396 protein-coding genes, 1 tRNA gene and 3 riboswitches (1 of these 400 only partly in view) are annotated in these 437530 nt (G+C 62.6%); of the genes, 230 read left to right on the forward strand and 167 right to left on the reverse strand.

The window, feature by feature from the left end; all coding sequences use genetic code 11:
* A protein-coding gene (locus ACFQ95_RS00535) for a PfkB family carbohydrate kinase (protein ID WP_422828830.1) crosses the window boundary here: on the forward strand, positions 1-65 show its 3' portion. The gene continues 928 nt to the left of window position 1, outside the view; only the last 65 of its 993 coding nucleotides appear in the window; the start codon falls outside the window, past its left edge; its stop codon occupies positions 63-65.
* A gap of 12 nt (positions 66-77) precedes the next feature.
* Here ACFQ95_RS00535 and ACFQ95_RS00540 read toward each other — a convergent pair whose 3' ends face one another.
* On the reverse strand, positions 78-1055 hold the full coding sequence (locus ACFQ95_RS00540) for a GMP reductase (RefSeq protein ID WP_422828831.1): 978 nt from the start codon (positions 1053-1055) through the stop codon (positions 78-80).
* 291 nt (positions 1056-1346) lie between these two features.
* On the opposite strand from ACFQ95_RS00540, the gene nudB reads away from it, so the two are divergent.
* Together nudB and clsB are read left to right on the forward strand one after the other, a co-directional pair.
* Positions 1347-1850 carry a dihydroneopterin triphosphate diphosphatase gene (gene nudB / locus ACFQ95_RS00545; protein WP_422828832.1) on the forward strand — a complete coding sequence of 168 codons (504 nt, stop codon included), beginning with the start codon at positions 1347-1349 and terminating at the stop codon, positions 1848-1850.
* Between the two features lie 45 nt (positions 1851-1895).
* Complete coding sequence (gene clsB / locus ACFQ95_RS00550; protein ID WP_422828833.1) at positions 1896-3179, forward strand: cardiolipin synthase ClsB; 1284 nt, start codon at positions 1896-1898, stop codon at positions 3177-3179.
* Here clsB and ACFQ95_RS00555 read toward each other — a convergent pair.
* Positions 3176-4111 carry a LysR family transcriptional regulator gene (locus tag ACFQ95_RS00555; RefSeq protein WP_422828834.1) on the reverse strand — a complete coding sequence of 312 codons (936 nt, stop codon included), beginning with the start codon at positions 4109-4111 and terminating at the stop codon, positions 3176-3178. The genes clsB and ACFQ95_RS00555 overlap by 4 nt on opposite strands.
* Before the next feature lie 147 nt (positions 4112-4258).
* On the opposite strand from ACFQ95_RS00555, the gene ACFQ95_RS00560 reads away from it, so the two are divergent.
* The 6 genes from ACFQ95_RS00560 (at position 4259) to ACFQ95_RS00585 (ending at position 9911) form a co-directional block, all read left to right on the forward strand.
* Complete coding sequence (locus ACFQ95_RS00560) at positions 4259-4993, forward strand: DsbA family protein (protein ID WP_422828835.1); 735 nt, start codon at positions 4259-4261, stop codon at positions 4991-4993.
* Between the two features lie 35 nt (positions 4994-5028).
* Entirely contained in the window at positions 5029-5646 is a 618-nt protein-coding gene (locus ACFQ95_RS00565) for an NAD(P)-dependent oxidoreductase (protein ID WP_422828836.1), read from the forward strand.
* A gap of 146 nt (positions 5647-5792) precedes the next feature.
* Positions 5793-6527, forward strand: coding sequence for a GTP cyclohydrolase I (folE, locus tag ACFQ95_RS00570; RefSeq protein WP_422828837.1), 735 nt, complete (start codon positions 5793-5795; stop codon positions 6525-6527).
* Between the two features lie 5 nt (positions 6528-6532).
* Positions 6533-6955: a BLUF domain-containing protein gene (locus ACFQ95_RS00575; protein ID WP_422828838.1), complete on the forward strand. Its 423-nt coding sequence runs from the start codon at positions 6533-6535 to the stop codon at positions 6953-6955.
* Positions 6956-7170: 215 nt separating this feature from the next.
* Positions 7171-7932 carry a substrate-binding periplasmic protein gene (locus tag ACFQ95_RS00580; RefSeq protein WP_422829220.1) on the forward strand — a complete coding sequence of 254 codons (762 nt, stop codon included), beginning with the start codon at positions 7171-7173 and terminating at the stop codon, positions 7930-7932.
* Positions 7929-9911 (forward strand): diguanylate cyclase domain-containing protein, encoded by a 1983-nt coding sequence (locus ACFQ95_RS00585; RefSeq protein ID WP_422828839.1) that lies wholly within the window; start codon positions 7929-7931, stop codon positions 9909-9911. The genes ACFQ95_RS00580 and ACFQ95_RS00585 overlap by 4 nt, the downstream gene beginning before the upstream one ends.
* An 84-nt stretch (positions 9912-9995) precedes the next feature.
* Here the strand turns inward: ACFQ95_RS00585 and ACFQ95_RS00590 are convergent, their stop codons facing one another.
* The 6 genes from ACFQ95_RS00590 to gpmA form a co-directional block, all read right to left on the reverse strand.
* Complete coding sequence (locus ACFQ95_RS00590) at positions 9996-10841, reverse strand: MinD/ParA family protein (protein ID WP_422828840.1); 846 nt, start codon at positions 10839-10841, stop codon at positions 9996-9998.
* Between the two features lie 4 nt (positions 10842-10845).
* On the reverse strand, positions 10846-11625 hold the full coding sequence (locus tag ACFQ95_RS00595; protein WP_422828841.1) for a GGDEF domain-containing protein: 780 nt from the start codon (positions 11623-11625) through the stop codon (positions 10846-10848).
* A gap of 170 nt (positions 11626-11795) precedes the next feature.
* Positions 11796-13478, reverse strand: coding sequence for a SulP family inorganic anion transporter (locus ACFQ95_RS00600; protein ID WP_422828842.1), 1683 nt, complete (start codon positions 13476-13478; stop codon positions 11796-11798).
* Between the two features lie 462 nt (positions 13479-13940).
* Positions 13941-14720, reverse strand: a complete 780-nt coding sequence (locus ACFQ95_RS00605) for a HesA/MoeB/ThiF family protein (protein WP_422828843.1) — start codon at positions 14718-14720, stop codon at positions 13941-13943.
* A gap of 96 nt (positions 14721-14816) precedes the next feature.
* Complete coding sequence (locus tag ACFQ95_RS00610; RefSeq protein ID WP_422828844.1) at positions 14817-16253, reverse strand: S41 family peptidase; 1437 nt, start codon at positions 16251-16253, stop codon at positions 14817-14819.
* Between the two features lie 105 nt (positions 16254-16358).
* On the reverse strand, positions 16359-17108 hold the full coding sequence (gene gpmA, locus ACFQ95_RS00615) for a 2,3-diphosphoglycerate-dependent phosphoglycerate mutase (protein ID WP_422828845.1): 750 nt from the start codon (positions 17106-17108) through the stop codon (positions 16359-16361).
* Positions 17109-17234: 126 nt separating this feature from the next.
* On the opposite strand from gpmA, the gene ACFQ95_RS00620 reads away from it, so the two are divergent.
* From ACFQ95_RS00620 to ACFQ95_RS00655, 8 genes are all read left to right on the forward strand, one after another.
* On the forward strand, positions 17235-17645 hold the full coding sequence (locus tag ACFQ95_RS00620; RefSeq protein WP_422828846.1) for a rhodanese-like domain-containing protein: 411 nt from the start codon (positions 17235-17237) through the stop codon (positions 17643-17645).
* Between the two features lie 48 nt (positions 17646-17693).
* The gene (gene grxC / locus ACFQ95_RS00625) at positions 17694-17951 is read left to right on the forward strand and encodes a glutaredoxin 3 (RefSeq protein ID WP_422828847.1); all 258 of its coding nucleotides are present in this window, start codon (positions 17694-17696) and stop codon (positions 17949-17951) included.
* A gap of 150 nt (positions 17952-18101) precedes the next feature.
* Positions 18102-18572 (forward strand): protein-export chaperone SecB, encoded by a 471-nt coding sequence (gene secB / locus ACFQ95_RS00630; protein ID WP_422828848.1) that lies wholly within the window; start codon positions 18102-18104, stop codon positions 18570-18572.
* Positions 18573-18605: 33 nt separating this feature from the next.
* Positions 18606-19679: an NAD(P)H-dependent glycerol-3-phosphate dehydrogenase gene (locus ACFQ95_RS00635; RefSeq protein WP_422828849.1), complete on the forward strand. Its 1074-nt coding sequence runs from the start codon at positions 18606-18608 to the stop codon at positions 19677-19679.
* Between the two features lie 488 nt (positions 19680-20167).
* Positions 20168-20500 carry a flagellar transcriptional regulator FlhD gene (flhD, locus tag ACFQ95_RS00640; protein ID WP_422828850.1) on the forward strand — a complete coding sequence of 111 codons (333 nt, stop codon included), beginning with the start codon at positions 20168-20170 and terminating at the stop codon, positions 20498-20500.
* Positions 20501-20512: 12 nt separating this feature from the next.
* Positions 20513-21073: a flagellar transcriptional regulator FlhC gene (gene flhC / locus ACFQ95_RS00645; protein WP_422828851.1), complete on the forward strand. Its 561-nt coding sequence runs from the start codon at positions 20513-20515 to the stop codon at positions 21071-21073.
* Positions 21074-21312: 239 nt separating this feature from the next.
* Positions 21313-25506: a response regulator gene (locus tag ACFQ95_RS00650; RefSeq protein WP_422828852.1), complete on the forward strand. Its 4194-nt coding sequence runs from the start codon at positions 21313-21315 to the stop codon at positions 25504-25506.
* A gap of 3 nt (positions 25507-25509) precedes the next feature.
* A complete protein-coding gene (locus ACFQ95_RS00655; RefSeq protein ID WP_422828853.1) occupies positions 25510-26430 on the forward strand; it encodes a GGDEF domain-containing response regulator in 921 nt (306 codons plus the stop codon).
* On the opposite strand, the gene ACFQ95_RS00660 is transcribed toward ACFQ95_RS00655, so the two are convergent.
* Positions 26420-26941 (reverse strand): 6,7-dimethyl-8-ribityllumazine synthase, encoded by a 522-nt coding sequence (locus ACFQ95_RS00660; protein ID WP_422828854.1) that lies wholly within the window; start codon positions 26939-26941, stop codon positions 26420-26422. The genes ACFQ95_RS00655 and ACFQ95_RS00660 overlap by 11 nt on opposite strands.
* 94 nt (positions 26942-27035) lie before the next feature.
* A riboswitch (FMN riboswitch) is annotated at positions 27036-27236 on the reverse strand.
* Positions 27237-27357: 121 nt separating this feature from the next.
* On the opposite strand from ACFQ95_RS00660, the gene ACFQ95_RS00665 reads away from it, so the two are divergent.
* Together ACFQ95_RS00665 and ACFQ95_RS00670 are read left to right on the forward strand one after the other, a co-directional pair.
* Complete coding sequence (locus tag ACFQ95_RS00665) at positions 27358-29868, forward strand: DEAD/DEAH box helicase (protein ID WP_422828855.1); 2511 nt, start codon at positions 27358-27360, stop codon at positions 29866-29868.
* A 183-nt stretch (positions 29869-30051) separates the two neighbouring features.
* Complete coding sequence (locus tag ACFQ95_RS00670) at positions 30052-31635, forward strand: Na+/H+ antiporter (RefSeq protein ID WP_422828856.1); 1584 nt, start codon at positions 30052-30054, stop codon at positions 31633-31635.
* A gap of 84 nt (positions 31636-31719) precedes the next feature.
* On the opposite strand, the gene ACFQ95_RS00675 is transcribed toward ACFQ95_RS00670, so the two are convergent.
* A complete protein-coding gene (locus ACFQ95_RS00675; protein WP_422828857.1) occupies positions 31720-34797 on the reverse strand; it encodes a PAS domain-containing sensor histidine kinase in 3078 nt (1025 codons plus the stop codon).
* Between the two features lie 203 nt (positions 34798-35000).
* Between ACFQ95_RS00675 and ACFQ95_RS00680 the strand changes: the two genes are divergently transcribed.
* From ACFQ95_RS00680 to ACFQ95_RS00735, 12 genes are all read left to right on the forward strand, one after another.
* On the forward strand, positions 35001-35876 hold the full coding sequence (locus tag ACFQ95_RS00680; RefSeq protein ID WP_422828858.1) for a response regulator: 876 nt from the start codon (positions 35001-35003) through the stop codon (positions 35874-35876).
* A gap of 84 nt (positions 35877-35960) precedes the next feature.
* Positions 35961-37661: a thiamine pyrophosphate-binding protein gene (locus ACFQ95_RS00685; RefSeq protein ID WP_422828859.1), complete on the forward strand. Its 1701-nt coding sequence runs from the start codon at positions 35961-35963 to the stop codon at positions 37659-37661.
* Positions 37662-38113: 452 nt separating this feature from the next.
* Positions 38114-38779, forward strand: a complete 666-nt coding sequence (locus ACFQ95_RS00690; RefSeq protein ID WP_422828860.1) for a GntR family transcriptional regulator — start codon at positions 38114-38116, stop codon at positions 38777-38779.
* Positions 38779-40260 carry a malonyl-CoA decarboxylase gene (locus tag ACFQ95_RS00695; RefSeq protein WP_422828861.1) on the forward strand — a complete coding sequence of 494 codons (1482 nt, stop codon included), beginning with the start codon at positions 38779-38781 and terminating at the stop codon, positions 40258-40260. The genes ACFQ95_RS00690 and ACFQ95_RS00695 overlap by 1 nt, the downstream gene beginning before the upstream one ends.
* 86 nt (positions 40261-40346) lie before the next feature.
* On the forward strand, positions 40347-42473 hold the full coding sequence (locus tag ACFQ95_RS00700) for an alpha/beta hydrolase domain-containing protein (RefSeq protein ID WP_422828862.1): 2127 nt from the start codon (positions 40347-40349) through the stop codon (positions 42471-42473).
* A 56-nt stretch (positions 42474-42529) separates the two neighbouring features.
* On the forward strand, positions 42530-43519 hold the full coding sequence (locus ACFQ95_RS00705; RefSeq protein ID WP_422828863.1) for a Bug family tripartite tricarboxylate transporter substrate binding protein: 990 nt from the start codon (positions 42530-42532) through the stop codon (positions 43517-43519).
* Between the two features lie 39 nt (positions 43520-43558).
* The gene (locus ACFQ95_RS00710; protein WP_422828864.1) at positions 43559-44326 is read left to right on the forward strand and encodes an enoyl-CoA hydratase/isomerase family protein; all 768 of its coding nucleotides are present in this window, start codon (positions 43559-43561) and stop codon (positions 44324-44326) included.
* A 24-nt stretch (positions 44327-44350) separates the two neighbouring features.
* Positions 44351-45883: a malonate--CoA ligase gene (locus ACFQ95_RS00715; RefSeq protein ID WP_422828865.1), complete on the forward strand. Its 1533-nt coding sequence runs from the start codon at positions 44351-44353 to the stop codon at positions 45881-45883.
* Between the two features lie 224 nt (positions 45884-46107).
* Positions 46108-46980 (forward strand): ABC transporter permease subunit, encoded by an 873-nt coding sequence (locus tag ACFQ95_RS00720; RefSeq protein WP_422828866.1) that lies wholly within the window; start codon positions 46108-46110, stop codon positions 46978-46980.
* Positions 46977-47750: an ABC transporter ATP-binding protein gene (locus tag ACFQ95_RS00725; protein WP_422828867.1), complete on the forward strand. Its 774-nt coding sequence runs from the start codon at positions 46977-46979 to the stop codon at positions 47748-47750. Before ACFQ95_RS00720 ends, ACFQ95_RS00725 begins: the two co-directional genes overlap by 4 nt.
* An 84-nt stretch (positions 47751-47834) precedes the next feature.
* Positions 47835-48845: an NrtA/SsuA/CpmA family ABC transporter substrate-binding protein gene (locus tag ACFQ95_RS00730; protein WP_422828868.1), complete on the forward strand. Its 1011-nt coding sequence runs from the start codon at positions 47835-47837 to the stop codon at positions 48843-48845.
* A 7-nt stretch (positions 48846-48852) separates the two neighbouring features.
* Positions 48853-51240 (forward strand): molybdopterin guanine dinucleotide-containing S/N-oxide reductase, encoded by a 2388-nt coding sequence (locus ACFQ95_RS00735; RefSeq protein ID WP_422828869.1) that lies wholly within the window; start codon positions 48853-48855, stop codon positions 51238-51240.
* Here the strand turns inward: ACFQ95_RS00735 and ACFQ95_RS00740 are convergent.
* Positions 51221-52768 (reverse strand): methyl-accepting chemotaxis protein, encoded by a 1548-nt coding sequence (locus ACFQ95_RS00740; protein WP_422828870.1) that lies wholly within the window; start codon positions 52766-52768, stop codon positions 51221-51223. The two genes, ACFQ95_RS00735 and ACFQ95_RS00740, sit on opposite strands and share 20 nt — an antisense overlap.
* Positions 52769-53035: 267 nt before the next feature.
* Complete coding sequence (locus tag ACFQ95_RS00745) at positions 53036-53521, reverse strand: Lrp/AsnC family transcriptional regulator (protein WP_422828871.1); 486 nt, start codon at positions 53519-53521, stop codon at positions 53036-53038.
* Between the two features lie 137 nt (positions 53522-53658).
* Here ACFQ95_RS00745 and ACFQ95_RS00750 point away from each other — a divergent pair, with 137 nt between their 5' ends.
* Both ACFQ95_RS00750 and ACFQ95_RS00755 read left to right on the forward strand, forming a co-directional pair.
* Entirely contained in the window at positions 53659-54675 is a 1017-nt protein-coding gene (locus ACFQ95_RS00750; RefSeq protein ID WP_422828872.1) for a 1-aminocyclopropane-1-carboxylate deaminase, read from the forward strand.
* Positions 54676-54683: 8 nt separating this feature from the next.
* Positions 54684-55118: a hypothetical protein gene (locus ACFQ95_RS00755; RefSeq protein WP_422828873.1), complete on the forward strand. Its 435-nt coding sequence runs from the start codon at positions 54684-54686 to the stop codon at positions 55116-55118.
* Positions 55119-55120: 2 nt separating this feature from the next.
* Here ACFQ95_RS00755 and ACFQ95_RS00760 read toward each other — a convergent pair whose 3' ends face one another.
* From ACFQ95_RS00760 to fnr, 4 genes are all read right to left on the reverse strand, one after another.
* Positions 55121-55567, reverse strand: a complete 447-nt coding sequence (locus ACFQ95_RS00760; protein WP_422828874.1) for a universal stress protein — start codon at positions 55565-55567, stop codon at positions 55121-55123.
* A 124-nt stretch (positions 55568-55691) separates the two neighbouring features.
* A complete protein-coding gene (locus tag ACFQ95_RS00765) occupies positions 55692-56222 on the reverse strand; it encodes a chromate transporter (protein WP_422828875.1) in 531 nt (176 codons plus the stop codon).
* Entirely contained in the window at positions 56219-56800 is a 582-nt protein-coding gene (locus tag ACFQ95_RS00770; RefSeq protein ID WP_422828876.1) for a chromate transporter, read from the reverse strand. The genes ACFQ95_RS00765 and ACFQ95_RS00770 overlap by 4 nt, the downstream gene beginning before the upstream one ends.
* Positions 56801-57040: 240 nt before the next feature.
* Positions 57041-57805: a fumarate/nitrate reduction transcriptional regulator Fnr gene (gene fnr / locus ACFQ95_RS00775; RefSeq protein ID WP_422828877.1), complete on the reverse strand. Its 765-nt coding sequence runs from the start codon at positions 57803-57805 to the stop codon at positions 57041-57043.
* 212 nt (positions 57806-58017) lie between these two features.
* Here fnr and hemN point away from each other — a divergent pair, with 212 nt between their 5' ends.
* From hemN to ACFQ95_RS00790, 3 genes are all read left to right on the forward strand, one after another.
* Positions 58018-59418, forward strand: a complete 1401-nt coding sequence (gene hemN, locus ACFQ95_RS00780) for an oxygen-independent coproporphyrinogen III oxidase (RefSeq protein ID WP_422828878.1) — start codon at positions 58018-58020, stop codon at positions 59416-59418.
* A 125-nt stretch (positions 59419-59543) separates the two neighbouring features.
* Positions 59544-60905 carry an HD-GYP domain-containing protein gene (locus tag ACFQ95_RS00785; protein ID WP_422828879.1) on the forward strand — a complete coding sequence of 454 codons (1362 nt, stop codon included), beginning with the start codon at positions 59544-59546 and terminating at the stop codon, positions 60903-60905.
* Positions 60902-63334: a sensor domain-containing protein gene (locus tag ACFQ95_RS00790; protein WP_422828880.1), complete on the forward strand. Its 2433-nt coding sequence runs from the start codon at positions 60902-60904 to the stop codon at positions 63332-63334. The genes ACFQ95_RS00785 and ACFQ95_RS00790 overlap by 4 nt, the downstream gene beginning before the upstream one ends.
* Before the next feature lie 126 nt (positions 63335-63460).
* On the opposite strand, the gene ACFQ95_RS00795 is transcribed toward ACFQ95_RS00790, so the two are convergent.
* The 3 genes from ACFQ95_RS00795 to ACFQ95_RS00805 form a co-directional block, all read right to left on the reverse strand.
* Positions 63461-64276, reverse strand: a complete 816-nt coding sequence (locus ACFQ95_RS00795; RefSeq protein WP_422828881.1) for a sulfite exporter TauE/SafE family protein — start codon at positions 64274-64276, stop codon at positions 63461-63463.
* A gap of 420 nt (positions 64277-64696) precedes the next feature.
* Positions 64697-65011, reverse strand: a complete 315-nt coding sequence (locus tag ACFQ95_RS00800) for a cell division protein ZapA (RefSeq protein ID WP_422829221.1) — start codon at positions 65009-65011, stop codon at positions 64697-64699.
* Between the two features lie 5 nt (positions 65012-65016).
* Positions 65017-65262: a cell division protein ZapB gene (locus tag ACFQ95_RS00805; RefSeq protein ID WP_422828882.1), complete on the reverse strand. Its 246-nt coding sequence runs from the start codon at positions 65260-65262 to the stop codon at positions 65017-65019.
* 38 nt (positions 65263-65300) lie between these two features.
* A riboswitch (cobalamin riboswitch) is annotated at positions 65301-65551 on the forward strand.
* Between the two features lie 81 nt (positions 65552-65632).
* On the opposite strand from ACFQ95_RS00805, the gene ACFQ95_RS00810 reads away from it, so the two are divergent.
* The 9 genes from ACFQ95_RS00810 to ACFQ95_RS00850 are packed head-to-tail and all read left to right on the forward strand — an operon-like array spanning position 65633 to position 74971.
* Positions 65633-67516, forward strand: a complete 1884-nt coding sequence (locus ACFQ95_RS00810) for a TonB-dependent receptor domain-containing protein (protein ID WP_422828883.1) — start codon at positions 65633-65635, stop codon at positions 67514-67516.
* Between the two features lie 3 nt (positions 67517-67519).
* A complete protein-coding gene (locus tag ACFQ95_RS00815) occupies positions 67520-68971 on the forward strand; it encodes a cobyrinate a,c-diamide synthase (RefSeq protein ID WP_422828884.1) in 1452 nt (483 codons plus the stop codon).
* Positions 68968-69567 (forward strand): bifunctional adenosylcobinamide kinase/adenosylcobinamide-phosphate guanylyltransferase, encoded by a 600-nt coding sequence (locus ACFQ95_RS00820; protein ID WP_422828885.1) that lies wholly within the window; start codon positions 68968-68970, stop codon positions 69565-69567. The genes ACFQ95_RS00815 and ACFQ95_RS00820 overlap by 4 nt, the downstream gene beginning before the upstream one ends.
* The gene (locus ACFQ95_RS00825) at positions 69564-70445 is read left to right on the forward strand and encodes an ABC transporter substrate-binding protein (RefSeq protein ID WP_422828886.1); all 882 of its coding nucleotides are present in this window, start codon (positions 69564-69566) and stop codon (positions 70443-70445) included. Before ACFQ95_RS00820 ends, ACFQ95_RS00825 begins: the two co-directional genes overlap by 4 nt.
* Positions 70442-71482, forward strand: a complete 1041-nt coding sequence (locus ACFQ95_RS00830) for a FecCD family ABC transporter permease (RefSeq protein WP_422828887.1) — start codon at positions 70442-70444, stop codon at positions 71480-71482. The genes ACFQ95_RS00825 and ACFQ95_RS00830 overlap by 4 nt, the downstream gene beginning before the upstream one ends.
* Entirely contained in the window at positions 71479-72273 is a 795-nt protein-coding gene (locus ACFQ95_RS00835) for an ABC transporter ATP-binding protein (RefSeq protein WP_422828888.1), read from the forward strand. Before ACFQ95_RS00830 ends, ACFQ95_RS00835 begins: the two co-directional genes overlap by 4 nt.
* 11 nt (positions 72274-72284) lie before the next feature.
* Entirely contained in the window at positions 72285-72854 is a 570-nt protein-coding gene (gene cobO / locus ACFQ95_RS00840; protein WP_422828889.1) for a cob(I)yrinic acid a,c-diamide adenosyltransferase, read from the forward strand.
* A gap of 18 nt (positions 72855-72872) precedes the next feature.
* Positions 72873-73886, forward strand: a complete 1014-nt coding sequence (gene cbiB, locus ACFQ95_RS00845) for an adenosylcobinamide-phosphate synthase CbiB (RefSeq protein ID WP_422828890.1) — start codon at positions 72873-72875, stop codon at positions 73884-73886.
* The gene (locus ACFQ95_RS00850; protein WP_422828891.1) at positions 73886-74971 is read left to right on the forward strand and encodes an aminotransferase class I/II-fold pyridoxal phosphate-dependent enzyme; all 1086 of its coding nucleotides are present in this window, start codon (positions 73886-73888) and stop codon (positions 74969-74971) included. Before cbiB ends, ACFQ95_RS00850 begins: the two co-directional genes overlap by 1 nt.
* Here the strand turns inward: ACFQ95_RS00850 and ACFQ95_RS00855 are convergent.
* The gene (locus ACFQ95_RS00855) at positions 74853-76544 is read right to left on the reverse strand and encodes a sensor domain-containing diguanylate cyclase (protein ID WP_422828892.1); all 1692 of its coding nucleotides are present in this window, start codon (positions 76542-76544) and stop codon (positions 74853-74855) included. The genes ACFQ95_RS00850 and ACFQ95_RS00855 overlap by 119 nt on opposite strands.
* Positions 76541-79042: a sensor domain-containing protein gene (locus ACFQ95_RS00860; RefSeq protein WP_422828893.1), complete on the reverse strand. Its 2502-nt coding sequence runs from the start codon at positions 79040-79042 to the stop codon at positions 76541-76543. The genes ACFQ95_RS00855 and ACFQ95_RS00860 overlap by 4 nt, the downstream gene beginning before the upstream one ends.
* A 345-nt stretch (positions 79043-79387) precedes the next feature.
* Between ACFQ95_RS00860 and ACFQ95_RS00865 the strand changes: the two genes are divergently transcribed.
* A complete protein-coding gene (locus tag ACFQ95_RS00865) occupies positions 79388-80878 on the forward strand; it encodes a cobyric acid synthase (RefSeq protein WP_422828894.1) in 1491 nt (496 codons plus the stop codon).
* A gap of 59 nt (positions 80879-80937) precedes the next feature.
* Entirely contained in the window at positions 80938-82497 is a 1560-nt protein-coding gene (locus ACFQ95_RS00870; RefSeq protein ID WP_422828895.1) for a CHAD domain-containing protein, read from the forward strand.
* A 25-nt stretch (positions 82498-82522) separates the two neighbouring features.
* On the opposite strand, the gene ACFQ95_RS00875 is transcribed toward ACFQ95_RS00870, so the two are convergent.
* From ACFQ95_RS00875 to ACFQ95_RS00900, 6 genes are all read right to left on the reverse strand, one after another.
* The gene (locus ACFQ95_RS00875; RefSeq protein ID WP_422828896.1) at positions 82523-83230 is read right to left on the reverse strand and encodes a hypothetical protein; all 708 of its coding nucleotides are present in this window, start codon (positions 83228-83230) and stop codon (positions 82523-82525) included.
* A gap of 94 nt (positions 83231-83324) precedes the next feature.
* Positions 83325-84101, reverse strand: a complete 777-nt coding sequence (locus ACFQ95_RS00880) for an ABC transporter ATP-binding protein (RefSeq protein ID WP_422828897.1) — start codon at positions 84099-84101, stop codon at positions 83325-83327.
* A 22-nt stretch (positions 84102-84123) separates the two neighbouring features.
* The gene (locus ACFQ95_RS00885) at positions 84124-85251 is read right to left on the reverse strand and encodes a succinylglutamate desuccinylase/aspartoacylase family protein (protein ID WP_422828898.1); all 1128 of its coding nucleotides are present in this window, start codon (positions 85249-85251) and stop codon (positions 84124-84126) included.
* Between the two features lie 9 nt (positions 85252-85260).
* Positions 85261-85974 carry an ABC transporter permease gene (locus ACFQ95_RS00890; protein WP_422828899.1) on the reverse strand — a complete coding sequence of 238 codons (714 nt, stop codon included), beginning with the start codon at positions 85972-85974 and terminating at the stop codon, positions 85261-85263.
* A gap of 26 nt (positions 85975-86000) precedes the next feature.
* Entirely contained in the window at positions 86001-86687 is a 687-nt protein-coding gene (locus tag ACFQ95_RS00895) for an ABC transporter permease (protein WP_422828900.1), read from the reverse strand.
* 32 nt (positions 86688-86719) lie between these two features.
* On the reverse strand, positions 86720-87487 hold the full coding sequence (locus ACFQ95_RS00900; protein WP_422828901.1) for a lysine/arginine/ornithine ABC transporter substrate-binding protein: 768 nt from the start codon (positions 87485-87487) through the stop codon (positions 86720-86722).
* A gap of 188 nt (positions 87488-87675) precedes the next feature.
* Here ACFQ95_RS00900 and cobT point away from each other — a divergent pair, with 188 nt between their 5' ends.
* Positions 87676-88731, forward strand: a complete 1056-nt coding sequence (gene cobT / locus ACFQ95_RS00905) for a nicotinate-nucleotide--dimethylbenzimidazole phosphoribosyltransferase (protein WP_422828902.1) — start codon at positions 87676-87678, stop codon at positions 88729-88731.
* Between the two features lie 17 nt (positions 88732-88748).
* Here cobT and ACFQ95_RS00910 read toward each other — a convergent pair whose 3' ends face one another.
* Positions 88749-90083 (reverse strand): PLP-dependent aminotransferase family protein, encoded by a 1335-nt coding sequence (locus ACFQ95_RS00910; RefSeq protein WP_422828903.1) that lies wholly within the window; start codon positions 90081-90083, stop codon positions 88749-88751.
* A gap of 109 nt (positions 90084-90192) precedes the next feature.
* On the opposite strand from ACFQ95_RS00910, the gene ACFQ95_RS00915 reads away from it, so the two are divergent.
* Positions 90193-90810 (forward strand): DJ-1/PfpI family protein, encoded by a 618-nt coding sequence (locus ACFQ95_RS00915; protein WP_422828904.1) that lies wholly within the window; start codon positions 90193-90195, stop codon positions 90808-90810.
* Here the strand turns inward: ACFQ95_RS00915 and nth are convergent.
* Together nth and ACFQ95_RS00925 are read right to left on the reverse strand one after the other, a co-directional pair.
* Complete coding sequence (nth, locus tag ACFQ95_RS00920; protein ID WP_422828905.1) at positions 90807-91442, reverse strand: endonuclease III; 636 nt, start codon at positions 91440-91442, stop codon at positions 90807-90809. The two genes, ACFQ95_RS00915 and nth, sit on opposite strands and share 4 nt — an antisense overlap.
* Entirely contained in the window at positions 91439-92446 is a 1008-nt protein-coding gene (locus ACFQ95_RS00925) for a LysR family transcriptional regulator (protein ID WP_422828906.1), read from the reverse strand. Before ACFQ95_RS00925 ends, nth begins: the two co-directional genes overlap by 4 nt.
* Before the next feature lie 272 nt (positions 92447-92718).
* On the opposite strand from ACFQ95_RS00925, the gene ACFQ95_RS00930 reads away from it, so the two are divergent.
* The gene (locus ACFQ95_RS00930) at positions 92719-94122 is read left to right on the forward strand and encodes a M20 family metallopeptidase (protein ID WP_422828907.1); all 1404 of its coding nucleotides are present in this window, start codon (positions 92719-92721) and stop codon (positions 94120-94122) included.
* A 58-nt stretch (positions 94123-94180) separates the two neighbouring features.
* Positions 94181-95161, forward strand: a complete 981-nt coding sequence (locus ACFQ95_RS00935) for a Bug family tripartite tricarboxylate transporter substrate binding protein (protein ID WP_422828908.1) — start codon at positions 94181-94183, stop codon at positions 95159-95161.
* An 11-nt stretch (positions 95162-95172) separates the two neighbouring features.
* On the opposite strand, the gene ACFQ95_RS00940 is transcribed toward ACFQ95_RS00935, so the two are convergent.
* Positions 95173-96054, reverse strand: coding sequence for a LysR substrate-binding domain-containing protein (locus ACFQ95_RS00940; protein WP_422828909.1), 882 nt, complete (start codon positions 96052-96054; stop codon positions 95173-95175).
* Between the two features lie 233 nt (positions 96055-96287).
* Here ACFQ95_RS00940 and ACFQ95_RS00945 point away from each other — a divergent pair, with 233 nt between their 5' ends.
* Both ACFQ95_RS00945 and ACFQ95_RS00950 read left to right on the forward strand, forming a co-directional pair.
* Positions 96288-97265: a Bug family tripartite tricarboxylate transporter substrate binding protein gene (locus ACFQ95_RS00945; protein ID WP_422828910.1), complete on the forward strand. Its 978-nt coding sequence runs from the start codon at positions 96288-96290 to the stop codon at positions 97263-97265.
* A 33-nt stretch (positions 97266-97298) separates the two neighbouring features.
* Entirely contained in the window at positions 97299-98918 is a 1620-nt protein-coding gene (locus tag ACFQ95_RS00950; RefSeq protein WP_422828911.1) for a gamma-glutamyltransferase family protein, read from the forward strand.
* A 6-nt stretch (positions 98919-98924) separates the two neighbouring features.
* Here the strand turns inward: ACFQ95_RS00950 and ACFQ95_RS00955 are convergent, their stop codons facing one another.
* The 3 genes from ACFQ95_RS00955 to ACFQ95_RS00965 all read right to left on the reverse strand — a co-directional run bounded on the left by ACFQ95_RS00955 (position 98925) and on the right by ACFQ95_RS00965 (position 102470).
* A complete protein-coding gene (locus tag ACFQ95_RS00955) occupies positions 98925-99404 on the reverse strand; it encodes an AraC family transcriptional regulator (protein WP_422828912.1) in 480 nt (159 codons plus the stop codon).
* 78 nt (positions 99405-99482) lie between these two features.
* Positions 99483-101042 (reverse strand): phospholipase D family protein, encoded by a 1560-nt coding sequence (locus ACFQ95_RS00960; protein WP_422828913.1) that lies wholly within the window; start codon positions 101040-101042, stop codon positions 99483-99485.
* A 78-nt stretch (positions 101043-101120) separates the two neighbouring features.
* On the reverse strand, positions 101121-102470 hold the full coding sequence (locus tag ACFQ95_RS00965; RefSeq protein WP_422828914.1) for a PQQ-dependent sugar dehydrogenase: 1350 nt from the start codon (positions 102468-102470) through the stop codon (positions 101121-101123).
* 366 nt (positions 102471-102836) lie between these two features.
* On the opposite strand from ACFQ95_RS00965, the gene ACFQ95_RS00970 reads away from it, so the two are divergent.
* From ACFQ95_RS00970 to ACFQ95_RS00980, 3 genes are all read left to right on the forward strand, one after another.
* The gene (locus ACFQ95_RS00970) at positions 102837-104495 is read left to right on the forward strand and encodes a methyl-accepting chemotaxis protein (RefSeq protein WP_422828915.1); all 1659 of its coding nucleotides are present in this window, start codon (positions 102837-102839) and stop codon (positions 104493-104495) included.
* A 123-nt stretch (positions 104496-104618) separates the two neighbouring features.
* Complete coding sequence (locus tag ACFQ95_RS00975; protein ID WP_422828916.1) at positions 104619-105035, forward strand: nuclear transport factor 2 family protein; 417 nt, start codon at positions 104619-104621, stop codon at positions 105033-105035.
* 74 nt (positions 105036-105109) lie between these two features.
* On the forward strand, positions 105110-105811 hold the full coding sequence (locus tag ACFQ95_RS00980; RefSeq protein ID WP_422828917.1) for a DUF899 family protein: 702 nt from the start codon (positions 105110-105112) through the stop codon (positions 105809-105811).
* A gap of 22 nt (positions 105812-105833) precedes the next feature.
* Here the strand turns inward: ACFQ95_RS00980 and ACFQ95_RS00985 are convergent, their stop codons facing one another.
* Together ACFQ95_RS00985 and ACFQ95_RS00990 are read right to left on the reverse strand one after the other, a co-directional pair.
* The gene (locus ACFQ95_RS00985) at positions 105834-106280 is read right to left on the reverse strand and encodes an OsmC family protein (protein WP_422828918.1); all 447 of its coding nucleotides are present in this window, start codon (positions 106278-106280) and stop codon (positions 105834-105836) included.
* Positions 106281-106340: 60 nt separating this feature from the next.
* Positions 106341-107417, reverse strand: coding sequence for a flavodoxin family protein (locus tag ACFQ95_RS00990; RefSeq protein WP_422828919.1), 1077 nt, complete (start codon positions 107415-107417; stop codon positions 106341-106343).
* 142 nt (positions 107418-107559) lie between these two features.
* Here ACFQ95_RS00990 and ACFQ95_RS00995 point away from each other — a divergent pair, with 142 nt between their 5' ends.
* The 3 genes from ACFQ95_RS00995 (at position 107560) to ACFQ95_RS01005 (ending at position 109608) form a co-directional block, all read left to right on the forward strand.
* Positions 107560-108750, forward strand: coding sequence for a PLP-dependent aminotransferase family protein (locus ACFQ95_RS00995; protein WP_422829222.1), 1191 nt, complete (start codon positions 107560-107562; stop codon positions 108748-108750).
* A 120-nt stretch (positions 108751-108870) separates the two neighbouring features.
* Complete coding sequence (locus ACFQ95_RS01000; RefSeq protein WP_422828920.1) at positions 108871-109125, forward strand: hypothetical protein; 255 nt, start codon at positions 108871-108873, stop codon at positions 109123-109125.
* Between the two features lie 138 nt (positions 109126-109263).
* Positions 109264-109608: a DUF6172 family protein gene (locus tag ACFQ95_RS01005; protein WP_422828921.1), complete on the forward strand. Its 345-nt coding sequence runs from the start codon at positions 109264-109266 to the stop codon at positions 109606-109608.
* Positions 109609-109611: 3 nt separating this feature from the next.
* On the opposite strand, the gene ACFQ95_RS01010 is transcribed toward ACFQ95_RS01005, so the two are convergent.
* Together ACFQ95_RS01010 and ACFQ95_RS01015 are read right to left on the reverse strand one after the other, a co-directional pair.
* Positions 109612-110901, reverse strand: a complete 1290-nt coding sequence (locus tag ACFQ95_RS01010; RefSeq protein WP_422828922.1) for a DEAD/DEAH box helicase — start codon at positions 110899-110901, stop codon at positions 109612-109614.
* A 33-nt stretch (positions 110902-110934) separates the two neighbouring features.
* Positions 110935-111162 (reverse strand): hypothetical protein, encoded by a 228-nt coding sequence (locus ACFQ95_RS01015; protein WP_422828923.1) that lies wholly within the window; start codon positions 111160-111162, stop codon positions 110935-110937.
* Between the two features lie 235 nt (positions 111163-111397).
* Between ACFQ95_RS01015 and ACFQ95_RS01020 the strand changes: the two genes are divergently transcribed.
* The 4 genes from ACFQ95_RS01020 (at position 111398) to ACFQ95_RS01035 (ending at position 114927) form a co-directional block, all read left to right on the forward strand.
* A complete protein-coding gene (locus tag ACFQ95_RS01020; RefSeq protein ID WP_422828924.1) occupies positions 111398-112417 on the forward strand; it encodes an aldo/keto reductase in 1020 nt (339 codons plus the stop codon).
* Positions 112418-112444: 27 nt separating this feature from the next.
* Positions 112445-112816 carry a translation initiation factor Sui1 gene (locus ACFQ95_RS01025; RefSeq protein WP_422829223.1) on the forward strand — a complete coding sequence of 124 codons (372 nt, stop codon included), beginning with the start codon at positions 112445-112447 and terminating at the stop codon, positions 112814-112816.
* Between the two features lie 31 nt (positions 112817-112847).
* Positions 112848-113249, forward strand: coding sequence for a DUF3224 domain-containing protein (locus tag ACFQ95_RS01030; protein ID WP_422828925.1), 402 nt, complete (start codon positions 112848-112850; stop codon positions 113247-113249).
* Between the two features lie 73 nt (positions 113250-113322).
* On the forward strand, positions 113323-114927 hold the full coding sequence (locus tag ACFQ95_RS01035) for an alkaline phosphatase D family protein (RefSeq protein WP_422828926.1): 1605 nt from the start codon (positions 113323-113325) through the stop codon (positions 114925-114927).
* Positions 114928-115049: 122 nt separating this feature from the next.
* On the opposite strand, the gene ACFQ95_RS01040 is transcribed toward ACFQ95_RS01035, so the two are convergent.
* The 6 genes from ACFQ95_RS01040 to mfd form a co-directional block, all read right to left on the reverse strand.
* A complete protein-coding gene (locus ACFQ95_RS01040; RefSeq protein WP_422828927.1) occupies positions 115050-115208 on the reverse strand; it encodes a hypothetical protein in 159 nt (52 codons plus the stop codon).
* 173 nt (positions 115209-115381) lie between these two features.
* The gene (locus ACFQ95_RS01045) at positions 115382-117022 is read right to left on the reverse strand and encodes a SpoVR family protein (RefSeq protein WP_422828928.1); all 1641 of its coding nucleotides are present in this window, start codon (positions 117020-117022) and stop codon (positions 115382-115384) included.
* A 36-nt stretch (positions 117023-117058) separates the two neighbouring features.
* Positions 117059-118330 carry a YeaH/YhbH family protein gene (locus ACFQ95_RS01050; protein ID WP_422828929.1) on the reverse strand — a complete coding sequence of 424 codons (1272 nt, stop codon included), beginning with the start codon at positions 118328-118330 and terminating at the stop codon, positions 117059-117061.
* A 34-nt stretch (positions 118331-118364) separates the two neighbouring features.
* Positions 118365-120287: a PrkA family serine protein kinase gene (locus ACFQ95_RS01055; RefSeq protein ID WP_422828930.1), complete on the reverse strand. Its 1923-nt coding sequence runs from the start codon at positions 120285-120287 to the stop codon at positions 118365-118367.
* Between the two features lie 144 nt (positions 120288-120431).
* Positions 120432-121151 carry a phosphoserine phosphatase SerB gene (serB, locus tag ACFQ95_RS01060; protein WP_422828931.1) on the reverse strand — a complete coding sequence of 240 codons (720 nt, stop codon included), beginning with the start codon at positions 121149-121151 and terminating at the stop codon, positions 120432-120434.
* Positions 121152-121173: 22 nt separating this feature from the next.
* On the reverse strand, positions 121174-124722 hold the full coding sequence (gene mfd / locus ACFQ95_RS01065) for a transcription-repair coupling factor (protein WP_422828932.1): 3549 nt from the start codon (positions 124720-124722) through the stop codon (positions 121174-121176).
* A gap of 145 nt (positions 124723-124867) precedes the next feature.
* Here mfd and ispD point away from each other — a divergent pair, with 145 nt between their 5' ends.
* Together ispD and ispF are read left to right on the forward strand one after the other, a co-directional pair.
* Positions 124868-125617, forward strand: a complete 750-nt coding sequence (gene ispD / locus ACFQ95_RS01070) for a 2-C-methyl-D-erythritol 4-phosphate cytidylyltransferase (RefSeq protein ID WP_422828933.1) — start codon at positions 124868-124870, stop codon at positions 125615-125617.
* A 10-nt stretch (positions 125618-125627) separates the two neighbouring features.
* Positions 125628-126107: a 2-C-methyl-D-erythritol 2,4-cyclodiphosphate synthase gene (gene ispF, locus ACFQ95_RS01075; RefSeq protein WP_422828934.1), complete on the forward strand. Its 480-nt coding sequence runs from the start codon at positions 125628-125630 to the stop codon at positions 126105-126107.
* 14 nt (positions 126108-126121) lie between these two features.
* Here ispF and ACFQ95_RS01080 read toward each other — a convergent pair whose 3' ends face one another.
* The gene (locus ACFQ95_RS01080; protein ID WP_422829224.1) at positions 126122-127447 is read right to left on the reverse strand and encodes an ATP-binding protein; all 1326 of its coding nucleotides are present in this window, start codon (positions 127445-127447) and stop codon (positions 126122-126124) included.
* A 171-nt stretch (positions 127448-127618) separates the two neighbouring features.
* Complete coding sequence (gene ompR / locus ACFQ95_RS01085; RefSeq protein ID WP_422828935.1) at positions 127619-128350, reverse strand: two-component system response regulator OmpR; 732 nt, start codon at positions 128348-128350, stop codon at positions 127619-127621.
* 463 nt (positions 128351-128813) lie between these two features.
* Between ompR and ACFQ95_RS01090 the strand changes: the two genes are divergently transcribed.
* A complete protein-coding gene (locus tag ACFQ95_RS01090) occupies positions 128814-129542 on the forward strand; it encodes an SIMPL domain-containing protein (protein ID WP_422828936.1) in 729 nt (242 codons plus the stop codon).
* Here the strand turns inward: ACFQ95_RS01090 and ACFQ95_RS01095 are convergent.
* Complete coding sequence (locus tag ACFQ95_RS01095; protein WP_422828937.1) at positions 129511-130053, reverse strand: multidrug/biocide efflux PACE transporter; 543 nt, start codon at positions 130051-130053, stop codon at positions 129511-129513. The genes ACFQ95_RS01090 and ACFQ95_RS01095 overlap by 32 nt on opposite strands.
* A gap of 79 nt (positions 130054-130132) precedes the next feature.
* Here ACFQ95_RS01095 and ACFQ95_RS01100 point away from each other — a divergent pair, with 79 nt between their 5' ends.
* Positions 130133-131002, forward strand: coding sequence for a LysR family transcriptional regulator (locus ACFQ95_RS01100; protein ID WP_422828938.1), 870 nt, complete (start codon positions 130133-130135; stop codon positions 131000-131002).
* 95 nt (positions 131003-131097) lie between these two features.
* Here the strand turns inward: ACFQ95_RS01100 and ACFQ95_RS01105 are convergent, their stop codons facing one another.
* Genes ACFQ95_RS01105 through ACFQ95_RS01115 form a run of 3 tightly spaced genes read right to left on the reverse strand, consistent with a single transcriptional unit; the run spans position 131098 to position 133927 of the window.
* Positions 131098-132093, reverse strand: a complete 996-nt coding sequence (locus ACFQ95_RS01105) for a Bug family tripartite tricarboxylate transporter substrate binding protein (RefSeq protein WP_422828939.1) — start codon at positions 132091-132093, stop codon at positions 131098-131100.
* Positions 132094-132125: 32 nt separating this feature from the next.
* The gene (locus ACFQ95_RS01110; RefSeq protein WP_422828940.1) at positions 132126-132869 is read right to left on the reverse strand and encodes a hypothetical protein; all 744 of its coding nucleotides are present in this window, start codon (positions 132867-132869) and stop codon (positions 132126-132128) included.
* Entirely contained in the window at positions 132866-133927 is a 1062-nt protein-coding gene (locus tag ACFQ95_RS01115; RefSeq protein ID WP_422828941.1) for a zinc-dependent alcohol dehydrogenase, read from the reverse strand. The genes ACFQ95_RS01110 and ACFQ95_RS01115 overlap by 4 nt, the downstream gene beginning before the upstream one ends.
* Positions 133928-134049: 122 nt before the next feature.
* On the opposite strand from ACFQ95_RS01115, the gene ACFQ95_RS01120 reads away from it, so the two are divergent.
* Complete coding sequence (locus ACFQ95_RS01120; protein WP_422828942.1) at positions 134050-135015, forward strand: LysR substrate-binding domain-containing protein; 966 nt, start codon at positions 134050-134052, stop codon at positions 135013-135015.
* Positions 135016-135023: 8 nt separating this feature from the next.
* On the opposite strand, the gene ACFQ95_RS01125 is transcribed toward ACFQ95_RS01120, so the two are convergent.
* Complete coding sequence (locus ACFQ95_RS01125) at positions 135024-135908, reverse strand: LysR family transcriptional regulator (RefSeq protein WP_422828943.1); 885 nt, start codon at positions 135906-135908, stop codon at positions 135024-135026.
* A gap of 113 nt (positions 135909-136021) precedes the next feature.
* Between ACFQ95_RS01125 and ACFQ95_RS01130 the strand changes: the two genes are divergently transcribed.
* Complete coding sequence (locus tag ACFQ95_RS01130) at positions 136022-137560, forward strand: MFS transporter (protein WP_422828944.1); 1539 nt, start codon at positions 136022-136024, stop codon at positions 137558-137560.
* On the opposite strand, the gene ACFQ95_RS01135 is transcribed toward ACFQ95_RS01130, so the two are convergent.
* From ACFQ95_RS01135 to ACFQ95_RS01185, 11 genes are all read right to left on the reverse strand, one after another.
* Positions 137534-138031, reverse strand: a complete 498-nt coding sequence (locus ACFQ95_RS01135) for an AAA family ATPase (protein ID WP_422828945.1) — start codon at positions 138029-138031, stop codon at positions 137534-137536. The genes ACFQ95_RS01130 and ACFQ95_RS01135 overlap by 27 nt on opposite strands.
* A gap of 76 nt (positions 138032-138107) precedes the next feature.
* Positions 138108-139442 carry a BatD family protein gene (locus tag ACFQ95_RS01140; RefSeq protein WP_422828946.1) on the reverse strand — a complete coding sequence of 445 codons (1335 nt, stop codon included), beginning with the start codon at positions 139440-139442 and terminating at the stop codon, positions 138108-138110.
* Between the two features lie 35 nt (positions 139443-139477).
* Positions 139478-141217, reverse strand: coding sequence for a VWA domain-containing protein (locus ACFQ95_RS01145; RefSeq protein ID WP_422828947.1), 1740 nt, complete (start codon positions 141215-141217; stop codon positions 139478-139480).
* Positions 141217-142263, reverse strand: a complete 1047-nt coding sequence (locus ACFQ95_RS01150) for a VWA domain-containing protein (RefSeq protein WP_422828948.1) — start codon at positions 142261-142263, stop codon at positions 141217-141219. Before ACFQ95_RS01150 ends, ACFQ95_RS01145 begins: the two co-directional genes overlap by 1 nt.
* Positions 142250-142804: a DUF4381 family protein gene (locus tag ACFQ95_RS01155; RefSeq protein WP_422828949.1), complete on the reverse strand. Its 555-nt coding sequence runs from the start codon at positions 142802-142804 to the stop codon at positions 142250-142252. The genes ACFQ95_RS01150 and ACFQ95_RS01155 overlap by 14 nt, the downstream gene beginning before the upstream one ends.
* Positions 142801-143838, reverse strand: coding sequence for a DUF58 domain-containing protein (locus tag ACFQ95_RS01160; RefSeq protein WP_422828950.1), 1038 nt, complete (start codon positions 143836-143838; stop codon positions 142801-142803). The genes ACFQ95_RS01155 and ACFQ95_RS01160 overlap by 4 nt, the downstream gene beginning before the upstream one ends.
* Before the next feature lie 23 nt (positions 143839-143861).
* Positions 143862-144848, reverse strand: coding sequence for an AAA family ATPase (locus ACFQ95_RS01165; protein WP_422828951.1), 987 nt, complete (start codon positions 144846-144848; stop codon positions 143862-143864).
* Between the two features lie 12 nt (positions 144849-144860).
* Positions 144861-147473 carry a spermidine synthase gene (locus tag ACFQ95_RS01170; RefSeq protein WP_422828952.1) on the reverse strand — a complete coding sequence of 871 codons (2613 nt, stop codon included), beginning with the start codon at positions 147471-147473 and terminating at the stop codon, positions 144861-144863.
* A 171-nt stretch (positions 147474-147644) separates the two neighbouring features.
* Entirely contained in the window at positions 147645-149249 is a 1605-nt protein-coding gene (locus tag ACFQ95_RS01175; protein WP_422828953.1) for an arylsulfatase, read from the reverse strand.
* Positions 149250-149661: 412 nt separating this feature from the next.
* Positions 149662-150003 (reverse strand): hypothetical protein, encoded by a 342-nt coding sequence (locus tag ACFQ95_RS01180; protein ID WP_422828954.1) that lies wholly within the window; start codon positions 150001-150003, stop codon positions 149662-149664.
* A complete protein-coding gene (locus ACFQ95_RS01185) occupies positions 149936-150433 on the reverse strand; it encodes a hypothetical protein (protein WP_422828955.1) in 498 nt (165 codons plus the stop codon). Before ACFQ95_RS01185 ends, ACFQ95_RS01180 begins: the two co-directional genes overlap by 68 nt.
* Positions 150434-150814: 381 nt before the next feature.
* On the opposite strand from ACFQ95_RS01185, the gene ACFQ95_RS01190 reads away from it, so the two are divergent.
* The 4 genes from ACFQ95_RS01190 to ACFQ95_RS01205 all read left to right on the forward strand — a co-directional run bounded on the left by ACFQ95_RS01190 (position 150815) and on the right by ACFQ95_RS01205 (position 156250).
* Positions 150815-151768, forward strand: coding sequence for a SphA family protein (locus ACFQ95_RS01190; protein ID WP_422828956.1), 954 nt, complete (start codon positions 150815-150817; stop codon positions 151766-151768).
* Between the two features lie 72 nt (positions 151769-151840).
* On the forward strand, positions 151841-152290 hold the full coding sequence (locus ACFQ95_RS01195; protein ID WP_422828957.1) for a glycine zipper 2TM domain-containing protein: 450 nt from the start codon (positions 151841-151843) through the stop codon (positions 152288-152290).
* A 204-nt stretch (positions 152291-152494) separates the two neighbouring features.
* Positions 152495-155035: an autotransporter gene (locus tag ACFQ95_RS01200; protein ID WP_422828958.1), complete on the forward strand. Its 2541-nt coding sequence runs from the start codon at positions 152495-152497 to the stop codon at positions 155033-155035.
* A gap of 51 nt (positions 155036-155086) precedes the next feature.
* Positions 155087-156250, forward strand: a complete 1164-nt coding sequence (locus ACFQ95_RS01205) for a glyceraldehyde-3-phosphate dehydrogenase (RefSeq protein ID WP_422828959.1) — start codon at positions 155087-155089, stop codon at positions 156248-156250.
* A gap of 29 nt (positions 156251-156279) precedes the next feature.
* Here ACFQ95_RS01205 and ACFQ95_RS01210 read toward each other — a convergent pair whose 3' ends face one another.
* Positions 156280-157194: a LysR family transcriptional regulator gene (locus tag ACFQ95_RS01210; RefSeq protein ID WP_422828960.1), complete on the reverse strand. Its 915-nt coding sequence runs from the start codon at positions 157192-157194 to the stop codon at positions 156280-156282.
* A gap of 243 nt (positions 157195-157437) precedes the next feature.
* On the opposite strand from ACFQ95_RS01210, the gene ACFQ95_RS01215 reads away from it, so the two are divergent.
* From ACFQ95_RS01215 to ACFQ95_RS01245, 7 genes are all read left to right on the forward strand, one after another.
* Positions 157438-158820, forward strand: a complete 1383-nt coding sequence (locus ACFQ95_RS01215; protein WP_422828961.1) for an MFS transporter — start codon at positions 157438-157440, stop codon at positions 158818-158820.
* Positions 158821-158871: 51 nt separating this feature from the next.
* Positions 158872-159900, forward strand: coding sequence for an amidohydrolase family protein (locus ACFQ95_RS01220; RefSeq protein WP_422828962.1), 1029 nt, complete (start codon positions 158872-158874; stop codon positions 159898-159900).
* 30 nt (positions 159901-159930) lie between these two features.
* Positions 159931-160626, forward strand: a complete 696-nt coding sequence (gene ligK, locus ACFQ95_RS01225; protein ID WP_422828963.1) for a 4-carboxy-4-hydroxy-2-oxoadipate aldolase/oxaloacetate decarboxylase — start codon at positions 159931-159933, stop codon at positions 160624-160626.
* A 151-nt stretch (positions 160627-160777) separates the two neighbouring features.
* Positions 160778-161701: an amidohydrolase family protein gene (locus ACFQ95_RS01230; RefSeq protein ID WP_422828964.1), complete on the forward strand. Its 924-nt coding sequence runs from the start codon at positions 160778-160780 to the stop codon at positions 161699-161701.
* 2 nt (positions 161702-161703) lie between these two features.
* On the forward strand, positions 161704-162147 hold the full coding sequence (gene ligA / locus ACFQ95_RS01235) for a protocatechuate 4,5-dioxygenase subunit alpha (RefSeq protein WP_422828965.1): 444 nt from the start codon (positions 161704-161706) through the stop codon (positions 162145-162147).
* An 11-nt stretch (positions 162148-162158) separates the two neighbouring features.
* Entirely contained in the window at positions 162159-163022 is an 864-nt protein-coding gene (locus ACFQ95_RS01240) for a class III extradiol dioxygenase subunit beta (protein WP_422828966.1), read from the forward strand.
* Positions 163023-163024: 2 nt separating this feature from the next.
* Positions 163025-163981 (forward strand): Gfo/Idh/MocA family oxidoreductase, encoded by a 957-nt coding sequence (locus ACFQ95_RS01245; RefSeq protein ID WP_422828967.1) that lies wholly within the window; start codon positions 163025-163027, stop codon positions 163979-163981.
* A gap of 83 nt (positions 163982-164064) precedes the next feature.
* Here the strand turns inward: ACFQ95_RS01245 and ACFQ95_RS01250 are convergent, their stop codons facing one another.
* Entirely contained in the window at positions 164065-164697 is a 633-nt protein-coding gene (locus tag ACFQ95_RS01250) for a DUF4136 domain-containing protein (RefSeq protein WP_422828968.1), read from the reverse strand.
* Between the two features lie 491 nt (positions 164698-165188).
* On the opposite strand from ACFQ95_RS01250, the gene ACFQ95_RS01255 reads away from it, so the two are divergent.
* From ACFQ95_RS01255 to ACFQ95_RS01280, 6 genes are all read left to right on the forward strand, one after another.
* Positions 165189-165662, forward strand: coding sequence for a MarR family winged helix-turn-helix transcriptional regulator (locus ACFQ95_RS01255; protein WP_422828969.1), 474 nt, complete (start codon positions 165189-165191; stop codon positions 165660-165662).
* The gene (locus ACFQ95_RS01260; RefSeq protein ID WP_422828970.1) at positions 165659-166885 is read left to right on the forward strand and encodes an efflux RND transporter periplasmic adaptor subunit; all 1227 of its coding nucleotides are present in this window, start codon (positions 165659-165661) and stop codon (positions 166883-166885) included. The genes ACFQ95_RS01255 and ACFQ95_RS01260 overlap by 4 nt, the downstream gene beginning before the upstream one ends.
* Complete coding sequence (locus tag ACFQ95_RS01265) at positions 166882-169992, forward strand: efflux RND transporter permease subunit (protein WP_422828971.1); 3111 nt, start codon at positions 166882-166884, stop codon at positions 169990-169992. Before ACFQ95_RS01260 ends, ACFQ95_RS01265 begins: the two co-directional genes overlap by 4 nt.
* Before the next feature lie 19 nt (positions 169993-170011).
* Complete coding sequence (locus ACFQ95_RS01270; protein WP_422828972.1) at positions 170012-171013, forward strand: aldo/keto reductase; 1002 nt, start codon at positions 170012-170014, stop codon at positions 171011-171013.
* Positions 171014-171123: 110 nt separating this feature from the next.
* Positions 171124-172353, forward strand: a complete 1230-nt coding sequence (locus tag ACFQ95_RS01275) for a 3'-5' exonuclease (protein ID WP_422828973.1) — start codon at positions 171124-171126, stop codon at positions 172351-172353.
* Between the two features lie 18 nt (positions 172354-172371).
* The gene (locus ACFQ95_RS01280; protein WP_422828974.1) at positions 172372-173094 is read left to right on the forward strand and encodes a nucleoside/nucleotide kinase family protein; all 723 of its coding nucleotides are present in this window, start codon (positions 172372-172374) and stop codon (positions 173092-173094) included.
* Positions 173095-173147: 53 nt separating this feature from the next.
* Here the strand turns inward: ACFQ95_RS01280 and ACFQ95_RS01285 are convergent, their stop codons facing one another.
* Complete coding sequence (locus ACFQ95_RS01285) at positions 173148-173369, reverse strand: CsbD family protein (protein WP_422828975.1); 222 nt, start codon at positions 173367-173369, stop codon at positions 173148-173150.
* A gap of 225 nt (positions 173370-173594) precedes the next feature.
* On the opposite strand from ACFQ95_RS01285, the gene pncB reads away from it, so the two are divergent.
* The 5 genes from pncB (at position 173595) to ACFQ95_RS01310 (ending at position 179988) form a co-directional block, all read left to right on the forward strand.
* Positions 173595-174791, forward strand: a complete 1197-nt coding sequence (gene pncB, locus ACFQ95_RS01290) for a nicotinate phosphoribosyltransferase (RefSeq protein ID WP_422828976.1) — start codon at positions 173595-173597, stop codon at positions 174789-174791.
* Between the two features lie 90 nt (positions 174792-174881).
* On the forward strand, positions 174882-176270 hold the full coding sequence (locus tag ACFQ95_RS01295; protein WP_422829225.1) for a sodium:proton antiporter: 1389 nt from the start codon (positions 174882-174884) through the stop codon (positions 176268-176270).
* Positions 176271-176414: 144 nt separating this feature from the next.
* Positions 176415-177413: a 2-hydroxyacid dehydrogenase gene (locus ACFQ95_RS01300; protein WP_422828977.1), complete on the forward strand. Its 999-nt coding sequence runs from the start codon at positions 176415-176417 to the stop codon at positions 177411-177413.
* The gene (gene rmuC / locus ACFQ95_RS01305; RefSeq protein WP_422828978.1) at positions 177410-178813 is read left to right on the forward strand and encodes a DNA recombination protein RmuC; all 1404 of its coding nucleotides are present in this window, start codon (positions 177410-177412) and stop codon (positions 178811-178813) included. Before ACFQ95_RS01300 ends, rmuC begins: the two co-directional genes overlap by 4 nt.
* Complete coding sequence (locus ACFQ95_RS01310; RefSeq protein ID WP_422828979.1) at positions 178810-179988, forward strand: MFS transporter; 1179 nt, start codon at positions 178810-178812, stop codon at positions 179986-179988. Before rmuC ends, ACFQ95_RS01310 begins: the two co-directional genes overlap by 4 nt.
* A gap of 24 nt (positions 179989-180012) precedes the next feature.
* On the opposite strand, the gene ACFQ95_RS01315 is transcribed toward ACFQ95_RS01310, so the two are convergent.
* Positions 180013-180558: a DUF4256 domain-containing protein gene (locus ACFQ95_RS01315; RefSeq protein WP_422828980.1), complete on the reverse strand. Its 546-nt coding sequence runs from the start codon at positions 180556-180558 to the stop codon at positions 180013-180015.
* 166 nt (positions 180559-180724) lie between these two features.
* Here ACFQ95_RS01315 and ACFQ95_RS01320 point away from each other — a divergent pair, with 166 nt between their 5' ends.
* The 3 genes from ACFQ95_RS01320 (at position 180725) to ACFQ95_RS01330 (ending at position 183880) form a co-directional block, all read left to right on the forward strand.
* Positions 180725-181828, forward strand: a complete 1104-nt coding sequence (locus ACFQ95_RS01320) for a mandelate racemase/muconate lactonizing enzyme family protein (RefSeq protein WP_422828981.1) — start codon at positions 180725-180727, stop codon at positions 181826-181828.
* A gap of 48 nt (positions 181829-181876) precedes the next feature.
* Positions 181877-182791, forward strand: coding sequence for a site-specific tyrosine recombinase XerD (gene xerD, locus ACFQ95_RS01325; RefSeq protein ID WP_422828982.1), 915 nt, complete (start codon positions 181877-181879; stop codon positions 182789-182791).
* Between the two features lie 90 nt (positions 182792-182881).
* Positions 182882-183880: a Bug family tripartite tricarboxylate transporter substrate binding protein gene (locus ACFQ95_RS01330; protein ID WP_422828983.1), complete on the forward strand. Its 999-nt coding sequence runs from the start codon at positions 182882-182884 to the stop codon at positions 183878-183880.
* Positions 183881-183921: 41 nt separating this feature from the next.
* Here the strand turns inward: ACFQ95_RS01330 and ACFQ95_RS01335 are convergent, their stop codons facing one another.
* The 3 genes from ACFQ95_RS01335 to ACFQ95_RS01345 form a co-directional block, all read right to left on the reverse strand.
* Entirely contained in the window at positions 183922-185196 is a 1275-nt protein-coding gene (locus ACFQ95_RS01335) for an EAL and HDOD domain-containing protein (protein ID WP_422828984.1), read from the reverse strand.
* Between the two features lie 163 nt (positions 185197-185359).
* Positions 185360-186643, reverse strand: coding sequence for an EAL and HDOD domain-containing protein (locus ACFQ95_RS01340; RefSeq protein WP_422828985.1), 1284 nt, complete (start codon positions 186641-186643; stop codon positions 185360-185362).
* A 116-nt stretch (positions 186644-186759) separates the two neighbouring features.
* Complete coding sequence (locus tag ACFQ95_RS01345) at positions 186760-187566, reverse strand: ferritin-like domain-containing protein (RefSeq protein WP_422828986.1); 807 nt, start codon at positions 187564-187566, stop codon at positions 186760-186762.
* A 56-nt stretch (positions 187567-187622) separates the two neighbouring features.
* Here ACFQ95_RS01345 and ACFQ95_RS01350 point away from each other — a divergent pair, with 56 nt between their 5' ends.
* A complete protein-coding gene (locus ACFQ95_RS01350) occupies positions 187623-188147 on the forward strand; it encodes a gamma carbonic anhydrase family protein (RefSeq protein WP_422828987.1) in 525 nt (174 codons plus the stop codon).
* 8 nt (positions 188148-188155) lie between these two features.
* Here ACFQ95_RS01350 and ACFQ95_RS01355 read toward each other — a convergent pair whose 3' ends face one another.
* Complete coding sequence (locus ACFQ95_RS01355) at positions 188156-188506, reverse strand: GlpM family protein (RefSeq protein WP_422828988.1); 351 nt, start codon at positions 188504-188506, stop codon at positions 188156-188158.
* 176 nt (positions 188507-188682) lie between these two features.
* On the opposite strand from ACFQ95_RS01355, the gene ACFQ95_RS01360 reads away from it, so the two are divergent.
* The 4 genes from ACFQ95_RS01360 (at position 188683) to ACFQ95_RS01375 (ending at position 193076) form a co-directional block, all read left to right on the forward strand.
* On the forward strand, positions 188683-189666 hold the full coding sequence (locus ACFQ95_RS01360) for an Hsp33 family molecular chaperone HslO (RefSeq protein ID WP_422828989.1): 984 nt from the start codon (positions 188683-188685) through the stop codon (positions 189664-189666).
* Positions 189667-189913: 247 nt separating this feature from the next.
* Positions 189914-191548, forward strand: a complete 1635-nt coding sequence (locus ACFQ95_RS01365) for an FAD-dependent oxidoreductase (protein WP_422828990.1) — start codon at positions 189914-189916, stop codon at positions 191546-191548.
* Between the two features lie 9 nt (positions 191549-191557).
* Positions 191558-191926 carry a 4Fe-4S dicluster domain-containing protein gene (locus ACFQ95_RS01370; RefSeq protein WP_422828991.1) on the forward strand — a complete coding sequence of 123 codons (369 nt, stop codon included), beginning with the start codon at positions 191558-191560 and terminating at the stop codon, positions 191924-191926.
* 37 nt (positions 191927-191963) lie between these two features.
* Positions 191964-193076 (forward strand): LLM class flavin-dependent oxidoreductase, encoded by a 1113-nt coding sequence (locus tag ACFQ95_RS01375; protein ID WP_422828992.1) that lies wholly within the window; start codon positions 191964-191966, stop codon positions 193074-193076.
* Here ACFQ95_RS01375 and ACFQ95_RS01380 read toward each other — a convergent pair.
* The 7 genes from ACFQ95_RS01380 to ACFQ95_RS01410 form a co-directional block, all read right to left on the reverse strand.
* A complete protein-coding gene (locus ACFQ95_RS01380; RefSeq protein ID WP_422828993.1) occupies positions 193073-193771 on the reverse strand; it encodes an AAA family ATPase in 699 nt (232 codons plus the stop codon). The genes ACFQ95_RS01375 and ACFQ95_RS01380 overlap by 4 nt on opposite strands.
* Entirely contained in the window at positions 193768-194409 is a 642-nt protein-coding gene (gene pnuC / locus ACFQ95_RS01385) for a nicotinamide riboside transporter PnuC (RefSeq protein ID WP_422828994.1), read from the reverse strand. The genes ACFQ95_RS01380 and pnuC overlap by 4 nt, the downstream gene beginning before the upstream one ends.
* 143 nt (positions 194410-194552) lie before the next feature.
* Positions 194553-194831 (reverse strand): septum formation initiator family protein, encoded by a 279-nt coding sequence (locus tag ACFQ95_RS01390; RefSeq protein ID WP_422828995.1) that lies wholly within the window; start codon positions 194829-194831, stop codon positions 194553-194555.
* Positions 194832-194941: 110 nt separating this feature from the next.
* Positions 194942-196225, reverse strand: coding sequence for a phosphopyruvate hydratase (eno, locus tag ACFQ95_RS01395; RefSeq protein ID WP_422828996.1), 1284 nt, complete (start codon positions 196223-196225; stop codon positions 194942-194944).
* 53 nt (positions 196226-196278) lie between these two features.
* Entirely contained in the window at positions 196279-196584 is a 306-nt protein-coding gene (locus tag ACFQ95_RS01400) for a DUF1330 domain-containing protein (RefSeq protein ID WP_422828997.1), read from the reverse strand.
* A gap of 47 nt (positions 196585-196631) precedes the next feature.
* Positions 196632-197486: a 3-deoxy-8-phosphooctulonate synthase gene (gene kdsA, locus ACFQ95_RS01405; RefSeq protein WP_422828998.1), complete on the reverse strand. Its 855-nt coding sequence runs from the start codon at positions 197484-197486 to the stop codon at positions 196632-196634.
* A complete protein-coding gene (locus ACFQ95_RS01410) occupies positions 197483-199162 on the reverse strand; it encodes a CTP synthase (RefSeq protein WP_422828999.1) in 1680 nt (559 codons plus the stop codon). Before ACFQ95_RS01410 ends, kdsA begins: the two co-directional genes overlap by 4 nt.
* A 187-nt stretch (positions 199163-199349) precedes the next feature.
* Here ACFQ95_RS01410 and coaBC point away from each other — a divergent pair, with 187 nt between their 5' ends.
* Together coaBC and dut are read left to right on the forward strand one after the other, a co-directional pair.
* Positions 199350-200600, forward strand: coding sequence for a bifunctional phosphopantothenoylcysteine decarboxylase/phosphopantothenate--cysteine ligase CoaBC (gene coaBC / locus ACFQ95_RS01415; protein ID WP_422829000.1), 1251 nt, complete (start codon positions 199350-199352; stop codon positions 200598-200600).
* 62 nt (positions 200601-200662) lie between these two features.
* On the forward strand, positions 200663-201109 hold the full coding sequence (gene dut / locus ACFQ95_RS01420) for a dUTP diphosphatase (protein WP_422829001.1): 447 nt from the start codon (positions 200663-200665) through the stop codon (positions 201107-201109).
* A 90-nt stretch (positions 201110-201199) separates the two neighbouring features.
* Here dut and ACFQ95_RS01425 read toward each other — a convergent pair whose 3' ends face one another.
* Complete coding sequence (locus ACFQ95_RS01425; RefSeq protein ID WP_422829002.1) at positions 201200-201724, reverse strand: FKBP-type peptidyl-prolyl cis-trans isomerase; 525 nt, start codon at positions 201722-201724, stop codon at positions 201200-201202.
* 149 nt (positions 201725-201873) lie between these two features.
* On the opposite strand from ACFQ95_RS01425, the gene ACFQ95_RS01430 reads away from it, so the two are divergent.
* The 3 genes from ACFQ95_RS01430 to ACFQ95_RS01440 all read left to right on the forward strand — a co-directional run bounded on the left by ACFQ95_RS01430 (position 201874) and on the right by ACFQ95_RS01440 (position 204127).
* Positions 201874-203001: a JmjC domain-containing protein gene (locus ACFQ95_RS01430; protein WP_422829226.1), complete on the forward strand. Its 1128-nt coding sequence runs from the start codon at positions 201874-201876 to the stop codon at positions 202999-203001.
* A gap of 18 nt (positions 203002-203019) precedes the next feature.
* Positions 203020-203532 carry a hypothetical protein gene (locus tag ACFQ95_RS01435; RefSeq protein WP_422829003.1) on the forward strand — a complete coding sequence of 171 codons (513 nt, stop codon included), beginning with the start codon at positions 203020-203022 and terminating at the stop codon, positions 203530-203532.
* Positions 203533-203803: 271 nt separating this feature from the next.
* A complete protein-coding gene (locus ACFQ95_RS01440) occupies positions 203804-204127 on the forward strand; it encodes a hypothetical protein (protein ID WP_422829004.1) in 324 nt (107 codons plus the stop codon).
* Between the two features lie 183 nt (positions 204128-204310).
* Here the strand turns inward: ACFQ95_RS01440 and ACFQ95_RS01445 are convergent, their stop codons facing one another.
* The 3 genes from ACFQ95_RS01445 to ACFQ95_RS01455 all read right to left on the reverse strand — a co-directional run bounded on the left by ACFQ95_RS01445 (position 204311) and on the right by ACFQ95_RS01455 (position 207462).
* Complete coding sequence (locus tag ACFQ95_RS01445; RefSeq protein ID WP_422829005.1) at positions 204311-205783, reverse strand: PDZ domain-containing protein; 1473 nt, start codon at positions 205781-205783, stop codon at positions 204311-204313.
* A 135-nt stretch (positions 205784-205918) separates the two neighbouring features.
* Positions 205919-206416 carry a nucleoside deaminase gene (locus ACFQ95_RS01450; protein ID WP_422829006.1) on the reverse strand — a complete coding sequence of 166 codons (498 nt, stop codon included), beginning with the start codon at positions 206414-206416 and terminating at the stop codon, positions 205919-205921.
* A gap of 2 nt (positions 206417-206418) precedes the next feature.
* A complete protein-coding gene (locus ACFQ95_RS01455) occupies positions 206419-207462 on the reverse strand; it encodes an ABC transporter substrate-binding protein (RefSeq protein ID WP_422829007.1) in 1044 nt (347 codons plus the stop codon).
* 324 nt (positions 207463-207786) lie between these two features.
* On the opposite strand from ACFQ95_RS01455, the gene ACFQ95_RS01460 reads away from it, so the two are divergent.
* Positions 207787-208860: a Rieske 2Fe-2S domain-containing protein gene (locus tag ACFQ95_RS01460; RefSeq protein WP_422829008.1), complete on the forward strand. Its 1074-nt coding sequence runs from the start codon at positions 207787-207789 to the stop codon at positions 208858-208860.
* 538 nt (positions 208861-209398) lie between these two features.
* Here ACFQ95_RS01460 and ACFQ95_RS01465 read toward each other — a convergent pair.
* From ACFQ95_RS01465 to ACFQ95_RS01485, 5 genes are all read right to left on the reverse strand, one after another.
* A complete protein-coding gene (locus ACFQ95_RS01465; RefSeq protein WP_422829227.1) occupies positions 209399-209875 on the reverse strand; it encodes a nucleoside deaminase in 477 nt (158 codons plus the stop codon).
* Positions 209876-209897: 22 nt separating this feature from the next.
* Positions 209898-210668 carry an ABC transporter permease gene (locus tag ACFQ95_RS01470; protein ID WP_422829009.1) on the reverse strand — a complete coding sequence of 257 codons (771 nt, stop codon included), beginning with the start codon at positions 210666-210668 and terminating at the stop codon, positions 209898-209900.
* Between the two features lie 15 nt (positions 210669-210683).
* Entirely contained in the window at positions 210684-211532 is an 849-nt protein-coding gene (locus tag ACFQ95_RS01475) for an ABC transporter ATP-binding protein (protein WP_422829010.1), read from the reverse strand.
* A 116-nt stretch (positions 211533-211648) separates the two neighbouring features.
* Positions 211649-212680 carry an ABC transporter substrate-binding protein gene (locus ACFQ95_RS01480; protein WP_422829011.1) on the reverse strand — a complete coding sequence of 344 codons (1032 nt, stop codon included), beginning with the start codon at positions 212678-212680 and terminating at the stop codon, positions 211649-211651.
* Positions 212681-212862: 182 nt separating this feature from the next.
* Positions 212863-215166 carry an NADP-dependent malic enzyme gene (locus ACFQ95_RS01485; protein ID WP_422829012.1) on the reverse strand — a complete coding sequence of 768 codons (2304 nt, stop codon included), beginning with the start codon at positions 215164-215166 and terminating at the stop codon, positions 212863-212865.
* 381 nt (positions 215167-215547) lie between these two features.
* Between ACFQ95_RS01485 and ACFQ95_RS01490 the strand changes: the two genes are divergently transcribed.
* The 9 genes from ACFQ95_RS01490 (at position 215548) to ACFQ95_RS01530 (ending at position 225618) form a co-directional block, all read left to right on the forward strand.
* On the forward strand, positions 215548-216093 hold the full coding sequence (locus tag ACFQ95_RS01490) for a deoxycytidylate deaminase (protein WP_422829013.1): 546 nt from the start codon (positions 215548-215550) through the stop codon (positions 216091-216093).
* A gap of 144 nt (positions 216094-216237) precedes the next feature.
* Entirely contained in the window at positions 216238-217173 is a 936-nt protein-coding gene (locus tag ACFQ95_RS01495) for a MurR/RpiR family transcriptional regulator (protein ID WP_422829014.1), read from the forward strand.
* 4 nt (positions 217174-217177) lie between these two features.
* Complete coding sequence (locus ACFQ95_RS01500; RefSeq protein ID WP_422829015.1) at positions 217178-218194, forward strand: isoaspartyl peptidase/L-asparaginase family protein; 1017 nt, start codon at positions 217178-217180, stop codon at positions 218192-218194.
* A complete protein-coding gene (locus ACFQ95_RS01505; RefSeq protein ID WP_422829016.1) occupies positions 218191-220098 on the forward strand; it encodes a dipeptide ABC transporter ATP-binding protein in 1908 nt (635 codons plus the stop codon). The genes ACFQ95_RS01500 and ACFQ95_RS01505 overlap by 4 nt, the downstream gene beginning before the upstream one ends.
* A 114-nt stretch (positions 220099-220212) precedes the next feature.
* The gene (gene gsiB / locus ACFQ95_RS01510) at positions 220213-221748 is read left to right on the forward strand and encodes a glutathione ABC transporter substrate-binding protein GsiB (RefSeq protein WP_422829017.1); all 1536 of its coding nucleotides are present in this window, start codon (positions 220213-220215) and stop codon (positions 221746-221748) included.
* Between the two features lie 133 nt (positions 221749-221881).
* Positions 221882-222802 (forward strand): glutathione ABC transporter permease GsiC, encoded by a 921-nt coding sequence (gene gsiC / locus ACFQ95_RS01515; protein WP_422829018.1) that lies wholly within the window; start codon positions 221882-221884, stop codon positions 222800-222802.
* A gap of 17 nt (positions 222803-222819) precedes the next feature.
* A complete protein-coding gene (gene gsiD, locus ACFQ95_RS01520) occupies positions 222820-223719 on the forward strand; it encodes a glutathione ABC transporter permease GsiD (RefSeq protein ID WP_422829019.1) in 900 nt (299 codons plus the stop codon).
* 1 nt (position 223720) lies between these two features.
* Entirely contained in the window at positions 223721-224776 is a 1056-nt protein-coding gene (locus tag ACFQ95_RS01525; protein WP_422829020.1) for a P1 family peptidase, read from the forward strand.
* An 11-nt stretch (positions 224777-224787) separates the two neighbouring features.
* Entirely contained in the window at positions 224788-225618 is an 831-nt protein-coding gene (locus ACFQ95_RS01530) for a M55 family metallopeptidase (protein ID WP_422829021.1), read from the forward strand.
* Here the strand turns inward: ACFQ95_RS01530 and ACFQ95_RS01535 are convergent, their stop codons facing one another.
* The gene (locus ACFQ95_RS01535; RefSeq protein WP_422829022.1) at positions 225619-226827 is read right to left on the reverse strand and encodes an adenylate/guanylate cyclase domain-containing protein; all 1209 of its coding nucleotides are present in this window, start codon (positions 226825-226827) and stop codon (positions 225619-225621) included. It abuts the gene before it with no gap.
* A 197-nt stretch (positions 226828-227024) separates the two neighbouring features.
* On the opposite strand from ACFQ95_RS01535, the gene ypfJ reads away from it, so the two are divergent.
* From ypfJ to ACFQ95_RS01655, 24 genes are all read left to right on the forward strand, one after another.
* Entirely contained in the window at positions 227025-227903 is an 879-nt protein-coding gene (ypfJ, locus tag ACFQ95_RS01540; RefSeq protein WP_422829023.1) for a KPN_02809 family neutral zinc metallopeptidase, read from the forward strand.
* A gap of 201 nt (positions 227904-228104) precedes the next feature.
* Positions 228105-228371 (forward strand): 30S ribosomal protein S15, encoded by a 267-nt coding sequence (rpsO, locus tag ACFQ95_RS01545; RefSeq protein WP_116604506.1) that lies wholly within the window; start codon positions 228105-228107, stop codon positions 228369-228371.
* Positions 228372-228602: 231 nt separating this feature from the next.
* A complete protein-coding gene (pnp, locus tag ACFQ95_RS01550) occupies positions 228603-230729 on the forward strand; it encodes a polyribonucleotide nucleotidyltransferase (protein ID WP_422829024.1) in 2127 nt (708 codons plus the stop codon).
* Between the two features lie 65 nt (positions 230730-230794).
* Entirely contained in the window at positions 230795-231811 is a 1017-nt protein-coding gene (locus tag ACFQ95_RS01555) for an NAD(P)H-quinone oxidoreductase (RefSeq protein ID WP_422829025.1), read from the forward strand.
* Between the two features lie 7 nt (positions 231812-231818).
* Positions 231819-232562 (forward strand): triose-phosphate isomerase, encoded by a 744-nt coding sequence (gene tpiA, locus ACFQ95_RS01560; RefSeq protein WP_422829026.1) that lies wholly within the window; start codon positions 231819-231821, stop codon positions 232560-232562.
* A 35-nt stretch (positions 232563-232597) separates the two neighbouring features.
* A complete protein-coding gene (gene secG / locus ACFQ95_RS01565) occupies positions 232598-232984 on the forward strand; it encodes a preprotein translocase subunit SecG (protein ID WP_422829027.1) in 387 nt (128 codons plus the stop codon).
* 113 nt (positions 232985-233097) lie between these two features.
* Positions 233098-233182: transfer RNA gene (locus ACFQ95_RS01570), tRNA-Leu, on the forward strand.
* Between the two features lie 56 nt (positions 233183-233238).
* Complete coding sequence (locus ACFQ95_RS01575) at positions 233239-233598, forward strand: NADH-quinone oxidoreductase subunit A (RefSeq protein WP_422829028.1); 360 nt, start codon at positions 233239-233241, stop codon at positions 233596-233598.
* A gap of 4 nt (positions 233599-233602) precedes the next feature.
* On the forward strand, positions 233603-234082 hold the full coding sequence (locus ACFQ95_RS01580; RefSeq protein WP_422829029.1) for a NuoB/complex I 20 kDa subunit family protein: 480 nt from the start codon (positions 233603-233605) through the stop codon (positions 234080-234082).
* Between the two features lie 8 nt (positions 234083-234090).
* The gene (locus ACFQ95_RS01585) at positions 234091-234702 is read left to right on the forward strand and encodes an NADH-quinone oxidoreductase subunit C (RefSeq protein WP_422829030.1); all 612 of its coding nucleotides are present in this window, start codon (positions 234091-234093) and stop codon (positions 234700-234702) included.
* 26 nt (positions 234703-234728) lie between these two features.
* Positions 234729-235982, forward strand: coding sequence for an NADH-quinone oxidoreductase subunit D (locus ACFQ95_RS01590; RefSeq protein WP_422829031.1), 1254 nt, complete (start codon positions 234729-234731; stop codon positions 235980-235982).
* The gene (gene nuoE, locus ACFQ95_RS01595; RefSeq protein ID WP_422829032.1) at positions 235979-236533 is read left to right on the forward strand and encodes an NADH-quinone oxidoreductase subunit NuoE; all 555 of its coding nucleotides are present in this window, start codon (positions 235979-235981) and stop codon (positions 236531-236533) included. Before ACFQ95_RS01590 ends, nuoE begins: the two co-directional genes overlap by 4 nt.
* Positions 236530-237894 carry an NADH-quinone oxidoreductase subunit NuoF gene (gene nuoF, locus ACFQ95_RS01600; RefSeq protein WP_422829033.1) on the forward strand — a complete coding sequence of 455 codons (1365 nt, stop codon included), beginning with the start codon at positions 236530-236532 and terminating at the stop codon, positions 237892-237894. Before nuoE ends, nuoF begins: the two co-directional genes overlap by 4 nt.
* A gap of 14 nt (positions 237895-237908) precedes the next feature.
* Positions 237909-240080 carry an NADH-quinone oxidoreductase subunit NuoG gene (gene nuoG, locus ACFQ95_RS01605; protein ID WP_422829034.1) on the forward strand — a complete coding sequence of 724 codons (2172 nt, stop codon included), beginning with the start codon at positions 237909-237911 and terminating at the stop codon, positions 240078-240080.
* Positions 240077-241153 carry an NADH-quinone oxidoreductase subunit NuoH gene (nuoH, locus tag ACFQ95_RS01610; protein ID WP_422829035.1) on the forward strand — a complete coding sequence of 359 codons (1077 nt, stop codon included), beginning with the start codon at positions 240077-240079 and terminating at the stop codon, positions 241151-241153. Before nuoG ends, nuoH begins: the two co-directional genes overlap by 4 nt.
* A gap of 12 nt (positions 241154-241165) precedes the next feature.
* A complete protein-coding gene (nuoI, locus tag ACFQ95_RS01615; RefSeq protein WP_422829036.1) occupies positions 241166-241663 on the forward strand; it encodes an NADH-quinone oxidoreductase subunit NuoI in 498 nt (165 codons plus the stop codon).
* 50 nt (positions 241664-241713) lie between these two features.
* Positions 241714-242388, forward strand: a complete 675-nt coding sequence (locus ACFQ95_RS01620; protein WP_422829037.1) for an NADH-quinone oxidoreductase subunit J — start codon at positions 241714-241716, stop codon at positions 242386-242388.
* Entirely contained in the window at positions 242385-242693 is a 309-nt protein-coding gene (nuoK, locus tag ACFQ95_RS01625; protein WP_422829038.1) for an NADH-quinone oxidoreductase subunit NuoK, read from the forward strand. The genes ACFQ95_RS01620 and nuoK overlap by 4 nt, the downstream gene beginning before the upstream one ends.
* A gap of 24 nt (positions 242694-242717) precedes the next feature.
* Positions 242718-244760, forward strand: a complete 2043-nt coding sequence (gene nuoL, locus ACFQ95_RS01630) for an NADH-quinone oxidoreductase subunit L (protein ID WP_422829039.1) — start codon at positions 242718-242720, stop codon at positions 244758-244760.
* A gap of 13 nt (positions 244761-244773) precedes the next feature.
* Complete coding sequence (locus ACFQ95_RS01635; protein WP_422829040.1) at positions 244774-246252, forward strand: NADH-quinone oxidoreductase subunit M; 1479 nt, start codon at positions 244774-244776, stop codon at positions 246250-246252.
* Positions 246253-246279: 27 nt separating this feature from the next.
* The gene (nuoN, locus tag ACFQ95_RS01640) at positions 246280-247767 is read left to right on the forward strand and encodes an NADH-quinone oxidoreductase subunit NuoN (RefSeq protein WP_422829041.1); all 1488 of its coding nucleotides are present in this window, start codon (positions 246280-246282) and stop codon (positions 247765-247767) included.
* A 24-nt stretch (positions 247768-247791) separates the two neighbouring features.
* A complete protein-coding gene (locus tag ACFQ95_RS01645; RefSeq protein WP_422829042.1) occupies positions 247792-248094 on the forward strand; it encodes a DUF2818 family protein in 303 nt (100 codons plus the stop codon).
* 45 nt (positions 248095-248139) lie between these two features.
* Positions 248140-248718 carry an NUDIX domain-containing protein gene (locus ACFQ95_RS01650; RefSeq protein WP_422829043.1) on the forward strand — a complete coding sequence of 193 codons (579 nt, stop codon included), beginning with the start codon at positions 248140-248142 and terminating at the stop codon, positions 248716-248718.
* 28 nt (positions 248719-248746) lie between these two features.
* Positions 248747-249256, forward strand: a complete 510-nt coding sequence (locus ACFQ95_RS01655; protein ID WP_422829044.1) for a DUF1178 family protein — start codon at positions 248747-248749, stop codon at positions 249254-249256.
* Positions 249257-249330: 74 nt separating this feature from the next.
* Here the strand turns inward: ACFQ95_RS01655 and ACFQ95_RS01660 are convergent, their stop codons facing one another.
* From ACFQ95_RS01660 to ACFQ95_RS01675, 4 genes are all read right to left on the reverse strand, one after another.
* A complete protein-coding gene (locus ACFQ95_RS01660) occupies positions 249331-250650 on the reverse strand; it encodes a Glu/Leu/Phe/Val family dehydrogenase (protein WP_422829045.1) in 1320 nt (439 codons plus the stop codon).
* Positions 250651-250811: 161 nt separating this feature from the next.
* Positions 250812-253046: a YccS family putative transporter gene (gene yccS, locus ACFQ95_RS01665; protein WP_422829046.1), complete on the reverse strand. Its 2235-nt coding sequence runs from the start codon at positions 253044-253046 to the stop codon at positions 250812-250814.
* A gap of 193 nt (positions 253047-253239) precedes the next feature.
* The gene (locus ACFQ95_RS01670) at positions 253240-253878 is read right to left on the reverse strand and encodes a nitroreductase family protein (protein WP_422829047.1); all 639 of its coding nucleotides are present in this window, start codon (positions 253876-253878) and stop codon (positions 253240-253242) included.
* Between the two features lie 218 nt (positions 253879-254096).
* Positions 254097-255929 carry an ABC transporter transmembrane domain-containing protein gene (locus tag ACFQ95_RS01675; protein ID WP_422829048.1) on the reverse strand — a complete coding sequence of 611 codons (1833 nt, stop codon included), beginning with the start codon at positions 255927-255929 and terminating at the stop codon, positions 254097-254099.
* A 102-nt stretch (positions 255930-256031) separates the two neighbouring features.
* Between ACFQ95_RS01675 and ACFQ95_RS01680 the strand changes: the two genes are divergently transcribed.
* The 4 genes from ACFQ95_RS01680 (at position 256032) to ACFQ95_RS01695 (ending at position 261149) form a co-directional block, all read left to right on the forward strand.
* Positions 256032-256616 carry a MarR family winged helix-turn-helix transcriptional regulator gene (locus ACFQ95_RS01680; protein ID WP_422829049.1) on the forward strand — a complete coding sequence of 195 codons (585 nt, stop codon included), beginning with the start codon at positions 256032-256034 and terminating at the stop codon, positions 256614-256616.
* Positions 256613-258109, forward strand: a complete 1497-nt coding sequence (locus ACFQ95_RS01685) for an efflux transporter outer membrane subunit (RefSeq protein WP_422829050.1) — start codon at positions 256613-256615, stop codon at positions 258107-258109. The genes ACFQ95_RS01680 and ACFQ95_RS01685 overlap by 4 nt, the downstream gene beginning before the upstream one ends.
* A gap of 64 nt (positions 258110-258173) precedes the next feature.
* Positions 258174-259562 carry an efflux RND transporter periplasmic adaptor subunit gene (locus ACFQ95_RS01690; protein WP_422829051.1) on the forward strand — a complete coding sequence of 463 codons (1389 nt, stop codon included), beginning with the start codon at positions 258174-258176 and terminating at the stop codon, positions 259560-259562.
* A gap of 27 nt (positions 259563-259589) precedes the next feature.
* Positions 259590-261149, forward strand: coding sequence for a DHA2 family efflux MFS transporter permease subunit (locus ACFQ95_RS01695; RefSeq protein ID WP_422829052.1), 1560 nt, complete (start codon positions 259590-259592; stop codon positions 261147-261149).
* 132 nt (positions 261150-261281) lie between these two features.
* On the opposite strand, the gene ACFQ95_RS01700 is transcribed toward ACFQ95_RS01695, so the two are convergent.
* The 14 genes from ACFQ95_RS01700 to ACFQ95_RS01765 form a co-directional block, all read right to left on the reverse strand.
* Positions 261282-262343, reverse strand: a complete 1062-nt coding sequence (locus ACFQ95_RS01700; protein ID WP_422829053.1) for an acyltransferase family protein — start codon at positions 262341-262343, stop codon at positions 261282-261284.
* A 268-nt stretch (positions 262344-262611) separates the two neighbouring features.
* Positions 262612-264081, reverse strand: a complete 1470-nt coding sequence (locus tag ACFQ95_RS01705; RefSeq protein WP_422829054.1) for an amidohydrolase family protein — start codon at positions 264079-264081, stop codon at positions 262612-262614.
* 6 nt (positions 264082-264087) lie between these two features.
* On the reverse strand, positions 264088-265296 hold the full coding sequence (locus tag ACFQ95_RS01710; RefSeq protein WP_422829055.1) for an amidohydrolase family protein: 1209 nt from the start codon (positions 265294-265296) through the stop codon (positions 264088-264090).
* 2 nt (positions 265297-265298) lie between these two features.
* Positions 265299-265934: a flavin reductase family protein gene (locus ACFQ95_RS01715; RefSeq protein ID WP_422829056.1), complete on the reverse strand. Its 636-nt coding sequence runs from the start codon at positions 265932-265934 to the stop codon at positions 265299-265301.
* Positions 265924-266847 (reverse strand): DUF1989 domain-containing protein, encoded by a 924-nt coding sequence (locus ACFQ95_RS01720; RefSeq protein WP_422829057.1) that lies wholly within the window; start codon positions 266845-266847, stop codon positions 265924-265926. The genes ACFQ95_RS01715 and ACFQ95_RS01720 overlap by 11 nt, the downstream gene beginning before the upstream one ends.
* Positions 266844-267029: a hypothetical protein gene (locus ACFQ95_RS01725; protein WP_422829058.1), complete on the reverse strand. Its 186-nt coding sequence runs from the start codon at positions 267027-267029 to the stop codon at positions 266844-266846. Before ACFQ95_RS01725 ends, ACFQ95_RS01720 begins: the two co-directional genes overlap by 4 nt.
* A gap of 58 nt (positions 267030-267087) precedes the next feature.
* Positions 267088-268548 carry an amidohydrolase family protein gene (locus ACFQ95_RS01730; RefSeq protein WP_422829059.1) on the reverse strand — a complete coding sequence of 487 codons (1461 nt, stop codon included), beginning with the start codon at positions 268546-268548 and terminating at the stop codon, positions 267088-267090.
* Positions 268549-268557: 9 nt separating this feature from the next.
* Positions 268558-269586 (reverse strand): ABC transporter ATP-binding protein, encoded by a 1029-nt coding sequence (locus ACFQ95_RS01735; RefSeq protein ID WP_422829060.1) that lies wholly within the window; start codon positions 269584-269586, stop codon positions 268558-268560.
* The gene (locus ACFQ95_RS01740; RefSeq protein WP_422829061.1) at positions 269583-270593 is read right to left on the reverse strand and encodes an ABC transporter ATP-binding protein; all 1011 of its coding nucleotides are present in this window, start codon (positions 270591-270593) and stop codon (positions 269583-269585) included. Before ACFQ95_RS01740 ends, ACFQ95_RS01735 begins: the two co-directional genes overlap by 4 nt.
* Before the next feature lie 8 nt (positions 270594-270601).
* Positions 270602-271549 (reverse strand): ABC transporter permease, encoded by a 948-nt coding sequence (locus ACFQ95_RS01745; protein ID WP_422829062.1) that lies wholly within the window; start codon positions 271547-271549, stop codon positions 270602-270604.
* A gap of 160 nt (positions 271550-271709) precedes the next feature.
* Entirely contained in the window at positions 271710-272675 is a 966-nt protein-coding gene (locus ACFQ95_RS01750; RefSeq protein WP_422829063.1) for an ABC transporter permease, read from the reverse strand.
* A 190-nt stretch (positions 272676-272865) separates the two neighbouring features.
* Positions 272866-274473 (reverse strand): ABC transporter substrate-binding protein, encoded by a 1608-nt coding sequence (locus tag ACFQ95_RS01755; protein ID WP_422829064.1) that lies wholly within the window; start codon positions 274471-274473, stop codon positions 272866-272868.
* Between the two features lie 21 nt (positions 274474-274494).
* Positions 274495-275283 (reverse strand): GntR family transcriptional regulator, encoded by a 789-nt coding sequence (locus tag ACFQ95_RS01760; RefSeq protein ID WP_422829065.1) that lies wholly within the window; start codon positions 275281-275283, stop codon positions 274495-274497.
* Positions 275284-275668: 385 nt separating this feature from the next.
* On the reverse strand, positions 275669-276445 hold the full coding sequence (locus tag ACFQ95_RS01765) for an SDR family NAD(P)-dependent oxidoreductase (RefSeq protein ID WP_422829066.1): 777 nt from the start codon (positions 276443-276445) through the stop codon (positions 275669-275671).
* Positions 276446-276549: 104 nt separating this feature from the next.
* Between ACFQ95_RS01765 and ACFQ95_RS01770 the strand changes: the two genes are divergently transcribed.
* A complete protein-coding gene (locus ACFQ95_RS01770; protein WP_422829067.1) occupies positions 276550-277494 on the forward strand; it encodes a LysR substrate-binding domain-containing protein in 945 nt (314 codons plus the stop codon).
* A 12-nt stretch (positions 277495-277506) separates the two neighbouring features.
* On the opposite strand, the gene ACFQ95_RS01775 is transcribed toward ACFQ95_RS01770, so the two are convergent.
* The 5 genes from ACFQ95_RS01775 to ACFQ95_RS01795 form a co-directional block, all read right to left on the reverse strand.
* Positions 277507-278088, reverse strand: coding sequence for a flavin reductase family protein (locus ACFQ95_RS01775; RefSeq protein WP_422829068.1), 582 nt, complete (start codon positions 278086-278088; stop codon positions 277507-277509).
* 11 nt (positions 278089-278099) lie between these two features.
* Positions 278100-279149: an NAD(P)-dependent alcohol dehydrogenase gene (locus ACFQ95_RS01780; RefSeq protein ID WP_422829069.1), complete on the reverse strand. Its 1050-nt coding sequence runs from the start codon at positions 279147-279149 to the stop codon at positions 278100-278102.
* Positions 279150-279191: 42 nt separating this feature from the next.
* Positions 279192-279794: a hypothetical protein gene (locus ACFQ95_RS01785; protein ID WP_422829070.1), complete on the reverse strand. Its 603-nt coding sequence runs from the start codon at positions 279792-279794 to the stop codon at positions 279192-279194.
* Between the two features lie 125 nt (positions 279795-279919).
* Positions 279920-280408 carry a hypothetical protein gene (locus tag ACFQ95_RS01790; protein ID WP_422829071.1) on the reverse strand — a complete coding sequence of 163 codons (489 nt, stop codon included), beginning with the start codon at positions 280406-280408 and terminating at the stop codon, positions 279920-279922.
* Positions 280409-280467: 59 nt separating this feature from the next.
* Entirely contained in the window at positions 280468-281646 is a 1179-nt protein-coding gene (locus ACFQ95_RS01795; protein WP_422829072.1) for an MFS transporter, read from the reverse strand.
* Between the two features lie 208 nt (positions 281647-281854).
* On the opposite strand from ACFQ95_RS01795, the gene ACFQ95_RS01800 reads away from it, so the two are divergent.
* Positions 281855-282487: a flavin reductase family protein gene (locus ACFQ95_RS01800; protein ID WP_422829073.1), complete on the forward strand. Its 633-nt coding sequence runs from the start codon at positions 281855-281857 to the stop codon at positions 282485-282487.
* A gap of 9 nt (positions 282488-282496) precedes the next feature.
* Here the strand turns inward: ACFQ95_RS01800 and soxR are convergent, their stop codons facing one another.
* Positions 282497-282979, reverse strand: coding sequence for a redox-sensitive transcriptional activator SoxR (soxR, locus tag ACFQ95_RS01805; protein WP_422829074.1), 483 nt, complete (start codon positions 282977-282979; stop codon positions 282497-282499).
* 85 nt (positions 282980-283064) lie between these two features.
* On the opposite strand from soxR, the gene ACFQ95_RS01810 reads away from it, so the two are divergent.
* A complete protein-coding gene (locus ACFQ95_RS01810; protein WP_422829075.1) occupies positions 283065-283526 on the forward strand; it encodes a RidA family protein in 462 nt (153 codons plus the stop codon).
* Between the two features lie 6 nt (positions 283527-283532).
* On the opposite strand, the gene ACFQ95_RS01815 is transcribed toward ACFQ95_RS01810, so the two are convergent.
* The 3 genes from ACFQ95_RS01815 to ACFQ95_RS01825 all read right to left on the reverse strand — a co-directional run bounded on the left by ACFQ95_RS01815 (position 283533) and on the right by ACFQ95_RS01825 (position 285270).
* Entirely contained in the window at positions 283533-283859 is a 327-nt protein-coding gene (locus ACFQ95_RS01815; RefSeq protein WP_422829076.1) for a cupin domain-containing protein, read from the reverse strand.
* Positions 283860-283948: 89 nt separating this feature from the next.
* Positions 283949-284482, reverse strand: coding sequence for a hypothetical protein (locus ACFQ95_RS01820; protein WP_422829077.1), 534 nt, complete (start codon positions 284480-284482; stop codon positions 283949-283951).
* A gap of 11 nt (positions 284483-284493) precedes the next feature.
* Positions 284494-285270, reverse strand: coding sequence for a DUF2092 domain-containing protein (locus ACFQ95_RS01825; RefSeq protein ID WP_422829078.1), 777 nt, complete (start codon positions 285268-285270; stop codon positions 284494-284496).
* A 298-nt stretch (positions 285271-285568) separates the two neighbouring features.
* Between ACFQ95_RS01825 and ACFQ95_RS01830 the strand changes: the two genes are divergently transcribed.
* The 12 genes from ACFQ95_RS01830 (at position 285569) to ACFQ95_RS01885 (ending at position 297472) form a co-directional block, all read left to right on the forward strand.
* Positions 285569-286189: a hypothetical protein gene (locus ACFQ95_RS01830; RefSeq protein WP_422829079.1), complete on the forward strand. Its 621-nt coding sequence runs from the start codon at positions 285569-285571 to the stop codon at positions 286187-286189.
* A gap of 69 nt (positions 286190-286258) precedes the next feature.
* Positions 286259-286480 carry a hypothetical protein gene (locus ACFQ95_RS01835; protein ID WP_422829080.1) on the forward strand — a complete coding sequence of 74 codons (222 nt, stop codon included), beginning with the start codon at positions 286259-286261 and terminating at the stop codon, positions 286478-286480.
* A 165-nt stretch (positions 286481-286645) separates the two neighbouring features.
* Positions 286646-287908, forward strand: a complete 1263-nt coding sequence (urtA, locus tag ACFQ95_RS01840; RefSeq protein WP_422829081.1) for an urea ABC transporter substrate-binding protein — start codon at positions 286646-286648, stop codon at positions 287906-287908.
* A gap of 111 nt (positions 287909-288019) precedes the next feature.
* Positions 288020-289600 (forward strand): urea ABC transporter permease subunit UrtB, encoded by a 1581-nt coding sequence (gene urtB, locus ACFQ95_RS01845; RefSeq protein ID WP_422829082.1) that lies wholly within the window; start codon positions 288020-288022, stop codon positions 289598-289600.
* A 30-nt stretch (positions 289601-289630) separates the two neighbouring features.
* A complete protein-coding gene (gene urtC, locus ACFQ95_RS01850) occupies positions 289631-290782 on the forward strand; it encodes an urea ABC transporter permease subunit UrtC (RefSeq protein ID WP_422829083.1) in 1152 nt (383 codons plus the stop codon).
* Complete coding sequence (gene urtD / locus ACFQ95_RS01855; protein WP_422829084.1) at positions 290779-291657, forward strand: urea ABC transporter ATP-binding protein UrtD; 879 nt, start codon at positions 290779-290781, stop codon at positions 291655-291657. The genes urtC and urtD overlap by 4 nt, the downstream gene beginning before the upstream one ends.
* A gap of 133 nt (positions 291658-291790) precedes the next feature.
* A complete protein-coding gene (urtE, locus tag ACFQ95_RS01860; RefSeq protein WP_422829085.1) occupies positions 291791-292483 on the forward strand; it encodes an urea ABC transporter ATP-binding subunit UrtE in 693 nt (230 codons plus the stop codon).
* A 169-nt stretch (positions 292484-292652) separates the two neighbouring features.
* Positions 292653-293975, forward strand: a complete 1323-nt coding sequence (locus ACFQ95_RS01865; protein ID WP_422829086.1) for an HDOD domain-containing protein — start codon at positions 292653-292655, stop codon at positions 293973-293975.
* Between the two features lie 182 nt (positions 293976-294157).
* Entirely contained in the window at positions 294158-294373 is a 216-nt protein-coding gene (locus tag ACFQ95_RS01870) for a hypothetical protein (RefSeq protein WP_422829087.1), read from the forward strand.
* Positions 294374-294401: 28 nt separating this feature from the next.
* Positions 294402-294776, forward strand: coding sequence for a hypothetical protein (locus ACFQ95_RS01875; protein ID WP_422829088.1), 375 nt, complete (start codon positions 294402-294404; stop codon positions 294774-294776).
* A 217-nt stretch (positions 294777-294993) separates the two neighbouring features.
* Positions 294994-296205 carry an alanine transaminase gene (alaC, locus tag ACFQ95_RS01880; RefSeq protein WP_422829089.1) on the forward strand — a complete coding sequence of 404 codons (1212 nt, stop codon included), beginning with the start codon at positions 294994-294996 and terminating at the stop codon, positions 296203-296205.
* 148 nt (positions 296206-296353) lie between these two features.
* The gene (locus ACFQ95_RS01885) at positions 296354-297472 is read left to right on the forward strand and encodes an adenylate/guanylate cyclase domain-containing protein (protein ID WP_422829090.1); all 1119 of its coding nucleotides are present in this window, start codon (positions 296354-296356) and stop codon (positions 297470-297472) included.
* 44 nt (positions 297473-297516) lie between these two features.
* On the opposite strand, the gene ACFQ95_RS01890 is transcribed toward ACFQ95_RS01885, so the two are convergent.
* Together ACFQ95_RS01890 and ACFQ95_RS01895 are read right to left on the reverse strand one after the other, a co-directional pair.
* Entirely contained in the window at positions 297517-298347 is an 831-nt protein-coding gene (locus ACFQ95_RS01890; RefSeq protein WP_422829091.1) for an urease accessory protein UreD, read from the reverse strand.
* Positions 298348-298356: 9 nt separating this feature from the next.
* Positions 298357-298656, reverse strand: a complete 300-nt coding sequence (locus tag ACFQ95_RS01895) for a flagellar basal body protein (RefSeq protein WP_422829092.1) — start codon at positions 298654-298656, stop codon at positions 298357-298359.
* 161 nt (positions 298657-298817) lie between these two features.
* On the opposite strand from ACFQ95_RS01895, the gene cydD reads away from it, so the two are divergent.
* From cydD to ACFQ95_RS01925, 6 genes are all read left to right on the forward strand, one after another.
* Positions 298818-300521 (forward strand): thiol reductant ABC exporter subunit CydD, encoded by a 1704-nt coding sequence (gene cydD, locus ACFQ95_RS01900; protein ID WP_422829093.1) that lies wholly within the window; start codon positions 298818-298820, stop codon positions 300519-300521.
* Complete coding sequence (locus ACFQ95_RS01905; protein WP_422829094.1) at positions 300518-302245, forward strand: amino acid ABC transporter ATP-binding/permease protein; 1728 nt, start codon at positions 300518-300520, stop codon at positions 302243-302245. The genes cydD and ACFQ95_RS01905 overlap by 4 nt, the downstream gene beginning before the upstream one ends.
* A gap of 50 nt (positions 302246-302295) precedes the next feature.
* Positions 302296-303903, forward strand: coding sequence for a cytochrome ubiquinol oxidase subunit I (locus ACFQ95_RS01910; protein ID WP_422829095.1), 1608 nt, complete (start codon positions 302296-302298; stop codon positions 303901-303903).
* A 3-nt stretch (positions 303904-303906) separates the two neighbouring features.
* A complete protein-coding gene (gene cydB, locus ACFQ95_RS01915) occupies positions 303907-305061 on the forward strand; it encodes a cytochrome d ubiquinol oxidase subunit II (RefSeq protein WP_422829096.1) in 1155 nt (384 codons plus the stop codon).
* Between the two features lie 142 nt (positions 305062-305203).
* Positions 305204-305350, forward strand: a complete 147-nt coding sequence (gene cydX / locus ACFQ95_RS01920) for a cytochrome bd-I oxidase subunit CydX (protein ID WP_422829097.1) — start codon at positions 305204-305206, stop codon at positions 305348-305350.
* Between the two features lie 178 nt (positions 305351-305528).
* Positions 305529-306593, forward strand: a complete 1065-nt coding sequence (locus ACFQ95_RS01925; RefSeq protein ID WP_422829098.1) for an alkene reductase — start codon at positions 305529-305531, stop codon at positions 306591-306593.
* A 27-nt stretch (positions 306594-306620) separates the two neighbouring features.
* On the opposite strand, the gene ACFQ95_RS01930 is transcribed toward ACFQ95_RS01925, so the two are convergent.
* From ACFQ95_RS01930 to ACFQ95_RS01940, 3 genes are read right to left on the reverse strand one after another with little or no spacing between them, the layout of a single operon-like run.
* On the reverse strand, positions 306621-307214 hold the full coding sequence (locus ACFQ95_RS01930) for a GbsR/MarR family transcriptional regulator (RefSeq protein WP_422829099.1): 594 nt from the start codon (positions 307212-307214) through the stop codon (positions 306621-306623).
* Positions 307215-307223: 9 nt separating this feature from the next.
* Entirely contained in the window at positions 307224-308570 is a 1347-nt protein-coding gene (locus ACFQ95_RS01935; protein WP_422829100.1) for an ATP-binding protein, read from the reverse strand.
* Entirely contained in the window at positions 308567-309250 is a 684-nt protein-coding gene (locus ACFQ95_RS01940) for a response regulator (protein ID WP_422829101.1), read from the reverse strand. Before ACFQ95_RS01940 ends, ACFQ95_RS01935 begins: the two co-directional genes overlap by 4 nt.
* A gap of 194 nt (positions 309251-309444) precedes the next feature.
* Between ACFQ95_RS01940 and ACFQ95_RS01945 the strand changes: the two genes are divergently transcribed.
* Complete coding sequence (locus tag ACFQ95_RS01945; RefSeq protein WP_422829102.1) at positions 309445-311004, forward strand: methyl-accepting chemotaxis protein; 1560 nt, start codon at positions 309445-309447, stop codon at positions 311002-311004.
* A gap of 19 nt (positions 311005-311023) precedes the next feature.
* On the opposite strand, the gene argH is transcribed toward ACFQ95_RS01945, so the two are convergent.
* A complete protein-coding gene (gene argH, locus ACFQ95_RS01950) occupies positions 311024-312421 on the reverse strand; it encodes an argininosuccinate lyase (RefSeq protein WP_422829103.1) in 1398 nt (465 codons plus the stop codon).
* A gap of 131 nt (positions 312422-312552) precedes the next feature.
* Here argH and ACFQ95_RS01955 point away from each other — a divergent pair, with 131 nt between their 5' ends.
* The 7 genes from ACFQ95_RS01955 (at position 312553) to ACFQ95_RS01985 (ending at position 318308) form a co-directional block, all read left to right on the forward strand.
* On the forward strand, positions 312553-313605 hold the full coding sequence (locus ACFQ95_RS01955; protein ID WP_422829104.1) for a histidine kinase: 1053 nt from the start codon (positions 312553-312555) through the stop codon (positions 313603-313605).
* Positions 313602-314357: a LytR/AlgR family response regulator transcription factor gene (locus tag ACFQ95_RS01960; protein ID WP_422829105.1), complete on the forward strand. Its 756-nt coding sequence runs from the start codon at positions 313602-313604 to the stop codon at positions 314355-314357. Before ACFQ95_RS01955 ends, ACFQ95_RS01960 begins: the two co-directional genes overlap by 4 nt.
* 334 nt (positions 314358-314691) lie before the next feature.
* A complete protein-coding gene (locus tag ACFQ95_RS01965; RefSeq protein WP_422829106.1) occupies positions 314692-316272 on the forward strand; it encodes an MFS transporter in 1581 nt (526 codons plus the stop codon).
* Positions 316269-316889 carry a 3'-5' exonuclease gene (locus ACFQ95_RS01970; RefSeq protein ID WP_422829107.1) on the forward strand — a complete coding sequence of 207 codons (621 nt, stop codon included), beginning with the start codon at positions 316269-316271 and terminating at the stop codon, positions 316887-316889. Before ACFQ95_RS01965 ends, ACFQ95_RS01970 begins: the two co-directional genes overlap by 4 nt.
* Positions 316873-317307: a VOC family protein gene (locus tag ACFQ95_RS01975; RefSeq protein ID WP_422829108.1), complete on the forward strand. Its 435-nt coding sequence runs from the start codon at positions 316873-316875 to the stop codon at positions 317305-317307. The genes ACFQ95_RS01970 and ACFQ95_RS01975 overlap by 17 nt, the downstream gene beginning before the upstream one ends.
* A gap of 8 nt (positions 317308-317315) precedes the next feature.
* The gene (locus ACFQ95_RS01980; RefSeq protein WP_422829109.1) at positions 317316-317879 is read left to right on the forward strand and encodes an NYN domain-containing protein; all 564 of its coding nucleotides are present in this window, start codon (positions 317316-317318) and stop codon (positions 317877-317879) included.
* 18 nt (positions 317880-317897) lie between these two features.
* On the forward strand, positions 317898-318308 hold the full coding sequence (locus tag ACFQ95_RS01985) for a 5-carboxymethyl-2-hydroxymuconate Delta-isomerase (RefSeq protein WP_422829110.1): 411 nt from the start codon (positions 317898-317900) through the stop codon (positions 318306-318308).
* A 21-nt stretch (positions 318309-318329) separates the two neighbouring features.
* Here the strand turns inward: ACFQ95_RS01985 and ACFQ95_RS01990 are convergent, their stop codons facing one another.
* A complete protein-coding gene (locus ACFQ95_RS01990; RefSeq protein ID WP_422829111.1) occupies positions 318330-319892 on the reverse strand; it encodes a phospholipase D-like domain-containing protein in 1563 nt (520 codons plus the stop codon).
* A gap of 268 nt (positions 319893-320160) precedes the next feature.
* Here ACFQ95_RS01990 and ACFQ95_RS01995 point away from each other — a divergent pair, with 268 nt between their 5' ends.
* Positions 320161-320526 carry a DUF4148 domain-containing protein gene (locus tag ACFQ95_RS01995; RefSeq protein ID WP_422829113.1) on the forward strand — a complete coding sequence of 122 codons (366 nt, stop codon included), beginning with the start codon at positions 320161-320163 and terminating at the stop codon, positions 320524-320526.
* A 79-nt stretch (positions 320527-320605) separates the two neighbouring features.
* Here the strand turns inward: ACFQ95_RS01995 and ACFQ95_RS02000 are convergent, their stop codons facing one another.
* Entirely contained in the window at positions 320606-321595 is a 990-nt protein-coding gene (locus tag ACFQ95_RS02000; RefSeq protein ID WP_422829114.1) for an alpha/beta fold hydrolase, read from the reverse strand.
* Positions 321596-321788: 193 nt separating this feature from the next.
* Here ACFQ95_RS02000 and ACFQ95_RS02005 point away from each other — a divergent pair, with 193 nt between their 5' ends.
* The gene (locus ACFQ95_RS02005) at positions 321789-322730 is read left to right on the forward strand and encodes an alpha/beta fold hydrolase (RefSeq protein WP_422829115.1); all 942 of its coding nucleotides are present in this window, start codon (positions 321789-321791) and stop codon (positions 322728-322730) included.
* Between the two features lie 35 nt (positions 322731-322765).
* Here the strand turns inward: ACFQ95_RS02005 and ACFQ95_RS02010 are convergent, their stop codons facing one another.
* Entirely contained in the window at positions 322766-323446 is a 681-nt protein-coding gene (locus ACFQ95_RS02010) for a LuxR C-terminal-related transcriptional regulator (protein WP_422829116.1), read from the reverse strand.
* Positions 323447-323705: 259 nt separating this feature from the next.
* Between ACFQ95_RS02010 and ACFQ95_RS02015 the strand changes: the two genes are divergently transcribed.
* Positions 323706-324740 carry a hypothetical protein gene (locus ACFQ95_RS02015; RefSeq protein WP_422829117.1) on the forward strand — a complete coding sequence of 345 codons (1035 nt, stop codon included), beginning with the start codon at positions 323706-323708 and terminating at the stop codon, positions 324738-324740.
* A gap of 72 nt (positions 324741-324812) precedes the next feature.
* Positions 324813-327623 (forward strand): ATP-binding protein, encoded by a 2811-nt coding sequence (locus tag ACFQ95_RS02020; RefSeq protein WP_422829118.1) that lies wholly within the window; start codon positions 324813-324815, stop codon positions 327621-327623.
* 123 nt (positions 327624-327746) lie between these two features.
* Here the strand turns inward: ACFQ95_RS02020 and ACFQ95_RS02025 are convergent, their stop codons facing one another.
* Positions 327747-328358 carry a protoglobin domain-containing protein gene (locus ACFQ95_RS02025; RefSeq protein ID WP_422829119.1) on the reverse strand — a complete coding sequence of 204 codons (612 nt, stop codon included), beginning with the start codon at positions 328356-328358 and terminating at the stop codon, positions 327747-327749.
* A gap of 162 nt (positions 328359-328520) precedes the next feature.
* The gene (locus tag ACFQ95_RS02030) at positions 328521-329513 is read right to left on the reverse strand and encodes a Bug family tripartite tricarboxylate transporter substrate binding protein (protein WP_422829120.1); all 993 of its coding nucleotides are present in this window, start codon (positions 329511-329513) and stop codon (positions 328521-328523) included.
* A 195-nt stretch (positions 329514-329708) separates the two neighbouring features.
* A riboswitch (cyclic di-GMP riboswitch) is annotated at positions 329709-329820 on the forward strand.
* Between the two features lie 180 nt (positions 329821-330000).
* Here ACFQ95_RS02030 and ACFQ95_RS02035 point away from each other — a divergent pair.
* Both ACFQ95_RS02035 and ACFQ95_RS02040 read left to right on the forward strand, forming a co-directional pair.
* Positions 330001-331809 (forward strand): methyl-accepting chemotaxis protein, encoded by a 1809-nt coding sequence (locus tag ACFQ95_RS02035; RefSeq protein WP_422829121.1) that lies wholly within the window; start codon positions 330001-330003, stop codon positions 331807-331809.
* Complete coding sequence (locus ACFQ95_RS02040) at positions 331809-332330, forward strand: chemotaxis protein CheW (protein WP_422829122.1); 522 nt, start codon at positions 331809-331811, stop codon at positions 332328-332330. Before ACFQ95_RS02035 ends, ACFQ95_RS02040 begins: the two co-directional genes overlap by 1 nt.
* 16 nt (positions 332331-332346) lie before the next feature.
* On the opposite strand, the gene ACFQ95_RS02045 is transcribed toward ACFQ95_RS02040, so the two are convergent.
* Positions 332347-333342, reverse strand: a complete 996-nt coding sequence (locus tag ACFQ95_RS02045) for an SLAC1 anion channel family protein (protein WP_422829123.1) — start codon at positions 333340-333342, stop codon at positions 332347-332349.
* 136 nt (positions 333343-333478) lie between these two features.
* Here ACFQ95_RS02045 and ACFQ95_RS02050 point away from each other — a divergent pair, with 136 nt between their 5' ends.
* On the forward strand, positions 333479-334432 hold the full coding sequence (locus ACFQ95_RS02050) for a GlxA family transcriptional regulator (RefSeq protein WP_422829228.1): 954 nt from the start codon (positions 333479-333481) through the stop codon (positions 334430-334432).
* A 66-nt stretch (positions 334433-334498) separates the two neighbouring features.
* On the opposite strand, the gene recJ is transcribed toward ACFQ95_RS02050, so the two are convergent.
* Together recJ and ACFQ95_RS02060 are read right to left on the reverse strand one after the other, a co-directional pair.
* Entirely contained in the window at positions 334499-336211 is a 1713-nt protein-coding gene (gene recJ / locus ACFQ95_RS02055) for a single-stranded-DNA-specific exonuclease RecJ (RefSeq protein ID WP_422829124.1), read from the reverse strand.
* Positions 336208-337191, reverse strand: coding sequence for a phosphoglycerate mutase (locus tag ACFQ95_RS02060; RefSeq protein WP_422829125.1), 984 nt, complete (start codon positions 337189-337191; stop codon positions 336208-336210). Before ACFQ95_RS02060 ends, recJ begins: the two co-directional genes overlap by 4 nt.
* 76 nt (positions 337192-337267) lie before the next feature.
* Between ACFQ95_RS02060 and ACFQ95_RS02065 the strand changes: the two genes are divergently transcribed.
* The 6 genes from ACFQ95_RS02065 to ACFQ95_RS02090 all read left to right on the forward strand — a co-directional run bounded on the left by ACFQ95_RS02065 (position 337268) and on the right by ACFQ95_RS02090 (position 347645).
* Positions 337268-338524: a lipoprotein-releasing ABC transporter permease subunit gene (locus ACFQ95_RS02065; RefSeq protein WP_422829126.1), complete on the forward strand. Its 1257-nt coding sequence runs from the start codon at positions 337268-337270 to the stop codon at positions 338522-338524.
* 119 nt (positions 338525-338643) lie between these two features.
* Positions 338644-339330, forward strand: coding sequence for a lipoprotein-releasing ABC transporter ATP-binding protein LolD (lolD, locus tag ACFQ95_RS02070; protein ID WP_422829127.1), 687 nt, complete (start codon positions 338644-338646; stop codon positions 339328-339330).
* A 375-nt stretch (positions 339331-339705) separates the two neighbouring features.
* Positions 339706-341460 (forward strand): patatin-like phospholipase family protein, encoded by a 1755-nt coding sequence (locus ACFQ95_RS02075; RefSeq protein WP_422829128.1) that lies wholly within the window; start codon positions 339706-339708, stop codon positions 341458-341460.
* 14 nt (positions 341461-341474) lie between these two features.
* Positions 341475-345299, forward strand: coding sequence for a non-ribosomal peptide synthetase (locus tag ACFQ95_RS02080; RefSeq protein WP_422829129.1), 3825 nt, complete (start codon positions 341475-341477; stop codon positions 345297-345299).
* On the forward strand, positions 345296-345988 hold the full coding sequence (locus tag ACFQ95_RS02085; RefSeq protein ID WP_422829130.1) for a TVP38/TMEM64 family protein: 693 nt from the start codon (positions 345296-345298) through the stop codon (positions 345986-345988). Before ACFQ95_RS02080 ends, ACFQ95_RS02085 begins: the two co-directional genes overlap by 4 nt.
* Before the next feature lie 232 nt (positions 345989-346220).
* Positions 346221-347645, forward strand: coding sequence for a GNAT family N-acetyltransferase (locus tag ACFQ95_RS02090; RefSeq protein ID WP_422829131.1), 1425 nt, complete (start codon positions 346221-346223; stop codon positions 347643-347645).
* 130 nt (positions 347646-347775) lie between these two features.
* Here ACFQ95_RS02090 and ACFQ95_RS02095 read toward each other — a convergent pair whose 3' ends face one another.
* From ACFQ95_RS02095 to ACFQ95_RS02110, 4 genes are all read right to left on the reverse strand, one after another.
* The gene (locus ACFQ95_RS02095) at positions 347776-348831 is read right to left on the reverse strand and encodes a VWA domain-containing protein (RefSeq protein ID WP_422829229.1); all 1056 of its coding nucleotides are present in this window, start codon (positions 348829-348831) and stop codon (positions 347776-347778) included.
* A gap of 75 nt (positions 348832-348906) precedes the next feature.
* Positions 348907-349965, reverse strand: coding sequence for a DUF58 domain-containing protein (locus tag ACFQ95_RS02100; RefSeq protein ID WP_422829132.1), 1059 nt, complete (start codon positions 349963-349965; stop codon positions 348907-348909).
* Positions 349946-350956 carry an AAA family ATPase gene (locus ACFQ95_RS02105; RefSeq protein WP_422829133.1) on the reverse strand — a complete coding sequence of 337 codons (1011 nt, stop codon included), beginning with the start codon at positions 350954-350956 and terminating at the stop codon, positions 349946-349948. Before ACFQ95_RS02105 ends, ACFQ95_RS02100 begins: the two co-directional genes overlap by 20 nt.
* A gap of 38 nt (positions 350957-350994) precedes the next feature.
* On the reverse strand, positions 350995-351975 hold the full coding sequence (locus ACFQ95_RS02110; RefSeq protein WP_422829134.1) for a S1C family serine protease: 981 nt from the start codon (positions 351973-351975) through the stop codon (positions 350995-350997).
* A 163-nt stretch (positions 351976-352138) separates the two neighbouring features.
* On the opposite strand from ACFQ95_RS02110, the gene ACFQ95_RS02115 reads away from it, so the two are divergent.
* The 13 genes from ACFQ95_RS02115 (at position 352139) to ACFQ95_RS02175 (ending at position 365444) form a co-directional block, all read left to right on the forward strand.
* Complete coding sequence (locus ACFQ95_RS02115; protein ID WP_422829135.1) at positions 352139-353008, forward strand: TatD family hydrolase; 870 nt, start codon at positions 352139-352141, stop codon at positions 353006-353008.
* On the forward strand, positions 353005-353523 hold the full coding sequence (locus ACFQ95_RS02120) for a DNA-deoxyinosine glycosylase (RefSeq protein ID WP_422829136.1): 519 nt from the start codon (positions 353005-353007) through the stop codon (positions 353521-353523). Before ACFQ95_RS02115 ends, ACFQ95_RS02120 begins: the two co-directional genes overlap by 4 nt.
* Before the next feature lie 12 nt (positions 353524-353535).
* Positions 353536-354303 (forward strand): spermidine synthase, encoded by a 768-nt coding sequence (locus ACFQ95_RS02125; RefSeq protein ID WP_422829137.1) that lies wholly within the window; start codon positions 353536-353538, stop codon positions 354301-354303.
* Positions 354300-356117: a GspE/PulE family protein gene (locus ACFQ95_RS02130; RefSeq protein ID WP_422829138.1), complete on the forward strand. Its 1818-nt coding sequence runs from the start codon at positions 354300-354302 to the stop codon at positions 356115-356117. Before ACFQ95_RS02125 ends, ACFQ95_RS02130 begins: the two co-directional genes overlap by 4 nt.
* A gap of 44 nt (positions 356118-356161) precedes the next feature.
* The gene (locus ACFQ95_RS02135; protein WP_422829139.1) at positions 356162-357172 is read left to right on the forward strand and encodes a LacI family DNA-binding transcriptional regulator; all 1011 of its coding nucleotides are present in this window, start codon (positions 356162-356164) and stop codon (positions 357170-357172) included.
* Between the two features lie 155 nt (positions 357173-357327).
* Positions 357328-358323, forward strand: coding sequence for a Bug family tripartite tricarboxylate transporter substrate binding protein (locus ACFQ95_RS02140; RefSeq protein WP_422829140.1), 996 nt, complete (start codon positions 357328-357330; stop codon positions 358321-358323).
* On the forward strand, positions 358320-359612 hold the full coding sequence (locus ACFQ95_RS02145; RefSeq protein WP_422829141.1) for a GDSL-type esterase/lipase family protein: 1293 nt from the start codon (positions 358320-358322) through the stop codon (positions 359610-359612). The genes ACFQ95_RS02140 and ACFQ95_RS02145 overlap by 4 nt, the downstream gene beginning before the upstream one ends.
* Positions 359613-359725: 113 nt before the next feature.
* Positions 359726-360214: a tripartite tricarboxylate transporter TctB family protein gene (locus ACFQ95_RS02150; RefSeq protein ID WP_422829230.1), complete on the forward strand. Its 489-nt coding sequence runs from the start codon at positions 359726-359728 to the stop codon at positions 360212-360214.
* Positions 360215-360227: 13 nt separating this feature from the next.
* Positions 360228-361739 (forward strand): tripartite tricarboxylate transporter permease, encoded by a 1512-nt coding sequence (locus ACFQ95_RS02155; protein ID WP_422829142.1) that lies wholly within the window; start codon positions 360228-360230, stop codon positions 361737-361739.
* Positions 361740-361899: 160 nt separating this feature from the next.
* Positions 361900-363267 carry a DUF3422 family protein gene (locus ACFQ95_RS02160; RefSeq protein WP_422829143.1) on the forward strand — a complete coding sequence of 456 codons (1368 nt, stop codon included), beginning with the start codon at positions 361900-361902 and terminating at the stop codon, positions 363265-363267.
* Positions 363268-363373: 106 nt separating this feature from the next.
* Complete coding sequence (locus ACFQ95_RS02165; RefSeq protein WP_422829144.1) at positions 363374-364240, forward strand: DMT family transporter; 867 nt, start codon at positions 363374-363376, stop codon at positions 364238-364240.
* A 70-nt stretch (positions 364241-364310) separates the two neighbouring features.
* Positions 364311-365105 carry an SDR family oxidoreductase gene (locus ACFQ95_RS02170; protein ID WP_422829145.1) on the forward strand — a complete coding sequence of 265 codons (795 nt, stop codon included), beginning with the start codon at positions 364311-364313 and terminating at the stop codon, positions 365103-365105.
* 117 nt (positions 365106-365222) lie between these two features.
* On the forward strand, positions 365223-365444 hold the full coding sequence (locus tag ACFQ95_RS02175) for a hypothetical protein (protein WP_422829146.1): 222 nt from the start codon (positions 365223-365225) through the stop codon (positions 365442-365444).
* Between the two features lie 234 nt (positions 365445-365678).
* On the opposite strand, the gene modC is transcribed toward ACFQ95_RS02175, so the two are convergent.
* The 3 genes from modC to modA are packed head-to-tail and all read right to left on the reverse strand — an operon-like array spanning position 365679 to position 368247.
* Entirely contained in the window at positions 365679-366800 is a 1122-nt protein-coding gene (modC, locus tag ACFQ95_RS02180) for a molybdenum ABC transporter ATP-binding protein (protein WP_422829147.1), read from the reverse strand.
* Positions 366797-367483, reverse strand: coding sequence for a molybdate ABC transporter permease subunit (gene modB, locus ACFQ95_RS02185; RefSeq protein WP_422829148.1), 687 nt, complete (start codon positions 367481-367483; stop codon positions 366797-366799). Before modB ends, modC begins: the two co-directional genes overlap by 4 nt.
* A gap of 8 nt (positions 367484-367491) precedes the next feature.
* On the reverse strand, positions 367492-368247 hold the full coding sequence (gene modA, locus ACFQ95_RS02190) for a molybdate ABC transporter substrate-binding protein (RefSeq protein ID WP_422829149.1): 756 nt from the start codon (positions 368245-368247) through the stop codon (positions 367492-367494).
* Positions 368248-368363: 116 nt separating this feature from the next.
* Here modA and ACFQ95_RS02195 point away from each other — a divergent pair, with 116 nt between their 5' ends.
* The 7 genes from ACFQ95_RS02195 (at position 368364) to ACFQ95_RS02225 (ending at position 376295) form a co-directional block, all read left to right on the forward strand.
* Positions 368364-369125, forward strand: coding sequence for a TOBE domain-containing protein (locus ACFQ95_RS02195; RefSeq protein ID WP_422829150.1), 762 nt, complete (start codon positions 368364-368366; stop codon positions 369123-369125).
* 99 nt (positions 369126-369224) lie between these two features.
* A complete protein-coding gene (locus ACFQ95_RS02200; RefSeq protein WP_422829151.1) occupies positions 369225-369719 on the forward strand; it encodes a (2Fe-2S)-binding protein in 495 nt (164 codons plus the stop codon).
* 37 nt (positions 369720-369756) lie between these two features.
* On the forward strand, positions 369757-372147 hold the full coding sequence (locus tag ACFQ95_RS02205) for a xanthine dehydrogenase family protein molybdopterin-binding subunit (RefSeq protein ID WP_422829152.1): 2391 nt from the start codon (positions 369757-369759) through the stop codon (positions 372145-372147).
* Positions 372148-372167: 20 nt separating this feature from the next.
* Entirely contained in the window at positions 372168-372959 is a 792-nt protein-coding gene (locus tag ACFQ95_RS02210) for an FAD binding domain-containing protein (protein ID WP_422829153.1), read from the forward strand.
* A gap of 94 nt (positions 372960-373053) precedes the next feature.
* Positions 373054-373971, forward strand: coding sequence for an AAA family ATPase (locus ACFQ95_RS02215; RefSeq protein ID WP_422829154.1), 918 nt, complete (start codon positions 373054-373056; stop codon positions 373969-373971).
* A 13-nt stretch (positions 373972-373984) separates the two neighbouring features.
* The gene (locus tag ACFQ95_RS02220; protein ID WP_422829155.1) at positions 373985-375172 is read left to right on the forward strand and encodes a vWA domain-containing protein; all 1188 of its coding nucleotides are present in this window, start codon (positions 373985-373987) and stop codon (positions 375170-375172) included.
* A gap of 67 nt (positions 375173-375239) precedes the next feature.
* Positions 375240-376295 carry an XdhC family protein gene (locus tag ACFQ95_RS02225; RefSeq protein ID WP_422829156.1) on the forward strand — a complete coding sequence of 352 codons (1056 nt, stop codon included), beginning with the start codon at positions 375240-375242 and terminating at the stop codon, positions 376293-376295.
* 21 nt (positions 376296-376316) lie between these two features.
* Here the strand turns inward: ACFQ95_RS02225 and ACFQ95_RS02230 are convergent, their stop codons facing one another.
* Positions 376317-376787, reverse strand: coding sequence for a GNAT family N-acetyltransferase (locus ACFQ95_RS02230; RefSeq protein WP_422829157.1), 471 nt, complete (start codon positions 376785-376787; stop codon positions 376317-376319).
* Between the two features lie 101 nt (positions 376788-376888).
* Here ACFQ95_RS02230 and queC point away from each other — a divergent pair, with 101 nt between their 5' ends.
* The 3 genes from queC to xdp1 all read left to right on the forward strand — a co-directional run bounded on the left by queC (position 376889) and on the right by xdp1 (position 381630).
* On the forward strand, positions 376889-377611 hold the full coding sequence (queC, locus tag ACFQ95_RS02235) for a 7-cyano-7-deazaguanine synthase QueC (RefSeq protein ID WP_422829158.1): 723 nt from the start codon (positions 376889-376891) through the stop codon (positions 377609-377611).
* 204 nt (positions 377612-377815) lie between these two features.
* Positions 377816-380608, forward strand: a complete 2793-nt coding sequence (gene prsT, locus ACFQ95_RS02240; protein ID WP_422829231.1) for an XrtA/PEP-CTERM system TPR-repeat protein PrsT — start codon at positions 377816-377818, stop codon at positions 380606-380608.
* 218 nt (positions 380609-380826) lie between these two features.
* Complete coding sequence (gene xdp1 / locus ACFQ95_RS02245) at positions 380827-381630, forward strand: exosortase-dependent surface protein XDP1 (protein WP_422829159.1); 804 nt, start codon at positions 380827-380829, stop codon at positions 381628-381630.
* 89 nt (positions 381631-381719) lie between these two features.
* On the opposite strand, the gene ACFQ95_RS02250 is transcribed toward xdp1, so the two are convergent.
* Both ACFQ95_RS02250 and ACFQ95_RS02255 read right to left on the reverse strand, forming a co-directional pair.
* On the reverse strand, positions 381720-382964 hold the full coding sequence (locus ACFQ95_RS02250) for a CaiB/BaiF CoA transferase family protein (RefSeq protein ID WP_422829160.1): 1245 nt from the start codon (positions 382962-382964) through the stop codon (positions 381720-381722).
* A 149-nt stretch (positions 382965-383113) separates the two neighbouring features.
* A complete protein-coding gene (locus tag ACFQ95_RS02255; protein ID WP_422829161.1) occupies positions 383114-384307 on the reverse strand; it encodes an acyl-CoA dehydrogenase in 1194 nt (397 codons plus the stop codon).
* 162 nt (positions 384308-384469) lie between these two features.
* Here ACFQ95_RS02255 and ACFQ95_RS02260 point away from each other — a divergent pair, with 162 nt between their 5' ends.
* Positions 384470-385378: a LysR substrate-binding domain-containing protein gene (locus ACFQ95_RS02260; protein ID WP_422829162.1), complete on the forward strand. Its 909-nt coding sequence runs from the start codon at positions 384470-384472 to the stop codon at positions 385376-385378.
* A 53-nt stretch (positions 385379-385431) separates the two neighbouring features.
* Here ACFQ95_RS02260 and ACFQ95_RS02265 read toward each other — a convergent pair whose 3' ends face one another.
* Positions 385432-386085 carry a DUF924 family protein gene (locus ACFQ95_RS02265; RefSeq protein WP_422829163.1) on the reverse strand — a complete coding sequence of 218 codons (654 nt, stop codon included), beginning with the start codon at positions 386083-386085 and terminating at the stop codon, positions 385432-385434.
* Between the two features lie 97 nt (positions 386086-386182).
* Here ACFQ95_RS02265 and ACFQ95_RS02270 point away from each other — a divergent pair, with 97 nt between their 5' ends.
* The 5 genes from ACFQ95_RS02270 to ACFQ95_RS02290 all read left to right on the forward strand — a co-directional run bounded on the left by ACFQ95_RS02270 (position 386183) and on the right by ACFQ95_RS02290 (position 391120).
* The gene (locus ACFQ95_RS02270; RefSeq protein ID WP_422829164.1) at positions 386183-387007 is read left to right on the forward strand and encodes an undecaprenyl-diphosphate phosphatase; all 825 of its coding nucleotides are present in this window, start codon (positions 386183-386185) and stop codon (positions 387005-387007) included.
* Between the two features lie 199 nt (positions 387008-387206).
* Complete coding sequence (locus ACFQ95_RS02275; RefSeq protein WP_422829165.1) at positions 387207-388793, forward strand: methyl-accepting chemotaxis protein; 1587 nt, start codon at positions 387207-387209, stop codon at positions 388791-388793.
* A 172-nt stretch (positions 388794-388965) separates the two neighbouring features.
* Positions 388966-389493, forward strand: a complete 528-nt coding sequence (locus ACFQ95_RS02280) for a 2,4'-dihydroxyacetophenone dioxygenase family protein (protein ID WP_422829166.1) — start codon at positions 388966-388968, stop codon at positions 389491-389493.
* 38 nt (positions 389494-389531) lie between these two features.
* Positions 389532-390251: an SDR family NAD(P)-dependent oxidoreductase gene (locus ACFQ95_RS02285; protein ID WP_422829167.1), complete on the forward strand. Its 720-nt coding sequence runs from the start codon at positions 389532-389534 to the stop codon at positions 390249-390251.
* Positions 390252-390268: 17 nt separating this feature from the next.
* Entirely contained in the window at positions 390269-391120 is an 852-nt protein-coding gene (locus tag ACFQ95_RS02290) for an IclR family transcriptional regulator (RefSeq protein ID WP_422829168.1), read from the forward strand.
* A gap of 9 nt (positions 391121-391129) precedes the next feature.
* Here the strand turns inward: ACFQ95_RS02290 and ACFQ95_RS02295 are convergent, their stop codons facing one another.
* Positions 391130-391699: a fasciclin domain-containing protein gene (locus ACFQ95_RS02295; RefSeq protein ID WP_422829169.1), complete on the reverse strand. Its 570-nt coding sequence runs from the start codon at positions 391697-391699 to the stop codon at positions 391130-391132.
* A 320-nt stretch (positions 391700-392019) separates the two neighbouring features.
* Between ACFQ95_RS02295 and ACFQ95_RS02300 the strand changes: the two genes are divergently transcribed.
* The 3 genes from ACFQ95_RS02300 to ACFQ95_RS02310 are packed head-to-tail and all read left to right on the forward strand — an operon-like array spanning position 392020 to position 393802.
* Complete coding sequence (locus ACFQ95_RS02300) at positions 392020-392397, forward strand: hypothetical protein (protein ID WP_422829170.1); 378 nt, start codon at positions 392020-392022, stop codon at positions 392395-392397.
* Positions 392398-392415: 18 nt separating this feature from the next.
* Positions 392416-392955, forward strand: a complete 540-nt coding sequence (locus ACFQ95_RS02305; RefSeq protein ID WP_422829171.1) for an RNA polymerase sigma factor — start codon at positions 392416-392418, stop codon at positions 392953-392955.
* Between the two features lies 1 nt (position 392956).
* Positions 392957-393802 (forward strand): anti-sigma factor family protein, encoded by an 846-nt coding sequence (locus ACFQ95_RS02310; RefSeq protein ID WP_422829172.1) that lies wholly within the window; start codon positions 392957-392959, stop codon positions 393800-393802.
* Positions 393803-393949: 147 nt separating this feature from the next.
* Here ACFQ95_RS02310 and ACFQ95_RS02315 read toward each other — a convergent pair whose 3' ends face one another.
* The 4 genes from ACFQ95_RS02315 to ACFQ95_RS02330 form a co-directional block, all read right to left on the reverse strand.
* On the reverse strand, positions 393950-394339 hold the full coding sequence (locus ACFQ95_RS02315; protein ID WP_422829173.1) for a hypothetical protein: 390 nt from the start codon (positions 394337-394339) through the stop codon (positions 393950-393952).
* Positions 394340-394402: 63 nt separating this feature from the next.
* Positions 394403-394624 carry a hypothetical protein gene (locus ACFQ95_RS02320; RefSeq protein ID WP_422829174.1) on the reverse strand — a complete coding sequence of 74 codons (222 nt, stop codon included), beginning with the start codon at positions 394622-394624 and terminating at the stop codon, positions 394403-394405.
* Positions 394625-394754: 130 nt separating this feature from the next.
* Positions 394755-395642: a YghX family hydrolase gene (gene yghX / locus ACFQ95_RS02325; RefSeq protein ID WP_422829175.1), complete on the reverse strand. Its 888-nt coding sequence runs from the start codon at positions 395640-395642 to the stop codon at positions 394755-394757.
* Positions 395643-395708: 66 nt separating this feature from the next.
* Complete coding sequence (locus ACFQ95_RS02330; RefSeq protein ID WP_422829176.1) at positions 395709-397358, reverse strand: EAL domain-containing protein; 1650 nt, start codon at positions 397356-397358, stop codon at positions 395709-395711.
* Between the two features lie 150 nt (positions 397359-397508).
* On the opposite strand from ACFQ95_RS02330, the gene ACFQ95_RS02335 reads away from it, so the two are divergent.
* On the forward strand, positions 397509-398690 hold the full coding sequence (locus ACFQ95_RS02335; protein WP_422829177.1) for a DUF917 family protein: 1182 nt from the start codon (positions 397509-397511) through the stop codon (positions 398688-398690).
* A gap of 20 nt (positions 398691-398710) precedes the next feature.
* Entirely contained in the window at positions 398711-399694 is a 984-nt protein-coding gene (locus ACFQ95_RS02340) for a sensor domain-containing diguanylate cyclase (RefSeq protein WP_422829178.1), read from the forward strand.
* 35 nt (positions 399695-399729) lie between these two features.
* Here ACFQ95_RS02340 and ACFQ95_RS02345 read toward each other — a convergent pair whose 3' ends face one another.
* Genes ACFQ95_RS02345 through mutS form a run of 3 tightly spaced genes read right to left on the reverse strand, consistent with a single transcriptional unit; the run spans position 399730 to position 404121 of the window.
* Positions 399730-400581, reverse strand: a complete 852-nt coding sequence (locus ACFQ95_RS02345) for an alpha/beta fold hydrolase (protein WP_422829179.1) — start codon at positions 400579-400581, stop codon at positions 399730-399732.
* Positions 400578-401405 (reverse strand): peptidase, encoded by an 828-nt coding sequence (locus tag ACFQ95_RS02350; protein ID WP_422829180.1) that lies wholly within the window; start codon positions 401403-401405, stop codon positions 400578-400580. Before ACFQ95_RS02350 ends, ACFQ95_RS02345 begins: the two co-directional genes overlap by 4 nt.
* Before the next feature lie 49 nt (positions 401406-401454).
* A complete protein-coding gene (gene mutS, locus ACFQ95_RS02355; RefSeq protein WP_422829181.1) occupies positions 401455-404121 on the reverse strand; it encodes a DNA mismatch repair protein MutS in 2667 nt (888 codons plus the stop codon).
* Positions 404122-404427: 306 nt separating this feature from the next.
* Here mutS and ACFQ95_RS02360 point away from each other — a divergent pair, with 306 nt between their 5' ends.
* Positions 404428-405537, forward strand: a complete 1110-nt coding sequence (locus ACFQ95_RS02360; RefSeq protein ID WP_422829182.1) for a response regulator — start codon at positions 404428-404430, stop codon at positions 405535-405537.
* Between the two features lie 104 nt (positions 405538-405641).
* Here ACFQ95_RS02360 and ACFQ95_RS02365 read toward each other — a convergent pair whose 3' ends face one another.
* On the reverse strand, positions 405642-406634 hold the full coding sequence (locus tag ACFQ95_RS02365; protein WP_422829183.1) for an inositol monophosphatase family protein: 993 nt from the start codon (positions 406632-406634) through the stop codon (positions 405642-405644).
* Between the two features lie 135 nt (positions 406635-406769).
* Between ACFQ95_RS02365 and ACFQ95_RS02370 the strand changes: the two genes are divergently transcribed.
* Together ACFQ95_RS02370 and cysE are read left to right on the forward strand one after the other, a co-directional pair.
* Positions 406770-407594 (forward strand): RNA methyltransferase, encoded by an 825-nt coding sequence (locus ACFQ95_RS02370; RefSeq protein WP_422829184.1) that lies wholly within the window; start codon positions 406770-406772, stop codon positions 407592-407594.
* A 9-nt stretch (positions 407595-407603) separates the two neighbouring features.
* On the forward strand, positions 407604-408383 hold the full coding sequence (cysE, locus tag ACFQ95_RS02375; protein ID WP_422829185.1) for a serine O-acetyltransferase: 780 nt from the start codon (positions 407604-407606) through the stop codon (positions 408381-408383).
* A 4-nt stretch (positions 408384-408387) separates the two neighbouring features.
* On the opposite strand, the gene mog is transcribed toward cysE, so the two are convergent.
* Together mog and yjgA are read right to left on the reverse strand one after the other, a co-directional pair.
* Positions 408388-408993, reverse strand: coding sequence for a molybdopterin adenylyltransferase (mog, locus tag ACFQ95_RS02380; RefSeq protein WP_422829186.1), 606 nt, complete (start codon positions 408991-408993; stop codon positions 408388-408390).
* A complete protein-coding gene (yjgA, locus tag ACFQ95_RS02385) occupies positions 408990-409664 on the reverse strand; it encodes a ribosome biogenesis factor YjgA (protein WP_422829187.1) in 675 nt (224 codons plus the stop codon). Before yjgA ends, mog begins: the two co-directional genes overlap by 4 nt.
* A 176-nt stretch (positions 409665-409840) precedes the next feature.
* On the opposite strand from yjgA, the gene pmbA reads away from it, so the two are divergent.
* Positions 409841-411256, forward strand: coding sequence for a metalloprotease PmbA (gene pmbA / locus ACFQ95_RS02390; RefSeq protein ID WP_422829188.1), 1416 nt, complete (start codon positions 409841-409843; stop codon positions 411254-411256).
* A gap of 93 nt (positions 411257-411349) precedes the next feature.
* Here pmbA and ACFQ95_RS02395 read toward each other — a convergent pair whose 3' ends face one another.
* The 5 genes from ACFQ95_RS02395 to ACFQ95_RS02415 form a co-directional block, all read right to left on the reverse strand.
* Entirely contained in the window at positions 411350-412927 is a 1578-nt protein-coding gene (locus ACFQ95_RS02395) for a DUF6600 domain-containing protein (protein WP_422829189.1), read from the reverse strand.
* Between the two features lie 750 nt (positions 412928-413677).
* Positions 413678-414139 carry a GatB/YqeY domain-containing protein gene (locus ACFQ95_RS02400; protein WP_422829190.1) on the reverse strand — a complete coding sequence of 154 codons (462 nt, stop codon included), beginning with the start codon at positions 414137-414139 and terminating at the stop codon, positions 413678-413680.
* Positions 414140-414283: 144 nt separating this feature from the next.
* Positions 414284-414496: a 30S ribosomal protein S21 gene (gene rpsU / locus ACFQ95_RS02405; protein ID WP_007833691.1), complete on the reverse strand. Its 213-nt coding sequence runs from the start codon at positions 414494-414496 to the stop codon at positions 414284-414286.
* Between the two features lie 189 nt (positions 414497-414685).
* Positions 414686-415042: an antibiotic biosynthesis monooxygenase family protein gene (locus ACFQ95_RS02410; RefSeq protein ID WP_422829191.1), complete on the reverse strand. Its 357-nt coding sequence runs from the start codon at positions 415040-415042 to the stop codon at positions 414686-414688.
* On the reverse strand, positions 415039-415395 hold the full coding sequence (locus ACFQ95_RS02415; protein ID WP_422829192.1) for an NIPSNAP family protein: 357 nt from the start codon (positions 415393-415395) through the stop codon (positions 415039-415041). Before ACFQ95_RS02415 ends, ACFQ95_RS02410 begins: the two co-directional genes overlap by 4 nt.
* A 105-nt stretch (positions 415396-415500) precedes the next feature.
* On the opposite strand from ACFQ95_RS02415, the gene ACFQ95_RS02420 reads away from it, so the two are divergent.
* Positions 415501-416220, forward strand: coding sequence for an ArsR/SmtB family transcription factor (locus ACFQ95_RS02420; RefSeq protein ID WP_422829193.1), 720 nt, complete (start codon positions 415501-415503; stop codon positions 416218-416220).
* 78 nt (positions 416221-416298) lie between these two features.
* On the opposite strand, the gene ACFQ95_RS02425 is transcribed toward ACFQ95_RS02420, so the two are convergent.
* The 4 genes from ACFQ95_RS02425 to ACFQ95_RS02440 all read right to left on the reverse strand — a co-directional run bounded on the left by ACFQ95_RS02425 (position 416299) and on the right by ACFQ95_RS02440 (position 419497).
* Positions 416299-416949, reverse strand: coding sequence for a PEP-CTERM sorting domain-containing protein (locus ACFQ95_RS02425; RefSeq protein WP_422829194.1), 651 nt, complete (start codon positions 416947-416949; stop codon positions 416299-416301).
* 247 nt (positions 416950-417196) lie between these two features.
* Positions 417197-418402, reverse strand: a complete 1206-nt coding sequence (locus tag ACFQ95_RS02430) for an NAD(P)/FAD-dependent oxidoreductase (protein ID WP_422829195.1) — start codon at positions 418400-418402, stop codon at positions 417197-417199.
* 82 nt (positions 418403-418484) lie between these two features.
* Positions 418485-419276 (reverse strand): type I methionyl aminopeptidase, encoded by a 792-nt coding sequence (gene map, locus ACFQ95_RS02435; RefSeq protein WP_422829196.1) that lies wholly within the window; start codon positions 419274-419276, stop codon positions 418485-418487.
* The gene (locus tag ACFQ95_RS02440; protein WP_422829197.1) at positions 419273-419497 is read right to left on the reverse strand and encodes a ParD-like family protein; all 225 of its coding nucleotides are present in this window, start codon (positions 419495-419497) and stop codon (positions 419273-419275) included. The genes map and ACFQ95_RS02440 overlap by 4 nt, the downstream gene beginning before the upstream one ends.
* 116 nt (positions 419498-419613) lie before the next feature.
* Here ACFQ95_RS02440 and ACFQ95_RS02445 point away from each other — a divergent pair, with 116 nt between their 5' ends.
* From ACFQ95_RS02445 to ACFQ95_RS02460, 4 genes are all read left to right on the forward strand, one after another.
* The gene (locus tag ACFQ95_RS02445) at positions 419614-420576 is read left to right on the forward strand and encodes a LysR family transcriptional regulator (protein ID WP_422829198.1); all 963 of its coding nucleotides are present in this window, start codon (positions 419614-419616) and stop codon (positions 420574-420576) included.
* Positions 420577-420658: 82 nt separating this feature from the next.
* A complete protein-coding gene (locus ACFQ95_RS02450) occupies positions 420659-421561 on the forward strand; it encodes a tripartite tricarboxylate transporter substrate binding protein (protein ID WP_422829199.1) in 903 nt (300 codons plus the stop codon).
* Positions 421562-421613: 52 nt separating this feature from the next.
* Complete coding sequence (locus ACFQ95_RS02455) at positions 421614-422594, forward strand: Bug family tripartite tricarboxylate transporter substrate binding protein (RefSeq protein WP_422829200.1); 981 nt, start codon at positions 421614-421616, stop codon at positions 422592-422594.
* A 30-nt stretch (positions 422595-422624) separates the two neighbouring features.
* Entirely contained in the window at positions 422625-423851 is a 1227-nt protein-coding gene (locus ACFQ95_RS02460) for an alpha-hydroxy acid oxidase (RefSeq protein WP_422829201.1), read from the forward strand.
* Here ACFQ95_RS02460 and ACFQ95_RS02465 read toward each other — a convergent pair.
* Positions 423811-424890 carry a linear amide C-N hydrolase gene (locus tag ACFQ95_RS02465; RefSeq protein ID WP_422829202.1) on the reverse strand — a complete coding sequence of 360 codons (1080 nt, stop codon included), beginning with the start codon at positions 424888-424890 and terminating at the stop codon, positions 423811-423813. The genes ACFQ95_RS02460 and ACFQ95_RS02465 overlap by 41 nt on opposite strands.
* Positions 424891-425140: 250 nt before the next feature.
* Here ACFQ95_RS02465 and ACFQ95_RS02470 point away from each other — a divergent pair, with 250 nt between their 5' ends.
* Complete coding sequence (locus ACFQ95_RS02470; protein WP_422829203.1) at positions 425141-425638, forward strand: GAF domain-containing protein; 498 nt, start codon at positions 425141-425143, stop codon at positions 425636-425638.
* 5 nt (positions 425639-425643) lie between these two features.
* Here the strand turns inward: ACFQ95_RS02470 and ACFQ95_RS02475 are convergent, their stop codons facing one another.
* The 6 genes from ACFQ95_RS02475 to ACFQ95_RS02500 all read right to left on the reverse strand — a co-directional run bounded on the left by ACFQ95_RS02475 (position 425644) and on the right by ACFQ95_RS02500 (position 434432).
* The gene (locus tag ACFQ95_RS02475) at positions 425644-426774 is read right to left on the reverse strand and encodes a PepSY-associated TM helix domain-containing protein (protein WP_422829204.1); all 1131 of its coding nucleotides are present in this window, start codon (positions 426772-426774) and stop codon (positions 425644-425646) included.
* A gap of 84 nt (positions 426775-426858) precedes the next feature.
* On the reverse strand, positions 426859-429012 hold the full coding sequence (locus ACFQ95_RS02480) for a TonB-dependent siderophore receptor (RefSeq protein ID WP_422829205.1): 2154 nt from the start codon (positions 429010-429012) through the stop codon (positions 426859-426861).
* Between the two features lie 361 nt (positions 429013-429373).
* Positions 429374-431503: an alpha/beta hydrolase domain-containing protein gene (locus ACFQ95_RS02485; protein ID WP_422829206.1), complete on the reverse strand. Its 2130-nt coding sequence runs from the start codon at positions 431501-431503 to the stop codon at positions 429374-429376.
* Between the two features lie 130 nt (positions 431504-431633).
* Positions 431634-432626: a Bug family tripartite tricarboxylate transporter substrate binding protein gene (locus tag ACFQ95_RS02490; protein WP_422829207.1), complete on the reverse strand. Its 993-nt coding sequence runs from the start codon at positions 432624-432626 to the stop codon at positions 431634-431636.
* Between the two features lie 25 nt (positions 432627-432651).
* Positions 432652-433053 (reverse strand): AtuA-related protein, encoded by a 402-nt coding sequence (locus tag ACFQ95_RS02495; RefSeq protein ID WP_422829208.1) that lies wholly within the window; start codon positions 433051-433053, stop codon positions 432652-432654.
* Complete coding sequence (locus tag ACFQ95_RS02500; protein ID WP_422829209.1) at positions 433050-434432, reverse strand: acyclic terpene utilization AtuA family protein; 1383 nt, start codon at positions 434430-434432, stop codon at positions 433050-433052. Before ACFQ95_RS02500 ends, ACFQ95_RS02495 begins: the two co-directional genes overlap by 4 nt.
* Before the next feature lie 100 nt (positions 434433-434532).
* On the opposite strand from ACFQ95_RS02500, the gene ACFQ95_RS02505 reads away from it, so the two are divergent.
* Entirely contained in the window at positions 434533-435429 is an 897-nt protein-coding gene (locus ACFQ95_RS02505; RefSeq protein ID WP_422829210.1) for a LysR family transcriptional regulator, read from the forward strand.
* A gap of 60 nt (positions 435430-435489) precedes the next feature.
* Here ACFQ95_RS02505 and hemH read toward each other — a convergent pair whose 3' ends face one another.
* Positions 435490-436554, reverse strand: coding sequence for a ferrochelatase (gene hemH, locus ACFQ95_RS02510; protein ID WP_422829211.1), 1065 nt, complete (start codon positions 436552-436554; stop codon positions 435490-435492).
* On the opposite strand from hemH, the gene ACFQ95_RS02515 reads away from it, so the two are divergent.
* A complete protein-coding gene (locus ACFQ95_RS02515; protein ID WP_422829212.1) occupies positions 436553-437269 on the forward strand; it encodes an HAD family hydrolase in 717 nt (238 codons plus the stop codon). The genes hemH and ACFQ95_RS02515 overlap by 2 nt on opposite strands.
* The last annotated feature ends 261 nt before the right edge of the window (positions 437270-437530 follow it).

Raw genomic sequence — 437530 nt, forward strand, 5'->3', positions numbered from 1 at the left:
TGCGCGGCCCCGACCGTGCCGAAGTCGAGGCGTTTTTGGCGGCCCACACGCTTGAGCGCGTGTGAGCGCGCCGGGGCTTACATCAACAGGTGTTCGCCCGCGTTGTCGCCGCCCAGGATCACGTAGTTGACCTTGCGGATGTCCATCAGCTTGGTGCCACCGGCGTAGCTGATGGAGCTTTGCACGTCCTGTTCCATCTCGATCAGCGTGTTGGCCAGCTTGCCTTTCACCGGCTCTAGGATGCGTTTGCCTTCCACGTGTTTGTACTCACCCTTGTTGAAGTCGCTGGCCGAGCCGTAATACTCCTTGAACAGTGCGCCGTTGACTTCCACGGTCTTGCCCGGCGACTCTTCGTGGCCCGCAAACAAGGAGCCAATCATCACCATGGTGGCACCGAAACGTATGCTCTTGGCGATGTCGCCATGGTCGCGGATGCCGCCGTCGGCAATGATGGGCTTGGTGGCTACGCGTGCACACCATTTCAAGGCCGACAACTGCCAGCCGCCGGTACCAAAGCCGGTCTTCAATTTGGTGATGCACACCTTGCCCGGGCCGATGCCGACCTTGGTGGCGTCAGCGCCCCAGTTTTCCAGGTCGATGACGGCCTCGGGCGTACCCACGTTGCCCGCGATGACGAAGCTCTTGGGCAGATGCTGCTTCAGGTAGCCAATCATGTTCTTCACGCTGTCGGCGTGGCCGTGGGCGATATCGATGGTGATGTATTCGGGTGTCAGACCAGCAGCGACCAGGCCGTCCACCGTTTCGTAGTCGGGTTGCTTCACACCGAGAGAAATCGACGCAAACGTGCCCTTGGCCTGCATCTCGCGCACAAACTGCACGTTGTCCAGGTCGAAGCGGTGCATCACGTAGAAGTAGCCGTTTTGCGCCATCCAGGTGCAGATGGGCTCGTCGACCACCGTTTTCATGTTGGCCGGCACCACCGGCAGGCGGAACTTGCGGCCCCCGAGTTCTACGCCGGCATCACACTCTGAGCGGCTCTGCACGCGGCATTTGCGGGGCAAGAGGAGGGCGTTGTCGTAGTCAAAGATTTCCATGTCCGATGGCTTTCATCAAAGGTTTAAAAAAACGATTGAGCGCTTGGACTGAAGCCGGTTTTTTCTGCACGCCAGAGCCGTGATGGCTTGGCCCAGAAACAAAAAACCGGGCTGCAATTGCTTGGGCCCGGTGATTGATTCTAGTCCTTTTGTTGCGCTGTCTTGGCGGCACTGTGCCCTAACTCCCTACTGGGTGCAGGGTGGTCTTAAGGGTTTATCTGTTGCGCCTGCGGTCGTCGTTCTTTCGTGATCCTTCGCTAAGATGAGCGCGACATCGAACTTGCTGCACACGTGACCACCGATCCTAACCCTCACAAAGCGCCCAAAATTCCGCAGTCGGTGCTGGTGGTGATTCACACCCCGGCGCGCGAGGTGTTGCTGATTCGCCGGGCCGACGTGCGTCACACCAGCGTGCCACATTGGCAGTCGGTCACCGGCAGCAAGGATTTTGTGGACGAGCCGTTTGCCCAGACGGCGGTGCGCGAGGTGCTGGAGGAAACCGGCATAGATTGCCGGCCCGGCAGCCCGCTGGCCGCTGGCCTGCAGGATTGGGCGCTGGAAAACATCTACGAAATCTACCCCGAGTGGCGTTACCGCTATGCGCCGGGTGTGGTGCTCAACACCGAACATGTGTTTGGCCTGAAGGTGCCGGCGGGCACGTCGATTCAGCTCACCCCACGCGAACACAGCGCCTTCCAGTGGCTACCCTACCAGCAAGCCGCACAACAGTGTTTTTCAGCGTCGAACGCCGAGGCCATTTTGCTGTTGCCGCGTTTCGACGGCTGCATCCGCTGAGGCCGTATCCGCCCACGCATTGAGCAGCCGCCGCACCAGCACCACATGCGCCGTACCGCCGCCCGACCTCGCCCCGGCCACAGCCTGATCTTGCATGAAGGTGCGCAGGCACTGGTGCCCGCCCTGGTGACGGCCATGGATGCGGCCCAGCACCAGATCCGGCTGGAAACCTATATCTTCGACTTCACCGGCGCGGGCGCCTTGGTGGGTGAAGCCCTGGAGCGCGCGGCACAACGCGGGGTTGAGGTCTGCGTCCTGGTGGATGGTTTGGGCACACCTTCTTTGCCAACAGACTGGACGCGGCGCTTTGTGGCGGCGGGTGTGCAGTGGCGTGTTTTTTCGCCAGTCAACATGTTGGCCCTGCTACTGCCTGGGCGCTGGCGGCGCCTGCATCGCAAGCTCTGCCTGGTGGATGGCCGCGTCTTGTTTTGCGGCGGCATCAATATCCTGGATGATTTTTTCGACCCCAGTTATGGCAGCCTGCGCGCGCCCCGGCTGGATTACGCCGTGCAGGTGTCCGGCCCGCTGGTGGACGATGCCGGCGTGACCATGGCTAGGCTGTGGGCGCGGCAAACCCCGTTGGGCCAATCGCGCCATGGCCAGAGTGCCGGTACGGGCACTGGCGTCGACGGCGCGCTGGCGCGCGCGTCCGGCTTGCGCTCTGGGGCCCGTGATGCGCTACGGCTGGGGCGCACGCGCCGAGTTGGGGTGCCAGCCGCCAAGCCGCTGGAGGCCAGCGCGGCTGAACCAGCGCAAGCCATGGCGGCCCTGTTGCTGCGCGACAACCTGCTGCACCGCCGGCGTATCGAAAGTGCCTATCTGCGCGCCATTGGCCTGGCCCGGCGCGAGGTGCTGATTGCCAACGCCTATTTTGTCCCCGGCTTCAAGTTGCGCCGGGCTCTGGTGCTGGCCGCGCAACGTGGGGTGCGGGTGCGCCTGTTGCTGCAGGGCCAGTACGAATACTTCATGCAGTACCACGCTGCCCGTGCGGTGTATGGCGTGTTGCTGGCCGCCGGTGTGGAAATCGTGGAATACGCGCCGAGCTTTCTGCATGCCAAGGTGGCTGTGATCGATGGGCGTTGGGCGACCGTGGGTTCGTCGAATCTTGACCCTTTGAGCCTGCTGGTGGCCAACGAGGCCAACGTGGTGGTGGACGAAGCCTGGTTTGCCAGAATTTTGCGCCGCCGCTTGTTGCACGCGATTCGCACAGCGGGAGCGCCGCTGAGCGCCACGCAGTACGCCCGGCGGCCCTTGCGTCAGCGTGTATTCGAGTATGTGGCCATGCTGGTGATGCGGCTGGCGTTGCTGGTCAGCGGCAAGCGTTATTAGGGCAGCGGCGCCAGCCCTTGATAACCCTTGCTGGCATCGCGGGCCGCAAAATAGGCCACCAGAAAATCGAGCATGGTGCGCAGGGTGGCCGAGAGTTGCTGGCGCGAGGTGTACACGCCGTGAATGCCCATGCCCTGGGCCTGCCAGTCGGGCAGGAGCGGCACCAGGGTGCCGCTGGCCAGGGCCGGCACGGCGGAGAACATAGGCTGCAGCGTGATACCGGCGCCGGCAATGGCGGCTTCCAGCAGTACCACCGAATCATTGGCGCTGAGGTTGCCGCTGACGGGCACGCTGGCCGGGGGCGCGTGGGCGCAATCCGGCCGCGAAAACTCCCACAGGCTTTTGCCAAAGTACGAATACGTCAGGCAGTTGTGCAGCGCCAAATCTTCCACCCGGCGTGGCGTGCCGTTTTTCTTCAGGTAGGCGGGTGAGGCGCAAATCACCGAGGGGCAATCGCCGAGGCGGCGCGCGATCAGATTGGGGTCGAGCTGGTTGGTGATGCGTATCGCCAGGTCTATGCGTTCGCGCACCAGGTCCACGGTCTGGTTGCCGATTTGCAGGTCGATGGCGGTGCGTGGGTGGCGCTGCAGGTAAGCCGCCACGGCCGGTGCCAGCACCGACTGCGCCAGTGACTGCGAGCACGCAATACGCAGCATGCCGTGGGGTTCGTCGGCTTCGGTGTCGGCGGCCACGGGCATTTGTTCGGCCACCGCCAGCATTTGCTGGCAGCGCGCGAGCGTGGCTTCGCCTGCCGCCGTAAGCCCCAGCTTGCGGGTGGTGCGGTGCAGCAGGCGCGCACCGGCCCATTGCTCCATTTGCGCCAGGTAACGCGTCACCATGGCGCGCGACATGTCCAGCGCGTCGGCGGCGCCAATCAGGCTGCCGCGTTCATTGATGGCGACAAACACCTGGGCGGCGACGATGCGGTCCATGATTCATCCGATCTAAGAAACGAATAATTGATTGAATAAGCATTTTTCATTCGATTTGCGCAACGTATTCTCGGGCATCTGTTCAGCGCCAAGCGATTTCATCTGAGAAAAAGCGCTGCCACTGTTGATTTTTCGGAGATTAAAACCATGACCGATGTGACCACCGATGTGGCCCCCCATGCCACGCTGCACTACATCTTCGACCCGCTTTGCGGTTGGTGTTATGCGGCCGCACCCCTGGTCGACGCGGCTCGCGAAGTGACAGGCTTGGCCGTGGCGTTTCACGGCGGCGGCATGCTGGCGGGCGCCAATCGCCGTGCCATCACCTCCCAATGGCGCGACTATGTGATGCCGCACGATCGGCGCATTGCGCAACTCACGGGGCAGCCGTTTGGCGAGGCTTATTTCAACGGTCTGCTGCGTGACACTCAGGCCGTCATGGACTCGGCGCCGCCGACCACTGCGGTACTGGCTGCAGAAGCCTTGGCCGGGCGTGGCCTGGACATGGCGCATGCGGTGCAGCATGCGCATTATGTGGACGGCCTGCGCATTGCCGAGCCTGAGGTGCTGGTGCGCGTAGCCACCGGCTTGGGGCTGGACGCCCAGGCCTTCCGCACGGCCTATGCGCAAAGTGAAGGCGCCGCCACGCAGCAGCACTTTGCCGACAGCCGCCGCCTGTTGGCGCAGGTGGGCGGGCAGGGCTTTCCGACGTTTGTGCTGGCGCTGCCCGATGGCACGGCGCGCGTGCTCGACATCGGCCCGTGGCTGGGGCGTGCAGACGGCTGGCAAGTCGAGTTGCAGCGGCTGGCCGGCGGCGCCTCCAGCGCCAAGCCCTCCGGGGCTGAGCCACAGGCCTGTGGTCCCGATTTTTGTGCAACTTGAACCGTTTGAGTCTTTTTAACCTGAAGGAAACACCTATGAGCAAGATCGTCATTCTGGGTATCACCGGCCGTGCCGGCTCTCGCATCGCTGCTGAACTGCTGAGCCGCGGCCACACCGTCACCGGTATCGCGCGCAAGGTAGATGGCGCCGCGCCCCAAGCCGGCCTCACGCTGAAGGCGGCAGACGCCACGTCGGCCGCCGCCCTGGTGCCGCTGATTCAGGGCCATGACGTGTTGATCAGCAGCACGCGTTTTGCTGGCGGCAGCGATGCCGCTACTTTGCTGGCGGCCGCCAAGCAGGCCGGTGTGCCGCGCCTGATGGTGGTGGGTGGCGCGGGTAGCCTGGAGGTTGCGCCTGGCTTGGCGGCGCTGGACACGCCGCAATTCCCCGACGCCTACAAAGCCGAAGCCAGTGCGGGCCGTGTGTTCCTGCAAGCGCTGTACGCCGAGAAAGACATTGACTGGACCTTTGGATCGCCCTCGGCCGAGTTCAATCCGGGTGAGCGCACCGGCAAGTTCCGTGTCGGCGGCGACCAGATGCTGTTTGATGTCAACGGCCAGAGTCATGTGTCCATGGAAGACTACGCCATTGCTTTCGCCGACGAACTGGAGACGCCGCGGCATTCGCGCAAGCGTTTCACCGTCGGTTATTGATGCCGCTTGCAGGACAGAGTGTTCTTCCTGTCCTGCTTCTAAATTGCTAGCTGCTTGCGCTTATGGGGCAAGCGCTAGCGAGCAAAATGGTTTAAAGGCCTTGGGCGGACCAGAAAAGCTTTCGCTGGTAATATCCGTCGATGCAAATGAATCAGCCACTCGACATGCCTGCTGCCGCCCCGCCTGAACATCCCGTAGACGAAGGCACACCGGTCTCCGTCAAGATCCGCGAGCGTCTGCAGGCCGCACGCAAGCGCTTCAATGCCAACGACAACATCTCCGAATTCATCGAACCCGGTGAGTTGGGCGCCATGCTCGACGAAGTCACGGTGAAGATGCAGGGTGTGCTCGACAGCATGGTGATAGACACCGCCAACGACCACAACACCAACAACACCGCGCGTCGCGTTGCCAAGATGTATGTGAACGAGGTGTTCCGTGGCCGTTACGTGCCCGTGCCCACCATCACCGAATTTCCCAATGCCGAGCACTTGAACGAGTTGATGATCGTCGGCCCTATCACCGTGCGCAGCGCCTGCTCGCACCACTTTTGCCCGGTGATTGGCCGCATCTGGATAGGTGTGTTGCCGAATGAACATACCAACGTCATCGGTTTGTCAAAATACGCACGCCTGGCCGAATGGGTGATGGGCCGGCCGCAAATCCAGGAAGAGGCGGTGGTGCAACTGGCCGACCTCATCATGGAGAAGACCCAGCCCGATGGCATGGCGCTGGTGATGGAAGCCACCCACTACTGCATGGCCTGGCGCGGCGTGAAAGACATGGACAGCAAAATGATCAATTCGGTCATGCGCGGCGTGTTTCTCAAAGACCCTAGCCTGCGCCGTGAGTTCTTGTCGCTGATTCCGCAAAGGGGGTAATTGCCATGTTGGTTCGCTTGCTCTATGCCAGTCGTGCGGTGGACAGCAGTCCGGCCGCTATTGAGTCCATCCTCACCCAGTCGCGCCAGTACAACCCGACCTGCGGCATCACCGGCATTCTTTGCTACGGCGGCGGCATCTTCCTGCAGGCCATTGAAGGCGGGCGCATGGCGGTGAGCGAGCTGTATGGCCACATCCAGAAAGATGTGCGCCACCACGACGTGGCCTTGCTGCACTACGAAGAAATTTCGGAGCGGCGTTTTGGCGGTTGGACCATGGGCCAGGTCAACCTGCAAAAGCTCAACCATTCCATACTGCTGAAGTATTCCGAGCGCCCGGAGCTTGACCCGTATGCGGTGTCGGGCAAGGTTTCGCTGGCCTTGCTGGAAGAACTGATGGCCACCGCCTCCATCATCGGTCGGGTCTGAGAGACCGGCTGGCGCTGCTGCCGGTTCAGGGTTTCGGACGCGGATGTAGGCGCGTGCCCCGAAGTGGCCTGACTGTCGCATGAAGACTCCCCATGGCCATGGCTTTCCACTAAGCTTGGCCCCTTTTGAGTGGATGTGCTGAACTTATGGCCGATCTGATGCACGCCTGGAAACGGACTACGTTCTTCCACCGGGTCAGACTTGTGTTGGGCGTGATGGGCGGCTTGTGCGTCTGGAGTGTCTGCGGCCTGGCCCATGCAGGCCCTGAGTGCACACGCCCTTACACGCTGGGTTTGCATGTGCATGGCTCGCTGTATTCGGCCCGCACCGATGCTGGCATAGACAAAGATGTGGTGGATGCCATGGCTGCACGCAGCGGCTGCACCATTTTGACCACCGTGATGCCGCGGGCGCGTATTTGGCGCCAGTTGGAGGCCGGCACCATGGACTTCACGTTGTCTGGCATTGCCACTGCCGAGCGCGACAAATACGCCAGCTTTGCCTGGTACTTTTCCAATAAATACTATTTGCTGGTGCGCAAGGATGCCGGGGTCAAAGACATGGCCGGCTTCAAGGCGAAGCCGGATTTGCAACTCGGGTTGATTCGCGGCTTTCGCTACGGGCCTTTGACCAACGCCTGGGTAGACCAGCTCACTGCCGGTGGTCGTATCAGTTATGCCACCGAGTTGGAGCCGCTGTTCGGCGTGCTGGCGCTGGGCCGGATCCACGGCATGATCATCGAGCCGTTCGACACGCTGGAAGTCCAGAGTCAGGCGATCGCTGCAGTGGCCGACATCATTGAAACCGGTGACCCCGCCGTGCTGCATGGTTTGAGCATGTCCAAGAAATCTCTGTCGCCGCAGGAACAGGAGCATTGGCGGGCGCTGATTGACAGCCTGCGCCAAGACGGGACAATTCTGCGCATTTTCGAGAAATACTTTCCTCCCGAACTTGCCAGAAAGATGGTGAATTTTTGAGCCTTCCCCTTACCGCGGCGCATTCCAGTCGGTCCCGGCGTTCCTCGCGGATCCGGCACTATGGGGCTGTGCTGCTGGTGTTTGTGGCGTCGCTGGGGACGACTTATGGGCTTTGGCTGCATGAGCGGCGTAATGCCGTGCTGGACGCGCGGGTGCAGGTTGATCTGCATGTGCGGGCCTTTCTCGGCCGCATAGAGCAGCGCGTGGCGGCCTACACCCAAGTGCTGGTGGGCGTGGGGGGCTTGTATGCGGCGACACCCGGGCCGGTCAGCCGTGAAGCTTTGCGTCATTACATTGCCAGCCAGCGGTTGGGCGCTGAGTTTCCGGGCCTGCAGGGCTTGGGCTGGGCACCTCTGGTGACACCGCCGCAGGCCAGCGCCGCAACCCCAGCCAAACGCGCCTATGCCGTGCCTGTGGCGGAGTTTGTGCCGGTGCGTTCGGGCCAAGGCCTGGCTTTGGGCACCGATTTAAGCGACGACCCGGAGCGTGTCGAGGCCTTGCTGCAGTCCCGCGACAGCGGTACGCCGGTGATCACCCGCCGGTTGCCGCGCCTGATGGATGGCGGGCCAGACAAAAAAGCCGGTTTTTTGCTGACCTTGCCGGTGTACCGCAGTGGCGCGCCCGTAGGTTCGGTGGACGACAGGCGCCGCAGCCTGGAAGGTTGGGTGTTGGCGGCGATTGCCGTGGACGAATGGATGGCCAGCCTGGACGACCTGCCCACTACGGGCCTGGAAGTGCGGGTGTTTGATGGCATCGAGCTCTCGAGTGCAAGCCTGATGTATGGCGCGCGCCACCAGTCCGATGATGTGGCGCTGCTGCCCACAGACGTCGTCGAATACCTGCCCGTGGCCGGACGTACCTGGACGTTTGCCATGCGTATGGCGCCACCCGTGGGGGAATTGGCCGCGCGCGACCATTCTTCGCTGATTGCCCGCAGCGGCGTCATTCTGAGCTTGTTGCTGGCGTGGCTGACCTGGCTGCTGGTCACCGATCGCTCGCGTGCGCTGAGCTTGGCGCGTGAGATGACCTCTGATCTGCGTGAGGCCAAAGAGCGGTTTGAGCTGGTGTTCGAAACCAGCCCCGACGGCATCATCATCAGCCGGCAGATGGATGACAAGATCATAGACATCAACCCCGGTTTTGTGACCATGACCGGCTACACACGGGATGAAGTTGTGGGCCAGTCGTTGGCGAGCCTGCCGATGTGGCGCAACCCGGAGGACCGCCAGCACTTTCTGACCGTGCTGCATTCCACCGGCCATTGCGACAACCTGGAGACCACCATCACACGCCAGAACGGCCAGTCTATGGTGGGCATCATGTCGGCCAAAACGGCCAACTTCAAAGGCCATGCCTGTGTGGTTGGTGTGGTGCGCGACATCAGCGCACGCAAACTGGTGGAAGACCGCATGGCCCACATGGCGCAGCACGATGTGCTGACCGGGCTGCCCAACCGTGCGCTGTTTGAAGACCGGCTGCGCCAGTCGATCAACCAGGCTTTCCGTGGCCGCTCGCGCCTGGCCTTGTTGTACATCGACCTCGACAAGTTCAAGCCGGTGAATGACACCTTTGGCCACGCCATGGGTGATGTCTTGCTGAAGATGATTGCCGCGCGCATGTTGGCCAGTGTGCGGGTGTCCGACACGGTGGCCCGTATCGGGGGAGACGAATTCGTGGTGCTGCTGGGGGCCGTGCAGGACAAACACGACGCGCGCGCTGTGGCGGAGAAGATCCGGGCGGCGCTCAACCAGGTGTTCGAGCTGGAAGGGCGTCACGCGGTGCATATTTCATCGAGTATCGGCGCTGCCATCTACCCGGAAAACGGCGTCGATGGCGCTTTGCTGGCGCGGCACGCCGACCAGGCGATGTACCAGGCCAAGCAGGCCGGGCGTAACAAGGTCGTGTTTTTTGGTGAGCCGCTGGACGACGGCTCGGACGCTCAAGAAAGGCAGCCGGCCGGCCAGCGGCCGCCGGGTTAGGCGGGGTTGCCGAACGAAGACGCGGCTTATGCGGGCTGGCCCAGCCGGGTTGGCGCATGAAAAAAGGCTCCGGGTGGAGCCTTTTCAGCTTGCCGGGGTGTTGCGCGGTGCGCCTTCCTGCTGCGGGGAAATGATGGATTCGTCCAGCTTGCGCGCCAACTCGGCCACCGCCAGAGCGGCAGAACAACCGGGCATGCTGGTCATCAGCAATTGGCGGCGCATCACGGCTTCGCGCACGGCGGGGTCGGACGGAACGTCGCCCACATGGATCAAACGCACGGAGCGGCCATTGCCGGCGGGCATGAAGCGGTCCAGCACCTGCTGCAACTGCGTGGTAATGGCGCGACCGTCGCCGGGGCGGGCGGTCTGGTTGATGATCATGCGTACATGCTGGCGCTTCTGCTGGGTGGCCAGTACCTTGATGGCGGCGTAGGCGTCGGTCAACGAGGTGGGCTCGGGTGTGGCCACAACCAAAACTTCAGAGGCGAGCGAAATGGCAAACAGCACCACGTCGGAGATGCCCGCGCCGGTATCCAGGATCACCACGTCGTAACGCGGCACCAGGCCACGCAGCACATGCATGAACTCCTCACGCACTTCAGGCGTGAGACGCGAATATTCGACCATGCCGGAGCCGGCCAACAGCACGGAAAAACCACCGCTGGACTTGACAATGGCCTCATCAATCGAGGCGCGGCCAGTGAAAACATCGTGCAGCGTAACTTTGGGGTGCAGGTTCAGCACCACGTCCAGATTGGCAAGCCCCAGGTCAGCATCCAGCACCAGCACGTTATGGCCGCGCTTTGCCAATGCCGCGGCCAGGTTGGCGGAGGTGAACGTCTTTCCGACGCCCCCCTTACCACTGGTGACGGCCAGCACCGTCGCACCCAAAACGGGTGACGCGGGCGGGGACTTCAACGCATCGATCATTAAATTACCTCTGTACCGAGCCACCAACGGCGGCTGCGGCTGTCATTTCTATCCAGGCCGGCTCGCCTGATGCCATGTGGCCAAACAACAGACTCTTTTCTTCGGCGCTGACGGTGCTATCGGCTTGGGTTTCCAGGGAAAGCTGGTTGCGCCCCGCAGATTTGGCAACATACAGTTGTTGATCGGCACGTTCTATCCACAATGAAGTGGTAGATCGAATCCATTGCTGTGCAAATGCGCCACCCACACTGATGGTGACGCGTAAATCGACATTTGGCGAGATCTGAATCGGCGTGGCTTCAATCGCCCGGCGGATCCGCTCGGCCACGGTGCGCCCAAACGTCGGCATACATGCCGGCAGCACCACCGCAAATTCTTCTCCACCAAAACGCGCCAAGGTGTCCATCGGGCGGACACAACTTTGCAGCGTTTTAGCCACGGCTTGCAAGACTTGGTCACCCGCGTTATGTCCATAGGTGTCATTCACGCTCTTGAAGTGGTCAATGTCAAGCATCAACAGCAGCGCGGCTTCGCCAGAGCGCGCTACCCGGTCGATCTCGGCCTCAAGCTCGGCGTCGAAATAACGCCGGTTATACAAGCCGGTCAGCGGGTCTTTCAACGACAGGTCGCACAACTGGTCAATGAGTTGCTGCAGGTAGCCGGTGGGGTCGGTTTCTGGCGCAAGGCTAGAACCTTCAGCGCCACAAGAGTGGAGCAACGCGCGCACTTCGTCCAGACGCAGATCGCGAAGATCGATGGTCGATGAAGTTTCCGGTTGGGACACGGCGTTGTAGGTGAAATTGATATGGAAATTCTAGCAGCATGTGCTGATTCTGGGCACCTCAACTGGCGAATTGGCGCTGAAGTGTGGTGCCGATGATCAATACGTAGTACCCCATATGGTCCTGATAAATCTAACAGGCGAACAAAGGCCTGGTGGGTGTCTGCAAAAACTCAAATGGAGAAGTCTTCTGGGTGAAACTGCAACGCCGCGATGGCCTCGGCATCGGTGCGGTACAGGCGAATCAGCGTTTGTTTGGATCCTTGCGCTGGCAGCAGCTTGGCGCGTCGCAACACCTTTTCCACCGGCAGCTTCATGCCGCTGATGTGCAGCGTGATGTTGCGCGATGCCAGCAGTGTGCACAACTGGCCAAAGACTTCCGTGCCGGTGGCATCGATGCGGTTGATGGGCTGGGCAAACAGGCAAACGTGTTGGGTGCCGGGTGCTGCATCCAGTGCTTCAGCGACATTGCGTTCGAAACTGCGTGCTGACGCAAAGTCGAGCGCGGCGTCCATGCGCAAGGCATACAGATGCGGGGCCAGTGGCGGCAGGCTCCACAGATGGCGGTCACGCAGGCTGCCGTCCGGGTGCAGACCAACTTCAATGATGCGTGGGTGCAGGCGCTGCATCAGGAAGTGGCTCAAGCTCAGCAACAGGCCCGCCAGCACGCCCCAATAAAGCCGCGGAGCGGTCAGCAAGGTCAGGCCGAAGGTGGTGAGTGCAATCGCACCCTCGACCCGCGAGATGCGCCACAACTGCAGGAACACCTTGGGTTGTATCAGGCTGAGCACGGCCACCACCACCACCGCCGACAGAATCGATTGCGGAACGTGGTAAAGCCCGGGCGTGAGCCACAGCAGCACCACCAGTACCAGCAGAAACGCAACCACCGCGCTCCACTGGGTCTTGGCGCCGGCGTAAAGCGTGATGGCCGAGCGCGAAAACGATGAACTCGTGGCAAATGCGCCGCTGAATCCGGAGGCCAGTTTGCCCAGGCCTTGCCCAATCAGGTCCTGGTTTTCGTTCCAGCGGGTGCCGGCTTTCTGGTTGTCTATCTTGGCGCTTGAGGCTGTTTCCAGGAAGCTGATGAGTGTGATCACCAGTGTGGGGAGGGCGAGATGAGTGAATTGCTCCCAACTTAGCCAGCCCGGCCAGTAGAAGCTGGGCAAGCCTTGGGGCAAGCTGCCAACGACCTTGCCGCCGTGGCTGGCAAAGCCCACACCCGCACTGAGCAAGGCGCTGACGACCACCAGTGCCATGAGGGTGGGAAAGCGCGGGAACCAGCGCTTGCCCAAAATCAACACCGCCAAACCCGCCAGGCCAAAGCCCGCTTCCCACAGATTCGGCTGCAGCAGGGCGCTGCTGTTGGTCAGGGATGAAACACCTATCAGCCCCGGTAGTTGCGACAGCAGAATCAGAATCGCAGCGGCCTGCGTAAAACCCGTGAGCACCGGACTGCTGACTAGGTTCAACAACCAGCCGAATTTGCCCAGCCCCAAACCGAATTGCAGCAAGCCCGACAAGAAGGCCAGCCACACCGCCAAGGCCACCCACTCGGGGCTGCCGGGAGCGGCCTGTCCGGCCAGAGACGTGCCTATCAACAGTGCCGAAAGGGCGGTGGGGCCGACCGACAGACGTGCCGATGAACTCCACATCACCGCCACCAGCAAGGGCAACAACGAGGCATACATCCCGGTGATCAGTGGCATGCCCGCCAGGGCGGCGTAGGCCACGCCTTGCGGAATCACCATCATGCCGACGGTAATGCCGGCCCAGATTTCGCCGGTCATCAATGCGCGGGTCGGGCGGGGCCAGTTGAGAAAGGGGAAAAGGCGGCGAATGGTATTGGTGCGCATAACTGTCCGATGCTAGCGCAGTTGCTACAGTTTTCGCTTCGGCGTTAAAGCGGGTGGCGATGCGCCCTCGGCCAGAGACGGCAACTCCGGTTGCGGCCGGCGAGCCTGTCATCGTCGAATGGATGTTTTGATGCCTGCTGCCACGCCTGGCCGGTGGCACCAGCTGCGCCTCCTTGATGGCGGGTGGTGGTGTAGCTTGCTTCTTGATTGATAGCGTGCTGCGCTTACCCAGGCTGCACAAAGGGCCAAAAATCCTTAGAAGAACAAGTCTCCCGGCGTGGGGTGGTGAGCCATGTCATTGATGGCGACACCTTATGGGTGCTCCCCGAGGCCGATGGCCCGCCGCGCCAACTGCGGCTCGATGGCAGGGGGCGAATGTTGCGAATGCTGTGGCCCCGCAGCACGCAAAACCCTGGCACAAGCTTGTTGCGCCCGGTTCGGGCTGCCATGCGGCGTGTCGCTTTATGCAGAGTGCGTCTTGCGCCGCTGGCACACCGGGCATGCCGGGTCACGCGGCACATACATTTCACTCCACTCCATGCGGCGCGCGTCTAGCATTTGCAGTCGCCCTGCCAGTGAGGGGCCGGCGCTTTGCGCGCTGCCACCCGCTACCAGCTTGATCGCCTCGGCCGCCTGCATGGCGCCGATGATGCCCACCAGCGGCGCCAGCACCCCCATGGTGGCGCAACGGGTTTCCTCAAAGTCGGCCTGCGGCGGGAATACGCAGGCGTAACACGGCATCGCGTCGTCACGCGGGTCGAATACACTAACCTGTCCGTCAAAACGAATCGCCGCGCCCGACACCAGCGGCACGCCGTGGCGCACACAGGCCGCGTTGACGGCGTGGCGGGTGGCGAAGTTGTCGCTGCAGTCGAGCACCACGTCTGCTGAGGGCAGCAGCGCGTCGAGCAGTGCGGCATCGGCACGCTCGGTGACTGGGGTGAGCGTCACCTCGGGGTTGATGGCCTCAACCGCCTGCTGTATCGACTCGGCCTTGGGCGTGTCTATGCGTGCCATGGTGTGGGCAATTTGCCGCTGCAGATTGGTCAGGTCCACGGTATCGTGGTCAACCACCGTGATGCGGCCAAAGCCTGCGGTCGCCAGATAGAGTGTGGCAGGGGAACCCAAGCCGCCGGCCCCGATGACCAGCGCATGCGCGGCCAGCAAACGTTCCTGGCCTTCAATGCCAATTTCGTCGAGCAGGATGTGGCGCGAATAGCGCAGCAGTTGTTGGTCTTCCATGGGGTGTCATTTCAAGCTCGAGGCATCATAGAAAAAGCCGTGAAACAGACCTAGGCCCGTTGTCACGGCTTTTGCCGATGGCGGCCCAGAGCGGAATCAGTTTTCCTTCTTCTCTTCCTTGCGCTCGACCAAGGTTTTGCTGATCAACACCGGCTGGCCCTTGAGCTTGTTGATGGCTTGGGCGAGTTGGAAGTCTTTGTCGGTGCCAAACTCGGGTGGCTTGCGTTCTGTGACGGGCTTCTTGGCTTCTTCTTCCAAAAGCTTGCGTGCTTCCTCGCGGGCTTTTTCGCGCGCTTCGTCTTTTTTCTCTTCGCCTTGGCCGCTGTTCAAGTGTTTGTCCAGATCGGCTTCACGCATGCGCAGGGCGGCAAACGGGCTGCCTTCGGCGGTTTCGTCCACCATCACATCGGGCACGATGCCCTTGGCCTGGATGGAGCGGCCGGTCGGCGTGTAGTAACGTGCGGTGGTGATCTTCAGCCCGGTATCGGGGCCCAGCGGACGCACGGTCTGCACCGAACCCTTGCCGAAGGTCTGGCTGCCCATGATGATGCCGCGCTTGTAGTCCTGCAAAGCGCCGGCCACGATTTCGCTGGCAGAAGCCGAGCCTTCGTTCACCAGTACCACCAATGGCACCGACTTCAACGCCGCTGGCAATTGGGCCAAGGGGTCGCTGCCGCCGCGGCGCAGGTAATACTCGGGCGCTGCTTTGTAGGTGAACTTGGAGTCTGCCAACTGGCCGTTGGTCGACACCACGGTCACGTTTTCGGGCAGGAAGGCAGAGGAAATGGCCACGGCCGCATCCAGCAAGCCACCGGGGTCGTTGCGCAAATCAAGCACCAAACCCTTGAGGTTGGGCTCTTGTTTGTAGATCTCCATGATCTTGGTGGCGAAATCGTCCACCGTGCGGTCTTGGAACTGTGTCAGGCGAATCCAGCCGTAACCGGGTTCCACCACCTTGCCGCGCACCGAGTGGGTGCGGATCTCCTCGCGCACGATGCTGACCGGGAAGCTGCGGCTCTCGTCCTTGCGGAAGATGGTCAGGTCGACCTTGGTATTGGGTTCGCCGCGCATCTTTTTCACGGCTTCGTTCAGCGACAGGCCTTTGACGGCGGTGTCGTCGATCTTGGTGATCAGGTCGTTGGGCTTGAGTCCAGCGCGGAAAGCCGGTGAGCCTTCAATCGGCGACACGATTTTCACCAGGCCATCTTCCTGGGTGATTTCAATGCCCACACCCACAAAGCGCCCGGTCGTGCCTTCGCGGAATTCCTTGAAAGACTTCTTGTCGAAGTATTGGGAGTGAGGATCCAGTCCCGCGACCATGCCCGAGATGGCGTCGCTGATGAGTTTTTTCTCATCGACGGGCTCCACGTAATCGGTCTTGACCATGCCGAAGACCGCAGCCAGCTGCTGCAACTCCTCCAGCGGCAAAGGAGCCATGGAACTGCGTGCCACTGTTTGCAGTGACACTGTTGTCAGGGCTCCAGCCAGCGCACCTGCGGTGACCCATCCTGCAATTTTGAGTTTCTGGCCCATCGATACTTTCCTAGTTCGACTCAATATACATGTTGGAACCGCGCAACGGCTGCGCAGTTCCATAAAAGCCCGCAAATTTTGTTTGGTTAGTGCTCGGTTTTGGGGTCAGGACTTCTTTTGGCCTTGGGCGGCCACGGCTGCGGCGGCAGCCGCAGCGGCGGCTGCGTCGCCCAAATAGTAGTGACGCAAGGGCTTGAGTTGTGCGTCCAGTTCGTAGACCAAGGGAATGCCGTTGGGGATGTTCAGGCCCACGATGTCGTCATCCGAGATGTTGTCCAGGTATTTCACCAAGGCGCGAATGGAGTTGCCATGGGCGGCAATCACCACGCGTTTGCCGCTGGTGATGGTCGGAGCGACGGTGTCGTTCCAGAAGGGCAGTACACGAGCGACGGTGTCTTTCAGGCACTCTGTCAGCGGGATTTGCTCAGCGGGCAGGCCGGCGTAGCGGATGTCGCTGCGTTCGCTGCGCGTGTCCGAAGCTTCCAGCGCCGGTGGCGGGGTGTCGTAGCTGCGGCGCCAGACAAGCACTTGCTCGTCACCGTATTGCTTGGCGGTTTCGGCCTTGTTCAGACCTTGCAAAGCGCCATAGTGGCGCTCGTTCAGGCGCCAGCTGTGCTGCACAGGCAGCCAGGTACGGTCCATCTGGTCCAGGCAATGCCACAGCGTATGGGTGGCGCGCTTGAGCACGCTGGTGTAGGCCAGGTCAAACTCGTAACCCTCGGCCTTGAGCAGGCGACCCGCATTCTGCGCCTGGGCGATTCCGGTGTCGGTCAGCGGAACGTCGGTCCAGCCGGTGAAGCGGTTTTCAAGGTTCCAGGTGGACTCACCGTGGCGGATCAGAACAAGCTTGTACATGGTGTTGAAAATGGGCTGAAAAGCGCAAGTCATTAACAAATGGGATGCTTCTTTAGGAAGCACAGCCGCTCATTCTAGAATCTTGGCTGGCAGGCACCTCCGCCTGCCCTGTAAAAAAGGTGCAAAGTGAAGTTTTTATTAGACAACTGGATGCTCTTCTCGGTGGCCATTGCCTCGGGCGGCATGTTGCTGTGGCCCGTATTGAGTGGCGCAGCCGCCGCAGGCGCGCTTCCGGCCAACGCCGTGGTGCAATTGATCAACCGCCAAAAGGCGGTGGTCGTGGATGTGTGTGAGGCAGAAGAGTTTGCCTCCGGTCACATCGTGGGCTCCAAAAACCTGCCCTTGGGCCAGGTGGAAGAAAAACTGGCCAGCGTGGCCAAGAACAAGACACTGCCCCTGGTCCTGGTGTGCCAAAGCGGCGCCCGCGCCAAACGTGCTGCCGGCATCGCAAAAAAATTGGGTTTTGAGAAGGTGGATGTGTTGGCAGGCGGCCTGAAGGCCTGGAAAGAAGCGAATCTGCCGATTGAAAAGGCCTGAGAACGCCCCCAATTGGACGTTTTGAACTAGCGCAAAAGAGTAGCTGCCATGCAACACGTGAAGATGTACACCACCGCTGTTTGCCCTTACTGCATTCGAGCCAAGCAAATCTTGAAGAACAAAGGGGTAGAGCAGATCGAAGAAATCCGCATCGATATCGATCCCGGTGCACGTCAGCTGATGATGGAAAGCACTGGGCGGCGCACGGTGCCGCAGATCTTTATCGGCGACACCCACGTAGGCGGTTGTGACGATTTGATGGCGTTGGACGGCCGCGGTGGATTGCTGCCTCTGCTGGCGGCGTGACCACTATCTATCGCCTGACGAGCGATTCTTAAATCACGTGGTGTTTGTCAGTAGGCCATGACATTGGCCTGTGATAATCCTTGAGTCCCTGTCGGCCAGAGGTTGGCAGCATCGCGACAAATCCTTTTTAAATAAATCCGAGAGAAAACCATGGCCGAGCAACTTGATCCCGTGTTCCAAATTCAACGCGTTTACCTGAAGGAAGCGTCGCTTGAACAACCCAATTCACCCGCCATCCTGCTGGAACAAACCCAGCCCGCCGTGGATATTCAACTCGGCGTGGACGCCAACCCTGTGGCCGAAGGGATTTTTGAAATCTCCGTGCGCGCCACCGTGACGACCAAGATCGGTGAAAAGACGGTTTTCCTGGTGGAAGCCAAACAAGCCGGTATTTTTGAAATCCGCAATCTGCCACAAGAACAAATGGGCCCGATTGTGGGTATCGCCTGCCCACAAATCGTCTACCCCTACCTGCGTGGCAACGTGGCCGACCTGATCCAACGTGCCGGTTTCCCGCCTGTGCACCTGGCCGAGATCAACTTCCAGGCCATGTACGAGCAACAACAGCAAGCTGCCGCCGCTGGTGCCACCGACGGCGCTGCCAGCTCCGTTCTGCAGTAATCAAGGCCCAGTGCACCTGCCCCCGTTGAAGCCATGAAAATTGCCGTTTTGGGGGCGGGTGCCTGGGGCACCGCGCTGGCCATCAGCGCGTCTGCCCCAGCCGAAAGCCATGCCCATGAAGTTCGCCATGACGTGACCTTGTGGGCGCGCGATGCCGCACAAGCAGCGGACATGCGCCAACAACGCTGCAACCAGCGTTACCTTGCCGAAATCCCCTTGCCTGCGGCGCTGCAGATCAGCAGCGAGCCGCAAGCCAGCCTGGCGCCGTGGTTGGCGACGCAAGACCTTATCGTGATCGGCTCACCCATGTCCGCGCTGCGCCCGCTGTTGGCCTTGGCCTTGGAAACCCAGGTGCCCGTGGCTTGGTTGTGCAAAGGGTTTGAAGCCCCGGTTTCCCAAGACTTTGGGCTGCTAGGGCATGAAGTGCTTGCGGAAACAGCTTCTGAATTGATAGCTAATGACATCTTGCCCGGGGATGCCGAACCTGCGTTCGGTGTGCTCAGCGGCCCCAGCTTTGCGCTAGAGGTGGCGCGTGGCCAGCCTTCGGCCCTGGTTGCGGCCAGTGCGGACCCTGCGGTACGTGAGGCCCTGGTGCGCGCCTTCCATAGGCCGTCTTTGCGTGTTTATGCCAGCGAAGACGTGGTCGGTGTGGAGGTCGGGGGCGCCGTGAAAAACGTGCTGGCGATTGCCACCGGCCTTTGTGATGGCCTGGGTTTGGGCTTGAATGCACGTGCTGCCCTGATCACCCGTGGACTGGCGGAGATGACGCGCCTGGGTGTCGCCCTGGGCGCGGGTGTGGAGACCTTCATGGGTTTGTCTGGCCTGGGTGACCTGGTGCTCACGGCCACCGGTGATCTGAGCCGGAACCGCAAGGTTGGCATGCTGTTGTCCCAGGGCAAGACGCTGCAACAAGCGGTGGATTCTCTGGGCCACGTGGCAGAAGGTGTGTATTGCGCGCGCACCGTGGCATTGCGCGCAGCCGGCCTGGGAGTGGACATGCCGATCACCCAGTGTGTTGTTGACCTGCTGGACGGCCGCTTGACCGCCGCTCAAGCCGTGGCGCGTTTGATGAGCCGCGATCCCGTCGCCGAGTTCTCGCCGGGCTGAGCGGTTTAGGCGAGTGTCCAGACCGCGGGCGTGGCACTTGTGTCACGCCTGGCGTTTTTTCTATCGTGCATTTGAAGTGTCGCTTTTAGGCGGCACTTTTTAATGGCGCAAGCTCACCCCCATTTCCCCCTCTGACCGCCGAATCTGAGGCGCAGGTTTCATCTATGGTTTGCCAACTGCGCTGGCTCGCAAGTCCAGTCTTAGGCGCCGGCTAGGGCGTTTGTGGTTGGCGGGACAGCACAATCCACGCGCCGCGTGGATGTGCCGCACATCTGTCTCTAGGAGCTGTCAGGCAGTCGCGGCAGGCTGTAGGAAAAAGGCTGACAGCGGCGCTTTGAAAACCAGACGCGCCGAATATCACTCCCCCGACTTAATTTCTGTTTGGCCCGAATTCACAATCCATTTCAACGGATCGACCTTTTGCCGCCCCTCGGAAAACCCCGGTGGACTGCAAGAGGAAAGCTCCGGCCAACTGAAAGGACCATCCCATGAACAGCGATCAAATCATCGCCGAAATTCGCGAAACCAACCTGACCTACCTGATGCTTGCGCAAAGCTTGATTCGCCAGGACAAGGCCGAGGCCCTGTTTCGACTTGGTCTCAATGAAGAGTCGGCAGACCTGCTGGCGGCCCTGTCAGCCGCGCAGATCTTCAAGCTGGCGTCCAGCAATATGCTGCTGTGCCACTTCCGTGTGGACGACAACCTGGTGTGGAGCTTGCTGACCAACCACGATCTGCCCGAAAAGAAGGTTGGCAACCATGCCACCAACAAGCTGCACGCCAATATCTTGATGGCCGGCCGCGTTGCCGAAGTGCTGTAAAAGGAGTCGGCCATGCATCCCGCCAAAGACCCCATCAAGGCCATCAAGAGTGTGCTGCGCGATTCGCAGCAGGTGGAGCGCGCCGCAGCGTTGATTCGTATGGGCGCCCGCATGCAGGTGCTGGAGTCCGAGACGGATTTGTCTTACGAGCGTCTGCTGCGTTTGTACAAGGAAGTGTCGGGCAAGTCGCCATCCAAGGGCCAACTGCCTTTCTCCACCGACTGGTTTCTGTCGTGGCAAGAGAACATCCATTCGTCGCTGTTCCTGAACATCTACGAATATCTGTCCAAGAGCATAGAGCTGGACTCGATCGACATCCTGACCAAGGCCTACCGGCTCTACGAGGAACAAGTCAGTGCCGCAGAAATTGATGCCTTGCTGTCTTTCACCCGGGCCTGGCGTCTGGTGAAGTTTGTCGACGCCAACATGCTCAACATGACAGCCTGCAGCCACTGCGGCGGCAAGTTTGTCACCGAGTTGTACGAGAACCCACGCCAGTACGTCTGCGGCTTGTGCAACCCGCCTGCACGTGCAGGCAAGTGCAAGGGTGAGCGCAGCCTGATGCTGCATTGAGCTTCAGCGGGGAGGGCAGGGGCTCTCTGGCCTGCCGCCATCCCACTGAATACCCCCTTAGGTGTTTGCCCCGGGGCGGATGTAAAAACAGGTAATCCGCGTTAGTATTGTTTTGAAAAGCCGAGTGCACCGGCTCACACTTCAATACCCATGCAGCCGTTTTTTCGGGCGGGGCGGGGTCTTTCACCTCCACCCTGGGCATGTACGTAGGCACACGTCGTCTGTTCGGTCAAAGAAGCTTGCGTTTCTACCTCGGGCTGCTGGTGCTGGTGGCCCTGTTGCCTGTCGTATTCACGGCAGGCCTCTCGATTTGGCGGCTTGGCGTAGGCTACCAAACATCGGCGATTGACCACCTTCAGCAAACGGCAAGTGCTGTCGCCAGCGCGGTGGAGAGCGAGTTGTCCACCGCGTTCACCACCCTGGACGCCTTGGCCAGCATGCCGCTGGAGCATGCGGGGGATCATCCGCTGGCGGACAGGCGTGGCTCCCAAACCGGCACTTTCCTGCGCGGTCGCCTGAGCATTGAAGGACCGGCTGACCCCAAGTCGCCCGCCGATACGCTGCTGCCTTCAGGTGTGCCCGCCAGTCTGGTGAAAAAAGTGGCCGAACATGGCGAGCCGGCCGTCTCCAAGCTTTTTGCCGACCCCAAAGACGGAAACTTGCGAGTGGCTGTTGGCGTGTTGTACCGCGCTGACAAAAAGCCGGACGCCGCATTGGTGCTGGTGTTGTCACCAGCGCAACTGCTGCGTTCATTGCAACGCCAAAGCAGCTATAGATCAGATCTTTTGGTGACGGTGGTCGATGGCGACGGCCGCACCTTGGCGCGTTCACGCGAGGCCGACCGGTTTTTGGGGCAAGCCGTCTCCTACTGGCCCAGGGTGCAAGTCTCGGGGCAGGCGCGCGGCTGGTTTGAAGCTGAAAGTGTGGAGGGGCAGCCCGTCATGCTGACTTACCTGCGTCTCGCGGGAACGCCGGGCTGGACGGTGTTGGTGGGCGAGCCCCTGGACGCCTTTAATGCCCGCTGGCGCGATCCGCTGCGCAAACTGTTGCTGTGGGGCGGCCTGTCCGCCGCGATTGCCTTGCTGGGCGCCCTCTGGCTGGCGCGTATGCTGTTCCGCCCGGTGCAAGCCCTGGCGGCGAATGCCGGGCGGCTAGGGGCCAACCAGGGGCTGGCCATGCAACTGGTGCCGCGCACGGCGGTGCGCGAGTTTGAAGCCTTGTGTACCGGCTTGGCCGAGGCCGATGCCGCGCTGCGCAACTGCGCGGCGAACGAACAGCGCAGCGCCGTGGAACAGACGGCCAGCGAGAGCCGCTGCAAACAACTGACCGAAGCCTTGTCCATAGAAAAAGACCGCCTGGAGCTGGTCACCATGGCCGGGGGCGTGGGCATCATGGAGTTTGACGTGGCCTCGCAGCGTTTTCGCTGGGACAAACAAAGCCATTTGATCTTTGACCGCACGCCGGCCGAATTTGACGGCAGCCTGGAAGGCCTGCTCGCTTATCTGCATCCGGACGACAGCGCACGGGTGCGCGAGCGCTGGCTGCACGCCGTGGCCGAGGGTGTCGTGCTGGATCTGGAAATGCGTATCCTGCAGGTGATGGGGGCCCAGCGGCACGTGCGCGTGTACGCCCAGGTGCACCGAGACGCCGATGGCCATGCGGACCGGGTGATGGGGACGGTTTGGGATGTCACCAGCGAACGAGAATCAGCCGAGGCTTTGCGCCGTGCCAAGGATGCCGCTGAAGCCGCGGAACGGCTCAAGAGCGAGTTCCTGGCCTTCATGAGCCATGAAATTCGCACACCCATGAATACGGTGTTGGGCATTACCCGGCTGGTGATGCAAACGCAAATGTCGGCCAAGCAGCGTGACTATTTATCCAAGATCGACATTTCTGCCAAGTTGTTGCTGGCCATCGTCAACGATCTGCTCGACCTCTCGAAAATCGAGGCCGGCAAAATGAATCTGGAGCAGATCGAGTTTTCACTCGAGGCATTGTTGGAAACGGTCTCCAGCGCGACCGGCATGCGCGCCGAAGAAAAGGCGCTTGAGGTGGTGTTCAGTGTGCAGCCGGATGTGCCCAAACGTTTGCTGGGCGACCCGTTGCGCTTGGGCCAGGTGTTGATCAATCTGGTGGGCAATGCGCTCAAGTTCACCGAGAAAGGTGAAGTCGAGGTTGTGGTGGCGCGGGAGTCGGTGGTGGATGGGCGCATGCGCTCGCTGCGCTTTTCGGTACGCGACACCGGCATCGGTTTGGATGAACAGCAGTTGCTGCGTTTGTTCAGTCCGTTTTCGCAGGGTGACAGCCATACCACTCGCCACTTTGGCGGCACGGGACTTGGGCTGTCGATCTGCCGCAAACTGGTGGAGTTGATGCAGGGCCGCATTTGGGTCAACAGCAAGCCCGGCCGTGGCAGCACCTTCAGCTTCATCGTGCCAGTGGGCCATATCGAGCACAGCGCGGAGACAGCCTACAAACCTCTCGCACAACCCGCGCTGGGCCAGTGTCGCGCGCTGGTGGTTGACGACAACCAGAGCGCGCGCGAGGTGTTGTCCGTGATGTTGCGGGGCTTTGGTTTAGCCGTGGATGCGGTATCTTCCGGCCGCGCCTGCCTGGAGCGTTTGCAAGGGATGCGTCCCGACGAAGCACGCTACGACTTGCTGCTGATGGATTGGCGCATGCCGGAGATGGACGGCCTGGAGACGGCACGCCAGGTTTATGAAAAATACGGTCGTGCGGCAGCGCCGTCGGTGTTGATGGTCACAGCCTTCGCCGGGGAGGACATCATCAACCGGGCCAGTGCGATGCAACTTGCGGGTGTGCTCATCAAGCCCGTCACCCCATCGGTGCTCTACGACACGGTATGCGATGTGTTGGGGCTGAACAGCCATGTCCCCAAGCTCAGCGCCAACCCGGGCTTTGACCTGGAAAAACTGCGTAACCGTCGCGTGCTGCTGGTGGACGATAACGCACTCAGCCAAGAGGTCACCACGGCGTTTTTGCAGCAGGTTGGCATGCAGGTGGTGTTGGCCAACTCAGGCGCAGAAGCCATCCAATGTATGGAACGCGGTGACATCGAGATTGTTCTGATGGACAGCCGTATGCCCGGCATGGACGGCGCCACCGCCACCCGCAAGCTGCGGGCTGATCCACGTTTTACGTGGGTACCGATTCTCGGTCTGAGCGGCGAGACCGGAAGTGACGCGCAGCAACACCTGCGAGCCTCGGGCATGAACGAGCTGCTGCTCAAGCCGGTAGAGGCGACGCGTTTGTATGAGGCCTTGGCCCAATGGCTGCCTCTGCAAGCGGCTTTTGCCGCCCTGGTGGGCAAACGTGTGCTGGTGGTGGACGACAACCAACTCAACCGCGAAGTGGTCAGCGAGTTTTTGACCTCTGCACGGATGGTGGTGGAAACCGCCGCTGACGGTATCGAGGCCATTGCCTGTCTGGAGGTGGCCGATTTCGATGCCGTGCTGATGGACATTCAAATGCCGCTCATGGATGGTCTGGCCGCCACCCGCGAAATCCGGCGCAACCGGCGCTGGGCGCGTTTGCCGGTGATTGCACTCACGGCGCAGGATCAAGTGGTCAGTGGCCTTGCCACCACAGCGGCCGGGATGGATGCATATCTCACCAAACCCATAGACGAAATGCAGCTGTTTCGCACACTGCTGCGGTTTATGCCGCCGGCCGGGGCGTTGGCGGCAACATCCGTGTTCGCCGGCCCGTCGGCTGCGCCGCTGGCTGACGGCCAGGCTGCTGACCACAGCAAGCTCAGCCGCCACGGCGCGGTATTGCCAAAACATCTGCCCGGAATGGATTTGTCTTTGGCGCTGGAGCGTCTGGGGCATCAGCCCGAGCGTGTGCAACGCTTGCTGCGTGGCTTCGTGCGTGATTTTTCCGGCGTTGATGCGCAGCTTGAGCTGGACATGGCGCAGGCACGGTATACGCAGGCCGGCGAGGTGGCGCACACCGTGAAGTCGGCGGCGCGCTACCTAGGCGCGGAAGATTTGGGCGAGGCGGCACAGACGCTGGAACGGCTGGCACTGCAGGGAGATGCGGCGCAACTGCGGCCTGTCGTGGCAGCTTTTCGCCGTGAACTGGCCCTTGTGCTGGCGGGCATAGTGCAATACTGTAACGAAACGCAACGAAAGTTTGACCCAGCTTCGCTGCGATCGGCAGACCAGGCGTTGTCGCGCGACACCCTGCAACACGTGGCCGCTTTGCTGGAACGCATCGCGCCTCAGGTCGTGCAGGGCAACTATGCCGTGTCTGCCTTGTTGGCCGAGGTGAAGTCTGCACTCGCAGGCAGCTCGCTGATGGACCTGGCGGAGATGGCGCTATTGCAATTTGAAGACCTGGAACTGGAACAGGCTGCGCAGGCGGTGAACGCTTTGAGGGTGAAGGTACAGGCACTGAGTGAAAGGACCTAACACGTGGGCGGACTGGAACAACAATCGGTGTTGATCGTGGACGACGACAGGGTCAGCCGCACCATGCTGGCGGAGCTGCTGAACCCCGACACACGGGTGGTGCTGGCCAAGGATGGGGCGTCGGCGCTGCAACGCATCCATGACGACGCCAGCATCTGCCTGGTCTTGCTCGACGTGGGCATGCCCGGCATGTCGGGTTACGAGGTCTTGCAGAAGTTGAACAGCTCGCCGCCAGCGCAAGACGTACGTGTCATCTTCATCAGCGGTGCCACTGAAGAGCGCGACGAAGAAAAAGGTCTGCTGCTGGGGGCGGTGGACTATGTGTTCAAGCCCATCCGGCCGGCCATCGTCAAGGTACGCATACAGAACCACCTGCGTTTGATCGCACAGCGTAAAGCGCTCGAACGTCTGGCCGGGCATGACGCCCTGACCGGCATAGCCAACCGCCGCAGCTTCGACGAAGCCCTGGTGCTGGGTTGCCAAACGGCCGTGCGTCGGCAAGAGCCGGTGTCCTTGGCGATGATTGATATCGATTTTTTCAAGCAGTACAACGACCACTATGGCCACCCCGCCGGCGACGAGGCGCTGCGCCGGGTGGCGCAGGTGGTGGCCAGCTTTGCACGCCGACCCTATGACCTGGCTGCGCGTTATGGTGGTGAAGAGTTTGCGCTCCTGCTACCCGTGGTGCCCGACATGAACGACCTGCTCGACCGCCTGTGCCTGGATGTGGTGGCGCAAGCCATTCCACATGCGGGCTCCAAGGTGGCGCCGGTGGTGTCCATCAGTGTTGGTGCTGTGCAACTGCGCCCCGGCGCCACCCACACGCCCCAGGGCATGCTGGAGCACGCCGATGCCTTGCTCTACCAGGCCAAGCAACAGGGGCGCAATCGCGCGGTCTGGGGCCCTTACCCCGTCAGCGACTGAGCGGGCTGCTAGACACCAACTGACGCAAGCTGGCCACCGTGGCCACACAAGCGCGCGCGGCTTCTTTGCCCTTGAGCAGAAAGTGCTTGTAGAAATAGTCGCGATGCTCGGCATGTTCGTGGAAATGGTGTGGCGTCAGCACCACCGAGAACATTGGTACTTCGGTTTCCAGCTGTACATCCATCAGCGCCTGGACCACGGTCTGGGCCACGAAGTCGTGGCGATAGATGCCGCCATCGACCACCAGGGCACAAGCCACAACAGCATCGTACTGGCCCGACTTGGCGAGTTTTTTCGCATGCAGCGGCAGCTCGTAGGCGCCCGGCAAAGCGAACACATCAATCGAGGCGCTGGAGACACCCAGCAAGCCCATTTCGGCCACAAACGCATCACGCGCCTGGTTCACGATGTCGGCATGCCAACTGGCGTGGACAAAGGCCACACGCATGGGTTTGGGGGAGCTGGCAACCGAGGAGGTTGCGGGAACGGAAGCAATAACAGACTGACTCATGGTGTCCTTCAAAAGGTCAAATCCAGAATCAGGGCGCACGAGCGCACGGCTCCGGCATGCAGCAGCGCAGGCGCGCCCGGCCATGAACCATGGTTCGCGCTCTCTTTCATCCGGACTTTAAGAGTCTGTTGATGGCCCTAAATAGGCCGCTTACAGGCTCTAACCGTCGGCTCCGGAGTCACACCGGATCTGCTGACCCCGGCCACACCGTTGCCGATGTCGCCAGGCGCTCGCGGGCTTGCCCCTTTCGGGTATCACCGCCGGTGAGGAATTACACCTCGCCCTGAGAACGCTGCCCCGGAAAATTGGCCGGGGCTCAAAAATTATAGGCATACGTTGGAAACTTTGCTGGCAGCAGGTTGCTGGCCGACAACTGGAAAGGCCGGGCGCTCGGGCGACAATCGTTGCACTTCGCCATGCCCATCTCTCCTCGCCCTTCCAAGCCCCGCGCACCCGCAGCCACCAGCAAGACCGCCAAACCGCCGGTGGTAGGGGTAGCCCAATCGTTCGACGGCCTTCACCTGGGCGGCTGGCGCCCGCGCATAGAGTTGCGCACGCTGGGCCGGGGGGATGGCCTGCTGGGCATGATGGCTTGCGGCGGTTCTGGCCCGCGCGGGCCTGACGTCACCGTGGCATTACTCGACTGGTTGGCGCCCACCGGCAACCCAACCGAGTCCCCCGTGCCCAAACCCTTGGCCGCCGCCAGCTTTGAGCTGCAGCAAGCCGCACAGCGCGGCATGGCCGCCATGGGCTTCTTTCCCGTGCCGCCACAGGCCTTGCAATGGCGTGCGGCAGACCTGGGGCAAAGTCTGGGCACGTGTTGGACGTTGGCGCAGGAACCTTACTTTGCCGATTTTTGGGCCGAGTCTGTGCCGCAACTACAAGCCCTGGGCTGGGTGGTGTGGGTGCGCCCCGGCTTTGCGCACCATAGCGTGCCGGTTTCGGCCTGGCGCCTGGTGTTGGAGCCAGGCACTGGCGCCGTGCTGGGCCAAGCGGTGGATGGCCCGCTGCAACCCGCCCCGCCGCCCGTGACCGGCTTGGGCCTGGCGCGCCGTGAAGGCAGTTGGCTGCTGAGCCTGGGCGTGGAAGTTGATGGAGAGCAGCTTGACCTGGCGCCCATGCTGGCCGATCTGCTGCGCCGCGATTCACGTTGGCTGTATGCCGACAAACTCGCTGCCATCGATGCCCTCGACCTGGTGCAACTGCGCGCCCCTGGTGGCCGTCGCATCGAAGCCCCGGCGGGGCCTATCAAAGACATTGTGGCCGCCATGCTCGACGTGTTGAGCACCACCCGTCGCGCCGGCCCGCTGCCGCTGGCGGGCTGGGACATGTTCCGCCTCGACTCGTTGCGTCAGGGCCTGAGCGAAAGTGCCCAAGCCTTGGCCAAACGGGCCGGTGAACACGGCCGCTGGCAACTGCAAGGTGCTGACGGCTTGCAGTTGCTGGCCCTGCGTTTAGGCAAAGCCGGTGGCCCCAGTGCTGTGGTGGCGCCCGAGGGTTTGACGATCACGTTGCGGCCCTATCAACTTGAGGGCCTGGCCTGGCTGCAATACCTGCGCGAACAACAACTCGCCGGCATTCTGGCGGACGACATGGGGCTGGGGAAAACCGCGCAAACCTTGGCGCATATCCTGGTGGAGAAAAACGCCGGTCGGCTCGATTGCCCCGCGCTGGTCATCGTGCCCACTTCGCTGTTGTTCAACTGGCAGGATGAAGCGCGGCGTATGGCGCCCGGTTTGCGTGTGCTCACGCTGCATGGCAGCCAACGCGAAGCGGTGCACGCGCAGATGGGGCAAGCCGATCTGGTGCTCACCACCTACAGCCTTTTGTGGCGTGACGTGCGGGTGCTGGCCGCGCAACCGTTCCATCTGCTGGTGCTGGATGAAGCACAAACCGTGAAGAACGCCGCTGGCCGCGCCTCACGCGCCGTACGCCGCCTGCAGGCGCGCCACCGGCTGGCCTTGACGGGCACACCACTCGAAAACCACCTGGGAGAATTGTGGGCGCAGTTTGACTTTTTGATGCCCGGCTTTTTGGGCGATGTGCGCGGCTTCTACCGCCAGTGGCGCAAGCCGATTGAAGAGGGTGGTGAAACGCAGCGCGCTGCCGCCTTGGCGAAGCGCGTGCGCCCGTTCATCTTGCGCCGCCGCAAGGCTGAGGTGGTGACCGAGTTGCCGCCGCTGACCGAGGTGCTGCGCCGCGTGGAACTGCAAGGCCAGCAGCGCTTGTTGTACGAGAGTGTGCGCGTGGCTGCCGACCATGTGGTGCGCCGTGTATTGGCCAAACGCGGGCTGGAGCGGGCACAGATCAGCGTGCTTGGCGCTTTGCTGCGCTTGCGCCAGGTCTGCTGCGACCCGCGTCTGGTGCGCGGCCACGCACTGGCGGGAAACATGGAGCATGCCAAGCTGGAATTGCTCTGCGACATGTTGCCCACGCTGGTGGAAGAGGGCCGGCGCGTGTTGGTGTTCTCGCAGTTCACGTCGCTGCTGGACTTGATTGGCGACGAACTGACACGGCTGCAATTGCCATGGCTGAAGCTCACCGGGCGCACGCCGCCAGCGCAGCGCGGTGCCGTGGTGGCGCGCTTTCAGGCGCTGGCCGAACCGGTCCTGCTGGTCAGCCTGAAGGCGGGTGGTTTGGGCTTGAACCTTACCGCGGCCGATACCGTGATCCACATGGACCCGTGGTGGAATCCGGCGGTCGAAGCCCAGGCCACGGCACGTGCGCACCGCATAGGCCAAACGCAGAACGTGCTGGTCTACAAGCTGCTTGTGCAGGGCAGCATAGAAGAGCGCATGCTGGAGCTTCAATCGCGCAAGCAGGCGCTGGCCAGCGGTGTATTGGGCGAAGATCGTGTGGGCTTGAGCAAGTTCAATCAGAACGAGTTGGCCGCTTTGCTGGCACCGCTAGATCACGGCCATTTTTAAGGAAGCCAAGCGCCTGTTTTCTGGGCGGGTTCAGCACCGTTAGACTGGGCGGTGCGCGATGGCAGACGCCACATAGCCCGCAACAATCGGGTAGTTGAAATGTGCGCTTTCTGAACGTTCAATGTAGTCAAATGTGTTCACGGGCCTTCGTCTCGTACAACCCCACTTCTTGAAAGCCGTTTTATGCATCCAGTGCAAACCTTCGAATTGCTCATGGTGATGCTGGTGGCCATCATCGCGCTGCATTTCCTCGCACACAAATTTGGCCTGCCTCCGGCTGTGGCCTTGCTTGCCGGCGGCAGCCTGCTGGCCTTCATCCCCGGTGCGCCAACGGTGTCGCTGGACCCTGAGTTGATCCTGGTGGTGTTTCTGCCGCCGCTGCTGATGGATGGCGCCTGGTTCACCCCTTTGGCGCATTTCAGACGGCATCTGGTGGGCATATGCTCGCTGGCCGTCGGTGCGGTGATCTTCACCACCGCTGTCGTGGCCGTGGTCACCCATTGGCTGGTGCCGTCGCTGCCCTGGGCCGCTTGCGCGGCGCTAGGGGCCATCGTGTCCCCGCCAGATGCGGTGTCTGCCAAAGCTGTGCTGCAGCGGGTGCGTTTGCCGAAACGGCTGGCCACCCTGCTCGAAGGCGAAAGCCTGCTCAATGATGCGACCGGTCTGGTGCTGTTTCGCTTTGCTGTGGCGGCGGCGATTTCTGGCTCGTTCAGCATGTTGGACGCGGTAGGCAGTTTTGCTGTTCTGACGATAGGCGGTGTGGCGGTGGGCGCGGCCATCGGTGCGTTGTGGGTGCTGCTGGTGCGAAAACTATTGGATGAGTATTTGATCATCGCGGCATCGGTGTTGACCTGTTGGCTGGCCTACATTGCGGGTGAGATGCTGCATGTGTCCGGTGTCATCGCCACCGTCACCACAGGCCTGGTCTGTGGCTGGTTTCAGCATGTGGTGTTTTCTGCGCATGTGCGGGTGCGAGCCGTGGGTTTCTGGACGGTTTTCGTCTTCTTGCTGGAAGCATTGGTGTTCATCTTGATTGGCTCGTCGCTGCGCGGGGTGGTCGAGCGCATGGGCGGGCTGGGCTCCATCGTCGAGCAGATGGGCCTGCCGATACTGCTCATCGTGCTGGCCATGACCTTGGCCCGATTGGCCTGGGTCTATGCATCGGATCTGCTGCTTCTCTTGCTGCAGCGGCTGGGCCTCACACAAAAGCCCTCTCTGGGGCTCAAGTCGGCGACCATCGTGGGTTGGGCCGGCATGCGTGGCGTTGTCACGCTGGCCGTGGCGCTGTCGTTGCCCGAAGACATGCCTGGCCGCGATTTCATGCTGATCAGCGCCTTTGCCGTGATTTTTGCGACCGTGCTGATCCAGGGCATGACGCTGGGGCCGCTGATTCGCTGGCTCGGGGTCAAGGAAGTCGAGGCACGGCACACGCGCTTCAGCCGGTCCCAGGCCGAGGCGGCGGTGGCTCAGGCGCAGTTGGCGACGGTTGAGCGCCATGCGTACGCCGAAGACGGCGGGTTGCTGCATCCCAAGTTGTTGGCGCAGTACCAACGCCAGGCATCAGCCGCGGCCAACTATTCGGGCAATGAAGAACATTACGCTGCCGATGTGCAGGCGCATTTCAACGTGGTGCTGGCCGCGATTGCCGCCGGGCGTCTGGAACTCATACGGCTGCACCGGGCCGGCGAAATCGACGATGAAACTTTGCATGCCCTGGAGCACGACCTCGATCTGGAGGAGATCAGCGCGGTGGCGGCCAAATCTTGATGCGAGTTGTGCCGGGTGCTTGACTCTGCCTCAGGAAGGCAAGCGGATACGCCAGGGGAGGCTGCGACTTGTTCAGTCGCCGGCTTAAATCGTGACCGTGAAATGGCTGCCGCTGTGCTGGCTGCTGCGCACCTCCACCTTGCCGCCATGGCGCTCCACGGCTTTCTTGACAATCGACAATCCCAGCCCCGTGCCCTGTATGTTGCCGACATTGCTGGCGCGGTGAAACGATTCGAACAGGTGCGGGATTTCGTGTGTGGGAATGCCTATGCCCTGGTCGATCACATCGAAGACCGTGTGCCGCCCTATGGCATGCACCTGCAACTGCACCTGCTCGCCCGAAGGTGAGTATTTGATGGCGTTGGATAACAGGTTGTTCAGGATGTGGCGTAACAAGCGTTCGTCAAAGCTGGCTTTGGCTGAGGGCAGTTTGTAGACCAGCACCACCTGGTTGGGCGAATCTGTGTGTTGGCGACGGGCGTCATCTATGCAAGCCAGGCACAAGCGCTGCAGATCGATGTCCTGCGGGTGGAAGTCGAGCAGCTGAGCGTCGGCCCGGCCAATCAACAACATGCGGTCAAGCATGCGTGTCATGCGGTGCACGTTGGCCTCTATGCTGCCCAGCAGTTCCAGTTGTTCGGTTTCGGGCAGGCGCGCACCGTAGGTCTTCACCAGTTCGGCGGAGGACAGTATGGTGGCCAAAGGTGTGCGGAATTCATGGCTGGTCATCGACACAAACCGTGAGCGCAGCGCATTGAGTTCTTTCTGTTGCTCGAGTGCATTGCGGATGCCGTCCTCCGCATTACGCCGCTCGGTAATGTCCAGCAGTGTCCAGATCACGCCGGCGTCGGGGTTGCGATCGACCACGCACCGGCCAGCCAGTTGCACCCAGAAGCTCTCGCCGTTGCGGCGTACCAATTGACGCTCGCAGGTGTAGTGGCCGTGGTTGCGCAGATTGTCCAGCGTGACCTGGCCATCGTGTTGGTAGCTGGCTTCGTTGACGTAGAAGACCCGGGTGGATTTGCCCACCAGGTCCTGCGCGCTATAACCCAGCATTTCGGAGCACTTGTGGTTGACCCACTGGATGCGCCGCGCAATGTTGAAGACGATGCCGACCAGCGCACTGTTGAAGATGGCTTCGCGCTCGGACGAGGTGCGCTGCAGTGCCTCTTCCAGGGTTTTGCGTTGCGTGATGTCCAGCACCGTGGCAACGATGCCGCGTTCGGGGGTGTTGCCGTCGACGGCCTTGGCCGACACCACGGCCCAGAACAGGCTGCCATCGGCTCGGCGCATCTGCATTTCGTTCTGGAACACCTGGCCATTTCGCAGGCTGTGCTCAATTGCGTGCCGTGCGGCTGCAAAAGCCTCGGTGTCGGAAAACATCTCGGCCCAGGTGGTGGGTGCACGTGGAAACAAAGGTGGAATGCCTGTGTTGTTGCCAGGTGCGCTGCTCCAGCCGAAGATGCGTGAGAGGGCGCGGTTGGACCAGCGCAACACCTGGCGCTCAGTCAAAAAGGCTATGCCCACGAGGGAGTTTTCCAGAATGGTTTCGCGTTCACCCAGGGTGTTGCGCAACTGCTCTTCCAGTGTTTTGCGTTGTGTCACATCCGAGAAAAAGGTCAGTGTGGCGTCTTCGCCGTCCCATGGCACCAGGGTCACACCGATGTCCACCCAGGTGATGCTGCCGTCAGCGTGCTGCAGGCGCAACTCATAACGATTGGGAACCTCCAAACCGGCCAGCCGGCGGCGTTGCCGCTCTAGCACCATGGGGCGGTCGTCCGGGTGGATGGCGGCCAGGAAACCCTGGCGCATCATCTCGCTGCGTGACATCCGAGTGATCAGCGTGGCGCGTTCGTTCACAAATACAAAACGCTCGTTTTGCACCACCACCATGCCTTCACCCACGTGTTCCACGACGGCCCGGTAACGTTCTTCGGAGCGGTGCAACGCCGCCATCATGGTTTTGCGCTCGGTGATGTCAGTGAAGAACACCATCGTGGCCTGGGTCTCGGACCAAGGCACCACTGCCGTGCCCAGCTCTATCCACAGCAGGCTGTTGTCGGGCGTGTTCAGGCGCAGTTCCAGGCGGCCCGACAGGCCGCTGCCCGGGCGCCGGCGGTGCTCGCGCAGACGGGTAAAGTCTTCCGGATGTAATAACTGGCGCGGCGAGGTCTGTTCGAATTCGGCGCGCGTCAGACGCAAAATCTCCAATGCCCGTCGGTTCACGAAGACCACCTTCTCGGGCGCTCGGTGGCGGTCGTGATCACCGACGTGATCGTCCTGGTGCAGCACCACCACACCTTCGCCCGCGTGCTCCAGCACCGCGCGGTAGCGTTCTTCGGAGGCGCGTACGGCCTCCAGCATTTCCTTGTTGTGCGTGATGTCGGTAAAAAAGGTAAGGCTGGCGGGCTTGCCGTCCCACGGCACAACACTCACACCTATGGCAATCCAACGTACGGCGCCGCCGGGCAGCAGCAGCCGCACCTCGTAGTGGCTGTTGACCACTTCTCCGGCCAGACGACGACGCTGGCGCTCCAGTACCAGGGCATGGTCTTCAGGGTGCACGCGGTGCAGAAAGCCGATGTTCTGCATCTCTGCCACTTGCATCTGCACAATCTCGGCTGCGCGTGCATTGGCAAACACCACCACCTCGTTCTGGATCACCAACATGCCTTCGCTGACGTGTTCCACGACGGCTCGGTAACGCTCTTCGGAATGGCGCAGCGCCGTCTGCGACGCACCTTGCTGGCGGGTGTCGCGCAGCACTACCCCCCAGGCCGCGACATCGCAGGAATCGGTGACCTGAGCCGGCGGCAATGCAAAAGCCGACAGCTCGATCTGCTGCCGAGCACCATCGCCCGAAATGAAGGCCAGTATGGTGGTGAAAGTTGCCGCCTCTGCCGTGGCCACTTCGTTGTGCCAGGCAGCAGGATCGGCATCGGGAAACAAGGCTCGAACCGGCTGACCGCGCAACAGCGCAGACGGGCGCCCCAGCAGGCGCGCGGCCGCCGGGTTGCTGTCGAGTATCTGGCCGCGCATGTCCAGCATCAACATGCCGTCCGGGGCCGCCTGCCACCAGGCGCCTGAAACAGCCGCAAATCCTCCCGCGCCGCAGAGGCCGTCGAGAGGCTGGGTGGGTTCGGGCTGAGGCTGGGCGGACATGGTGCAGTCAAACGTTTTGAGCCGGAGAACGAAAGCAGGTTCTGAGAGTCTAGGCAGCAGAAAGAGCATGCGAATGCCTATGATTTTCCAGCGTGGGTGTTGCTGTCAAGCCGACGCGAGCCTGCCGAGATTCACCCATGGTGGCGCATGCCTCGCTGAGGCGGTCATACAATCCGGCCCAAGCACAGGAAGGAGGCGGCGCCATGGCCGGTGAATCCAACGTGAATCCGCAATTGCTGGTTGTCGACGACGAGCCAGAGTTGCGCAACGTACTGTCCAAGTATTTTGTGTTCAACCAGTTCGAGGTACGCACCGCAATGGATGCGGCCGAGGCGCGAGTCCTGTTGGCGCAGCGCCTGCCCGACGTGATGCTGATCGACGTGCACATGCCGGGTGAAAGCGGCCTGTCTCTGGCGCGCTGGCTGCGCGAAACCCATCCCCGAGTCGGCCTGGTGATGCTGACCGCTGCCAGCGACACGGTGGACCGCATCGTCGGCCTGGAGCTTGGCGCCGACGACTATGTCACCAAACCTTTTGAGATGCGCGAACTGCTGGCCCGCATGCGCAGTCTGCTGCGGCGCCTGGGCACTACCCGTGTGATGGACGCAGAGGCCGCCGAGCGGCGCGCGGCGCAGAATGGCAACACACCGTTTGCGGCCGCAAGCGCCGGCCTGGGGCAGGCGGGCCAGGGTAACGGGCTAGGCGCCGAGAATGGCGCTGGCTTGGGGAGTGGCCATGACCATGGAAGTGGGCATGGCAACCCTGCGGCGCAGGTCTACAGGTTCGGCCGCTGCATGCTCGATGTGGAGGGCCGCCGCCTGCTCAACGCCGATGGTCTTGAGGTGCCGATCACCGTGGCCGAGTATGAGTTGCTGGTGCTGTTTGCGCGCCACCCGAACCGGCCTCTTACGCGCGACCAGATCATGGAAGCCCACGGCAGCCGCCGCTGGGAGGTGTTTGATCGCTCCATCGATTTGCGCATCATGCGCCTGCGCCGCAAGGTCGAGCCGAATCCGGCCAAACCCTCGGTGCTGAAAACGGTGCGCGGCGTCGGCTATATTTTTGTACCTGCTGGTTGAGATGCATGCATTTCATTAACCATGCGGCACGGCTTTGCGCGCGCTGTCGCTCCAGTAGCCAAACCAACCGATTCAAGGATTTCGATGACCACTCAGATCGCCGGCCACCTGCTGGTGCAGTGCCTGGTGCAGCAGGGCGTGACCCACGCCTTTGGTGTGCCGGGTGAAAGTTTTCTTGCCGTGCTTGACGGCTTCCATGCCTACCGCGAGCAGATCCAGTTCATCATCAACCGCCAGGAGGGCGGTGCGGCCTTCATGGCCGAGGCCCACGGCAAGCTGAGCAACCGCCCCGGCGTGTGTTTTGTCACACGCGGGCCTGGCGCTACCAATGCCTCAATTGGTGTGCATACGGCCTTTCAAGACTCCACCCCGATGGTATTGTTTGTCGGCGATGTGGCCAGCGACTCACGCGACCGCGAGGTGTTCCAGGAGGTGGATTACCAGGCCTTTTTTGGCCCCAGCACCAAAGGTTTTGCCAAACGCGTGGAGCGCATAGACGACCCCAAGCGTATTCCTGAATACGTGGCCCGCGCCTTCGCCACCGCCATGAACGGCCGCCCCGGCCCGGTGGTGCTGGTGTTGCCCGAAGACATGCTGACGCAAACGGTGGCGGTAGAACCCCTGCCACGCGTAGAAGCCGTGCAAGCCTGGAGCGACCCCGGCGCCTTGCGCAGCCTGCGCAGCATGTTGCTGGCGGCACAGCGCCCGCTGGTGATCGCCGGTGGCAGCGGCTGGACGCCGCAGTCGGCCCAGGCGCTGCAGCGCTTCGCCGAGAACTGGCGCCTGCCTGTGGGCAACGCGTTTAGGTTTCAAGACACCTTCGACAACCATCACCCGCTCTACGCCGGTGACGTGGGCATAGGCATCAACCCGAAACTCGCAGCGCGGGTGCGCGAGGCCGATTTGATCCTGGCCATAGGCCCGCGCCTGGGAGAGATGACCACCGGCGGCTACACGCTGATCGAAGCGCCCAAGCCGAGGCAGAAGCTGGTGCACATCCACGCCAGCGCCGAAGAGTTGAACCGCGTCTACCAGGCCGACCTGGCGATCAACGCCACCATGAACGCCGCCGCGCGCTCGCTGGAGGTGTTGACCGCGCCGCTGGAGCTGCCATGGGAGGCGTGGACACAGGCGGCCAATGCCGACTACCTGGAGAACCTGCAACCCCAGGCCTTGCCGGGCCCGGTGGACATGCCGGCCATCATCAAGACGCTGCAGCGCCATCTGCCGCCAGATAGCTTTGTGACCAACGGCGCGGGCAACTTCGCCAGCTGGATGCACCGTTTCTACCAACACCACGGCCTGGCCAAAGGCTACAAGACGCAGTTGGCGCCGACCAATGGCGCCATGGGTTACGGCGTGCCCGCCGGTATTGGTGCGGCCATCGCCACCGGGCGCCTGGCGTTCACCATCGCCGGTGATGGCGACTTCATGATGAACGGCCAGGAGTTGGCCACCGCCGTGCAATACGGCGCCAAGACCATCATCGTGCTGCTGAACAACGGCATGCTTGGCACCATACGCATGCACCAGGAGCGCGAGTACCCGCAAAACGTCAGCGGCACACAGCTGCGCAACCCGAACTTCGTCGCCTTGGCGCAAGCCTATGGTTATGCGGCCACACGCATCACCGACAGCGAGGATTTCGAGGCCGAGTTGCTCGCGGCGCTGGCGCGGCCCGAGGGCACATTGATTGAAGTGGTGCTCGACCCCGAGGTGATCACCACACGCGGCACCTTGGCGGCGATCACCAAGGCCGCCCAAGCCCGGACCAAGTCCGCTTGAGCCTGAAGTGCGCGCGGCGTGGTGTGAGCGGGCGCAATCCGGGGCGGAGAGCGAACCGGCCGCTTCCCTGAGCGCTGGTTCCACATCCGCCCGAGGCGCACGCAGCGCCTTGAGTAGCTTTGCGGCAATCTGACCGCTTCGAGAGATGCGCCGGTTTGCCTGCAAACCTGGTCTCACTGGCAGTTGGGGTTTGCCTATTGAAGCGGGTGAAGTCCACATAAAGCCCTGAGACCCGTTTCAACCGGTGTTTGATAGATCCATAATTACGGGTAATTATGGAAAATAATGCGCCCGGTTCTCGGTTAAGGTTGCATCTATTGGGCGGCTAATGGGCCGTTGGATCTTGCCGATCCGGCGGAGTTTGCAAACCCTGGGGATGCAGAACATCCCTGGCGCCCCAGTGCCGCTGGGGCGGTGTTCACCTCAGCTCTTTTGGAAAGTACTTTTTCGTTATGCGCCTCGTCCACAACTCGCTGCACGATGATGTTGCAGACCGTCTGCGCGAAGAGATTTTTTCCGGCAGCTTTGCGCCTGGCAGTTTTCTGGACGAAGTGGCGCTGTGCGAAAAACTCGCCATCTCGCGCACACCGCTGCGCGAGGCCTTGAAGGTGCTGACCGCCGAAGGCCTGTTGCGCCACGAGCCGCGCCGGGGCTGCTTTGTGAACCAGGTGACAGAAAAAGACCTGGACGAGATTTTTCCGGTGATTGCCTTGCTCGAAGGGCGCTGCGCCTTTGAGGCCGCGCGCAACGCCAGCGATGCCGAATTGCTGGCCCTGGAGTCCATGCACGACAAACTGGTGAAGGCCGCGCGTGCCAAACGCATCAACGATTACTACGCCGCCAACTTTGCCATCCATGAAGCCATCATCGCCTTGGCCGACAACCGCTGGCTGGCGCAGGTCATCAGCGATCTGCGCAAGATACTGAAGCTTGCGCGCCTGCAGCAGTTGCATGCGCCGGGCCGGCTGGCGCAAAGCCTGGCGGAGCACCTGGCCGTGTTTGCTGCCCTGAAAGCGCGTGACAGCGAGGGCGCTGACGCGGCCATGCGCACACACCTCACGCGCCAACGCGAAGCGTTGCGCGAGTTGGCCTTGCAGCAAAAGTCGAGGTTGGCTTGATGAATACCCCTAACTGGATTTCCCGCAGTCTTTTTCAGCGCAAGGTGTCGGCGGAACCGGCCCAGGGCCAGGGTTCCGAGAAAAAAACGCCTTCAGCGCCTGCTGCAATTGCGGAAGCTGCTCCCAAAAAAGGAGTAAACGCGCGCTCCACCCACGAACGCCTGCAGGCGCAGTTGCGCCAACGTGATGAGGCCTTGTCGCCGCGCCTGCTGCGCCGCGCGCTGGACGACCTGCGCGCCATCATCGACGAGCGCGTGAGCGAGGTCGAAGGCGGGCGGCGTGCCCAAACCTTGGCCGGTTGGTACATCGATGCGAATCTGGAGCGCCGACGCGACCTGTGGCTGTTGATGAGTGAGCAGTTTGTCGCCGACCCGGCCCAGGTGAAAAAAGCCCAGGCGCAGTTTGCCAAGGCCGTGGGTACAGCCGACGAGGCGCTGGCCGAAGTGGAGTACCGGCGCGCCACCGTGTCACCGCGCCGCCGCCTGTTGCAGCGCTTCAGCGTGTTTCCCGATGGCATTCGTTTCCTGGTGGAGATGCGCGCCGAGATGACGCCTTTTCTCAAAGGTGATAAACGTCTGCAGGCGCTAGACGTGGAGATGGAGTACATGTTCTCCACCTGGTTCGATGTCGGTTTTCTGGATCTGCGCCGCATCACCTGGGACTCGCCCGCGTCGCTGATCGAAAAGCTGATCCAGTACGAGGCGGTGCACGACATCAAGAGCTGGGCCGACATGAAGAACCGGCTCGACTCCGATAGACGCTGCTACGGTTTCTTCCATCCGCGCCTGCCCGGCGTGCCGCTGATATTCGTCGAGGTGGCGCTGGTCGAAAAAATCGCCGCCAGCATCACACCGCTGCTCGATGAATCGGCCGACGCCGCCGACCCCGGCCGTGCCAACACCGCCATCTTCTATTCCATCAGCAACACCCAGGTGGGGCTGCGTGGTGTGAGTTTTGGCGACTCGCTGATCAAACGCGTGGTGGAAACTTTGAAGGCTGAGTTTCCGCATCTGAAGACCTTTGCCACGCTTTCACCCATCCCCGGCTTTCGGTCCTGGTTCTCGCGCAACTGCGCAGCCGTGCTGGCACTGCTGCCGCCCAAGGAGCTGGCCGAGGTGGGGCGCGCCGTGGGCTTCGAGCCGCCAACGCCGGAGCATGTTTCAGGCGCCTTGGACAAGGTGCTGGACCTGCCCGAAGCTTCCGCCGTGCGCAAGTTCCTGCTGCGCGCCGCCGCGCAGTACCTTGGCCGCGAGATGACCGGCGGCCGCCCCACAGACCCGGTGGCGCGTTTCCATCTGGGCAATGGCGCACGTGTGGAGCAGCTCAACTGGGCGGCCGACCCTTCGAACAAAGGCATCAAACAGTCGTATGGCGTGATGGTCAACTACCTCTACGACTTGAAGAAACTCGACCGCCACCGCGCGCTGCTCTGGCAGGGCAAGGTGGCGGTGTCGAGCGAGGTGACAGCGCTGTTGCCATAGCGCTGGGCCCGTGCGGCGTTTGCTGGCGTGATCGCCATCCGGGCGGAATTTTCGTGTTTGCAAATCAAAAATGAAAGAGACAACACATGCGAAAGTTGCTTTGGGCCCGGCTGGCTGCTGCCGTTTGCTGCGCCCTTTCCCTGACCAGCGCACAAGCCCGCGTGACGCGTATCGTCATAGACGAAACCGTTGCGCTGCCGGCTGAAGCCTCGGGCGGCATGGCTTTTGAGCGTTTGGCGGGCCGCGCATTTGGCGAGTTGGACCCGCGTGCGCCGGGCAATACCATCATCCAGGATGCGGCCCTGGGCACCGAGGCCGACGGCAAGCTGCGTTATGTCGCCACCTTTGTGCTGACCAAGCCGGTGGACCTGCGCCAGGCCAGTGGGTTGATGTGGCACGAAGTGCCCAACCGTGGCAACGGCCGACCCAGCGTGGTGCAGGAGCGTGCTTTTGGCGATATCGATTTGAACAGCGCTTGGCAAGGCGACAACGCCGGCACCACGGCCGTGCGGCCTACTGCCTCGGTGGCGGGCACACATTGGCTGCAACTGCCCGTGGCCAAAGGCCCGGGCGGGGCGCGCATCACGGGCGAGGTGTTTGGCCGCATCGTCAACCGCGCGGGTGCGGCTTCACAAGAACCCATCGTGCAAGGTAACCCTGTGCCCTACAAACCCATGAGCCTGGACACGGCGCAGGCGCGCTTGGTGTCGCGCCGGGCCGAGTCCACACGCGGCGAGGTGATTGGCGAAACGACCATCGCGCCCGGCGACTGGGCTTGGGCAAAGTGCGACGCCAGCACGCCCTTCCCGGGCGTGCCAGACGCCACGCAGATCTGCTTGAAGAACGGTTTTGATGCCTCGCTGCTCTACCAGGTGGTCTACAAAGCCGCCGACCCGTATGTGCTTGGCGTGGGTTTCGCGGCCTGGCGCGATGTCGGCCAGTTCTTCAAAAGCGCCAAGGCCGACGACAGCGGCACGGCCAACCCGGTGGCCGGTGTGGTGACCCACAGCATCGGCCGTGGTGTGTCGCAGTCGGGCAACTTTTTGCGCGGCTGGCTGCACCTGGGTTTCAACCAGGACGAACGTGGCGCCGCCGGCCAAAAGCTGCACGACGGCCTGTGGCCCATCATCGCCGGGCGGCGCATTGCGCTGAACTTCCGCTGGGCCCAGCCCGACGGTGTGCTGGAGTTGTACCAGGCCGGCAGCGAGGGCCCGCAATGGTGGGCACCCGCCGCCGACGCCTTGCGCGGCGGCGCAGCGGCAGGCATTCTGGACCGTTGCACGGCCACTCAAACCTGCCCCAAGGTGATGGAACACTTTGGCTCGGCCGAAGTCTGGGCGCTGAAGCTCACGCCCGAATGGGTGGGCACCGATGGCAAGGCCGACCTGCCGCTGCCCGCCAACGTGCGCCGCTACTACATCGCCAGCTCCAACCATGGCGGCGGTGCGGGCGGCTTTGACAGCAGCCTGCCCGGCGTGGGCCTGCCCACCACGGGCGCCATGTGCCCCGGCAACAACTACGGCACCGGCATATTGCCGGCCAACCCCGTGCCACACACCGAAACCGTCAACGCGCTGCGTGTGCACTTTCGCAACTGGGTGATGCGCGACGTGGCGCCGCCCGCCAGCCGCTGGCCTACCTTGGCCGCCAGAGCCGGCGAGACACGCGGCACACTGGCCCCGGCCACCAAGCAGGGCATTGGTTTCCCCACGCTGCCGCAGCTGCGCTCTACCGTGCCCGAGCCCGACTTCATCATGCCGGTGCTCGACTACGACTGGGGCCCGGACTTCCGCGCGACCGATGGTTCGGGTGTGGCCAGCAACGCCCCGCCACCCATACGCCAAGTGCTGCCGATGTGGGCGCCACGCGTTGATGCCGATGGCAACGAACTCGGTGGTGTGCCCGTGGCCTTGCTGGGCGCGCCGCTGGGCACCTACCTGGGCTGGAACATTACGGCCGGCGGTGCAAGGCCGTTCCACCAAGGGCAGATTTGCAATTACGTCGGCGGCATGGTTCCATTTGCGCGCACGGCTGCCGAGCGTGCCGCCACGGGCGATCCCCGGCCATCGCTGCAAGAGCGTTATGGCAGCCACGACGGTTATGTGCAGGCGCTGCAGCGCTCGGCCGAAAAGGCCGTGGCAGAAGGCTTTTTATTGCCCGGAGATGCGGCCAGCCTGGTGAAGGCTGCGGCGGCCAGCGCGGTGCTGAAGTAACAGGGTTTGAGTGAGCGAGTGCGTTAGAAAACTAAATTCAACAGGAGACAAATCACATGACGACATTTCAACGACGCAAGGTCTTGCGCTGGGCAGCTTTTGGTGCCGCGGCGGCTTCCACGCCCTGGCTGCACGCGCAGTCGGCCTGGCCATCCAAGCCGGTCACGCTGATCGTGCCTTTTCCCGCGGGCGGCGGCACCGATGCGTTTGCGCGCCCACTGTCGGCGCAGTTCGCCAAACAGTCGGGCAAAACACTGGTGATTGAAAACAAGGGCGGTGCCGGTGGCACGTTGGGCGCCGGCCTGGCCGCACGCGCCACGCCCGATGGCTACACCTACTTCATGGGCGCCGTGCACCACGCCATCGCGCCGGCCATGTACCCCAAGCTCGATTACGACATCCAGAAAGACCTGGTGCCCATGGCCTTGCTGGCCAATGTGCCGCAGGTGCTGGTGGTCAACCCCAAGAACGTCGGTGTGCCGGACTTCAAGTCCTTCATGACCCTGGTGCGCTCCAGCCCTGGAAAGCTCAATTACGGCTCGGCCGGCACGGGTACCTCGCACCATTTGGCGGGCGAACTGTTCAAGCAGCAGACGCGTACCTTCATCACGCACATTCCCTACACCGGTGCCGGGCCGGCGCTGCGCGATCTGGTGTCGGGGCAGGTGGACATGATGTTCGACGGGCTGGGTTCGTCGGCAGCACACATCAAGGGTGGGCGTATCAAGGCGCTGATGGTGTCCGGCAAACAGCGCAACCCCGCATTCCCTGACGTGCCCTGTGCCGCTGAAGTCGGCCTGCCAGACTACACCGTGACCACCTGGTACGGCCTGTGGGCGCCCAAGGGCACACCCGCCGACATCCAGGCCCGCATGATTGAAGAAGTGCGCAAGGCCGGCGCCAGCGACGAACTCAAAGCCATCTGGGCCGCCAACGGCGCAGATTTTCCAAACATGTCCCAGGCCGAGTTTGGCGCCTTCGTCAACGCCGAGATCGCGCGCTGGGCGGCGGTGGTGAAGGCGTCTGGCGCCAAGTTCGATACCTGAAACGGCATACTTGCACTTTTGACTCCACGCCACACTTCGATGCCCGGAACCATCACTCTCGATCCCCTTGCGCAACTCCCAGGTGTGGCCGTAGTGACCATCGCCCACCCCGGCCGCCTGGGCGCCATGACACGTGCCATGTGGCTGTCGCTGCGCGAAGTGTTTGAAGCCGTGCAGCGCGATGCCGCTTGGCGTTGTGTGGTGGTGCGTGGTGAGGGCGGGGCGTTTTGCGCCGGTGGCGATATCTCCGAATACCCAAGCTTTCGTTTTCAGCAGGCTAGCCTGCGCCAGTTCCACGAAGAAGACGTGTGGGGCGGTTTGCAGGCCATGCTGAACTGTGACGTGCCGTTGCTGGCGCAGATCGACGGTGCCTGTATGGGCGCGGGTGTGGAGATTGCCGCCTGCTGCGACATCCGTGTGGCCGCGCGCGGCGCGAAGTTTGGCGCACCGATTGCCAAGCTGGGCTTTCCCATGGCGCCGCGCGAGGCGCAACTGGTGGCGCGGGTGCTGGGCGACGCCACCGCGCGCGACATGTTGCTGGCCGCCAGTGTGTTCGATGCCGAGCAGATGGCCGCGCGTGGCTTTTTGAGCCAGGTGTTGCCTGCGCAAGAGGTGGCGCCCCATGTGCTCACGGTGGCGCAGCGCATTGCCGCGCTTGCGCCGCTTGCCGCACGGCTGAACAAGCAAACCCTGCGCGCGCTGCAGCCGCCGCTGGACGAAGATTTGCATGCATACGATTACGCCAGCAGCGCCGAACATCAAGAAGGCATCACCGCCTTCCTGGCCAAACGCCCGGTCGCTTTTTGAATTGTTTTTTCTGACCTTAGACCTATGAGTTCACCTAACGCCAACCTGTTTTCCGCCCTGCGTGCCGCCTTTCCTGCTGACCTGAACGCAGTCGCCATCGAAACCGACCAGGGCCTGCTCTACACCTGGAGCGACCTAGATCGCGCCAGCGCCATGATGGCCAACCTGCTGGCCTCGCTGCAATTGCCGCCTGGCGCGCGCGTGGCGGTGCAGGTGGAGAAATCGGTGGAAGCGCTGGCGCTGTACCTGGCCACGCTGCGCGCAGGCCTGGTGTTCCTGCCGCTGAACACCGCCTACCAAACCAGCGAAATCGAATACTTCATCACCAATGCCGAACCGGCGGTGGTGGTGTGCACCGCCAAGAACTTTGGCTGGGTGAGCAAGATCGCCTTCAAGGCCGGCACACAAAACGTCTACACGCTGGACGACGACCGCAGCGGCTCGCTGCTGGAGCGCGCCGCCCACCACAGCGACCAACACACACCCGTGCAGCGCAGCGCCGATGATTTGGCCGCCATCCTCTACACCAGCGGCACCACCGGCCGCAGCAAGGGCGCCATGCTGAGCCACGGCAACCTGCTGAGCAATGCGCAAACCCTCAAGGACTATTGGGACTGGCAAGCCGGCGACGTGTTGATCCACGCCCTGCCCATCTTCCACGTACATGGCTTGTTTGTCGCCATCCACGGCGCGTTGCTCAACGGCAGCAAGATGTTGTGGTTCGGCCGCTTCGACCCCAAGGGCGTGCTCGCCAAATTGCCCGAGGCCACGGTGTTCATGGGTGTGCCCACCTTGTACGTGCGCTTGCTGCAAGAGCCCGGCCTCACGCGTGAAGCGGTGCAGAACATGCGGCTGTTCATCTCGGGCTCGGCACCGCTGCTGATCGAAACCTTCAAAGACTGGCAAACCCGCACCGGCCACACCATTCTGGAGCGTTACGGCATGAGCGAAACCGCCATGCTGACCTCCAACCCCTGCCGCGCCAGCGACGGCGAGCGCCGTGGCGGCACCGTGGGCTTTGCATTGCCCGGCGTCACGCTGCGGGTGGTGGATGATGCCGGCCAAGCCGTGCCGCAGGGCGAGATTGGCGGCATTCAGGTGCAAGGGCCAAACGTCTTCAAGGGTTACTGGCGCATGCCCGAGAAAACGGCCGAAGAGTTCAGCGCTGACGGCTTCTTCAAGACCGGCGACGTGGGCCGTGTGGATGCCGACGGCTACGTGACCATCGTCGGCCGCAGCAAGGACCTGATCATCAGCGGTGGCTACAACGTCTACCCGGCCGAGATTGAGGGCTTCCTGAATGACCTGCCCGGCGTGGCCGAGAGCGCGGTGGTGGGTGTGCCGCACCCCGACTTCGGCGAAGTGGGCGTGGCGGTGGTGATTGCGCGCCCGGGTGCGACACCCGACCCGGCGCAACTGCTGGCGCAGCTCAAGGCGGGCCTGGCCAATTTCAAGATCCCTAAGCAGTGTTATGTGGTCGAAGGCCTGCCACGCAACACCATGGGCAAGGTGCAGAAGAACCTGCTGCGTCAACAATACAGCGGGCTGTTTGCTTAGGCACTGCAATGCCCGGCCGTTAGGCGTAGGCGCGGGCGCGGAGGCCAAGCCTCCATAAATCGCATATAGAACTGCGAAACACTTCGTTGATGGGCGAAGCTGTGGCTGTTGAAATTGTCGGCACTTCTTCTTTGCCGAGATACCCTCAACATGCCACGCCGCCATCTTCGCGATCTGCTCAGCGCAGCGCATCAGCCCAGAGCCTCATCAACGCTGGTGCGGCCATGAGCGACACCACCGCCCGTTTACCCGCTGGTGCCGTGCCCTTGGCATCGGCACCAGCCTCGTCATCACTTGCCAAGGCCAGCCCACAGTCGCGCCGTCTGGGCGCACGTGGCCTGTGGTTGATCTCCTGGCTGGCGCCCGTGCTGCTGGTGTTGTTGTGGGAAGCCGCAGCACGTTCGGGCTGGCTGTCGGCACAGGTATTGCCCGCGCCCAGCAAGGTGTTCGTCACCGCGCAAGAGTTGGTGGAAGAGGGGCGCCTGCTGTCTGATCTGGGTGTGAGCCTGCTGCGTGCCGCGGCCGGTTTCACCATAGGCGGCGTTATCGGTTTTGTGCTTGGCACATTGGTCGGTTTTTCACGCCTGGCCGAAGCGCTGCTGGACCGCAGCGTGCAGATGGTGCGCGCCATTCCGTTCCTGGCGTTGTTGCCGCTGGTCATCGTCTGGTTTGGCGTCGATGAAGGCGGCAAGATCTTCCTGGTGGCTTTGGGCGTTTCGTTTCCCATCTACATCAACACCGTTCTCGGCATCCGCCAGGTTGACCCCAAGTTGCTGGAGCTGGGGCGCGTCACCGGCCTGAGCACGTTGACCCTGGTGCGGCGCATTGTGTTGCCCGGCGCCTTGCCATCCATCCTGACCGGTGTGCGCTACGCCTTGGCCACGGCCTGGCTGGCCTTGGTGGTGGCCGAGACCATTGCCACCACCTCCGGCATAGGCTTTTTGGCCATGGATGCACGCGAGTTCCTGCGCACCGATGTGATTGTGCTGGCCATCGTGGTCTACGCCTTGATCGGCATAGGCGCCGACGGCATCACCCGACTGCTGGAGCGGCGCCTGCTGGCCTGGCACCCTAACTATGCAAGGCGCAAGGCATGAGCAACGCAGTGAAAAAAGATAGCGGCTCCCACAGTTCCGCCGTGCGTGCAGAGCTTGCAGAGCATCTGGCGGCATCGGTGCGCGGCCTCAAGCGGGTGTATGGCGCGCGTGCGGTGATCAACGGGCTGGATCTGTCGATTCAGCGCGGCGAGTTTGTCGCCCTGCTGGGCGAAAGCGGTTGTGGCAAGACCACCTTGCTGCGCACCTTGGCCGGGTTGGATGTGGTGGACGCCGGCAGCATGGCCGCGCCGCCGCGCCCGGCCGTGGTGTTCCAGGAGCACCGCCTGCTGCCCTGGGACACGCTCTGGCGCAACGTGGCGCTCGGCTTGCCGGAGGCCGAGGCCAGTCGTGCGCTTGCGCTAGCAGCACTCGATGAAGTCGGCCTGGGCGACCGTGCCGACGACTGGCCGCGCAACCTGTCTGGCGGCCAGGCGCAACGTGTGGCCCTGGCCCGCGCCTTGGTGCAAGACCCACGCCTGCTGCTGCTCGACGAACCCTTTGCCGCGCTGGATGCACTGACGCGTATTCGCATGCAAGGACTGGTCAAGGAACTGGTGGCGCGTCACCGGCCGGGTGTATTGCTGGTGACGCACGACGTGGACGAAGCCATCGCGCTGGCCGACCGTGCGCTGGTGATGCGCGACGGCGTGATCGCCGCCGAGTACCCGGTCTCGGCCCAGGCGCGTGCCCACCGCTCGCACCCGGACGCGGTGGCGCTGCGCGACCAGCTGCTGACAGAACTGGGTGTAGTCGCCGAGCCCGCGCTTTAGCGTCCACTGCCGCAATTTGCTGTGCCCCAAGCGGGCACAGCACCTTTCTTTTGGCCTTCCATTTTTCTTTTGGAGAACGATTTCATGCTGACCCCTGAGCAAGCCTTGTCTGCCTTGTCCCGCCGTGGCTTTTTGCGCACCAGTTCTTTGGCTTCTTTGGCACTGGCCGGTGCTGGCGCCATGCCAAGCTGGGCCGCACGCACCGGCCGCAACACCGACACCGTGCGCCTGGGCTGGGGCCGTGGTGGTTTGCCGCTGCTGGCCAAACAACGCGGCGAGTTTGAAAAGCGCCTGGCCAAGGACAACATCAAGGTGCAGTGGGTCGGGCCGTTTCCCAACCACGCACCCTCCTTGCAGGCGGTGACCGGCGGCAGCGCCGACTTCAGTTTTGGCGGCAGCACCACACCGGCGCTGGCCGCCATCATTGCGGGATCGCCCCTGGTGTTCACCAATTTCCTGGTGGTCAACCCGCGCAGCACGGCCATCATTGCCAAAGACGCCTCGGGCATCAAATCCATCAAGGACTTGGTGGGCAAATCGGTGGCGGTCAACCGTTCTGGCCTGGGCGAGTTTTTGCTCGTGGCTGCGCTCGAAAAACATGGGGTTGACCGCAAGCAGGTGAAATTTGTCTACCTCAATCCGCCAGACGCGGCACCGGCATTTGGCGCGGGCAAGGTGGATGCGTGGTCGATGTGGAGCCCGGGTGTGGACATTGCACGCGCCGAGTACCAGGCCCACGACATCTTCTTTGAAGGCAAGGACCTGGACTTCGGCATCGACTTCAGCTCCTGGCTCACCACGCGCAAGTTCTCCGAAGAAAACCCCGACCTGGTGCGCGCCGTGAATGCGGCCTTTGTGGAGGAGGGCCAATGGGCCTCGGCCAACGCAAAAGAGGCTGAAATCATCAACCAGAAAGAAGGTGGTTACTCCGACGACGTGCGCAACACGCTGGCGGGCCTGAAGCGCAGCTACGACTTCCACGCCATCGACGACAGCAAGTTCGTCCAGGGCCTGCAGTTCGCCGCCGACTGGTTGGCGCAGCGGCAGATTCTGCCCAAGAAGGTGACGGTGGCGGACCAGCTCGCCAAGCTGTAAGACCTGCATGTCGGACTCTCTCCCGAACGATACTTCCACGTACACATCCACGCATTGGGGCGTTTACCGCCCGGTGGTCGAGGGTGGGCGCCTGCGTTCTCTGGAGCCCGCGCCCTGGGATGCGGACCCGTCACCCATAGGCCAATCCATCCCCGAGGGTATTCACGCACCCGCGCGGGTGCGCAAGCCGGCGGTACGCGAAAGTTATTTGCGCGCCGCACGTGCGGGCCATGCACACAGCAGCCCGCGCACACGCGGCCAGGATGCGTTTGTCGAAGTGGGCTGGGACGAAGCGCTGGACCTGGTGGCCAGCGAATTGCAACGCGTGCGCCAGCAGCACGGCAACAGCGCTATTTATGGCGGCAGTTATGGCTGGTCGAGTGCCGGGCGCTTTCACCATGCGCAGGGCCAATTACACCGCTTCTTGAATGGCTTTGGTGGCTACACCTACAGCGTGGACACCTACAGCCTGGGGGCGGGTCGTGTGTTGCTGCCACATGTGGTGGGCCCCACCGACGCCTTGCTGCAGCAGCACACCGCGTGGAGCGTGCTGGCCGAGCACTGCGAATTGTTTGTGGCCTTTGGCGGCCTGCCGCTGAAGAACGCGCAGGTCAGCCCCGGTGGCGCCAGCGACCACCAGTTGCGCAGCGCCCTGGCGCGTATGCAGGCGCGCGGCACACACTTCGTCAACATCAGCCCGCTGCGCAGCGACCTCGACGGTGTGGCGGGCGCCGAGTGGCTGCCGATTCGCCCCGGCACCGATAGCGCCCTGATGCTGGCGTTGGCCTATGTATGGATCAGCGAGGCATTACACGACACACAGTTCCTGGCCAGCCACACGGTAGGCTTTGAGCGCTTTGCGCCTTACGTATTGGGCCACACCGACGGCGTAGCCAAAACTCCGAGCTGGGCCGAGGCACTCACCGGCATAACCGCCGACAGCATCGTGTTGTTGGCGCGGCGCATGGCGGCGCACCGCACGCTGGTAAACAGCGCCTATGCCTTGCAGCGCGCGCGCCATGGCGAGCAGCCGTTCTGGATGACGGTGGTGCTGGCGGCCATGCTGGGACAGGTGGGTTTGCCGGGTGGCGGCTTTGGCTTGGGCTACGGCTGCATGAACAACACCGGCAGCGGGCGCTCGGCGTTTTCCGGCCCGCGTTTGCCGCAGGGCGACAACCCTGTCAAAACCTATATTCCGGTGGCGCGTGTGGTCGACATGCTGCTGCAGCCCGGCGCCGCATTTGACTACAACGGCAAGACGCTGCACTACCCCGATACACGGCTGGTGTATTGGGCGGGCGGCAACCCATTTCACCACCATCAGGATTTGAATCGCCTGGTGCAAGCCTGGCAACGGCCCGAAACCATCGTTGTGCACGAGCCGTTCTGGACCGCCACCGCGCGCCACGCCGACATCGTCTTGCCGGCCACCACCCCCATGGAGCGTGACGACATTGGCAGTGCTGCGAGCGACCGCTTCATGGTCGCCATGAAGGCCGTGCAGCCCCCGGTGGCGCAGGCGCGCGACGACTACCAGATCTTTTCCGACCTGGCCCAGCGCCTGGGCTTTGGTCGCCGCTTCACGGAAGGGCGCAACCCGCAGCAGTGGCTGGCACACTTGTTTGAGGGCTCACGCACACGCGCCCAAGCGGCTGGCATTGCGTTGCCCGCGTTTGAAGATTTTTGGCGCGAGGGCTTGTTTGAAATTCCCTTGCCGGAGCGGCCCACGGTGTTGCTGCAGGACTTCCGTGCCGACCCGCTGGCGCACCCGCTGCCCACACCTTCGGGGCGTATCGAGATCTACAGCGCCACCATCGCCGCGTTTGGCTACGACGATTGCCCGGGCCACCCGGTTTGGTTGCAGGCACCGGTGCCAACACACGCCCTGCACCTGGTGTCTAACCAACCCCTCACCCGCCTGCACAGCCAGTACGACCACGGCAGCGTCAGTATGCAAAGCAAGATCGCCGGGCGCGAGCCGCTGACCCTGCACCCGGCCGATGCCGCAGAACGTGGCATCAACGCCGGTGACGTGGTGCAGGTGTTTAACCACCTGGGCGCGTTTCTCGCCGGTGCGCGGCTCAGTGAAGACGTGGCGCGTGGTGTGGTGCAAATTGCCACGGGCGCCTGGTACGACCCTTTACACGACTCTTTGGTCGACCCGTTAAATGCCAGCACACCCGGCCGCCTGGACGTGCACGGCAACCCCAACATGGTCACGCCGGATGAGGGCAGCTCGCGTTTATCGCAGGGCTGCGCGGCGCAGTCGGCACAGGTGGAGGTGCGCTTGTGGACCCAAGCTGTGCCACCCGTGTGTGTGTTTGCGCCGCCGCGGTTTGCCCAGGAGCGCGCCTCGGCTGGAGCCGCTGTCGAGGCTACTGAGGCGACAACTTGAACACCGCCACCGTGTTCACCAGTTCTTGCGATTGGCTGCGCAAGCTGCTTGCGGCGGCGGCCATTTGTTCCACCAGTGCCGCGTTCTGCTGCGTCACCTGATCCATCTGTGTCACGGCATCACCGATCTGCGAGACACCCAGGCTTTGTTCGGTGCTGGCGGCGCTGATCTCACTCATCAGGTCGGTCACGCCGCGTATGCTGGTCACCATCTCTTGCATGGTGCTGCCTGCGCGGTCCACCAGGGCATTGCCGTGGTCCACGCGGCCCACGCTGTCGTTGATCAGCGCCTTGATCTCCTTGGCGGCACCGGCACTGCGGCTGGCCAGGCTGCGCACTTCACTGGCCACCACGGCAAAGCCACGCCCTTGTTCACCCGCGCGTGCGGCTTCCACCGCGGCGTTCAAGGCCAGGATGTTGGTCTGGAAGGCAATACCGTCGATCACGTTGATGATGTCGGCAATCTTCTTGCTCGAATCGCTGATGCCACGCATGGTCTCGACCACTTCGCTCATCACGCTGCCGCCCTGCAGCGCCACGGTCGAGCTGCCCTTGGCGAGCTGGTTGGCCTGTAGCGCGTTGTCGGCGTTTTGTTTCACGGTGGCGCTCAGTTCCTCCATGCTCGCCGCGGTTTCTTCCAGCGCGCTGGCCTGGTTTTCGGTGCGCGCCGACAGGTCGTGGTTGCCCTGGGCGATTTCTTCACTGGCGGTGGACACGGCATCCGAGCCCAGGCGTACACGGCTGACGATGGTCGACAGGTTGGCCTGCATCTCGGCCAGACTTTGTAGCACCTGGCTGACCTCATCACGGCCACTGGTGTCTATGCGGCTGGTGAGGTCGCCGCGCGCCACGGCGGCAGATACCGCAGTTGCATGCGCCAACGCACGCGAGATGCCCTGGACCAGCACCACGCCGAACGCCACGGCTACCGCCACGCCCAACAGAATGCAGGCGATGGCGGTATTGCGAATGCTCTCGTAACGCGACACCGCCTTTTGATATTCATCCTCGGCCACATCGGTCTGCAGCTTCATCAGCGCATCGATGGACTGCTGCACACCTGCGGCTTGCGCCGCGACCTTGGTCTGGTACAGCGTCTGCGCTTCATCCAGGTCGCCCTTGCGCAGCGCCTCGGCCGTCGGGCCAATGCCGCCGCGTGAAAACGCCGTGGCGGCTTCGTTGAAGGCCTTGGCCAGGCGCTCTTCTTCGGGTGTCAGCGTGGTCGCCATGTAGTCTTTCCAGACGGCCAGGTTCTTTTGTACGTTGTCGCGCAGTTCCTTGCTGTTGCGCTCTATGGTGGTGTTCTCGGGCCGGATCAGCATTTCCATCACCAAGGCGCGGTTGCGGTTGATGATGTAGTTGATGTCGGCCAGTTGCTTCAGCGGCACCGTGCGGTCTTGGTAGACGGTGCGCAAACCTTCGTTCGATTGCTGGGTGCCGTAGAGGCCCAGCAAACCTATGCCTATGAGCAGCAAGGACAGCAACGCGATCAGAAACGACAGCCGGGTGGAGACTTTTAAGTTGTTCATAAGTGGGGATTGGGCCAAGGGTGAAACGCACACATCGATGTATGGCGTTGCATGGCAGGGTGTTGGGGCTGGGCCTTGAAAGGATGACGCGGTGTGTGTTGCCAAGCAAATGTGAATGAAGAGGTGCGTCGTTGATTGCCCTGCGCTTTCAATGGGTCAACGGCTTTTGGCCATTGCCCATGAATTCGGCTGCATGTTTGGCTTTTCTCCTGAGGCTTTTCGGCCTTAGAACGCCGAACTTGAGCCGACCACGCTCGACTCGTTGTGTCAGATCGGCAACTGCGTGGTCGACAACACTTGTTTCAACACCATGAAGGTGCGGATCTGCCGCACGCCCGGCAGATAAAGCAGTTGCTCGGCGTGCAGGCGGTTGTAGCTGTCGTTGTCGCGCGTGCGCAGCAGCACGAAGTAGTCGAACTCGCCGGTGACCACATGGCACTCCTGGCAGCCCGATACCTTTTGCACTGCCTTTTCAAACTCGGCAAACGAGGTGGGTGTGGAGCGGTCCAGCACCACACCAATCATCACCAGCGTGCCGCAGTCGAGTGCGGCCGGGTCTAGCAGCGCCACCACCTTCTTGATCAGCCCCAGGCTCTTCAAGCGCTCCACGCGCCGCAGGCAGGCCGGGGCGCTGAGGTTCACCTTGGCGGCCAGCGCCACATTGGAGACCGAGGCGTCGCGCTGCAGTGCGCGCAGTATGGCGCGGTCGGTACGGTCGAGCGCATTCTTGTCAGGCAATTTTGTTGTGCTCATGGCTTTTTAAGCGGAATAAAAGTACTTTAATGAAGAAAAAATCTCGCCTGAGTTTCGTTGAAGGCGCATATTTTGCAACCCTAAAACAAGGGCTAGCTCCTAGGATTCAAGCCATGTTTTGAACAAGGAGCACTGTCTTGAACCTGCAAAAATTTCCACGCTACCCGCTGACCTTCGGCCCGACACCGATTCAGCCCTTGAAACGCCTGAGCGCACACTTGGGCGGCAAGGTGCAGCTGTACGCCAAGCGCGAAGACTGCAACAGCGGACTGGCGTTTGGCGGCAACAAGACCCGCAAGCTGGAGTACCTGATTCCCGAAGCGCTGGAGGGTGGCTACGACACCCTGGTGTCCATAGGCGGCATACAGTCGAATCAGACACGCCAGGTGGCGGCCGTGGCGGCACACCTGGGCTTGAAGTGTGTGCTGGTGCAAGAGAACTGGGTCAACTACTCCGACGCGGTCTACGACCGTGTGGGCAACATCGAGATGTCGCGCATCATGGGCGCCGATGTGCGCCTGGATGCGGCGGGCTTCGACATTGGCATACGCAAAAGCTGGGAAGACGCGATGCAGAGTGTGCGCCAGGCGGGCGGCAAACCATTCCCGATTCCGGCCGGTTGCTCCGAGCATCCAAAAGGCGGGCTGGGCTTTGTGGCCTTTGCCGAAGAGGTGCGGCAACAGGAAGCCGAGCTGGGTTTCAAGTTCGACTACATCGTGGTCTGCGCCGTCACCGGCAGCACACAGGCCGGCATGGTGGTGGGTTTTGCGGCCGATGGCCGGGCCGACCGCGTGATCGGCATCGACGCTTCGGCCAAGCCGCAGCAGACCTTTGACCAGGTGCTGCGCATCGCCAAACACACGGCCCATCTGGTGGAGCTGAACCGCGACATCAGCGCCAAGGACGTGGTGCTGGACACGCGTTTTGGCGGGCCCGAATATGGCCTGCCAAACGAGGGCACCTTGGACGCTATTCGCCTGTGTGCGCGCATGGAAGGCATGCTCACCGACCCGGTGTACGAAGGCAAGTCCATGCACGGCATGATAGAGAAGGTGCGTTTGGGCGAGTTTCCTGCGGGCTCGAAAGTGCTGTACGCCCACCTGGGCGGTGTGCCCGCGCTCAACGCCTACAGCTTTCTGTTCCGCAACGGCTGAGCCGCGTCATGCAGCGGCTGCGCAGTGCCACAGTCGAGGGTTGTGGCACACACATGCAGTGGCTGTGCGAGGCCAATTTGGTGGACGAAGCCTTGCGCACAGCCGCCTTGTTGGAGCGTTCGCATGCGCTGGGTGTCGAGCTGTGGCGCGTGGACGATTGGGGCGCGCTGGTGGAAGATGGCATAACCAACGAGCGCTTGTGGCTGCAGGGCCTGCGCCCGCAGATCAACAGCCGTTTTGAGCGTTTGTTGCTCGCCACCCACGGGCCGATTCTGGCGCTGACGCGTGGCGAACGCGCCACGCCAGAATTGCTGCGGGCCTTTGCGCCGCCTGGCCGTCGTTATCTCAGTGTGGGCGGAGCCGATGCTGCCGCCATCGTGCAAGCCGCAGTGCGCCTGGCGCAAGATGATGGCGGCGAGTGGATACGCCTGGCCGTGACCTGAGCCTAGGGCCGCAGCACCAGCACCGGAATGTGCGAATGCGTCAGCACGTGCTGCGTCTCGCTGCCCAGCAGCAAACGCTTCAAGCCGTTGCGCCCGTGTGAGGCCATCACAATCAAGTCGCAGTTCTGGGCGGTGGCGGTTTTGATCACGGTCTCGGAGACCAGGTCTGACTTGGCCGTGAGCCCTTGCACCGTGACTCCGCGCTCGGCGCCTGCCGTGACCACGGCGCCCACCACTTGTTGTGCCGACTCCTGCCATTTCTTTTCGACATCGGCGATGGCGCGGGTGTCTATGGGTGCTGCACCTTCAAAGTAGCTTTGCGGATAGTAGGGCACGACCTTCAGCGCGATGAGTTCGGCCTTCAGGTCTGCGGCCAGCGCGATGGCGCTTTGCACGGCCTTGTCGGACAGCTCGGAGCCGTCGGTTGCCACCAGAATGCGTTTGTACATGGTGTGTCCTCCTTGGGTCTAGACACGCGGGCTTGCGTGACAAAAAGCATCATACGCAGCAACAGCAAATTTGCGAGCCCAGTGATGACCCTGGTTGATACAGGTCATGGCGCGCTAGAAAACGTCAACGCAGCGCCACCCAAAATACCAGCCCACCGAGGGCGAGTACCAGCAGCGGGCTGAGCCGCTTCCATGCCGCCAAAGCGATGGTGGAGAGGGCCGCCACCGACCAGGCCCAAACGCCGCCTTCGGCCGCACGCAACACCGTGCACGACGCGGCCAAAATCAAACCTGCTGCCACCGGCGCCAGGCCGGATTCAATGGCGCGTACCAGCGGTTTGCCCCGGTAACGCGACCAGACATGCGCCAGGGCATAGACCAACACCGAGCTTGGCAAAAAAATCGCCACCGAAGTGAGTAACGCGCCCCAGATGCCGGCCACCTGCCAACCCACCAAGGTGACCAACAAGGCGCCGGGCCCGGGGGTGATGCGTGACAGTGCGTACAGGTCGAGAAACTGTGCGTCGCTCATCCAGCCCTGCACGTTGACCGACTGGCGGTGAATGTCGGCCACGATGCTTTGGCCACCGCCCACCGTCAGGAACGACAGTGGCGCAAACACCGCCAGCAGGCTGCTCAATAGCTGCAGGTTCATGGCGTGCTGGCCTCGGCTGCTGCCTCAGCACGTATACGCCGCCATGCCAGCGTGATGGACAGCGGTGCCATCACCCCCACCACCCACAGCAGCGGCAGGCGCCAGAAGAAGATGGCGGCAAACGTGGCCAGCAAAATCAAGCTGCGCGCCCAGCCTTTGGCGGCATGCAAGGCCGCACGCAAGCCGGTTTGCAGCGACAGCCCCACCGCTGCTGCCGCAATGCCGGCCAGCACCACATGCACACCGCGTACATCGGCCACGTGAGAGAACACACTCGCCAAGGTCAAGGCCACCACCATGGGTGGCAACACGATGCCGCAGGCCGCGACCACCGCGCCGGCGCCGCCCAGCAGTTGAAAGCCAATCCAGATCGACAGGTTGACGACGTTGATACCGGGGAACGCCTGCGCCAAGGCCAGGCCGCTCAAGAATTCCTGCTGCGTGAGCCAGGCGCGGCGCTGCACAAACTCGCGCAGCATCCAGCCGCTGAGGCCGCCGCCGAAGCTGGTCAGGCCGATTTTGGAGAAGGCGAAAAAGAGGCTACGCAGCGTGGGCGCGGTGTCGGCTTGCAGAGGCATGGTCTGAGCGCTTAAAGCCTGTTCAAAATCTATTGAGGCCCCAATGGATTTTGAACAGGCTCTTACTGGGCAGAGTGGCGAGAAAAATATTCTAGGAGCGCTGAGCCATCTTCGCTGCGGCGCTGTTGCCCACGGTGTGTAGCTTTACATGGCGCTGCTGGCCGTGCTTGAAGAAAAAATGCCTTTGGCGCTTGGTGGAAAAGCGCAAGATGCTATTGAATTGGTAGCGCTAGCCTGCGCTTAGGATGCACAGCCTTGCAGGTTGACCAGCCGGTTCAGCTTGTCCGCATCCAGAATACGCACGTGCCGCTGTTTGACTTCAATCAGCCCGTTGTCGACCAATTTGGAGAAGGTGCGGCTGACCGTTTCGAGTTTCAGGCCCAGGTAGCTGCCGATCTCTTCGCGTGTCATGCGCAGCACCAGTTCGGATTGCGAGAAACCCCGCGCATGCAGCCGCTTGGCCAGGTTCAGCAAAAAGGCCGCCACACGTTCTTCGGCACGCATGCTGCCGAGCAGCAGCAAGACGCCATGTTCACGCACGATTTCGCGGCTCATGATGCGGTGCACGTGATGTTGCAGAGCGTTCACCTCGCGTGAGAGTTCGCCCAGGCGGTCGAAAGGCATTACACACACCTCGGCATCTTCCAGCGCCACGGCGGTACAGCTGTGCACTTCGTTGACGATGCCGTCCATGCCCATGATTTCACCGGCCATCTGAAAGCCGGTGACCTGTTCGCGGCCGTCCTCGGAGGCGACGACGGTTTTGAACACGCCCAGGCGTATGGCATAAAGCGAGGCAAAGCTGTCGCCCTGGTGAAACAAGGTCGTGCCGCGTTTGACCGTGCGGCGCGAGGCCACCACATCGTCTATGCGCACCAGTTCTTCGGCCGTGAGCTGAGCGGGCATGCACAGTTCGCGCAGATTGCAATTGGAGCAGGCGATCTGTATGGCGCCTGGCAGCGGTTGGGGCGTTCTATGGTGGCCAAGTGCGGGGTGGGATGACATAAATCAAATTTTGCGGCATTCCCAATGCTGCGGCACTGATATGGGTCAATAAGTTGCCGCTTGTGTCGCGGCACATTGTGTGCATACGGTCTATACGTCGCCATTTCCTCTAGGCCTTGGTTTTTTTCGCGCGTCGCCGGCGCAGAGAAGCATACGTGGCATTTCTTGAGGTTTGTTCGGCGTGACCTTTTGCTTGAACCGAGTGTTGTCCCATGAGCATGATCACACCCGAGGTATTGCGCCGCATGGATCAGCCAGGTCCGCGCTACACCTCATACCCCACGGCCGACCGCTTTGTCGATGGTTTTCAGCCAGCCGGCTTTATTGCCGCGTTGGCTCAACGGCGCGAGCATGCCAACGCGGGGCTGGTGCATCCGCTGTCGCTGTATGTGCATATCCCTTTTTGCGAGTCGCTTTGTTACTTTTGTGCCTGCAACAAAATCGTGACGCGACAACGCGACCGTGCCCAGGAGTATCTTGACTATCTGACGCGCGAAGTCGCCCTGCAGGTGGCGCACCTGGGGCCGGGACAGGCCGTGAGCCAATTGCATCTGGGCGGCGGCACGCCCACTTTTTTGAGCGACGAGCAATTGGCGCAGCTCATGCAGCTGTTGCGCGACAACTTTCGCTTAGCACCCGATGGCGAGTTCTCCATCGAGGTGGATCCGCGCACGGTGACACCCCAGCGCCTGGCCAACCTGGCCGCGCTGGGTTTTAACCGGCTGAGTTTTGGTGTGCAGGATTTCGACCCTGCGGTGCAACAAGCCGTGCACCGGGTGCAGGCCGCCGAAGAGGTGTTTGCCCTGGTCGCGGCGGCCAGGGCGCAGGGTTTCAAGTCCATCAACATCGATTTGATCTATGGCTTGCCGCGGCAGACCGCAGCCTCGTTTGCGCGCACCCTGGAGCAGGTGCGGCAACTGCGCCCGGACCGGCTGGCGCTGTATGCCTATGCCCATCTGCCCGAGCGCTTCAAGCCGCAGCGCCGCATCGCCCAGAGCGAACTGCCCGTGCTGGATGACAAGCTGGGGCTGCTGCGTCTGGCCTTGGACAGCCTGGTGCAGGCGGGTTATGTGCATGTGGGAATGGACCACCTGGCCTTGCCTGGTGATGCCCTGGCCGTGGCCAAGCGGCAAGGCCGGCTGCACCGCAACTTTCAAGGTTACAGCACACAAGCCCATTGCGATTTGCTTGGACTGGGGGTGTCGGCGATTGGCCGTATGGGCGCGCTGTTTACGGAGAACGCGCGGGATTGGGCGCATTACCGCAGCTGTATAGACCAGGGCCAACTGCCGATTGCACGTGGGTTGCTGTTGTCGCGCGACGATTTGGTGCGCCAGAGTGTGATCATGGCGTTCATGTGCCAGGGTGAGGTGCAATTTGAATCAATTGCCACAGCGCATTTCATTGACTTTCGGCGTTACTTTGAGCCTGAACTCGCGGTGCTGGCTGAATTTGAGCGCGATGGTTTGCTGGAAATGAATCTTGCAGACCAGGGCGCTATCCGCGTCACCGCCATTGGCTGGTATTTAGTGCGTACCATCGCCATGGTTTTTGATCGTTATTTGCAATTAGCGCGGGGTGAGGGACGTGAAAGGTTTTCGCGCGTGGTGTAAGCGAAGACCCTTGCAGGGCCAAAGAATTGACGCCTAAGCGACACTCGGGTCAAATTGGTAACAAGATGTCTTTGATTCGCGGCATAATCTTTTGATGCCACAACGCCCAAATTGCATCTTATTTTATGGATGTGCACCAATCAGTTTGGATTGATATCGGCCAACTTCGGCGTGGCATGTACATACAGCTCGACCTTGGGTGGATGGAACATCCGTTTCCGAAGGGCAGCTTCAAGATCGCTTCACACGAGCAAATTGGTGCGATCCGCTCACTCGGCTTGAGCCGGCTGCGTTATTACCCCGGCCAAAGCGACCCCGCCAGCGAAAGCGACTTTGCGGCTCTGCAGGAGCAACTGCCCCCGGGCATGACAGTCGCGCCCGATGAGGCGCCGGCATCCATTGGTGCCGAAGTCCCTGAACCTGCGATCGCTGCCGCCGCAACGCCTACCGTGACGCGTATGCAGGAAGTAGAGTGGTTGCGCAGCCAGCGCCGTGAGCAACTGGCCAACCAGCAACGCAGCCTGGAGCGCTGCGAGCGCAAGTTTGGTGAAGCCATGGTGCGCTTCCGCCGTCTGGCTGCTGCGGTCGGAGAGCAGCCGAAATCCGCCGCCGACCAAGCTGCCGAGCTGGTGCAAAGCTGCGTGGCCGAGGTTTTGGGCGCCGGTGATTCGGCGATTCGCCTGTTGTCCGAAACCATGGGCGACCGCAGTTCCGAGCATCCCGTCAATGTGATGGTGGTTTCGTTGCTGCTGGGCAAGGCGCTGGCATTGCCCGCCACCGAGCTGCAGTCGCTGGGTATGGCCGCGGTGTTGCACGACATTGGCAAGACGCAGGTGCCCGAGCGGCTGCGCGCCATGGACGAAAAGTTTTCCGCCAGCGAGCGCATTGGATACCGCGAGCACGTGGCCTTTGGTGTGGCGCTGGGCAAACGTATGGGCTTGGCGCCCGAGGTGCTGCTGGGCATGGCGCAACACCACGAGTTGGTCGATGGCTCGGGCTTTCCGCAAGGGCTGCGCGGCGAGCAGATGTCGCAGGCGGGCAAGATTCTTGCACTGGTGAATCTTTACGACAACCTGTGCAATCCTGCGCGCCTGGTGAATGCGATCACGCCGCACGAAGCCCTTTCGATGATCTTCGCCCAGATGAAATCCCGGTTCGACACCGCCACCCTGGGCGCTTTTATCCGCCTGATGGGGGTGTACCCGCCGGGTTCGGTTGTGCAATTGGTCAACGATGCCTATGGTGTGGTGGTTTCGGTGAACTCCGCCCGGCCACTGAAGCCGCGTGTGATCCTGCATGACCAGAATGTGCCACGCGCCGAAGCGCTGATCGTCGATCTGGAACAACGCCCCGATCTGGGCATACGGCGCAGCCTGAAGCCGGCGCAACTGTCGGCCTCGGTACGTGAATACCTGGCCTTGCGTCCGCGTGTTTGTTACTACGTCGAGCGCAGTGGCGGCCTGGACCGTTTGGGAAGCCAGGCGTGACCCTGCCGGCGTTGGGGAGCCTCATCGAGGCGATGCTGGATGCTGTGTGTGTGGTGGAGCCCGGCACGCTGCATATCCTGGCGGTCAACGACGCCGCGGTGCAACTGCTCGGTGCCGGCCGCTTGAGCCTGGTCGGCCGGGTGGTAACGGACTTCATGGTGGCACTCGAAGACCAGTTTTTCTGGGAAGAGGCGGCCACCGGGCACGCCGATGGCATCCACTCGGAGACCAAGCTTCTCACTGCGCAGCAAGAGCCTAGGCAAGTCGAGCGCCGTGTCACGCTGACCACCTTGTCCGATGGCAGTTCCGCGTTTGTGGTGTGCCTGCGTGACCGCAGCCAGCACCGCCGCATGGAAGACGAATTGGAGCTGGTGCTGGCGGAAATGCAGGCCACGCTGGAGGCCACGGCCGATGGTATTTTGGTGTGTGATCTGCACGGCAACACCACCGCCTGCAACCGCCGCTTTGCCGAGATGTGGGAAATGCCCGAGACCATGCTGCTGCGTCGCGACGACGACGCGCTGGTCTCGCACATGGCCGAATCCACACTCGATCCCGAGGCCTACCGCCAGCGCCTGGAGGGCTTGTCGCTGTCGCCGCTGACGGAAAGCTCCGACCTGCTGGTGCTGCGTGATGGCCGCCTGATCGAACGGGTGTCGCTGCCGCAGCACAACCAGGGCCGCGCCATTGGCCGGGTGTATTCGTTCCGCGACATCACCCAGCGTGTGGCATCGGAATCCAGCCTGCGCCTGGCTGCCAAGGTTTTTGAATCCAGCCTGGACGCGATTTTTATTGCCGGCCCCGACCATCGCATCGTGGCGGTGAACCCCGGTTGCCTGAGCCTGACGGGTTTGGCCGAAGCGGATGTGCTGGGTCAAGAGGCGCAAAACTTGTTCACGAGTTTGCACGACGCCGATTTCCTCGCGCGCCTGAAAGAGAGTTGGGTCGAGGATGGTTATTGGCAGGGCGAGACCACCCACGTGCGCCGCGACGGTTCCGAATGCGCAGTCAAATTGTCCTGGGTGGCGCTGCGCACCGACCAGGGTGAGGTCATGCAAAGCATTGGCTTCTTCAAGGACTTGACCCAAGAGAAGGCCAGCCAGAAACGCATAGAACAACTGGCCTACACCGACGCCCTGACCGGTCTGCCGAACCGGCTGATGCTGAGCCAGCATATCGAGTATGCATTGCGCATGGCGGCACGCGGTGGCGGCGAGTTTGCGGTGATGTTCCTCGATCTGGACCGCTTCAAGAACATCAACGATTCGCTGGGCCACCAGTTTGGCGACCGGGTGCTGATCCAGGTGGCGGAGCGTTTGGGCCACTGCCTGCGCGAGGTCGACACCTTGTGCCGCCTGGGCGGCGACGAATTTGTGATGCACCTGCACCTGGCCGATGCAGCCGCTGCCGAACGTGTGGCGCGGCGTGTGCTGGAGAGCCTGTCGCGGCCGTTTGCGGTGGACGAGTTGCAGTTCTCGGTGAGCTGCAGCATAGGTGTGGCCATGTATCCGAACGATGGCGCCACGCTGGACGAACTCATCAAGTGCGCCGATACCGCCATGTACCGCGTGAAAGACCGCGGCCGCAACAACTTCTGCTTCTACCAGCGGCAGATGAACATCGAGCTGTTGTCGCGTATGAAGATGGACCACGCCATGCGGGTGGCCATGGATACCGGCTTGTTCCGCCTGCATTACCAGCCGCAGGTGAGCCTGGACAATGGCCGCGTCATCGGTGTGGAGGCACTCATACGCTGGTTTGATCCGGTGCTGGGCCATGTGTCGCCGGGCGACTTCATTCCGCTGGCCGAAGAGAGTGGCTACATCGTCACGCTGGGTGCGTGGGTGCTGGCCGAAGCCGTGCGTCAGGCCGCGGTGTGGCAGGAGGCCGGCCGGCCCATGATGGTGTCGGTCAACGTTTCGGCGCTGCAGTTTCAGCAGACCGATTTTGTTGAGCAGGTGGCCAGCGTGTTGCAGGCCGTGGGCTTGCGGCCCGAGTTGCTGGAACTGGAGTTGACCGAATCGATTCTGGTGCAGGACGCGGCCGAAGCGCTGGCGCGGCTGGAAGCGCTGGCGGCCCTGGGTGTGACGCTGGCGATCGACGACTTTGGCACCGGCTACTCCAGCCTGGCCTACCTAAAGAAGTTCCCTATCCACAAGCTGAAGATAGACCGCTCGTTTATTCGCGGCTTGCCCGACGATGGTGACGACCACGCGATTGTCAGCGCCATCATCCAGATGGGCCGTGCATTGAATTTGACGGTGATTGCCGAAGGTGTGGAAACCAAGGCCCAGCGTGCCACGCTGCTGCGTTTGAATTGCGACCAGTTCCAGGGTTTTCTGTGTTCGCCTGGTGTGGCCGCAGAAGACCTGGAAACCGCCATGGCCCGCGCAGCAGAGCGCGAAGGTGCGGTGGTACTGCTGGATTAATAAGAGTAAGAGAGCCGCAAACAAAACTCAGCGAAGCGGTTCTGGCGCGGCGCTGAGTCGCAGGTCGTACGCCCCTTGAGGGAAATCAGTACGACAAGACGCAGTCGCGACGCCAGAAGAGTTTGGTCAGCTGCTCAGGCCGCGCCACAACATGTAGGCGCCGAGCAGGTACAACACGCTGGCAAACACCCGCTTGAGTTTCTTCACCGGCAGGGTATGTGCGGCTTTGGCGCCCAGCGGCGCCGTCAACACGCTGCATAACGCAATCACGCCGAGTGCCGGCAGCCAGATGTAGCCCAGCGAACCTGCGGGCGGGTTGGCCACCGACGTGCCGCTGATCACATAACCCACCACATTCGCCACGGCGATAGGAAAGCCCAGTGCCGCGCTGGTGGCCACAGCGTTGTGGATGCTGATGTTGCACCAGGTCATGAACGGCACGCTGATGAAGCCACCACCGGCACCGACCAGACCCGACATGAAGCCTATGACGCCGCCCGCCGTCCACTGGCCGGCCGGGCCGGGCATCTGGCGTGAGGGCGCGGGCTTTTTGTCGAGAAACATCTGTGTGGCCGAGAACGCCACAAAGGCGGCGAACAGCAGCGACAGCGAAGAGCCCTTGAGCACCGCAAAAACACCCAGGCTGCCTATCATGCTGCCCAGCACAATGCCGGGTGCCAGGCGGCGCACGATATCCCAACGCACGGCGCCGCGCTGGTGGTGTGCACGCACACTGGAGATGGAAGTGAACATGATGGTGGCCATGGACGTGGCAATGGCCATCTTCACGGCCAGGTCCGTGCCCACGCCGCGTGTGCCCATGATGAAGGTGATGAACGGCACCATCAGCATGCCGCCGCCAATGCCCAGCAGACCGGCCAAAAAACCGGTGCTCAGACCGAGCAGGGCGAGTTCAAGAATCAGCGTCGGGTCCAGGAGCATCCGGCTTGTTCAAAAAAATCTGGTGGGAAGCTGCCACAGCGCTTCGGCAGCAATTCGTGCCCATATCAGCCGTGAACGCGAAGATGAAACGCTGGCAGTACTTGAGTACGGCCAGCGAAATCGACAAGGTACACGCTTGATCTTGGTACGAAAGGAATAAGGTGTCTGCGAAGGCCACCGGACCCGCATCCTGAACCGGGGTTCAGGTGGGCTAGGTCAACCGCACATTGGGTTCATCTAACGCGAGATGATCACGCTTGCGAGGTGATATTCCAGGCCCGGGCTCAATGAGCATTGGTTCAAGGAAATATAAAGCCCGACGGGATCGCAGACGACTCTATTCTAAAGCCTGCTTTTGCCACTTTCACAAGTGACGCGCTGCACTTTACGCAGTCAGCCGATCAGCGGCAAAAACGCGCTTCAGATCAGTCGACCGTCGTCGCCCAGGGCCTCATCCAGACGCGCCAAAAGCGAGGCCAGGTGCTCGTCGCTGCCAGCGGCTTCGTCGGCAGTGGCGGGAGCCGTTTCCGTGGCGGCGCGCTCCGGTTGGTCGAAGGCCAGATTCAGCGCGGCAAGCACGGCGATGCGGTCGCGTGCCTTGACTTTGCCGGCGTCGCGTATGGCGCACATCGCGGCGTCCACCTTGGCCACCGCTTGCTGCAAACGTGAGGCGCCTTCTTCGGGGCAGGCCAGCAGATAACTCTGGCCCATGATCTGGACTTCGAGTTGGTTCATGTTGCTCATGATGCATCGCTCCGTGGAGCAGGCCGCACCACGGGTGGGCTGGAGATTTCAGGGAGCCGTTCAAGCAAGGCATCGATGCGCGCACGCGCCGCGGCCAGGCGTGACTTCAGCGATTCACGCTCGTGGCTCAGCAGGGCGACTTGTTCCGTCAGCAGTGCGTTGGTGCGTTGCAACTCGTGGTAGCGCACCAGAAGCCGCTCGGTGCGCTCGGCGATCTGTTCGATTTGGGTGGGTTGGGCCATATGGGGCGTTATTGTAGGTCGGCGGCCGTGCTTCCACCTGTAAAATCCGCGCCGTTGGTGCTCGCGGCTTGGTTCACAAGCCGCAGTTCAACGGGAAGCAGGAGGGGAACACTTTTTTCCTGGCCTGCGCTGCCCCCGCAACGGTCCAGCAGACGGGTTGTAGAACGCCAATGCGTTTGAACCACCCAGCTTTCATCACAAGGCCACTGAGCGTTTTCGAACACACGCTTGGGAAGGCGATGCGAGTTTTCTGCTCAGCCCGGATACCGGCCAACACAGTGGCCACAAGCTTGCCTCGCGCAGTTTGTGGCCGTGCACGCTCAAGCACTGGCGGGGACGCCGGTGAGAGCCTTCCAGTCTGTTGGTGATCATGAAAAAAATTCTCTCTGGCGCATGCTGCGGTCGTCTGGTTATGCTGCCGTTCGCCGTGTCCATGGCCATGCCCGCGCTCGCCCAAACCGCCTTGCCTGAGACCGTGGTCACCGCCACGCGTGTGGCGCAACCCCTGACCGATCTGGTGTCCGATGTGTCCATCGTCGACCGCGCCACGATAGAGCGCAGCGGCGCCACCGGCGTGGCCGACGTGCTGGCGCGTTTGCCGGGCGTGGAGGTCTCGCGTTCGGGTGGTATCGGCAGCCCAACCAGTGTGTTCATTCGGGGGGGCAATTCACAGCACACGGCCGTGTACCTGGACGGCGTGCGGCTGGACGTGCAATCGGGCAGCGGCGGGGCCAGCTGGGAAAGCATTCCGCTGGCGCAGATCGAGCGCATCGAGGTGCTGCGTGGCCCGGCGGCCGCGGTGTATGGCTCGGACGCCATTGGCGGCGTGATCCAGTTGTTCACACGCAAGGGCGAGGGCAAGCCCGCGCCTTACGTGGGTGTGGGCGTGGGCAGCAAGCGCCTGGGCAAGATCGAAGCCGGTGTCAGCGGAAGTACCGGGGCAAGCGGGGCGGACAACGCCATCGACTACTCCTTTGGTGTGGCGCGCGAGATCAGCGACGGCTACAACATCCAGCCGCAATACCTGCGCAAAACCAGCGATGGCAAGCGCAACCCCGACGACGACGGCTACCGCAGCACCTCGGGCAATGCGCGTGTAGGCCTGAAGATCAACAGCCGCCATAGCCTGGATGCGACCTGGCTTGGCAGCGACATGGACGCGCAGTACGACGACTTCAGCTACAACCCTGCAGCACCCGTCGACGACCACAGCACAAACCGCCTTTCGGCCAGCGGCTTGAACTGGAACGCGCAGTGGACCGACGCGTATTCGACACGCATAAGCGTGACCGACAGCGTGCAGCACTATGAAACCAATCCTTCGTTCTACCAGACCAAGACCAATTTGCGCGGCTATGTGTTCCTGAACGAATGGCGGCTTGGCGCCCATTTGTTGACGGCCACGCTGGAGCGGCGTGAAAACGCACTCGACAACACCTCGGTCAGCAGCAACACGCGCACCAGCTCGCAGAACGGTGTAGCGCTGGGTTATGGCTACAACCAAGGTGCACACAGCCTGCAGCTTAATGCGCGTTACGACGACGACAGCGGCTTTGGTGGCAAGTCCACCGGCAGTGCCGCTTACGGTTATGCGATCACCCCCCACTGGCGCGCCACGGCGTCTGCCGCCACGGCGTTTCGCGCCCCCACGCTGTACCAGCGCTATAGCGAATACGGCAAGGCCGACCTGCAGCCCGAGACCAGCCGCAACCTGGAAGCCGGCCTGCGCTACACCGCTGGTGCCAGCAGCATCGGTGCGGTGGTTTACCGCAACAAGGTGGACAACCTGATCACCTTCGTCAACGGTGCCGGGGCCTGTGTCTCCAGCTTTGGTTGTTACGAAGCTGTGGCCCAGGCCCAGTACCAAGGCGTGACGTTCAGCGGCAGCCATGCGCTGGCCGGTGTCAATCTGCGCGCCTCCGTGGACTTGCAGAACCCCACGGATGAACAAACCGGCAAAGACCTGGCCCGCCGTGCCCGCCGCCACGCCAGCCTTGGCGCCGACACCACCCTGGCCGGCTGGACGCTGGGCGCGGAGCTGCAGGCCTCGGGCGCACGCTTCGACGATGCCGCCAACAACAACGTGCTCGGTGGCTACGGTTTGATCAACCTCTCGGCCAGCACCCGTATCGGCCGTGATTTGAGCCTGCTGGCGCGTGTCGACAACCTGGGCGACAAGGACTACCAGACCGCCCGCACCTACGCCACGCCCGGCCGCACCCTGTACGTCGGCCTGAAATGGGCGCCGCAGTAAGTGATGGCTGCTGCTGAAGCCGCTGCCCGCCCGGCCCGTTCCTCGGCGTCTTTCCCCGTGTCTTCCCCGGTATCTTGCCCGGCCATCGTGGTCGCCGCTCCAGCCTCGGGGCAGGGCAAAACCACGGTCGCCGCGGCACTGGCACGCCTGCATGTACGCCAGGGGCGGCGCGTGTGTGTGTTCAAGTGTGGGCCCGACTTTCTCGACCCGCACTGGCTGCAACTGGCCAGTGCTGCGCCGGTGCAGCAGCTTGATTTGTGGATGACGGGCGAGGCCGATTGCCAGCAGCGTTTGTTTGACGCCGCCTCACCGGACGGGCAGGCCGCAGACCTCATCATTGTCGAAGGTGTGATGGGCCTGTTTGACGGCAAGCCCAGCGTGGGTGACCTGGCGCAACGCTTCGGCATCCCGGTGCTGGCGGTGGTCGATGCCTCGGCCATGGCCGGCACCTTTGGCGCCATCGCCCATGGCCTGCGCCACTACCGGCCGACCTTGCCTTGGGCGGGTGTGCTGGCCAACCGCGTGGCCGGTGCGCGCCATGCCGACATGCTGCGCGAGGGCTTGAGTGATGCCGACGATTGGCTTGGCGCCATGCCACGTGTCAGCCTGCAGACTCCCGGCAACGCGGCCCCCAAAGGCTTGTTACCCGAGCGCCACCTCGGCCTGGTCGCCGCGCATGAGTTGGCCGATGGCCTGCAGCGCCTGGACGCCGCTGCCGACGCCTTGGCCAGCACGCCGCTGGGCCAGATGTCTTTACAGGATCTGCAACGCTGGGCGGTTTGTTTTCCTGCGCCCGCAGCAACGGCGGCGCTCGCCAAACCACTGCTCGCCGGCCGCACCATCGCTGTGGCGCGCGATGTGGCGTTTTGCTTCATCTACGCCGCCAACCTGCAAACCTTGGAGCAGCTCGGCGCCCGGCTGGTGTTCTTCTCGCCGCTGGCCGATGTGTGTTTGCCCGCATGTGATGCCGTGTGGCTCACCGGCGGCTACCCCGAATTACATACTGAGCAGATCGGCGCCAACCAAGGCATGGCCGAGAGCTTGCGTGCCCACCTCGCCCAAGGTCGGCCGGTGTGGGCAGAATGTGGCGGCATGATGGCGCTGTTTGAATCTATCACCCTGGCCGATGGGCAACAGCGTGCGCTGTGGGGCTTGTTGCCTGGCCGGGTGACGATGCAGCGCCGACTGGCCGCGCTGGGGCCGCAGCAACTCACGCTCGATGGCGACGTCGATGGCGCTGTGTTGCGCGGCCACACCTTTCATTACTCCACCACTTCGAGTTCCGCAGCGGTGGTGGCCCGCACTGCGCGGCCCGAGCGCCCAGGCCTTGAAGCCAAGGCTGACGCTGGCGAAGCCGTGTACCAGCAGGGCGCATTACGCGCGAGTTATTTCCACGCCTGGTTTGCCTCCAACCCGGTCGCCACTGCGCGCCTGTTCGGCGGAGATGCGGCATGACCCAGGCCTTGATCGCGCAGAGTGAGTTGATCCTCGGCGGGCAAAAAAGCGGCAAGTCGCGCCGTGCTGAAGAACTGGCCCGCACCTGGCTTGCCCAGTCGCCCAGCCACCGTGCCGTGCTCATCGCCACGGCACAAGCCTGGGACGAAGAGATGCGTGAGCGCATTGCGCGCCACCAGCAGGACCGCGCACAACGTGTGCCGGGCATGCTTACGCTGGAGGAACCGCGCGACCTGGCCCATGCCTTGGTCCAACAGACACGCGCCGACACCTTGGTGGTCATAGACTGCCTCACCATGTGGCTGACCAACTGGCTGATGCCGCTGGACGCTGCCGAGGTTGCGCTTGAGGAAAAACGGCCTCTGCCGCCCGAGTACCTGGCGCAACGTGCTCTCTTTTTGGAAGCGATCCAGGACGCGCCCGGCCCCGTGGTGCTGGTGGGCAACGAGATCGGCCTGGGGGTGATTCCGCTGGGCCGCGAGGTGCGGGTATTTGTTGATGCGCTGGGGGTGCTCAACCAGGCCATGGCCCAAGCCTGCGGCCGCGTCACGCTGATGGCGGCGGGCCTGCCGTTGAGCTTGAAAGGCGGCGCATGACCCTTGTTCTCTGGCGCGCGGCTTTGGCGCTTGGTTTGCTGGCCAGCAGCCTGGCCCAGGCGTTCGACATCACCGATGGCCGGGGCCGGGTTGTGTCTTTGGCGCAGCCGCCACAACGCATTGTCAGCCTGTTGCCCTCGCTGACCGAAAGTGTCTGTGCGCTCGAGCAATGCCAGCGGCTGGTGGGGGTGGACCGCTACTCCAACTGGCCCGCAGCCGTGCGTGCCTTGCCCCAGGTGGGCGGCGGCATTGACCCGAACATCGAAGCCATCGTGGCGCTGAAGCCCGATGTGGTGCTGTTGTCCGTCAGTTCGCGCGCCAGCGACCGGCTGGAGGCGCTGGGCGTGAAGGTGGTGGCGCTGGAGCCTAAAAGCCAGGCCGATGTGCGGCGGGTTCTCGGTACGCTGGGCGAAGTGCTGGATGTGCCAGCTGCGCAAGGTGCCGAGCGTTTGTGGCGCGAGATCGATGCCGGGGTGCAGGCGGCCGCGCAGTCCTTGCCCGCCGCCGCGCGCAACCAACGGGTTTATTTTGAAGTCAGCCGAGGGCCGTATGCGGCGGGTGAAGCCTCGTTTATTGGTGAGTTGCTGCAACGCCTGGGTGCACGCAACGTGGTGCCGGCCGCGCTGGGGCCGTTTCCGCGTTTGAACCCCGAATACGTGGTGCGTGCCAACCCGGATCTCATCATGATAGGCAACCGCAGCATGCAGGCCATGGTGCCTTACCCCGGTTGGTCCAACCTCAAGGCGGTGCGCGACAAACATGTGTGTGTGTTCGGCCCGGACGAGTCCGACGTGGTGGTGCGCCCCGGCCCACGCATGGCCGAGGCGGCGCGCATCATGGCGCGCTGTTTGGCCGACAAAGGTAGCGCGCATCCATGAAGGCTTCACCGCGTAGAGACGCCTTAAACCACGATGCCGGTGCGCGCCGCGCGGTGCTGCTGGGCCTGTCGTTGCTGCTGCTGACTGGCGTGCTGGTGATGCTGGGCGCGAGTGTGGGCAGCACCGGTTTCGAGAGCCTGCGCGGCATGGCCATCGACCCCGTGGCCTGGCAAATTGTCTGGGACATTCGCCTGCCGCGCACGGTGGGCGCGTGGCTTGCCGGTGCCTTGTTGGGGCTGGCGGGCGCCGTGGCGCAAGGCCTGTTTCGCAACCCCTTGGCCGATCCCTATCTGCTGGGCAGCGCCTCGGGCGCGGCCTTGGGTGGCGCACTGGCAATGGCCTGGTTGGGGGTGTCGCCTGTAGCTGCGCAGTGGTTCGCCCTGGTGGGCATCACCGGCATGGCGTTTTTCGGCGCCGCTGGTGCGGTGCTGCTCACGCTGCTGCTGGCGCGTGGTGTGCAGCACAGCCTGCGCCTGTTGCTGGCCGGGGTGATTGTGGGTGTGGTGCTGGGTGCCGCGCGTGACCTGGTGGAGCTGGCTTCGCCCGACATCCTGCAGGCCATGCAGGCGTTTACCTTGGGCAGCACCAGTTTTGTGGGCTGGAACGCCTGTGTGCTGATGGCCTGCGCCTGGGGAGTTTGCGCGGCTGCGGCCTGGGGCCTGGCACGTGCACTCGACGGCCTGACCCTGGGCGAAGCCAGCGCGCGCAGCCTGGGTTTGCCGCTGGTGCCCATGCGCGCGGGCTTGATTGGGGTCATCGCCTTGGCCACGGGCGCTGCCGTGGCGCAGACCGGTTTGATTGCGTTTGTTGGCCTGGCCGCGCCGCACCTGGTGCGCTCCATCGTGCGGGTGACACACGCGCGCCACATCCAGCTCTCGGGCCTGATGGGCGGTGTGTTGCTGCTCGCGGCCGACGTGTTGGCGCGCTGGCTGCTGGCGCCGCAAGAGTTGCCGGTGGGGGTGCTCACGGCGGCCATCGGTGGCAGTTATCTGCTGTGGCGCATGCACCGCCGTTCGCGCGACGGGGGCTTTGCATGAACACTGCCGGCACCGCTTTGCAGGCGCGCAATCTCGGTGCGCGTATTGGTTCGGCGCAAATCCTGCACAGCATAGACCTGGCTTTGCCAGCAGGGCGCTGGACCAGCATCGTCGGCCCCAATGGCGCGGGCAAATCCACGCTGCTGAAACTGCTGGCGGGCCTGTGGCCACACGGCAGCCAGCAAGGTGAGGTGCAATTACTGGGCAAGCCGCTGGCGCAGTGGCCTGCGCGCGAGCGCGCACGTCGCCTGGCCTGGCTGGGCCAGAACGAAGGCGCGGGCGACGATCTCAACAGTTATGACATCGCCATGCTGGGCCGCCTGCCGCACCAGGCCTGGATGGCAGCGCCCAGCGCCGCCGACCACGCTGCGGTGGAGCAGGCGTTGCGCAGCACACAGGCCTGGGACTGGCGCCACCGGCCGCTGTCGCAGTTGTCGGGCGGCGAACGGCAACGTGTGTTGCTGGCGCGTGCGATCGCCGTGCAGGCCCAGGTGTTGCTGATGGACGAACCGCTGGCCAACCTCGATCCGCCACATCAGACCGACTGGCTGCAAACCGTGCAGGCCCTGGTGGCCAGCGGTTGCACGGTGGTGAGTGTGTTGCACGAGTTGTCGACCGCGCTGCAGGCCGATGCGCTGGTGGTGATGGCACAGGGCCGCGTGGTGCACCAGGGTGCGTGCACCGCACCTGCCACACACCAGGCCCTAGAGCAAGTGTTTGACCAACGTATACAGGTGCGCCAACTGGACGGCATGTGGCTGGCCTTGCCGCGCCTGCAGCCAACAAACTGAAAGTGAACAGCATGGAAATCGAGTCCGCGCCCACTGAAAAGGGCTACAGCAAACCCGAGGGCGAGCGCCGTGGTTTGGTCATCGTGCATACCGGCGACGGCAAGGGCAAAAGCACGGCCGCGTTTGGCCTGGCGCTGCGGGCCCATGGCCGCGCCAAGGCGGTGAAGATTTACCAGTTCATGAAGGTGCCGAGCGCACGTTTTGGCGAACACCGCATGTTCGAGCAACTGGGTATTCCTATCGAAGGCCTGGGTGACGGTTTCAGCTGGAAAAGCAAGGACCATGAACACTCGGCCGAGCTGGCGCGCCAGGGCTGGGAGAAGGCGCGCGCGGCGATTTTGTCGGGCGCGCATTTCATGGTGGTGCTAGACGAGATCACCTATCCGCTGATCTACGGCTGGTTGCCTTTGGCGCCGGTGCTGGAGACGCTGCGCACGCGCCCGAAAGACGTGCACGTGGTGCTCACCGGCCGGCGCTGCCCGCCGGAAATCATAGAACTGGCCGACACCGTGACCGAGATGACGCTGGTGAAACACGCCTTCAAGGCCGGTGTACCCGCACAGCGCGGCATCGAAGACTGACAGGACTGATCGCCCCGCATGTTGTTTGTCCTGGCGCTGGATGCCCCGTGGCTTGCCGCAGCGCTAGCCTGGGCGGTGCTGGTTGCACTGGCGCTGGACTTGTTGTGGGGTGAGCCACCCGTGCGCTGGCACCCCGTGGTGTGGATGGGCAACTGGCTGGCCTGGGCCGGGCGTATGGCCGCTCCGCTGCTAGACGCACCCGGTGCGGCTTCGCAAAGATTCAAGCCTTTTATGCTTGGGGCGCTTTTCTGGTGTGCCGGGGCAGCTCTTTTTTCAATAGCGGCGTGGGGCCTGCAGTCGGTGTTGTGGGCGGGGCTGCAGCAGGTTTCGCCCGGGCTTGCGGTATTGCTGGGCGGTACGCTGCTGGGTATTTTGCTCAAGCCCATGTTGGCCTGGCGCATGCTGCGCGACGAAGTTCTGGCGGTAGAGGTGGCGCTGGAGGCTTCGCTGGAAGCCGGTCGACACCGCCTGGGCGGGCTGGTGAGCCGTGACGTGAGCACACTCGATGCCACAGCCGTGCGCGAGTCGGCCATCGAATCGCTGGCGGAAAACCTCAACGACTCGGTGCTCGCGCCCCTGTGCTGGTTTGTGCTGCTGGGTTTGCCCGGCGCGGTGTTGTACCGCTTCGCCAACACCGCCGACGCCATGTGGGGCTACCGTGGTCCACGCGCTGGCCGCTTGTGGGAATGGGCCGGCAAATGGGCGGCGCGGGCCGACGATGTGTTGTCGTGGTGGCCAGCGCGTTGGACCGCTTTGCTGATGTGGCTGGTGACCAAAGATCGCCACGCCTTTGCCTGGCGAAGCTGCTGGGTCGAGGCCCGCAAAACACCATCACCCAATAGTGGCTGGCCAATGGCGGCCATGGCTTTGTTGCTGGGCGTGGCGCTGCGCAAGCCAGGTGTTTATGTGCTGTATGCGCAGGGCGCTGCACCTCTGCCCGAAGATACTTTTCGCGCCCGCGATCTGGCGCAAAACGTGGTGTGGGCGCAGCTGGTGTGTGCGGCTGGCCTGCTCTTTTTACTGGGGTTTTGATGGGTTTGACACCAAGCGCTGCCGCTGCTGTGCCAACGCGTCTGCACGGCGGTGTGGATGCTGCAGGCGCTGCGCAGTTTGATTTTTCCACCAACAGCAATGCGGTGGGCCCATGTCCCGAGGTGGTGGCAGCGCTGCAGCAGACCGATGCTGCGCGTTATCCCGATCCGGCCTACCCGGCCTTGCGTGAACGCCTGGCCGCGTGGCATGGTGTGGCCCCCGCGCGGCTGGTGCTGGCGGCCAGTGCCAGCGAGTTCATTTTTCGCTTCACCGCGTGGATGGTGCAGCAGGGTGCACGCCGTGTCTGGATGCCGCAGCATGCTTATGGTGATTACGCGGCTGCTGCCCAGGCTTGGGATCTGGCGACCGTGGTGCAGCCGGCGCAGGCGCAGCTGGCCTGGGCTTGCGATCCTTCCAGCCCGCTGGGGCAAGACCATCTGGAGTGGGCCGGGTTGCCGTTCGTTTTTCCATCCCAGGCCGCGATGCCGGCCGGCCCGGTGTGGGTTCTGGACCGCGCCTATGCGCCGTTGCGCCTCAGCGGCCAGCCGGCGCTGACGGCCACGCAACTCGACAGCGTGTGGCAGTTGCTCACGCCCAACAAGGCCTTGGGTTTGACGGGGGTGCGCGCCGCTTATGCGATTGCCCCGAACTCACCCGAGGGCCTGGCCGCGGTTTCCGGCCTGGGCCGCCTGTGCCCCTCATGGCCCGTGGGCTCGCATGGGGTGAGCCTGTTGCAGGCCTGGACCACATCCAGCGTTCAACAGTGGTTGGCGCATAGCCTGGACACCCTGCGCGAATGGAAGCTGCGGCAATGGGCTTTGTGTGAGGCGATGGGGTGGCTGTGTGTGCCAAGCCACGCCAATTTTTTTGTCGCCCAGCCACAGCCCATGCCGGGCGCTGATGAAAGCCTGGGCGCCAGCGCAACTGCCATGCCCGAGCGCCTGGCAGCGCTGCGCGGCTTTGGTGTCAAATTGCGCGATGCGGCTTCTTTTGGCTTGCCGGGGCGGGTGCGTCTGGCGGTGTTGCCGCCGCCGGCGCAGGACGTGCTGGCGCAGGCGTGGCCGCGAGCGGCTGGCGTGCTGTAACCCGGCCGGGCGGCGCAAGGCTGGCCTCGGCAAGGTCTGCGAGGTCCGCCAGCACCGACATCGGCGTCAGCTCCAAAGGTTGGCTGCGGCTGCCGCCCTGAGTCAGCGCTGGGCTGAGCAATAGCGCCTGTTCGCGCGAGACTTCGGTCCACCAGTCGAGCAGCCAGCCGTCGTGGAAAGACACTTCATCCACACGGAAATAGCGGCCGTCTACCGTGTCGATGGCAAAGCAGCGTTGCGGCATGCTGCGGCGCTTGGTGTCGGCGGCTTCTATCCAGCCTGGCAGGTCTTTGGTGGTGATCCGTGGCCCGAGTTTGCGCTCGTAACACGATTCGATGATGGCGCAGAAGCTGCGCGACTCGGGTTGCACCGCATACAACTGCAGGAAGACGTCGTTCGCCCAGACCAAGCGGTCGGACGGGTCAAACAGCGCGGCCGCGATATGCCCCAGGCTCAGGCCAGACAACACCCGCGCAATCACCGGCATGTCGTTGCGCAGGCCAGGTTCGTGCATTTGTGTCGCAAGAGGGGAGGGGCGGCTGTCGCCTGCGGTCACCACGCAATCGCGGCCACGGTCCTTGGCGCGGTAGAGCATCTGGTCGCATAAACGCATCCAGGCCTCGTGGTTGGGCACATCGGGCGTGATACCGGCCAAGCCGAAGCTGGCGGTGACGGGCAACTTCTCGTAGAGCGGTTGCTTGCGCATATTGGCCTGTAGCCTGCGCATCAATTCACCGGCCTCCTTGGGCGCGGTGTTGGGCAGCAGAATGCCAAACTCTTCACCCCCGTAGCGACCCGGCATGTCGATGCTGCGCAATGCGGCACGCAGGCGTTCGGCGAAGTTGCGCAGCACCGCGTCGCCCGTGGCATGGCCATAGGCGTCGTTGATGGCCTTGAAGTGGTCCAGATCGATCAGCACCAGGGTGGAGATCTGGCCGGTGCGCCGAAAACGCGCAAACTCGGTTTTCACCAGCGCCTCCCAATGGCGCCGGTTGAACAATCCGGTCAGGCCATCGTGCTGGCTCAGGTGCGCCAGTTCTTCGCGCTGGCGCTTGAGCTGGCTCAAGGCGCGGAACAGGATATGGCCCACCGAGATGGGGTGCAGGATCAGCAGCGGCAAACTGGCTGCCACTTGCAGTGCGCTCGCGTTGGGCTGCCATTGCAAGCCGAAAAGCAGAATGCCCAGGGTAATGCCGGCCAGCGTGCTGATGCAGCCGCGCTGGAATTGCCTGCGCCCTGCGGCGATCATGCTGTCCATGCCCAGCAGGGTGAAGATCAGTGCCGTGGGGACCAAGGCAAAGGCCATGGCGGCAAACCAGATGCCGGTGAGAAAGTGGTCGACCAAAAGGTTGCGGCACTCGGCACGCACCGAGTTGGCCGAACCACGTGCCCAGCGCCATGCGGCGTGTGGCCACACCAGCGCATGCAGCCCCAGGCCTGCCCATACCCACCAGCCGTAGCCCATGGGCCACAACACGCTGCCCACGGCCAGCGCGCCCAAAAGCAGGCCCACCACGCGCGGGAAGTAACACGCCCGGGCGTAGCTGGCGTTGGGTCTTTTCCTTTTGTTCAAGATCGAATGTTTCTCTCGGAAAGCCAGGTTTCAAGTGCGGCGGGCGCCAGAGGGCGGGCGAACAGATAACCTTGTAAGGTGGAGCAGCCCCGCTCCGCCAAGAAGGCCCGCTGCTCTTCGGTCTCAACGCCTTCGGCCACCACCTGGAGATTCAGACTTTCACCTATGCGCAGCACCGAGGTGGTGAGCGCGCGCGCCACCGGGTTGTGTTCCAGGTCTTGCACAAAGCTGCGATCGAGTTTGAGCTCCTGTATGGGCAGCCGGTGCAGGTTGGCCAGGCTGGAGTAGCCGGTGCCGAAGTCGTCCAGCGACAAATGCACGCCCAGGGCACGCACGGCATGCACGGTCGCGAGCACCTGGGGGTGGTCGTCCAGCATCACCGACTCGGTCATCTCCAGCGTCAGGTCGCTGGGGTGCAACTGGTGTTGTTGCAGCAGTGCGGCCACCTGCGTGGGCAGGGTGGCATCGCGAAAATTGCTCACCGATAGGTTGACTGCGATGTTCGGTACCGGGATACGACGTTGCCGCCAATCGGCCATTTGGCGGCAGGCGTGCGCCAGTACCCAGGCACTCAGCGTGCCTATCAGCCCGCATTCCTCGGCCAGGGCGACAAAACGCATGGGGGGCACAGCGCCCAACTGCGGGTGCTGCCAACGCAGCAGCGCCTCCACCCCCATCAACCGGGCGCCACTGGGGCTGACCTTGGGTTGGTAGTGCAGATGCAGGCCATCCTGCTGCAAGGCCAGGCGCAGGTCGGCTTCCAACATGGCGTGTTCCTGCACCTGTTGGTTGATTTCGGCGCTGAAGAAGCGAAAAGCGCTTTGCCGCGCCGACTTGGCCTGGTGCATGGCCATGTCGGCATGGCGGGAGAGACAGTCGAAGTCGGCACCGTCTTCGGGCGACATGGCAATGCCTATGGCCACGCTGGGTGATACCTGTTGTGTGCCCACCCACACCGGCTGGCCCAGTGCGGCCAGCAAACGCTCGGCCAATTGCGCTGCCGCCTGGCTGCCCAGATAGGGCGCCACCACCAAAAACTCGTTGCCACCCAGGCGGCCCACGGCATGGCCTTCTCCAATGGCGGTTTTGATGCGCTGCGCCACTTCGCGCAACAAGCTGTCGCCCGCCGCCTGTCCATGGGTGTCATTGATGTTTTTGAAACGATTCAGGTCCAGGTGCAGCAGGGCCATGGGGGCGTTGGAGCTGCGCAGATCCAAGGCCACGCGGGTGGCATGGGCGCGCAGCGAATCGCGGTTGGGCAAACCGGTGAGCGCATCAAAAAACGCCAGTTGGTGCAGGCGCGAGCGGGCTTCTTCGCGCTCCAGGACAAGTGCACTGAGGTGAAGGCTGATGTCCACCAAACGCTCATGGAAGGGGCTGGGGCCGCGTGATTCGCGGTAGTAGAAGGCAAACGTGCCGCGCACTTTGCCGTCACCGCCCTTGATGGGGCTGGACCAGCAGGCACGCAGCCCTAGAGGCAGCACCAGTGCTTTGTAGTCGGCCCAGAGCGGGTCGTTGGCGATGTCGGTGACCAGCACCGGCTCGCCGCGCCAGGCCGCGGTGCCACACGAACCACACACCGGGCTGATCTGCAGCCCGTCGAGTGCGGCAGAAACCGCCTCCGGCATGCTGGGCCCGGCCAGCGGGCGCAAATGGCCCTCGGCGTCAACGCCCAGCACGGTGGCAACGACTTCGGGGGCAATACGTTCGATCTCGCTGCACATCAGCGTCAACACTTCGCTGATCGGGCGTTCCAGCACCGTGGCGGCCAACACCTTGTTTTGCAGCACCTCATGCATTTTGGTGAGCGTGATGTCGGTCAGGGCCGTCAGGATGTTGACGAGTTGGCCGACTTCATCAAACACCGGGTTCAGGGCCAACGAAACCCACAGGGGCCTACCGTTGCGGGTATGGATCAACAACTCGGCATGGTGTCCCTGTGCCGCGCCGTCGATGCGCTGGCTGCAGGACCGCACATAGGCTTCCACCGCGTTTAATGCGACCGAGTCGGTGTGGGTGCTGGCCAGTACCCAGGGCACCAGTTGGCCCTCGATTTCTTCTATGCTGTAGCCCAGCATGCGGGTCACGCCGCGGTTGATGAAGACGATACGTCCGTCGGGAGATGCCACGAAGATGGCGTGGTCGCTGGCGTCTATGGCGCGGGCCAGTTGCAGCAGCGGGTGCGGGCGGGTGGGACCGGGGGGGAGAGCCTTGAGCAGCGCAATATAGCGTGTGGCTTCGGGGTTGTCAGGGTCAGTTGTCTCCGCCGCCGGTGGGCGTACCAGGGTCAAACTGACCCAGCGGGTTTGCCCGTCCTTGCGCAGAATCGGCAATTCCTGGCTGTGTTCCATCAGGTGGCCGGTATCGGGTGGATTGCTGCGCTGCAGCAATGGGTGTAGCAGCTCTTTGACCGGTGTGCCGAGCACGTCGGCCTGGCTCATGCCCCAAAGGTCTTCTGCCCCATGGTCAAAGCGTGTCACGCGGTACTGTGCATTCATGGACACAACCGCGTCCGCGTCTGCTCCCACGGACTGAACCAGGGAATCAACCGAGGAAGGAGACGGGGTGGCAGAGGCCATCAATACATCCTTTTGGGCGATTTCAGTTTACCCCCTGGGCCGGAAAAAGAACGTCTGTTGTATGCTCATGTACACACATCTGTCAACACATCAGCACACTGGCCGACGATGCGGCGACAAGCCTGGATCATGCCGCTAGTTGGTGCGGCGCGCAAAGCGCGGAAAAGCCATTTTTAACACCTCTTCTCGTCAACCCCCTCATTCCCCTCATTCCGTGACTGACTCTTTTAGCTGTATCTTTCGAGCCCACCCGTGGTGTTGCGCATGAACACGCCGCGACCCTCATCCAGGCCTGCGCGCTGTGTCATGGTGCTGGGTACCACCAGCGGCGCCGGCAAAAGCTGGCTGACCACCGCACTCTGTCGCTGGTATGCGCGTCAAGGGCTGACGGTGGCGCCGTTCAAGGCGCAGAACATGAGCAACAACGCGCGGGTGGTGGTTGGCGGCGAGATCGGCAGCGCCCAGTATTTCCAGGCGTTGGCCGCAGGTGTGGAGCCCACGGTGGCCATGAACCCATTGCTGTTGAAGCCCGAGCGCGACACCCATAGCCAGGTGGTGCTGATGGGCCAGGTCAACGCTGAACTGACGGGGATGGACTGGCGCGGCCGCAGCCAGAAGGTCTGGCCGGTGGTGGCGCAGGCGCTGGACACACTGCGCAGCCAATATGACGTGGTGGTGATAGAGGGCGCGGGCTCGCCGGCCGAGATCAACTTGCATGCCAGCGACATCGTGAACATGCGTGTGGCTATGCACAGCCAGGCCGAATGCCTGCTGGTGTCGGACATTGACCGCGGCGGCGCGTTTGCCCACCTCTACGGCACCTGGGCGCTGTTGCCGCCCGAAGAGCGCGCCTGCATCAAGGGTTTTGTGTTGAACAAGTTCAGGGGCGACGCCGCCTTGCTGGCGCCCGCGCCCGAGATGCTGCAAGGCCTGACCGGTGTGCCCACGGTGGCGACCTTGCCGATGTGGCGTGAACACGGCTTGCCCGAAGAGGACGGCGTGTTCGATGACCGCAGCACCGGCCAGGCCGGCATGCTGCAGCGCACGGTGGCCGTGGTGGCGTATCCGCGCATCAGCAACCTCGACGAATTCCAGGCCCTGAAAAACATTCCCGGCCTGCGTCTGGTGTGGGCGCGCAGCCCCGCCGACCTGGCGGCAGCGGACTGGGTGGTTCTGCCGGGTTCAAAACACACTAGCGGCGACCTGCAGTGGTTGCGCCAACAAGGTTTGGACCGCGCCATCTGCGAGCACGCGGCGCGTGGTGGCGCGGTGCTGGGCATTTGCGGCGGCTTGCAGATGCTGGGCGAAGCGCTGGTCGATTTGCATGGCATCGATGGCAATGCTGCGGGCCTGGGCTTGCTGCCCCTGGTGACGGTATTCGATCCCGATAAAACCGTGCAGCGCACCCAGAGCCAGTTTTTGCCCGGCTTTGCATCCAGCAGCCCCTGGGCGTCGTTGGCGGGGGTGCCGGTGGCGGGCTACGAAATCCACCATGGCCAAACCCAGCAGCAGCAAGCCATGGCCCTGGCCGGAGATTGGGCGGTGCCGGTGCTGCCGCACAACCTGGGCTGGTGCAACACGGCAGGCAATGTGCTGGGCCTTTATTTACATGGCATGTTTGAAGATGCCGCGGTGTTGGCCGCCTTGTTTGGCGCGCAGGCCAGCTCCCCCGACCAGGTGTTCGACGGACTGGCCGACTACATAGAGCGGCACTTTGCCCCGGGTGTGCTGGCCAGCTTGATCGGAAAAGCCTAGTCTTGAGGGGGGCTGCTTGATCCCCGAAAAGACATTGAACAGGTTCTGAAGGCATAGCCATGGAAATCGAATTCAAGTTTCAAATCCCCCAGGCCCGCTTGCCAGCGCTTGAAGCCGACATGTTGGCGGGTGGCGCCAGGTACACGCCGTTGCGGGCGCGTTATTTCGATACACCTGGCGGCGCACTTGGTCAACATGGTGTCGTCTTGCGCCTGCGCCAGGAAGGTGCTGGCTGGGTGCAAACAGCCAAGGCCATGGTTCCGGCCAAAGGTCTGTTGCACCGCCTGGAACACAACTTTGCACTGCAGCCCGAGCACAGCGGTGCGTCTATGGCGCCGGATGTGCAGCGCCATGCGGGTACCCGCGTGGGCAAACGCATAGCCAAAATCCTCAAGCAGGACGGGGCTTCGCTGGTGGAGACGTTTGCCACCGACATTTCCCGCCTGTCATGTATTCAACAGTTGGGCCAAACCAAGCTTGAACTGGCCCTGGACGTTGGCAAAGTGATGTCCAAGGCCGGAGATCAGGCCGCAGGCCAGTACCGCGAGTCCCTGGTGTGTGAGTTGGAGCTGGAACTCGTAGAGGGTGAGCTGGCGGATCTGGTCTCGCTGGCGGCCCGATGGTCGCAGCGCCATGGTTTGTGGTTGAGCACCTTGTCCAAGGCCGAGCGTGGTGAACGCTTGATGTCCGGTGTGGCGGCAACGGCGGTCAAGGCACAGCCACCCGACTTCTCGGATGTGAAGGAAGAGGGGCTGTCGGCGGCCCTGGTGCAGCGCAGGGTTCTCTCGGCCTGCCTGGCCCAGGTGTTGCCAAACGCCGGTGAAGTGGCCAGCGGCAACGAAGACCCGGAGACGGTGCATCAATTGCGCATAGGGCTGCGGCGCCTGCGCACGGCGCTGCGTGCACTGGAGGATCTGGCCCGGCCGGCAAAAGCTGCGGGCGGTATGGACCAGGGCTCGGACTTCGAGAGCCTGAATGCACCCGCGCTGACACAGGCCTTCCGTGTATTGGGCGCGCACCGTGAGCAGCACCTGATGCTGGACGAGCTGCTGCCCAAACTGCGCCACGCCGGGGCGCCGGCGATGGCTTGGCCACAGCCCTCTGCCGCCCTGCCATGTGTGGCTGAAGTTTTACGCGCCGAGGCTTTTCAAACTGCACTGGTGGGCTTGGTGGGTTTTGCTTCGTCCGAGGTGCCGCCGTCAGGGGAGGCAGATGTCCGGCAGGCATCTCCGATCGCGACACTGCGCAAGCGGCTGGACAAACTGTTTCGGCAAATCGTGCGTGATGGCCAAGGGTTTGAAGGTCTGGCCGCAGATGCGCAGCACCGGGTGCGCAAGAGGCTCAAGCGGCTGCGTTATCTGAGCGAGTTTGTCGGGCCCTTGTTCGGTGACAAAGCGGCAAAACGTTTTGTCGAACAGTTGGCGCCGGCACAGGAGGCCCTGGGTGCGTTGAATGACGACACGGTGGCCGTGGAGGCCCTGCGCAAGGTGGCCGCCACGGATCCCAATGCCTGGTTTGCCGTCGGTTGGCTGACTGCCGGGCAGGCCGGCAAAATCGCGGCCTGCAACCTGGCGCTGACACGCCTGGCCGAAGTTAGCCCGTTCTGGAGAAAGACCTGAGCTGCTGATGATGGACGCTGGCTGACTATCGACCGGCAACGAGTGCCATCATTTCGGGATAGTGGAAGATGGCACTTTGTGCCGGCGGGCGCAGGGCGCAAGCGACCATGGCTTGGGCAATTTCCGTGGTGTGTATAGAGCGGAACTTGGCTGGCGTCAGCCAGGTGAACAGCGGCAGAGCCGCCGCGAGCAGCCGGGGTGTATGCACTGAGCCAATGATCATCGCCGGTCTAAAGATGCTCACCACGGCCGGACCTTCCCGCAGCACGGCCGCTTCTGCCTCTCCCTTGACACGTGCATAACGCGGCATGCCTGCGGCACCGGAGCCGCTTGTCCTGGCTTGTGCATCGGCCCCTACAGCCGACATGAAGGCCAGGTGTTGCACCTTGCCTGACGCCCGCAGGCCGCGGGCAAATGCGGCATTCAACAACACGTCGACTGCGCGGTGCTGCTCCAATGTCAGTTTGGCCGTGCCCGCACCCACACCCAGGACACTGAAACCGACGACCTCGCCTGTAAGCCCGGCCAAGCTGTCGCGCACAGCCTGGAACAGGGGTTCCGGCTGCATGTCCGGCACCAGCAGTTCTTCGACCTGGGTACCCCATGGCCCATGCAGCGGTCTTCGTGTGAGCAGCAGAATCCGGCCAAAGCCGCCGTTGCGCACAACTTCGGCGAGCAGGGCCTGGCCCACCGAACCGGACGCGCCCAGGATGATTGCAGTTTTATCAGCCATGTTGTCCCGAATCATGACCGGCAGCGGTCATGGCAGTTGAAAAACGAGGTCGGCCTGGCGTTTGCAACATCGCAGTTGCCGACGCAGGCCAGCGTTATTTCAGGTTGCCCGACAAAAACTGCCCCAGCCGCACACTTTTTGGATTGGCCAAGACTTCGGACGGAACCCCTTGTTCTTCGATGCGGCCCTTGTGCAGGAAGATCAGGTGGTTGGCGACCTCGCGCGCAAAGCCCATTTCGTGGGTGACCACCACCATGGTGCGGCCTTCTTGCGCCAGGGTGCGCATGACCTTCAGCACTTCGGACACCAGTTCCGGGTCGAGGGCGCTGGTGGGTTCATCAAACAGCATCACCTCGGGCTCCATCGCCAGCGCACGCGCGATGGCCACACGTTGCTGCTGGCCGCCGCTCATGTGGGCGGGGTAGCTGTCGGCCTTTTGTTTGAGGTCGACCAGGGCCAGATACTTGTGGGCGCGCGCCACGGCCTCGTCTTTGCTGATACCCAGCACATGCATAGGTGCTTCGATGATGTTTTGCTGCACCGTCATGTGGGCCCAGAGGTTGAAGTGCTGGAACACCATGGCCAGTTTGCTGCGCAGGCGCTGCAACTGCTTTTGCTCCACGGCGTGGAGTTCGCCGTTTTTGGCAGGCACCAGTTTCAGCTCTTCACCGGCCACGGTGATGCGCCCCTGGTTGGGTTTTTCCAGCAGATTCAGGCAGCGCAGAAAAGTGCTCTTGCCCGAGCCCGAACTGCCGATGATGCTGATCACATCGCCCGCATGGGCCTGCAGCGACACACCTTTGAGCACCTCGTTGCTGCCAAAGCGCTTGTGGATGTCGTCCGCCTGAAGTTTGAGCGTGGGGCTGGTCATGGGAGGCTTCAAAACAAAGGGATCAAGCACCGAGCAGATTGCCGGTGCGGAAGGGCGTCTTGCCGGCGATGTTGCCGAGCTTTTCGCCCGCGGTGACGTAACGTTTGCAAATGCGTGCAAACAAAACACCGTCGACCTCGGAGCGCGCGGCGTACACGGTGTTCTGTATCGGGTCTATGATTTCCGCCACCAGGTCGCCCACACGCAAGTGTTGGCCCGGCAAAGCGGCAAAGGCCACCACACCCGGCACCGGCGCGTTCACGGTTTGGGAACCGGCCAAGGGTGTGGCCTCACAAGCCGCAGCCGGCAGGGCAGGCGGTGTGCCCGCAACCACGCCCAGATGCTGCAGGTAGCCGAACAAGGCTTGTGCATCACTCTTGGCCAGGTCGTGTGTGACATCGCCTTCGCCACGCAGTTCCACCGTCACACTGGCGCAGGCTTGCGCAATGGCGCCTGCGGGCACTTCGGCCTCCAGTGCCTTGGCCAGGCGCCACCACGGGCCCGACATGGCTTCGTCGAACGATAAACCACCCGAGTCGAGCGCCAGCAGCACGGCCTTGGCTTGCAGCAGATGGCTCAGCGGTTCAATCACCGGCCAGCATGGGGTTTCGGTGTAGAGGTGTACGGCGGCTTCAAAGTCGCAATGCAGGTCTAGCACCACGTCGGCATCAAACGCCAGGCCGGTCAGAATCTTGCGCTGGCTCTCCAACTCGGTTTGCGGCTGCCATTGCGCAATATGTTGCGCGGCAGCGGCACGGATCAGCCGGGTGTTGTCGGCCGGGTTGGCGCCGAGCTTGCCCCGCACTGCGGGCAACACGGCGGTGGCCAGATCAGGGAAGTTGCGGTTGAAGTTCTCCGAGGTGCCGAGTTCAAAACGGCCCATAGAGCGGTGGTCTAGTCGCTGCGCCAAACCAATCGGGTTGGCCACCGGCACCACAATGATTTCGCCCTTTATGGCGCCTTGTGTATCGGCCGCTTCCAGCAAACGCAGCAAATGGTGCGCGGCCAGCATGCCGGGCAATTCTTCGGCATGCAAGCTCGCCTGGATGTAGATTTTTTGGCCAACACCGGCTTGGCCAAAGTGAAAGCTGGTGAGTGTCTTGAAGCTGCCCAGGCTCGGGCTCAGCAGGGAATGGTCTTTGCGTTGCATGAAGGATGCTCAGTTCTTGCGGGGCCCAAGGTAGGCCAGGAAGCGGCGCTCGGCAAGGCGAAACAGCCCGATGAGGCAGAACGTGAAAACGAGGTAGATGGCGGCGGCCGCCAGATAGGCTTCAAACGGCAGATAAAAGTCGGAGTAGATGCGGCTGGCGGCAGCCGTGACATCCAGCAGACCGGGCACGGCGCTGGCCAGGCTGGTGCTTTGCAGCATCATCACGACTTCGTTGCTGTAGGCCGGCAGCGTGCGGCGCATGGCGCTGGGCAAGACCACGCGCAGCAGCACCTGCCAGCGGCTCATGCCCATGGCCTGGGCGGCCTCGACTTCACCGGGGTTGGTTTCGCGTATCGAACCGGCCAGCATTTCGGCGGTGTAGCCGGCGGTGTTCAGCGTGAAGGCCAGCAGCGCGCAGAAAAACGAATTCTTGAAATAGACCCAGGGCCAGACGTCATCCCAGCGCGCCTGAATCCATTCAAGTTGCGCTAGGCCGTAATAGATCAGGTAGACCTGGATCAGCAGCGGTGTGCCACGGATCACAAAGGTGTAGGCCCCCACGATGCGTTGCAGCAGCACACTGTGGCTGGTTAATGCCAGCGCAAAAATGACAGCAAGCACGCCACCTGCGGCGAGTGAGGCCAGCAGCAGCGCCAGTGTGGTGACGATGCCCTCGCCATAAAGCGCCAGGCTGTCGGGGGTAAAGATGACTTCCCAATTCATATTGGTCTTGTGCCGGTCGGCCTGGCTTAGAAGCTCACGCGTTTGTTGCCCAGGCTGTACTTCGCATTCAAGCGACGCAGTACCACCAAGGACACCCAGGTGTAGACCAGGAACAGCGCCGCTGTGAACAGGAAGAATGCAAACGGCGAGCGTGTGGCCGCACTGGCTTGTTTCGCCAGATAGGTCATTTCCTGCAGGCCAATCAGGCTGATCAAGGCCGTGGCCTTGATCATCACCAGCCAGTTGTTGGTGAAGCCGGGCAGGGCGTAACGCACCATCTGCGGCGCGGTGATGCGCACAAAGGTTTGGCGCGGCGTCATGCCGTAGGCCGCAGCGGCTTCGGTCTGCCCGTGTGGAATGGCCAACATGGCGCCGCGAAACGTCTCCGTCATATAGGCGCCATAAATAAAGCCCAGCGTGACCACACCGGCAGCGAATGGGTTGATGTCTAGTGTGGCTTCACTGCCCGCCATTTCTAGCAAGGTGTTGACGGCGATGCTGCCGCCGTAGAACACCAGCAGCATCAGCACCAGATCAGGAATGCCGCGGATGATGGTGGTGTAGGCCGTGCCCACGGCCACCAGCAACTTGCTGCCCGATAGCTTGGCCCAGGCACCAACAATGCCCAGGCATACCGCCACCAGCATCGCACACAGCGACACCCCCACCGTCAACAACGCCCCCTGGAGGATGGAGCTGTAATAACCACTCATGCTGAAACTGCCAAGCCTGGTTCGAATACCGCTTACTGACCGTAGACGTCGAACTTGAAGTACTTGTCGTTGAGCTTTTTGTAGGTGCCGTTGTCACGAATGGCCTTGATGGCCGCATTCAACTCACCCTTCAAAGCGGCGTCGCCCTTGCGCATGGCCACACCCACGCCAGCACCGAAGTACTTGGGGATCAGCAAGGGTTCGCCCACGGCGCTGTAGTCCTTGCCTTCGGGCTTGCTCAGGAAACCGCCGTTGACTTCGACGATGTCGGCCACGGTGCCGTCCAGACGGCCGGACTTGATGTCCAGGTACACCTGGTCTTGCGCTTCGTAGGGGGTGACGATCACACCTGCGGGCTTGAGTTCGCCATTGGCGTATTTCTCCTGGGTGCTGCCCTTGAGCACGCCGATCTTCTTGCCCTTGAGCGAAGCCGCATCGGTGTACTTGATGTCGTTGCGCACCACGATCTTGCTCGGCGTCTTGTAATACTTGTCGGTGAAATCGACGGCGCGCAGGCGGTCTTCGGTGATCGACATGGAGCTGATGATCACGTCGTATTTCTTGGCCTGCAGGCCGGGGATCATGCTGTCCCACACCTGCTCGACGAACACACATTTGCGCTTGATCTGCTCGCACAGGGCGGAGGCGATGTCCACGTCAAAACCAGCGGGTTTGCCGTCAGCGGTCTTGAAGGTGAAGGGCTCGTAGGTCGGGTCGATGGCGACCTTCAGGTCTTTGCCTTGCGCAAAGGCGGTGGCGGCGACGGCTTGCAGAGCCAAGATCAAGAGGGCTTTTTTCATGTTGAATCCTTGTTGTGAGGTCGGGAGTCGTCGGGAATCGGTCGAGAACGTTCTTGTGAAACGGTGTATACGAATCCTTGCGCGCCCATTCTAGTGTTGTCTGATCCGCGTCCAGAAAGGGCTTGTCCCGATAGAGTCAGGGGGCGATTTCAGAGGGGATAATCGATTTCTCCCAGAAAGCAGCATTCATGCCCGAACTCATTCCCAGCCTTGCCGACATAGCCGACCCCAAGCTGACACAGGCCCTGCAAACCAAGCTCGACCAAAAGACCAAACCCCTTGGCGCTCTCGGCGCGTTGGAAAGCCTGGCCCTGCGCCTAGGGCAGATATTGGGCACCGAGTCTCCGGCCCTGGATCAGGCACAACTGGTGGTTTTCGCCGCTGACCACGGCCTGGCCGCACGCGGTGTTTCTGCCTACCCCAGTGATGTGACCTGGCAGATGGTGGAGAACTTCCTGGCCGGTGGCGCGTGTGTGAGTGTGCTGGCGCGGCAACACGGCTTGAACCTGACGGTGGTGGATTGTGGTGTGCGCCACGACTTTGTGCGCCAGGGTGATGCGCCGCGTGCCAGCCTGTGGGTGCGCAAGCTTGGCCCCGGCACGGCCGATGCCTCACAAGGCACGGCGATGACGCGCGCGCAGCTGGAACAGGGCATCACCAATGGCCGAGAGCTGGTGCGGCAGTTGCCCGGCAACGCGCTGCTGCTCGGCGAAATGGGCATTGGCAACACCTCGGCCGCATCGCTGATCCAGGCGCGGCTGACGGGGCTGGACATTGCCGAGTGCACTGGCTCGGGCACGGGCCTGGCCGCAGACGGTGTGCGCCGCAAGGTCGACATCCTGCGTGAGGTCTTGGCCTTGCATGCCGACGTGGCCGCACCGCTCGATGTGCTGCAAGCCTTTGGCGGCTTTGAGATGGCCACCATGCTAGGCGCCGTGCTGGAGGCCGCCGACCAGCGTCGTGTGATTGTGGTCGATGGCTTCATCACCACCGCCGTCATCGCCGTGGCGCATGCATTGCAGCCATATGTGTTGCAGCGTTGTGTGTTTGCGCACCAGTCGGCCGAGGCTGGTCACCTGCGGCTGCTGCAGCATCTGCAAGCCACGCCATTGCTGAGCATGGGCCTGCGCCTGGGTGAGGGCTCGGGCGCGGCGTTGGCCTGGCCGCTGCTGCAATCGGCCTGTGTGATGCTGCGCGAGATGGCCAGCTTTGCCTCGGCGGGTGTGTCTGAGAAAAGTGCTTGAAGCGGAGCACTGCCGGTTCAGCAAGCCTGGGCTTGGATGGTCGTTTTGACTTTTTGCAGGGCCTCGCGCAGCGCATCCGGCGCCACCGAACCCAAGGCCAGTCGGATGGCATGTGGCACTTGTGCTGAGGTGGCGAAAGGTTCAGCCGTGGACACGGCAATGCGCTCATGCATCAGCGCCTGGGCCAGTTGGTCGGCGCGTACCTCTTCGGGCAAGGGCAGCCAGACGAAATAAGAGGCCGGGTGGCGCTGCAAGGGCATGCCTCTAAGGACTTCGCTGGCGATGGCTTGCCGCTGCGTGGCGTCCTGGCGCTTGTGTTGTTCCAGGCGTTCCACCGTGCCGTCTTCCAGCCAGGTGCTGGCCAGTGCGGTCATCACGCCTGGTGTGTTCCAGGTGGTGGCGCGGATGGCGCGCTCCAGCGGTGCCACCCATGCCAAAGGCGCAGCCACAAATCCCACACGCAAGCCGGTGGCGACACTTTTAGAAAGGCCCGACACGTAGACCGTGGCCTCAGGCGCCAGGGCCGCCAACGGGGCGGGCGCATCTTCGGCCAGAAAAGCGTAGGCGGCGTCTTCGATGATGAGCTGCCCGTGTTGCCGCGCAATGGCCACCAGACGGCGCCGCTGGCCCAGGCGCATCACCCAGCCCAGCGGGTTGTGCAGCGTGGGCATGCTGTAGATGGCGCGCACGCGGCGGGTCTTGCACAGGCGCTCCAAGGCGTCCAGGTCGGGGCCCTGCGGCGTGGCGGGGATAGGCGCCAACTCCAGGCGATGGGCTTGTGCCAATACCTTGAAGCCGGGGTAGGTGAGTGCATCCACGGCCACCACATCACCGGGCTGGAGGTGCGCCATCACAGCGGCCGCCAGCCCATGTTGTGCGCCGCTGACGATCAACACCTGCTCGGCCGTGACCTGCAAGCCACGCAGGGCGAGATGGCGGGCCACAGTGGCCCGTTCGTGCATGCGCCCGCCGTGTGGCTGGTAGCGCAACAGTGCTTCGAGATCACCCGAGGCCGCCAACTGGCGCAGGCCGTCGCGCAGCAACTCGGCTTGGCCGGGCAGCGACGGGTAGTTGAAGTTCAAGTCGACCATGCCCGCGGCTGCAGCCTGCTGGTCTATGCCCATGCCAGGTGGCAAAGCGGTCTCGCGCACAAAGGTGCCGCGACCGGCTTCGCCACTCACCAGGCCCATGGCCGCTAACTCGGTGTAGACCCGCGTGGCCGTGACCAATGCCAAGCCTTCCCGGGTGGCGAGTTGCCGGTGGGTCGGCAGGCGCGTGCCGGGCGCCAGCTGCCCGGCGCGGATATTGGCGGCCAAGCTGTCAACCAGTTGTTTGTAGCGGGGCGAGGGCATGAGCTGAGGTGATGGTGAATGTATCCATGACAATTATTTGATTGTATTGATCGGTGCGCCTACGATGGCATTCCCCCCAGATTGATTCCTTGAACACAAGCCACGCACCATGCACATCGCCATCCTCACCTTTGAAGGCTTTAACGAACTCGACTCGCTGATCGCACTAGGCCTGCTCAACCGCATCAAAACGCCGGGCTGGCGGGTATCCATCGCCAGCCCCAGCGCGCGCGTGTGTTCCATGAACGGCGTGGTGCTGGAAGCGCAGGTGTCTTTGCGCGAGGCCCGCGATGCGGATGCCGTGATCATCGGCAGTGGCATGCAAACCCGCGCGGTGGTGGCCGATTCGGCTCTGATGGCGCAATTGCAGTTGGACCCCGCACGGCAGTTGCTTGGCGCGCAGTGTTCGGGCGCCCTGGTGCTGGCCAAGCTTGGTTTGTTGAACGGTGTGCCGGCTTGCACCGACCTGACCACCAAGCCCTGGGTGGAAGAGGCCGGTGTGGCGGTGCTCAACCAACCGTTCACGGCCAATGGCAATGTGGCCACGGCCGGTGGTTGCCTGGCGTCGCAGTATCTGGCGGCCTGGGTGATTGCGCGTTTGGCGGGGGAAGACGCGGCGCGCAGCGCCATGCACTACGTGGCGCCGGTGGGCGAGAAAGAGGTTTACGTTGAACGGGCAATGGCCAACATTGCGCCGTATCTTGTGGCTTCTGCCGTTGCGGACTAGGCCGTGGTTTTTGGCGTGAAGTCGCAGTAGCGGCTCACCGCACATTCCCAGCAACGTGGTTTGCGCGCCTGACAGATGTAGCGGCCGTGCAGGATCAGCCAGTGGTGCGCGTCCACCAGATAGGCCGGTGGAATGCGCTTCATCAATTGCAGCTCCACCGCCAAGGGTGTTTTGCCGGGTGCCAGACCGGTGCGGTTGCCGACGCGGAAGATGTGGGTGTCCACCGCCATGGTGGGCTCGCCAAAGGCCACGTTCAACACCACGTTGGCGGTCTTGCGGCCCACGCCGGGCAGGGCCTCCAGCGCCTCACGCGTGCGCGGCACCTGACCGCCGTGTTGCTCCACCAGCATCTGGCAGGTTTGCAGCAGGTGCTTGGCTTTGCTGTGGTACAGGCCAATGGTTTTGATGTAGGACTCCAGCCCTTCCAGGCCCAGTGCCAGTATGGCCTGTGGCGTGTTGGCCACCGGGTAGAGGCGGCGTGTGGCCTTGTTTACACCCACGTCGGTGGCCTGGGCCGAGAGCAACACGGCGGTCAGCAGCTCGAACACGCTGGTGTATTCCAACTCGGTGTTGGGCTGCGGGTTGGCGGCTTTCAGCGTGGCGAAGAAGGGCTCGATGTTTTCTTTTTTCATGGGGCGCGTTTTTTGGATTTCCTGGCCGCCGCATTGTCGCGCTGAACCGCGGGCGTGCTGAAAGACCGGGCGGTGCGGCGTCGCGCGGGCGCCATGCCATTGCCGCTGGCGCGTATGCTGGCCACCAAATGCTGCAAAAACTTCTCGGCGGTGTCGCTCAGGGTATGGCCCTGCAGCGACAACACCTGCAGCACGCGTTGCTGCAGATTCAGCTCGGTAAACGGCACGGCCACCAGGCGGCCCTCGCGCATCAGGTGGGCCGCTGTCAGGTAACCCGACAGCACGATGTCCAGCGTGCCCACGCCGGGCAGCAGCGCCGAGGAAAAATTGCTGACCACCGCCGCGCGGTATTGGCGCCCCTGCTGGCTGCAGACCAGGTCGAACAGTTGGCGCCCGGTCATGCCGCGTTGGCTTAAACACAGCGGGTAGGCCACCACATCGGCCACACTCACCACACGCTGCCGCGCCAACGGGTGGGATGGGCGCATCAAGGCGTACACCGGCGCCGGGGCGGCGTGTTGCACCAGTGTGCCGGGTTCGGGGGCCACAGAGTATTTCAGCGCCAACTCCACCTCGCCCTGCATCAGGCGGCGGCTCACGTCGTCGGGTGAGTCCACACTCAGCTCTATGCGTGCCAGGGGCCATTGTTCGCGAAAGGCTTCTATCACCTGCGGAATAAAACCGGTGGCAAAACCCTCGGTGCAGGCCAGGCGCACGGACTGTGCCTTTTGCCCGGCCAGGCCGCGCACCTGCTCGACCACACGTTCCGCGTCTTCGCTGCCGGTGCGCACAAAGGCCATCAGGCGTTCGCCGGCTTCGGTCAGTGCCATGCCGCGCGCGCGGCGCTCGAACAGCGGGCAGGCAAAAGCCTCTTCCAGTTTGCTGATCTGCCGGCTCACAGCCGAGCCCGCCACGTGCAACTGCAGTGCGGCCTGGCTGACCGAGCCGGTTTGTGCCACTTCCAGAAAGTAGCGCACGGCGGTGCTGAACAACGAGAGTTTCATGGGGTTAGGGCTCCTCTGCATAAATCAACACGGTGCATGGCAGCACGGACTCGGGCGGTCTGCGGCGTTGCGCTTTTTGCCAATAGCTACGGCTATTGGCTGCAAACAGCGTCTAGCAGCCCATCCCGATCCGCACTACCAGCCCTCGCGCTAATTTATGCAGAGGAGCCCTATATTTGCCATAATGGCAATGGTGGCTTGCAATATCTCTGATTGTAGTAAGGCTCTGCGACAAATACAGTCCGTGCATTACCCCTTGATGACACTCCCAAATGCAACGTTCCGATTGCCTGGAGGCGACCCAAACCTGGTTTGAGGCCGGCCACTATTTCAAAACCCTGCAGCGCCGCGTGGCCCTGCGCACCGAGAGTGATGGCGGCGCCACGGCGGATGAACTGGCGGTCTACCTGATGGAAGAAATGCAACCCGCGCTCGAGCCGCTGGGCTTTGTGTGCCAGGTCTTGCCCAACCCCGTGGCCGGTGCCGGCCCGTTCTTGGTGGCGCGCCGTATTGAAGACCCCGCGCTGCCCACGCTGTTGAGCTACGGCCATGGCGACGTGGTCAGCGGCCAGGAAGGGCGCTGGCGCGAAGGTTTGGCGCCTTGGGATTTGACGGTGGAAGGCGAGCGCTGGTATGGCCGCGGCACGGCCGACAACAAGGGCCAACACACCATCAGCCTGGGCGCACTGGAGCAGGTGATTGCCGCGCGTGGCGGCCGTCTGGGTTACAACTTCACGCTGCTGCTGGAGATGGGCGAAGAAGCGGCATCGCCGGGGCTGCACGCGGTGTGTGAACAGTACCGCGAGCTGCTGCGCGCCGACCTGATGATCGCCTGCGATGGCCCGCGTGTACACGCCGAGCGGCCCACGCTGTTTCTCGGCTCGCGCGGCGCGGTCAACTTTTCGCTGCGCCTGCGCGCCCGCGACAAGGCCTACCACTCGGGCAACTGGGGCGGCGTGTTGCGCAACCCGGCCACGGTGCTGGCGCATGCATTGACCAGCTTGGTCGATGCGCGCGGCCGCATTCTGGTCGACGCCTTGCGCCCGGCCGAATTGCCCGCTGCGGTGCGCCAGGCCTTGGCCCATGTGCAGATTGGTGGCGATACCGACGACCCGGCCATAGACGCTGGCTGGGGCGAACCCGGCCTTACGCCGGCCGAGCAGTTGATGGGCTGGAACACCATTGAAATTCTGGCCATGGAGTCGGGCACGCCCAAGCGGCCCATCAATGCGGTGCCGCCCGACGCGGTGGCGTTTTGCCAACTGCGTTTTGTGGTGGGCACGCCGTGGCAAAAGTTGATCGAGATTGTGCGCGCACACCTGGATACGCATGGCTTCAACGACATTGAGCTGGAAACCACGTTGGCTGGCGCCGCCACGCGTCTCGACCTGGGCAACCCCTGGGTGGGCTGGGCGCAGGCGTCCATCTTGCGCAGCAGTGGCAAGGTGCCGGTCACGCTGCCCAACCTGGCGGGCTCCTTGCCGAACGACGTGTTTGCCGACCTGCTGGGTCTGCCCACCTTGTGGGTGCCGCATTCCTACCCGGCCTGCGCGCAACACGCGCCCAATGAACATCTGCTGGCACCCATTGCACGCGAAGGCCTGGCCATCATGGCGGGCCTGTTCTGGGACTTGGGCGAGCCCGGCGCACCTTGGGCCAAGACTGCTGCCGCTTGAAGCCAAACCTATTCCCCTCTCCCCATCCTCCCCTACGATCTCCTCTGAAAGTTCCCCGATGAAATTTGGAAAACTACTTTCTGCCGTTGCGCTCTCGGGCGTGGCTATGCTGGCGGCATGCCCGGCCGTGGCGGCTGACGTTTGGCCCTCCAAGCCGATCAAGCTGGTCGTGCCGTTCCCACCGGGCGGCGGCACCGACTTGGTGGCCCGCGCCATAGGCCAAAAGCTTGCGACGCGTTTGGGCCAGCCGGTGGTGATCGACAACAAACCCGGCGCCTCCACCATCATCGGCACCGACACCGTGGCCAAGGCTGATGCGGACGGCTACACGCTGTTGATCTCTGGCTCGACCAGTTATTCCGTCAACGCCGCCTTGCGCGCCAAGCTGCCGTACGACCCCATCAAAGACCTGGCCCCCGTGGCCATGGTGGCGCGTGCACCGCTGGTGCTGGTGGTGCCCGCCAACTCGCCGTTCCACAACTTGGCAGACCTGACTGCTGCGGCCCGAGCCAAGCCCGGCAGCCTGAACTATTCCACCTTCGGCTCGGGCTCGGCACCGCATTTGGCGGGTGCCTTGTTTGGCCTGGCCGCAGGCGTCAAGCTGCAAGACGTGCCCTACAAAGGCAGCAGCCAGGCGTTGACGGCGCTGATCAGCGGTGAAATCCAGTTCGGCATCGACACCGTGGCCACGGCCGCGCCGCAAATCCGCTCAGGCCGCCTGCGTGCCCTGGCGATTGTGGGCAGCGTACGCTCCAGCCTGCTGCCCGATGTGTCTACTGTCATCGAACAAAAGCTGCCCGAGGCCGTGTTCGACGCCTGGTACGCCGTGGCCGCACCCGCGCGCACACCGGCGCCCGTGCTGCAGCGTTTGACCAGGGAGATCGCCGCCGTGATGGCCGACCCCGAAATGCAAATCCAGTTGCGCACCCAGGCCATGGAGCCATTGACCGGCGGCCCGGACATGCTGCGGTCGCAAATGGAAACCGAGATTGCGCGTTACCGCGCGCTGGCCCACCGCGTAGGCATCGTCGCAGAGTAAACGGACGCTGCTTATTTGACGTGGCGGGCAAATGCCTCTGCCACGGCACCAATCAAACTCGCCTTGGCGCTGGTGCGCGGCTGCACCAGCATTACCTGCCGGGCCTCTTCGGCGGCGTCAATGGGTAACAGCCGCAGCTTGGGGTCCGAGCCCCAGCGACTGGCGCGCAACTGCGGCAGCAGGGCCACACCCAGACCGGCGCGTACCAGCTCCACCATGGTTTCAATGGCGTTCAGTTCCAGAAACTCCTGTGGTGTGGCGCGCAGGCGGCGCAGCGTGCGGTCCACCAGTTGGCCGGTGTGTTCGCTGCGGTCGAAGCGGATGAAGGGCTGGCTTTGCACCAGCGAGCGCACATCGTCTCCGGCCATTTTGCGGTGCGCCAGCAGCACCATGGGTTCGGTGTAGAGCAGCGTCCACACCAGGTCGCTGCGGGTGCGCTCCTCGCCGGGGTGGTGCACGGCGATGGCCGCATCCAACTCGCCCGCCGCCACACGCGCCACCAGGTCGCCCGACTTGGCGGCGCCCACATGCAGGTCCAGCGCCGGGTAGCGGCGTTTCAGCGCGAGTGTGGACAGCAGCAGGGGCCGCAGCGCCGACACCACCGCGCCCAGGTGCAAGGTGCCGGCCATGGCGCCGCCGGCCAGACCGCCGGTTTGCATCTGGCTGTAGAGCTCGACCATCTGCCGGGCCTGCGGCAGCAGCTCGCGGCCAGCCTGGTTGAGTTGCACGGTTTTGCCGTCGCGCTCGAACAGCGGGCGCTTGAGTTCACCCTCCAGGGCACGCATTTGCTGGCCGACCGCGGCCTGCGTCAGCGCCACCCGCTGGGCGGCGGCAGCAAACGAGCCCTCGCTGGCGACGGCAATAAAGGTGCGCAGCAGACGCACGCTACTCATGCCGGGCTTTCGAATATGCACCGAAGCGGGGCGGGTCGAGAAAGAAATTCATCTGTTTGGTGCTTGGCGACTAAAGATTTTCTTTAGGCATCGTAAAACATTTTTCGCTTTCCAGCAGCGGCGGCACTGCTGACAATCGGGTGTTCAAGGCTGCTGCCTGTCGCCGGGCTTTACGCTGGCGGTGGCGGCACCTTCAAAAGCTTTTGCCCTGGTTCGCACCGAAAGACCTGTTTATGAAACTCTCCCGCCGCTTTGTTCCCCAAGTTTTGTTTGCCGGCGTCTTGGCCTTGACCGGCACACTCGCCCTGGCCCAGAACTACCCCAGCAAGCCCGTGCGCCTGGTGGTACCGTTTCCAGCCGGCGGCGCCACCGACATCTTTGCGCGTGTGTTGTCGCAAAAAATGGGCGAAAAACTGGGCACCACGCTGGTGGTGGAAAACCGCCCCGGCGCGGGCGGCGCCATTGGTTCTGACGTAGCGGCCAAAGCTCCGGCTGACGGCTACACGCTGTTGCTGGCCACGTCCAGCACTCACTCCATAGGCCCGAATCTCAGCGCCAAGCTGCCTTATGACGCAGTCAACGACTTCGCGCCGATCTCGCACGTGGGCAACGCCCCGAGCATCATGCTGGTGCCCAACAGCAGCCCGGCGAAAACGCTGAAAGAGTTCATCGCCTACGCCAAGGCCAATCCCGGCAAGCTCAACTACGCCTCCAGCGGCAACGGCACCATCGTGCAGCTGACGGCCGAGCTTTTCAAGTCGCAGGCGAACGTGTTCATGGTGCACATCCCGTACAAGGGCACGGCGCTGGCGATTCCCGATCTGGTCAGCGGCAAGGTCGACGTGTTGTTCGACGCGCTGCCCACCGGCCTGCCGCATGTGCGCGATGGCCGCCTGCGTGCACTGGCCGTCACCTCGGCCAAACGCACGTCCATGGCACCAGAGTTACCAGCCATTGCCGAAGTGTTGCCGGGCTACGAGTCGAACACCTGGTTCGGCCTGTACGGCCCCAAGGGTTTGCCGCCTGCGATCGTCACGCGTGTGAACACCGCAGTCAACGAAGCCTTGGCCGACCCCGAAGTCAAAACCAAGCTGACGCAACTGGGCATTGAACCCGTGGGCAGCACGCCGGCGCAGCTGGCCCAGATGGTGGCGCGCGACAGCAGCAAGTGGCGCGACATCATCGTCTCGCGCAAGATCACTTCCGAATAACACGAACAAATACTTTCACGGAATTCTGCCCATATGAAATTTAATCCCGCCACTCCCTACACCTCGGTGCGCCTGCCGGTGTTTGCGCGCAACGTCGTTTCCACCTCGCATCCCTTGGCCGCACAAGCCGGGCTGCGCATATTGCAGCAAGGTGGCAACGCCGTCGACGCTGCTGTGGCGACCGCTGCCGTCATGACCATTGTTGAGCCCGTGAGCAACGGCCTGGGCAGCGATGCGTTTTGCATCTTGTGGGACGGCAAGGAGATGCACGGCCTGAACGCCAGCGGCACCGCGCCGCAAGCCTGGACGCCCGAATACTTCAAGAAGAAATACGGCGCGGCCGACACCCCGCCCAAGCGTGGCATCGACAGCGTGACCGTGCCCGGTGCCGTGGCCAGCTGGCAGGCGCTGAGCAAGCGCTTCGGCAAGCTGCCGTTTGCCGACCTGATGGCGCCCGCCATCGACATCGCCGAGCGTGGCTATTTGATGCCGGTGGTGGTGCAGCAGAAGTGGGCGGCAGCCACGCCGGAACTGGGGTCGCTGCCTGGTTTTGCCCAGGCCTTTCTGCCCTGGGGCCGTGCGCCCCAAGTGGGTGAGTTGTTTCGTTTTCCGGCGGCTGCGCGCGCGCTGCGCTCGATTGCGCAAAGTGGTGGCGAGTCGTTCTACCGCGGCGAAATTGCCGAGGCGATTGTGCGTTTCTCCAATGAGCAGGGCGGCAGCATGACGCTGCAAGACCTGGCCAGCTACCAGCCTGAATGGGTCAAGACACTGACGCAAGACTACCGCTCGCACACGCTGCACGAAATCCCGCCCAACGGCCAAGGCATTGCGGCGCTGATCGCGCTGGGCATCCTGCAAAACTTCGACATGCCAAGCCACGCGGTCGATGGTGTGGATTCACAGCATTTGCAGATCGAAGCCATGAAGCTGGCGTTTGCCGACGTGTACCGTTATGTGGCCGAAAGCAAGGCCATGGCGTTTCCGCCCGAAGCGCTGCTCGACCCGGCCTACCTGGCCAGCCGTGCCAAGCTCATCGACATGCGCCGCGCACAGGACTTTGGCGCCGGCAACCCGGTCAAGGGTGGCACCATCTACCTGACCGCTGCCGATGAAAACGGCATGATGGTCAGCTTCATCCAGAGCAACTTCATGGGCTTTGGCTCGGGTTGTGTGGAGCCCGAGTTCGGCATCAGCCTGCAAAACCGTGGCGCGGGTTTCAACGTCAACCCCGAGGGTGCGAACACTGCCAACCTGGTGGCACCGGGCAAGCGGCCGTTCCACACCATCATTCCGGCGTTCCTGACCAAGGACGGCCAGCCGGTGATGAGTTTTGGCGTGATGGGCGGCAACATGCAGCCACAAGGCCATATGCAAACCCTGGTGCGTATGCTCGATTACCAACAAAACCCACAAGCCGCGTGTGACGCACCGCGCTGGCGCTTCAACGCCGGGCTGGAGATCAATGTCGAAGCCGGCATGGACAAGGCTACCGTGCAAGGCCTGGCCGAGCGTGGCCACCGCATGGAAGTCATCAACGACTCGTACCAGGACTTCGGCGCTGGCCAGTTCATCTGGCGCATGGGTGACCCCAAGGTCGAGGGTTACCAGGCCGCCAGCGACCCACGGCGTGATGGCTTGGCTGCGGGCTATTGAGCGTGCCTACTTCGGCGCAACACCTGCACACAACAGGCAGGTGATGCGCCCGGTGGCCGGGTCCACCGTGTGCAGTCCGGTGTAAAGCTCAAATGGCAGCGCCGCCACGGCGCTTAAGCCGGCCTGGGGCAAATCCTGGCTGAACAGTTTCATCCACGCTGCGCCCATTTCCATGGCCGTGCCCTTGAACGGCACACAGGCGTAGCGCCCACCAGGGAAGGTTTGGATCTCGACTTCGGCGTCGGGCTGGAAGCTTTCATCGACCACGATGGCGCAGTCATAGCGGCATAAGGCGGCTGGGGTGAGCTGTGGGTTGTCCAGGCTGATGCCCAGCATTCGCACCTCGGGCAGCATCAGCCCGCGTGCACCGGCCCAACTGCCAAAACGCGCCCAGGTCATGGCAATGCCGGGACCAAAAAACGTGCCGGTGTAGCGCATGCTGGCCAGGCGCAGGGCGGGGAACTCTCTGACTTCTAGGGACGACATGGCGGCTCCTGTTCGTGATAACGGGGCGGACGTGATGGTTGGATTGTGCTGCCGGCGAGCACCCGCATCAACACGGCTTCAGAGCAGGGAGTCGATCGGCAGCAGTTGCAGAAAACGCACGTAGAGGCTGCGCCAGAAACCCACGTTGGGCTCGTGTTCAAACACCACGGGCTGCCCCGGTGGGCCGCTGCCTTCGTCAAACCACTCGATGTGCCCGTCGGGCGCCACGCGCGGCGCGTAGGACTGCTGGGCGACCTGTTCGTCAAAGGTTTTGGCTAGCATGCCGGCCAGGTGCGGACTTTGGATCAGCAGGCCGATTTCGGTGTTGAGCCGCACCGAGCGTGGATCAAAGTTGAACGAGCCGACGAACAAGGTCTGGCGGTCTACCGCAAAGGTCTTGGCGTGCAGGCTTTCACCCGAACTCAGGCCTATGCCCGAACCCTGGGAACGTTGCGAACGCTGTGGCTTCTTGTCTTTTTCCAGATCGGTGTCGATTTGCGCGCGGCGGGTTTCATACAGTTCTACACCCGCTTCGAGCAGGGGACGCCGCCAGCGCGCATACCCCGCATGCACGGCGGTGACATCGGTTGATTCGAGTGCATTGGTCAGCACCTTGACCTTGACGCCGCTCTTGCGAAGGCCGGCAAACCAGTCGTAACCACTCTGCGTGGGCACGAAGTACGGCGACACCAGATAAAACTCGCTCTTGGGTTTTCCAACGATGCGCGCCATGCGGTTGTGCAGCAGCGAAGCCTGGCTCTCCCCGCCCACCACCTTCTCAGGCTCGTCGCTGACCAACTGCACTGGCGCCCACTCCAGGTCTATCTTCTGCGCGAGCAGGGAGGCCACAAAAGTCGACTGTGTGACGGCTTGCAGATAGGCGCGCGCCTCGGCTGTGAGGTCGGGGTTTTGCATTTGCGTGACCAGTGGCGCCAGCGAAACTGCAGGCGCTGGCGGCGGCGTTGTCTGCGGGCGCAGCTGGGCAATGGGGTAGGCGGAGGCGCTATCCCAAAAACGCTCAAAAGCTTCATCCACTTTTTGTGCCACAGGGCCTATAGCGAGCACATCCAGATCAACAAACAGGGTCTCGGTGGTGGCGCCGAAATAAGCGTCGGCGACGTTGCGGCCGCCCACCACGGTGGCCTGGTGGTCAACCGTGAACGACTTGCTGTGCATGCGCCGGTTCAAACGGCTGAAGTCTGTCAAAAAGCCCAGGTACTTGGCGCCGCGTTGCGGGAACGGGTTGAACAAACGCACTTCGATCAGCGGGTGGGCGTCCAGGGCAGCGAGTTTTTCGTCCAGGCCGCTGGTCCCCAGGTCGTCCAACAGCAAACGCACCCGCACGCCGCGTTCTGCGGCGCGGCTCAGCGCGTCCAGCATCAAGCCGCCGGAAACATCATCGCGCCAGATGTAGTACTGCACATCGAGCGTGCGCTCGGCGGCTTCAGCCAGCAGCACCCGGATGGCAAAAGCGTCGCGGCCATTTTCTATCAGGTGCACACCGCTGCGTTGCGGGTGGGCCTGCACGGCGGGCGCAAACGTACGCGCCAGGCGGGTCTGCGAGGTGTCTATGGGCTGGGTTTTCAGCGCCTCGACTTCGCGCGGCGGCAACTGCGCGCAGCCCGAAAATATCAACACGCAACACAGAACGGCAAAGCTGCGGTGTATCGATAGGAGGTGCATCTTCTGGGGATTAAACCATGTCTGCCGCGTGGCTTAACGACCTGGGCTGACGCGCCAGATGACATTGCCCACGTCATCGGCCACCAGCAGTGCGCCACCTTTGTCGAGTGCCACACCCACGGGGCGGCCCATGGCCTGGTCTTTGTCGTTTAAAAAGCCCGTGAGCACATCGATGGGTTGAGCCTTGGGCTGGGCACCGTCAAACGGCACAAAGATCACCTTGTAGCCGCTGTGCTCCCTACGGTTCCACGAGCCATGTTGGCCCACAAACATGCCGTGTGCGAAGCTGGGGCCAAGCTTGTTGCCATCGGCCGAGGCCAGGCCCAGAGAGGCGGTGTGTGCGCCCAGCGCGTAGTCGGGCACCAGCGCCTTGGCGACGAGGTCGGGGCGGGGTGGTTCCACACGTGTATCAACGTGCTGGCCGTAGTAGCTGTAGGGCCAGCCGTAAAAGCCGCCGTCGCGCACCGAGGTCATGTAGTCGGGCACCAGGTCGTCGCCCAACTCGTCGCGTTCATTGACCGCGACCCACAACATCTGGCTGTTCGGCTCCCAGGCCATGCCCACAGGGTTGCGCAGGCCCGAGGCATAAACCCGCTTTTCGCCGCTTTGCACGTCGATCTCCAGAATGGCCGCGCGCTGTTCTTCGGCGGCAATGCCGTTTTCGGCCACGTTGCTGTTGGAGCCTATGCCGGCATAGAGCTTTTTGCCGTCTGCACTGGCGATCAGGCTCTTGGTCCAATGGTGGTTGATGGCGCCACCGGGCAGGTCGGTCAGGCGTGTGGCCGGGCCTTCCACCTGGGTCTGGCCGGGCTTGTAGTCATAACTCACCACCGCATCGGTGTTGGCGATGTACAACTTGTCGCCCACCAGCGCCATGCCAAATGGTGAATGCAGGCCGGACGCAAAAACGCTGCGTTGATCGGCCACACCGTCGCCATTGGTGTCGCGCAGCAGCGTGATGCGGTCGGGGCTGGGCACCTTGGCCCCGGCGCGCTTCATGAACAGGCCGGTGACCCAGGCCTTGAAGCCTTTGCCGTCTCTTGGGCGCTGCGGCGCATTGGTTTCTGCCACCAGGACATCGCCATTCGGCAGCACGTAGACCCAACGCGGATGGTCCAGCCCGCTGGCAAAGGCCTCCACATTCAAGCCTGCACTGGCGCTCGGTTTCCCGCCCTCGGGCCAGCCCACGGCCGTGGCCACATTGACCGTGGGAATCCATTGTTTCTGCGGTTCCGGCAGTTGCGGCGCGGGGCCTATGCCGGCTGCCGATTGGGCGGTCGCGGCGACGCAGGCCAGCGCCAGGCTGGTGGCGATCAGCGCGCGTGGCAGCAGCGTGTGCTGGCGTTGCGAATCCGTGACAGTGGCTGGGGTGAACGGGCTCATGGCGGTCTCCTGGCAGATTTTTCGGTGTGCCGAAAAAATGGCTGCCTGCAGTGGGTTGACGGACGGCACGGGTGATTTGGGCGTCAGGGTGGAGTGTTGTTTGTTTCGCGCAGTCAGCAGTTTGCTGCCGAGCATGGCGCGCCTGGGCGGGCGCGGTTGTCGGCGGCTTGGGGTATCGCCTGTCAGCCAACAAGCCGTTTGCTGAGCTGCCGATTTTGTCTGCCGGAGTAGCACTTGAAAAGCCCGCCAACTCCGGCCGTGGTTGTGCGACGGGACCGCTATATTGCGCGCAGAACAAGGGCCTGTTGCGGCCGTTCACGTATTTTTGTTGTCGTTATTTTGATTTGCAATACCTAAGGATCCTGGATGAAGCTCAACAATCTGCGTGTCGGCACTCGGCTTGGGGCCAGCTTTGCGGTGATCCTGGCGCTGTTGGCGCTAATGCTCCTGGTCAGCATCTGGCGGCTGGACAGCACCTCTGCCGCCGTGAAGGAAATGATGGACACGCCGCTGGCCAAGGAGCGGTTGTTGGACGAACAATTGCGCAACGTGGCCGTAGGGGTGACGCGTGGCAAAGCCATTGCCAAGAGCGCGGATCCGGCCTTGGAGGCCATCTTTACCGATGAGGTCAAGGCCAACACCACACGCGGCAACGAAATCGTCAAGGCGCTGGCGGCTTTCCCCAAAGACCCAGGCGAGGGGCCGTTGCTGGAGAAGTTCAACGCCGCACGTACGGCTTATCTGGGCGCGCGTGACCCTATGATGGCCGCCAAACGTGCCGGCAATGCCGAAGAGGCGAATCGCATACACGACACGCAGTTTGCCGTGGCCGGCCCCGCCTATATTGAAGCCTTGAAGGCTGTGCTGGATTACCAGCGTAAAACGATTGACGACATGAACACGGCCATTGCCGAGAATGCGGCGACGGGCAAAACCCGCTTGCTTGCGTTGGGTGTGGTGGCGATCCTGCTCGGTGCGGTATTGGCGCTGTTGCTCACACGCTCGATCACACGCCCACTGGCCGTTGCCGTGTCTGCTGCGAATGAATTTGCCGATGGCGATTTGACCGTTGCCATGCGGGTGGATGGAACCGACGAACCGGCGCAACTGCTGCATGCCATGGAACGTATGCGTGGCAACCTGGCGGGTGTGGTGGCCAATGTGCGCCATGGCTCCGAGGGGGTTGCTACGGCCAGCGCTGAAATCGCTCAAGGCAACAACGATTTGTCGGCGCGTACCGAACAGCAGGCCAGCGCGCTGGAACAAACCGCCGCCAGCATGGAACAACTGGGCTCCACCGTCAAACAGAACGCCAGCAGCGCGCGCCAGGCGAACCAGCTGGCGATGAATGCTTCCACGGTGGCGGTCAAGGGCGGCACGGTGGTGGGCGAAGTGGTGCAGACCATGAAGGGCATCAACGAGTCCAGCCGCAAGATCTCCGACATCATCAGTGTGATCGACGGTATTGCGTTCCAGACCAACATCCTGGCGCTGAACGCTGCCGTGGAAGCGGCGCGTGCGGGCGAGCAGGGGCGTGGTTTTGCGGTGGTGGCGTCGGAAGTGCGTTCGCTCGCCGGTCGCAGCGCCGAGGCCGCCAAAGAAATCAAGAGCCTGATCAGCGCCAGCGTGGAGCGGGTGGAACAGGGCACGGCCTTGGTCGACCAAGCCGGCACCACCATGACGGAAGTGGTGGAATCGATCAGCCGCGTGACCGAGATCATGGGCGAAATTTCGGTGGCGAGCGCCGAGCAGAGCGAGGGTGTTTCGCAAGTGGGTGAAGCGGTCACGCAGATGGACCAGGCCACCCAGCAAAATGCTGCGCTGGTGGAGCAAATGGCCGCCGCGGCGTCCAGCCTGCGCACCCAGGCACAGGAGCTGGTGCAGGTTGTGGCGGTGTTCAAACTGGCCGGTGGCGAGCCAGCTTTGCATGCCCCGGCACGATCACACGCGGCCGCAGTTGTTGTCCCTGTGCCAGCCGCCAAGGTATTGAGCAAACCCACGCAGCGCGCGCTCGGCGCTTCTTGATGACCCCGCGGGGCGGCGAGCGTCCGAGCATGTCAGCCCTGCCCTACACGCTGTGTGCGCCTTGTCTCGCGGCGGTTTTGTGCATGGCCGACGAATATTTCAATTCAGCCTTGGAGAATTGAAATGGCGCATACAAACAATTCAAGTAAAACGCTGCTCGACTTGGAGACCCGGTTCTGGCAGTCCATGGTGGCGCAAGATACCGACACTGCTATCGGTTTGCTGAGCAGCCCCGCCCTGATGGTGAGTGCCCATGGTGCTCTGAAATTTGACCACGCGGCCTACCGCAAGATGGCCGAGCAGGGGGCCATGGTGGTGACTTCATTTGAGCTGAAAGATACACAGGTCTTGTTTCCCAATGAGACCACTGCCGTGCTCAGCTACCGCGTTAAGCAGGGCCTGGCGCCGCGTGGCCAGAGCGAGGGCGAGAGTGTTTTCCAGGAGATGCACGACAGCTCGACCTGGATCAAGAGCAATGGTGACTGGAAGTGTGTCATGCACACCGAGTCGCCGGTGGACGGCAAAAACCGCCCACATTGAGGCGCCCTCAGGCCCGGGTTGCGGGGCTGCTGGGTTTTGTGTAATGCCTAATGGAATTCGTCTGGAGCAGCGTTATGGACCAAGATCTCGCCTCGGCCACCATACTCGCCAGCAAAGCGAAAACACCGTTCCCCGGTGCATCGGCCGAATACCAGGCCGCACGTGAAGCGCTGCTGGCCGAGGAGATCGAATTCCGCCGCCATATGACACGCGTGGTTGAACAGCGCCGCGCGCTGCCGCCCGGGCCCATCATCAGCAAAAACTATCGCTTCAAGGACGAACAGGCGTTTGAGGTTGGGCTGCTGGATTTGTTTGGCGACAAACAAACCCTGGTGAGTTACTTCTGGATGTATGGCCCGCAACGTGAGCGGCCTTGCCCCATGTGCACCAACTGGCTTGGTGCGGTGAACGGCAATGCGGCGGACATCAAACAACGTGTGGCGCTGAAGATTCTGGGGCGCTCGCCGGTGGAGCGGCAATACGCATTTGCGCAGCAGCGCGGCTGGCGCGACCTGAACTTTGTGCAGACCGTGGGCGACGACTACGCGCTGGACCTGGGCATTCTGCGGCCCGATGGCAGCGAATACCCGGCTTTGACGGTGTTCCAGCGCGATGGTGACCAGGTGCGGCTGTTCTGGGCCAGCGAGATGACCCAGGACATGGCCGACCCGGGCCAGGACCCGCGGGATGCGCCAGACATTGCGTCGCTCTGGTCCATGCTGGACCTCACGCCCGAGGGACGCGGCACCGACTGGTATCCCAAGCTGCACTACTGAGCCGGCGCCGGCAGGTGTTGCCTCAAGACTTCGCCGCTTCCAGCGTGGCTTGCAGGCTGATCTCCGGCACGCTGGCCAGGGCCTTGGAAAGCGGGCAGTCGCGTTTGGCGGCCGCAGCGATTTCCTGGAAGCGCGCTTCTTCCAGGCCGGGCACGCTGGCCTTCATGGTCAGTGCAATGCGGTCGATCACAAAACCTTCACCCTGCGGCGTCAGCCGCACCTGGGCGCGGGTGTCTATGGTGGACGTGGGGAAGCCGGCTTTTTCACAGGCGAAGGAAAACGCCATGGTGAAGCAGGCCGCATGTGCCGCGCCCAGAATCTCTTCGGGGTTGGTGCCACGCCGGTCGTCGCCAAAACGGCTGGCAAAGCCGTAGGGATAGTCCATCAGGGCGCCGGTTTCGGTGCTGATCTGGCCGGTGCCGCTTTTGCCCGAGCCGTTCCAGATGACGCTGGCTGATTTTTCGCTCATGGTGAGTCCTTCAAGGGTTGGGTGGTTTGGGAGGGGATGTGGGAGCGGCTTTAAAACTGCCTATTTGGTGCGTGGTTTCTTCAGATGCCGGTCTGGCGGGTTTAGCTTTCCGGCGCGCAAATCTTTCACGGCTTGCACCACGGCGCGCGCCACGTTGCGCACCTCTTCCTGCACAGCCTTGTCCTTGTCCAGCGTTTCGTGGGCGTTGTAGTAAGGCTCGTAGTAACCGATGTAGCGGTCCAGCTTGGCGGCGTTGCCGCTGTCTATCAGTCCCATCCAGTCAAGCCAGTCGGTGAGGTTGCGCCGGTGGACCTCTATGCCCGCCACATCACCATGCACCACCACGCCATAGGCGCGGCCGGCCAGGTGTTTGGGGTAATGCCAGCCGCGTTGTTCGATTTGTTTGGCTTCCAGCAGATGTTTGCCATGGGTGCTGGTCGGGTCGGGGTTGCCGCCATCGGCGCAGACCAGGCGGTCTATCATTTGTTTCAGCGGGCCGGGCGACTGGTACCAATAGGTGGGCGCCAGGATGACCACGCCGTGGGCCGCCACCCAGCGTTCATAAATCTCGGCCATCCAGTCGTCAGCTTGATTCAGCGCATGATTCGGATAACAACTACAGGGCCAATGGCACAGTGGCATGGTGCTGGATGCACAACCCTTGCAGGGGTAGATGTTGACACCGTATTCGGACGTGACCAGGCTCAGGTCGAGTACATCGGCTTGCATGCCAGCACGTTCGACCACACGCTTGGCCATTTCAGTGAAGCGCCAGGTCTTGGAGATTTCGCCGGGGCAGGTGCCATCGTTGCGCGCGCTGCCGCAGACCAGCAACACGCGGGAGGGGGCATCGCTGTCGCTCCAGCGTTTTTGCGCGGCTTTCAGGCGTTTGCGGGTTTCCAGCCATTCCACTGAAATTTCGTAGCTGGGGTCTTTGAATCCCCGGCCCGCCGGTTTGGTCAGGGGCGCCTTGCGGCCTTCTTTCAGCGCCTCCCAGGCGATGGCCTCAAGCCGTGCAATGGCCTCTTTTTCGCCCGCAAACGCCGGGTCGCAAAAGTGCCCGGTGAAGCGTTCGTGGAACTGCTCGCGCGACAGCGGGCCAGGCGCTTGGCCGGTGCGAATTTTGTCTAGGCTCATGCACTTATTGGGCCTCGCCGCTGCGGGCCCGGATGTAGTCCTTTGGCCCGTTTGGCTGCGGTCCTGCGAGATGGGCGAGAATGGGCGTCTTCTCGCTTCACCTTGCTTCAAGCCAGCCAACGCCATGTCTTTGCCACCATCTCTGCCGTTTGCCGACCGCCTCAACAACGTTGAAACCTCCGCCATACGCGAACTCTTCAAGCTGCTGGGCAAGCCCGGCATCATCAGTTTTGCGGGCGGCTTTCCGGACAGCGCGATGTTCGACGTGGAAGGTATACGCGAAGCCAGCCAACTGGCGCTGAGCCAGGACCCCGGCAGCGCGCTGCAATACGGCGCCACCGAAGGCTATAACCCGCTGCGCGAGCAGATCGCCAGCTTCATGGCGCACAAGGGGGCGGCCGACGTGAAGCCCGAGGGCTTGATCGTCACCACCGGCAGCCAGCAGGCGCTGGACCTGCTGGGCAAAACCATGATCGGCCCGGGCGACAAGGTGATTGTGGAAGGCCCGACCTTCCTGGCCACCATCCAGTGCTTCCGCCTGTATGGCGCAGAAATCATCTCGGCCCCCATCGATGCCGACGGTGTGCGCACCGATGTGCTGGAGGCCTTGATCGCCGAGCACAAGCCCAAGTTCGTCTACCTCATCCCGACCTTTGGCAACCCCAGCGGTGCCACCCTGTCGATGGCGCGGCGCAAGAAGGTGCTGGAGCTGGCCGTGCAGTACCAGACCCTGGTGATGGAAGACGATCCTTATGGCGACCTGTATTTCGACGAAGCACCACCGCCCAGCCTGCTGGCCTTGAGCGCCGGTGTGCCCGGCAGCCGCCAATGGTTGGCGCACTGCGGCAGTCTGAGCAAGGTGCTGAGCCCCGGCCTGCGTGTGGGCTGGATGATTGGCCCCGAAGAACTGCTGGCCAAGGCCACCATGTGTAAACAGTTCAGCGACGCGCATACCAGCACCTTTGCCCAGGCGACCGCTGCGCAGTACCTCAAGGCCGGCCGTATGCCCGGCACGCTGGCCAAGGTGCGCCAGGTGTATGCCGAGCGCGCCCGCACCATGGGCCGGGCCTTAAAGAAAGAGCTGGGCGACGCCATCACCTTCACCCAGCCCGGTGGTGGTCTGTTCTTCTGGGCCAGCCTCACCGGCGCCCACGGCAAGGTGGACGATGGTGCGGTGCTGGCCAAACGCGCGATTGAAAAGGGCGTGGCCTTTGTGCCCGGCGCGCCGTTTTATGCGGCCAACCCCGACCACTCCACACTGCGCCTGTCGTTTGCCACGGCCGATGTCGCCAAGATCGAAGAGGGTGTGGCCCGTCTGGCTGCTGCGCTCTGATTGTTTGAGAAATAGGCCTCTAACGCCTGCTGAATAAGCGCAAGCTGCTGCGAAATATGTAGCGACTGTGTGTGTGTGTGGCTTGTCGGTCAGCGTTGAATCCATGAAAGTGAACCCAGCATGAATGGCCGCGCCATTGAAACCCGAGAGTACAAACTCTTCCCCTCGCCGCGCAACGAGTACCTGGAGGTGTTCGCACACAAGGTGTTTGTGCCTTACCCCTATGACTTGATCGACCTGCCCAGCTTTAACCTCAAGGGCAAGTTCACCTTGTTTGCGGCCTGCCGCCTGTCGGACATGAAGATGGGCCAGATGGCCAGCTTTGAGTTGCCGGAAGACGCCAACAAGTTTGAGGCCGACTTCAAGCCGGATTGAGCCGCTGCCCCAGGCAGGCTTTGCCAAGGTGCAGGCTGTTGAGGGGCATCTTGGCCGGGCGGGGTGACACGCGCCGCATTGGTGCCATACTCCGCCTCCGTTTTCCCGTTTCCCTGTTTCCCGTTTGAAAGTACCCCTATGCGCAAGACCTTCCAACTCCGCCCCGAAGGCAAGAACCCTGACCGGGTGCTGGACGCGGTGAAAAACGAGGTGCGCAAGTATCTGAAACGCGAGCGCCGCCACGAGCTGCCAGAGGGCAGCGATTACTGGGACTTTGATTGCCGCAGCGGCGCCGATGCCGGCAGCGCGGTGAGTGTGCATGTGGCCGAGTTGATCGGCGCACTCGATGCCGCCTTCCAGGAAGGCGCAAGCCAGCACTACCTGGAAATTCTGGCCCGTCCGGCCAAGCGTCGACCACGTGATCCTGCCGCCGGTGGCGTCCTGGCCAACAGCCTGGACGACAGCGACGACGCGGAAGACTGATCTTCAGGACGGTTTGCCTGCGGCCGCAGCGGCTGCGCGCAGCTTGTCTTTTTTGCTTGGGCGCTTGCCCTTGATGCCGCCGGTGCCATGCGGATCGGTCAGCGAAGGGGCGACAGGCGCCAGCGTTGCCGTAGGTTCAAATCCGGCGATCTGCTCGCGTGGCACACGTTGGCGCTGGTGTTTTTCAATCAGCCGGAAGTGGGCTTCGCTGGCGGCGTTGACGAAGCTCACTGCAATGCCGCTGGCGCCCGCGCGGCCGGTGCGGCCTATGCGGTGCACATAGTCGGTAGCCGAGCGCGGCAGGTCAAAGTTCACCACCACCGGCAGGTGTGCGACGTCGATGCCGCGTGCGGCCAGGTCGGTGCTGACCACCACTTCCCAGCGTTTTTCCTTGAGTTCGGCGAGCACCTGTTTACGCGCGCCCTGGCTCAGGCTGCCATGGAAAGCGGTGGCGTAAATGCCGGCTTTGTAGAGTTTTTCGGCCACGTGTTCGGCGGCATATTGCGTGGCGACAAACACCAGCACGCTGCTCCAGCCGTTTTCTTTGATCAAGTGGCGCAGCAGCTGCGTGCGGCGGGCGTCGTCCACCTCGATGGCGCGTTGGCTGATGTCTGGCGCTTGTTCTGGTGTGTTTTCAATCGCGATACGCACGGGCTCGTTCAGCAGGCCACGCGCCAGCGTTTCCACTTCGGGCGCAAAGGTGGCCGAGAAGAACAAGGTCTGGCGTTTGGCCGGCAGCAGCGCCAATACGCGTTTTAATTCTTCGGCGAAACCGAGGTCCAACATGCGGTCGGCCTCGTCCAGCACCAGATGCTGCACCTCACCCAGGCGCAGGGCGTTGTGCTCCACCAGATCGAGCAGACGGCCGGGCGTGGCCACCACCACATCGGCGCTGCCACGCAGCGCCATCATTTGCGGGTTGATGGAGACACCACCAAACAGCATGGCGACCTTGGTGGGGTGTGGCAACTGCTGTGCCAGGCCATGCAGCACCTCGCCTACTTGTGCGGCCAGCTCGCGCGTGGGCACCAGCACCAGCGTGCGCACGACGCGGATCTTCGGCCTGATGGAGGCATTGGGGTCGGCCGAGCGTGGCGCTGGCTGCAACATTTGCAGCAGCGGCAAAGCGAAGGCAGCGGTTTTGCCTGAGCCGGTCTGGGCCGTGGCCAACACGTCGGCGCCGCGCAGCACTGCGGGAATGGCCTGCCGCTGGATCGCTGTGGGTGTGTTGTAGCCACGCGCGGCGGCGGCAAGTACCAGCGCCGGCGTCAGGCCGAGAGAGGAAAAGGGCATGGGGAGAGTGTGGAGAAAAAGAGGAGGGCCGACTCAAGGCGAGCGGTGCAGTCTCGGTGCCGAGAGCAGCACCAGATTATCCTCTACCGCGCGATCCACGTCGCGCCAACGGCCCACCAGCTTGCCGGTGACCATGGCCATCTGCAGTGCCTGCAGGTCTTTGACGGTGGGTGCGACCTTGATTTGCGCCACGGCGGCATTGGTGTTGCCACTTTTGATGATGGCCAAGACCTTGCCCGCCCATTCACTGGTTTTTGCCATAGCGTTGTCCTTGACGTCTGTCGTTCTGAAAGACGCGACTTTACCCGGCATGGCAAATCCCGGCACGGGTGTGGGCACCGGGTCGACGGGAGGCGGCAACGCAACACAATGTTCTCAATGGGTTGCCGCTTGGTGCGCAGGGGTGTTTCTGCGTCGGGCGCTGTGAAAGCCCGCAAATTGCGCGAAACTGGCTGCCGTTTCAGTCTCAATCCAACTAGCAAAACGGAGTCTGCCCATGCAATACCGCGCGCTCGGCAAAAGCAATCTGCAAGTTTCGGCCTTGTGCCTTGGCACCATGATGTTTGGCGACCAGACCGCCCAGGACGAAGCGGCCGCCATCGTCGCCGATGCACATGCCCAGGGCATCAACTACATCGATACCGCGGACGTCTACACCCATGGGGCCTCCGAGCGCATGCTGGGCGGGCTCATCAAAGCGCAGCGGCACGACTGGGTGTTGGCCACCAAGCTGGGCAACAGCATGGCCGGCAGCGGCGACACGCGCCCCAACCAAGGCCACTACAGCCGCAGCTGGATGTTGCATGAGATCGACGCCAGTCTGCATCGTCTGCAGACCGATTACGTCGACATCCTCTACATGCACCGCGATTTCAACGGCATGGATCTGGAAGAACCGCTGCGTGCGCTCGATGCCATGCTGCGCGCGGGCAAGATCCGCTACTGGGGTGTATCGAACTTTCGCGGTTGGCGCATAGCCGAGATGGTGCGTATGGCCGCTGCATTGGGCATGCCCGGCCCAGTGGTGTGCCAGCCGTATTACAACCTGCTCAACCGCATGCCCGAGGTGGAAATCCTGCCTGCGTGTGCGCACTACGGCATTGGTGTGACCTCGTACAGCCCGATTGCACGGGGTGTGCTCACCGGCAAATACCTGCCCGGCCAGGCGCCCGCCAGCGACACGCGTGCAGGCCGTGGCGACAAACGCATGGCACAAACCGAGTTTCGCGAAGAGTCGCTGCAGATCACGCAGCAGCTGAAGCTACACGCCGAAGCGCGCGGCATCACGGTGGCCCAGTTCGCCACCGCCTGGGTGCTGGCCAACGCCGCCGTCAGTTCGGTGATTGCCGGGCCGCGCACCTTGGCGCAATGGCAAAGTTACAGCCCGGCAGTGTCTTACCAATGGACCGCCGAAGACGAGGCGCTGGTGGATTCACTGGTGCCTGCTGGCCATCCGTCTACGCCGGGCTTTACCGACCCGGCTTATCCTCTGCATCCTCGATTGAAGAAAGTTTGAGTCTTGAAGGCAAAGTCATCTACAGGTTTGGCGGGCTTGAGCAGCCTGAGCGGCCTGGTCTATTCCACCGACAACGGCCGCATGTGCCCCGACTGTCGCCAGCCCATGGCTTCCTGCCAATGCAAGGCGATTGCGGCCGCCCAGGCGGTGCCGGCCGGCGACGGCATTGTGCGTGTGTCGCGCGAAACCAAGGGGCGTGGTGGCAAGGCTGTCACGCTGGTCAAAGGTGTGCCGCTCAACGCCGAGGAACTGCAGGCACTTGGCAAAAAGCTCAAGTCTGCGTGCGGCAGCGGCGGCACAGTCAAAGACGGCGTGATCGAAGTGCAGGGGGATCACTGCGAACCAGTGATGAAGCTCTTGCAAGCCCAAGGGTTCAAGGTGAAGCGCGCGGGCGGATAGTCTTTGAATTCAACTTTTTGAAAGCTGCGACATGACCAGCACAAAACAGGCACAGGGCGCTTTTGAAGTCGTCCTCAGCCCCGCGCCCCTGAGTGAAGTGGCAGGCAAAACCGGTCTGGGCCGTATGTCCCTGGATAAAAAATTCAGCGGTGATCTGGTCGCCACCAGCCAAGGCGAAATGCTGGCTTTTCGCAGCGCCACGCAGGGCTCTGCCGGTTATGTGGCGATGGAGTTGGTCACGGGCACGCTGCATGGGCGCAGCGGCTCGTTTGTGCTGCAGCACAACTCCAGCATGACGCGTGGGGTGCCGCAGCAGTCCGTGACGGTGGTGCCCGATTCCGCCACCGCCGAATTGGTGGGCCTGACGGGCAGGCTGGTGATCAACATCACCGAAGGCCGGCATCTTTATGTGTTCGACTATGTGCTGCCTTGAAGACTGGCATTCAAACTGCCTTTGTGGTTTGTGCCATATGCCTGGGAAGCTGCGAATTTTGTAGCAAATGAACATGCCGCGAGCAGGATTGAATCGACGTGAATGGCTGCAGTGTGTGCCGGCCCTGGCCAGCGGCTTGTGGCTGCCGACACACGCGCAGACACGGCCCGTGTGGCAGGCCAACCCCTTCGCCCTGGGCGTGGCCAGCGGTGCACCGACTGCGAGCGGCATCGTGCTCTGGACACGCCTGCTCGGCCCCTTGGCGCAAGACCTGCACGACGCACTAGAGGTGCGCTGGGAAGTGGCACACGACGCGCAGTTTCAGCAACCGGTGCAGCAGGGGCGTGTGGCGGCGGTGGCGGCGCTGGCGCACAGCGTGCATGTGGAGGTGAACGGCCTGGCGCCGGACCGCTGGTACCACTACCGCTTCATGGCCGGTGATGCGGTGAGCGCCGTGGGCCGCTGCCGCACGCTGCCAGCACCCGGGGCCAATGTCGCCCGCCTGCGCCTGGCCTATGCCTCGTGCCAGCGCTGGGAGCAAGGCTACTTTTCGGCTTACCGCCACATGCTGGCCGAAGACCTGGATCTGGTGCTTTTTTTGGGCGACTACATCTACGAGACCACCAGCCAGAACGCGGTGGTGCGCGGCTTTTCCCAAGCGCAGCCCGAGGTACTACACCCTGCCAAGACCTTGGCTGGTTATCGCGCGCGTTACGCCGCGTACAAACAAGATCCCGACCTGCAGGCCATGCACGCGGCCTGCCCGTGGCTGTTGACCTGGGACGACCACGAAGTGCAAAACGACTACGCCGGTCTGCAGCAGGGGCGCAGCGGCACACCAGTGGCCGACTTCGCGGCCCGCCGTAGCGCCGCCTATCAGGCGTATTACGAACACCAACCCTTGCGTGCGGCGGTGTTGACGCGTTCGCTCGCCGGGTTGGCGCAGGGCGCGGAGATGCGCCTGTATGGCGCCACGGCGTTTGGCCGGCTGGCCAATCTTGCGCTGCTGGATGCACGCCAATACAAGGACCCACAAGCCTGCAATGCCGATGGCGCAACCGGCTCCAGTGCGCTGGACCCACAAGGCTGCCCGGCCTGGGACAACCCCGCACGCACCCTGCTGGGCGTGGCCCAGGAGCAATGGCTGGATGCACATTTGGCCACGCAAAGCACAGGCCAAACCACCTGGACCGTGATAGGCCAGCAAAGCCTGTTTGGTGCGCGCCGCCTGCGCCCCGCGCCCGAGGCCCGCTGGTGGAACGACGGTTGGGACGGTTATGCCGCGGCACGCAGCCGCCTCACGCAAAGTCTGCAACGCAGTGGCGCCGCCAACCCGGTGCTGCTGGGCGGCGACGTGCACGAAAACTGGGTGGGCCATGTGTTGGCCGACTACGCCGATCCGCGCAGCAAGCGCCTGGGTGTGGAGTTCTGCGGTACCAGCCTCACCTCGCTGGGCGGCACCGACGTCAGGGCGCAACGGGTGCTGAAGTACAACCCGCACTTCGTGTTTGCCGAGGCTGAGCGGCGGGGTTACGGCGTGGCTGAATTCACACCACAGCAGTTGCAGGTGCGTTTGCGTGTGCTCGACGACGTGGCGCGGCCCGATGCAGGCGTGAGCACCTTGGCGCAGTTTGCCGTGGCGGCGGGCCAGCCGCAGGTGTTGCGCACGGGCGGATGAGCTTGCGGCCGCCGTTGATCTTCTTGGCTGGGTAGGAAAAATGCCTTCGGCGCTTATTTGCTAAGCGCAGCTTGCTCTTTTATTGAGAGCATTTGAAGGCTGCTGGTCAGAGGCACAAGCGCTCAGTCAGGGTCGCGTGACAGCAGCGAGCCCGCAAACATGCCTGCTCGACCGGGCGCGACCGGCTGGTGCGATGGCTTGAGCAGCCCGCGCAGACGCATGGCCAGAATGCTGACCAGAGAGCGTGGCGCGCTGCCGGTTCGGGTGCGAACTGGGATCATGGAAAACTCCGGAAAATAATCAATAAACGGTATATACAGTTTATATAGTTGTATTGGAATGTCCAGGCAACAGGTCCACGCGACAGCGACCGTTGTGATGCAGCGTCACTTTTGGCACCTTCGCGACGCCAATTCGGACCGCCAAGATCCGCTTGCAGGCTTGCCGTGCAGGCCTATTCGTCGCTGCGGCGGCGTTTTTCGTTGCGGTGCTCGGCCACCAGTTCCATCTTGCCCTGGGCGTTTTCGCGCTCCAGGCGTACGGTAAAGCCCCACAGGTAGGCCAGGTGTTTCATCACCGTGGCACTGGTGTCGCCCAAGGGGCGGCGTTGATGGGCGAAGTGGCGCAGTGTGAGCGAGCGGTCGCCGCGCAGGTCGACGTTCCACACCTGGATGTTGGGCTCGCGGCTGCCCAGGTCGTATTGCTCGGCCAACTGCTGGCGTATGGCGCGGTAGCCCATGTCGTCGTGGATCATGCGCACTTCGAGCTTGGCGCGGGCATCGTCGTCGAGCACCGAGAACAGGCGGAATTCGCGAATCAACTTCGGCGACAGATACTGTGCGATGAAACTTTCGTCCTTGAAGTTTTGCATGGCAAAGTCAAATGTGTCGCGCCAATTGGAGCCGGCGATATCGGGGAACCATTCGCGGTCTTCTTCGGTCGGCTCTTCGCAGATGCGGCGGATGTCGCGCCACATGGCAAAGCCCAGGGCATAGGGGTTGATGCCGGAGTAGTAGCGGCTGTTGTACGGCGGCTGGTAGACCACATTGGTGTGCGACTGCAGAAACTCCATCATGAAACCGTCGCTCAGCGCACCTTCGTCGTACAAGGTGTTGAGCAGGGTGTAGTGCCAGAAGGTGGCCCAGCCCTCGTTCATCACCTGGGTTTGGCGCTGAGGGTAGAAGTATTGGCCGATTTTGCGCACGATGCGCACCACTTCTCGTTGCCAGGCTTCTAGCAGTGGGGCGTGTTTCTCTATGAAGTAGAGCAGGTTTTCTTCGGGCTCCGCGGGAAAGCGTTTTTCGACCCGGCGCTCGCTGGCCTCGGTTTCGGCGCGTGGCGGCAAGGTGCGCCACAGGTCGTTCACCTGCGCCTGCAGGTACTCCGCACGTTCGGCCTGGCGCAGGGTTTCCTTTTCCAGCGACAGCCGGGGCGAGCGCTTGTAGCGGTCGACGCCGAGGTTGACCAAGGCGTGGCAGGCGTCGAGCAAACGTTCCACCGCTTCCACGCCATGACGTTCCTCGCAGTCGGCGATGTAGTTTTTGGCGAACACCAGGTAGTCGATGATGGCGTCGGCGCTGGTCCACTGGCGGAACAGGTGGTTGCCTTTGAAAAACGAGTTGTGGCCGTAGGCCGCATGGGCGATTACCAGCGCCTGCATGGGCAAGGTGTTCTCGTCCATGAGGTAGGCAATACACGGATCGGAGTTGATCACGATCTCATAGGCCAGGCCCATCTGGCCGCGCTTGTAGCGATTTTCAGTCGACAGGAAATGTTTGCCGAAAGACCAATGGTGGTAGTACACCGGCATGCCTATGGAGGCGTAGGCATCCATCATCTGCTCGGCGCTGATGAGTTCCAGCAGGTGTGGGTAGCAGTCCAGCCGGTAGCGTTTGGCGACGCGGCCAATGGCTTCGTCGTAGGCCTCTATGGCTTCAAACGTCCACTCCGAGCCGGCGGGCAGCGGGTAGTTCGGGTTGGCGGCTTGCGAAGGTGTTGCCGTGGGGGGCTTCGCGGATTCTCCAGCCGCCACGGCGGGTTGTGGTTCTGCTGGAGCAATGGAACTGGCCGAGGGTTTGTCCGTCGATTGAGGCATGGCGCGCTTTCGGTGGGAGCGGTCGCGTGGGTGTGTTTAGGCGCGGCGTTTGAACAGCTCGCGAAACACAGGGTAGATATCGGCCACGGTGGCGATGCGCTCCATCGCAAATTTATCGTTGTGGCTGCTTTTGATCTGGGCGTATTCCTCCCACAGGTTTTGCGGCGGACCGTCGGTGATCTCTATGTAGGCAAAGTACTGCATCAGCGGCAATATGGATTGCTCCAGCAGCGCGCGGCACTTGGGTGAATCGTCGTGCCAGTTGTCGCCATCCGACGCCTGCGCGGCGTAGATGTTCCACAGGCTGCTGGGGTAGCGCGCGGTGACGATTTCGTGCATCAGGGTGAGCGCGCTGGACACCACCGTGCCGCCGGTTTCGCGCGAAGTGAAGAAGTCGTCTTCATCGACTTCGGTGGCGAGTGTGTGGTGGCGGATGAACACCACCTCGATGCGCTCGTAGTTGCGCGTCAGGAACAGGTACAGCAGCATGAAGAAACGCTTGGCCACGTTCTTGCGGCCTTCGTCCATGGAGCCCGACACGTCCAACAGGCAGAACATCACCGCCTGGGTGGTGGGCTGCGGAATGCGCACGCGGTTGTTGTAGCGCAGGTCGAAGGTGTCGACAAACGGCACGGCTTCTATCCTGGCGCGCAGGTGGGCGATGTCGCGGCGCGCTTGTTGCACCTCGGGGTGGTCTTCGGCCAGGGTTTCCAGCAGCTCCTTGAGCTTGGCTTCAAGCTCGCGCAACTGCGCGCCATAAGGCCCGGCAATGGCCACACGCCGGCCTGCAGCACCACGCATGGTGCGGCCCAGGTTGATGTTGGTGGGGACGCCGGTCTGCACGTAGCCAGCACGGATGCGCCGGTACTGGTCAATACGCGCGAGCTGCTGCTTCACCAGGTGGGGCAGCTCCATCTCATCAAAGAAGATGTCTAGGAACTCATCTTTGCTGAGGGTGAAAACGAATTCGTCCAGCCCCTCGCCATCTTGGCTGGCCTCGCCTTTGCCGGTGCCACCCGCACCGCCGCCGGGGGGGCGGTCCACCTGGTCTCCGCGGTTGAAGCGGTCGTTGCCCGGCCGCACGGTTTCCCATACGCCGCCACGGCCATGTTCAAACTGCGGCTCACCAATGTCTTTGCCGGAGATGCCGATCTTTTCGCCGCTGTCGAGATCGCGCACGCCGCGCTTGTTCACAGCATCGGCCACCGCTTTGCGTATCTGCCCTTTGAAGCGCTGGATGAAGCGGCTGCGGTTGACCGAGCTTTTATGTTTGCTGTCGAACCTACGATCTACGATGCGCACCGTCATGCAGAAACCCCTTTAAAAAGGTCGTCAACACGGTTTAAGACGATTTACGGACCCGCAAATACCATTCGCAGAGCAAGCGCACCTGCTTCTCGGTGTAGCCCTTGGTGATCATGCGGTTGACGAAGTCTTGATGCTTCTTTTGTTCTTCGTTGCTGGCCTTGGTGTTGAACGAGATCACCGGCAGCAGCTCTTCGGTGTTGGAGAACATCTTCTTCTCGATCACCGAGCGCAGTTTTTCGTACGAAGTCCAGCTCGGGTTCTGCCCGTCCTGCCGGGCACGGGCGCGCAGCACGAAGTTGACGACCTCGTTGCGGAAGTCTTTGGGGTTGGAGATGCCGGCGGGTTTTTCGATTTTTTCCAGCTCGTCGTTGAGTGCGGCGCGGTCGAGAATTTCGCCGGTGTTGGGGTCGCGGAACTCCTGGTCCTGGATCCAGAAATCGGCGTAGATCACATAGCGGTCAAAGATGTTCTGGCCGTATTCCGAGTAGCTCTCAAGGTACGAAGTCTGAATCTCCTTGCCTATGAACTCGGCATAACGCGGCGATAAAAACTCCTTGATGAACCGCAGGTACTTTTCTTCCATCTCCGGCGCGTATTGCTCCTGCTCAATCTGCTGCTCCAGCACATACATCAAATGCACCGGGTTGGCCGCGACTTCGCGGTGGTCGAAGTTGAACACGCGCGACAGGATCTTGAAGGCGAAGCGGGTCGACAGGCCAAGCATGCCTTCGTCCACCCCCGCAAAGTCGCGGTACTCCTGGAAACTCTTGGCCTTGGGGTCGGTGTCTTTGAGGTTTTCACCGTCGTAGACGCGCATCTTGGAGAAGATGCTCGAGTTCTCTGGTTCCTTCAGGCGCGACAGCACCGAGAACTGGGCCAACATGCGCAAGGTATCGGGTGCGCAGGGGGCCGCAGCCAGCGAGGAATTGCTCACCAGCTTTTCATAGATGTGGATCTCGTCCGACACGCGCAGCGAATACGGCACCTTGACGATGTAGATCCGGTCGAGAAAGGCTTCGTTGTTGCGGTTGTTCTTGAACGCCTGCCACTCGGCCTCGTTCGAGTGGGCCAGGATCAGCCCATCGAAAGGAATCGCGCCAAAGCCCTCCGTACCTTTGTAATTGCCTTCCTGTGTGGCGGTGAGCAAGGGGTGTAGCACCTTGATCGGCGCCTTGAACATTTCGACAAACTCCAGCACGCCACGGTTGGCCAGGCACAGGCCGCCCGAATACGAATAAGCGTCCGGATCGTTCTGCGAATAGGTCTCGAGTTTGCGGATGTCTATCTTGCCAACCAGCGACGAGATGTCCTGGTTGTTTTCGTCGCCCGGCTCGGTCTTGGAAACCGCCACCTGCGACAGCACGGAAGGCCGTAGTTTGACCACGCGGAACTTGGTGATGTCGCCGCCAAACTCCTGCAGCCGCTTCACGGCCCAAGGGCTCATGATGGTGTTGAGGTAACGAGGCGGAATGCCGTAGTCCTGCTCAAGCAGCTTTGCGTCTTCGGCGGGGTTGAACAGGCCCAGCGGCGACTCGTGTACCGGCGAACCTTTGATGGCGTAGAAGGGCACACGCTCAATCAGGCTCTTGAGTTTCTCGGCGAGTGAAGACTTGCCGCCGCCGACCGGGCCTAGCAGGTAGAGAATCTGTTTCTTTTCTTCCAGCCCCTGCGCGGCGTGGCGGAAGTAGGAGACTATGCTTTCTATCACCTCCTCCATGCCATACAGGTCACGGAAGGCGGGGTAGATCTTCAGCATCTTGTTGGCAAAGATGCGCGACAGCCTGGGCTCGGTGCGGGTGTCGACAATTTCGGGCTCGCCAATGGCCATGAGCATGCGCTCGGCCACACTGGCGTACGCCGCTCGGTCCCGCTTGCACAGATCCAGGTACTCCTGGATAGACATTTCTTCTTCCTGGGCCGCCTCGTAGCGGCTTTGGTAACGCGCGAAGATGGTCATAACACTCTCCTTTGTGAGGATGGATACGTTCCGGCTGTCTCGGGCCCGACTGGTCTTGCTGACGATTCTTTTGTGTTTAATCCTTCTGATCTGATAACGATGATAGGCGTTCCGTGTTGACCTGCGGGAATCAATTACCTGCTATTAGTGCAGGACTTCTAGCAAGCGGTCCAGTCCACCGGTGTTGATGGCTATCATGGCCTGTTCACGTACCTTGGGTTTGGCGTGGTAGGCCACGGAAAGACCGGCTGCACCCATCATTGGCAGGTCGTTGGCGCCGTCGCCCATGGCAATCGCCTGCTGGGGCGTGAGGCCCAGAGCGTTGCAGGTTTCCAACAACATTTTGCGTTTTTCGGCGCCGTCGCAGATGTCGCCCCAGGCCTGGTCCACCACGCGGCCGGTCAACACGCCGTTTTCCGCTTCCAGCACGTTCGAGCGCGTGAAGTTGATCTTCAGCAGGTCGCGCAGGCGGTCCGTAAAGAATGTAAAGCCGCCGCTCACCAACAACACTTTCAGGCCGGCGGCTTGGCAGGTTTCCACCAACCTGGCGGCGCCCGGGTTGAGTTGCAGGCGCTCGCGGTACACCTGTTCCATGCTGCTGACACTCACACCTTTGAGCAGCGCCACCCGGCGGCGCAGGCTTTCCTTGAAGTCGGCAATTTCGCCGCGCATGGTGGCTTCGGTGATGGCGGCCACTTCGGCTTTCAGGCCCACGGCATCGGCAATTTCATCTATGCACTCGATGTTGATGAGGGTGGAGTCCATGTCGAAGGCAATGAGGCCGAAGTCGCGTAAACGCAAGGGCGGCGTAAAGCCCTGGATCACCAGGCCGGGGGAGATTTCTTGAGCTTGTGTGTTTGGCATGTCTTTATTCGATCTATCAGGTTCAGCTTGAGAGCGTTTTGCTGGCTTTGTCGGCGCTTGGTGGCTTTTCAACTTTGACCGGCCCCAGCCCGCGCAACACATCGCGCACCATCTGCGCCCGGTCTTTGGGCTCGGCTAACGCGCGCTCGATGCGCAGCTTGTCGTTGCCCGCGAGCTTGATGTGTTTGTTCTTCTGGATCATCTCGATGATGCGCATGGGTTCAAACGGCGGATTCGGGCGGAAGGTGATGTTGATCAAACCCGGCGCAGCATCCACCTTCACCACGCCATAGGGCTTGGCCAGCACCCGCAGGCGGTGCACGTCGATGAGGGTTTGCGCTTGCGGCGGCAGCTTGCCGAAGCGGTCGACAATTTCTTCAAGCAGGCTGTCGAGTTGGTCGCTGTTGTTGGCCGTGGCGAGCTTTTTGTAGAAGCTCAGGCGCAGGTGCACGTCGCCGCAATAGTCGTCGGGCAGCAGTGCCGGGGCGTGCAGGTTGATCTCGGTCGTGACGTTCAGTGGGCTCAGCAGGTCAGGCTCTATGCCAGCCTTCAGGCTGCGCACGGCTTCGCTGAGCATTTCGTTGTAGAGCTGGAAGCCGACTTCGAGCATGTTGCCGCTTTGGTTCTCGCCCAGAACCTCGCCGGCGCCGCGAATCTCCAGGTCGTGCATGGCCAGGTAAAAACCGGAGCCAAGCTCTTCCATCTGCTGGATGGCGTCTAGCCGCTGGCTGGCGTGTTTGGTCAGGCCCTCCAGGTCGGGCACCATCAGGTAGGCGTAGGCCTGGTGGTGGCTGCGGCCTACGCGGCCACGCAACTGGTGCAGTTGCGCCAGGCCAAATTTGTCGGCACGGCTCATCACAATGGTGTTGGCCGTGGGCACATCGATGCCGGTCTCGATGATGGTCGAGCACAGCAGCAGATTGGTGCGCTGCGCCACAAAGTCGCGCATCACACTCTCCAATTGGCGTTCGGGCATTTGGCCGTGGGCTACGGCGATGCGTGCCTCAGGCAGCAGTTCTTCGAGCTTTTGCCGGCGGTTTTCAATCGTCTCGACTTCGTTGTGCAGGAAATAAACCTGGCCGCCGCGCTTCAACTCGCGCATCACCGCTTCGCGGATCACGCCGTTGTTTTCGCTGCGTACAAAGGTCTTGATGGCCAGGCGGCGTTGTGGTGCGGTGGCAATCACGCTCAAGTCGCGCAGGCCTTCGAGCGCCATGCCCAAGGTGCGCGGAATCGGCGTGGCGGTCAGCGTCAGGACATCGACCTCGGCGCGCATGGCCTTCATGGCCTCTTTGTGGCGCACACCAAAGCGGTGTTCCTCGTCGATGATCAACAGGCCCAGGTCTTTGAATTCGGTCTTCTGGCTCAACAGCTTGTGTGTGCCGACCACAATGTCGACGCTGCCATCGGCCACACCTTTCATGGCGGCGGTGATTTCCTTGGCCGAGCGGAAGCGGCTCATCTCGGCGATCTTCACCGGCCACTTGCTGAAGCGGTCGGTCAGCGTTTGGTAGTGTTGCTCGGCCAGCAGCGTGGTTGGTGCCAAAAACGCCACCTGTTTGCCACCTGTGACGGCAATGAAGGCGGCACGCAAGGCCACTTCGGTCTTGCCAAAACCCACGTCGCCGCAGACCAGACGGTCCATCGGGCGCGGGCTGATCATGTCCTGGATGACCGCATGGATGGCGGCACGCTGATCGGCGGTCTCGTCAAAGCCAAAATCGTTGGCAAAGGTTTCGTAGTCGCCCGGCGAATAGCGGAACGGGAAGCCTTCGCGCGCGGCGCGGCGGGCGTAGATGTTCAGCAGTTCGGCGGCCGAGTCACGCACCTGCTCGGCGGCGCGGCGTTTGGCTTTTTCCCACTGACTGCTGCCCAGGCGGTGCAGCGGCGCTTCGTCGGCGCTGACGCCGGTGTAGCGGCTGATTTGCTGCAACTGGCTCACGGGCACGTAGAGCGTGGCCTTGTCGGCATATTCCAGGTGCAGGAATTCTTGCAGCGCGGGGCTGCCGTCAGGGTTCTTCTCTTGCGTAAGGTTCAGGTGGATCAAACCCTTGTAGCGGCCAATGCCGTGTGCCGAGTGCACCACCGGGTCACCCACATTCAGCTCGCTCAGGTCCTTGATCAGCGCTTCAACGTCGCTGACCTGTTCCTGCTTCTTGCGGCGGCGCGTGGTCGGGCCGGCAGCGAAGAGTTCGGTCTCAGAAACGAAGTCGATGCCGGCTTCCGTCCAGCCAAAACCGACGGTCAGCGCGGCCTTGGTGATGCCAATCTTCTCGGTGCTGTGCTGGAACTCGGCCAGCGAGTCGAACGCCGGCGGGTTGACCTGGCTGGCGCGCAGAAAGTCGAGCAGGCTTTCCTGCCGGCCCGCGCTTTCGGCGAGCAGCAAGACGCGGTGCGGCGTTTGGCTTAAATGCGCTTTGAGGCGTGTCAGCGGGTCTTCGGCGCCGCGCACCACCGAGAGCACGGGCAACACGTCGAACTCGGCAAAGTCGCTGGGCTGGCGTGTGTCGCCTGCGGCAGGCGCGGGCGCGGGGCGCAGGGCCAGTTGGGGATAATGGTTGGCGTGGCCGTAAAACTGTTCCGTGCCGAGGAACAGCGCTTCGGGCGGCAAGGCCGGCCGGTCCGGGTCGCCCTGGATCAAACGGTAGCGGTCTTTGGTGTCTTGCAAGAAGCGTTGGAAGGCCGGTTCCAGCTCGCCGTGCATCACCAGCGTGGCTTGTTCGCCCAGGTAATCGAACACGGTGGCGGCTTGGTCGAAAAACAGCGGCAGGTAGTACTCGATACCGGCGGTGGCCACGCCGTTGCCCATGTCTTTGTAGACGCGGCTCTTGGTCGGGTCGCCATCCAGCAATTCGCGCCAGCGGTTGCGAAACTTGGCACGGGCGTCGTCGTCCATGGGGAATTCGCGGCCCGGCAGCAAGCGCACTTCGGGCACCGGGTACAGGCTGCGCTGGGTGTCGGGATCGAAGGTGCGGATGCTGTCGATTTCATCGTCGAACAGATCGACACGGTAAGGCACCAGCGAGCCCATGGGGAACAGGTCGATCAAACCGCCGCGCACCGCATATTCCCCGGGGCTGACCACTTGTGACACGTGGTTGTAGCCCGCCAGCGTGAGTTGCGCCTTGAGTTTGGCCTCATCCAGCTTTTGCTTGACCTTGAAGTGGAAGGTGTAACCCGCCAAAAAGCTCGGTGGCGCCAGCCGGTACAGCGCGGTGGTGGCGGGGATGATGACCACGTCGACGCCGGTGTCCTTGTCGCGCTGGCCCCCATGGATAGACAAGCGCCAGAGTGTGGCCAGGCGTTCGCTGATCAGGTCCTGGTGCGGCGAGAAGGTGTCGTACGGCAGGGTTTCCCAATCGGGGAACAGGGCGCAATGCAGTTCGGGGGCAAACAACACCAACTCGTCGAGCAAACGCTGGGCATCGGTGGCGTTGGCACAGAAGATGGCGGTGAGGCGGCGCTGTGCCTTGTCACGCGTGGCCAATTGGGCCAGGAGCAAGGCGTCGGCCGAGCCTGGCGGGCTGGGCAGGGTGTAGCGTTTGCCGGGTACGAGTTTGGGTAAGTCCATGGGCTGTTTCGGGGGCAGAAGGCGGGCGTTTGGGCTGTGTCTGTGGCGTTCAACGCTGGGGTTCTGCCCGTTGCACACGTGCCTTTGAGGTCCGTGAAGGGTACGCTAGGGGGCTGGTCGTGTTGGGATTTTAGAATGGCGCCCAATGTCTAGTTCTACTCCCGCCAAAACTCCACGTTTGTTTGTCTTGATTCCCTGTGCTGGCGTGGGCAGCCGCGCGTTGGATCCTGCTGCGCCAAGTATTGTTCCTAAACAATATCAACCCATTGCCGGGCAGCCGCTGGTGCTCCATACCCTCGCAGCCTTTGCCGGCGTGCCGCGCGTGGCGGACATCCTGGTGGTGGTGGCGTCCGATGATTCTTTTTTTGAGGACGCCTCGGCACCATGTGTCGTGTCGCACACTGGCGGCGCCAGTCGCGCGCAGACGGTCGCCAACGGCTTGCACGACTTGTTTGAATTGGGCGCCTGCGGTGACGATTGGGTGCTGGTACACGATGCCGCGCGTTGCTTGGTCACGCCCGCACAGATAGACAAATTGATAGATGCTTGTTTGGGCGACCCCGTGGGTGGGCTGCTGGCTTTGCCCTTGCCCGACACCCTCAAGAGTGAAGGCCAGGGCGAGCGCGCAGGGCGCGTCGACAGCACTTTGCCTCGTGCTGACAAGTGGCTGGCGCAGACGCCGCAGATGTTTCGCATCGGCATGTTGTCGCACGCACTGCAGGCGGCAGCAAGCACTGGCATGGCCGGCATCACCGATGAAGCCAGTGCGCTGGAGGCGCAAGGTTTTGCGCCCAAATTGGTGGCGGGCAGTGCTCAAAACTTCAAGGTCACCTATCCAGAAGACTTCGCTTTGGCCGAAGCCGTATTGGAAAGCCGTGGCCGATCAAAGAACTAAGGACTAAATGATGAATATCAGAATTGGTGAAGGCTGGGACGTCCACGCTTTGGTGCCCGGACGCAAGCTCATCGTTGGTGGTGTGGAAATTCCCCATGTGACAGGCTTGTTGGGCCATTCGGATGCCGACGTGTTGCTGCATGCCATCACCGATGCCTTGTTCGGTGCTGCCGCCCTGGGGGACATAGGCACCCATTTCTCCGACACCGACGCGCAGTTTTATGGCGCAGATTCCATGAAGTTGCTGGTGGAGGCCGCCCGACGTGTGCAAGCCAAAGGTTACCGCATTGGCAACATCGACAGCACGGTGATCGCGCAGGCGCCAAAGTTGATGCCGCATATTCCGGCCATGCGGGCCGGCATTGCGCAAGCTTTGGGGCTTGCGGTTGATCAGGTCAATGTCAAAGCCAAAACGGCCGAGAAACTCGGCCCGGTCGGCCAAGGGCAGAGCATGGAAGCGCGTGCCGCGGTGCTTCTCTTTGCCGATTGAATCCGCGCTTGTTTTTAAGCTGATGTTGCCGATGAACTGCGCCGGGCAGCGGCTCTAGCCGGGCGACCATTGCTGGCGTGCGCGCGCTGCAGTTTCATGTGGGCAGCGAGACCACCCGAACTGGTGTTGGCCAGTTCAAATTCGCCTCCCATGCGCTGAATGGTTTTCTCCACGATAGACAAACCCAAGCCCGCGCCGGTCGCTGCCGTGCGAGCGGTGTCGCCACGGAAAAAAGGTTTTGAAAGATTGGCCAACTGCAGTGGGTCCACGCCTACACCGTGGTCACGCACCTTGATCAGCACCCAGTCGTCGAGCAGCTTGGTGGCAATGTCGACCTGGGTGACGCCGGTATCCGGAGTTTTGCCGTAGCGGCGGGCGTTTTCCAGCAAATTGGCAATCACGCGTGTGAGTTCAACCTCTTCGGCCATCACCATGATGTTGTCGCTCATGCTGACCTGGATACGCATGTCGTCGTCGTCGCGGATGGAGTAGAGGCAGGCGTCCACGACGTTGTTCAGTGAGACGGGCTTCAACTGAACGTGTTCCGGGCGCGCATAGTCCAAGAACTTGTCGATGATGGCATCAAGCTGGGCGATGTCGGCGACCATATGTTCACGGGCGTCGTCGTCGGCCACACTCATCTCGGTTTCCAGGCGTAAACGCGCCAACGGGGTGCGCAAGTCATGCGAAATGCCCGCCAGCATCACCACCCGGTCTTGTTCAATTTTGGCCAGCTTCTGTGCCATGCGGTTAAAGCCGATATTTACCTCGCGGATTTCTCCTGTGACGCCACGCTCGTCGAGGTGGCTAGCGTCAAAATCACCTTCACGGACACGGCTGGTCGCAAATGAAAGCCGCTTGAGCGGGCGATTGATGAGTCGGGCAATGAGTGCTGCTCCTGCCAGAGAGAGCGCGCCCGTGGTGAGCAACCAGATGAGCCAGGTTTTGCCGCCCCCAGGGTTGAAGCGTTCCCGGTCAAGGTGCAACCAGTTGGCATCGCCGTTGATGATGAAGCCTATCCATAGCCCAGGCTTTTCGTTGACGCTACGCGCCACGACGGTGTCGGGCCCCAATTGTTGCAATAGCTCAGCGGCGACACGCTGGCTTAGCGCATCGTCGTCCAGCGGCAAATACTGGTCTGACGGTTCACGCGGCAGGATGCGAACACCGTCTTGCTCGGCCATGGTTTTGATCAGCGAGATGCGGGCGATGCTGTCCGAATGCATCAACGCCGCACGGCTCAAATTGACCAGTGACGCGATCTGCTGTGCAGTTTGGATGGCGCGGGGTGTGAACTCCAGGGCCCGTAGTGTGAGCAGCCACGCCAACATGCTGCCCATCAGCAGCAAGGCCAAAAGAAAAAACGTGCGCCAAAACAGACTGACGACGACGATTTGACGTGACAGATGGGACTTCGGCGGGTGCTTTTGCAGAGGCGCCGGGCTGGTCGCGTCAAATAGATCGGAGGCTTTAGGCAACGGCGTCAAAACTTAGTGGGTGGAGAAAAAGATTCAGTTTGCGCCGTCCGGCACAAACACATAACCAACGCCCCAAACGGTCTGGATATAACGTGGGGCTGCAGCGTCAACTTCGACAAGTTTACGCAAGCGCGAAACCTGCACATCCAAACTGCGGTCGAACGGCTCGAATTCGCGACCTCGCGCAAGCAGGGCGAGCTTTTCACGCGACAGCGGTTGGCGTGGATGGCGCACCAAGGCTTTCAACATGGCGAACTCGCCCGTGGTCAACGGTAGTTCTTCACCATTGCGGTTCAGCGTACGGGATCCGAGATCAAAAGCAAATGGACCAAAAGTAATGATTTCGTTGTCGATCGACGGAGCACCTGGCGCTTCCTTGACGGGGCGGCGGCGCAAAACAGCGTGAATGCGGGCCAGCAGTTCGCGCGGATTAAAGGGTTTGCCAAGATAGTCGTCAGCGCCTACTTCGAGGCCCACGATGCGGTCTATGTCTTCGCCCTTGGCGGTGAGCATGATGATGGGCGTGCGGTCATTTGCGGCACGCAAGCGGCGGCAAATGCTTAAACCATCTTCGCCCGGCATCATCAGGTCAAGCACGATGAGATCGGGCGTGTCGCGCAGCATGATGCGACTCAGTGCCTTGCCATCCTCCGCCAACATCACTTCAAAACCTTCCTGCATCAGGTAGCGGCGCAGCAGATCGCGGATGCGGGAGTCGTCATCTACGACCAAAATTTTGTCTGGTCGGGTGGCCGTTTGGTTCATAAGTCAGCTTCACGTAATTTGTAACAAGCCCGATTCTGCAACGCCTTGGCAGCTGGTTTTGTCGGAAAACGTCTCGTTCTGACAGTATGTTACATATCTTGCACAACGTGCAATTTCACCCTCTGAGGGATGGCTAAGCAATTGATTTTATTTGTGTTTTTATTGAAAAAACATGAAGAAATTCCTGTCCTCAATTTGCAACCAATATTGTGGTTTGGCTCGCTTCGCGGTACGCACCATGTCGCCGTCTTGTATTTGAGCGGAGTCCAATACCCCAAGCGGCATTCCTGGCGCTCCACTTGATCAGGTCGGGGTACTTTGACGCCGCCGCATGGGGGTCCGCAGCTATTGCCCTGTACCTTGATCAGAACCCTGATGCGGTACGGGTGATCCTGTCGTTTGTTTGGTTTCTATGGTGTACCGTGGGGCTGCCTGATTGCAGGTTTAAACGAAAGGGTATTTTTTGAGAACCAACCGCCCCCATACGCTGAAGTTGCTGACGGCTTGTATTGCGCTTGCGGCCTCCGGTGCTGCCGTTGCGCAGAATTCCGTCGCCCAGCCAACACCACAAAACGTGGTGCAGTTGTCGGCCAATGGCACGGTTGAAGTGCAGCAGGACTTGCTGAGCATTTCACTCGCTACAACACGCGATGGTGCCGATGCCAACAGTGTGCAGACGCAACTCAAACAGGCGCTAGATGCCGCACTGAGTGAAGTCAAATCGACGGCGCAACCGGGCCAGATGGACGTGCGTACCGGCAACTTCAACCTTTCTCCCCGCTATAACAAAGATGGCAAATTGACCGGCTGGCAGGGCAGTGTGGGGCTGGTGCTGGAGGGGCGCGACTTCACCCGCATCACGGCTGCGGCCGGCCGGGTGCAGACCATGACTTTGAGCAATGTCGACTTTGGGCTCAGCCGTGAGAAACGTGCCCAGGTGGAGACCGAAGCGCAAACCCAAGCCATCGACAGCTTCAAAGCCAAAGCCGGCGAGATTGCACGCGGCTTTGGCTTTTCTGGCTACACCTTGCGTGAGGTATCGGTGAATGCCAATGACCAGGGCTTTCAGCCGCGTGTACGTGCGATGGCAATGGAGGCCAAGGCGTCTTACGCTGCCAGCGCGCCTGTGCCGGTAGAGGCCGGCAAGACGCTGGTGCAAGTCAACGTGTCTGGGGCCGTGCAGTTGAAGTAGCGGCTGCATCTGCCATGGCGGACGGGGCAGGTTGCCCCGCCCGGCGGCGCATGAAGCGGGCGCGCAGTGTGTCGTAGGCCCAGTTGTAGGCGAAGGTGTAGGGCAGGAAGAACAGCGCAATGCCTATGTCCAGCACGAACGCCTCCCACAAGCCTATAGCGAGCCACCAGGCCGCCAAGGGCACTACGGCGGCAATCAGACCGAGCTCAAACATCACGGCGTGTATGACGCGCGCCGTCACGCCACGCTTGAAGCCAAAACGTGTTTGCGCGCGGTCAAAGAGGGCGTTGAATACCATGTTCCAGAACATGGCGCATAGCGAGATCATGATGGTCAGAGCACCCATGTGCACCAACGAATAACCCAGCAACCAGGCGCCCACCACGGCGCACAGCACCACGGCAATCAGCTCAAACAACAGAGCTTGAAAAAAACGCTCGGCCAGCGACTTTTTCAGTGCGTTGGCGGTTGCAGGATTCACGGCAGAAGAGTTCAGATTGCTTGCAGACATGGCTGTATTTTTATCGGTTTTATGAATATCTAAAAACTGATTAATATCTGTTTTTCCGATAGATCAAGGTTGTCTGCCCATGCGTTATTCCCCGGAAGCCCTGCAAGCCTTCGTCGAGGCCGCCACCCAAGGTTCTTTTTCCGCTGCTGCGCGTCGCTTGGGCAAAAGCCAATCAACCGTGAGTGCCGCCGTGGCGAATCTGGAGGTGGACCTGGGCCTGACCCTGTTTGACCGCAGCAGCCGCAAACCGACGTTGACGCCCGATGGCCGGGTGGCCTTGGGTTTGGTGCAAGGCATACTGGCCGCGAGTGACCAACTCGACCGCGCCGCGCGCCTGCTCGCGGGCGGGCAGGAAGCCAGGCTCAGCGTGGTGTGGTCCGACACCTACCAGTCTGAGCGTTTTGAAGACACCTTGCTGGCGTTTGAAAAACGTTTCCCCGATCTGGAGTTTGAATGCCTGATCGCCGAACACGGCGACCTGGTGGCCTTGGTGCAAAGCGGCCGTGCACAAATCGGCGTGGTGGCGGCGCAGCCGGTGTATCCGCCGGACATCGGCGCCTCGACCATTGCCGAACAATCAGAGATTGCGCTTTACGCCGCCAGCAGCCACCCTTTGGCGAGCATGAAGGACATCAGCCCGCAAACCCTGGCACAGCACCGCGAACTGCGCCTGGCCCAGATCCATCAGTCGGCGGATGCCGCCCGCCCCGCCGTGGGCCGGCGGGTCTGGTCTGCGCCGAGTTACCTGATGCTGCTGGAGATGGCCGCCATGGGCATAGGCTGGGCCGCCGTGCCGCGCTGGATGGTGCCGCACTTTGCGCGCAACGAGTTGCGTGCGCTCGATGCACGGGGCTGGCCGCGGCGTGTGCCGGTAGACGCCGTGTGGTCGCGCCAACGTCCGCTGGGGCCGGCCGCCACATGGTTGCTGGAGGCCATGCTGGCGCCTTGAGGTGTCAGTCTAAGGCTTATGGATAAAGTGCCGCTGGCGCCCATCGCTCTATCGCAAGCAGCTATCAACTTTGATGTTTCCACCGACCGGCGACATCACTCCAGCTTGATGTCTTTTTTGTGGATCAGGTCGCCATACAGCTTGGTGTCGGCCTGAATACGTTGGGCCAGTGCGGCCTGGCTGGTGTCTTCCACCTTCCAGCCTTGCGCAAACAGCTTTTGCTTGATGTCCGCCGTGCTCAGGATTTTGCTCAGGGCGGCGTTCAATTTGGCTTGGTGTGCGGCCGGCATCTTGGCGGGGGCCATCACCGCATTCCACACCTCGATGTTGATGCCGGGCGCACCCAGCTCCTGCATGGACGGCAACTCGGGCGCCAGCGGGCTGCGCGCGGCCGAACTCACACCGATGGCGCGCAGCTTGCCCGCCTGCACCATTGGCGCAACGGTTGAGTTGGGCAACAGCGTCATCTGCACCTGGCCGCCGAGCATGGCGTTCAGGATGGCCGGTCCGCCGGTGAAAGGCACGTGTAATGGATCTATCTTCAGCGTGTCCTTGATCAACTCCATCGCCAGGTGGCCGCCCGAACCCGAGCCTATCGAGCCGTAGGCCAACTTGCTGCCGGCGGCTTGTGTGGCTTTGATGTACTCGGCGGGCGTTTGCGCCGCGCTGCTGTTGGTGGCCACCCACACCAGCGGGGCGCTGCCTATCAGGGCGATAGGCGCAAAGTCTCTGGTGGTGTCGTAGGGCAGTTTGGCGTAGAGGAACTTGGAACTGGTGAGCGGGCCGTTGCCAATCACGCCTATGGTGTGGCCGTCTTCCGCCTTGGCCAAGGCATCGGCACCGATGTTGCCGCTGGCGCCGGGTTTGTTTTCCACGATGACGGGCTGGCCCAGCGCCTTTGCCAGCGGGTCGAGCAGCAGGCGTGCCTGCATGTCGGGTGAGGAGCCGGCGGGGTAGCCGACTATGATGCGCAGGGGCTTGGTCGGCCAGTCGTTGCCCTGGGCGTGTGTTGAGCCAGCGGCCACGGCCAGCAAGCCGGCGGCCAAGGCCGTGAAGCTGCGGCGGGTGGTTTTAAATTGATAGGGGGTCATACGGTGTCTCCTGCTAAGTGTATTTTTGGCGATCAGTTGAATCTGGCGAAAAGGTCTGGCCACGGCGGCTGCCGCTCCGTTAGCGGATGCGCCAGATCGGTTTGGCGCACCTCGCTCAACAAGCTAAAAAATGCGGGGGCCGAGACCGGTACTGCCAACGCCTGCACGGTGCTCAGCAGCCGGTTGCTGGCGGCCACCAGCATGGCCTGGTCCAGGCCATGCAGCATCAGCACCACATCCTGGCCGGGTTGTGAGGCGGTGCCGAGTGTGGCCTCTTGTGTGATCGGGATCTGAAAATCTGCCGCCTCCTGCAAGCTGCCCCACTGCGCGCTCACCACGCCGCCTTGGGCGTACAGCGCGGCCAGCGCCGCGTCGATGGCGGGGGCAAGGCCATCCAGGCCGGCACCTGCAGCGCGCAAGTGCAGCGTGGCCAAATGGCTGGCGCTAGACACCCCCACGCTGCCGCGCAACACACAGGGCAGGCGAAAGAAGTCACGCAACTCGCTGCGCATGCGCGCCGACCATGCCGTGGGCTTGGCAAACACCTCGCGGTAGCGCGCTGTGTTGAGTGCGGCTATGTCTTCCAGCCAATAACAGGTGAAGTATTGCGGCGGATGTTGGCCCGAGGGCTCGGCACTGCGGTAGCGGCGCGCTGCGATGAAGCCCGGCAGGCCGACGCGTTCCGGCACATGTTCAAACGTGTGCCAGCCTTCATATTCGGGTTGTAGTGCCAGGCTGCTGATGCTGTTCCACAGCACCAGAAATGCGCCGCTCATGATGTCGCTGCGGAGCTTGCCAGACCCGGCTGAATCATCACCTTGGTCGCCGTTTTGTTGCGCGACAAGGCAAAGCCGGCATAGGCGTTTTCCAGCGGCAGGCGGTGCGTGATCATGTGGCGCAGGGTTTCCTGGTGGTCGCGCATGTAGTTCACCACCAAAGGCCAGGCCGCTTCCGGTGCGCGGTACGAGGCGCGGATCTGCTGGTGTTTGCGCACCAGCGCGGTGAGGTCAATGGGCACGGGGGCGGCGTGGATGCCGGTGATCACCAGGACACCATGCACCTTTAATGCGGCCAACGCGGGGGCGATCACGGCCGCGGCGCCAGTGGCTTCGATCACCACGTCGAACAGGCCTTCTTCCAGGTAGGGCGCCAAGCCCTTGGCCATGCCCTCGGAGGCGAAGTCGATCAAATCGCTGAAGCCCATCTTGCGCAGCACGTCCAGCCGCGCCGGGTCGCCGTGGCCTGCCACCACCACCTGGCGCGCACCGGCGGCGCGGGCAAACAAGGCAATGCCCTGGCCGATGTTGCCCGGGCCCAGCACCAGCACGCGGTCGCCCGGCTTCACGTCGGCGGTGCGCACGGCTTCATGGCTGACCGTCAGTGGCTCGGTCAGGGCGGCGATTTCCGCGTCCACACCGGCTGGAACGGGCACGCAATTACGTGCGGGCACCAAGGTCCAGGGTGCAAAACCGCCGTCGCGCATCACACCAATGCCACGGCGCTTGACGCAGCCGTCAAAGTTGCCCGCACTGCAAGCCGCACATTCGCCGCAGGTCACGGACGGGCGCACGGCCACCAGTTGCCCGGCTTGCACACTGGTCACACCAGCGCCCAGCGTGTGCACCTCGCCGCTGAATTCGTGGCCCACGGTCACGGGCAATGCGGGGGCCAGAAAGTGGTAGCTGCTGGTCCATTCATCAATGTGCAGATCGGTGCCACATACACCGGCCGAGCGCACGCGCAGCAATACCTCGCCGGGCGGCGGCGCTGCAGGCGAGGGGCAGTCTTGCAGGCTCAGGCCTGGACCGGTTTGGATTTTGCGTAGGGCTTGCATGGTGGGTGCTGGGGCAGAGGAGTTGATGGTGAAAGCGGCGCCAGTGTCGGGCTTGCTCTGCGATATGTAAAAGACTGGATTTGTATCAAAGCCATACTTTAAAAATATAGTAAATTGCCGCCATGGAACTACGACACCTGCGCTACTTCGTCACCACCGCCGAGCTGGGCAGCGTGACCCGCGCGGCCGAGAAGCTCTTCATGGCCCAGCCGCCGCTTTCGGCCCAGTTGCGCCAGTTGGAAGAAGAGGTGGGCGTGCCGCTGCTGCAGCGCTTGCCGCGTGGTGTGCGGCTCACCGTGGCGGGCGAATCATTTCTGCGCGATGCGCGGGCCATTCTGGCGCGTACCCAGGAGGCCGCCACGCGTGCGCGTGAAACCCAGGCCGGCGCGGGTGCGGTGCTGCGGCTGGGCATGGTGCCGTCGTCGCTGCACGTATTGCTGCCCGGCTTTTTGCAGCGCCTGCGCGCGCTGGAGGGCGGCGCTGGCATTCGTGTGCAGGCGCGCGAGATGATCACCTCGCAGCAAATGCAGGGTCTGCGCAACGATGAAATCGACCTGGGCTTTGCGCGCCCTGGCAGCGCGGCGCTGGCACGCCAACCCGGCGCCCCGCAACCCCAACTGCTGGCCGTGATCGACGACCCTTTTTGCCTGGCGCTACCGGTTGCCCACACGCTGGCCAAAACCCGTGCGCCGATTGCCCTGATACAAGCCGCCCAGGTGCAGTTTGTCGCCTTTGCGCGGCACCGCATGGCCGACTACTTCGACCGTACGGCCGCCTTGTGCGAAGAGGCCGGCTTCACGCCCGACATCCGCCACGAGGCCAGCCAGTTCTCCAGCGTGCTGGCCTTGGTGGCCTGTGGTTTGGGCGTGGCCATCGTGCCGGCTTCGCTGGCCATACAGGCACCCGAGGGCGTGGTGTTTCGCCGCCTGCTGGCCTCGCGCGACCAAAGCCGCCTGGCGATTTTGGGGCGTGCCGCCAGCGGCGCGGAGCCTTGGTTGGGGCAAGCCTTGGAAGTGGCCACCAAAGAATTGTCGGCGCTGGGGAAACGTCTCAAGGCTCTGCCGAATCTGGTCGAAAACAAGCGATAGATGAAGGCTTAGCGCAAGGCTTGGCTCAGGTGGTCCACAAACACCCGCACCTTGGGTGACAAATGCCGGCTCGAAGGCCATATCGCTTGAAACTGCCCGGCAATCCCTAGCTGGTCTTCAAACAGGCTCAGCAGGCGGCCGTCGGCCACCGCATCGTCCACCAGAAAGTCGGGCATACATGCAATGCCCAGGCCGCGCAGCGTGGCGCCGCGCAGGGCTTCCATGTTGTTGCAAGTGAGTGCTGTGCGCAGCCGCAGCTCGGGCTCGCTGGCGGCGCGCGGCAACGGCCATTCGAGCAACTTGCCCGAGTTGGGAAAGCGAAACCGCAGCGCCGCGTGTTGCTCCAGCGCGCGTGGTGTGGCTGGTGTGCCGTGGGTTTTGAAATACGCCGGAGATGCGCAGATGCGTTGCCGGTAGTGGCGCAGCGGCCGCGCCACCAGGCTGGAGTCGGGCAGGTCACCGGTGCGAATGGCCACGTCCACACCTTCTTCAATCAGCTCCACGATGCGGTCATTGAAATCGAAGTCCAGCTCGATCTTGGGGTAGCGCGCCACGAACTCGGGCACCAGCGGCAGCAAAAAATGGTAGGCCACGATAGGTGCACTGACCCGCAATTTGCCGCGCGGCGTTTCTCGCGCTTGCGACAGCATGGATTGCGCATCGTCCAGGTCGTCGAGGATGCGGCGGCAGCGCTCGTGGAACAACCGGCCTTCTTCGGTGAGCTGCAGGCGGCGCGTGCTGCGTTGAAAAAGCCGCACGCCCAACTGCTGCTCCAGCCGCGCCACGGCTTTGCCCACGGCCGAGGGAGAAATCTCCAGCACCCGCCCCGCAGTGGCAAAGCTGCCGAGGTCGGCGGTTTTCACAAAGGCCATCAGGCCGTGGAGTTTGTCCATACAGGTGAGGTTTGATTAAAGAAAATTTGTCCTGATTAAGCGGATTTAAAGCCTGTTTATTCTTTATTAAAGCGCGCTTATCGTCACCACTTCTTTTTTCGGGGCATTCCGCGATGAGCCAAACGTTTCAAGTTTCAACCCCGGGCGAGCGGCTGCGGCAACGCAAAGTGCTCGCTGGCGTGTGCCTGGCTTCCGCCGCCATGCCCATGACCTTCACCGGCCCGGCCGTGGCGCTGCGCGACATTGCGCAAGCGCTGGGCGGCTCGCCGGTGGCGCTGGCCTGGGTCACCAACGCCTTTATGCTGGCCTTTGGCAGTTGCTTGATGGTGGCCGGCGCCCTGGCCGACCGGCATGGCCGGCGGCGCCTCTTCATGGCCGGGCTGCTGCTGTTTGTGGGGGCGTCAACCGCACTGGTGGCTGCGCCCAGCCTGCTGCTGTTCGACCTGTTGCGTGCAGTGCAGGGCGTTGCCGGTGCGGCGATCTTTGCCGGAGGCGCCTCAGCCCTGGCCCAGGAGTTTGCGGGGCGAGCGCGGCTGCAGGCCTTCAGCCTGTTGGGCACGAGCTTCGGCCTGGGCTTGACGCTGGGCCCCATCGCCGCTGGCGGCCTCACGGCGGCGTTTGGCTGGCGTGCCATTTTTGTGCTGGTGATCGCCTGCGCCGTCGTCTCCTGGGCGCTGGCGCGGTGCAGCATGCACGAGTCGCGTGACCCGCAGGCGCAGGCACTCGATTGGCCGGGCGCCATCAGCTTCACAGCCGCGTTGACGCTGTTCACCTGCGGCGTGCTGGAGGCCCCGGCGCTCGGCTGGGCGCACCCCGGCACGTTGTGGATGCTGCTCGGCGCGTTGACATTGCTCGCGCTGTTTGTGCGCATCGAGCGCCGGGCTCAGCGGCCCATGCTAGACCTCACGCTGTTTCGCTACCCGCGTTTTGTCGGCGTGCAGTTGCTCGCCGCCGCGCCGGCCTATGCCTACGTGGTGCTGTTGGTTTTGCTGCCGATTCGCTTCATCGGTGTCGAGGGTGTGCCGGTGGGCGAAGCCGGGCGCTGGATGATGGCCTTGTCGGCACCCTTGGTGGTCTTGCCCCTGGTGGCCGGTTGGCTGGCGCGCCGCTTTGCGCCCGCCAGCATTTGCGGTGCCGGTTTGTTGATGGCTGCTGCCGGGCTGGTGTGGCTGTCGCAGGTTGGCGGCGGCTCGCGGGCACTGCTGCCCATGGCCTTGATAGGCGTAGGCATCAGCCTGCCGTGGGGTTTGATGGATGGCCTGGCCGTGAGCGTGGTGCCGAGTGAGCGCGCGGGCATGGCCACGGGTATCTTCAGCACCACCCGCGTGGCGGGCGAGGGCTTGGCCTTGGCTCTGGTGGGCGCGCTGCTGTCGGCGTTAACGGCACAGCAGTTGGCAGGCGCCGGGGCATACGCGCCCGCCGCCGCGCTGGCCGCGCAAGAGTTGGCGGCTGGCAACCTGCAGGCTGCAGCGGCTTTGTTGCCGGGGCAGGCTTTGGCAACGGTGCTGCGCGCCTACGACGCCGCTTTCGCCACGCTGATGCTGGTGCTCGCGGCCATCACGGTACTCACCGCCGTGGTGGTATTTGTATTTCTGCGGCGCGGGGCCGATGTGGAGCAGCGTGGGCTAATGCCGCTGGCGCAGAATCAATGAGGCCGCATCGCTGGCGCTGGTCGTTGCGGTGTCTATGACCAGGCGTGGTGTGGTCCAGGGCGTGTAGTCATGTGTGCTGACCGCCGTCCACGTGGGCAGCACATGGCCCACGATGTCGGCCGTGCGGTGCTCCACGCGGCGCCGGTGTTCGGCGGCGTCTGAGCAGATGATTTCAACTTCCAGCAACACACTGGCCGTGTCGGCCGCCACCGCCCGCCAGGCTTCGCGCGTCACGGCCAATGGGTTCACGCCATCCACCAGCACAGTCTGCCCGAGTTGCAGGTTGGAGCGCGCCAGCGCATAAGCCACCAGATAACCCGCAGGCCCCACGTCCCCAGCCAGAACTTGCGCGGCTTTTAGCGCTTGCTCAATTTCGTCTATGCGCACATAGGCGGCCGCGCAGCGCAGCAAGATTTCGCGTGCGATGCTGGTTTTGCCGGTGCCGGGCAGGCCGCCCAAAACGATCAACATAGGGGTCTCAACAGCCGCAACGGCCAAACAATGGTGTTGGGCTATGGTAGCGCCGCTGCCATGCTGAGCTGTCTGTTCACCCGCGCGATGCCACGCCGGGGTTGAGTGTGGGCAGTCCATTGCCTTTTTCGGCCCGGGCTTGCGAAGACGCCAGCCAGCGCTTGCGTGTGGCGCGCAAGGCGTTGAGCAGCGCATCGCCCTGCCATGCCGCCTCGGTGGGCGCGGCGTGGCTGAACAAACCTGCCTCAAAGTCGCGCCACTGGTTTGTGAGTTCGCTGTCCTGCATTTGCCCGCTCCAGGCCGCGACGCTGGCGCCCAAAGCTTGGCGCGACCAGACCATCACCGCTGCATAAGCCGCCGCAGGTTTGCCGCCATGAAATGCCTGCACCACCGCTTCAAACAAGGCAGGTTCGCTGCTGGCATAGGCCGCCCGGCGCTGGCGTGCGGCTTCGCGCCAGGCGCGCATCCGAGGTGCCAGCCAGCGCGCGGCAAATGCCAGCGCCACCAGCGCCAGCGCCGACTCCAGCCACTGCGTCCAGCGAATGTGCCGCCAGAACGGGTCGGGTTTTTGCTGCACGACCGGGGCAGGGGCCTGCTCGGGCGCAATCGCGTCACCCGCGGTGCGCGCCGCCACCATCACCGTGACGGCGGGTGCTTCAGCGGTTTCTGATTTGTTGGTTGCAGCATTGAACCAGCCGACATCCACGGCGGGCAGGGTGTAGCTGCCGGTCTTCTCAAACACGTAGGTGATCTTGTCGGTGCGCTGCCCGCCGACCAAGCCCACGCGGTCTTTGGTGATGTCGTTGAGTTTGGGGTCGGCGGCGAACACACGTACGCCTGTTGGGGCGTCGATCTTCGGCGGCGGGATCATCATGGATTGCGTCAGCTCGGCATAGGTGTTGACCGTGCGCACCAAGGCGTCGCCGGCCTGCAGTTCAAATGCCTTGCCGGCCGGCGCGCGGTCGAAGCTTTGTTGGATGGTGACCTTGGCCACCGGCTGCACTGCGCCACCCGGCGTGGCGGCCGCACCCTCGGGTATCTTGGCGCTGATCTTGGTGGGCGGCAATTTCACCTGGCCCTGCATCGGTTTGCCTTCGTCGCCGCCGTAGGTGAACTTCACCACCAGCGGCGGCAGCACGAAGTCGCCCGCTTGCTGCGCTGCAAACACATAGGTCTTGGTGATGCTCGCGTAGGTCTCAGTGCCTATCTTCTCCACCGCATTCTGGCCACTTTCATCGGGCATGGTGACGATGGCGCCGGGGATCTGAATGTTAGGAAACTGCGGCGCCGAGGTGAAGTAATTGGGCGCGAGGATTTCCACCTCGAAGCGAATCTGCTGGTTGACCAATGCCGGCTGTTTGCCGAGTACATGTACCCGCGCCAGCGGTCCGGCAGCGTGGGCGACCGCCATGCAAAAAAACAACCAGCAGAAGAGGCCCAGGCGCATCATTTGCGTGGCGCAGCCGGGGCCGCAGGTGATGCCGTGTTGTGCTGCTGGTGCTGCAACTGGAACTGGCGAGCCAACAAATCGGTAGGGCTGGTCTGTATGGCGCGCATCCAGGTGTCGGCCGATTGCCGGGTGGCGACCAGCGTTTGCTGTTTACCTTTGTCGTCCTTGCCGTCAAACTTGATTTCATCTCCCTTGTTCGGCTTTTTTTCCTGGTCGTCGTCGTTTTTGTCTTGCTTTTTGTCGGGCGCAATCAAGCCCTGCACCAGCGCCAGGTTGGCCGCCGCCTCGGGCCAGTGTGGGCGTTGCACCAGGGCCTGGTTGTAGCGCTGAACGGCGGCCACAAACTGGCCTTGGTGGGCCAGCGCATTACCCTGGTTGAAGTTGCTCGCTGCCGAATCGATGAGCGCAAAACTTTGCACCGCATCCGGGTAGCGAGCTGCGCGGTAGAGCGCGATGCCGCGCCACAGCGGGTCGTCGAACTGCGCCGCTGCGCGTGCGTAGTCGCCACGGTCAAACGCCAGGCGGCCTTGTTGGTCGCGGGTGAGCCACAAGTCCAGCCACCATTGTTTCCATCCTTGTGCAGGGCTGGCTGATACTGCGGCGGAGGCTGCCGGCGCTGCTGGCTCCGCCGCCAGGCTGTCTGATGGCTGCGCGGCCAAACCCCAGGCCAGCAACAAGCCTGTGGCCCAGCGGATGGTCCAGCCTTTGCGGAACCACAGCGCGCTGAGCAAGGCAATCGGAATACACAGCCACCAGCCTTCGTCCTTCCAGCGCGCATGCGCCTCGGCCTGCTTTTGCGCCAGGTGTGATTGCACATGCCGTTGCACCCAGCGCACATCGTCGTCGCTGTCTGGGGTGAGTGTGGCCAGTGGAATGTCGGCCTCGCTTTTCAGCCGGTTCAGTGCAGCCATGTCGAGCCGTGTGAACAAGCGCTGGCCGCCCGGGCCTTGCACAAAACCACCGCCGTCACTGCTGCCGTCTGCTGCCACTTGCCGCACCGGTCCGCCTTGCGTAGTGCCCACGGCGAGCACCACCGGCAGGGCGCCGTCGGCCGCGGCCTGGGCTTTGAAGGCGGCGATGGCTGCGGGCTCCACACCATCGGTGATGAACAGAATCGTGCCGGGGGTGTCTTCTTTGGCGAGTGCATCGGAAATGCTCTTCAGCGCCAGTGCCGTGTCTTTGCCCTGGGCCGGCATGATGCGTGTCTGCAAGGCGTCCACAAAGGTCTGCAGCAGCTTGGCGTCGTCGGTCAGTGGCATCACCAGATGGGTGGAGCCGGCGTAGGCGTAAAGGGCGGTGCGGGCGCCGTCGCGCCGGTCGAGCAAGGCCTTCACCTTGAGCTTGGCGCGCTCCAGCCGCGTCGGGCTCACGTCAATTGCATCCATGCTGCGGCCCAGGTCAATGGCAATCGCCAGCGGTGCTTTTTCTTCCAGAAACGGCGGCAGCTCTTGCCGCCAGGTCGGGCCCGCCAAAGCGACGGCGCCGAGTGCGAGCATGGCCACGGTGAGGTGCACGGGTTGAATGCGCCAACGGCGGCGCCGGTCGACCACCAGCGCGTCGAGCAGGTGCGGCGCAATCCTGCCCTGCCAGCGGCGGCGCACGTCATCGCGCCAGACAAACATCAGCAGCATGGCGAGCGCCGGCACCAGCACCAGCAGCCACATCGGGCGCAGAAAGTGAAACTGCTCCAGCATGGGGCTCAGCGGGTCCAACAACTGCGCCATGAGGTCATTCATCAGGCGCTCCGCTCAGTCGTTGTGGCCGCTGCGGGTGATGTGCCTTTTGACGCGTGCAAGCCGCGCCACAAACGCCGCCACATGGTGTAGAGCAGCATCAGGACGTGGTACCCCAACACCAGGCCAACCGCCGCACCCAGCGGCCACATGAAGAGTTCTATCTTTGGTCGCCATGACAACACCTTCTGGTTCTCGGGCGTGATCTTGTCGAGCGCGGCGTAAATCTCCTGCAACTGCTTTTGGTCGCCACCGAAGTGAAAAGTGCCGCCGGTGGTGCTGGCCACGGTGCGCAGTGTTTCCAGGTCCACCTTGTCTTCGCCGGTGGCGTTGGCGTCGCCAATGCCCACGGTATGCACCACCACACCACGGTCCCTGGCGATTTCGGCGGCGCGTGCGGGCGGCATCTTGCTGGCGGTATCGTTGCCATCGGTCAGTGCGATCAACACTTTTTGCTGGGCCTTGCTTTCATCAAACATCTTGATGGCCAGGCCCAGCGCGTCACCCAGCGCGGTGCGTGGGCCCGCCATGCCGGGCAACACACCGTCGATGAGGGTGATGACCAGTTCGTGGTCCATGGTGAACGGGGCGAGCGGGTAGGGCGCTTCGCCAAACACCACCAGGCCTATGCGGTCGCCCTTGCGTTGCGCCACAAATTCGCGCACCACCTGCTGCACTGCGCGCACCCGGGTTTCGCGTGCACCGCTGGGGCTTCTGAAGTCGTTGCTGTCCATCGATTGCGAGAGGTCCAGCGCCAGCAGCAGGTCGCGTGCGGGCAGCACCCGCTCCAGCGGCGGCTCGACAAACTGCGGCCGCGCCAATGCCAGCACCACCAGGGCCCAGGCCAGCGGTGCGAGTAGCCATTGCAGCCAGTTGCGCCGTGGCACCACCGCGCCTTGAGAAGGTTCCAGGCCCGCGGCGTCGGCAATTTCATGAAAGAACGGCAGGCGCACCGAGGCGCTGGACTCGCGGTACGCGGCCAGCAGCCACCACACCAGCAAAGGCAGCGGCAACAAGGCCAACATCCAGGGAAGGTCAAGCTGGTACACGGTGGCTGGTGATCCATTGGCGGCAGGCCTGTGCCAGCGCGCGTGCGTCGCTGCTCGACAGGTTTGCCAGTGCGGCACTGCCGCGGTACTCGGTGTCTATGAGCAATTTGTCCAGTGTCGGCGCCGAGGTTTTGGCCGATCCCGCGTGGGTGCGCAGAAAATGACTCCAGGCTTCGCCACTCAAGGCCGCCACTTCTTCGCGCGGCCAGGCCGCCAGCGCCGTGCGCTTGAGCAGTGCGGCCAGCGCCAGCAAGGCTTGGGTGCGTGGCTGGTCGCCGGCGTCCCATTGGGGTTCGAGCCGCTGCAACTCGGCCAGGGCTTCGCGCCGGTAACGGTTGGCGCGGTAGCGTCGCAACGCGCGCCAGGCCAGCCACAGCAGCGCGAGCAGCAGAACCACCCCGAGCACGGCCCAGGCGGGCGTTTGCGGCGTCCATGGCACTTCTGGCGGTGCAATCACATCTTTCAGCGCGCTGAGGGCCTCGCTGGCTTTGGGGCTGAGCGCGGGCGCTGCGTTCTGCGCCCCTGGCAGGGGCGTGCTCATCGCCGCCCCCTTTGTGCTGCAGGCGTCAAGCGCCCCAGCAGATGCCGCAGTTGGGCGGCGCTGTCTTCGGCGGCGGACACCGGTAGCAGCGGCACACCAATGCCATGTTGCCAGGCAAACAGTTCGCTCTTTTGCGCGTCCACAAAGTCGGCAATGCCTTCGCGGATTTTGTCGCGGCCCAGGCCCAGCTCCACTTGTAATTCGCCGTTGCTCACCACCAGTTCACCGGAGGTTGGCAAGTTGCTGAGAAAAGGGTCGTGCACCAGCACCGCGAGCAAGTCGTTGTGCGCGCTGAGTTGCAACAGCAGGTCACGGGTGCGGTCGTCGCGGCCTTCAAAGTCGCTGACCACCACCACCAGGTGGTCGTGGTGCGCCAGGTGGGCGGCGTGTAGCAAGGCCTGGTTCAACTGGCCGGAACCGCGTACCGCTGCGGCTTGCGCGTGCAGCGCCTGGTTGTGCCGGGCCACTTCGCCCAGCAGATGCAGCACCGCGTCGCGACTGCGTTGTGGCCGCAGTTCCGTCATTTCGTCGTCGCCGAAGACCAGCGCCCCTATGCGGTCGCCATCGGCCAGCATGCGCCAGGCCACCAGCGCGGCCACCTCGGCGGCGGCCACCGACTTCATGGCGCGGCGAGTGCCGAAAAACATGTTCATGCGCTGGTCGACCAGCAGCAGTACGGGGCGGTCCTTTTCTTCGGTGTAGACGCGCACGTGTGGCACACCGGTGCGCGCGGTCACGCGCCAGTCCATGTTGCGGATGTCGTCGCCAAACAGGTAAGGGCGCAACTCTTCAAAGGCCAGGCCGCGGCCGCGCACCTTGGAGGCGTGGCGGCCCGAGAGCAGGCTGTGCACGGGCTGGCGTGGCAGCAGGCCGAAATCACGTGCGGCGGATTCGAGCTTGGCGAGCGCAGCGGCATCGACGTACACGCCCGGGCGTACGCTAGCGCCCGCGCGCGGGGCGTTGGCGGGCGCAGGTCCCAAGCCTGCGGCTTGGTGTTTGCCGCTGCGTGCGAGGCTTGCCAGATGGAGCCGCATGGGGTGCTGCCGGTTGATGTCTGCTAGGCGACGGCCACTTTGGCGAGCAAGCGGTCGATCACGCTGTCCGCGCTGACCTGGGCCGCATGTGCCTCGTAAGACAGGATCAGCCGGTGGCGAAACACCTCGTGCACCACCGCCTGCACGTCTTCCGGTGTAACAAAAGCGCGCCCTTGTAGCCAGGCGTGGGCGCGCGCCACTTTGTCCAGCCCTATCGAGCCACGCGGGCTCACACCCACCTGTATCCAACTGGCGAGCTGTTCGTCCAGCGCCTTGGGCTCACGTGTGGCGTTGACCAGGGCGACGATGTAGTTTTCGACCGCTTCGCTCACTTGTACGCCATGGATCTCGGCACGTGCGGCGAAGATGGCATCGGGCGATACCACCAGCGAAGCTAGCGCGCTGCCGCCAGGCTTGCTGGCATCGGCGCCATATTCTTCGGTGCGCGCCAATCGCACGATTTCGCCCTCGGCAGCGCCTTGCGGATAACCCACGTTGATGTGCATCAGAAAGCGGTCCATCTGCGCTTCGGGCAAGGGGTAAGTGCCTTCCTGTTCGATAGGGTTTTGTGTGGCCATCACCAGGAACAGCGTGGGCAACTTGTGGGTGTTGCCGCCCACCGTGATCTGGCGTTCCTCCATCGCCTCTAGCAATGCGGCCTGCACCTTGGCGGGAGAGCGGTTGACTTCATCGGCCAGGATCAGGTTGGCAAACAGCGGCCCCTGTTGGAAGCGGAATTCGCCCTTGCCGCCTTCGCTGAAATAGACTTCGGAGCCGGTGATATCGGCCGGCAGCAAATCGGGCGTGAACTGTATGCGCGAGAGTTTGGCATCGAGGTGTTTCGCCAGGCTTTTGATGGCGCGTGTTTTCGCCAGGCCTGGCAGGCCTTCCACCAGCAGATGGCCGTCGGCCAGCAGGCCCAGCAGCAGCCGCTCTATCATGGCTTCCTGGCCAATGATGGCGCTAGCCATCTGCTTTTGCAGAGCGAGGATATCGTCGCGGCTGGACATTCTTGCTTCCTTTCAGCGTTCGGGCGGTGGTGGCGTGCCGTTGCCGACAAACCAGCGGTAGTAGGGGTTGCGGTTGTCGGCAGCCAGCACTCGGCGTATGGTCGCGGTCCAGGCGTCGCGGTTGCCCTCATAGGCATGCAGGCCGGCGCTGTAGAAGGTGATGAGGCGTTCGCGTTCGGCCTTCACGTCGGTGATGAAGGCTGCATCCGCGCCCTCCAGTGGCGGCTCGCTCAATTGAGCGTAAAGCGCATCCAGCGTTTGCGGAAAGGCGTCGCGCCGTACCCAGGATGCGTATTCGATGCCGGGGCGGTCGTCGGTCACGGCCTTGGCGTCACCTGCAAAACGCTCCAGCCCGGCGCGGTCGGCGACATAGGTGGCCATCAGCGAGGCCGCCGAATCTATGCCTACTTCGCGCAGAATCTTTCTGACCTCGGGCTGCGCAAAACGCGCCTTCATGCGCGGCGCATCCAGCACCAGCGGCGCCAGCGAGCCCACCAGCAGCATCTCGTGCAGCTCGGTGCTCCACAAGCTGGCGTGGGGAAACACATCCAGAAAACTGCGCACCAGCGCCTGACTGTCTTCCAGGTTCTGTGTCGGCAAGGGCAGCCATTGCGCCACGATGCCACCAGGCTGCAGGCGTGCGGCGGCCAGGCGGTAGAAGTCGCTGGAATAGAGGTTGACAACACCTGCCGCAGACGGTGGTGGTGGCTCAAGTGTCACCACGTCGTAGCGTTCGACATTCCGCAACAGCTCACGCCGACCATCACGTACACGGATGTCTATGCGCCCGTCGCCGGTCAAACCGGCCACGCCGAGATTGCCGTCAAACTGCCGTGCGGCGCGCACCACGGCGGGCAGCAACTCGGCCACTACGCGCTGCTCCAGCCCCGGCCAGGCCAGCAGCGAGCCTGCGGTAATGCCCGTGCCCAAACCTATGACCAGGGCCGAGCGAGGTTCTTCACGGTGGATGATCAGCGGCAACAGCGCCTGCAGCCGCATGTAGCGCTGCGAGGTCATGGAGTCGCCCGAGTTGGAAACCCCTTGGATGTAGAGCCGCTTGAAGCTGTGGCCCTGGGCTTGCTGCTGCACGACCGCCACCGTGCCGCCCTGGCTTTCCTCGTAGCTGAGCAGGGTGCCGCCGCGCGCTGCAACCAGCAGGGTTGCCAGCCGGTCGGTCGGTGTTGCCCAGGCGGCGAGCAGCGCCACACCAGCGACGGCCAGGGTTGCCCAGCGCATCAGCGGTGCCGTGCTGCGCACCTGCCAGGCGGCGACGGTGCCCACGGCCGCTGCCGCCACCGCCAACGCCGCCAAGCTGTGCACCAGCCCCAGCAAAGGCACAAGCACAAAGCCGGTCAGCAGTGTGCCTATGATGCCGCCCGCCGTGTTGAGGGCGACGATGCTGCCCACGTCGTGGCCTACGCGTGAGGCCTTGGCCGTGAGCCGTACCGCCAGCGGAAAGGCGGCGCCTAGCAGTAGCGTGGGCAGAAACACAATGCACAGCGCTGCGACGGTGAAGCGGGCCGACATCGCTGCGAAGGCGCTGCCGGTGGCAGAAAAGACAGCCGACGCAGCGGCCGCCTGGCCTTCGAGCAGCCATTCGCCCAGGCCGGCGATGAGCAACAGGGCGCTCAGCCCGGCGGCGGCGATCAACAGGCCAAATACACCCCAAGGGTCACGCATCTGATCCGCACGGCGTGCCTGCCAGGCGCTGCCTATCATCAGGCCCGCCAGATAAGTGGCCAGCACGATGGCAAACGCCACGCTGCGTGTACTCATGAACTGCACAATGGCTTGTGACCACACCACCTCGTAGCCCAGGGCCAGCCCGCCGGCCACGGCGTACAAACCAAGTGCCAGGCGGGCACGCGCCGGGCGGGGTGCTGGGGCTGCAGTCCCAGCGGCGGTTTCAGTGCCGGCAGCCGACACTGGTGGCAGCGTGTTTTCAGCCACGCGCCGCGCAGCGGCCCAGGCGCCGAGGGCGATCAGCAGGTTCAAGGCTGCCGCGACCAGCGCACTGCCACGTATGCCAAAAACGGGAATCAGCAGGAAGGCGGCAAGCAGAGCGCCGGCAATGGCGCCTGCGGTATTGGCCGCATACAGCCGCCCACCGGCTGCGCCCAGCGCGTCCGCCTGTGGCGCCAGCGCGCGCGTGAGCACTGGCAGCGTGCCACCCATCAAACACGCGGGCAGGGCCACCAGCACAATAGGCAGCACCCAGGCGGCCAGGCTTGCATGTTCTTCCAGCCAGGCAAACGGCGCGGCCGATGCTCCAAGGGCAAAGGTCGCCGCAACAGCCAGCAGCGCGATGCCGGCTTCCAAGCCCGCACACAGCAGGTAGGGGCGCCGCATCTGGTCGGCGTATTTGCCAAACAGCCAGCCGCCCAGGGCCAAGCCACCGAAGAAGGCGCTGATACCCACAGCCACGGCGTGTACCTCCACACCAACCACCAGCGATAGCTGTTTGATCCACAACACCTGGTAGACCAGCGCGGCCAGGCCGGAGGCAAAGAGCAGCAGGGCGGGCCATGCCATGGAGGTGGCGCGGGGGATGGCCGCATGGTCGGGAGGGCTGGACGGCGCGGTTTCGCCGGAGATTTTTCTGCGGGGTGCGGTGGCCACGGTCATGGGCAGAGGGCTGTCTTCCAGTGAGTTGGTTTGAAAGCGCCAGGGGCGGTGCGCCCATTGGCTGCAGATATGCGCCTTGCAGAACACACGCTGGGCATGTGTTCTGCAAGGCGGGGGCGTCTGGACTTGCGTTTCAGCGCCCCCACCTGTGTCACTTCAAATTGCGCAGCATCACTTTTTTTGCGCGTTCATTTTCTGTTCGATGATCTTGTTGACCCGGTCTTCCACCTGGTCGACGCTGAAGCTTGCAGGCAACTGGCTGGGCGGATACTCGATAAAGGTTTCCAGGAAGACGGTTGCCTTCAGTGTGCCGATTTCCGTGATGTAGGCATTTTTTGCCAGCCAGTCGTAATACTGGTCAGACACCACATCCGCTCGTTCGTACGGATCCATACGCAGGTTGAAGATCTTGGGCAAGCGCAAACAGGTGAAGGGATTGGCCCACACCTGCATGCCGCCTGGGGCGCGTTGTTCGCAGAAAACAATCTTCCAGTCCTGGTAGCGCATGGCGACAAGTTTGGCATCGTCGTCAAAGTAGTAGAACTCTTCACGCGCTCCTTTCTGCGACTTGCCGGTCAGCAGATCGAGTTGGTTGTAGCCGTCGAGGTGCACCTTGCCATTCTTGCTGCCAATCGTCGTGCCTTTGAGTAACCGGTCTTTGATGGTGGTGTCACCCGCAGCAGCCAACAGTGTGGGGAACCAATCCATGCCAGAGAACATCTCGGTGCTGACTTCACCAGCCTTGATTTTTCCGGGCCAGCGCACCATGGCCGGTACACGGAACGCACCTTCCCAGTTGGTGTCTTTTTCGCTGCGGAACGGTGTGGTGGCGGCATCGGGCCAGGAGAACTGGTTCGGCCCATTGTCGGTGGTGAAGACGACGATGGTGTTGTCGGCAATCTTCATGTCCTCTACGGCCTTGAGAATCTTGCCAACGTTGTTGTCCATCTCGATCATGCCGTCGGCGTATTCGTTGCCAGGCATGCCAGCCTGGCCACGCATGGACTCCCGCACATGGGTGAAGATGTGCATACGTGTGAAGTTCATCCAGGTGAAGAAGGGCTTGTCAGCACTGACTTGTTTCTTCATGAATTCAATGGCGGCGCTGGTGGTTTCGTCGTCAATCGTTTCCATGCGCTTTTTCGTCAACGGGCCAGAGTCTTCGATCTTGCCGTCGGCCATGGCGTGTAACACACCACGCGGCGAGAAGTTCTTGACGAACGGGTCGTTCTTGTCTTTTGGCCAATAAGGGCGCTCGGGTTCTTCTTCGGCATTCAGGTGGTACAGGTTGCCAAAAAATTCGTCGAAGCCGTGTTTGGTGGGCAGGTATTCGTCTTTGTCGCCCAGGTGGTTCTTGCCGAACTGGCCGGTGGCGTAGCCCAAGGGCTTGAGGGCTTCTGCAATCGTGATGTCGCGTGCTTGCAGGCCCACGGGTGCACCAGGCGCCCCCACCTTTGACAGGCCCGTGCGTTTGGGCGATTGGCCCGTAATGAAGCTGGAGCGGCCGGCGGTACAACTGTTCTCCGCGTAGTAGTCGGTGAACTTCATGCCTTCCTTGGCAATGCGGTCGATGTTGGGCGTCTTGTAGCCCACCACGCCATCGGCATACGCGCTGATGTTGGTTTGCCCCACGTCATCACCAAAGATCACCAGGATGTTGGGTTTCTTCGCCGCTTGGGCGTGCACGGCGGGCGATAACGCCAACGTACAACAACTCACGGCCGCCGCAAGCATCAAGCTTGCATAGCGGCGTGCTTTCGGTATCGCATTTGCCATGGAACAACTCCTCTATTGTTTCGCTACCAACTGCCAAAGATTTGCCTGCCCATCCAAAGGATGAAACACGCCCCTGATCTGCGCCGGCTTTGGCGCCTTCTGCTTCGGTTTGGTCAGGCTGGCGGGGCCGGTAAGAGCGGGTCTCTGGTCGCCGTGTACTGACCACATGGCAACCCGCAAAGTGGGTTGCGCCAATGTCTTGTGAAAACTACCGATGGCTACCGCGTGGCGGCTTGCTTGTACGTGAAGGCTATGGGCCGCGCGAAGGCTCAGCAAAGTGGATAAACATGCGCGGCGAAACTGAAAAGTGCTAAGTCATCCTAGCGCTGAGAAAAAGAAGTGTCCAGTTGTATTGCACCAACAATCAATGCTGTGGATGCATATCGTTTAATCGATGCAACACGGCGAGCCGCTAGAGCGGGAACTGCAAATTCAGTCCCATGAATACCTGAAATTTCGGCTGGCCAAGCCCTTCGTGTGCCACTGTCCATTGGGGTTCCGCGAACAAGTTATAGGTAGTGCCGCCTGATTTCCAGATCTTGCCGGCACCCAGGCCCAGGGGGATGGCGTAGTCACCGTTGCGCAGGTTGAAGCTGGTCGTGCCCGAGCTGCGCAAATACCAGCCCGCAGGCAAGTTGTAGATCACAAAGGGCTGGGCTTGTGCGGTGTTTTGTGACGGGCGGTCGCTATCGCCGGCAAATGATTTTTGCCAGGTGATCAAGCCACCCAGCAGCCCCCATTTTTGCGGCACCATGCCATTTTCCGGTGCCGGTTTGATCGCGGCTGGCGCTGGGAATCGTCAACTGCGGGCCAACGCCGACTTCCACACCACCCGCCTTGAAATGAAACACGTCGAACAGGTTGAGATCACCCGCGCCGGTGTAGCGGCCACCGGCCAAAGGGGTATCGGCCGTGGTGACCATCGGCATGGTGGCACGCAGAATTTGCGGCATGCCAAACAGCTTGTGGGGCAAAGTGCCGCGAAACAGCAAGGCGTTGCTGTCTGCGTCGCCAAGACCATAGGAGCGGCCCACATACTGGTCCTGGAGATTGGCCCCAATGGTCGGCGTCAGCGGGTTGTTGGCGGCATTCATGTCGTCGCCGCTGGGGTGGGCCTGTGCCACTGCCATCAGTGGCAGGCAGGTGAGCAGCGTGGCCGAGCTGGTCGAGAACAGCTTATGCATGACACATCCTTTTGATTGACCGGTTTTACTTCGCTGCCGTAACCGGTGTCAGTGGCGGCAGTTTCCATGTGCCCTCCATCGCTGCCTTGCTTAAACACATGCCTCTGACGGACGTAGGTGTCTTGGCTGTTTATTCCTGCCTGCTTTTGCAGTCGGGCTAGTGTTGCCTTTATGCCATTTATTTGCGTTCTGTTTTCAGGGATGTAAATTCCTTTGTCCCTGTACATGCGGCTGAGGTAGGCTTAGGGTTGCCGCAGCGCTAGCCATGACTTCGCCAGCCGCTCTGCAGAGATTCGTATAGTGATGGGTCAGCCTTGTGAATCGTGTGTCGGCGTGTGGCCTGGAGTGGGCGGCGCTGGCCAGTCCAAAAGGAATCCGTAGATGAAGAGACGTATCCTCGCCGCGGCCGCCTGCATGCTTGTCGCCCCGGCGGCTTTCGCAGACGAAGGCGGCGTGAGCTTCTGGCTTCCGGGGCAGCAGGGCAGTTTTGCGGCAGCGCCCGCCGAGCCCGGTTGGTCTATGCCGCTGATGCTTTATCACACGCAACCCAGTGCTGGCAGTGACAAGTATTTTCTCAACGGCGGCAAAGTGACTCGTGGATTGGACGCCAAGGCCACACTGCTGTTTGCCGTACCCACATACACCTTCAAAGAGCCTGTGGCTGGTGCACAAGCCGCCGTGGGCATGGGTTTCGCCGTGGGTCATGAGAAGACCGGTGTGAATGCGACCTTGAGCGGACCGAACGGCGGCGCGTTGGGCGGCGGCACCAGCGAATCTGTCAGCGGCGGTTCTGATCTGTACCCCACGGCTTCGCTGAAGTGGAACCAGGGTGTGCACAACACCATGGTCTACAGCATGATGGGCGTCCCGGTGGGGGCCTATCAAAAGGGGCGGCTGGCAAACATTGGGCTCAACCATTGGTCGCTCGATGCGGGTGGTGGCTACACCTACCTGAACCCCAAGGAGGGCAACGAGTTTTCTGCGGTGCTGGGCTTTACCTACAACTTCAAGAACTCGGATACCGATTACAAAAATGGTGTGGACGCCCACCTGGACTGGGCCGCCTCGCATTTTGTGACGCCGCAGACCCATGTTGGTCTGGTGGGCTATTTCTACAACCAGCTCACAGGTGACAGCGGCTCTGGCGCCACGCTGGGTGACTTCAAGTCCCGTGTGGCGGCCATAGGGCCACAAGTGGGTTACTTCTTCCCCGTGGGTGGGCGCAAGTGGTACGTCAACCTCAAAGCTTATTGGGAGTTCAACGCGGCCAACCGGCCTGAGGGTTGGAACGTCTATGCGGCGGTGGTGATCCCGTTCGGCGCGGGCGCGAAGTAACCAGGCTTGCGCCTGGCGATCAGCTGGCATTGCTGTTTTTTATTGGCGGTCTTTGCAAGAGGGATGCATGACATGTTGATTCAGAGGATGTTGCAGTGGGGGTGTGGCTTGGCCTTGACGGCGCTGCTGGTGGCCTGTGCGCAGCCCGGCCCGGCGGCGGGCGAGGCGCAGGTGCGCTACGGGCGTATCAACCGTATTGACGCCGTGCAGATTGAAAGTGAAGCCCATCTGGGTTTGGGCGCGGTGATTGGCGGCGTGGCCGGTGGTGTATTGGGCCATCAGTTTGGCGGCGGCACTGGGCGTGATGTGGCGACGGTGGCGGGCGCGCTGGCCGGCGGTGTGGCCGGTGCCCAGGTCGAAAAGAACCAAGTGAAGCAGCCGGGCCAGCACATCATCGTGCAACTCAACGATGGTGTGGCCGTAGGCATTACACAGGCCGCAGACCCGAACTTGCGTGTGGGCGACAGAGTGCGTATTGATGGCTCGGGTAACGGCGCGCGGGTGGTGCGCACCGGCCCATAACAACACGTTGGCGTTGCCATTGTGATCACCTCACATGCTGACAGGTGGTGAACGGCGTACCGTGGTCGCAGGCGAGGCCGCGTGTCATGTCACACCTGGGGCGGACGTGAATACACACGCGACAGCTGCTGTCAAGAATTGCACCTGCGGGTGCCAATCCTGAGCCATCGGAAGATTGATGGCGATTGTTCAGCCGAGGGCTACATGAAAAAAACATTGCAAACTTTGCGTTTCTTTCGGGTCGTGTGTGCTGCCACGGGCCTGGCCGCTGCAGCGGCTGCAGGCAGCATTGCAATTGCGGCCACCGCCAGCGGCGCCAATGCTTCCAGCAGCGCCGCCACTGCCTCGATTGGTGGCGAGGCGCCATGGCCGCGCAGCCTGGCGCTGGGCAACACCACGCTCACCATTTACGCGCCCCAACTCGACGCCTGGGACGGCATCAGCCTCAATGCTCGCCTGGCGGTGCAGGTGCAGGTGGGCAAAGAAAAGCCGTCGACCCATTTCGGCATCCTCACGCTGGATGCGCGCACCCTGGTCGACAAGGGCACACGCGTGGTCACCATAGACCAGGCGGTGATACAGAGGGCCGACTTTCCTTCGGTTTCGGCGGCCGACGCCAAGCGCTGGGCCGATGCAATTGCCGCGGACATGAACGGCAAATCGCGCAGCATCGCACTCGATCGGCTGGAGGCGCAGATGGCGATCTCCGGCGCGGTGAAAGCCGGTGAACGCCACCCGCTGCGCAATGAGCCGCCACGGTTTGTGTTCTCGCGCTCGCCGGCGCTGCTGGTCAGCATAGACGGCGCGCCGGTGTACCGGGCGCTGCAGGGCCTGCCCTATGAACGTGTGATCAATACCCGCCCGCTGGTGCTGCGCGACAGCACCGGCACCCACTACCTCAAGGTGTTTGACGGCTGGATGCAGGCCACCACATTGGCTGGCCCGTGGACGGTGCTGGAGAACCCGGCCACCAGCCTGGCGGCGGCGTTCAAACAAAGCTCGGACGCACATTTGATCGACCCGCTGACGGGCCAGATTGCCGCCGACAAGGCCGCACCATCACTCAAGCAACTGGTGCCGGTGGTCTATACCACCAGCACACCCACCGAGTTGCTGGTGACCGAAGGTGAGCCACGCTACGTGCCGATTGCCGGCACCGAGCTGCTGTATGTGGAGAACACCACCGGGCGTATCTTCAAATCCATCAAAGAAAACCAGACCTACATCCTGGTGTCGGGTCGCTGGTTCAAGGCGCCGAATGAGCAAGGTCCGTGGCAGTTTGTGGCGGCCAATACCTTGCCGGCCGACTTTGCCAAGATACCCGATGACAGTGCGGTGGAGAACGTGTTGGCCTCGGTGGCCGGCACCCCTCAGGCGCGCGAGGCCGCCGTGGCCGTGACCGTGCCACAAACCGCTGCGGTGAAGATTGAAGGCACCCAGCTCACACCGCCGCGTTTTGATGGTGAGCCCATGCTCCAGTCCATTGCTGGCACCAGCCTGGAATACGTGGCCAACACCGCCACGCCCATCATCCGTGTGGGGGCTAGCGGCTTTTATGCGTTGCAGAACGGTGTATGGTTTACCGCCGCCGCCGTGCGCGGACCATGGGTCGTGGCGACTTCTGTGCCCGCAGCCATCTACACCATTCCGCCAAGCTCAGCGCTGTATTACGTGACCTTCGTGACCATTTATTCGGTCCATAACGGGACCGTCTACGTGGGCTTCACACCCGGTTACCAAGGCACCTATATCGATCCGCTGACGGGGGTGGTGGTCTATGGCACCGGCTATGTTTACGACCCTTGGACCGGGGCGGTCTGGTATGGCGCCTCGCCTACCTATGGTTACGCCGCAGCCGTGACCTACACCCCCTGGAGCGGTTGGGCCGTGGGTTTTGGTTTTGGTTGGTTCTGGGGCGCGGCGACAGTTGCCTGGGGTTGGGGTTGGGGCCCGTATCCGTATTGGGGACCATGGGCTTATCCGGCCTGGGGCGTGGCCTGGGGCTCAGGCGGCGGTGCCGTGGCCTGGGGGCCGGGCGGCTGGGCGGGTTATTCGGGCAATATCTATTCGCAGTGGGGTAACCGCGCCAGTGTGACGCGTGTGGGTGGTGGTTTCAACGCCTGGACCGGCAACGAATGGGCTGGCCAGGTAGGCGCCTCCTACAACTCGCGCACAGGCATTGCTTCGGCCGGCCAGCGCGGCGCGGTGGGCAATATCTACAGCGGCAACTATGCCGCCGGTGCACGCGGCGGTGCGGTGGGCCCCGGTGGCAGTGCCATCGTGGGTGAGCGCGGCACCGTGGGCAATGCCTTTAATGGCAACCAGGTTTCGGGAAGCCGTGGCGCCTTCTACAACCAGAACACCGGGGAAGTGACGCGCTTCGGTGGCGCCACCGGGGCCGATGGCGGCCATGTGGGCCACGTTGGCGACGACGTTTATGCGGGCAAAGACGGCAACGTCTACCGCAACACCGGCGAGGGCTGGCAGAAGTTCACCCCGGACGGCGGCTGGCAAGGTGTGCCAGGTGCTGCACAAGGGCAGGCCACGCGGGAGGCCACGGGCGGCTTGGGTTCCAGTCCCCAACAACCGGCGCACCTGGACCAGGACCGTAGCGCCAGGCAAATGGGCGACGAGCGTGCCGAAGGGCTGCGCAATTCCTCGCGTGGCATGAACCACACATTTGGTGGCGGTGGTGGCGGCTTTCATGGCGGTGGCTTCCACGGCGGCGGGTTCCGGCGCCGATGAGCCAAGCATGAAAACTGTCGATGTCGCCGTTGACCTGAAGGGAGAGACTCCATGAATCGATTGCGCGCATCGGCTGGCGCTGCTGTGTTGTTGTGGCTGCTTGGCGGGTTGTGCCAGCCCGCATGGGCCATGCTGGAAGGGTTTACCGACGCCGAGGACGGCCAGTTCGATATGTCCGACTGGCTGGTCGAGCGCAAGGGTTTTCTGCCCATTCCCATCGTGATCACCGAGCCCGCCGTGGGTTACGGCGGCGGCGTCGCCTTCATGTTCTTGCGCAATTCCATGGCGGAGACGGCGCAGAAAGCCAAGGAGACGGGCTTGAACATTCCGCCCGACATCTGGGTGTTTGGCGCTGCCGCAACCGAGAACGGCACCAAGGCGGCTTTTGCCGGCGGCATGGTGAGTTTTGACGAGGGCCGCTATAAATACCGCGGTGGCATTGGCCGGGCCAACGTCAACCTGGCCTATTACGGCATCGGTGGTTCGGGCGGCGGAGTCAACGGCTCCAGGGGCATTGATTATTCACTCGACGGCTGGGTGTCGAGCCAGCAGGTGCTGCGCCGCTTGGGCCACACCGACAACTGGTTCGGGCTGCGCTGGATCTATCTCGACCTGAGCAGCAAACTCGACATCAGCGGCAAGCCCAATGCCAAGCTGCAACCGAACGACGCCACACACAAGGCCTCGGGCCTGGGGGTGACGCTGGAGCACGATTCGCGCGACAACATCTTCACCCCCAGCAGCGGCTGGACCGGTGCTGTGGATGCCATGTTCTACGACCCCGACTGGGGCAGTGCCACCACCTTCCAAAGCTACCGCGGCCATGTGTTTTCCTATTGGCCGGTGGGCAAATCGGTGGTGCTGGCGGGGCGCCTGGATGGCCGCAGCGCACGCGGGCAAGTGCCGTTCTACATGCTGCCCTTCATCGACATGCGCGGCATTCCGGCCGCGCGTTACCAAGACCAGAACACTACGGTGGTGGAGACCGAAGTGCGCTGGGACTTCACACCGCGCTGGGCGGCCGTAGGCTTCATCGGGGCCGGCCGTGCCTGGGGCCGCAACTCCGAGTTCGGTGATGTAGGTTCTGCCGTCAGCAAGGGGGTAGGGGCGCGTTACCTGATCGCCCGCAAGCTCGGGATCTGGGTGGGCCTGGACTTCGCGCGCGGACCAGAGGGTAATGCCGGCTACATCCAGGTTGGCAGCGCCTGGCGTTAGGCCGCTTGTTTTTGGCGGGTGTGCGAGGCCTAGCCGGCGCGCGGCGCCAACCAGGCGGGCACCAGTTCCTGTATCAGCTCCAGCATTGCGCGCTGGGTGGCGGTGGTCGGGCGCTGGGCGCTGACGGCGATGCACAACTGGCTCTTCAGCGCCGGTTCGTGTATGGGGCGGGTGATGTAGGTGTCCGCCTGGCCCGAGGTGATGACCGCATTCATGGACAACACCGCGCTGCCGGCGCCGTCGGCCACCAGATCCAGGATGGCCGGCACGCCGTCGATCTCCAGCGCAATCCTGGGCTCGCAGCCTATATTGGCCAACTCCGATTCAACCATGGTGCGGATGGCGTTGGGCCGCGTCGGAATGACCAGCGGCAAGGCCGCCAGGGCACGCAGGCTGATACCGCCAGCATCGGCCACGGCGCAGCTGTCGTCACGCCGCTGCACCAGAAACAGCGGTTCTTCCAGCAGCGGCATACATTCCACGCCCGGTGTCGCCACGGGGTTGTAGAGCAGGGCGATGTCGAGCCGGCCGCTGACCAGCGAATCCTGCATGGCCAGCGACAAACTCTCCGTGATGGACAGCGCCGCCTGCGGCAGCCGCACGCGGAATTCACGTGTCAGTGGCACCGTCAACACCTTGGCCACACTAGGCGGCAGGCCGATGGCAACCCGGCCCTCCAGCGCGCCGCGCAGGCGGCCCAGTTCATCACGCACACGCTGCACCTGGTGCAGTATGCCGCGGCCATGCTCCAGCAGCACCTTGCCAGCCTCGGTGGGCGTGGCGCCGCGGCCGTTGCGCAGCAGCAGGTTTTGCCGCAGCTCGACTTCGAGCATACGCACGTGCCGGCTCAGCAGCGGCTGTGGAATGCCCAGTGCCGTGGCCGCGCGGGTGAAGCTGCCCAGCTCGGCCACACGCACAAAGGATTCAATCTGCTTCAGGTCCATGGGCTTTTGAGTCGGCAATCAAGGGCAGGCCCTTGGCGCGAAGCTTGCTAAGTTTTTGATATCCAATTATCAGCTATCTAAATTTGTTCTAGTAGATAGTGGCATTGCCGTGGGCGCTGTATCAGGGCTATCCCTAGAATTTCCGTTCATGCAATCAGCCTCTTTTTCTCTCGGTCCGTGCTTTGCCGTGGCCGTCTTGTTTGGCCGCGCGCCACTGTTTTTGACCGCTTTCGGGGGCGCGCAATGAAGTCGGCCAAGACCACTTCCCCTACCGATGTGCAGGTGTTTCTCAACACCCATGGTTTCTCCGGCTACCAATGGCTGATCTTCGGCCTGTGTTTCATGGTGGTGCTGCTCGATGGTTTCGACACCGCGGCCATAGGCTACATCGCGCCTTCGCTCGTGGGCGAATGGGGCGTCAGCAAACCCGCGTTGGCGCCGGTGCTGAGCGCGGCGCTGTTTGGCCTGGCCGGTGGCGCCCTGAGCGCCGGCCCGTTGGCCGACCGCCTGGGCCGCCGTACCGTGCTGCTGGCCTCGGTGTTTGTGTTTGGTGCGGCCTGCCTGGCCTCTGGCTACGTCAACAGCTTGACGGAACTGACCGTGCTGCGCTTCATCACCGGTCTTGGCCTGGGTGCTGCCATGCCCAACGCGGTCACGCTGACCAGCGAGTTCTGCCCGGACCGCCAGCGCGCCATGTTGACCAATGCCATGTTCTGCGGCTTTCCGCTGGGGGCGGCATTCGGCGGCTTTTTGGCGGCCTGGATGATTCCGCAATGGGGCTGGCGCAGTGTGCTGCACCTGGGTGGTGTGGTGCCGCTGATCTTGTTTGTGGTGATGTTGTTTACGCTGCCCGAGTCGGTGCGCTACATGGTGGCCAAGGGCCAGCCGGTGGAGCGTATTCGCCGCATCCTGGCGCGCATCTCGGCCACGGTGGCCGATGCCAGCAGTTTTGTGCTGACCGAAGCCCGCGCCGACGTTGCGGCCAAGAGTGGCCTGGGTGTGGTGTTGAGCCCGCGTTACCGCACCGGCTCGCTGATGCTCTGGCTGGCCTACTTCATGGGCCTGGTGATCTTTTATGCGTTGATCAACTGGATGCCCATCCTGTTCAAGGAAGCCGGCATGTCGCCACAAAAGGCCACGCTGGTGTCGGCCTTGTTCCCGCTGGGTGGTGTGGGCGCCATTGCCTTTGGCTGGCTGATGGACCGCTTCAACGCCAACCGTGTGATTGCATTGGGTTTTGCGCTCACCGCGCTGGCCGTGTTCCTGGTCGGCCAGTTGATCGGTGATGATGGCATGTTGATCTTGATGGTCTTTGTGGCTGGTGCCATCATGAACACCGCACAGTCTTCCTTGCCTGCCTTGGCCGCTGCGTTCTACCCCACACAGGGCCGGGCTACCGGCGTGTCGTGGATGCTGGGCATTGGCCGCTTTGGCGGCATTGCGGGCTCTTTCCTGGTGGCGCAACTGACCGCGCACCAGATGGGTTTTGCCAGCATTTTTGCGGTGGTGGCGATTCCGGGTTTGATCGCTGCTGCGGCCCTTCTGGTCAAGCAGTGGGCGCACCCTGAAGCGCCGCACACCCAGGGTGGGAGCGGTGCTTCCGCGCGTGGCGCGGCCGCACATTGACTGGATTTTTTGAAGTCGTTTTTACATACTGCAAGCTGAACTGGAGACACCATGATCATCGATTGCCACGGCCACTACACCACCGCGCCCAAGGCGCTGGAAACCTGGCGCAACCAACAGATTGCCGGCATCAAGGATCCGGCCGTGATGCCCAAAGTGGCCGACCTGAAGATCAGCGACGACGAACTGCGCGAGTCGATTGAAACCAATCAATTGCGTCTGATGCGCGAGCGCGGCAGCGACCTGACCTTGTTCTCGCCACGCGCCAGCTTCATGGCACACCACATCGGCGACTTCAACGTGTCGTCCACCTGGGCGGCGATCTGCAACGAACTCTGTTACCGCGTCTCGCAACTGTTCCCCGACAACTTTGTGCCCGTGGCCATGTTGCCGCAGTCGCCCGGTGTCGACCCTGCGACCTGCATTCCCGAGCTGGAAAAGTGCATCAAGGAATACGGCAACGTCGGCATCAACCTGAACCCCGATCCTAGCGGCGGCCACTGGCAGTCGCCTCCGCTGTCCGACAAGGCCTGGTTCCCCATCTACGAGAAGATGGTGGAGTACGACATCCCCGCGATGATCCACGTCAGCACCAGCTGCAATCCGGCTTTCCACACCACCGGCGCACACTACCTGAACGCCGACACCACGGCCTTCATGCAGTGCCTGACGTCCGATCTGTTCAAGGAATTCCCCACGCTGCGTTTCCTGATTCCGCATGGCGGCGGCGCCGTGCCTTACCACTGGGGCCGTTTCCGTGGCCTGGCGCAAGAGCTGAAGAAGCCGCTGCTGCAAGACCACTTGCTGAACAACATCTTCTTCGACACCTGCGTCTACCACCAGCCCGGCATAGACCTGCTGAACACCGTGATTCCGGTGAAGAACGTGCTGTTCGCCTCGGAAATGATTGGCGCCGTGCGCGGCATTGACCCCGAGACCGGCAACTACTACGACGACACCAAGCGCTACATCGAAGCCAGCAAGATACTGAGCGACGGCGATCGTTACCAGATCTACGAAGGCAACACGCGCCGCGTGTTCCCGCGCCTGGACGCCATCCTCAAGGCCAAGGGCCTGTAAGCCAACACATTCACTATCAGGAGACCGAACATGAGCACTCCCATGAACAACCTGGGCATCGTCAAGCGCAACATCGTGCGTGCCGACAAGGCCGCCGTTGAAAAACTCTCGCGCTTCGGCGTGGCCACCATCCACGAGGCCATGGGCCGCGTGGGCCTGATGAAGCCCTATATGCGCCCCATCTACAACGAAGCGGCGATTTGCGGCACGGCGGTGACGGTGTTGCTGCAGCCCGGCGACAACTGGATGATGCACGTCGTGGCCGAGCAATTGCAGCCCGGCGACGTGGTGGTGGCGGCTTGCACCACCGACAACGAAGACGGCTTTTTTGGTGACCTGCTGGCGACCTCGTTCCAGGCGCGCGGTGCCAAGGGCCTGATCATCGACGGCGGTGTGCGCGACGTGAAAGACCTCACCGCCATGGACTTCCCGGTGTTCAGCCGCGCCATCAATGCCAAGGGCACGATCAAGGCCACGCTGGGTTCGGTGAACATTCCCGTGGTCTGCGCCGGTGCGAGCGTCAACCCCGGTGACGTGATCATTGCCGACATCGACGGTGTGGTGGTGGTGCCCGCCGCCGTGGCACAGCAGGTGGCCGATGCCGCTGAAGCGCGCGAAAACCTGGAAACCGAAAAACGCGCCAAACTCGCTGGCGGCGTGCTCGGCCTGGACATGTACAACATGCGTGGCCCGCTGGAAAAGGCCGGCCTGAAGTACATCGATTAAGTCATCGACCATCGTCATCGTTGATGAAAAGCAGGGCAGTCTTTGCCCTGCATCAACGACAGCCAGCCCAGCCCCGGGCACATTCAAGGCACCGCAGATTCCACATGAAAACTGCGCTGCATGCTTATCAATGAGACAGGACTTCTTTTAAATGGATACGCCCGCATTCACCAAAACCCCCGGCTGGCTGGACTGGTACAACGGCCCGGCCAAGCCGAAATTCAAGCTGCCCGCAGGCGCGGTAGACGCACATTGCCATGTCTTCGGCCCCGGCGCCGAGTTCCCCTACGCCCCAGAGCGCAAGTACACGCCATGTGATGCGTCCAAGCAGCAGCTCTACGCGCTGCGTGACCACCTGGGTTTTGCGCGCAACGTGGTGGTGCAAGCCACCTGCCACGGCGCCGACAACCGCGCCATGGTCGATGCGCTGGTCAACTCCAACGGCAAGGCGCGTGGTGTGGCCACGGTCAAGCGCAGCGTCACCGATGAAGAACTGCAGGCCATGCACGCTGCCGGCGTGCGCGGGGTGCGCTTCAATTTTGTCAAGCGCCTGGTTGATTTCACACCCAAGGACGAACTGCTGGAAATCGCCTCGCGCATCGCCCCCCTGGGCTGGCACGTGGTGATCTACTTTGAAGCGGTGGATCTGCCCGAACTGTGGGACTTCTTCACCGCACTGCCCACCACCGTGGTGGTCGACCACATGGGCCGCCCCGATGTGAGCAAGCCCGTGGATGGCCCCGAGTTCGCGCTGTTCGAGAAGTTCATGCGTGAACACAAAAACGTCTGGTCCAAGGTGAGCTGCCCCGAGCGCCTGAGCGTGACCGGCCCCAAGGCCTTGAACGGCGAGCAGAACGCCTACCAGGACGTGATCCCATTTGCGCGCCGCATCGTCGAGCAGTTCCCCGACCGCGTGTTGTGGGGCACCGACTGGCCACACCCCAACCTCAAGGATCACATGCCCGATGACGGCCTGCTGGTCGACTTCATTCCGCACATTGCCACCACGCCTGAGTTGCAACAAAAGCTCTTGGTGGACAATCCCATGCGTCTGTACTGGCCTGAGGAAAAGTAAAAATGTCGCTGAACAAAAACTATCTGGACGTGCCTGGCACGACCATTTTTGATGCCGAACAAAGCCGCAAGGGCTACCACCTGAACCAGTTCTGCATGTCGCTGATGAAGGCCGAGAACCGTGCGCGCTTCAAGGCAAACGAACGTGCCTACCTCGACGAGTGGGCCATGACCGAAGAGCAGAAGCAGGCCGTTTTGGCCCGCGATCTGAACCGCTGCATCGCGGCTGGCGGCAACATCTACTTCCTGGCCAAGATCGGCGCCACCGACGGCAAGAGCTTCCAGCAGATGGCCGGCTCCATGACCGGCATGACGGAAGAGGAATACCGCAACATGATGGTGCACGGCGGCCGCTCGGCCGAAGGCAATCGCGTCATTGGTGAGCATGGCGACGCGCAGGCAGATCGTCAGCCCCAGGGCAGCGCAGGCCGCGCCGCGCAGAAATAAGGAATAACAAAATGGCCAAAATTACCGCCAGCGTTTTCACCTCGCACGTGCCCGCCATAGGCGCCGCACTTGATCTGGGCAAGACCCAGGAAGACTATTGGAAGCCGGTCTTCCAAGGTTATGAGTACGGCAAGCAGTGGATGAAGGACAACAAGCCCGACGTGATCTTCCTGGTCTTCAACGACCACGCCACGGCCTTCAGCCTGGACATGATCCCGACATTTGCCATAGGTACTGCAGACTCTTATCAACCCGCCGACGAAGGCTGGGGCCCGCGCCCCGTGCCCGTGGTGCAGGGCCATGCGGAACTGGCTTCGCATATTGCGCAGTCGGTGATACAGCAGGACTTTGACCTGACCATCGTCAACAAGATGGACGTGGACCATGGCCTGACCGTGCCGCTGTCGCTGATGTGTGGCCAGCCGCCACAAAGCGACTTCAAGTGGCCTTGCCCGGTCATTCCATTCGCCGTGAACGTGGTGCAGTACCCCGTGCCTTCGGGCCAGCGTTGCCTGAACCTGGGCAAGGCCATCCGCAAGGCGGTGGAAAGTTTTGATGAAGACCTGAACGTGCACATCTGGGGCACGGGCGGCATGAGCCACCAGTTGCAAGGCCCACGTGCCGGCCTGATCAACCGCGAGTGGGACAACGCCTTCCTCGACCAGATGATCGCCGACCCCGAAGGTGCAGCCAAGATCCCGCACATCGACTACGTGCGTGAAGCCGGCAGCGAAGGCATTGAACTGGTGATGTGGCTGATCGCGCGCGGCGCCATGGGCGACCTGGCCGGCGGCGCCGCACCCAAGGTCAAACACCGCTTCTACCATGTGCCAGCCAGCAACACGGCTGTCGGCCATCTCATCCTCGAGGAATAATCATGAAACCCATCAAAGTAGCTCTCGCCGGTGCCGGCGCGTTCGGCATCAAGCACCTGGACGGCATCAAGAACATCGACGGCGTGGAAGTTGTCTCGCTGATCAGCCGTGATCTGGAAAAGACCAAGGAAGTCGCCGCCAAATACGGCATCGGCCACGTCACCACCAACCTCGAAGATTCGCTGGCGCTGAAGGAAGTCGACGCCGTGATCCTGTGCACGCCCACGCAGATGCACGCCGAGCAAACCATGGCTTGCCTGAAGGCCGGCAAACACGTGCAAGTGGAGATCCCGCTGTGTGATGTGTTGAAAGACGGCCAGGCGGTTGCTGCACAAGCCAAGACTTCCGGCCTGGTGGCCATGGTAGGCCACACCCGCCGCTTCAACCCCAGCCACCAGTATGTGCACAACAAAATCAAGGCTGGCGAGTTCAACATCCAGCAAATGGATGTGCAGACCTACTTCTTCCGCCGCACCAACATGAACGCGCTGGGCCAGGCACGCAGCTGGACCGACCACCTGCTGTGGCACCACGCTGCGCACACGGTGGATCTGTTTGCTTACCAAGCCGGCAGTCCCATCGTCAAGGCGAATGCGGTGCAAGGTCCTATCCACCCGACGCTGGGCATCGCCATGGACATGAGCATCCAGCTCAAGGCCGCCAACGGTGCCATCTGCACCTTGTCGCTGTCGTTCAACAACGACGGCCCGCTGGGCACCTTCTTCCGCTATATCGGTGATAGCGCGACCTACATTGCGCGTTACGACGACCTGGTTAACGGCAAGGAAGAGAAGATCGACGTGTCCAAGGTCGACGTCAGCATGAACGGCATCGAGCTGCAAGACCGCGAGTTCTTCGCCGCCATCCGCGAAGGCCGCGAGCCGAATTCCAGCGTGGCCAGCGTATTGCCTTGTTACCAGGTGCTGCACGATCTGGAGCAGCAGTTGAACGCGGCTTGAGCCGGCTCAAGCGCTGAATAAAAAAGGGGCTGACCGCATCACGCGGTCAGCCCCTTTTTTTGCGTAGTGCTTGCGCAGTACGCCTAGTAGCCGCCACCACCGGTGGGTGCGGCCGTCCCCGCCGGTTTGGGCGCCGGTGGTTGGATGGGGAACTTCTTGAACGCCGCCGCCACCGCCGCGTTGATGGGGACTTGCACGTTGTTCAGATCGGCTTCCGTCACGGTGTCGGTGACCACACCTTCCCACACCATCTTCTTGGCTGCGGCATCCACCACGTCGATGTTCAGCGTGCCCTCGGTGTACGGTGTGGCAATGGTCTGGTCGTTGTACCTGGCCCAGCCGCCATACATGCCGGTGCGGTAGCCGTAGTAGCCGCCTTGCATACCCCAACCCACGGGCACGGTGTCGACCTGCAGCTTCTGTGTCAGGCGGCCGTTGAAGTTCACCAGCAACTGGGCGTCGCTTGCGGCCAGCCGCAGTCCGCGGGCTTCGAGTTCACGTTGTGTGGCGGCCATCAGGTTTTGCGAGACTATGCTTTGGTAGCCGTTTTTGTCTGTGCCCAGTGGCTTGGCAAAGGTGAAGGTCTTGAATGTGCTGAAGTCGACCGAGCGGTCGTAATCGGCGCGGGCACTGGGGCCGGAGGCGCAGCCGCTCAACAGCAATGAGGCGGCAAGCGCTACGGGGGCAAGGACTCGGGCATTGAAAGCGAGAAGCATTAAAAATCCCTTCGGTTGTAGGACGGCGCTTTTGGCGTCGCATGGTCATGCGTGCTGGATGTCGTGTGGACCTGCATAGGGCGTGGGGTGCCGTGGTTTCGCTGCGGCGCAATCGATGGTGCCTGCACCAGCGCATCGCGTCCCGTGTCATTTTGCGGCGCCAGCGTCGGCGCTTCAAGCAGGTGTTGGAAAAGGGCCTCAGCCTATGCCACGGTGACCGGCCATGCGGACTGGTGCGCTATTTATTTGATAGCTTTCACGGCATACCTGGCAGGCTCAGGGCCGCAAATATTTGCATAACTTTACCGGCGGCATGCATAACACAGCTGCTTCATCACAAAACCGGGTGGCGGCTCGCTCTATGATTTCACTTAGCTGAGCTAAGCAATTGTCGGCCTTGCACGTCTGCTGGTTGTGGCCGGGCGTGCCACGTCTTTGGTTTGTTTTTTCGGGGGCCTTCTGTGCCAAAACCTTGTGCTCCACCCATCGTTGTGGAAGAACACGCCGCCATGGTGATGGAAGTGGTGCCTGTGGTCATGGACACCATTCGCAGTGCCATGCGCCTCGGTGCTGGCGCCAACCTCTCCGTGCCGCAGTTTCGCTGCCTCAACTTCATCGCGCGTACGCCGGCTTGCGCGGTGGGCGAGGTGGCGGCGTTTTTGGGCGTGACCATGCCCACGGCTTCCGCCATGGTGGACCGGCTGGTGCGCGCAGAACTGGTGCTGCCCGCCACGGCTTCCGATGACCGGCGCCGCTCGCAACTTCAGGCCACACCCGCCGGGCTGGCCCAGCTTGAGCAAATCCAGCTCGGTGCGCAAGGCCATCTGGAAGACATTCTTTCGGCCTGCTCGCCCACGGAACTGCAAACCCTGCAAGCCGGGCTGGCCGTGCTCTCGCGCACTTTTCAATCCAACCCTCATTCCAAAACCCCAACTGGGCTCCGTTCCGACGCCGTGCCATCATGAAGACCGCTCTTTCTTGTTTCAACCGTTTTAATCTTCTTGCCGGGCTGCTGGCGCTGGGCTTGCTCGGCCTAGCCGGCTGCTCCGACAAACCCTCTGGCGCCGCGCCCGAGGCGGCCGCCAAACCGGCTTCGGCACCGGCCGCTGGCGCTGCCCCGGTCAGCGTGAGCACGGTGCGCGCTCAGCAGCGTGACCTGCCGGTGCTGCTGACGGCCACCGGCACCGTGACGCCACTCACCAGCGTGGACGTGAAGGCCCAGGTCACCAGCGTGGTGGTCAAGGTGCTGATCAAGGAAGGGCAGTTCGTCAAAGCCGGTGAACTGATGTTCACACTCGATGCGCGCACCGACGAAGCCAACCTGGCCAAGGCGCGCGCGCAACTCGCCAAGGACAACGCCGCCCTGGCCGATGCGCGCCGCCAGTTGGCGCGCAGCCAGGATTTGTTTGCGCAGAAGTTTGTCTCGCAAGGCGCGGTGGACACCTCACAAGCGCAGGTCGATGCCCTGGCAGCGACCATCAACGCCGACCAGGCGGCCATCGATGCGGCCATGGTGTCGCTGTCATACGACCGCATCACCGCACCCCACGCCGGGCGTGCCGGGCAGGTGGTGGTGTACCCGGGCAGTGTGGTGCAGGCGAATGTGACGCCCCTGGTCACCATCACCCAACTGAGCCCCATCGGCGTGGCCTATAGCCTGCCGCAGCGCAACCTGACCGATGCGCTGGGGGCCCTCAAGGGCGGCGGTGCGGCGGTCACGGCGAAGCTGGCCGACGGCGGCGGCAGCTTCCAGGGCCGGTTGCAGTTTGTCGACAACCTGGTGGATGCCAGTTCGGGCTCGGTGAAGGCCAAGGCGGTGTTCGACAATGCCGACAACAAGCTCTGGCCGGGGGCGTTTGTCCAGGTGTCGCAAACCATCAACGTGCTCAAGGGCGCGGTGATCGTGCCCGAGGCGGCACTGATACAAGGTGCTCGCGGCACCGTGCTCTACACGCTGGTGGACGGCGTGGCTGTGTCCAAGCCCGTGAAGGTGGAATATGCTCAAGGACTGGATGCCGCCGTGAGCGGCATTGCGGCGGGCGACGTGGTGGTGGTGGACGGCAAACAAAACGTGCGCCCCGGTGTGCGTTTGGTGGAACGTGCGGCCACCGCAGACAAAGACGCCCAAAAAACTCCCGCCGCTGCGAATGCATCCGGCGCTGACACCAGCAAACCCGCCGCACCATGAACTTCTCCGAGATCTTCATCCGCCGTCCGGTGATGACGGTGCTGCTCAACCTGGCGATTGTGTTGGCCGGGGTGATTGGTTACCGCAGCATTCCCGTGGCCGCTTTGCCGAGTTACGACACGCCGGTGATCAATGTGTCGGCCTCGCTGCCCGGGGCCAGCCCCGAGACCATGGCCAGCTCGGTGGCGCTGATTCTGGAAAAACAATTCCAGACCGTGCCGGGGCTCAAAACCATCAGCTCCACCAGCACGCTGGGCTCGACTTCGCTGACGCTGGAGTTCGACCAGAACCGCAACATCGATGCGGCAGCGGTGGACGTGCAGGCGGCCTTGCTGCGTGCGCAACGCTCGCTGCCCACCGACATGACCAACCCGCCGTCCTACCGCAAGGTCAACCCGGCGGACGCACCGATTCTGCTGGTGGCGCTGACCTCGCCATCACTCACGCCGGCCGACCTGCAGGACTTTGCCGAACACCTGATCTCGCCCACGTTCTCCACCATAGACGGTGTGGCCCAGGTCAACATCTTTGGCTCCAAGCGTTACGCCGTGCGTGTGCGCATCAACCCGCAGGCCCTGGCGGTGCGCAACATCGGGCTGGACGAGCTGAGCAGCGTTTTGCGCACGGCCAACGTCAACACGCCGGTAGGCACGTTTGAAGGCCCTAGCCAGACGCTGGTGCTGCAAGCCAACCGGCAACTGCGCAACGCGGCCGACTTTGCCGAGCTGATCGTCAGCAACAAGGGCGGCAATACCGTGCGCCTGCGTGACGTGGCCAAGGTCGAAGACAGCCTGGAAACCGTCAAGAGCTGGGCCACGCTGAACGGCGAAAACTCCATCACCCTGGCGGTGCAACGCCAGCCCGGCGCCAACACCGTGAAGGTGGTGGATGCGCTGCTGGCCGCGCTGCCCAACCTGCAGGCGCAGATGCCGCAGTCGGTGCAGATGACGCCGGTGAACGACCGCTCTAAGTCGGTGCGCGAGGCCTTGCACGATGTGTCGCTCACACTCTTGGGCACCATCGTGCTGGTGGTGCTGGTGATCTTCCTGTTCTTGCGCCGCTTTGTGGCCACGGTGATTCCGGCCTTGTCGCTGCCGGTGTCGCTGGTCGGCGCTGTGGCCTTGTTGTGGGGCTTGTCGTACAGCCTGGACAACATCTCGCTGCTGGGCCTGACGCTGGCCGTGGGCCTGGTGGTCGACGATGCCATCGTGGTGCTGGAAGAAATCATCCGCCTGGTGGAAGAGGGCGAAGACCCGTTCCAAGCCGCGCTCAAGGGCTCGCGCGCGGTGGGTTTCACCATCGTCTCCATGTCCACTTCGTTGATCGCGGTGTTCATCCCCATCTTCTTCATGCCGGGCGTGATCGGCCTGCTGTTCCATGAGTTCGCCGTAGTAGTGGGCTTGTCGATTGTGGTTTCGGCGTTTGTCTCGCTGACCTTGGTGCCCATGCTGGCCAGCCGCTTCCTCAGCGACGAAACCCACAAGAAACCACCGGGCCGCATCGTGCATTCGTTCGAGGTTGGCTTCAACGCCGTGCTGGCCGGCTACACGCGTGCACTTGACCTGGCCCTGCGTCACCGCATGGCGGTGCTGGGAGTGGCGGCCATCACCTTTGTGCTGACCATCTGGCTGGCCATGATCATCCCCAAGGGTTTCTTCCCGGAAGAAGATATTGGGCAGATCCAGGTGACCACCGAAGCTTCGGAAGACATCTCGTTCCCGGCCATGGTCAAGCTACAAGAGGCGGCAGCGGCCGTGGTGCGTGCCGATCCCAGCGTGGCGGCCGTGAGTTCGTTCAACGGTGGCAACGGTTCACAAAACACCGGGCGTATGTTCATTACCCTCAAGCCGCAAAACGAACGCCCTAAGATGAAGGAGGTGGTCGAGGGGCTGCGCAAGAAGCTGCGCGGGGTGGCCGGCATCAATGTGTTCATGCGGCCGGTGCAGAACCTGCAACTCGGCGGGCGCCAGAGCAAGGCGCAGTACCAGTACATTTTGCAAAGCATCAAGGCCGATGAACTCAACGAGTGGGCCAGCAAGCTGCAGGCCAAATTGCGCAGTGATCCGGCTTTCCGCGACGTGACCAGCGATGCGCAGATGCGCGGCCTGATCGCCCAGCTGAAGATAGACCGCGACGCCGCCAACACCCTGGGGGTGTCCATAGACTCCATACGCACCGCGTTGTTCAGCGCCTTTGGCGAGCGCCAGGTGTCCACCATCTACCTGCCCACCGACAGCTACGAAGTCATCATGGAAGTGGCGCCCGAGGCCAAGCAGGACGAACGCGCGCTGAACGGCATTTACGTGCGTGCCAACACCGGCGCACTGGTGCCCATGTCCAGCTTCACCACCGTGACACGCACCGTGGGGGCCACGGCCATCAACCACGTGGGCCAGTTGCAGGCGGTGACGGTGTCGTTCAACCTCGCGCCCGGCGCGGCGCTGGGCGACGCCACGGCGAAGATCGACGCGGCCAGCAAGGCCATAGAGTTGCCATCGTCCATCATCACCAGCTATGGCGGCGATGCGGCGGTGTTCCAAAGCTCGCAGGGCAGCCAACTGGTGCTGGTGATTGCGGCGCTGCTGGTCATCTACGTGCTGCTGGGCGTGCTGTACGAGAGTTATATCCACCCCATCACCATACTGGCGGGCCTGCCGTCGGCGGCGGTGGGCGCCCTGGCCACGCTGATGATGTTTGGCCAGGACCTGACGCTGATCGCCACCATTGGTGTGGTGCTGCTCATAGGCATTGTCAAGAAAAACGCCATCATGATGATCGACTTCGCGCTGGAGGCGCAGCGCCATGAAGCTTTGTCGCCTGCCGAGGCGATACGCAAGGCGTGTTTGCTGCGTTTTCGGCCTATCATGATGACCACCATGGCCGCGTTGATGGGTGCACTGCCGATTGCCCTGGGTCTGGGCGCTGGTGCCGAGTTGCGCCAGCCCCTGGGGCTGGCGGTGGTGGGCGGGCTGGTGTTTTCACAAGCCATCACCTTGTTCATCACGCCGGTGATTTACCTGGCGCTGGAACGCTTCAGTGGCACCGGTCCGGTGACCACACCCGAGGTGGCGGCACGCACGGCCCATTCGGCCACACAAACACATTGACTACACAAGAAATTTTTCCATGAACAACAGAACATTGGGCCCGTTTCAAGTTTCGGCCATAGGCCTGGGTTGCATGAACCTGAGCCACGCCTATGGCGCGCCGGTATCGGCGGAGCAGGGCGAACGGGTATTGCTGTCGGCACTCGATGCCGGCGTGACGCTGTTCGACACCGCCGCGCTCTACGGCTTTGGTGCCAACGAAGAGCTGGTGGGCAAGGTGATGAAGCCGCACCGCCGCAAGTTCACGTTGTGCAGCAAAGGTGGCATGGCGGGTGTGCGGGGTGAAGACGGCGTGGTGCGCCGCGTCATCGACGGCCGCCCCGACACCGTGCGCAAGAACTGCGAAGACAGCCTGCGCCGCCTGGGCACCGATGTCATCGACCTGTACTACCTGCACCGCTGGGACAAACAGGTGCCGATCGAGGACAGCGTAGGCGCCCTGAGCGAGCTGGTGCGCAAGGGTTATGTGCAGGCCATAGGCTTGAGCGAAGTCTCGGCCGACACGCTGCGCAAAGCACATGCGGTGCACCCGATTGCGGCCGTGCAAACCGAGTATTCGCTGTGGACGCGCAACCCCGAGATCGCCGTGCTCGAGGCCTGCCGCGAACTCGGTGCCAGCTTTGTCGCCTTCAGCCCGCTGGCGCGCGCCTACCTCACGGGTACGCTGACCGATGTTGCTACGCTGGACGCCAAGGACATTCGCCGCCCCATGCCGCGTTTTGCGCCCGACACCTATGCCACCAACCTGAAGCTGCTGGCACCCTTCAAGGCACTGGCACAGAGCCTTGGCTGCACCCAGGCGCAACTGGCTTTGGCCTGGTTGCTGCACAAGGCACCACACATCATTCCCATTCCCGGCACCACCAGCCTGCCGCACTTGCAGGAAGACCTGGGCGCCGAGCGCGTCAGGCTCGCGCCCGAGCACATGGCCCAGCTGGAAGATATCTTCAACGTCAAGGCCGTGGTCGGCCCGCGTTACGCGCCGCAAGGCACGGCCGAGGTGGACACCGAGAATTTTTGAGCCCGGGGGCGCAAGCCCGCGCCATGCAAGGGCAGGTTCACTACTAAAATCGTAGCTGTTGTCGCAAGGCTGTAGGGCGCTGCGGCTATTTTTGTTACAAACCTCCCGAGATGACGCCAAAACCCAAACCCACACGCGGCCGATCGGCCAAGGCCCAAGCGGCGGCCGACGATGCCGCGTCCCAACAGATGGGCTTGTTTTTTGACATGCCGACGGCTGTGTCCTCGGTACCACGCGCGCCTGTGGCAGCACCCGCGCCCGTGGCTGCGCCTATGCCTGAGCCCATGCCAACACCAATGGCCGAAGCGCTTGCGCCCGCGCCTGCCGCTTCGCCTGCAACCGAGCCGCTTGCCGTGTTGCCTACGGCCGCAGCAGTGGCAGGTGCCGAAGCACCATCACTCGAAGCCCTGGCCCGCCAGTTGGAAGCCAGCCCCGACTACCGCGTGTTGCGCCGCCTGCAGCCCACGCTGCAGTGGCCCGGTACCGCGCCTGTAGCCCGCGAGGACATTGCGCGCGTGCTGGTGCTGGATACCGAGACCACTGGCCTGGACCACAACACGGCACGCATCATGGAACTGGCGCTGCTGCGTGTGGACGTGGACCGGCGCACCGGCCAGCCCGTGGGCATGGTGCAGGTCTATGACGGCCTGGAAGACCCCGGCCAGCCGATTCCGCCCGAGGTGCAAAAAATCACCGGCATCAACAGCAGCATGGTCGCGGGCCAGCAACTCGACGAAGCCTTGATCGCCACGCTGCTCGACGACGTGGACCTGGTGGTGGCACACAACGCCGGCTTCGACCGGCCGTTTGTTGAAGCCCGTCTGCCAGCCTTTGCCGAAAAGGACTGGGCCTGCTCGTTTGTCGATATCAACTGGAAAAAACTCGGCCACGGTTCGTCCAAGCTCGAATCGCTGGCCTTGGCGCACGGCTGGTTCTACGACGCCCACCGCGCCGAGACCGATTGCCACGCCTTGCTGGCGGTGTTGCAAGCCGATGTGCCTGCCGATGCGCAGCTCGCCGACGCACCGCCTGACGTTCCCGCCGTGCCACCCAACGGCCTGGCGCTGCTGCTGGCGGCGGCCAGCCAACTGCGTTATCGCCTGCAGGCCACCGGCGCACCTTTTGATGCCAAAGATGCTTTGCGTGTGCGTGGTTATCGCTGGGATGCCGCGGCCAAGGTGTGGCATACGCGCCTGGGCAGTGCAGCCGAGCTGGACGCCGAATGTGAATGGCTCAAAACCAATGTCTACCGGCGTAGCGCCCAGGTGGTGGTGGAGGCGCTGGATGCACGTGTGCGCTACGCCAACAGGCCCGGTGTCATCAGCACCCGCAGCTTGTAGCAAGCTATCGCCAGCAGCATGTCTGCCGACAAATTCCAACCAGCTCCGCGCGAAGATGCAGCGCTGCAGCGGCTTTTGGGTTTGCTCGCCAGCCGCCCGCAGCAACGCGTGCTGGTGGGTTTGGCGGGTTTGCCCGGGTCCGGCAAAACGACCATCGCCCAGGCTTGGGTGGACGCGGTGAATACACACCTGGGCGCAGGTGTTGCGCAGGTGTTGGGCATGGATGGTTTTCACCTGAGCCGCGCCACCCTGGCACAGGCGGCAGACCCAGCCGCTGCGCTGGCGCGTCGTGGCGCACCTTGGACTTTTGACCCCGTGGGCCTGCAGGCCAGGCTGGCTTTGTTGCGCGCAGGCTTTGACCGGCACACGGTGTTCTGGCCCGGCTTTGAACATGGCGTGGGTGACCCGGTCGAAGATGCCTTGGCGGTGCCGCCCCAGGTACGCCTGGTATTGGTCGAGGGCCTGTATTTATTGCACCGGGGTGATGGCTGGGCGGTGCAGCCCCTGCTGGATGCCTGTTGGTTTTGGGATGTGCCCATGCAAACCGCAATGGCGCGGTTGGCGTTGCGGCATCAGCGCGCCTGGGGTATTTCGGCGCAGCAGGCCGAGGCGCGGATTGCGCGCAACGATAGTCTGAATGCTGCGATTGTTCTGGCCAGCCGGGCTTGGGCGGACTGGCTGGTTTGCGCTCGTAGGCGGTCTTCGCCAGAACAAGTCAGCACAGCCACTGATCCCGCCTGAAACGCCCGGCTCAGGTGCAACCAGTCCGGCCGCTAGAGGGGGCCTGCCGCCCGTCAAGATTTCTCAAAGAAGAAGCTGGGATTGCGCTTTTGCCAATCCATCACCTGGCGTTCGGCTTCATCCTTTTGTAGCCCGTGGCGCTGCTGAATCAGCCCCAACAATTGGTCGCGCCGGCCAGCGCAGACATCGAGATCGTCGTCTGTCAGCTTGCCCCATTGCTCCTTCACCTTGCCCTTGAATTGAAGCCAGTTCCCCTGAAGTTGGTCTTGGTTCATGTGATGCTCCTCATGCAGGAAAAGCTGCCTGCGTGATCTGACTTTAGGCCGCTTGAAGGCCTTGCGCGGTAGGACGGCGCCAGGCAAGCGCTGTAGTCGATGGCTGACGTATGCCGCAAGTCTCTTCAAACATGCACTGTGCCGGGTGGTGCCACAATGGCAGTTGAACTTTTAATTCAATTACTGCACATGCCGCAGAGACGGGCGGTGTGCAATGCGCCAAACATGATCATCACCAGTTTGCTCGACACCGACCTCTACAAGTTCTCCATGATGCAGGCGGTGCTGCACCAGTTTCCTGGCGCCCAGGTGGAGTACAAGTTCAAGTGCCGCAATCCCGGCGTGCAATTGGCGTTGTATGTGAACGAGATCCGCGAAGAAATTCGTGGGTTGTGCAGCCTGCAGTTTCAGGACGCCGAGCTCGACTACCTGCGCTCCATGCGCTTCATCAAGAGCGACTTTGTCGATTTTCTGGGGCTGTTCCGGCTCAACGAAAAGTACATCCACGTCAGCTCTTTGCCTACCGGCGAGATCGAGATCGTCATTCGCGGGCCCTGGCTGCATACCATCATGTTCGAGATCCCGGTGCTGGCGATCATCAACGAGGTGTACTTCCGCAACACACAACAGGTGGCGCAGTTCGACGAGGGCCGTCGCCGTCTGCAAGTCAAGGTCGACCAATTGCAGGCCGATGGTCTGCAAGAGCTGAAGATCGCCGATTACGGCACACGCCGCCGCTTCAGCAAGGCCTGGCACGAAGAAGTGCTGCGCCTGTTGATGACCAAGCTGGGCTCGGGTGCCAGCGGCCAGTTTGCCGGCACCAGCAATGTGTTGTTTGCCATGAAGCTGGGTTTGACGCCGCTGGGCACCATGGCCCACGAGTACCTGCAGGCCTGCCAGGCGCTGGGGCCACGCCTGCGCGACAGCCAGGTGTTCGGCTTTGAATCCTGGGCCAAGGAATACCGGGGCGACCTGGGCATAGCGCTCAGCGACGTCTATGGCATGGACGCGTTTTTGCGCGACTACGACATGTATTTCTGCAAGCTGTTTGATGGCGCGCGCCATGACAGCGGTGATCCGTTCGCCTGGGGTGAGCGCCTGATCGCACACTACCGCAACAACCGAGTCGATCCGCGCACCAAAACACTCATCTTCAGTGATGGTTTAACCGTGCCACGTACCATTGAATTGTTCCGCCAGTTCCATGGGCGCTGTCTCCTGGCATTCGGTATCGGCACCAACCTGACCAACGACCTGGGTGATGCGCCGCAACATGTGCCGCTGCAAATCGTCATCAAGATGACGCGCTGCAACGGCCAGCCGGTGGCAAAACTGTCGGACACACCCTCCAAGAACATGTGTGAGGACGAGAAGTACCTGGCCTACCTGCGCCAGGTGTTCGACATCAAGACACCGGCCTGAGGCGCGCGGCCTGACGGATCCGCACGGCCAGGCTCAGAACAGATCAAAACAACGAAAGGGTGGGGAAGGTGTATGCGGATCACTAGCCAAATGCTGGCGCTCGGGGCCGGGCTGTTTTTGCCGGCCATGGGTTTTGCAGCCGAGATCAATGGTGCACAACTCAGCGCCCTATGGGGCGTGCCGTTTGCCGGTATCTTGTTGTCGATCGCGCTGTGGCCCTTGCTGGCGCCGCATTTCTGGCACCAGCACTTCGGCAAGATAGCGGCAGCATGGGCCTTGCTGTTCATCGTGCCATTTGCCGCGCTTTATGGGCCCGGCCTGGCGGCCAGTGCTGCGGTGCACGCGCTGGTGGCCGAGTACATTCCGTTCATCATTCTGTTGACCGCGCTCTACACCGTGGCCGGCGGCATTTTTGTGCGTGGCAACCTGCATGGGAGCCCGGCGTTGAATACCGCCATCCTGGCCTCGGGGGCGTTGCTGGCCAGCGTGATGGGCACCACCGGGGCCTCCATGCTGCTGATTCGCCCGCTGGTGCGCGCCAACGACAACCGGCCCTACAAGGCGCACGTGGTGGTGTTTTTTATCTTCATCGTCTCCAACGCCGGTGGCTCGCTCACGCCGCTGGGTGATCCGCCTTTGTTCCTGGGCTTTTTGAAAGGCGTGAGCTTTTTCTGGACGGTGAGCCACATCTTTCCCGAGACCTTGTTCCTGGTGGGTTCGCTGCTGGCCATTTTTTATGCACTCGACAGCTGGCACTTCCGCAAAGGCGGCCTGCTGCCACGCGACCCCACGCCCGATACCCATGGCCTGGGCTTTGATGGCAAGCTAAACTTTCTGCTGCTCGCGGGTGTGGTGTTTTTTGTGCTGCTCAGCGGCATCTGGAAGTCGCCGGTCGGTTTTGAGATCGCCGGCGCGCATGTCGGCCTGCCCGGTCTGGTGCGCGATGTGGCGCTGATCCTGATCACCCTGGTGTCGCTCAAAATCACCGCAGCCCAGGTGCATGAAGACAACCAGTTCGGCTGGGCGCCGATGCAGGAGGTGGCCAAGTTGTTTGCCGGCATCTTCTTGACCATCATCCCGGTGATTGCCATGCTCAAAGCCGGTATGGACGGCCCGTTTTCCGCCATCATCGCCGCCGTGACGCGGCCCGATGGCACGCCCAACCCGGCGGCTTATTTTTGGGCGACCGGCCTGTTGAGTTCTTTCCTCGACAACGCACCCACCTACCTGGTGTTCTTTAATACGGCCGGTGGAGATGCACAAGTCCTGATGACCACACTGGCCCCGACGCTGGCGGCGATCTCGGCGGGTGCGGTGTTCATGGGGGCCAACAGCTACATCGGCAATGCACCCAACCTCATGGTCAAGGCGATTGCCGAAGAGCGTGGGGTGCATATGCCCAGCTTCTTTGGCTATGTGGGCTGGGCGCTGTGTGTGTTGGTTCCGCTGTTTGTGCTCATGACCTGGATCTGGTTTTGAACTGAATTTATTTCAGAGCCCGATAAATTATTTTCCGGGCTCGGTACCGCAGCAGCAGCGTGGGGTTCTCCAGACGTGGAAAAATGGTGTGCAAAGCGTTAACGCTAACGTAACGTTGTCGTCATACCGGAGGAGACCTACCCCATGCCCAAGCCAAAGATCCTGGTGGCCCGCGCCATCTTCCCTGAAGTCATTGCGCGACTCGAAAAACATTTCGAGGTAGACAGCAACCAAGCCGACAAGCTGTTGGGCAAGCCCGAGTTGATCGCACGTTTGCAGGGCAAAGTGGGTGTTTTCACCACGGGCAGCGAACGTATCGATGCCGACGTGCTGGCCGCTTGCCCGGACCTCAAGATCTGCGCCAACATGGCCGTGGGTTACAACAACTTCGACGTGGCCGCCATGAGCGCCGCTGGTGTGCTGGCCACCAACGCCCCCGACGTGTTGACCGAAACCACCGCCGACTTCGGCTTCGCCCTGCTGATGGCCACGGCCCGCCGCGTCACCGAGAGCGAGCACTACCTGCGTGCAGGCCAGTGGACCAAGTGGAGTTTCGACATGTTTGCCGGCTCCGACATCCATGGCAGCACCTTGGGCATCATAGGTATGGGCCGCATTGGCCAGGGCATTGCCAAGCGTGGCGCGCACGGCTTTGGCATGAACGTGATCTACCACAACCGCTCCAAGCTTGATGCCTCGCTAGAAGCCGCTTGCAAAGCCCGCTACGTGGGCAAGGAAGAGTTGCTGCGTACGGCCGACCACGTGGTCCTGGTGGTGCCGTATTCCGCCGCCTCGCACCACACCATTGGTGCGGCGGAGTTGGCGCTGATGAAACCCACGGCCAACCTCATCAACATTGCACGCGGCGGCATTGTGGACGACGCGGCCCTCGCCGTGGCGCTGCGCGAGCGGCGCATCGCTGCAGCCGGGCTGGACGTGTTTGAAGGTGAGCCCAAGGTGCACCCGGACCTGCTCACCGTGCCCAACGTGGTGCTCACGCCGCACATCGCCAGCGCCACCGTGCCCACGCGCCTGGCCATGGCCAACCTCGCCTCTGACAACCTGATCGGCTATCTGGAGCAAAACAAGCCGGTGACGCCTTTGAACGCTGCGGAGCTAGCTGCAAAAAACCTAGCTAAATGACCGAAATCCCGTTGTGGTTGGTGTTGGCAGTAGGCTGTTTGAACCTGCTGGTGTTGCTGATCGTCTGGCTGCGCCAAGGTGATGGCGCTGCGGCCGGGGCCGAGATGGCGCGCCTGGCAGGCTTGCTGCAAAACATCCACCAGAACGTGACCACGGGTCATGAGCGCCTGGAACGCCTGGAGCGAGAGTTGCGCCGCGAGATGAGCGAAACCGCAAGGGCCGCGCGGCAGGAGCAAAGCACCAGCCTGGCGACGTTCCAGCAGTCGCTGGTGCAGCAGAACGCCGAGTTTGTGCGCACGCAGAACGCACAGCTCGATGCGTTCTCGCAGCAACTCACGCTGCTGCAAAAAACCTTGGGCGATACCCTTACCACACAGATCCAGGGCTTGAGTGAGTCCAACGCACGCCGTCTGAGCGAAGTGCGTGCCACGCTGGAGACCCAGCTGGCGCAACTGCAGCAGAGCAATGCCACCAAGCTCGACGAGATGCGCCAGACGGTGGACGAAAAACTGCAGAACACGCTTGAAGCCCGCCTTGGCGAAAGCTTTAAGCAGGTGGCCGAACGTCTGGAGCAAGTGCACAAGGGCCTGGGCGAAATGCAGACCCTGGCACAAGGTGTGGGCGACTTGCAACGTGTGCTCACCAACGTCAAGACACGTGGCATGTTTGGCGAAGTGCAGCTGGAGGCGCTGCTCGAACAAGTGCTCACGCCCGAGCAATACGGCCGCCAGATCGAGACCAAACCGCGCAGCAACCAACGTGTCGACTTCGCGGTGCGTTTTCCGGGGCGCAAGGGCGAAAGTGAGCCGGTCTGGCTGCCGATCGACGCCAAGTTCCCGCGCGACGACTACGAACGCCTGCTGGCTGCGCACGACCGCGCCGATGTGGCGGGCGTGGAAGCCGCCGCAAAGGCCTTGCACACACGCATCATGGCCGAGGCCAAGTCGATCTCGGAGAGTTACCTCGCACCGCCGCATACCACCGATTTCGCGATTCTCTTTCTGCCGATTGAAAGCCTTTACGCCGAAGTGCTGCGCCGCCCCGGCTTGATGGACAGCCTGCAACGCAACTACCGTGTCACCTTGGCGGGGCCAACCACCTTGCTGGCCATGCTCAACAGCCTGCACATGGGCTTTCGCACCCTGGCGCTGGAGCAACAAGCTTCGGACGTGTGGAAGGTGCTGGGTGCGGTCAAGACCGAGTTCGAGCGCTACGGTGAATGGGTGGCGCGCATGCGTGAGCAAATGCAAAAAGCCACAGACACCCTCGACAAGGCCGACACCCGAACGCGCCAGATGCGCCGCGCGCTCAAGGTGGTGGAAGCACTGCCCGAGGCTGATGCACAACAACTGCTGCCGAACCTCAACGCGGCAGACGATAGCGAAGAGTTGCTGCCTTGAACGCCGCCTTCGCCCGCCTCATCGCCGCGCAGATCTGTCTGCACGCATGTATGACGGGTGTGCGGTTGGCTGCGCCTTTGCTGGCCCTGCGTGAAGGTTATAGCGCGCTGGCCGTGGGTTTCCTGCTGGCGCTGTTTGCTTTGACACAGGTGTTCCTGGCCTTGCCCGCGGGGCGTTATGCGGACCGCCATGGTTTGCGTCGCCCGGTGTTCATCAGCGTGGCTCTGGCCGTGGTTGGTGCCGCACTCGGCGCGGTGTTTCCGGTCTATGGTGTGTTGTGTGTCAGCGCCTTGCTCACCGGCGGTGCTGCGGGCCTGGCGGTGATCTCGCTGCAGCGCCACGTGGGCCGTGCGGCCGAGGGCGCCACGCGCCTTAAACAGGTGTTCAGTTGGCTGGCCGTGGGGCCAGCGGTGTCGAACTTCATGGGCCCGTTTCTGGCGGGCTTGATGATCGATTTTGCGGGCAGTACGCCTAACGCCATCGCCGGGTACCGCTGGGCTTTTGCAGTGATGGCGACGCTGCCCTTGCTCACCTGGTGGTTGGTGCATAAGGTGAAAGAACTGCCGCCCCTGGAGGTGGCACCGAATGCCGTCAAAACCACCCCCTGGGATTTGCTCGCCGACCCGGTGTTACGCCGTCTGCTGCTGGTGAACTGGTTCTTGTCGTCATGCTGGGACGTGCATACCTTTGTGGTACCCATCATCGGTCATGAACGTGGGCTGTCGGCCTCAACCATAGGCACGATTCTGGGCGGCTTTGCCATTGCCGCCGCCTTGGTGCGCCTGGCCATGCCGCTGCTGGCCGAGCGCCTGCGCGAATGGGCGGTGATCTGTGGCGCGATGTGGGCGGCTGCGGTGTTGTTCACCGTTTACCCCTTGTTGTCCACGGCCTGGGCTATGGGTATCTGTTCCATCTTGCTTGGTTTGACGCTGGGCTCGGTACAGCCCATGGTGATGAGCACGCTGCACCAGATCACCCCGGCCCACCGCCATGGCGAAGCGCTGGGCCTGCGCCTGATGACCATCAACGCGTCCAGTGTGCTCATGCCCATGGTGTTTGGTGTGGCCAGCGCAGCAGTGGGTGTGGCGGGGCTGTTCTGGGCCACGGCAGCGCTGGTCGGCGGCGGTTCCCGCGCGGCCTGGTTGTTGAAGAATGTGAAGCTGACCTCGCATTGAGGGGCGGTTGTCGCCCACCTGGGCTCAGACCTTCAACGCCCCCCGAAACCCGCGCGCGGCGTAGTACGACTGCACGCCGTTGTGGTAGACGAAGACCTGGCCGTAGCGGCGGTCGCAAAACAGCGCTCCGCCGAGTTTGCGCATTTCCGGCGGTGTTGCCACCCAGCTCGAGGTCTTGGTGTCGAATTCGCCGAATGTCTGTAGTTCGCGGTATTGCGCTTCGCTGAGCAGTGTGACGCCCATGGCGGTGGCCAGGTCGATGGCGCTGCCCGCTGGTTTGTTTTCCTTGCGCGCGTGCAAGGCTTCGGCGTCGTAGCAAAGGCTTCTGCGCCCCTGCGGGCTTTCCGCAGCGCAGTCGCAGAAGAGCACTTCACCGCCCTTGGCGGCTGCGCCCAGCACGTCGGGTTCACCGCCGGTTTTTTCCATCTCTTGCAGCGATTGCAGCTTGCCCGGGCTGGCCAGCAGGCGGGCCTCGACATCGCTCCAGGCAAGGCCTTGATGGCGTTGCATGTTTTTCTCAAAGCGTGCTCTTAACAGCTTCAGCAGGCTTTCGCGTTCTTCGGCCTTCATGTTTCTTCGCCTTTTCGAGGGTGATGAGCACGCAGCAAGCGCTGCACTCTGTTGCACAGTTTGGACGATGTTAGCGAGGCCAGCAGTGGGTGGGTTTAATGCCATTCCCTAATGGGCACCGTGGGTGCTTGAACGTACATTTTCAGCATCCAAACCAGGCAGCAGCATGAAAATTCAGAAGATTGACATCATCGAGGCCGTGGTGCCGTTTGAAGACGGCGGCACGGGCATGGGTGTGACGCCCACACGCTGGCATACGCTCGAATTTGTCTTGGTGCGGCTGGAGACCGATAGCGGCATCGTTGGCTGGGGCGAGTGTTTTGCGTACTCCTGCCGTCAAGCCGTGGCGACGGCTGCACGCACCATGGTGGCGCCCTTGCTGCAAGGCCGGGACTTGCCCGCCACACCCGAAGAGTTGAGCCTGGAGCTGCAGCGCAAGCTGCACATCTTTGGGCGCTACGGCATCACCATGTTCGCCATCTCTGGGTTCGACATTGCGCTCTGGGACATCGCGGCCCAGGCGCAGGGCAAGCCCTTGAGCGCCATGTGGGGGCCCGCGCAGCGCACCGAGGTGTCGGCTTACGCCAGTCTCACGCGGTATGGCGATGTGGCGCTGGTCGACAAGTATTGCCGCCAGGCCATGGAGCAGGGCTACCGGCACGTCAAGCTGCACGAGGTCGACCCCGAGGTGATTCGCGCCGGGCGCCGGGCATGTGGGCCGGGGATTCACATGTCGGTCGATGTGAACTGCAGTTGGACCGAAGCCGGCGCATTGGAGCGGCTGCCGGTGCTGCAAGAGGCAGAGCTGGCGTGGGTGGAAGAGCCGGTGTTTCCGCCCGAGGCGATTGCCGCGCAGGCGAACATCAACCGCCGTTTCCCGGTGGGTGCTGGTGAAAATGCGTGCACGCGCCATGAGTTCGCGCGCATGCTGGAGGCCGGTGCGGTGGCCTACCCACAGCCCTCGGTGACCAAGGTCGGGGGCGTCACGGAGTTTTTGGCTGTGGTGCAGCTCGCGGGCCAGCATGGCCTCACACCCATGCCGCATTCGCCTTACTTCGGCCCCGGCTACTTCGCCACGCTGCATCTGCTGGCAGTGATTCCGGGTGCACCTTTGCCCGAACCCTTGTTCGAGCATTTGTACATTCAGCCGCATGCCGACTTGGCCTTGGGCGGTACACCGCTGCCACTGCAGGGCAAGGTGCAAATCCCCACCGCAGCGGGGCTGGGCTTTGCGCCCGACATGGCAGTGCTGGAGCGTTTTGTGGTGTGATCCTGTGTGCACTGGCGGTGTGGCCCGTGGCATGCGCTATCCTGCCGCATGCCATCGAAGATTGAGGCCAGCCTGGCCAGTATTGACCGCTTCATCGACGCCCTTTGGCTAGAAGAAGGCTTGTCGAAAAACACCCTGAGCGCCTACCGGCGCGACTTGAATCTATACGTGCGCTGGCTAGACCCCAAGGGCAAGTCGCTGGACCAAAGCGACGAGGGCGACCTGCAGGCCTATTTTGCCGCGCGCCACAGCGCCACCAAGGCCACCTCGGCCAACCGGCGGCTCACGGTGTTCAAACGCTACTTTCGCTGGGCCCTGCGTGAAGGAGTGCTGCAGGCCGACCCCACGCTGAAGATGAATCCGGCGCGCCAGGCTTTGCGTGTGCCCAAGACCTTGACCGAGCCGCAGGTCGAGGCACTGCTGAACGCGCCTGACGTGGGCAGCACTCTGGGCCTGCGCGACCGCGCCATGATTGAACTGATGTACGCCAGCGGCCTGCGTGTGAGCGAGCTGGTGCAAATCAAGACCTACCACCTGGGCTTGAGCGAGGGTGTGCTGCGCACTATGGGCAAGGGCAGCAAGGAGCGTCTGGTGCCGTTTGGTGATGTGGCGCGCGCCTGGCTGCAGCGCTACCTGGAACAGGGCCGGCCCGCACTGCTGGCCGGACGGCAGACCGACGACCTGTTCATCACCCACCGTGGCAGCAAGGCCGGCCGCGCCATGACACGCATGATGTTCTGGCTCATCGTGCGCAAATATGCGCTGCAGGCCGGCATTCATGTGGCCTTGTCACCGCACACCCTGCGTCACGCGTTTGCCACCCATTTGCTCAACCATGGCGCCGATTTGCGCGCCGTGCAAATGCTGCTGGGCCACGCCGACATTTCCACCACCACCATCTACACACACGTGGCGCGTGAGCGTTTGAAAGCTATCCACGCCGAGCACCATCCGCGCGGTTGAAGCGCTTGCAGGGGCATGCCGCGTCGCCGCTGTGCAGCGCCGCAGCATGACTGAAAATGTCTGCTCTTTTTGCTTTTTGGAATTCTTGCCATGTCTTTTTTGCCCACGTCTATTCGCCGCCGCCATTGGCTTGCCGCCGCTGCCGGAGCTGCCTTGACGACATTGCCGGGCCTGGGCCAAGCGCAAGCAGCCTGGCCATCACGCAACATCCGCATCATCGTGGCTTATCCACCGGGTGGTGTGAGCGACAACATCTCACGTGCCTTGGCCGACAAACTCAGCGCGCAGCTGGGCACGCCGGTGGTGGTGGAGAACCGTGCCGGCGCGGGCGGCAGCATTGGCATGGATGCCGTGGCCAAGGCCGCGCCCGACGGTTACACCCTGGGTTTTTCGTCCATCAGCCCGCTGGCGCTGAACCCGCATTTGGGCAAGCTGGCCTACGACCCGGCCAAAGACATTGCGCCCGTGGCGAGTGTGATGTATTCACCCGTGGTGCTGCTGGCCACCCCTGCGTTCCAGGGCAAGGACTTCAAGGATGTGGTGGCGCAATCGAAAGCCAAACCGGGCAGCGTGCGCTGGTCCACCTCGGGACTGGCCACGGTCGGGCACATCATGCTGGAGCAGATCCAGCACACCGCGGGGATTGAGCTGACCCACGTGCCGTACAAAGGCGCGGGGCAGCAGTTGACCGATGCGCTGAGCGGCCAGTTTGAATTGATCTCGACCAACCTCAGCGCGGCGCTGGTGCAGCACATCAAGTCGGGCAAGCTGCGGCCGCTGGCGGTGGGCGCCCCCGCGCGGGTGGAGGTGATGGCGCAGGTGCCGACCCTGGCCGAACTGGGTTTCGCTGCGGCCAATATGACGTCGTTGTTTGGCATTTTTGCGGCAGCCGCCACACCGGCACCGGTGCTGCAACGCCTGAATGCCGAGATCAACAAGGCCTTGGCGCTGCCCGACATGCGCGAGCGTTTGCTCGCGGCCGACAACGTGCCGACCGGCGGCAGTCAGGCTGACTTTGCCAAGCAGATTGCGCAGGAGTCGGCGAGCAATGCGAAGATCATCAAGGCGGCCAACATCAAGCTGGATTGACCGGGTGGCCAACGCTGCCGCACTGCGGCGGCGTGGCTTGCTCAGCCTTCGGCGGTGAGCGACTCGGCCCAGGCCAGGGCCTGCAAGTGCGCCCAGTTCACCTGTTTGTTCGACAGGTGCAGCGCATTGGCGGTGCGCGCAAACACTTCGTCGTTGCCGCTTTCGCAGGCCTCGGTGAGCTCCAGGAAAGGCGCAAACACGCCCTGGCGGTGCAGCAGGGCGTCGAGCACGGGTTGTGGCAGGGCCACCGATTCGAGGGCCTTCTCCAGCGGCACGCCCAGCATGGTGTCGAGCAGCGAGAACACACCCACCACAAAGGCGTTGTCGCATTCTTCGGGCGACAGCAACTCGGCCGCGAGCAACTCCATCAGGCGGCCACGCACCACGGCGGTTTGGCCCACGGCCTGGTCGGAGCCACTGTTGCGTGAGGTGGTCATGAGCAGTGCCGCCCAGCGGAACAGCTTCTTCAGCCCGAGGATCATCACCGCGTGGCGGAACGAGGTGATTTCGCAGCTCAGCCCAAAACCGGACGAGTTGATGAAACGCAGCAGGTTGAACGACAGCGCCGGGTCTTTTTTCAGCAGCTCTTCAATCTCGGCCGTGGTGGCTTGTTTGCGCACCAGGTTGATGAGTTGCAGTATGGTGGCCTGCGAAGGGCGGATCTGCTGCGCCTTCACCACCGAAGGTTTGGCAAACCAGTAGCCCTGGAACAGCTTGATGCCGTAGCTGGCGAGCAGTTTGTGCTGCTCGGCGGTTTCGACCTTCTCAGCGATGAGTTGCGCCGTGGTGTTGGCCTGCGCAAAACGCACAAAGGGCAGCACCATGTCGGGTTTCAGGGCCACCATGTCGAGCTTGACGAAGGACGCCAGCGCGCGCCACGAGGCATAGCCGCGTGTCAGCACGGTGTGGTTGAAGGCGAAGCGGAAACCGCGTTTGCGCAGTTCTTCCAGCAGCAGGGCACGCGCCTCAATCTCCTCGACGGCGCCGCCTATCACGGGGGGCACCTCCAGCACCACTTTGTCGGGATGCACCAGCTCCAGGTGGCCGCCGGCCAGGCTGTCCAGTGTGCAGTTGATGAACACCAGCTTTTTGCCCACCAGCGCTTCGGTATCCGAGAACGACAATGCGTTGAACAGCAGTGCCGCATCACTTTCGGCGGTGTGGGCGTCCACCGCCATGGAGCGGTCGAACAGCTCGTAGCCGAAAACACCACGGTTTTCGTCGACGATGGCCTGGCGGGCGATCACGGCATGGGTGCCTGATTCAGCCTCAAGGGACTGGCGCATCGAAGAAAGCTGGTCTGGGATGGTGGACATTGGCGAGGTGGTGCGGGTGGTGGCTCGATTCTAAAGAAGAACCAAAGTCACTCCACGGGGTTTGGTATCAGCGGGCAAATCGGCCAGCGGTCCGGGTGGTCTGCAGCCGACGCAGCGGCAGCCGTGCCGGCCGACGCGTCTACACAGGCGCCTGGGCGCAAACTTACTCCAATGGCAGGTTGTCGGCCCAGAGCAAGGCCTCCATATGGGCCATGTTGATCTGCTGGTTGTTCAGCCCCAGGGCATGTGCGGCGCTGGCAAAAGCGTGGTCGTCGGCGTTTTCGCAGGCCAGGGTCAGGCGCAGCATCTCGCCATAGGGGCCGGTTTGGTGCTCGATGGCGTTGATGATGTCGTCCGGCAGCGGCAGCAGATTCAAGGCCTGCGCCATAGGCACACGCAGGATCACGTCCAGCAGCGAGAACATGCCGACCACAAAGGCGGTGTCGCGCTCTTCCTGCGGCCGGTTGCCGGCCTCGGCCAACAGCTCCATCAGACGGCCGCGCACAATGGCCGTGGCCGACAAGGCCACACCTTGCGAGTCCGACAAGGCGGTACTGAGCAGCAACGCGGCCCAGCGGAACAGCCGCTTCATGCCCAGCAACATCACCGCCTGGCGGAACGAGGTGATTTCCTGGCGCATGCCGAAACCGGCAGAGTTGATCAAGCGCAGCAGGTTGAAGCCGAGCAGCGTGTCGCGCTTGAGCACGTCCTCGATCTCGTCGATGTCGGCATTGGTGCGCACCAGGTTGACCAACTGCAGGATGGTCGCCTGGCCGGGCGACATCACCTTGGCCATGATTTCGGTCGGCTTGGCAAACCAGTAGCCCTGGAACAGTTCGACGCCGTAGGAGGCCAGCGCCTTGAATTGCTCCTCGGTCTCGACCTTCTCGGCGACGATGCGTGCTTGCGGGGCGCGGCTCAGGGCCGCCGCCACCACCGCCTGCAGTTGGGTGGCGGGCAGGGCGGCGACGTTGAGTTTCACAAAGTCGGCCAGGTTTTGCCAGGAGCCATAAGCCGGCGCCAGCAGCACGTGGCTGAAGGCCAGGCGGAAACCGCGCGCGCGCAGCTCGTCCAGCGCCTGCGCGCGGCCCTGGATGTCGGCCTGTTCGTGGCCCTCGACCGAGCGCACCTCCAGCACGATTTGTTCGGCCGGAAGCAGGTCTAGGTGACCACCCGCCAGGGTTTCGTGGGTGCAGTTCACAAACACCGTGCGGTCGCCGAGCAGCGATTCGCTGGAGGCGTTGGTCAGGGCGCTGAACACCATGGCCATGTCGGTGGCAGCGGTGTGTACCGCGTCGATTACCGAGCGGTTGTAGAGTTCGTAGCCAAAAACGGTGCCGTTTTTATCGACGATGGGCTGGCGCGCCATCAGCGCATAGTGCGCGGCGGGGTCGGTGGCCGGATCTGCGGCCGGGTCGCGTGGGGAGCTGTCGCTGGGATGGGTCATGTCTGGATGTCTTGTGGGCGGCCTGCAATTGATTGTGAACAGGCTCTCGCACCAAATCTGCATTGCCTGGTGATTTTTTGGCCTGGCGTATTGTTACAGCGAACCTGGCTTGGCGGCTACTCCGTTAAATACGCCAGTTCCACGTCTGAAAAACCGGCCGCACGGCGCGCTTTGGCGTTGAACGGCGGGCGCAGCTTGGGCGCCTGGTAACGCGCCGTCAGCACGCCATAGTGCGCCACCGGCTCCAGACCGGCACGTTCGCAGCACCAGCGGTACCAATGGTTGCCAATGGCCACGTGGCCGACCTCTTCGCGCAGCACAGTGTCCAGGATGTCCACGGCGGCCAGCGCATCGGGCGTGGCCACGCGGCGCAGCTTGTCTTGTATCAGCGGTGTCGCGTCCAGGCCCCGGGCCTCCAGGGTGCGCGGCACCAGTGCCATGCGGGCGACGATGTCGTCGCTGGTTTTCTCGCACATGGTCCACAGGCCGTCGTGGGCCGGAAAGTCGCCATAGTCCCAGCGCACAGCGCCGTCGGTCAGCGTTTTCAGGTGGGCACGCAGCATGGAGAAATGTTTGGCCTCTTCGGCGGCCACGCGCAGCCAGTCGAGGTAGTAGGCCTCGGGCATACCGTCGAAACGCCAGATCGCGTCCAGTGCCAGATTGATGGCGTTGAACTCGATGTGCGCAATGCTGTGCACCAGCGCCGCGCGGCCTTCCAGCATGAAGAGGGAGCGCTGAGGTTTTTTGATGCGTTCGAACAGCACCGGCCGGCTCGGCCGGCCGGGCACCTCGGGTGGTGCTGGCCACACGCCGGGTGCTATTGAAAAAGAAGCTGCCTGCGCATACAGCGTGTGCGTGGCAGCCACTTTTTCTTCAGGGTCTATAAGGCACAGGGCGTGCAGGGCAGATTGGCGGAGATCCATCGCTATGATTGTAAAAAATCCCACGCATCGAAACCCGCAAACCCAGGAGATAGACCATGGCCATTTACGCACTTGACGGTACTGCCCCCCAAATCGCCCCCACCGCCTGGGTGGCCGACAGCGCCGAAGTGATGGGCACGGTCACGTTGGAGGAAGGCAGCAGCCTGTGGTTTGGCGTGGTGGCGCGAGGCGACAGCGACCACATCACCGTGGGCCGTGGCTCCAACGTGCAGGACCTGAGTGTGTTGCACGCCGACCATGGCGTGCCGCTGGTCATAGGCGAGAACGTCACCATAGGGCACAAGGTGATGCTGCACGGCTGCACCATTGGGGATGAATCCTTGATAGGCATTGGTGCCATCGTGCTCAACGGCGCCAAGATCGGCAAAAACTGCCTGGTGGGCGCGGGGGCGCTGGTCACCGAAGGCAAAGAGTTCCCCGATGGTTCCATGATCCTGGGCAGCCCCGCCAAGGTGGTGCGCCAACTCACGCCCGAGCAAATCGCCGGCCTGCGCCGCAGCGCCGAGCATTACCAGGAGAACGCGCGGCGGTTTCGGGCGGGCTTGAAGAAGATTGGCTGAACAGGCTCTTAACCGCCCGCGGGGTACACCTTGAACCACACCAGCAGCAAAAGCGCTGCCGCCGCCACCCAGGCGCCGGTGGCCACCAGCAGCGTGTGGGCCAGGCTCAGGCGCACGCTGAACCAATACACGGCGAACAGATAAACCGCGTAGGGCAGCAGCGACCACAGGCCGAACAGCGCCGTGGTGCGCAGCGCGGCGGCCGAGCGTTCGCTGCCGACGATGTAGTGGGCGATCAAGGCAAAGGTGGGGAACAGCGGCACCAGCCCGGCGATGAAGAAACTTTTCGATTTGGACAGCAGGGCGATCACCAGCACGGCGAGTGCACCCAGGGCGCATTTGAGAATCAGCGAAAACATGTGGAGGCGGGGCGGGGGTGGAAAGCCGAAATTCTAGGGGGCGGCTTGCGGCTATGGGCCGGGCGGGCTGCTCGCTGGCCGTGAAGTCCATACAATTCAGCCATTCCCCTATCTGAGGCTTGCGCGCCGCTGTTTCCACGCAGGCGCCGCAGACTATATCCACACGAGGACAACGCGTGTCTGAACTCCACAAATTCTTATTCGACGGCCTGCCTGTGCGCGGCTCCATCGTGCGCCTCACCGATGCCTGGCAAGAGGTTTTGCAACGCCGCGCCTCCAACACCACCATGACCGGTTACCCCGCGCCAGTGGTGGAATTGTTGGGCGAGATGACGGCGGCCGGCGTGCTGATGCAATCCAACATCAAGTTCGACGGCGCGCTGGTGTTGCAGGTGTTTGGCGACGGCCCGGTGAAGGTGGCCGTGGTCGAGGTGCAGCCGGACATGGCGTTTCGCACCACCGCCAGCGTGATGGGCGAGGTGCCAGCCGACGCCACGCTGAGCACCATGGTGAACCAGAACAACGAGGGCCGCTGCGCCATCACCCTAGACCCGAAAACCAAATTCCCCGGCCAGCAGGCTTACCAGGGCGTGGTGCCGCTGCATGGCGACAAGCGCGAAAAGCTGGAAAAGGTCAGCGACGTGCTGCAGCACTACATGCTGCAAAGCGAGCAGCTCGACACACTGCTGGTGCTGGCCGCCGATGACAAAACCGCTGCGGGCCTGCTGATCCAGCGCCTGCCCGCCAAGGGCGAGGGCAACCTCGCGGCCGGCGCCCAGGCCAACGAAGACGGCATAGGCATCAACGAAGACTACAACCGCATTGCCCACCTGGCCTCGACGCTGAAGCGCGAGGAGTTGTTGTCACTCGACGTCGACACGATTTTGCGCCGCCTCTTCTGGGAAGAGCAGGTGTTGATGTTCACGCCGCACATTGGCGCCACGGCCCCGCGTTTCCACTGCACCTGCAGCCGTGAGCGTGTGGGCGCAATGATCCAGTCGCTGGGGCGCGAAGAGGTGGAAAGCATCTTGGCGGAGCGCAAGGACGTGGAAGTCGGCTGCGAGTTCTGCGGCCAGATGTACTGGTTTGACGCGGTCGACGCGGCGCAGTTGTTTGTCGAGCCGGACGTCACCTTGCCCGGGCCGTCCTCGGTCCAGTGATGGCTTGATTGGCCGCGGCGCGTTATACGCGAGCCGTCCGGTAACCAGCTTCTTTTTCGAGGCTGCAGCAGACCGTCCTTTTTGATGGTGGCGTCCATATGTTTGGAATGCTTCTATCGAAGGACGGTTTTTTCATTTCCAGAGTGGATGGCATCCGCATAGGCTAAGGGCTCGTTTCGATCCACGAGATCCCATAGCCCATGACTTGCTTTTTGTTGCTTAACCCAGCCCCTGTGAGGCTGTTGCCGTGACCGCGCCCGACCTCGTCGCGCTGAAGACCGATGTGCTGGTGATTGGTGGTGGCATGGCCGGTGCCTGGGCGGCCATCGCGGCAGCCCGCGCGGGCGCTGCGGTGATTCTGGTGGACAAGGGTTACTGCGGCACCAGTGGGGTCACCGCCACCGCCGGGCCTGGCCACTGGTGGGTGCCGCCCGACCCGCCGGATGCACGACCCAACGCCATCGCCGCGCGCAACCTGGGCGCGGCCGGCCTGGGCGACCCGCAATGGATGGCCGCCGTCATCGACCTGACCTGGCGTGTGTTGCCCACCCTGGCCAGCCACTACCACTTTCCACGCAACGAGGCCGGTGTACTGCAGTACCGCGGCCTGCGCGGGCCGGAGTACATGCGTGCGCTGCGCAGCCTGGCCCTTGACCTGGGCGTGCGTATTCTGGACCACTGGCCTGCACTGGAACTGCTACGTGCCAGCGACGGCGTCATTGCTGGTGCGCGCGGCGTGCAACGCCAGCACGGCAACCGCCCCTGGCAGATCAGCGCCGGCGCGGTGCTGCTGGCCACCGGCGGCACCAGTTTCCGCTCACACCTGCTGGGGGCGCACAACAACACCGGCGACGGCTACCTGATGGGCGCTGAGGCCGGCGCCACGCTGTCGGGCATGGAGTTCACCGCCGCCTACACGGTGGCGCCCAAGCGCTCGAACATGACGCGCACCATGTCGTATGCCTACGCCAGCTACACCGATGCCGCCGGCCAGCCTCTGGACGTGCCGCCCGGCCCGGACAACAGCCGCGCGCTGGCGCGGGCGCTGCTGCAAGGCCCGGTGTTCTGCCGTTTTGACCGCATGCCCGACCAGGTGCGGCGCTGGTTGCCCAGCATCTCGCCGAATGTGATGCTGCCTTTTGACCGCTGGGGCATAGACCCCTGGCGCGACCGTTTCGAGATCACCCTGCACAACGACGGCACGATTCGCGGCACCGGTGGCCTGCGTGTGGCCGATGGCGACTGCGGCACGGGTGTGCCTGGCCTTTATGCCGCAGGGGATGCGGCCACGCGTGAACTGGTGGCCGGTGCCATCTCGGGCGGCGGCGCGCAGAACTCGGCCTGGGCGCTGTCCTCGGCGCACTGGGCAGCACGCGCTGCGGCCGACTTCGCACGCCAGCGTGGCCCCGTGGTAGGTGCTTTGCAGCCGCTGGGCCAGGCCGGTTTGCGTCCGGCGCGTGCTGTGTCCGCGTTCGACACACAGCAAGCGGTGAAGGCCATACAGGCGCAGATGCACCCTTACCAGCGCAACCTGTTCCGCACTGGCACGGGTCTGCAGGATTCGGCGCGGGTTCTGGAAGCGGTGTGGACTGAATTACGCGACCACGCCCACGATGGACATGACCCCCTGCGTTTGCGCGAGGCCGCCGCCATGGCCGCAAGCGCGCGTTGGTCGGTGGCCGCGGCGCTGCAGCGTCGCGAGAGCCGTGGCATGCACCAGCGCGATGACCTGCCTGCGAGCGACCCGGCACAGGCACACCGCCAGGAGGTCGGCGGGCTGGACTCCGTGTGGGTGCGGGCCGATGCCCAGCGGCCCCAGCCACCCCAGCCTGCTAGATCGCCCGTCATCGCGGAACCCGAACCACTCACCAGCGCTGCCTGACCCCCCGCCATGATTGAACTTGTCTTCTCCGACGCCTGCACGGCCTGTGGCGATTGCGTCACGGCCTGCCCCAGCAACGTCTTCGATACCGGCGCCGAAGGTGTACCTGTGATCGCCCGCCAGGCCGACTGCCAGACCTGCTTCATGTGTGAGCTGTTCTGCCAGGCCGATGCGCTGTTTGTGGCGCCCGATTGCACCGGCCCCACGCCGCTGGACCCCGCAGCCGTGCGCCAGGCCGGCCTGCTCGGCCAGTTCCGCCGCGACTCGGGCTGGCATGAATGGGAGGGTAGACGGGCCAACGAACACTGGCGTATGGACGAGGTGTTCCGCATGGCGCGCACGCTGCCTGCGAGCACCCCAGCCAGCCCAACAAATTAAACCTCTTCAGATCTTCACCTCTTCAAGGAATCGCTCCATGTCCCTGGAATTCATTGGCTACATCGGCACCCAGCACAGTTCTGAAATCATCGACGCACCACGCTCCGGCCTCGACCTGGCGCACGTGGAACAAGCGGCGCGCATCCACGAACAAGGCGGCTTTGACCGCGCGCTGGTGGCCTTTCATTCCACCTCGCCCGAAAGCATTCTGGTGGCGGCGCACGCGGCCTCGGTCACCCAGCGCCTGGGTTTTATGGTGGCGCACCGGCCGGGTTTCACACAGCCTACGCTGGCCGCACGCCAACTCGCCACGCTGGACGTGATCACCGGCGGCCGCTCGGCGGTGCACATCATCACCGGCGGCAACGAGGTCGAGATGCGCCAGGACGGCAGCTTCATCGACAAGGAAGAACGCTACGCGCGCAGCGACGAATACCTGCAAGTGCTGCGCAAGGTCTGGACCAGCACCCAGCCCTTTGACCACCAAGGCCGCTTCTACCGCTACGAGCAAGCCTTCTCGCATGTACGTTCGCCGCAGGCGCCGCATATTCCGGTGTATTTTGGTGGTTCGTCTGACGCCGCCATCGAGGTGGCTGGCCGTCACGCCGACGTCTACGCCTTATGGGGCGAAACCCATGAGCAGGTGCGCGAAACCGTGGCGCGGGTGCGCGCGGCTGCCGCCAAACACGGCCGCACGATACGCTTCAGCCTGTCGCTGCGTCCCATCCTGGCCGACACCGAAGCAGCGGCATGGGCACGTGCCGAGCACATTCTGGAACAGGCCCGTGCCTTGGCTGCGCGCAACGGCAAGCTGAACAAAGCCGCGCCGCTGAACGTAGGCTCGCAGCGCCTGCTGGCCGCCGCCGCCCAAGGCGACCGGCTCGACAAACGACTGTGGACCGGCATCGCCGGTTTGTTGGGCGCGCAAGGCAATTCGACCGCGCTGGTCGGCACGCCCGAACAAGTGGCCGACGCCTTGCTGGACTACCGCGACCTGGGCATCAGCACCTTCTTGATCCGTGGCTTCGAGCCGCTGGCCGATGCCCTGGCCTATGGGCGCGACCTGTTGCCATTGGTGCGCGCGCAGGCGCTGAGCCGGCCAGATTTGTCGAAGCGCCACGCGCCGGCGCCCGAGGGGGTTGCCGCCTAATCCGCCGTCAAGCTGGTGAACAGGCGGTGCTCACATTCCGGGTCGCTGCATTTGTCGCAGGTCCAGACCCAGTTTTTTGATTTCTTCAGGCCTTTTGTGCTGCTGGCGCTTGCTGTGTGGGTGGGAGTTGCTGCGAAGTTGATAGCGAAAAGGGCACTCTGCAGCCGCTCATCTCCGCTGCCGTAGACCACCTTGTAGGGAATTTCCCCTTTGGCCAATTGGCTGCGCAGCAAGGCGTCTATCGGTTCGCGCACATGGGCGCCGTCGCGCTGCAAGCCGTCTGCGACCCAGGGCAGGTCCAGACCGGTGACCAGGGTGTGGGTAAAGGTTTTTTGCTGCGCCAGCGCCAAGGGGTAGAGCGTGATGTCCTGGAACAGCCAGTCGCTGTAGACCGCGGTCATCAGCGCGGTGGTGTCGGCGATGACGTAGGCGGCACGTTCCGGATGCTCGGTTGGCTCGGTGGCCAGGCGTTCGGCGGCCTCCAGCACGTGCCGGGCCTGGGTTTCGGCAATCGCCAGCTGCTCGTCGGGGCGCGGCGTGCGGCCTTGGCGCTCGCACCATTCACGCAGCCATTCGGCGACCACGGCCACGCGGTGTCCACGTGTGCTCAAGGCTTGCGCCAAGGCAGCGGCAAGCGCGGTTTTGCCGGTGCTTTCGGTGCCCAGAAGGGCGACGCTGATGACGGTTTTTTTCACGCCTGTGTTTGACCTTTAAGCCGTGCCTGCCAGGCACGCCAGCCGGCCACACTCAGGGCGATGAACAAGCTGTAGAGCACGGCCGTGAGCCACAGGCCTTTATAGGCAAAAAGCCCCACGCTCACGGTGTTGACCGCCACCCACACCAGCCAGTTCTCCAGGTATTTGCGGCCCAGCAAAAACTGCCCGACCAGGCTCACAGCCGTGGGAAAGGCGTCCCACCAGGGCACATCGGTATTCGTGAAATTTTTAAGAATAAGGCCTGTGATGGGCCACAGAACAGCGCACGCTGCTATGGTTTTGATGATGCCATTGCGGGTTAGTCGCTGCACGTGCAGGTGCTGGCCATCGGCACTGTGGCCGCGCAGCCACTGCCACCAGCCCCAAAACGCCAGCACCACAAAAACGCCTTGCAGTGCCGCATCACCATACAAACGGTTGCGCCAGAAAAGCTCGCCATAAAGTAGCGAACTGGCAATTGCCAACGGCCAGCCCCAATGGATTTCGCGGATGTTGCAGCCGACCATCATCAGGGCCAGCAGTACGGCAAGCAATTCCAGCCAAGTCGTGGGAGCACCCCAAAGCGTAAACGCGCTCTGCTCGGCCAGCGCCCATAACCAATCCCAAACAGCGGTCATTTCAATACAGAGCGCGACAGGGCTTAACAGTCGTGAGGGTCTTCATCATGGGATGCCGCGGAACTGGCTCTGCCAGGCCGCAGGCATCGCCCCCTGCAAGGGGGTTGGCGCAGCGACACGCAGTGCGCGAAGACTGGGGGTGTTCACTTCGTGCTCACGTGAACGAAGATTTCGTTGGGTTTGACCATGCCGAGTTCGGTGCGGGCGCGGTCTTCGACCATTTCCAGGCCCTCTTTCAGGTCGCGCACCTCGGCCGTCAACCTGTCGTTGGCCAGTTGCGCTTTGGCATTCAGGGCTTTTTGCTCAGCCAGTTTGACGCGCATCTGGTTGACTTCGGGAATGCTGCCGCGGCCCAGCCAAAGCTGGGCATGCAGCACGGCCAGCAAGGCCAGCAGAACAGCGGGAACGAGGCGTGCGCCCATGGTGCAGGGTCAGGTTGGGCCAAGCCACAAAACAAAACCCCGACCCGCGCCCTTGTGCACAAGGGCCGCCGGGAGCCGGGGTGTTGTCAGCGGCATGGCCGAGCCAGCTTTCAGCGCAGGTTGTAGAACGCAGCGCGGCCAGGGTAGACGGCGATTTCGCCCAGGTCTTCCTCTATGCGCAGCAATTGGTTGTACTTGGCCATGCGGTCCGAACGGCTCAGGCTACCGGTCTTGATCTGGCCGGCGTTGGTGCCCACGGCGATATCGGCAATCGTCGAGTCTTCGGTTTCGCCCGAACGGTGGCTGATCACGGCGGTGTAGCCCGCGCGCTTGGCCATCTCAATGGCGGCAAAGGTTTCGGTCAGCGTGCCGATCTGGTTGATCTTGATCAGGATGGAGTTGGCGATGTTTTTCTCAATGCCTTCTTGCAGGATCTTGGTGTTGGTGACGAACAAGTCGTCGCCAACGATCTGCACCTTCTTGCCCAGGCGGTCGGTCAGCAGTTTCCAGCCGTCCCAGTCGCCTTCGGCCATGCCGTCTTCGATGCTGATGATGGGGTACTTGTCGCACCAGGTGGCCATCACGTTGATCCACTCTTCACCGGTCAGCACCAGGCCTTCACCTTCGAGGTGGTACTTGCCGTCCTTGTAGAACTCGGAGGCAGCGCAGTCCAGGCCCAGGGCGATCTGCTCGCCGGGCACGTAGCCTGCCGCGGTGATGGCGTCCAGAATCATCTGGATGGCGGCTTCGTGGTTGGCCACGTTGGGGGCAAAGCCACCTTCGTCGCCCACGGCGGTGCTGATGCCCTTGTCGTGCAGAATCTTCTTCAGCGCGTGGAACACTTCAGCGCCATAACGCAGCGCTTCGCGGAAGCTGGGTGCGCCCACGGGGATGATCATCAACTCTTGCAGGTCGAGGTTGTTGTTGGCGTGTTCGCCACCGTTCATGACGTTCATCATGGGCACGGGCATTTGCACCGCGCTCATGCCGCCGAAATAACGGTACAGCGGCAGGCCAGATTCTTCAGCTGCCGCGCGTGCCACGGCCATGGACACGGCCAACATCGCGTTGGCGCCCAGGCGGCCCTTGTTTTCGGTGCCGTCGAGGTCGATCAGGGTCTTGTCGAGGAAGGCTTGTTCCGAAGCGTCTAGGCCAAGCACGGCTTCGGAGATTTCGGTGTTGATGTTTTCCACGGCCTTGAGCACGCCCTTGCCCAGGTAACGTTTCTTGTCGCCGTCGCGCAGCTCAATGGCTTCACGCGAACCGGTGGAAGCACCCGAGGGCACAGCCGCACGGCCCATGACGCCGGATTCCAGCAACACGTCGCATTCGACGGTAGGGTTGCCACGCGAGTCGAGAACTTCGCGGCCGACGATATCCACAATTGCACTCATTTTTTTCCTTAAGGCTATAAAAATAATCTCAATCTTTGCGCGACGGTTGTGACTTACACAGGCGCGGCGACACCTTCGACCAACACCATGTTGAAGAACGTGGTGGCGCCTTCTCGTTTGGCGCGTGCGGCCCGGTATTGTTCGGCGTCGTAGAAATTTTTGGCGGCTTCATAACTGGGGAAGCGCAGCATCGCGATGCGGGCCGGTTCCCAGTCACCTTCCAGGGTCTCGAAGCGGCCCCCGCGCACCAGGTATTCACCACCCGCAGCGGCCACGGCCGCAGGGGCCTCGGCCATGTACTTCTTGTACTGCTCCATATCGGAGATCTGCATGTCAACAATCAGGTAGGCAGCGGGCATGGTGTGTCCTGAGGTGTACGCTAAAGGGGCCGAACGTTCGCCGGATTTCAGTTGAACGAATTTTCGAGGAAGCCGTTTTTCTTGGTGATCTGGTCGAGCCCGACCAGGGTCTCCAACAAGGCCTTCATGTGTTTCAAGGGCACGGCGTTGGGGCCGTCGCTCATGGCGACCGCAGGGTTGGGGTGGGTCTCCATGAACAGGCCCGCCACACCCACGGCCACTGCGGCGCGTGCCAGCACCGGCACCATCTCGCGCTGGCCGCCAGAGCTGGTGCCCTGGCCGCCGGGGAGCTGAACCGAGTGGGTTGCGTCAAACACCACCGGCGCACCGGTCTCGCGCATGATGGACAGGCTGCGCATGTCGCTGACCAGATTGTTGTAACCAAAACTCGCGCCGCGTTCGCAGGCCATGAAGTTGTCTTCGGGCAGGCCCTTCTCGCGCGCAGCGGCACGGGCCTTGTCGATCACGTTCTTCATGTCGCCAGGCGCCAGGAACTGGCCCTTCTTGATGTTCACCGGTTTGCCGCTTTGGGCGACAGCGCGGATGAAATCGGTCTGGCGGCACAGAAAGGCCGGGGTCTGCAATACATCGACCACGCTGGAGACGGCGGCCACCTGGGATTCGTCGTGGATGTCGGTCAATACCGGCAGGCCTAGCTCACGTTTCACCTTGGCCAGAATCTCCAGGCCTTTTTCAAGACCCGGGCCGCGGAAGGTGGTGCCGCTGGAGCGGTTGGCCTTGTCGAAGCTGCTCTTGAAGATGAACGGAATGCCCAGCGCCGAGGTGATTTCCTTCAGCGTGCCGGCGGTGTCCATCTGCAATTGCTCGGACTCGATGACACACGGGCCGGCAATCAGGAAGAAACGGTGCTCAAGACCGACGTCGAATCCGCAGAGTTTCATGCCGTCACGCTTTCTGTCTTGGCCGCCGTGGGCGCTGGTTTGTGCTGATCCACGGCCGCCTTCACAAAGGCGTTGAACAGTGGATGGCCGTCCCATGGGGTGGACTTGAACTCGGGGTGGAACTGCACACCGACAAACCAGGGGTGCACGGTCTTGGGCAATTCAACGATTTCGGTGAGCTGTTCGCGTTGCGTCAGCGCCGAGATCACCAGGCCGGCATCGCGCAGGCGGTCCAGATACTGCACGTTGGCTTCATAACGGTGGCGGTGACGCTCGGTCACCACGTCGCCGTAGATGCTGTGCGCCAGCGTGTCCTTGGCCACGTCGGAGCTTTGTGCGCCCAGGCGCATGGTGCCGCCGAGGTTGGAGTTCTCGTTGCGCGTCTTGATGGTGCCGTCGGCATCTTTCCACTCGGTGATAAGGGCGATGACGGGGTTTTCGCAGGTGGCGTCGAACTCGGTGCTGTTGGCGCCGGTCAGGCCGGCGACGTGGCGTGCGAATTCAATGGTCGCCACTTGCATGCCCAGGCAGATGCCCAGGTAGGGCAGCTTGTGTTCACGCGCAAAACGGGCGGCGCAGATTTTGCCTTCGACACCGCGCTTGCCAAAACCGCCGGGCACCAGCACGGCGTCGAACTGGTCGAGGCGCGAGACGGTTTGCGGGGTGATGGTTTCCGAGTCTATGTATTCGATCTTCACGCGCACATGGTTCTTCATGCCGGCGTGGCGCAAGGCTTCGTTGAGCGACTTGTAGCTGTCGGACAGATCGACATACTTGCCGACCATGGCGATGTTGACTTCGCCGCGCGGGTGCTCGGTCTCGTACACCAGGTCGTCCCAGCGCTTGAGGTTGGCAGGCGGTGTGTTCAGGCGCAGCTTGTCGCAGATCAGGCCGTCCAGGCCTTGCTCGTGCAACATGCGCGGCACCTTGTAGATGGTGTCCACGTCCCACATGGAGATCACACCCCACTCAGGCACGTTGGCGAACAGCGAGATCTTGGCGCGCTCTTCGTCGGGCACGGCACGGTCGGCACGGCACAGCAGGGCGTCGGCCTGAATGCCGATTTCGCGCAGTTGCTTGGCGGTGTGCTGGGTCGGCTTGGTCTTGAGTTCGCCGGCCGCAGCAATCCACGGCAGGTAGCTCAGGTGCACAAAGGCCGAGTTGTTCGGGCCGAGTTTCAGGCTCATCTGGCGCACCGCTTCAAGGAAGGGCAGCGACTCGATGTCGCCCACGGTGCCGCCGATTTCGACAATCGCCACGTCCACCGCATCGGGTTCGCCCACACGGGCGCCGCGCTTGACGAACTCCTGGATCTCGTTGGTGACGTGTGGGATCACCTGGACGGTTTTGCCCAGGTAGTCGCCGCGGCGCTCCTTGTCGAGCACACTTTTGTAGATTTGGCCGGTGGTGAAGTTGTTCGCACGGCGCATCTTCGATTCGATGAAGCGCTCGTAGTGGCCGAGGTCAAGGTCGGTTTCGGCGCCGTCGTCGGTCACAAAAACCTCGCCGTGTTGCAACGGCGACATCGTGCCCGGATCTACGTTCAAGTAGGGGTCGAGCTTGATTAAAGTGACTTTTAGGCCTCGCGATTCCAGTATCGCAGCGAGGGAGGCTGAGGCGATTCCCTTGCCCAGGGAAGACACCACACCGCCAGTGACGAAGACGAATTTGGTCATGTCGTGGTCGGGATTTGATCCCGGGGGAGGTGGTAAACGCAGATTATAAAGGGGCGCGGCACTGTTTCCTTGACGCGTGACATAAGCCGGGTCCGGGATGTGGGACTTTAGGCTTGCGACACCTGTTGCGCCCTCTGATATGGCTTGCTCTGCTACATTGCGCCCGATGGAACTCAACCCGCTTCCCATGACAGCTTCAAGCACCCCGGTGGGGGAACTCGCCGGACGGCACATCGTGCTCGGCCTCTCGGGCGGCATCGCCTGCTACAAGTCGGCCGAGTTATGCCGGCTGCTCATCAAAGCCGGCGCCACGGTGCAGGTCGTGATGACCGAGGCGGCCACACAATTCATCACGCCTGTGACCATGCAGGCCCTGAGCGGCCGGCCGGTGGTTGGCTCGCAGTGGGATGCGCGCGAACCCAACAACATGCCGCACATCAATTTGAGCCGCGAAGCCGACTTGATCTTGATTGCACCCTGCAGCGCCGACTTCATCACCCGCCTGGTGGCTGGCCGATCCGATGAACTGCTAAGCCTGCTGTGCCTGGCCCGCCCTATGGACCGCGTGCCGCTGCTCATCGCCCCGGCCATGAACCGCGAAATGTGGCTGCACCCCGCCACGCAGCGCAACCTGCGCCAATTGCAAGCTGATGGCGCGTTGCTGCTGGGCGTGGGCAACGGTTTGCAGGCCTGTGGTGAGACCGGCGACGGCCGCATGCTGGAGGCCGCGGAGTTGCTGGAAGAAGTGATTGCGCATTTTGTGCCCAAGACCCTGGCTGGCCAGCGGGTGCTGGTCACCGCCGGGCCGACGTATGAGGCGATTGACCCGGTGCGCGGCATCACCAACCTGTCGAGTGGCAAGATGGGTTTTGCGATTGCGCGCGCGGCCCAACAGGCCGGCGCCGAAGTCACTTTGGTGGCGGGGCCGGTGCATTTGCCCACACCGCGCGGGGTAGAACGCATAGACGTGCGTTCGGCCGCGCAGATGTTGGCGGCTGTGCGCCCGCTGTCCGAACATGCATCGGTTTTTGTCGCCACCGCCGCGGTGGCCGACTGGCGTCCGGCCAATGCCAGTGAACACAAGATCAAGAAAGATGGCTCGGGCAAAACGCCGCAGCTTGAATTCACCGAAAACCCGGACATTCTGGCGACCCTGGCGCAGAGCCCAAGGGCGCAGGCGGGCCAGCTGTATTGTGTGGGTTTTGCGGCCGAGAGCCAGGATCTGCTGGCCAATGCCCAGGCCAAGCTGGCGCGCAAGGGGGTGCCGCTGCTGGTTGGCAATATAGGCCCGGCGACCTTCGGACAAGACGACAATGCACTCTTGCTGGTGGACGCGCAAAGCGCGGTGGAACTGCCGCGTGCGAGCAAACGCTTGCTCGCCGCTCAGTTGGTCGCCGAAATCGCCCACCGTTTAAACGCCGCCAAGCCAACGACCTGAGTCGTCGTGCCGATTATTTTTAGACGGCACCTTTGTGGGTGCCCAACCTCTGTCTTTGCTTTATGAAAATCGACGTCAAAATCCTCGACCCGCGTATGGTCGACCAGTTGCCTACTTACGCCACGCCCGGTAGCGCCGGCCTGGACCTGCGTGCCTGCCTGGACGCGCCGCTCACGCTCGCGCCCAATGCCTGGCAACTGGTGCCCACCGGCATTGCCATCTTTCTCAAGGATCCCGGTTATGCGGCCATGATCTTGCCGCGCTCGGGCCTGGGCCACAAACACGGCATCGTGCTGGGCAACCTGGTGGGTTTGATCGACAGCGACTACCAGGGGCAGTTGATGGTCAGTGCCTGGAACCGCAGCGACGAGGCTTTCACGCTGGAGCCTATGGAGCGCCTGGCGCAACTGGTCATCGTGCCCGTGGTGCAGGCGCAGTTCAACGTGGTGAATGAGTTTGTCGCCACGCAGCGCGGCGAGGGCGGCTACGGGTCAACGGGTAAGGCTTGATGACCACCGACTTGTTACTGATTTGCTTCTGATTCAGTAGCGGTCTACGCGCTCCAGCATTGCGCTGGAGGCGTATTTTTTATCTGCCGTTTAGTGCAGCGTCTGGTTGCCTGGGGCCGCGTTTTGCACCTTGAAGAAGCCGGTGCCAGCGGTGCCGCCGCCGACTTCTTCTTCCGTTGCTTCACGCACACTTTCGACCTTCAGGTGCAGGCGCAGCGCAATGCCCGAGAGCGGGTGGTTGCCGTCCAGCACCACGTGTTCGGGGTAGATGTCGGTCACGATGTAGAGGCGGTCGCGCGGCATCTCGGGGTTCATGCCTTGGGGCAGGGCGGCGCCTTCAAAGCTCATGCCGGCTTCCAGCACGCTGGGGAACAGCGCGCGTGGCTCCAGGAAAATCAGTTGGTCGTTGAAGTCGCCAAACGCGTCTTCGGGCTCCAGGTGCAGGTCCAGCGTGTCGCCGGCCACATGGCCTTGCAGCGCTTCTTCCACTTTTTTCAGCAGGTCATTGCCGCCCAACAGAATCTCCACCGGGTCGCTGAGCACGTCGAGTTCTTCGCCTAGCGTGTCCTTCAAAGTCCAGGTGAGGCCAACGACACATTGAGGGATGATTTCCATAACGGGTTTGGGCTGTGTGGGCAGCCTGATGATCAAAAAAGTATGCGATTGTAGGCAGCACCATCGTCCTTTGTCGCCAGGGGGCTTACAAGCTGCGCATCTCGCCTATATTCACGGCCAACCAACGCTTTCCAGAGTAGAAAAATATGATCCCTATCGACACCCCCCTGGCCCTGCTCAACGGCCTGACACCCAGCCAATTCATGCGCCGCCATTGGCAGAAAAAACCGCTGCTGATCCGCCAGGCCATTCCAGGTTTTCAGGCGCTGCTCGACCGGCCCACCTTGTTTGATCTGTCGGAGCGGGAAGGGGTCGAGGCGCGGCTGATCCAGCAAACGCCCAAGGGTTGGAAAATGCGTAACGGCCCGCTTGGCAAACGTGCGCTGCCCGCCGTGAAGCAAGCCAACTGGACCCTGCTGGTGCAGGGTGTAGACCAGCATGTGCAGGCCGTGCATGCGCTGCTGCAGCAGTTTCGTTTTGTGCCCGACGCACGGCTGGACGATTTGATGATCAGCTACGCCACCGATGGTGGTGGTGTCGGCCCGCATTTCGACAGCTACGACGTGTTTTTGCTGCAAGCCCACGGCCGCCGCCGCTGGCGCATAGGCAAGCAAAAAGACCTGACCCTGGTGGAAGGTGCGCCACTCAAAATCCTGCAAAACTTCGAGCCCGAAGAAGAGTTTGTGCTGGAACCCGGCGACATGTTGTACCTGCCGCCGCGTTATGCCCATGATGGTGTGGCCGAAGGTGAATGCATGACTTACTCCATCGGCTTTCGCGCGCCCAAACGTGGCGAGTTGGCGCGTGAGCTGCTGCAGCGCATCGCCGAAGAGGCGGACGACGCCGTGGGCCTGGACCTTTATCGCGACCCGCAGCAGCCAGCGGTAGATGCGCCCGGCGCCATTCCCGCACCGTTGCAAGGTTTTGCCACCGACGCGCTGAAAGAGTTGTTGGGCGACCCGAAAGCCCTGGCCTGCGCGCTGGGCGAGGTCTTGACCGAGCTGAAGGCGAACATCTGGTTCGACGAAGGTGAAGCCGAGTTGCCGGTTGCCGGTGTGTCGGGCTTGACGCTGGACCGCCGTACCCGAATGATGTACGACGCCCACCATGTGTTCATCAACGGCGAAAGCTACCGTGCCGCCGGCCGCGACGCCACCCTGATGCGCCGCCTGGCCGACCAGCGTAGCCTGAGTGCCAAGGAGCTGGCGCGAGCCAGTGAAGGGGCCATGGATTTGATCGCCGCCTGGTGTGAAGACGGCTGGGCCCACGCCGCTTGAACATGCAAAGGGGACGTTATGGAAGATGGCCGCAATACACCCGGCTTGGCGGGCCTGCCCGAGGGGCGCTTTGAAGGTCGCATGGCCTTTCAGCAGTTGGTGCGTGAGGCCTTGCGCCAGGCCGCAACCGAAGGCTGGCGCGAAATCATTGTGTGTGACCCGGACTTCGAGGATTGGCCACTGGGCGAGCGCGAAGTCATAGAGTCGCTGAACGCCTGGGCTAAAACCGGCCGTCAGTGGCGCATGTTGGCCAGCCAGTACGACATGTTGATACGTCGGCACCCGCGTTTCGTCAGCTGGCGCCAAACCTGGGGGCATTTGATCGATTGCCGCAGCAGCCGCGCGGTTGAAGCCTCGGCGATGCCAAGTTGCCTGCTGGCGCCTGGCTGGGTACTGCGTCGGTTGGACGTGGCGCACTGCGCCGGGCTGAGCAGCACGGATGCGGTGACCCGCAACGCGCAGCGTGAGCAGCTCACCGAACTGATGCACCAGAGTGGGCCGGCATTCCCTGCATCAGTGCTGGGTTTGTAGCTAAAAGAAGCGTTATTTACCTTTTGGCTTGGCTCTGATGCCCCTGGCTAGTGCAGGCTTTGGCTTTCAAAATTGAAAGCTTGCACCAGATTGGCGAAAATCGCGCTTGGGATGTTGCATTTTTGGCATCAGGGTTAACCGGAATAGAGAAGCGCGAAGTTATAATTTTTGGCTGAGGTGAAAGAGAATAATTGCTTTCGCTCGGTCGTGGGCAACGCGGGTCGCGCTGACACGTTCTGGAATTTTTTCCACCAATAAAAGGATTTTTGTAATGAACAAATCGCTCGTACTGGCAGCTCTGGTTGCCGCCGCCGCCCTGGCCGCTTGTGGCAAGAAGGAAGAAGCCGCTCCTGCACCAGCTCCAGCACCTGTTGAAGCCCCAGCTCCTGCCGCTGCTGCTTCCGCCGCTGTGGATGCCGCTTCTGCTGCTGGCGCCGCTGTTGGCGCTGCCGCCGGTGCTGCTGTTGCCGCCGCTACCGATGCCGCTTCTGCCGCCGGTGCTGCTGCCACCGACGCTGCTGCTGCCGCTGGCGACGCTGCCAAGGCTGCTGGCGATGCCGCCAAGGCTGCTGCAGACGCTGCTACCAAGAAGTAATTTCTTCGGCACTTGTCTGTGCATAAAAGCCACCTTAGGGTGGCTTTTTTTTGTGCTTTTTTCACCTATGGCCAGCAGCCATGGTTGATGGCCGCACCAATGGTTTGCGGCCTCGCAGCGCGCTCAAAAGGCCATTCGCCTTCTGGCTTGAGAATCAGGCCAGCGCCTGCAGGCCCCTGTGGTTTAACGGTCCGACATCACGGCCGACAGCGCCTTCTCCGTGAAGGTCGTTTTATGGCCAAACAGGCGGTTGCCGGTATTGCGCACGGCTTTCTGGCTGATGGGGATGGCGCAGCCTACGTCGGGGCTGTAGAGCGCGACTTGTTCGCGGTCGTAGTAGAACATCGGCTCGTAGTTGCGCGTGATGCTCAGCCGTGTACCGGCATAGGGGAAGTTGAACTCGGGCCAACTGGCCTTGGTTTCTTCGACGGTGATTTTGGTGTCGCCGGCCGAGGCGCTCATTTGCAATGTTTGCTGGGGCGACAGCCCCACCAGTGAGCCCGAGAAGCTGGGCATCTGGCGCAGGGTCACCGTATCGGCATCCAGCATGGGGCCGATGGCGCCGGCCGACAGCAGGCCCGCACCGAAGTAGAACCAGGTGTTGCCGTTGCTCAGATCCCAGTTGCAGATGCCGTTCTTCTGGTAGATCTTGATGTCATAGCTGACGGGCAGGGCGTTCTCCGCGTATTGCTCCTGTCCGGCCTCGTTCAGAATGGTTCCGCTGAGCTTGAGTGTGAGCACCTTGTTGCCGTTGCTGGTGGGAAACAAGGCTTTGGTCTGCTGAATTTTGGACTTGGTGATGTCGTTGAAGAACAGCTCGTCGGGCAATTCTTCCAGTACCAGCTTGACCTCGGTGGTGCCGCCATTGCGCCACAACTGCAGCAGCACCGTGCTGCCTGCGGGGGTGTTGCGAATCATGGGGATAAAGCTGTTGTTGTTGGCCACGGGTGTGCCGTTAAACGCCAACACCACGTCGCCAGCCTGCAGGCCCGCTTTTTCGGCAGCGCGGCCTTTTTCCACCGTGCTCAACAAGGCGCCGTTGGTGTTGGGCAGCCCCAGCGCCTGTGCCTTTTCCTTGGTGATGGCTTGGACCTCAATGCCGGCCCGGCCGCGAGAACCTATGGCGACCTGCACCGCCGGAGTGGGCGGCGCCGCACGCAGCGCGGCCATTTTGTCGCGCGCCTCGGCTGCATGCACACCGTTGGGGTAGCGGTTCAGGTAGCCCTGCAGCGAGGCGCTGTCTTGCGCACGTGCCGCGCTGCGCCAGGCGCTTTCTTCCTCGTCTTGTTGCTTCTTGGCGGCCTCTGCGCGCAGGCGTTCATCTTCGCGCTTCTGGCCCAGAGCGGTGAGCTTGGGGCTCAGCTCAATCGTCACTTTCTTCACCACGTCGCTGCCGATACGGAAGGTCTGCTCGAATACACCTTCCTTGGCTTCACTAATCGGTTTGACCGCCTTGAACTCCACATTGCCGGGGTCGACCATGATGTCGAGCGGGCATTCACCCTTGACCTTGCCGTTGATGAAAACCTCTGCTCCCGCATCCGGGCCTTCGCAGGTGACGCGCAGCACGGCCTTTTGTGCCTGGGCGTCGAGGTGGGTGAGCAGCAGGGCGCTGCTCAAGATGGCTGCGTAGCCGGTGGTGGCAATGGGTTTCATGGCTTCGGAGTTTGATTCAATTTGTAAACCGAAGTCTCGCAGATTTCATGTGCGGTTTGACCCCGAGCGGGGGACGCCCAAAAGGCACCCTGGCGTGTGGCCACGGCCAGGGTGCCTTGTTGGGTGGCTGGGTTTTTAGGTTTTCCAGAAACCGCGGTGTGGCACGCTGGCTTCTTCCAGCAAGGCCGGGCCAATACATTCAATGGCGTGCGGCGAGGCGGCGAATACGTCACGGCACGACAACTCGGCATCACGCTGTTCGGCGCGCTCGCCGCGAAAAACGCGCAGGCTCACCGCATCGATGCCGAAGATGACGCGCCGGATGTTCGACCAGAAGATTGCGCCGGCACACATCACGCACGGTTCGCCAGACGAATACAAGGTGGCCCCGGCCAGCACCTCGCGGCTCACCTTGGGGCTGACCAAACGCACGGCATTGGTCTCGGCGTGGCCCGTGCAGTCGCCGGTCTCGCTGGTGTTGCAGTAGGCCTCGGCCAGCAAGCTGCCATCAGCGCCTATGATGACCGCACCGAATGGCCGGTTGCCGCGCTCGCGGCCCGTGGCCGACCAGGCGATGGCCTGGCGCAGGTAGCGGCCATCGGTCTCGTTGAGGATGGCTTCTTGGGTTTCCATGTTTATGCCTTCAACATCCGTTCTGCTTGTGTGGGCAGCATGCTGCGGTTGAACAGGCCATCGGCGCTGGGGCGATTCTTCAGGCCAAACACTTCCACCACTTCATCCACCTGCTGCTCCAGTGTGAGCTTGCGCACGTCGCCCAGGCCGTGGCTGGCGGTGTCGGCGGCACCGACGTATTGCGCGGTGATCTTCCAGCGTTCCACTTCGACCTTCTGATCGAGCATGCCCTCACGTTGGTGTGCGGCGGCCACTGCTGCTGCAGGGTTGGCAAAGGTCTCGACGATGGCACGGTTGGTGGCACGCAGAAAGCCCGCCACCACTTTCGGGTTTTGCTGTATCAGCTGGTTGCTGGCCAAAATGGCGTTGCCGTACAGGTTCACGCCGGCCTTGGTGTAGGGCAACACCGAGAGCTCCTCCATCTTCATGCGTGAGAACAAGGAGAGCGCCGAATCGTGGAAGTAGGTCGCACCGTCGACGTCGCCGCGCACGATGACGTTGTCGCGTGCACTGAAGTCGGTGGTCACCCAGTTGAAGTAGTCGGCCTTGACGCGCATCTTGCGCGCCACCATGGGCCAGGCGCGGCGTGTGGCCTCCACGGCGGCGGCGGCGATGCGCTTGCCCTCCAGGCTTTGCAGCTCGTGGGTGATGCCACGGTCCTTGCGGCCAATGATCACGAATGGTGCGCGGTTGTAGTACTGGTAGACCGCCTGCACCAGCGGGGTGCCGCCCTGTTGGGCATGGAACTCGGCCAGCGAGCTGATGTCGCCCAGGCCCATTTGGTAGGCGCCGCTGGCAATGCGGGTAATGGAAGCCACCGAGCCCGAGCCCACGTCCAGCGTCACGTCCAGACCTTCATCCTTGTAGTAACCGGCGCTCTGCGCGAGGAAGAACGGGGCCACCTGGCCGTTGATGCGGAAGTCGAGTGTGAAGCGCAGCGGTGTGAGCTTGGGTGAGGATTGGGCCCAGACGGCGGGGGCGGCGAGGGTGGTTCCGAGCGTGGTGGCGAGTGCGCTGGCACTGCCGAGGAAGAGGCGGCGTTTCATGGGGTGCTCCGTTTTGGACTCTTTGAAAAGCCAGTGCACCAAGGCGATGCGCTGGGGTTTCAAGAGCAATTTCCGGGCGGCTCCCGTGCTTGTGTTGCCTGGAAGCCTGGAGCCGCTGAACGCTTCTACTCTCGTGAAACACGCCGCTTGCATGATGCGTGCCAGCGCAAGGCATGCGCGAAGTCCACAAACCTGGCTTGGCTTTTGCATAGAATTCGGCAGAGAGTAGAAGCGTTCACCTCGCCGCCCCATCCCACACTGGATTCACAGATGGCGGCGCCGGCCGGAAATTGCTCTTGAGTTTTTCAATTCAAGGAGCACCCCATGCTGGTCACCCAACAACCCATCTTCCGCAAGTTCTGGCATGCCGTCATGCCCTTGGCCGATCTGCAAAACGGCCCCAAGCCCTTCACCCTGCTGGGCGAAGACATCGTATTGTTCATCGATGCCACGGGCCAACCTGCGGCACTGCGCGACCGCTGCTGCCACCGCACGGCCAAGCTCTCCAAGGGCTGGTGTGTGAGCAGCGAAGGCCAGTCCTGCGGCACGGGCCACATCCAGTGCGGCTACCACGGCTGGACCTATGACCGCAGCGGCCAGGTCGTGAAGATTCCGCAATTCGAAGCCGACCGCAAGATCCCGGCCGACTACAAAACCACCGCCTACCACTGCACCGCACGTTACGGCTATGCCTGGGTGGCGCTGGAAGATCCTGTGGCCGACATTCCCGATATTCCCGAGTTCAGCGATCCGGCCTACCGCACCATCTTCCAGTTCCATGAACGTTGGGCCACCAGCCCCATGCGCGCGCTGGAGAACTCGTTTGACAACTCGCACTTCAGCTTTGTGCACCGCGCCACCTTTGGTGTGGCGGCGTCGCCCAAACCCAGCCGGTATGAGCTGGTTGAAACCGATACTGGCTTTTATGCCGAGACCACCATCGAAGCCGCCAACCCGGAGCGCTTCCGCCGCATCAGCGGCGTGCAGGACGCGATCACCTCACGCCACATGCGCAATGCCTACTTCCTGCCGTTTTCACGCCGCCTGGACATCGAGTACCCCTCGGGCATTCGCCACATCATCATCAACTGCTTCACGCCGATTGACGACGGCAACATGATGTTGTGTCAATGGCTGTTCCGCAACGACACCGAAGAAGATTGTCCGGCGCAGATGTTGATCGACTTTGACGAGGAGATCACGCGCGAGGACAAGGACATTCTGGAGTCGACCGATCCGGATGCCTTGGTGGATGTGCGCCGGCGCGGCGTGGAGTATTCGATGGAGTCGGATCGGCCGGGCATGCTGATCCGCAAGCGGCTGTTGGAGTTGCTGGTGGCGCATGGCGAGCAGGAGGTGTTTCGGGGTTCTCCAGCGATCATGTTGAAGGTGGCTTAGGGGGTGTTTATTCGCGTTGTCGGCCGGGAGTCGCCCGGCGGCGAGTTACTTTCTCTTGCTTCGCCAAGAGAAAGTAACCAAAGAGAAGGCGACCCCACTATCTGCGACCCTTCGCGTTGCGAAGGGCAACCTGCGCTGGGCGTTTTAGGCGGGGTTCCGCGCAACTCGCTTCGCTCAGACATGCCCGGAACTGATCCCGCCTAAAACGCCCATCGCAGGCGCAGCTAGAGGGGCGGGGATGCCAAATTCCACCAGGCTCGCTGCGCATCGCCGGCCGAGCGTAGCGACGGCCCGTTGGCCCCATCCCCTTCTAGCTGCGCCTGCGGTGGGTGATGTGGGCGGGATCAGGGCTGGGGCATGTCTGAGCGCAGCGAGTTGCGCCAGCCCCCCGACCACGTCGCCCACCGCAGGTTGCCCTTCGCAACGCGAAGGGTCGCAGATAGTGGGGCGCCTTTCTTTTGGTGCCTTTTCTTTGGCGCCCAAAGAAAAGGTACTCGCCCGCCGGGGCGAGACCCGGCCAGCAGCGCTAATCAAGCCCCTAGCGCGACTTCCAGAAATCAACATGCAAGGCCGCCATTTCGGCCTCAACAGCCGGAACAGGCCCTACCACCTCAATCGCCTTCTGCCCCCGCGCAAAAACATCGCGACAGGGCAGGTCCATCGTTGGGTTTTCGTCGTGGCTGCCCGTGAGCTGCAGCAGGCGCTGCTCCGTCATGCCATAGACCACGCGCCCAATGTTTGCCCAGTACTGCGTACCGGCGCACATCACACACGGCTCGGCCGTGGTCACCAGCGTGCACTGCCACAAATACTCCGGACTGAAGTTCAGCGCAGCAGTGCGCGCGAGCACCGACTCGGCATGGTTCACCGTGTCGACGTTGCCTTGCTCGGCCAGCACCGTCTCACCATCGGGTGCCACCAGGATGGCACCGAAGGGATGGTGCCCCAGACCCATGGCACGTTGCGCCACGGCGTTGGCGCGGCGCAGGTGTTTTTCAATCTGCGCTTGCGTCAAGGGCTGACGTGTATCACGCAAATCACTCACCTTGCGAACCCCGGTGCGCCCAACCCGTGGTGTGCTTTTCGATGTAGCTGAACAGCTCGTACATCACCATGGCCATCGCGCCCACCACCACCAGGCCGGCAAACGCCAGGCCCATTTGCATGGCCGAGCCGGCCGAGATCAGCAGATAACCAATACCTTCGTTGGCCGCGGTCATCTCCGACACCGTGGTGCCGACAAAAGCCAGCGTGATGGCTACCTTGAGCGAGCCGTAGAAGTAGGGCATGGAGCGTGGCAGGCCGACTTTGACCAGCACGTCCCAACGCTTGGCGCCAAGCACACGCAGCACATCTTCCAGCTCGGGCTCCAGCGTGGCCAGGCCGGTCGCAATGTTCACCATGATGGGGAAGAACGAGATCAGAAAGGCCGTGAGTATGGCCGGGCCCACACCAATGCCAAACCACACCACCAGGATGGGCACAAAGGCCGCTTTGGGCAGCGCGTTGAAGGCGGTCATCAGCGGGTAGACCGCGGCATAGGCCAGGCGGGAACTGCCGATCACAAAACCCAGCAACACACCCACGACGATGGCCAGGCCGAAGCCTGCCATGGTGACCCAGAAGGTGCGCCAGGCATGGCCGGCGATGATCCATTTGAATTCAACGAATTGAGTCCAGATGCGCCAGGGGCTGGGAAAAATGAACTCCGAGACATTAAAGGCCGAGCAAAGCACTTGCCACAGGATGATGAAGGCGACGAGCAGAATCCACGGCGACCAACGTTCGATTTGTTTGGTGTTTCTCATGAGCGAGTCTTTTTCTTATTGGTGGATGACGGCGCCCGTTTTGCGCATGGCGCCGATGTGGCCGCGCAGTTCGAGCACGATGTCGGTGAACTCCTTGGTGTAGGTCACTTCCAGCTCGCGCGGGCGCGGCAGCTCGATCTCGCGGCGCACCACAAAACGCCCCGGGCTCTTGCTCATCACGTAGACGGTGTCGGCCAGGAACACACTCTCGCGCAAGTCGTGTGTGACCAGGATGACGTTGAACTGCTGTTCGGTCCAGAGGTCGCGCAGAATGCACCACAGCTCCTCACGCGTGAATGCATCGAGTGCGCCAAACGGCTCGTCGAGCAGCAGCATCTTGGGTTCGTGGATCAGCGCGCGGCAAATGCTGGCGCGTTGCTGCATGCCGCCCGAGAGCTGCCACGGAAATTTGTCTTCATACCCGCCCAGGCCAACTTTCTGCAGCAGGCGGCGCGCACGTTCTTCGTACTCTTTGCGCTTGGCTTTGAAGTTGGAGCGGAAAGGCTCGACGATCTCCAGCGGCAACAGCACGTTTTGCACCGTGGTGCGCCAGGGCAGCAGCGACGGTGATTGGAACGCCATGCCGGAGATCTTCAGCGGCCCCGTGACCGGCTGGCCGTCGATCAGGATCTTGCCCATGGACGGCATCTTCAGCCCGGTGGTGAGCTTCATGAAGGTGGACTTGCCGCAGCCCGAGGGGCCAACAATGGCGATGAATTCGCCCTGTTTCACCTTCAGGTCTATGGCTTCCACTGCGAAGTGGTTTTTGGCGAGCAGTTCTTCGTTGTAAGCGAGCCAGACGTCGCGAAAGTCGACAAACGGCGCCGAAGTTGCTGCAGAGGGTGCGTGGGCGTTTTCTTGCATGGTGGGGAACTGGTGAACCGGGCAGTGGGCAGGTGCGGCACGCCCGGTCGGTGAAGATCAAGGCCGGCGTGCACACCGGCACACCAGCACAAGCGCGGTGAAGCGCGGCGCAGAAATTACTTCTTGGCTTGCAGAATGTTCAGCTCGGCGGCCGTCGGCAGGAACGAACCGTTCCAGATGCTGCTCGCGTCCACGCGGGTCTTGGTGGCAAATGCGTCGGACACTTGCGAGGCCATCAACGACAAGCGGCCAGGGTTGACCTGGCCAAAACCTTCGGCGCGTGCGTTAGGGCTGTTGACCACGGTGTCTATGGCCATCTGCAGGCGGCGCGTTTCCAGTGCCACGTTGATGATGCCGTCACGCGCCTTCACGTCTTCAATGGCGGCAGCGGGCTTGGCCATCACGTCCTTGGCCCCCTTGGTGAAGGCCTTGAGGAAGGCTTTCACGGCTTCCGGGTTTTCTTTGAGGAACTTGGGCGAGGCGATGATGGCATTGCCATACAGCTTCACGCCGTAGTCGGGATAGGGCAGCACCACCACGTCTTCGGCCTTGACACCACGTGCTTCCAGGTTCAGCACCGAGGTGAAGGTGAAGCCGGTGATGGCGTCGACGTCCCCGCGCACCAGCATGGTTTCGCGCAGTGGCGGGTCCATGGCGGTCCATTGCACGTTGCCGACCTTGTTGGCCTTGGCGAAGATGGGGAAGGCACGGCGGCCGGCGTCGAATACCGGTGCGCCGAGCTTCTTGCCGGCCAGATCGGCAGGAGATTTGATGCCCGACTTCTTCAGCGCCATGACGGAAGCCGGTGTGTCGTTGTAGACCATCATCACGGCCACGGGCTTGCTCGGGGCGTCAGGGTTGTTGGCGTGGAACTCCATCAGCGCGGCCATGTCGGCAAAACCCATGTCGTAAGCACCCGAGGCCACACGTGTGACGGTGCCACCCGAGCCGTTGCCGGCATCGATGGTCACGTCGAGCTTGGCATCCTTGAAATAACCCTTGGCAGCGGGTGTGACGAAGAAGGCCGCTGGGCCCTCAAAGCGCCAGTCGAGTTGGAATTTGAGGGGAACCGTTTGCGCGTGTGCAGAAGTGAAGCTGATGGCTGCAGCCAGGGCCAAGGAAGATTGCAGGAATGCACGTTTGCGCATGGGTTCTCCAACGTAGGTTAATGTTGCAAGTTGTATAGCAATATCGATGCCTAGCGTGTGGTGGAAAGCCCCATGGCGGTGCGCAAAAGAAAATCACCTCGGCGCCCGACCCGAATCGGTGCGCAGAGGTGATCAAGATGGGGCAGGCGCTTTAAAGCGCGTACCACATTGGGGCGATTGGCTTAGCGGAAGGTCGCGGCATCGGCCACGGCCAGCGCCGTCATGTTGACGACGCGGCGCACGGTGGCTGAAGGTGTGAGCACGTGGGCCGATGCGGCCGCGCCGAGCAGGATGGGGCCGACGGTCACGCCCTTGCCCACGGTGACCTTGAGCACGTTGAACAAGATGTTGGCCGCGTCCAGGTTGGGGCAGATCAACACATTGGCCGAGCCGGTCAGCGTGCTGTCGAGCAGCGTGGCCGAGCGCACGTCTTCAGACAATGCGGCATCACCCTGCAGCTCGCCATCACATTCGATGTCGGGCGCCATCTTCACGAACAGGTCGCGCGCCTGGCGCATCTTCACGGCCGAGCGGCGCGACGACGAGCCGTAGTTGGAGTGCGACAGGAAGGCCACCTTGGGTGGCAGGCCAAAACGCGTCACTTCTTCGGCCGCCATCAGCGCAATGCTGGCGAGTTCTTCGGCCGTCGGGTCTTCGTTGACGTAGGTGTCGGCGATGAACAGGGTGTGGCGGTCCAGCATGAGTGCGTTCAACGCGGCCAGGCCGGGCGCATCCTTGCGCAGGCCAATGATGTCGCGTACGTGCTGCAGGTGGTTGTCGTAACGGCCCACCAGGCCACACAACATGGCGTCGGCATCGCCCAACTTGACCATCAGGGCGGCGATGGTGGTGTTGGAGCGGCGCACCGCGCTCTTGGCTGCTTCCTGGCTCACGCCGTCGCGGCCCTTGATCTGGTGGTAGGTTTCCCAGTACTGGCGGAAGCGTGGATCGTCTTCGGGGTTGACCACTTCCACATCGCGGCCGATCTGCAGGCGCAGGCCGGCCTTGGCGATGCGCGCTTCGATGACGGCGGGGCGGCCAATGAGGATGGGTTGGGCCAGGTTTTCGTCCACGGCCACTTGCGCGGCGCGCAGGGCGCGATCATCTTCACCTTCGGCATAGGCCACGCGTTTGGCGCCAGCGGCGACGTTCTTGGCGGCGCTGAACACCGGGCTCATGAACATGCCGGTTTGGTAGACGAAGCGCGACAGTGCCTGGCGGTAGGCGTCCATGTCCTGGATGGGGCGCGTGGCCACACCCGAGGCTGCAGCGGCTTCGGCCACGGCCGGCGCAATGCGCAGGATCAGGCGCGAGTCGAAAGGCGTGGGGATCAGGTAGTCGCTGCCGAATACCAGTTCCTTGCCGGAATAGGCGGCGGCCACTTCTTCGCTGATGTCGGCCTTGGCCAGGTCAGCGATCTGGCGCACACAGGCGAGCTTCATTTCCTCGGTGATCTTGGTGGCGCCGCAATCGAGTGCGCCACGGAAGATGTACGGGAAGCACAACACGTTGTTCACCTGGTTCGGATAGTCCGAACGGCCGGTGGCAATGATGCAGTCCGGGCGCACGGCCTTGGCCAGTTCGGGGCGGATTTCGGGTTCGGGGTTGGCCAGCGCCAGGATGATGGGCTTGGGGCCCATGGTCTTGACCATGTCCTGCGTCAACACACCGGCGGCCGAGCAGCCGAGGAACACGTCGGCACCGTTGACCACGTCGGCCAGCGTGCGGGCCGAGGTGTCTTGTGCGTACTTGGCCTTGGAGGCGTCAAAGCCACCAGGGCGACCGTGGTAGATCACACCCTTGGAGTCCACGGCGTAGACGTTTTCACGCTTCACGCCCAGGCCCACCATCACGTCCAGGCAGGCGATGGCGGCAGCACCTGCGCCCGAGACGGCAATCTTCACCTTGCCAATGTCTTTGCCCACCAGTTCCAGGCCGTTCAGCAGGGCAGCGGCGGAGATGATGGCCGTGCCGTGCTGGTCGTCATGGAACACCGGAATGTTCATGCGCTCGCGCAGCTTTTGCTCGATGTAGAAACACTCGGGCGCCTTGATGTCTTCAAGGTTCACGCCGCCCAGTGTGGGTTCCATGGCCGCAATGATCTCGACCAGCTTGTCGGGGTCGTTCTCGGCGAGTTCGATGTCGAACACGTCGACACCGGCAAACTTCTTGAACAGGCAGCCTTTGCCTTCCATCACCGGCTTGGAGGCCAGCGGGCCGATGTTGCCCAGGCCCAGCACGGCCGTGCCGTTGGTGATCACGCCGACCAGGTTGCCGCGTGAGGTGTACTCGGCCGCGAGAGACGGATCGCGCTCGATGTCTAGGCAAGGGTAGGCGACGCCTGGCGAGTAGGCCAGCGAGAGGTCGCGTTGGTTCGACAGGGGCTTGGTCGGGGTGACCGAAATTTTGCCGCGGGTCGGGCTGCTGTGGTATTCACGCGCGGCATCGCGCAGTGCCAATTCGGCGGGTGACAACTTATCGCTCATTTTTTCTCCTCGGGATTGGCGCGAACTTGCAAGCCTACTCCAAGCTTACGGCCTAGGTGCGCGCGAGCGGTCGAAGTATCGCAGTTTGCGTAGGCACTTACCCTGGGTTGACGAGACGAATTTTGTCGATTTCAGCGTATGGCCGACTTTGCAAAGGCAATCGTCGAGCTCTGTGAAACAAAGGCACTCAATCTTGGTGGGCAACCGGTGCTGTTGGTGGTGTTGGTGCCAATGCGCCGCCCATTGCCACAAGGCGACGCCATGCGTGAGCGGCTGTGCCGCTGTCTGCTGACTTGGCGTGCGGCAAACTTGTCCGCCCCATCGGGCATACTCAAAGCCCGCCAATGTCGCCCCCGCAGCATGAGTCATCCCGATCGCACCATGGAAAATGTTTCTCTCATCCGCTGGCACTCCATGTTCATGGGGGTTGCCCTGCTGGCCGCCGCACGCTCCAAGGATGCGCGCAAACGCAATGGCGCCTGCATCGTCAGCCCGGACAACAAGATTGCCGGCGTGGGTTACAACGGTTTGCCACGCGGTTGTTGTGATGAGGACCCGGCGTATTGGATGGATGACGACAGCGACCCGCTGCATTCGCGGCACAGCTACATCGTGCATGCCGAGGTCAACGCCATCCTCAACTGCGTGGTGCTGCCGCTCACTGGCTTCACGATTTACGCCACGCAGTTCCCCTGTCCCAAATGTGTGCAGTCCATCATCCAGGTGGGCATCAAGCGGGTGATCTACCAAGAGAAGAAGCAACACCATTCGCGCGTCAACGAGGCCTCATCCAAGATGCTCAGCGACGCCGGTGTTGCGGTCGAGGCGCTGGCCGATGTGGAGCCCGATTCTGCGCAGTGGAGCACCGAATTGGCCAGCTTCATTGAAAACTCGACCGCTGCCGGCGCGTCGCAAAATCTAAAGTAAAAAGGCGTATCAGGCACGCCAAATAAGCCTGAGAAGCTATTGATTTGATATCAAGGCAAGTCCTCATTCGCCGGGCATGAAAATTGGCTTACATTTTGCTTTGAAGATTAAACCAATATTTTCAGAGCGAGATTCGGCTTCTTTATGGTGCAAAAAAACCAGGTGTGGAGTGGCAGGTTTGCCGGTGTGGGGGTGTTAGACCTCATCGCCAAGGCCCAGCCGCGCCTGACCCCGGCGCACCGCAAGATGGCCGACTATGTGCTGCACAACCCGTTTCGTGCGGCCACACTGATGATTGAGGAGTTTGCTGGCGAGGTCGGGGTGTCGGTGGCCACGGCCAACCGTTTTGCACGCACGCTGGGCTTCGACGGTTATCCGCAGTTTCGTGCCGAGCTGGCCAAGGGTTATGAATCCACGCTGGCGCCGGTGGAGCGTATGCGCCAGGAACTGCAACGCCCATCGAGCTGCCTGTCGACCATGGCGGCCGCGTTGGAAGAAGACCAGCACAACCTGGAGGCCACGCGCCAATCCCTCAGCGCAGCGGTGTGCGATAGCGCGGTTGATCTGATTTTGCAGGCGCAACGGGTGCTGGTGCTGGGCTTTGGCTCCAGCGCCTACCTCGCGGGTTTGCTGCAGCACGGGCTGGACCCGTTCTGCCCGGCCGTGCATTCGCTGGCCCAGGCCGGTGGTCCCACACATGCGGCGCGGCAGTTGTCGCGTGCGCAGCCCGGGGACGTGGTGGTCGCCATCGCATTTCCGCGTTATCTGGACGACACCGTACGTCTGGCCAGGTTGGCGCGCGAGCAGGGCTTGTCCCTGCTGGTGCTGACCGATGCCGCGACCTCGCCCCTGGTGCCTTTGGCCAGTGTGGTGTTGTACACCCGCGCCAACCGCCAGTTCGCCGCCACCTCCAACGCCTCGGCGCTGGCGATGATAGAGGCGCTTTGTGCAGCAGTGGCGTATCGAGCCAACAACTCTTTGAGCGCAGCGCAGCAACTCACCGAGTCGGTGATGCCCTGGCTCTACCTCGAACCTACGGCCGCAAGCAAGACGCGGGCGGCCGATCCAGCGAAGCAATAACAGCATGTCCCAGAAACCAATCCCTGTCATCGCCATCCATGGTGGCGCCGGCACCATTCTCCGCTCGGCCATGAACGCCGAGCTGGAACAGCGTTACAACCAAGCCCTGAGCGGCATTCTGCAAGCCGGTGCGGCCCTGCTCGCCGCCGGTGCGCCGGCCTTGGAAGCGGTGACAGAAGCCGTGCGCCTGCTGGAAGAATGCCCGCTGTTCAACGCCGGCAAAGGCGCGGTCTACACCGAAGCCGGTGGCCACGAGCTTGACGCCTGTGTGATGGATGGCGCCACGCTGGCCGCGGGCGCGGTGGCCGGCGTGACCCGTGTGCGCAACCCGGTGCTGGCCGCGCGTGTGGTCATGCAGCACAGCGGCCATGTGTTGATGATTGGCCCGGCCGCACAAGATTACGTGGCGCAGCACGGCATAGAGCTGGTGGATCCCAACTGGTTCGACACGCCTGAGCGCCTGGCCCAGTTGCAACGTGCGCAGCAGGCGGCCGGCGGCGCCATGCTGGACCACGATGGCGCAACCTCGCTGGCCAAGGATGCGGCAGAAGAAGCCGCACCGCTGGATCCAGACCGCAAATTCGGCACCGTCGGCGCCGTGGCCCTGGATGCCAACGGCAAGCTGGCCGCCGCCACCTCCACCGGCGGCATGACCAACAAACGCGTCGGCCGTGTGGGTGATACCCCTGTGGTGGGCGCGGGCTGCTACGCCAACGACCGCGTGGCCGTGTCGTGCACCGGCTCGGGCGAGATGTTCATCCGAGCGGTGGCCGCTTACGACGTTTCCGCACTGATGGAATACGCCGGTTTGTCGCTCGAAGAGGCCACGCGCCGCGTCGTGCAGGACAAGCTGATGCGCATCGACGGCCGTGGCGGCTTGATTGCGGTCGACGCACAAGGCGGGGTGGCGCTGTCGTTCAACACCGAAGGCATGTACCGCGGTTATGCCCGTGTGGGCCAGGCGCCAGTGTTTGCGATTTACGGTGACGACGGCGACGCTGGTGACGGAGCAGCGTCTTGACGACCGATACCTTGGCCGAAGCGCCGTCCCGCCAAATCGACCACAGCGCGCCCGGCCGCGTGCTGCAGGTGCGCGACCTGAGTGTGTGTTTTGAAACCCGCGAACGCACGGTGGACGCCGTGCGCAAGCTCTCGTTCGAGGTGATGGCCGGCCAAACGCTGGCCATTGTGGGCGAGTCGGGTTCCGGCAAATCGGTGTCTTCGCTGGCCATCATGCGGCTGATCGAGCAGGGTGGCGGGCGCATCGCCAGCGGCGCGTTGAACTTCACCCGGCGCGATGGCCGCACGCTGGACCTGGCCCAGGCCAGCCAGGCCACGATGCGCGGCATTCGTGGCGCCGACATCGCAATGATTTTTCAGGAGCCCATGACCTCGCTCAACCCAGTGTTCACCGTGGGCGAGCAGATTGCCGAATCCATTCGCCTGCACCAAGGTGCCAGCCGCGCTGCAGCCAGTGCCGAAGCCTTGCGCATGCTGGACCTGGTGCGCATTCCTGAAGCCAGGAACGTGCTCGGGCGGCACCCGCACCAGCTGTCGGGCGGCATGCGCCAGCGTGTGATGATTGCGATGGCCTTGTCGTGCAAGCCTTCGCTGCTGATTGCCGATGAGCCCACCACGGCGCTGGATGTGACCATTCAGGCGCAGATCCTGACACTCATCCGCGCCCTGCAAAAAGAGATGCACATGGGTGTGGTCTTCATCACCCACGACATGGGGGTGGTGGCCGAGGTGGCCGACCGGGTGTTGGTAATGCTCAAGGGTGACAAGGTGGAAGAGGGTAGTTGCGAAGCCATCTTTGCCGCGCCGCAACACGCCTATACCCGGGCCTTGTTGTCTGCCGTGCCGCAACTCGGCGCCATGCACGGGACCGACATTCCGGCCAAGTTTCCGTTGCTGCACAGCGAAGCATCGATTGTCCATGCGGCCGATGTTGTTGCCTGGCCCGCGCGCGACACCGTGCAGCACGACATGCCGCCGGTGCTCAAGGTCAACGGCCTGACCACGCGTTTTCCTATCCGCACCGGCGTGCTCGGGCGGGTGACACGCCAGGTGTGTGCCGTGGAGCAAGTCAGCTTCAGCCTGCAGCCGGGCGAGACGCTGGCCCTGGTCGGCGAATCGGGCTGCGGCAAATCCACCACCGGACGTTCGCTGGCGCGCTTGGTGCAGTTTGATGCGGGTGATGTGCAGGTCGCCGGCCGGCCGATTGCGCCGCTGCAAGGCCGCGCACTGCAGGCTTTGCGGCGCGACATCCAGTTCATTTTTCAAGACCCGTTTGCCTCGCTGGACCCACGCCTCACGGTGGGCTTTGCCATCATGGAGCCACTGCTGGTGCACGGTGTGCAAAAGGGTCCCGAGGCCGAAAAACGGGTGGCCGAACTGCTCTACCGTGTGGGCCTGCCGCCCGAGGCGGCGCAACGTTATCCGCATGAGTTTTCTGGCGGGCAGCGCCAGCGCATCGCGATTGCACGGGCGCTGGCGCTGAATCCCAAGGTGGTGGTGGCCGATGAAGCGGTGTCGGCGCTGGATGTGTCGATACGCGCGCAAATCGTCAATCTGATGCTGGACTTGCAGCGCGAGTTTGGCATTGCCTTGTTGTTCATTTCGCACGATATGGCGGTGGTCGAGCGCATCAGCCACCGCGTGGCGGTGATGTACCTGGGGCAGATCGTGGAGATAGGCCCGCGCCGTGCGGTGTTTGAAAACCCGCAGCACGCCTACACACGCCGTTTGATGTCGGCCGTGCCGGTGGCCGACCCGACCCGGCGCAACATGACCCGCGAATTGCTGACCGGCGATATTCCCAGCCCGGTGCGTGCGCTGCACGATCTGCCAACGGTGGCACCCTTGGTGGAGGTCGGCCCGGGCCATTTTGTGGCGCGGCACGCGGTGGGCGGTGTGTACTGAACGAGGCGCTGGTGTGAAGGCCGTGGTGTATGGCGATGGCCGATGAAGCCTAGTTTTTTTGTGGTCCTGGTGAAACCGGATGCCGGTTTTTTTTGATAACTCTGGAGTTCTGACATGAAACATGTGTTGACCAAATTGTCTGCCGCACTGGCCGTATCTGCGGTGTTGGCGCCGAATGCGTTTGCCGCCAAGGACGTGGTGGTGGCTGTGCAATCCAACTTCACCTCGATGGACCCGTATGACGCCAACGACACCTTGTCGCAGGCCGTGGCCAAGTCGTTCTACCAAGGCCTGATGGGCTTTGACAAGAACATGAAGATGGTGCCGGTGCTGGCCGAGAGCTTCAGCGCCGCCAAGGACGGCCTGAGCTACACCTTCAAGCTGAAGAAGGGCATCAAGTTCCAGGACGGTACCGACTTCAATGCCGACGCCGTGAAGGCCAACTTCGACCGCGTGACCAACCCCGACAACAAGCTCAAACGCTACACGCTGTACAAGAACATCGCCAAGACCGAAGTGCTGGACGCCAACACCGTGAAGTTCACGCTGGCCGAGCCGTTTTCGGCGTTTGTCAACACGCTGGCGCACCCGTCGGCGGTGATCATTTCGCCGGCGGCCTTGCAAAAGTTTGGCAAGGACATCGCCCGCAACCCGGTCGGCACCGGCCCCTTCAAGTTTGTCGAGTGGAAGCAAACCGATTACATGAAGGTGGAGAAGTTTGCCGGTTACTGGCGCAAGGGCTACCCCAAGGTGGACACCATCACCTGGCGTCCGGTGGTCGACAACAACACGCGCAGCGCCATCATGCAGACCGGCGAAGCCAACTTCACCTACCCGCTGCCTTATGAACAGGCCGAAGCGCTGAAGACCAAGCCGAATCTGGAAGTGACGGCCGCACCAAGCATCGTGCACCGCTACATCTCGCTGAACGTGCAGCAAAAACCCTTCGACAACCCCAAGGTGCGTGAAGCGCTGAACTACGCCATCAACAAGGAAGCCTTGGTGAAGGTGGTGTTTGGCGGCTACGCCATCCCCGCTGAAGGTGTGTTGCCCAAGGCCGTGGAGTACGCCACCAAGCTCGGCCCTTGGCCTTACAACCCGGTGAAGGCGCGCGAGCTGCTGAAGGAAGCCGGTTACCCCAACGGGTTCGAGACCACGCTCTGGTCGGCCTACAACTACACCACGGCGCAAAAGCTCATCCAGTTCGTGCAGCAGCAACTGAGCGTGGTGGGCGTGAAGGCCAGCGTGCTGGCCCTGGAAGCCGGCCAACGTGTGGAGCGTGTGGAGAGCTGGCAAGACCCGGCCACCGCGCCGGTGCGTATGTACTACGTGGGTTGGTCGTCTTCGACCGGCGAGGCCGATTGGGCCATGCGTCCGCTGCTCGGTGGTGAGTCGCATCCGCCGAAGTCATTCAACACGGCCTATTACAAAAACGCCGAAGTTGATGCCGACATCAAGAACGCGTTGAACACCGTGGACGTGGCCCAAAAAACCAAGCTCTACGCCGATGCACAACAACGCATCTGGAAAGATGCGCCGTGGATCTTCCTGGCCACGGAACAACTGCTGTCGGCCCGCAGCAAGAACCTCACGGGTTTCTACATGATGCCCGATGCCTCCTTCAACTTCGACGAAGTCGAAATGAAGTAGTGGTACCCCCCAGGCTTCGCGCACTTCGTGTCGCTTTCGCCAACCCCCTGCTGGGGGCGATAAGAGCATGGTGCGCGTCGTCTGGCGGTGTGGCCGGCAAGCGACCAACACGTTTCATTTGTTTATTTTCTAAATGCTCAACTACATTCTCAAGCGCCTTCTGGGCCTGGTGCCCACGTTGCTGATTGTGGCGGGGCTGGTATTTTTGTTTGTGCACCTGCTGCCCGGCGACCCGGCGCGGTTGGCCGCCGGGCCCGAGGCCGATGCCGAAACCGTGCGCATCATCCGCGAAGACCTGGGGCTGGACCGGCCGATGTACGAGCAGTTCTGGCGCTTCATCAGCAATGCGGTGCAGGGCGACTTTGGCCACTCGCTGCGCAGCAAGCGCCCGGTGTCCGAAGAGATCGCCGAACGCTTCATGCCGACCTTCTGGCTTACCGTGGCGGCCATGGGCTGGTCGGTATTGCTGGGGCTGCTGATCGGCACCGTGTCGGCCGTGTGGCGCAACCGCTGGCCGGACCGGCTGGGCATGACGCTGGCCATCACCGGCATTTCGTTTCCTTCGTTTGCGCTGGGCATGCTGCTGATGCAGACCTTCTCGGTGCAACTCGGCTGGTTGCCCACGGTGGGCGCCGATTCGTGGCGCCACTACATCCTGCCCTCGCTCACCTTGGGCGCGGGTGTGGCGGCGGTGATGGCGCGTTTCACACGCTCGTCGTTCATCGACATCCTGAAAGAAGACTACGTGCGCACGGCGCGCGCCAAAGGCTTGAATGAGTTCTGGGTGGTGACCAAACACAGCCTGCGCAACGCCTTGATTCCCGTGGTCACGATGATGGGCCTGCAGTTTGGCTTCCTGCTGGGCGGCTCCATCGTGGTGGAGAAGGTTTTCAACTGGCCGGGCATGGGGCGACTGCTGGTGGACGCCGTGGAGATGCGCGACTTCCCGGTGATACAGGCCGAGGTCTTGCTGTTCTCGCTGGAATTCATTTTGATCAACCTTGTGGTCGACGTGTTGTATGCCGTCATCAACCCCACCATTCGCTATAAATAATAGAGCTGCTGACGCTTATGAACAATGCTCTAGAGACCGTTTTTCCCAAAACTGCTGCTGACGCGCGTGTGCGCACGCCCTGGAGCGAGTTCTGGCGCAAATTCAAGGACCAGCATGTCGCCGTGGCGGCCGGTGTTTTTGTGCTGCTGCTGGTGGTGGTGGCGGTGCTGGCACCGTGGATCGTGCCGTTTGATGCCGAGGGTTTTTTTGACTACGACGCGCTGAACAGCCCGCCCACCAGCACGCACTGGTTTGGCGTGGATTCGCTGGGGCGCGACATCTTCAGCCGCATCCTGATGGGCGCGCGTATCTCGCTGGCCGCCGGATTCATTTCGGTGGCGGTGGGCGCCGTCATAGGCACCGCGCTGGGCTTGCTGGCCGGCTACTACGAAGGTTGGTGGGACCGCATCGTGATGCGTATCTCCGACGTGTTGTTTGCCTTTCCCGGCATTTTGCTGGCCATTGGCATCGTTGCCATTCTGGGCAACGGCATGGTCAACGTGGTGTTCGCTGTGGCCATCTTCAGCATTCCGGCGTTTGCGCGGCTGGTGCGTGGCAATACCTTGTCGCTGAAACACCTGACCTATATCGAGGCCGTGCGTTCGATTGGCGCATCCGACTGGACCATCATCACGCGGCACATCTTCCCCGGCACGATTTCCTCGGTGGTGGTGTACTTCACCATGCGCATAGGCACGTCGATCATCACGGCGGCAAGCCTTTCCTTTCTGGGCCTGGGCGCCCAGCCGCCGACGCCGGAATGGGGCGCGATGTTGAACGAGGCGCGCGCCGACATGCTGTCGTCGCCACACGCGGCGATTTTCCCCAGCCTGGCGATTTTTTTCACGGTGCTGGCTTTCAACCTGCTGGGCGACGGGCTGCGCGACGCGCTCGACCCCAAGCTGGAGCAAAAGTAGCGTGGATGCGCTGCAGGCGGCCCCGCACATCGGCCAGCTCGTCGCCGGGCCGCTGAACGCCATCACCGATGTGCCCGGTGTTGCGGTGGGCCATTGCACCCTGGACCATGGGCCTGTGCAGACCGGCGTGACCATGCTGCGTCCGCATGGGGGCGACTGCTTCTTGCAGAAGGTGCCGGCCGGTGCCGCGGTGATCAACGGTTTTGGCAAAAGTGTCGGCCTGGTGCAGGTGCAGGAACTGGGTGTGCTGGAGTCACCGATTGCGCTCACCAATACCTTTGCGGTGGGCACGGTGGCCACGGCCTTGATCCGTAGCGCCATTGCCGCGCAGCCGGAGATAGGCCGCACGCTGCCCACCGTGAACCCGCTGGTGTTCGAGTGCAACGACGGATATCTCAACGACCTGCACGCCTTTGCCGTGACCGAGGCACATGCGCAACAGGCGCTCGCCAGTACCGCATCCACGTTTGCGCAAGGTGCGGTGGGGGCCGGGCGTGGCATGACGTGTTTTGGCTTGAAGGGCGGTATTGGCTCGGCCTCGCGGCTGGCACCCACGCCGGTGGCGCGTTTCACCGTGGGCGCACTGGTGCTGGCGAATTTTGGCCGGCCGGCGGCATTCACCCTGGCTGGCCGGCACATAGGCCCGGCCCTGGCGCAGCGTCTGGCCGCGCCCAGCACCGGGCCTGAACGCGGCTCCATCATCATGCTGCTGGCCACGGATGCACCTTTGGACGCGCGCCAGCTACGCCGCCTGGCGACCCGCGCCGGGGCAGGCTTGGCGCGCACGGGCTCAGACTATGGACACGGCAGCGGCGACATTGCGCTGGCGTTTTCCACCGCTTACACCGTGCCGCAGCAGCTGGGGCGCCTGCAGGCGCTCACGCTGCTGCATGAAGCCATGCTCGACCCGTTATTTGAAGCCGCGGCGCAGGCGACCGAGCAGGCCATTGTGAACGCCTTGTTCGCGGCAGAAACCGTGACCGGCCGTGATGGCAACAAACGCATCGCCTTGACCGCGCTTGCGCGCGATTGGCAGGCCTTGCAGCAGGCCGCATGAAAGAAAAAGTGATGAAGATACTGATTTCTGTAGACATTGAAGGTGTGGCCGGTGTGTTCCACCCGGAGCAGACGCGCGCGGGCAACACCGAATACGAACGCGCCCGGCGCCTGATGACGGCCGAGGCCAATGCCGCCATCCGTGGTGCGTTCGACGGTGGTGCCACACATGTGCTGGTGAACGATTCACACGGCGCCTTTCGCAACCTGCTGCCCGATGAACTGGACCCGCGCGCGCGCGCCGTGCTGGGCAAGCCGCGTGTGCTGGGCATGATGGGCGGTCTGGAAGACACGGCCGACGGGCCTTGCCAGGGTGTGTTCATGATTGGCTACCACGCACGTGCGCAAAGCCGGGGCGTGTTGGCGCACACCATCAACAGTTTTGCGTTTGCGCGCATCTGGCTCAATGGTGCGGAGCAGGGCGAGGCCGGACTTTACGGCGCGCTGGCCGAGGAGTTGGGCGTGCCGGTGTTGCTGGCCAGCGGCGACGATGTGTTTGCCGCCGAGACCCAGCCGCAGTATCCGCATGCGCGCTTTGTGCTCACCAAAACCGCGCACGGGCATACGAGTGGGGTGTCGCTGTCGCCTCAGGCCGCCTGTGGCGCGATTGAAGCGGCCGCGCGCGAGGTGCTGGCCGCAGGCCACTTCCCCAGGGCGCGACAACCTCAGGCACCGTTTGAATGCCGGCTGCAGACCCAGACCTCTGGTCTCGCCGACCTGTTTGCCATACTTCCCGGACTGGAGCGTGTGGATGGTGTGACCGTGCGCTTCGTCAAAGAGTCGGTGCAGGACGTGGTGCGTACCCTGAACAGCTTGTCGGCGATGTCGACGATGCTGCGTTGATCAGGCCTGGCTGCGGATTACCTGCAGTGCTGATTGCAGGTCTTCTATGGCTTGCAGGCGGGCCTCGGGACTGAGTTTTTCTGGCTCCAGCGTCAGGCGCAAACCGGGGTAGCGCAGGTCTACACCGGCTGCTGGGGCATCCGCGGTGTGGAGGTTGCGCAGGGCGAAGCAGCGGATCTCGCGCGACACCCCTTTGGCGAGCAGCGGGGCGCATTCCTCTGCGTCGAACTCATGTTTCACCAGGGCATGGGTTTCGTAGGACAGGATCACGCCATCGGGCTCGCCGTTCTGCTCCAACCGCGCGGCCAGGTTGACTTCGCTGCCGATCACGGTGTAGTCCATGCGCTCTTCGCTGCCGAAATTGCCGACGTGGCAGTAGCCGGTGTTGATGCCCACACGCACGTGAAATGGCTGGCGGTAGCCCTTGTCGTGCCACACGCTGCGCAGATGCGCCATGCGGCGCTGCATGGCCACGGCCATGCGCACACACTGCAGTGCGTCGTCCTGCACGCCAAGCGACTGCGGGTCGCCGAAGAAGATGACGATGGCGTCGCCTATGAACTTGTCTATGGTGGCGCCAAACTCCAGCGCGATCTTCGACATCTCGGAAAAATAGCTGTTGAGCAGGTAGGTCATGTCCTCGGGCTGCATGTGCTCCGAGGTTTTGGTGAAGTCCTTGATGTCCGAGAAAAAGATGGTGAGTTTTTTGCGCACCGCCTGAATGGACACATCCTGCGTGCCCTCAAAAATCGACTTGTAGACCTGCGGCGACAGGTAACGCGACAACTTGACCGACAGCGACTGCAGCATCTGTGTGTGCACACTCAGCGCAATGTGGTTGCGCACCCGGGCCAGCAGAATCGGCGGGCTGATGGGTTTGGTGATGTAGTCCACCGCATGCAGCGAAAACCCCTGTGCCTCGGCGGCCTCGTCGCTTTTGGCCGTGAGAAAGATCACCGGGATGTCGCGGGTCGCGGGGTTGGCCTTGAGGCGGCGGCAAACCTCGTAACCATCGATCTCCGGCATCATGATGTCGAGCAGAATCAGGTCCGGTATGCTGCCGGAGGCGACGATAGCCAAGGCCTTTTCACCATGATTGGCCACTTTGACGCGGTAGGCGTCTTTCAGCAGTGCCGCCATGAGGGTCAAGTTGTCGGCGGTATCGTCCACCACCAGCACCGTGGGTTTGTCCGGAGAGCTCAGCATCATGTGGTGAATTCCGTCTTCGGGTGATCCTGCTGGTGTGTACTGTGCCAGCTAGATACAAGTTTTGACAAGTCCGGGCAGAGCCCTGGGCCGAACAAGCTGTCTGTACCGTCCTACGCCAAAAGTCGCCCGAAACCCGCGACCGAGCGAGTACCATTTCGCCATTGCATACAGGCCGGGGCCTGCGACAGGAGAAGCATATGAGGTGGGAAGGCAACCGAGAGTCCGACAACGTCGAAGACCGCCGGGGTGATGGCGGCGGCGGTGGCGGCGGTTTTATTGGCGGGCGTGGCATTGGTATCGGGACCATCGTCATCGCGCTGGTGGGGGGCTGGGTGCTGGGCGTGAACCCGCTCACCATTCTGGGGCTGCTCAGCGGTGGTGGCCAGCCGGCGCAGGTGCAGCAGCAGGGGCCTGCACATGCGCCGCCGGCGAATGACCATATGGCCAAGTTTGTTTCCACCGTACTGGCGGACACCGAAGATGTCTGGAGCGGCATTTTTGCCAAGGCGGGTGGCCGTTATCAGGACCCCAAACTGGTGCTTTTCAGCGGCGCCACAGCCACCGCCTGCGGTACCGGGCAAGCCGCCATGGGGCCGTTTTACTGTCCGGGCGACCAAAAGGTCTACATAGACCTGAGTTTTTACCAAACGCTGCGCGACCGCCTGGGTGCGCCTGGTGAATTCGCCCAGGCCTATGTGATCGCCCATGAAGTGGGCCACCACGTGCAAAACCTGATGGGCATCAGCGCCAAGATGGACGAGATGCGTAACCGCGTGAGCCAGACCCAGTACAACGCGCTCAGCGTGCGGCTGGAACTGCAAGCCGACTGTTTTGCCGGTGTGTGGGCCAACCATGCGCAAGCGCAACGCCAATTGATTGAAAGTGGCGACATCGAGTCCGCCATGAACGCCGCCGCCAAAATTGGCGACGACGCACTGCAGCGCTCGGCTGGCCGGGCCGTGGTACCGGATAGCTTCACCCATGGAACGAGCGCCCAGCGGCAGCATTGGTTTGGCACCGGCTACCAGACGGGCAGTGTGAAGGCTTGCGACACCTTCAGTGCCAAGCAAATCTAGTGGCCTGACCCCCCGTTGAATGGCGCAATATGGCCGCCGAACAGGGCGGTAAGTCCGGTCAACGGCCGAGTCGGCTATAATCGTTCGGTTCCGCGTCTTGCGGAGCGCACGCCAGTGGCAGTTCCAGCCGCTGGCGCAAGTCAAAAACCTGGGATTCCCTTTGCTAAGGCAGGGTGGGCCCATTAATCAACGGATATAGAAATGATCGCATCCTCTATCAAGGCCGAAGTTGTCAAGGCCAATGCACGTAGCGCCACCGATACCGGTAGCCCAGAAGTGCAAGTCGCTCTGCTGACCGCACGCATCAACGAACTGACCCCTCACTTCAAGACACACGCCAAAGACCACCACGGTCGTCGCGGCCTGCTGCGCATGGTGAGCCGTCGTCGTAAGCTGCTGGACTACCTGAACGCCAAAGACCACGACCGTTACACCGCGCTGATCGCCAAGCTCGGGTTGCGCAAGTAAGCGGCTAACCGAATCAAAAGCGCCTGAGTTAGATGCCTAGCTCAGGCGCTTTTTACTTTCTCGCATCCAGGGACGCTGATCGCATACGCGCTGTGTCATTCCAAAAGTGGTCGCTTGTGACGATTTTTGGAATGGCATCGTAGGCTTTCAAGACTCTGGCCCCGGCAGCCCGGGATGGGCTGTGAATCAAGGGTTCGCCGCAACGGCGGCCCGCCATCAAAGGAAATCAATATGACGATGTTCAAAAAAGTGACCAAGAGCTTCCAGTGGGGCCAACACAAAGTCACCATGGAAACCGGCGAAATTGCGCGCCAATCCAGCGGCGCCGTGCTGCTGGACATGGACGGCACCGTGGTGCTGGCCACCGTGGTGGCCAAGACCGAAGGCAAGGCCGGTCAAGACTTCTTCCCGCTGACCGTTGACTACCTGGAAAAGACCTACGCCGCTGGCAAGATCCCCGGCAGCTTCTTCAAGCGCGAAGGCCGTCCTAGCGAATTCGAAACCTTGACCAGCCGCCTGATCGATCGCCCGATTCGCCCGCTGTTCCCCGAAGGTTTCTTCAACGAAGTGCACGTGGTGGTGCACACCGTGTCGCTGAACCCCGAAGTGGATGCTGACATTGCTGCCCTGATCGCGGTCAGCGCGGCCTTGTCCGTGAGCGGCGTGCCGTTTGCTGGCCCTATAGGCGCCGCCCGCGTGGGTTACGTCAACGGCGAATACATCCTGAACCCAGGCCAAACCGCCCGCAAGGATTCCAGCCTCGACCTCGTGGTCGCCGGCACCGAAGCCGCTGTGCTGATGGTTGAGTCTGAAGCCATGCAACTGAGCGAAGAAGTCATGCTCGGTGGCGTGGTCTATGGCCACGAACAAAGCCGTATCGCCATCAACGCCATCCATGAACTGGTGCGTGACGCTGGCAAGCCCGTGTGGGACTGGCAAGCACCTGCCAAGGATGAAGCCCTGGTCGCCAAGGTCGAAGGCCTGGCTGAAGAGAAGCTGCGCACCGCTTACCAAAACCGTAACAAGCAAGCCCGTACACAGGCTTGCCGCGCCGCCTACGCTGAAGTGTTCGCTGCCTTGAAGGAAAGCGGCGAAGCATTCGACGCCGTGAAGGTCGAAGGCCTGCTGTTCGACATCGAAGCGCGCATCGTGCGCAGCCAGATCCTGGCCGGCGAGCCCCGTATCGATGGCCGTGACACACGCACCGTGCGTCCTATCGAAATTCGCAACAGCGTGCTGCCGCGTACCCACGGTTCGGCTCTGTTCACGCGTGGCGAAACGCAAGCTCTGGTGGTCACCACCCTGGGCACCGAGCGCGACGCACAACGCATTGACGCGTTGGCAGGTGAGTACGAAGACCGCTTCATGCTGCACTACAACATGCCTCCGTTCGCCACCGGCGAAACCGGCCGTGTGGGCACGCCCAAGCGCCGCGAAATCGGCCACGGCCGCCTGGCCAAGCGCGCTCTGGTGGCCGTGTTGCCAACCAAGGAAGAATTCCCCTACACCATGCGTGTGGTCAGCGAAATCACTGAATCCAATGGCTCTTCGTCCATGGCCTCGGTGTGCGGCGGCTGCCTGAGCTTGATGGATGCTGGTGTGCCCATGAAGGCGCACGTGGCCGGTATCGCCATGGGCCTGATCAAGGACGGCAACCGTTTCGCCGTGCTGACCGACATCCTGGGCGACGAAGATCATCTGGGTGACATGGACTTCAAGGTGGCCGGTACCACCAACGGCGTGACCGCGCTGCAGATGGACATCAAGATCCAGGGTATCACCAAGGAAATCATGCAAGTTGCATTGGCACAGGCCAAGGAAGCGCGCATGCACATCCTGGGCGCCATGCAATCGGCCATGTCCGAAGCCAAGACCGAAGTCTCGAGCTTCGCGCCACGCCTGTTCACCATGAAGATCAACCCCGAGAAGATCCGCGACGTGATCGGCAAGGGCGGTGCGGTGATCCGTGCGCTGACCGAAGAAACCGGCACGCAGATCAATATCGAGGAAGACGGCACCATCACCATCGCCTCGAGCGATCCAGCCAAGGCTGAAGAAGCCAAGCGCCGCATCGAGCAGATCACCGCTGAAGTGGAGATCGGCAAGGTCTACGAAGGTCCTGTGACTAAGATTCTGGACTTCGGCGCCTTGGTCAACCTGATGCCCGGCAAGGACGGTTTGCTGCACATCAGCCAAATCGCCCACGAACGTGTCGAGAAGGTCACCGACTACCTGAGCGAAGGCCAGATCATCAAGGTCAAGGTCATGGAAACCGACGAAAAGGGCCGCATCAAGCTGTCCATGAAGGTTTTGCAAGAGCGCTCCGCTCCGGCGCAAGCGCCTGAAGGCCAAGCCTAAGCATTGAGTTCCGGCGGGGCCTGGAGTCTTGGGGCTCCAGGCCCCCTCGAACGTTTGCAGACGTTATGAAAGCCATCGAAATCAGTTCTCCCGGAGCGCCCGAGGTGCTGCGCGTGGTCGATCGTCCTGTGCCTGTGCCCGTAGCTGGAGAGTTGCTGGTGCGTGTAGAGGCCAGTGGTGTGAATCGTCCTGACGTGCTGCAGCGCACCGGCCACTACCCCGTGCCGCCGGGTGCCAGCGACATCCCGGGTTTGGAAATTGCAGGGGTGATTGAGTCGGGTGACGCGGCTGCGTTGGCCGAGCACGGCTTCGCTATTGGCGACCGGGTGTGTGCCTTGGTGGCGGGTGGCGGTTATGCCGAGTATTGCGTGGCCCCGGTGGCGCAATGTCTGCCTGTGCCCAAGGGTATGTCTTCGCTTGAGGCGGCGGCATTGCCCGAGACATTTTTTACCGTGTGGAGCAATGTGTTTGACCGCGTTGCGCTGCAGCCGGGGGAAACCTTGCTGGTGCACGGCGGCTCTAGCGGTATCGGTGTGACGGCAATCCAGTTGGCCAAGGCGCTGGGTGCCAAGGTGATTGTCACCGCCGGAAACGACGAAAAGTGCGCCGCTTGTGTGGCCTTGGGGGCGGATCACGCCATCAACTACAAGGCCACCGATTTTGTCGAAGAAGTGAAGCGCCTGACCGAAGGGCGGGGCGTCAACGTGATTCTGGACATGGTGGCGGGTGCTTATGTGGAGCGCAACATCCGCTGCCTGGCGGACGATGGCCGTTTGGTCATCATCGCCGTGCAAGGTGGTACACATAGCGAAATCAATGCGGGCCTGGTGCTGCGCCGGCGCCTGACGGTGACGGGCTCGACCTTGCGGCCGCGCTCGGTGGCTTTCAAGGGCGCGATTGCGCGGGCTTTGCGGCAAAAGGTCTGGCCTTTGCTGGAGGCGGGCCGGGTGAAGTCGGTGGTTTATCGCGCATTGGCGGTGGAAGCGGTGGAGGGGTCGGTTGGCCAGGCCAACGGCGCCGTACAAGCCCATGCGCTGATGGAGTCGAATGTGCATGTGGGCAAAATCGTACTGACATGGTGACTGACAAGTGAAGAAAAAACTCATTGCTGGCAACTGGAAGATGAACGGCAGCCTGGCGGCCAACGAGAAGCTCATCGCGGAGATTCTTGCGGCCAAGCCGGGTGTTGCGGCTGACGTGGCGGTGTGTGTGCCTGCGCCGTACTTGCAGCAGGTCTCGGCCTTGCTGGCTGGCTCTTCCGTGGATTTGGGGGCGCAAGACGTTTCTGCGCATGAGGCGGGTGCCTACACGGGTGAAGCCTCGGCACAGATGTTGAAGGAATTTGCCGTGCGTTACGCCATCATCGGCCATTCCGAGCGGCGCCAGTACCACGGCGAGACCGATGAGTCGATTGCAGCCAAGGCGCAAGCGGCTTTGAAGGCGGGTATCTGCCCCATCGTGTGTGTGGGTGAATCGCTTGAAGAGCGCGAAGCGGGTCACACCGAGGAGGTGGTCAGGCGTCAATTGGCGGCTGTGGTGCACACCAATGGGCATTGCATCAGCGAAATCGTGGTGGCTTACGAGCCGCGCTGGGCGATTGGCACCGGCAAAACCGCCACGCCCGAGCAAGCCCAGGAGGTGCATGCCGCGCTGCGTGCGCAGTTGCGTCTGGCGACCGCGCACGCCGACCGCATTCGTATCCTCTATGGCGGCAGCATGAACGCGGCCAATGCGGCGGTGTTGTTGGCGCAGCCGGATATTGATGGTGGCTTGATTGGTGGCGCGGCGCTCAAGGCTGTGGATTTCTTGAAGATTGTGGAAGCGGCGCAGTAAGTTGCGGCGCAGATTTTGATAATTGGAGTGTTGAGATGAGCATGTTTGTAAGTTTGATTCTGGTGGTGCAAATTCTGTCTGCCTTGGGCATGATTGGTCTGATCCTGGTGCAGCACGGCAAGGGTGCCGACATGGGTGCGGCGTTTGGCAGTGGTGGTTCGGGCAGCTTGTTCGGCGCCAGTGGCAGTGCCAACTTCCTGTCGCGCACCACGGGTGTATTGGCTGCGCTGTTCTTTGTCTGCACGCTGGCTTTGGCCTACTTTGGCAACCATCGTCCGACCAGTGCAGGCAGTGTTCTGGAGCGCTCCAGCGTCGTTGCTCCTGAGGCTGCAGGCATTCCGGCTGGTGGTGCTTCGACGGGCGCCGCAGCAGTCGCGCCGGCCGTTCCTGCTTCTGGCGTAGACCAGATTCCGGCAAAATAATCTGTGCGAAATTGCCGCTCCAAAAGGTTTTGGAGCGGTTTCAGGGTAAACTCTAAAGCTGTACGGAAAGCCAATAACCGCAAGGTTCCTCATGCCATCTGTATAGAAAAACCGCCGTCGTGGTGAAATTGGTAGACACGCTATCTTGAGGGGGTAGTGGCGAAAGCTGTGCGAGTTCGAGTCTCGCCGACGGCACCAACAAAAAGGCTCCCTTGGCTTCGTGGTTGAGGGGGCTTCAGAAGTAGAGCCTCTCGATGAACCTTGACCAGTACCTCCCTGTCCTTTTGTTCATCCTGGTTGGTATAGGTGTAGGTGTTGCACCCCAGGTGCTCGGCTACATCCTCGGGCCAAACCGGCCCGACAGTGCTAAAAACTCTCCGTACGAATGTGGCTTTGAGGCGTTTGAAGACGCCCGCATGAAGTTCGACGTTCGCTACTACCTGATCGCCATTCTTTTCATTCTGTTTGATCTGGAAACGGCGTTCCTGATTCCATGGGCTGCGGCTTTCAAGGACATCGGATTTATAGGTTTCCTTTTTGGTCTCGAATTTGTGGCTGTGCTCACGTTCGGATTTGTCTACATGTGGAAAAAAGGCGCCCTCGATTGGGAGTGATGCAATGATTGAAGGTGTATTGAAAGAAGGCTTTGTCACGACGAGCTACGACTCTGTTGTGAATTGGGCCAAAACCGGTTCGTTGTGGCCCATGACCTTTGGCTTGGCCTGCTGTGCCGTCGAGATGATGCACGTGGCGGCTGCCCGTTACGACATCGGCCGCTTTGGTTCCGAAGTGTTCCGTGCCAGCCCGCGTCAATCTGACTTGATGATTGTGGCCGGGACCTTGTGCAACAAGATGGCGCCTGCTCTGCGCAAGGTTTACGACCAGATGTCCGAGCCGCGTTGGGTCTTGTCCATGGGTTCGTGTGCCAACGGCGGTGGTTATTACCACTACAGCTACTCGGTGGTGCGCGGTTGCGATCGCATCGTGCCCGTCGATGTCTATGTGCCAGGTTGTCCGCCCACCGCAGAGGCGCTGCTCTACGGCATCATTCAGTTGCAGCAAAAAATTCGCCGCACCAACACCATTGCGCGGGACTAGGGGAAGACATGACTGATGTAGCCATCCATCCGGAGTCTCTTAAAGAAATCGTCTCGACGGCGCTGGGTGAAAAAGCCAAACGTGTTGTGGTCGCCTTGGGTGAGGTGACGGTTGTGGTTGATGCTGGTGATTACCTGGCCGCGATGCAGATCTTGCGCGATGCCCCAGGTTGCCGCTTCGAGAGCCTGATTGATCTTTGCGGCGTCGATTACTCGACCTATATGGACACGGTCTGGGAGGGTGCCCGTTTTTGCGTGGTCTCCCATCTGTTGTCCGTGAGCCTGAATCAGCGTGTGCGCGTCAAGGTGTTTTGTCCTGACGATGGTTTGCCGCTGGTGGCTTCCGTGACCGGCCTCTGGGCGGGAGCCAATTGGTTTGAGCGCGAAGCGTTTGACTTGTACGGCATCGTATTCGATGGCCATAACGACTTGCGCCGCATTCTCACGGACTACGGTTTCGTGGGCCATCCGTTCCGTAAAGACTTCCCCTTGTCTGGGCACGTCGAGATGCGCTACGACGCCGAGCGTCAGCGCGTGGTGTATGAGCCGGTTTCGATCGAGCCGCGTGAAATCACGCCACGGATCATCCGCGAAGACAAGTACGGAGGAGGCTTGCACTGAGCCCCGGGGCGCAATGCAAAGAAATCATGGCAGAGATTAAAAACTACACCCTCAATTTCGGTCCGCAACACCCGGCTGCACACGGCGTGTTGCGTCTGGTGCTTGAGTTGGACGGCGAAGTGGTCCAGCGCGCGGACCCACACATCGGTTTGTTGCACCGTGCCACGGAAAAGCTGGCCGAGAGCAAGACCTTCATCCAGTCCTTGCCCTATATGGACCGTTTGGACTACGTGTCCATGATGTCCAACGAGCATGCTTACTGCTTGGCGATCGAGAAGCTGCTGGGCCTGGAAGTGCCCATCCGCGCGCAATACATCCGTGTGATGTTTGCCGAAATCACGCGTATGTTGAACCACCTGATGTGGCTCGGTTCGCACGGCAACGATTGCGGTAGCTCGACGATTCTGATCTACGCTTTCCGCGAGCGTGAAGATCTGTTTGACATTTACGAAGCTGTGTCGGGTGCGCGTATGCATGCGGCCTATTTCCGTCCAGGTGGCGTCTACCGCGACCTGCCGGACACCATGCCGCAGTACAAGGTCAGCAAGATCAAGAACGCCAAGGCCTTGGCTGCCATGAATGAAAACCGCCAAGGCAGCTTGCTGGACTTCATTGACGACTTCACCAAGCGTTTCCCCACCTATCTTGAGGAATACCACACGCTGTTGACCGAGAACCGTATCTGGAAGCAGCGTACGGTCGGCATCGGCGTCATGGACGCCGATCGTGCACTGAACCTCGGCTTGAGTGGCCCGATGTTGCGTGGCTCTGGTGTGGCTTGGGATCTGCGCAAGAAGCAGCCGTACGATGCGTACGACAAAATCGACTTCGACATTCCCGTCGGCAAGACCGGCGATTGCTACGACCGCTACCTCGTCCGTATGGAAGAGCTCAAGCAGTCCAACCGCATCATCAAGCAATGTGTCGACTGGTTGCGTGTCAACCCCGGACCGGTCATCACGGACAACCACAAGGTGGCTTCGCCATCGCGTGAATCCATGAAGTCCAACATGGAAGAGTTGATTCACCATTTCAAGCTCTTCACCGAAGGTTTCCACGTGCCTGAAGGCGAGGCTTATGCCGCTGTGGAACATCCAAAGGGCGAGTTTGGTATTTACCTGATCAGCGACGGCGCCAACAAGCCTTATCGCTTGAAGATTCGTCCACCGGGATTCGTGCACCTGGCTGCCCTGGACGAAATGTCGCGCGGCCACATGATTGCGGACGCGGTGGCCATCATTGGCACGCTGGACATCGTGTTCGGAGAAATTGATCGATGAGTAGCCCACAACATACTGAAGCAGCCGTCACCTTGTCGGCTGAGGTGTTGGCGTTGTTTGCCAAAGAAGTCGCCAAGTACCCCGCAGAGCAAAAACAATCTGCGGTGATGGCCTGCCTGACGATTGCGCAAAAAGAACACGGTTTTGTGAGCCAGGACATAGAGCGCCAGATTGCCGATTACCTCGGCATGCCGCAGATCGCCGTGCACGAAGTCACTACGTTCTACAACATGTACAACCAACACGCCGTTGGCAAGTACAAGCTGAACGTTTGTACCAACCTGCCGTGCCTGTTGCGCGACGGTGGCAAAGCGCTGAAGCATCTGGAGCACAAGCTCCACATCGAAATGGGTGGCACCACGCCCGACGGCATGTTCACGCTGCAGCAATCTGAATGTCTCGGCGCCTGCGCCGATTCCCCGGTGATGCTGGTGAATGACTTGACGATGTGCAGCTTCATGTCCAACGAAAAACTGGACCAACTGGTCGACGGATTGCGCGCCGCAGAAGCCGCGCAATCCGGTGCAGGCCGTTCGGAAGGGCAAGCATGAATTCACAACAGGTATTGGCCCAATTTCAGGCCACGGGTGTGCAAACGTGTTTTCACGATCGTCACATCAACCCTCAGATCTACGCTGGTCTGAACGGCAGCAACTGGCGCCTCAAGGACTATGAGGCACGTGGCGGCTACCAGGCGCTGCGCAAGATACTCGGCAAAGACGGCGTGGCCGGCAATGAGGCCGGTCTGACGCAGGACCAGGTGATTGGTACGGTCAAAGAATCCGGTCTGCGTGGCCGCGGTGGCGCGGGTTTCCCCACGGGCTTGAAGTGGAGCTTCATGCCGCGCCAGTTCCCTGGACAAAAGCACCTGGTCTGCAATTCGGACGAAGGTGAACCCGGCACCTGCAAGGACCGCGACATTCTGCAATTCAATCCACACATCGTGATTGAAGGCATGATCATCGCTGCCTATGCCATGGGCATCAGCCTGGGCTACAACTACATCCACGGCGAAATCTTCCAAACCTACCAACGCTTTGAAGAAGCTCTGGAAGAGGCGCGTGCCGCAGGTTATCTGGGTGATGCCATCCTGGGCAGCAGCTTCAACTTCCAACTGCATGCGGCCCATGGTTTTGGCGCCTACATCTGCGGCGAAGAAACCGCCTTGCTCGAATCGCTAGAAGGCAAGAAGGGCCAACCACGCTTCAAGCCGCCGTTCCCGGCCAGCTTTGGCCTGTATGGCAAACCCACCACCATCAACAACACCGAAACCTTCGCGGCCGTGCCGTGGATCATTCGCAATGGTGGTGCGGCCTATCTGGAATGTGGCAAGCCGAACAACGGCGGCACCAAGATCTTCTCGGTGTCGGGTGACGTCGAATTGCCTGGCAACTACGAAGTGCCTATGGGCACGGCGTTCTCCAAGCTGCTGGAACTCGCCGGTGGTGTGCGCAAGGGCCGCCAGCTGAAGGCGGTGATTCCTGGTGGATCGTCGGCGCCGGTGCTGCCTGCGTCCATCATGATGGAATGCACCATGGACTACGACTCCATCGCCAAGGCCGGCTCCATGCTGGGCTCGGGCGCGGTGATTGTCATGGACGACAGCCGTTGTATGGTGGAGAGCCTCAAGCGTCTGTCCTACTTCTACATGCACGAGTCGTGTGGCCAGTGCACCCCTTGCCGCGAAGGCACGGGCTGGTTGTGGCGCTTGGTGGACCGTATCCACCGCGGCGAAGGACGTCCCACGGATCTGGACTTGCTGAACTCCGTGGCCGACAACATTCAAGGCCGCACGATTTGCGCATTGGGTGACGCAGCGGCCATGCCGGTGCGCGCCATGATCAAGCACTTCCGCCCAGAGTTCGAAGCCATGATCTCTAAGAGCGCGCGTCCATTGGCTGAATCGGTCTGAGTGCGAGAAAAAATATGGTTGAAATAGAACTCGATGGACAGAAGGTAGAGGTTGCCGAAGGCAGCATGGTGATGCATGCAGCCGACAAGGCCGGCACTTACATCCCCCACTTCTGTTACCACAAGAAATTGAGCATCGCGGCCAACTGCCGCATGTGCCTGGTCGATGTGGAAAAGGCTCCCAAGCCTATGCCCGCCTGCGCCACCCCGGTGACGCAAGGCATGATTGTGCGGACCAAGACGCCCAAGGCGATCAAGGCGCAGCAGTCGGTGATGGAATTCCTGCTGATCAACCACCCATTGGATTGCCCGATTTGCGATCAGGGTGGTGAATGCCAGTTGCAAGACTTGGCAGTTGGGTATGGTGGCTCGACTTCGCGATATCAAGAAGAGAAACGGGTTGTGTTCCACAAGGACGTCGGCCCGCTGATCTCCATGGAAGAAATGAGCCGCTGCATTCACTGCACACGCTGCGTCCGTTTTGGTCAGGAAGTGGCCGGCGTGATGGAGCTGGGCATGATCCATCGCGGTGAGCACTCGGAAATCACCACCGTGTTGAACGACACCGTGGACTCCGAACTGTCGGGCAACATGATAGACATCTGCCCCGTGGGTGCGTTGACCAGCAAGCCTTTTCGCTATAGCGCACGTACCTGGGAGTTGGGCCGCCGCAAGTCGGTCAGCCCGCACGATTCCACCGGCGCCAACCTGATTGTTCAAGTGAAGAACAACAAGGTCATGCGTGTGGTGCCGTTCGAAAACGACGCCATCAACGAATGCTGGATTGCCGACCGCGACCGTTTCTCCTACGAAGCGCTGAACAGCGACCAACGCCTGACCCAGCCCATGCTGAAGCAGGGCGGTGAGTGGAAGACCGTCGACTGGCAGACCGCCCTCGAATACGTGGCCACTGGCCTGCGTCAGATTTCCGCCGACCATGGCGCTGCGAGCCTGGGCCTGTTGGCCAGCCCGCACAGCACGCTGGAAGAACTGGCTTTGGCCGGCAAACTGGTGCGCGGCCTGGGCAGCGAAAACATCGACTACCGTCTGCGTCACGCCGAGTTTGCCGCCGCCACGGGCAAGGCCCAATGGCTGGGCACAACGATTGCCTCGCTGTCGACGCTGCAACAAGTGCTGGTCGTGGGCTCCAACCTGCGCAAGGACCATCCGCTGTTTGCACAGCGTATTCGCCAGGCCACACGCAAGGGCGGCCGCGTTCAGGTGCTGAACGACCAGGCCAGCGACTGGGCCATGAGCATCGCCAACGAGGTTGTGGCACCGGCTGCCAACTGGGTGGGAATGCTCGCGGGTATCGCGGCTGCCATCGGCGCTGAAACCGGCGCAATGCCACCCGTGGCGGGCACCGCTGACGAAGCCGCCACGCGCATCGCCAAGGCCTTGTTGTCCGGCGAACGCAAAGCCATTTTGCTGGGTAATGCAGCCGCACACCATGCCAAGGCATCCAGCCTGTTGGCTCTGGCCACCTGGATTGCCGGCCAAGCTGGTGCCACGGTGGGTTACCTGACCGAAGCCGCCAACACGGTTGGTGCGCAATTGGTGGGTGCCGTGCCTGGTGCCAATGGTCAAAATGCCGGCGAGATGCTGGCCGGTGGCCTGAAGGCTGTGGTGTTGCTCAACACCGAGCCGCAGTTTGACGCTGCCAACGGCCGCGCGGCCCTGGCCGGCTTGAACAAGGCCCAAATGGTGGTCACGCTCAGCCCGTTCAAGGCCAACCTGGACATCAGCGACGTGTTGCTGCCGATTGCCCCATTCACCGAAACCTCGGGTACGTTTGTGAATGCCGAAGGCCATGTGCAAAGCTTCCACGCCGTGGTCAAACCACTGGGCGAAACCCGTCCAGGCTGGAAGGTATTGCGTGTTCTGGGTAACTTGCTGGGCTTGCCGGGTTTCGACTACGAGTCGTCGCAAGATGTCTTGTCGAAATTGGCTATTACGCAAGCTGGTGTTGCCAAGGTTGCTACGGATTTGTTGTCCAACAGCACGGCCAATGGCGCCATCGACACGGCACCTGCGGCCGGCACGCCAGCCGTCGCCAGCATTTACCAACTCGACGGCATTGTGCGGCGTGCCGCATCGTTGCAAATGACGGCCGACGGCCGTGCCGGCAACGGCTTCAGTGGCGTCAGCGGTTCAGTTGAAGTACAGCAAGAGGAGACCGTTGCATGATCGACGCCATCTACAACGGCGGTTTGCATCTGGTAGGGCAGACGTGGTGGGCCACCATCGCATGGCCCGTGATCTGGAATCTGCTGAAGATCATCCTGGTATTGGCGCCACTGATGGGCGCCGTGGCCTACCTCACACTGTGGGAACGTAAGCTGCTGGGTTGGATTCAAGTGCGCCACGGCCCCAACCGTGTTGGTCCTCTGGGTCTGCTGCAGCCTATCGCGGATGCGCTGAAGCTGCTCACCAAGGAAATGATCAACCCCACGGCGGCCAGTCCTGGCCTGTTCCGTCTGGGTCCTATCCTGGCCATCATGCCGGCGCTGGCGGCCTGGGTGGCGGTTCCTTTCGGCCCGGATACAGTGTTGGCCAACGTCAACGCCGGCCTGCTGCTGATCATGGCGATCACCTCGATCGAGGTTTACGGCGTGATCATTGCCGGCTGGGCTTCCAACTCGAAATACGCCTTCCTTGGCGCGTTGCGTGCTTCGGCGCAAATGGTGAGTTACGAAATCGCCATGGGCTTCTGCCTGGTGATCGTCATCATGGTGTCGGGCAGTTTGCAGCTGGGCGAGGTGGTGGCGGTGCAAGGCCGTGGCATGGGTGCCGACATGGGACTGGGATTCCTGTCCTGGAACTGGCTGCCGCTGTTGCCCATCTTTGCTGTGTATGTGATCTCGGGTGTGGCCGAAACCAACCGTCACCCGTTTGACGTGGTCGAAGGCGAAGCCGAAATCGTGGCCGGCCACATGGTCGAGTACTCGGGCATGGGCTTCGCCATCTTCTTCCTGGCCGAATACGCCAGCATGTGGTTGATTTCTATCCTGGCGGCACTGATGTTCCTGGGCGGCTGGCTTTCGCCGGTAGCCTTCCTGGACTTCATTCCCGGCTGGATCTGGCTTGGCCTGAAGACATTCTTTGTCGTGTCTTTGTTCATCTGGATTCGTGGCACGTTCCCACGGTTCCGTTACGACCAGATCATGCGCTTGGGCTGGAAGATTTTCATTCCAGTCACGCTGGTGTGGCTGGTCGTGGTTGGAGCGTGGATGCACACCTCCTTCAACATTTGGAAGTAAGTGGGGCTAGCGATGACCGCAGTAGCATCTGTTAAAGATTTTGTCTCCAGTTTCATGCTGGCCGAGTTGTTCAAGGGCATGGCCCTGACCGGCAAGTACATGTTCAAACGCAAGGTGACGGTGCAATTCCCCGAGGAAAAGACACCGATCTCGCCGCGTTTCCGTGGCCTGCACGCGTTGCGCCGTTATGAAAATGGCGAAGAGCGTTGCATCGCTTGCAAGCTGTGCGAAGCCGTGTGCCCAGCCATGGCCATCACGATCGAGTCCGATGTGCGTGACGACGGCTCGCGCCGCACCACGCGTTACGACATCGATCTGACCAAGTGCATCTTTTGTGGCTTCTGCGAAGAAAGCTGCCCGGTGGACTCCATCGTCGAAACGCACATCTTCGAATACCACGGTGAAAAGCGCGGCGACCTGTACTTCACCAAGGACATGCTGTTGGCCGTTGGCGATCGCTACGAAACCGAAATCGCAGCTGCCAAGGCGGCAGATGCCAAGTACCGCTGATACCGCTGACGAAACGCTGATGAGCGCTCACTTGCAAAAAGACCCACCCCATGGATGTTAAGACCGGTTTCTTCTACTTGTTCTCGATCGTGCTGCTGTTCGCAGCCTTTCGGGTCATTACCGCCCGCAATCCGGTGCACGCTGTGTTGTACCTGATGCTGGCGTTCTCCCAGGCGTCTGCCGTGTGGCTGTTGCTGCGCGCCGAATTCCTGGCGATCACCCTGGTGCTGGTGTACCTGGGTGCCGTGATGGTGCTGTTCTTGTTTGTGGTGATGATGCTGGACATCGACGTTGACAGCATGCGCCGTGGTTTCTGGAAACACTTCCCGTTGGCTGCCATCATCGGTGTGATCATTGCGCTGGAGATGACCTATGTGCTGATGGGCGGCTTCCGCGATGCACCACAAAACGTGGCCGCAGCGGCAGGGCAGGTGGCCAACACCAAGGAGCTTGGCATCCTGCTCTACACCGAGTACCTGTTCCCGCTGGAAATCGCAGCCGTGATTCTGCTGGTGGCCATGATTGCCGCCATTGCCTTGACGCTGCGCCAACGCAAGGACACCAAGTTTGTCAGCGTGAGCGACCAGGTGCGTGTGCGTGCCAGAGACCGCCTGAATGTGGTCAACGTCGCCTCGACCAAACCTCCAGTGGCTCCCGTCGCCGCTGAAGCCGAGGCAACACCTGCAACCCCGGCACCGGCTGCCACCGCGGAGAAAAAAGCATGACCCTGTCGCTCGGACATTTCCTCTCGCTTGGCGCGATGTTGTTCGCCATGTCGGTCATCGGTATTTTCCTGAACCGCAAGAACCTGATCGTGCTGCTGATGGCCATCGAATTGATGCTGTTGGCGGTCAATATGAACTTCGTTGCGTTCTCCCACTATCTGGGTGACTTGCACGGCCAACTGTTCGTGTTCTTCATTCTGACGGTGGCCGCCGCAGAGTCCGCCATAGGCTTGGCGATTCTCGTGCTCCTATTCCGTAACAAGTCCAGCATCAATGTGGACGAACTCAACTCGCTCAAGGGTTGAGCCAGACGGTTCAACAATTAAAAAATGAGTCAAACACTCTCAGCAGCAACATTGTTGGCGGTTCCGCTCGCGCCCCTGGCTGGCGCGTTGCTGGCCGGTATTTTGGGCACCCAGTTCGGCGGCAACAAGTTCGGCCGACGCGCCTGCCACAGCCTCACCATCCTGGGCGTTTTCATCGCCTTCGTGATCTCGGCGATGACGCTGAAAAGCGTGGCCGTGGACGGCGCGCGTTTCAACGAAACGCTCTACACCTGGATGACGGTTGGCAACCTGAAGATGGAAGTCGGCTTCCTGGTGGACGGCCTGACCGCCATGATGATGGTGGTGGTGACCTTTGTGTCGCTGATGGTGCACATCTACACCATTGGCTACATGCAGGAAGACGAAGGCTACAACCGCTTCTTCTCGTACATCTCGCTGTTCACGTTCTCGATGTTGATGCTTGTCATGAGCAACAACATGCTGCAACTGTTCTTCGGCTGGGAAGCCGTGGGCCTGGTGTCCTACCTGCTGATCGGTTTCTGGTTCAACAAACCTTCGGCCATCTTTGCCAACATGAAAGCCTTCCTGGTCAACCGTGTGGGTGACTTCGGCTTCATCCTCGGCATTGGTCTGTTGGCGGCCTATGCCGGTACGCTGAACTACTCCGAAACCTTTGCCAAGGCAGGCGAGTTGGGCGGCATGAGCTTCCCCGGCACCGACTGGATGCTGATCACCGTTATCTGTATCTGCCTGTTCATCGGCGCCATGGGTAAGTCGGCTCAGTTTCCCTTGCACGTCTGGCTGCCGGACTCCATGGAAGGCCCAACCCCGATTTCCGCACTGATCCACGCCGCCACCATGGTGACGGCAGGTATCTTCATGGTGGCGCGTATGTCGCCACTGTTCGAGCTCAGCGATACGGCCTTGAACTTCATCATGGTGATAGGCGCCATCACGGCACTGTTCATGGGCTTTCTGGGCATCATCCAGAACGACATCAAACGTGTGGTGGCCTATTCCACGCTGTCGCAGCTGGGTTATATGACGGTGGCCCTGGGTGCCTCGGCCTACTCGGTAGCCGTGTTCCACTTGATGACCCACGCGTTCTTCAAGGCCTTGTTGTTCCTGGGCGCAGGCTCGGTGATCATGGGTGTGCACCACAACCAGGACATCCGTTGGATGGGCGGCCTGCGCAAGTACATGCCTATCACCTGGATCACGTCCTTGCTCGGTTCGCTGGCCTTGATCGGCACACCTTTCTTCTCGGGCTTCTACTCGAAGGACAGCATCATCGAAGCGGTGCACGAGACCCATCTGCCCGGTACCAGCTTTGCGTACTTTGCCGTGATGGCCGGCGTGTTCATCACCGCGTTCTACTCGTTCCGCATGTACTTCCTGGTGTTCCACGGCAAAGAGCGCTTTGACCAGAACCCTGACGCACACCACGGCCATGATGACCACCACGCCCACGACGATCACGGCCATGGTCACCACCATGCCCACAAGCCACACGAGTCGCCATGGGTCGTGACCCTGCCGCTGATCTTGTTGGCGATTCCATCTGTCATCGTCGGTTTCATCTTCATCGAACCGATGTTGTTCGGCGACTTCTTCCGCGACGCGATTTTTGTCGATGGTGAAAAACACCACGCCATGGAAGGCTTGAAGGAGATCTTCCACGGTGCCGCAGGCATGGCCATCCATGGTCTGCAGACGCCTCCTTTCTGGTTGGCCCTGGCCGGTGTCGTGACCTCGTACTACATGTACATGATCAACCCCGCGCTGCCTGCTGCCATCAAACGCATCTTCAGCCCGATCTACACCTTGTTGGAAAACAAGTACTACCTCGACTGGTTCAACGAAAACGTCCTGGCCCGTGGTGCACGTGGTCTGGGGACCTTGTTCTGGAAGGTCGGCGACCGTTTCCTGATCGACGGTATGGTGGTCAACGGTTCCTGGAAAGTTGTGGGCATGGTCTCCAGCGTGGTGCGCTGGTTCCAAACCGGCTTTATCTACCACTACGCTTTGGTCATGATCCTCGGTGTGTTTGGTCTGATGACGTATTTCCTGTTGTTCAACAACTAGAGGCAGAAGAAAAATGGGATTGTTGAGCCTTTCAATTTGGACACCGATCTTTTTTGGTGTCGTGCTGCTCGCGCTGGGACGCGACGAACACGCCAAGGCGGTGCGCTGGTTTGCCCTGATTGGCGCCGTCATCAGCTTGCTGGTGACCTTGCCGCTGTACAGCGGTTTTCAACTCGGCACCTCCGAGATGCAGTTTGTCGAAAACGCAAGCTGGATTCCGCGCTTCAACGTCAACTACCACCTGGGCGTGGACGGTTTGTCGATGTGGTTTGTGCTGCTGACGGCCTTCATCAACGTCATCGTGGTGATCGCCGGCTGGGAAGTGATCACCCAGCGCGTGAACCAATACATGGGTGCGTTCCTGATTTTGAGCGGCCTGATGATTGGTGTGTTTGCCGCACTCGACGGCATTCTGTTCTACGTGTTCTTCGAAGCCACGCTGATCCCTATGTACCTGATCATCGGCATCTGGGGCGGCCCGAACAAGATCTACGCGGCTTTCAAGTTCTTCCTCTACACCTTGCTCGGCTCTTTGCTGATGCTGGTGGCGCTGATCTTCCTGTACACCAAGTCGGGTGGTAGCTTCGATATCGCCACCTGGCACAAGCTGCCGCTGGATAGCCGTTCGCAAACGCTGCTGTTCTTCGCCTTCTTCGCCGCTTTTGCGGTGAAGGTGCCGATGTTCCCGGTGCACACCTGGCTGCCAGACGTGCACGTGGAAGCGCCTACCGGTGGTTCCGCCGTGCTGGCGGCCATCATGCTGAAGCTGGGTGCTTACGGTTTCCTGCGTTTCTCCATGCCCATTGCCCCTGACGCTGCTCGCGAATGGGCCTGGTTGATGATTGCCTTGTCGCTGATCGCCGTGGTCTACGTCGGTCTGGTCGCCATGGTGCAGCAGGACATGAAAAAGCTGGTGGCTTATTCGTCCGTGGCCCACATGGGTTTCGTGACGCTGGGCTTCTTCATCTTCAACGACCTGGGTGTGTCCGGCGGTTTGGTGCAGATGATTGCGCACGGCTTTGTGTCGGGCGCGATGTTCCTGTCCATCGGTGTGTTGTACGACCGTGTGCACTCGCGTGAGATCGCCGATTACGGTGGCGTGGTCAACACCATGCCCAAGTTTGCCGCGTTTGCGTTGTTGTTCACCATGGCCAACAGTGGCCTGCCTGGCACCGCCGGTTTTATTGGCGAGTGGATGGTGATTCTGGGCGCTGTGCGCGCCAATTTCTGGATCGGCCTGGGTGCTGCCACGGCCTTGATCTTCGGTGCTGCCTATTCCTTGTGGATGTTCAAGCGGGTCTACCTGGGCCCCGTGACCAATGACCACGTGAAAGAGCTGACCGACATCAACGCCCGCGAATTCTTCATGTTGGCTTTGTTGGCCATCGCTGTGCTGGCCATGGGTTTGTACCCCAAGCCATTCACCGATGTGATGGACGCTTCGGTCGCAGACCTGCTGAAGCACGTGGCCCTTTCCAAACTGCCAAACTGAACTGACCCGCTGGATTGAGAGAATAAGATGATTGACAAACTCAGTTTGATCACGGTTTATCCAGAGATATTTTTGCTGGTGATGGCCTGTGTCATTACCTTGGTCGATCTGGGCGTGAAAAGCCCACGCCGCACGCTGACCTATGTGTTGACCATGTTGACCCTGGCCGTCGTGGCTGTTTGGTTCGCCGACCGTGCCATGAACGGCACAACGGTTTACGCCTTCGGCAACATGCTGGTGAGTGATGCCATGGGCAATTGGCTCAAGTGCTTTGCCACCATCGCCGTGATGGTCACGCTGGTGTATGGCCGCCCCTATTCGGGCGATCGCGACATGCTGCGCGGTGGTGAGATCTTCTCGCTGAGCATGTTCTCGCTGCTGGGCATGTTCTCCATGATCTCCGGCAACCACTTCCTGGTGATCTACCTGGGCCTGGAATTGCTGACGCTGTCGAGCTACGCCCTGGTCGCTTTGCGCCGCGACAATGCAGTCGCCAGCGAAGCCGCGATGAAGTACTTTGTGCTGGGTGCATTGGCTTCAGGCTTCCTGCTCTATGGCCTGTCCATGATGTATGGCGCCACCGGCAGCCTGAACATTGGTGAAGTGCTCAAGGCCATAGGCTCTGGCCAGGTCAAACACCAGGTGCTGGTGTTCGGTTTGGTCTTCGTGGTCGCTGGCCTGGCCTTCAAGCTGGGTGTGGTGCCATTCCACATGTGGATTCCTGACGTTTACCAAGGTGCGCCTACTTCGGTCACCTTGATGATCGGCGGCGCGCCCAAGCTCGCGGCGTTCGCCATCGTCTTCCGGCTGTTGATCGAAGGCATGCTGCCGCTGGCGATTGACTGGCAACAGATGCTGGTGGTGTTGGCCGTGTGTTCATTGGCCCTGGGCAACATGGCTGCTATTGCACAAACCAATCTGAAGCGCATGCTGGCGTACTCGACCATTTCGCAAATGGGCTTTGTGCTGTTGGGCTTGCTGGCCGGTGTGATCAACGGCAATGTGGCCGGTATTGAAAACGCCTACAGCTCGGCGATGTTCTACGTGGTCACCTACGTGTTGACCACGCTGGCCGGTTTCGGCGTGATTCTGCTGCTGGCCCGCGAGGGTTTTGAAAGCGAAGAAATCTCCGATCTGTCGGGCCTGAACGAACGCAGCCCCTTGTACGCGGCCGTGATGGCGATCTGCCTGTTCTCCATGGCAGGCATTCCACCCATGGTTGGTTTTTACGCCAAGCTGTCCGTGCTGCAAGCCTTGATCTCGTCAGGCTCCACGGCGCACATCGTGTTGGCGGTGTTTGCGGTGGTGATGTCGCTGATCGGCGCCTTCTATTACCTGCGGGTGGTCAAGGTGATGTATTTCGACGCCCCCATTACGGCCACCACCGTGTCGGCGCCGTTGGACGTGCGTGCGGTGTTGTCGCTCAACGGCGCCATGGTGTTGTTGCTCGGCATCTTGCCTGGCGGCCTGATGACCTTGTGCGCCAAGGCCATCGTGCTGGCCCTGGGCACCTAAGCTGTTTTTCACCGAGGTGGTTGTATGAACCAGTCCGCCTCGGTTTGGCTTGTTGTCATGCTGGCGCTGGTGGCCGCAAACCTGCCATGTTTCAGCCAGCGCCTGTTTCTTTTCATCCGCCTGCAAAAGCCCAAATCGCTGGGCTTGCGCCTGCTGGAGCTGCTGGTGTATTACTTCGCGGTCGGCCTGCTTGGCCTGGCCCTTGAACAACACCTGGGGCAAATAGCGCCCCAAGGCTGGGAGTTCTATGCCGTCACCGGCACACTGTTCCTGACGCTGGCCTTTCCCGGCTTTGTCTACCGCTACCTGCTGAAACACGCGCGCTGACGTTGCGTCGTGGGCGCTGGTCTTTTCGACCTGAAGTTAAAACACATGACCAACGCAGATCAACACCTCATCGAACACCTCAGCTCCCGCGAAGAACTGCTGACCGGCAACTTTTTGCATGTGCGCCGCGACACCGTTCGCCTGCCCAACCAGCGCAGCGCCACGCGCGAGTACATCCAGCACTCGGGAGCCGTGATGGTGATTCCGCTGCTGGACGATGGCCGCGTGGTGCTGGAACGCCAGTTCCGCTACCCCATAGGCAAGGTGCTGATCGAGTTTCCTGCCGGCAAGATCGACGCCGGTGAGGACCCGCTACGCTGCGGCCAACGCGAGTTGCTAGAAGAAACTGGCTACACCGCCAAAGAGTGGGCCTACGCGGGTGAGTTGCATCCGGTAGTGGCGTATTCCACCGAGGCGATCCAGGTCTTTTTTGCGCGCGGCCTGACGCTGGGGCAACGCAAACTCGACGAAGGTGAATTCCTCGATGTGTTCACCGCCTCGCAGGCGGAGCTGCTGGAGTGGTGCCTGAGCGGCAAGGTCACCGATAGCAAAACCCTTGCGGGCATGCTGTGGTTGCAGAATTACAGCCTGGGCGCACGGGCTTTACAGTGGCAACCGGCCTAGCCAGAGAACGCTGCAGGATAATTCAGGCATGAAAGTGCTTGATTTACAGTGTGCACACAGCCATGTGTTTGAAGGTTGGTTTGGCTCGGACGACGAGTTCCAAAGCCAGCTGGCGCGCGGCTTGATCGAGTGCCCCATGTGTGGCGACAGCAGCATCGTCAAACGCCTCAGTGCACCGCGCCTGAATCTGAGTGCCTCACGCGAGTCGCGTGGCTTGCCTGAGTCGCGTACCGAGTCGCGTGATGCACGAGCCGAGACAGAAGCGTCCAAATCAGCGCCTCAGGAGGTAGTGCCCGCCAACCAGGCCCCAGCCGCGCTGCAGCAAGCCTGGATGCAGGCCGTGCGCCACGTGATGGCCAACACCGAGGATGTGGGCAACCGGTTTGCCGAAGAAGCTCGGCGCATCCACTACGGCGAAGTCGAAGACCGCAACATCCGCGGCAAGGCCAGCCCCAAAGAGACCGCCGCCTTGCTGGAAGAAGGCATTGCCGTGATGCCGCTCGCCATTCCCGACGCGTTGAAAGAGCCGCTGCAGTAAACCTGCGCGGTAAAAACAAAAGGCCCCGAGGGGCCTTTTGTTTTTTGGGGACTACGCTGGGCGAGGTCAGCGCATCAAGGGTACAGGCCGCGCAGTTCGCGGGTGTGCAGAATGCGTTTGCAAGCCACGATAAACGTTGCGGTACGCAAACTCACCTTGTGGTCGTTTGATACTTGCCAGATCGCCGTAAACGCGTCGCGCATCACCTTCACCAAACGGGCGTTGATCTCGTCTTCATCCCAGAAGAAGCTCGAGAAGTCTTGCACCCACTCAAAGTAGCTCACGGTCACGCCACCGGCGTTGGCGATCACGTCGGGTAGCACCAGGATGTTGCGCTCGTGCAGGATGTCGTCGGCCTCTGGCGTGGTGGGGCCGTTGGCGCCTTCGATGATCATCTTGGCCTGGATGCGGCCGGCGTTGGTTTTGGTGATTTGCTGCTCAAGGGCTGCGGGGATCAAGATGTCGCAAGGCACTTCCCAGAACTTGTCGTTGGCCAGTACTTCGGCGTCTTTGAAGCCGCCTACGCTGCCGTGCTCGGCCACGTGGCGCAGCAGGGCAGGCACGTCCAGACCGGCTTCGCGGTAGATGGTGCCGCCGTGGTCTTGCACAGCCACCACGCGGGCGCCGGCTTCAGCAAACAGCTTGCCGGCCACACCGCCCACGTTACCGAAACCTTGCACGGCCACACGTGCCTTGGACACGTCCATGCCAATGTGTTTGGCGGCTTCCACGCCCACGGTGAACACGCCACGGCCAGTGGCTTCGCGGCGGCCCAGCGAGCCACCCAGGTCCACCGGCTTGCCGGTGACCACGCCGGTGGCGGTGGAGCCTTGGTTCATGGAGTAGGTGTCCATCATCCAGGCCATGATCTGGTCATTGGTGTTGACGTCGGGCGCGGGAATGTCCTTGTTCGGGCCGATGATGATGCCGATCTCGCTGGTGTAGCGGCGTGTCATACGCTCCAGTTCGCCGCGCGACAGCGTCTTCGGGTCGACACGGATGCCGCCCTTGGCGCCGCCATAGGGCACGTTCACCGCAGCGTTCTTGACCGACATCCAGGCCGACAGCGCCATCACTTCCGACAGCGTGACGTCCTGGTGGAAACGCACACCGCCCTTGCCCGGGCCGCGCGAAGTGTTGTGCTGCACGCGGTAGCCTTCGAAGTGGGCCACGCTGCCGTCGTCGAGGTGAATCGGCACATCGACAATCAAGATGCGCTTGGGGCGTTTGAGCGTTTCAACCCAGCGAGCGAGGTTGCCCAGGTAGGGCTCCACGCGATCGACCTGCTGCAGAAAAATACCCCAGGGGCCGACGTGGTCGGCGTTCAGGTAAGAGGGCAGCGGATGCGCGGTAGGCGCAGGCAAATGTGCTGGGTTGGATGGCTTGCTTGACATACAAATCCTTGTGGGATGACGAGAAGCCGCAAGCTTATGCCGCTGCTCGCACGATGTCTAACGCCAGCTTGTCAGGGATGTATGCGCAAGTTGCATAACATCCGGGCACGCTTTCACATGGATTAAATGCTAGGGGCTGCGCGACTGGAAATCGCCTAAAACTAGCTTGGTTGCGGTGGTGAAACAACGACCTCTGATACGCCCTCAGGCGCTTGCATTTGCAGCAGCCGCGCAGCCTGCAAACGCAGCGGTGCCAGCAGTTGGCCGATGTGCAGCAACTGCGTTTGTACCACCTGGTGCACCGGTTCCGCGTCTGCCATGCCTTGCGGCAACGCTTGCAGCTGCGTGAGCAATGCGGCTTCTTCAGCGCTGGCCGGTGGCACGGGCTGACGCTTGGCCAGGCTTTCGCTGAGTTGCAGCAGCACCGCGCTGATGTGTGTGGTGGCCTGCTGCAGCGCGGCAGGCCCCGCCGCTTCCTGCATTTGTTCGCGGTGGGCACCAAGTGCGGAAAGATAGTTCAAAAGTGTGTGCGACAGCAGCAGAAAACGCAGCGCGCCATCGCCGCTGCCTTGCACAAAGCCGGGTTCCTGGTAGAGGTTGAACAGCGCAGTGGAGAACGCCGCATCGGCGTTGTGTGCATTGCGCCGCGCCAGGCGATAGGCCAGGTCGTCGCGCTTGCCACTGTGGTACTGGGCCATGATGGCGCGCAGGTAGCTGGCGCAGCAGGCCATGGCGCGTGCGCCGACTTCGTGCATGCGCCGGCCCTGCCAATCGGGCAGCACCAGGAACATGGCCACACCGGCAATCAGGCTGCCGAGCACGGTGTCCACCAGACGCGGCAAGATGAGCACGTGGCCATCGCCAATCTGGTTGAAACACAGCAACACCAGCAGCGTGATGGCCGCCGTGCCCAGGGTGTAGCGGCGCGTGCGGCTGGCAAAAAACACCACACCGGCGATCACCGCAAAAATCGACTGCAGCAGCAGGCTGGGGAACAGGGTGAACAAGGCCCAGCCCGCGACCAGGCCCAGCAGCGTGCCTATGATGCGTTGCACCATACGCTTGCGTGTGGCGCCATAGGTTTGCTGGCAGACAAACAGCGTGGTCAGCATGATCCAGTAGCCCTGGCTGGCGTGTATCCAATGCAGCAGGCCATAACCCGCGGCCAGCGCCAGGCTCAGGCGCACGGCGTGGCGAAACAACGGGGTGTTGGGCGTGAGCTGCAGGCGCACACGGTCCCAGGCGTCGCGCAGTGATTGCGGCGAGCGGTCAAGCAGGCTTTCGTCGTCTGTGCCGGCTTCCTGTTCGTTCGAGCTGGCACGGGCCAGGCGGGCTTCAAGCTTGCCTAGGTTTTTCGCCAGGGCGGTCAACGAGCCCAGCAGCGACAACCAGCGTTGCGACGGCTGGGTGATGGTGTCTTCGAGATGGACCAGTGCGTCCTGCAAGTCGTGCAGCGCCTGGGCGCTGGCCGGGCCTTTGTCTATGGGGCGGTTCAACAGAATGTCTTGCCCTATGCGCGCACACGCCGAGCCCTGTAGCGATAGCAGGCGCTGGCAACGAAACAACACATCGCTGTGGAAAAACGCTTCCGTGAGTTCGCTGTAGGGCGAGTGTGAAGAACTGGCGCGTTCGTGCACGTCCTGGGCAATGAAATACAGCCGCAGGTAATGCTGCATGCGTTGGCTGGGGGCGCTGCCCAGGCGGCTCAGAATGGTTTCCTTGGCGCTGTTGAGTGCGCCCACCACTTCGCCGTTGCGTTGCGCCAGGCCCAGGCGTTTGACCTCGTGGTCTATGCCGCGCACGGGCTCGAACAACGAGGCCTTCAGGCGCAAATACTGCCCCAGGGTTTGGTAGAGGCTGGCCAGGTGCTGCTGCACCGGCTGGTGCGGAAACAGCGCACACCACAACACCGACAACAGGCCATACCAGGCCGCGCCCGACAACAGCAGCACCGGCTCCAGCCAAAACACATGCGCGCTGCCGGACGTGCGCTGGTGGTCCATGCCAATCATGGTGTAGAGCGACAAGATCAAGGAGCCATAGGCAATGGCTTTGTAGCGCGGGCTGATGGCACCCAGCATGGTGAGACAAAACGTGGCGACCAGCAGGCCGCAGACAAACAGCCAGGGCCGGTCAAACATGGCCTGCACCGCAAACGCCGTGAGCGCAAAACACAGCAGCGTGACCAGCAGTGCGCGCAGGCGGCCGCGCCAGTTGTCATCGGTCTCGGCCAGCGCGCAGGCGATGGTGCCCAGGTACACCGGCATCACCAGTGCCATCTGGTCGGTCAGCCAGCCCAATGCCATGGTGGCGCTCAAGGCGATCAGGATGCGCAGGCTGTAGGGAAAAGAGTCGACCGCCCAGAGTTGGCGTGTGAGGTGGCGCAAAGAGAGCATGAGACGAGGCTGAACGGGCTTGGAATGGCGCTGCAATATCCGAGCCTACCGCTATTTAGGGCGATTCAAACCGTCAGCCGTTCTGAATGGCTTTCGCGATGAGGGATGTGTGGGCCGCGTGACGATTTCGCAACAGGCGGCGGCTGGATCTGAGCGGCTCCAGGTCGCTAGTGCCAAAAGGCTAGACGCGGCCTCAAAGCGTTTCCGTCTGGCCTGCATTCAGCAGTGACGCATCGGGCGCCCATTCGCGCACGAAGCGCTGCCGTGCAGGCCGCTCCACATGTGGCGCGGCTTCCTTGGGTGTGCCTATGTAGAGAAAGCCGATCAACGCGTCGGTGGCGGCAAAGCCCAGTGCCGTTTTCACGCGCGCGTCATGGCTGTTCAAGCCCGTGGCCCAGAAGCCACCATAGCCCAAAAGATGCAGGCCATTGAGCAGGTTCATGGCGGCAGCGCCCACGGCCAGCAGTTGCTCGCTCTGCGGCACTTTGTGGCCGGGCCGCAGGTGTGCGCCCATGGCGATCAGCAGCGGTGCGGCCATGGCTTTGTGGCGAAAGCGTTCAGCGTCGCCTTGCGGGTCTCCGTGTGGATCACGAGCCTTGGCCGCCTGCACAAAAACTTCGCCCAGCGCCTGGCGTGCCTCGCCGCGCACCACGACAAAGCGCCAGGGCTGCAACTGCCCGTGGTCCGGGGCGCGCAGCGCGAGGTCAAGTACCTGGTCGAGTTCGGCCTGGGATGGCGCCGGCTCGGTGAGCGGCCAGCGGGATTGCCGGGACATCAGCAGTTGGAGCGCACTTTGCTGAGAGCTTGGGGTGGTGTGTGGTGCCGAGGTCATGCGGGACAGTCTTTCGTCAGATCGGGTGCGGCGTGTAAGACCGTGTTCAAGGTCTAAGCCAATAGCCGCCGTGGCGGCTGAAGATGGCTGGTGACGCTGGCGACTGGACGAAGGGGGCGAGCGGCTATCGCGTCATGGCTTCTTGCTTATTCTAGATAAGAGCAATTCCCATTTGTGCAAGAGGCTTTCCCTGCGCGCAGCCTTGGCTCGGCCGGCCTTCAGTTGGTGAATTGCAGCGCTGCCAGGCGTGCGTACACGCCGCCCGCGGCCACCAAGGTGTTGTGTGTGCCAACCTCTACGATGCGGCCTTGCTCCAGCACCACAATGCGATCGGCCTTTTGCACCGTGGCCAGGCGGTGCGCAATCACCAGCGTGGTACGGCCCGACATGGCCGATTCCAGCGCGGCCTGCACCATGCGCTCGCTTTCGGCATCGAGCGCGCTGGTGGCTTCGTCGAGCAGCAGCAGCGGCGCATTTTTCAACATGGCGCGGGCGATGGCGATGCGCTGGCGTTGGCCGCCAGACAGGCGCACACCGCGCTCACCCAGGAAGGTGTTGTAGCCCTCGGGCAGGGCGCGGATGAAGGTATCGGCAAACGCGGCCTGGGCGGCGGCGATCACTTCGGCGTCGCTCGCCTCGGGCCGGCCGTAGCGTATGTTCTCCAGCGCGCTGGTCGAGAAGATCACCGCGTCTTGCGGCACGATGCCCACGCGCTGGCGCAAGGCGCTCAAGGCCTGGGCCTTGGTGGCCACGCCGTCGAGTGTGATGCGGCCCGATTCGGGGTCGTAAAAACGCAGCAGCAACTGGAACACCGTGCTCTTGCCCGCGCCGCTGGCGCCGACCAGCGCCACGGTTTCACCGGGCGCCACGGCCAGGTTGAAATCGCTGAGCGCGGCGCTGGCGGGGCGCGACGGGTAGTGGAAGGTTACCTTGTCGAAAACAATAGCGCTTCCCGCTACTGGGGCGGGCGCTACCGCCGGATTCTCTGGTGACGTGATGGGCGACTCGGTGTTCAGCAGCTCCATCAGCCGTTCGCTGGCACCGGCGGCGCGCAGCAGGTCGCCATAGACTTCGCCCAGCACGGCGGTCGAGCTGGCCAGAATGATCACGTAGACCACGGTTTGCCCCAGGTGGCCGGCGGTGATGTCGCCACGCAGCACGGCCTGTGTGCCCTGGTACAGGCCCCACAGCAGGGCCGCCGACGTGGCGATGATGATGAAGGCCACCAGCACCGAACGCGCTTTGCTGCGGTTCACGGCCGTCTGGAACGCGTTGGTCGACGACACATTGAAACGCGCTGCCTCGCGGCCTTCAGCGGTGTAACTCTGTACCACCGGAATGGCGTTGAGCACCTCGGCGGCAATGGCGCTGGAGTCGGCCACGCGGTCCTGGCTGGCACGCGAGAGCTTGCGCACACGCCTGCCGAACCAAACGCTGGGCAAGACCACCAGCAACAGAATCCCCATTACTTGTGTCATGACGTAGGGGTTGGTCCAGACCAGCATGCCCAAGGCACCAAGGCCCATGACCGCATTGCGCAGGCCCATGCTCAGCGACGAGCCCACCACCGTCTGCACCAGGGTGGTGTCGCCGGTCAGGCGCGACAGCACCTCGCCGGTTTGTGTGGTCTCGAAAAACTCCGGGCTTTGCTGCACCACATGGGCGTAGACGGCGTTGCGCAAATCGGTGGTCACACGTTCACCGAGCCAGCTCACCATGTAAAAGCGCCCGGCAGAGAACAAGCCCAGCGCCGCCGCCACCGCAAACAGTCCGAAGAAATGTTCACGCAAGGCGAGCAGTTGTGCGCCGGGATCGACCTGGCCGCCTTGTGCCGCCACCAGGCCGTTGTCGATCAAGGCGCGCAAGGCCAGCGGAAACACCAGCGTGGCCGCAGCCGCCAGGACCAGCAACACACCCGCGAGTGTGATGCGCCAACGGTAGGGGCGCAAGAACGGCAACAGGCCGGTCAGCGCCTTGGGCGAAGCCTTGGCGGGTGTTGTTGCTGCGCTCGGGGCGGGCGTGGTGATGGCGGCGGTGGCATGGGTGGTCATGGACGGAGTGTAGCCAATACGCCTCAAAAATTGCCCAGACAAAAGATGATGCAGCATTAGATGCCTTGACATTGTATGACTAGTCAATTAATATTCGCGCCCATGAATGCAAAGCCAGAATCTCCTTCAGACGCCACGGCCGATGCGGCTGTACCGGGTGCTGCCGGTACAGCCGCATCTGCTGCGGCCGCGCCTGGGACGCAGCCGTTTTCGGCGATCGATTTCTACAAGCCGGAAAACTATTCGCCTATGAACAGCGTGGGCTATCTCATGCGCCGCATCGTCACGGCGGTGAGCCAGGAAGCTGAGCGGCAACTCGAGGGTGTGGGCCTGACCCATGCCCAGTGGATGCCCTTGTACAAGCTGTATTTGGGGCACGCTTCCACCGTGGCCGAGCTGGCGCGTGGTTGCCAGCTTGACGCGGGTGGCATGACGCGCCTGCTGGACCGCATGGAAGCCAAGGGCCTTTGCCGGCGCGTGCGCTCGAGTGAAGACCGGCGTGTGGTCAACATCGAGTTGACTGCCGAAGGCCATGAGGCCGCCAAACACATCCCGGTGGTGCTGAGCAATGTGCAAAACCGCTACCTGGCCGGTTTTACCGAAGGCGACTGGCGCACTCTGACGGGACTCTTGCAGCGCATTCTGGAAAACGTGGAAGCCTCTTCCGCATCTGAAAAACAACCATGAAAACGACCCATAACATGCAATGGATTCCCTCCGGCCTGCCGCGCGCGCTGCGCTTCGGCTTGGCGGCCACGGCCTTGGCCGCCCTGACGGCCTGCGCCAATTACGCGGGCATCAAGTCCGAAGCACAAGCGCTGGACCCGGCCAAACTCGGCCTGGCTTTTCAAGACCCGGCCAGCACCGGCATCCGCTCTGCCTGGTGGCAGGGATACGGTGACGGCCAGCTCAACGGCCTGGTGGAGCAGGCGCTGGCCAACAGCCCCAGCCTGAAGCTGGCGCAAAGCCGTGTGGCACGGGCCCAGGCGGTCAGCGAGGTGGCGGGGGCTGCGCTGCTGCCGCAGGTCAACGCGCAGGCCGACGTCACGCGCCAGCTCTATACCGAGAATGGCTTGTACCCGGCGCCGCTGGCCGGCTCGATCAGGAACTCGGGCACGCTGCAACTCAACGGCAGTTGGGAGCTAGATTTCTTCGGCAAGAACCGCGCCGCGCTCGATGCCGCTCTGGGCACGGCGCAGGCCGCCGAGGCCGACGCCCAGGCCGCGCGTGTGCTGCTGGCCACCCAGGTGGTGCAAACCTATTTCCAGTTGATGCGTTCGCAGGCTCGCCTGGCGGTATCTGAACGCACCGAGGCCCAGCGTGGTGAAACCCTCAAGCTGGTGCACGACCGCGTCTCCGCTGGCCTGGACACCAACCTCGAATTGCGCCAGGCGGAAAGTGGCCAGCCCGAAGCCCGGGTGCAGATCGAAGAGCACAAAGAGCAGATTGCGCTGGCACGTAATGCCTTGGCTTACCTGGTGGGTAACCCGCACGCGGCCGACAATCTGGTCACGCCCGATCTGTCGGTGGTGCAGCCGTTCCCGCTGGCCGGCAACATCTCGGTCGACCTGCTGGGACGCCGCGCCGACGTGGCCGCCGCGCGCTGGCGTGTTGAAGCCGCCACACAAGACGTGGCCAGCGCCAAGGCGCAGTTCTATCCCAACATCAACCTGGTGGGCTTTGTTGGCCTCTCCAGCATTGGCCTGGGGCGCCTGACCGAAGCCGGCAGCGAGCAATGGGGCATTGGCCCGGCGCTGCGTTTGCCCATCTTCGACGCCGGGCGTTTGCGCGCCAACCTGCGCGGCAAAACCGCCGACCTCGATGCCGCGGTGGAAAGCTACAACAACACCGTGCTTGCCGCCTTGCGTGATGTGGCCGACCAACTGGCGTCCATGGACGCGATTCGCCGCCAGCAGGCCGAACAGGTCTTGGCGCAACAGGCCGGCGAGGGCGCCTACGATATCTCGGTGTTGCGCTACAAGGCAGGCCTGGGCACTTATTTGAACGTGCTCACGTCGGAAATCATCGTGCTCAACCAACGCCGCCAGAAGGTCGATCTGCAAGCGCGCCTGCTCGACGCCCAAGTGCGCCTGGTCCACGCCCTGGGCGGTGGTTACACCGCACCGGCATTGCCTGCAGAACAAACGGCCGCGACCAAAAGTGCCGGCCTGGTGAACTGAACGCCGCTTCAGCTCGCTCCTTTATCCATTTCGTACCCCATACCCCGTCGAGAGCCTTCACATCATGAACGCACCACAAACCTCCGCCGCTCCCGCCACTGCCGCCGCAGGCAACCCCAAGCGCCGCCAGGCGCTGACCACCATTGCCGCCGTGGTGGTGGTCGCCGGCCTGGCCTGGACCGCCTACGAATGGCTGGTCGCCAGCCACTACGAGAACACCGACAACGCCTATGTGCAGGGCAATGTGATCCAGATCACGCCACAAATCGGTGGCACGGTGATGGCCATCATGGCCGACGACACCGACTTCGTGACCGCAGGCCAACCCCTGGTCAAGCTGGATCCGGCCGATGCCCGTGTGGCCCTGCAGCAGGCCGAAGCCGGCCTGGCAGGCGCGGTGCGCCAGGTGCGCACGCTGTACGCCAACAACGGCACGCTGGCCGCGCAAATCAATCTGCGCAGCGCTGACGTGACGCGGGCACAAACCGACGTGGTGCGCGCCCAAAGCGAAGTGGCACGTGCCACCGAAGACCTGAGCCGGCGCCAGGCGCTCACCGGCAATGGCGCGGTGTCGCAAGAAGAGTTGAACCACACCAAGACCCAACTGGCCAACGCCAATGCCGCGCTGGCGGCCGCAAAAGCCAATGTGGTGGCCAGCGAGGCAGGTGTTGTTGCCGCGCGTGAACAACTGCTGAGCAACCAGGCCATGACCGATGGCACCAGCGTTGAACGCCACCCTAGCGTGCAGGCCGCAGCGGCCAAGGTGCGCGAAGCCTATCTGGCGCAACAACGTGCGGCCCTGCCATCGCCGGTCGATGGTTATGTGGCCAAGCGCACGGTGCAACTTGGCCAGCGTGTGGCCGCCGGCACACCGCTGATGTCGGTGGTGCCGTTGAGCCAGGTGTGGGTGGATGCCAACTTCAAGGAAGTGCAACTGCGCAACATCCGTATCGGCCAGCCGGTGAAGCTGACGGCCGACGTCTACGGCAAGAAGGTCGAATACACCGGCACCGTGGCCGGCCTGGGCATAGGCACGGGTGCCGCGTTTTCCCTGCTGCCGGCACAAAACGCCACCGGCAACTGGATCAAGGTGGTGCAACGTGTGCCCGTGCGTATTGCGCTGGACGCTGAGCAGGTCAAGGCCAGCCCGCTGCGTGTAGGTTTGTCTATGGACGCCACGGTCGATGTGTCGCAGAAAGACGGCAAGTCCTTGGCCGAGGCGCCGCGCGCTGCGCCAGTGGCCAGCACGTCGGTCTACGCCACCATAGACAGCGGCGCCGACGCCGAAGTCAACCGCGTGATTTCGGCCAACCTGGGCCGCCCATTGGCGCAGGACAAGGCGGCCAAACCGGCAGCCGCACCTAAGAGTGGTGCCGCCGATGATGCCCAGGGCAGCGCTGTGCCGGCACCGCGCAACCTGGCTGCCGTGGCCCCTGCGGTCCTGGCGCAGTAACGCGGTCGCGAACAAGGGATTGGCCATATGTCCACCCCAGCCAAACTTCTGTCACACCCGCCGCTAGAAGGCGCGGCCCGCACATGGGGCACGATTGCGCTGTCTGCGGCCACCTTCATGAACGTGCTGGACACCTCCATCGCCAACGTGTCGCTGCCGGCGATCGCCGGCGACCTGGGCGTCAGCCCCAACCAGGGCACCTGGGTCATCACCAGCTTTGCCGTGGCCAACGCCATCGCCGTGCCGCTCACCGGCTGGTTGTCGCAACGCTTCGGCCAGGTGCGGCTGTTTGTCTTCAGCGTGGTGCTGTTTGTCATCGCCTCGCTGCTGTGCGGCCTGGCGCCGAACATGAATACGCTGATCGCGTTCCGCATCCTGCAGGGCTTTGTGGCCGGGCCGATGATTCCGTTGTCGCAGTCCCTGCTGCTCTCCAGCTACCCACCGGCCCTGGCCGGCACGGCCATGGCCATGTGGGCCATGACCACGCTGGTCGCCCCGGTGATGGGGCCGCTGTTGGGCGGCTGGATCACCGACAACATCTCCTGGCCATGGATCTTCTACATCAACGTGCCCATAGGCATCATGGCGGCGTTTGCGGCCTGGATGCTGTACCACAAGCGTGAAACGCCGACCAAGCAATTGCCCATAGACAAGATTGGTCTGGCGCTGCTGGTGGTCTGGGTCGGCTGCATGCAGACCATGCTGGACATCGGCAAAGAGCAGGACTGGTTCCATTCCAGCGAGGTGATTGCCTTGGCCGTGGTGGCCTTGGTGGGCTTTCTGGTCTTTGTGGCCTGGGAGCTGACCGAGGAACACCCGGTGGTCGACCTGCGGCTGTTTGCGCGGCGCAACTTCTGGTCGGGCACGGTGGCCACTTCGGTCGGTTATGGCTTGTTCTTCGGCAACGTGGTGCTGCTGCCGCTGTGGCTGCAGCAGTACATGGGCTACACCGCCACCCAGGCCGGCTGGATTCTGGCGCCGGTGGGGGGGATGGCGATTGTGTTGTCGCCCATCGTCGGCAAAACCGTGGGCAAGATCGACCCGCGCCGCTACGCCACGGCCGCGTTCCTGATCTTCGCCTTGGTGCTGTGGATGCGCTCGGGCTTCAACACCTCGGCCGATGAGGCGACCATCATGGTGCCCACCATCATCCAGGGTGTGGCCATGGCGTTTTTCTTCATCCCGCTGATGACCATCACGCTCTCGGGCCTGACACCGGACCGCATTCCCGCGGCCTCGGGTTTGTCGAACTTCGTGCGTATCACGGCAGGCGCCATGGGCACTTCCATCGCCACCACCATCTGGGAAAACCGTGGCGCCTTGCACCACGCCCAACTGGTGGAAAACGTCAGCCAGGGGCGCGAGGTGGCCAACGCCACACTCACGGGTTTGCAGGCCGCTGGCCTGAGCCCGGAGCAGGCCCTGGCGCAGATCAACCGCCTGGTGGACCAGCAAGCCTTCATGCTCGCCGTGAACGACGTGTTCTACGCCTCGGCGATTCTGTTCCTGCTGCTGATCCCGCTGGTGTGGATGACACGCCCGGCCAAGGGCGGCGGTGGCGCCGATGCGGCGGCGGGCGCGCACTGACGTCATTGCTTCAAGCAAAACAGACGGCCTCTGATGCGAGTCAGGGGCCGTTTTCTTTGCTTTGGCGCTTTAGCAAAATTTGATCGACAAAGCGGAGCGTCTGCGAGAGCTGTCTTAGAACTTGGATGCAAACTAGCTAAGCTTCTGCTGTAAGGGGTAAAGCTTGCGGACCAGATCTCTCAAACGAAGCGCAGGCTTTTCAATAAATACCCAAGACCCTATTGCAAACGGCAGTGTTACCGCAAAACAAGCTGTTACATATAGCTCGAAATTATTAAATTTACCTGTTTGAGCTAAAGCTTGCTGGAGAGGGAATGCATAAATATAAAGACCGTAAGAGTAGTCAGCGTGTCTGAAGATATTGACTTGGAGTTTTTCGTGGTATGCAAAAATGAACACCAAGTAAGCAATGCAAGCTTGCAGCGTAAAAAAAGTATAGTAGTCGTAGTGGATGGAAAAGGCTGTCAATAAAATTAAGCCGATCGCTATTCGAATTGATATGATGATCTTTTCACGATTTGCATAAAACAAAACACCTATCAAAAAGCAAAAAACAACGTCATCTACATTTATGTCGCCACCTGTTAAATTATAAGTTGCGGTTTTTTGAAGATGAAAATAGACAAGAAGCATTGCGCAGACATTGGTTATTGCACGAAATTTAAGCGCGCCCGCGACTCCAAAAATCATTAAAATTAGATATAGCTTGAATTCAATTGGAAGGGTCCAGAGAGAGCCGTTGACAACATTGGGAAAGGAATTTTTTTGAAATACACCTGGGAGCTCCCATCGAATATTTAGTAAAAAATTTTGCGATAGATAATCATAAGTCCTTGGGTCTCTGAAGTAATCGGAGACAGGAATGGTGGTTACTAACGCCCCAAGAAGTACGGTAAATATTAAGGCAACCAACAGGCCTGGAAATATTCTTAAAATGCGAGCCGTTAAAAATTCAACAATATGGGGTCTATTAACAAAACTTTGGGCTACTAGGAATCCACTGATCACGAAAAATATCTGTACTCCAATATGACCGGCCGAAACAAACTTCATATGGGCTTGAATGAAGTCGGGAACTCCTTGCGGACCAAGGGTTGCATAAGAATGCCCAAAAATGACCAAGGAGGCTGCAATCAAACGAAGTAGATTGAAGTTGTTGTTTCTGTTTCCGCAATAGTGACCAAGAGGGTTCATGAGGCTGATTAGGGCAGGTGGACTTAAGTAAGTCGCTACATTTAATTAGTATTTGCTTTCATGGAGGGTTGTCGCCTCCTTGAATAGGGGAATGTTTTAGCCAAACGTGATGCAGCGAGGTCTAGATTTCATCTTGGACAATGCGCCCTTCGTCCTATAGATCGAAGTGTTTGGCTCAACATACCTTTTAGTTTACGGCTTGTTACGAGGAAAAACGACAGGGGAGAGATCTTGCTGAGTGCGATGGCCGAATTGAGTGAAATCTCGGTTAGTTTTCAATCGTCCAGGCAAACACGGGCTGCACCAGCGGCGTGTTTTGCAAAACATCAAAACGCCGCGCCTGCTGGTTGACCAGCAGCTTGCTGAACTGTTGATCCGCCTGTGCTTGCAGCGCTTGTAGATCGACACCACCTAGCTTGAAGTCTTCCATCACACAGCGCCCGGCGATGTAGCTCGCGCGGCAGTCTGTGCCACGGCCGGCGAGAAACAGGTTCTTCAGCGGATCGAAGATGGGCCCCAGGTGTGTGCCTTGTAGATCAAATACCACGATGTCGGCTTGCGCCCCCGGTGCCAGGCGGCCCAGGTCGTCGCGTCGCAAGGCCTTGGCACCGCCCAGCGTGGCGGCATTGAACAAGTCGGCCATGCTGGTTTGATTCGAATTGCCTTCCATCAGCCGCGCGGCATAAAGGCCGGTGCGCATGTTCTGCAACAGGTCGGGCGGCCAGGTGTCGGTGCCCAGGCCGAGGTTGATGCCGGCCGCCTGGTATTTGCCAAACGAATCGAGTGCTTCGCCGCTGCGGATGAACACCTCGGGGCAGTGTGCAATGGTGGCGCCCGAAGCTTTGAGGCGCTGCCAATCTGCCGACCCTTTGGCCGACACTGCAGGGTGGCCACTGAGGTAAATGCCGTGCGGCAGGATGGCGCGTGGGTTGAGCAGGCCCAGCTGTTCCAGCCAGCCCAGAGGTGTGTGCCCGCGCAACTGCAAGACCGTCTCAAACTCGTACGCCGACTGGCAGCAGTGCAAACGCACGGGCGCATTCGACTCGGCACTGGCAGCTGCGGTGCGTGCCAGCAACGCGGGTGTGCAGGTCTCTATGCGATCGGGCGCAAACATGCCGCGCACCAGGCCGCCGTGTGTGCCGTCAAAGTCCCGGAAGAAGCGCAGCGCATCGTCGAACCCGGCCAGGCCACGTGCTTCATCCCACAACTGCCCTGGTGTGAAACCTGCCCGCGCAATGGTGGTGCCGCTCATGTAGCAGGGGCCTAGGTAGGCACGTATGCCCAACTCGCCAGCCACTGCCGCCACACCCGCAAACTCGTCGTAACGCTCGGCCCAGGCGCGGTAATACATGGAGGTGATGGGCAGCGCGGTGGTGATGCCGTTGCGTATCAGGTGGCTGAACGCGTAGCGGTATTTGAAGATTTCTTCTTCGAGTGTGTAGGCCTCTTGCGGACCGCGCCGAATGTAGTCTTCAGACCAGAGGCGGCCGTTCTCGAACTTGCTGCCGTTGTCCACGCCCAGCACACCGGAGTCTATGTCGCCCAGTGCGTCCAAGTCTATCAGGCCGGGGCAGATCACGGCCTGGCCGTAATCCAGCATGCGGTCGACATGGCCCGGGAAATGGCGCCCGACAAACTCTATGGTGTTGCCCGAGAACACCACTTCGCCGTTGCGCCAGAACACGTGTGACCGGCCGTCGAAACCGACCACACAGGCCGCTTTGAGCAGGGTGCGCATCTTGGCTTAGCGGCCTATCAAGGGCCCACAAAAAACGCCGTCGCGTGCCACCACTTGGCCACGGCTGATCACGGTGCGCTGCAGCGGCCGGTTGACCACCGCCTCGGCCAGGTTCTCGGCCGGCAGCAACAACAGGTTGGCCGCGTTGCCTACCTCGAGGCCGTAGTCGGCAATGTTTAGCGCGCGTGCGCCGCCTTGTGTCACCACGTCGAATGCCATGGCCAGGTCTTCGTCCTTGCTCCAGCCGAAGCGCAGCGCTATCAACATGGCGCGCTCCAGCATGTCGCCGTTGCCCATGGGGCTCCACGCGTCGCGTATGCCGTCAGAGCCCGAGCACACGTTCACGCCACGGCTGCGCAGCATGGCCACGGGCGGCACGGTGACGGCCGGCGGCGCGCAGGTCATGACCGAGATGTTCAACTCGGCCAGGCGGTCGGCCAGCGCAAACAGCTCGACCGGTGGAAACGCACCCAGCGAGTAACCGTGGCTGATCAGCACCTGGCCTTGCAGGCCCATCTCTTCGGTCATGTCGCAGATGCGCTCTATCTCCCAACGGCCAAGTTCGCCCAGGTCGTGCAGGTGGATGTCTATGCCGCGTTGGTAGCGTGTGGCAAGTTCGAAGATGGTCGTCAAGTGGCGAATCGGGTCGCGGTCTATGCCCGCGGGATCTATGCCGCCGACCACGTCCACACCCAGGTCCAGCGCCTGTTGCATCAGCTCTACGGTGCCTGGGGCAATCAACATGCCGCCTTGTGGGAAGGCCACGAGTTGCAGGTCTATCAGGTGTTGGTACTTTTCACGCAGCGCGAGCATGGCTTCTACGTGCTGAATGCCCCAGATGGTTTGGGTGTCGAGGTGGCTGCGGAAGTAGAGCGAGCCGCGTGTGATGCAATGCTCTATGAGAGGGCCGGCGCGCTCGGCCATAGGCACTTTGAAATCTTTGAGAACCGTGTGTTCGTTGCTGATGCGGTGGTTGCGTGTGGGGCCGGCACTGTTGGGGCGCCATGGGGTGTTCCACAGTGACTTGTCGAAATGGGTATGGCTTTCAACAAAGGCTGGCAGCAGCAATTGGCCCTGGCCATCGACCAGTGTGGGCAGTCCAGGGTCGGCGCTACCGGCGGGCAACAGCGCGGCAATTTTGCCGTCGCTGACCAGCACATCGACGGCGGCAGCGCCTAGTGGACGAACGTTGCGGATAACTTTTGATGAAGGCATTTTTATTCGATTTCGTCTATGGGGTTGGACTCGGCGGCTTCTTTCTCGGGCTCCATCGAGAAGCGGTCGCGGGTGCGCACGTAGTAGCTGGCGCCGAAGCGGGCTACCGGAAAGTAGTTTTGCAGCCGCACGCGGTAACGCTCGGTGTCTATCAGGTCTTCACGCGCGTGTAGCCACAACACCTGGCCAATGAAGATGTGGCGGCTGTTCGTCTCCAGTGTCTCCGATAGTTTGCATTCAAACGCCACTGGCGACTCGGCAATGCGTGGCGGCCGCACGGCTTGTGAGGGCGCGGTGCTCAGGCCCACGTGGTCGAGTTCGCTGCGTGTGGAGGGCAGGGTTTCGCCGCAGCGGTGCATTTGCAGAGCCATGGGTTCGTCGGCAATGTGCACCACAAATTCACCGTTGGCCAGGATGTTGGCCGAGGTGTCCTTGAGGTGGTGGTCTTGCAGCTTGTTGATGCTGATCATCAGAATCGGCGGGTCTTCGCCCAGCATGTTGAACATGCTGAACGGCGCCGCGTTGACCACGCCCTGGTCGTTTTGCGTGGTGACCAAGGCAATCGGCCTTGGCACGATCAAGCTGGCCATCAGCTTGTAGCGCTGGTAGGCCGTCAGGGTGGCGAAATCAATCTGCATGGCCAATGGTTTTCTTGATGAAGCGTTCTTCCCACCAGCTGTAGACGATGTCGCGCAGGGCCGCGCCATCGTCTTTGCCGTAGAGGTCGCGGCGCGCGTGTTGCTGCAGCAGCGCGAACTCCTGGTCGTTCAAGCTCACGGGGTAGTCGTTGTAGACGATGGGCACGTTGGTGAACGCGGGAGCGTAGTCGGGGTCGCGGCGCAGCTCGCGGTCGGCCTTGATTTTGCTGTTGCGGAAATCGGCGGGTGTGCGTTGTGTGGCCCAGTGGCTCAGCGGTGGCACGGCGGCCATGTCTTGCTCTGTGGCCTGGTAGATCGAGAGACGCACCGGCTTGATGGAGAAGTTGCTGGTGCGCATGATGTCGGCGCCGCAGATGTTGGGCACGGCAAGCAGGTCCATCAGCGCCAACAGATCGATGTGGTCACCGGGTTTGGAGTTTTGCCGCTCGATGAACAGCTCGCCGGTTGGGCGTACGCCGGTGCGCATGAACAGGTTGAACGAGTCGTGCACGTCGTCGGGCGTCAAGCCGTATTCGCGTTGCGCTTCGGCCTGGATGTCGTGGCAGTTGGTGTGCACCGGCAGGCCGTAAACACCCTCGTACAGGTTGGCACTGCAGCGTGGAAACATCACGTCGTTGCAGTTCACCGTGTCTTCCAAGATAAATGCCATGGCGCGTTCGCGCGGTGGCGCCGACCACATGAAGTGGCCGCTGGTAGGGCTCAGGCCATGCACGGTACGGGTGCGGCCGGTGTGCATGCTTTCCTTGTAGTCGTGCAGGTTGAAGCAGTTGAAGTCAACACACTGGTTGCCTTCGATCTGCTCTATGCGCAGGATCTGGCCACGTAACAGTTCAATGGCTTTGCCGGTGCCGGGCTCGAGCACCCAGGTGGTGATGAGTTCACGTGTGTTCATGCTGCTACTCCTGTCGCGGCTGCCACTTCCTTGGCGCCGTCTTGGGCAAGTTTTGCAGCGTATTCACGCAGGGCCAGCTTCACCAAAGCTTCGCGATCTGCGGCCACGCCTTTGCCAACGGTGCGGTCGAGCAGCTCCAACTGCTGCTGGTTGAGTTTGAGAACGACGGTGTGTTCAGCCATGGGTTCCTCTTGCGATGTTTGAATTGGATTGGGGTCGAGACAGCGTTCCAGAAAACACTCAGTAATGCGAGCCGCGCCACAGCGTCTCAGGCGCCGTCAGCAGGTGCTGCAAGCCGGTGCGCGCAATCATCTTGTCGGTGGCCACCTGCGCCAGTTCCATCACTTCGGCCTCGTTCACGGTGTTGACCTTGCCGTCTTCCATCAACACCTTGCCGTTGACGATGGTGTGGGTCACATCGGCGCCGTTGGCGAAACTGGTGACGCGGTAGACCGGCATGTTCAGCGGCATCATGTGTGGCTTGAACAGGTCGACCAGGATGATGTCGGCCTTTTTGCCGACTTCAAGCGAGCCGATTTCATCACCCAGGCCAATGGCGCGTGCGGCGTCTATGGTCACCATCTCCAGCACCTTGCCGTGTGGCAACACCCCCGCGTCGCGGAAGTGGCGGCGGTGGTAGTGCATGCACTGGAACATGTGGCGGAACATGTCGTAGCTGCGATCCGGGGCGATGCCGTCCGAACCCAGGGCCACGGTGACACCCGCGTCCAGCAACTCGGGCACGGGGCAGCGGCCCCGGATGGACATGATGGCGCTGGGGTTGTGGATGATGCTGGTGCTGGTGGCCGCACACGCCGCAATGTCGTCGGGTGTGAGGTCGATGGAGTGCGACATGTACGAACGCTCGCCCAGCAGGCCCATGCCCTGGGCCAGCTTCAGGCTGCCGCTGCGGTGGCCGTCTTGTGTGAAACCCACGCCATGGCGTTTTGCCAGGCCCATGTACTGGCTGGCCTGGTCGTAGAACAGGTGCTCGTATTGGCGTTGCTCGGGTTCCTGGTCGGGGTGGTAGACCGGCAGCGTGACGCAGATGTTCACACGGCCATCGGCGCGGCCGTGCTGTGTGGTGATGACGGTTTCGCAGGTGTCGAACATCTGCTCGTAAGAGATCTCTCGGTCGGTGCGCGTGTCGCCATCCCACGTGGCGTAGGTGCGTGGTGCCGGTGGGCGCGATGGGCCTACGGCCAGCACCGAACGTGTGCCGGTCTCGCTGATGGCATCGCAGTGGCGTGTGGCGTAGCGTGGGTCGTCCACACGCATGATGCTGTCGCCACCGCCAAACAGGCAGACGCCGGTGGTGGTGCCACACTTCAGGCGCTCCAATGCGGCGAGCTTGGCTTCGGCGTACCAGAATTCTTCGTCCGAGCCCACGGTGTAGATGCTTTGGCAGGCGTCCATCCAGGCACCGGAGTCGCCACCGCCCATGGTCTTGAGCAGGCCGTGGCCGGCGTGGGCGTGGCCATCGATCAGGCCGGGCAATACCGCCTTGCGAAAGGCGTTGAGGGTCTTGGTCGCACGGTAGCGCGCCTGCAACTCGGCGGTGTCGCCCACGGCCACGATGCGGTCGCCTTGCACGGCCACGGCGCCATCTTCGATCACACGGCGCGCGCCGTCCACGGTGATCACGGTGCCGTGTGTTATCAACAGGTCAATCATCTGGATTTGGGTTTTGTCTTCAGACATGCTCAACTTTCAAGAGGTGTGGAACAGCACCGGGATGCGGCGTTCTTGTACGGCGTGGCAGGCCACTTGCGAACCATCGGGCTGGGCCTGGAGTTCGGGCTTCTCGGCCTTGCAGCGGTCGTTGGCGTGTGGGCAGCGCGGGTGGAAGGTGCAGCCCGAAGGTGGGGCTAGCGGGCTGGGGATCTCGCCGGTGATGGGTGACTTGTCGCGGCCACGTGTGTCGAGTTGCGGCAGCGCGGCCAGCAGCAACTGGGTGTAGGGGTGTTTGGGCGCTTCAAACAACACCCGTGTGGGCGCCACTTCGGCCAGGCGGCCCAGGTACATCACGCCCACATCGTGCGAGACGTAGTTGATCACCGCCAGGTTGTGGCTGATGAACAGGCAGGTCAACCCCAGTTGCTCTTGCAGGCGGCGCAGCAGGTTCAGGATTTGCGCCTGCACCGAGACGTCGAGCGCCGAGGTTGGCTCGTCACACACCAAAAAGCTGGGGTTGCCCGCCAGGGCACGTGCGATGGACACACGCTGGCGCTGGCCGCCCGAAAACTCGTGCGGAAACTTCTGCGCATCGGCGGCCGCCAGACCTACCTGGCGCAGCAGCTCGTGCACCCGTGGCATCACCTGGGCTTCGGGCAGCAGCTTCTGAAAACGAATCGGTTCGGCGATGGCCGTGCCAATGCGGTAGCGGGGGTTCAGCGAAGCATAGGGATCTTGAAAGATCATCTGGATGCGGTGCTCGCGCTGCCCGGCATCGGCAAACGCGATGTTGCCGCTGCTGGGCGCATCCAGCCCCGCCACCAGCCGCGCCAGGGTGGACTTGCCGCAGCCCGATTCACCCACTAGGCTGAAGGTTTCGCCGCGCCTGATCTTGAAGCTCACGCCATCGACCGCTTTGACGGATTTGCCCGCGCCGAGTTTGCCGCGCAGCAATCCACCACCGACGGGGAAGTGCCGTGTGATGTTGTTCGCCGTCAGGCTGATGGGGGCGTTAGAAATGGCTTCGAGGGTTTCGTCCATGGGTTCTTTCAGCACAGCGTTCATGCGGCCTCCAGTTCAGCGGGCGCGGCGGGCGTGGCAGAAGCCAGCCAGCAGGCGACCTGGCGTTGCGCCTGCCCCTGCACTTGTTCCAGCCGTGGGCTGGCCTCGCGGCATTGGTCGGTGGCGCTGGGGCAGCGAGGGTTGAAGGCGCAGCCGATGGGGCGGGCGTTGAGGCGTGGCATGGCGCCGTCGATCTGGGCCAGCGGGCCGGTCACGCGTTGGAGCGAGGGAATGGCGCCCATCAGGCCGCGTGTGTAGGGGTGTACCGGGTTGCGGATCACGTCTTCCACCGGGCCGATTTCCACAATACGGCCGGCATACATCACGGCCACGCGGTCGGCGGTTTCGGCGATGACACCCATGTCGTGCGTGACCAACAGCATAGACGTGCCTTTGTCGCGGCACAGTTGGCGCAGCAGTTGCAGCACCTGCGCTTGAATCGACACGTCGAGCGCGGTGGTCGGCTCGTCGGCCACCACCAGGCGCGGCTCGGCGCACAAGGCCAGCGCAATCACGATGCGTTGGCGCATGCCGCCCGAGAACTGGTGCGGGTAGGCGGTGAAGCGTGCCTCGGGGGCCGGAATGCCCACGGCGCGCATCAAGCCCAGCGCACGCTGCTCGGCTTCTTCTTGCGACACCGGCAGGTGGGTGCGGATGGTTTCCGTCAGTTGCTCGCCGATCTGCAGCAAGGGGTTGAGGCTCATCAGCGGGTCTTGGAAAACGGCGCCGATTTCCTTGCCACGCACCTTGCGCATGTCGCGCTGCGAGAGATTGTCGATGCGCCGCTCGCCCAGGTGGATCTCGCCGCTGGCCACGCGGCCGGGTGGGTCGAGCAGGCCCAGGATGGCCATGCCGGTGAGTGACTTGCCGGCACCGGACTCGCCCACAAAACCGAGGATTTCGCCCGGAGCGATGGAGAAGTTGATGTCGTCCAGGGCCAGCAGCACGCCGCGCCGGGTGGGGATTTCAACGCGCAGACCTTGGACGGTCAAAACAGCTTGTGTTGACATGGTCGTGCTCATTTCAGCTTTGGGTTAAAAACATCGCGCAGCCAGTCGCCCAGCAGGTTGATGGCCAGCACCAGCAGCACCAGGCAAACACCGGGCATTACCGTGACCCACCATTCACCCGAGAACAACACCTCGTTGCCCACACGGATCAGCGTGCCCAGCGATGGTGATGTGGGCGGCACACCCAGGCCCAGAAAACTCAGCGTGGCCTCGGTCAGGATGCCCAGGCCCAGCGACAGCGTGGCGATCACCAGCACCGGCCCCAGCACGTTGGGCAACACATGGCGGAACAAGATACGCAGCGGCCCCATGCCGATCAGCTTGGCGGCGTGCACGTAGTCCTTGGACTTCTCGACCAGCGTGGCGCCGCGCACCGTGCGTGCGTACTGCACCCAGGTGGAGATGCCAATGGCGAAGATCACCACAAACAGCGCCAGTTGCTCGTGTAGTGAACGTGGCAGCAACGAACGCGAGAGGCCGTCGATCAGCAGCGCCACCAGGATGGTCGGAAAGCTCAGCTGCATGTCGGCCAGGCGCATGATGAGGTTGTCTATGCGGCCACCGGCGTAGCCGCTCACCAGGCCCAGCGTCACCCCCACCACCAGCGAGAACAAGGTGGCACAAAAACTCACCAACAGCGAGATGCGCAGGCCATACATCAACACCGATAACAGGTCGCGCCCCTGGCCATCGGTGCCAAGCGGAAACTTCATCTGCCCGCCTTCAATCCACATGGGGGGCAGGCGCGCATTCAGCAAGTCCAGCTCGGCTGGATCAAACGGATTCTGCGGCGCCAGCCAGGGCGCCAACAAGGCCACCAGCACAAACAGCAGCAACACCAGCGACGAGACGATGGCAATCGGCGAGCGTTTGAAGCTGTAGACGAAATCGCTGTCCAGGAATCGGTGCCAGGCGGAAGGCGGGGCCTCTATTGGCGAGATGCTTGTAGCGGTCATGTTAGGTGCTCCCATGCGTGGATGCCGTTGACGAGAGAACGTGGTGTGATGCTTGTGGGCAAACACCGCGGAACCGGCTTTGCCGGGCCGCAGGTGTTGCCCCCTGCAAGGGGGAGGGCGCAGCGACACGCAGTGCGCGAAGACTGGGGGGTGTTCCACATTAAGCAAGCCTCACGCGTGGGTCGACTTGGAAGTACAAGAGGTCAACAACGGCGTTGATGATCACGAACAACAACGCAATCAACATCAGGTAGGCGGCGATCACCGGAATGTCGCCGAAGGTGATGGCCTGGATGATGAGCAAACCCATGCCTGGCCACTGGAACACGGTCTCGGTGATGATGGAGAACGCGATCAGCGAGCCGAGCTGCAGGCCGGCCACGGTGATCACCGGGATCAGCGTGTTCTTTAGTGCGTGGTGGAAGTGGATGGAACGGTCGACCACGCCGCGTGCACGCGCAAACTTGATGTAGTCGGTGCGCAGCACTTCCATCATTTCCGAGCGCACCAGGCGCATGAACAGGGTGAGCTGGAACAGCGCCAGGGTGATGGCCGGCATGACCAGCGACTTCCAGCCGCTGACGGTGAAAAAGCCGCTGCTCCAGGCGCCGAAGCGCACCACGTCGCCACGGCCAAACGCGGGCAGCCAGTTGAGTTCGACCGAGAAGATCAAAATCAAAATGATGCCGGTGAGGAACGAAGGCACCGAGATGCCTATGAGCGACACAACTTGCATGCCCTGCGCCAGCCAGGAGTGGCGCTTGATGCCGGCGTAAACGCCCATGGGGATGCCCACGCCCAGCGCCAGGACGGCGGCGCACAGGCTTAGTTCCAGCGTCGCCGGCACACGCGACAGCAGCAGTTGGCCCACGGGCTCCAGATTGCGGTAGGAAATGCCGAACTCGCCCTGCAACGCAAGCCCGAGGTATTTGAAGAAGCGCACGATCAGCGGCTGGTCCAGGCCTAGCGAAGCCCGCAGCGCGTCTTTTTGCGCCAGCGTGGCGGTTTCGCCCAGCAGGTTGTTGACCGGGTCGCCGATGTAGCTGAACAGCAGAAAGGAGATGAACGACACGCCGATCATCACCAGCAGGCCGTTCCACAGGCGGGTTGAGAGAAAGCGGAGCATGGGGCTGCCCTCAGGTAGGTGGGGAGTGGTGGGCGCCGAGGCTGCCCACCTTGCTTTTTTCGTGACGGACTTGAGGGGTCAAGATTTCGCAGTGAGCGGGTCGAGGTGGTGTCTAGGAGAGTAGCCGTACACCTGTGCGGCCAGCACCACAGGCGCCAGATCGGCCCGCGCAGTAGAAAGATTTACCCCCTCAAGGTGCCGTGACCAGCCACAGGCGCAACTGGTTGTCGGGCGCTTGCTTCAGTTCCACGCCCTTGCGTGCGGCCCAGGTAATGGGTTGCTGGTGCAGCGGGATGTAGCCCACGTCGTTGCGCAGAATGCCTTCGGCTTCGGCCATCAGCGTGTTGCGTTTGCCCATGTCCAGCTCTGCGGCGATCTTGGGCAGCACAGCGTCGAAGGCCGGGTTGGAGTAACGGCCGGCGTTTAAGCCACCGGCGTTGGCGGTACGTGTGGCGGCCACGTCATACAGCAGAGCATACGAGTCGGCCATGGGCAGGCCGGCATGGCCCACCATGTAGAGCGACACGTCCATGGTGTTCAGGCGCACGTTCCACTTGGCCACGGGTTCGATCTGCGGTGTGATCTTGATGCCCACGCGGCCCAGCATGGAGATGATGGCCAGGCAGATCTGCTCGTCGTACACGTAGCGGTTGTTCGGGCACTGCATGCCAACGGTAAAACCCTCGGGGTAACCGGCTTCGGCCAGCAGTTTCTTCGAGGCATCGGCGTTGAACGGCAGTATGCGTGCATTGTTTTTCGGTGCGCCGTTGAGTTGTGGTGCCAGCACCGAACCCGAAGGCCACGACACACCACGCATCACCGAGCGCTTGATGGCGTCGACATCAATCGCCTGGTACAGCGCCTTGCGCACACGGATGTCCTTGAACGGGTTCTTGCCCTTGACGTCCGAATACAGCAACTCGTCGCGGAACTGGTCCATGCCCAGGAAGATGGTACGCAGTTCAGGGCCTTGGACCACGGTGAAGTTGCCCGAGCTGTTGATGCGCTGCACGTCTTGCAGCGGCACGTTGACGGTGGCGTCGAGCGCACCCGACAGCAGCGACGAAGTGCGTGTGGCATCCGATTGGATCGGGGTGAACACCACGTCGCTCAGGTTGTGCTTGGGTTTGTCCCACCAGTTGGGGTTGGCCGCCAGCACGGTTTTGACATCGACCTCGCGCGACTTGACCATGAACGGGCCCGTGCCATTGGTGTTGCGGTTGGCGAAGTTTTCTTTCTTCTGCTGCAGGTCGCTGGCGTCCTTGGCGTTGTTGGCCTCGCTCCACGACTTGCTCATGATGCCCAGGTTCAGCAGTTCATTGAGCAGCAGCGGGAACGGCGCCTTGGTCTCCACGTCCACGGTATGGGCGTCGACCTTGCGCACGTCCTTCACGTCGGCCAGGTTGAGCTTGGAGATCGAGCCCGGTGTTTGTACACGTTGCCAGCTGAAGACCACGTCGTCGGCGGTCATGGTCTCGCCATTATGGAACTTCACGCCCTGGCGCAGCTTGAAGCGCCAGACGGTGGGGCTGACGTTGCTCCACGATTCGGCCAGCGCGGGCTCGATTTCCACCTTGTCGTTGAAGCGCACCAGGCCTTCGTAGATGTTGGCCATGAAGGCGTTGGTGAACGAGTTGTTGGTCGAGTACGGGTCCATCGACAAGGCGTCGGCCGAGGCCGTCCAGGTGAAGGTCTTGGCCTGTACAGCGGCCGAGCCCAGGCTCATGGCCAGGGCCATGCTCAGCGTCGAAAGGCTTGTACTGAGTGCTGTGCCCAGCAATTTGAAATGTGGCTTCATGGGAATCACTCTCCTAGGGGGTCAACGGGTGGGGGAAGGGACGGGGGAATTTTTCGGCGGGGCTTCGGTGCTGAGGCCCAGCGCCTGCGACAGATCGACCGGTTTGGGTTCGTCATCCAGACGTAGTTGGCGTTCGCAGCGGTTCAGGTGTTCTTCCATCAGGCGCTCTGCCTCCTGGTGCTGGCCGGACTGGATGGCGTCGAGGATCTCCAGGTGCTCCAGCACCGAGCAGTTGTTGGTGCCGGGTTCGTCGTACAGCGCGGTCATCAGCGAGGTTTGGGCGACCACGCGTTTCAGGTGCTGGTTGAGTGCTGTATTGCCCGTGGCGGCCGCCAGGTCGAGGTGGAATTTGCCCGCCAGGCGGATGTAGCGGCCGGTGTCTCCGACACGGTTGGCTTCGCGTTCTTCGCTCACCTGCTGGCGTACCTCGTCTATCCACGGGCCGCAAGAACGCTTGGACAGGGTACGCACCACGCCGGCTTCGAGAATGCGGCGCAGGGCGTAGACATCACGTGTGGCTTCCACCGAAGGTCGGGCCACAAAAGCGCCCCGGTTGGGAATCTGTTCGACCACCTGCTCACTGGCCAGCCGGTCCAACACCTTGCGCAAGGTGCCACGCGAGGTGCCCAGCAGGCGGCACAGGTCGATTTCGGGCAGCTTGGTGCCTGGGGGCAGGCGGTGTTCGTAGATGGCATCGGCCAGCCGCTGCTGCACACGCGCTTCCTCGCGGGTGTCGGCATGCCCATCGTTGCCAGGCGATGCTGCAGCCTTGTGGCTCAAGGGTGTGGGCGTGGGGGCGGGGCGGGCCATGGTCACACTGCGGCAGCAAGATCTGAATTTGATTGGCAACATACTAATTGCCAAATTGTTAACAATGCTGCTATTTTTATGGCGACATTGTTTGCAAAATATTCAGATATACCCGTAGCCCGACCGGCTGTCTGGGGCCACAACATGGGGATGGTCCTCTCGGCAGAGAGGGTTTTTTGAGGTGGCGTCGGGCTTCTCATGGTCTTGAGCTACGCAAAACGCATGCCTGGCAGTTTCAGTGCCTAATCACCTGTTTTGGGAAGAGGTTTCCCTTGAAGGCACCTGAATGGTTAGCAAATTCTAAAAAATTGTTAACAAAATGGTGCGCATGTGCTGACATTGATGCATGCGCGGCGCCCCGGCCCAGGAGCCGCGCAGAACCGCGTTACAGGAACATGCCGCCCGAGGCTTCAATGCGTTGGGCGTTGACCCAGCTGTTGTCGGGCGACAGCAGGTTGGCGATTAGCCCGCCAATGTCGTCCGGCAGGCCGACGCGGCCCAGCGCGGTTTGGCCGGCAATGAAGGCGTTGACCTGGGCGTTGTCGCGCACGGCGCCGTCGCGGAAGTCGGTCTCGATGGCGCCCGGCGCCACCACGTTGACCGCAATGCCACGTGGGCCGAGTTCCTTGGCCATGTAGTGCGTCAAGGTCTCGACCGCGCCCTTCATGGACGCGTAGGCGGCGTAGCCTGGCATGGCAAAGCGGGTCAGGCCGGTGGAGATGTTGACGATGCGCCCGCCGTTGGCCATACAGGGCAGCAGCTTTTGCGTGAGGAAGAACACACCCTTGAAGTGAATGTTCATCAGCTCGTCGAACTGCGCTTCGGTGGTTTCCATCAGGCTGGCACCCAGGCCCACACCGGCGTTGTTCACCAGGTGGTCGAAGCGCTCGCGCTGCCAGTGTTGCGCCAAAGCCAACTGCACTTGCTCGGCAAAGGCGGCGAAGCTGTTGCTGTTGCCCACATCCAGTGGCAGGGCCACGGCGCGGCGCCCCAGGGCCTCGATCTCGGCTACCACGGCCTGGGCTTCTGCGGCCTGACTGCGGTAGGTGACGATCACGTCGCCGCCCCTGCGGGCGATGTGCAGCGCGGCGCTTTTGCCCAGGCCACGGCTGGCGCCGGTGATAAGTGTGATGGTGTTTGGCTTGTGTTGGCTGTTTGTCATGTCGCTTCCTGTATCAAGCTGTTGAGGATGGAAGCGAGTCTATTAATTGATATGGTTTTGATAAATGTGCTGGATTTGATTTGGTTGTTCGTAATAATTGAACAATGAGCACACTGGACCGCATGCAAATCTTCACCCGCGTGGCCGAATTGGCCAGCTTTACCCAAGCCGCCGATGCGCTGGGTTTGCCCAAGGCCAGCGTTTCCACCGCCGTGCAGCAGCTGGAGGCCGAGCTGGGCACACGCCTGTTACACCGCACCACACGCAAGGTGCAGCCCACACAGGACGGCCAGGTGTTTTACGAGCGCTGCAAAGACTTGCTGGCCGACATGGACGAGCTGCAGACCATGTTCCAGCAGCAGGGCACGCAGGATTTGCGCGGTCGTGTGCGTATCGACATGAGCACCAGCATGGCGCGCCAGGCGGTGCTGCCGCGCCTGCCCGAGCTCTTGGCTTTGCATCCACGCCTGGAACTGGAGGTCAGCAGTACCGAGCGGCGGGTCGATCTGGTGCGTGAGGGTTTTGATTGTGTGTTGCGTGCCGGACCGGTGCTGGACGCGGGCCTGGTTGCGCGCCCGCTGGGCCTGCTGCGCATGGTCAACGTGGCCAGCCCGGGTTATCTGGCCGCGCACGGCACACCGCTTACCCTGGCCGACCTGGGCTCACACCAGATGGTGCATTACGCCAGCACCCTCGGCGCCAAGCCCACCGGGTTTGAGTATCTGGAGGGGGAGGGGGAAAGGGAAGAGGCGCGCAGCCTGCCCATGGCTGGCGCGGTCACGGTCAACAACGCCGAGGCCTATACCGCCGCATGCCTGGCCGGCCTGGGCTTGATACAGGTGCCGGTGGTGGGGGCGCAGCCTTTGTTGCGCAGCGGGCAATTGCTGGAGGTTTTGCCGGACTGGGTGGCGCCCCCCATGCCCTTGAACCTGCTCTACGCCAACCGGCGCAATCTGTCGAAACGGGTGCGCGTGGTGATGGACTGGCTGGCGGCGGTGGTGGCCCAGCACCTGCTGCAACGTGGCAACACGGCCGCCACACCACGCTGACTGAAGCGCCTGTTAAAGCGTGACCTGCAGCGAAGCGCCGGTGGCATAGAACTGCCCACCGGCCACATAGTGCAATGTACGCAGGGCATCCGGTGCCTGGCCAAACTCCCAATGGCCGTTGCGAAACACACGCTCGTCGGCCCAGGCTGCGAGCACTTCGCCTATGAACAGGTCGTATTGCTGCTGGTTGTGCGGTTCGGGGATGACGCGGCACTCAAGCCAGGCCACGCAGCCCTGCACCAGCGGCGCGGCCACGGTTTGTGCGGCAAAGGTGGTCACGCCGTGGCGCGCCAGTTTGTCGGGCTGGGTGTTGGCGCTGTCGGTGCCCAGGGCCAGCGTTTCGCGCGCGATGGCCACGCAGGGTACGTTGAGCGCAAACCTGCCGCTGCCTTCGATCAGAGCCCGGGTGTGTGTGGCCTTGTCGATGACCACGGTCACCTTGGGCGGTGCGAAGTCGAGCGCGCAGGCCCAGGCAGCGGCCATCACATTCACCGCACCACCCTGGGCCGACGACACCAATACCGTGGGGCCGTGGTTGAGCAGGCGGTAGGCCTTGTCCAGCGGCACGGCCGCGACGTGTTCGGGAAGCGGCATAGGCAAGTGCATCAAAGCGTGGCCATGTCCACCACGAAGCGGTACTTCACGTCGCTTTTGAGCATGCGTTCGTAAGCGGTTTCGATCTGGTCCATGCGAATGGTTTCGATGTCCGAGACGATGTGGTGTTTGGCGCAGAAGTCCAGCATCTCCTGCGTTTCGCGTATGCCGCCGATCAGCGAACCTGCGAGGCGGCGGCGCTTCATGATCAGGCTGAACACGTTGGGCGAGGGGTGTGGATTCTCCGGCGCACCCACCAGGGTCATGGTGCCGTCGAGCTTGAGCAGCGCCAGGAAGGCATCGAGGTTGTGTGGCGCCGCCACGGTGTTGAGGATGAAGTCGAAGCTGTTGGCGTGGGCGGCCATTTCTTCAGGGTTTTTCGACACCACCACTTCCTTGGCACCCAGGCGCAAGGCGTCTTCACGTTTGTTGACCGAGGTGGTGAACAGCACCACATGGGCGCCCATGGCGGCAGCGATCTTCACACCCATGTGGCCCAGCCCACCCAGGCCGACGATGCCCACCTTGTGGCCGGGGCCCACGTTCCATTGGCGCAGTGGCGAGTAGGTGGTGATGCCGGCGCACAGCAGTGGCGCCACGGCGGCCAGTTCCGCGTCCGAGTGGGTGATCTTCAAGACAAACGACTCGCGCACCACCATGGCGCTGGAATAGCCGCCATAGGTGTTGGCGCCCGTGCCTTGCTCGGGGCCGTTGTAGGTGCCGGTGAAGCCGTTGTCGCAATATTGCTCCAGGCCGTCGGCACAAGGCGTGCAGTGTTGGCAGCTGTCCACCATGCAGCCCACGCCCACAATGTCGCCGACCTTGAACTTGCTCACCAGGTCGCCCACGGCGGTGACGCGGCCGACGATTTCATGGCCCGGCACCGAGGGATAAATGGTGTTGCGCCATTCGTTGCGCGCGGTGTGCAGGTCGGAGTGGCACACACCACAGTGCAGCACGTCCAGTGCCACATCTTGTGCACCGACACTGCGGCGCTCGAAACTGAAGGGCGCCAATGGGGTTTTGGCAGATTGGGCGGCGTAGGCCTTGGCATGAGTCATGTGAAACCTCTGGGTTGGATTGGGGTTCAGGAAACGACGGACTTAGCCCGCCACCAGGGCGAGATAGGCTTTGCGTGTGGCCGGCGAAACCGACGCTAACACTTGTGCATACGCGGTTTTATGACGCGCCAGCAAACGCGCCGAGGCCACGGTTTTTGATTTGCAGAACCAGTGGCAGGTGTGCTGCATCAAGAATAATTCTGCCGACATGGTGAAGGCCTTGTCGCGTGGTGAGGATTCGCCGTCCAGTGCTGCTGCGGCGATGCCGTTGGCATGGATGGCAAAGGCCTGGCGCAGGTCGAAGGTGGCTTGTGGCAGCAGTTGGGCTACGCCGGGAAGTGCGATAGGCAGGCGGCTCACGCGGGTGCTGTTGGCGTCGAGCCGGGCGAAGTCTTCGGCGAATTGGCTGAACTGCTCGCTCAACTGGCGCTCGGTGGTGCGCAGCAGGCTCCAGATCTGTTCGCGGCGTTCGCCGGGCTCTTCGCCCAGGGCGCGCAGATAGCCCTCGGTGAGGTTTTCCATGAGCTTTTCGATCTGGAAATGCCCCAGTTGGCTGCCCAGCAGCGCAATGTGTTGGCGCTGTGCCCGTGTGTTGAGCACGTAGACCACAACAGCCAAGATCAGAACCAGGGTCAAACCATCCATAGTATTCAAAAGGGGTGCAAGAAGCGCGGGGTGGGGGTTGATCGGAGTGGTAGCACACAGGGTGTACCACAGCCGGCAAAGCCGGTGTGAGGCTGCGTATTTGAGGTCGGCCGGGGGCTCGATTTTCAGCCGTTTTCCAGCGGAGTTTCTGTGGCAACCGCATTTTTTTGCCGGTGTTTCTGGCGCGGGAATGCCAGCGCCAGCGTGCGCAGCCACACCCACTCGTCGGCCACCAGCGCCAGAATGCAGCCCGTGACCGCAAAGGCACTGAGCACTTGCGGCGCCAGCGTCAACGTGCTGGCCAAAAAAATGCCGCCGCCCAACACCACACGGGCATGCCCCGCGCGCACGATGCTGCTGCCCACCAGTTGCAACACCACTTGGTTGAAGCTGTCGCGCCGTGCCGCAAACACCATGTTCAGTGTGCCTGCGCCACCCAGCAGGGCCACCACGGCGGCGATGCGCAGCCAGGCTTGCGGCCCGCGTTCAATCTGGAACAGCAGGGCATAGCAGGCGCCCGCCACGCTGAAGGACAACAATGCATCCCAGATGCGCGGCGCAAACCGCAGCAGGGCCAGCATGCGGGCCAGGCCCCAGGCCCAGCCAGCAGGCAATAAACACCATGAGGGCGCCGACCAGTACTGCCAGCACCAGCTGAACCGCTGGAGAACGCTTAGGCGACGGCCGCGCCTTGTGGCAGGGTTTGGGTGTCCTGCTTGTCGAGCCAAGCCATGTAGACGGCGAGCAAGAGTGCGCCCACGGCCACGGCAGAGGCCACCAGCGGGATGCTTTGCAGCGACCAGCCGGCGCTGATCACCACGCCACCCAGCCATGCGCCAATGGCGTTGCCCAGGTTGAAGGCGCCGATGTTCAGCGTCGATGCCAGGGCCGGTGCATCACCCGCTTGGGACACCACCCGCGCCTGTATGGGTGTGCCCACCGCAAACGACACCATGCCCCAGGCCACCACCGTGATCACCGCTGGCCAGACCCAGGCGCTGGTGATGGAGAACAGCGCCAGCACCAGCGCCAGCACCACAAAGATGCCGATCAGCGAGGGCAGCAGTTTCCAGTCGGCCAGGCGGCCACCCAGCAGGTTGCCTATGGTGATGCCCACGCCGCACAGCAGCAGTACGCCGCTGACCTGTTCGGGCGAGACGCCGGTCACGTCGCGCAAGATCGGTGCGATGTAGGTGAACATGGTGAACATGCTGGTTGAGGCGATCACGCTCAGGCTCAGGCCCAGCACCACGTGTTTGCGCTTGAGCACACGGAACTCGCCGAGCGCGCTGCCGGTGCTGGCGTGCTGGGTTTTGGGCACCCAGCGCAGCACGGCAAACAAGGCGAGCACACCGATGGCGGCCACCACCCAGAAGGTGGAGCGCCAGCCGCTGTGCTGGCCCAGCAGCGTGCCCAGGGGCACTCCCAGCACGTTGGCCAGGGTCAGGCCCGAGAACATCAAGGCCATGGCCTGGGCGCGCTTATTGGGCGCGACCACGCTGGCCGCCACCACCGCACCAATGCCGAAAAACGCCGCGTGGCAAAACGCCGTGGCCACACGCGCCACCATCAACCAGTTGTAGCTGGGCGCCAGGGCGCAGCCCAGGTTGCCGACGATGAACAACACCATCAGCCAGGCCAGCGTGATCTTGCGCGGCATACGGGTGGTGGCCACGGCCAGAATCGGGCCACCCACGGCCACGCCCAGCGCATAGGCCGACACCAACATGCCGGCCGCGGGAATGGAGACCGAAAGGTCCTGGGCCATTTCGGGCAGCAGGCCCAGAATCACGAATTCGGTAGTGCCAATGCCAAAAGCGGCAACGGCTAGCGCCAGCAGGGGGAGGTTCATGGAAAACGGGTGGGTTTGCGGATTACGGGAAAACCCGCAAATTCTAGAGGCGCAGGCAATTTCTTGCAGCGCAGCAAAATATGACCATTTTGTGCGATCTGGGCTTTATGGGCGTGCGCAAGCAGCTACTGATTTGAGAGTAATTTGTAGTCAGAGCCCGATGTAAAAATGGGCCTCTGTCGATTTTCAACAGTCTTTTCGTCTGCTTATGTCCGAACACCTCATTGACAGCCATTTCTACGAACCGCGTCTGGGCCACGGCCTGCCACACGACCCGTTCAACGCCATCGTCGGGCCGCGCCCCATAGGCTGGATTTCGTCGCACGACACCGAAGGCCGGCTGAACCTGGCGCCCTATAGCTTCTTCAACGCCTTCAACTACACGCCGCCGATTGTGGGCTTTGCCAGCGTTGGTGCCAAAGACACCTTGCGCAACATTCAGCAGACCGGCGAATTCGGCTGGAACTTGGCCACGCGCGCGTTGGCCGAGCCCATGAACCAAAGCTGCGCCGCCGTGCCGCCCGAGGTGGACGAGTTTTTGTTGGCGGGCCTCACGCCGCAGGCGTCGCGCGTGATCAAGGTGCCGCGTGTGGCCGAGAGCCCGGTGTCGTTTGAATGCAGGCTGACGCAGATCGTGCAGTTGCAGGGCGCCGATGGCACCCAGGTGCCGACCTGGCTGGTGCTGGGTGAAGTGGTGGCCGTGCACATCGCCAAGGCCTTGCTGAAAGACGGTGTTTACGATACCGCCGCCGCACGGCCGATTCTGCGCGGCGGCGGCCCGGCGGATTATTTTGAGCTGCGGCCGGAAGCCTTGTTTCGCATGTCGCGACCCAAGGTGTAGTTTTCGGGTTCAATCTTCAAAATGCGGCCCCGGTCCGGCCTGGGCCAGGCTGTCCTGTGCGTTGCGCAGCGGACAGGCTTTGAGTGACAGGCAGCCGCAGCCTATACAGCCATCCAACTGATCGCGCAACTGTGTCAGTGCCAGGATGCGTTCATCGAGTTCTTTTTTCCAGCCGCTGGACAGGCGACGCCAATCGGCCGCAGTGGGCGTGCGCGAGGCCGGCAGGCTGTCCAGTGCCGCGGCGATAGACGCCAGCGGAACGCCCACACGTTGTGCCACCTTGATCACCGCCACGCGGCGCAGCACCGAGCGCGGGTAGCGCCTTTGGTTGCCAGCGCTGCGCAGCGACTGAATCAAACCCTTTGTTTCGTAAAAATGCAGGGCTGACACCGCCAGCCCGCTGCGCGCGGCGAGTTCACCTACGCCGAGCTCGGACGGCGGTGCTGTCCACTCTTCGGTGGCGGCTGTTGCGGGCGCCAGCGTGCGCTTCATGGTCTTTGTCAAAATGGCTTGACCTCAAGTTAAGTTGAGATTTGATACTAGCGCCTTCTCTCAACTACTGATGTTTGAAAGCCTTATGTCCTCCGTTGTTTCTGCTGAAAACACCCGCGCCCCCAGGTTCATCAACCCGCCAGGGCTCTACGATCCGCGGCCGAATGCTTACACCCATGTAGTGGTGGCGCACGCACCCGCGCGGCTGGTGTATGTCGCCGGGCAGGGTGGTGAAGATGTCAGGGGCGGGCTGCCACAGGCGTTTGCCGCCCAGGTGCAGCAGGCACTGCACAACCTGATCACCGCGCTGAACGCGGCCAGTGCTTGCCTGGCGGACGTGGTCAAGCTCACGGTGTTGATCGTCGACCATGACGAAGAGCGCCTGGCTGTGCTGACCCATGCGATCAACGCCGCCTGGGGCCCGTGGCCCGCGCCCGCCTGCACCTTGATCCCGGTGCCGCGCCTGGCCTTGGATGGCATGCTGTTTGAGATCGAGGCCACGGCGGTGGCGCCACTCAAGCGCGAGGCCGTGAGTTATGTGTTTTAAAGCCGTTTATGGGTAGAAGACCGCCAGCCAGACCGTTGCTTGGGCCGGATCGGTCCAGCTCACGCGGTGTTTGCAGTGCGCCGGGATGTGAATATGGTCTCCCTTGCCCAGCGCCACCGTGCGGCCATCGTCGAACGTGAGTTCGCCACGGCCTTCGAGCACCAGCACCCATTCGTTTTCTGTCTGGTCGTACCAGCCTTGCTCAGGCGAGGTGTGGCCTAGTGAGACGATGCGCTCTATGCGCAGGTGGGGAGAGCGCAGAATGTCCTGCAAGCTTTCTGCCTCTGCGCTCGCGCGTGCTGTCGAGAGATCGAACAGATTAAGGGCTTGCATAGGGGCTATCGGTGTTTTGCCGACCCAAGCGAAACGAGGTCGGCGACCCGGATGGCCGTCGACCTCGCCGTTGTGAGCCTGCCGGGGTTTTAGTAGGGCGGGGCGATCACCACATACTGCGAGCCCTGCGGCTGGTACCAGGTGGTGCCGCATTGCTGGTACACCATGCCGCCGTAGTTCACCGGCACACAGCCCGCGGGTACGGTGCGCACCATGGAGCCTATCACCGCCGACGTCACCGCCACGGTGGCCGTGACGGCTGCCGCAGTGGCAATCGGGTGGTAATCGTTGTCCCAGCCGCCGCCGCAGCAACCGCCGTTGTGGTTCACGTTCACATTGACGTTTTGGTTGATGTTGGTGTTGCGATTGGTGTTGCGGTTGGATGTGTTCACATTGTTGACGCTGGAACTGCGCACGTTGTTGGCACGCGCGTCCACCGAGCGGCCACCGCCGCCGCCAGCATGGGCGCCACCACCGCCGCCGCCGCCACGCGCGGCGTGGCCGCCACCGCCACCACCGCCGCCACGTTCACCGCGGGCCTCAGCGCCCGGGACGTAGCTCAGGCTGCTGAGAAACAAGGCGGCCACCAGGGCCGAAGAGGCAGACTTTAAAGACAGCTTCATGACGGTACCCCTTACTTTTTCTTGAGAGGAACAATTTCAGCAAGCTTGGCGTCCTTGGGCGGCGCAAAGCTGAAGGTCGACGACTTGGTCTTGGGGCGCAAGTCCCAACCGAACAGGGTGACGGATTGTGGGCGCGCATCGTCGGAGCGGTTGGTGATGACCAGCTTGCGCGGCAAAGGCTTTTCGCCCGTGGTCAGCCACAGCTCCCAGTCTATGCTGCCCTGGCGAAAGGCATAGTGGTCGCACAGCGTGCCGTCGATGATGTCTTGTCCGGCAATCATGGCGGATTCGATGCCATCTAGCGGGGCTTGTGGTGTGCCCCAGACAAAAAGATCGGAAGCCGGCAACTCGACGCCATATTGCGTTTCCAGGCGGTCTATCAGTTCAGCAATGGTGCCGCTGTATTCCACCGTTGAATAAGACTTGAGTCCTGGGGTGTAGAGGGTGACCTTTTTTCCGTCGAAAATCAACTCTCGTTCGGAACGCGCACTGTGCATGGCGGCGCGAAATTTGTTGGGCCGGTCAATCTGTAGGTCGGCGCTTGCTGAATGCTGGAGTTTCTGGCCGTCGCTCAGCACACGTTCGCCGGTCATGTCGACCTCCACGCCAAAGCGCTTCAGCGACTGAAGGTGGGCGCCCATGTCCTTGAGCGCCTGGATGGCCGCGGGGTCTACAGCCTGTACCGGACTCGCAGCAGGGGCCGCGGCAGGTGTAGGCGTTTGCGCGAAGGTGGATCCTCCAGCTAACGCGGTGGTCAACACTATCGACGCAAAGAATTTGCGCTGCATACGGATCTCCCAGAGTTGTAAAGCACTCGGCGGGGTATTGATCTTTGACTCGCGGCGGAAACTGGACATCATTGGCGAGCACTAAGCATCTGACCCACTGAGCCAAATGATTCTAAAGCGACCGAATCGCGCGTCAAGTTGGGTCACTTGATCTACCTGCCATGGTTGACACTGGCTTGCCCCCAGCTTATTGGGGGCTGAGGGCATGGCTGCTGCCACAGAACGCGCAGGGATGCTGCCCATGTGCGCGGCTGCACCGGGCTTGGCATGCGCCATCAGGAGTGGAACAATGGACAACATGAAATCTCCACTTCTGCCCTGCGCCATTGTTCTCCGTGCGGTCTTGTTTGGCGCCGTTGTGGCCGTGATGCCAGCGACATCGGCCCTGGCCGAGTCTTTGCCACGCAAGGACTTGATGGTGGTGCTGCGCGAAACCTCCGACAGCGACAACGGCTTCAACGTCAGCACGCGGCCCGTCACGCCGCCTTTGACCGGCCAGGCGGTGCGTGTACGCAACGGCGAAAAAGCCACTTTGCGCATGGGGCGCAGCATGTCGGTGCGCTGGGAGGATTCCGTCGCCGGTTTCGGTGGTCGCAATGTGTCGGGCGGTGGTGTGCAATATGGTCGGACCACGCTGCAGGCTGGCCAAAGCATTACCGTGCAGCCGCGTTGGACCGGGGGCAACAACCCCGTCGTTGTGAGTGTGGAAATTCAAACCTCCAGCGTGGCGCAAGCCGATGCGCGCGTCGGCTCCGATTTGCCAACCCAGGTGCACGGTGAAACCATGACCACCGTGAGCGCCCCTATGGGCCAGTGGGTCACGCTGGCGGCGGATGAGCCGGAGGACACCGGCGTGCTCTCCAGCGACTCGGCCGGACGGCCGCGCCGGCTGCTGCAGTTGCGCGTGTTCGATCGCTGAGTCGGTGACCATGTGAGGCCGTGATCGTGTCTGCCCCGGCTGGGATAATGGGGATTTGCAAAGAATCCTATGGAACACGAAGAAATCGAACCCACTGAAGAATACGTGCCCGGCGTGGCCAATGGCCGCAACTTCATGGCCAAATTGATACGCGTGGGTGATGGCCCATGGTCCATCGACGTGGTGCATGTTGAAGGCCTGGCGCCTTTGCATGACACGGGCCGCAACTGGGCAGCCAAGGAGGAGGCCGTGCAGGCCGCCACGCAACTGGTGGCCGCCCTGGCCCATTGATGCTTCGGCCGATTTCTAGCTAAAGGGTATGGGCATACGCCACCCGGCGTATTTCCCGAACGGAACCCAATCTCTAAAGTTGTCTCATCGCCACACCAAAGACCTGCTGGCCACAGGACAGGGGTGTGGCGAGAGAAATTCATCCACAACTTTGGAGTAGCCAACATGCAACGTCGTTTTACCCTCAAGGCGCTGACCGCCGCTGTGGCCCTGAGTGGGCTGTCCGTCATTCCCGCACATGCACAAGACACCATCAAGGTCGGCGTGTTGCACAGCCTGTCGGGCACCATGGCCATTTCCGAGACCGTGCTCAAAGACACGGTGCTGATGGCCATTGACGAAATCAACGCCAAGGGCGGTGTGCTCGGCAAGAAGCTCGAGCCCGTGATCGTGGACCCGGCCTCCAACTGGCCGCTGTTTGCTGAAAAGACCAAACAACTGCTGGGTCAGGACAAGGTCGCCGTGATCTTCGGCTGCTGGACCAGCGTGTCGCGCAAGTCGGTGTTGCCAGTGGTCGAAGAAATGAACGGCCTGCTGTTCTACCCCGTGCAATACGAAGGTGAAGAACTGTCGAAGAACGTGTTCTACACCGGTGCCGCGCCTAACCAGCAAGCCATTCCGGCTGTGGATTACCTGATGAGCAAGGACGGTGGCGCCGCCAAGCGCTGGGTACTGCTGGGCACCGACTACGTCTACCCCCGCACGACCAACAAGATCCTGCGCGCCTACCTGAAGAGCAAGGGTGTGAAGGACAGCGACATCGACGAGAAGTACACGCCGTTTGGTCACTCCGATTACCAGACCATCGTGGCCGACATCAAGAAGTTCTCTGCCGGTGGCAAGACCGCTGTGGTCTCCACCATCAACGGCGACTCCAACGTGCCGTTCTACAAGGAACTCGGCAACGCCGGCCTGAAGGCCAAGGATGTGCCGGTCGTCGCCTTCTCTGTGGGTGAAGAAGAACTGCGCGGCGTGGACACCAAGCCGCTGGTCGGTCACCTGGCCGCATGGAACTACTTCATGTCGATCAAGAACCCGGAGAACACCGCCTTCATCAAGAAGTGGAGCGACTACGCCAAGGCCAAGAACATCGCCGGCCACAAGGACAAGCCTCTGACCAACGACCCGATGGAAGCCACCTACATCGGTATCAACATGTGGAAGCAAGCGGTTGAGAAAGCCAAGTCGACCGACACCGACAAAGTGATCGCCGCCATGGCCGGCCAAACCTTCAAGGCACCCAGCGGCATCGTCTCCAAGATGGACGAGAAGAATCACCACTTGCACAAGTCGGTGTTCATCGGGGAAATCAAGGCTGACGGCCAGTTCAACGTGGTGTGGAAGACGCCTGGCCCGGTCAAGGCCAAGCCATGGAGCCCCTTCATCGAAGGCAACGACAAGAAGAAGGACGAACCCGAAAAAATGTAATCGGGTTGGACGCCCTGGCCCATACATCTCGCCGACGAGTGTATGGGCCAGACCAGACCAGGCCGCCCCCGCGTGGGGCGGTCGCGGTTCACTTTTTCTACATCGATCTCCATGTCCTCCAGGCACCTCCTCCAATGCTTAGCGCTGGCGCTGCTGTTTTGCGTGAAAAGCGCTTTCCCTCTGACGGCTGATATGGCCAAAGCCATGGCCTCGGGCGAAACAGACGACCGCATTGCCGCTCTGCAAAAAGCCGCCGCCACGCCCGATGCCGCCACCGAAAGGCTGATACAGGCCATGGCCGATGACGCCGTGCGTGTGGCCGCAGGCAAGGTGTTCATCGTCGGCGACAAGACCATAGACGCCGTGACCGGAGCCGAGGCCAGCGTACCCGACGACGCTGAAGACGTGGTCAACAACAACCGTATGCGTGGCGAACTCGAGGCTGCACTGGCTGGCGTCAAGCTCACCTCAAGCGACCGCAACACCCGTGCCGAAGCCATCAAGACCCTGCAGGGTGAAAGCGACGAGTCGCGCCTGCCGCTGGTCGACAAGGCCCTGGCCGCAGAGACCGATGCCGCGCTCAAAGACCAGTTGAGCATGCTGCGTGCGCGCATCCTCATCAGCAGCCCCGAGAAATCGCGCCGCCTGGCCGCTGCCTTGCAGTTGGCGCAGAGCCAGAACCCCGCATCCAAGACCGTGCTGCTGGAGCAGCAGCGCGCCGAGACCGACCCCGAGGTGCAGGTCGCCATCACCAACGCGCTGCGTTCGGTGAATGAAGCTTTGGCCTGGGGCGATCGCCTGGGCGCCTTGTTCTCGGGCATCAGCCTAGGGTCCATCTTGCTGCTGGTGGCGCTGGGCCTGGCCATCACCTATGGGCTGATGGGCGTGATCAACATGGCCCATGGCGAACTGATGATGATTGGCGCCTACGCCACCTATGTGGTGCAGGGTGTGTTTCAAAAATACCTGCCAGCTGCCTTCGATTGGTATCTGGTCGCCGCCGTGCCCGTGGCCTTCATGGCTTCGGCCTTGATGGGCGCGCTGCTGGAACGCAGCGTTTTGCGCTTCCTGTATGGGCGCCCGCTGGAAACCTTGCTCGCCACCTGGGGCATTAGCCTGGTGTTGCAGCAACTGGTGCGCAACCTGTTTGGCGCGCAAAACGTCGGTGTGGAAAACCCCAGCTGGATGAGCGGCGGCATCCAAGTGCTGGACAACCTGCAACTGCCCTGGAACCGCGTGATCATCATAGGCTTTGCGATTGCGGTGTTGGCCGGCATGGCCTTCTTGATCAGCAAAACACGCCTCGGTTTGTTTGTGCGCGGCGTGACGCAAAACCGCCCCATCGCATCCTGCATGGGTGTGAACACCGCGCGTATCGACACCTATGCGTTTGCGCTTGGCTCTGGCATTGCGGGCCTGGCTGGCTGTGCGTTGAGCCAGGTCGGTAACGTGGGGCCAGACCTGGGCCAGGGTTACATCGTGGATGCCTTCATGGTGGTGGTGCTGGGCGGTGTGGGCCAATTGGCCGGCACGGTGTACGCGGCGCTGGGCCTGGGCGTGATCAACAAACTGCTGGAAGGCTGGACCGGTGCGGTGCTGGCCAAAATTGTGGTGCTGGTGTTGATTGTGGTGTTCATCCAGAAGCGACCACAGGGCATTTTTGCCATGAAGGGGCGTTCCGCCGAAGCCTGAACCAGTAGCAAAAGCCAGAGCCAAAAGACCATGACCCGTTCAACTCCCAACATCCCTCTGAGCGTGCAGCTGCCCAAGCCTGCACCGCTGCTGACCCGCGTAGGCTGGGCCAGCTTTCTGGTGGCGCTGATCGCCGTGTGCGCCCTGGCCCCCTTGCTGAACCTGGTGGTGCCCGCCGGCCACATGTTCCACCTTAGCGACTATGGCGTGGCCTTGGTCGGCAAGATCATGTGTTATGCCATCGTGGCGCTGGCCATGGACTTGATCTGGGGCTACACCGGGATTCTGAGCCTGGGCCACGGCGTGTTTTTTGCGCTCGGCGGCTACGCCATGGGCATGTATTTGATGCGCCAGATCGGCCGCGACGGCAACTACAAAAGCGACCTGCCGGACTTCATGGTGTTCCTCGACTGGAAAGAGCTGCCCTGGCACTGGGCGCTATCGGACAGCTTCATCGCCACGCTTTTGTTGATTGTGGTGGTGCCCGGTCTGGTGGCGTTTGTATTTGGCTTCTTCGCCTTCCGCTCGCGCATCAAGGGGGTGTACTTCTCCATCATCACGCAGGCCCTGACCTTCGCCGCCATGCTGCTGTTCTTCCGTAATGAAACCGGCTTTGGTGGCAACAACGGCTTCACCGATTTCAAGCGCATCCTGGGTGTGCCGATTGCCACCCCCAACATTCGCATGCTGCTGTTTGTGTTGACGGGCGTGACGCTGCTGGGCTTCTTCCTGTTTGCGCGTTGGCTGGTCAGCAGCAAGTTCGGCCGCGTGCTGCAAGCCATTCGCGATGCCGAAACACGCGTCATGTTCTCGGGCTATAACCCGCTGGGCTACAAACTCACCATCTGGACGCTGTCGGCCGTGATGTGTGGTGTGGCGGGTGCGTTGTATGTGCCGCAAGTGGGCATCATCAACCCCAGCGAAATGAGCCCGGCGAATTCGATTGAGATGGCCGTGTGGGTGGCCGTGGGTGGCCGCGCCACCTTGATTGGCCCGATCATCGGTGCCTTCATCGTCAACGGCGCCAAGAGCTGGCTGACGGTCACCGCGCCCGAGTTCTGGTTGTACTTTTTGGGCGCGCTGTTTATTGCGGTGACGCTGTACCTGCCCAATGGCGTCGTGGGCTTGGTGCGTAAATGGGTGGCGAAATCGGCCGAGAAATCGAAGGAGAGCAAGGCATGACGCCCGATCTGATGGAAGAGGGCGCACGGCGCTTGGCGGAACACGACAGCGTGGCGCATGGCCACGGCAAAACCGAATCAGGTGGCCGAACGGCCGGCTTCTCGCGCATTGCGACCCCTGGCGAGGTGGACGTGACACACGGCCGCATTCTGTACCTGGAAGACGTGAGTGTGAGCTTTGATGGCTTCAAGGCCATCAACAAACTCAACCTCGACATCGCGCCGGGTGAGCTGCGCTGCATCATTGGCCCCAATGGTGCGGGCAAGACCACCATGATGGACATCATCACCGGCAAGACGCGGCCCAATGAAGGCCATGTGTTCTTCGGCAGCACGATTGATTTGCTGCGCCACACCGAGCCGGAGATTGCGCAACTGGGCATTGGCCGCAAGTTTCAAAAGCCAACGGTGTTTGAGCATCTCAGCGTGTTTGAGAATCTGGAGCTGGCGCTGAAGACCGACAAACGCGTGAAGCCGTCGATGTTCTTCAAGCTCGACTCGGCACAGAGCGACCGGCTCGCGGAGATCCTGCAGACCATTCATCTGGCCGACAGCGTGGCGCGCATGGCGGGCAACCTGAGCCATGGGCAGAAGCAGTGGCTGGAGATCGGCATGCTCTTGATGCAAGATCCCAAGCTGCTGCTGCTCGACGAGCCTGTGGCCGGCATGACAGACGAAGAAACCGCGCGCACCGCCGAGCTGTTCTTGACGCTCAAGGGCAAACATTCGTTGATGGTGGTGGAGCACGACATGAGCTTCATCAAGACCATCTCGGAGATTGTCACGGTGCTGTGTGATGGCTCGGTGCTGGCGCAAGGAACGCTGGACCAGGTGCAGTCGGATGAGCGCGTCATTGAGGTTTATCTTGGCCGCTAGATTGCTCTCTTTTGTTGACGCCGCTGGCCGGGATGTGCGCCCGGCGGCGCAGTCACTTTCTTTTGGCGAAGCAAAAGAAAGTTACTGCGCTGCCGGGCGCATTCCCCGGCCTCTAACCCTAGAGAAGCCCCTTATGCTGAACGTCAAGAACATCAACCAATACTACGGCGGCTCCCACATCCTGCGCGACGTGAGCCTGGAAACCCGCCTGGGCAAAGTCACCGTGCTGCTGGGGCGCAACGGCGTGGGCAAGACCACCTTGCTCAAATCGCTGATGGGTTTGGTGCCCATCAAAACCGGCAGCGTTGAACTCGACGGCAAAGCCATACAGGGCTTCACGCCTTATGAACGTGCGCGCGCTGGCATAGGCTTTGTGCCGCAGGGCCGCGAAATCTTTGCGCGCCTCACGGTGGAAGAAAACCTGCGTATGGGCCTGGCCTACAAAAGTGCCAGCACACCCATACCCGAAGAGTTGTTCACGCTGTTCCCGGTGCTCAAGCAAATGCTGCACCGGCGTGGTGGTGACCTGTCGGGCGGGCAACAGCAGCAACTTGCGATTGCACGCGCGCTGGCGGCCGGCCCCAAATTGCTGATCCTGGACGAACCCACCGAAGGCATACAACCCAGCATCATCAAAGACATAGGCCGCGTGATCCGCATGCTGGCCGATCGCGGCACCATGTCGATCTTGCTGGTGGAGCAGTACTACGATTTCGCCCAGGAGTTGGCCGACGACTACCTGGTGATGGAGCGCGGCGAGTTTGTTGCGCGCGGCCAAGGCAAGAACATGGAGGCAGATGGCGTGCGTGGCTTGGTGGCGATTTGATGATGCACAACGCTTGAGCAGGTTTGCGTAACAAATTTGTACACTTTTCGATGAATGGCGCTAGAGTGAGGCGGTTGCTCACTTGTTCACTCTTGCCATGACGTCGTTTTTCAAGCGGATGTTCTCCAAAGCGCGTGCGCCTGAGCCAGTTCCACCGGCACCGCCTCCCTTGCTTGAACATCCTGTGGCTACAAGCGTGCCGCAAGCCGTTCCCGCTGCTGCACCGGTCGTTTCGCGCGTGCCCGCGCTGGCACCAGCCGCGCGTCGTCCTCTGATGGCGCCTTCGGGCGAGGTGGTGGGGTTTGAGTTTCATGTGACGCCGGATGTTTTGCGCAAAGTGGCGGGCGACGCCACGCTGCAAGCCGCGCATATGGCCATGCTGCTGGTGTCGGCGCGTTTGGTGTCCATGGGCGGCAGGGTAGGGCTGGCGCAAGTGCCAGCGGCCTGGTTGGCGTGCGCGACCGTTCCGCAAGACGAGTCCGGCACACTCATCGGTTTGGTGTTCGACAGCGCCGAGCCGCTGACCCCGGAGGTACAAAGTGGATTGGTGGCGGCGATCGACCAGTTCCGCCGGGTGGGCGCCCAACTGGCCTGGGAAGCCGCATACGACCTGGGCTCCATGCCGGACTACCTGCTGCTGCGCCCGGCCGCCGGGCAGACCGCCCAAGCCTTGTTGCAAATTCTGCAAACACGTCTGCCAGCCCAGCAGGCTTTGCCCGTGATTGCCACCGACCTCGGCAGTGTGGAAGACCTCGAATGGGTGCTGCGCAACGGTGTCCGCCTGGCCAGCGGACAGTTGCAGGAAACCAAACCCCGGTTGAACCCCGCGGGCGAGTTGGCTCCCGAGGTTGGGCGCTTGGCACGCTTGGTGGCCTTGCTCTCCTCGGATGCCGAACTCGATGAAATTGTCGGTGTGATCAAGGGGGACATCAGCATTTCGGTCAAGCTGCTGCAACGCATGAGCGGCGCCAGTTTTGTGCATCTGGGTACCGTTACCAGCATCGAGCGTGCGGTGCAGTTGCTGGGGCGCAAGGAGCTGCACCGTTGGCTATCGTCGATGCTGATGCAGTTTGCCCAAAAGCGTACGTTGTCGTCGGCCTTGCAGGAGGTGGCGCTGTGGCGGGCGCGGCTGTTGGAGCTGCTGGCGATAGAGCGCGGTGAAAGCGACTCGGGACGCTTTTTCACCCTCGGCCTGGGGTCCATGCTCGGCGTGATTTTGAAGATTCCTCCGGCTGAAGTCGCCAAAATCCTGAGTTTGTCGCCCGAGGCTACACAGGCATTGCTGGCCCAAGCCGGCCCGTGCTGGGCTTACCTGCGCATCGCCAAGCAGGTGGAGAGCCAAACGCTGGCCGATGCCGACACTGTGGCAGAGGGCTTTGGCCATGCGGCGCGGGTGCTGGCTTTGTCGGATGAAGCCTGGCAATGGGCCGCACAACACTCGGGCCAAGGGGCCGGGGCGGGGGCGCCCAAGACCATGGCCGAGCCCGCCTGAGGGATGCGGCAGCCTAATGTGCTGTCCCATCAAGAACTGCACATGAAATCCTGCCTCTGGCGCCTTGCCCTGACACCAGATCATCGATTTCATTTTGCGCAGCAATTTTGAGGACTCCGCACCAGGGCATTGATTACAAGTCTTTACATTCGTAAAATCGGGGCTTGATTCAGGAGGGCACCATGGCGGATATCAGCGTTTCATCGGATTACCGGCAAGTCGCTGCCTCGACCCAGCCGGCGCCCGTCAGTGAAGACGTCGCACGGCAGCGTCGGCGCGAGTTTGAGGCCGATTCCGAGCCCAAGTCCATCAGCGATTGGCAATCGGGCGTACCGCCCAAACCGGTGGTGAACAGCCAGGGCCAAACCATTGGCAGCATCGTCAATACGACTGCCTGAGTGGTAGCCGCAACACCTCGTTCTGATCATGCTGGGTATCACCGCCAGTAGCGCCACCTTAGCGCTGTCCGCCACGGTCGATAAAACGCGCGTGGTGCAGACCCGGCGTGATGCCGAGCAAGCGCAAAATGTTGCGGACGACCTGCGCCGTCGAGCTGATGACGCCAACCGCACGGCGAAAGTAAGCCAGGACAATGCGCGTGAACTCGCAGAGCGCAGCAACCAGTTGATCGCGAATTACGTGCAAGCCCAAAGCGGGGTTAGCTCGGAGCCTCGGGTTTCAGCTGCCGTGGCCGCCACACGGGTGTATTCGTCACCGCAACCCACGGCTTCACTTTTGCTTCCCGTGGTGGTGAACACCCAAGGGCAGGCTACAGGCCAGTTGGTCAACCTCAGTGCGTAGCTTGTGCTTCACCCCCAGGCTCCAGTGCTGCGCACTTGGCGCCAACCCCCTTGCAGGTGGCGCACCTGCAGCCTGGCGGAGCCAGTTCTGCGGTGGCTCTGATCGGCGTGTAGACGATCTGCTTTTTGGGTTAGCTGTCTGCTAAGATGCCTGTGGGCCCGCCACATTGCGGGCCACGTCGCTCGGACGGTTCCGGGCGCTCACGTGAAAGTATTCCATGGCTGCATCCTCCGCAGGCAAGCGCCGTTTCGCGCGCATTGACCGCCTTCCCCCCTACGTTTTCAACATCACCGCCGAACTCAAGCTGGCGGCGCGTCGGCGTGGCGAAGACATCATCGATATGAGCATGGGCAACCCCGACGGGGCCACGCCGCCGCACATCGTGCAAAAACTGGTGGAGGTGGCGCAGCGCCCCGACACCCATGGCTACTCGGCCAGCAAAGGCATTCCGCGCCTGCGCCGCGCCATCAGCCATTGGTACAAGGATCGTTATGCGGTCGACATCGACGCCGACAGCGAAGCCATCGTCACCATAGGCTCCAAAGAAGGCCTGGCGCACTTGATGCTGGCCACGCTGGACCGTGGCGACACCGTGCTGGTACCCGACCCCAGCTACCCCATCCACATCTACGGCGCGGTGATTGCCGGTGCAGATATCCGATCGGTGCCCTTGGTTCCGGGTGTCGACTTCTTTGCCGAACTGGAGCGCGCCATTCGCGGCAGCTACCCCAAGCCGAAGATGATGGTGCTGGGTTTTCCCAGCAACCCTACGGCCCAATGTGTAGAGCTGGACTTCTTCGAGCGTGTGGTGGCTCTGGCCAAGAAACATGACATCTTTGTGGTGCACGACCTGGCCTATGCCGACATCGTGTTCGACGGCTGGAAGGCGCCAAGCATCATGCAGGTGCCCGGTGCCAAAGACATTGCGGTGGAGTTCTTCACGCTCTCGAAGAGCTACAACATGGCCGGCTGGCGCATAGGCTTCATGGTGGGCAATCCCGATCTGGTCGCGGCCTTGGCGCGCATCAAAAGCTACCACGACTACGGCACCTTCACGCCGCTGCAAGTGGCCGCCATCGCCGCATTGGAAGGTGATCAAGGCTGCGTGCAGGAGATCGCCAACACCTACAAAACCCGGCGTGATGTGTTGTTCAAAGGCCTGACCGAAGCAGGCTGGGCGGTGGATTGCCCCAAGGCCTCGATGTACATCTGGGCGCGTATCCCCGAGCAGTACCGTGCCTTGGGTTCGCTGGAGTTCGCCAAGCAGTTGATGGAGCGTGCCAAGGTGTGTGTGTCGCCCGGCATTGGTTTTGGCGACCACGGCGACGACCATGTGCGTTTTGCCTTGATCGAGAACGAGGCCCGCATTCGCCAGGCGGTGCGCGGCATCAAGGCGATGTTCAAGGCCGACGGCATTCCGCCCGGTTAAGACGCGCCAGGTCAGCGCCTGCACCTTCATCGTGTGGATGGACATTCTTTTTTGCGCGAATTCGCGCGCTTAAGGGTAGCCGATGGGCCGGGGCGGGGGGATTGTTGGCAGAATCTGCGCCCATACCATCTGAATAATGCAGGACCGTATGAATACAGACCTTGGTTCCCAAACTCTGGACCAGTTGCAGGCGCTGATCACCCGTGAAAAGGGTTCACCGTTGTCGCCTGACGGCGCGGCCGAAGCTGAGGCGATGCTGTTCATGCTGGCACGCCATGGCGGCCGTGCCGATACCGAGACACTGCCCGCAGCGAAAACCCCGCCAGCTCCACATGTGGTGGACGAGCGCGAGGTGACCATTCTGGTGGCCGACTTGCGTGGCTTCGTGGCACTCACGGCGACGCAGCCTGCGGGAGTCATTGTCTCCATGCTCAACCAGTGCCTGGAGACCCTGGGGGCGGTGATTGCGCGCTGCCAAGGCACCATAGACAAGTTTTCCGGCGATTCGATCACCGTCTTGTTTGGCGCCCCGGTGGCGCGTGAAGACGATGTACAGCGTGCGCTGATTTGTGCTGCCGAAATGCAGGTGGCGATGCTCGAATTAAACCTCGGCTTTCAACGCCGGCGTTTGCCTGAGTTGTACATCGGCATTGGCATCAACACCGGCAAGGTGATGGCGGGCCGCTTTGGCCCTGAAGCCTTTGCGCAATACACCGTGATCGGCAACGAGGTGAGCCTGGCCTCGCGTATTGAAGCCTTCAGCCTGCGCGGCCAGGTGCTGCTGAGCGAAAGCGCCTACCAGCGCGGCGGTGCCGGTGTACTGGTGACCGAGCCGCGCGAGGTGTTTGTCGCCGGCAAGTTCAAGCCGGTGCAGGTGCGCGAATTGGTGGCCATTCCGTCGCTGCGCCTCAAGGTGCCGCGCCAGGAGTTCCGCCGCAGCCACCGCGCAGAAGTGCGTGTGCCGTGTACCCTGCAACTGATTGAAGGCAAAACCATTTTGCCCACGCCCATCAAGGCGAGCATCTTGGACATTGGCTACCACGGCGTGTTGCTGGAGCTGGACTACCCGCTGGAGTTGCAGCAGGCGGTGAAGCTCAACTTCGACATGACCTTGGTCGACTATCCGGTGAACGACGTGTTTGCGCGCATCACCAAGATGAAGCACGAAGAGGGCCATTTGCTGGCCGGGCTGGAGTTCACGGCGCTGAGTTCAGAGACCAATAACAAGTTGCAGATGTTTGTGCAATTGCTGGTTGGTGCGCAGTAATGGCGCCTGAAGCGCTCGTCATTAGACGCTTTTCTGGCGCCGCCTTACATCGCCCAGATGCGCGGCGGTGTCGCCGATAGGGCCCATAACTCAGAACGCCACGCCGTCCATACGCGGCGCAGCACTTCCACCGCAGGCTCCACCAATGGGGCCAACACCCGCACCAGCACCACCTGCGCGCAAGGGCTGGTGGCGCCCACAGTGGGCAGCAGGGCATGGCCGGCGATGGCCGCACGTGCGGCATCCAATGCGCGTTCGCGGCGCTTGCGCTCCAGTGGACTGCCGGTCAGGAAAAACAAGGTGGCCACACAGCGGTTGCCATTCAGGCCAAGAGGCCGGTCCATCAGCAAGCTGTCGGCCGCATCGAGCTTGGCGCGCTCCAACCATACGCCGGGCATCTCCAGATGTTGGCGCAACTGGCCTTGCACAAAAGGCTGCTGGGCTTGCGGCAAGCCCAGGGCGGTGATGTCCCAGCCCATCATTTCAGCGCCAGGCGCGAGCTCAAACTGCAGGCGGTTTTCGGCCAGGCACTGGTTGTAGCAAATCGCCTCGGCGGGCAGCCATTCGAGACGTGCATCGGCGGCGAGTTTGATCTGCGTGTTTTGCAAGGCGGCTGCACCGGCCGAGCGGTAGAAACGGGTGGCGCCAGGGGTGGTCACCAAGCCGTGGGCAAACGGCGCCACCTTGACTTCGATATCGAGCCGGTCGCCGCCGACCAGACCGCCTGGTGGATGCACCAGTACGTTGTGGCAGACAGCGTTGCCCTCGGGATAAAGGCTTTGCAGAATGCGCAGTGGGCCGTTGTGCAGGTGGCGCGCAACGCTGCGTTGCGCTTCGAATGTGTAGTCGAGTTGGAGCCGGGCGTGCCAGGTCATTGCGCTAGGTCAAGCAACCTGATCGATAAGCGTGCCCAGCATCTTTTCACTGGACTTGAATACCGCTAAATTCGCAAGGTAGTCGTTTTTCGCCTGCAGTTGATCGACGACGTCGCTCACCATGTCTTCGCCAACTGTATTGGCGCGGCGCACTTGAGTGCTCACACCCCCTTCGGCATTGGGTGTTTGCGCCACTTCCAGCGGGCGAAAACCTTCGGTCTGACCATTGGCGATGTTGTGCGCCGAGGTTTGCAGACGCACTTGAGCGGCTTGCATGCCTGAAAGGGAGATGGCCGAGAGGGTATTCATAACAAGAAGTCTCGTGTCTGAGAGATGAGCGTGCAGCCGCTATTTTAAGGGCTGTGGCGTTCTCGAGGGAGATGCCGGCGGTCTGACGGACAAACCGGTCATCGTATTTTTATATTTGAATTTTCAGTAATTACTGAAAATTCGGCATAATTCGGAACACGATGCATCAGCCAGCAGCAAAACCAGCGCCATCCCCAGAAGCCCCGGCGCAGCGATTGCGGCAGGGTGTGGGCCCGCTGCTGCAGGTGCTGGCCAGTTTGCTGTGGATACCGCAAGCGGGTTTGTTGGCCTACGCGGTGCAGTGTTTGGGCGAGGGTGATGGCGTTGCAAGCCTTTGGTGGCCCGCTGCGGGTGTCTTGCTGCTCGGGCTTTTGCGCGCCGCCTGCGATGCGCTGGGCCAAAGGCTGGTGTTCAAGGCTGCGCGCCGCAGCTTGAGCGAAGCGCGGCAGCGTGTGGTGTGGGCCTTGTCGCTGCGTTCGCCACTGGATGCGGCACGCTCAGCGTCCGGCTTGGCCGCGAGTGTGCTGGCGGAGCAGAGTGAGGCGCTGCTGCCTTATCTCACGCGCTTTCAGCCGGCCCGCTTGCGCAGTACGCTGGTGCCACTGGCCATTCTGGCGGCGGTGGCGCCCTTGTCCTGGGTGGCGGCGTTGATCCTGCTGTTTGCCGCCCCGCTGATTCCCCTGTTCATGGCCCTGGTGGGTTGGCGCGCCCAGGCGGCCAGCGCCGAGCACCTGGGAGAGATGGGCGGCATGAACGCCTTTTTGCTCGACCGTTTGCGGGGTTTGGCCACGCTGCGTGCGCTGGGTGCGGTGGAGCGTACGGCGCAGCAGGTGCGCCAATCGGCGCAACAGCTTCGACAGCGCACCATGGCGGTGTTGCGCATTGCCTTTTTGTCGTCTGCCGTGCTGGAGCTTTTTTCCGCGCTGGGCGTGGCCCTTGTTGCGGTATTTGTCGGCTTTCACCTGCTGGGTGAACTGAATTTTGGTGCCTGGGGAGAGCGCCTGTCGCTGGGGCAGGCTTTGTTTGTTCTGCTCCTGGCCCCGGCGTTTTTTGAACCCTTGCGCGAGTTGTCTGCGGTGTGGCATGACCGTGCGGCCGGCCAGGCGGCCCTGCAGGCCATGGCGCAATTGGAGGCACAAGGCCTGCCTCTCACGGGGGCCACCAGTCGAGCCGAGGTTGCCGTGCTGCACGGGCGCCATGCACCTGCATTGCAGATTGAAGGCCTGAGGTTTGCCCACCCCGGCGCTGCGCTGCCGGTGTTTGAAGGGCTGGACCTGCGTGTCGCCTCTGGAGAACATGTGGCGTTGCTGGCGCCCAGTGGTGCCGGCAAAAGCACGCTGTTGGCGCTGCTGGCGGGCTTGGCGCCGCTACAAGCCGGCACCATCCATATCGCCGGTGTGGAGTTGAACGACGCCACCGCCGCGGCACTGCGCGAGCGCATGGGCTGGCTGGGCCAGCGCCCACACCTTTTTGCCGGTGATGTGTGGCACAACATCGGTCTGGGTGCACACGGCTTGGACCGGGGGCGCGCCGCAGAGGCGTTGCAGCAAGTGCAACTGGAAAGCCTGGCGCAGGACGCGCGTGGACTTGGCGAGGGCGGAAGCGGCTTGTCTGGCGGCGAGGCCGTGCGGTTGGCGCTGGCACGCATGGCGGCCTGGCCACACCGCGACCTGTTGTTGGTTGATGAGCCTACGGCACACCTGGACCAAGCGACGGCCGACGAAGTGACCGATGTGCTGCTGGCGCTGGCCAAAGGCAAAACCCTGCTGGTGGCCACACATGACCCGGTACTGGCCGCACGCCTGCACCGCAGCGTGCGCCTGCAATCCGCTCCATCCGTGGGCGAGCTGGAGGCCGTGGCATGAAGTCTTATGCATCGACTCTGTTGCGGGATGTGCGGCCACTGCTGCGTCTGTTTGGCGCCGAGCAGGGCGTTCGCGTGTGGCTTGGCGCAGGGTTGGCGGCCATCACGGTGCTTGCGGGAATGGCTTTGCTGGGGCTGTCAGGCTGGTTCATCACGGCCACGTCGATTGCCGGTGGCACGCTGGCCGTCGCGCAGGTGTTTGATGTGTTCATGCCGTCGGCCGGCATTCGTTTGCTGGCCATGGGGCGCACGGCCAGCCGTTACGCCGAGCGTCTGGTCACGCACGACGCCACGCTGGCGGTGCTGGCGGCACTGCGCGAGCGCCTGTTCCGTGGCTGGGCCGAGCCCGAGGCCGCCCGCAGCCTGCTGGCCCGGCCAGCCAAACTGTTGTTCCGCCTGACCGTGGATGTGGACGCACTGGACTCCTTTTACCTGCGCGTGGCCGTGCCCTTGGGGGCCGCGTTGGCCGCGGTGTTGCTCGGTAGCCTGGCGTTGGGCTTGATCGATGTACGTCTGGGCTGGGCCACACTCGCCTGGCTGCTGCTGGCTGGCCTGGGCTTGGCTCTTTGGCTGGCGCAGCGCGCAGCCCCGTATGCACGGCGCCGCGCCTATGGCCTGGAAGCGCTGCGCGCACGCACCGTGGATCTGGTGGCCGGCCAAACAGAGCTTGCCATGGTGGGCCGTCTGGCGGCCCAGCGCCAATTGGTGGCTGATGCCGATGCCTATCTGGCCAAGGCCGACGACGCACTCAACCGCATGGAAGCCCAGGCCACTGCGGGCTACGGTGTCATCAGCAGCCTGCTGCTGGCCGGCGTGCTGTTGGCGGTGGGCGCCTTGGTCGAAGCGGGCCACATTGGTTTGCCGGTCGCGGTGCTGGCGCTGTTGTTGGTGTTGACGGCCACCGAGCCCATGGCCGCGCTGCGGCGTGGTGCCATCGAATGGGGGCGTACCCGGCTGGCTGTGCGGCGCCTGGCGCCACGCTGGGAGCGCGCCGGACAGGCGCATGCCACAGCGGCTCAGCCATGCATTGGGCTGTCGATTGAGAAGGAACCGTATGCCTTGGTATTGGATGGCGTCGACGCACAGCTCGCACCCGGCTCGGCGACACTGCTGCATAACATCTGCTTGAAGCTGGCGGCCGGCGAGAGGGTCGCCGTGGTGGGCCCCAGCGGCGCCGGCAAGTCCACACTGCTGGCCATCGTGGCGGGTGAGATCACACCGGCCAGGGGCATGGTCCAGACCGTTGCGCATTGCCTGCTGACGCAGCGCACCGAGCTGTTTCAAGACAGTGTGCGCGGGAATCTGCTGCTCGCCAACCCCGGCGCCAATGACGCTGCGTTGTGGGCTGCGCTCGAATCTGCCGGTCTGGCCGGCCACGTGCGTGCCATGCCACAACAGTTGGACAGCCGCTTGGGTGAAGGCGGGCATGGCTTGTCGGTGGGGCAGGCGCGCCGACTGGCGTTGGCTCGCTTGCTGTTGCGCGCAGCCCCGCTGTGGTTGCTGGATGAACCCACCGAAGGGCTAGACGCCGCTACTGCTCATGACGTACTGCAGCGTATGCAGGTTTTGTCACATGGTCACAGCGTGTTGCTTGTCACCCACACCCGGCGTGAAGCCATGTATGCAGATCGCTTGCTGGTTTTGGAACGTGGGCATATGGTGGCGGATGTTCGACGCGGTGACGCGGCTTTTGAAGCCGTTCTTGCTCGCCTGCGCCCGGACTGAAGCGGGCCCCAGATTTGTATCTAAGTTAGGTGTAAAACAAAGGAAACCCGATGGATCTCGACATCGTTTCGCTCTCACGGTTGCAGTTTGCCGTCACGGCGCTGTACCACTTCTTATTCGTTCCCTTGACCCTAGGGCTGTCTATCCTGGTCGCCATCATGGAGACGGTCTATGTCATGACCGGGCGCGTCATCTGGCGCGACATGACCAAATTCTGGGGCGTGCTCTTCGGCATCAACTTCGCCATGGGTGTGGCCACCGGGGTGGTGATGGAGTTTCAGTTCGGCATGAACTGGAGCTACTACAGCCACTACGTCGGCGACGTGTTTGGTGCGCCGCTGGCGATCGAAGGGCTGATGGCGTTCTTCCTGGAAGCCACCTTCGTTGGCCTGTTCTTCTTTGGCTGGGACAAGCTTTCCAAGGTGGGCCATCTGGTGGCCACCTGGGCGGTGGCGATTGGCTCCAACTTCTCCGCATTGTGGATTTTGATCGCCAATGGCTGGATGCAAAACCCGGTGGGCGCGGCGTTTAATCCCGAGACCATGCGCATGGAAGTGACCGACTTCTTTGCGGTGTTGACCAACCCGGTGGCGCAGGCCAAGTTTGTGCACACGGTGTCGGCCGGTTATGTGTGTGCGGCGGTATTTGTGTTGGGCGTTTCGGCCTGGTACGTACTGAAGGGGCGCCACCTGGAAATGGCCAAACGCTCGATGACGGTGGCGGCCTCGTTTGGCCTGGCGGCTGCGTTGTCGGTGGCGGTGCTCGGTGACGAAAGCGGTTACCTCTCGGGCGAGCACCAGAAGATGAAGCTGGCCGCCATAGAAGGCATGTGGGAAACGCAACCCGCGCCCGCAGCTTTCACGGTCATAGGTTTTCCCGACCAGGAGGCGCGCGAGACACACTATGCGCTGCACATTCCCATGGTCATGGGTTTGATCGGCACCCGCTCGCTGGACACCACCATGCCCGGCATCCTCGAACTGGTGAAGAGTGCCGAGGTGCGCATCCGCGAGGGCATCAAAGCCTACGATGCGCTGCAAAAGATCCGCGAGGCCGGTGGCACTTCCAAGGTGACACAGGGTGTACGCGCCGAATTCGAGGACAACGGCATCAACCTGGGTTACGCGCTGCTGCTCAAGCGCTACGTCGACGACCCACGCCAGGCCACGGACGCACAAATCGCCAAGGCCGCTTGGGACACCGTGCCGCAGGTGGCGCCACTGTTCTGGTTGTTCCGTGTGATGGTGGGCATAGGCGTGTTGCTGATCTTGCTGACCGGCACGTTCTTCGTCTTGTCGGCACGGCGCAAGCTGGACCAGTATCCGGCTTTGCTGCGTATCGCCTTGTGGAGCATTCCGCTGCCGTGGCTGGCCATTGAAAGCGGTTGGATGGTGGCTGAGTTTGGCCGCCAACCCTGGGTGATCGAAGGTGTGCTGCCTACGGCCGTGGCCGTGTCCAACCTGGGGGTGAAGTCGCTGCTCATCACCATCGCTGGCTTTGTGCTCATCTACACCGTGCTGCTGGTGATTGAACTCAAGCTGATGCTCAAAGCCATCAAGAAAGGCCCCGTGGAAGAACACGCGCCCGATGTCGGTGCCAACGTCAAACGCGTGCGCGCTGGCGGCACCCGTTCCAAACCAATCGTATCTGCGGAGTGAACCATGGTCTTACATCAACTTCTTGACTACGACACCCTGCGCATCATCTGGTGGTTGCTGATGGGCATCCTGCTGGTGGGTTTTGCCTGCACCGATGGTTTTGATCTGGGCACCGGCATGTTGCTGCCGTTTGTTGGCCGCAGCGATGTCGAGCGGCGTGTGGTGATCAACAGTGTGGGCCCGGTGTGGGAAGGCAACCAGGTGTGGCTGATCCTCGGCGGTGGTGCCATTTTTGCGGCCTGGCCGCACATCTATGCCGTTTCGTTCTCGGGCTTCTACCTGGCGATGTTTGCCATTCTTTCGGCGCTGATTCTGCGGCCTGTGGCTTTCAAGTTCCGCAGCAAGCGGCCCGAACCGGCCTGGCGCAATCGCTGGGATTGGGTGTTGTTCTTCAGCGGCTTTGTGCCGACCTTGATTTGCGGTGTGGCCTTGGGCAATGTGCTGCAAGGTGTGCCGTTCCGTCTCACACCCGACATGCAGATCTTCTACGAAGGCACGTTCTTTGAGTTGCTGAACCCGTTCGCCGTGTTGTGTGGCTTGGTGTCGGTGGCGATGTTGGTAATGCATGGCAGCACCTGGATCAACCTCAAGGCTGATGGCGTGGTGGCTGAACGTGCGCGTGCTTATGGCCGCTGGGCGGCGCTGGCTACGGTCGCTCTTTACGCGCTGGCCGGTGTGGCCTTGTGGTTGTGGGTCAAGGGTTATGCGGTGACCAGCGCGGTCGACACACTAGGTCCCTCCAACCCGCTGCGTAAAACGGTGGAGCTGCAGGCCGGTGTGTGGTTCCGCAACTACCAGCAACACGCGTGGACATTGGCGGCCCCCGTGCTCGGCATTCTGGGTGCGCTGGGTGCGTGGGTTGGTTTGCAGGCACGGCGTGAAATCTTCGCTTTGCTGAGTAGTGCGCTGAGCCAGGCCGGCATCATCTTGAGTGTGGGCGCATCGATGTTCCCGTTCATCCTGCCTTCGTCGCTGGCGCCCGGCGCAAGCCTCACGGTCTGGGACTCTTCATCGAGCCATATGACGCTGTTCATCATGCTGGTGGCGACGCTGATCTTCCTGCCCATCATCCTGGCCTACACCAGTTGGGTGTACCACGTGTTGTGGGGCAAGGTGGATGAGAAGGCGATCCGCGATGAAAGTACGCATGCGTATTGATGGCACACCCCCAGGTTGCTCACTCCGTGTAGCGCCCACCCCCTTGCAGGGGGCAACACCTGCGGCCTGGCAAAGCCAGTTCCGCGGTGTTCTCCAATTGGATCGTTTGCGCGGCACCTGCGTGTCGTAAAAAGGAAAAAACATGTGGTACTTCTCGTGGATTCTTGGCCTGCCGCTGGCAGCCGCCTTTGCCGTGCTCAACGCCATGTGGTACGAGTTGATGGACGATGAGGCGGTACGCCGCGAAAAGCTGGAGCGCCAACTCGGCGAGACCTCAGAGCATCTCTGATGCCTGAAATTCGCTGGCGCAAGCTTGGGGGTCTTTAAACCCTTATCTTCGTCCCTACTTGACCTGAGCCGCTATGCATTGTTGTAGCGGCTCAAGTTTTTTGGGGGTGGCGAGATGCATCTTGTGCACTGGCTCGCCGCATTTCTTACATTTTTGTTTTTTGATCAAAGGCCGTTTCATGTTGTTCGAACCTCTTAAAGTCGGCGCTGCCACCTTGCCCAACCGCATCTTGCTCGCGCCTTTGACCCGCGCCCGTGCGGGTACCGAGCATTTGCCCAACGAGCTGATGGCCGAGTACTACGCCCAGCGCGCCAGCGGCGGCCTGCTGATTACCGAGTGCACCATGGTGGCCCCACACACCTCGGCTTTTGTCGCCGAGCCCGGCATCTATTCGGCCGAGCAGGTGCAGGCCTGGAAGAAGGTGACCTCTGCCGTACATGCCAAAGGTGGGCGCATCTTCCTGCAGATCTGGCACGCTGGCCGCGCCGCGCACCCGGGCATCAATGGCGGCGCACCCACGGTGTCGTCCACGGCCACGCCGATTGAAGGCGAGATCCATACCCCAGCGGGCAAGGTGCCCCAGGCATCGGCGCAGGTGCTGAGCGAAGCCGAAATTCCGGCCATCGTCGCCGCTTTTGTGCAAGGCGCGAAGAACGCCATCGAGGCCGGTTTTGACGGTGTTGAAGTCCACGGCGCCAACGGCTATCTGCTTGACCAGTTCCTGCGCGACGGTGTGAACAACCGCACCGACGCTTATGGCGGCTCCATGGAAAACCGTGCACGGCTGTTGTTTGAAGTCTTGAAGGGCGTTTCAGCCGCCATTGGCTCCGAGCGCGTAGGTCTGCGCCTGTCGCCATTGAACAGCTACAACAGCATGCGCGACAGCGACCCCGTGGCCTTGATCTCGTTCCTGGCCGAGCGGTTGAACGATTTCCACCTGGCGTATCTGCACGTGATGCGTGGCGATTTCTTCCAGGCGCAAAAAGGCGATGTGATGACCCCCGCGCGCAAGCTCTACAAGGGTGTGCTGGTGGGCAATATGGGCTATACCGCCGAAGAGGCCGCACAAACCATCAAGGCTGGCCAGTTGGATGCGGTGGCCTTTGGCTCCAGCTTCCTGGCCAATCCGGATTTGCCAGAACGCATCAAGGCCGGCGCAGCACTCAATGCGCCAGACCCAAGCACGTTCTACACGCCTGGTGCCAAGGGCTACACCGACTATCCCGCACTGCAGAGCGCGTAAGCTGTTCAGCCAGCCCGCGGATTGTGTTTAATCTGCGGGCTTTTTGCGGCCAGCGCCGCTCAACCGGTCTTTCAAGCCCAGCACCTTGGTGACGGTGGCGCCCATGCCCATCAACTGCTTGGCGGTTTCGGGCTTGAGGCGCTGCACCTCATCAAACCACTTCATCAGCCCGTCGATCAGGTCGTGCATTTCGCGCATGCGCTGCTGGGCGTATTGCTCGGCGTCGGTCTCAGTGTCTTGCAGCAGGGCACCACGCAACATGGACAGCGTGGGTTCGATCTCGCGTCGGCGGCGCTCCTCGGCCAGCACACGAAAGATCTCCCACACGTCCTGTGGAGCTTCAAAGTACTCGCGTCTGTCGGCCGGGCGGTGGCGCAGGTGCACCAGGCGCCAGGATTGCAGCTCTTTCAGCCCCATGCTGACGTTGGAGCGCGAAAACGCCAGGGTTTCGCCAATCTCATCGGCGTTCAGCGGGTTGGGCGAGATGAACAGCAGCGCATAGATCTGTCCCACGGTGCGGTTGATGCCCCATTTGCTGCCCATTTCGCCAAAGTGCGCAATGAACTGGCGGTTGAGTTCAGGCAGTTCTTTGGCTTCCGACGCTTTTGGGGTTTCAGGCATTTCTGAATTCTATCGAGGTGCCAGATTTCCGGGGAAACCTAGCGTCACGCGCAAGCCACCGAGTTCTGGTGAGGCATCCAGGGCCAGCGTTGCGCCGTGCTGGTCGGCGATCGTTTTGACGATAGACAAGCCCAGGCCGCTGCCTTCCGTGCCACTGGGCGTCTGTGTGCTGCGGAAGAAACGCTCGAACACCTGCTTGCGTTCTTCGGCCGGGATGCCAGGACCCGAGTCTTCCACCACAACAGCTGCCGCACCATCCAAAGACCTGACGCTCAACTTCACGCGGCCATGTGTGGGCGTGTATTTGACGGCGTTCTCCAACAGATTGCGCAACAGCATGCGCAGGCTGTCGACGTCGCCATGGATATTTGTTGGCGCCGTCTTGGCCACGTCAAGCTGGATGTCGCGTGCCTGGGCCAAAGCTTGCAGGTCCTGGCCCAGGCCGTGCGCCAGGGCTTGCAAGTCCAGCGGCTGCAGGTCAGGCGCGGGTTGGCTTTCTTGCCGCGCCAGCGCCAGCAGTTGGTTGAGCAGACGGATGGCGCGGTCTATGCCCTGGTTCAGCCGGCCAATCTGGGTGTCGCGTACGGCAGGCTCTTGTGTGCGTTGCAGTGCCTGCGCCTGCAGTTTCAAGCCGGTGAGGGGGGTGCGCAATTCGTGGGCCGCGTTCGCGATGAAGGCCTTTTGGTTGGCCTGCACAGTGCCCATGCGGTCGAACAGCAGGTTCAGTTCCTGTACCAGCGGCTGCACCTCCTGGGGCAGGTCGTTTGCCAGCAGTGGCGAGAGATCGGTTGCGGGGCGGTTGGCCACCTGCTGGCGGGTGCGTTCCAAGGGGGCCAGCGATTGACGTATGACCAGCCAGATCACCAACATCAACAATGGCGCAGTCAAGGCCATGGGCAGTATGGCGCGCACCGCCAGTGCGCTGGCGCGGCTTTGCCGGGCGCTCAGGTCCTGCGCGATCTGGATGGTTTGGGCTGGCGTTTGAATCGAGTAGACGCGGTAGCGCGTGTTGTTTTGCACCACGTCAGAGAAACCGAGCACGGCGCGTGGCGGCAATACCGCGTGTGGCGAGCGAAACAGCGGCGCACCGTCCGCACCCCAGATCTGGATGATGTAGCCCACATCGTCTTCGGCGGTGTCGGGTACGGCCAGACCTAGCGGTGAGCGCGCACGCATCGAATACGCCATTTGCTGCAGGTGGTAATCGAACATTTCGTCGGCCTGCTGCAATGCGCTGCGGTAGGCCGAACTGGCCTGCAGCAGTGCGGCCAAGGCCACGGCCGAAAGCACCGACAACAGCAGCCGGCGTTTCAGCGAGTGTTGGGCGCGGCGCTGGGGTGTAGTGGGCGGGCTCATGGGCGCGGCATCACGTAGCCCAGGCCACGCACGTTCTGAATCAACTCGCTGCCGAGCTTTTTACGCAGGCCGTGGATGTAGACCTCGACCGCATTGCTGCTCACATCATCCTTCCAGCTGTAGAGCTTTTCTTCGATTTGTGCGCGTGAGAACACCACGCCCGGGCGCGCCATCAAGGTCTCCAGCACCGCCCATTCGCGCGCCGACAGCACGATGGCTTCAACTTGCGATACACCGTTGCGCTCTACCGTGCGCGTGGCTTCGTGGGTGATGGGGTTGAGCCGAATGTTCTGGTAGCTGAGCACCGAATCGGCCTGGCCAATGCTGCGGCGGATAAGCGCGCGGATGCGCGCCAGCAGTTCATCGATGTCGTAAGGTTTGAGCACGTAGTCGTCGGCCCCGGCGTCCAGACCGGCGATGCGTTCGGGCGTGGCGTCGCGGGCGGTGGCAATCAATACCGGGACCTTGCTCTTGCGCGCGCGCAGGGCTTTCAGCACATCCAGCCCGTCCATCTTGGGCAGGCCCAGGTCGAGCAACACCAGGTCGTAGGACTCGGCTTGTAACGCGGTGTCGGCCATCAGGCCGTCGCGTATCCAGTCGACCGCAAAGCCCTCGCCACGCAGCACGTCGAGCAAGGTTTCGCCAATCATCAAATCGTCTTCAACCAACAGCAGGCGCATGCGATTTGTTTCCTTTATTTTGTGGGGTGATTATGCGAGCCGGCCTCTTAGGCCAGTCTTAAAGCCAGCACTTCATTATTTTTTTGAACGAATTTTGCTAAAACCTCTTGTCATTGTTTCAATTGTTGAAATAAGCTTGGCAACGGCGTCACCCGAAGAGAACCATCTACTGGTCGATATTTGGAGGAGAACCAATGCGTACGAACCTGCCCGTTACCCAACGCGAGTATGAGTTTCCAGATAACGCAACGCTGATGTCGACCACCGACACGCAGAGCTATATCAACTACGCCAACGACGCTTTCATCGAAGTCAGCGGCTTTGATCGAGAAGAGATCAAAGGCCAGCCGCACAACATGGTGCGGCACCCCGACATGCCGACCCAAGCTTTTGCCGACCTGTGGCGCACGCTCAAAGACGGCCAGCCATGGACCGGCCTGGTGAAGAACCGCCGCAAGAACGGCGACCACTACTGGGTGCGCGCGAATGCCGTGCCTGTGGTGCGCAATGGGCAAGTGGCGGGGTTCATGTCGGTGCGCACCAAGGCTTCGCGCGCCGAGATTGAGGGGGCCGAAAAGCTCTATAAAGAATTCAGAGACGGCGAAGCCCGTGGTCGCGTGTTTTACAAGGGCTTGATTTTGCGCACCGGTCTGATGGGCTGGACTTCATGGGCCAAAACCATGTCTGTACGTTGGCGCATTCGTCTGGCCCTGGCGGCGCTGGTGCTGGTGGGCTCGTTTCTGGCCACCGTGCTGGGGCTGCGTGATCTGGAGCTGGCCGAGATGATTGGCGCCTTGGTGTTGAGTGCGGTGTTGTCGAGCTGGTGGCTGGAGGTGCAGATTGCCGGGCCGCTGGAGCGGGTGCTGCGCCAGGCGCTGGACGTGGCCTCGGGCCGCAGTCAGCAAGGGCTGGAGTTGGGCCGGGTGGACGAAATCGGCATGACGCTGCGTTCCATCAACCAACTCGGGCTGATGTTCCGCTGGTTGATTGACGACGTGGCGCAGCAGGTGAGCAATGTGCAAAACGCCGTGGACGAAATTGCCAAGGGCAACAATGATTTGAGCTCGCGCACCGAGCAGTCGGCTGCCAGTGTCGAGCAAACCGCCGCCTCCATGACGCAGATGACCGCCAGCGTGAAGAACAACGCCGACACCACACGCGAGGCCACCAAACTCGCCGGATCGGCCAGCGAGGCCGCCACCAAGGGTGGCGAGGTGGTGGCCGGCGTGATCACCACCATGGGCGACATCACGGCCAGCTCGAAGAAGATTGTCGACATCATTGGTGTCATCGACAGCATTGCCTTCCAGACCAATATCCTGGCGCTGAATGCGGCCGTGGAAGCGGCGCGTGCCGGTGAGCAAGGGCGTGGCTTTGCAGTGGTGGCGAGTGAGGTGCGCGCATTGGCCGGGCGTAGCGCCGACGCGGCCAAGGAAATCAAGGCGCTGATTGGCAGCAGCGTGGAGAAGGTGGAGTCAGGCTCGCGGCTGGTGAGTGATGCGGGCCAGAACATGGACAGCATCGTCGCGCAAGTGCGGCAGGTGTCGCAGTTGATCGGTGACATCAGCGGTGCCACCCAGCAACAAAGCGACGGTGTGAGCCAGGTGGGGGACGCGATTTCCCACCTGGATCAGATCACCCAACAGAACGCCGCGCTGGTGGAACAGAGTGCCGCAGCCGCCAGCAGCCTGCAGCAGCAGGCGAAACAGTTGGTGGAAGCCATCAACGTGTTCAAGCACACCTCGGCGGCTTGAACACGCGCTCCGGCTGGGCTTAGGCCAAACGTGCGCGGTGGCGCGCGATCTGCAGCTTCACCTGGGCCGGTGCCGTGCCGCCCAGCGTGTTGCGTGCGTTCAGCGAGCCGCGCAGGCTCAACACGTCAAACACGTCTTTTTCTATGCTGGGGTGGAACTCCTGCAGCACCTTGAGCGGCAGTTCCGACAAATCAACCTGGTGCGAAATCGCCGCCTTGACGGCATGCGCCACGGTTTCGTGGGCGTCGCGGAAGGGCAGGCCCTTCTTCACCAGGTAGTCGGCCAGGTCGGTGGCGGTGGCATATCCCTTCAAGGCGGCGCGCTCCATGGCTTCGGGCTTGACGGTGATGCCGCCAACCATTTCAGCAAAGATGCGCAGCGTGTCCTTGAGTGTGTCCACGGTGTCGAACAGCGGCTCCTTGTCTTCCTGGTTGTCCTTGTTGTAGGCCAGCGGCTGGCCCTTCATCAAGGTGATCAGGCCCATCAAGTGGCCGACCACGCGGCCGGTCTTGCCACGCGCCAACTCGGGCACGTCGGGGTTTTTCTTCTGCGGCATGATGCTTGATCCGGTGGTGAAGCGGTCGGCAATCTGGATGAAGCTGAAGTTCTGGCTCATCCACAAGATCAACTCTTCGCTGAAGCGGCTGATGTGCACCATGGCCAGCGAGGCGGCGGCAGTGAATTCAATCGCGAAGTCACGGTCGCTCACCGCGTCCAGGCTGTTCTGGCAGACACCGTCCATGCCCAGGGTTTGGGCGACCAGTTCGCGGTCCAGCGGGTAGCTGGTGCCGGCCAGAGCGGCGGCGCCCAGCGGCAGCACGTTGACGCGGCGGCGTACATCCAGCATACGTTGGGCGTCGCGGCTGAACATTTCGACGTAGGCCAGCATGTGGTGGCCAAAACTCACCGGCTGGGCCACCTGCAGGTGGGTGAAGCCGGGCAAGATCACATCGACGTTTTTCTCGGCGATGTCGACCAGGGCTTTTTGCAGATCGATCAGCAGGCCGCCAATCAGGTCGATCTCGCCACGCAGCCACAGGCGTACGTCGGTGGCCACCTGGTCGTTGCGGCTGCGGCCGGTGTGCAGGCGCTTGCCGGCGTCGCCCACCAGTTGCGTCAGGCGGGCTTCGATGTTCAGGTGCACGTCTTCCAGATCCAGCTTCCACTCGAACGCGCCGGACTCGATTTCGCCGGCGATCTGCGCCATGCCCTTCTGGATGGAGGCCAGGTCTTCTGCGCCAATGATGCCTTGTTTGGCCAGCATGCCGGCATGCGCCAGGCTGCCGGCAATGTCGGCTTGCCACAGGCGTTTGTCGAAAAACACGCTGGAGGTGTAGCGCTTGACCAGATCGCTCATGGGTTCAGAGAACAGCGCTGACCAGGCTTCGGATTTTTTATCGAGTTGGTTTTGGGACATGAGGTTGGACCTGGTAGTACGGGGATAAGCAGAAATACGGGTACACAGCGTGATGACGGCAGTTTCAGCAGGGGCAGGCTTGGTGGACGCCCGGTCTTCCCCAATAATCGAACACTGACAGATTCACGCGCATGAAAGAACCGCAAATTTTATCGACCTTCCACGAACTCGCTGGCGACCCGGCGGAGTTGGCCGCGTCCGCGCGTGTGTCGCCGGCCGCGCAGGTGTTCGACGCCTGCCGTGCGGGCGTCATTTTGCGCGCGGTTTTGTTCGTTGAGCTGGTGCTGTGTGTGGGGGCGATGTTCAATACCGGCAACTTCGTCGACTGGCTGGCGCTGTGTGCGGTGCTGACCGGGGGCGCCTTGCCCGCCACGCTCACCTGGCTGATTGTGGCCTGCAGCCTGAAACGCCCGCTGGCACTGCTGCCCGAAGCCGGCCAGATCACTGCTGGTGTGGTGCTGGGGGCATTCGCCGGGCTGTACGGCTGCGCGATGCTGGCGCTGCTCGGCGTGGCCGATCCGGCACCCTGGCTGGCCAGCGCGGCGGCGGGGGCGCTGGTCTCCGCCCTGGTGGTGGCCGGCCTGCTGCTGCGCGCGCGCGCGCGCACCCCTGCGGCCACCACCGCGCGGCTGGACGAGCTGCAGGCGCGCATACAGCCGCATTTTTTGTTCAACACCCTGAACAGTGCCATTGCCCTGGTGCGGGCCGAACCGGCCAAGGCCGAATCGCTGCTGGAAGACCTGAGCGACCTGTTTCGCCACGCCCTGGTCGACCAGGGCGAAACCGTGAGTGTGGCCCACGAGGTTGCGCTGGCGCGGCAATACCTGTCGATAGAGCAGGTGCGGTTTGGCGACCGGCTGCAGGTGCGCTGGGACCTGGACCCCGCCGCTGGCGACACCCTGGTGCCGCCGCTGCTGCTGCAGCCGCTGGTGGAGAACGCGGTGCGCCACGGCGTCGAGCCCAGCCCCAGCGGCGCCGATGTGCAAATCTCTACCGAGCGGCGCAAGGGCACGGTCGTCATCAAGGTGACCAATACCGTGCCGGGTGGGCCCGGGCCCAAGGGCCAGGGTCTGGCCCTGGCGAATGTGCGTGAACGGCTGAAACTGCAGCACGACGTGCAAGGCCAGTTTCAGGCGGCGTTCAAGGATGGCTTGTTTCGCGTACGCATAGAGGTGCCGGTATGAGCCTGCGTGTACTCATCGTCGACGACGAAGTGCTGGCGCGCAGCCGCTTGCGCACGCTACTGGACGACTGCGGCAGTGCCACCGCCTGTGTGGTCGGCGAGGCCGGTAATGCCGCGCAGGCGCTGGAAGTCTTGGCGCGCGAGCGGGTGGATGTGGTGCTGCTCGACATCCACATGCCTGGCACCGATGGCCTGCAGCTGGCACAGGCGTTGAAAGTGCGTGCCGAGCCCGTGGCTGTGGTTTTTGTCACCGCCCATGCCGACCACGCCGTGCAAGCGTTCGAACTTGATGCGGTGGACTACCTGACCAAGCCCGTGCGTCTGCAGCGCCTGCGTGATTCGCTATTAAAAGTGGAGCGTCTTGCGCAATCCCGGAAAGCGCTGGAGGCTGATTCTGTACAAGAGTCTTTGGTGATACACGACCGTGGCCGCGTGGAGCGTGTGCCGCTGGCAGACGTGTTGTACTTCAAGGCCGAGCTGAAGTACCTGACGGTGCGCACCGCGACGCGCAGCTACATTTTTGACGGTGCCCTGACCGAGCTGGAAACGCGCCACGCCAGCTTGTTTGTGCGCATCCATCGCAACGCACTTGTGGCGCGGCGGGCCTTGCGCGCGCTGGAGAAAAAGTTTGATGCGGCCGAAGGCGGCGAAGGCGAGGGCTGGGCGGTGCGTCTGCACGGGCTTGACGAATGGCTGATGGTGTCGCGGCGCCAGGTCGCAGCGGTGCGTGAGGCGTTGGCCAGCGCCAGTTGATCTAGGGCCTGTTAACACTATGGATGGGAGACGCGTTGCGAGTCCAAAAGGCCAGGGGCGAGGCGCAAAACGCAGCCGGGGTGAACCCCGGCAAGGCTTTGCAACGACGCGGCTGGTCTTTTGGGCCGCAACCCGAAGGGAACGTGCTTAAAAAGCCGCCACTCCGCGTTGCACTCCTAGGCCAGGCTGACGCCTGGCCGTCGTCCCGCGCCTTGATTGGCGACTTTTTAAGCACGTTCGCGCTCCCATCCATAGTGTTAACAGGCCCTAAAGTGGTGCCAAAACTGTGGTGCCAAAGCCAAAACCTGCTCCATCCGCAGGCACAATGGAGGCAATGACACCCTCCGCTTCGATATGGGACAGCCTGCGCCATCGCGCATTTCGGGGGCTCTGGGGCGCCGGAGCCGTCTACTTCATCGGCAACTTCATGCAGGCCATGGCGGCGGCGTGGCTGATGGTCGAGCTGACCGGCTCGTCGTTTCTGGCGGCGCTGGTGCAGACAGCGGTGTTTCTGCCTATGTTTTTGTTGTCGCTGCCGGCCGGTGTGCTGGCTGACATTGCCGACCGGCGTACCCTGATCCAACGCGCTTTGGCGGTGCAGGCCATCAGCGGCACCTTGCTGGCGGTGTTGCTGCTGGCGGGCATTGGCGGTGCCGCGACCATCCTGTTTTTCATCTTTGTCGCGGGCTGCTGCACCGCCTTGTCGTCACCGGCCTGGAACTCCACCGTCACCGATACGGTGCCGCGCGCCGATCTGCCGCAGGCCATCACCGTCATTTCCATTGCCTACAACGCCGCGCGTGCCGTCGGGCCAGCCTTGGCGGGGGTGGTGTTTTCGGTGATTGGTGGCGCCTGGAACTTTGCCTTTGCCGTGCTGGCCACACTGGCGATGATGGAGTCGGTGCGCCGCTGGCCGCCGGCACCGCACCCGCCATCGCGCCTGCCGGCCGAGCGGCTGTGGGGCGGCATGATGAGTGCGCTGCGTTTTGCCTGGCATTCACAAACCGTGCTGGCGCAACTGGTGCGCACCGTGGCCTACAGCGGCGCCGGTTCGGCCTTGTGGGCCTTGTTGCCGGTCATAGGGCAGCAGCAACTCGGGCTGGGCGCGGCGGGTTACGGCATGTTGATGGGTTGCCTGGGCTCGGGTGCGGTGGCCGTGGGCCTGGTCATAGGCCGGCTGCGGCTGCGATTCGGGCTTGAGTTGATTGTGGCGGCGGGCTGCGTGGTCTACGCGCTGGTGATGCTGATTTCCGCCTTTTCGCGCTGGACACCCTTGGTGCTGCTGGCCCTGTGTTTTGGCGGTGCCGCGTGGATGGCGGTGATGTCCACCTTCAACACCGCAACGCAAACCAGCGTGCCACCCTGGGTGCGCTCACGTGCGCTGGCCATGCACACCTTGTGTGCGCTGGGCTCGTTTGCGTTTGGTTCGGCGTTCTGGGGGGCGTTGTCCGATCTTTTTGGCCTGTCGTTCACCTTGTGCCTGGCGGCCGCCAGCATGGGCTGCGGCCTGCTGCTGGCCCGGCCTTTCCCGCTGCGCATGGGCGAGGCGCTGGAGGTGACCCAGGCCGCGCCCGGCGATGTATTGCTGGTGAAATACGAGCCGGCACCCGAGGCCGGCCCGGTGGCGGTGGAAATGTCCTACCAGGTAGGCGAGCGCGATGTGGAGGAGTTTTTGTTCGCAATCTCCGAGCTGCGCGCACCGCGCCAGCGTGATGGCGCCACCTTCTGGCGCGTGTACCGCGATCTGGCCAACCCGACACGGTTTGTCGAGCGTTTCATCGTTGCCTCCTGGGCCGACTACCTGCACCAGCGTGCCCGCGCCACGCTGGCCGATCAGGAGCACGAGGCTTACGTACGTACCTTTCTCGAGCCCGGCACCGCGGTCACCATGCAACACTACATTGCCGAACGATGAAAGAGCGCAAAGAGGCTCCTACGCGGGAACAGATGGCGCTGCTGCCGGCGTTTCCGGTACTCGGGCCGCAGCAGGTCTGGCTGGTGGACACACCCGAGCAGGCGCAGCTGGCATTGCCCGAGCTGCTGGCCCAGCCCGTGCTGGGTTTCGACACCGAATCCAAACCCACCTTTCTGAAAGAGCAAAAGTCCGACGGACCACACGTGGTGCAGTTCGCCACCACGACGCGGGCCTATGTGTTTCAGCTATGGGCGCCAGAGTGCCGCCTGGCCGTGACCCAGGTGCTGGGCGCAGCCCACGTGGTCAAGGCCGGGTTCGGGCTGGTGTCGGACCTGCGCCAGATCGCCGCAAAGTTTGGCGCTGCGCCGCAGGCGGTGCTGGATGTGGACGCCTTGTTCCGTCAGCAGGGCTACCGGCGCGAACTGGGTGTGAAGGCCGCCGTGGCGGTGGTCTTCGGCCAGCGGTTCAACAAATCGAAAAAAGCATCGACCTCGAACTGGGCGGCGCGCAAACTATCGACGGTGCAAGTGTTATATGCCGCCAACGACGCTTACGCCGCGATGCAGGTGTATGCCGCCCTGCAACGCGAAAATTTGCTCCATGACCCCCGCCAATAGTCCGACCCCGGCATCCACCGCCAAGCTGGCCCTGCAGAGCATTCACCATGTGGCCGTGATCTGCTCCGACTACGCACGCTCCAGGCATTTCTACACCGAGATCCTGGGACTTCGCATCGTGGCGGAGAATCACCGCGTCGCCCGCCAGTCCATGAAGCTCGATCTGGCCTTGCCCGATGGCTCGCAGATCGAGCTGTTTTCCTTTCCGAATGCACCGTCCCGGCCTTCGCGTCCGGAAGCCCAGGGCCTGCGCCATCTGGCGTTTGCGGTGGCCGACCTCGACGCCAGCGTGGCCGCTTTGTTGGCCCATGGTGTAGCGGTGGAGGCGATACGGGTAGACGAATACACCGACAGGCGCTTTACCTTTTTTGCCGATCCCGACGGCTTGCCGCTCGAGCTCTACCAGCCAAAACTCTAATATTTCCCATGCCCAAGCCAGCCGATGATTTTGTCAAAACCGTGTGGATCGTGGACGCGGCCTACCTCTACAACTTTGGCCGCACGCGGCCCGGCGGTTTCGACTATCTCAAGCTCAAGAACGAGCTGATCCGCGCCAACGGAGGGCCTATCTACGAAAGTTACTACCTGAACGCCGCCGCCGACCCCACGGCCGAATCCCAAAGCGCGTTCCACACCTGGATCAAATCGGCAGCCCCCAAGGGACCGCAGATGCGGGTCCAGCTCTACAAGCTCAAAGACCTGCACAGCCGTTGCCCATCGTGTGGCACGCAGTTTGACCGCCATGTGCAAAAAGGCGTGGACGTGGCGATTACCACGCTGATGATCAAGCTCGCGGCGCAAGACGTGTACGACCGGGTGATCCTCTCGGCGGGCGACGGCGACTTTGAAGACGCGATTGCCTACATCAAATCCGACCTGCGCAAAGAGGTCTGGTTGCATGGCGCGCAGTCCACCTTGTCGGTTGATCTGCAATGTTATGCCGACAAGGTTTTGTGGCTGGACGATATGGTTCCAGCCATCGATAAATAAACAGATTTCCCCTACACCATGCCCCACCTCGTCATCCTCTACACCGGCCAGCTTGAGGCCGAGACCGACATGAGCGCGCTGTGCCGCAGCCTGGCCGACAGCATGCTCAGCGTGCGCGACGACGCCGACAAACCGCTGTTCCCCATCGGTGGCACGAGGGTGTATGCCTACCCCGCGCCGCATTACGCCGTCGCCGATGGTTCGGCCGACCACGCCTTCATCTACATGAACCTGCGCATGGCCAAGGGCCGCAGCATCGCCACCCAGCAACGCGTCGGCGATGCGCTGCTGGCTTGCGCCAAGGCCCACCTGGAGCCGGTGTTCGCCAAGCGCCACATCGGCATGACCATACAGGTGGAAGAGGGGCAGGAGAGCTTCGACGGCAAACACAACAACCTGCACCCGCTGTTTCAGAACGTGCTGCGCTGAGGCCTTCCACGCAGCGGCGTTTTAAAGCTGCTCTTCCGAGATCAGCTGCGAAAGAAACCAGTTCTTCAGGCTCAGCAGCCAGTCGGCGCCGGGTTCGTCCAGGCGCACGGCTTCGCTCTGGTCCGCCGCGCGGCTGACCCATTCCAGGCCGTTGTCGCCGGCTGCCACTCTCACCTCATAAGCACCCGCCAGGCGTACGGAGGACAGCCGCGCAATGGTGCGCGCCAGTGCCTGGCTTTCGATGATCAGGCCAACTTCGGTGTTCAGCCGGGCCGAGCGGCTGTCCAGGTTCATGGAGCCCAGAAACAGTTGCCGGTCGTCGATGATGGCCACCTTGGCGTGCAGGCGGCCCAGAGATTGCTTGAAGTCGCCGAGTTCGTGGTTGCGTCCCGACAGCCTGGCGCCCAACTCGTACAAGCGCACGCCCGCACGCAGCAAACGCCAGCGGTAGCGCGCATAGCCCGCATACACCAAGGTCTCGTCCGTGGCTTCGAGCGAGTTGGTGAAGACTATGGTCTTGACGCCACGCGCCGCGTTGTCGCGTATCAACTGCAGGCCGCGTTCGCCGGGCACGAAGTAGGGCGAAATCAGAATCACCTGCTGCTGCGCCATGCCCAGCGCCTGCAGGGTCTGCTGGGTGACGCTGCTGGCAAAGCGTGCGTCCGGGTCGGCCTGCCGAATCTTCTCTGGCGGGTCGACCAGCACCCGCGCCGTGCCACCGATCAGCGCCGCACGACCCGTCTCCATCTGCGTGGCGACAGGGCTTTCGCCCAGCAGGTCAACAGCGCGTTCCGCTTCTGGCGCCGGCAGTGCTGCGGCCAAGCTCTGGTCGAGCCAGCCGGTGTTGGTGGCCATGCGGCCGGCAGGCTCCGTGCCCGTCAGGCTGGCGATGGGGCGCGCGTCGGGGCTGTTCCAGTAGCGGTCGAAGCTGGAAGACAGCTCTCCCACCACCTGACCGCAGGCCAGCAGATCGATGTCTATGAAATTCGCCATCGCGTTCTGCATGAAGTACTCGGCCGCGATATTGCGTCCACCCAGCACCGCCCAACTGTTGTCGACCACGAACAACTTGTTGTGCATGCGGTGGTTGATGCGGCGCAGTTCCCACAGCGACAGCAGCAGGCGTGAAACCAGGCTTTCACCCTGGGCCGGCAGCGGGTTGAACAGTCTGATCTCCAGCTTGGGCTCTGCGGCCAGCGCGGCATACAGCGGGTACTTGCTGCCGGCATAAAGATCGTCCACCAGCAGGCGTACACGTACGCCGCGCTGGGCGGCTGCACGCAGTGAGGCCAGGAATAAAAGGCCTACCGGGTCGTCTTCCAGGATGTAGTACTGCGCGTCGATCGAATGTTTGGCTTCTGCTGCCAGCTTCAGGCGCGCGTTCAGGGCGGTGGCCGCCTCCGGCATCAGCCTGAACCCGGAAACCGAACCGTCGGCCGGCAGGGACCGGGCCGCCAACTGTGCGAGCGGCGACTGCGCCACCTCGGCGATGGCGTGGCTTGGGCGCAAGCTGGGCGGTGGCGGCAAGCTTGCACAGCCAGAGAGAGTTTGCAGGCACAGCAGCGTGGCCAGAAACGCGGCCATAAGTGGCCTGATGGCAACACAAGCGCACATGGTGTTGAACGTGGGGCAGTGTGGACCTAAGGACGCGCGGCGTGGCGCATCACACGCGCCATCGTGGCCTTTTGCGCGCGCGCAGGCCATACCTCTTAGGGAGCAGGCGCAATGCCTCTTCGTGGCGTGGCCGGAGCTTGGTGGCAGCGGGACACTCAAGAGCGCGCGGGATTCCGCGCGTTTCTCGACGCTTTTTATCGCTGTGCTCTGCTCTTGGTGGCCTCGGAGCACGGTGTCCGTGTTTCGCAGTGCCACTCAGTCCATCGACAAGGAAACGATCATGATCCGCTCAAAAAATACCGCCATGGCTTTATTCGCCGTGGCATCCCTTTCCGTGGCCCTGGCGACCTCCAGTACTTGGGCGGCCGACGATAGCGGGCTGCCCAAAGCCAAGCCCGAAGCGGGGACACCCAAGACCCGTGCGGAGGTCAAAACCGACCGTGCCAAGGCCGCCAAGGACGGCGAACTCAACCAAAACGCCAACGCCAACCTGATGGGCGATAAAGCCAGTTCGGCAGAAAAGAAAACCCGCGCCGAAGTGAAGACGGAAACCGCGGTAGCCAAAAAATCCGATGGCGGGACCCTGAAGACACCGAAGAACTAAGTGCCGGTTCGCCCCGGGCGCAGAGAAAAGGGGAACGCATGCGTTCCCCTTTTTGTTGGCCGCCCAAAGCGAGCTGTTCTCAGCGTTTCAGAAAGGCCAGCAGATCGGCGTTGAGCTGTTCCTTGCTGGTGTCGCCCAGGCTGTGTGTGCCGCCCTTGTAGATCTTCAGTTCGGCGTTTTTCACCAGTTTGGCCGACAGCATGGCCGAGGCGCCTATGGGCACGATCTGGTCGTCATCACCGTGGATGATGAGTGTGGGCACGTTGAACTTCTTCAGGTCTTCGGTGAAGTCGGTCTCGGAGAAAGCCTTGATGCAGTCGTAGGCATTTTTGTGCCCGCTCATCATGCCCTGCATCCACCATGATTGGATCAAGCCTTGCGACACCTTGGCCCCAGGCCGGTTGAAGCCAAAAAACGGCCCGCTGGCGACATCCAGGAAGAACTGGGAGCGGTCGGCCAGATAGGCTTTGCGAAAGCCGTCGAAGACCTCGATAGGCAGGCCTCCGGGGTTGGCCGCAGTCTTGAGCATGATGGGTGGCACGGCACCCATCAGCACCGCGCGGGCGACACGCTGCGTACCGTGTCGGCCGATGTAGCGTGCGACCTCGCCGCCGCCGGTCGAGTGGCCAATCATGGTCACGCCTTTAAGGTCCAGGGCGCTGAACAACTCGTTCAGGTCGTCGGCGTAGGTGTCCATGTTGTTGCCGTTCCACGGCTGGCTGGAGCGGCCGTGGCCACGTCTGTCGTGCGCGATGCAGCGGTAGCCATTGGATGCCAGGAAGAACATTTGTGCCTCCCAGGCGTCCGAGCTGAGTGGCCAGCCGTGGCTGAAACTGACCACGGGGCCGCTGCCCCAGTCCTTGTAGTAGATCTCGGTGCCGTCTTTGGTGGTGAAGATGCTGCCCATGGCGGGATGTCCTTTCAAAGAGTGCCGCGCTGCGGCTGGGTTTGCGGGAACAGGGGTACTGGCCAGCGCCGGCAGCGCCATGCCGCCGACGGCACTGGCGCCGGCCACCAGGTATTGGCGCCGCGACAGGGCGGGAAAAAGAGCAATCTGTGGCTCGGACATGAAGAACTCTCCTGTGGTTCGGATGAGGCCAACCGTGTGGGGCCCGGGCTTTGCGGCGCAGGCCAAAGAATAGGCAGTCGCCCGCGCCCTGCCATCTCTCTTTGGAGTGATGAACCTTGGGTAGATGGCAGCGCAGCGCGCCAGTGACAGCATGGCCAACTGGCGCTGTTGCCACCTGATCGAGGACCCGACCATGCTGCTTCGTTTGCACCCCTTTCGCTCCCCCGCCTCAGGCATGCCGCTTTCCAGCGCGCTGAGTGGTTCGCAGGCTGCCACACCGGCAGCCAGCCCCACGGCGACGGCGCCGACCCAGCATGTGCTGGTCGACGGCCAGCAGATTGCGTACCGCGTGATAGGGCCGGAAAAGCCGGGCCTGCCGCTGCTGCTGCTGAACCGCTTTCGCGGCACCATGGACCATTGGGATCCGCTGCTGATCGACTTGATCGCCGCGCACCGACCGGTGCTGATGTTTGATCAACCCGGGTTCGCACGCTCTTCCGGCTCGGCACCCACATCGTTGCCGGCGTTCGCGGCTTCGGCGGCGCAGACGCTGGCGGCCCTGGGCCATGGCCAGGTCGACGTGCTGGGCTTTTCCATGGGGGGCACGGTGGCGTTGCAACTTACGCTGGACTATCCGGGGCTGGTGCGCCGGCTCATCGTGGCGGGCTCTGGTCCGGGCTTTGTGCCAGCGGTGCCGGCGGCGGAACAAACGGTGGCCAGCGAGGTGTGGCCAGTGGCCACCAAACCGGTGAATGACGAGCAGGACTTTCTGTTCCTGTTTTTTGAGAAAACACTCAGCAGCCAGGCCGCCGGCCGTGCCTATCTGGCCCGCCTGCAGCAGCGCCAGGATGCATTTGCAAAGCAGGTCGAGGCCGCCGCCTGGCAGGCGCAATTGACGTCGGCCCAGGCGCTGGGGACGGAAGCCAGCAGCTTGCTGCCACGCCTGGCACACATCAGGCAGCCGGTGCTGGTGGCCAATGGCCGCCACGACATCATGGTGTCCACTTATGCCTCATATGCCATGGCCCAGGTATTGCCCAACGCGCGCCTGGTGATCTACCCGGATGCCGGGCACGGCTTTCTTTTCCAGTATGCACAGTCTTTTGCAGACGAGGTGCAGCGGTTTCTGCACTGACCTGCGTCGGGCGTTGTCGATCTTGCTCGGAAGGCTTAGACCGAGGTCTGTCCGGCACGCCTGCGCTGATGGGTTGGCATAGACAACTCGGTGACCAGGCCGCGCACCACGGCGATGCCCAGGGCCTGCATGCGGCTCTGGGCGCCGAGTTTGCCCAGAATGCTTTTCATGTGGGCTTTGACGGTACCCAGGGCCACGCCCATGTCGGTGGCAATTTGTTTGTTGCAGTGGCCGTGGGCCAGATAGTTCAAGACCTGCAATTCGCGGCTGGTGAGGGCTTCACGCATCAGGCTTTCGGCCACGGAGCGTGCCGCCGCCTGACACAGATAACGCCCACCGCGGTCTACCGCACGAACCCCCTGCACCAGATCATGCAAGCTGCAGCGCACCAACATGTAGCCGGCGACGCCGTTTTCCAGCGCCCAGCGCACGTCGGGTTCACGGTGCTGCAGCGCCAGCACGATGATGCGTGCCTCGGCCAGCGGCGGCGACAGGCGTTGGTGTCCGCGCTGCTCCAGCAGGGCCAGGGCGTTTTGATGGTCGGTCACGACAACATGCACGGCTGGCGCACTTTCGACGGTGGCCATAGGCTGCGTCGTGCCGGCCTGCACGGCCAGGTCCTCATGTGCACTTAGCGCAGCCACCACGCCAAGTTCAATCAGTGGCTCGGCATGCATCACCAGGACGTGGATGGGATTGCGGCTGTTGAGCGACATGGTGGTACTCCAAGAACCTCTAGCTGTCCTCACCGTTGGCTGAGTTTGTGGTGGCGCGGATCAGGGCAAACCACATCCTCGCGGCGATCAGGGCGACACGCCAGTTATGCGTTGAAAAGACTTGTCAGCAGGCTGCGTTGGCGCGCGGTTTTCAACACTTAACAAGGCTTAACTTGTGGTCTGCCGGGGCCAAGGCCATGCTCCGGGGCTGCAGCGTGTTTGCGGCATTTCCCGTCCCGTCATTTCCATCGCAGGTTTTATGCCCGAAGCTCGGCTCGCTGGTGAAAAGATCTTCGCGCCATTGGTGCTGGGGGCGTTTTCGCTTGCACACCGGGTGGTGATGCCCGCCATGGCGCGCGGGCGCGCTGCGCCTGCGGGCGGTGTGCCCACCCCCATGATGGTCAGTTACTACGCGCAACGCGCCACGTGCGGAGGTCTGATCGTTTGTGAACCAGTGGCGGTCAGCCCCGGCATGGATGACGGCCGTTGCCCCGGCCTTTATTCGGCGGAGCAGGTCAACCATTGGCGTGGTGTGACGGATGCCGTGCACGCGCGCGGAGGCCTGGTGCTGGCGCAACTTGGCCATGGCGCGTTGCGCCAACCCCTGGAGCTGGGCGAGGTCGATGGGGTGCTTGAAAGTTACCGCAATGCGGCCGAGAACGCCGGTGATGCCGGCTTTGATGGTGTTGAGTTGCATGCCGATGCGGACTTCATGCCGCAGGCTTTCTTCAGCCCCTCGACGGATCATGCACCTGCAACACGCGCTGCAGACGCCAGCCCCCGTTGGGATCTGCTGCAGCAAGTCACCCAGACCTTCATCGGCGTCTGGACTGCCGCCAGGGTTGGGGTTTGCCTTGCCCCCTTCAGCGGTGTTAGTAACCTGCACCGGACCACGAACCCCCATAACGCTGTCTGCACGGCTGTCGCCGCGTGGTTGGGGCAGCAGCACACGGCCTATCTGCACCTGCTGCTGCCGCAGGGCATGGGCAGGGATGGCAGCCCACTGGAGCATGATTGCCAAACCATGGCGGCGCAACTGCGCAGCGCATTCGGCGGGGCGCTGATTGTCGGTGGCGACCTGAGTGCCAAACAGGCCTGCGCGCTGCTCGATGCCAGCTTGGCCGATGCCATCGCGTTCACGCTGCCGTTTGTTGCCAATCCCGATCTGCCACAGCGCCTGCGCCTGGGCATTCCATGGGCCAGCCCCGTGCCTGTCGATTTCGGGGCGGGCGCTGAGCTGGGTTACACCCATGACCCGGCCGCTGCGGGGAGGGATTCAGATGCATGCATTTGATCTGGCTTGCGATGCCCTGGTCCCTCGGACATACTTGCGCCCCATGCCCAAGTGTGTGCTCCTCCAACAGCCATGAATCCGACCGCCAATCCATCGGGGGCCGAGTTCTGCTTTGGGCCGTTCACACTGTTGCCTGCGCAACGCATGCTGCTCAACCACGGCGAGCCGGTGCGCCTGGGCAGCCGCGCCCTGGACCTGTTGATCTTGTTGGCCGAGCGTGCCGGCGAAGTGGTCAGCAAGGAAGATCTGATCTGCCGGGCATGGCCCCACGCGGTGGTGGAAGAGGCGGGCCTGCGTGTGCACATGGCCGCCTTGCGCAAAGCCCTGGACGAAGGGCGTTCCGGGCTGCGCTACATCACCAATGTGCCGTTGCGCGGTTATTGCCTGGTGGCGCCCGTCACCCGGCGTTCCGTGGCCGGTAGTCTGGCGTTGCTTCCCGCGGCGGCCACGGCTCCGCCCGTGCACCTGCCGGCTTTGTTGACCCGGCTGATCGGGCGCCGCGATGCGGTGGACACCCTCATGGCTGCGGTGCCGCGCCGCCGCCTGGTCACGCTGGTGGGGCCGGGTGGCATGGGCAAGACCACGGTGGCGCTGGCGGCGGCCGACGGCCTGCGCGGGCACTACGCCCACGGTGTGCGCTTTGTTGATCTGGCGTCGATTACCGATGGTGCGCTGGTCCCCAGCGCGTTTGCCGCCGTGCTGGGCATTCCCCTGCATTCCGACGACGCCGCGCGCGACGTGATTGCGTGGTTGGCAGACAAGTCCGTGCTGGTGGTGATGGACAACTGCGAACACGTGGTGGCCTGCGCTGCAGCTTTTGCCGAAGCCCTGCTGGGCGGTGCTGCCGGCGTGCACATCCTGGCGACCAGCCGTGAGTCGCTGCGCGCCCGAGGCGAATGGGTGCAACGCCTGACCTCCTTGGCGATACCGCCGGCCACAGCGCAGTTGAGCTGCGAGCAGGCCCTGGGTTTTGCCGCCTTCGAGTTGTTTGTCGAGCGTGCGATGGCCAGCTCGGACGGCACAGCCTTCACCGATGAGGATGTGCCGCGTGTGGCCGAACTTTGCCGGCGGCTGGACGGCATGCCTCTGGCGATAGAACTGGTGGCGGCGCAAGTCGGGTTTTTTGGCCTGGGTGGTCTGGTGGAAAAACTGGACGACCATTTGTCCCTGCCCGTGTTAGGCCCGCGCACCGCACAGCCGCGCCATCAGACCCTGCACGCCACGCTGAGCTGGAGTTATGAACTGCTGTTGCCGGCCGAGCAGCGGGTGCTGATGCGGCTGTCGGTCTTTCGTGAGCGTTTTACGCTGGCGGCGGCCTTGAAGCTGGCCGCCGATGGTGATGATGCCCCAGCGCAGATGCTGATGAACCTGGTCAGCAAGTCGCTGGTGGTGGCCGATCCGGGCGACGGCACCGTGCACTACCGCCTGCTGGAGACCACGCGCCACTACGCGGCCGAACAACTGGCGCAAAGCGGCGATCAGCAGGAGATTTTTCACCGGCATGCGATGTATTGCCGTGATGTCGCGCAGGCCGCGGCCGCGGAAATCGAAACCATGGTGCCTGCGCGTTGGCGTGAGCGCCATGGCCGCAGAATCGATGATGTGCGTGCCGCACTGAACTGGGCGTTCCAGCAGCAGCAACCGCCGGAGATCGGTGCGCAGCTGGTCGCGGAATCCCCCGCGCTGTGGTTTGGGCTTTGGCTGGTGAAGGAGTATTTGGGGCGTTTGTCCCAGGCTTTGGCCAGTCTGCCCGCTGCCTCCATAGGGCAGAAGTTGGAGATGCAGTTGCTGGTGGAGTATGGGCAGGCCAGCATGGCCATGCGCGGCGGCAACACCGAGGGGCTGGCCGCGTTGTCGCGCAGTGCCGGCATTGCCAGCCAGTTGGGCCACACCGACTACCAGTTGCGCGCACTCTGGGCCAGTTTCGGCGGGCAACTGCTGCGCGGTGAATACACCACGGCACTTGCCGATACCGAGGTCTACGGCCAGGTGGCCGCCGCCAGGAACGACACACAGGCGGTGTTCATCTACCACCGCATGAAAGCCTTGTGCCTGCATTTCCTGGGCGACCAGGCGCAGGCCTTGGTGCATGCCCGGCAGTCGCTTCACCCGGCGACGTTCAGCATCCGGCATGCCAATGGCAACGGCTACCAGTTCGAGCATAGGCCGGCATCGTTGACACAACTTGCACGCATTTTGTGGCTGCAAGGTTTCCCCGACCAGGCCATGCAGGCGGCGCAGGACGCAGTAGATGCGGCCAAGGCCGTGGACCACGCCTTGTCGCTGACCTATGCCCTGGCGTACGGCGCCTGCCCGATCGCGCTGTGGTGCGGCAACGACGCCGTGGCCCAGGCCTATGTGGACGAACTACAGGAGTGTGCCGACGGCCATTCGCTGGTGTTCTGGCAATCCTGGCCACGGGTGTACCGGGCGGCCATCCTCAAGCGTGCCCAGCCTGCGGGCCAGGCCGGTGTACTGGATGAGTCCGGCATACAGATCAGCCAGATCGACACCCTGGCGACCCTGCATCCCGACTATGTGGGCGCCGCCGCCGTGGCACGAGCGCAGGCCATGGTGAACGCCTGGTGCGCACCCGAAATACTGAGGGTGCAGGGCCTGCGTGCCTGGCGTGTGGCTGGTGAGCGCGGTGCGGGCGAAGGTTTGTTGCGCCAGTCCATCGCTCTGGCGACCCAGCAGGGCGCCACCGCATGGCGCTTGCGCAGCGCCACCGATCTGGCGGAGCTGCTGTACGAAAAGGCGGCGCTGGATGAAGCACGGCTGGAGTTGCTGCAGGCACTGGCGCATTTCCAGGAAGGTGGCCGCACCGCCGATGTTTTGCGTGCGCGCCAGGTGGCGCAGCTGTTGGCGCCGCAAAAGGTCTAGCCGGCTCATGGCCTTCTAGCGCCCGGCCAGCGGCTGGGCGTCCAGCACATGCAAGACGAAGACCGCCCAGGCCGCGATCACCGCCAGTCCCGCCAGCAGGTGCTGCATGTTGCGCCACAGGCGTCAATAGTCTTGTGCCGGCACATAGGCCTGGGCCCATAAAGCCGCCGTCAGCGTGACCGCTTTGAACCAGGCGAGGTGCATGTTCTCCACGTCTTGTGCACTGTGGCCTTTTTTCGCCAGGAACGGTTTCATGGTGAGGCTCAGCGGCACCACGAAAGCGATGAGGTAGCGCAGGTGAATCACCTCCGAGGGCGAGGCCACGCCGTCGGTCTTGTTCTTTTTGTGCCGGGTATGCCGCAGGCCGATTTCGTACTGGTAGTCCAGCCAGGCGCGGTCGTAGTGGGCATGTGTGGTGTCCAGAATCCACGCCGCAAAGCGTTGCCGTACGGCTGCAAGATAGGCCGCATCCGGCGTACCGGACGGACCATTGAAATAGCGCAGCAAATGGGGGTTGGCGCCGACGAAGCCATACCAGACGTCCAGCACGTCTTCCACCTGGTCCGCCAGAACTTCAGCCGCCATGCGCAGATGGCGCAGGTCATCTTCCGAGAACAGCAGTGTTGTTTTCAGCAGCGCAAAGTCCTGTTCACTCATGGGTGAATGTGCAGAACCGGGCTGGCCCAGGGTGTAGCCGGGGATGTTGCTTGCGGCCGTGGTGTGGGGTGGGTTCATGGCAGTCCTTTTTTCAGACGAGGAAGCGAATTGCTTCTGTCGCCAGAATGCCGTCCCAGTGCACACCGCGCATCACCCCTGCTTGTGACACCGGCCTATCCCCAAAGGGCATTCGCGGGGTGGGGTGTTGAGCTTGGGTGATCACACTGCCACCCAACGGTTTTAGCGCCGCGCATTGCCGCCGTCGGCACCCTTGTTGGCGAGAAGCTGCCGATAACGTTCGATCTCGCTGTCCAGAAACGCCTGGGCTTGCGCCACACTGATGATGGGGCCGGTTTCCAGTCCGCTTTTGTCGAACTGGCTGCGGACTTCGCCGTCAGCTAGCGTCTCCTGCAGCGCCGTATGCAGGCGTGCAACGGCTGCGGCGGAGGTGGCGCGTGGCACCACCAGACCACTCCAGCTGCGGTGCTCCAGGCCTGGCAGGCCGGTGGCTTCGGAAAGTGTGGGCGTTTGCGGGAAGTTGCGGTGGCGCTGGCGCGAAGCAACTGCCAACAGGCGTAGTTTTCCGGCGTTCACCAGGTCGGGTATGCCTGCCGCCAGCGGCACAAACGCCATGTCGACCTGGCCACTCAGCAAGTCCTGCAGCAAGGGCGCAATGCCGCGGTAGGGCACATGCAGTACGTTGACGCCGCTGCGGCTGGTCAACTCCTGCGCCAGCAACTGCGAATTGGAGCCCATGCCGTAGTTGCCAAAGCTCAGGGGTTTGAGGTCGTGCCGCGCCTGGGTCAGGGTGTCGGCCAGGCTGAGCAGGGGCAGGGGGCCCGCCACCACCGCCATCGCGGTGCTGGCGATAGGGCCAACGAGGCGAAATTGCGCCGGGCTGAACCTGATGTCGCTGTTCACCATGGGCGCCAGCAGCAGGTCGCTGTCCGTGCCTATGGCCATCTCCTGGCTGTCGCCAGGGGCCGAGGCCAGGCGCTGCAATCCTATGGCGCCTGCTGCACCCGAGATGTTTTCTATCACCACATCGTGCAAGAGGCTGCGCCGCAAGCCCGGGGCCAAAAGCCGGGCCTGGTAATCCACCACGCCGCCGGCGGGGTAGGGCACGATCAGCGTGATGGGTTTGGTGGCCGGGCCTTGTGCCGCCGCCTGCAGCGAAAGCACGGCCGTGAGGGCCAGCACGGAGAGGGTTTTGAGCAGGGTGAAGGTTTTCACGGTACGGGCTGTGGTTGTCAGAACGTGTTGACGATCTCAGGGCGGTGACGAATGTAAGGGTTTCCGCAGCCAAGCAAAAGCCGGCTGGCAGGCGGTTGTTGTTCAACCGGTAAAACAAGTACCGCTGCCAATGCCGAGTGGCGCCGAGGGAGATGTTACAAATCGTACAAGCTTGGGCAAACCCTTTAAAATGCGCTTTGTCATGGGCACACCCGATCGAAAGACGGGGTCGCAAAGCTACCGGTCTACGGCTTGTTGCAGGCGCATCTTCGCGTCAAACAAGAGCCACGACAGCGGAGTTGCTGACTGCGGAACGGCTTGATGCAAGCTTCTCCGGCCTTCCACAGGCCACGCGCCACCGGCGCTTCCGCTGACTGCACGACCCTTTCTCCCGACTGTTTTTGCCACGATCCGTTCCTGGCATGTGCGCGAATGCCTGGATGAAGGTGTTCTTCTGCTTCGCGGGCAGGAATTCGAAAGATTTGAGATGAAATTGAACGATATCCGCGTCACCCATAAGTTGTGGGGCACGATACTGGGCCTGCTGCTGGTGTTGTTGGCGGTAGCCGCGTGGACGCAGAGCCGTTCCACCCAGACCATGGAAAAGGCCTTGGCGGATGTGCAGTTGTACGAGGCCAACATCACCTCGGCCCAGCGCTGGCAAGGGCTGACCGAGACCAATACCGAACGCTCGCTCGCGGGTATTGCCAGCACCGATCCAACCATTGAAAAGTTTTTCCAGGAGCGCCAGGACGCCGGCAGCCTGTTGATCACCGACGTCAGCAAGAAGATCCGCGAACGCCAACTGTCCGATGCCGACAAAGCCGCTCTGGCCAAGGTTGGTGACGCGCGCGGTGTGTTGCTGGGCACGTTGAAGCGCCTGCCCGAAGTCAAGGCCTCGGGTGACGCCGAAGCGCGCCGCAACTTCGCGCTGAAGGAGTTCCTGCCCACCTCGGCCGCTTACATCGAAGCGCTGAAGGCCTTTGTCAAGCTGCAGGAAGATCAACGCGACAAAGCCCTGGAAGAAGCCGTTGCGGCGCGCCGTGCGGTGGTGATTGGCGGGTTGGTCAGCGCCGTGGTGGTGATTTTGATCGCCGTTGGTTTGGCGCTGATGCTGGTGCGCTCGATCACGCGTCCCCTGGCGCAAGCCGTGGATGCGGCGCGTGCCATCAGCGATGGCGACCTGACGCAAACCGTGCGTGTGGACCGCAAGGACGAATTCGGCCAACTGCTGCAAGCGCTGGCCGGCATGACCGAGCGCCTGCGCGGCCTGGTGTCCGAAGTGCGCACCGGTGTGGAAGAGGTGTCTACCGCTTCGACCGAAATCGCCAATGGCAACCACGACCTCTCGGCGCGTACCGAACAAACCGCCGCCAACCTGGAAGAGACCGCGGCCAGCATGGAAGAGCTGACCAGCACGGTCACGCAATCGGCCGACACCGCACGCCAGGCCAACCAGTTGGCGGCCACGGCAGCCGATGCGGCCAGCCGTGGTGGCGCGGTGGTGGGCGACGTGGTGCAAAGCATGCAGAAGATCACCGACTCGTCGCGCAAGATTGCCGACATCATTGGGGTGATCGACGGCATCGCTTTCCAGACCAACATCCTGGCGTTGAACGCTGCCGTGGAAGCCGCCCGAGCCGGCGAGCAAGGCCGCGGCTTCGCCGTGGTGGCCTCCGAAGTGCGCAGCCTGGCGCAACGCAGCGCCCAGGCCGCCAAGGAAATCAAGACACTGATAGGCGCCTCGGTCGAAACCGTGGAGCAGGGCTCGGCCCAGGTCAGCCAGGCCGGCGAAACCATGGGCGAGATCGTCACCAGCGTGCGCCGTGTGTCCGACCTGATTGGCGAAATCACCGCCTCGTCGGGCGAGCAGCGTGACGGCATAGGCCAGGTGAACCAGGCGGTGAACAACCTTGACCAGATGACGCAGCAAAACGCTGCCTTGGTGGAAGAGTCGGCCGCTGCCGCATCGGCGCTGCGCGACCAGGCCCAGCGCCTGGCCGAAGTGGTGGCGGTGTTCAACGTGGGCTCCAGCAGCAACGTCCGCGCTGCGGCGGTGAAACCTGCTGCGGCTTTCAAGGCGCCCGCCAAGGCCAGCGCGCCGGTGGCGGCAAAAGCCCCGGCGCCTGCCGCCAAGGCTGCGCCGAGCAAACCCTTGGCCAAACCGGCCGCAGCCGCGGTAGCGGCGGCACCGACCAAACCAGCGCCCACAGCCCCCGTGGCTGCAGCGCGACTCACTTCTGCCAAGGCGCCTGCCGTGGCAGCCGGTTCTGATGATGATTGGGAGACCTTTTGATGCGTGGCCTTGATTCCGGTTTGAATGCCGCCGTTGGCAAATCGTCCAGTTCCGCTGGCCAGTACCTGAGCTTTCACATCGGTGCCGAAGAGTTCGGCATCGACATCCTGAGCGTGCAGGAAATCCGCTCCTACGAGCAACCCACACGTATGCCGCGGGCCGGTGACGACGTGCTGGGTGTGGTCAACCTGCGTGGTGTGATCGTGCCCATCATCGACCTGCGCATACGCCTGGGCAACGCACAAGCCGTGTTCACCACCTCGACCGTGGTGATCGTGCTCGACCTGCGCACCCACGTGGTGGGGGTGGTGGTGGATGCGGTGAACGATGTGGTCTCGCTGACGCAAGAGATGCTGCGTCCAGCACCCAGCCTGAGCGGCCCGGTGGACACGGCCTATATCAACGGCCTGGCCCAGGTGGAGGAACGCATGTTGATGCTGCTGGACATCCACACGCTGCTGCGTGACACCAGCACCGTGGCCGCTGAAATACGCACACCCGCAGAGGCCTCAGTCGCCTGATGCCAGGTGTGCGGGCTCATCTGAACAACTTGCCGCCCAGCACGAGCTGCAAGGTGCGCAAGGTCAGCACGGCCAGCACCCCGCTCAACAGGCCTAGCAGCAAGGTCGCCAGTAACCAGAGTGGCTGGCTGGCACGGAATTCTGCGTAGCGCAGCGCCGCGTTGGCGAGTGCTGCCATCGGAAAGCCCACCGCCCACCAGGCGGGGGTGAAGGCCACGCTTGGGCGGAACACTTTGGGCGCCAACACGGCGAACATGAACAGCCCGAAGTAAAACAACACACCAGCGAAGCGGTCCACACCGCCCGTGATGTTGCTGTAGGCGAGAAAACCCACCGCAAAAGGCGCGACCAGAATCATCAGCGATGGTGTTATGCCCAGCGCCAACGGGTCGCGGTGCACCAGGCGGCTGACAATCATCACCAGCAGCACCAGCGCCAACACCGCGCCCACGGCGCCCGCCATCAGGTTCAGCTCAGCCGCCCAGGCCATGGGCATGTGTGTGCCTGTCACCGGAATGTCGAGTGTGGCCACACCAGGGATCAACATGGCCGGCACGGCGTGCGCCGCATCCACCTGGCCTTTTAACAAACGCGACATGGCCAACCAGCTCAGGGCGAACGTGCTCAGCACACCTGCGAGCCAGATGCCCCGCGCCAGCGGCGCGTTGTGTGGCTCCACCACGGCTGACAGCAACAGCAGGCTGATGACGATGGTGCCGAAGAAGTTGCCGGCCACCGGGTGTTGGAACTCGGCGTAGACGGCGTCGGCGTGTCGGAGCAGTTTGCTCAGATAAGCAAACGACACCAGCACGAAGACGGCTACGGCAAAGATGCTGATGGCCTCGGCCAGCCACGCCGGTGCGCCCAGGCTGCGGTGCGCCAGCCGCCACGCCAGGGCCAGGCCGCAAAGGCTCATGACCGCGCCGAACAGGTTGACCGGCAGATGGCGCACCGAGGCGCCGCTGCGCGCACTCAACACCGGCGCGGCAGGGTGGGTGGATGGGCTTGACACAGTGGCTTCCTTTGGCAGAATTTGCAGATATTGGTAGTTTCTGCCAAACCCTGAACGGCGTGTTGGCCAACGCAAGGCGTTTTCAGCCAATCCGTGGGCCAACTCTGCCATGCCCGCCATATTTTCTGTTTGTGCCATGCGTATCGCCATACTTGCTTTTCCGCGCTTCCAACTGCTGGACGTTGCCGGGCCCGCAGACGTTTTTGCCGAAGCTTCGCGCCAGCTCGTCCAGCCGCGCGCCTACCAGGTGCAGCTCATCAGCACCGGCGCGGCCATGCTCAAGAGCAGCAGCGGCATGTGTATGGCGGTGGATGCGACGGTGGCCACGCAGCGCGGCCGTATCGACACCTTGCTGGTGGCCGGCAGCCCCTGTATTGACGACATGGCCGGTGATGCCGACCTGCAGCGCTGGCTACAGCGCCAGGTGCGCAGCGTGCGGCGTTACGGCTCGGTCTGCACCGGCGCTTTTGTGCTGGGGGCGCATGGCTTGCTCGATGGCAAGCGTGTGGCAACACACTGGAATTCCACGGCCCGCCTGGCCGCAAGCTATCCGCGGGCGAGTGTGGAAGCCGACGCCATTTACGTCAGGGACGACAAGCTGTTCACCTCGGCCGGTGTGACGGCGGGCATGGACCTCGCGCTTGCCATGGTGGAGGATGACCATGGCCGGGAGCTTGCGCTGCAGGTCGCACGCCAGTTGGTGATGTTTCTCAAGCGGCCGGGCGGGCAAAGCCAGTTCAGCGCACACCTGGCGGCGCAAACCTCGGAGCGTTCGGCGGTGCGCGAGGTGCAGGACCACGTGTTGACGCATCTCAAGGAAGATCTCTCGGTGCCGGCGCTGGCGCTGCGCGCGGGTATGAGTGAACGCAGCTTCGCGCGCATCTTCCGCAGCGAGGCCGGCACCACGCCGGCCGAGTTTGTCGAGAACGCGCGCATAGACGCGGCGCGCCGCATGGCCGAAGAATCCGATGTGCCGGCCAAGCGCCTGGCTGATGCGGTGGGCTACGCCAGTGTGGACGGTTTTCGGCGCGCCTTCAGTCGTCGCCTGGGCGTGAGCCTGCAGGAATACCGCAGGCGTTTTGCGCGGTAGAGCTGCCCGGTCAAAACCGGCGCAAAGGCTGCTGGGGCGAACCGGGGTCGGCTGCCCGGCGCGGGCTCAAGGCCCCTCCATACCTTCCACCAGAAAACGCACGCGGCGCTGGCCCTGCCATTCGTCGGCATCCAGCCTGAAGGCCAGCCTTACGCGTGGCGGCAACATTTCGGTGTGGCCAAACCACATGCCGTCGACCGGCTGGCCCTGGTGCTTGAGTTTCAGCGCCAGGTGTTTTTCTCCCACCAGGCGTTGTGACACCACTTCAATCTCCTCGCTGAACACCGGCGGCGCAAAACCCTGGCCCCAGACTTCGTGGTGCAGCGTGTCGACCAGGTCGATGCGCCGGTATTCGGGGTTCAGCGGGCCGTCCGTGGCCAGGCGGCGGGTCAGCGTGGCGGCATCCAGCCACTCTTGTGCCACCTGCGCCAACGCTTCTTCAAACACTTCAAACTGCTCTTCGTTTATGGTGCAGCCCGCCGCCATGGCGTGGCCACCAAAACGCAGCAACACACCGGGGTGGCGCTTGGCCACCAGGTCGAGTGCATCGCGCAGGTGAAAGCCGGGGATGGAACGGCCCGAGCCCTTGAGTTCGTGCTCCTTGCCCGGTGCCTGTGAAGACGCGAACACGAACGTCGGGCGGTGCAGCTTGTCCTTGAGGCGCGAGGCGACGATGCCGACCACACCTTCGTGGAAGTCGGGGTCGAAGACACAAATCGCCGGCGGTGGCTCGTCGCCTTCTTCAAACAGGGATTCGGCGATCAACATGGCTTGTTCGCGCATGCCGCCTTCGATCTCGCGGCGTTCGCGGTTGATGCCATCGAGCATGCCGGCGAGTTCGGCGGCGCGGCCGGCATCGTCGGTCAGCAGGCATTCGATGCCCAGCGTCATGTCGGCCAGGCGGCCGGCGGCGTTGATGCGCGGGCCCAGCGCAAAGCCAAAGTCGAAGGTGGTGGCGCTGGCGGCGCGCCGTCCGGCGGCCGTGAACAAGGCCGCCATGCCCGCGGGCAGCGCGCCGGCGCGTATGCGGCGCAGGCCTTGGGCGACGAGGCGCCGGTTGTTGGCATCGAGCTTGACCACGTCGGCCACCGTACCCAGGGCCACCAGTGGCAAAAGGGCATCCAGTTTGGGCTGCTGGGCGGCGGTGAAGGCATTGCGTGCCCGCAGCTCGGCACGCAGGGCCAGCAGCACGTAGAACATCACGCCCACACCGGCAATCGATTTGCTGGGGAAATCACAACCGGGCTGGTTGGGGTTGACGATGACCTCGGCCTGCGGCAATACCGCGCCGGGCAAGTGGTGGTCGGTCACCAGCACCTGCAGGCCCAGTGCCTGTGCCTTGGCCACACCTTCGACGCTGGCAATGCCGTTGTCCACGGTGAGCAGCAGGTCGGCTCCGCTGTCTTTGACACGTTGGGCGATGGGCGGGGTCAGGCCGTAGCCGTCGACCACGCGGTCCGGCACCAGGTAGGCTACGTCTGGCGCACCCAGCAGGCGCAGGCCGCGCACACCCACGGCGCAGGCCGTGGCGCCATCGCAGTCGTAGTCGGCCACGATGCAGATGCGGCGCTTGGCGGCAATGCTGTCGGCCAGCAGGGTGGCGGCCGCCTGCGCGCCCTTGAGTGCGCTGGGCAACAACAGGCGGCCGAGTGCATCGTCCAACTCATCATGGGCCAACACACCGCGTGCGGCATACAACTGCGCCAGCAAGGGGTGCACACCCGCCTGCTCCAACGCCCAGGCCGCGCGGGGTGGAATTTCTCTTACTGTAATTTTCATAGCTGCTCTAGCGCGCTGGATATGCTCGGGGGGCTAAAAATATTCTTGATCTTCTGGCGCAGGCCGATGGCGCCTGAATGGTAGCTTTGGGCGCTGCGTTCGCCGCACAGGGTGAGTCGCACGGCGGCACCCGTGAGCATGCGTTCGCGCAATGCGGCGCAGGCGCTGGCGTCAAGCTGTTGCCATGCGTCCATCCAGGTGCCGGTGTGGCCGCTGCGTGCGGCTGAGGCCAGGGCGCGCGGCACGGTGGGCATGGCCGTTGGTGCGACGCTGCTGGCCAGGGCGCCGCTGCCGCTGATCCAGAACGAGTTGACCGGCCGCTGGCGCTGCTGCGTGCGGGCGTCGTTCACCGCGTGGGTGTAGAGCAGCATTTGCATCTCGTTCTGCAGACGGCGCAGCGCGCGTGCACCGGCGCTGCGCGGCAGCCAGTCGTCCACCCGGCGTGCGGCCACGCGGTCGAGCGCGGCGGTGGGCAGGTCGCGGAACACCTCACCCTGTGCCAGCCAGGTGCCGGGCGCCAGGTAATACAAGGCCAGTCCGTCCTCTGCAAAGTAGGGCTGCATTGCGGCCAGCAGCGCGCGTGACTCGTCCTCGCTGAGCTGCAGTTGCTCCGGGTCTTCCATGGCCACGTGGGATGTGGCCAGTTGCCAATGACAGGGCGTGATCAGGGCCCAGCCCTGGCCCGGTGTCGCGTCGGCCCCGCCGAGTTGGGCTGCTTGCAGCGCCGCCCAGGGGATCAGGCCGTCGCCAGCGGGCGGCAGCCCCATGGCCTGGGCCAGCGCGCGTTCGTGCGGCGGGGACAGGCTTTCTTCGCTGCCCACATCGGCTGGGCCGGCTTGCAGCCGGGCAAGCAGCCAGGCGAGGTTGGGTAACTGCAAACGGCTCCAGTCCATGGCAGCCGCTTCGGGCTGCAGATACAGGCTGGCGTAGGGAATGAGCAGGTGCGACGGATCCGCCGGGATCAACATATTGGGAGACATAAGGGGGGCATTGTCCGGGATGCCACAATCTCTGCCTGACGCGGGCAGTTTTTGCCCCCACATTTCTTCAAGGCCAATGCTCATTCCCTACGAACTGCTAGTTGGCTGGCGCTATACCCGCGCCGGTCGCGCCACCCGGCGCAATGGCTTCATCTCGTTTATTTCCGGTGTTTCCATGCTCGGCATCGCGCTTGGCGTGGCGGCGCTGATCATTGTGCTCAGCGTGATGAATGGCTTCCAGAAAGAAGTGCGCGATCGCATGCTCAGCGTGGTCTCGCACATCGAGATTTTTGCGCCCAATGGCGAAGCCATGCCCGATGTGAACCAAACCATACAAGAAGCCAGGCAAAACCCGGCCGTGGTGGGCGCGGCCCCATTCATTGCCACCCAGGCCTTGCTGGCGCGTGGCGACGACATGAAGGGCACCATCGTGCGCGGCATAGACCCGGCGCTGGAGCCGCAAGTCACCGACGTCGCCGCCGCTGAAAAAAACCAGGGCATCAAGCGCCTGGTGCCGGGTGGCTTTGGTGTGGTGCTGGGCATTGAACTGGCACGCAGCATGGGGGTGCGCGAGGGCGATACCGTGACGCTGATCGCGCCCAGCGGCCAGGTCACGCCGGCGGGTGTGGTGCCGCGCCTGAAGCAGATGACCGTGGTCGGCACGTTTGATTCCGGCCACTACGAATACGACTCGGCGCTGGTGATGGTGCACATGGACGATGCCGCACGCATCTTCCGCCTCGAAGGCCCGACCGGCGTGCGCCTGCGCCTGAAGGACCTGCACCAGGCGCGCGAGGTCGCCGATGAACTGGTGCACACACTCAGCGGCAAGCTGCTGATCCGCGACTGGACGCGGCAGAACCGCACCTGGTTCTCGGCCGTGCAGCTGGAGAAACGCATGATGTTCATCATCCTCACGCTGATCGTGGCCGTGGCCGCGTTCAACCTGGTGAGCACCCTGGTGATGACCGTGACCGACAAACGTGCCGACATCGCCATCCTGCGCACGCTGGGCGCCAGCCCGCGCAGCATCATGGGCATCTTCATGGTGCAGGGCGCCATGGTCGGGGTGATAGGCACACTTGCCGGTCTGGCCTTGGGCCTGGGCATTGCCTACAACATCGACGTGATCGTGCCGGCGCTGGAGCGCCTGTTCCAGGCCAGCTTCTTGCCGCGCGACGTTTATTTGATCAGCCGTATGCCCAGCGACCCGCAGCAGGCCGACATCATGCCCATCGCCATCATCTCTTTGGTGTTGGCTTTCCTGGCCACCATTTACCCCAGTTGGCGCGCGAGCCGCGTGAACCCCGCTGAGGCTCTCCGCTATGAGTAACTTGCTGAACACCCCCAGTCTTCGCGCACTGTGTGTCGCTGCGCCAACCCCCTTGCAGGGGGCAACACCAGCGGCCCCGCAGAGCCGGTTCCGCGGTGTTCACCACGAGGGAGCAATGCATGACTGAAGCGTCCGAAGTGGTTCTGCAGGCTCAGGGCCTGACCAAGCGGTTCACCGAAGGCCGTTTGGATGTGACGGTGCTCAAGGGCATAGATCTGCAGGTGCATGCCGGTGAGACGCTGGCGATTGTTGGCGCCTCGGGTTCCGGCAAAAGCACCTTGCTGCATTTGCTGGGCGGGCTGGATGCACCGACCAGTGGCAGTGTCACGCTGAAAGGGCAGGCGCTGGCCACTTTGAGCCCGGCCGCGCAAGGGGCCATGCGCAACCAGCACCTGGGTTTTGTCTACCAGTTCCATCACCTGCTGCCCGAGTTCAGTGCGCTCGACAACGTCGCCATGCCGCTGTGGATTCGGCGCATGACACCCGAAGCCGCGGCGCAGCAGGCGCAGCAGGCCTTGGCTGCGGTGGGCCTGACCGACCGTGTTCACCACCGTCCGGCCGAACTTTCGGGTGGCGAGCGCCAGCGTGTGGCGATTGCGCGTGCCCTGGTCACCCAACCGGCCTGTGTGCTGGCCGATGAACCCACAGGCAACCTCGACCGCAACACCGCCGACGCGGTGTTCGAGCTGATGTTGAAGCTGGCGCGCGACCATGGCACAGCCTTTGTGATGGTGACCCACGATGAAAGCCTGGCGGCCCGGTGCGGCCGCAGCATGCGCCTGAACCTGGGACAGTTCACAGGCTGAATGGCCTGCCTTGCCGCCGCGCGGTCAACGCGGCTGCATGGTTTTATGCCGTGGAAATCCTGGCCTGGCTTCAATTGATGCCGCAATCTGCAGGTGGCTCCGTTTGACACGGCCAATTGGCACTTGAATACGTTCAGATCAATGTTGTTGATCAGTCACGTCGTGTAGACAAATCCTGTGTTCGCGTTGGATGGGCGCGCATAAACTGTTGTAATCCACTTGAGTTTTGGTCAGGTGATGACCCTAGAATGCCTGCCCCACACACCACAATGGGCGCTGCACACACGGTCGCTGAGTTCTTCTGAAAAGAGGGTTCCAATGGTCGGAAAGACGAAGTTTCGGGCTCGAGTTCTGCAAGTCCTGCGGGATAGCCGCGTGTTCGGCAACCTGGACGACCGCCTGCTGCAAGACTTGGCCGGGGTGCTGGAACTACAAGAGGTCAGTGGTGGCAGCCCGGTGGTGCGCGAGGGTGATACCGCCGACAGCATGTTTTTTGTGGTCAGCGGGCGCTTGCGTGCATCACGCCGCATGGCCGACGGCACACTGCTGCTGTACAACGAAGTGCGCGTCGGCGAGAGTGTGGGTGAAGTCGGTTTGATCCTGCGCCAACCCCGTACGGCGGATGTGATCGCCGTGCGTGATTCGGCGGTGGCAGTGCTCAACCGCGTGGACTTTGAAGCCCTGGTGCTGCGCCACCCGCTGGAGCTGAACCGGGTTTTTTCACAAGCCATTTTTGACCACTTGCGCCACACCGCCCAGGTGGTGCATAAGCAGCAGGCACAGTCGTTTGTGGTTGTGCCTTTGCACGAAGGCGCCGGTGCGGACGAACTGGCCCGTGGCTTGGTCGAAGCGCTCGCCAAACAGGGGCGGGTACACCATCTCACACCCTCGGGTGAACACGAGCGCCAGGCGCGCCAGGCGGATGCCGAGCACAGCCACGACCGTTTCGATGAACTCGAAGAAGACTTCGACTTCCTGGTCTATGAAGCCGACCCGCTTCCCACCGCATGGACACGGCGTGCCTTTCGCCAGGCCGACCAGGTGATTTTTGTGGCGGCCGCCGATGCCTCGCGTGAACCGGGTCCGCTGGAGCAGCAACTGGTGAGCGAGCCGGGCTTTGCCATGAAGCGCAAACATCTGGTGGTGCTGTACCCCACGCAAACCTACCGACCGCAGTCCATAGGGCTTTGGCGCAAGGGCCGCGAGCTGGAGCGGGTGTACCCGGTGCGCCGCCAGAATGCCGCAGACTACGGTCGACTCGGCCGGTTTCTGCGTGGTGCCGCCGTTGGGGTGGTGCTGGGTGGCGGCGGGGCGCGCGGCTTTGCGCATCTGGGCGTGCTGCGTGCGCTGCACGAGGCCAATATTCCGATCGACCTGATTGGCGGCAACAGCATGGGCGCGCTGATAGGCGCGCAATACGCCTGCGACCTGAGCCTGGACGAGATCCGCGAGCAAACCCAGCGTTTTGCCGCGGGCGGTGAGCGCTTGACGCTGCCGTTGATCTCGCTGGTGTCCGGTCGGCGCGTGCAGCGCGATTTGCGTGCGATGTTCGGCGCCACGGAAGTTGATGCCTTGTGGCGCCCATACTTCGCTGCCGCCTGCAATCTCACCAAGGGCAGCACCACGGTGCAGGAAACCGGCCCGTTGTGGCGCGCGGTGCTGGCCAGCAATTCGCCCGCCGGCTTGTTCCCGCCGGTGTTGCACCAGGGCGACCTCTTGGTCGATGGCGCCATTCTGGAAAACGTTCCGGTGGAGGCCATGCGTATGCGTCTGGGCACACCGCTGGAAAAGCGCCGCGGCAATGGCACCATCATCGCAATCGATGTGGATGCGCGTGAAGAGATGAGTGTCGACCCCTCGCTGAGCCGGCTTTCGGTGCGCAGCACTTTGCGCGGCTATTTTTCCAAACAGGGCCAGAGCACGCCCGGCATTGGCCAGATCCTCTACCAGGCCGGCCATGTGGGCGGCTTGAACCAGCGGGCCAACACGGTTGCGCAGTCGGACCATTACCTGGAGCCGCCGGTGTCGGAGTTTTCCTTGATGGCTTATCGCCGCGCCCCGGAGATTGCCGAGGTTGGTTATCGTTATGCCCTGGAGATGATGGCTAAATGGAAAAGCCTGGATCTGTAAGGCGGGCCGGCCCCATGCCCGAGGCAGATGCAGAGCTTCAGCTGTCGCTAAGCCAGCGCGAGGTCTGGCTTGACCAGTTGACCTGGTCGGGAAGTGTGCACCTGAACATTGGCGGCGGTGCGTTTCTGGTGGGGCCGCTGCAGTTGCCCTTGTTCCACGCGTCGTTGGCGCGCCTGGTGCAGGAGAACGACGCGTTACGCCTGGTGCCGCAAGCCGATGGCAGCCAGCGTCTGCTGGGAAAACCGGTGCTCAACCTCAGCACCGTGGACTTGAGCGCGGAGGCCGATCCGCGCGCCGCCATGCGGACCTGGTGGCAGCGCAAAATAGCCGAACCGTTCTTGTTTGACAACACGCCGCCTTGGCGTTTTATCTTGCTGCGCGGTGGTGATGAGCTGCATGGCCTCAGCATTCAGTTTCACCACCTGATCATGGACGGCTGGGGCACCACCCAGGTGATGCGGCGCTGGAGTGACATCTACAACGCCATGCTCGCAGGCCTTGAGCCCGAGCCTTTGCGCAGCCCCGCTTATGTACAGTTTATTGAGGAGTCGAACCACTACCGCGACTCGCCCGCTTTCAGCCGCGATGCCAGCTACTGGCAGACCCAGTTGCCGGCCTTGCCACCGCCTCTGATTGAACGCCGCTACGCCGAAACACAGCAGCGCGAGCTGCCCCTGGCGCAACTGGCAACCTACCGCGTGCCGCGCGCCGCGTACAACCAGTTGTTGGCGCAGGCTGCGCAGGGCGGCAGCACGGCGTTCAATTACTTTCTGGCGGCGCTGGTGTTGTATTTCTCGCGCGTCAGTGGGCGTGACGATATTGTGGTGGGCGTGCCCAGCCTGAACCGTGGCGGACGGCGTTACACCGACACGTTGGGCATGTTTGTGAGTGTGATCCCGACGCGGGTGCGTGTCGAGCCAGGCATGAGCATAGCGACGCTGCTGCAGCGCGTCGGCGCCTCGGTGCGGGCAGCGCTGCGCCACCCGCGTTACCCGCTGAGCGAAATGGGCCGCACGCTGGAGTTGGCGCGCAACCGGCGCGATGCCTTGTTTGACGTGCTGCTGTCGTTCGAGCGGCAAGATTACGCTGTGCATTTTGGGGGCGCAGCCCTTACCGATTCGTGCCAGTTGTTTTCCGGCCGCTCACGCTTTCCGCTGGGCATCACGGTGTGCGAGTTCCACGAGGACGAAGACGTGGAACTGGCATTGGAGGCCAGTTCGGCTTGTTTCTCCGATGGTGAGGTCGACCTGCTGGGGCGCCGCATCTGGCACCTGGTGAGCCTGGCGCTGCGCGCACCACAAACGCTGATCGAAGAGGCTGAGCTGCTGCCCCCAGAAGAGACCTGGGTGTTGATCGACGGCCTGCACAAAGACGTGGCCCGGCACGCCGTGGCCACGCCGTTCATCAGCTTGTTTGAGCGGCATGCCGCACTGCGGCCTGAATCGGTGGCCTTGGTCTGGGATGGCGGCCGCATGGACTATGGCGCACTGGATGTGGCCGCCACGCGCCTGGCGCGGCGCCTGCGAGCCCTGGGTGCCGGGCCGGACCGTGTGGTGGCCATGGCGCTGGAGCGCTCGGCCGCGATGGTGGTAGCCGTGATGGCCATCGCCAAAGCCGGTGCGGCATTTTTGCCGCTAGATCCGCAGGCGCCGGTGGCGCGCCTGGCCAGCATACTGGAAGAGGCCGAGGCGCTGGCGCTGCTGCTGGACGCCCCCACGGCCGAGCCGTTCGCCGCGTTGCACAAGAGCTGCATGGCGGTGGACTGGCAGGCCTTGTTGGCCGAGCCTGAGGCCGATGCACCACAGCCCTTGCCCACGCCCGGGGCGGCCGACCTGGCCTATGTGTTGTTCACCTCCGGCTCCACCGGGCGCCCCAAGGGTGTGATGATTGAACATGCCACCTTGGCGCGACGACTGGGTTGGTTGTCGCGCGCCTATGCCGTGGACTGGCGCGATCGTTCGGCGCAGGCAACACAAATCACCTTTGATCCATCGCTGATCGAGTTGCTGCTGCCGCTGATCCACGGCGCCAGTGTTGCCTTGCCGCCGCCGGGGCGGCTGCTGCCCGAATCGGTGGCCGACTTTGCCGAGAACCATGGCGTCACCATCATGGCCTTTGTGCCCTCGACCATGAGCCGCTTTCTCGACACCGCAGGTCATAGGCCTGGCCTGAAGCTGCGTGTGGCCTGTTGTGGTGGTGAGGTCTTGTCCCCCGAGCTGGCGACACGTTTTCTGCAGGAAACCGGTGCACGCCTGTACAACGTCTATGGGCCGACCGAGACCGCCATCTTTGCGACCGCCTGGGAATGTGAAAACCACCGCTCGGATGTGGCGTTGCCGATTGGCCGCCCTATAGACGACACGCGTATCTACGTGCTCGACGACAGCTTGCGCGCCATGCCCATGGGCGCGGTGGGCGAGATTTTCATTGGCGGTGAAGCCATTGCGCGGGGTTACCTGAAGCGGCCCGAACTCGACGCGGAAGTGTTCTTGCCCGACCCCTACCGCCCCGGCCGGCGCATGTACCGCACCGGTGACCGCGGCTGGCTGGGTAGCGACGGCAATCTGCATTTCATGGGGCGCCTTGACCGTCAGGTGAAATTGCGCGGCTACCGGGTGGAACTGGGCGAGATTGAGTCTGCCTTGTCGGCCGTGCCGGGTGTGTTGCAAGCCGCGGCGCAACTGGTGCAGCGCAACGGCAAACCCGCCATCCATGCCTGGGTGGCCATGGCCGATGCACAAACGCCAGAGTCGCTGCAGCGTGCGCTGCGTGTGCGTCTGCCGGACTACATGGTGCCGGCGGGTATCACGGTGTTGCCCTTATTGCCCACCAGCCTGGTGGGCAAGATTCAATACGATGCCTTGCCCGATCCAGGCCAGCACAGCCGAACCGGTTTGGCGCGCGCGCCCAGTCGGCGTTATGAGCCCGAACTGCTCAAGCTTTGGGAAGAGGCCCTGGGCGCCGAGTCTCTGAGTGTGGACGACAACTTCTTCGACCTCGGCGGCGATTCACTGTCCGCCGTGACCCTGCTCACCGGCATAGAGAAACTGCTGGGCCGCAAGGTGCCGCTGTATCTGATCACCGAACACCCGACCATAGAGCGCCTGGCCAAGGCCCTGACCAGCAACGCCGGGCCACCCGGCATGATGGTCAACCTGGGTGCCAATTCGGGGCGCGTGCCGTTTTTCCTGGCGGCGTCCGGTCATGGCGATTTGCTGCGTTTCCAGAATCTGGCGCGCGCTTTGGGCAATGCCTGCGACCTGTACATGTTGCAGCCGCCATTTGACGGCGGCCTGGGGCGCATCGATGACCTGGCCAACCAGTATGCGGATTGCATCCAGTCGGTGGGCCGCGAGCCCGGATATATCGCCGGGTTTTCCGTCGGCGGCGTGGCCGCACTTGAGGCTGCTCGGGTGTTGAAGGAGCGCGGCATCCCGGTGCGCGGCCTGGTGTTGATCGACACCACCTATCCGGTGTCCATGGTTGGCGGCACCGGGTTCTGGCGGCTGTCGGGCTGGCTGGTGCGGCGCCTGCATGTGCAGGAACTCAGCATGAACGGCCGACGTCTGGGCGCCATGTTCAACGACCCCGGCCTGGTCAGTCAGGTGATGGCTTTGAATGGTTACCGGCCTACGCCGTATGAGGGCTCGGCGCTGCTCATCAAGTCCTCGGGTTTGTCGAGCTGGGCCCGCTGGTTGTTCCATCCGTGGCGGCGCGTGGTGCCCGCTGGTTTGGCCGAGCAGCAGATTCCGGGTCTGCATGGCTCGATTTTTGAAGCCGGTAACGTGCACGAACTGGCCCGCGCCCTGAGCCGCGAATTCGGCAGCAGCAACGCATGAAAAAACAAAGCACCCCGGCAGTCGGGCGTATGCGCCTTTGCTTGTTTGTGGCCGTTTTGTTGCTGCTGGTGGGACTGGCGAGCGCCTGGAGCTGGTCGCCACTGCGGGACTGGCTGGACCTGGACACGATTGTGCAGCGCCTGCGCGCCTTGGGCGCGCAGTATGGCCTTGGCGCCGGTATTGCGGTGTTTGCGCTGGCGGTGACGCTGGCCGTGCCCTTGAGTTTCTTGACCGTGGTCACGCTGGTGGCCCTGGGGCCGGTGCAGGGCACGCTGTGCACCTTGGCCGGGGCCATGATAGGTGCCGGTGCCAGCTATGGTGTGGGGCGGGCGTTGGGGCGCGAGGTGGTGGAGCGGCTCGGCGGGCCGCGCGTGAACGCGGTCAGCCAGCGCCTGGCGCAGCAGGGTTTGTGGGCGGTGATCGCCGTGCGTGTGGTGCCGGTGGCACCGTTTGCCATCATCAACATGGTCGCCGGGGCCACGCGCATCAGCCTGCGCGACATGCTGCTCGGCACAGCCCTGGGCATGACTCCCGGCACGGTGATCATGGCGCTGTTTGTCGATCAGATCGTCGAAGCCATGCGCCGGCCAAGCTCCACCACCTTGGTTATTCTGTTGCTAACTGTATTGTTGATAGGCGGCGGCGTTGTCGGCTTTCGGTACTGGCTGCGCCGCAACCGTCAGGGTTGACCGCGCCAGCGACCAAACCATCGGTTTCACCCTGTCACATGGCTGTCGTCAGGGATGCATTTTTGCAACTGACAATCGACACCCTGTCCGCGCCCGGGCCCTGGCGTCTTCTCCGTCACCCTCTTGGTTGACCCCAGGCCTGGTGCTGGATGGCCATTCAAGATACCGAGAGTAGGGGGGAAGCCTTGATGCCTGAGACACGCCGACAAAATGCACGGCTTGGGGAGCTGCGATGAACAAGGCACGTGCGAAACCCGCCAAAGCGTGGCTTCACCAGACCGTGCGCCGGGCCGTGTCCGCCTTGCCCAAGGCTGTGCGGTTTCGCGTACTGCGTTCCTTTGTGCGCTGTGATCTCAAGCCCGACCCCCGCCTGGTACTGAAAATCGCGCAGACACGCGACGAGCTGGAAGCCTGCTTCCGCCTGCTGCACGATGCCTATGTGGGCAGCGGCTACATGCTGCCCGACCCCTCGGGCCTGCGTGTCACCCTCTACCACGCGCTGCCCACCACCACCACGCTTTGTGCGTTGTACGACGGCCAGGTGGTGGGCACCATCAGCCTGATCCGGCAGAGTGCCTTTGGTTTTCCCATGCAAGCCGTGTTCAACCTCGAGTCCGTCAAGCAACGCAAGGGCAAGATTGCCGAGGTCTCTGCGCTGGCGGTGCACCCCCAGTTTCGCCAGAGTGGCGGCGCGGTGTTGTTTCCCTTGATGAAGTTCATGTACGAGTACTGCACCTCGTGCTTCGATACCCACCACGTGGTGATTGCGGTGAATCCCAAGCAGATCGACTTGTACGAAGCCTTGCTGCTGTTTGAGCGTTTGCCCGCACCTGTCGTGGAGAAGTACGATTTTGTCAACGGTGCGCCGGCCGTAGCGGCGGCGATTGATCTGCTGGCCGTGCCCCGCCGCCTGCGCCATCTGTACGGCGGCAAAACGCCGAGTAAAAACCTGTACCACTACTTTGTGCGGGCGCAGATCAAAAACATCCAGTTGCCCAAGCGCCGCTACTACACCACCAACCACCCGGTGATGACACCGGCCATGCTGGACTACTTTTTCAACCAGCGCACCCAGGTGTTCAGCAAGATGACCGAACGCGAAAAGGTCAAGCTGGACGCGATCTACGACCTGCCGGTGTACAAGGATGTGCTGCCGTTTGTGTCGAGCGCGTCACGCGCGCAGATGCCGTTGCGGCAGCATCGACGCTTTACCCTCAAGGTGCGCGCCGGTTTGCGTGTGGTGGTGAATGGACGTGAGCTGCGCGTCAAGCTGGATTTGGTGGAACTGTCGGAGATTGGTTTTCAGGCGCGCGCCAAAGTGGCTGTGCCGCTGAATGTTTGGGCCGATGTGAGCATTCGCCTGGGGTCGGAAGAAAACTCGCGCATGAAAGTGATGGCCGTGCGGGGCAGCAACGGCGGCGAATACCACCGCTACGTCTTCAGCGTTCATCAACCCGATCTGGCCTGGCGCAAGTTCACCAGCGCCTTGATGGCCGGCAGCACCTTTGGCGACCTGGATGAGGCCAGCCGCTTTCTCGAGGACAAGGAATACCAACAAACCGCCAGGGGCGACGAGCGCCGCTACCACGACCACCTGGTTCCCGCCTGGCACGACACCGACAATCTGGGTTTGCGCGGCCGGCATCACAACATATAGGCTGCCCCCCGGTCTTCGCGCACTGCGTGTCGATACGCCAACCCCCTTGCAGAGGGCAACATCTGCAGCCTGGCGCAGCCAGTTCTGCGATGTTCTCTACGGGGCAGAGGCGTTTGCGGTGCGGGGAGCTCTACAGGATGCGGTTGAACCAGAGCAGGGATAGGCCGGCGGAGAGTATGGACAGGGCGGCTGCCAGCATGGCGAGCAGGGCCGAGACTTCGGTTTCCTTCTTTTCGACCGTGAGGCGTGAGCTCAGGGTCTGGTAGACGGTTTTGAGGTTTTCTGCGGTGCCGGCGTAGAAGTACTCACCTTGGGTGCGGGTGGCGACGGCCTTGAGGGTTTCCTCGTCCAAACGCACACGCATGGACCAGCCCTCGAAACCTATGGTTTCGCCGTCTACCGTGCCTATGCCCACGGTGTAGACACGCACGCCGCGGTCGGCGGCGAGCTTGGCGGCTTCCAGGGTGTCAACACCCGTGGTGCGTTGGCCATCGGTCAGCAAGATGATGGCTGCCGACGAATATGAGCCGGGCGCCACCGGCACAAAAGGTTTGGCCGCTTCTTTCTCCTTGTTCTGGCCTGTAGGGTCCAGCGCTTCGCCGCGTGGTTTCTCGCGGCCATAGGTCATGCTGGCCAGGTCTATGCCAGCGTTGGGAAACAGCTCGGCCACCGACACCACAATCGCACTGCCAATGGCGGTGGCGCGCTGCAATTGAAAGCGGTCGATGGCCGCCACCAGATCTTCACGGCTCAAGGTGGGGGGCTGCACCACCTGGGCCGAGCCGGCAAACGCCACAATGCCCACGCGCACCGAACGTGGCAGATCGGCAATAAAAGCCTTGGCCGCGTTTTGTGCGGCGACCAGCCGATTCGGTTGCACATCGGTGGCGCGCATGCTGCCCGACACGTCCATGGCCAGAATGATGGTTTCTTGCTGCGAGGGCAGGGTGACCACGGCCATGGGGCGCGCCGTGGCGATCAACATGGCCGCAATGGCCAGCAGAAACAGCGCCGGCGGAATGTGCCGCCTCACACTTTGGCTGCGGCCCATGGCGTCGCGCACGATGGACAGACTGGCGTAGCGCAAGGCGGTTTTCTTCTTGCGCCGCAGCAGCCACACGTAGAGCAGGATCAGCAACGGCAAGGCCAGCAGCATCCACAGAAACTGCGGCCACAAGAAGTTCACCGGAATCTGGTGGATCAGCTTGTTCAGGTATTGTCCTAGGTCGGCCATCATTGTTCTCCCTATGCTGGCTGTTCATCAAGCCGCTTGTGCTCGGCGCTGGCTCATGGGGGTGACACCTGCGGCGCCCGCCAACACACGGCTGCGCTGGCGGCGCAGGTCGGTGAAACGCATCACGGCCGATACCAGGTCGCCGTCGGTGGACAGTTCCAGCGTGTCCACACCCGCCTGGCCCAGCGCTTCGCGCAGGTCGGCCTCGCGTTGTGCGGCAATACGTGCGAAGCGGCGGCGGAAACCGGCGTCGGAGGTGTCGACCAGCAACTGCTGGCCGGTTTCCGCGTCCATGATGGGCACCAAGCCAAGGTCGGGCAGTTCCAGCTCCAGCGGGTCGAGCAGGCGCACGGCCACCACTTCATGGCGCTGCGCCAGTTGGCCCAAGGGCTTTTCCCAGCCCGGCTCGCTGATGAAGTCGGACACCACAAACACGGTGGAGCGCCGCCGCACCACATTGCCCGCGGCCGCCAGCAAATCCTGCAGCCGCGTGATGGAGCCGCTGCTCTTTCCCTCGGGCCGCTCGCGCATGGACTTGAGCAGGTGCAGCACGTGGCCGCGTCCATTGCGTGGGGGCAGCACGCTATCCACGCCCGAGCCATACAACATCGCACCCACGCGGTTGCCGTGGCGGGTGATCAATTGCGCCAGCACCGCCACAAACGAGGCGGCGACTTCGCGCTTGAAGCGGTCGCCCGAGCCGAAGTCCACCGAGGGGCTCAGGTCGAGCAGAAACCAGGCGGCCATTTCGCGGTCTTCGGTGAACACCCGCACATGCGGGATTTGCTGGCGCGCGGTGACGTTCCAGTCGATGTGGCGCACATCGTCGTGGTGCTGGTATTCGCGCAGATCGGCCAGGTCCATGCCCACGCCGCGCATCAGTGTGCGGTAGTCGCCCTGCAGCAAGCCGTCCAGGCGGCGGATCACCGTCCACTGCAGGCGGCGCAGCAGCACCTCGGCCGATTCAGAATCGGCTGCGGCCAGCGCCGCGCCGCCCCAAGCAGGCCGCGCCTCCCCCACGGGGGGGGCCGACGGACGCGTAGCGCCGAGTCGGGGGGCAGAATCTTCAGGCGGCAAGTTTTTCATGTTCCAGTGGCTTGGCTGGGGCGGGGATTTTGGCCATGATCTTGCCCACCAAGGCGTCGGCGGTCAGACCTTCGGACAGCGCTTCGTAGGTGAGCGACAAACGGTGGCGCAGCACGTCCAGCGCCACATCACTCAAGTCTTCTGGCAGTGCGTAGCTGCGGCCACGCAACATGGCCAGGGCGCGTGCACCTTCCACCAGGTTGATGGTGGCGCGCGGACTGGCGCCGTAGGTGATGAAGCGGGTGATGTCTTTGAGACCATGCTCGTCGGGCCGGCGCGTGGCCGACACCAGCCGCACGGCGTATTGCATCAGCGAGGGGTCGACGTAGACGCGGCGGCACTCGGCTTGCAGGGCCGCCAGTTGGGCGGTGGTGGCCACGGGCTGCACCTGCACCGGTGCGCCGGTCACGCGTTGCACGATGACGAATTCTTCTTCGTCGCTGGGGTAGTCCACCAGCACCTTCATCATGAAGCGGTCGACCTGGGCTTCGGGCAGCGGGTAGGTGCCTTCGGTCTCGATCGGGTTTTGCGTGGCCATCACCAAAAAGGGCGAGGGCACTTTGTGTGTTTCACCGGCAATCGTCACCTGGCGCTCCTGCATCACTTCCAGCAGCGCACTCTGCACCTTGGCGGGCGCGCGGTTGATTTCGTCGGCCAGCAGCAGATTGGTGAACACGGGCCCTAGCGAGGTGCTGAAATCACCGGTCTTCTGGTTGTAGATGCGGGTGCCCACCAGGTCGGCCGGCACCAGATCGGGGGTGAACTGAATGCGCTTGAACTCACCCTGTATGGTGTTGGCCAGGGTCTTCACGGTCAGGGTCTTGGCCAGACCCGGCACACCTTCCACCAGCAAGTGGCCCTGCGCCAGCATGGCCACCATCACGCGCTCCAGAAAGCGGTCCTGTCCCACCACCACGCGTTTGACTTCATAGAGTATCTGCTCCATCAGTTGGGCGGTGTCGCTGTGGTCTGTGCTGGTGTTCGATGTCATAGGGCTTCCTTTGGTCTCAGAGATAAAGCGTCAGGGAATCAAAACGGGTGCAGGCCCACGGCCGATGCGGCGCTCTCGATCGGTACGGCAAATCCGATACCGATGAAGGTGCGCTGTTGTGTCGGATTCAGGATGGCGGTGACGATGCCCACCACCTCGCCGTCCATGGTGACCAAGGGCCCACCAGAGTTGCCGGGATTGGCTGCGGCATCAAACTGGATCAGGTTGTTCATCTCCTGCTTGCCTTCAGGCGAACGGAAGCTGCGTTTCAAACCCGAGATCACACCCGCTGAAACCGAGGGCCCTATGCCGAACGGAAAGCCCACGGCCACCACCTGATCACCAGGCGCCAGGTCGCCCGTGGAGCGCATGGTGGCGGCAATCATGTCGTCTGGAATACGTTTGGCTTGCAACACCGCCAAGTCGTTTTCGGGTTGCAGGCCGGTGATGTAGGCATCGGATTCCATGCCATCGAAAAACGTGACCTTGATGCGCTGCGAACCCTGCACCACGTGCAGGTTGGTGAGGATGATGCCTTTGTCGACAATCACCACGCCCGTGCCCACGCCGTACTCCACATCGGTTTTGCCGTTTTTCCCCTTCACGTAGCCATTCACGCGCACCACGGCAGGACGGATGGCTTCCGCCGCCTTGGCCGCCGCCGACGGCAGCACCTGGGTGTCGAGGGTGTGCAGCACCGCCGCATCGATCTGTTTTTGGGTCAGGGGGCGCGCACCGGGGCGCATCTGGAAACTCAGGCTGGCGATCAGGGCACAGCCGAGCAGCAGCATGCTGAGCCACATCAGCTGCATTTGCCGTTGGGCCAGCCAGCGTTGCACTCGGGCGCGGCGCGTCGCGGGTGCGCTTGGTTCGGGTGGGAGGGGGGATGCGGCGCTGGCCGCTGCGTCGGGGGACGCCGCTCGCGCCAAAGGCTTTGCAGCCGCCGTGCCGGTTTCAGGAGCCGCTGCCGTGCTGGGCGCGGGGCGGCTGGAGGGGCTGTAGAGGGCTGGCCTGCGCATCCGATCACCTGTGATTGCTTGGTTGCAGAAGGGGTGCTCAGGGCAAGTCTGAACACCGCGCTCGACTTCACATTAACACGCTTTGCATCTGCCTGCATGTATTCGTTGTGCCAACCACGTGGCGGCGCTGAAGTGTGCCGCGCAGCCTGTACAGTGCAGCCCCATGTGGATCGATACACACTGCCATCTCGATGCGCCAGAATTTGGCGAAAATCATGCGCTAGCGCGCACCCTGCGTGCGCAGGCTGCTACCAAAGATGTAGCGATGTGCGTGATTCCGGCGGTAGAGATGGCCAACTTCGATACCGTGCGTCAACTGGCCCACAGTACCGGCGACGCCTACGCACTGGGCATACATCCGCTGTATGTGCCGCGTGCGCAGGAGTCCGATCTGGTGCAGTTGGATGCCGCACTGACCCGCTGGCGTGACGATCCGCGTTTGGTGGCGATAGGCGAGATCGGCCTTGACCTGTTTGTGCCCGCGTTGACCGAGCCCGCCATGCTGGAGCGCCAGCATTACTTTTACCGCGAACAACTGAAGCTGGCGCGCCGCCACGGCCTGCCGGTGATCCTGCATGTACGCCGCAGTGCGGACCAACTGCTGAAATACTTGCGGCAGGTTCGCCCGTTGGCCGGGGCTGCATCAGGCCAGGCCTGGCACGGCATTGCCCATGCGTTCAACGGCAGCCTGCAGCAGGCCCAGGCGTTTCTCGACCTGGGCTTCAAGCTCGGTTTTGGCGGCGCCATGACCTTTGAGCCCGCGCGCCAGTTGCGCCGCCTGGCGGCCGAGTTGCCGCTGGAGGCCATCGTGCTGGAGACCGACGCGCCGGACATCCCGCCGCATTGGCTCTACACCACCGCCGCCGAGCGTGCCGAGGGCAAGCTCCAGGGCATCAACTCGCCGGACGAAATTCCGCGCATTGGCGAGGTGTTGGCGGAACTGCGTGGTTTGCCGGTCGAAGACGTGGCCACCGCCACCAGCCGCAATGCCATGGCCGCCTTGCCCAAATTGCCCGGGCTGCTGCAGCGATGACCGTGGGCGAGCGTCTTGAGGGCCTGCCCGCGTTGGTGGCGCCCAACACACAGCTCGTGGTGCTGGGCAGCTTTCCGGGCGCGGCCTCTCTGGCGGCGCAGCAGTATTACGCGCACCCGCAAAACCAGTTCTGGCGTATTTTGGCGACGCTGTTTCAGGCCGATGTGGAGCAGGTGCGCAGCGCCAGCTACGCCTTCAAGACCGCCTGGCTGCTGGCCCAGGGTGTGGGTGTGTGGGATGTGTACGCCAGTTGCGAGCGCGAGGGCAGTCTGGACGCGAAGATCCGCAACCCGGTGGTCAACGATTTCGCAGCTTTACGCCAGCGTTGCACTGGACTGTCTGCCGTGGCGCACAATGGCGCCGAGAGTTTTCGCCATGCCCACCAGTTGCAGGCTTTTGGCCTACCGGTGTACAAGCTGCCGTCCACCAGCCCGGCCAACGCTTCCTGGTCGTTCGAGCGCAAGTTGGCAGCCTGGCGCAGCGTATTTTTGCAACACGGTTTAATTTCCTCCTAGATTCATTCGTCGATGACCCGCCTTCCTAAAGCCAAAGCCCAGCCTCTGCCCGAAGTCAATTTCTCCGACTATGGCGATGTGCGCACCCTGCACCTGGGAACCGAATGGGTGCAGGGTTCTATGCTTTTGAACTCGCCCTTTGAAATCGAGCTGGAATACGTGCAGCGCATGATGGCCTGGCTGCTGTTTGTGCCGCCCAGCAGCGTGGCCAAGCGCCACTGCATGCAGCTGGGTTTGGGCGCAGCCGCGCTCACCAAGTTCAGCCGCAAGAAGCTGCGCATGTGCACCACGGTGATAGAGATCAATCCGCAGGTGGTCTCGGCCTGCCGCTTCTGGTTCAAGCTGCCGCCGGACGACGAGCGTCTGAAGGTCATCATTGGCGACGCCGCCGTGCATGTGCGCGACCCCGAATGGATTGGCACGGTCGATGGCTTGCAGGTTGACCTGTATGACCAGGACGCCGCCGCCCCGGTGCTGGACAGCGCAGACTTTTACGCCGACTGCCGCCAACTGCTGAACGAAGAGGGCTGCATGACCGTCAACCTGTTTGGTGAGGATTCGAGCTACCCGCAAAGCCTGGAAAAAATCAAGGCAGCGTTTGGCGCCGATGCGGTGTGGGCCTTCAAGCCCACGCGTGAAGGCAATACCGTGGTGCTGGCCCAGCGCACCGCCAGCCGGCCCGACAAGGCCTTGCTGGCCGAGCGTGCTGCCGCCATCCAGACCCGCTGGGGCCTGCCTGCGCCCAAGTGGTTGAAAGTATTCAAACCCGTGCAGCCATGAGTGTTAAAACCTCTGCCACTTCCACCCCTGCCGCGAAGCCGCTGGCGAAGACCGATTACGTGGGCCCGCTGCATTGGCGTGTGTTGGTGCAGTGGCTCGGCGCCGATGGTGTGATCGACGCCGAAGAAGTGCAGCGCACCACCGCGCGCTGCTCGCAGGCCGAAAGTGCGCAACCCGCCTTGGTGCGCCTGGCCAGTGTGGCCATGCGCCGTGCCAGCGACGGCAAACCGCTGGACATTGAAATGCTGACGCAGTGGCTTGCGGGTTACGCCGGGCTGACTTATCTGCGCATAGACCCGCTGAAAGTGGAGGTGGGCAAGGTGTCCGACACCATGAGCGCGGTCTACGCCGAGCGCCACAAGGTGTTGCCGGTGCAGGTCACCAACACCGAAGTCGTGGTCGCCACCTGTGAGCCGTTTTTGACGGATTGGATTTCCGAGGTGGAGCGCCAATCGCGCCGCACTGTGCGCCGTGTGGTCGCCAGCCCGTTGGAGATCCACCGCTACACGGCCGAGTTTTACGCGCTGGCCAAGTCCGTCAAGGCGGCGCAGAAAACCGGCGGCGCCAGCAGCGCCAGTTTCGAACAATTGGTGGAGTTGGGCCGCACCAGCAAACAGCTCGATGCGAATGACCAGGGCGTGGTGCAGGTGGTCGATTGGTTGTGGCAATACGCCTTCAACCAGCGTGCCAGCGACATCCATCTGGAGCCGCGGCGCGAGCAGGGTGTGATCCGTTTCCGTATCGACGGTGTGCTGCACCCGGTCTACCAGATGCCCATGGGGGTAATGACGGCCATGATTGCGCGCATCAAGCTGCTGGGCCGCATGGACGTGGTGGAGAAGCGCCGCCCGCTGGACGGGCGCATCAAAACCCGCAACCCACGCGGCGACGAAGTGGAAATGCGTTTGTCCACGCTGCCCACCGCCTTTGGCGAAAAAATGGTGATGCGGATTTTTGACCCCGACACTACCGTGAAAGACCTCGACGGCCTGGGCTTTACGCCGCACGATGCCGGCCGCTGGGAGTCGCTGGTGTCGCGGCCCCACGGCATCATCCTGGTGACCGGGCCCACGGGCTCGGGCAAAACCACCACGCTTTACTCCACGCTGAAACGCGTGGCCACCGAAGAGGTCAACGTCAGCACGATTGAAGACCCGATCGAGATGATAGAGCCGTCGTTCAACCAGACCCAGGTGCAGGTGCAGCTTGATTTTGGTTTCACCGAAGGCCTGCGCGCGCTGATGCGGCAAGACCCGGACATCCTCATGGTGGGCGAAATCCGCGACCTGGCCACGGCCGAGATGGCGGTGCAGGCGGCGCTTACCGGCCACCTGGTGTTCAGCACGCTGCACACCAACGATGCACCCTCGGCGCTGACACGCATGATGGAGCTGGGCATTCCCGCCTACCTGCTCAACGCCACCATCCTGGGGGTGTTGGCCCAGCGCCTGGTGCGCACCTTGTGCAAGCAGTGCCGTGCGCCCGATACCGATTTGAGCGCAGAGCAACTCAACGAAGTCATACGCCCCTGGAAGATCAACACTGAAGGGCGCAGCGGCTACACACCCTACAAAGCCGTGGGCTGTGTGGACTGCCGCATGACCGGTTTCATGGGCCGCATGGGCATCTACGAACTGCTGACCGTGAACGAAGCCTTCAAGCAAATGGTGAACCAGTCGCCCAGCATCGACGGCCTGCGCCGCCAGGCGGTGAAGGACGGCATGCGGCCACTGCGTTTGGCGGGTGTGTTGCGTGTGGCTGAAGGTTTGACCACGCTGGAAGAGGTGTTGAGCGCGACACCGCCTATCGAGTGAGTGGCGCCGTGCCCAAGACGGCTGGCAAACCAACGACTGCGCCCGTGAAACGAACGCGGCGCGGCAGTGGCGCGGTGACGCTGCGCGATGTGGCCGCACTCGCCGGTGTGGCGCCTATCACCGCCTCACGGGCCCTCAAACAGCCGCACCAGGTTTCGCAAGAAGTGCGCGACAAAGTAGCCGACGCGGTGCAGCGCACCGGCTACGTGCCCAATTTAATGGCCGGTAGCCTGGCTTCTTCGCGCAACCGGCTGATCGCGGCCATCGTGCCCACGGTGGCGGTGTCGGCGTTTTTGCAGACCATTGAATCCTTGACCGATGCCTTGTTTCTGGCGGGCTACCAGTTGATGTTGGGGCAGACAGGCTACTCGGCCGAGCGTGAAGAGGCGCTGCTCGAATCCATCATAGGCCGCCGCCCCGACGGCATTTTGCTCACCGGCATCATGCATTCGGAGCGCGGGCGCGCCAAGCTGCTGTCGTCCGGCATTCCGGTGGTCGAGACCTGGGATTTGACGCCCACGCCTATCGACATGCTGGTGGGCTTTTCACACGTGGACATAGGCCAGTCCGTCTCCAACTTTTTTGCCGACCGTGGCCGTCAGCAGCTGGGGCTGGTCACGGCCAACGATGAACGTGCGCAACGCCGGGCCGGGGCCTATGCCGAGAACACCCGGCGCCGTGGCCTGGCGCCTATGGCGGTGGTGGACGTGGCGACCTCGCGCACGCTGAAAAGCGGCCGTGAGGCGCTGGGCCGCCTGCTGGCACAGGCGCCAGAGACCGACGCCGTGTTTTGCAGCTCTGACCTGCTGGCGCTGGGGGTGTTGACCGAAGCGCTGGCGCGCGGCATCGAGGTGCCCCGGCAATTGGCCGTCATCGGCTGCGGCGACTTTGACTTTGTCGCCGATGTGGAGCCCGCGCTGACTTCGGTGCACATCAACGGCGCGGCCATTGGTGAGCATGCTGCGCGTTTCCTGATCGCGCGCGCCGAGGGTGAGGCGGTGCTGCAGTCCACCATCGACGTCGGTTTTTCCATCATCGAACGCGCCAGCACTTAAGCCCTGTTCTGATCCTGCGGCGCTTGTGCGTGCCATGAAGTTCGTTGACAGTTGATTTTGGTACCGCTACCATGGGCATTTGGTACCGCTACCATAAGTGCCAGATGGGCGCCTAAACGCCGCGCTATTTCTACATCCGCAAGGAGACAAAATTCATGAAAAAACTCTTGGGGCTGTGCTCGGCCGCAGCTTTGGCCGTGTCGGCTCTGACGCTGGCGCCCGCCGCTCTGGCCCAGCCGTCCCAGCCGTCAAATTGGCCGACCAAGGCCGTGACGCTGATCGTGCCTTTCCCGGCTGGGGGCTCCACCGACGCCGTGGCCCGCGCCATCGGCATCAAGCTCACCGAGAAGACTGGCCAGAGTTTTGTGGTGGACAACCGTGCCGGCGCCACCGGCACCATAGGCGCGGCCATGCTGAAGCGGGCGGCGCCCGATGGCTACACCTTGATGGTGACCTCGCTCGGGCCCTTGGTGATCGTGCCGCACCTGATGAAGGGCTTGCCCTACGACCCATTGAAGGACTTCGACCCCATCACGGTTGCCGTGCAGACGCCCAACGTGCTGGTGGTGAATGCGGCTTCACCCTTCAAGACCTTGGCCGACCTGATCACCTACGAAAAAGCCCATCCCGGCAAGATGAGTTTCGCTTCGGCCGGCAGCGGCTCCAGTGGCCACCTGAACGCCGAGTTGCTGTGGCAGCGCACGGGCACACAAGGCTTGCATGTGCCGTACAAGGGCAGTTCGCTCGCGGCCAACGACTTGCTGGCCGGGCAGGTGGATGCTTCGTTCCAGAACATCAACGAAGGCCTGCCTTTCATCCGCAGCGGCAAGTTCCGTGCGCTGGCCGTCACCAGCGACAAACGCTCCGCCGTGTTGCCTGATGTCCCCACCTTTGCCGAAGCCGGTGTCAGCGATGCCGAAGTCACCTCCTGGCAAGCCGTGGTCGGGCCGCGTGGTTTGCCCGCTGAGTTGCGCCAGAAGATACAGGCGGCGGTGGTTGAGGCCTTGGCCGATCCCAAGGTTCGGCAGCAGTTTGTGTCTGCCGGTTTCGAGGTGGTGGGCAATACGCCAGAGCAATTTGCCACCTTCCAGCGGGCCGAGTACACACGCTGGAAGAAGGTGATTGAAGTGGGCAAGATTGTTTTAGAGTGAGCCAGACCGATATCGACCCACCGGGTGTGCAGGCCGCTGGCGCGCAGCGCTGGGCCACTACCTGGTGCGCCTCGGCCCAAGGGCCATACCCCTGTGGCAACGCCACCGCGCAACCTTGTCTGGACTTTGCCTTTCCCGATCCGGCGTGCGGCGCGCGTGATCAGAGCTTCAGGCTCATCGTCAAGCCGGCTATCTGGGGGCGGCTGGCGCGCATCCGGCTGACGAATGCCTTTGGCAGCCAAGCCGTGCGCTTCGGCGGACTCCATTTAGGCATGCCTTCTAGTTCTGCAGGCTTGATTCCAGGCAGTAACCAGCCAGTCACCTTTGGCGGCAGCGATGAGTTCACCCTGGCGCCTGGCGCCTGGGCTTGGAGTGATCCCGTGCGCTTGCCCTTGGTAGATGATGCGGACAGTCCGCTGCTGCGCGCCCACAAACTCTCGGTCAGCTTCCATGTGCTCGGCACGTCCGGCCCTATGACGTGGCATGCCAAGGCCATGGGTACCTCGTACCTCACGCCGCCTGGCGCGGGGGCGGCGGGGCATCTGGAAGATGAGCAGGCTTTTCCGTTCAGCACCACGTCCTGGTTCTTTCTGGATGCGATTGACGTGATGGCGCCCGCCGATACCCGCGTGGTGGTGGCCATGGGTGACTCCATCACCGATGGCTCGGCGTCCACACTCAACGGCTTTGACCGGTGGCCCGATGTGCTGGCGCGCCGGCTGCAGGCGCAGCACGGCAACCGTGTAGCCGTGTTGAACGCGGGTATAGGTGGCAACCGCATCGCCGGCCCCGCAACTGATGTGCGGGCTGAGCCTTTTGCGGGCGGCCCGTCCATGGCCGCACGGCTGGAGCGCGACGTGCTGAGCCTGTCCGGCGTCACCAGCGTGATCTGGCCCGAAGGCACAAACGACTTCAGCGAGATGGGCCAGGCCTCGGTGGCGCAAGTGCAGCAGACCATGGCCGAGGTGGTGGCGCGCCTGCGCGCCGCCTTGCCCGGCGTCAAAGTCATAGGTGCGACCAACCACTCAGTGCTGGGCGCGGCGATTGCCAACCACGGTTCACCCACACAAGAGGCCAAACGACGGGAATTGAATACGTTCATCCGCGAGGGCGGCCTGTTCGACGCTGTGGCCGATTTTGATGCGGCGACATTCGACGCCCGCACCGGCCGCATGCAGGCGGCCTTTATCCCCGATAGTGCCGTCGGCGGTGCAGGCGATGGGGTGCATCCCAACCGAGCCGGTTATCTGGCGATGGCAGACGCCGTGCCGCTGGACTGGCTGACTTGAACCACCGGTGATACAGGGGTTCTCCCGAGGTCGGCGTTACGTGGAATCCACATCGGGCGCATGGTCGATTGCCAACACAATGCGACCATCGAAAATTCTCGAGGGAACGTTACGTGAAAATCAAAAGTCAGAAGGATTTCTTTTCTGGCGTCATGTTCGCTGCAGTGGGGGCCATCTTTGCTTGGGGTGCCACCAACTACACCGTCGGCAATGGCGCCCGTATGGGACCCGGGTACTTCCCACTGATGCTGGGCGTGCTCATGGCGATTTTGGGCCTGATCATCATGTTCAACGCCTTGGTTGTGGAAACCGAAGGTGGCGACAAGATCGGTAAATGGGCCTGGCGTCCGCTGGCGCTCATTTTGGGCGCCAACTTGGTGTTCGGTATTTTGCTCGGCGGTCTGCCCAGCATCAACCTGCCGCACATGGGCATGATCATCGCCATCTATGCGCTGGTCATCATCGCCAGCTTGGCTGGCTCGCAGTTCAAACTCAAACCAGTGCTGGTGCTCGCCACGATTCTGGCGGTTGGTAGTTATCTTGCGTTCATCGTGCTGCTGAAGTTGCAGATCCCGGTGTGGCCCACTTTCATCACCGGTTGAGGACGAATAGAACATGGATTTGATTGCAAACCTCTCGATGGGCTTTGGCGTGGCCTTCACGCCGATCAACCTGTTGTATGCGCTGATCGGTTGTATCTTGGGCACGCTGATCGGGGTGCTGCCCGGTATCGGCCCCGTGGCCACCATCGCCATGCTGTTGCCGGCCACCTACGCGCTGCCACCAGTGTCGGCGCTGATCATGTTGGCCGGTATTTACTACGGCGCCCAATACGGTGGCTCCACCACCGCCATTCTGGTGAACTTGCCCGGCGAGTCGTCCTCGGTGGTCACGTGTATTGACGGCTACCAGATGGCGCGCCAAGGCCGTGCGGGCCCGGCGCTGGCCGCTGCCGGCTTGGGCTCGTTCTTTGCGGGTTCCGTGGGTACGCTGATCCTGGCGGCCTTCGCGCCTCCATTGACCGAACTGGCTTTTAAGTTCGGCCCCGCTGAATACTTCTCGCTGATGATCCTGGGCCTGATCGGCGCCGTGGTGCTGGCTTCGGGCTCGCTGCTCAAGGCCATTGCGATGATTGTGCTGGGTCTGCTGCTGGGCTTGGTCGGTACCGACGTGAACTCCGGTGTGGCCCGTTTCAGCTTCGACATTCCTGAACTGACCGACGGTATCGGCTTCGTGGCCATCGCCATGGGTGTGTTCGGTTACGGCGAAATCATTGCCAACCTGTCGCAGCCTGAAGAAGAGCGCGAGGTGTTCACCGCCAACGTGCAAGGCCTGTGGCCCACCAAGCAAGACTTCAAGGACATGGCGCCTGCGGTTCTGCGCGGTACCACCCTGGGTTCGGCCCTGGGTATCCTGCCCGGTGGCGGTGCCTTGCTGGCGGCTTTTGCAGCCTACACGCTCGAGAAGAAGATGGGCATGAAGGCCGGCGAAGTGCCCTTCGGCAAGGGCAACATCCGCGGTGTGGCTGGCCCCGAGTCTGCCAACAACGCTGGTGCACAAACCTCGTTTATTCCACTGCTGACGCTGGGCATTCCGCCAAACGCCGTGATGGCGTTGATGGTGGGCGCCATGACCATCCACAACATCCAGCCTGGTCCCCAGGTGATGACCAGCAACCCAGAACTGTTCTGGGGCCTGATCGCTTCGATGTGGATCGGCAACGCCATGCTGATCATCTTGAACCTGCCGCTTATCGGCATGTGGATCAAGCTGCTGACCGTGCCTTACAAGTACCTGTTCCCGGCGATTGTGTTGTTCTGTGCGATTGGTGTGTACTCCACCAACAACAACACCTTCGACATCTGGATCGTGGCCATCTTCGGTTTCGTGGGCTACTTGTTCCACAAGCTGGGCTGCGAACCTGCACCCTTGCTGCTGGGCTTCATCCTGGGCCCGATGATGGAAGAAAACCTGCGCCGTGCACTGCTGCTGTCGCGTGGTGACTGGAGCGTGTTTGTCACGCGTCCTCTGTCGGCCGGTTTGCTGGTGGCGGCGGCTGTGCTGGTGATCATCGTGTTGCTGCCAGCGGTGAAGAGCAAACGTGAAGAGGCCTTCGTCGAGGACTGATGACTGATGAACCGCCACCATTGACGATCTTTGTCATCGTCAATCGAGGCGGCTTCAACACCGTGAAACGGCACCTTAGGGTGCCGTTTTGCTTTTTCGGCATGGCAACTGGTCCACAATCAGGCAAAACCCTTGCGTCCCCCACACGATGCCACCGCCTATGTCGACCCTCAGCCCGCACCCCTTGCGTCAGGCCCTGCACAACGAAATCCACGCGCGCCCGCCCGAACCCATTGCCATGCCGCAGGTGATCTCGCACATCGTGATGGTGTGTGATGCGCAGGAGCGCGCCGCCAGCCGGCAGATGTTGCTGGCGCGGCTGAGCGAGCCGCAGCGTGCCGAGGTTGCCGCCGATGCGATCCATCTGCGGCTCGACTTCGGCGCCTACCGCCTGCGCTGGGAGATGCACACCGAGTTTGTCACCTACACCTTCATGCGCCCGCTGGAAATGGCTGCGGCGGAAGCTGTGGTGCCCGAGTCCACGGCGCTGGAGGTGGTGCCAGCGGATTGGCTGGCGGCCTTGCCGGGGCACTGTCTGGTGGGCCTGCATTTATGGGCTTTGCCGGGAGCGGCTGCTACGCTGAACGCTAGCGCCGATGCGGCGGACAGTTGGGACGGGTTGACGCAGGCGGTTGTTGGCTTGCCCATGGTGCCCCCAATCCCCTGGGTCAAACAGCTCTTGCAGGAAGACAGCCTGGTGGGCTCCACCATCGCCGGCGGCCAGGCCGAGGTCTACACCGACTACGTGCTGCACCCCGATGGTTTCTCGCGCATGTTGCTGATGGGCCGAGGCCTGTCGCCGCGCCGTGTGGGCCGCAACGTGCAGCGCCTGCTGGAGATTGAAACCTACCGCATGGCCGCGCTGCTGGGCCTGCCGGTGGCGCGCGAGGCCGCGCATACCTTGGCCGTGGCCGAACGTGAGCTGGCGGCGCTGGCCGAAGCCATACGCAGCGCCAGCCGCAACGACGAGCCGCTGCTGCTCGACCGCCTGACACGCCTGGCGGGCCAGGTGGAAAGCCAATACGCCGCCATGCATTCACGCTTCTCGGCCAGTGCGGCGTATTTCGAATTGGTCGACAAACGTATTGCCGACCTGCGCGAGGTGCGCCTGGGCGGCATGCAAAGCATTCGCGAGTTCATGGAGCGGCGCCTGTCGCCCGCGCGCAGCACCTGTGAATGGGTGCGGCGCCGGCAGGATGCCTTGTCGCAACGTGTTTCGCGCGTGAGCAATCTGCTGCGCACGCGCGTGGAGATAGAGCAGCAGCAAAGCAGTCAGGGCGTGTTGACCGCGATGAACCAACGCCAGGGCGTGCAGTTGCGCATGCAGGCGACGGTGGAGGGTTTGTCGGTGGCGGCGATCACCTATTACATCGTGGGCCTGGTGAGTTACCTGGCCAAGGGCGGCCACGCCTTGGGCTGGCCCTGGAGTGCCGAGAGTACGGCCGCGGCGGCGATTCCGGTGGTGGGTTTGTCGGTGTGGTGGTCCATGCGCCGTCTGCACCACAAAATGTTTGGCGACGCGCACTGAGTCCGCGCTTTGGGAATGGGTTGGAATGTCTGAAAAATTAGAACAAAATAGGCCTGCTACGCAATCTGCAAAAGCGCAGGCAGCTAGTAAAAATGTAGCAATTGGCATGTTGCTGGCGCTGGCGGGTTCCATCGCCTTCAGTGGCAAGGCCATCATCGTCAAGCTGGCCTACCGTTACGGGGTAGATGCGGTCACGCTGATCATGTACCGCATGCTGTTTGCCTTGCCGCTGTTCCTGGCCATGGCGTGGTGGAGCAGCCGCGGCAAGCCTGCACTGACCCGGCAGGACTGGATAGGCATCCTCGGCCTGGGCCTCACGGGCTATTACCTGGCGAGCTTTCTTGACTTTGCCGGCCTGGCCTATATCAGTGCCTCGCTGGAGCGGCTGATCCTGTACCTGAACCCGACGCTGGTGATGGTGCTGGGCTGGATGCTTTACGGCAAACGCATCACGCGCCGCCAGGCCGTGGCCATGGCCATCAGTTACGCCGGTGTGCTGCTGGTGTTTGGCCACGAGGTCACGCTGCAAGGCGCAAACACCGCGCTGGGTACTTTGTTGGTGCTAGGCAGCGCCATCAGCTACGCGCTGTACCTGGTCTACAGCGACAACATGGTCAAGCGCCTGGGCTCGTTGCGCCTGGCCGGTTTGGCCACCAGCGTCGCCTGCTTCTTCTGCATTTTGCAGTTCGTCATCTTGCGCCCCATGTCCGCGGCTGTGGTCGCACCCGAGGTGGTGTGGCTGTCGGTGCTCAACGCGACGGCCTGCACGGCGGCCCCGGTGTTGATGGTGATGATGGCGATTGAGCGCATAGGCTCGGGTACGGCGGCGCAACTCGGCCTGGTCGGGCCGCTGTCCACCATTCTGATGGGCGTGGTGATCCTGGGTGAACCGTTTACCGGCTGGGTGGCCGCCGGCACGGTGCTGGTGATGGCGGGGATTTTTGTGTTCACGCGTCGGCCCAAGGGAATTTGACGGCCACGTATCATTTCGCGGCTGTCGATTTGACAAGAGATTTCACAAGAACACGCACGAAGGAAACATCATGGATTTAGGTATTGCTGGCAAGTGGGCTTTGGTGGGGGGCGCGAGCAAGGGCTTGGGCCGTGGTTGTGCACAAGCGCTGGTGCGCGAAGGCGTGAACGTGGTGATTGTGGCGCGCGGCGCTGAAGCGCTGGAGGCCACGGCCGCCGAATTACGTGCCGACCCGCTGCGCCCGGCCGCCGCCCAAGTGCTGGCCGTGGCGGCAGACATCACCACGGTAGAAGGCCGTGCCGCGGTGTTTGCCGCGCGCAAGGACTTTGACATCGTGGTGACCAACGCCGGCGGCCCACCACCGGGCGACTTCCGCGACTGGGACCGCGAAGCCTGGCTCAAGGCGGTGGACGCCAATATGTTGACACCCATAGAGCTGATCAAGGCCACGGTTGACGGCATGGCCGCGCGCGGTTTTGGCCGCATCGTCAACATCACCTCCAGCGCGGTGAAGTCGCCGATCGACACCTTGGGTCTGAGCAACGGCGCACGCAGCGGCCTCACGGGTTTTGTGGCCGGTGTGTCGCGCAGTGCGCTTGCGGGCAAGGGTGTGACCATCAACAACCTGTTGCCTGGCGCGTTTGACACCGACCGCCTGCAGACCAACCTGAAGGGCGCGGCCGCCAAGAGCGGCCAGCCGCTGGAGTCTGTGGTGGACGGCCGCCGCAACGCCATTCCAGCCAAGCGTTTTGGCAACTCGGAGGAGTTCGGCGCCATCTGCGCCTTCTTGTGCAGCGTGCATGCCGGCTATATGACGGGGCAGAACATCCTGCCGGATGGTGGTGCCTACCCAGGCACCTACTAAGTTACCGTTCGTCGGGCGCACTTGCACAAACGCGGCTGAAACAAAGTTGTCGCATGTTTGAAACATTCGGGGCACACACTACGGTCATCTGCATGTTGCAGGTCACGAGGTGCCCCGATGTTGAGCCGATTCTTGCCTTCTTCAGCCCGCCTGCTGCAGCCGCAACGCTTGGCAGCACAAGCGCCCGCAACCAACGCCTCTGCGGCGCAGAGCGACAGTGTTTCAGCACAATGGCTTGAAGCGCTGCTCTACCGCAGCGAAGGTTTTGTCGAAGACCTGGGCCCCGGCTACGCCTCACGGCTCGACCCCCAGTTCAACCCAGCAGGGCTACGCCTCTAGAGCTTGTCCGTCGATTATTCGGGGCTGCGCAAATGGCATTTCGGGATGAGATGCTAGGCGTAAAACCCAAGCCAAGGCTCTCTGCCTTGGCTGGTTTTGCAACGACGCAGCTCGCCCGAAAGGCCATTTGCCCTCCGGGTTGAGGTGAAATCGGGCGATTTGCCCGCCAGAACCCTTGCATGGGCAGAGAGCCCATGCTGCGGTCTCTGACAGCCAACTCATCCCGATTGCACCTCAACGCAGCCCCGAATAATCGACGGACAAGCTCTTGACCTGAACGAAAACCGGCTGCCCCACATGCAGCCCCAGCAGGTCGGCCGAGCGGCGTGTCACGCTGGCCAATAGCCGTGTCTCTTTGATTTTTAAACCCACCATCACCTGGCTCTGGCCGTCGGCTGCCAGTTCGGCCACCGTGCCGGGCAAGATGTTCAGAATGCTGGTGTCTTGCTGGTGGACCAGGGTCAGGCTCACATCGCGTGCGGCGATGCGCAGCCGCACGGCTTGGCCTAGGCGTAGTTTGTTTTCCGCATCTCTGGCGTAGGGCAGGCTGAAGCGGCCGCCGTCAAAGTCGGCGTGCAGCAACTGGTAGTCGGTGTCGAACCCGGCAATGCTGGCCTGCACCACGGCAGCCGCTGCTTCGCCGTGGGCCAGTGGCAAATCCAGTTGGGTCAGCACTTGTGTTGCTGGGCCGCTGGCGCGTACCCGGCCCTGTTCCATCAGCACCAGGTGGTCGGCCAGACGTGCCACCTCGTCGATGGCGTGGCTCACATACAGCACAGGAATGTCCAGCTCGCGGTGCAATCGTTCCAGGTAAGGCAGGACTTCGCGTTTGCGTGCCGCGTCGAGTGCGGCCAGGGGTTCGTCCATCAGCAACATGCGCGGGCTGGTGGCCAGCGCACGCGCCATGCCCACGCGCTGCTGCTCGCCGCCCGAGAGCGCTGCGGGGCGGCGCGTCAGCAGGTGGCCAATCCCCAGCAATTCCACGGCTTGGTCCAGCGACACCCGGCGCTGGGCGGCGGGCACCCGGCGCAGGCCGTATTCCAGGTTGCCACGCACGTCCAGGTGTGCAAACAGGCGCGGCTCCTGGAACACAAAACCCAAGGGGCGTTGGTGCACGGGTTTGAAGATGTTCAGGGCGTCGTCCTGCCAGACTTCACCGTTGACCAGCACCCGCGCACCCGGCGCGCGCTCCAGCCCCGCAATGGCGCGCAGTGTGCTTGTCTTGCCGCAGCCGGACGGGCCGAACAAGGCACTGACACCCTGGCCGGGCAGGGCCAGGTCCACATCCAGGGTGAAGCCGGGGTGCTGGATTTTGATGGCGGCCTGCACGCCGACCGGCATTGCGGCGGCCGTCATGCGCGCGCCACCCGGTGGCCACCTGTGGGGTTCAGCACATACAAGGCCAGCAGCACCACAAAGGAGAACACCACCATGCCGGCGGCGAGGCCGTGGGCCTGGGCGTATTCGAGTGTTTCCACGTGGTCGTAAATTTGTACCGAGACCGTGCGGGTCTTGTCGGGAATATTGCCGCCAATCATCAGCACCACGCCAAATTCACCCACGGTGTGGGCAAAGCCCATGACGGTGGCGGTCAGAAAACCCGGCCGGGCCAGGGGCAGGGCAACGCTGAAAAAAGTGTCCAGCGGCGAGGCGCGCAGCGTGGCAGCGGCTTCCAGCGGTGCGCGACCCAACGCGTCAAATGCGTTTTGCAGCGGCTGCACGACAAATGGCAGCGAGTACAACACCGAGCCCACCACCAGTCCGGCAAAGCTGAAAGGCAGAAAACCCAAACCCAGGGACTGCGTGAGTTGCCCCACCGGCCCATTTGGTCCCATGGCCACCAGCAAATAAAAGCCCAGCACCGATGGCGGCAACACCAGCGGCAGTGCCACCAGCGCATTCACCGGCCCCTTGATCCATGAGCGTGTACGCGCCAGCCACCAGGCCAGCGGAGTACCGAGCAGAAGCAGGATGATGGTGGTGAGTCCTGCGAGCTGCAGGGTGAGCCAGATGGCGCTGAGGTGACTGGGCGTGGGCATTCCCGAATTTATACCTCGTAGCCAAAGCTGCGGATGACGGCCTTGGCGGCGTCGCTACGCAGATAACTGGCCAGCGCCGCAGCCGCGGGCTTGCCTTGGCCGTTGGTCAAAATCACAGCGTCTTGCCGAATCGGTGCGTGTAACTTGGCGGGCACGATCCAGGCCGAGCCGCTTTTGATCTTGCCGTTTTCAAACACCTGCGACAGCGCCACAAAACCCAGCTCGGCATTGCCGCTGGTGACGAAGCCAAAGGTCTGGCCAATGCTTTCGCCTTGCACCAGCTTAGGCGTCAAGGTGTCGAGCAGGCCGAGTTGTGTCATGGTTTCCACCGCAGCCGCGCCATAAGGTGCGAGCTTGGGCGCGGCAATTGCCAGGTGTGCGAAGTTGCCTTTCTTCAGCACCTCGCCCTGGGCGTCCACCACCCCTTCCTTGGCCGACCACAACACCAGCTTGCCGGTGGCATAGGTGAAGCGGCTGGCCGCAGCGGCGCCGCCTTCTTGCACCAGCTTGGCCGGGGTTTCGTCATCGGCCGCCAGAAACACTTCAAACGGTGCGCCGCTCTTGATCTGTGCATAGAACTTGCCCGTGGCGCCAAATGACAACACCGCGGTGTGGCCCGTGGCCTTCTCGAAGTCGGCGGCGATCTGCTTCATGGGCGCGGTGAAGTTGGCAGCGACTGCGACTTGCACCGTGTCGGCCGCGGCAACCGTGGCCAAAGAAGCGAGCAGGCTGCCGAGCAAACCGGCGATGAGGTTTCGGGTCATGGTGTTTCCTGTGAAAGCAAGGTGCGGTGCGAATTGGGTGAATTCGTTGTTCTATTTTGGAATAGCGAAAGTCTAGCATCCTGTTTTGCCCATCTGAGCCCGCGCACAATATGGCCATGCAAGAAGACGCCCCCACCACGCCATCGTTTGCCAATGCCCTGGGCCAGGCCAGCACCGACAAACGCATCGAAATCCTGCGCCTGGTGGCGCAGGGCGGGTCGATCTCCGAGGCCGGGCGCCAGGCCGGCGTGAGCTACAAGGCCGCCTGGCAGGCCATAGACACGTTGACCAACCTGGCGGGCGTGGCCTTGGTCGAGCGCGCGGTGGGTGGTGCGGGCGGCGGTGGTGCACGCATCACGGCAGCGGGTACGGCGTTGCTGGCGGGTGCCGAGAAGCTCGATCAGGCGCGGCAACAGGTGCTGGCGCTGCTGCAGTCGCCACAAGCCGGCTTTTCCTCCGTGCCTGTGACGCTGCTGCGCACCAGCATGCGCAACCAGTTTCCGTGCCGGGTGCTGCAACTGCAGCGCCAGGGGCAGATGGTCAACGTGACGCTGCAGCTCGCGGGTGACGATTGGCTGGTGGCGCGCATCACCCAGGCCAGTGCCGAGTTGCTGGCGCTGCAGCCGGGGCAGGGCGTGCTGGCGCTGGCCAAGGCCACGGCGTTGCGCGTGGCCGGGCTTGCGTCGCAGGCTGAAAACAGCCTGCCCTGTAGGGTCAGCCGTGTTTCGCGCGACGCCGCTGGCGACGAGGTTTCGGTCGAACTCGCAGGCGGCATTCAACTGGTTGGTTTTGCGGCATCCGGCAACGGTTTGCGCGCGCGCAGCCGTGCCTGGGTGAGCTTGGACGCATCGGCCGTGGTGATCGCCTTGCCGGCTTGATGAATCTCTTGTGACCTAGGGTTTTGCCTAGTCTGTGGTGGGGTGCTGGGTTCAACAATCAACAGCACCTTTCGGTTCACCCACAGATGGAGTCTTCCTATGCAGGTACAACTCAAAGTCAACGGCAAGTCTGTCAGCGTTGACTGTCCTCCCAACACTTTGCTGGTCCAGGCCATACGCGAGAATTTGCGGCTGACCGGCACCCATGTGGGCTGCGATACCGCACAGTGCGGGGCGTGCACCGTGATCATGAATGGCCGCTCCATCAAGTCGTGCAATGTGCTGGCCGCGCAGGCCGAGGGCGCCGACATCACCACCATTGAAGGCCTGGCGGCGGCAGACGGCAGCATGCATCCTATGCAGGCCGCGTTCAAGGACTGCCATGGCCTGCAATGCGGCTATTGCACCACTGGCATGGTGATGAGCGCGGTGGACTTGTGCACGCGCCACCCGCACGCCAGCGAGAGCGAGATCCGCGAGCAACTGGAGGGCAACATCTGCCGCTGTACCGGCTATCAAAACATCGTCAAGGCTGTGCACCAGGGCGCCGCCGCCATGGCCCACGACAAGGCCGCCATCGCCTACGGCGCTTGAGCCTGTTCCCTCCAACAACATCCGTAGGAGACACACCATGGGAGCAGCCGATTTCGCCAAACTACCCCACATCGGGGTCGACGTTCGCCGCAAGGAAGACTACCGCTTCCTGACGGGCGCAGGCCAGTACACCGATGACGTGGTGCTGGCCAACCAATGCCACGCGGTGTTTGTGCGTTCGCCGCACGCACACGCCAAGCTCAACAAGGTCGACATTGCGACGGCCAGCGCCGCACCCGGTGTGGTGGGTGTGCTGGTGGGCGCCGATGTGGCGGGCGACAAGATCAACGGACTGCCCTGTGGCTGGCTCATCACCAGCACCAATGGTGAGCCCATGAAGGAGCCGCCGCACCCCATCTTGGCGCTGGACAAGGTGCGCTATGTGGGCGACCACGTCGCCATGGTGGTGGCTGAGACGCTGCAGCAGGCGCGCGATGCGGCCGAGTTGGTGGAGGTGGACTACACACCATTGCCGGCCGTGGTCAACGTGCTCGATGCGGCCATGGGCTCAACCCACGAAGGCAGTGCACTGCACGACATCGCCCCCGACAACCATTGCTTCAAATGGGCCATAGGCGACAAGGCTGCAGTGGATGCGGCCTTTGCCGCTGCGGCGCATGTGACCCAGCTTGACCTGGTGAACAACCGCCTGGTGCCCAACGCCATGGAGCCACGCGCCGCCATCGGCAGCTACAACCGGGCGACCGGCGAATACACGCTCTACGTGTCAAACCAGAACCCGCACGTCGAACGCCTGCTGATGACGGCCTTTGTGCTGGGCCTGCCGGAACACAAGGTGCGCGTGATCGCCCCCGATGTGGGCGGCGGTTTCGGCTCGAAGATTTACCTCTACGCCGAGGACGTGTGCCTGACCTGGGCGTCGAAAAAACTCAACCGCAACATCAAATGGGTGGCCGACCGCAGCGAGGCCTTCTTGAGCGATGCCCATGGCCGTGACCACGTGAGCCATGCCGAAATGGCGATGGACAAGGACGGCCATTTCCTGGCGCTGCGCGTGCACACCGATGCCAATCTGGGCGCCTATCTCTCCACCTTCGCCAGCGCCGTGCCCACCATCCTCTACGCCACCTTGCTGGCAGGCCAGTACCGCACACCGCAGATCTATGTGGAGGTGGATTCGTGGTTCACCAACACCGCGCCGGTGGACGCCTACCGTGGCGCCGGCCGGCCCGAGGCGACGTATCTGCTGGAGCGCCTGGTGAGCCGCTGCGGCTGGGACATGGGTTTGTCCCAGGACGAAATCCGCAAGCGCAACTTCATCAACACCTGGCCCTACCAGACGCCTGTGGCCCTGCAGTACGACGTGGGCGACTACATCGGTGCCATGACCAAGGCCGAAGATTTGGCCGACGTGGCCGGCTTTGCGGCACGCCGCGACGCGAGTGCCGCCAAGGGCCTGAAGCGCGGCATTGGCTACAGCAGCTACATCGAAGCCTGTGGCATTGCACCGAGCAACATCGCCGGGGCCCTGGGCGCGCGTGCCGGGCTGTTTGAATGCGGCGAAGTGCGTGTGCATCCCACCGGCAGCGTTACGGTGTTCACCGGCTCACACAGCCATGGCCAAGGCCACGAAACCACCTTTGCCCAAGTGGTGGCCGCACGCCTGGGCATTGAGGTGGAGGCTGTGGACGTGGTGCACGGCGACACCGGCCGTGTGCCATTCGGCATGGGGACTTACGGCTCGCGTTCGATTTCGGTGGGCGGTGCGGCCATCATGAAAGCACTCGACAAAATCGAGACCAAGGCCAAGAAAATTGCCGCGCATCTGATGGAGGCCAGCGACGCCGACGTCGAGTTTGCGGGCGGTGAATTCACCGTCAAGGGCACGGACAAAAAAGTGACTTTTGGCCAGGTGGCACTCACTGCTTATGTGCCACACAACTACCCGCTGGACAAGCTGGAGCCCGGCTTGAACGAGACCGCGTTCTACGACCCGACCAACTTCACCTTCCCGGCCGGCACCTACATCTGCGAAGTCGAGGTCGACCCGGCCACCGGTGTGGTGCGTATCGATCGTTTCACGGCGGTGGACGACTTCGGCACCATCATCAACCCCATGGTGGTGGAGGGCCAGGTGCACGGCGGCATTGTGCAGGGCATTGGCCAGGCGCTGCTGGAAAACTGCGTCTACGACCCCCACACCGGCCAGTTGTTGACCGGCTCGTTCATGGATTACGCCATGCCGCGCGCGGATGACTTTCCGACCTTTCACATCGACACCATTTGCACACCCTGCAGCCACAACCCGCTGGGCACCAAGGGCTGCGGCGAGGCCGGCGCCATAGGTTCGCCGCCAGCGGTGATCAACGCCGTGCTCGATGCGTTGCAAGGTCTGGGGGTGAAAGATTTCGACATGCCCGCCTCGCCCAACCGTGTGTGGGCCGCCATTCAATCCGCTCAACCTTGATGTTCTGAAGGAATCCAAACATGTACGCAATTACTCTGGAACGCCCGAAGACTGTGGCCGAAGCCGCCGCCGGTGCCGCTGGTGGCGCCAAGCTGCTGGCGGGTGGGCAAACCTTGCTCGCGTCAATGAAGCTGCGCCTGGCCCAGCCCGGCACGCTGTTTGACCTGGGTGTGCTCAAGGAACTGGCCGGCATCCAGCGCGACGGCGATGCCTTTGTCATCGGCGCCATGACGCGCCATGCCGACGTGGCCGAAAACGTGGAGTTGCGCAACGCTCTGCCCGCGCTGGCCGATTTGGCCGGGCACATAGGCGATAAACAAGTCCGCGCCATGGGCACACTCGGCGGCTCGGTGGCCAACAACGACCCCGCCGCCTGTTACCCCAGCGCGGTGCTGGCCCTCAACGCCACCGTGCGCACCAACCAGCGCGACATCGCAGCCGACGACTTCTTTCAAGGCCTGTTCACCACCGCGCTGGAAGAGGGTGAGGTCATCACTGCGATTCGTTTCCCCGTGGTGCAGCGCGCGGCTTACCTCAAGTTCCGCCAGCCGGCCTCGCGCTTTGCGCTGATAGGTGTGTTTGTCGCGCAAACGGCTGCGGGTGTGCGTGTGGCCGTGACGGGTGGCGGCAATGGTGTGTTTCGCCATGCGGGCCTGGAAGCGGCGCTGAGTAAAAGCTTCACGCCTGAGGCTGCAGCGGCGGTGGTCATCGACGCCAGCGAACTCAGCAGCGACCTGCACGCCAGCGCCGCCTTCCGCGCCAACCTGATCACGGTGCAAACCCAGCGCGCCGTGGCCAAGGCGCTGGCTTGAAAAAGCTTAAATAAAATTGGCCTTCCAGGCATAGGGGGTGAGTGGTAGCAGCTATGCTATTCATAGCTCTACCGCCGCCAAGGAACAAGACCCGATGCCATCCCTTTCGCCACCATCGTCCCCCTGGCCGTCTATCGATGCCGTCATCGCGGCCCTGCAGGCCGTGGGCTACTACGCCGACCGGCGCTTGGCCACGGCGGTATTTCTGGCGCTGAAGCTGCAACGCCCGCTGCTGCTGGAAGGTGAACCCGGCGTGGGCAAGACCGAGCTGGCCAAAGCTTTGTCCCTAGCCCTGCAACGCCAACTGCTGCGCCTGCAGTGTTATGACGGGCTGGAGCTGCGTGAGGCCTTGTACGAATGGAACTACGCCGCGCAACTCTTGCACATGCGTGCCGCAGAAGGCCTGGAAGACAGCGCCACCTTGGAGCGTGAGGTTTACCAACCGCGCTACCTGGTGCGCCGCCCGCTGCTGCAAGCCTTGCAAACCCCGGCGCCCGGCGCCGTGTTGTTGATCGACGAGGTGGACCGCGCGGACGAACCGTTTGAAGCCTTCTTGCTCGAATACCTGGGTGAGTACCAGGTGAGCATTCCCGAAATGGGCACCATAGTCTCTATCGTGCCGCCGGTCACGTTGCTCACCAGCAACCGCACACGCGACCTGCATGACGCGGTCAAGCGCCGCTGCCTCTACCACTGGCTTGATTACCCCGATCGCACGCGCGAACTTGCCATCGTGCGCGCCCAGGTGCCCGAGGCCAGCGCCGCACTCACACAGCAGGTGGCAGACTTTGTCGGGCGCCTGCGCAGCGCGCCATTTGCCAACGCGTTCCAACGCGCGCCCGGCATTGCCGAGAGTGTGGAGTGGGCCAAGGCGCTGGTTGCGCTCGACACGCTGGAGGTTGACCCCGAAGTGGTTGCCGACACGGCCGGCATTCTGTTCAAACAGCGCGAAGACGTGGCCGCCTTGACCAGCGACATGGCGCGTGATCTGTTGAAGCCAGAAGCGGCCTAAACCCGTTACGCGTATGCAGTTAGGTGATGCGCGCTCCGGCAAACTCACGGCCAACTTCGTCGGCTTCGGCCGTAGCCTGCGCCGCGCCGGGGTGCGCATAGACAGCGCACGCTTGGCGCTTGCCGTGGACGCCGTGCAAGCCGTAGGCCTGGGCGCTAAAGACGATGTGAGTGCCGCTCTGGAGGCTGTGCTGGTGAGCCGCGAGCAAGACCGCATGGTGTTCCGCGAAGTGTTCGACGCCTATTTTCGCGACCCCGAAATCGCCCACAAGCTGCTGGCGCAGATGCTGCCGACGGCCGAAGGCAAAGCCGAGCCCAGCAAACGCCGCCCGAGGGTGCGCGAAGCGCTGTCGCCGCCGCGCGCGCCGCAAGCCTTGGCCAAGCCCAAAGCTGAAGACCAAAAGCTCGAGCTGGACGCCGCCATGACGGCCAGCGACCTGCAGCGCCTGCAGCATGCCGACTTCAACGCCTTGTCGGCCACCGAATACCACCTGGTGGCGCGCCTGGCGCGCGACATCGCGCTGCCCATTCCGCTGGTCGAGCAACGCCGCACCCGCCCCGGTGAACGCGGCGCACGTATGCACTGGCCGGGTGTGCTGCGCCAGGCCGCAAGGCACGGCGGCGAGCTGGCCGTGCTGGCCAAGTTGATGCGCCGCCAAAAGCCCTTGCCGCTGCTGGTGCTGGTCGACGTGTCCGGCTCTATGGAGCGCTACGCGCGCCTGCTGTTGGCTTACCTGCACGCCGCCACACAGGGCCAAGGTGTGCGCCGCGACGTGTTCGCTTTCGGCACCCAGCTCACCGATCTCACCGGCGCGTTTCGCCTCGCCGACACCGACGCCATGCTGGCCGCCGCCGGAGAGCAGATCGCCGATTTCGCCGGTGGCACACAACTCGGCGAAAGCCTGAAAACCCTGCGCACTGAACACGGCCGCCGCCTGGTGGGCCGACGCACGCTGGTGCTGCTGATCACCGACGGCCTGGACACCGGCGAGCCCGCTGCGCTGGCGCAGGAGCTCGACTGGCTGCGCCGCAGTTGCCGCCGTTTGTTGTGGCTGAACCCGTTGCTGCGCTTCGACGGCTACGCGCCACTGGCACGCGGTGCGGCGCAATTACACACGCGAGCGCACGCCATGCTTGCCGTGCACAACCTCAGCAAGCTCGAAGACCTGGCGGCCAGTCTGGCGGCGCTGCTCAGGCGGTGAATGGTTTTTCCCAGCACTGCAACCTGAACCGGCCAAACGGCAGAAAATGCGGCTAGGAGAACCCGCGATGGAAAATTTGGATGTGATGGTGCTGCGCACCCTGTTGGCCTGGCGCACGGCGGGGCGGCGTGCCTTGCTGGCGACCGTGGTGCGGACCTGGGGCTCATCGCCGCGGCCCATAGGGTCCATCATGGCCTTGCGCGACGACGGCGTGGTGGTGGGCTCGGTGTCGGGCGGCTGTATCGAAGATGATTTGATCTACCGCTACACGCGTGTGGACAGCGCGGGTGAAGGCATGCCCAGCGGTGCGCCGGGCTTCGTCAAATACGGCATCAGCGCCGATGAAGCGCATCGCTTCGGCCTGCCGTGCGGCGGCACGCTGGAGTTGCTGCTGGAATACGACCCCGACCCCGCCAGCTTGGAGGCACTGGTGCGCATGCTGAGTGCGGGCCAATTGGTGCAACGCCAGGTGCAGCTTGCCACGGGTGCGGTGCAGTTGTTGCCGACCCCGGCGCCCGCCGAGTTAAGCCTCACGGCCGAGCATCTGCTCAACACCTTTGGCCCCGAGTACCGCATGCTGCTGATTGGCGCTGGCCAACTCACCGAATACCTGGCAACCATGGCCTTGTTCAGCGGCTTTGCGGTGACCGTGTGTGACCCGCGCGACGAGTACCGCAGCGCCTGGTCGGTGCCCGGTGTCACCGTGGTCAGCGACATGCCCGATGACGTGGTCAGTGCCTTCAAGCCCGATGGCCGCAGTTGTGTAGTGGCGCTGACGCACGACCCCAAGCTGGATGATCTGGCCTTGCTTGAAGCGCTGGAGACCGAAGCGTTTTACGTCGGCGCCATAGGCTCACGGCGCAACAACGAAGCGCGCAAACAGCGCATGGTCGAGCACTTCGACAAGACCGACGCGCAGCTCGCGCGTTTGCGCGGCCCCATAGGCATCTACATCGGCAGCAAAACCCCGCCAGAGATTGCGGTCAGTGTGATGGCCGAGATCTTGGCCGTGAAAAACGGCGTGCAGTTGCCGCGCGACGTGGATGTGTCGCACGCCAAGAACGAACGTGCCGTGCCGGCCAACGATGCGGGTGATGTGGTCTGCGGTGTGCGGCTGAATTAACTCGGGCGGCGTGGGGTGGCGTTATAGCGCCAAGTCGTAGGCCTGGAAGCGGGTGTTGGCCACCCAGCCCTGGCCTTCATACAAAGCTTGCGCGCGTTTGTTGAGCACGCCGGTGCTGAGCGACAAACGTTTGGCGCCGTGCGTGCGGCCGTGGACGATGGCGGCTTGCAACAGCCTGGCGCCGACCTTGTGCCCGCGCGCCAGCGGGGTGACGTACAGGTCGTTGACGATGAAAATCCGCGCCGCAAGAATCGATGAAAAACTCGGGTAGAGCTGTGTGAACCCAAGCGCTTTCTGAGTGGCTTGGTCGCGCGCCATAAAGATCACCGACTCCTGGTTGTGCAGCCGCTCCAGCAAGAATTCGCGCGCCACATACAGGTCGCTGGGCTGGCCATAAAACTGTCGGTAGCCATCAAACATGGGGGTCAGGGCGGCCAGATCGTCCACGCTGGCCTGGCTGATGTGGACGTTGGTAGGGGCGAGCGTGGTCAAAGCGGCGATCTCCGGTGTGTTGCCATGTTAGCGCGCTGCTTGGGTGCGTCTTTTGTCGCCGGGCGATTCAGCGACTGTTCAAACGAGCGAAAATCCATCTCATGCATACCCGCGCACTCGTCCTGTTTTCTGGTGGCCAAGATTCGACCACCTGCCTCGCCCTGGCCCTGGCCAAGTACCAACATGTGGAGACCGTGGCGTTTGATTACGGCCAGCGCCACGTGGTTGAGCTTGAGGCGCGTTTGCAGGTACTTGCACAAGTGCGCGCCCAATTCCCCGAATGGGCGCCGCGCCTGGGCGAAGACCATTTGCTTGATTTGGCGGTGTTGGGCCAGGTGAGTGAGACCTCGCTCACACGCGACATGGAATTCAAAATGGCCGACAGTGGCCTGCCGAATACCTTTGTGCCGGGCCGCAACCTGCTGTTTCTGACCTTGGCCGCATCGCTGGCCTATAGGCGCGGGCTGGAGGTGATCGTCACCGGCGTGTGCGAAACCGACTTTTCGGGCTACCCCGATTGCCGCGACGACACCATGAAGGCCATGCAATTGGCTCTGTCCCTGGGCATGGACAAACGCTTTTTGATTGAAACCCCGCTGATGTGGATAGACAAGGCGCAAACCTGGGAGCTGGCGCGCTCGCTGGGCGGCGATGCCTTGGTGGATTTGGTCATTGAACACACCCACACCTGCTACCAGGGCGACCGCTGCCAGCGCCATGCCTGGGGTTATGGTTGCGCCAAATGCCCGGCTTGCGAACTGCGCGCGCGCGGCTATGAGCGTTACATCTCGGGACAGGCCGCGCCGTTGGTGAATGTCTGGTGAGCGTTGACGCTGCTTGCGCTTGTGAACTACTGCACGGAAACGACGGCAGATCGCTGTGCTGACGTCGCCCCATTGGGGAATAGAGGTTCAACTGGATACATATTACGTATGTAATTGTTACCATCGTCTTCATTTATTTGCATTTGGAGACAGGGCTTGGCCATGTGGAGTTTTCAGCATCCTTTAAGAGGTGGTCGGTTGGCTATGGCGGTGTGGCTGGTGTGTCAGGCCAGCGCTGCAATGGCCGTCACCGATAGCAAGGCCTCGCGTTTCTATGAGGATGCGTTGACGCGTTATGAACAGCGCGACATGCCTGGCGCCATCATCCAATTGAAGAACGCGCTGCAGATCGATAAGACCATGTTGCCGGTTCAAGTGCTGTTGGGCCGGGCCCTGCTGGCCAACGGCGAGGCCGTGGCCGCCGAGGTGGCGTTGACCGAGGCGCTGAGGCTGGGTGTGAACCGGGCGGAGGTGGTGGTGCCCCTGGCCCAGGCCTTCATGGCGCAGGGCAAGCAGCCCGCCGTGCTGGAGCGGCCGCAGTTTAATCCCGCAGGTTTGCCCACCGGCGTGCAGGTGCAGATGCTGCTGTTGCGCGCCACGGCGGCGGCAGACCTGGGCAATCTGCGCGAGGCTTTGCGCCTGGTCGACGAGGCGCGTACGCTGGACCCGCGCAGCCCCGATCCCTGGCTGACCGAGGTGCCCATACGTGTGCGCGAGCGCAAGTTCAAGGAAGCCAGCGACGCTGTGGACCGCGCGCTGGCGCTCTCGCCCGGCCTGGCGGAGGCCCAGTACCAGCGTGGCAGTGTTTCGCATGTGCAAGGTGATCTGGCGGGCGCCATGGCGGCCTACAACCAGGCCATACAGGCCGCCCCCAAGCACCTGGAGGCGCTGATCGCGCGCGCCGGCTTGTTGATGGATGCGGGCAAGTCGGCTGAAGCCCTGAACGACCTGAACCAGGCGCAACGTGTTTCGGCCTCGGAGCCACGTGTGTTCTATCTCAAGGCGTTGCTGGCCGAGCGTGCGGGCGACAACAAGGGTGCCGCGGCCGAACTGCGGCGCGTGACGGCTTTTCTCGACCCCGTGCCCTTGGACTTTGTGCGTTATCGGCCACAAATCCTGATGCTCAACGGCCTGGCGCACTACGGTCTGAACGAACTGGAAAAAGCCAAGCCCTACCTGGATTTGTTCCAACGCATCCAGGGCACCACGCCGGTGACCAAGCTGCTCGCGCAGATCTATCTGAACGATGGCGACATGGTGCGCGCCACCGAGGTGCTGGAAGCTTATGTGCGCGCGCAACCGGCTGATACCCAGGCCTTGACGATGCTGGCCTCGGCGCATATGGCACAGGGGCATAACGCCAAGGCTGCCTCGCTGATGCAAGAAGCTCTGGCCAAGGGTGACCAGCCCGCGCTGCGCACCGTGCTGGGCCTGAGCATGATAGGTGGCGGCCGGACGCAAGATGGTGTGGCGCAACTGGAAGCGGCATATCGCAAGGATCCGGGCCAGATTGCGGCAGGCGCCGCGCTGGTGAGTTCCTACTTGCGCTCGGGTCAAATGACCAAGGCGGTGACGGTTGCCGAGGCCTTGGCGAAACGCCAGCCCGACAGCGCTGCGGTGCAGAACCTGCTGGGTGTGGCGCAGGCGCAAAAGGGCAATCTGGCGGCATCGCGTGTGGCGTTCGAGGCGGCATCCAAGCTGGACCCGGCCTTCCTGGCCCCGCAGTTGCGCCTGGCCCGCATTGACACCAATACCAAGAATTTCGACGCTGCGGCGACCCGGCTGAACACCCTTCTCAAGGCCAATGAGCGCGACGTCGACACCATGATGGAACTGGCCTACCTGGCCGACCGCCGTGGCCAGCTGGATGAAACCGTGCGCTGGTTTGACAAGGCGATTGCCGTCTCGGGTGCGCGCGAACTGCGGCCAGCGCTGGCGCTGGTGCAACTGCACCTGCGTTACGGCCGCAATGCGCAGGCGCTGGAGGTGGCCAAGGTGCTGTCGGGCAAAGCACCTGACGACATTCCGGTGCTGCTGGTCTACGCGCGTGCGCAACTCGCCAATGGCGACGGGGTGGGCGCTCGGCCCGCTCTGAGCTCTGCCACGCGGCTGGCGGACTTCAACGCGCCGCTGCAAACCGAGATCGCCTTGCTGCAAGTGGCAGCGGGCAATCCTGGCGGTGCCAGCTATTGCCTGGACAAGGCATTGGGCAGTGATCCCCATTTCCTGCCCGCCATGGCCTTGCGTGCCGAGGTGAGCATGCGGCAGGGGGATCTGACCAAGGCCGAGGCGGTGACGCGCCAGATCCTGGCGCAAGAACCCAAGCGTGCCGTGGGCTACAGCCTGCAAGGCGACCTGGCGATGGCGCGCGCGCAGCCGCCAGCGGCGTTGGAGGCTTACCGTAAGGCGCATCAGTTGGAACCATCGAGCGAAACCCTGCTGCGTCTGTTCGAGGCCACCTCGCGTGCCGAAGGCAAACCTGCATTGGCTTTGTTGGACCAATGGATCAAGGCCAATCCGACGGACAAACGGGTACGCGGCGTTTTGGCGGACACCTATGCCAGCACCGAAAAGTACGCTCAGGCCAAGACCGTCTACGAGAATATCCTGGCCGACAACCCCGACGATGTGAGCGTGCTCAACAACCTCGCCAACGTATTGCTGCGCTTGAAAGACCCGGGTGCGGTGCGCGTGGCGGAGAAGGCGCTGGCACTGCAACCGGGTAATCCCAACGTCATCGACACCCTGGCATGGGCGTTGTTCCAGGGCGGACAGGGGGGCGCCACACCCGCTCAGTCCGAACGGGCCTTGCAGCTGTTGCGCGACGCACGTTTACGCGCGCCGGCCAACCCCAATATTCGTTATCACCTGGCGGTGGTGCTGGCGCAGGTCGGGCGTAAGAGCGAGGCGCGCACCGAGGTTGAAGCAGCCTTGGCGACCGGTCCTGGGTGGCAATACACGGCCGAGGCGGAAACCTTGCTGAAGACTTTGCGCTGACGCGCAGAAAACTAAATCGTTGCAAACAAAATGCAGATATCAGGCAAATTTGCTTCGAAAATTGTCGATTTACTTTACAAATACATACAGTTAACCGTGTAAATGTTACCTAAGTTGATGAATTAATTGGTTTTTATGGCGGTGGCATGCTTCTGGCTTGTCCCTTTCAAATTATCTGGCTTGCGCGCTGGTGCGGCAGAACAATAAAGGATGGACCTATGAAAAACTTCAGCCGATGGGCTGTGCAATTGGCGTTGTTGGGTAGCTGCGCTGCCTTCGCGCCTGCCGCATTTGCCGATTCGACATGGACGTTCAACGCATCGAACTGCACACAAGGCAGCACCAACGCCAACAACTACGGCAACAGCTATAGCTGCAACTCCTCGGCCGGTTCGGTGGCTTTGACCGCCTGGGCGACCTCGGGTGCTGGCTCAACCTTTGCCGACGCCAATCTGGCGCTGTATGACGGTGGTTTTGGCGTGCGTAACCGCACCGAGAAGCTGACCGTTGGCCAGCCCAACCATTCGCTGGACAACAGCGGCCAGACCGATTTGATCGCGCTGAATTTCGGTAGCGCCAAGGCGGATCTGTCATCCTTGTCCATAGGCTGGTCGTATAACGATACCGACATCAGTCTGCTGTACTACACCGGCTCGGGCACGCCTGATTTCAGCAGCCAGATGCAAGGTTTGACGATCACCCAGTTGCTGACCAAGGGCTGGTCGCTGGTGAAGAACTACAGCCTGTCGTCGGGCGGTACCACGGTGAATGCGTCCGACTACTCGTCCAGCTGGTGGCTGGTGAGTGCCTACAACTCCAACTACCTGGGCAACACACTCGATACCAAGGGCGATTACGTCAAGCTGTTGAGCGTGGCTGCGGCACTGACCTCACCGCCACCTCCCGGCAACAAGATTCCCGAGCCAGGTTCCCTGGCCTTGATAGGCTTGGCCTTCTTTGCCGCCGTGGGTGTCAGCCGCCGCCACAGCAAGAAGAGCGAAAACATGTTGGCTGCCGCCTGAGTTTTCCTCAACCCAAACAAAAAGCACCGCTCGCGGTGCTTTTTGCTTTTGGGGCAGGCGATGTATTGAAGAGCCAAGGCCCCAAGGCCTTAAAGCACCTTGGCGTCGCGCAGCGCCTGAATGTCGCTGGCGCTCATGCCCAAGCCTTGCAGCACTTCGTCGGTGTGCTGGCCCAGCGCCGGTGGTGCACGGTGCAGCACCGACGGTGTATCGCGCAGGCGCAGCGGGCTGGCCACGCTGGCAATGCTGGCAATGCCGTCACCAGCTTCGCGTGGCAGCTCCACACGCAGGCCGCGCGCCTGTACCTGCGGGTCGGCAAACGCTTGGCGCAGGTCGTTGATGGGGCCGCAGGGTACGGCCTTGTCTTCGAATAGCGTGACCCAGTCGGCGGTGCGGCGTGTACGTGTGACGGCTTCCATCGCCGGAATCAGCTCCGCGCGGTTTTTCACGCGCAGCGTGTTGCTGGCGAAGCGCGGGTCGGTCGCCCATTCGGGTTGGCCTACGGCTTCGCAGAAGCGCGTGAACTGGCCGTCGTTGCCTATGGCCAGCAGCATGGCGCCGTCGGCGGTGGGGAAGTCCTGGTAGGGCGCCAGGCTGGGGTGGGTGTTGCCTTGGCGCACCGGTACACCGCCGGTGTTCAGGAAGCCCGCGGCCTGGTTGGCCAGGATGGCCATGCCCACGTCGAGCAAGGCCATGTCGATGTGCTGGCCCAGGCCCGTGCGGTGGCGCACCTGCAGTGCGGCCATGATGGCGCTGGATGCGTAAACCCCCGTGAAGATGTCGGTCAGCGCCACGCCCACCCGTACACCGCCGCCGCCGGGTTCACCATCGGCACGGCCGGTGATGCTCATCATGCCGCTGGAGGCCTGGATCAACAGGTCGTAGCCCGCACGTTCGGCATAAGGGCCGTCTTGCCCAAAGCCGGTGATCGAGCAGTAGATCAGCCCGGGGTTCAGCGCGCGCAGGCTCTCATAGTCCAGCCCATATTGCTTCAGCCCGCCAACCTTGAAGTTTTCCACCACGATGTCGCTCTGCGTCGCCATCTGGCGCAGCAGGGCCTGGCCCTCGGGCTTGGCCATGTCTATGGTGACGGAGCGTTTGTTGCGGTTGCAGGCGGTGAAGTAGGTGGCCTGGTCGGTGTCATGGCCGTTGGCGTCTTGCAGGAAGGGCGGGCCCCAGTGGCGCGTGTCGTCGCCGCTCACCGGGCGCTCGATCTTCACCACATCTGCGCCCAGATCGGCCAGGATTTGTGTGCACCATGGGCCGGCGAGCACACGCGACAGATCGAGTACTTTCAGCCCGGCCAGGGCCGCTTCTTTGGCGGGTGTTGTCATAGAAAGTCCATTTTCGGAGTCACATATCTATCGGTAACTCGGCAGTTCGGCTGTTTACGCGCGAACGCCGCGGAACCGACTTTGCCGGGCCGCAGGCGTTGCCCCCTGCAAGGGGTGGGCGCTACACGCAGTGAGCAACCTGGGGGTGTTCAATTAAACGCTGCAATGCCGGTGATGGCGCGGCCGAGAATCAGCGCGTGCACGTCATGCGTGCCTTCATAGGTGTTCACCACTTCCAGGTTGACCAAATGGCGCGCCACGCCAAACTCGTCGCTGATGCCGTTGCCACCCATCATGTCGCGCGCCATGCGGGCGATGTCCAAAGACTTGCCGCAGTTGTTGCGCTTCATGATGGAGGTGATTTCCACGGCGGCCGTGCCTTCGTCCTTCATACGGCCCAGGCGCAGACTGCCTTGCAGGCCCAGGGTGATCTCGGTCTGCATGTCGGCCAGCTTCTTCTGGATGAGCTGGTTGGCGGCCAGTGGGCGGCCGAATTGTTTGCGGTCCAGCACGTATTGGCGCGCGCGGTGCCAGCAGTCTTCGGCCGCACCAATGGCGCCCCAGCTGATGCCGTAGCGTGCGCTGTTCAGGCAGGTGAACGGGCCCTTCAGGCCTTGCACTTCAGGGAAGGCGTTTTCTTCAGGCACAAACACATCATCCATGACAATTTCGCCGGTGATGGAGGCGCGCAGGCCGACCTTGCCGTGGATGGCCGGAGCGGTCAGGCCCTTCATGCCTTTTTCGAGCACGAAGCCGCGGATTGGGCCGACGGCGCCGCTCTCGCTGACTTCCTTGGCCCAGACCACAAACACATCGGCAATGGGGCTGTTGGTGATCCACATCTTGTTGCCCTTGAGCTTGTAGCCGCCGGCGGTCTTGATGGCGCGTGTGGCCATGCTGCCGGGGTCGGAGCCATGGTCGGGTTCGGTCAAGCCGAAGCAGCCAATCCATTCGCCGCTGGCCAGCTTGGGCAGGTATTTTTGTTTTTGCGCTTCGGTGCCGAATTCATAAATCGGCACCATCACCAGCGAGCTTTGCACACTGGCCATGGAGCGGTAACCCGAATCCACACGTTCCACTTCGCGTGCGATCAGGCCGTAGGCCACGTAGTTCAGGCCGGGGCCGCCGTATTGCTCGGGGATCGTGGGGCCCAGCAGGCCAACTTCGCCCATCTCGCGGAAGATGCTGACGTCGGTGGTTTCATTGCGGAAGGCGTTGAGCACACGTGGCGCCAGACGGCCTTGGCAGTAGGCGTTGGCGGCGTCGCGCACCATGCGTTCGTCGTCGGTGAGCTGCTGGTCCAGCAGAAACGGGTCTTCCCAGTTGAATTTTGCGTTGGCCATGGTGTTGTGCTCCTCGAAACAGGGTGGAAAAAAGTTGCCGCGACTTTATGCCCGTCGCAGACACACCGCAAGCGAGAGTTTTTCACCAAGGTATGAGTGTTTTGCATTTCATGGTGCTGAATTTGGGCAAAATCAGCGCCTCAACACTCTTTTGAGAATATTTTGAGGCGAAAAATACCGTCCACCCAAGCGTTGCTGTGTTTTGAGTCGGCGGCGCGCCACGAGAGCTATACCCGCGCCGCACAAGAGCTGGCGCTGACGCAGGGCGCGGTGTCGCGCCAGATCGCGGCGCTGGAAGAGTTTTTGGGGGTGGTGCTGTTTCGCCGCACGCGCCATGGCGTGGCCCTGACCGAGAGTGGGCTGGATTACGCGCGCCAAGTGGGCAGCCGCCTGGATGCGCTGGAGCTGGACACCTTGAACGTGATGGCGCGGCAAGGCGCCGGCGGCACGCTGGCATTGGCGGCCGTGGCCACGTTTGCCACACGCTGGCTGATTCCACGCCTGGCCGGCTTGTCGGCCTTGCACCCAGACTTGATGCTGCATATCGAGACCCGCACGCGCCCATTCCTGTTTGCCGACAACCTGTTCGATGCGGCGCTCTACGCCGGCACCGCCGAGCAGGTGGCCAACTGGCCGGGCACACGTGCCGTGCGCCTGCTGGATGAAGAAGTTGTGCCGGTGTGCAGCCCGCGCTGGCTGCCCGGCGGCAAACCCCTGTCGCCCGAGGCCATCGCTTTGCTGCCGCTGTTGCAGCAAAGCACGCGGCCCGATGGCTGGCGCCAATGGTTTGATGCCGAAGGTGTGGTGGCGCACCAGCCGTTGAGCGGGGCACGTTTTGAATTGTTCTCCATGACCGCCAGTGCCGCCGCACACGGCCTGGGCATCGCCCTGGTGCCGCGTATCCTGATTGAAGACGAATTGCGCCGTGGCGACCTGGTGGTGGCGTGTGACCGGCCGCTGCGCGGCCAGCGCGGTTACTACCTGGTGGTGCCGGTGCAAGCAGAAGTAAGGCCGGCGCTGGCGGTGTTTGAAGATTGGCTGGTGGGGCAAGCGCGCGCGAGCCTGGCTTAGTTTGCTCTTGATTTAAGAGCTTTCTGCGCTTATTGGCTAAGCGCTAGAGCCATTTATTGCCCAAAGCGTGGTCCGTTCTTCAGAAACGCCATTTCCTCTGGTGTGGACGTACGCCCCAGCACCGCGTTGCGATGCGGAAAGCGCCCAAACCGCGCCACGATGTCGCGGTGTTCTTTGGCCGCCGCCACCGAGCGCGCCACACGTTCTTGCTGTGCCTGCGGTGTGTGTGCCGCCAAGGTCTCGAAGTAGGCGACGCTGCGCTCCTGCAGCGTCACGTCTTCGGCATGCATCAAGGGCATGCCCCAAAACAACTGGCCGGCCAGCGGCAGGGCCTGCAGTGTGTCCGGGTCTTGCTGCAAGCTTGCCAGCACCAAGGACTGGGCGCGGGTATCACCCATGAAGGCTTGGGGCTGCCCGCGAAACACATTGCGCGTGAACTGGTCGAGCAGCAGCAGCAAGGCCAGGCGCGGCAACGGTTTGACCTCCCAGCAAGGCAGACCGCCGCTGAGGGCTTGCTGCACCAGTGGGCCAAAACGGGCGGTGATTTCGGCATCCACTGCCGGGCCGCCTTGAAACCAGCTTTGTTCTATGGCCGGGGCGCTGGGCCAGCCGCTGGGCTGGTCGAGTGCGTCGCCTAGCCAGTAACGCAGGATCTGGCTCACACCGTGGGTTTCGGCTGGCTGTGCCGTGGGTTCAAGAATGGTCATTGGCGTGCGCTGTAAACAAGCTGTAAACAAGTGAGTAGAAGGTGGTCTAGGTACAAACCCGCCGGTCATAATGCCAGCACTCAACCAGGGAGAGTGTGTGGATATCGTATTGCTGACCAAAGCGGCCATCATGGGCATTGTGGAAGGACTTACCGAGTTTCTTCCGATTTCATCCACCGGGCATTTGATTCTGGCCGGCGCCTTGCTCGGGCTGGATGATGACAAGGCCAAGGTCTTCGACATCGCCATACAGACCGGCGCCATTCTGGCGGTCATCATGGTCTATTGGCAAAAGATCAAATCAACCGTGCTGGCTTTGCCCACGCAGCGCTCGGCGCAGCAGTTGGCGCTGAATGTGCTTGTGGGCTTTTTGCCAGCCGTGGTGCTGGGCCTGTTGTTTGGCAAAGTGATCAAGGCGCACCTGTTCACCCCTATCGTGGTGGCCAGCACCTTCATCATCGGTGGCTTCATCATTCTGTGGGCCGAGCGGCGTCCGGCTACCTCCGTCCGCGTGCACAACGTGGACGACATGAGCACGCTGGACGCACTGAAGGTGGGCCTGGTGCAATGCTTCGCCATGATCCCCGGCACCAGCCGCAGCGGCTCCACCATCATTGGCGGCATGTTGCTCGGCTTGTCGCGCCAGACCGCCACCGACTTTTCGTTCTTCCTGGCCATTCCTACGCTGATTGGCGCGGGTGTCTACAGCCTGTACAAGGAGCGCGCGTTGCTGTCTATGGCGGATGCGCCGATGTTCGCCGTGGGCCTGCTGTTTTCCTTCCTCAGCGCCTGGCTGTGTGTGCGCTGGTTGCTGCGCTACATCTCCAGCCACAACTTTGTGCCGTTTGCCTGGTACCGCATTGTGTTTGGCCTGGTGGTCCTTGGCACCGCCTGGAGTGGGCTGGTGGTCTGGGCCGAATAAGAACGTTGTAGAGCGTTGTTCCACCTTGGTGAAACAACGCTGGCGCCATGGACCCTAAGGTGTTTGAACAGCGCCTGAACAGCATTTAAAAACGGCTGGTGATAGCGTCGCTATTTAGCCGATAGCCACGTTAATAACGCTGGAACTGGTGGCGAGAGAGGTATAGATTCTGAAGCATCTGCCTCTCTTGGAATCTGCGATGAAAAATCTCAAAATCTCCACCCGTTTGCTGGCCTTGATTGGTTTGATGTCGGTGCTGCTCGTTGCGGTGGGGGGTATAGGCCTGTATGGCATTCGCTCCTCGAACCAGGCGTTGAACTCGGTTTACGTCAACAACGTTCTGCCGATGGAGCATCTTGCCAACATCAACTACCTGCTCACGCGCAACCGTGTGCTGCTGATGGACACCTTGCTCAATCCCGCGCCTGCGAATGCACAGCGCCGCGTGGATGAGATGCTCAGGAACAGCGACAAAATCGCTGCCGACTGGAAGGCCTACGCTTCATCCGAGATGGTGGCCGAGGAGGCGCGTCTCGCCAAGGAATATACCGAGGCCGCTGACGTCTACCAGAAGGACGGCCTGATGGCCGCCGGCCAGGTCATGCGGGCGGGCAAGCCGGACGAAGCAATGCAGATCTACAAGACCAAGGTGTCACCCTTGGCGCCCAAGGTCACAGAACTGCTTGAAAAGCTGACGCAGATCCAGGTGGATGTGGCAGCACAGGAGTACAAAAACGAGTTGGCGCAGTACAGCGTCATCGTGACCGTCTCCGTCGTGGCCATGGTGCTGGGCGTGATTCTGGCGGTGGGCAGCGGCCTGCTGCTGCTCAAGGGCATTTCGCGTTCACTCAATGAGGCGATGGTGCTGTCGGACGCGGTGGCCGAGGGCGACCTGACGCACCGGGCCGATATCCGTGGCAACGACGAAATCTCGCAGGTGCTGAAAACCTTGTCGGGTATGCAGCACCGGCTGGGGCAGATTGTCAGCCGCGTGCGCCAGGGCTCGGATTCGGTATCCACCGCCAGCGTGGAGATTGCGCAGGGCAACCACGACCTTTCGTCGCGCACCGAAAGCCAGGCCAGCGCGCTGGAGCAAACCGCAGCCAGCATGGAGGAGCTGAGCTCCACCGTGCAGCACAACGCCAGCAATGCCAAAACCGCCGATCAACTGGCCAAGGCGGCTGCCAAGGTGGCCAGGGACGGCGGCGTGGTGGTGCGCGAAGTGGTGAGCACCATGGAGTCCATCAGCGAGTCCAGCCACAAGATATCCGAGATCATCAGTGTGATCGACGGCATTGCGTTCCAGACCAACATACTCGCCCTGAACGCGGCGGTGGAAGCCGCTCGCGCGGGTGAGCAGGGCCGAGGCTTTGCCGTGGTGGCCAGCGAAGTGCGCAGCCTGGCCGGGCGCAGCGCCGAAGCGGCCAAACAGATCAAGACGCTGATCGGCGAAAGCACCGACCGCGTGACCCACGGCGGCACCCTGGTGCGCAAAGCCGGCGCCACCATGGACGAGGTGGTGCAGTCCATCCAGCGTGTGACCGACATCATGGGCGAGATCAGTGCGGCCAGTTCCGAGCAAAGCCAGGGTGTCGCGCAGGTGGGTGAAGCGGTGACGCAGATCGACCAGGTGACGCAGCAGAACGCCGCGCTGGTGGAGCAGATGGCGGCGGCAGCCTCCAGCCTGCGGAGCCAGGCCGACGACCTGGTGCAAACCGTGGCGTTTTTCAAGGTGTCGGGGCGCGACGCGCAGACCGGCGAAACCTTGTTGCTGGCGGCGCGCTGAACGCTACATGGTGTTGTCTCAAGAGGCCCATTTGGGCCTCTTTTGTTTTGTGGGGTATTGCGCCGCAACGGGAAATCCCTAGCCAGGCGACACACCTGGCTTTCTATAATGTGTCCATATTATAGAAATATGTCCATATTATGGACGAAATGAAAACACCAGGAGCTGCAACATGCCAGTAGACCGCCCCGACGCCGAGCCGCTGATGCCTTATCAGTACCCGAATCCGCCGCATGCTTTGCCGGAGATCGTGGTGCCGCAGGCCATTCCCACCGACGAACGGCTGTGGGTGCCGCAGGCTGAAAACGTCTGGTTTCGCCCCTTGTGCCTGAACGCCAGCCAGGGCTACTGGATGAACCTGCTGCGTGTGCGCAAGTCGGGGGTGCTGAGCCGGCATCGTCATCCGCAGGCGGTGCACGGCTTTGTGCTGAAGGGCCGCTGGCGTTACCTGGAGCACGACTGGGAAGCGGTGGAGGGCAGTTATGTGTTCGAACCCCCGGGTGAAACACACACGCTTTATGTGCCCGAAGATGTGGAAGAAATGATCACTTACTTTCAGGTCAACGGTGTCATGTACTACACCGACCCCTGGGGCAAAGGCATGGGTTACGAAGACGTGTTCACCAAGATCGACATGTGCCGCAAACATTTCGAGAGCGTGGGTTTGGGCGCGGACTACACCAACCAATTTATCCGTTAACCGTGATACCAAGCAATGGGCTTGAAAAGGACGTTTTGATGACATACCAGGTCGATTTATTCAAAGGCAAACGCGCATTGGTGGCCGGGGCCACACAAGGCATAGGCGCGGTGATTGCCAACCAATTGGCAGAGATGGGCGCTGAAGTCACGGCGCTGGGTTTGGGCCAGGGCGACGGCACGCTGGTGCCCAAGGTCGACGTGCGCCAGGCCGATGTGACCTCGGCAGAAAGCCTGGCCGAGGCGCTGCAAGGCATTGACCAACTCGACATCGTCTTCAACTGCGCCGGCATCATCCAGCGTGGCGCCGAACATGACCTGGAAGTGTTTGAGAAGGTGTTGGCCGTCAACCTCACCGGCACCATGCGTGTGTGCAGCGCCACGCGTGAACGGCTCAAGGCCAGGGGGGGCTGCATCGTCAACACGGCCTCTATGCTGAGCTTCTTTGGCGGTGGCCTGGTGCCGGGCTACTCGGCCAGCAAGGGCGGTGTGGCGCAGCTCACCAAATCGCTAGCGATTGCCTATGCGCCGGACGGCATTCGTGTCAACGCCGTGGCACCGGGCTGGATAGACACGCCCTTGACCAAACCGCTGCAGAACGACCCGGCGCGCTCCGGCCCCATCTTGGCGCGCACGCCACTGGGCCGCTGGGGCAAACCGGTCGATGTGGCGCGTGCCGCAGTATTCTTGTGCACCCCCGCAGCATCTTTCATGACCGGGGTGATCCTGCCAGTGGATGGCGGCTACATGATCACCTGAGACGGCATCATCGCGGTATGCGCAAAAAAACTGAATCCTCACCTGCAGTGGCGCTTGCCGACACCGGCGCAGTGGCCGGCACCGCTGCATTTGGCAAGTTCATGCTGGTGCTGCAACATGTGGCCGACGCAAGCGACGCCGTGACCGTCGCCAGCCTGGCCCGGGCAACCGGGTTTCCGCGGCCCACGGTGCATCGCATCGTCGCGGCGCTGCTGCTTGAACGCATGTTGGTCGAGCGGCAACAAGCCGGCACGCTGGCGCTGGGGCCGCGCTTGATCCAACTGGCCAGTCGCAGTTGGGGGCGGTCCGAGCTACGCCTGGCGGCTGTGGATGAACTCAAGCGCCTGCGCGACTTGACGGGCGAGACCGTGCACCTGGCGGTGCCGAATGGCAAAGTGGGGCAGGGCAGCAGCATGGTCTTCATCGAAAAGCTGGAAAGCCCCAGCGCCGTGCGTATGAGTTCACGCATAGGCACCGACGTGGCCATGCACGCCACAGCCGTGGGCAAGGCTTATCTGGCGGCGCTGGAAGACGATGCGCTGGAGGCGCAGTTGGCGGGGCTGGCGCTGCCCAGGTTCACGCCACACACGTTGACCACCCTGCCGAAGTTGCGCGCCGAATTGCAACACACGCGCATGCGTGGCTGGTCGGTCGACGACGAGGAAAACGAGGCCGGCATCCACTGCTTTGCTGCCGTGGTGCGCGGCAGCCAGGGCACGCCGCTGGCCGCCATCAGCGTCAGCACCTTGTTGTTCCGCCAGAAGGCGCAACCCGAACAAGCCTATGTGGCACCGCTGCTGGAGGTGGCGGCGGCCATTTCGCAGCGACTGGTGTTGACCCCGGAGCTGGAAGCCGGGGACATCTTGTAGCCGCCAAAATCAGTTTGGCAACAACACCTTGTCGACCACGTGGATCACGCCGTTTGACTGGTAGACATCGGCAATCGTCACCTTGGCGCTGCCGCCTTTTTCATCGGTCAGCGTCACGCCCATGCCGCTGCTCTTGGCGGTCAAGCTGCCGCCGCTCACGGTCTTGATGGTGGCCATGCCGCCGCCGTCCTTGATCATCTTGCTGATGGCGGCGGCATCCCATTTGCCGGCGACCACGTGGTAGGTCAGCACCTTGGTCAGCATGGCTTTGTTTTCCGGCTTGAGCAAAGTGTCTATCGTGCCCGCGGGCAGGGCGGCGAATGCAGCGTTGGTGGGCGCGAACACCGTGAACGGGCCGGAGCCTTTCAGCGTATCGACCAGGCCGGCGGCCTTGACGGCGGCCACCAGGGTGGTGTGGTCCTTGGAGTTGACGGCATTGTCGATGATGTCCTTGGTGGGCAGCATGGGCGCGCCACCGACCATCACATCGGCGGCCAGCGTTGCGACAGAGGCCGCAGACATCACCACCGCAAGACTGAAGCAAGCAAGTTTTCTAGAAGACCGTTGAATGGAAGACATGTTGGGCTCCGTGGGGTTGGGCCGTCAGCAAAAGCGCTGCGACTACAGCCAATACGCTGCCGGTTCAAGCTTGGATGCAAATAAATGCGGGGCGCGTGAAATAAATCATTGGTGATCTGGGAAAGTGCTTGGCTTTGCCAGAGCGGCTGACCGAGGCACAGGACGGCGCCTGATGGCAAATTGCGCCTAGATGCGCCTTGGCTTGCCTGGGATGGCGCCGTGCCGTGCAGGCAGGCAGAATATTTTTTCTGATGCCCGGAATAAGTGGAGGGTGGCATCCGTCTACCTGCTGTGCCCTTTAACTTTTGATAGGACTCTCCATGAAATCTTCACTTTTATCCACCCTGGTTTTGTCGGCTGCGGCCTTGGTGTCGGGTGTGGCCATGGCCGCCGCGCCGGTCAAAACGGCGGGCGGCATGTTGGTCAACACCGCCGGCATGACGCTTTACACCTTTGACAACGACGTTGCCGGCAGCGGCAAAAGTGTCTGCAACGGCCCCTGTGCCGGGCTGTGGCCACCGGTCATGGCCGAGGCCGGAGCCATGCCAGAAGGCGACATGAGCATCATCACGCGCGACGATGGTGGCAAACAATGGGCCTACAAAGGCAAGCCGGTCTATCTGTACAAGTCGGACATGAAGGCCGGTGACGCCACGGGCGACAACTTCAAAAATGTCTGGCACGTGATCAAACCCTGAGGCCGGCCACACCCACACATGCGCGCATCAGACGAAGCCGCCATTCTGGCCTGCATTCCCAGCCTGCGGCGTTATGCGCGTGGCCTGCTGGCCGACGCTGCGCTTGCCGACGACCTGGTGCAGGACACGCTGGAGCGCGCCTGGAGCCGATTCTCCATGTGGCAAAAGCGCGGCGAGATCCGCGCCTGGATGTTCGGCATCATGCACAACCACTTCATAGACGGCACTCGCGCCCGGCGCAGCCGTCCCGAAGATGCTGCAGGCGACGAAGTACCCGAGTCGCTGCAGCGCGCCGAGCAGGCCGATGGCCTGGAACTGCGCGACCTTGACCGCGCCCTGCAGCGTTTGCCACCCGAGCAACGCGAGGTGCTGTTGCTGGTGGCACTGGAGGGCATGACTTATCAGGAGGTGGCCAGCATCACCGGTCTGCCCTCGGGCACGGTGATGTCGCGCCTGGCGCGCGCGCGCGAGCGCCTCAGGCAAGAGATGCAGGGCCGCACGGCCGACCCGGCCCCTTCAGGCGTAGCCGATGCCAGTCCTTTGCGGCGGATCAAATAATATGGACAGCTCTTCACTTCACGTTTCTGCGCCTGCCACCGGCGGTGTGGCGCCCATCAGCGAAGCCGATTTACACGCGTTTGCGGATGAGCAGTTGGCCCCGGCGCGGCGCGCGGCGGTCGAGGCATTTTTGGCTGCGCACCCAGCCGAGCGTGCGCGCGTGGACGACTGGCTTGAGCAGAACCAGCAACTGCGTAAACACTTCGCAGCCGTGCTCGACGAACCGTTGCCACTGCGCTTGCCCTTGCATGGGGCAGGCTTGTCCCGCGTAGCCACTTCTGCGGCGAACTGGCCCTGGCGTTCACTGGCCGCGGGCTTGATGATCGCGGTGGCGAGTGCCGGTTCCGCCTGGTGGCTCAGGGGGGTGACCGACGCCGGCACGCGACTGGGCTCGGCTGTGGTGGCCAGCGCGCCCCTGCAAGGTTTTGCACACAGGGCCGCCGTGGCGCATGTGGTCTACAGCCCCGACCAGCGTCGGCCAGTGGAAGTAGCGGGCGATCAGGAGCAGGCGCTGGTCACCTGGCTCACCAAACGCATGGGCGCCAATGTGCGGCCACCCGACTTGACCGGGCTGGGTTATCACTTGATCGGTGGGCGTTTGTTGCCGGGCGACAAAGGGCCGGTGGCGCAGTTCATGTTTGGTGATGCACAGGCGCAACGCCTGACCTTGTACGTCACGCGCGAGGACGCGGGCCGAGAGAGCGCCTTCCGTTTTGGGCAGGACGGCGCGGTCAATGTTTTCTACTGGGTCGACAAAGATTTTGGTTATGCCTTGTCTGCCGGCGCCGACCGCCAAGCCTTGTTGCGTGTGGCCGAAGTGGTCTACCAGCAGTTGGCGCCACGTTGACTGGGCGCCCACCGGCGGCAGTCGGGCAGCTTGCGGCCATGCCTTCAGCGGTGTTGGATGGGGTGGTGCAACGGCTGGCCAAAGACTTTGGCGCGGCGTGGACGCGTCGGGTGGCCGTGCTTGCGGTTGCGGCTGAACAGGTGCGCACTAATCCAGCGGCATGAGTGCTTGAGCGCCAACATGTGATGGCATTTGCGTCCCCATGTCGACAAATGGTGGGCGTGCGTTAGGCGCTGGGGCTTCTTTTTTCGTGGTCGTTGTGCCGGCCGATTTGGGGGCGCGCGTGAGCGAGTTGACGGCCAGCAGCAGGCCTTGCTCGAAAGCGCTGAGCTTGGTGCTTCCCCTGCGTGTGGTGGGGCGGGTTGTAAGTCGCTGGCGCGGACTTTCACCGGTTTGCAGGTACACGTGGTAGGGCCAGTCGTCGTAGTTGCCGTCGTATGCCGTCACCACGGTGATATGGGTGCCCAACCAATCCCCCTCCATCGAGAAGCGCGCGCCATCTTTGGTTTCGTTGAGGTTTTCAAGCTTTGAAGGCATGGTGGTCTCGCTGTACTCGTCGTAGGTTCTAAGGCCAAAAAACCGCGCACCTGGGTCGCGGCATTAGCGAATCAGCGCAAGCATCAGCAGGCCCAGGCCGCACAGCACGGTAGCGGCCGAGAGACGCAGCAGGTCTCGATCTGTGCTCTTTTGTGTCTCTGCTGCGTGATGACGGGCGGCGCCGTTCGAGTGCTGCAGATGAGAAACCTCGATCAACATGGCCGGGCCAACCATGGGGCGTGCGCCGTTCGAGGGGCTTGTAGGTGTGCTGGGTGTGTCTGCCATGATCTGCTCCAGGAAGGAAATTCAAACGGAATGGCGCAAGTTTGAACTTCCGGGAGCCATAGATCGTGGCGCAAATGTGAACTGACGTGCGCCTTCAGCCTGCTTGACACCCTAGCAGGCGGCTAAACCGCTAGGCCAGATAACGTTGAAACCACTTGATGGTGCGATCCCAGGCCAGTTTGGCCGCCGCCTCGTCATAACGGGGTGTGGAGTCGTTGTGGAAGCCGTGGTTTGTGCCCGCGTAGGTGTACGACTCAAAGCTTTTGTTATTGGCCTTGAGTGCTGCTTCGTAGGCTGCAGCGCCCTGGTTTACACCAGGGTCGGTTTCTGCGTAGTGGATCAGCAGCGGGGCTTTGATGCGAGCCACGTCCTCTGCGCGCACCTGGCGGCCATAAAACGGCACGGCAGCGCTCAGCTCGGGGTAGGCCACGGCGGCGGCGTTTGCCACCGCACCGCCATAACAAAAGCCGGTGATGCCCACTTTGCCGGTGCTGGCGTCATGGCGCAGCAAAAACTCAATTGCCGCAAAAAAGTCGTTCATCAGCTTGGCCGGGTCGACCTGCATTTGCAGTTCACGGCCTTTGTCGTCGTTGCCTGGGTAGCCGCCCACGGAGCTCAAGCCATCGGGCGCCAGCGCCACAAAACCGGCCTTGGCCGTGCGGCGCGCCACGTCTTCGATGTAGGGGTTGAGCCCGCGGTTCTCGTGCACCACCACAACAGCCGGCAGCTTGCCAGCGACTTTGGCCGGGCGCACCAGGTAGCCGCGCACCTTGCCGTGGCCGTTGGGCGAAGGGTAGGTGATGTAGTCGGCCACGATGCTTGGATCGGTGAACGACACTTGCTGGGCCAGCGCGTAGTTCGGGCTTAGCGAGGCCAGCACGGCCGCACCCGTCATGCCACCCACCGCAAACTTGCCGGCGCGGTCGACAAAATCACGCCGCGAAATCTTGCCGTGCACGTAGTAGTCGTAAAGCTCCAGCAGCTCTGCGGGAAAGTCGTTGGCGGTCAGACGGCGCATCTGGTGCTCCTGTGTGGGTGGAGGCGAAATCATGGCACGGCTTGCCTGTGGCTGCCGATGTTGCCCTCACGGCGTGTGGGTTTTCTGAGCCGACGAGGCCGGATCGGCACCGACCGCGTGTTCGCACAGATAAGTGATGAATGCGTCCAGCGGCAGCGGCCGCGCAAAGTGGTAGCCCTGCCCATACTGCACGCCCAGCGCGCGCAGGCTGTAGGCCTGTTCGGCAGTTTCAATGCCTTCTGCAATCACTTCGCTGCCCACGGCTTGCGCGATGCCTATGATTTCAGGGATGAGGCTTGAACGCAGGGTGGCGTCTTCCATCTCGTAGACAAATGTGCGGTCGATTTTCAAGCGGTCCGGGGCCATGCGTTTGACCATGCCGAGGTTGGAGTAGCCGGTGCCGAAATCGTCGATAGAGATGGAGAAACCGTTGGCTTTGAGCTTGCGCAGCTCGGGCAGTATCTCGGGCGCAAAATCATATTCGGTGACCTCGAGTTCGATCTGCATGTCGCTGCGGCCTAGCGCTTCCTGGGCTGCTTTGAGGTGGGCGTGTATGGCATCACGCCTGAGGTTTTGCGGAAAGAAGTTCAGCGCCACCACAAAGTTGTTCTGCGCGGGCAGTGCGCTCGCCAGGTCTCTTAAAGCGCGGCTGCTCACCAGGCGGTCAAACGACCAGTTCAGCCCCTGCCGATTGAGTGCGGGAATGAATTGGTCGGGGTACATCAGCTGGTCCTGGTCGAGCAATCGCCCCAGCACTTCGCAACCCACCACTTTGCCACTCGCCAGATCCAGTATGGGTTGGTAGTGACACACCACACCCGCTGGTGTGCACATGTGATGGATGCGGTAGTCCATGGACTGGAAGTAGCGGCAACGTTGTGTGACCGCTTCGCTGGTGAGAAAGGCCAAAAGGAAAAACAGGCCCACAGCACCAGCCAGGATTTCATATTGGTTATCGTATAAATCGGCGGGTTTGATCACCGACTGCACCGAGATCGGGCTGACACCGGGCTTGTGGGTGGTGACCAGCAGTTGCGCATTGCCCCACAGGACGCGTAGTGCTTCGGTGTTGCTGGGGAGCGGGTCATCGGTCAAGTTGTCTTCACTGCTTTTGAAGACCCGGCGGCGCTGTTGGCCGCTACCTGCCCAGACAGCATCGCTGAACTGCGCAAACATGTCTTGTGCGGGCTTGTCGTCAATGGTGACGATGAAGCGGTCGCGTTCGACCAAGGTGGTACGAAGGCTGGTTTTCGACAGGCGTACCTCGGCTCTCAGGTGGTAGCGGCCAATCGAGCCATCGATGCCGCCTTCTCTTTGCCGTTCGGGCGTTTCGAACAGCCCCAGGCTGGTGCTGCAGAACTGCCTGTGTTGTTCATCCAGCAGGCCTATGTCGCGTGCGTAGCGGTGGCTGAACAGCAGGCTGCGCAACTGGTTCAGGTTTTCGGGTGTGCAATCCGATGGATACGAGGCATTGAGCGCGGTCAGCAGCTTGCCGACGTCGTCTTGTATCGCCTGCATGCGGCCCAGCACCTGGGTGTGCCCCGCCTTGACCTCCTTGATCTGTAGCTCCAATGCCACAAAAGCGAGGCCGGCTGTGACCACCAGGGCCACGCTATAGCCGCACAACACGCCCAGCACGCGGGGGTGCCGGCCCAACATCTGGCCGAGCCAACGCATCAGATGATGTGGTGCGCCTGGTGGCTTGTTTGCCTGCATGTATCAGTTCCAGAAGTGGGCTGTTGACGCCCCGCGTAAGCGGGCTGCGCAAAATATAAATTCGGCAAAACAACAGCGGTCTGGGGTCATCGTTACATTTTGTGCCAGACTTGGCCCAGGAACGTTCTTTGCATCATGACTAGGAATTCAATGTCTTCTAGCAGTTATGGACTTGCCGACCTCGAATATATCGCTGCGGGCGCCGCGGTCATGGCCAGTGGTGGCGGCGGCAGTTACCGTGATGCCGTTTCCATCCTGCAACAGCTGGCCGACAGCGGCTGGGCTGGCAGCGTGACCGTCAAGCCCTACGACGGCGACACCGCCGGCTGTGTGGTTGCCATGATGGGCTCGCCCGACGCGGGTGACCAGCTCACACTGGCCGATATTCAAAACTCTGTGGTCAACACCTTGGCTTTGCTGAAGTCCGGCACGGGCTACGCCGCTGGATGTGTGATCCCTATCGAAATTGGTGCGATCAACTCGCTGGTGCCGCTGCTGGCGGCCACGCTGCCATCCGCCAATCTGTGGGTGGTGGACGGTGATGGCGCGGGGCGCGCCGTGCCCGAGTTGCCGCAGACCACCTTTGCCGGCGCCAGCGCCTTGCCCGTGAGCCCCTGTGCCCTGGCGACCGATGTGGCGGATATGCGCACCATGGAGTCGGCCCTGCTGAGTTCACCCACTGCCGCCCAGATGGAGAAGATGGCCGGCGGCGTGTTGTCGGGTTTTGGCGGTTTTTCCGGCATTGCGCTGTGGCCTTCGAATCCCGGCAACGCTTGCGCCTTGACCGGGGCCTATATCCCCGGCACCTTGTCCCAGGTCCGGGCATTGGGGCAGTTTTTGCTGCAGGCATCACAGACGCCGTCGTCCGATGCAGTGGCCGAGCAAATCGCCTATCTGACGGGGCGTACGGCATCGGTCAGCGTGCGCAATTTCTACATCACGGCCATCAGCCAGTCGACCACGGCGGCGTCGCTTGATGCGGGGGTGATCCAACTCGACAACAACCCCGACCCGACACAAAGCACCGAGACCCACACCATCTACAACATGAATGAGAATCTCATCATGTATTCGAACCAGAGTGCGCTGCCCGACATCATTGCGCCGGATTCGATTTGTTATTACTCCGAAAGCACCGGGCGCGGCTTCTCCAATGCCAGCGACGACCTGGCGCTGTACTTCGATGCCACTAGCGGCAAAAGCACTGGGCAGATGGTGAGTGTGATCCAGGTCAGCACCGTGCCGGCGCTGTACAACACGCCGGGCGTCGTGGCGTCGTTCGCCACACTGCTGCGCAGCATTGGCTACGCCGGCGCAATGCCTGCGTTGTAAACCCTTTTGGGGCTTGGTCCATGGACGAAAAAGATCTCAACAAAGAGCGCCTGGAATTGGCGCTGGAGGCCGCCGGGCTGGATCTGTGGGAGAACAATCTCCTCACGGGCGATGTCACGCGCAAGGCGTTGAAGACTTTTAGGGAACTGGGTTACAGCGATGAAGAAATTCCCGCCTTGGTGGCGAACACGCTGCAACTTGTGCACCCCGGCGACGTGGATGCCACCAAGGCCGCCTTGGCCGATGTTTTCTCCGGCAAAACCCAGCAGTACCGCTGTGAGTTCAGGCTGCGGACGAAAAGCGGCGGCTGGCTTTGGTTTGCCAACTACGGCCGCATCATGGACGCCCGCGCCGAAGTGCCCGGTCAGCGCTTTATCGGCGTGACCTTCAACATCGATGACCGTAAACGCAAAGAAGACGAAATTGCGGAAATCAACCACAAGCTGGCCGAGCAAAACAGCCTGCTGCAAGGCCTGAACACGGCATTGGAACTGCTGGCCTCTACCGACGCACTCACCGGACTGGCCAACCGCCGCACCTTGATGGAGGTGGGCGCCAAGGAATGCAAACGCACGGCGCGTTTTGAACATCCGCTGTCGGTCCTGATGGTTGACATAGACTCCTTCAAGAGCGTGAACGACAACTGGGGCCACCTGGTGGGTGACCGCGTGATCTGTGCCGTGGCCGACACCTGCCGGCTGCGTGTGCGTCAGGGTGTGGACACCGTGGCGCGCCTGGGGGGCGAAGAGTTTGTCATCATCCTGCCGGAAACCAGTGGCGCCAACGCCGAGGTGCTGGCCGAGTCGCTGCGGAAGGAAGCCCAGCATCTGCGTGTCGACGACGATGCCGGCACGCCGGTGCCGTTCACCGTGAGCATAGGCGTGGCGTCGCTGGCGCGCGGCCAGTCGTTCGAGCAGCTGTTGAACAGTGCCGACAAGGCACTCTACAAAGCCAAGCAGAAGGGGCGCAATCTGGTGCAGCGTTTCGAGGCCATCGCTGGCTAAAGCGAGTCAGCGTTGCCGAGTTGCAAGCAGAGCCTTCAGCCCAGCAAGTTTCGCAACGCCGCCTCAATCGCCGCCGCCGTCGCGACGGGCTTTTCCATGGGGAACAGGTGGCTGCCGTCGAGCATGCTGATGCGTCCGGGCAGCGTACCGTCGCCGCCCACGACCTTGTGGGTCAGTGCCATGCCGACCTGGCGCATTTCTTCGGAGCGTGTGCCGCCTATGAAGGCCGCAGGGCATTGCAGCGGGTGTGTACGCAGCAGCCGGTCGAGGTTGTTCGGCAGGGTGTTGTAGATGGCGGTTTCCACGTCGCGATCGAAGCTCAGCACACGCTGGCCGTCTTCGTCGTGCATGCCGTGTTCCACGTAGTCGCGCAGCACACGTTCGTCCCATTGGGCGAAGGCTTTCTTGTGACGGAAGTGTTCAAATGCCGCCTCCACATCGGGCCAGCGGTTGCGCCGGCGCCGGCTCACCTTGCCCGGCGTGATAGAGCCCACCAGCGGCGTGCTCTTGACCAGGCCCAGCGCGCTGGCGCGCCAGCCGCCGAGCACCGGCGAGTCGATCATCAACACGCCACGCGCCAGTTGGGGATGGCGTGCGGCCGTCATCAGGCTCAGAAAGCCGCCTAGCGAATGACCCACCAGAAAAGCCGGAGCGCCGTGCGCAGCCACTTGCGCAGCCGCGAAGTCGGCCAGCTGCTGCACCAGATGCGGCCAGTTGTTGGTGACGGGCAGGGCCGGGTCGTGGCCGAACTTATCGAGCGCCACCACCTCGAAGCCGCGCTGGCGCAACTCGCCGAACATCAGCGTGTAGGTGGCCGCAGGAAAGCTGTTGGCGTGCGAGAAGACGATGAGCGGACGCGCCGCCGTTGCCCCGGAAGCCACGCTCAAATCAGGCGCTCGTTGGGGGCGGTGATCTTGCGCAGCGGTTTGCCGCGCGGGCCGGCGACCATCAGCGGCTCCGCCGCCGGGCCTTCGCCCCACTGCGGTTGTTCGATGTCGTCAAACGCTTCGCGCAGTTTTTGGCCCCAGGTGTTGTGCAGCATGCGGAAGTAGGGGTTGTTCTCGTCTATGCAGACAATCTTGTCGGTGCGGAAGGTGTCGGCTTCGTAGACCACCAGGTCCAGCGGCAAGCCTACCGACAGGTTGGACTTGAGCGTCGAGTCCATGGACACCAGCGCGCACTTGGCGGCTTCGTCCAGCGGCGTGTCGGGGTTGAGCACGCGGTCGAGCACGGGTTTGCCGTATTTGGATTCACCGATCTGGAAGTAGGGCGTCTCCGACGTGGCCTCGATGAAGTTGCCGGCCGAATACACCTGGAACAGGCGCATGCCTTCACCGGCGATCTGCCCGCCGAGGATCATGGACACGTTGAAGTCCACACCTGCGGCCTTGAGCGAGGCTGCGTCGCGGTCGTACACGTGGCGCACGGCCGAGCCGAGCACACGCGCGGCGTCGAACATGCTCTTGGCGTTCCAGATGGTCAGCGGCTCGGCGGTGTCGTTCTCTTGCAGCACCTCGACCTGCAGCAGCTCACGCACCGATTGCGAAATGCTCAGGTTGCCCGCCGACAGCAGCACCATAAAGCGGTCGCCAGGGCGCTCGTAGACGATCATCTTGCGGAAGGTGCTGACCTGGTCGAGTCCGGCATTGGTGCGCGAATCGGAGAGGAACACCAGTCCGGCATTGAGTTTGAGAGCGACGCAGTAAGTCATGGGTGATGGCCTTGTTGAGTTCTCGTTTTGGGCGGTGATGCGGTACCGTTCAAGCCTGCTCGCGCTGCGCGAGTTTCTTCAGGCTGTAGAGCGCATCCAGTGCTTCGCGCGGCGACAGCGTATCGGGCTGGATCGCGTTCAGCGCGGATTCTACGGCGCTGGGGCCGAGTGCTGCACTGGCCGGAGGAGGGGCGAACAGGTCGACCTGGGCACGGCTCTCATCGGCGCGCGACTCTAGCGCTTCCAATGCGTGGCGTGCGTGGTTGAGCACCGCCGCCGGCATGCCGGCCAGGCGCGCCACGTGGATACCGTAGCTGCGGCTTGCGGGGCCGGCCTGGATCTCGTGCAGGAAGACGATTTCGCTGCCCGATTCGGCCGCGCTCACGTGGACGTTGATGGCCGCAAAGTGCTTGGCCGGGAAGTCGGTCAGCTCAAAGTAGTGGGTGGCAAACAGGCTGAAGGCCTGGGTCTTGTCGTGCAGCTGCGCGGCAATGCCCGAGGCCAGGGCCAGGCCGTCGAAGGTCGAGGTGCCGCGACCGATCTCGTCCATCAGCACCAGGCTGTGCGGCGTGGCGCTGTGCAAAATTTGTGCGGCCTCGGTCATCTCCATCATGAAGGTCGATTGCGCGTTGGCCAGATCGTCGGCCGCGCCAATGCGTGTGTGGATGGCGTCTATGGGGCCCAGGCGGCAACTGCTGGCCGGCACGTAGCTGCCCATGCTGGCCAGCAGCACGATGATGGCCACCTGGCGCATATAGGTCGACTTACCACCCATGTTGGGGCCGGTGATGATTTGCATGCGCTGGCGTGGGCCTAGGCGGGTGTCGTTGGCGATGAAACTGGTGTTGGCGGTCTCGGCCAGGCGTGCCTCCACCACCGGATGGCGGCCACGTTCAATGTCGATACATGGCTCCTTGGCAAATTGCGGCGCACACCAATCGAGTGTGAGCGAGCGTTCGGCCAGGGCACAGAGTGCATCGAGTGTGGCCAGCGCATGCGCCAGACTGGTGAGCGGTGCCACAAAGGCTTGCAGCGCATCCAGCACCTGCTCAAACAGCCACTTCTCGCGTGCCAGGGCGCGCTCCTGGGCCGACAGTGCCTTGTCTTCAAACGCCTTCAGCTCGGGGGTGATGAAGCGCTCGGCGTTCTTCAGCGTTTGGCGGCGGCGGTAGTCGTCGGGTACCTTGTCGAGCTGGCCTTGTGTGACTTCGATGTAGAAGCCATGTACGCGGTTGAACTGCACACGCAGGTTGGCGATGCCGGTGCGGGCTTTTTCGCGCGTCTCCAGTGCCAGCAAAAAGTCGTCGCAATTGGTCTGGATGGCACGCAACTCGTCGAGCTCGGCATCAAAGCCGCTGGCAATGACACCACCGTCGCGCACCAGCGCGGCGGGCTCGGGCATGATGGCCTGGGCCAGCAGGGCGATGCCATGCGGTGGCGGCACCAACTGGCTGGAGAGTTGAGCCAAAAGCGCCGTTTGCGCAGGCAGCACGGGCGCAAGAAGCTCTGTTTTTTGTAGTGTTTGCAGCAGCGCCACCAGTTCGCGCGGGCGTACCTGGCGCAGCGCCACACGCGCGGTGATGCGCTCCACGTCGCTGCAGCCCTTGAGTTGTTCGCGCAGCTTTTGCCAGCCCCCGGCGCCTTGTGCATCGCGCAGCACGGCTATGGTTTGCAGGCGCGCACTGGCGTCGCTGCGGTCGCGTTGCGGCTCCAGCAGCCAGCGCTTGAGGGTGCGGCTGCCCATGCTGGTCATGCAGGTGTCGAGCAGCGAAAACAGCGTGGGGCTGTCTTCGCCGCGCAGGGTTTGGATCAGCTCCAGGTTGCGGCGTGTGGACAGCGGCAGGTCTATACCCGCGTCGTTGCGCTGCACACGCAATGTTTGCACGTGCGACAGGGCGCGGCCCTGGGTGTGCTCCGCATAGGTCAGCAGGGCGGCGGCAGCGGCGTGGGCTTGGGGCAGCGCGTCGGCACCCCAGGCGGCCAAAGAGGCCGCGTGGAGCTGCTCCAGCAGCTTGCGCAGGCCCAGGGCGCTGTCAAAGGTCCAGCCCGGGCGGCTGGCGGTGCACATGGCCACACCTGTGGCGTTGCTGCGCACCAGGGCCTTGAGGCGCTGGCTGAAGCTGGCCGTGGCATCGCTGCTCAGCAGCAGTTCGGCCGGGGCAATGCGTTGTATCCAGGCTTCAAGCTCATCGGCGGCACATTCGCCCAGGTGCAATTCTGCTTGCGTCAGACTCAGCCAAGCCAGGCCGCAGGTGTTGCGCGGGCCCTGGTGCACGGCCAGCAGAATCGATTCGGTCTTGTCGGCCAGCAGTTCGGCGTCGGTCAAGGTGCCGGGGGTGACCACACGCACCACCTTGCGCTCCACCGGGCCCTTGCCGGTGACTTCGCCGGTCTGCTCACAAATCGCCACCGACTCGCCCAGGCGGATCAGCTTGGCCAGATAGCCTTCCAGCGCATGGAACGGAATGCCACACATCACCACCGGTTGCCCGGCCGACTGGCCGCGCCGCGTGAGGGTGATGTCGAGCAGGGCTGCGGCCTTTTCGGCATCGGCATAAAACAACTCGTAGAAGTCGCCCATGCGGTAGAACACCAAGGTGTCCGGATGCCCGGCTTTCAGCGCCAGATACTGGGCCATCATCGGCGTGTGGTTGGAAAAATCAGGCATGGGCGTCTGCATAGGCGGCTGCGGCGTGTCTGTTTTTTCTTTTTGCATCAACAAGTTAGGCTTTCTTCTCTGTCTGTCGGGGGCTGCGCAGTGCGGCCCGGCGCCGCGATGGCGAATTGAATGGCAGTGATTATCTGGCCTCTGAAGCCGTTCCCGGTCCGTACGCAGATGAATCACCTTGGGTGGCCCTGGCCGGGAGCCATGGGAGATCGCAAACCGAATCGCGATGGACCTGACGGTGATGCATAAATCGCACAAAACGATACAAGCTGTTGCGGCGATAAAAAATCCGGTTATCGTTGTTCCTGCGATCGCGTCGCGCTCGCCGGTCCTTGGTCATTTCATATCGCAAACATGGACAATGTTGCCGCTTTGAACAAGAAGTCGGAAGTGACGGTTTTGGTGGTGGACGATACGCCCGACAACCTGTCACTCATGAGTTCACTGCTCAAGGATCGTTACCGCGTGAAGGTGGCGAACCACGGCGAGCGCGGCCTGCGCATCGCCGCATCCGACCCGCCACCCGACCTGATTCTGCTGGACATCATGATGCCCGGCATAGACGGTTATGAGGTCTGCCGCCGCCTGAAGTCCGATCCGCTCACGCGTGACATTCCGGTGATTTTCCTGACCGCCAAATCAGAGGTGGACGATGAAACCCAGGGCCTGGCCCTGGGCGCCGCCGACTACATCACCAAGCCCGTGAGCCCGCCGATTTTGCTGGCGCGTGTGGAAACCCACCTGGCGCTCAAGGCGAGTGCTGATTTCCTGCGCGACAAAAGCGCCTTCCTCGAAGAAGAGGTGGCCAAACGCACGCTGGAGGTGCAGGCCATCCAGGACGTGACCATCATGGCAATGGCCTCGCTGGCGGAAACCCGCGACAACGAAACCGGCAACCACATCCGGCGCACACAGTTGTATGTGCGCCGCTTGGCCGAGGTGTTGCGCGTGGTGCCGCGCTTCACCGACTATTTGTCCGACCGCAATATTGAACTGCTGTTCAAATCAGCACCGCTGCACGACATCGGCAAGATTGGCATTCCCGACAACATCCTGCTCAAGCCGGGCAAACTCACGCCGGAAGAGTTCGAGATCATGAAGACCCACACCACGCTGGGGCGCAATGCGATTGTTGACGCCGAGGCCCGCCTGGGCATGCAGGTCGAATTTTTGACACTGGCCAAAGAGATTGCCCTGAGCCACCAGGAGAAATGGGATGGTTCCGGTTACCCCGAAGGTTTGGCCGGCGAGGCGATTCCGATTGCAGCGCGGCTCATGGCGATTGCCGATGTGTATGACGCGCTGATCAGCAAACGCGTCTACAAGCCGCCATTCAGCCACCCGGAAGCCTGCGAAATCATGCGCAAAGGGCGCGGCAGCCATTTCGACCCCGAAATGCTGGATGCGTTTATGGAGGTGTCGACCGACTTCTACGACATCGCGCAGAAGTACACCGACGACTGAGTTCTTCAGCAAAAAGCCCCGCCTGCAGATCGCAGGCGGGGCTTTTGATTTTTTGCGCTGCCTATGCTCAGAACGTGGTGACGTTCTGCGGCGCGCTGCGGGTCTCAGCGTGGTTGGCGGCGCAGGGTGGGACGTGGCTCGGCTGCGGTTGCAGCGGCTGGCGCGGCGTCGGCGGCGCTGTCGTCGGTCGCCACGTCGTGGGTCGAAGCCTCGTCGGGCGTCGATTCGTCGGCGAGTTTGTCGATGGCGTTGCCGGCCTGGCGCAGGCTGGCCTTTTCGCCCGCCGAGGCGAACTTGCTGTATTTGCTGAAGATGGAGACCAGCTGGCTGTAGAGGCGCGGGTTGGCGGCCAGGCATTCCTTCTGTTCCAGGAAGTCAGACTCACCGGTGAAGTTGCCCACCAGACCACCGGCTTCGGTGATCAGCAGCGCGCCGGCGGCCATGTCCCAAGGGTTCAGGCCGGCTTCAAAGAAACCGTCGGAGTAACCGGCGGCCACGTAAGCCAGGTCCAGGGCCGCAGCACCGGGGCGGCGCAGGCCGGCGGTGCGCGGCATGATGTCGGCCATCATGCCCAGGTAGTTTTTGAAGTTGTCGCCCGGGCGGAACGGGAAGCCCGTGGACAGCAGGCACTCTTGCAAACGAATACGCTTGGACACACGGATGCGGCGTTCGTTCAGATAAGCGCCACGGCCCTTGGTGGCGGTGAACAAGTCGTTGCGCGTGGGGTCGTAAATGACGGCCTGTTCCAGGCGGCCTTTGACGGCCAGCGCAATGCTTACGCAGTAGTACGGAAAGCCGTGGATGAAGTTGGTAGTGCCGTCCAGCGGATCGATGATCCAGACGTATTCGGAGTCTTTTGCGCCATGCTCGGTGCCCGACTCTTCAGCCAGGATGCCGTGGCCGGGATAGGCCGTGAGCAGCGTTTCGATGATGACCTGTTCTGCCGCCTGATCAACTTCGGTGACGAAGTCGTTAACCTGCTTTTGCGAAATCCGCACGGCCTCCACGTCGAGCGCAGCGCGATTGATGATGGCGCCAGCGGCGCGAGCAGCCTTGACGGCCACGTTAAGCATGGGGTGCAGGTTTAAAGACGACATAAGTTGTAGTGAAGAACAGGAAAGAGGCAACCCGGCGATGCGGACAGCGACAATAGCCCTCGATTTTACCCGGTCGGCCTGTTTTTGTGCACCACTTCGGTATTTCAACCCTATTACAGCCCCATAACTCTGTCGATGCAAACCCGATTTATCCTGATCAACACCAGCCACGCCGGCAATATTGGCGCCACCGCGCGTGCCATGAAAACCATGGGTTTCCAAGACTTGGTGCTGGTGGGCCCGCGCTGGGCCAACGTGCTGCGCCGCCAGGAAACCATTCAGCGCGCAAGTGGTGCGCTCGACGTGTTGGACAACGCGCGCATTGTCGAAACGCTGGACGAGGCGCTCGACGGCATGAGCCATCTGTGCGCCACGGCGATGATCCCGCGCGACTTTGGCCCGCCCACGCGGTCGCCGCGCGAGCACTTTGAAATGCTATTAAAAGGCGAGCTGCCTGCGCAATCACAGGTTGCGCCAGAGGCCGATTTGGCTCAAGCGGCTGGTTTACCCGAGGGCATTGCGTTTCTGTTTGGTTCCGAGCGTTATGGCATGGCCAACGAAGACGTCTACCGCTGCCACGTCGCCTTGAGCATTCCCACCAACCCGAACTTCGGCTCGCTGAACCTGGGCGCTGCCGTGCAGTTGATCGCCTACGAATGGCGCCTGGCGCTGGGCGGTTATGACGTCGCGAATGGTATTGCGCCGGCGGTGCAAGCCGATGCGCGGCAGTTGAACGGCATGCTGGCGCACCTGGAGCAAGCGCTGGTGGCTGTGGGTTTTCTCGACCCCGCGGCGCCGAAGAAGTTGATGCCGCGGTTGACGCAATTGTTCAACCGCGCGCAGCCTACACAAGATGAAATCCACATCCTGCGCGGCATCGCCAAAGCCATGCAGTTCACTGCTGCGAAGGTCCCCACATCTCTCAGTGGGGACAAAGCAACCCCTCCCGCAAACGACTAGACTGCGCGCATGTTTTCCCGTCTCCGCTCCGATATCCAGTGCATTCTTGACCGCGACCCGGCCGCCCGAACCACCTGGGAGGTGCTCACCTGTTACCCCGGTTTGCACGCCCTGTGGCTGCACCGGCGCGCGCACTGGTGCTGGAACCACGGCCTCAAATGGCTGGGGCGCTTCATCTCGCACCAAGGCCGTTGGCTCACGGGCATAGAGATCCACCCCGGTGCCAAGCTCGGCGAGCGTGTGTTCTTCGACCACGCCATGGGTGTGGTGGTGGGTGAGACCGCTGAAATTGGCGACGGCTGCACCATCTACCAAGGCGTGACGCTGGGCGGCACCTCGCTCTACAAAGGCGCCAAACGCCACCCTACCTTGGGCAAGGACGTGGTGGTGAGTGCCGGGGCGAAAGTGCTAGGCGGCTTTACGGTGGGTGATGGTGCCAAGATCGGCTCAAACGCCGTGGTCATCAAACCCGTGCCTGCGGGCGCGACAGCGGTGGGCATTCCCGCGCGCATCATCATGCCGAAAACCGGCGATGCGCAGGTGGGCGATGCGGCCATGGCGCAAAGTCGCTTTTCGGCCTATGGCGTGACCCCCGACGACGACCCACTGAGCCAGGCCATGCGCGGGCTGATCGACAGCGCCTCGGCGCAAGACCACCAGATCGCCATGTTGTGGCAAGCGATTGAAAAGCTCTCGGCCCTGCGAGACAGTGGCGACTGCGTGCCCGGCGATGCCGCGCGCAAAGAGTGTTTCGAGGCGGCCAAGCTCAACGAGCTGGTGGGCAAGTAATAGCTTAGAGCCTTGTGCCTGCCGAGCGTTGCGCCGACTTGGGCCTGAAGGCTTTGCAGACCGCGTCATCGGTCTCCAGGTACGGCCCGCCAATCAGGTCTATGCAGTAGGGCACGGCGGCAAAGATGCCGGGTGCGCCGTGTGCGGGCAGGCCTTCCAGCGTTTCGGCAATGGCTTTGGGCTGGCCGGGCAGGTTGATCACCAGGCTGCTGCCGCGAATCACCGCCACCTGGCGCGACAGAATCGCAGTCGGCACGAACTTTAGGCTGATCTGGCGCATCTGCTCGCCAAAGCCGGGCATTTCTTTGTGGGCGATGGCCAGCGTCGCTTCCGGCGTGACATCGCGCAGTGCCGGGCCGGTGCCGCCGGTGGTGAGGATCAGGCTGCAGCCTTCTACATCGGCCAGTTCGACCAAGGTGGCGCTGATCTGCGCCAACTCATCGGGGATCAGCCGCGGCACAAAAGTGATGGGGTTGTGTAACGCGCGGCTCAGCCAGTCCTGCAGCGCGGGCAGGCCTTTGTCTTCGTAGACGCCGCTGCTGGCGCGGTCGCTGATGGAGACGATGCCGATCTTGACGGGATCACACGATGCAGAAAGTGCCGAGGTCATTTGCTGTTGTCCTCGCCCTCGTCATCTTCAGAGTCGATCTGCACCGGCTCGCCATTGTTCAGCGCACCATCGGTGCCGACCAGATGCTGGCGCACCAGTTGGAAGATTTCGCGGTAGGCGCGGCCATGGCGCGGCGCGGCGCCGGGTTGTTCGGGCTTGGCATCCTTGCGCGCCTGGCGAATCAGCGCGCGCAGTTGCTGGGTGTCGGTATCGGGGTGCTCGGCCAGCCAGTCGGCCAGGCGTTGGTCGTCGGTTATCAGGTCGTTGCGCCAGGTCTCGGCGTGGTGCAGCGCCAGGTTTTCCTTGGCCGAGCCATTGCGCTGCTCGTCGAGTGCGGCGCGGATGGCGTCGATCATCTCGTCTTCCTGCTTGCGCATGAGTTTGCCGATGAATTGCATCTGGCGGCGCTTGCCTTCAAAGTTGGTGATGCGGCGCGCTTCGAGCACGGCTTCCTTGAGCTTGTCGTCCAGGCCCAGGCGGTTGAACAGGTCGGCGCGCAGTGTCAGCAACTCCAGGCCCAGGTCTTGTAGCGCATCGCTTTCTTTTTTCAGGTCGGTACGGCTGTCGCCTTCCGTGCCTTTGAGTTCGGCCTTGAGTTGCAGGTCGAGTTCGCTGCCTTCGGCGACGAACTGGCCGCGGACGAAATAGCCTTTTTTGGGTTTGCGTGACATGTTTTTGACTTTGAAGTGGGGCGCGTGCTTCAGCGCGATTGTGGCCACAGGGCTGACGTTCGGGAAGGGCGCAGATGGGCCTATTGTCCCCCAAGAGAGAAGTTGGCCAGGCCCCAGGCGTTCACATACCTGTAGAGCGGCGCGGGGGTTGCGCCGCAAGTATCATTGCGGCCAACATGAAAACACTCCAAAACAGCGCCAAAGGCGCAAAAGTGGCCACCGGCGCATCCACTCCAGCCACGGCAGACAGCGGTTTTGCCTACAGCCGGTCGTTTTTTGAAGGCCTGGTCGACAGCGCCCTGGCGCACGCCAAGAAAATCGGCGCAACCAATGCCGGTGCTGAGGCGTCCGAAGGCTGCGGCCTGAGCGTGTCGGTGCGCAAGGGCTCGCTGGAGACCGTGGAGCGCAACCGCGACAAGTCATTGGGTGTCACGGTCTACATCGGCCAGCGCCGTGGCAACGCCAGCACTTCCGATTTCTCGGCCGCCGCCATCGAGCAAACCGTGCAGGCCGCTTACGACATCGCACGTTTTACCGCCGAAGACCCGATTGCCGGCTTGCCTGACGCCGACCTCATCTCCCACGAGCACCGCGATCTGGACTTGTTCTTCCCCTGGGCCATAGACAGCGAAGGCGCTACGCGCCTGGCACTCGAATGTGAAGCGGCGGCGCTGGGCACCAGCAAACGCATCACCAACAGCGAAGGCGCCGGTGTGTCGGCCCAGCAGTCGCACTTCTTCAGCGCGCATACCCACGGTTTCCGTGGCGGTTATGCGAGCTCGCGCCACTCGATTTCGGTGGCGCCGATTGCCGGCAAAGGCAGCGGCATGCAGCGCGACGCCTGGTACAGCTCCATGCGGGACGCCACGCAGCTGGCCTCGCCGCAAGCCGTAGGCCGCTACGCCGCCGAGCGCGCACTGAGCCGCCTGAACGCGCGCAAGATTCCCACCACACAATGCCCGGTGTTGTTCGAGTCGCCATTGGCCGCTGGCCTGCTGGGTGGTTTTGTCCAGGCCGTGAGTGGCGGTGCGCTGTACCGCAAGAGCAGCTTCTTGCTCGACTCTCTGGGTAAACAGGTTTTCCCCAAACACATAGACCTGCTGGAAGACCCGTTTGTGCTGCGTGGCAAGGGCAGTTCACCTTTCGACGAAGAAGGTGTGCGTGTGCAGGCGCGCAAGGTGGTGGATCGTGGCCGTGTCGAAGGCTACTTCCTGAGCAGCTATTCGGCGCGCAAGCTGGGCATGCAGACCACGGGCAATGCCGGCGGTTCGCACAACCTGACGCTGCTGTCGCGCCAAACCAAGGCGGGTGACGACCTGGACGCCATGCTGAAAAAGCTGGGCACGGGCCTGTTCGTCATCGAACTGATGGGCCACGGCGTGAACTACGTGACCGGCGACTACTCGCGCGGCGCCAGCGGTTTCTGGGTGGAGAACGGCGAAATCGCCTTCCCGGTGGAAGAGATCACCATTGCCGGCAACCTCAAGGACATGTTCATGGGCATACAGGCGGTGGGGGCCGACCAGTACAACTATGGCGCCAAGAGTGTGGGCTCGGTGCTGATCAACCGCATGAAGGTCGCTGGGAGTTAAGCTTTTTTGCCCTCTGCCGCTTGTTGGGCAAGCGCGGGGTGCTTCTGAAAAAATAGCGCAGCGGGCAAGCCTCTGCGCTATTTTTTTGTTTGCTTAGCGGTTGTCCTGCTGACGCTGTGGGCCGTTTGGTGAGCTTTGCCTCTGTGCGTGGGGCGCGGCTTCTGGGCGCTGCATCGGCTGTTGCTCCTGGGGTGGCCGCTCGCGCGGCTGCATGGGCCGCGGGTTGTTACCGTTGGGGTAAGGGTCTAGCGGCATGCGCTGGGGCGGCTGCTGGCCGTTCAAGTTTCCGTTGAAGCGCGGATCGTTGCGTGCGTCGTGACGCGGGTCATGGCGTTGAGTGTCGTAACCTTGCTGGTCATAACGCTCGTTTTGCCGCTGGGGTGGGCGGCCAAAGTTGTCGTTGCGGTTGTTTGGATGGTTGTTACCGTCATTCCTGTCGTAACGCTCATCACGATCCTGGCGCCCGTTCGGAAAAGGATCTGGCCCGGCCGCGCGCGGTGCCGGGGCATAGGTGCCAGGGCGGTTTTCAAAGCGATAACCGTCGCGCCGGGTCTGCTCTATCGGCAGGGCGCCACGGTTGATGCTGCCCAAGTTGCGTGGGTTGGTGCGGTAGCCGGGCTGCCAGGCCTCGCCCGGGGCCAGCGGAAACCAGTGGGCGGGTGGTGGTGCGCCGGGCCGTGCGCCGCCGTAGCTGGCCGGTGGCACACCCGTGGCGCCGCCCAGGTAGCCGACCAATGCCGGGGCGTAGGCCGGGCGCAGTTGGCGCGGGCCGGGCACCCAGGCCCAGCGTGAACCGATTTGTGTCCAGCGGCCATAGTGGAACGGTGCGAAGCCCCAGGGCGCGTCGTCTACCCAGGTCCAGCCCCAGGGCGACACCCAGCGCCACTGGCCATAACGGTAGGGCGCCCAATTGGCGACCACGCCGCGCGGAAACCAGACATTGCCGTATTGCGGGTCGGCGGCCCAGTCGCCGTTTTGGTCGAGTTCCTGGTAGCCAATGGTGTCGCGCGACACGAAACGTGCGCTCACCGATTGTTCTTCGCCTCGGTCGCGGTTGGCGACCCAGAGGTCGAAGTCGTCGTTGCGCAGGGCCACGGGCGCCCGGTTGCGCGTGAGGTTGCGCCCGGCAAAAAGTTGGCGTTGGCCGTCTGCCGTCAGCGGCACGGCCGCGCCGTTTTCGCCGTACAGCATGGCGGCACCCGATGAGGCGCTGACGCGCGTGGTAGCGTCGTTGGGGTCGACATCGAGACGGTAGTTGCCCGGCTGTGTGATCACCATCGCCAAATTGGCGGTATTGATTTCCAGTTGCTCGTTGGCATACAGCTGGTGTACGCGCAACTGCAGGCTGCCCTGGTTCAGCGTGAGCCGCGTGGTGTTGTCATCGAGAGCACCGACCTCGAGCTCGGTGTTGCGGTTGAGGCGCAGGCTGCTGGCGCCTAAGGCCAGTTCAGCCCGGGCGTCGCCGGCCGTGCGCAGGCTGTCGCCGCTGGTGAGCGGAATATTGGGTTCGGCGCGTTGCCAGCCTGGCTCGCCCGCCAGGCGTTGCTGCACATGGCCCTCGACCAAACCCAGCCGCGCCACACGGGCTGGCGCTTCTTCATCTTGCGCGCTGGCGGGCGAGGCGCAAATAAGCGCCAGAGCCGCCACGCCCGCGAAAAATACGCTGCGCAAAGAGGCTGGGGTCGGCTTTGGCGCGAACTTACGGCGAAAAAAATCAAACGGAGTGGGGCGTGCAGTCATGTGGATACAACGCGGCAAGGGTTGAATCGGTTTGCATGACCGGTCAAACCTGTACACCAAGCCAGACTGTTCTTAGGCATGAATGTCCAAGACAGCGCATTAGAGCCTGAGACATCCCCGTCTGAGACATCCTGATTGGCGGCTTAAAAGCACCGAAGTGATGGATGTTTTGCAGGCAGAAAGTCCAACGTTACTAAATTTTTGAGTGATGGATTGAGTGATGGATATGGGATGTGGCAGGCCGGCTGTGCCAGCCTGCTTGTCGGCCGCAGCTGCCCTGTTGTGGCTCTGTAACGCTCAGTTACGCTCAGATTCGCTCGGCTAGTTCTTTATAGACTCATCGCATGGGACGAAACTACATCGCTGAGTGCACTATTGTCGATCCGCGTGCACGCCGAACTGCGCTACGTGAGCGTCGCGAGGCTGCGCGCAATGCCGCCGCCGCCGAGCGGGCCTCGCTTGCGCAATTTCTTGCGCGGGCCTCGCAGTGTGCTGCGCCGCGTTGCGTGGCGCTGGCCAGGACTGAGGACAATCCGTGGTGGCCAAGTTGCTGCGAGTCTTGCGGTCAAGCGTTGGCTGTCGAGCTGAAGCGAAAAGCCGATTGCCGTGAGGCTAGGGACCAAGGCATCTCGGTCGCAGCGCTGCGTCGCTTACGGGGCGAGGAAGCCTAAGAGGCCCGGCTCAGCCGGCGAGCGCGGCTTTCACGGCGGCCGATACCTGGCCCATGTCGGCCTTGCCGGCCAGGGCGGTCTTGACTGCGCCCATCACCTTGCCCATGTCGCCGGGGCCTGCGGCGCGGCCGAGTTCGGCGGCCAGGGCGGCCACGATGGTCTTCACTTCAGCGGCCACTTCGTCGGCGCTCAGGCGTTGTGGCAGGTAGCCTTCCAGCACCTTCAGTTCGCTGGCTTCTTTCGCGGCCAGATCGTCGCGGCCGGCCTGGGTGAAGGCGGCGAGTGAATCCTTGCGCTGTTTGATCAGCTTGTCGACGATGGCCACCACGGCTGCGTCGTCCAGTACCACACGTTCGTCGACTTCTTTTTGTTTCATCGCGGCCAGCAACAAGCGGATGGTGCCCAGGCGCTCTGCATCTTTGGCGCGCATGGCGGTTTTCATGTCTTCGGTGATCTGGTCTTTGAGGGCCATGGCTGTGTCCTTGTGTGGTGATGAATCAATAGGTTGGGGCGCAGGCCCAAAAAGTCAAAAGGCCCGCCCTGGCGTCCCTGGGCGGGCCTTGCAGGCACTAGGCCTGAAGTGTCTGACAGCGTGGCAGCCTGGGCTGCCTGGCGATCAGTACAGCTTCTTGGGCAACTGCATCGAGCGCACGCGCTTGTAGTGACGCTTCACAGCGGCAGCCTTCTTGCGCTTACGTTCAGCGGTTGGCTTTTCGTAGAACTCGCGGGCGCGCAGATCGGTCAGCAGGCCCAGTTTTTCGATGGTGCGCTTGAAGCGGCGCAGAGCAACGTCAAAGGGTTCGTTTTCTTTTACACGGATGGTGGTCATTAGCTAATGTTTCCAGATTTGTGCCCACAGAGGGTTTTCGGGAGATCGGGCCCAAAAGCCTTGTGCGGCGGTTTTCCCCGTCTCGAACTAGTATTTGGCCGACGGGGCATTGCCAGCAAAGCCCATAATTATAGCCTTAGTTCCAGGCAAATCAAGACTTGCGGCTCCTGGCCGGGCGCTCCTGCGGCCTCATCCACCCGCTGGCCTGTGAAAAACACGCGCGTCGGCCGGGGCTTGGTCGCGCTCGTGCAGCCCGTAGTCGCGCAAAACCTGGGCCACACGCAGTCGGTAGTTGGCGAAAACGTGGCTGCGGCCCGCGGCCTGGGCCCGGTGGTGTTGCTCGTGCTGGCGCCATTGCGCCACGGCCTGCTCGTCGCGCCAGAAGGACAGCGACAGCAGCTTGCCCGGCTGGCCAAGGCTTTGAAAACGTTCGACGGAGATGAAGCCGTCCATTGTTTCCAAAGCGGGGCGCAGGGCGGCGGCAAGGTCAAGGTAGCTTTGCATGCCGCCCTCGGCCGGTTCGACTTCAAAGATCACGGCAATCATGTTGTCTCCTGGGTTTGCGGCTGCGCCGCCAGCTGAAATGTGCCGGGCACGATTTCGGTGAAGCTGCGCTGCTCGCGCAGAATAAACCGCTGGCGCTGGGCCAGCGCAAAATTGGCGCGGCCTTCGGGGTCGGTGCGCAAACGTGCGCGATAGGCCTCGTAGGCGGCCAGGTTGTCGAAAGCGATCAAACCCCAGGCTTCAAAATTGCTGCCTTCATGTGGCAAAAAATAGCCCAGCAAATGCCCGCCGCAGCGCGGGATGATGCGCGCCCAGTTCTCGGCGTAGCTGCAAAACGCTTCGCGTTGGAACGGATCGATTTCGTAGCGGATGAAGCAGGTGATTCTCGGTTGCATGGTGTTCTCCATAGGTGAAAGCACCCCTATGCTGCCCGTGCCTGGCCTGCGAATGCTTAGCTCTGGAGCGAAGCATGAGGCCCCAAAATGCCCGAAACTGAGGTCATGAACACAAACCAGATCGCCCGCGTGGCGGCCTTGATCGGCGAGCCCGCGCGTACCGGCATGTTGCTGGCCTTGATGGATGGCCGCGCACTCACGGCACGTGAGTTGGCCGAGGCCGGCCGCATCACTGCGGCGACGGCCAGCCGGCATCTGGCGTTGCTGCTGGAGGCCGGGTTGCTGCGCGTGGAGCAGCAGGGCCGGCATCGCTACCACCGCCTGGCTTCAGCCGATGTGGCGCGGGTACTCGAAGGGCTGATGCAATTGAGTGCCCAACCGCCGCTGGCCACTCCCCGCGTGCCGACTGGCCCGCGCGACGCCGCGTTGCGCCAGGCGCGCACCTGCTACGACCACATTGCCGGCCGTCTGGGCGTGGCCATCAGCATACATCTGCAGGCCGAAGGTGCGCTGCTGTTGGATGACGCGGCCGGTGCCCAGGTCACGGCCAGGTTGGAGGCGGTGTTGCGCCCGCTGGGTATCGAAGGAGTAGATGCCAGTGGTGCGCGTGGGCAGCGCCCGCTGTGCCGCCCCTGCCTGGACTGGAGCGAACGCCGTATGCACCTTGCCGGCCGGCTGGGTGCCATGCTGTGCAGCCACAGTCTGGCGCGTGGCTGGCTCACGCGCAGCGCCGGTTCGCGCGCCTTGAGCATCACGCCCAGCGGGGCGGTAGTGCTGCGTGAGTGGCTGGGTTTGGGGGTCTGGGCCGAGGTGGTGGCGGCTTGAGCGCGCCATCCAAGAGATCAGCGGTACATAAAAGCAGAAAACCGCCTGAAGGCGGTTTTTCACGGACCCGTTGCGCGCTTAGCGTTGCGACTTGCGACGGCTTGCGGCGAGTGCAGCGAGTGCCAGGCCGACAAGTGCCACGGAGCCTGGTTCAGGAACACTGTTTCCCCGGCCGGTGAGTTGTTGAAACAGCGTGACCGAGACGGCATTGACATCAAAACCGTCGGCCGATCTGTCGTTGGCGAAGGCCGCCTTGGCGGTGGTATCCACGAGTTTCAGGCTGCTGCAACCCGACAGGCAAAGGCCGTCGAACGACAAGCTGTCGCCAAGGCCGCCGGCGAGGTTGTCCACGCTGCCGGCAAAAACGAAGAGATTGCTGGCAACGTCAAACACAAAAACGTCTGCCGATTCTGTGCCGTAGGGGCCGGGATTTGTGGTTTCGAAGAAGGTGGCTGTGCCGCCGCCAAACAAGCCAGAGAAACCGAGGGTGATAGAGCCGCCAAAACCCAGGCTGTAGAAGCCTGCGCTCGAGGCCGTGCTGGCGCTGGGGCCACCCAAGGCCGCAGAAGCGATCAGACGGTTGGCCGCAATCGCGCCGCCGCCCAGGTTTTTGCCGGTGCTATCGGCGCTGATCACCGAGTTTGCATAAACCACGGTGGCTTGCGCCGAAGAGAAAGACGCCAGAAAAACGGCGGCGACACACAGCACGCGGGCAACAGAGTTGAACATCTCGAAAGCTTTCTGAAGGTTGAAGGGCAATGCAACAATTTGTTGCAATCAACACGTCAAAGCAAAAATGGGGCCATCAGGGTAAAACCTAGGGAAATCAACGTTGTATTGACAAGCCAACGCCATAATAGGCTCTTGGTGTAACGTAAATCGACACCACTTTTTCGTGATATTTATCACATGTAGTATTGCTGGATTGCTCTCATTTAAGGAGCGAATTGCAGATGCAGATGCAGATGCAGAAGCTTCAAGCTTTCACCAAGGCTTGCCCGCAGGCAAAGCCGCTGGCCCAGGCCCACTGAAAGTTGTAGCCGCCCAGCCAGCCTGTCACGTCAACCACCTCGCCAATGAAATACAGCCCGGCTTGGTTATTGGCCTGCATGCTTTGTTGTGACAGGGCGCGTGTGTCCACGCCGCCTAGCGTGACCTCGGCCTTTTTGTAGCCTTCGGTGCCGGTGGGTGTGAGTTCCCAGCGCGACAGGTTTTCCGCCAGTCGCGCCAACGCCTTGTCGCTGGCTTCGTTCACCGGGCGTTGCCAGTCGGGGCTTTGCTGGGCCCAGGCATCGGCCAGGCGGCCGGGCACCAGCGAAGCGAGTTCATTGCCTATCAATTTGCGTGACCGCGACTTGGCCAGTGCCAGGGCCTCGGGCAGGTTCACTTCAGGCGCCAGGTTCAGCGCCAGCGGTGTGCCGGGCTGCCAGTAGCTCGATATCTGCAGCACCGCCGGACCCGAGAGGCCGCGGTGGGTGAACAGCAAATCCTCGTTGAACTTCATGCGCGACTTTTTGCTCCCGGTGCTGATCTCTACTGGCAGCGCCAGGCCAGACAGTTGCGCATAGGGCGCCCAGGCCGCACCGTCAAACGTCAGTGGCACCAGGCCCGGGCGGCGTTCGATCAAGGGCAGGCCAAACTGCTGGGCGATGCGGTAGCCAAAGTCGCTGGCGCCGATCTTGGGAATGGACAAACCGCCCGTGGCCACCACCAACTGTGGCGCGCTAATCAAACCTCGGTCGCTGTCGATTTCGTAACGGTTGTCGGCGTCTTTGAAGCGCACGGCTTTGACCGCACACGGCTGCCAACGCGTGACGCCGCCGGCGCCACACTCGGCCAGCAGCATCTGGATCAGGTCTTCGGCCGAGCGGTCGCAAAACAGCTGTCCCTTGTGTTTCTCATGGAAAGCGATGCCGTGTTTTTGCACCAGCGCGATGAAGTCGCGCGGCGTGAAACGGCTCAAGGCGCTGCGGCAGAAGTGCACGTTGTCGCTGAGAAAGTTGGCCGGCGTGGCGTCTCGGTTGGTGAAGTTGGCGCGCCCGCCGCCGGAGATACGGATCTTCTCGGCCACCTTTTCGCTGTGGTCGATGACCAGCACCTTCAGCCCGCGCTGGCCGGCCACACTTGCGCAAAACAGACCGGCCGCGCCGGCGCCTATGATGACCACGTCAAATTGATGCATAAATGAGCCGTTCAGGCAGGCTGCGCAAGCGAGGGAAGCTATTGAAAGAGGAGTGCGGTGAAACGAGGGCGAGAGTGTAGCGTCAGATCGCCGGGTAGCCGCCCGTGCCTTCCGGCCAAGGTGTCAACACCTCAAAGCCGGTTTCCGTCACCGCCACCATGTGCTCCCACTGGGCCGAGAGTGAATGGTCTTTGGTGACCACGGTCCAGCCGTCGTTCAGTTCCTTGGTGTCGCGTTTGCCGGCGTTGATCATGGGCTCTATGGTGAAGATCATGCCGGGCTCCAGCCGCACGCCCTGGCCGGGGCTGCCGTAGTGCAGCACTTGCAGTGTGTCGTGGTAGATCTGGCCTATGCCATGGCCACAGTATTCGCGCACGATGCTGAAACGCTCGCGGTGCGCCACGCTTTGGATGGCGTAGCCTACGTCGCCCAGCGTGGCGCCGGGCTTGACCTGGCGGATGCCGGCGCACATGGCTTCATAAGTGGTACTCACCAGGCGCTTGGCCAGCGGGCTGGGCTCGCCGACAAAATACATGCGGCTGCAGTCGCCAAACCAGCCGTCCTTGCGTATGGCGACGTCGATGTTGATGATGTCGCCGCGCTTCAAGATCTTGTCATTCGGAATGCCGTGGCATACCACGTGGTTGACCGAAGTGCACACCGTTTTCGGGAAGCCGTTGTAGCCCACGTTGGCCGGCTCGGCCTGCAACACATCGACGATGTAGCGGTTGCAAAGCTGGTCCAGGGTGTCGGTGGAGACGCCGGCCTGCACGTGTTCACCAATCATGCGCAGCACGTCCGCCGCTAGGTGGCCCGCACGGCGCGACATGGCGACTTCGTCGGCGGTGTGCAGGGTGATGGTGCGGCTCTTCACGCGCGGGCTTTCTGTGGCAACTCGGCCACCAGCGCTTCGGCGCGGATTTCGTCCTGTATCAACAGACGGCAGAGTTCGCCGTATGTCAGTTCGGGATTCAACTCGCTCATCATGCCTATACGCATCCAGTGTTCGGCTTGTGCATTGATGGAGCGGTTGAGCGCGCCGCTGGCGACACGGATGTTGTCGTGCATTGGTTCGGAGATTTTGACTAGGCCCATGGGATTTTGAGTATATGAAGCGTTTATGTTTTGTATATTTTAACGGCGCTGAAATCAGCGCGTAAATACGTTCGTTAAAACTAAGATGCATGCCAAAACGGAGACAAACGAACGAGATGCTGAATTCAAGCCTGCTGCGCTGCTTTCTGGCGGTGCTGGAACACCGCACACTCACCGCAGCCGCCTCAGCGCTGTGTATCACCCAGCCGGCGTTGTCCAAGAGCATCCGGCGGCTCGAGGAGGAACTGGGCGTGCCCTTGTTCGAGCGCACGCCCGGCGGCATGGTGGTGACCTCGTATGGCATCGCGTTGGCCCATCGTGCACGGCTGATGGAGCTGGAGTCGCAGCGTGCGCATGCCGAGCTGGCGCTGCTGCGCGGCGGCGGTGTTGGCACCGTCACCATAGGCATAGGCCCGTTGTGGTCGGTGTATGGCCTGCCGGAGGTGATTGCCGAGCTGACGCAGGCGCATCCCAGCCTGCGCATCCGCGTGGTGCCGGGGGTGCTGAACACCTTGCTGCCGCAGCTGCTGCGCGGTGAACTCGACATGGTCTGCGCGGCGCTGGACTTTCCCGAGCATGAGGAGCTGGAAACCGAACACCTGATCGACAGCCACCACGTGATCCTGGCGCATGCGCGCCACCCGCTGGCGCGCGCCAAGCGTGTGACCGTCGCAGAACTCGGCGCCTGCCGATTCGTCGGGCTGCACAACGACTATGCCGTGCTGGACCGCATGAAGCGTTATTTCGCCTTGCGCGGGCTGGGCGCACCCGGGTTTACCGCCGAGGTGGAGTCGCTGGAGCTGCTGCTGTCGCTGGTGGCGACGGGCGCCTTCGTGGCCACACAGTCCAACCAGGTGTTGTTGCGGGCCGCGCAGTTGGGCATAGAGGCGCTGCCGACCGAGGAGAGCATCTGGGCTTTTCGCGGTGGCGTGGTCAGCCGCAAGACCCACGTGCCGGTGCCGGGTGTGGCGCTGGTGCGCGAGGCCTTGCGCCGCCGGCTCACACCCGGTGATCCGGTGATGCCTGATCGGCCCTCGGTAGGCCATGGGACAGGCCCTCGCCATAACCAGCCGGAATAGCCCATGAAAAACCACCATTGGATGGCCTGCCTGGGACGCGGTAAGGTTGCGCGAAATGATTGCTACAGGAGACTACGTTCCCATGCCCCCCTCCATCCAGATGCTGGTTCCCTATGTGAAAGACGGTGGCAGCGACCAGCGTGCACGCCTGATCGCCAAATACCTAGCCCGTGAGCTTGGGCGCGAAATCGAAGTTGTCAACCGCACCGGAGCGGTAACCGGCCACACGGCGATTGCCCAGGCCGCGCCCGACGGCGCCACCATAGGCCTGATCACTGGCGAAATCGGCATGATGCACTGGCATGCCGGGTTGACGGCACTCACACCCGCCGACTACACCGCCCTGGCCGTGCCGTTTGTCGAGTCCTCGGCCATCATCGTGCGCCACGATGCACCGTTTGCCGACTTGCGCGCCTTTCTAGAGCACTGCCGCAACCAGCCCGTGGTGGGCTCCGGCGGGCCGGATTTCAGCGTGTGGAAGTTCTCGCTGCTGGGTCTGCTGCGTGCGGCCGGACAGTCGATTCAGAATGTGCAGTGGATAGAAACCTATAGCGGCGAACAAGGCCTGGCCAATGTGCTGGAAGGCCGTGCGCTGGTCGCTCCCATCACCATGACCGATGCGCGCGGCCCTTTGCGTGCCGGCACCGCGCGGGCCCTGGCCAGCATGGAGGATGTGCGCCATGCCAGCTTCCCCGAGGTGCCCACGGTACAGGAGGCCGCAGGCATTCCCTGGTCGGTGGCGCACTGGCGCGGCATTGTTGCGCCGCGCGGCCTGCCCGAGGCGCTGCGGCAAAACTACATCGAGGCCTTGCAACGGGTGTCGCGCCATGAGGACTTCCAGGCCGAGGCGCGCGCCAGCTCCTTCACCGTGCGTTGGCGTTTCGGTGACGACTTCGCCGACTACATGGCAGAAGACGACCAGCAGTTCGGCCAAGTGATCCAGTCCTTGGGCGCCAAGGCGGGCAGCACGGCCAAGCTGCTCTAGTGTGCCGCGTGCCGGCTGCACGCATCGATCAAAAACAAAGGAGACATGAGACATGAAGACAAGCTTCCATGGCTGGAGCCGCTCGCTGCTGGGCGCCTTGGCCACCACGCTGCTGACAACAAGCGTCTGCGCCCAGGGCCTGGCGCCAGCCAAACCCTTGCGCATCATTGTGCCCATCGCTGCGGGCAGCGTGACCGATGTGGTGTTGCGCGCGGCGGCGCCGCCACTGGGCGAGGTGCTGGGCCAGCCGGTGGTGATAGACAACCGCCCCGGGGCGAGTGGCATCGTCGGGGCCGACGCCTGTGCCAAGGCCGCAGCCGATGGCAGCACCGTGTGTGCGGTCTACCACGCCACCATGTCGTTCAACCCCTTCATGTTCGACAAGTTGCCCTACGACCCGGAGAAAGACTTTGCGCCCGTGGGCCGTTTGTTCTTTGTGACCGAAGGCCTGGTGGTGCCGGCCAAGTTTGCCGTGCAAAGTGTGGCCGAACTCAAGAGCTACGCCTTGGCGCATCCGTCTGGTGTGAACCTCGGCACCTTGGGCGAAGGCTCGCTGCAGGAGTTGTTTGTGGCCTGGCTCAACCGCGAATGGGGCACCCAAATCGTCGGCGTGCCTTACAAAGGTGGCGGCCCCATCGCGACGGCGGTGACGGCCGGTGAAATCCAGATGGCGCAGATGGGGCTGGGCAACTTCATAGGGCTGATACAGGCCGGACAGGTGCGGGCGATTGCGCTGGCCGGCGAGCGGCGCTCGCCGCAACTGCCGAACGTGCCGACCATGCAGGAGTCCGGCCTGGGCGGTTTTCCCAGCCGTCCGTGGTGGGGTATTGCCGCACCGGCGGGCACGCCGCAGGCGACGGTCGATAGGCTGCACCAGGCTTTTGCCACGGTGTTCAAGGACCCCAAGTTCGTGCAGTTGATGGAGGCGCGTTATGTCGAACCCGCCGTCACCACACCCAAGGAGTTTGCGGCTTTCTTGAAGACCGACCGCGAGGCTGCCGGCATGCTGGTGCGCCTGTCGCGTGCGAAGTGATACCTTCGCTGAGGCACGGGCTTGATACACATGCGATCTTTGGCGCGAACCTATCGGCTTGACGACTTCGAAGCGCTGGCACGTCGGCAGTTGCCGCGTGCTGTCTACGAGTTTTATGCGGGTGGCGCGGAGGACGAGTCGGCCCTGCGGCGCAATCTGCACGGATTTGCTGCACTGGCGCTGGCGCCGCGGCTGCTGCAAGGTGTGGCCAGCGTGGAGACAGCGGTGCCGTTGCTGGGCGCGACAGCGCGTATGCCGGTGGTCATCGCGCCCATGGGGGCCGTGGGTTTTGGCCGGCGCGGCGGTGACCTGGATCTGGCGCGTGCGGCCGCCGCAGCGGGTGTGCCTTATGTGTTGTCCACCACGGCGACGGCCTCGATTGAAACCATTGCCAGCCAAGCCGGTGGGCGGCTGTGGTTTCAGCTGTATCCGCTGCTGCAAAAACAGCTGATGTGGCAGCTCGTCGAGCGGGCACGAGTGGCCGGTTTCGAGGCCTTGGTGCTGACGGCCGATGTGCCCGTGGGCGGCAAGCGGGAGCGCGACTTGCGCAACGACTTTTCCATGCCGTTCAAGTTCACGCCGCGCAACCTGCTGGACTTTGCATCACGGCCGCGCTGGGCCTTGGAGATGTGCTTGCGCGGGTTGCCGGTGCTGGAAAACCTCAAGGAACTGGCGCCTCCCGGCAGCGACGGGGCGGCGGTGGCCGCATCCGTGGGCGCTGGTTTCGACCCGGGTTTTGATTGGCATGGCCTGGCGCAGATTCGCCAGCGCTGGCCGGGCCAACTGGTGCTCAAAGGCGTGCTGCATGCCGCGGATGCGAGGCGTGCGGCTCAATTGGGATGCGATGCGGTGGTGGTCTCCAACCACGGCGGGCGGCAGCTCGACAGCGCTCCCGCCGCCATCGATGCGCTGCCCGGCATCGTCGCCGAAGCCGGCAGTGCCATGACGGTGCTGGTGGACGGTGGTGTGCGCCGCGGGGCTGATGTGGTGAAGGCGCTGGCGCTTGGCGCAGATGGGGTGATGCTGGGGCGGCCTGCCTTGTTTGGCGCCTGTGTTGCCGGGCAGGCGGGGGTGGAGCGGGTGCTCGACATACTGCGCGACGAATTGGAGCGCACGCTGAAGTTGTGTGGCGTGGCGCAGGCTTCGGCGATCGCCGGGGCGGACCTGCTGGCCCGGCCCGGGGTGAAGGCAGCCAAGCAGGCGTTTGGCGCCGATATCAGCCCGGCGGCAGCCCCAGAAAAGCAAACGCTTTGCTGAGCTTGAACTGCGCCGAGGTTTCACCTGCGAAAACGTTTTTCTGATGTTCACCCAGCGCCAATCGTCTGACTTGTCCGGTGCCGGCTGAGAAGTCGAGCTTCTTCAAGTCGACCCAGAAGGTGTTGGGTGTCAAGGCTGACTCAAAGAAGTAGAGCTTGCGTTGGTGGTCGGCCACGGTGCGCCAGCGGGTGGAGGAAATATTGGGCTCGTTGGGTGTGGCAATGCCCAGCGGTACCGAGGTGTTGCGAATCACGCTGAACACGCTGGCCAGCGCGGTGTCCGGGTCGTCGAACTTGGGGATGGCGTTGATGTAGAACGACGCGCGCGCAAAGCGGTCGGCGGCGCGGTTGGTGCCGGGCAGCATGACGGTGCCGCCGATCTGCTGCCAGTAGCTGTTGAGCGCCAACTGCTGGTCGAAGACCGGCGAATTGGTCATCACCTGGTGCTTGCGGCTGTGGTGTATCACCTGTTGGCCGTTGATGTATTCGACGATGGCGCTGTCGCCGCTGGCGTCCGACATGGACAGGTGCAAGGTGGTCAGCCGCTGCTGGCCGGGCACGGCGTCGGTGACGATGGTGAACGGCTCGGCGCGCAGCGCCGTCACCGCCTCTTGCACGCTGGCGAAGTTGTCGAGCACGTATTGCGCCCAGGCGGCAATCGTCAGGCCGGGCTTGGACGCCGGGCCGAATGCCGGGTATTGCGACTCCACCAGCCACAACACATTGGCGGCCAAACCGGCTTCGTTCATGCCGTCGGTGGTGGCCACGCCGTAGGCCGAGGCGATGACGCTGCCGTACTTTGATGTCCATTGGATGGAGTTGCGCCCGGCCTCGCCATTACGTGCCATGCCGCGCGGGAAGATCCACAGGTCGGTCTGTGTGTCTTCCTGCCAGTCCATGGAGCGCGCGGTGATGACCTGGTTGTCCTTGCCGAGGTAGACCGCACGGGTGCAGGCATGGACCAGGGAAGGGCCCAGCAGCGCGGCGGCCAGGATGCAGGCCACGGCCCTTGTGCGAGAACCAGTCGAACGGTTTTTCATGCAGCGCTCCTTGAGTCAAACCCACAACATCCATCACGATGTGTATGCATATTGCCATACGCCATGCAGTGTTTCCCTGAAGCCTGCCGGGTTGAAGCTTGCCCAGTGCGTGACGGCGCAGTTGCCCGTGGCCGCGAGATCCGCGCCTGAGCGCGGCAGGTCTCCCATGCGGCCTCAACCTACAGCGCAAAAGCGCCATGCCCGCATAATGTGTGATCACTTATGGGTACTGCAGCGCACAGGAAAACAAATGGAAGTCTCTGATCCGCAAATGACCGACCGGGCAGCTCGTTTTGCAAAGTTTTCGAGGATGCTGGCGGCTCAAGGCCTGCGCCCGGCGCTGGCTGATCTGCTGATGGCAACCGACTATCGTTTCATCGCCATCTTCCGCTTCAACGGCGACCGCGCCACCGCTGCGGTGTTTTATGACCGCGAGAATCCAGCGGTGTTGCGCGTCGACGAGGTGCCCGCCAAAGCCACCTACTGCTGCTACGCGCGCGATGCCAAAGGTGCTTTTGTGACTGCCAACGCCTTGCTCGATGCGCGGCTGCAAGGCCATGTGGCGCGCGAACATGTGCAGGCCTATTGCGGCGTGCCCATCATGACGCCCGAGGGCGAGATTCTGGGCACCTTGTGCCACTATGACCTGGTGCCGCGCGACCCGGCGCAAATCGACCTGGAACTGCTGTGCGAGATTGCCAGCGCGCTGGAGCAGGGCGCACACGTCCCGCCATACCCCGGTCTCTAAGTTATCTAGGCCTTCACCACCTTCTTCGCTCTTCGTGGCCCCAGCCACAGATAAAGGCCGCTGCCCAACACCACGATGGTGATCACGTCCAACACGGCCCACAAAATCTTCATAGGCATGCCGCCATAGTCGCCAAAGTGCAGCGGCTGTGTGAGCAGCAGGCCGGTGAGATACCAGGGGGGATCGCGTCTGTCGGTTAACTCGCCGCTGTGGGCGTCCATCAGCAGGGGTTTCCACAGGCGCGCGGTCAGCGGGCTGTTGCCACGCATGTACACGGCATAGTGGTGCGGCGTGGAGAACACCGTACCCGGCCAGGCGATGAAGTAGGGCGTCATGCTGGGTTCGGCGGCACGTGCTTTTTGCGTGATGTTTTCGGTCGACGCCAGTGCGGCTGCGGCGCCATGGGCGGCGGCCGGCTTGTTGGCGTAGCGCGCCACCATGGCGGCCACGGCGTCGGCGCGCCAGGCCTGCACCGCCACATCGGCCAGGGTGTTGACCACACCCGTGACGCCCACCACCATGGCCCACACCAGGGTGGCAATGCCCAGCAGGTTGTGCAGGTCCAGCCAGCGTGTGCGCGCCAGCGATTCGTGGCGCACGGTGCCGAAATCGAGCTTGCGCATGAAGGGCGAATACAACACCACACCCGAGACCACGGCCACGGCGAACAGCAGGCCCATGCCACCCATGAACAGCTTGCCCGGCAGGCCCAGAAACAGGTCGGTGTGCAGCTTGAGCATCCAGAAGATGAAGGCGTTCAAGCCGGGCTGGCCCAGCATGTCGGCGTTGCGCGCGTCTATGAACAAGGTGTGGCTGGTGTCGGGGTGCGAGTCGGGGCGCTCGGCCATGATGACTTGCACCACTTCAGGGTCGTCGTCCCAGATCAGGTATTGGATGGCATCTTTGGGGCGCGCTTGGTGGGCCGACTCGACCAACTGGTCGACGCTGGCCCATTGCGCGGGTGGTGGTGGGTTGGCGAGTGCTGGCGCTTCCAGCGTGCTGCCCAGCCAGTGGCTGAGCTCATGGTTGAACACCAGCGGCAGACCGGTCAGGCACAGCAGCAGCATGAACAGCGTGCAGACAATGCTGGACCATTTGTGCACCCAGGCCCAGATGCGGATGGTGCTGCTTTTCATCGTCGGAAAATGGTTCTTCTCATAAAGAAAAACCGGCGCCCGTGGGATGCGGCGCCGGTTGGTGGGGCTTGCTTGCGCTCTGTTTTACCAGAGGTATTTGGCCGAGATGTTGGCCGTGCGGCCGTAGCCGTAGAAGCATGAGCTGCCGCTGTAGCAATTGGCGACGTATTTCTTGTCGGCCACGTTGTTGACCGTCAGCAGGAAACGCCAGTTCTGCACGTCGTAGTGGGCTTGCAGGTCGAACAATGTGTAGGCCGGGGCTTTCCAGAGGTTGGCGCTGTCGCCGTAGCTGGCGCCGGTGTAGCGCACGCCGCCGCCTACGCCGAGTCCGGGCAGCACATCGCCGGGGAAGCGGTAGTCCACCCACACGGCGGCCTGCTGCTTGGGCTGCAGGGGAACCTGTTTGTCGACATCGGCAGCCGTGTTGCTGCGTGTGGTTTTAGCGTCAATGTAGGTGTAGGTGGTGATCACGTCCAGGCCACGTGTGGCGTTGAACTTGGCTTCAAGCTCCAGGCCCTGGGAGTGAACTTCACCTTGCTGCACGCTGAAGAACTGATGTGCTGGATCAGGCGTGGAAACGTTTTCCTGCTTCAGGTCGAACACCGCAGCGGTGTAGAGCGCGTTGCCATTGGTTGGGCGGTACTTCACACCGGCTTCCCATTGTTTGCCGGTGGTGGGCTGGAAGGCGTTGCCCGTAAAGCCGCGCTCCGTGGTGGGCTGGAACGACGTGGCGTAGGCGATGTAGGGCGCCAGTCCGTTGGGCATGACGTAGTTCAGGCCGGCGCGGCCAGACCACTTGCGGTCGGTTTGTGAGGCCGTGCTGCCGAGCAGCACATTGGTGTTGTCGCTATCGACGCTGTCATGGCGTCCGGACAGGGTTGCGACCCAGCGGTCCCAACGGATCTGGTCCTGCAGATAAAGGCCCAGCTGCTTTTGCTTGAGCAGTGTGTGTGAACTGTCTGCGGGCGTGACCACGGCGCCACCGTACACGGGGTTGAAGATGTCAATGCTGCCCACGCCAAAGGCAAAGCCATAGGCGTTGTCGTCACGCGTTTGTTTGTAGTCCAGGCCGGTGAGCAGGGTGTGTTTGGCCGCACCGGTGTCAAACGTGGTCTCCAACTGGTTGTCGAGGGTGAACATCTTCGTGCGGTTGTGCGGCGTATAGACGTAGCGGTTCAAGATGCGGTCCGAACCCGTGGCCAGGCCGGCGCCGACCACGGCGGGGTTTTCGACTTCGGAGTTCACGACGCGCAGGTTTTGCCGGAAGGTGTACTGGTCGTTGAAGCGGTGGGCCAGCAGGTAACCCAGCGATTGCGTGTCTTTGTCGTACTTGTCGTAGCCCGGCTCGCCGGCGTTGAAGGAGCGCGAAATCTGGCCATTCGGGTTGGGTAGCAAGGTGCCCTCGGCAGGCAAGAAGCCGGGCACGCCAGTGGTCTTGCTCTTCTGGAACAGGCCCAGCAGGGTCAACGTGGTGTCGCTGCTGGGCTTCCAGGTGAGCGATGGCGCCAGGGTGTAGCGGTCGTCCTTGGCGTTGTCTATGGCCATGTCGCCATTGCGTGCCAGGCCGACCAGGCGGTACAGCCATTGGCCGTCGGCCGAGAGCGGGCCGGTCAGGTCGAAGGTGACCTGTTTCTTGTTGTCCGTGCCGTATTCGAAGCCGATTTCGCGTTGGGCTTCGGCCTGCGGGCGTTTGCTCACGGCGTTGATGAAACCGCTGGGTGGCACTGCGCCATAGGTTGCCGAGGCCGGGCCCTTGAGGATTTCGACCCGTTCCAGCGCGTAGGGCTCGAGCCGGGTGTAGCCGGTCCAGGCGCCTTCTGGCATGGCCATGCCGTCCAGATACAAGGCCGGCTTGAAGCCGCGTACCAGCATCCAGTCGCTGCGCGGATCGTCACCGTAGGCGCCGCCGGTGGCGCCCGAGGTGTAGCGTATCGCCTGGTCCAGGCCGGTCGCGCCTTGCAGTTCTATCTGCTCCTTGGTCACCACCGAAATCGAGCCCGGGGCTTCGAGCAGGTCGGTGTCGGTCTTCAGGCCGGTGGAGGTGCGCTTGGCCACCATGCCGTAGACAGGGCTGGTGGCGGTTTCGCGTTCGGCGTCACCGGTCACAGTGACTTGTTTGAGTGTGCCCGTGCTGCTTTGGGCGAAGGCTGGCGCGCTGGCCAGAACAGCGTAGGCCGCCATCAGAGCGAGGGACAGCGGTGGCAGAGACGACCGTGACGAGTAGGGCGGCTTTTTCATATTTTGGGTCTCGATGAAGTCGGCAATGTAAATAACAATAATTATCACCCGCAATAATTAGCAGGTGAAACAGAGGCTATTGCCGGTGCTTGTGGAAGTGCAAAACGTTGCTTTTTGAATACAAACATCTGCACAGCCAAACCGGGGAGCGCACTTTACAAGCGGATGGCCGCGCAGTTTGCTATTGAATGTCTAGCTGCTGTCGCTTATGCATCAAGCCTTGAGGCGTTGTTGGGCTTGTAAGTCGACTCGACGGGGTGGGAATGGCTTGCCACTAGGCAGAACGGCGCCTGGATGGGCGCCGTTCCGGGGCTGGGTCAATACTGGCTCAGTGCCGGCTCAGTGCCGGTTCAGCGCCCACTCAAGGCAGGATCAGCGTGGTCTTGGCGCGGTCGATCTGCAATTGCGCATCGCGCGGCAGCAGCAGGCGCTGCGCCACCAAGGCGTTGGCGGCATTGGTGACGGCCGCCACATAACCGGCCTGGTTGCCGTACAACTCTTCGAGCGAAACACGCCCGTCACCCGCGGCCAGGCGTGCGGCCTTGGTGCTGTGGAAGGGGATGTAGCCACCCGTAAGGTTGGCCAGGTCGATGATGCCTGGCGTGGCCACGTAGTTGAACTCTAAGCTCGTGCCCAGCGGCGCGCGCGCCTCCACGCTCTGGATGCCGGAGCGGGTGAGGCCGGTGCTGGCGTCCACCTGCGGCACCAGGATGGTGTAGTCGCGGTTGAGGTTGTTGGGCGGCAGCACGCTGGCGATGCCGGCTTCGTCCTGCGGGATGTACTGCGGGCCGAAGTCGAACAGCGGGAAGTTGTTGTAGCGGCCCAGGTAGTTGAAATCGGGGATGGCGGCTTGCGTGCCGTTGACCGCCCAGGTCAGCCCCTTCATCGCCGGAAAGGCCACCTGCGCCGGGCGCACCAGCGTGCCATCGGCCAGCTTGGGCACCTGGCTGTCGGGCGGCAAGGTGCCACGCACCACCCAGTCCTCCAGGTCGATGAACAGCGCGCGGAAGGTGTCGTTGAAGTGCACCACGGTACCCATGGGGTAGGGCGCGCGGCTCGGCGCGTAGCTGATGCTGGCCGTGCCGCCCGCGCCACCGTGCTGGGTGCTGGCGTAGTAGTAGATGCGCACGTTGTCGGGCTGGGCCAGGTCACGCAGGCCGTTGGCATCGGTCAGCACCGGCGAGCCCTGCAGTTGCCAGAACTCGGTGCCCGACAGACCCAGGAAGAACTTGGGGCAGGTGTTGCTGGCGGCGCAGCGCTTCATCACACCGCCCTGGCGGCCGCTGATGTCGTCCATGTAGTCCTTGTCGAGACCGCGCGGCGCCGTCTGGCCAAAGGCCGTGTGGTCGGTGCGCAGGCCGCCGCCGCCGCCGGGCACGGCAAAGCGGGTGTTGATGTTGGTCTGGCGCGCGGCCACGTGGGCATAGATGCCGTCGAACACCTTGCTGCCGTCCAGTGCCTGGTTGAAGCCCAGATGCAGAAAGGTCTTCATGGCGTTGCCCGACTGCGAGGTGCCCTGGCCCAGCGCAGAGGTGATGCGCCCGGCCACGGGGTTGGGCGTGCCGTTGCTGTCCACGGCGCTGGTGCGGAAGAAGCTCACCGTGTCGCGCAGCGCGGCCAGGCCCACGCCCATGACCTTGGGGTCCTTGGCCACGTAGACCAGTTCGTACAGGTAGGCCGGGTCGAAGCCGCCGCGCAGGCACACGCTGGTGGCGCTGGCCGTGCCGGGGAAGGGGTTGGCGGCGCCGTCGCAGGTGGCGAACTTCCAGTCGGCGGCGGGGACGGGCACACGCGCATCGGTCTCGTTGGCGCGGCGCGTAAGCGAGTAGCCCGGCAGGCTGTTGTCCAGGCTGGCGGGCTCGTAGGGAATCATGCTGCCGTTGAACACGCCGCCGGGCAGCGTCATCGACGGGCTGGCGGCCGTGGGCACCAGCTCGGCGCGGTAGGGGCCGGTGATGCTGCTGCCGTCCTGGTTCTTGGCCACGGGCACGCTGACGGTCAGGCGCGCGGCGCTGCTCTTGGGCACGTCGCCCTGCCAGGCGGCGTAGAGCATCACATAGCCGCGCTCCAGGTAGACGGCGTCGCTGGGTGTGGCCGTGGGGTTGACCATGGTGAGGATGTTGCCGCGGTTCGGCGCGTCGTAGCGCAGCACGCCGCTGGCCTTGCTCATGTCCTTGGGCTTGAGCATGACGAACTCGGTCTTGTACTCGACCATGCCGCGAGCGTTCAGGGGCGCGAGCGCCAGGTCCTGGATCACCGTGTTCTTGGTATTGGCCGGGTCGACCTCGCCCGAGAGTGTGCCGCTGAGGCGCTCGTATGCGCCCACCGTGCCAAAGCTGCCGGGGAAATCCTCGCGCGCGGTGATCTCCAGCTTGAGTGCCGGGGCCTTGCTGATGATCGTGCCGTTGCCGCCTCCTCCGCAGGCGGTCAGGGCGGTGGCCGCCGCCGCGGTGATGGCTGCAGCGCCGATGGTGTGCAGATGTCTTTTCATGTCGCTTGTCTCCTTTGGTGGTTGTTGTGAAAGCTCGGGCATGGCTGCGCCCACATCGACAGCGCGAGGCTGCCAACGGTCTGGGCGAATCGGGGAGCGGGCTAGGTCGCCGCGAGGGCTGGGCTTGGGCTTACTCGGCTTCTATGCCGGCAGCCTTGATCACCTTGCCCCACTTTTGTGTCTCGGCCGCCTGGAACTTGGCCAATTCATCGGGTGTGGTGGTCCAGGCCTCGGAGCCCGCCATGTCGAAGAAGGCCTTGGCGCCGGTGCTTTGTGTGGCACGCGTGAGCAATTGATTGAGCTTGTTCACCACGGCGGGTGGTGTGCCGGCGGGCGCGTAGGCGGCGAACCAGTAGCCCATGTCGTAGCCCTTCACACCGGCTTCTTCAATCGTGGGCACGTCGGGCAATTGCGCGCTGCGTTTGCGTGTGGAATAACCCAGCGCGTGCAGTTTGCCGGCCTTGATTTGTGGCACACCGGTGGAGGTGTCGGTGATCATCAGATCGATCTGCCCACCCAGCAGGTCGGTGATGGCCAAGGGGTTGCTTTTGTAGGGCACATGCAGGATGTCCACGCCGGCCAGTTGTTTGAGCATTTCGCCGGCCACGCGGCTGGAGGAGCTGCCGCTGCCAAACGACAGTTTGCCGGGCGCCTTTTTGGCCGCCGCCAGCAGGTCGCCGACGTTTTGGTAGGGCGCGCTGGCGTTGACCACCAACACCTGGCCGCCCTTGCCCAAGCCGGTGATGGGCGCAAAGTCTTTCACCGGGTCGTAGGGCAGCTTCTTGTACAGATGCTCGTTGGCCGCATGTGTGGTGTTGGTGGTGATGAGCACGGTGTAGCCATCCGGCGCGGCGCGTGCCACGGTTTGTGCTGACAGCATGCCGCTGGCGCCGGCCTTGTTGTCTATGACCACCGGCTGTTTGGTCTCTGCGGTGATGGCCAGGGCCAGCGCGCGGGCCAATTGGTCGGTGGCGCTGCCGGCGGCAAAGGGCACCGAGAAGGTAATGGTTTTGCTGGGGAAGTCTGTGCCCTGGGCTTGCGCCCAGGAGGTCAAACTCAGGCCGGCCAAGGCCATGGCCGTGAGTGTGCGACGACGGGTGAAGTAGGGATTTGAATGGCGCATGTTGTCTCCTTTGGTTTTGATGGGCTCAGGCTTGCGGGCCTGCAAGGTATTCGCGTAGTGCATGCGGGACCTCGATGCGCAAGTCCAGCAGCCAGAACGACAAGGCTTTGCCGTGGCTGTCGAGGTTGAGCGCATCGTTGACGCCGCCGTCGAGCACGTCATCGAGCACGAAGTTCATGGCGTGCAACTGCGGCAACAGGTAACGCGCCACGTGGCTGGGCCGGCGCTCAGCAAACTGCCGCGCCACGGCGTCGGCCGTGAGTTGCTCGACCAGCACCGGCCACAGGGCCGGGTGCCAGGCGATGACGCTGATGTTGGAGCGGTTGCCCTTGTCGCCGGTGCGGCTGTGGGCCAGGCGGTCCAGGGGCACGCTGAGGGTGTCGGGGGGCGTGCCGGAGATCGTTTCGGAGTTGGTGGCGTGGCTCATGCGGTGGTACTTTCTTCAAGCCAGGCAAAGCCTGTGTGCACGGCCTCGCGTGGCACCAGGCACGACACCGTGCCCAGGCGTGGGCGCACGGCGGTGCGGACCCCGCCGCCGCCTGCCGGGCCGCAGCAATACATGGCGGTGACTTCGCGCACCAGGCGTTCGGCCACGGCGCGGTCGCGGTGTTGCAGCGCCACACGCAGGCGTACGTCGCGTGCCTCGCCTATGGGGGTGTCGAACCAGCTGCTGGCGTCATTGCCAAACACACTGCTCACACCAATCAAGTCGACGCGCAGTGTGGCCAGGCCAGCCATGCGTTCACGCAGCACCTGCCCGGCCAGATGTGCACGGGCTTCGGCGCGTGCGCCGGCGTAAGAGATTTCACCCTCGGCAAACCAGCCGGTTTCGCTGCAGACATTGACTTTCAACGTGGCCGGGCGTGGGTGGCCGCGCACACCTTCGAGGCGCACGCGGTCGGGGCCTACGGCGTGCACGCTGGCTTGGGTGATGTCGGCCACCACATCGGGCGTGAGATAGGCCGCGGGGTCGTGTAATTCATAAAGCAGTTGTTCTTTCACCGTGCGTTCGTCTATGCGCCCGCCGGTGCCAGGCGGTTTGCTGAGGGTGCAGTGGCCGTCGGCGTCGATCTCGGCGATGGGGTAGCCGAGGTTTGCCATGCCGGGCACGTCTTTGAAACCGGGGTCGGCAAAGTAGCCGCCGCACACCTGGGCGCCGCATTCCAGCAAATGCCCGGCCATGGTGGCGCGCGCCAGGCGGTCCCAGTCGTCCATGGCCCAGCCGTAGTGGGCCAGCGCGGGGCCCAGTGCCAGGGCCGGGTCGGCGACGCGGCCGGCGACCACGATGTCGGCGCCTGCGCGCAAGGCATCGGCAATGGCCTGCGCTCCGGTATAGGCGTTGGCGCTGACGATGGGGGTGACGGCTTGGTCGGGCATACGTTCACCCAGGGCCTGGGTCAGCACGGCGCGATGGCCGGGCGCGCCGAGGTCGTCGCCGTAGACCACGGCCACGCGTGGCACACGTGTGCCCAGGCCTTGGGCCAGGGCTCGGATGCGGCGCGCGGCGGCCATGGGGTTGGCCGCACCAAAGTTGCTGACGATGCGGATGTGGTGCTGCAGGCACTCGGCCAGCACGGGCGTGAGCAGGTCGACCAGCAGCGGCTCGTAGCCCGCCTCGGGGTCGGCACGGCGCGCGATCTGCGCCAGGGCGAGCGTGCGTTCGGCCAGGGTTTCAAAGATCAGCACGGCGGGCTGGCCGCTGGCGATCAGCGCCTGCACCACGGGCGCGGCGGCATCCGTGCGGTCACCCGAAAAGCCGGCGGCGCAGCCTATGAGTAGCTTCTGCTTTGTGGTGGTGTCTGCCATATGGTCTCCTGCTGTTCAATGTAAGGTCTGCACGTTATGCTGTGAAATTGATTGTTCGGATCAACTGATTTGAATTACAGATGAATGAGATTTGCCACGTATGCATATTTCCTCGCGCCAACTTGATGCCTTTCTGGCGCTGGCCCAGCAGCGCAACTTCACGCGTGCGGCCAGCCTGTGCCACTTGTCGCAACCGGCATTCAGCGCGCTGATCCGCACGCTCGAAGACGACCTGGGCCTGCGCCTGTTCGACCGCAGCACACGCCATGTGGCCTTGACGGGTGAGGGTGAGAACTTTCTGGAATCGGCGCGGCGCATCCGCAGCGAGATCGACTCCGCGCTGACGGCCGTGCGCGATGCCGCTACCTTGCAGCGCGGGCGGGTGGCGCTGGCTTTGCTGCCGTCGCTGGCGGCGGGGTGGTTGCCGGCTGTGCTGGCACAGTACCGTGCGGCGTTTCCGGGCATTGCGCTGGATATTGCCGATGTGTTGTCCGAGGATTGCATCACCCGCGTGGCCAATGGCCGAGCCGACTTTGCGCTTGCCGCGATTCGCGCCGACACACCTGAGCTGCAAGCCGAGGCGTTTTGCAGTGACCAGTTCTACCTGGTGTGCCGAGCCGACCACGCACTCGCCAAGCGCAAGAACATCACTCTCAAGAGCCTGGCCGAATGGCCGTTTGTGCATTTGGCGCGTACCAGCAGCGTGCGCCAGTATCTGGACGCTGCATTCCATCCGCAGAGCATGCAAACCCTGATGGAAGTGGACCAGCTCGCCACCGTGATGGGCATGGTGCGTGCGGGCCTGGGCATTAGTGTGGTGCCTACGCGCACCTTGTTCCACTTTGCACAGCCTGATCTGGTGGTGCGCCCGCTTCACCTGCCGGGCCTGGTGCGCCACATCTACCTGGTGCGCCGGCGCGACCGCAGCTTGTCTGTCGCAGCGCAGGCCTTGTACGAGTTGGTGCTGGCGCAGCGGCCGGGCCCGGTGGAAGTCTAGGGTGCTATTAAAAGAGAAGCGTTTTGCGCTGACCTGGAAAGCCTGAAAGGCCTGTTTCTTCTAAGAGCTGGTGGGGGTGGACCAACCCGCGAGCTGGCTCGCCGTGATGTCGCGCAGTGCGCCAATCCACGCCGGCTGATCGTTCAGGCAGGGGATGTAGTGGAACTCTTTGCCACCCGCATGCAAAAACGCCTCGCGCGCTTCCATGGCGATTTCCTCCAGGGTCTCCAGGCAGTCGCTGGTGAAACCGGGGCAGATCACGTCTACGCGCTGGGTGCCTGCCTGGGCCAGGGCGATCAGGCTGGGCTCGGTATACGGCTGCAACCATTGGGCGCGGCCCAGGCGGGATTGGAAGGTGATCTTCCAGTCGTTTTCGGTCAAACCCAGAGCCTTGGCCAGCAAGGCTGCGGTGGCCTGGCATTGGTCGTGGTAGGGGTCGCCCAGTTCGCGGGTGCGCTCCGGCACACCATGAAAGCTCATCACCAGCTTTTCGCTGCGGCCATTTTGCTTCCAGTGTGCGCGCACGCTGGCGGCCAGGGCGTGGATGTAGCCCGGGTCGTCGTGGTAGCTGTTGACGAAGCGCAGCTCGGGGATGTTGCGCGTGTGCTGCGCCCATTGGTAGACCTGGTCAAACACGCTGGCCGTGCTGGTGGCGGAATACTGGGGGTAGGCCGGCATGATCAGGACCCGGCGTGCACCGTCTTTCACCACGGCGTCGAGCTGCTCTCTAATAGAAGGCTGGCCATAACGCATGGCATAACGCACATCGACGCGGTGGCCGCGCTGGCCCAGCCAGCCGCTGAGCAGCAGCGCTTGTTTGGCCGTCCAGATGCGCAGCGGTGAACCCTCGGCGGTCCAGATGCTGGCGTATTTGGCGGCCGATTGTTTGGGGCGTGTGCGCAGAATGATGCCGTGCAGGATAGGCCACCAGATCAGGCGCGGGATCTCCACCACCCGTTTGTCGGCCAGAAACTCGGCAAGGTAACGGCGCACGGCGCCGGGCGTGGGTTCGTCGGGTGTGCCCAGGTTGCAATACAGCACGGCAGTCTTGCCTACAAGTGCGGGCCGGTTTGCCGCAGGAGGCTCTGAGGGTATGGGGGAATCCGCTGAAGAAAATGTACGCATGGCGTATTCTCCGGCACCTATGCTGAACCCTGCCAACATCCGGGCCATCTCGCTGGACCTGGACGACACCCTCTGGCCGATCTGGCCCACCATCGCCCGCGCTGAAGCCGTGTTGCTGGCTTGGCTGCAGACCAACGCCGCCCAGACCGCCGCGCTGTACACCAGCCCGGAAGCCCTGCGCGCCATCCGCAACCAGTTGGAACTGGACCGCCCCGACCTTGCGCATGATCTCAGCGCGCTGCGTCGTGAATCGATTCGTTTGGCTTTGCAAACCGCCGGAGACGATGCGCAGCTGGCTGAGCCTGCATTTGAAATCTTCTTTGCCGAACGCATGCGTGTGGAGCTTTATGACGACGCGCGCCCGGCGTTGGCGTTTTTGTCTGCGCGTTATCCCTTGATTGCAGTGTCCAACGGCAATGCCGATGTACAGCGTGTTGGCCTAGGCGGCTATTTCAAGGGAGCACTCAGCGCACGGGAGTTCGGCATGCCCAAGCCCGATGCACGCATTTTTCATGCTGCGGCCGAATTGGCAGGGTTTGCGCCAGAACAAGTCCTTCATGTGGGCGACGATGCCTTATTAGATGTGGTCGGTGCCACCAATGCCGGGCTGCAGGCGGCCTTGCTCAACCGCAGCGGCCAGACCTGGGGACATGGTTTGCCGCCGCATGCCACCGTGGCCAGCTTGACCGAGCTTTGTATGTTGCTTGGGGCCTGAGTCAGCGAATTGCAAACTTTCTTGCGTTGAGCAGGAAAGGGGCTTAAAAGCTGTTATAGTCGAGGGCTCGGCTGATGACGAACAAGTTTGTGATTGGTTGGGGTGCTGGGTTTGGTTGGTTTTGATGTTTTGGTGGTCTTAAAAAGATTTCAAAATAATTCGAAAGTAGCTAAAAATTCGGTATATAATTCGAGGCTCTGCTGATCACAGCGGTAGTCGAAAAGAAGTAAAAGACGAGAGTGTTTTGCTTCTGGTTCCTTA

Source organism: Variovorax sp. HJSM1_2, from assembly GCF_049316285.1.
In the GTDB taxonomy this organism is placed as follows: Bacteria; Pseudomonadota; Gammaproteobacteria; order Burkholderiales; family Burkholderiaceae_C; genus Rhodoferax_B.

Coding starts and splice junctions, on each gene's coding strand:
- ACFQ95_RS00540 (WP_422828831.1), bottom strand. CDS start 1,055: ATGGAAATCTTTGACTACGACAACGCCCTCCTCTTGCCCCGCAAATGC.
- clsB (WP_422828833.1), top strand. CDS start 1,896: ATGCGCCGTACCGCCGCCCGACCTCGCCCCGGCCACAGCCTGATCTTG.
- ACFQ95_RS00555 (WP_422828834.1), bottom strand. CDS start 4,111: ATGGACCGCATCGTCGCCGCCCAGGTGTTTGTCGCCATCAATGAACGC.
- ACFQ95_RS00560 (WP_422828835.1), top strand. CDS start 4,259: ATGACCGATGTGACCACCGATGTGGCCCCCCATGCCACGCTGCACTAC.
- ACFQ95_RS00565 (WP_422828836.1), top strand. CDS start 5,029: ATGAGCAAGATCGTCATTCTGGGTATCACCGGCCGTGCCGGCTCTCGC.
- folE (WP_422828837.1), top strand. CDS start 5,793: ATGAATCAGCCACTCGACATGCCTGCTGCCGCCCCGCCTGAACATCCC.
- ACFQ95_RS00575 (WP_422828838.1), top strand. CDS start 6,533: ATGTTGGTTCGCTTGCTCTATGCCAGTCGTGCGGTGGACAGCAGTCCG.
- ACFQ95_RS00580 (WP_422829220.1), top strand. CDS start 7,171: ATGGGCGGCTTGTGCGTCTGGAGTGTCTGCGGCCTGGCCCATGCAGGC.
- ACFQ95_RS00590 (WP_422828840.1), bottom strand. CDS start 10,841: ATGATCGATGCGTTGAAGTCCCCGCCCGCGTCACCCGTTTTGGGTGCG.
- ACFQ95_RS00600 (WP_422828842.1), bottom strand. CDS start 13,478: ATGCGCACCAATACCATTCGCCGCCTTTTCCCCTTTCTCAACTGGCCC.
- ACFQ95_RS00605 (WP_422828843.1), bottom strand. CDS start 14,720: ATGGAAGACCAACAACTGCTGCGCTATTCGCGCCACATCCTGCTCGAC.
- ACFQ95_RS00610 (WP_422828844.1), bottom strand. CDS start 16,253: ATGGGCCAGAAACTCAAAATTGCAGGATGGGTCACCGCAGGTGCGCTG.
- gpmA (WP_422828845.1), bottom strand. CDS start 17,108: ATGTACAAGCTTGTTCTGATCCGCCACGGTGAGTCCACCTGGAACCTT.
- grxC (WP_422828847.1), top strand. CDS start 17,694: ATGCAACACGTGAAGATGTACACCACCGCTGTTTGCCCTTACTGCATT.
- secB (WP_422828848.1), top strand. CDS start 18,102: ATGGCCGAGCAACTTGATCCCGTGTTCCAAATTCAACGCGTTTACCTG.
- ACFQ95_RS00635 (WP_422828849.1), top strand. CDS start 18,606: ATGAAAATTGCCGTTTTGGGGGCGGGTGCCTGGGGCACCGCGCTGGCC.
- flhD (WP_422828850.1), top strand. CDS start 20,168: ATGAACAGCGATCAAATCATCGCCGAAATTCGCGAAACCAACCTGACC.
- flhC (WP_422828851.1), top strand. CDS start 20,513: ATGCATCCCGCCAAAGACCCCATCAAGGCCATCAAGAGTGTGCTGCGC.
- ACFQ95_RS00660 (WP_422828854.1), bottom strand. CDS start 26,941: ATGAGTCAGTCTGTTATTGCTTCCGTTCCCGCAACCTCCTCGGTTGCC.
- ACFQ95_RS00665 (WP_422828855.1), top strand. CDS start 27,358: ATGCCCATCTCTCCTCGCCCTTCCAAGCCCCGCGCACCCGCAGCCACC.
- ACFQ95_RS00670 (WP_422828856.1), top strand. CDS start 30,052: ATGCATCCAGTGCAAACCTTCGAATTGCTCATGGTGATGCTGGTGGCC.
- ACFQ95_RS00675 (WP_422828857.1), bottom strand. CDS start 34,797: ATGTCCGCCCAGCCTCAGCCCGAACCCACCCAGCCTCTCGACGGCCTC.
- ACFQ95_RS00680 (WP_422828858.1), top strand. CDS start 35,001: ATGGCCGGTGAATCCAACGTGAATCCGCAATTGCTGGTTGTCGACGAC.
- ACFQ95_RS00685 (WP_422828859.1), top strand. CDS start 35,961: ATGACCACTCAGATCGCCGGCCACCTGCTGGTGCAGTGCCTGGTGCAG.
- ACFQ95_RS00690 (WP_422828860.1), top strand. CDS start 38,114: ATGCGCCTCGTCCACAACTCGCTGCACGATGATGTTGCAGACCGTCTG.
- ACFQ95_RS00695 (WP_422828861.1), top strand. CDS start 38,779: ATGAATACCCCTAACTGGATTTCCCGCAGTCTTTTTCAGCGCAAGGTG.
- ACFQ95_RS00700 (WP_422828862.1), top strand. CDS start 40,347: ATGCGAAAGTTGCTTTGGGCCCGGCTGGCTGCTGCCGTTTGCTGCGCC.
- ACFQ95_RS00705 (WP_422828863.1), top strand. CDS start 42,530: ATGACGACATTTCAACGACGCAAGGTCTTGCGCTGGGCAGCTTTTGGT.
- ACFQ95_RS00710 (WP_422828864.1), top strand. CDS start 43,559: ATGCCCGGAACCATCACTCTCGATCCCCTTGCGCAACTCCCAGGTGTG.
- ACFQ95_RS00715 (WP_422828865.1), top strand. CDS start 44,351: ATGAGTTCACCTAACGCCAACCTGTTTTCCGCCCTGCGTGCCGCCTTT.
- ACFQ95_RS00720 (WP_422828866.1), top strand. CDS start 46,108: ATGAGCGACACCACCGCCCGTTTACCCGCTGGTGCCGTGCCCTTGGCA.
- ACFQ95_RS00725 (WP_422828867.1), top strand. CDS start 46,977: ATGAGCAACGCAGTGAAAAAAGATAGCGGCTCCCACAGTTCCGCCGTG.
- ACFQ95_RS00730 (WP_422828868.1), top strand. CDS start 47,835: ATGCTGACCCCTGAGCAAGCCTTGTCTGCCTTGTCCCGCCGTGGCTTT.
- ACFQ95_RS00735 (WP_422828869.1), top strand. CDS start 48,853: ATGTCGGACTCTCTCCCGAACGATACTTCCACGTACACATCCACGCAT.
- ACFQ95_RS00740 (WP_422828870.1), bottom strand. CDS start 52,768: ATGAACAACTTAAAAGTCTCCACCCGGCTGTCGTTTCTGATCGCGTTG.
- ACFQ95_RS00745 (WP_422828871.1), bottom strand. CDS start 53,521: ATGAGCACAACAAAATTGCCTGACAAGAATGCGCTCGACCGTACCGAC.
- ACFQ95_RS00755 (WP_422828873.1), top strand. CDS start 54,684: ATGCAGCGGCTGCGCAGTGCCACAGTCGAGGGTTGTGGCACACACATG.
- ACFQ95_RS00760 (WP_422828874.1), bottom strand. CDS start 55,567: ATGTACAAACGCATTCTGGTGGCAACCGACGGCTCCGAGCTGTCCGAC.
- ACFQ95_RS00765 (WP_422828875.1), bottom strand. CDS start 56,222: ATGAACCTGCAGCTATTGAGCAGCCTGCTGGCGGTGTTTGCGCCACTG.
- ACFQ95_RS00770 (WP_422828876.1), bottom strand. CDS start 56,800: ATGCCTCTGCAAGCCGACACCGCGCCCACGCTGCGTAGCCTCTTTTTC.
- fnr (WP_422828877.1), bottom strand. CDS start 57,805: ATGTCATCCCACCCCGCACTTGGCCACCATAGAACGCCCCAACCGCTG.
- hemN (WP_422828878.1), top strand. CDS start 58,018: ATGAGCATGATCACACCCGAGGTATTGCGCCGCATGGATCAGCCAGGT.
- ACFQ95_RS00785 (WP_422828879.1), top strand. CDS start 59,544: ATGGATGTGCACCAATCAGTTTGGATTGATATCGGCCAACTTCGGCGT.
- ACFQ95_RS00795 (WP_422828881.1), bottom strand. CDS start 64,276: ATGCTCCTGGACCCGACGCTGATTCTTGAACTCGCCCTGCTCGGTCTG.
- ACFQ95_RS00800 (WP_422829221.1), bottom strand. CDS start 65,011: ATGAACCAACTCGAAGTCCAGATCATGGGCCAGAGTTATCTGCTGGCC.
- ACFQ95_RS00805 (WP_422828882.1), bottom strand. CDS start 65,262: ATGGCCCAACCCACCCAAATCGAACAGATCGCCGAGCGCACCGAGCGG.
- ACFQ95_RS00810 (WP_422828883.1), top strand. CDS start 65,633: ATGAAAAAAATTCTCTCTGGCGCATGCTGCGGTCGTCTGGTTATGCTG.
- ACFQ95_RS00815 (WP_422828884.1), top strand. CDS start 67,520: ATGGCTGCTGCTGAAGCCGCTGCCCGCCCGGCCCGTTCCTCGGCGTCT.
- ACFQ95_RS00820 (WP_422828885.1), top strand. CDS start 68,968: ATGACCCAGGCCTTGATCGCGCAGAGTGAGTTGATCCTCGGCGGGCAA.
- ACFQ95_RS00825 (WP_422828886.1), top strand. CDS start 69,564: ATGACCCTTGTTCTCTGGCGCGCGGCTTTGGCGCTTGGTTTGCTGGCC.
- ACFQ95_RS00830 (WP_422828887.1), top strand. CDS start 70,442: ATGAAGGCTTCACCGCGTAGAGACGCCTTAAACCACGATGCCGGTGCG.
- ACFQ95_RS00835 (WP_422828888.1), top strand. CDS start 71,479: ATGAACACTGCCGGCACCGCTTTGCAGGCGCGCAATCTCGGTGCGCGT.
- cobO (WP_422828889.1), top strand. CDS start 72,285: ATGGAAATCGAGTCCGCGCCCACTGAAAAGGGCTACAGCAAACCCGAG.
- cbiB (WP_422828890.1), top strand. CDS start 72,873: ATGTTGTTTGTCCTGGCGCTGGATGCCCCGTGGCTTGCCGCAGCGCTA.
- ACFQ95_RS00850 (WP_422828891.1), top strand. CDS start 73,886: ATGGGTTTGACACCAAGCGCTGCCGCTGCTGTGCCAACGCGTCTGCAC.
- ACFQ95_RS00860 (WP_422828893.1), bottom strand. CDS start 79,042: ATGAATGCACAGTACCGCGTGACACGCTTTGACCATGGGGCAGAAGAC.
- ACFQ95_RS00865 (WP_422828894.1), top strand. CDS start 79,388: ATGAACACGCCGCGACCCTCATCCAGGCCTGCGCGCTGTGTCATGGTG.
- ACFQ95_RS00870 (WP_422828895.1), top strand. CDS start 80,938: ATGGAAATCGAATTCAAGTTTCAAATCCCCCAGGCCCGCTTGCCAGCG.
- ACFQ95_RS00875 (WP_422828896.1), bottom strand. CDS start 83,230: ATGGCTGATAAAACTGCAATCATCCTGGGCGCGTCCGGTTCGGTGGGC.
- ACFQ95_RS00880 (WP_422828897.1), bottom strand. CDS start 84,101: ATGACCAGCCCCACGCTCAAACTTCAGGCGGACGACATCCACAAGCGC.
- ACFQ95_RS00885 (WP_422828898.1), bottom strand. CDS start 85,251: ATGCAACGCAAAGACCATTCCCTGCTGAGCCCGAGCCTGGGCAGCTTC.
- ACFQ95_RS00890 (WP_422828899.1), bottom strand. CDS start 85,974: ATGAATTGGGAAGTCATCTTTACCCCCGACAGCCTGGCGCTTTATGGC.
- ACFQ95_RS00895 (WP_422828900.1), bottom strand. CDS start 86,687: ATGAGTGGTTATTACAGCTCCATCCTCCAGGGGGCGTTGTTGACGGTG.
- ACFQ95_RS00900 (WP_422828901.1), bottom strand. CDS start 87,487: ATGAAAAAAGCCCTCTTGATCTTGGCTCTGCAAGCCGTCGCCGCCACC.
- cobT (WP_422828902.1), top strand. CDS start 87,676: ATGCCCGAACTCATTCCCAGCCTTGCCGACATAGCCGACCCCAAGCTG.
- ACFQ95_RS00910 (WP_422828903.1), bottom strand. CDS start 90,083: ATGCCCTCGCCCCGCTACAAACAACTGGTTGACAGCTTGGCCGCCAAT.
- ACFQ95_RS00915 (WP_422828904.1), top strand. CDS start 90,193: ATGCACATCGCCATCCTCACCTTTGAAGGCTTTAACGAACTCGACTCG.
- nth (WP_422828905.1), bottom strand. CDS start 91,442: ATGAAAAAAGAAAACATCGAGCCCTTCTTCGCCACGCTGAAAGCCGCC.
- ACFQ95_RS00925 (WP_422828906.1), bottom strand. CDS start 92,446: ATGAAACTCTCGTTGTTCAGCACCGCCGTGCGCTACTTTCTGGAAGTG.
- ACFQ95_RS00930 (WP_422828907.1), top strand. CDS start 92,719: ATGCAACGTTCCGATTGCCTGGAGGCGACCCAAACCTGGTTTGAGGCC.
- ACFQ95_RS00935 (WP_422828908.1), top strand. CDS start 94,181: ATGAAATTTGGAAAACTACTTTCTGCCGTTGCGCTCTCGGGCGTGGCT.
- ACFQ95_RS00940 (WP_422828909.1), bottom strand. CDS start 96,054: ATGAGTAGCGTGCGTCTGCTGCGCACCTTTATTGCCGTCGCCAGCGAG.
- ACFQ95_RS00945 (WP_422828910.1), top strand. CDS start 96,288: ATGAAACTCTCCCGCCGCTTTGTTCCCCAAGTTTTGTTTGCCGGCGTC.
- ACFQ95_RS00950 (WP_422828911.1), top strand. CDS start 97,299: ATGAAATTTAATCCCGCCACTCCCTACACCTCGGTGCGCCTGCCGGTG.
- ACFQ95_RS00955 (WP_422828912.1), bottom strand. CDS start 99,404: ATGTCGTCCCTAGAAGTCAGAGAGTTCCCCGCCCTGCGCCTGGCCAGC.
- ACFQ95_RS00965 (WP_422828914.1), bottom strand. CDS start 102,470: ATGAGCCCGTTCACCCCAGCCACTGTCACGGATTCGCAACGCCAGCAC.
- ACFQ95_RS00970 (WP_422828915.1), top strand. CDS start 102,837: ATGAAGCTCAACAATCTGCGTGTCGGCACTCGGCTTGGGGCCAGCTTT.
- ACFQ95_RS00975 (WP_422828916.1), top strand. CDS start 104,619: ATGGCGCATACAAACAATTCAAGTAAAACGCTGCTCGACTTGGAGACC.
- ACFQ95_RS00980 (WP_422828917.1), top strand. CDS start 105,110: ATGGACCAAGATCTCGCCTCGGCCACCATACTCGCCAGCAAAGCGAAA.
- ACFQ95_RS00985 (WP_422828918.1), bottom strand. CDS start 106,280: ATGAGCGAAAAATCAGCCAGCGTCATCTGGAACGGCTCGGGCAAAAGC.
- ACFQ95_RS00990 (WP_422828919.1), bottom strand. CDS start 107,417: ATGAGCCTAGACAAAATTCGCACCGGCCAAGCGCCTGGCCCGCTGTCG.
- ACFQ95_RS01000 (WP_422828920.1), top strand. CDS start 108,871: ATGAATGGCCGCGCCATTGAAACCCGAGAGTACAAACTCTTCCCCTCG.
- ACFQ95_RS01005 (WP_422828921.1), top strand. CDS start 109,264: ATGCGCAAGACCTTCCAACTCCGCCCCGAAGGCAAGAACCCTGACCGG.
- ACFQ95_RS01010 (WP_422828922.1), bottom strand. CDS start 110,901: ATGCCCTTTTCCTCTCTCGGCCTGACGCCGGCGCTGGTACTTGCCGCC.
- ACFQ95_RS01015 (WP_422828923.1), bottom strand. CDS start 111,162: ATGGCAAAAACCAGTGAATGGGCGGGCAAGGTCTTGGCCATCATCAAA.
- ACFQ95_RS01020 (WP_422828924.1), top strand. CDS start 111,398: ATGCAATACCGCGCGCTCGGCAAAAGCAATCTGCAAGTTTCGGCCTTG.
- ACFQ95_RS01030 (WP_422828925.1), top strand. CDS start 112,848: ATGACCAGCACAAAACAGGCACAGGGCGCTTTTGAAGTCGTCCTCAGC.
- ACFQ95_RS01035 (WP_422828926.1), top strand. CDS start 113,323: ATGCCGCGAGCAGGATTGAATCGACGTGAATGGCTGCAGTGTGTGCCG.
- ACFQ95_RS01040 (WP_422828927.1), bottom strand. CDS start 115,208: ATGATCCCAGTTCGCACCCGAACCGGCAGCGCGCCACGCTCTCTGGTC.
- ACFQ95_RS01045 (WP_422828928.1), bottom strand. CDS start 117,022: ATGCCTCAATCGACGGACAAACCCTCGGCCAGTTCCATTGCTCCAGCA.
- ACFQ95_RS01050 (WP_422828929.1), bottom strand. CDS start 118,330: ATGACGGTGCGCATCGTAGATCGTAGGTTCGACAGCAAACATAAAAGC.
- ACFQ95_RS01055 (WP_422828930.1), bottom strand. CDS start 120,287: ATGACCATCTTCGCGCGTTACCAAAGCCGCTACGAGGCGGCCCAGGAA.
- serB (WP_422828931.1), bottom strand. CDS start 121,151: ATGCCAAACACACAAGCTCAAGAAATCTCCCCCGGCCTGGTGATCCAG.
- mfd (WP_422828932.1), bottom strand. CDS start 124,722: ATGGACTTACCCAAACTCGTACCCGGCAAACGCTACACCCTGCCCAGC.
- ispD (WP_422828933.1), top strand. CDS start 124,868: ATGTCTAGTTCTACTCCCGCCAAAACTCCACGTTTGTTTGTCTTGATT.
- ispF (WP_422828934.1), top strand. CDS start 125,628: ATGAATATCAGAATTGGTGAAGGCTGGGACGTCCACGCTTTGGTGCCC.
- ACFQ95_RS01080 (WP_422829224.1), bottom strand. CDS start 127,447: ATGGGCAGCATGTTGGCGTGGCTGCTCACACTACGGGCCCTGGAGTTC.
- ompR (WP_422828935.1), bottom strand. CDS start 128,350: ATGAACCAAACGGCCACCCGACCAGACAAAATTTTGGTCGTAGATGAC.
- ACFQ95_RS01095 (WP_422828937.1), bottom strand. CDS start 130,053: ATGTCTGCAAGCAATCTGAACTCTTCTGCCGTGAATCCTGCAACCGCC.
- ACFQ95_RS01100 (WP_422828938.1), top strand. CDS start 130,133: ATGCGTTATTCCCCGGAAGCCCTGCAAGCCTTCGTCGAGGCCGCCACC.
- ACFQ95_RS01105 (WP_422828939.1), bottom strand. CDS start 132,093: ATGACCCCCTATCAATTTAAAACCACCCGCCGCAGCTTCACGGCCTTG.
- ACFQ95_RS01110 (WP_422828940.1), bottom strand. CDS start 132,869: ATGAGCGGCGCATTTCTGGTGCTGTGGAACAGCATCAGCAGCCTGGCA.
- ACFQ95_RS01115 (WP_422828941.1), bottom strand. CDS start 133,927: ATGCAAGCCCTACGCAAAATCCAAACCGGTCCAGGCCTGAGCCTGCAA.
- ACFQ95_RS01120 (WP_422828942.1), top strand. CDS start 134,050: ATGGAACTACGACACCTGCGCTACTTCGTCACCACCGCCGAGCTGGGC.
- ACFQ95_RS01125 (WP_422828943.1), bottom strand. CDS start 135,908: ATGGACAAACTCCACGGCCTGATGGCCTTTGTGAAAACCGCCGACCTC.
- ACFQ95_RS01130 (WP_422828944.1), top strand. CDS start 136,022: ATGAGCCAAACGTTTCAAGTTTCAACCCCGGGCGAGCGGCTGCGGCAA.
- ACFQ95_RS01135 (WP_422828945.1), bottom strand. CDS start 138,031: ATGTTGATCGTTTTGGGCGGCCTGCCCGGCACCGGCAAAACCAGCATC.
- ACFQ95_RS01140 (WP_422828946.1), bottom strand. CDS start 139,442: ATGGCGGTCGCCCACGCTGCCGGACCGCTGGCGCGGGTACATGTACTC.
- ACFQ95_RS01145 (WP_422828947.1), bottom strand. CDS start 141,217: ATGAATGACCTCATGGCGCAGTTGTTGGACCCGCTGAGCCCCATGCTG.
- ACFQ95_RS01155 (WP_422828949.1), bottom strand. CDS start 142,804: ATGAGCACGCCCCTGCCAGGGGCGCAGAACGCAGCGCCCGCGCTCAGC.
- ACFQ95_RS01160 (WP_422828950.1), bottom strand. CDS start 143,838: ATGCGGCTCCATCTGGCAAGCCTCGCACGCAGCGGCAAACACCAAGCC.
- ACFQ95_RS01165 (WP_422828951.1), bottom strand. CDS start 144,848: ATGTCCAGCCGCGACGATATCCTCGCTCTGCAAAAGCAGATGGCTAGC.
- ACFQ95_RS01170 (WP_422828952.1), bottom strand. CDS start 147,473: ATGACCGTGGCCACCGCACCCCGCAGAAAAATCTCCGGCGAAACCGCG.
- ACFQ95_RS01175 (WP_422828953.1), bottom strand. CDS start 149,249: ATGGCAAATGCGATACCGAAAGCACGCCGCTATGCAAGCTTGATGCTT.
- ACFQ95_RS01180 (WP_422828954.1), bottom strand. CDS start 150,003: ATGGTGCCGCAAAAATGGGGGCTGCTGGGTGGCTTGATCACCTGGCAA.
- ACFQ95_RS01185 (WP_422828955.1), bottom strand. CDS start 150,433: ATGCATAAGCTGTTCTCGACCAGCTCGGCCACGCTGCTCACCTGCCTG.
- ACFQ95_RS01190 (WP_422828956.1), top strand. CDS start 150,815: ATGAAGAGACGTATCCTCGCCGCGGCCGCCTGCATGCTTGTCGCCCCG.
- ACFQ95_RS01195 (WP_422828957.1), top strand. CDS start 151,841: ATGTTGATTCAGAGGATGTTGCAGTGGGGGTGTGGCTTGGCCTTGACG.
- ACFQ95_RS01200 (WP_422828958.1), top strand. CDS start 152,495: ATGAAAAAAACATTGCAAACTTTGCGTTTCTTTCGGGTCGTGTGTGCT.
- ACFQ95_RS01205 (WP_422828959.1), top strand. CDS start 155,087: ATGAATCGATTGCGCGCATCGGCTGGCGCTGCTGTGTTGTTGTGGCTG.
- ACFQ95_RS01210 (WP_422828960.1), bottom strand. CDS start 157,194: ATGGACCTGAAGCAGATTGAATCCTTTGTGCGTGTGGCCGAGCTGGGC.
- ACFQ95_RS01215 (WP_422828961.1), top strand. CDS start 157,438: ATGAAGTCGGCCAAGACCACTTCCCCTACCGATGTGCAGGTGTTTCTC.
- ACFQ95_RS01220 (WP_422828962.1), top strand. CDS start 158,872: ATGATCATCGATTGCCACGGCCACTACACCACCGCGCCCAAGGCGCTG.
- ligK (WP_422828963.1), top strand. CDS start 159,931: ATGAGCACTCCCATGAACAACCTGGGCATCGTCAAGCGCAACATCGTG.
- ACFQ95_RS01230 (WP_422828964.1), top strand. CDS start 160,778: ATGGATACGCCCGCATTCACCAAAACCCCCGGCTGGCTGGACTGGTAC.
- ligA (WP_422828965.1), top strand. CDS start 161,704: ATGTCGCTGAACAAAAACTATCTGGACGTGCCTGGCACGACCATTTTT.
- ACFQ95_RS01240 (WP_422828966.1), top strand. CDS start 162,159: ATGGCCAAAATTACCGCCAGCGTTTTCACCTCGCACGTGCCCGCCATA.
- ACFQ95_RS01245 (WP_422828967.1), top strand. CDS start 163,025: ATGAAACCCATCAAAGTAGCTCTCGCCGGTGCCGGCGCGTTCGGCATC.
- ACFQ95_RS01250 (WP_422828968.1), bottom strand. CDS start 164,697: ATGCTTCTCGCTTTCAATGCCCGAGTCCTTGCCCCCGTAGCGCTTGCC.
- ACFQ95_RS01260 (WP_422828970.1), top strand. CDS start 165,659: ATGAAGACCGCTCTTTCTTGTTTCAACCGTTTTAATCTTCTTGCCGGG.
- ACFQ95_RS01265 (WP_422828971.1), top strand. CDS start 166,882: ATGAACTTCTCCGAGATCTTCATCCGCCGTCCGGTGATGACGGTGCTG.
- ACFQ95_RS01270 (WP_422828972.1), top strand. CDS start 170,012: ATGAACAACAGAACATTGGGCCCGTTTCAAGTTTCGGCCATAGGCCTG.
- ACFQ95_RS01275 (WP_422828973.1), top strand. CDS start 171,124: ATGACGCCAAAACCCAAACCCACACGCGGCCGATCGGCCAAGGCCCAA.
- ACFQ95_RS01280 (WP_422828974.1), top strand. CDS start 172,372: ATGTCTGCCGACAAATTCCAACCAGCTCCGCGCGAAGATGCAGCGCTG.
- ACFQ95_RS01285 (WP_422828975.1), bottom strand. CDS start 173,369: ATGAACCAAGACCAACTTCAGGGGAACTGGCTTCAATTCAAGGGCAAG.
- pncB (WP_422828976.1), top strand. CDS start 173,595: ATGATCATCACCAGTTTGCTCGACACCGACCTCTACAAGTTCTCCATG.
- ACFQ95_RS01295 (WP_422829225.1), top strand. CDS start 174,882: ATGCTGGCGCTCGGGGCCGGGCTGTTTTTGCCGGCCATGGGTTTTGCA.
- ACFQ95_RS01300 (WP_422828977.1), top strand. CDS start 176,415: ATGCCCAAGCCAAAGATCCTGGTGGCCCGCGCCATCTTCCCTGAAGTC.
- rmuC (WP_422828978.1), top strand. CDS start 177,410: ATGACCGAAATCCCGTTGTGGTTGGTGTTGGCAGTAGGCTGTTTGAAC.
- ACFQ95_RS01315 (WP_422828980.1), bottom strand. CDS start 180,558: ATGAAGGCCGAAGAACGCGAAAGCCTGCTGAAGCTGTTAAGAGCACGC.
- ACFQ95_RS01320 (WP_422828981.1), top strand. CDS start 180,725: ATGAAAATTCAGAAGATTGACATCATCGAGGCCGTGGTGCCGTTTGAA.
- xerD (WP_422828982.1), top strand. CDS start 181,877: ATGCCATCGAAGATTGAGGCCAGCCTGGCCAGTATTGACCGCTTCATC.
- ACFQ95_RS01330 (WP_422828983.1), top strand. CDS start 182,882: ATGTCTTTTTTGCCCACGTCTATTCGCCGCCGCCATTGGCTTGCCGCC.
- ACFQ95_RS01335 (WP_422828984.1), bottom strand. CDS start 185,196: ATGTCCACCATCCCAGACCAGCTTTCTTCGATGCGCCAGTCCCTTGAG.
- ACFQ95_RS01340 (WP_422828985.1), bottom strand. CDS start 186,643: ATGACCCATCCCAGCGACAGCTCCCCACGCGACCCGGCCGCAGATCCG.
- ACFQ95_RS01345 (WP_422828986.1), bottom strand. CDS start 187,566: ATGGATCTCCGCCAATCTGCCCTGCACGCCCTGTGCCTTATAGACCCT.
- ACFQ95_RS01350 (WP_422828987.1), top strand. CDS start 187,623: ATGGCCATTTACGCACTTGACGGTACTGCCCCCCAAATCGCCCCCACC.
- ACFQ95_RS01355 (WP_422828988.1), bottom strand. CDS start 188,506: ATGTTTTCGCTGATTCTCAAATGCGCCCTGGGTGCACTCGCCGTGCTG.
- ACFQ95_RS01370 (WP_422828991.1), top strand. CDS start 191,558: ATGATTGAACTTGTCTTCTCCGACGCCTGCACGGCCTGTGGCGATTGC.
- ACFQ95_RS01375 (WP_422828992.1), top strand. CDS start 191,964: ATGTCCCTGGAATTCATTGGCTACATCGGCACCCAGCACAGTTCTGAA.
- pnuC (WP_422828994.1), bottom strand. CDS start 194,409: ATGACCGCTGTTTGGGATTGGTTATGGGCGCTGGCCGAGCAGAGCGCG.
- ACFQ95_RS01390 (WP_422828995.1), bottom strand. CDS start 194,831: ATGGGCGCACGCCTCGTTCCCGCTGTTCTGCTGGCCTTGCTGGCCGTG.
- eno (WP_422828996.1), bottom strand. CDS start 196,225: ATGAGTGCAATTGTGGATATCGTCGGCCGCGAAGTTCTCGACTCGCGT.
- ACFQ95_RS01400 (WP_422828997.1), bottom strand. CDS start 196,584: ATGCCCGCTGCCTACCTGATTGTTGACATGCAGATCTCCGATATGGAG.
- kdsA (WP_422828998.1), bottom strand. CDS start 197,486: ATGAAACTCTGCGGATTCGACGTCGGTCTTGAGCACCGTTTCTTCCTG.
- ACFQ95_RS01410 (WP_422828999.1), bottom strand. CDS start 199,162: ATGACCAAATTCGTCTTCGTCACTGGCGGTGTGGTGTCTTCCCTGGGC.
- coaBC (WP_422829000.1), top strand. CDS start 199,350: ATGACAGCTTCAAGCACCCCGGTGGGGGAACTCGCCGGACGGCACATC.
- dut (WP_422829001.1), top strand. CDS start 200,663: ATGAAAATCGACGTCAAAATCCTCGACCCGCGTATGGTCGACCAGTTG.
- ACFQ95_RS01425 (WP_422829002.1), bottom strand. CDS start 201,724: ATGGAAATCATCCCTCAATGTGTCGTTGGCCTCACCTGGACTTTGAAG.
- ACFQ95_RS01435 (WP_422829003.1), top strand. CDS start 203,020: ATGGAAGATGGCCGCAATACACCCGGCTTGGCGGGCCTGCCCGAGGGG.
- ACFQ95_RS01440 (WP_422829004.1), top strand. CDS start 203,804: ATGAACAAATCGCTCGTACTGGCAGCTCTGGTTGCCGCCGCCGCCCTG.
- ACFQ95_RS01445 (WP_422829005.1), bottom strand. CDS start 205,783: ATGAAACCCATTGCCACCACCGGCTACGCAGCCATCTTGAGCAGCGCC.
- ACFQ95_RS01450 (WP_422829006.1), bottom strand. CDS start 206,416: ATGGAAACCCAAGAAGCCATCCTCAACGAGACCGATGGCCGCTACCTG.
- ACFQ95_RS01455 (WP_422829007.1), bottom strand. CDS start 207,462: ATGAAACGCCGCCTCTTCCTCGGCAGTGCCAGCGCACTCGCCACCACG.
- ACFQ95_RS01460 (WP_422829008.1), top strand. CDS start 207,787: ATGCTGGTCACCCAACAACCCATCTTCCGCAAGTTCTGGCATGCCGTC.
- ACFQ95_RS01470 (WP_422829009.1), bottom strand. CDS start 210,668: ATGAGAAACACCAAACAAATCGAACGTTGGTCGCCGTGGATTCTGCTC.
- ACFQ95_RS01475 (WP_422829010.1), bottom strand. CDS start 211,532: ATGCAAGAAAACGCCCACGCACCCTCTGCAGCAACTTCGGCGCCGTTT.
- ACFQ95_RS01480 (WP_422829011.1), bottom strand. CDS start 212,680: ATGCGCAAACGTGCATTCCTGCAATCTTCCTTGGCCCTGGCTGCAGCC.
- ACFQ95_RS01485 (WP_422829012.1), bottom strand. CDS start 215,166: ATGAGCGATAAGTTGTCACCCGCCGAATTGGCACTGCGCGATGCCGCG.
- ACFQ95_RS01490 (WP_422829013.1), top strand. CDS start 215,548: ATGGAAAATGTTTCTCTCATCCGCTGGCACTCCATGTTCATGGGGGTT.
- ACFQ95_RS01495 (WP_422829014.1), top strand. CDS start 216,238: ATGGTGCAAAAAAACCAGGTGTGGAGTGGCAGGTTTGCCGGTGTGGGG.
- ACFQ95_RS01500 (WP_422829015.1), top strand. CDS start 217,178: ATGTCCCAGAAACCAATCCCTGTCATCGCCATCCATGGTGGCGCCGGC.
- gsiB (WP_422829017.1), top strand. CDS start 220,213: ATGAAACATGTGTTGACCAAATTGTCTGCCGCACTGGCCGTATCTGCG.
- gsiC (WP_422829018.1), top strand. CDS start 221,882: ATGCTCAACTACATTCTCAAGCGCCTTCTGGGCCTGGTGCCCACGTTG.
- gsiD (WP_422829019.1), top strand. CDS start 222,820: ATGAACAATGCTCTAGAGACCGTTTTTCCCAAAACTGCTGCTGACGCG.
- ACFQ95_RS01530 (WP_422829021.1), top strand. CDS start 224,788: ATGAAGATACTGATTTCTGTAGACATTGAAGGTGTGGCCGGTGTGTTC.
- ACFQ95_RS01535 (WP_422829022.1), bottom strand. CDS start 226,827: ATGATGCTGAGCTCTCCGGACAAACCCACGGTGCTGGTGGTGGACGAT.
- ypfJ (WP_422829023.1), top strand. CDS start 227,025: ATGAGGTGGGAAGGCAACCGAGAGTCCGACAACGTCGAAGACCGCCGG.
- rpsO (WP_116604506.1), top strand. CDS start 228,105: ATGATCGCATCCTCTATCAAGGCCGAAGTTGTCAAGGCCAATGCACGT.
- pnp (WP_422829024.1), top strand. CDS start 228,603: ATGACGATGTTCAAAAAAGTGACCAAGAGCTTCCAGTGGGGCCAACAC.
- ACFQ95_RS01555 (WP_422829025.1), top strand. CDS start 230,795: ATGAAAGCCATCGAAATCAGTTCTCCCGGAGCGCCCGAGGTGCTGCGC.
- secG (WP_422829027.1), top strand. CDS start 232,598: ATGAGCATGTTTGTAAGTTTGATTCTGGTGGTGCAAATTCTGTCTGCC.
- ACFQ95_RS01575 (WP_422829028.1), top strand. CDS start 233,239: ATGAACCTTGACCAGTACCTCCCTGTCCTTTTGTTCATCCTGGTTGGT.
- ACFQ95_RS01580 (WP_422829029.1), top strand. CDS start 233,603: ATGATTGAAGGTGTATTGAAAGAAGGCTTTGTCACGACGAGCTACGAC.
- ACFQ95_RS01585 (WP_422829030.1), top strand. CDS start 234,091: ATGACTGATGTAGCCATCCATCCGGAGTCTCTTAAAGAAATCGTCTCG.
- ACFQ95_RS01590 (WP_422829031.1), top strand. CDS start 234,729: ATGGCAGAGATTAAAAACTACACCCTCAATTTCGGTCCGCAACACCCG.
- nuoE (WP_422829032.1), top strand. CDS start 235,979: ATGAGTAGCCCACAACATACTGAAGCAGCCGTCACCTTGTCGGCTGAG.
- nuoF (WP_422829033.1), top strand. CDS start 236,530: ATGAATTCACAACAGGTATTGGCCCAATTTCAGGCCACGGGTGTGCAA.
- nuoG (WP_422829034.1), top strand. CDS start 237,909: ATGGTTGAAATAGAACTCGATGGACAGAAGGTAGAGGTTGCCGAAGGC.
- nuoH (WP_422829035.1), top strand. CDS start 240,077: ATGATCGACGCCATCTACAACGGCGGTTTGCATCTGGTAGGGCAGACG.
- nuoI (WP_422829036.1), top strand. CDS start 241,166: ATGACCGCAGTAGCATCTGTTAAAGATTTTGTCTCCAGTTTCATGCTG.
- ACFQ95_RS01620 (WP_422829037.1), top strand. CDS start 241,714: ATGGATGTTAAGACCGGTTTCTTCTACTTGTTCTCGATCGTGCTGCTG.
- nuoK (WP_422829038.1), top strand. CDS start 242,385: ATGACCCTGTCGCTCGGACATTTCCTCTCGCTTGGCGCGATGTTGTTC.
- nuoL (WP_422829039.1), top strand. CDS start 242,718: ATGAGTCAAACACTCTCAGCAGCAACATTGTTGGCGGTTCCGCTCGCG.
- ACFQ95_RS01635 (WP_422829040.1), top strand. CDS start 244,774: ATGGGATTGTTGAGCCTTTCAATTTGGACACCGATCTTTTTTGGTGTC.
- nuoN (WP_422829041.1), top strand. CDS start 246,280: ATGATTGACAAACTCAGTTTGATCACGGTTTATCCAGAGATATTTTTG.
- ACFQ95_RS01645 (WP_422829042.1), top strand. CDS start 247,792: ATGAACCAGTCCGCCTCGGTTTGGCTTGTTGTCATGCTGGCGCTGGTG.
- ACFQ95_RS01650 (WP_422829043.1), top strand. CDS start 248,140: ATGACCAACGCAGATCAACACCTCATCGAACACCTCAGCTCCCGCGAA.
- ACFQ95_RS01655 (WP_422829044.1), top strand. CDS start 248,747: ATGAAAGTGCTTGATTTACAGTGTGCACACAGCCATGTGTTTGAAGGT.
- ACFQ95_RS01660 (WP_422829045.1), bottom strand. CDS start 250,650: ATGTCAAGCAAGCCATCCAACCCAGCACATTTGCCTGCGCCTACCGCG.
- yccS (WP_422829046.1), bottom strand. CDS start 253,046: ATGCTCTCTTTGCGCCACCTCACACGCCAACTCTGGGCGGTCGACTCT.
- ACFQ95_RS01670 (WP_422829047.1), bottom strand. CDS start 253,878: ATGACCTCGGCACCACACACCACCCCAAGCTCTCAGCAAAGTGCGCTC.
- ACFQ95_RS01675 (WP_422829048.1), bottom strand. CDS start 255,929: ATGACCACCCATGCCACCGCCGCCATCACCACGCCCGCCCCGAGCGCA.
- ACFQ95_RS01680 (WP_422829049.1), top strand. CDS start 256,032: ATGAATGCAAAGCCAGAATCTCCTTCAGACGCCACGGCCGATGCGGCT.
- ACFQ95_RS01685 (WP_422829050.1), top strand. CDS start 256,613: ATGAAAACGACCCATAACATGCAATGGATTCCCTCCGGCCTGCCGCGC.
- ACFQ95_RS01690 (WP_422829051.1), top strand. CDS start 258,174: ATGAACGCACCACAAACCTCCGCCGCTCCCGCCACTGCCGCCGCAGGC.
- ACFQ95_RS01695 (WP_422829052.1), top strand. CDS start 259,590: ATGTCCACCCCAGCCAAACTTCTGTCACACCCGCCGCTAGAAGGCGCG.
- ACFQ95_RS01700 (WP_422829053.1), bottom strand. CDS start 262,343: ATGAACCCTCTTGGTCACTATTGCGGAAACAGAAACAACAACTTCAAT.
- ACFQ95_RS01705 (WP_422829054.1), bottom strand. CDS start 264,081: ATGCGCACCCTGCTCAAAGCGGCCTGTGTGGTCGGTTTCGACGGCCGG.
- ACFQ95_RS01710 (WP_422829055.1), bottom strand. CDS start 265,296: ATGCCTTCATCAAAAGTTATCCGCAACGTTCGTCCACTAGGCGCTGCC.
- ACFQ95_RS01715 (WP_422829056.1), bottom strand. CDS start 265,934: ATGCAGATTGATTTCGCCACCCTGACGGCCTACCAGCGCTACAAGCTG.
- ACFQ95_RS01720 (WP_422829057.1), bottom strand. CDS start 266,847: ATGAACACACGTGAACTCATCACCACCTGGGTGCTCGAGCCCGGCACC.
- ACFQ95_RS01725 (WP_422829058.1), bottom strand. CDS start 267,029: ATGGCTGAACACACCGTCGTTCTCAAACTCAACCAGCAGCAGTTGGAG.
- ACFQ95_RS01730 (WP_422829059.1), bottom strand. CDS start 268,548: ATGTCTGAAGACAAAACCCAAATCCAGATGATTGACCTGTTGATAACA.
- ACFQ95_RS01735 (WP_422829060.1), bottom strand. CDS start 269,586: ATGAACGCTGTGCTGAAAGAACCCATGGACGAAACCCTCGAAGCCATT.
- ACFQ95_RS01740 (WP_422829061.1), bottom strand. CDS start 270,593: ATGTCAACACAAGCTGTTTTGACCGTCCAAGGTCTGCGCGTTGAAATC.
- ACFQ95_RS01745 (WP_422829062.1), bottom strand. CDS start 271,549: ATGACCGCTACAAGCATCTCGCCAATAGAGGCCCCGCCTTCCGCCTGG.
- ACFQ95_RS01750 (WP_422829063.1), bottom strand. CDS start 272,675: ATGCTCCGCTTTCTCTCAACCCGCCTGTGGAACGGCCTGCTGGTGATG.
- ACFQ95_RS01755 (WP_422829064.1), bottom strand. CDS start 274,473: ATGAAGCCACATTTCAAATTGCTGGGCACAGCACTCAGTACAAGCCTT.
- ACFQ95_RS01760 (WP_422829065.1), bottom strand. CDS start 275,283: ATGGCCCGCCCCGCCCCCACGCCCACACCCTTGAGCCACAAGGCTGCA.
- ACFQ95_RS01765 (WP_422829066.1), bottom strand. CDS start 276,445: ATGACAAACAGCCAACACAAGCCAAACACCATCACACTTATCACCGGC.
- ACFQ95_RS01770 (WP_422829067.1), top strand. CDS start 276,550: ATGAGCACACTGGACCGCATGCAAATCTTCACCCGCGTGGCCGAATTG.
- ACFQ95_RS01775 (WP_422829068.1), bottom strand. CDS start 278,088: ATGCCGCTTCCCGAACACGTCGCGGCCGTGCCGCTGGACAAGGCCTAC.
- ACFQ95_RS01780 (WP_422829069.1), bottom strand. CDS start 279,149: ATGACTCATGCCAAGGCCTACGCCGCCCAATCTGCCAAAACCCCATTG.
- ACFQ95_RS01785 (WP_422829070.1), bottom strand. CDS start 279,794: ATGGATGGTTTGACCCTGGTTCTGATCTTGGCTGTTGTGGTCTACGTG.
- ACFQ95_RS01795 (WP_422829072.1), bottom strand. CDS start 281,646: ATGAACCTCCCCCTGCTGGCGCTAGCCGTTGCCGCTTTTGGCATTGGC.
- ACFQ95_RS01800 (WP_422829073.1), top strand. CDS start 281,855: ATGTCCGAACACCTCATTGACAGCCATTTCTACGAACCGCGTCTGGGC.
- soxR (WP_422829074.1), bottom strand. CDS start 282,979: ATGAAGCGCACGCTGGCGCCCGCAACAGCCGCCACCGAAGAGTGGACA.
- ACFQ95_RS01810 (WP_422829075.1), top strand. CDS start 283,065: ATGTCCTCCGTTGTTTCTGCTGAAAACACCCGCGCCCCCAGGTTCATC.
- ACFQ95_RS01815 (WP_422829076.1), bottom strand. CDS start 283,859: ATGCAAGCCCTTAATCTGTTCGATCTCTCGACAGCACGCGCGAGCGCA.
- ACFQ95_RS01820 (WP_422829077.1), bottom strand. CDS start 284,482: ATGAAGCTGTCTTTAAAGTCTGCCTCTTCGGCCCTGGTGGCCGCCTTG.
- ACFQ95_RS01825 (WP_422829078.1), bottom strand. CDS start 285,270: ATGCAGCGCAAATTCTTTGCGTCGATAGTGTTGACCACCGCGTTAGCT.
- ACFQ95_RS01830 (WP_422829079.1), top strand. CDS start 285,569: ATGAAATCTCCACTTCTGCCCTGCGCCATTGTTCTCCGTGCGGTCTTG.
- ACFQ95_RS01835 (WP_422829080.1), top strand. CDS start 286,259: ATGGAACACGAAGAAATCGAACCCACTGAAGAATACGTGCCCGGCGTG.
- urtA (WP_422829081.1), top strand. CDS start 286,646: ATGCAACGTCGTTTTACCCTCAAGGCGCTGACCGCCGCTGTGGCCCTG.
- urtB (WP_422829082.1), top strand. CDS start 288,020: ATGTCCTCCAGGCACCTCCTCCAATGCTTAGCGCTGGCGCTGCTGTTT.
- urtC (WP_422829083.1), top strand. CDS start 289,631: ATGACCCGTTCAACTCCCAACATCCCTCTGAGCGTGCAGCTGCCCAAG.
- urtD (WP_422829084.1), top strand. CDS start 290,779: ATGACGCCCGATCTGATGGAAGAGGGCGCACGGCGCTTGGCGGAACAC.
- urtE (WP_422829085.1), top strand. CDS start 291,791: ATGCTGAACGTCAAGAACATCAACCAATACTACGGCGGCTCCCACATC.
- ACFQ95_RS01870 (WP_422829087.1), top strand. CDS start 294,158: ATGGCGGATATCAGCGTTTCATCGGATTACCGGCAAGTCGCTGCCTCG.
- ACFQ95_RS01875 (WP_422829088.1), top strand. CDS start 294,402: ATGCTGGGTATCACCGCCAGTAGCGCCACCTTAGCGCTGTCCGCCACG.
- alaC (WP_422829089.1), top strand. CDS start 294,994: ATGGCTGCATCCTCCGCAGGCAAGCGCCGTTTCGCGCGCATTGACCGC.
- ACFQ95_RS01885 (WP_422829090.1), top strand. CDS start 296,354: ATGAATACAGACCTTGGTTCCCAAACTCTGGACCAGTTGCAGGCGCTG.
- ACFQ95_RS01890 (WP_422829091.1), bottom strand. CDS start 298,347: ATGACCTGGCACGCCCGGCTCCAACTCGACTACACATTCGAAGCGCAA.
- ACFQ95_RS01895 (WP_422829092.1), bottom strand. CDS start 298,656: ATGAATACCCTCTCGGCCATCTCCCTTTCAGGCATGCAAGCCGCTCAA.
- cydD (WP_422829093.1), top strand. CDS start 298,818: ATGCATCAGCCAGCAGCAAAACCAGCGCCATCCCCAGAAGCCCCGGCG.
- ACFQ95_RS01905 (WP_422829094.1), top strand. CDS start 300,518: ATGAAGTCTTATGCATCGACTCTGTTGCGGGATGTGCGGCCACTGCTG.
- ACFQ95_RS01910 (WP_422829095.1), top strand. CDS start 302,296: ATGGATCTCGACATCGTTTCGCTCTCACGGTTGCAGTTTGCCGTCACG.
- cydB (WP_422829096.1), top strand. CDS start 303,907: ATGGTCTTACATCAACTTCTTGACTACGACACCCTGCGCATCATCTGG.
- cydX (WP_422829097.1), top strand. CDS start 305,204: ATGTGGTACTTCTCGTGGATTCTTGGCCTGCCGCTGGCAGCCGCCTTT.
- ACFQ95_RS01925 (WP_422829098.1), top strand. CDS start 305,529: ATGTTGTTCGAACCTCTTAAAGTCGGCGCTGCCACCTTGCCCAACCGC.
- ACFQ95_RS01930 (WP_422829099.1), bottom strand. CDS start 307,214: ATGCCTGAAACCCCAAAAGCGTCGGAAGCCAAAGAACTGCCTGAACTC.
- ACFQ95_RS01935 (WP_422829100.1), bottom strand. CDS start 308,570: ATGAGCCCGCCCACTACACCCCAGCGCCGCGCCCAACACTCGCTGAAA.
- ACFQ95_RS01940 (WP_422829101.1), bottom strand. CDS start 309,250: ATGCGCCTGCTGTTGGTTGAAGACGATTTGATGATTGGCGAAACCTTG.
- ACFQ95_RS01945 (WP_422829102.1), top strand. CDS start 309,445: ATGCGTACGAACCTGCCCGTTACCCAACGCGAGTATGAGTTTCCAGAT.
- argH (WP_422829103.1), bottom strand. CDS start 312,421: ATGTCCCAAAACCAACTCGATAAAAAATCCGAAGCCTGGTCAGCGCTG.
- ACFQ95_RS01955 (WP_422829104.1), top strand. CDS start 312,553: ATGAAAGAACCGCAAATTTTATCGACCTTCCACGAACTCGCTGGCGAC.
- ACFQ95_RS01960 (WP_422829105.1), top strand. CDS start 313,602: ATGAGCCTGCGTGTACTCATCGTCGACGACGAAGTGCTGGCGCGCAGC.
- ACFQ95_RS01965 (WP_422829106.1), top strand. CDS start 314,692: ATGACACCCTCCGCTTCGATATGGGACAGCCTGCGCCATCGCGCATTT.
- ACFQ95_RS01970 (WP_422829107.1), top strand. CDS start 316,269: ATGAAAGAGCGCAAAGAGGCTCCTACGCGGGAACAGATGGCGCTGCTG.
- ACFQ95_RS01975 (WP_422829108.1), top strand. CDS start 316,873: ATGACCCCCGCCAATAGTCCGACCCCGGCATCCACCGCCAAGCTGGCC.
- ACFQ95_RS01980 (WP_422829109.1), top strand. CDS start 317,316: ATGCCCAAGCCAGCCGATGATTTTGTCAAAACCGTGTGGATCGTGGAC.
- ACFQ95_RS01985 (WP_422829110.1), top strand. CDS start 317,898: ATGCCCCACCTCGTCATCCTCTACACCGGCCAGCTTGAGGCCGAGACC.
- ACFQ95_RS01990 (WP_422829111.1), bottom strand. CDS start 319,892: ATGGCCGCGTTTCTGGCCACGCTGCTGTGCCTGCAAACTCTCTCTGGC.
- ACFQ95_RS02000 (WP_422829114.1), bottom strand. CDS start 321,595: ATGTCCGAGCCACAGATTGCTCTTTTTCCCGCCCTGTCGCGGCGCCAA.
- ACFQ95_RS02005 (WP_422829115.1), top strand. CDS start 321,789: ATGCTGCTTCGTTTGCACCCCTTTCGCTCCCCCGCCTCAGGCATGCCG.
- ACFQ95_RS02010 (WP_422829116.1), bottom strand. CDS start 323,446: ATGTCGCTCAACAGCCGCAATCCCATCCACGTCCTGGTGATGCATGCC.
- ACFQ95_RS02015 (WP_422829117.1), top strand. CDS start 323,706: ATGCCCGAAGCTCGGCTCGCTGGTGAAAAGATCTTCGCGCCATTGGTG.
- ACFQ95_RS02020 (WP_422829118.1), top strand. CDS start 324,813: ATGAATCCGACCGCCAATCCATCGGGGGCCGAGTTCTGCTTTGGGCCG.
- ACFQ95_RS02025 (WP_422829119.1), bottom strand. CDS start 328,358: ATGAACCCACCCCACACCACGGCCGCAAGCAACATCCCCGGCTACACC.
- ACFQ95_RS02035 (WP_422829121.1), top strand. CDS start 330,001: ATGAAATTGAACGATATCCGCGTCACCCATAAGTTGTGGGGCACGATA.
- ACFQ95_RS02040 (WP_422829122.1), top strand. CDS start 331,809: ATGCGTGGCCTTGATTCCGGTTTGAATGCCGCCGTTGGCAAATCGTCC.
- ACFQ95_RS02050 (WP_422829228.1), top strand. CDS start 333,479: ATGCGTATCGCCATACTTGCTTTTCCGCGCTTCCAACTGCTGGACGTT.
- recJ (WP_422829124.1), bottom strand. CDS start 336,211: ATGAAAATTACAGTAAGAGAAATTCCACCCCGCGCGGCCTGGGCGTTG.
- ACFQ95_RS02060 (WP_422829125.1), bottom strand. CDS start 337,191: ATGTCTCCCAATATGTTGATCCCGGCGGATCCGTCGCACCTGCTCATT.
- ACFQ95_RS02065 (WP_422829126.1), top strand. CDS start 337,268: ATGCTCATTCCCTACGAACTGCTAGTTGGCTGGCGCTATACCCGCGCC.
- lolD (WP_422829127.1), top strand. CDS start 338,644: ATGACTGAAGCGTCCGAAGTGGTTCTGCAGGCTCAGGGCCTGACCAAG.
- ACFQ95_RS02080 (WP_422829129.1), top strand. CDS start 341,475: ATGCCCGAGGCAGATGCAGAGCTTCAGCTGTCGCTAAGCCAGCGCGAG.
- ACFQ95_RS02085 (WP_422829130.1), top strand. CDS start 345,296: ATGAAAAAACAAAGCACCCCGGCAGTCGGGCGTATGCGCCTTTGCTTG.
- ACFQ95_RS02090 (WP_422829131.1), top strand. CDS start 346,221: ATGAACAAGGCACGTGCGAAACCCGCCAAAGCGTGGCTTCACCAGACC.
- ACFQ95_RS02100 (WP_422829132.1), bottom strand. CDS start 349,965: ATGAAAAACTTGCCGCCTGAAGATTCTGCCCCCCGACTCGGCGCTACG.
- ACFQ95_RS02105 (WP_422829133.1), bottom strand. CDS start 350,956: ATGACATCGAACACCAGCACAGACCACAGCGACACCGCCCAACTGATG.
- ACFQ95_RS02110 (WP_422829134.1), bottom strand. CDS start 351,975: ATGCGCAGGCCAGCCCTCTACAGCCCCTCCAGCCGCCCCGCGCCCAGC.
- ACFQ95_RS02115 (WP_422829135.1), top strand. CDS start 352,139: ATGTGGATCGATACACACTGCCATCTCGATGCGCCAGAATTTGGCGAA.
- ACFQ95_RS02120 (WP_422829136.1), top strand. CDS start 353,005: ATGACCGTGGGCGAGCGTCTTGAGGGCCTGCCCGCGTTGGTGGCGCCC.
- ACFQ95_RS02125 (WP_422829137.1), top strand. CDS start 353,536: ATGACCCGCCTTCCTAAAGCCAAAGCCCAGCCTCTGCCCGAAGTCAAT.
- ACFQ95_RS02130 (WP_422829138.1), top strand. CDS start 354,300: ATGAGTGTTAAAACCTCTGCCACTTCCACCCCTGCCGCGAAGCCGCTG.
- ACFQ95_RS02140 (WP_422829140.1), top strand. CDS start 357,328: ATGAAAAAACTCTTGGGGCTGTGCTCGGCCGCAGCTTTGGCCGTGTCG.
- ACFQ95_RS02155 (WP_422829142.1), top strand. CDS start 360,228: ATGGATTTGATTGCAAACCTCTCGATGGGCTTTGGCGTGGCCTTCACG.
- ACFQ95_RS02160 (WP_422829143.1), top strand. CDS start 361,900: ATGTCGACCCTCAGCCCGCACCCCTTGCGTCAGGCCCTGCACAACGAA.
- ACFQ95_RS02165 (WP_422829144.1), top strand. CDS start 363,374: ATGTTGCTGGCGCTGGCGGGTTCCATCGCCTTCAGTGGCAAGGCCATC.
- ACFQ95_RS02170 (WP_422829145.1), top strand. CDS start 364,311: ATGGATTTAGGTATTGCTGGCAAGTGGGCTTTGGTGGGGGGCGCGAGC.
- ACFQ95_RS02175 (WP_422829146.1), top strand. CDS start 365,223: ATGTTGAGCCGATTCTTGCCTTCTTCAGCCCGCCTGCTGCAGCCGCAA.
- modC (WP_422829147.1), bottom strand. CDS start 366,800: ATGACGGCCGCCGCAATGCCGGTCGGCGTGCAGGCCGCCATCAAAATC.
- modB (WP_422829148.1), bottom strand. CDS start 367,483: ATGCCCACGCCCAGTCACCTCAGCGCCATCTGGCTCACCCTGCAGCTC.
- modA (WP_422829149.1), bottom strand. CDS start 368,247: ATGACCCGAAACCTCATCGCCGGTTTGCTCGGCAGCCTGCTCGCTTCT.
- ACFQ95_RS02195 (WP_422829150.1), top strand. CDS start 368,364: ATGCAAGAAGACGCCCCCACCACGCCATCGTTTGCCAATGCCCTGGGC.
- ACFQ95_RS02200 (WP_422829151.1), top strand. CDS start 369,225: ATGCAGGTACAACTCAAAGTCAACGGCAAGTCTGTCAGCGTTGACTGT.
- ACFQ95_RS02205 (WP_422829152.1), top strand. CDS start 369,757: ATGGGAGCAGCCGATTTCGCCAAACTACCCCACATCGGGGTCGACGTT.
- ACFQ95_RS02210 (WP_422829153.1), top strand. CDS start 372,168: ATGTACGCAATTACTCTGGAACGCCCGAAGACTGTGGCCGAAGCCGCC.
- ACFQ95_RS02215 (WP_422829154.1), top strand. CDS start 373,054: ATGCCATCCCTTTCGCCACCATCGTCCCCCTGGCCGTCTATCGATGCC.
- ACFQ95_RS02220 (WP_422829155.1), top strand. CDS start 373,985: ATGCAGTTAGGTGATGCGCGCTCCGGCAAACTCACGGCCAACTTCGTC.
- ACFQ95_RS02225 (WP_422829156.1), top strand. CDS start 375,240: ATGGAAAATTTGGATGTGATGGTGCTGCGCACCCTGTTGGCCTGGCGC.
- queC (WP_422829158.1), top strand. CDS start 376,889: ATGCATACCCGCGCACTCGTCCTGTTTTCTGGTGGCCAAGATTCGACC.
- prsT (WP_422829231.1), top strand. CDS start 377,816: ATGGCGGTGTGGCTGGTGTGTCAGGCCAGCGCTGCAATGGCCGTCACC.
- xdp1 (WP_422829159.1), top strand. CDS start 380,827: ATGAAAAACTTCAGCCGATGGGCTGTGCAATTGGCGTTGTTGGGTAGC.
- ACFQ95_RS02250 (WP_422829160.1), bottom strand. CDS start 382,964: ATGACAACACCCGCCAAAGAAGCGGCCCTGGCCGGGCTGAAAGTACTC.
- ACFQ95_RS02255 (WP_422829161.1), bottom strand. CDS start 384,307: ATGGCCAACGCAAAATTCAACTGGGAAGACCCGTTTCTGCTGGACCAG.
- ACFQ95_RS02265 (WP_422829163.1), bottom strand. CDS start 386,085: ATGACCATTCTTGAACCCACGGCACAGCCAGCCGAAACCCACGGTGTG.
- ACFQ95_RS02275 (WP_422829165.1), top strand. CDS start 387,207: ATGAAAAATCTCAAAATCTCCACCCGTTTGCTGGCCTTGATTGGTTTG.
- ACFQ95_RS02280 (WP_422829166.1), top strand. CDS start 388,966: ATGCCAGTAGACCGCCCCGACGCCGAGCCGCTGATGCCTTATCAGTAC.
- ACFQ95_RS02285 (WP_422829167.1), top strand. CDS start 389,532: ATGACATACCAGGTCGATTTATTCAAAGGCAAACGCGCATTGGTGGCC.
- ACFQ95_RS02290 (WP_422829168.1), top strand. CDS start 390,269: ATGCGCAAAAAAACTGAATCCTCACCTGCAGTGGCGCTTGCCGACACC.
- ACFQ95_RS02295 (WP_422829169.1), bottom strand. CDS start 391,699: ATGTCTTCCATTCAACGGTCTTCTAGAAAACTTGCTTGCTTCAGTCTT.
- ACFQ95_RS02300 (WP_422829170.1), top strand. CDS start 392,020: ATGAAATCTTCACTTTTATCCACCCTGGTTTTGTCGGCTGCGGCCTTG.
- ACFQ95_RS02305 (WP_422829171.1), top strand. CDS start 392,416: ATGCGCGCATCAGACGAAGCCGCCATTCTGGCCTGCATTCCCAGCCTG.
- ACFQ95_RS02310 (WP_422829172.1), top strand. CDS start 392,957: ATGGACAGCTCTTCACTTCACGTTTCTGCGCCTGCCACCGGCGGTGTG.
- ACFQ95_RS02315 (WP_422829173.1), bottom strand. CDS start 394,339: ATGCCTTCAAAGCTTGAAAACCTCAACGAAACCAAAGATGGCGCGCGC.
- ACFQ95_RS02320 (WP_422829174.1), bottom strand. CDS start 394,624: ATGGCAGACACACCCAGCACACCTACAAGCCCCTCGAACGGCGCACGC.
- yghX (WP_422829175.1), bottom strand. CDS start 395,642: ATGCGCCGTCTGACCGCCAACGACTTTCCCGCAGAGCTGCTGGAGCTT.
- ACFQ95_RS02330 (WP_422829176.1), bottom strand. CDS start 397,358: ATGCAGGCAAACAAGCCACCAGGCGCACCACATCATCTGATGCGTTGG.
- ACFQ95_RS02335 (WP_422829177.1), top strand. CDS start 397,509: ATGTCTTCTAGCAGTTATGGACTTGCCGACCTCGAATATATCGCTGCG.
- ACFQ95_RS02340 (WP_422829178.1), top strand. CDS start 398,711: ATGGACGAAAAAGATCTCAACAAAGAGCGCCTGGAATTGGCGCTGGAG.
- ACFQ95_RS02350 (WP_422829180.1), bottom strand. CDS start 401,405: ATGACTTACTGCGTCGCTCTCAAACTCAATGCCGGACTGGTGTTCCTC.
- mutS (WP_422829181.1), bottom strand. CDS start 404,121: ATGCAAAAAGAAAAAACAGACACGCCGCAGCCGCCTATGCAGACGCCC.
- ACFQ95_RS02360 (WP_422829182.1), top strand. CDS start 404,428: ATGGACAATGTTGCCGCTTTGAACAAGAAGTCGGAAGTGACGGTTTTG.
- ACFQ95_RS02365 (WP_422829183.1), bottom strand. CDS start 406,634: ATGTCGTCTTTAAACCTGCACCCCATGCTTAACGTGGCCGTCAAGGCT.
- ACFQ95_RS02370 (WP_422829184.1), top strand. CDS start 406,770: ATGCAAACCCGATTTATCCTGATCAACACCAGCCACGCCGGCAATATT.
- cysE (WP_422829185.1), top strand. CDS start 407,604: ATGTTTTCCCGTCTCCGCTCCGATATCCAGTGCATTCTTGACCGCGAC.
- mog (WP_422829186.1), bottom strand. CDS start 408,993: ATGACCTCGGCACTTTCTGCATCGTGTGATCCCGTCAAGATCGGCATC.
- yjgA (WP_422829187.1), bottom strand. CDS start 409,664: ATGTCACGCAAACCCAAAAAAGGCTATTTCGTCCGCGGCCAGTTCGTC.
- pmbA (WP_422829188.1), top strand. CDS start 409,841: ATGAAAACACTCCAAAACAGCGCCAAAGGCGCAAAAGTGGCCACCGGC.
- ACFQ95_RS02400 (WP_422829190.1), bottom strand. CDS start 414,139: ATGGCCCTCAAAGACCAGATCACCGAAGACATGAAAACCGCCATGCGC.
- rpsU (WP_007833691.1), bottom strand. CDS start 414,496: ATGACCACCATCCGTGTAAAAGAAAACGAACCCTTTGACGTTGCTCTG.
- ACFQ95_RS02410 (WP_422829191.1), bottom strand. CDS start 415,042: ATGATTGCCGTGATCTTTGAAGTCGAACCGGCCGAGGGCGGCATGCAA.
- ACFQ95_RS02415 (WP_422829192.1), bottom strand. CDS start 415,395: ATGCAACCGAGAATCACCTGCTTCATCCGCTACGAAATCGATCCGTTC.
- ACFQ95_RS02420 (WP_422829193.1), top strand. CDS start 415,501: ATGAACACAAACCAGATCGCCCGCGTGGCGGCCTTGATCGGCGAGCCC.
- ACFQ95_RS02425 (WP_422829194.1), bottom strand. CDS start 416,949: ATGTTCAACTCTGTTGCCCGCGTGCTGTGTGTCGCCGCCGTTTTTCTG.
- ACFQ95_RS02430 (WP_422829195.1), bottom strand. CDS start 418,402: ATGCATCAATTTGACGTGGTCATCATAGGCGCCGGCGCGGCCGGTCTG.
- ACFQ95_RS02440 (WP_422829197.1), bottom strand. CDS start 419,497: ATGGGCCTAGTCAAAATCTCCGAACCAATGCACGACAACATCCGTGTC.
- ACFQ95_RS02445 (WP_422829198.1), top strand. CDS start 419,614: ATGCTGAATTCAAGCCTGCTGCGCTGCTTTCTGGCGGTGCTGGAACAC.
- ACFQ95_RS02450 (WP_422829199.1), top strand. CDS start 420,659: ATGCCCCCCTCCATCCAGATGCTGGTTCCCTATGTGAAAGACGGTGGC.
- ACFQ95_RS02455 (WP_422829200.1), top strand. CDS start 421,614: ATGAAGACAAGCTTCCATGGCTGGAGCCGCTCGCTGCTGGGCGCCTTG.
- ACFQ95_RS02460 (WP_422829201.1), top strand. CDS start 422,625: ATGCGATCTTTGGCGCGAACCTATCGGCTTGACGACTTCGAAGCGCTG.
- ACFQ95_RS02465 (WP_422829202.1), bottom strand. CDS start 424,890: ATGAAAAACCGTTCGACTGGTTCTCGCACAAGGGCCGTGGCCTGCATC.
- ACFQ95_RS02470 (WP_422829203.1), top strand. CDS start 425,141: ATGGAAGTCTCTGATCCGCAAATGACCGACCGGGCAGCTCGTTTTGCA.
- ACFQ95_RS02475 (WP_422829204.1), bottom strand. CDS start 426,774: ATGAAAAGCAGCACCATCCGCATCTGGGCCTGGGTGCACAAATGGTCC.
- ACFQ95_RS02480 (WP_422829205.1), bottom strand. CDS start 429,012: ATGAAAAAGCCGCCCTACTCGTCACGGTCGTCTCTGCCACCGCTGTCC.
- ACFQ95_RS02485 (WP_422829206.1), bottom strand. CDS start 431,503: ATGAAAAGACATCTGCACACCATCGGCGCTGCAGCCATCACCGCGGCG.
- ACFQ95_RS02490 (WP_422829207.1), bottom strand. CDS start 432,626: ATGCGCCATTCAAATCCCTACTTCACCCGTCGTCGCACACTCACGGCC.
- ACFQ95_RS02495 (WP_422829208.1), bottom strand. CDS start 433,053: ATGAGCCACGCCACCAACTCCGAAACGATCTCCGGCACGCCCCCCGAC.
- ACFQ95_RS02500 (WP_422829209.1), bottom strand. CDS start 434,432: ATGGCAGACACCACCACAAAGCAGAAGCTACTCATAGGCTGCGCCGCC.
- ACFQ95_RS02505 (WP_422829210.1), top strand. CDS start 434,533: ATGCATATTTCCTCGCGCCAACTTGATGCCTTTCTGGCGCTGGCCCAG.
- ACFQ95_RS02515 (WP_422829212.1), top strand. CDS start 436,553: ATGGCGTATTCTCCGGCACCTATGCTGAACCCTGCCAACATCCGGGCC.
- hemH (WP_422829211.1), bottom strand. CDS start 436,554: ATGCGTACATTTTCTTCAGCGGATTCCCCCATACCCTCAGAGCCTCCT.